Raw genomic sequence first — 430,533 nt, forward strand, 5'->3', positions numbered from 1 at the left:
TCTGAACGCCTTCGAGATCGCCTTCGAAGGCCGCCTGGCCGCCGCACGCAAGTAGAACCATCAAGATCGAGTTACACCGTTATCTTGACGGACCCCTGGAGTACCTCGCTATCGCTGATCTGAAAGTGCTTCGCCTAGGCCGATGGCGCCTGCATGAGTCAGCTTGTCGATCAGGTCTAGGCAGCGGGCGCGGGTCGGCTCGTCGCCTTGACGATAGAGACGAAGGATCACAGAGCTGATGTGGCGGCCGGTGGCGGCGCGTGCCGTCCGGAGGTCGCCGAGGTCACGAAAAGCGAGCGCTATGGCTCGCTCGCAGGCTTCAACCGTCCCCAAAGGCAATAGCTGAGGACTGCCGTTGAGGGCGATGAACAGCTGGTTGAAGTGTTTTTCAAAGGCGATGCTATTTGTGAACGCGATCACAAAGGTGTGCGCCGCCTCTGGCGTGAGCTCGTTGACTGAGCGCATAGCTGCAGCTGCGGCTTCCTGCACAGTGGTGGAGGCGTCGTCAAAGAGCTCAGTGAGCTGCTGACGAGCGACCTCGGGCGCCGTGGCAAAGAGCATGGCCGCGCCACGCCGCGCGGCGGGGGGTAGGTCACCCGGAATGGTGGGTGAGGGGGGGACAATGAGATCTTCTAGGAACGCCACCGCCCATACTTGTCCTGCTCGGATGGCTACCGAATCCGGCCCGGCCAAGGCGCGATGAAGGTGGGGTGTAAATCGAGCGGGTTCTCGAAGGTACGCGTATCGCAGGAGTCTGCAGGTGCTGTCTGCATCGAATATGGCTAGGGAGGCGTTGAACAATACATCGGCGATCTCCAGCGCGGCGTGTTCATCGCTCTTCATGAGAGCGATGACGGCCTCGGCTGCCCAGGTTCGTACTCCCAAGTCCGGGTCGCTGGCGAGTGCGGCGACGGTTGGCGTTAGCTGTGCGGCCCGCTTGGGATCGCTGAACAGTAGTTGGGCCGCCGCTCGCGCCGCGCTTCCCCGATTGCTGTTCAGGCCCGCTGTCAGCAGGTCATCGCCATAACGGCCCCGGCCGGATTCTGCGCGTGTCTGGTCAGCATCTCGAGGTGGGTCATCGTCAGCGGCGCAGTCCTGGACCAGACGCAGAAGGGCGTCGTCCGCGTCGGCAGCGATCTCGACGACGGCTGCGCAGAGAGTCCGGCTCAGATACTGGCCCGCTATTTGCCGTGCGTGTAGGCAAAGTTCCGTCATGAGGGCAATGGGGATCTTTCCGGCAACGGCTCGGACGACGTGATCGAGATGCGCTAGATGGATGGTGGTGTCGAAAGTTAGGGCTAGTCTGGCGAATCGTTCGGGTTCCTCCTCTGCCCGCGTTCCGAGCAGACCCGCCAGAGCCCGGACGCCTCCGATGGGGCGAGGACCGGACCAGATGGTTGCATCGGTACGGTATTTGTCGATTGCTTTGATCCAGTGCTCATCGGTCATGTGAGTCGCGGCCGCCAAGGGGATCGGCGGCTCCAAAAAGTGTGCGGCCCCGTCCATCTGAGGTGGCTGCGGCGGCTGACCGACGAACTTGCGTTCCCATTCGGCGATGCGGCGGGTGACGGCGGCGCTACGACGTGATGGGGTGACGGCGGTCAGGAGTTCGTACTGCGCCCGACCATGCAGATGCCGACCGTCAGCCGCCCTTTCCCAGGACGGGTAGTAGCCGAGGAGGCGCTCAGTGAGACTGTTGAGTTGTGCGTCGCCGCAGGTAAGCGTGGCGACTTCGATCAGCTCGCGGGATGCCCAGCGAGGGCTGTCAGCCCAACCGAGTTCCAGGTTCCGATCGTCTGATAGCAGCCAGTTCGTGCCAGCATTGCCCAGACCCGCCGCGGTGAACGTGCGGCAAGCCAGGAATCGCAGGTCCTCGACATCACTCTCGGCCAGAGTCGAGACCAAGGCGGTCCCCCTAGCCGGGTCATCCCGCGCCAGCAGCCGTAGCGCCTCTTCGGTCCCGCTGAACACGGCATAAGCGATTCCAAGGCGGTCCCCGCGGTATCGATGTCCCCAGCGGTGGGTTGATCGTAGGTACCCGTCTGCCCAAGCTGTGGCTGTTGAGTCTGCGAGGCGTTCCACGAACGGCAGCACGCATACGAGGAAGTCGCTGGGCGCGGCTGCGGCCACCTCCTGGATGATGGAGCCGCCTCCGTCTGAGGAATCTGGGTCGAGATGGCCGGACCGGAAGGGGTCGGGTTCTCCCTCAGACAGGGCTCGGACGAGCCCTCGGTTGAAATGAGCGCCGATCAGCGTCGCTGCCCCGGCCGGGTCCTCCTGATGAATCCCGTAAAGGATCGACCAGAAGTCGGAATTGACTGCAATGGGTCCGCGGGCGTCGTCAATCTCACCGCGTTCAATGAGCTCGACCGTCAGATCGACCAGACCTGGCGTGAGGGACCAGCCCACAATCGCCCGCAGCCGATAGCGCCATGCCTCGTTCGTGCCGATGTATGGGCGCACGATTTCGCTAATACGGTCAGGGCGGTGACGAGCCGCGAAAGTAAGCTGGTTTGCGGCTAGGTCGACTGTCGCCGGGTCAGCCAACAGCGGCCCCCAGCGTCCTGCACTATCGGCGGCATCGAACCAATTTGGGTTAGTGAGGAGACTGGCCAACTGGCCAGCGAGCTTATGGTCGCTGAAAGCCAATGGCTCGACTGCCATCCAGTCGTCTGCTGTTGCGTCCAGCGCAGCCAGGACCGTGACGACCACCTGCTGCAGGTGAACCCTCACGCTCGTGCTGGCCAACAGCCGTACTACGGTTCGACGGAAAGCGATGCGGTCGATTGCCGCCAGGTACTCCAGTACCTGACGTGCCTGGGCGCGACGGAAGAGATGCTGACCAGAGTGGACAAGGAAGTCGTGAAGATCTCCGCCAGTGGCGACGAACCCTCGCGCGAAGAGGTAATCGAAGTAGGTTTCGTGGAACATGCTGATGCGGGCTTCGTCGTTGACCAGTACGCCGGAAGAGGTCAAAGCGGCGAGTTCATTGGGATCTGCGGCATCCAGTACAACCCCCGGGGCGTCAAGACGTTCATGCTCGCTCATGAACCGCACCAAAGTACCGGTGATGCCCGTCCAGTCCAGGTGACCGACTTGCCGTCCAAGGTCGCGGCGAAGCTCCTGCGTGAAACGATCGTAGAGATCTGAGAGGGTTCGGTACGGAACCGACTGGGATTTGGCGGACAGGCTGCTGAAGATCGCCAGATGAAGAGGGATTCGCAGGAGTTCAAGAGTCGCTTGAGACAGCATCGCAACGTCGACGCCAGCGCGTTTCAGCGAGGTCTTCACCTGGTCCAAAGCCAGGCTACCGACCTTGATCGTGCCAACCCGTGTTTGGTCGGCCAGCAATGCGCTCATCCGCGGATCCGCTTCGAGGTCCACGGTACGTACGGCTAGCACAACCTTGATGTTCCGCAAGGCAGCGACCTGGCCGAGGAGTTCGGCCACGGCGTCAAAGCTGTCCGGCATCCGCCCGCTGTACAAGCTGACCGCATCGAGCTGATCAACTAGCAAGACCGCAGGAGCATCTTCAGCGACGCCAGCGAGCAGAACTGCAGGTGATCGGGGCAGATCGAATTCCCGGCCCAATGCCGCCGCCGACCGCAGAGAGGGAGCAGCTCTGTCCATTCGGACCACGACCGCGTGCCAGCCCGCCAGTGTGAGTTCCCGCACCGCATCAGAAGCGATAGTCGACTTGCCGACGCCTGCCCTACCGTGCACGACCAGTACTTGAGGGCCGTCGACTGCTGACAACCGCTCCACGAGCTCATCGACGTGGGGCTGAGTCACAGGACCGATGACAGGCCGCGCCGCATCGATTCGACGATGATGTCGCTCCACCGTCTCCCGGAGAGCAGCCACGACCGTCGGGTTGTGGGCGAGCGCGTTGCGTGCGAAGCCCTTCGCCTCCAAATGAGCCCAGATCATCGATGCTGTCAGAGGCTTGTGAAGCACATCGTCCAGCCAGCCGCGGAGCTCATTGACCACCACTTCTGGGTCGCCCAGGATCAGGAGTTCGTAGGTGACGTGGACCAGGTGGCGAAGGGTCTCAGCGGGATGATGCTCGACCTTCACACGCTTGAGGTACTCCCACGCGGTCGCTTCGGGGGCATGCCACGCTGCTGCAACCTTTCTGACTTCGCCCCTCTCATCCTGGGTCAGGATTGAAAGGTGGTACTCCTCCAATGTTTCTGCTGCTCGCGAGCGTTCAGACAGCGACGCGAGCTCTGGAGCCGCACTACTCGAAACCAGCCGGACATGATGGCCAGCACGAAGATGCCCAACTAGCCCGACGAGTACTCCCTTGTCGATCAGGCGCTTGAGCGTCCAAGGGCGCTGGACGTTCTTGACCTGCTCATACCAGCGGCGCTCTGGCTCATCGATCCAGAACTCGACGCCGACTCCTGCCTCACCCGGGGGCTCGAGCCGAAGCCGCGTCGCCCGCCCACGCAGCACATCGGCGAGGCGAAACAGTGTCCACCAGGCCTCATAACGGTTGCCGAGCTTGTCGGCTGGACCACCTGGCAGAGCCGACAACCGATCCTCCTTCCAGCGCTGTAATCATGCGCCTCGGCTGCGACAGTTCGGGAACATGAACTCTGCCATGGGATAGGGATCCTGGAATGCCTTCGCAGGAGAGTTCCTTGCTCATGGGCTGCCGGGTTTTCGCGTGAGGCCAGGATGCCCTGATGTTGGGATGCCGGACAGTGGGTCGATAAACCCTGACGTCCCACGCGCCAGAGGACTTGCTTGCAGGTTCGACCTGTGTCGGGAGCTGCCACAGCGGACCATCCCGTGTCGGGGCGCGATTCTTGGGCTCAGTTCGGGTAGGCCTTTGGAGTATCAGCCGCCTTGCTGGGAGCGGTTGCGGATCTTGTCGAAGGCGTCGAGGGTGCCGTCGTCTTCGTCGTCGAGGGTTCCGAGGTACTTCTCGGTGGTGATGATGCTGGCGTGGCCCAGGCGTTCCTTGACGGCCTGGATGTCGGCGCCGCCGGCGAGGAGCCAGGAAGCGTGGGCGGCGCGCAGGTCCCTGATGCGGACGTTGAAGCGCAGCTTGAGCGGCTCCAGGGCCAGGCGCCAGATGTGGTCTCGGAACCAGCGCCGGGGGATGTGGCCGTCGGTGTTGACGGTGCGGGTTCCCCGGGGAGCGTCCTTGCCAGCGGCTCTGCGTTTCGCGCGGTACTCCGCGTAGGCGTCCTTGCAGTGCTGGCACCGGCATTTGGCCCCGGTGTAGGCGCTCAGTGTCCCGTGTCGGTAGCGGTTGTCCGGCTCGACGTATCCGAGTGTGGCCGGATCGGGGAGTGTCCGTTGCGGGCGGCGAGGCGGCGCGATCTCCTGCCGCCCTAGGTAGAAGAGGAGGTCGTCCTCGCCAAGGCTTCCAGCCTCGATGTAGGCGGCGACCTTCTTGGCGAGGCGTGCGCCGACGCGGACGGTCCGATGCTCTTTGTCCTTGGGGTAAGGCTTGACGAGGAACCGTTTCCCCTCGGGGTGGTGCTTGGGGGAGAGCTCGATGACCACGCGGCTGATCTCGAAGGTTCGGGTCGGGAGGTCGAAGTCCTTCACGCGCAGTTCTGTGAGTTCGCCCCAGCGCACTCCGGTCTCGATCTTCGTTTCGACGAGCAACTTCCAGCGGTCGCCGGCCAGGTTCTCGTAGAGGCGATCGAACTGCTCGGGGGTGACGATGATTCGCTTCTTCTTGGGGACTGGGGGAGTCTTCACGCCCTTGCAGGGGTGCAGAACGATGACGCGGTCGTTGAGAGCCGTCGTGAAGATCGCGCTCAGTACGGTCATGCAGTAGCGGATGGTGGGAGGGTTGGCGCCGTCCTCGGTCAGGTGCGTGATCCACTCACGGACGTCGATGGGAAGGACGTCGATCATTCGCATGTTTCCGAACCACGGCAGGATGTATCGCTGAAGTTCGTAGTCGTAGTTCTCACGGGTGCGAAGTTCGATGACGTGGTTGGGGAACCACTCCTTCTCCACGTAGCGATGGAACCGCTGGCTTCCCTTGCGCGGGTCGGGAAGTCGTTCCAGGTGAAGCTTCGCCTCGGCGGTCTGCCATGCCTTCTCGGCTTGGAGTTCGGTGGCGTAGGTGCCGGCCGATCTGACGACGCCGCGGAGATCACGGTAGATGGCGTTGTAGCGAGTCTTGCCGGACCGGTTGACGCGTTGACGGGTGAAGCCCACGGTGTTGGCCTCCGGGGAGTCATGCCATCGAGGCGCCATCGAGGACTCCCCGGGAGAGGGCGGCCCTCAGTGATACCCCGTGGCATCGAGATGCCTTTTCACCTGCGAGTTTATCTTAAAAGCAATGGTCTATTATTTCATCTTCCATAGTTGACCTCGTTCGCATCGAGGGGGTCAGGGGTTCAAATCCCCTCAGCTCCACCCAGGATGAAGGCCACTTCCGATCACGGAAGTGGCCTTTTTGATCTCCATACAGCAGTGGAGTACAGCCGGGTGCGGGGAGAAGACGTTCCGGGCTGGACCTACCGAACCGCTGAACCCCCGAGCGCCATCGACGGGCGCCCCGCATATCCACACGGTGACGTGGAGCAGGAGAACGCCGTTCTCTGGAGGGAAGCGCCTCCGCCGGGCACGCGTGCGTGAGGAAGACTGCCGTACCTGCAACGGGCTGGGAGTTCGGCAAACGGCCTGCCCGGAAAGGTGAGGCCTCAGCAGTGGATCAAGTGCCATCACTGCGGAGCAGGCTCACCTCGCCCAACGCCGTGGTCGCCGCGCATCAATGCCCGCCCTCATCGCAGAGGTCCGCTAGATGGACTACTTGAACTGTCAAGCGGAAGTAGCGTAAGCCTGCATCTCGATCAAGGCAACACTTTGTTCGCCATCGCGCACTTCAAAGCATGAGAGCGGCGGCGAGACTTGTCGATCGCGGCTCGGCGTGAGATCGTCGGGTCGGAAAATGGATCGATCGATCCGCTAGATGGACCAGTTCAGGGTGGCCACCCTCGGCCGCTTCCCACCTCCCGCACGTGAGTCCGCCCCCGGCCACGTCCCTGCTGCTCGGCGTCATGCCCGCCGCCGCGCTAACGGCTGAGTTGTCCCGATCACGAGGAGAGGCCGTCATGACCATGCTCCATCGTCGCGCCGTCCTTCGCGGCGCCGCCGCCACCGCGTTCGGCGCCGTCGTCACCCAGGCCTCGACCGAGGCTCAGGCCGCAGTGAATCCCTCGAAGCTCGGCCCGGCCAAGCCCCTCGACGGGCGGCCGGCCCCGGGATACGACTACAGCCGAGCCAACAAGCTGCCTCGCGAGATGACCGGCTACTGGGAGAAGACCTTCGAGGTGGGAGGGCGGACACGTACCGCGAAGGTCTACATCTCCGCCGAGACTCCGATCCGGTCCTACTTCACGGTCCTGGCCGTGCCTGATGGAGTCGACACCGGCGAGTTCCTGCACCGGACCGGGTGGCGTGACATCGCCGACGAGCGCGGTGAAGGCCTGTTCATCCTCGAGCCCGGCGAGGGGGGATGGGGAGCCGCGACGGCCGAGCGCGCGTACGTGGACGTCGCGATGGCCTTCTACCAGGCCAACGTCTACTTCTCGATCTTCGGCCTGCACTACCTGGTGGGGTACGGTGCCGGGGCGCCGGCTCTGGAGGCGTGGGCGGCGGCCTTCCCGTTGCGGGTCATCGGCCAGGTCTACCTCGGCTCCGCCGGTCTCCCCGCCGGCTACCTGCGCGACATCGGGCCCCGGGAGTTCGACGGCACCACTGAAGGCGGCTACGTCGACGTGGTCTTCCCCGAGGGCTTCGACCTGATCCGGTACGACGAGGTGGTCCTCCCGACCTGGTACCTCAGCCCCGAACGGAGCGCGCACGCCAGCATCGCCTACTGGCGTGGCGCCAACGACACCGAGCGGCGCGGCGGCGGTGACCGGGTCCTGGGCACGGTCTATCGGCAGCGCCGGGAGTCGAAGCGCTGGATGACGTCGTTCTCGGGTCCGATCTCCCAGGTGGCGGTGCGAGATCGGCCGATCGACCCCTTCGACCGGCGCACGACCCGGCAGGTGCTCGCCTTCCTCACGTCCTACTCGCGGTACGAGAACTTCTTCGCCTACGGCAACCAGCTGGTGCGACGTGCCGACTACGACCGCCTCGGCGTCGAGGTCCGGACGATGACGGTCGAGGGCCGGCTCCGCGAGTACATCGTCCACGTGCCGGAGTCCGCACGCCGTTTGTGGGGGCGCCGGGCGCCCGTCGTGTTCGTGTGGCCGGGCAACACCCAGACCGACAAGGTGTTCTTCGACTCCTCCCAGTGGTGGCAGGTCGCACAGAGGGAAGGCTGCGTCCTGGTGGTGATCTGCGAGCAGTACAGCGTCTCGGCGATCTCGGTGAGCCACCGGGATTCCGATGCGTTCTTCCGCCAGCTGCGTGACCTCGTGACCAGGGAGTACGACGTCGACCCCACGCGGTTCTACTCCACCGGGCAGTCGGCCGGCAGCCGGGTCACCCAGTTCTTCGCGGCGGCCAAGCCGGACTACTTCGCGGCCGTCGCCTCGACCTCGTTCGCTCCCTCCCCCGACGACTCGGGGACCATCGCCTTCGAAGGGGTCACGTATCCGGCGGCGCGGCGGCCGATCCCGACCTACCTGACCTACGGCTATGGCGACCTGGCCTTCCTCGAAGGAGATCTCTGGGACGACGTCGAGAACGAGGTCGATTCCTGGGCCGCCTACCACCTCGGGGTCAGCGGCCTCACCCTGGAGGACGTGGACCGAAGGGAAGGTAGGCGCAGCGGCTGGTTCGGCCGCTTCCGGACCTGGACCTGGCGAGACCCCGAAGCATCGGCGCCCATCGTCAAGGTGACCAGGAACCTGTACCGGTCGCACAACAACATCCCTGAAGAGACGCCCCTGCTCTGGGACTTCATGCGCCACTACCGCCGCGAGGTGGACGAGTCCGGCCGGGTCACGCGGTACTACAGCCCGTCCGGGTTCCAACGGCGCGGCGACGAGACGGTCATCCCCTCGTAGCACGATGTGCCGCCATCAGGTGACCAGGTTGTTGCGGTAGGCGTAGACGACTGCTTGGACGCGGTCGCGGAGTCCAGTCTGGTGAGGATGCGGGAGACGCAGGTCTTGACGGTCTCGGGGCTGAGGACGAGTGTGGCGGCGATCTCGTTGTCGGAGAGGCCGTTGGCGACGAGGTTCAGCACCTCGAGTTCGCGGGAGGTCAGGGCGCCGTCGTCACCACGAGCACCTTGATGGGGTCCGTGACACCGGCGCCGGCCAGCTGGCGGGTCGCCCCGACGTGCCGCCGACCCTGATCTTCGTGGTGCCCGTGATCAGGCTGGCGCGGCCTTCGGCGTGCCGGGGAGAACGGGCCTCCGTCCGCCAGCGAGTCGCTTTCGCAGCCGACGAGCCCCGCACCGGCAACGGTGCAGCACGCTGCGGCGACGGCGGCCGTCTTGATCTCGCGGATCATGATTTCTTCTCCAGGGAGGGGATGACCGCCGTCGTTCACATGGCGGTGTAGCCGGAAGGTCGCGGCTGCACCGCAACGCCAAGGAATGGACGGCATGCGAATCGTCACCGCTCGGTGGACATTCGCCGGTAGCTCGGATGGGGGACAGATCCGCCGAGCCTCGACCTCTGAGCGCGTGGCGAATCAGGTCGGCGCAAGGTGATCTGGCCGGAGCTCGGTCACTCTCAGGTAGGGGCGGGCGGTTCCCCATGCAGGGCGATGCGCGTGCGATCACGCGGCGCACATGCTCGGTGCATGAAAATGATCTCCAGGGCCGTGGGAATGCTGGCGGCCGTGGTCGCGACCGTCGGGCTGGCGTCCGTGCCGGTGGGCGCCGAGGCGCCGCGGAGCGAGCCGGCCGGCTGCGTGCCGGTGTCCGGCGCGGTGTGCGGAACGGTGCGGGTGCCGCTGGTGCGGGGGCGTCCCGAGCTCGGCGTGACCACCGTGGCCTACACGTTGATCGGGCATCGCGATGCCTCCCGGCCCGCCAAGGGAACGGTGACGATCAACCCCGGAGGCCCCGGCAATTCCGCGATCGCGTCCGCCTCCCAGTACGCGCAGATGTTCCGCGGCCTGCTGGAGGACCATGACCTTCTGCTGGTCGATCCGCGCGGGGTCAACCGTTCTGATCCGGTCACCTGCGGGGCTCTCGGTTCGCTGCCCGCGGTCCGTGATGAATTCGTCCGGGCGGTAGGCGAGTGCGGCCGGACGCTGGGGGAGCGTGGACGCGGCTACACCTCGGCCGAGATCGCCGACGACATCGACGCGGTCCGCGCGAAGTTGCGGATCGAGCGGCTGGACCTGCTCGGACAGTCCTACGGCACCTACCTCATGACCGTCTACGCGCAGCGGCATCCCGGCCGGGTGCGTTCGGCGGTGCTCTCCAGCGCGTACCCGCTCGACTTCGACATGTGGGCGCGCCCCAACGTGAGCGCCGCCCGCCGAGCGGTACGGCTGATGTGCGGGCGCAGCGCGGGCGCATGCGACGGCGACCGGGTCCTGCGCGATATCGCGCGACTCGCCGAGCGGCTGCGCGTGCGGCCGATCCCGTACGCGCTGGACGGCCGGCAGCGGCTGCTGGACGACACCGCGCTGGCCGCGATCACCTACAACCTCGCCAAGTCGGCCCCTGCCGGGATCGGCGACCTGCCCGCGATGGTCCGCGACGCCCTGCGCGCCGACAACGCGTCGCTGATCGAGGCCGCCCGGCAGACGGCCCCGCTGAGCGGGTCGGCGTTCCGCCAAGATGAGCAGCCCTTCAATCCCGAGCTGGCCGCGGCCGTGATGTGCAACGACTACCCGACGTTGTGGAACCGCCGCGCGCCGGTCGCCACCCGGCTGAAGCAGTTCTCGGCGGGGCGCGCGGCACTGCCCGAGCGGGCGTACTGGCCGTTCGGCAAGCGGGCCTGGACCAGCATCAGCTACGACCAGGGCAACGCATGCATCCGCTGGCCCGACCGCCACGGCCCGGTGCAGCCGACCGGCGGACCGTTCCCCGACGTCCCGGTGCTGGTCGTCTCCGGCGACCTGGACGCCAACACCCCGACCGAGGTGGGCCGGCAGGCCGCGCGCCAGTTCCGCCGCGCCACGGTGGTGGAGGTGCCCAACGTCGGCCACGTCGCCGAACAGGAGCCCAGCGGCTGCGTGGCCGCGATCCAGACCGGCTTCATCCGCGGCCTGCGAGTCCCCGACACCTTCTGCCTGGCCGACATCCCGCCCGTCCCCGTACACCCCTGACCACCCCAACCCCTTCAGTGGCGATGTGGCGGTGCTCTCGCGGCGCGGGGTGAGCTCCGCGGCATCGACGAGGTCGTCGGCTAAGGGCGGAGCACGATCTTGCCGTGGGTGTGCCGCCGCTCCAGTTCGCGGAACGCGTCCCGCACCTGCTCCAGCGGGTAGGTGCGGGCGATCGGCACCTCCAGCTCGCCGCGCGCGGCGAGCCGGGCCAGTTCGCCGAGCACGACCGCGCACGCCGCCGCGCCCTCTCCGTCGGTCCGCGCCCCGACCCTGGCCGCGGCCTGCCAGTCGCGGATGGTGCAGATGCGCTCGGGCCGCACGCCCAGTTCCACCGCCAGGTCCACGTAGCCGTCGCCGAACGTGTCGATGAACGCGTCGACGTGCCCGCCGGAGACCTGCCGGATCCGCTCGGCCACGCCCGGCCCGTACCCGACCGGGACGATGCCGTGAGCGTCCAGCCAGGCGTGGTTCGGCTCGCTGGCCAGCCCGATCACGGTGGCGCCGCGCCGCCGCGCGAGCTGCACGGCGAGGGACCCGACGCCGCCCGCCGCACCGGACACGACGACCGTGTCGGCCGGTCCGGGGTCGACCGCGAACACGGTGGCGTACGCGGTGGTGCCGGCCACGTACAACGATCCGGCGGCGTCCCAGGACAGTCCCTCCGGGCGCGGGGTCAGGTTCACGTCGTCGACCGCGACGTACTCGGCGTGGCTCGCCCTGGCGTGGGTGAAGCCGAGGACCTCGTCGCCCACCGCGACGCCGCGGACCTGCGGACCGGTCTCCACCACGACGCCGGCCAGGTCGCTGCCCTGCCCGGAGGGGAACGTCGCCGGCCATCGTTCGTGCAGCTCGCCGGTACGGATGTGGACCTCGCCGGGCTGGATCCCGGCGGCCCTGACCCTGACCAGCGCCTGTCCCGGGCCGGGCACCGGACGCTCCACCTCGTCCACCCGCAGGACGTCGATCCCGCCGTATTCGTACAACCGCACCGCTCTCACCGCGTGATCACCGCTCTTTCTCGCTCGGACGGGCCTGGGCTGCCACGCCTCGACCATGCCCGGCCTTCGGCGGCTCCGGAACGGAGCGGTCTCCCTAGGATCGGCGGTCCGAGGATGCGATGGACGAACAGTGCTATCACTACTGACATGGGGATGCATCGTGACGATCTCGCCGATTTCCTGCGCCGGTGCCGGGGACGGCTGACGCCGCGGGACGTCGGGCTGGTCGAGGGGCCGCGGCGGCGTACGCCGGGACTGCGCCGCGAGGAGGTCGCGATGCTCGCCGGGATGTCGGCCGACTACTACATGCGGCTCGAGCAGGCCAGGAGCCCGCAGCCCTCGACCCAGATGCTGGCCGCGCTGACGCGCGCGCTGCGGCTGACCATCGACGAACGGGATCACCTCTACCTGCTCGCCGGGCACCGTCCGCCCGAGGGGGCTCGGGCCGGGGAGTACCTGCGGCCGGGCATGCTCTACCTCCTCGACCGCCTGGACAACGTTCCGGTCCAGGTGCTGAGCGATCTGGGCGATCTGCTGGCGCAGAACGACCTGGCGCAGGCCCTGTTCGGGTGCGTGTGCACGGTGGCCCAGGAGGACCGCAACATCGTGCTGCGCTGGTTCACGGAGCCGGACGTGCGGGGTCACTTCGCGGCCGAGGAGCACGACGAGCACGCCCGGCAGCTGGTCGCCGACCTGCGCGCCGCGGTGGCCCGGCGCGGGGACGACGCGGCGTCCCGCGCGCTCGTCACGCGGCTCCGCGCGGGCAGCGCCGAGTTCGCGGCGCTCTGGGACCGGCACGAGGTCGCGGTGCGCAGGTCGCATCCGTACCGGCTCACGCATCCCGACCTCGGCATGATCGAGTTCGACTGCGAGGTGCTGGCCACGCCCGCGGCCGACCAGCGGCTGCTGGTCTTCACCCCGCCGCCCGGCGGCACCGAGGCGCTGGACATGCTGCGCGTGCTCGGCCCGCGGCACCGGCACGCCGGCGGCGCGGCGGAGGGTGCGGGTTCGGCCGGCCGGTGAGCGGCGGCCCCGAGCCGCCCTGCCGGGATTGGGCGTGTCCGATGCTAGACAGTTGTCTGGTCAGGTGCCTAGGTTAAGGTCGTCCCTACGCCGGGAGGATCGGATGCCCTGCCGTTACCCGCCTCCGCGCCGTCCGGCGCGGCCAGTGCCGCCACGGCATCACAGGTCGTGAAGGCGATACCGCTCGTCCACGCCGCGCCGTCCGGGTTCGTCACCGCCGCCGACCTGCCCACCGTGCGGAGCCTGGTGGTGTTCGGCGGCCGCGAGGAGGCCGATCGATGTTCATGATGCGGTTCGACATGCGGGCGCCGGCGACCGGAGCCCCCGCGCCCGACCTGTACGCGGCCGCGCTGGAGATGTCGGCGTGGGCCGAACGGCTCGGCTGCGTCAGCGTGGTCGTCTCGGAGCACCACGGCTCCGAGGACGGCTTCCTGCCGTCCCCGCTGATCCTGGCCGGCGCGATCGCGGCCCGGACGTCGACGTTGCCGATCACCGTGGCGGTGGTGATCCTCCCGTTGCGCGATCCGGTGCGGCTGGCCGAGGAGATGGCGGTGCTGGACGTGATGAGCCGCGGCCGCGTCATGTACGTCGCCGGGCTCGGCTACCGGCCGGTCGAGTACGAGATGTACGGGGTCGACTTCCAGCGGCGCGGCAGGATCGCCGACGACACGCTCCAGGTCCTGCTCAAGGCCAAGACGGGCGAGCCCTTCGACCTGGACGGCAGGCGCGTTCAGATCACCCCGCCCCCGGTGACCGGCGGCGGGCCGATGATCGCGTGGGGCGGCGGCAGCCTTGCCGCCGCCCGCCGCGCCGGGCGCAACGGCATCGGCTTCTTCGCCCAGGGCGGCGCCCCCACCCTCGCCGAGGAGTACTCCCGTGCCGCCCGCGCGGCCGGGCACGAGCCGGGCCTCTGCTTCATCCCCGCCGCCGACACGCCCACGACCGTCTTCGTCGCCGAGGACGTGGACGCGGCCTGGGACGAGCTCGGCCCCTACCTCATGCACGACGTGCTCACCTACGCCGCCTGGAACCCGCCCGGGACCGGCACCGCCGGCCTCTCCGCCGCCACGAACGCCGACGAACTCCGAAGCGAAGGACGCAGCCATCGCATCCTGTCGGTTCCCGAAGCGATCGACATGATCCAGAACGGCGGCCTGCCGGCGCTCCACCCCCTCGTCGGCGGCCTCCCGCCCGACCTCGCCTGGCGCTACCTCCACGTCCTGGCCGACCGGGTACTGCCGGCCGCAGGAGCCGGGCACCGCCCGCCCTCCCCCCGAGAGGACCCATGAGCGACACCACCGGAACAGCCGACGATCACGGTCATCCCGCGCTGGCCGGACGCGCGGCGGCCTCGGCCCGGCTCGGCGACGAGGTGCGGCGCCTCATCGAGCTCTGCACCACCACCGTCGCGCCGTCCGACGTCACCGATCGAGCCGCCGCCGAGCTCCGCGCCATCGCCGACCGGCTCGCCGCGCACGTGCCCGACCCGCTGATCCCCACGGCGCTCCCGGCCGATCCGGAGAGCGGCGACACCGACCTGGCCGGGCGGATGCCCTTCGACCTGGTGATCGGCCGGCACAATCCCCTCGCGGTTCCGCTGGAGGTGACGTTCGAGCCGCCCAGGGCCCTGCTGTCCGGCCGGTTCCAGCGGGCCCACGAAGGCCCGCCGGGATGTGTGCACGGCGCGGTCATCGCCTCGTCGTTCGACATCGTCCTGGCCGCCGCGAACGTCGTCGCCGGACTGCCGGGGCCCACGGCCCGGCTCGAGATCACCTACCGGCGTCCCACGCTGCTCGGCGTCCCCTGCACGTTCGAAGGCGAGGTGGAGCGGCACGAAGGACGATCCGTGCGAACGGTCGGCCGGCTCCTCCAGGGCGACCGGGTCACCGCGACGGCCGTGGGCGACTTCGTCCAGCTGGACCGCGCGCAGATCGCCCGCATGAGCCGGCCGCGCACGCCGCCGCAGGCGCCGCCGGCGCCCCCTCGTTCCCTGGACAGGGCGCCCTGAGCCGCTCGGACCGCACCATGCGCCTCGCCCGGGGCGGCCGGGGCGATGATCGGACGCGGTGCGCGTGGCTGGGGCCGCCGGGTGCCCGCGGGACGCCTAGACTTCCGGGGTGACCTCGTACGGTGATCTTGAAGCGTTCGAAGGCCTGGACACCTCGGCTCTGCCGCCGCGCCAGCAGCGGATCCTGGTCACGATCCGGGACTGGGTGGTCCGGTACGGGTACTCGCCGAGCACGCGCCAGATCGGCGACGCCGTGGGGCTGCGGTCGTCGTCCTCGGTGTCGCGGCATCTGGCGAGCCTGGAGGAGAAGGGCTTCCTGCGGCGCGGGTCCGCGGTGACGCGGCCGATCGACGTACGGATGTTCCTGCGGGACGGGGCGTCCCGGGAGCCCGCGGAGGAATCGGTGGCGCTGCCCGTGGTCGGGCACATCGCCGCCGGTGCGCCCATCGCGGCCGAGGAGCACGTGGACGACGTGTTGTCGCTGCCTCGCGGGCTCACCGGGCGCGGCACCGTCTTCGGCCTGCGGGTGCGCGGCGACTCGATGATCGACGCCGCGATCTGCGACGGCGACATCGTGGTGGTGCGGCAGCAGCCCGAGGCGCACTCCGGTCAGATCGTCGCCGCGATGATCGATGACGAGGCCACCGTCAAGGTGTACCGGCGCCGCGACGGCCACGTTCTCCTCGAACCCCGCAACCCCGACTACGACGTGATCAACGGCGACGACGCCGTGGTGCTGGGCGTCGTCGTCTCGGTGCTGCGCAGTCTCTGACCGGTCGCGCGGTCTCTGATCAGGTGCGCGGGCTCTGGTCCGCGGGCGTTCTCACAGGTCGGCCAGGAGCCCGTCGAGGGCCTGGGCGAGGGCCTCGGAGTTGGCCGGGCCGAACCACGTGGTCCGGATACGTTCGTTGTTACCGCCCGGCGTCTCGTGGTCGGCCGCGAGCCGTTGCAGGGAGCGGGTCTCGTCGCCCAGGGCGCGACCGGCGTTCTGGAAGAGGCCGCGGACGTAGCGGTCCGCGTCACCGGGGTCGATGCCGTGGCCGGCGGCCCACGACGTGAGCGCGGCGAGGTAGGAGTAGTGGGTGGTCAGCGTCCCCGTCAGCGCGGAGAAGACGTTGAAGGCCGCCTCGTCCGCCACCGGCTGCACCCCGCCCAGCCGCTCGAAGAGCGCGTCCGTCACCGGATGGGACGGGTACGTCACCGTGACGGAGCGGCGTTCGCGGACGGCAGGGAGCGGGATGGCGTGGACGAGCGGGGCGTCGGTGGCCAGCGTCCGGCGCAGGTCGTCGTTGGCGACGCCGGCCATCACGTTGACCACCGTCGTGGCGCCGTCCACCCGCAGCCCGGACAGCGCCTCGTGCCGGTCCTTCGCCCGGACGGCGATGATCACCACCTCGGAACGGTCGACCACCTCCTGGTTGCCGGTGCAGACCTGGACGTTGTCGTAGCGGGCGGACAGCTCGGCGGCCGTGCGGGCCCCTCTGGGGGAGAGGAACACCTCGGGCGGCGTGCCGGCCCCGTCGCACAGGCCCACCACGATGGCCTGGCCGATCTCGCCCACCCCGATGATCCCGATGCGTCTCACTGTCGTCCTCCGTGGTCGGGTCGGTGGCCGGTCGTCGTCACCAGCCGCCCTCGAAGAAGGCGAGGAGCGCGGGCGCCGGGTCCGCGGCGGTCGCCGTGTTCGCGGCCGCGACGACGATCATGATCAGCGACAGTACCGCCGAGAGGACGCCGAACGATCCCAGGACCCGTCCGAGCCGCCCGCGGGGCGGCCGCGCCGCCGCGAATCCCTTCCACAGCACCGCGCACAGGACGGCGAAGGCGACCGCCACGATCGCGGCGATCACCGCCATCGCCACGTGGTACCGGGTGAAGTCGCCGAGCATCACGTCGAGGGCGGGTGAAGCGTCAGGCCCGGAGGCCGCGAGCTGCCGCCGGGCCTCATCGAGCGTGGCGGTGAGCCGGGCGTCGTCCGCGCCGGCGGTCAGCATCGGCAACAGCGAGGCGAACGGGGCCGCCGCGCCCTGGACGTTGGCCATCACCGTCAGCAGCGAGAACACCGCGAGCATCGTGGCCAGGACGCCGGACGAGGCGAGGGCGATCCTCGCGATCCTCGTCCCGGCCGCGGAGTCACCGGCCCTGAGGAACGCCCTCCACAGACGGACGCCGAGCGCGATGAACACGGCCAGCAGGACCGCGGCGATCGCGGCCTTGGCCAGGTGGTAGCGGAACCAGTAGCCGACGACCCGCTCCAGTTCCGGAGGCAGCTCCCGTTCACCTGAACTCCAGTACGCGGTGAACGACGTGCGGAGTGCCTCGACGAGGTCGCGCCTGCCGGCCGTCCTCCGCTCACTCCACGCGCGGCCTGACGGGGCAGGGCGTGTCCGTTCAGCGGGGGTTGTCGGCGAGCCCCCGGTTTCGGCCGTGCGGTGACCCGCCGCTCACCTCGGGCTCTGGTTGAGCTCGGTCAGGGCGGAGACGGCCTTGGCCAGCTCGACCGCGACGAGATCGCCGGCACCCCCGCGCGGTGCGGGCGGGCTCGCGGCCCTGGCCGCCCGCGCCTGCTCGAACGACTCCGTCCGCTTCCACCATCCGGGCTCCTGCGTCGCGCTGCGTTCGACGCAGAACGGCCACCGTTGCACCAGGGCGTCGTCGATCGTCAGGCAGGACAGCCGCCGCTGCCCCGGCCGCCCGCGCCGGTCGCCCCGGGCCTGGTACGGGTACAGGCCCATCAGCACCGCCTGACCGGCCTCGGCGACGCGATGGCTCGCGTTGCGGGGAGCGTTCATCTCCGAGCCGGTCGGCGGGCGTTCGAGGACCTCGGCGACGACGTGCCGCACGATGATGGTCGGCTCGGCGTCGAGCCGGGCCAGGAAGACCTCGCGCCAGAATGCGGTTCCGCGATTCATCTGCGCATGCTCCCAAACCCGCGCGGGTCGCCCTCTAGATCAACGCGGCGTGCTTGCCGGTCTCTGAACGAGATCACCGGGGCCGTTGACCTTGGCCGGGGTCAGTCCAGCCCCTGGCGGGGGCGCTTGAAGAACAGCGTGAAGTAGCGGCTGCCCCCGCCGACGGCCACGGAGACGAGCTCCCAGCCGTCCCGGGCGATCTCGTTGCAGCCGTTCTGAAGGGACAGGTCCGCGGGGACGAGGTCGGTCTGCCAGCGGCGGCCGTCGTTGGTGACGACCAGATACTCCCAGAACTGCGTCATGTCCTGAGCGTCGCACCCGCCGGGCGTCTCCACCGCGCGGTTCGCCGCAGCGGCCGAGGGCGGTCACGCGCCGGCGAGCAGGCTGGATCCGGCGTCCACGCGGATGCGCGCGCCCGCGAGGGCGTGCAGCTCTCCGGGTGGAAGCCGCGACGGCCGAGCTCGCGGGCGGTGGCGGCGCCGATGCCGCGTGCCGCGCCGGTGGCTAGGGAACGTCCCCGGACGGACATGATCGTTTGGTGTCGGAGAGTGGGGGCGACCTGGGGTTTGTCCACATCCGGCCATGGTTCGGGGTGCGCGTCCGCGCACACGGCGCGTGAGAATCTGGCCAGGAAGATCGCTGTACTGGGCGCCGGGAGGCCGCCGCGCTGGGGGACGCCATGTTGCTGCTGGACACCGACGCCCATCCCGCGCACGAACGCGTCGACGCCTTCCAGTCCATCGCCGCCGGCGAGAGCGGCACGTGCACCATCGAGCACGAGGGCCCGCAGGTCAGGATCCGGCTGGAACGGTGGAACTTCGGCCCGATGACCATGTTCGCCACCCAGGGCACGGGCATCGAGGTCCGGCGGTCGACGCGGCAGGTCCGGCGGGACCCGGTGAACACCGTCTCGGTCACCACCCAGAGCCGCGGCAGCGGCGCGTTCGCCTGGAACGACCACCGGCAGTACATCCGCCCGGGCACCCTGGTCATGGCCAACAAGACCGCCGGTTACGACTACGGCTGGTCAGGCATGGGGTACGCGGTCGCGTTCATGGTCGACGCCGACCACCTCGGCGTGCCCGAGCACCTGGTGCGCGCCGCGATCCCGCTGCTGTCCACCAGCCCGGTCGCCCCGCTGCTGCTGCACCACGTCCGCGCCCTGCACCGCGACGCCGACCGGCTCGGCACCGAGCCGGGCGCGGACGCGCTGGCCGCCGCCACGCTCGAGCTCACCCGGGCCCTCATCGGCTCGGTTACCGCCGCCCCGCCCCGGCACGCGGTCGAGGACACCACGCTGCTCACCCGGATCCTGGCGTACGCCCGCACGCATCTGATCGAGCCGGACCTCACCCCGCACCGCATCGCGCACGCGCACCACATCTCGGTCCGCACGCTCTACCGGATCTGCGAGAACGGCGGGCTCAGCCTCGAACAGTGGATCATCCGCCGGCGGCTGGAGGGGGCCCGCCAGGACCTGGCCGCGCCGCAGCACGCCCATCGCACCATCGAGTCGATCGCCCGTTCCTGGGGGTTCACCAACCCCGCGCACTTCTCCCGCCGGTTCCGCCAGTTCTTCGGGGTCACCCCCGGTCAGTGGCGGCGCGGTCACCCGATCCGGTAGCGCCGCCGGGCGTTGGCGGCGAAAACCCGGTCCCGCTCGTCCGCGGACAGCCCGGCGGTGATCTCCCGGTAGGCGCCGAGCAGTTCGCCGTACGTGCCGGCCAGGCCGTCCACCGGGAAGTTGCTCCCGAAGAAGCACCGGCCGGTGCCGAACAGCTCCAGGCAGGCCTCGACCCACGGGCGCAGCCGGGCCGGGTCCATCGTGCCGAACGCCATGGGCAGGCCGGACAGCTTGCAGTCCACGTTCGGGAGCGCCGCGAGCCGTGCGAGCCCCTCGCGCCACCGCCGGAACTCCTCGGGATCGTCGCGGCGCGGCCAGCCCGAGTGCTCCAGCACGAACGCCGTGCCGGGCGCCTTCCCGATCGCCGCCGCGTACTCCCGCATCCCGTCGGGATGGGTGACGAGGTCGAACACCCAGCCGTGCTCGCCGAGCAGCGCGAACAGCCGGGCCGTCGCCTCGGCGGAGGGATCGAGCCCGTCCAGCACCCGGATGCCGCGGAACGCGGGGCTCTCGGCCTGCGCCGCCAGGTCCCGTTCGATCCGCTCGAACGGTGCCGCCGGGTCGATCGTCCCGATGACGGCGTGCGGTACGCCGATCTCCTCGCGCATCCCGTCCAGCCAGCGCGCCTCGTCCAGGAACGTTCCAGGCTTCGAGACCGCGGACACGTGCACCAGCCCCGACAGCCGCGCCCCCGCCGCCGCCGCGTCGCGCGCGTGGTCGCCGGGCAGATGGTCGTGGTCCAGATCGACGCTGAACGCGCGCAGCACCGGGTACCAGTCGCGCCGCGACGGCTCCCAGAAATGAATGTGCGAGTCGACGAACTCGAAGTCGCTCATCATGCCCCTCCGCCCGGAGAACATCGCGAACACGTCCATGCTGGACGAGCGGCATGTTAGCGGCCCTGACGCTCTGGTCGTCAGGTCGTCCAGGGACGGAGCTTCTCGGGGTTGCGCACGGCCCAGATGTGCCTGATCCGGTCGCCTGCGACGCCGAACGCCATCACCGCCACGACGAGGCCCTCGTGCTGGACCGCCAGGCCGGGCTGGCCGTTGACCGTTCGTTCCAGGAGGGTCAGACCCGCCACCCTGGAGGTGAGGTCGACGAGGTAGCGGGCGACCGGCTCGGCGCCCTCGACCGGGTCGAGCCGGGCGGTGACCAGGCCGCCGCCGTCGGCGGTCGCCAGGGCGTCCGGGTCGAGGAGCCCGATGAGGGCGCGCAGGTCGTTGGCCTCCCAGGCCTCCTTGAAGTGCCTGACGACCTCGGCGCTCCCGGCGGGCGGGGCGGCGGGGGCCTGTGAGTCCCGGACGCGGCGGCGGGCCGAGGAGGCCAGCTGGCGGCAGGCCACCGGCGTGCGGCCGACGATCTCGGCCACCTCGGCGAACGGATAGCGGAAGACGTCGTGCAGGACGAACGCGACACGTTCGGCCGGGGTCATCGCCTCGAGGACGACGAGGAACGCCATGCTGACCGACTCGTCGAGGGTGACCCGGTCGGCCGGGTCGACGGCACCGCCCGGCCGGCCGGTGATCCATTCCGTCCGGTCGGGCAGCGGCTCGGGGATCCACTCGCCCACGTACCGTTCCCGCCTGGCGCGGGCCGAGCCGAGCAGGTCGAGGCAGACGCGGCTGGCGACCGTCGTCAGCCAGCCGCCGGGGGAGTCGATGGCCGCCTGCTGCTCCCGGGACAGGGAGTACCAGCGGGCGTAGGTCTCCTGCACGACGTCCTCGGCATCGGCCAGGGAGCCCAGGAGCCGGTACGCGAGGTTGATCAGCTGGCGGCGCTCGCCCATGATCGCGCCCAGGTCGTCCTCCGTGGTCATGTGCCGCCGGCCTCCTCGGTCGCCTTCGTTCTCATCAGTGCGCCCCCATCAGTGCGCTCCCATCAGTGCGCTCCCATCAGTGCGCCCCCATCAGTGCGCCCTCATGGATACGCCCTCATCAGTACGACGAGGCAGGGCGCCCGAACGTGAGGCCCGCGAGCCGCCTCACATCCGGCGGGGCCGTGTCGTCGTACTCCTGAGACCGACACCGCCGACACTGGAGAGACCCTCGATGAACGTGTTCTCGTGGAGCGTGCGGGCCGTGCTCAGCGCGGGCCGGCCAGGTAACGCTGGAAGGTCGGGCCGAGCCACGCGATGGTCTCCTCGCGGCTCATGGCGAGGACCGGCGGGAGGGCGAGCACGTGCCGGCACAGGGCGAAGCCCAGCGCCTGGGTGGCGGCCAGCCCGGCCCGCGCGGGCGCCTCGGACGGGTCGTCGACGAGCTTGATGATCAGCGGGGCGAGCTGGCCGGCGAAGACGGTGCGCATCCGGTCGGCGGCCCCCTCGTTGGTGACCGCGGTGCGCAGCAGGATCGGCAGCACGTCGCCGTCGCCCCACCGGTCGACCAGATGTGCGGCCAGCGCGTTCCCCACCTGGTCGCGGGGCACCTCGCCGAGGTCGGGCAGCCGCAGGTCGATGTCCGCCGCCGTGGCGAACAGCCGCTCCTTGCTGCCGAAGTAGCGGATCACCATCGACGGGTCGATGCCCGCCGTGGCCGCGATGGCCCGGATCGTGGCGCGGTCGTAGCCGTCCGCGGCGAAGTGCTCGCGGGCGGCCCGCAGGATCAGGGCCTTGGTGTCCTCTGACGATCGCCTCATGCCAACGAGCGTAGGCCAACATCTGTTTGCCAACAAGTGTTGACATCGCTCGCGGGGTGGCGCACAGTTATGCCAACAGACGTTGACCAACAAGCGTTGACAAGGAGTCCGCGATGCTTCCCGACACGACAGACGTTCTGGTCATCGGAGCCGGTCCGACCGGACTGACCCTCGCGATCTCGCTCGCCGGTCAGGGCCACCGGGTGACCGTGGTGGACGCGCAGGCCGAGGGCGACAACACCTCCCGGGCCGCCGTCGTGCACGCCCGCACCCTGGAGGCGCTCGAACCGCTCGGGGTCTCCGGCCGCCTGGCCGGCCAGGGCATCCACGCGCCGCGCTTCACCATCCGCGACCGCGACCGGGTGCTGGTCCCGGTGCCGTTCGACGACCTGCCCACCGCCTACCCCTACACCCTGATGATCTCCCAGGCGGTGACCGAGGCGGTCCTGCTGGAACGGCTCACCGAGCTGGGCGGCACCGTGCTGCGGCCGTACGAGCTCAGCCGGCTCGACCAGGACGACGCGGGGGTCACCGCGACCTTCGTCACCGGCGAGCGGATCCGCGCGGCCTACCTGGTGGGCGCCGACGGGATGCACAGCACCGTGCGCGAGCAGATCGGGATCGGCTTCACCGGCGGCGCGTACGCCGAGTCGTTCGTGCTCGCCGACGTCCGGCTGACCGGCGCCGTCCCCGACGACGAGGTGATCCTCTACTTCTCCCCGCGCGGCCTGGTCGTCGTCGCGCCGCTGCCCGGCGGCGTGCACCGCATCGTCGCCACCGTGGACGAGGCGCCGCAGGAGCCGTCGGCCGGCTTCGTCCAGCGGCTGCTCGACGAGCGCGGCCCCGAGCGCGAGCGCGCCGTGGTGAAGGAGGTGCTCTGGGGCTCGCGCTTCAGGGTCCACCACCGGATCGCCGACCGGTACCGCTCCGGCCGGGTGCTGCTCGCCGGGGACGCCGCGCACGTGCACAGCCCGGCCGGCGGGCAGGGCATGAACGCCGGCATCACCGACGCCGTCGCGCTCGCCGGGATCCTGGCCAAGGTCCTGGACCACGGCTCGCCCGACCTGCTCGACGAGTACGGCCGGACCCGCCGCCCGGTCGCCGAGCAGGTCGTCCACCTGGCCGACCGCCTCACCCGGCTGGCCACCGCCGACCGCCGGACCCGGCTGCTGCGCAACCTCGTCCTGGGCGCGCTGGGCCGGGTCCCCGCCTTCCGGCGCCGCCTCGCGCTGCGCCTGTCGGGCCTGGTCTACCGCTGATCCGCACCACACCCCGAGGAGAGACGCCATGAAGATCGTGAACGAGCACCTCAACCCCGCCAAGGCCGGCTTGGTCCCGCCCAGCCCGACCGGCTACCTGGTGCTGGCCGCCGAGATCGACCGTCGGCCCATGTTCCTGCCGGACGGCAAGGCCAAGACCGCTCTCCTCCGGGACGCGAAGGCCCTGGCCGCCGACCTCGAAGGGCATCCCGGCGTGGTCCGGGCGACGGTGTTCCGCGGATTCGCGCACCTGGTCTTCGGTATCAACCACCGTCTGATGCGCCGCGCCGCGGCCACCGGCGTCGAGCGCGCCCGCTACGACGTGGTGGTGCTCATCGAGACGACCGGCCCGGCGGAGGCCAAGGAACTGCGCGGCGACGCGGGCTACCGGCGGCTCGCCGAGCGCCTGGCCGGCACGGCCCGCCGCACGTTCGAGGTCGCCGCGTCCAACCCCCGCAACATGGGCGAGGTCGACTTCCACCGGCAGGGCGTCTTCCTCTTCAACTTCTTCTACGGAGAGGACGAGAAGGAACTGGTGCCGGTGTGGGAGTACACGGCCGGCTGGTGGAACACCAACACCGGCCTGGACAACTCCCGCGTCCTCGAACCCCTCGACGGAGAACGGCGCGACTACGGCATCATCAACCACTGCCGCTGGGATCACCTCCGCGACGTCGCCCCCAAGATGGCCCTCCGCCCGTCCTTCCGGCGCTTCGTCCTGGCCAACTTCGCCGCCAACGGCATCTCCGCCCAGCCCGCCCTTTACCGCCTGGCCTGAGCGCGCTCGTCGCCGAGAGGCGGGCGGATGAAACACGGCCGTCACGGGATGGAAATCAGCGGGCCCTAGATCTTGATCGGACCTGTCCGAAATAGAGGAGATGTGCTGATGTCCGAACGACGATCGTTGCCCCGCCGCCGGTTCCTGGCCGCGGCCACCACGACGGGCGTGGCGGGTGCCGCACTCGCCGGGACCGCCGGGGCCGGCCTGAACACGGCGGCCGCCGCGACCGGGAGCCGGGCGAGCGCGCACGCGGTGTGGCGCAAGGCCGGCGACGACGGGCGGGCGCTGGTACGGGGCCGGCGGTCGGGCGCCCTGCGGGGGCGGACCGTCGCGGTGAAGGACCTCTTCGCGGTGGCGGGCGAGCGGATCGGCGGCGGCAACCCCTACTGGCTGGCCGAGGCACCCGTCGAGCGCCGGCACTCGGCCGCCGTCGAACGGCTGCTGGAGGCGGGTGCGGACGTCACCGGGCTCGCCGTCACCGACGAACTCGCCTACAGCCTGGCGGGGATCAACATCCACTACGGGACGCCGCACAACCCGGCGGCGCCCGGACGGGTCGCGGGCGGGTCGAGCAGCGGGCCCGCGTCGGCCGTCGCGCAGCGGCTCGCGGACATCGGGCTCGGGACCGACACCGGCGGGTCCGTGCGGGTCCCCGCCTCCAACTGCGGGCTGTACGGCATCCGGACCACGCACGGCCTGGTGTCCAGGCAGGGGCTGCTGCCGCTCGCGCAGTCGTTCGACACGGTCGGGTGGCTCACGCGGGACGCCGCGACCCTGCACAAGGTGGCCGGGCAGATGCTCCGGACGCCGCCCGTGCCCGCGCCGCGGCGGCTGCTGATCGCGAACGACCTGTTCGCCGAGGCCGCGGACGAGACGGCCCGGGTGGTGCGGGCGGCGGCGCTGGAGCTGGCGGAACGCCGGGGCCTCCAGGTCGTCGAGCTCGACGGGACGTTCGCCGGTGAGCTCACGGCGTGGTCGACCGCGTTCCGGATCGTCCAGTCGTGGGAGGGGTGGGCCAACCACGGCGACTGGATCACCGCGCATCCGGGCGTGCTCGCGTCGGAGGTCGCGTCGCGGTTCGCCGGAGGCGCGGCCGTGACCGCTGCCCAGCTCGCGGAGGGCCGGAGGACCGTCGCCACGGCGCGGGAACGGGTGCGCGCGCTCATCCCGGCGGGCACGGTGCTGGCCCTTCCCGCCGCGGCGGCACCGGCGGTGAGCATCGGGGCCACGCCGGCCGAGGTCGACGCCGTCCGCGGAGCGACGCTGCGGCTCACCTGCGCCGCGGGCGTGGCGGGCCTGCCCTGCGTGGTCGCACCCGGCCCGCGGGCCGGGGGACTGCCCGTCGGCCTGGGACTGGTCGGCGCCGCGGGGTCCGACCTGGCGCTGACCGGCCTGCTCGCCTAGCCGGGTCGTCCCGGCCGCCGCCCTGGCCGCCGTCCCCGCCGCCAACCTCCTGGCCGAATACAGCTAGTCGGGGGCGTGGCCGTTGACGTCGTCCAGGCGGGCCCGGTCCGGGATCGACAGCAGCTTGGCGACCTGGACGCGCGAGCTCAGGCCGAGCTTGCTGAGGATGTGCTCGACGTGCGCGTCCACTGTGCGCTTGGAGATGACCAGCCGGACGGCGATCTCGCGGTTGGAGAGGCCCTCGGCGACCAGCTGCGCGACCTCGCGCTCGCGGCGGGTGAGCGGGTCCGCGCCGGCGTCGCCGCGGCGCGGGCGCGGCGTGCCGGGCAGCTCGTCGGCGGCGCTGATCGCGGCCTCGACGATCTGCTCGAGCGGGGCGTGCGCGCCGCGGGCGCGGAGCTGCTCGTACCGGGTGTCGCCGAGCGCCCCGCGGGTGGCCTCCTCCGCCGCGCGGTGCAGCTCCTCCATCTGGGCGGTGCCGCTGAACCTGCTGCCCGCCAGCTCCCACAACGGGTCGATGGCGCCGAGCAGCCAGGCCGCGCGGGTGTACTTGCCCTGCTCGGCGGCGAGGAAGAGGAACGTCTCCAGGCAGTAGGCGGTGCCGATGTTGTCACCGAGGGCGGACTTGCAGCGGAGCGCCGCGCTCGCCGCGCCGTCGCTGGCCGCCAGGTCGCCCTTGCGGTAGTGGGCGACGCTGCTCACGTACAGGAGGTAGCCCCGGATCCAGCACTCGGTGCTGTCGTCGGAGAACCGCCGCAGCCCGCGCTCGCAGTAGTCGATGGCGAGATCGGCCTCGCCCTGGAGGTGGTAGAGGTGGCCGTCCTGGCAGTCGAGCTTGGCGAGGGCGAGCTGGTCGTCGACCGCTTCGAGGTGCTCCCGCGCCTTGAGGCTGACCTCGGCGGCCTCCGCGAACCGGCCGGTGAACGTGAGCACGAGGTGCTCGTAGACCAGCGCCCGTCCGGAGATCTTGGTCTCGTCCAGCGCCTCCGCCATCGGCACGGCCTCGGCGACGTCGCCCGCCGCGGACCCCGGGTCACTCTGGAACGTCGCGAGGTAGGCCCGCACGGTCAGCATCCCGGCACGTTCCGGGCACGCCCCCGGGAACCGCTCCAGGACCTTGGTCAGCCAGTAACGCCCCTCGGTCAGCAGGCCGGAGATCTGCCAGTAACCCCACAACGACGTGGCCAGCTCCGCCGCCTCGCGGTCGGAGTCGCCGAGACCGCACGCGTACTCCAGGGCCGCCCGCAGGTCGTCGTGCTGGCTCGCGAGCCCGAGGTACAGGTCCAGCTGGCCGTCCTCGGCGAAGTGCCGGTCGAAGTGACGGACCAGGCCGAGGAACCTGGCCACGTGGCTCCGGCGCAGATCCTCCCGTCCGCCGAGCCCGTCGAGCCGCTCCGCGCCGTATTCGCGGATGGTGTCGAGCATCCGGTAACGGCCGCTCTCCTCGTCGCGCAGCACCAGCGACTTGTCGACCAGCCCGATGAGCGTCTCCAGGATGTCATCCTGCGGCAGGTCGCCGCCCGAGCAGACCTCCTCGACCGCGGGCACGTCGAACATCCCGGCGAAGACCGACAGCCGCGCCCACAGAAGCCGTTCCTGGGGGGTGCAGAGGTCGTGGCTCCAGTCGATCGCCATCCGCAACGTCTGGTGGCGCGGCTGGGCGGCGCGCCGGGTGCCGGTGAGCCGGAAACGATCCTCCAGCAGCTTGGTCAGCTGTTCGAGCGGGACGGCCCGCAACCGTACGGTGGCCAGCTCGATCGCGAGCGGTATGCCGTCGAGCCGGCGGCACAACGTGGTCACCAGGTCCCGGTTGGCGTCGGTGATCTCGAAGCCCGCCACCACCGCCCCGGCACGCTGCGCGAACAGCTCCAGGGCGTCGCCGCTGCCGGCCTGCCCACCGTCGGCGGACACCGGAAGCGGCGCGATCGGCCGGAAGTGCTCGCCGGGCACGTCCAGCGGCTGCCGGCTCGTCGCCAGCACTGTCACGTTGGGCGCCTCCCTGAGCACCAGGTCCGTCAACATCGCGCAGGCGTCCAGAAGGTGCTCGCAGGTGTCCAGGATGAGCAGCAGCCCGGTGCGCTTCTGCAGGTAGTCGAGCAGGACGTCGAGCGTGGCGGTGGCGGCCTGGTCCGGCAGGCCGAGCGCGGCGGCCACGGTGGACGGCAGCAGGTCGGGGTCCCGCAGCCCGGAGAGCTCGACGAGGCAGACGCCCTCTCCGTACCGCCGGGCGGACCTCGCGGCCACCCGCAGCGCCAGGCGCGTCTTGCCCACCCCGCCGGGGCCGACGATGCTCACCAGGCGAGCCCGCTCCAGCAGCTCGCCCACCTCGGCGAGCTCGCGCGTCCTGCCCACGAAGCCGGTGACCTCGGTGGGAAGGGCACCGCAGCGCCGGTGGAAAGTGTCCATGATCGAAGGCCCTCCCCCTAGCTGTGGTTCTCATCGTACGCACTTGATCACAAGCTGTAGGGCGAACGTCGGACCCGGTATGGGGTCCGTGCGCGGCCCGGCCGATCGGCGGGCCGCGCACGGGACGGGAGTGGCCTCAGCAACGCCTGCCGCGGTTGATGCAGGAGACCGCGCGGTTCATGAGGCGGTTCGACATGACGTTGACGAAGTCACCGTGGTCGGTGACCGGGTTGTGCAGCTGCTCGGGGAAGCTGTCGAGGGCGAAGACGCGGCCCCGGGCGAGCTGCCGGCGGTCGAGGCTGATGTTGTAGGTGATCCGCATCTGCAGTTGCGGGACCGCGCGCGTCCCGGGCGGGCAGGTGCCGCGCCGGTCCGGGAACACGATGTGCGTGCGGTGGTTGGCGCTGTCGGTGTTCTGGCCGTCCCAGCAGCTGGGGAACTCCAGGATGCGGGCGACCTGGCTGCGCCGGGGGCAGAGCGGGTACTTGTCGGTCAGCCGCCGGTTCTCGAACCCGGTGCAGGTCCACGACGAACGCGCGTTGGCCGGGCCGTTGGTGGCCGCCTTGGCGTCGCCGGTGATGACGCGGATGAAGCGCGGCATCGCGGTCACCCTGCTGCGGGGGTTGCCCCGGAACCTGAGCGTGACCGTCGCGGGGCGCTGCACGCGTCCGACGTTGCCGTCCGCGGCGCTCTGGTCGTTCTGCGGCGGGTCGTTGGGGTTGCGCAGCCGCACCACCGGCCAGAAGTACGGCGACCTGTCGCCGTTGGTGCACGTGGTGCCGCCCGCCGCCAGGCTCTCGTCGGTGGAGTTGCCGTCGGTGGTGACGTTGCCGACGTAGTCGTGCAGGTGGTGCGCGCCGTTGGCGACGCCCGGCGCCACGATGAAGTTGTCGGAGTTGAAGTGCCCTCTCTCGTTGCGGCCGCAGCGCGAGGTGAACGTGCCGCGCGATCCGCGCCAGCCGGTCCGGGGCTGCCGGACGTTGGGGCGCACCCGCCGGATGTCGACGAAGTCGGAGGCCACCGGCCGCTGCTGCGCCTGTTCGCCGCCGCCGTTCTGACCCTGGCCGGGCGCGCCGGTCTGGCCGGGCGTCGGCGAGGCCGAGGCCGAGGCGCTCGGGCTCGCACCGCCCTGCGTGGCGCTCGGGCTCGGGGACGCCGGCGTGGCGCTCGGGCTGGACGAGGGCGTGGACGAGGCGGTCGGGCTCGGGGACTTGGACCAGCCCGGTCTGGGACTGGCCTCCGCCGTCGCCGGGCCGAAGGTCGCCAGGACCAGGCCGCCCCCGGCGAGCAGGGTGATGGTGCGCGAAACGGAACGCGGTCGCCGTGCATGACGCATGCGGCGCTCCCTCCTTTTAAGGGTGTGAGGAAGTGCACCCGGCTCCATAGGACTGGTACGCACCGCCGGTCACTCTGGTTCAAAGAGATTTCACGGGCTTCGCGGCGGCCCTGGCTTAGAGGCCGCTCAGCCGTGGGTCAAGCGAGGCTTAAGGCGCGGTGGTCAGCGGCCCTGACCGGTCTAATCTCAGCCGCGGCGCCGCTCGACCGCGGCGTCGCACCAACGTCGAACGAACGGCCCGCGCGGTCCCCGCGTCACCCGGCTTCCTACCGCGCGGGCCGATCGTTCCGGCGGCCCGATCCGGAAGGGGTGAACCGAACGCTCGGGGTCTCCCGTATGACTTGCCGAACGCCGGCTACGACCGAGCCGGAGACCGCGCAGACCCCGACACCTCGCGGAGGATCGTGTGCAAGCAGGGAGTGCGATCCCCAGCAACGAGACGTACGCCGGCGACTGGGATCAGCGCCGGACGGCCGTCCACGACACCTCGAAACTTCCGTGGCCGCCCCCGCCCGAGGGGACGGCCGGCGGCGACGCCGCCGCGGACCCGTACGTCCGGCAGGCGGCGTACGCGGACCCGCAGGCGGAGCAGCGCTTCAGGCCGCCGGCGGCGCGGACCGCCGGCAACCGGCTGCTGGTGATCCTGCTGTTCTGGGCACTGCTGGCGACCAGCGTCGCGTTGTGGATGTTCGGCACGCCGCCGAGCACGCTCAGCGGCACGCCCGCGCAGGTGACGGCCGGCGGGCGCGTCACCGGGCTGATCGGCGGGTTCCTGCTCCTCACGCAGGTCCTGATGATGAGCAGGGTCGCCTGGCTGGAGAACTGGATCGGCGGCCGCGACCTCATGCGGTGGCACCGGCAGGTGGGCGTCTACCTGCTGCTGTCGGTGCTGGCGCACGCCGCCTACATCACCGTCGGCTACGCGATGAGCGCCGACGTCACGGTCGTCGACCAGACGGTCACGCTGTTCACCACGGTCGACGGGATGGTCGGCGCCTACGTCGCCACCGGGATCATGGTGGCCGTCAGCATGCTGGCGATCCGGGCCGTTCGCCGCCGCATGCCGTACGAGCTGTGGCACTGGCTGCACCTGACCACGTACGCCATCCTGATCCTGGGGTACGGCCACCAGTTCGCCAACGGCACCGAGCTCGCCAACGGCGGGTTCGCGCACTGGTACTGGATCAGCCTGTACGCGCTGGTGATCGCGTGCCTCGTCTGGGGCCGCGTGATCGAGCCGCTGTGGCTCAACCTGCGGCACCGGTTCGAGGTCATCGACGTCGTGCCCGAGTCGGCGACGATGTTCTCGGTCTACATCGGCGGGCGCCGCCTGGACCGGTTGGACGCGCGCGCCGGGCAGTACTTCCGCTGGCGGTTCTTCGCGAGCGGCGCCTGGTGGCAGTCCCACCCGTTCTCGCTCTCGGCCGCCCCCAACGACCAGTGGCTCCGGCTGACCGTCAACGCGGTCGGGGACCACACGACGCGGATGCGCGAGCTGCGCCCGAGCACCCGGGTGTGGGCGATCGGGCCGTCCGGCACGTTCACCGCGGACCACCGCACCCGGCAGCGCGCGCTGCTGATCGCCGGCGGCAGCGGCATCGCCCCGATCCGGGCGCTGCTGGAGGAGCTGCCCGGCGGCAGCATCGTCATCTACCGGGCCACCGACGCCGGCGACATCGTCTTCCAGGACGAGCTGCGCAGCCTGGCGCAGCGGTGCGGGCACGACCTGCGCTACGTGCTGGGCTCCCGCCACGACGCGGGGCCGCTCGACCTCTTCACCCCGCAGGGGCTGCGGGAGCAGGTCCCCGACGTCCGCCACCGGGACGTGTACGTGTGCGGCCCGCCCGGGATGGTCGAGACCGCGGTCGCGGTCCTGCGCCGTCTCCGGGTGCGCCGCCGGCAGATCCACCTTGACCCGTTCGAGTTCTGACCCGTTCGAGTTCTGAAACGAGGGACGTGATGCGCCGAACCACCGCGGCCGTCGTCGGCACGCTGGGCGGAGCCGCGCTGCTCCTCGCCGCCAAGTACGGAGCGGACGCCAACGCCGACAAGGCGAGCCAGGCCGCCGGCCAGACCGGGGAGCTCGCTCCCGCCGCGGAGGGCGGCGAGGTCTCGCCGTCCGCTCCGGCGAACCCGCCGGCGACCCGCGCCCCGGCGGCCAGCCCGTCCCGGAGCGCCCCGGCCAGGGCGGCGAACGGGCTGAAGAACGGCCTGTTCCGGGGCGACGCCGTACGCAACCAGTACGGCCCCATCCAGGTCACCATCCGCGTCGCCAACGGGCGCGTGACCGCCCTGGCCGCCACCCACGCCACGAGCCCGGCCATGACGGTGCAGGTCAACAAGCGCGCCATCCCGCTGCTGCGGCAGGCCGCCCTGACCAGCCAGAGCGCCCAGGTCGACACCGTCTCCGGCGCCACGTTCACCAGCGGATCGTTCAACCAGTCGCTCCAGTCGGCGCTGGCCGCGGCCAAGGCCTGATGATGCGGCATGTCGAGGAGGTCATGGGCACGGCCGTCGTCATCGACGTCGCCGACCCTCTCCCGCACCACGAGCTCGCCGCGCTGATCGACGGCACCTGCGCGTGGCTGCACGAGGTGGACGCGCGGTTCAGCACGTACAAGGACGACAGCGAGGTCAACCGGCTCGACCGCGGCGAGCTGACCGCCGACCGGTGCTCACCTGACCTGCGCACCGTGCTGGACGCCTGCGCGGCCCTGCGCCGGGAGACGGACGGCTATTTCGACGACCGGGCCGCCGGGCGGTTCGACCCGTCCGGCTACGTCAAGGGCTGGTCGGTCGAGGTCGCCTCGGCGCGCCTCGCCGAGGCGGGCTCGCGCAACCACTGCGTCAACGCCGGCGGCGACATCCGCAGCCGGGGGTGCCCCGAGCCCGGCCGGCCGTGGCGGTACGGGATCCGGCACCCCTGGGAGCCCGACCGGCTCGCCTGGGTCCTGACCGGCACCGATCTGGCCGTCGCCACCTCCGGCACCTACGAACGCGGCCTGCACGTGTTCGACCCGCACTCGGGCGAGCCGGTGCGGGCCCTGCGTTCGGTCACGGTCACCGGGCCCGACCTGGCGCTGGCCGACGCCTACGCCACCGCCGCCATGGCGATGGGCACGGGCGGGCTGCTCTGGCTGGCGCACCTGGCCGAACGTTCCCGCTACCAGTCCGCCGTGATCACCCGCGACCGTTACACCTACCTCTCCGACGACCTTCCCCTGTCCGAGGCCGTGCCCGAGCGCCCGCCCGCCCGCGCCTCGGGCTCGACCCGGTGGGCCGGCCGCCCGCCGTGGGCCGCCGGGAGCGCGACCGGCGTTCGCTGACGCCTCAGCCGGCGAGGGCCTTGGCCAGCGCCCGGACGCCCTCGGCGATCCTGGGCTCGGGGAGGTCGCTGTAACCGAGGATGAGGCCCTGCCGGGAGTGCTCCTTCGACCGGCGCTCGTTCAGGCGGTACGGGGCCAGGCCCGCGACGCGGATGCCGTGGCGGGCGGCGGCGGCCACCACCTCGGCCTCGTCCAGCCCGTCCGGGAGCCACACCACCAGGTGGAGGCCCGCGGCGATGCCGGCGGGCTCCCAGCCGGGCAGGTGCTCGGCGAGCTGGGCGAGCAGGGTGTCGCGGCGGCGCCGGTAGATGGGCCGCATCCGGCGCAGGTGCCGGTCGAACTCGCCGTGCACGAGGAAGTCGGCGAACGCGAGCTGCTCGATGGCCGGTGAGCCGCGGTCGGCCAGGAGCTTGGCCTCGGCGACGGGCTCGGCCAGATGCGGGGGGAGCACCAGCCACCCCAGGCGCAGGCCCGCCGCGAGCGTCTTGCTGACCGAGCCGGCGTGCACGACGACGTCGGGGGCGAGGCCCTGCATGGCGCCGATGGGGGCGCGGTCGTAGCGGTACTCGGCGTCGTAGTCGTCCTCCAGGACGATGGCGCCGCGTGCGCGGGCCCACCGGACCACCGCGTTGCGGGACTCGGCGGGCAGGACGCCGCCGAGCGGCCACTGGTGCGACGGGGTCAGGACGACGAGGTCGGCGTCGCTGCGTTCGAGGGCGGCCACGTCGACGCCGTCGGCGTCGACCGGCAGGCCGACGACCTCCAGCCCGTGCAGCCGTGCCAGCGGGCGGATGTCGTCGTCCGCCGACGGGTCCTCGGTCGCGACGCGGCGCGCGCCGCGCCGGGCGGCGACGCCGGCGAGCAGGGCGACGGCCTGGGCGAAGCCGCAGGTGATCAGCACGTCGCCGGCGGTCGCCGACGTGCCGCGGGCCCGGTTGAGGTAGTCGGCCAGCGCGGTGCGCAGCTCGGGCACCCCGTACCCGTCGGAGTAGTTGAGCCGGTCGTGCGGCGCCTCGGTGAGCACCCGGCGCAGGGACCGCAGCCAGGCCGCGCGCGGGAAGCTCGCCGCGTCCGTGCGGCCGTACCCGAAGTCGACGCGGGCTCCGGGGGCGGGCGCGGTGGCGGGGGCGGGCGCGGCCTGCTCGGCCACGGCGGCGACCCGCGTGTAGGAGCCCGGGGTGCTGTGCAGGTATCCCTCGGCGACGAGCTGGTTGTACGCCTCCACCACGACGCCCCGGGACACGCCGAGTTCGGTGGCGAGCCGCCGGGACGCGGGGAGCGAGGAGCCGTGGCGCAGGCGCCCGGTGTGGATGGCGTCGCGCAGGGCCGTCTCGATCTGGCGGTGCAACGGGGTGGAGCTCGACGCGTCGAGCTCCACCAGGACGTCCTGGACGAGTTGAGAGTTCACCTTGCTCACCGTGGCAGCGTACGGCCGGGGCCGGACCGCGGTCAGGCGACGACGAAGGCTCCGACGGAGGCGGCGCAGAGGGCCAGGCCGGCGCCGTGCGTCAGGTTGGTCCGCTCCCGCAGCACCAGGGCGGCCAGGGCGATGGTGAACGCGGGGTAGAGGGAGGTGATGACGGCGGAGACGGCCAGCGTGCCCTCCTGGGTGGACAGGAAGTAGAGCAGCGTCGCGCAGACGCCCAGGGCGCCCGGCCAGATCGCCTTCCAGGGGACGCGGCGGGCCCCGCCGGCGGTGCCGGCGCCGCCCGTCCGGGGGAGGGTCAGGGCCGCGAACACCGCGAGCACGATGGCGCCGGTGACCTGGCTCGACGCGACCGGCCACAGACCGGCGCCGTCGCCCGCCTGGCCGAGGCAGACGAAGAGCCCCGCGAAGCCCAGCCCGGCGAGCAGCCCCTCGCCCACGCCCCCGCTGTCGCCGCCCGATCCCGACTGCCGGGAGACCAGCCAGATGCCGGGGATGGCGAGCAGGACGCCGAGGACCGCGAGGGTCGTGAAGCGCTGGCCCGCCAGGAGGTCGACCGGGATCGGCAGGCCCGCGGCGCCGACGGCCGACAGCGGCCCCGCGACGTTCATCCGCCCGCGCGAGAGCCCGCGGTAGAGGGCCAGCGTGCCGACCGCCCCGCCCAGCCCGGCGCCCATGCCCCACAGGAGCGCGGACCCGCCGGGCGCGGTGCCGAACGAGAGGGCCGCGACGAGGCCGCCGAACGCGGCGGTCGACTGCCCGACGAGCCCGATGAGCCCGTAGTGCACGCGGCGGGACAGCAGCCCGCCGAGGAAGTCCGAGCCTCCGTACAGTGCGGCGGCGGCCAGCGCCAAGACGATCGCCGTTTCCATCGTGGTCACCTCTCGATCCCGTTGTGCTTACGGGTTCATCCTGGTGTGGAATTGGACGCCGACCCAGTGCCGATTTCTAGACCGAAGACCGGTCCGATTTGCGGAAGCCGAGGTCAGGTGGACGTCCGGCGGGGGCCGGTGAAGAAGGGCACGTCGTAGGGCGGGAGCCACTGGCGGGTGGCGTCGAACGGGCGGAAGCCCTCGGCGACGTGCTCGATCAGGGCGGGGAGCGCGGGGTGGCGGTTCTGGCGGTGCCATATCAGCGACCACGGGAAGACGGGGGTCGGGTCGACCAGGGGGATGCGCGCGGTGCCCGGGTGCCAGGGCACGCGGGTCTTCTCGCCGATGAAGCTGTAGACGTCCGGTGAGGACGCGATGCGCTCGACGAAGTGCTCCAGGCCGAAGTTGGGCCCGGTGGGGTCGGTGGCGACGGAGAAGTCGGCGCTGAGGTAGCGGTAGAAGTCCACCCACTCGCTCTCGTGCGCGTTGCCGGGCATCCAGGCGGTCGTGCCCGCCAGTTCGGCCATCGTGAGCCGGGCGCGGCCGGCCAGCGGATGGTCACGGCCGACCAGGATCTGCAGCGGTTCGAGGTAGGCGGGCGCGCGGTCGAGGGACTCGTCGACGCCGGCGGTGGCGCGGCCGAAGAACACGTCGATCGTCCCCGCGAGGAGGGCGGGCTCGGCGTTGGCCAGGCCCTTGGACGTGACGATGTCGATCTCCACGTCCGGGGCCGTCTCGTGGAAGACCTGGATCATCTCGATGGAGGCGAGCCGGGTGCCCAGGACGTCCACCCGGAACGTGCGCAGCCGGCTGCGCACCAGCTCGACCGCCTGGTCCGCCAGGCCCAGCAGGGCGCGGGCGGAGGTGAGGAAGGACCGGCCGTCGGCGGTCGGCTCGGCGCCCCCGTGGGTCCGGAGCAGCAACGTCGTGCCGAGGTCGTCCTCCAGCCTCGCGACCCTCTTGGACACGGCCTGCTGGCTGATGCCGAGGCGGTCGGCGGCATGGCTGAACGAACGTTCGTCGGCCACGGCGACGAAGGCGCGGACCGCGCCCAGATCCAGGTCCATCCCAGCTCCTCTTACAACCGGTGGTTGTCACCTCGCGGGTGTCGATTGTTGGACGTACCACGGTTTCCGACGGTGGAATGCGGGACGCCGACGAGCAATCTACAACCGTGGGGAGTGGCTCAGTGGATTCTTCCGTGGACCCCTTCGTGCACCTTCACGTCCACACCGAGTACTCGATGCTCGACGGGGCCGCGAAGATCGGGCCGCTGGTGGCCGAGGCCGCGCGGCAGGGCATGCCCGCCGTCGCGATGAGCGACCACGGCAACGTGCACGGGGCGTACGAGTTCCACCAGGCGGCGGTGAAGGGCGGCGTCAAACCGATCCTGGGCATCGAGGCGTACGTGGCGCCGGGGCCGCGCGGGCGGCGCGAGCCGGTGTTCTGGAGCGACGACCCCGGCCTGCGCAGGTCCGACGAGCGCACCGGCGCCGGCGGGGACGTGTCGGGGCGCGGCCTCTACACGCACATGACGATGTGGGCCGCCGACGCCGGCGGCCTGCGCAACCTGTTCCGGCTCCAGTCCCGCGCCTGGCTGGAGGGGCGCGCGCAGAAGTACCCGCGGATGGACGACGAGCTGCTCGCCGAGCACGGCCGGGGGATCATCGCGACCACCGGGTGCCCGTCGGGCGCGGTGCAGACCCGGCTGCGGCTCGGGCAGTACGACGCGGCCGTCGAGGCCGCGGCGCGCTACCGCGACATCTTCGGCGCGGACTCCTACTACCTGGAGCTGATGGACCACGGCCTGCCGATCGAACGCCGCGTCCGCGACGACCTGCTGCGGATCGGCCGGGACCTCGGCCTGCCGCCGCTGGCCACCAACGACTCCCACTACGTGACCGAGGACCAGGCGGAGGCGCACGACGCGCTGCTCTGCATCGGCACCGGCAAGCGGCTCGCCGACGCCGAGCGTTTCCGTTTCCCGGGCAGCGGCTACTACCTGAAGTCCGCGGCCGAGATGCGGGCGATGTGGGACACGGAGGTGCCGGGGGCGTGCGACAACACGCTGCTCATCGCCGAACGTGCCGGGGACTACGGCGAGGTGTTCGCCCACCGCGACCTGATGCCCAAGTTCCCCGTGCCGGAGGGCGAGACCGAGGGGTCCTGGCTGCGCGCCGAGACGCTGAGGGGCGCGCGGGAACGGTACGGGGACGACCCGCCCCGCGAGGTCGTGGACCGCATCGACCACGAGCTGTCGGTCATCGGGGACATGGGGTTCCCCGGCTACTTCCTGGTGGTCGCAGACATCTGCCGGTACGCCCGCGCGAACGGGATCGGGCTCGGCCCCGGGCGCGGGTCGGCCACCGGCTCGGTCGTCGCGTACTGCACCGGGATCACCGGGCTCGACCCCCTCGAACACCGGCTGATCTTCGAGCGTTTCCTCAACCCCGAGCGCGTCACGATGCCCGACATCGACCTGGACTTCGACGACCGGCGCCGGGACGAGATGATCGAGTACGTCACCCGGCGGTACGGCGACGACCGCGTCTGCCAGATCGTCACGTTCAGCACGATCAAGGCCAAGGCCGCCGTGAAGGACGCCTGCCGGGTGCTCGGCCTCCCGTACGCCGTCGGCGACCGGATCACCAAGGCGTTCCCCGCCGCGGCCGGCGGCCAGGAGATCCCGCTCGCCGCCGTCCACGACCCGGCGCACCCGCGCCACGGCGAGGCCGCCGAACTGCGGCGCATGTACGAGGAGGAGCCCGAGGTCAAGCGTGTCCTCGACACCGCCCGCGGCGTCGAGGGGCTGACCCGCGGCACCGGGATCCACGCCGCCGGCGTGATCCTGTCGTCGGAGCCGCTGCTCGACGTGCTGCCGCTGGCGCGCCCCAAGGCCGACGGCCCGGTCGTCACCGCCTTCCCGTTCACCCAGGCCGAGGACATGGGCCTGCTCAAGATGGACTTCCTCGGCCTGCGCAACCTCACCGTCATCAACGACGCCATCGCGGGCGTCAAGGCCAACAAGGGCCTGGACATCGACATCCTCGACGTCCCGCTGGACGACGCGACCACCTACGAGCTGCTGGCGCGCGGCGACACGCTCGGGGTGTTCCAGCTCGACGGCGGCGGGATCCGCACGCTGCTCAAGCTGATGCGGCCGACCACGTTCACCGACATCGCCGCCGTGAACGCCCTCTACCGGCCGGGCCCGATGGAGATGAACGCGCACACCAACTACGCGCTCCGCAAGACCGGCCGCCAGGAGGTCGAGCCCATCCACCCCGAGCTCGCGGACGCCCTCGAACCGATCCTCGGCGACACCTACCACCTGGTCGTCTTCCAGGAGCAGGTCATGGCGATCGCCCAGCAGCTCGCCGGCTACTCGCTGGGCGCCGCCGACATGCTGCGCCGCGCCATGGGCAAGAAGAAGAAGGAGGTGCTGGACGCCGAGTGGGACCGCTTCAGCGGCGGCATGCGCGAACGCGGATTCTCGGCCGGGGCGATCCAGGCCGTGTGGGACGTCCTCGTGCCGTTCAGCGGCTACGGCTTCAACAAGTCGCACACCGCCGGATACGGCCTGGTCTCGTACTGGACGGCGTACCTGAAGGCCAACCACCCCGCCGAATACCTGGCCGCCCTGCTCACCTCCGTGGGCGACGACAAGGACAAGATGGCCGTCTACCTGTCCGACTGCCGGCGCCTGGGCCTCAGGGTGCTGCCGCCGGACGTCGACCAGAGCATCCGCGACTTCGCCGCCGTCGGCGCCGACATCCGCTTCGGCCTGGGCGCGGTCCGCAACGTCGGCGCGGGCGTCGTCGACGCGATCATCGCCGCCCGGGAACGGCACGGCGCGTTCGCCGACTTCAGCGACTTCCTCGCCAAGGTCCCGGCGTCCGTCTGCAACAAGCGGGTGATCGAGTCGCTCGCCAAGGCCGGGGCGTTCGACGGCCTCGGCCACGACCGCCGCGGCATCGTCACCGTCCACGAGCAGGCGGTCGACGCGGTCGCCGAGGTCAAACGCCATCAGGCGCACGGCCAGGACACCCTCTTCGGCTCCGCCGCCGAGCCGGGCACCGGCACGCTGGTCGCCGTCCCCGAAGGCGAGTGGGACCGCGCCACCCTGCTCGCCCACGAACGCGAGATGCTCGGCCTCTACGTCTCCAGCCACCCGCTGGACGGCGCGGAACCCCTGCTCCAGGCCCATCGCGACGTCTCGCTCGCCGACCTGCTCGCGTCCGGCCGCACCGACGGGACGGCGCGCGTGAGCGGCATCGTCTCGGCGCTCCAGCGCAAGGTCACCAAACGCGGCGACCCCTGGGCGATCCTCACGGTCGAGGACCACGACGCCGCGCTGGAATGCCTGGTCTTCCCCAAGAGCTACCTGCTGTACGGCGACCTGCTCGCCGAGGACCTGGTCGTCTCCCTGCGCGGGCGCCTGAACGTCCGCGACGAGACCCTCGGCCTGTACGTCGAGGAGGTGACGGCGCTCGACATGACCGTCGACGAACGGCCCGTGACGATCTCCGTCGCGGAGTCCCGGGTGACGCTGGGCCTCGTGCGGGAGCTGAAGCGCGTCCTGGACACCCATCCCGGCCGTACCCCGGTCCACCTGCTGCTGCGCCGCCGCGGCGCCAAGGACGTGCTCTTCGACCTCCCGCCGTTCCGCGTCACCCCCGGGCCCGCGCTCTACGGCGACGTCAAGTCGCTCCTGGGCGCGAACGCCATCGAGCTGACCGCCTGACCGCCTGACCGCGTGATCGGCCTGGCCGTTCGACCGCCTAGAGGAGCCCGCGCACGAACGCCGCCTGCCCCGCGTGCTGGAGGTCGTCGGAGACGACGCTCACCAGCCGCACCCCCAGCGTCACCGGGGGATCCCAGGCCTCGTCCACGATCCGGGCGAAGTCGTCGTCCTTCAGCGTCCGCACGTACTCGACGGTCTGCTCGTGGACCGCGTCGTGATATCCGGTCAGCAGGTCACCCGACGCCACCCGGACGGCGGCCACCTGATCGGTGGTGTGCCCGTACCCGGTGTCGAGGGGGTTCAGCGCGAGGTCGAGCCGGTCGGCCCAGCCCTGGGCCGTCCACACCTGCTCCAGCCCCGCCGCGTCCGCGATGTGGTCGTCCTGCACCCGGGTGAGGTGCCATACGAGCCAGGCGATCGAGTTGGACCTCCCGTCCACCCGGAACGCGAGATCGTCGGCCGACGACCCCTCCACGACCCCGTGGACCACGTCCCTGATTCGCTCGAACGCGTCCGTGAGCAACTCCGAACTGGTCATTCCAGGACGCTACCCATCGAACCCATCGCAAACACCCGCTTGACCTGGCAGGATCCCCGCATGGATCTCCAGGGCACCGAGGCGGTGGCCGCCCGCCTCGCCGGCGAGTTCGGCACCCGTCCCCCCAAGGTCACCGCCGGCCGGCCGCAGCCGGTGGGGCTCGGCATCCGCGGGAAGTTCTACGGGCGCAGACCGCGGCTGGTGATCGACCCGGCGGTGGACCGCCTGACGCCGGACGAGCTCGAAGGGCAACTCGCGGGCGTGGTGGCCGCGTTCACGCTCCGCCGGGGCTTCTTCGCGCGCGCCCTGCTGAGCTTCGCCGCCGTCTGCGCCTGTGGCCTCCTCACCGGCCCGCTCCTCTCCGGCGTGCCCTCTCCGCTGCGCACCCTCGCCGGCGTCGTGGGCGTCGCCGTCTGGCTTGCGCTCCTCATCCTGGCCCACCGGGGGTGGATCTACCGGGCCGACCGGAGGGTCGTGGAGGTGCGCGGCACGCGCCACTTCCTCGCCGCGCTCGAGGCCGAACGCCGCTACCGGCCGGTCGGCGGCCCGGTCTCCCTGCGGTCGATGCCCGACCCGGACCGTCGCGCCGAACGTGTCGCGTCCGGAACCGCGTCGGCCGGCTGAGCGGTGTCGGCAGGTTGAACGTGCCGGCCGGAGGACCTGGTGCCCCGGCGGGATGGACCCGGCCGGGGCGGGAGGGGAGTTGCCCCGGCCGGGGTGCCCAACTGCATGCCCCGCAATTCGCGCTTACAACTTCGCCGAGGTGGAGAAGGCGGGGGCGGGAAGACCTTGGCCCGCGTCGGGGAGGACGAAGAGGGCGCCGGCGTTCGGGTCGCCGGCGGGCGCGCCGGTCCTGGCGGTGGTGACGTAGAGGTCGCGCAGTCCGGGCCCGCCGAAGGCACAGGCGGTCGTCTGGGGGGTGGGGACCTCCAGGGTGCGGTCCAGCGCGCCGGCCGGGGTGTAGCGCAGGACGCGGCCCGCGCCCCACAACGCCACCCAGACGCAGCCGTCGGTGTCGACGGTGAGCCCGTCGGGCTTGCCCGGGACCTCGGTGAGGGGACGGCGGCGGCGGGGACCACCGGGGGTGAAGTCGAAGACGTCGATGCGGCCGGTGGGCGTGTCGACGTAGTACATGAGGTCGGCCGCGGGGCTCCACGCGATGCCGTTGCTGACGGTCACGTCGTCGAGGACGGTGGTCACGCCGCCGTCGCGGGCGACGCGGCGCAGCCGGCCGCCGCCGGAGGCCTCGTCGTAGCGCATGGTGCCCGCCCAGAAGGCGCCGTCGGGGCCCACGGCCGCGTCGTTGCCGCGGACGCCGTCGGCGGGCAGGTGGGCGAGGTAGGCGAACCCGCCCTCGTCGTCGTGGAGGGCGACGCCGTCGCGGAGGTTGACGACCAGGCCGCCGCCGGCGCGCGGCTTGGCGGCCCCCACGTGCTGCGGCGTCCGCAGGACCTTGTCGCCGCCCGTCGACGGGTCGTAGGCGTGGATCTCGCAGCCGAGGATGTCGACCCAGATCAGGGTGCTGGTGACCGGGTCCCAGGTGGGGCCCTCGCCGAGGGTCGCCTGGGCCGGGAGGGCGATGTCGATGGCTGCTCCTGGAGGTCGGGGTCCCGCCCTGGGGGCGTGCCGCCCGTGGGGAAGGCGGCACGCCCGTTCAGTGGGGCGCGAACGTGCGGGGAACGCGGCCGTCAGCGTGCGGAGACCGCGCGGACCGGCGTTGTCAGCGTGCGGAGAACGCGTAGGTCGTCGTGGTGCGGTAGGTCTCGTCCGGGCGCAGGGTGGTGGACGGGAAGTTCGGCTTGTTGGGGGAGTCCGGGTAGTGCTGGGTCTCCAGGCAGAACCCGTCGCCCTGCCGGTACATGCGCCCGCTCGTGCCCACCAGGCGGCCGGTCAGGAAGTTGCCGGAGTAGAACTGGATGCCCGGCTCGGTGGTGCGGACCTCCATCACGCGGCCGGAGGCGGGCTCGGTGACGCGGGCGGCGGGGCCGCCGCCGTCCAGGACGAAGTTGTGGTCGTAGCCGCGGCCGATGACCATCTGCGGGTGCCCGTCGCGGATACGTTCGCCGATCGCGGTGGCCTTCCGGAAGTCCAGCGGGGTGCCCTGGACCGGCGCGATCTCCCCGGTGGGGATGAGGGTGGAGTCGACGGGCGTGTACTTCGAGGCGCCCAGCTGAAGCCTGTGGTCGTAGATGTCGCCGGAGCCCTCACCGGCGAGGTTGAAGTAGGTGTGGTTGGTCAGGTTGACGACGGTCGCCTTGTCGGTGGTGGCCTCGTACCCGATGCGCAGTTCGTTCTTGGGCGTGACGGTGTAGGTGACCGTGGTGCGCAACGTTCCGGGGTAGCCCTCCTCGCCGTCGGGGCTGACGTAGGAGAGGCGCAGGCCCGCCGAGTCGCGGCCGCGGACCGGTTCGGCCTTCCAGACGCGCTGGTCGAAGCCCTTGGCGCCGCCGTGCAGGGTGTTCTTCCCGTCGTTGGCGGTGAGCGGGTACGTCGTGCCGTCGAGGGTGAACCTCGCGTCGCCGATGCGGTTGCCGTAGCGGCCGATGATCGCGCCGAAGTAGGGGTTCTCGGTCCGGTAGGTGGGGCTGAGGTAGCCGTCCAGGGTGCCGAACCCGAGGGCGACGTTGCCGGGACGGCCCCGCCGGTCGGGTACTTCGAGCGACTGCACGATGCCGCCGAAGGTGATGACGCGGACCTTCATGCCGTGGCCGCTCGACAGGGTGTAGCGGTCGATCTTCGTGCCGTCGGGCATCGTGCCGAACGGCTCCTTGGTGACGGCGGAGGCACCGGCGGCCGACGCGGGCGCGGCGGCGGTGACGCTCATCAGGCCGCCGGCCAGCAGGGCGGCGACGGCCAGGGGTGGGACGGGTCTCATGGGCGTTCCTCTCTCAATGGGGGAGGCAGCAGGCGAGACGGGGTGTCCTGGTAGGCGACGGGGACGAGGAAACGGCGGATGGCCGCCGTTCCCATGGAGGTGTGCAGCGGGGCGGTGGTGGCGGGCCAGGGGCCTCCGTGGTGGGTGGCGGGGCCGATGGCGACGCCGGGCGGCCAGCCGTTGGTGACGATCCGGCCGGCCCTGCGGCGGAGCAGGGACATCACACGCCGGACGAGCGGGTCGTCCTCGTCCTCGGCGTGCACCGCCGCGGTCAGGGTGCCGGGCATGGTGTCCAGCACCCCGAACAGGTCCTCTTCGGTGCCGTACTCGACGATGACGGCCGCGGGCCCGAAGTGCTCCTCCCAGAGGTCGTCGGGCACCTCCCCGGCCGGGACCGTGAAGACGACGGGACGGGGGTCGCCGGCGGGCGGCGTCCCGTACAGGGTCGTGAGCCGCAGGCTCAGGGCCGTCGCGTCCGCGGTGAAGGCGTCCGCGATCGCGGGGGTGAGCATGCGGTGCGGTTCGACCTTCGCGGCTTCGCGCCCGATCGCCCCGTCCAGGCCGTGGCCGCCGGGCAGGAAGACGACACCGGGCTTGGTGCAGAGCTGCCCGGCGTTGGTGGAGATCGCGGCGACCAGGCCGGCCGCGATCTCCGCGCCGCGTTCGCGGACGGCGGCGCGGGTGACGACGACCGGGTTGACGCTCCCCAGCTCGCCGTAGAACGGGATGGGGTCGGGGCGCGCGCACGCGAGGTCGAACAGGGCCCGGCCGCCCCGGGTGGAACCGGTGAACGCCGCGGCCCGGATCGCCGGGTCGGTGACGAGCGCCCGGCCCGCCTCGAAGCCCGACACGACGGCGAACGTGCCGGACGGTGCGCCGGACAGCGCGTCGGCGACCAGGTCGGCGGTGCCGCGCGAGGTGCGGGGATGGCCGGGATGGCTCTTGAGCACGACCGGGCAGCCCGCCGCGAGCGCGGCCACGGTGTCGCCCCCCGCGACCGAGATGGCGAACGGGAAGTTGCCCGCCGCGTAGACCGCGACCGGGCCGATCGGCTCGTTCATGCGGCTGACCGGGCCGTCGACGGTGACGTCGAGGAACGCGCCGGAGGCGGCGACCTCGGCGAAGAGCCGGGCCTGCCCGGTGGTGCGGGCGAGCTCGGCCCGGAGCCGGTCGGGGGCCAGGCCGGTCTCCTCGGCGGCGAGCGTGACCAGGTCCGCGGCATAGGCGTCCAGGTTGTCGGCGATCGTGGTGAGCAGGCGGGCCCGTTCGGACAGCGGGAAACGGTCGAGGTCGGCGAGCTCGGGCGCGGCGCGCCCGGCGGCGGCGCACGCCGCCGCGACCTCGTCGGGAGTGGAGTCGGGCATCGGAGATCTCCTGCGGCGCGCGGTCAGCGGAGCAGCGGGGAGCCGGAACGGCGCTTGGTCCAGACGTCGAACGCGACGGCGGCCAGCAGGACCAGGCCCTTGACGAGCATCACGCGCTCGCTGGGCGCGCCCATCAGGGACATGCCGTTGTTGATCACGCCCATGATGAGGCCGCCGGTGATCGCGCCGACCACCTTGCCCACCCCGCCCTGGACCGCCGCGCCGCCGATGAACGCGGCGGCGATCGCGTCCAGCTCGAAGGTGTTGCCCGCCGTCGGACCGGCCTGGTTGAGCCGGCCCGCGAAGATGATCCCGGCGAGCGCGGACAGCACGCCCATGTTGACGAACAGCCAGAACACCACCGACTTGGCCTTGACGCCGGAGAGCACCGCGGACTGGAGGTTGCCGCCGACCGCGTAGATGTGCCGGCCGAACACCGAGCGGCTGGTCAGCAGCGAGTAGCCGAGCACCAGCGCGCCCAGCAGCACCAGCACCCACGGCAGGTTGTGGAAGCGGGCGAGCTGCACCGCCACCGCCATGATCAGGCCGCCGGCCAGCACGATCTTCGCCACGAAGACCGGCAGCGGGTCGACCGTCTGCCGGTACCCGATGCGGGCCTTGCGGGTGCGCCACTGCGAGACCGCGAGCGCGGCCACCACGGCGGCACCGAGGAGGAGGCTGACGACGTCGGCGCCGCCCAGCGCGCCGAGCCCGATGTTGCCGAGGTAGCCGTTGGTGAAGCCGTTCGACAACGTGCGGACCTCGTCCGGGAACGGGCCGATGCCCTGGTTGCCCAGCACGGTGAGCGTCAGTGCGCGGAACAGCAACATCCCGGCCAGCGTGACGATGAACGACGGGATGCCGAAGTAGGCGATCCAGTAGCCCTGCCACGCCCCGATCGCGCCGCCCGCCGCCAGCGTGAGCACCAGCGCGAGCGGCCAGGGCACGCCCTGCTCGACCATCAGCCAGGCCGCCACCGCGCCGGTGACGCCGACCAGCGAGCCGACCGACAGGTCGATGTGGCCGGAGATGATGATCAGGATCATCCCGATCGCCAGGATCAGGATGTAGGAGTTCTGCACGATGATGTTGGAGATGTTCTGCGGCTGCAGCAGGTCTCCGCCGGTCAGCACCGTGAACAGCACGACGATCAGCGCGAACGCGACGTAGATGCCGCTCTGCCGGACGTTGATCGTGAGGTGCGCGAGCGACCGGCCGTTCGACGGCGGCGTGCCGGCGGCGCCGGCCGGGCCGGTCGCGCGGTCCGGCCCGGCCGCGCCGCCGCGGTCCGTCGCCTTCGACAGGCCCCCGGTGTCCCCGGTGGCCTTCCCGGGCGCGCTAGGGCTCATGGGGACTGCTCCCTCTCCTGTGTCATGAAGTACATGAGGCGTTCCTGGGTGGCGTCCGCGCGCGGCACCTCACCGGTGATCCGCCCGGCCGCCATCGTGTAGATCCGGTCGCACATGCCGAGCAGCTCCGGCAGCTCGGAGGAGATCAGCAGGATCGCCTTCCCCTCGCCCGCCAGCCGGTTGACGATCGAATAGATCTCGTACTTGGCCCCGACGTCGATGCCCCGGGTGGGCTCGTCGAGGATCAGCACGTCCGGATCGGTGAAGATCCACTTGGACAGCACGACCTTCTGCTGGTTGCCGCCGCTGAGCTGCCCGGTGACGCTCAGCACCGACGGCGCCTTGATGTTCATGCTGGTGCGGAACTCGTCGGCGACCCGGTACTCCTCGTTGTCGTTCACCCAGCCCCAGCGGGCGAGCTTGCCGGGCTTGGCCGCCGCCACGTTCCGCTTGATGGTCTGGATCAGGTTGAGGCCGTACCGCTTGCGGTCCTCGGTCGCGTACGCGATGCCGTGGCCGATCGCCTCGCGCACCGAACGTGCCCGGATCTCCGCGCCGTCCTTGTAGAGACGGCCTGAGATCCCGGTGCCGTACGAGTGGCCGAACACGCTCATCGCCAGCTCGGTCCGGCCCGCGCCCATCAGCCCGGCCAGCCCGACGATCTCGCCGCGGCGCAGCGTGAGACCGGCCCCCGCCACCACCTTCCGGTCGGGCTGCGCCGGGCTGTGGACCGTCCAGTCCTCGATCCGGAGCGCCTCGGCGCCGATCTCCGGCTCGCGCGGCGGGTAGCGGTGCTCCAGGTCGCGGCCGACCATCCCGGTGATGATGCGGTCCTCGGTGACGTCGGCGACCGCCGGGTCCAGCGTCTCGATCATCCGCCCGTCCCGCAGGATGGTGATCGAGTCGGCGATCGCCTGCACCTCGTTCAGCTTGTGCGAGATGATCACGCAGGTGATGCCGTGGTCGCGGAGCCCGCGCATCAGGTCGAGCAGATGCGCGGAGTCCTCGTCGTTGAGCGCGGCCGTCGGCTCGTCCAGGATCAGCAGCCGCACCTGCTTGGACAGCGCCTTGGCGATCTCCACGAGCTGCTGCTTGCCGACGCCGAGCTCGGCGATCGGCGTCACCGGGTTCTCCGCCAGTCCCACCCGGGCCAGCAGCTCGCCGGCCTCGTGGTTGGTGCGGTTCCAGTCGACGAAGCCCTGCCCGACCACACCGGGCCCGACCCGCTCGTTGCCGAGGAAGATGTTCTCCGCGATCGACAGCTGAGGGCAGAGCGCCAGCTCCTGATGGATGATGACGATGCCGTGCGACTCGCTGTCGCGGATGCCGCCGAACCGGCACGGCTCCCCGGCGAAGAGGATCTCCCCGTCGTACGAGCCGTGCGGGTACACCCCGGACAGCACCTTCATCAGCGTGGACTTCCCGGCGCCGTTCTCCCCGCAGATGGCGTGGATCTCGCCGCGCCGCACCGACAGGTCGACGTCCTTCAGGGCGGTCACGCCCGGGAAGGTCTTGGTGATGCCCCGCATGCGCAGGATCTCGTCGGCCATGCGATCAGCCGCCCAGCTGGGCCTGCGTGTAGTAGCCGGTGTCGACCAGCGCCGAGGTGACGGTGGACTTCTCGACGATCATCGGCTGGAGCAGCTGCGACGGGACGACCTTGACGCCGTTGTCGTAGTCCTTGGTGTTGTTGACGGTCGGCTTGCCGCCCTTGAGCACCGTGTCGGCCATCTTCACGGTCTCGGTCGCCAGCTGCCGGGTGTCCTTGAAGATGGTGGAGTACTGCTCGCCGGCCAGGATCGACTTGACCGACGCCAGCTCCGCGTCCTGCCCGGTCACCACGGGGTACGGCTGGCCGCTGGTGCCGTAGCCGTTGCTCTTCAGCGCCGACAGGATGCCGATCGACAGGCCGTCGTACGGCGACAGCACGCCGTCGACCTTCGCGCCGCTCCGGTAGGTCTTGGTGAGCAGGTCCTCCATGCGCTTCTGCGCCGTCGCCGGGTCCCAGCGGAGGATGGCGATGTTCTTGAAGTCCTGCTGGCCGCTCTTGACGACGAGGGTCTTCTTGTCGATGTACGGCTTCAGCACCGACATCGCGCCGTTGTAGAAGAACGTGGCGTTGTTGTCGTCCGGCGAGCCGGCGAACAGCTCGACGTTGAACGGGCCCTTGGCCTCGCCCTCGGTGCCGTCGGCGTTCTTCAGCTTGAGGCCGATGAGCAGCGAGGTCGCCTGCTGCACGCCGACCTTGAAGTTGTCGAACGTGGCGTAGTAGTCGACGTTCGGGCTCTTCCGGATCAGCCGGTCGTACGCGATGACCGGGATCTTGTTCTGCGCGGCCTGCTCGAGCTGTGTGGTGAGGGTGGTGCCGTCGATCGAGGCGACGACGAGCAGCTTGGCGCCCTTGGTGATCTGGTTCTCGATCTGGCTGACCTGGGTCGGGATGTCGTTCTCGGCGTACTGGAGGTCCACCTTGTAGCCGAGCTTCTCCAGCCCGGCCTTGACGTTGTTGCCGTCGCTGATCCAGCGTTCGGACGACTTGGTCGGCATCGTGACGCCGATCAGCGCGCCCTTGGTGGCGCCCGACCCGGCCTCCTTGTCGATGGTCTTCTCGCTGGAGCCGCAGGCGGTCATCGCGAACGCGAGCGTGACGGCGGTGGTCGCGGTGGTGAAACGGCCGAGTCTCATCTCGTTCTCCTTCGGGGTGGGGGTCTCAGAAGGTGGTCATGGCTGCTTCGGCGGCGGTGGCCGGGAACCGCCGGAGCTCTCCCGGGTCGCGGGAGCCGAGGGGGGACATCCCGCCGTCCGCCCCGAGCCGGGCGAGGGTGTCCAGGACGAGCCGGCCGCGCCGCACCCGCTCGCGCCCGCTCTCGACGGCGACGGAACGCAGGTGATGGCCGGTCGGGTAGACGGACGGCGCGTTGCGCAGCCCGAACTTCAGGTAGATGGGCGCGCCGCAGCGCACCAGCTCCGCCGCGTCGTACAGGCGGACGTGCCCGCCGAGGTCGTCGGGCGCCTCGACGTAGAAGTCCATGGGCGCGGCGCTCACCGCCCGGATCTCGGCGAGCTGCGCGACGGTCAGGTCGCTGGGCACGTTGACCGAGTCGGCGCCCAGGCCCTCCCAGACCGCGTACGCCGCCGGGTTGACCGGCCCGACCAGCGCCGACACCTTGAACGTGGTGCCGGCGGGCAGCCGCCCGGCCGAGCGCAGCCGGTGCAGCGTCCAGAGCACGCCCTCGTCGGCGACCAGCAGGGACGGCACGCCGAGGGCGACGGCGCGCTCGGCGTCCGCGACGCACTGGGCGAGCTGGTCGCGGCCGCGGGCCCGGGGGCCGGACCCGGGGTAGGAGCGGCCGCCCGCGCCCGGCTCCCAGGAGCCGCGCGGGCCGAGGAAGAGGCACAGCTCGATGTCGCGCTCGGCGCAGCCGGCGACCATCTCGCCGATCTCGGCGTCGGTCAGCATCCAGACGCCGCTGCCCTGGCTGACGCGGTGCAGCGGCACCGACAGCCGCTCGCTCTCGGCCAGGACGGCGGCCAGGACGGCCGGTCCCTCGCAGGACGGCAGCTCGGTGCGCCACGTGCCGCCGTCGGGGAAGCTCCGGGCCGACGCGGGCGGCGGGGCGGGGCGGTCCGGGAAGCCGAGCGCGCTCAGCGCGTGCTCTCCGGGGAACGGGACAGGGTCCATCGGGGGTGGCTCCTGGATCAGTCGAGGTCGGGGCGGAGGAGGATCTTGCCCGCGCCGGGGGTGGCGCTCAGGGCGAGGGCTTTCTCGAAGTCGGTGAGCGGGAGCTCGTGGGTGATGAGCGCGGCCGGCCGCAGCACGCCGCTGGTGAACGCGCGCACCGCGTACGCCCAGTCGGCGGGGCCGGAGCCGAAGACGGTGTGCAGGGTGAGCGCCCGGGTGACCAGCAGCGCGGTGGGCACGGTGTCGTCCGGATCGGCGGGGATGCCGGTGACCACCACCCGCCCGCCGCGCCGCGACAGGGCCACCGCCGCGTGGGCGGTGCCGGGCGCGCCGGCGGTCTCCAGCACCACGTCGAACGTGCCGTCGGCGGCCTCGCCGGGGCTCAGGAACGACGTCGCGCCCGCCTCCTCCGCCGCCGCGCCGCGTTCGGCGCGCGGGTCGATGGCGACCAGCCGGGCGGGGGAGGCCGCGGCCAGCAGCTGGAGGGCGAGCATCCCGAGCGTGCCCGCGCCGACCACCGCCGCCGTCTCGCCGGGACGCAGCGCCGCGTGCCGGACGGCCGAGGCGACGACGGCGGCGGGCTCGAGCAGCGCCGCGGCCCGCATGTCGGCGTCCGGCGCCAGCACGTGCAGGAGCCGGGCGGGCAGCAGCAGGTGGTCGGCGAACGCGCCGGGCCTGGTGAACCCCGTCTCGTCGTACCCCGACAGGCACAGGTTGGGGAACCCGTCGCGGCACGGCCCGCACACCAGGCACCCCCGGTGGCCCTCGCCGACGACGCACGCGCCGAGCAGGCCGGGGTCGGTCTGCGGCCCGGCCGCCACGACCGTGCCGGACCACTCGTGGCCGGGCGTGACCGGGTAGGAGACGAACCCGGCGGGCCGGCCGCCCTCGAACAGCTCGCGGTCGCTGCCGCACAACCCGGCGGCGCTCACCTTCACCAGCACCTCGCCGGCACCGGGCACGGGCTGCTCGCCCTCGGCCAGGCGCGAGGCGCCCGGCCGGTCGACGACGACGGACCGGCTCATCGCCCCGTCCCGTCATGGCGCCGCGACCCGTCCCTCTTGTGCCAGTCCTCGGAGAAGAGGTCGAAGTCGGCCGCCTGCCGGGGGAAGTCGACGAGCGCGTCGTGGTCGAGCTCGATGCCGAGCCCCGGCCCCTCGGGGATCGCGAAGTGGCCGTCGACCACCTCGGGCAGGCCCCGCACGATGCTCTTGACCGGCGCGTCCGCGAAGTCGTTGAAGTGCTCAAGGATCTTGAAGTTGGGCACCGAGACGCCGAGCTGGAGGGTGGCGGCGGTGAGCACGGGCCCGCCGACGTTGTGCGGGGCGACCAGCACGTAGTGCGTCTCGGCGGTCGCGGCGAGCTTGCGCGCCTCGCTGATGCCGCCGATGTGCCCGACGTCCGGCTGGATGATGTCGGCGGCCTGCGACTCGAACAGCTCGCGGAACTCGATGCGGTCGTGGATGCGCTCACCGGTCGCGATCGGCAGGACGGTGTGCCGGGAGACCTTGGCGAGGGCCTTCAGGTTCTCCGGCGGGCAGGGCTCCTCGATCCAGGACGGGGCGAACGGCTCCAGGAGCCCGGCGACCCGGATCGCGGTCGCGGGGGAGAAACGGCCGTGCATCTCCACCAGCAGCTCGCGCTCGGGGCCGATGGCGTCGCGCACCGCCTCGACGAGGCCGATGGAGCGCATCGTCTCGGCGTGGTCGAGCTCCAGCCTGCCGTGGCCGAACGGGTCGAGCTTGAGCGCGTGGTAGCCGCGTTCGACGACGCGGGTGGCGGCGGCGTGGAACTCCTCGGGGGTGCGGTCCACGGTGTACCAGCCGTTGGCGTACGCCTTGACGCGGTCGCGGACCTTGCCGCCGAGCAGCCGCCAGACGGGCTGGCCGAGCGCCTTGCCGACGATGTCCCAGCAGGCCGTCTCGACGCAGGCGATGCCCGACATGACGATCTCGCCGGCCCGGCCGAAGTCGCCGTACTTCATCCGCTGGACCAGGTCCTCGATGTCGAACGGGTCGCTGCCGGCGATGTGGCGGCTCTCGGCCTCGGCGAGGTAGCCGAGCAGGGCGTCGGTGTGGCCGAGCATCCGGGCCTCGCCGACGCCGGTCAGGCCCTCGTCGGTGTGCACCGTGACGAGGGTGAGGTTGCGCCACGGCGTCCCCACCACATGAGTGCCGATCTTGGTGATGCGCACGGCTGGGATGTCCTCCGATGGTCGAGCAAGCGTTAGCTCTTGTTAGCGCTAACATTTCACCGCGAGCGCCGCTCAGGGCGTTCTCGGTGCGTGGTCAGTGCGTCAGGGGCGGTGCGTCACGGGGGCCGGGGTCAGGACACGGGTGGCGCCGCGGTGCTCTCGCGGACGACCAGTTCGGGTTCGACGGTCAGCGGCGGACGGTTTCTCGCGCCGTCGGCGAGCGGGTCGGCCATACGTTCCAGCAGGAGCCGGACCGCATGCCTCCCCACCTCGCCGAACGGCTGCCGGACACTGGTGAGAGGGGGCGCGAAGTAGGGGGACTCGGGGACGTCGTCGAATCCGGCGACGCTCACGTCCTCGGGGACGCGGCGCCCCGCCTCGCGCAGTGCGCGCAGCAGGCCGAGCGCCATCGGATCGTTGGCCGCGAAGACCGCGGTCACCGCCGGGTCGGCGGCGAGCCGCCGGCCCAGCTCGTAGCCCGAACGCGGGCTCCAGTCACTCGATTGCAGCGGTACGGGCACCGGGCGGCCCTCGGCCTCCAGCACCGACCGCCAGCCCACGACGCGTTCGCTGGCGTCGATCCAGTCGGCGGGGCCGGCGATGTGCCACACGGTCCGGTGCCCCAGGCTGAGCAGGTGCCGGGTGACCCGCACGCCGCCCGCCCGGTTGTCGACGGCCGCGACCGGCACCGGCAGGTCGTCGCCCGCGCCGACCACCACGACGGGGAAGTCGGGCGGCAGCCCGCGCAGCCCGGCGGCGGCCGAACGGTGCGGGGCCAGCACGATCGCGCCCTCCACGGACTGGGCGCGCAGCCGGTCGACGCCGTCCTCGATGGCGGCCCTGGTCAGGGCGCTCAGGCTGGCGATGCTCACCGTGTAGTCGGCGGCGCGCGCCGCCTGCTCGATGCCGTACAACGTCGAGGCCGGGCCGTACAGCGTCGTGTCGAAGCTGACCACGCCGAGCACCCCGGACCGGCCGGTGACCAGCATCCGGGCGGCCGAGTTGGGCCGGTAGTCCAGCTCGCGCATCGCGGCCAGCACCCGGGCCCGGGTCTGCGCCCGTACCTTCTCCGGGGTGTTGAGCACCCGGGACACGGTCATCGCGGAGACGCCGGCCAGCGCCGCGACGTCGTCCATGACGGCCGCGCGGGAGGGCACGGGCGGGGGTGTGTCGGCCGTCACGTGACCTCCTTCACATCCGGGTCCTTTCGCATGTTTGCGCTAACCAACGGATCACGTCAATAGCCCAGCTCGAATTAGTGGTAGCGCGAACATTCCGGTGCCAGGTCAGGAGCACGACGAGGGCCCGGCCGGTCCAGGACCGGCCGGGCCCTCGAGCGCGCGGCTCAGCCGAGGGTGGCGACGAGGATCGCCTTGATGGTGTGCAGGCGGTTCTCGGCCTGGTCGAAGACGATGCTGGCGGGTGACTCGAAGACCTCGCCGGTCACCTCCAGGCCGGACGACATGCCGGTGTGCTCCATGATCTGGCGGCCGACGGTCGTGTTCGTGTTGTGGAACGCGGGCAGGCAGTGCATGAACTTCACCGCGGGGTTCCCGGTCCTGCCGAGCAGGTCGGCGTTCACCTGGTACGGCTTCAGGAGCCCCACCCGGTCCTCCCACACGTCCTTGGCCTCGCCCATCGACACCCACACGTCGGTGTGGACGAAGTCGGCCCCCGAGACGGCCTCGGCAGGATCCTCGGTGACGGTGACGCGGGCCCCGGTGCGCCCGGCGATGTCCTCGGCGACGGCGACGACGTCCTTGGGCGGGTGCAGCTCGGCCGGCCCGGCCAGCCGCACGTCGCTCCCCATCAGCGCGCCCATGACGAGCAGGGACCGGCCCATGTTGTACCGGCAGTCGCCGACGAACGCGTAGGAGATGCGCTCGAACGGCTTGTGGCTCTCCTCGTGCATGGTGAGGAAGTCGGCGAGCATCTGCGTGGGATGCCACTCGTTGGTCAGCCCGTTGTAGACCGGCACCCCGGCGTGCTCGGCGAGCGCCTCCACGTCCGACTGGCTGTTGCCCCGGAACTCGATGGCGTCGTACATGCGGCCGAGCACGGCGGCGGTGTCGGCGACCGACTCCTTGTGCCCCAGCTGGGAGCCGGTCGGGTCCAGATAGGTGACGTGCGCGCCCTGGTCGAACGCGGCGACCTCGAACGCCGACCGGGTACGGGTGGAGGTCTTCTCGAAGATGAGCGCGATCTCCTTGCCGTCGAGGCGCTTCACCTCCGTGCCGGCGTACTTCGCCGACTTGAGCGCGCCGGCGAGGCGCAGCAGGAAGCGCAGCTCGCGCGGCTCGAAGTCGGTCTCCTTGAGGAAGCTGCGGTTTCTCAGGTTGTAGGACACGAACGGCTCCCGATGCTGGTCAGAAAGCGGGGTCACGCTGGAGCGGGCAGGTCATGCAGTGCGAGCCGCCGCGGCCGCGGCCGAGCTCGAAGCCCTCGATCGTGATGACCTCGACCCCGGCCTTGCGCAGGGCGGTGTTGGTGCCGGTGTTGCGCTCGTAGGCGATGACCACGCCGGGTTCGAGCGCGACGACGTTGTTGCCGTCGTCCCACTGCTCGCGTTCGGCGCCGAAGGAGTCGCCGCCGGTCGGGACGACGCGCATCCGGTCCACGCCCAGTGCCCGGCCCATCAGCTCGGGCAGCGTGCCGTCCTGCTCCTCGACGACGAGGTCGTCGGGGGTCTCGCCGGGACGGACCGACCAGGTGCGCGCCTCGTCGATCACCTGGGGGAACAGCGTGACCACGTCGCGGTCGCACATCGTGATGACGGTGTCGAGGTGCATGTAGCTCCGCGACTTCGGCAGGTGCACCGCGAGCACCTGCCGGGCCGAACCGGCCCGGAACAACGATCGGGCGATCCACAACACCGCCTGGGGCGTGGTGCGCTCGCCCATGCCGATCATCACCGCGCCGTTGCCGATCGGCTGCACGTCGCCGCCCTCGACGTGGATGCGCCCCCAGTCCTCGCCGGAGCCGCCCAGCCAGATCGGGAACTTCTCGGCCGCGAACATGGGGTGGAACCGGTAGACCGCCTCCAGGAGCATCGTCTCCGGCTTGCGGGCGGGCTTGGTCATCGGGTTGAGCGTGACGCCCTCGAAGATCCAGCAGGAGGGATCACGCTGGAACAGGAAGTTCGGCAGCGGCGGCAGCAACATCCCGGTGGGGTCGGCCGACTGCCACACCAGCCCGATGTCCTGGCTGACGTCGGTCCTGGTGATCCCGCCGATCAGGAACTCGGCGACCTGCACCGCGTCCGCCTCCGCCACCCACTCGCGCGCCCGCTGGGCCGCGGCCGCGCCCACCTCGCGTTCGTTCAGGACATGCGTGCTGACCCAGTCGCGGGCCTCGGCACCGGCGAGCGCCTCGGCCAGCAGGTTCTCGGCGTGGTGGACCTCGACCCCGCGCTCGCGCATCACCTCGCAGAACGCGTCGTGCTCGGACTTGGCCCTGCTCACCCACAGGACGTCGTCGAAGAGCAGTTCTTCGGCGTTGGAGGGAGTCAGCCGGGCGTGCTCGAGGCCGGGCCGGTGGACCATGACCTGACGCAGCCTGCCGACCTCGGAGTGCACTCCGAACGACACGTTGATCACCTCGTTTCAGTCTTTTCGTGATCGCAGAATCCGTGCGCGAGGGCCGGGCGTGCATCACTCCGCGCGGGTGAGGCGGCGGCCCGCCGTCCGGGTGATCGTCGCTATGCCGGATGGGGCGACGAGGAGGTCAGCCGTGAGAATCGTGATCGCGCTGGGCGGCAACGCGCTGCTGCGCCGGTCGGACCCGATGACGACCGAGGTGCAGCGGCGGAACGTCCGGATCGCCGCCGAGGCGATCGCGCCGCTGGTCGCCGACCACGACGTCGTGGTGGTGCACGGGAACGGGCCGCAGGTCGGGCTGCTGTCGCTCCAGGCCGAGGCGTACCACGACGCCGAGCCGTACCCGCTGGACGTGCTGGACGCGGGCACCCAGGGAATGATCGGCTACCTCGTCCAGCAGGAGCTGCGCAGCCTGCTGCCGGCGACCCACCAGGTGGTCACCCTGCTGACGATGATCGTGGTCGACCCGGGTGATCCGGCGTTCGCCGACCCCACCAAGTTCGTCGGCCCCGTCTACCCCGAGGACGCCGCGAACAAACTGGCGGCGGACAACGGCTGGACCTTCCGGAAGGACGGCCGGGATTGGCGCCGCGTCGTTCCGTCGCCGCAGCCGCGGCGTATTCTGGAGATCCAGCCGATCACCTGGTTGCTCGACCGGGGCGCCGTCGTCATCTGTGCGGGCGGCGGCGGCATTCCCACCATGTATCCCGCGTCGGCGCCGGGCGAGCTCGTCGGGGTCGAAGCGGTGATCGACAAGGACCTGGCGAGCGAGCTGCTCGCCGAGGACATCGGTGCCGACCTGTTCGTCATGGCCACCGACGTCGACGGCGTCTACGTCGGATGGGGCACACCGGAGCAGCGGCGGCTCGACCGGGTGACCCCGGCCGACCTGGCCGCCCACGAGTTCGCCGCGGGCTCCATGGGCCCGAAGGCCGAGGCGGCCGGCCGGTTCGCGGCCAAGACCGGCAACCGGGCGGCGATCGGCGCGCTGTCCGACATCGCCGGGATCGTCGCGGGTGACGCCGGCACGAACGTCGTCGCCCGGACGGTGCCCGCACCCGAGGAGGAACGGTGACCGCCCAGACCCCTGACCTGGCGCCGAAGGCGCCCGACACCGGGCCCGCGTGGCACACGCTGCCCGCGGCCGAGGTGCTGGCCGCGCAGAAGGTGGACGAGGAGCACGGGCTCGACGCCGCCGAGGTGACCTCGCGCACCGGGCGGTACGGCCAGAACACCTTCGTGACGGCCGAGCCCGAGCCGCGCTGGCACGCGTTCCTCCGCCAGTACGCCGACTCGATGCAGATCGTGCTGCTGGTGGCCGGTGTCGGCAGCCTCTACCCGCTCAAGGAGTGGGAGACCGGCTTCATGCTGCTGGCCCTGACGTTGTTCAACGCGGTGCTCGGGCTGCGGCAGGAGGGCAAGGCGGCCGCCGCGGTCGCGGCCCTGCAGAAGATGATGATCGTCCACGCGCGGGTCAGGCGCGCGGGGAAGCTGGAGCGGATTCCGGCCGAGGAGCTGGTCCCGGGCGACATCGTCGCGATCGAGGCGGGCGACGTCGTCCCCGCCGACGGCCGGCTGCTGCGCGCGGCGACGCTGGAGGTCGCCGAGTCGGCGCTCACCGGCGAGAGCCTGCCCGTGACGAAGGGCACCGGCCCGGTCGAGGGGGACGACACCCCGCTCGGCGACCGGTCCGGCATGGTCTACATGAACACCAACGTCACCCGTGGTGCGGGTGAGTTCGTCGTCACGGCGACCGGGATGGCGACCGAGGTCGGGCACATCTCCGGGCTTCTGCACGAGGAGCAGGACGACAAGTCGCCGCTCACCCGCCAGCTCGACCGGCTCACCCACCAGATCCTCTGGATCGCGGCCGTCGCGCTGCTCGTCTCGGCCGCGCTGAACCTCGCCCGCGGCGACTCGTTCACCGCCGTCTTCCAGGCCGCGGTGGCGTTCGCGATCGGCGCGCTCCCCGAGAACCTGCCCGCCGTGGTCACCACGATCCTCGCGTACGGGACGCAGTCGCTGGCCAGAGCGGGCGCGATCATGAAGCGGCTGCAGTCGACCGAGACGCTCGGCTCGACCTCGGCCATCAACTCCGACAAGACCGGCACGCTCACGCTCAACCAGATGACCGCGGTCCAGATGGCGGTCATCGGCCGCCGCTACACGGTCGAGGGCAAGGGCTACTCCACGGCCGGCCAGATCACCCGGGTCGCCGGGCAGTCGGAGGTCCCGCTCGACCCGTTCCTGCTGCCGATGGTGCTGGCCTCGGACGCGGTGATCGAGGACGGCGAGCTCATCGGCGACCCGACCGAGGGCGCGCTGGTCGCGCTGGCCGCCAAGGGCGGGGTGGGCGCAGTCCAGACCCGGCAGGCCTATCCGCGCGTCGCCGAGCTGCCGTTCGACGCCGCGTACAAGCTGATGGCCACGTTCCACCGGATGACCGGCGACGACGGGCAGGAGGTCGTCCGCTGCTTCGTGAAGGGCGCGCCCGACCAGCTGCTCGCCCGCGCGGCGAAGGTCTACGACGCCGACCACGGCTCGATGCCCGCCGACGGCGACTTCCGCCGGCTCTACCTGGACGAGAACGAGCGGCTCGGCGCCCAGGGGCTGCGGGTCATGGCGACCGCGCGCAGGGACTTCCACCCCGCGTCCTTCGACCCGGACGCCGACCTGCTCCCGCTCGTCACCGACCTGGAACTGCTCTCGCTGGTGGGCATCGTCGACCCGCCCAGGCCCGCCGCCAAGGACGCCATCGCCACCGCCGCGAAGGCGGGCATCCGGGTCCGGATGATCACCGGTGACCACGCCGTCACCGCCAAGGCCATCGCCGGGCAGCTCGGTATCGAGGGCAAGGTGATCTCCGGCGCCGAGTTCGGCGCGATGACCGACGAGAAGGCGCTGGAGGAGATCGACGACATCGGCGTGATCGCCCGGGTCACGCCCGAGCACAAGGTCCGCCTCGTCGACATGCTCAGGAAGCGCGGCCAGATCGTCGCGATGACCGGCGACGGGGTGAACGACGCGCCCGCGCTGAAGAAGGCCGACATCGGGATCGCGATGGGCGTCACCGGCACCGAGGTGACCAAGGAAGCCGCGGTGATGGTCCTCACCGACGACGACTTCTCCACCATCGTCAAGGCCGTCGAGCTCGGCCGGGGGCTCTACGACAACCTCACCAAGTACATCCGCTTCCAGATGGGCTGCCTGTTCGGCTTCATCACCTCGTTCCTGGGCGCGAGCATCTTCAACATCGTCGGCGGCGTGCCGTTCCTGCCGCTCCAGACGTTGTGGATCAACTTCACCACGCTGCTCTTCCAGGCGATCGGGCTCGGCTACGGCGAGCCGGCGACCGGGTTGATGGAACGCCGGCCGCGCCGGCCCGACCGGCCCATCCTGACCCGCGGCGCCATGGCCTGGCTCGCGTGCGTCGGCCTGGTCATGGGCGTCGGCACGCTCGGCGTCGCGAGCTGGGCCGAGCAGGCGCACTCCACGCCGATCGCCTACACGATGGGCGTCGTCACGTTCTCGCTGTTCTCGCTGTTCTTCTCGATCGCCACCAAGGACGAGCTCCGGACGGTCTTCAGCCTGGAGACGGTCGCCGACCGCAAGTTCAACGTCGCCACGGCCGCGTCGATCGTGACCCTCGTCCTGACGACGTCGCTGGAGCCACTCCAGAAGATCCTCGACACCACCGAGCTCAACGGGCGCCAGTGGCTGATCTGCACCGGCGCCGCGTTGTCGATCGTCGTCGTCTCCGAGATCCGCAAGGCCCTGCTGCGGCGCGGATCGCCGTCGCCCGCCGTGAGGAGCTGACATGACGGACCCCGTGGACACCAGCGGCCCGGTCGCCGGCGAACCCGCGCGAGACGAGCCGCACCGGTTCGGGCTCACCACCGCGATGGCGCTCATCGTGGGCAGCATCATCGGCGTCGGCATCTTCAACCTGCCGACCTCGCTCGCGGCCTACGGCCCGATCAGCCTGGCGTCGATGGCGCTGACGACGGTGGGAGCACTCGTGCTCGCGCTGCTGTTCGCCGCGTTGTCGCGGCGGCTGCCCGCGGACGGCGGCCCGTACGCCTACGCGCGGGTCGCGTTCGGCAACCGGCTCGGGTTCGCGAACGCCTGGTCGTACTGGATCACCGTCTGGGCCGGCAACGCCGCGATCGCGGTCGGCTGGGTGCTGTACGTCGAGGAGTTCGTCAACACCGGCCACAACAAGCTGGGGTCGGTGCTGCTCGTGCTCGCCGGCCTGTGGATCCCCGCGCTGATCAACCTCGGCGGCGTGAAGAACATGGGCTCGGTCCAGGTGGTCACGACGGTCCTCAAGTTCGCCGTGCTGGCCTTCATGTCGACCGTCGGGCTGTTCTTCGTCAAGAGCGCCAACTACACGCCCTGGAACGTCAGCGACCAGAGCGCCGTCGCGGCGATCGGGGGCGGGATGGCCATCGCGCTCTTCAGCTACCTGGGCGTCGAGACGGCCGCCGTCGCCGCGGCGAAGGTCCGTGACCCCGACCGCAACGTGCCCCGGGCGACCATCCTCGGCACGCTCGCCACCGCGGTCGTCTACATGTTGTCGCTCACCGCGGTGTTCGGGATCCTGCCCGCGTCGGAGCTCGCCGAGGCCAACGCCCCGTTCTCCGACGCCGCCAACGAGATCTTCGGCGGCACCTGGGCCGGGAACGTCATGGCGCTCGCCGTCATCGTCTCCGGGTTCGGCGCGCTGACCGGCTGGACCATGATCTGCGCCGAGATGCCGCTGGCCGCCGCCAAGGACGGGCTGTTCCCCGAACGTTTCAAGCGGCTGTCCAAGAACGGCGTGCCCGCGTTCGGGATCATCGCCTCCACCGTGCTCGCCTCGGTCGCGATGGCCGTCAACTACCTGGGCTCCGCCGGCGAGACGGCGTTCACCACGCTGGTGCTGATGACGGGGATCACCGCGGCGGTCCCGTACGCGTTCTCGGCGCTGGCGCAGATCAAGTGGCGGCTGGCCGACCGCCGCGCACTCCACGCCGCGCGCTTCGCCCGCGACATGACGGTCGCCGTCGTCTCGCTGGTGTTCGCGATCCTGTTCATCTGGTACTCGCGCAACACCGGGAACGACTTCTGGGTCTACTGGGCGCCGTTCCTGCTGGCAGGGGGCGCGATGGTGCTCGGCATCCCCGTCTACAAGGCGCAACGCCGCCACATGTCCGAGCCCGGCTCGGTCCCGGATTACCGCTGACGGCTGAACGAGGCGACGAACATGACCACCCCACCGGAGAACGCGGACACCTCACAGAAGTACCTCTCGATACGCCAGGCGGCCTTCATCGGCGTCGGCGCGATGGTCGGCGCGGGCATCTTCGCGCTCCTGGGCGCCGCGGGCGAGGTCGCCGGGGCGGCCGTCTGGTTGTCGTTCCTGCTCGCCGGTGTCATCGCCGTCCTCCAGGGATACTCGTTCGCCAAGCTCGGCGCCCGCTATCCCACCGCGGGCGGCCTGCTCGAGTACGTGGCGAAGGGGTTCGGCAACGGCCACCTGACCGGCGTCACCGCCTGGCTCACCTACTCGGCGAACGCCATCGTGACCGCGATGGTGGCCGTCTCGTTCGGCAACTACGCCAGCGACATGTTCACCGACCAGAACGAGGTCTGGGCCAAGGCGTTCGCCGCGCTGATCATCATTGTGATGACGGCGGTGAACATCGTCGGCTCCGAGCTCGTCGCGCGGGCCCAGACCGTCATCGTCTACATCGTCCTCGGCATCCTGGTCATCTTCGCGTCGGTGACGCTCTTCAACATGGACCCGTCCCTGCTGGCGTTCGGGGACTACCCGCCGTTCCGCGACATCGTCTCCAGCGTCGCGCTGACCTTCTTCGCGTTCCTCGGCTTCGGCATCATCACCTTCACCGCCAGGGACCTGGCGCGCCCGTCGCAGCAGTTGCCGCGCGCGATGTTCCTCGCGCTCGGCATCGCGACGGTCATCTACGTCGCCATCGCGCTGGGCGTGTTCGGCACGCTCAGCGTCGACAAGGTCATCGAGTCCGGCGGCACCGCCCTCGCCGTCGCCGCCGAACCGTCCCTCGGCCAGGCGGGCTACTGGCTGATGAGCGTCACCGCCCTCTTCTCCACCGCCGGCGCCACCAACGCGGGCCTCTACCCGGCGGCCGGCCTCTCCGACCGCCTGGCGGAGACCGGCCAGTTCCCCGGCCTCATGGCCCGCCGCGTCGGCGGCCGGGCCTCGGCCGGGCTCCTCATCGAGGCCGGTGCCTGCCTCGTCCTGGCGATCGTCTTCAAGCTCGACGCCATCGCCTCCATCGGCAGCGCCGTCGCCCTCCTGATCTTCACGTTCATCACCGCGGCGCACTTCCGCGTCCGCACCGAGACCGGCGCCCGCACCTCGATCCTCGTCGTCGCCATCGCCGCCGCCGGGATCGTCCTCCTCACGTTCGTCTTCACGACCCTCATCCACGAGCCGGCCTCCATCGCCGCCATCGGCCTCATCCTCGCCCTGAGCGTCCTCCTCGACTACGGCTGGAAACGTTCCCGGGGAGCGCGGGCCCACCGGGCGAAATCCCAGGCCTGACCCGCGGTCGCGGGTCGATCGTGAACAGACTTCATCTTTTGCCGGTCGGTTTGTCGCTTCTTGTTCTATCTCCGGGTCCCGGAACTCGTCATGCTCCGCACGCATCCCCCAGTGCGTGGAGAGGACCGGTGTGGCATGGACGATCTGAGCAGGCGTGGGTTCCTCGCGGGTTCGGCCGCCGCGGCGGTGACGGTCGCGGGCTCCGGGACGGCGGAGGCGCGGGCGTCGCGGCGGGCGCCGGTGTCGGAGCTGCCCAGGCCGGAGGACTCGGGCATCGACCACATCGTCGTGGTCATGATGGAGAACCGCTCGTTCGACCACTACCTGGGATGGCTCCCCGGCGCGGACGGCAGGCAGGCCGGGCTCACGTTCACCGACCGGGAGGGCGTCGAGCACGCGACCCATCACCTGAAGGTGCCGCACGGGTGCGGGTTCAACGACCCCGACCACGGCTACGCGGGCGGGCGCGTGCAGCTGAACGGGGGCGAGTGCGACGGGTGGCTGCGGTCGGGTGACAGCGACGTGTTCGCCATCGGGTACTTCGAGGGGGCGGACCTCCCGTTCTACGGGGGCGCGGCGCGCGACTGGACGGTGTGCGACCGGTACTTCCCGGCGATCATGTCGTCGACGTTCCCCAACCGGATCTTCCAGCACGCGGCGCAGACCGACCGGATCAGCAACACGTTCACGTTCAGCGAGCTGACCACGATCTGGGACCGGCTCGCCGCGAAGAAGGTCCCGGCCCGCTACTACTTCAGCGACGTGCCGTTCACCGCGTTGTGGGGGGTCAAGCACTTCGGCATCAGCCGGCACATCAGCGAGTTCTACACCGACGCGGGCAAGGGCCGGCTGCCCGCGGTGTCGTTCGTCGAGCCGGGGTTCGTGGGGGAGCTGATCCCGGGCCTGGCCGAGGACGAGCACCCGCTGGCCGACATCCGGTTCGGGCAGCACTTCCTCAACAAGGTGTACGAGGCCGTCACCAACAGCCCCAACTGGGCCCGGACGTTGTTCGTCATCAACTACGACGAGTGGGGCGGGTTCTTCGACCACGTGGTGCCGCCGGAGGGGCCCGACCCGCGGCCCGACCTGGGGACGGCGCTGCGGGGGTTCCGGGTGCCCTGCCTGCTCGTCTCGCCGCGGGCGCGGCGGGGCGCGATCGCGCACGAGGTGTACGACCACACCTCGATCCTCAAGACGATCGAGTGGCGCTGGGGGCTGGAGCCGCTGACCGTGCGGGACGCGGCGGCCCGCAACATCGCCGAGACCCTGGACTTCGAGAGCGAGCCGAACCTGGCGGCGCCGCGCTACAAGGCGCCCCGGCCGCTCACGCTGGGCTGCGTCGCGCCCGGGCACACCCACTTCGGCGACGACTGGAACGACCTGCGCAGATACGCTCTCCAGAAGAGCTTCGGAAAAAGGTGAGCGGGGATGTCCGGTAGCGGGGCCCGGGTCCGACGTCTCTGGTGAAGGGTGCCGGCGAGGCGCCTCCAGGGAAGGGAACGACCATGAAGTACATGATCATGATGTTCGGCTCGCAGCAGGACTACGACATGCTGACCGGCAAGGACGGCGCCAGGAAGCCCTGGGACCCCGCCGACGTCGCCAAGATGAACGAGTTCATGGGCGCCTGGAACAACGCGCTGGTGGAGACGGGGGAGTTCGTCGAGGGCCACGCGCTGACCGCGCCGGTGCACGCCCGCCGGATCGGGGCGCGCGAGGGCGCGCCGGTGGTGACGGACGGGCCGTACGCCGAGACGCAGGAGGTCCTCGCCGGTTTCACGATCGTGGAGTGCGCGAGCTACGACCGGGCCACCGAGATCGCGGCGCAGCTGGCAGGCACCCCGCATCCCGACAGCGCCGATCTGGGCCGTGACTGGTACGTGGACGTCCGGCCGCTCGCCGGCGGCCCCGGGGACTATGACCTCTGAACGGCCGGTCGAGGGCCTGCTGCGCGATCTCGCGCCACAGGTCCTCGGCGCGCTCGTCCGCCGGTACGGCAACTTCGACACCGCCGAGGACGCGGTGCAGGAGGCGCTGCTCGCCGCGGCGACGCGGTGGCCGGAGGACGGGATCCCGGACAACCCCCGGGGATGGCTCATCACGGTCGCCGCCCGCCGGCTCACCGACCTGCTGCGCAAGGAGCAGGCCCGGCAGCGCCGGGAGGACACCGTGGCGCGGTGGCGGCTGCCCGATCAGGGGACGGCGCCGCCGGCGGACCGTCCGGCGGGGGAGTCCGACGACTCGCTGATCCTGCTGTTCATGTGCTGCCACCCGTCCCTGTCGGCGGCCTCGCAGATCGCGCTCACGCTGCGCGCGGTCGGCGGCCTGACCACGGCCGAGATCGCGCGGGCGTTCATGGTGCCCGAGGCGACCATGACCCGCCGGATCAGCCGGGCCAAGCAGAACATCAGGAGCAGCGGCGTCCCGTTCGGCATGCCCGCCGGGCCCGACCGCGCCGAACGGCTCGGCGCGGTGCTGCACGTGCTCTACCTGATCTTCAACGAGGGGTACGCGAGCACGTCCGGCCCGTCACTCATGCGGACCGAGCTGTCGGCGGAGGCGATCCGGCTGGCCCGGATGGTGCGCCGGCTGCTGCCGGACGACGCCGAGGTGACCGGGCTGCTCGCGCTCATGTTGCTGACCGACGCGCGGCGGCCCGCCAGGTCGGGGCCGGACGGCGCGCTGATCCCGATGGCCGAGCAGGACCGCGGGCTCTGGAACGCCGCGTTCGTCGACGAGGGCGTGGCGCTGATCAGCGCGGTGCTGCCGCGCGGCGAACCCGGACCGTACCAGATCCAGGCCGCCATCGCCGCCGTGCACGACGAGGCGCCGAGCGCGGCGGAGACCGACTGGCCGCAGATCGTCGCGCTGTACGAGGTGCTGATGGAGCTCTCGGACAACCCGATGGTGATGCTCAACCACGCCGTCGCGGTCGCCATGGCCACCGGGCCGCGGGAGGGCCTCGCGCTGCTCGACGGGCTGGCGTCGGACGAGCGTGTCGCGGGCGACCACCGCCTGTTCGCCGTCCGCGCGCACCTGCTGGAGATGGCCGGTCAACGCGCGCCCGCGCGGGCCGCCTACGAGGAGGCCGCGCGCCGGACGACCAGCGTCCCGCAGCAGCGGTACCTGAACGCGCGCGCCGCTGGCCTCCCCGGCCCTTGACCTCAACCCTGGCTGAGGGGGAGGCGCAGGACGAACCGGGCGCCCCGGAGGCTCTCCTCGATCCGCAGCGAGCCGTTGTGGGCGAGCGCGATGTCGCGGGCGATGGCCAGGCCGAGCCCGGCGCCGCCCGAGCCGCGGCTGCGGGCGCTGTCGAGCCGGGTGAACCGGTCGAAGACCCGTTCCCGGTCGGCCCGGGGGATGCCGGGGCCGTCGTCGGTGACCGCGAGCAGCGCCAGGACCGGCTCGACGGCGTCGCGGCGCACCTCGACCGTGATGGTCTCCTTGGTGTGGCGTTCGGCGTTGTCGAGCAGGTTGCCGAGCAGCCGGGCGAGCTGCAGCCTGACGCCGGTCACCCGCAGGCCCGGCGTCAGGTCGGTCCTGAGCCGGTCGGTGCCCGCGCGGGCACCGACCTCGGCCCGGACGAGCTCGGCGAGGTCGACCTCCTCCTGCGCGGCCGCGGCCGTGCCGATGCGGGCGAGCAGCAGCAGGTCGGCGACGATCGACTCCAGCCGGTCGGTGGCGAGCAGCGCGGCCTGCGTGGCGGCGGGCACGTCGGTGTCGTCGGGGTACATCGCGAGGTCTTCGAGGTTGACCCGCAGGCCGGTGATGGGCGTGCGCAGCTCGTGCGCCGCGTCGGAGGCGAACTGCCGCTGCCGGGTGATCGACTGCTCCAGCCGGTCCAGGGTCTGGTTGGCGGTCCGCGCGAGCTGGGCGATCTCGTCGCCACCGGACGGCTCGGACACCCGCCGGGACAGGTCGCTGCCGCTGATCTCCGACAGCTGGAGCCGGATCTCCTCGACCGGGCGCAACGTCCTGCCGACGAACCGCCAGGTGATCCAGGCCATGAGCGCGCTGAGCGCGATCACGGTCAGCGCGAGCAGCAGTTCCAGCAGCCCGGTGCTCACGATCGGCGGCAGCTCCCGCGCCCCGTAGACGGTGGGCGAGTCGGGCGAGGTCGAGACCCGGACCGCCCACACCGCGTAGCACTGCCCCCCGGAGCACTCGGTGGAGCCGCGCACCCGCGCGTCCGCCCGGGGCCACATGGTGGTGAGCGGCGGCAGCCCGGCCGCCCGGGGGCTCGCGTTCAGCACCCGCCCGTCGGACGTGACGACCTGGACGAGCGCCTCACCGTGGAGATCCCCCTGGATCGGCCGGCCGATCGTGCCCTCGCGCAGCGCGGCGGCGGCCTGCCGCGACACGAGCTGCGCGTCCTGCATCGCGCGCTGGGTGAACATGTTGCGCAGCAGCGCGTCCACCGCCACGGCCAGCACGGTGAGCACGGCCAGCGTGACGAGCGCGGAGATGACGGTGTCCCGCCCGCGGATCGACCGAGGAAGCAGACGCATGACGACCTCGCTCCGAAAGCCGGACATCTACCGACACGTTCCACGGGGAGATCAGCTTAGAACGCGGCCGATCGCCTGTCAGCGAGACGAGGCGTACGCACGGAGCGTCAGCGGCGGGCGGCCGCCGTACTCCTCGATCGCCGGGGTCACGCGGTAGAGCGGATGGTCGTTCGGGCCGAGGAAGCGGAAGATCTCCCACAACTTCGACAGGTGCCGCACGGTGTCGGGATCGCCGTACGCGCGCAGGGCGTCGCGGTGCCACTCGTCCGGCGGGACGTCGACGTACGGGACGCCGAAGGCCGCCGCGGCCTCGCCCGCCGTCAGCATCTCGCCGGTGAGCCGGCAGACCGGATCGGGCTTCAGCGCGGGGTCGTCCAGGAGGCCGGCCGCGACCCGGGCGACGTCCGCGCCGGCGACGAGCGGGACGAGCGTGCCGGGGTCGCCGAGCGGGGCCGCGAGCACGTTCCGCCCGCTCAGCCGGATCAGCACGTCGAGGTTCTCGAAGAACACCGCGGCGCGCAGGTGCACGGCGCCGACGCCGGCCCCGTCGAAGACCTGCTCGGCCAGCCAGTGCTGGCGCATGCGGTGCGTGTTCGCGTCGGGCTCGGCGGCGAGCTGGGACACCTCCACGAGCCGTTCCACGCCCGCCCGCCGGGCCGCCGCGGCGAAGGCGGCGGCGGCCTCCAGGAGCCCCTCGGTCACCGGGTAGGTGAAGAACGCCCGGCGCACGCCGCCGAACGCGGGCAGCACGTCGGCGATCTCGCGGAGGTCGCCCACGACGACCTCGGCGCCGAGCGCGCGCAGCCGGGCGGCGCGGTCGTCGTCGGCGCGGACGAACGCGCGCACCGCGTGGCCGCGCTCCAGCAGGGCCTGGGCGACGAGCCGCCCGGTCGATCCCTGCGAACCGCCGGCGGCCCCGGTGACGAGTACGGGATCCATCTCCCTGTCCCTCCCGGCCTCAGCCGATCGTGAAGGCGCCGAGGCGCTCGAGCGTGCGGAGCAGTGGTTCGGGGGCGAACGCCTCGGCCGGGCTGAGCACGCCCGTCTTGGCCGGGACCTCGAGCAGGCGCAGCGCGCCCTCGACCGACGCCAGGGCGCCCGCGCGCCAGAGGTCGGTGCCGGTGAGGTGGGCGGCGCGGCTGCCGTGCGCGGCGATGGCCTGGGCCGCGACGGTGAACCGGCTGCGCGCCCGCTCGTCCGGGCCGACGTGCTCGCTGACGAACACCTGCTCCTCGGTGAACGTCTCGGCGGTGAGCAGCGCCTCGACCGTCCGGGCCGGCACGTGCCGCGGGATCATCACGATCTCGCAGGACGGGAACGGCGCGATCATCGTGCGCGGCCCGATCGGCGGCGGGAACGGGTAGACGACGTTGCGCGGCTCCACGTAGCCGATGTGGAACTCGCCGTCGGTGAAGGTGATGCGCTCGGTCTCGGCGAAGAGCTGGGCCGCGGTCGCCTTCGCCCCGGTGGTCATGCGCCAGCCGTTCACCGCGTAGGCGGTGGTGAGCCTCTCGATGCCGTGCAGGCCCTCGCTGACGGTGGCGGCGAGCAGGTCGCCGAGGCCTCCGTAGAAGCTCATCCCCGGCACCATCGCGATCCCGGCCTCCTGCGCGGGCCCGTCGTACTCCTCGAAGAGGTGCCGGACGTGGTGCGACTCCACGGCGTGGTCGACGTAGTGGCAGCCGGTCTCGACGGCGGCGGTGGCCAGCGGCCCGCCGGTCACGCTGAACGGCCCGGCGCAGTGGATGAGCACGTCCGCCTGCTGGGCGAGGTCGCGCAGCGCGGCCGGGTCGTCGACGGCGGCGGGGAAGACGGGATAGCCGAGCTCGGCCCCCATCCGGCGGAGGGCCTCGGCGTCGCGGCCGGCGAGGACGGCGTTCTGGTTCCGGGAGCGGAGCTCCGCCGCGACCAGGCGTCCGGTGTGGCCGTACGCTCCGTAGACGGCGATGAGCGGCGTGGTCATGGCCGGCCCGCTTTCATACTTGAAGTATGTAACTAATGTGAGAAATTACATACTCGAAGTATGTCCGTCAAGGGTCCCGTACGTGAGTGTTCGAAAGTGTTCGAAAACGCGCAGGTCAGAGTGCATGGCCGGAGATGGGGGACAGGGACGTGGCACGCCGCAGTCAGGCCGAACGTTCGGACACGACGACGACCCGGCTGATCTCCGCGGCCCGGCTGCTGTTCGGCCGGGACGGTTACACCACCACCTCGATCGACGCGGTCGCCGCCGCGGCGGGCGTCACCAAGGGCGCGGCCTACCACCACTTCAAGGGCAAGGCCGACCTCTTCCGCGCGGTCTTCGTGCGCGAGCAGGAGGAGATCGCCGCCGGACTCGAACGGGTCGCCCTCGCCGCCCCCGACTCCTGGACCGCGCTGCGTTACGGCGTCCGGGCGTTCCTCGAACGGTGCACCGACCCGGCGTTCCGGCAGGTCGTGCTGCTGGACGGCCCCGCCGTGCTCGGCTGGGACGGCGTCCGCGCGATCGAGTACGACCACACCCTGCGCGTGCTCGCCGAGGGAATGCGCGCCGCGGCCGACGACGGCCGGATCGTGGCCGGCGACCTCGCCGCCCGCACCCAGATGATCTTCGGTGCCCTGTGCGAGGCCGGCATGCTCCTGGCCCGCTCCGGCGACCCCGCCGCCGCCCTCCCCGCCGTGGAAGCCGAGGCCGAGCACCTCCTGAGCGCCCTGGCCACCCAAGCCCAACCCCAATGAACCGCCCCGGCTCCTCAGGACGTCCGCGGCGGCTCCGTCAGCCACGAAGGAAGGTCCTCGGTGGCGCGCGCCCATCCGTCCGGCAGGTCCCCGGTCTCCATCCCGGCGGCGACCATTCCGCCGACGATCGCGCAGGTGGTGTCGACGTCTCCGCCGGCCGCCGCGGTCGCCCAGAACGCCTCCTCGAAGCGGCCCAGGTGCTTGCACGCGGCCCACAGCGTGAACGGGACCGTGTCCTGGGCGCTCACGGCGCGGCCGTTGCCCAGCTCCGCGGCCACCGCGCGCGGGTCGCCGAGAGTGAGGAGGCGCCTGGCCCGCAGGACGCCGTCGCGGACCCGGCTCTCCGCCACCCGTTCCAGGACCGCGTCCATGATCTGGCCCGGCGCCCGGAGACCGGCGGCGATCACTGACGCCGCCACGGCGACCGCCACCGCGCCGGCGACGGCCTCGGGGTGGGTGTGGGTGACCGTCGCGGACCGCTCGGCCTCCGCGGCCGCCCGCCCGGGGTCGCCCGCGTGGTACGCGCCGAGCGGCGCGACGCGCATCGCCGCGCCGTTGCCCCAGGAGCCCTTGCCGTCGAAGAGCGCCGACAGCTCCTCGCGCCAGTCGGCGCCCTCCCGCACGAGCCGCAGGAAACGGTTGGTGGACGGCCCGTAGCCGCGGTCGAAGTCGTGGTGCCGCGCGAACCGCGCGACGAGCCGGTCCTGGTCGATCGTGCCATCGGCCAGCTCCAGGACGAGGACGCAGGCCATCTCGGTGTCGTCCGTCCACTGCCATGGCGCGGGAGGCGTCGAACGGGAGTCGAGGAGGGGGCGGTTGGCGGGAACGAAGAACTGGGAGCCGAGCGCGTCGCCCACCGCGAGTCCCCGCAGGGACGCCAGCGCGCGCTCAAGGCGGTCGAAGGTCATTGCCGGACATTCTGGCACCTGGCGGCCACCGCGGGCGGGATCCGGTCGTCGACCTCGCCCCGGGTCTAGTGGTCGGGTTTGCTCTTGCCTGCGCGGGAGCGGACCTTGGTCCATTGTTCGTGGAAGCGGGCTCGGGCCCAGTCGTTCACTCGCTTGGCGGCCTTGAACTCGGTGGAGAGGACGGCCAGGCCGGCGAAGATCGCGAGGATGCCGGGGCCGGGCAGGACGAGCATGGCGACGCCCGCGCCGATGAGAGCGATGCCCGCTACGCCGACGGCGACCTTGCGCAGGAGCGCGATCCCGGGATGGCGCCGCGGCGGCGCGTCGGCCGGAACCGGGTCGATCTCGGTGGTCGAGCTCACGTGGCCTCCTGTGGGCGTCGGCACGGTCGGTGGTTCGTCCTGCGGCGACCGCAGGCTCATGACCGTTACAACGACCGCGATCGTCGCGGCGATCCCGACATCCTGGAAATCGTCCTCCGTGACGACCGTCATATCCGACCTCAGGACGAACCCCCTGGGCGGGAGGAGCTCCGCGGCGGCCGGTGCGCGCCTTCGTACCGGCCGCCGGGAGTCTCCTCCCGCCCAGTGCAGTGGATCGCCGCCGGCTTCAGGAGCGGCCCCCCAGCCGCTCCTGCCCCCCACCTGCCCGTCCGGCGTCTCCACAGGGTGCGTTGACGCTAACCGGGTACTCCCGAGTAGGTTGAGCGCTCCGGCGCCGCGGTCGATGAGCGGTCACTGGGTTGCGACGAACGGCGACCGGGTGGTCACTTTCTGTGATCGGCGCCGTTCCGGACGGCGTCGGTGAGGGCTTCGGTGACCGTGGCGGCGCCGACTCCGGTGCGGTCGGCGACCCGTGCCACCTGACGGGCGGCGTCGGCCGCGCCGCCGGACGCGGCGATGACGCGGACCGCCGCGCGCACGGCCATGAGGCGCGCCTCCGGGGTCCCGAGCGTGCCTCCGGACCGTTCGATGGCGGCGTCGAGGACGAGGTCGGCCAGCGGCCGCTCGGCGGCGAGCGCGCGGCGGACGGCGCTCCGGCCCCCTTCCTGGAGGAGCCCGGCCGGGTCCTGCCCGGCGCCGAACGACACCATGCCGACAGGGCCGCGCACCCCCGCCTCGGCCAGGGTGCGCCAGGCGCGGTGGCTGCCCGCCCGTCCGGCCGGGTCGTCGTCGAGGGCGACGAGCAGCCCGGCCGAGTCCAGGTCGGCGATCCCGCCCAGGGCGGCGACCTGCGCCGAGCTCAGCGCGGCGCCGCAGGTCGCCACGGCGGCGTACGCGTCCGGCGCGGCCACGTTGATCGCGATCGCGTCGAGGGGTCCCTCCACCAGGACGGCGCGGGCGCCGCGGGCGAGGCGGTCCCGGGTCTCGTGCAGCCCGTACAGCAGTTCGCCCTTGTGGAAACGTTCGGTGGCGGGGCTGTTGAGGTACTTGGGCCCGCCCGCGCTGTCCGCCCGGCGGCCGATGAAGCCCGCCAGCGAGCCGTCGGCGGACCGGATCGCGAACATCGCCCGGTCGCGGAAGGTGTCGTAGAGATCGCCGGAAGGTGCGCGCCGGGCCAGCCCGGCCCCGACGATCGCGTCGTCCGGGTGCCCGAGCGCCCGCAGCCGCGCGACGAGGGCCTGCCCGCCGTCGGGGGCGTAGCCGATCCGCCACCGCCGCTGGACGCCCGCGGTGAAGCCGCGATCGGCCAGGTAACCCGGCGCCCAGCCGCGGTCCAGGCACGAGCGGAAGAACCGCTGCGCCGCCCGCATCAGGTCGGGTGAACGGTCGGACGCCCGGTCGTGCAGGCGGTGGGCGAGCCGCAGGACCCGGTCGCCCACGTCCGGCCCCGCCCAGCTCGCGACCTCCGGGAAGTTCATCGGCGGCGGGTCCAGGCCCAGGCCGGTGAGCACGAGGTAGGCGACGGAGTCGGCCTCCACCCTCCGGACGCCCCGGCAGCCGGACAGGCCGGGCGGGTCGGGACGGTCGCCGCGCCGCAGGACGTGCGCCAGTTGGTGGGCCAGCGTGACGACGTCGGTGCCGGGGGCGGTGGCGAAGCCCAGCCGCGCCGCCACGTCGCACAGCCGTTCCCAGACCTCGGCCGCCGTCGCCGCCGGCGCGGGCCCGAGCGGCAGCCCGTCGGTCTGCCCGAGGTCGAACACGGCGCGCAACCGGCCGTCCGCGCCGATGATCCGGATCCCGGCCTCGCCCTTGCGAACCTGGCGGCCCGCGTCCCGCCACGCCTCGTACGAGCGCACGTCGGTCGCGGCCCGCCACTGGGCCGCGATCAGCAGCGTGCCGGTGAACCCGTACCTGCCGTACCGGGAGGCGTGGTCGAGCCACCACGTCCACGGCAGGGTGCCGTCGCGCAGCCGCGCCGTCTCCCGCGCGGCGATCCCGCGCAACGCGGCGAGGAGCCGCCGCGTCTCCGCGTCGTCGCCCATGGGGCCAGTCTCGCTCCGGACGGTGCCGCCGGTACAGGGGCGGGAGAACGCGGCGGCAGGGTCAGAGGTAGAGGCCGATGAGCTCCTCGGGCTGCTCCCACAGCGGCGGCAGGTCGTCGGCGGTGATCGTGACCAGGCCCTTCCTGCCCGGCTTGCGCCGGGTGGTGGCCAGCCGCTGCGCCTGGTTGGCGACCGAGAGGTCGAGCAGGTTGCGCATCAGGCGGCCGTTGCCGAACGACGGGCCGCGCGGAACGCGGGACAACATCGAACGCAGCAGCTCGGAGGTGCCGGGACCGAGCCGGAAGCCGTCCGCGTCGGCGAGCCGTTCGAAGACCGCGACCAGCTCGTCGTCGGAGTAGTCGGGGAAGTGCAGCTGCTTGGGGAACCGCGAGTCGAGCCCCGGGTTGGCGGCCAGGAACTCGGCCATCTGCTGCTCGTAGCCGGCGACGATGACGATCAGGTCGTCGCGGTGGTCCTCCATCAGCTTGACCAGCTCGGCGATCGCCTCATGGCCGTAGTCGCTCTTGAGCGGCGACTGCGTCAGCGTGTAGGCCTCGTCGATGAAGAGCACCCCGCCGAGCGCACGTTCGACCAGGCGGCGGGTGCGCGGCGCGGTCTGGCCGATGTACTCGCCGACCAGGTGGGCGCGCGACGCCTCGACCAGGTGTCCGGACGACAGGATGCCCAGCCGCTTGAAGATCTGGCCGAGCAGCCGCGCCACCATGGTCTTGCCGGTGCCCGGGTTGCCGGTGAACACCATGTGCCGGGTCGGCGTGCTCACCTTGAGGCCGGAGTCGCGGCGCAGCTGGGTGGCGCGCGCGGTGGCCACGACCAGGCCGAGCTCGTGCTTGACCGTCTCCAGGCCGGGCAGCTCGTGCAGCTCGGCCCGCGGGTCGCCGGGGCCGCCGGACAGGTGGAGGACCTGCGGGAGGTCGCCCTTGCCGATCACGATCTCGGCGGACTCGGCCGGCTCGGCGCCGTCGTCCGCGCGGGCCCGCGCGGACGCCACGACCAGGTCGGCCAGGTAGGGCGCCAGGCGCGCGTTGCGCAACGTCTGGACGGGCGGCGTCGCGGCGAGCAGCGCGCCGGCCGCGGTGATCGCGTGCCGGGTGCCGCGGGCGCCGCGGGCGCGCAGCGCCCGCCGGAACAGCTCGGCGTGCCCCGCCGGGGTGAACGGGCGGCTCCGGGCGACCCGGAACCGCTGCGGCAGCACCGGGTTGACCTCGGCGATGCGCTCGTCGCCCGCGGTGTCGCAGAGCGCCACCACGTTGAGGGCGTCGTGCACGGCCAGCAGCCGGTGCAGCTCCTCGGCCAGCGCCTCGCCGTTGCCGGGGTCGGTGATGATCTCGTCCAGGCCCTCGATGATGAGCAGCCGCTCGCCCGAGCAGTCGCGGGCGTCGGCCTGCAGCCGCGCCACGGCGTCCGAGAGCCGCTGTCCGGCCAGGAGGTTGCCGGTGATCCACAGCGGGTCGCGGCCGAGCGCCAGCGCCCGGCCGAGCTCCTGCGCGGCGTCCCGCTTGCCGGTGCCGTCGGGGCCCGCCAGCAGCAGCCGGACGGGCGCCTTCTCCGACGTGACCGACGCGGCGCCGCCCCGGGTGAGCTCGGCCAGCACGCCGGTCAGGTCGGGCTGGTCGACCAGGTTGGTCACCAGGTCCGGGCGCCCGGACGCCGGGGCCGTGCGCGCGCTCTCGTCGACCTTGAGCGTGTCGGTGAGCGGGTTGACCACCCGGCGGCGCGGCGCGTACAGGCGGCGCAGGTCGGTCTGGAACTGCCCGACCGGGATCCACTCGGTCTTGGGGAACCAGGGGTCGCCGGGCAGCCCCTGGACGGTCGCCACGAAGCGCATCGCCATGTCGAGCCAGGCGCGGCATCCGTCGGCCGCGCCCGCCACCAGGGCGCGCACGAGCCAGGACCGGGTCTTCTCCTGCCAGGCGGACGGCTTGAACCCGCGCTTCTCGGCGGCGAACCGTTCCTGCATCTCGCCGTAGAGCTCCTCGCCGAGGGCGACCGTCAGCTCCGCCGGGACGTGCTCCATGCTGCCCTGGAGCAGCAGGTGGATCAGGTGCGTCGAGATCGGCTCGTCCCGCGGGGCGGCGTTGACCAGGTGCTCGTAGGCGGCGAGCAGGCCGGCGCCGACCCACTCCAGGTAGCCGACCGGGCCGAGCAGCTCGGGCACCGCGGCGAGGATCTCGTCGTCGGCGTGCCAGTGCCACAGCTCGCGCATCTCCATCTTGGGGAGGTTCACGTCGTGCACGGGCGGGTCGTCGTACAGCCGGATCAGGGCCTTGCGGCGCTGCTCCAGCGGCTCGATGCCCTCCAGGACGCCCAGGCACTCGCGCGCCAGCTCGATCGCCAGCGCGCGGTCGGGCGCCTCGATCAGCCAGTCGATCGGGGGCCGCCAGCGCCCGCCGGGCGCGTCCCAGCGGGTCATCCGGGTGCTGAGCGGCCCGGGATTGACCAGGTGCTTGTGCAGCAGGCGCTCGGGCAGCTGCGAGTACGAGCCCGCCTTGATCGCCCCGCCGCCGGGCAGGAACGCCAGCATGCCGAAGATCTCCGCCGTCACCAGGGAGGCGGGCAGGGTCAGCAGCTTGTGCTCCTCGGTGGTGAGCCCGGCGCAGCGCGGATCGAGGGCCAGCCCGTCGATCCGGGCGCCGATCTCCTCGAAGAGCCCGTCGGGCACACGCCAGGGACCGTACGAGTAGACGTCCAGGACCGGCTCGTCGGTGAGCAGAAGCTCCAGGTTCTCCGGAAGCCGCACGCGTTCTCCCCTTCAGGCGATCAAAGCGGATAACAGCCTACGGTTCCGGAGGGACTGCAAATCCGGTCATTTGTTCCGATGGTGGCCGGAGGGTCAGCCGGTGCAGGTGGTACAGGCGAGGATCGCCGTGGTGGCGGCGCGCGCGAGTTCCTCGGCGCCGCGGCGGGCTTCGGCCTCCGGCATGGCCCGCTGCCCGGCGAAGACCTCGTCGCCGAACTCGTCCAGCCCGTTGCTCCCGCCGCGGAAGGTGATCTCCACGACGGCGTTGCGGACCCGGACGGTGACCTTGCCGATCCCGGTCTCGCCGACGAGCTCCTGGACGCGGTACGTGACGAACGCCTCGTCGCCGAGGCCCGGCAGGTCCCGGTAGCGGACCGGGCCCTTCTGGCCGAGGCCCCCGCCGGTCAGGCTCTCCTCCGGGTGCTGGGCGTACCGGCGGTCCCGCGCGATGTCCCGGGCCGCCAGGTAGGTGGCCGTCCGCGTGCCGGTGGCCTTCTTCAGCGTGATCCGGGCGGAGATCTCCCGGGTGACGCGCGTCCTGCTGCCCGTGCCCGTGTCGCGGCTGGACTTCCAGGCGCAGAGCCAGGACTCGGTCTCGCGCCCGGGACGGCCGGTCGCGCCCGGGGCGAGGCGGCCGAGCGCCTCCTTCGGGAAGAGCGCGCAGGCGTCGTCGATGGTGGTGAGCTCGGGGCCGGACGGGGTGGTCATCGCGGGGTCGGGCTCCACGCCGCCCAGGCCCGGGACCTGCGTGGGCGGCGGGGTGGGCGGCAGGGTCACCGGGGGCGTGCCCGCGGCGGAACCCCGGCCGGGATCGGCCGCCCGCGTGCCGCCGGGGGCGGCGACCGCCACGCCGATGCCGCCGGCGGCCAGGATCACGACGGTCGCCAGGACGGCCGGGATCATGAACGCGCGGCGGGGCCCGGCCGGGTCGGCGACGACGAGGGTGTTGGCGATCTTGTCGTGCAGGCACTGGCGGAGCGGCCGGTCCCAGAGCAGCCAGAGCGAGTTGAACAGGTTGACGAAGCTGATCAGCGGCAGCACGCCCAGCACCATGAACAACATGGGGTAGGCGGCGGCGCGGCCGAGCCCGCGGAACGGCGACAGCGGGGCCGTGGGCGCGGCCTTCGGGGCCACCCGCAGCTTCATGATCCGCTTGCCGAGCGTGCGGCCCCACAGGACCAGCTGGAGCGCCTCGTAGAGGTAGACGGTGCTGAAGATGATCAGGAAGATCCCGGCGATCGCGAGCCCGGGGGGATCACCGTTCTCGTTCTTGGGGACCGCCTGGATCAGCGCGACCACCAGGGTCACCGCGAGCGCGGTGGCCAGCGGGAGGTCGATGAGCCGCGCGACCAGCCGCCGCCAGGGCTTCGGGATGTCGACGCCCGGTGGCGGGGGCGGCGTCCCGTAGGGCCAGCCTGGCGGCTGCCCGGGACCCGCCGGCGGTCCTGGGGCGGGCTGTCCGGGGACGGGCTGTCCAGGGAAGGGCTGTGCGGCGGGGGCGGGGGGCTGCGGCGCGTACGCCGGGTCGCTCCACGGTGATCGTTCTTGCTCGTGCACGGCGTCCAACCTAAGAGGATCGTTTCAGTGCCGTCTCGATCAGGCGGGCCGTCGAGACCGCCTGCTCGCGCACCTGGGCCGGAGTGAGCGAGGGCCTGGCGTACTCGACGGTGACCAGCAGGCCGCCGCTGCGGAAGTACACCGTGGCCTGGGGCGTGGTCGAGAGTTCGACCACCGCGAAGGCCGCGTCCGCCAGGCCGCTGACGTCGGTGAACGGACGGCCCGGGTCGGGACTGGCGTTGCGCGGCGCGTAGGTGTCCCTGATCTCGGCGAAGCGGGTGCGCGTCGACCCGGCGGCTCCCGGGGCCTCGCCCTCGACCGTCACCTCCAGCTTGCCGCCGTCGTCCCCGGACCCCGCCGCGGGCTCCCATCCGCAGCGCTTGCCGGGGCGCCTGGTCGACGGGTCGGTGGACGCGCTCGGCGTGACCCTGAAGCCGGGCACGAGCCGCTCGGCCTGCGCCGGGGTGAGCATCGTGCAGACGGGCGGGATCGTCGCGGGGGCCGCCGGGGCCGCCGTCGAGCCCGCCGCGGCGGGGGTGCTCGGCGAACCCCCGCCCGCCGTGGAGGGGGACTTCCCGCCGCCGTTGCCGTCGTTCGAGGTGAGCACGATCGCGAGCACGACGGCCGCCGCGAGGACGGCGACGGCCGAGGCGGCCGCGGCCAGGGGCCACCGCCGCCGGCCGGGCGGCCGCAGGCCGGGCTCGGTCGGGCGCTCGGCCGGTGACCGGGTGGTGTGCCCCGGCGGGTGCGCGACCGGGGGAGGGCCGGACGGAAGCGGGACGGCCGGGGCCTGCGGAGCGGGCCGCCCGGCGGCCACGGCGCTCAGCCACCGCCGCGCGGCCTGATCGTCGAGGCGCGCGGCCGGGTCCTTGGTCATCAGCGCCATCAGCACCGGACCCAGCGCCCCGGAGCGGCGCGGCGGCTCGGGCGGTTCGGTGAGCACGGCGCTCAGCGTGCCCATCAGCGTTCCGCGGCTGAACGGCGCGCGCCCCTCGGCCAGCACGTACAGGGTCACGCCGAGCGACCAGAGGTCGGAGCCGGGCCCGCCGCCGGTGTGGCCGACCCGTTCGGGCGCCATGTAGGCCGGCGATCCGATGAGCGCGCCGGTCGCGGTGAGCGTGGCGTCGCCCGCCAGCGTCGCGATGCCGAAGTCGGTGAGCACCGCGCGGCCGTCGTCGCGCAGGAAGATGTTGGCGGGCTTGACGTCGCGGTGCAGGACGCCGCGTTCGTGCGCCGCCCGCAGCGCGGCCAGCACGTCCAGCCCGATCTCGGCGGCCCGCTCCGGCGGCAGCGGGCCGTCCTGCTCCAGCACGTCGTCCAGCGAGCGGCCGGGCAGCAGGTCCATGACGATGCACGGCCGCCCGCCGTCCTGGACGACGTCGTGCACGGTCACGATCGACGGGTGCCTGAGCAGCGCCGCCGCCCGCGCCTCGCGCATGGCCCGCTGCGCCGCCGTCGCCCGCGCCTCCGGGGCGAGCCCGGTGGGCAGGAGCAGCTCCTTGACGGCCACGTCGCGGCCGAGGGCCTCGTCGCGGGCGCGCCACACCACGCCCATGGCGCCCTGGCCCAGCCGCTGTACGAGCCGGTAGCGCCCGGCCAGCACCCGTTCGCCGCTCATCCCCGGCTCGCCAGGGCCTGGGCGGCCCAGCGGGCGGCCTGCGACGCCTCGCCAGGCCCGCCCGCGCCGCGGAAGGAGGAGTATTCGACCTCCACGACCCGCGACCCGAGCCGGAAGACGATGGTCGCCTTGTCCCGGGGGGCGTCGAGGCCACGGGTCTCGTACGAGTAGGCCTCGTCGCCCAGGCCGCTGACGTTCCGCGGCACCGTCGTCCGGCCGCGGACGCGGTCGAAGCCGAACTCCGGCCAGCCCCAGTAGTGGGTGGCCGGGTCGGCGTCCTCCCGCTTGGAGGTCATGAACCGCAGGCGAGCGTCGTCGGGAGACTCCGGCTGCACCTGGCTCGCGGACCGGGGGACCAGCGCGACGGTCAGGCCCCGCCGCTGCACGCCCCACCCGCACTCCAGTGTGCCGGCCTGGCGCTGACGCTCCGGCGTGCCGCCGGGCAGGAGCCGCCGCACCTGCGCGGGGGTCAGCAGCGTGCACACGTCGAGCGCGGCGGCGGACGGCGTGCCCGAGGCCGTCGGGCTGGGGGCGGCCGACGGCGTGCCCGCCGGCGGTGCGGCGCCCGTCCCGGTCGGACGGGCGGCCGGATCGTCGCCGCCCTGCCGGGCGAGCGCCACCGCGACCGTCGTCCCGGTGATCGCGAAGAGCGTGACGGCGGCGACCCCGATCAGGAGCGGTGCCCGCCGCCTGCCCGCCGGAGCGGGACCGAGACCGGGAGCGGGAGGCGGGAACGGCTGGGTGCCGGGCTGAGGAGGCGGCTGAGGGGGCGGCTGAGGGGGCGGCGGAGCGACGGGATCGCGGAGGCCGGACGGGCGGCCCCGCGCCACGTTCTGGAGCACCTGGCGGGTGGCGTCGACCGGGAGCCGCGCCGCCGGGTCCTTGTTGAGCATGTACCAGAGGAGCGGCGCCAGCGAGCCGGAACGGGCCGGCGGCCTGGGCTCCTCGGTCAGGACGGCGCCGAGGACGGCCATCGAGGTGTCGCGCTCGAACGGCCCGCGGCCCTCGACCGCCGCGTAGAGGGTCGCGCCCAGCGACCACAGGTCGGACTCCGGGCCCGCCCGCTCCTCCCGCAGCCGCTCGGGCGCGATGTAGCCGGGCGACCCGACCAGGGCGCCGGTGCTGGTCAGGGACGAGTCGGCCTCGATCTCGGCGATGCCGAAGTCGGTGAGGACCACCCGGTCGCCCGCCAGCAGCACGTTGCCGGGCTTGACGTCGCGGTGCAGGACGCCGCGCGCGTGCGCCGCCTGGAGGGCGTCCAGCAGGTGCAGGCCGATCCGGGCCGCCTCGGCGGGCGGCAGGGGGCCGCGCTCTCGGACGAGCCGGTCGAGCGAGGTGCCCTGGACCAGTTCCATCACGATCCAGGGCCGCTCGTCCTCGACGACCACGTCGTGCACCGTGATCACGCTCGGGTGGTCGATCAGCGCCGCCGCGCGCGCCTCACGTTGCGCGCGCTCGGCCATCGTCCGGCGCTCGTCCGCGGTCAGCCCGTCCGGAAGCCGGACCTCCTTGACCGCCACGTCGCGCCGCAGGACCTCGTCCACGGCGATCCACACCGTGCCCATGCCGCCGCCGCCCAGCGTCGAGGTGAGGCGGTACCGCCCGCCCAGCACCCGTTCAGACATGTGTGAATCCCCTCCAAGCGCCCACACGATACCGACAGGGACGCTCTGGAGGTGCGGGTCAGCACCACTGGACCGGGTTGCGGGTCTCGATCGAGGCGCGGAACACCGTGTCGAGCGGAACGAGGATGTAGGCGAAGTCGTCGGCGGTCACCGGACTGCTCACCACGCGCAGGTCGCGCGGGTGGTCGCCCTCGGAGTCGGTCCTGATCGGGCCCGACAGGGCGATCGTCACGCTGCGGTGCGCGTCGCTGAAGCGGACCAGGCGTTCTCCCGCCGATTCCTGGCTGAAGCGGCTCGACCGGAACACCTCCTCGTGCGGCTCGTCCAGGCCGCGGACGAAGAAGCCGCCCGGGTCGACGCCGGCCTGGTGGCGGGTGGAGCCGTCCCAGACGAAGACGCCGTCGTACCCGGCGACATAGGTGGCCAGGGTCCGCTCGTTCGCCTCGTCGACGAGCCTGATCTCCTCGCCCAGGTCGGCCCGGTAGCGGAAGAAGTCCAGCTCGGCCAGGGCGCGGCGGGCCAGCTCCGGCGGCAGGGCGCCGCCGTTGCCGTCGGGCAGCTCGGCGCACAGGACGGGGAAGTGCTCGGCGCCCGCGGTCAGCAGCGCCTCCTGGAAGACCCGGTAGCCGCCCCAGTTGGAGATCCGCACGGACACGGCATCCATGTCCTCGTGCGGGCACGCGCCCGTCTCCTTCCACTGGTAGAAGGCGACGTCGAGCTCCTCGTTGCCCTCGTACGGCACGGACAGGCCGAGGTATCCGTCCTCGTCCTCGACGATGAGGGCGCGCGGGAACGGCGGCTCGCTGACGAGCCCGTCCTGCCAGCAGCGGCAGCGGACGAAGGCATCCAGTCCCATGACGACCTCCCGCCGATCACGATAGGAAGCGGGACGGCTCCGGGGGTACCCATTTTCCGGCCGGCCGCCGGGGTCAGGGGGAGCGGCGCAGGGCCTCCACGGCCATCCGCGCGGAGGTGCCGATGACCGCGTCCGCCTGCGGCAGCACCGCGATCGGCAGCAGCGAGCGGGTGAACACCGCCACGGCGTAGGTGCCGCCGTCGGGGTACTCGACCACGCCGACCTCGTTGCGGATGGTGGGCAGGGTGCCGGTCTTGCCGCTCACCCGGACGTCGTCGTAGGGGAACCCGGACGACAGCCGGTGCGGCCACACCTGGAGGCCGAACAGCCGGCGCATCTGGGCGCACTCGTCCGGCGGCGCCGCCTCGTCCCGCCAGATCAGGCCCATCAGCCGGGTCATCTCGCGCGGCGTGCTGCGGCTGGTGAGCACGGGGTCGAGCACGCGCAGCCGGCCGAGCACGCCGGGCTCGTCGAGCAGCCCCCACAACTCGCCGAGGCTCTCCACGCCGCCGTCGGCGAGCATCGCCGCGTAGAGGTCGCTCCCGGCGCCGGCGACGTGCGTGCGGCGCAGGCCGAGGGCGGCGACGGTGGCGTTGACCGTGTCGAGGCCGACCCGGTTCATGAGGGTGTCGCCGGCCGCGTTGTCACTGACGGTGATCATGAAGCAGGCCAGGTCGCGCAGCGACATGCGCACCTCGTCGAGCAGCACCGAGGTGCCGGTGGGCCCGTCGGCGCGGTCGCCGGGCCCCAGCGTGACCTGCTCGCGCGGGTCGAGCAGCCCGGCCGCGGCCTGCCGGTGGAACGCCACCAGCAGCGGCACCTTGAACACCGAGGCGAGCACGACCGGCTCGTCCGCCCGGACGTCGATCTCGCGGCCGGTGCCGAGGTCGACCGCGTGCAGGAAGCCGGTGACGCCGGCGTCGCGGAAGGCCGCCTCGATCCGGGCGTGCGGGGCTGTCATGCCAGGAACCCCGAGGCCGGGCGGGCCACCACGCGGCGGGCGGGGCGGCGGTCGAGCGGCACCATGCCCGCCTCCCGCTTCAGCACGGCCGTGGCGACCTCGCCGAACTCCCGGACGGCGGGCTCGCCCGCGGAGGCCGCCGGCCACGCGCAGGACGTCCGCCACTGCAACGGCGCGCCCGCCAGCGGCCGCCAGGTCACCCCGGCCACGTCCGAGGTACGGGCGGTGAGCGCCACCGCGGTGCCGGCGAGGACGAGGCCGAGCGCGAACTGCGGATGCCTCGCCTCGTGGACCACCGGCGGATCGTAGCCGTTCCGGCGGCAGCTCGCGAGGAGCTCGTCGTACGCGCCGGGCGCCTCCTCACGTGGGAAGACGACGAGCTCGCGGCCGGCGAGGTCGGACAGGTGCGTCTCGGTGCCGCGCGGCTCCGCGGAGGGCGGTTCCGCGGAGGGCAGGAGGACGCCGACGTGCTGCCCGAGCATCGGGCCGAGCCCGAGGCCGCGCGAGTCGATCGGGTGCCGGACGACGCCGGCGTCCAGCGTGCCCTCGCCGAGCGCGCGGACCTGCTCGGCCGAGGAGATCTCGCGCAGGTCGAGCCGCAGGTCGGGGCGGCGTTCGCGGAACGCGGCGATCAGGGCGGCGACGACCGCGCCGCCCAGGTCGGGCGGCAACCCGGCACGGATGGTGCCGATCTCGCCCCGGCGGGCCCGTTCGGCGAGAGAATGCACCCGTTCCACGCGGGTGAGGATCTCGCGTGCCTCGTCCAGCAGGAGCCGCCCGGCGGCGGTGAGCTCCACCCGGCGGCTGGACCGGTCGAAGAGCCGGACGCCGAGCTCCCTCTCCAGCCGCTGGATGCGCTGGCTGAGCGGTGGCTGGGCCATGCCGAGCCGCTCCGCCGCCCGCCCGAAGTGCAGTTCTTCGGCGACGATGACGAAGCAGTTGAGATGGCCGACCAGGTTCACGACCAGCGACTATATCAATTCGCATATCTCACCGACATTGATATGAATCTTGGACTTTTTGCTGGTCGGCTGGTGTCCTGTGCGGCGTCCGAGTAGTCGTGCAGGGAATCTGAAGGGGGAACGGATGCGCCGATCGCGTGCGGTCATCGCGCTGGTGGCGGCCTTCGCCGTGCTGGCGGGGGGAGGCGCCGCCTGGTGGTTCCTGAAGGGGGACGACGGACCGGGGGAGACCGCGACGAGCTATCTCGCGGCCTGGGAGCGCGGCGACGTCGCGGCGATGCGCGGCCTGACGGCCGGCCCGCCGGCCGACTTCGACAAGAGGATCACGCAGCTGCGCGACGACCTGGGCGTGGTGCGCCAGAAGTACGTGCTGAAGACCACCGGCAAGCCCAAGGACGGCGCGGCCGGCGGCTCGTTCGAGGCGACGCTCACGCTGGCGGGCGACCGGACCTGGACCTACGCCGGGATGCTGGCGTTCACCAGGCAGGACGGCGAATGGCTCGTCGACTGGACGCCGCAGAACATCTACCCGACCCTCCAGGAGGGCCAGCGGCTCAAGGCCTCCCGCACCTGGCCGACGCGCGCCGGGATCACGGCGGCCGACGGCAGCGCACTGGACTCGTCCCCGTCCGGCTCCGTCCAGCAGCTCGCCGGCCCGGTCGGCCCCGCCACCGCCGACGCGGCCAGGAAGCTCGGCGCCCCGTACCGCGCCGGTGACACCGTCGGCACCGACGGCCTCCAGCGCCAGTACGAGCGGCGCCTGGCCGGGACGCCCGCGCTCGCCGTCCAGATCGTGGGGGCCGACGGCAGGGCGGTCAAGACGTTGCAGCGGTTCGGCGGCGCCGACGGGCGGCCGGTCGCGACGACGCTCGACCCGAAGGTGCAGAAGGCGGCGGGCGAGGCGATGGCGGACGTGAACAAGCCCGCCTCGCTGGTGGCGCTGCGGCCGTCCACCGGGGCGATCCTCGCCGTCGCCAACAAGCCGGGCGGCTACAACCGCGCGCTGATGGGCCGCTACCCGCCGGGCTCCACGTTCAAGGTGGTCACGGCGGCGGCGCTGGTCGCCGACGGCCTGGACGCGCGGAGCCGGGTCGGCTGCCCGGCGACCACCGACGTCGGCGGCCGGCAGTTCAAGAACTACAAGAACGAGGACTTCGGCACCGTGTCGTTCCGCGACGCGTTCGCGCACTCGTGCAACACCACCTTCGCCCGGATGGCGGTCGACAAGCTGGGCCAGAAGCGGCTGGGACAGGTGGCGGACCAGTTCGGGTTCAACGCGCCGATCATCGCCGGGCTGCCCGCGGTCCGCGCCTCGTTCCCCCAGAACAAGGACGACACCTCGTTCGCCGCCGCCTCGTTCGGCCAGGGCCAGGTGCTGACCAGCCCGCTCAACATGGCGAGCGTCGCCGCCGCCGCGGCGAGCGGCACGTGGCGGTCGCCGCTGCTGGTCGACGCCGGCCTCGCCTCGCAGGCGCTGGACGCGGGCGGGCGCAAGCCCGAGCGGCCGCACGTGCTGGAGCCCGGCGTCAGGCGGGCCCTGCGCACCCTGATGCCCGCCGTGGTCAAGGAGGGCACCGCCGCGAACGTCAGCTTCCCCGCGGGGACGGCGGGCAAGACCGGCACCGCCGAGTTCGGCTCCGGTACCGAGCCGCCCACCCACGCCTGGTTCATCGGCTACCGCGGGGACGTCGCGTTCGCGGTCATCGTGGAGGACGGCGGCACCGGAGCCGAGGCCGCCGCCCCCATCGCGGCGACGTTCCTGCGCGGCCTGTGACCCGGCGTCAGGAACGGCCGAGGGCCCGGATGAGCACGGCGGTGGCCGACGCGATCGCCGCGTCGTCGTTCTCCCGGCCGTTCTCGACGCGGTTGGTGTAGACGGCGATGAAGACGGGGGCCTCAGACGCGGCGGAGCCGCCTCGGGGGGCGTGGGGGGTCGTCCCCCCTCGGACGGCACTGGACGCGGGAGACCAGGCGATCGCGACGTCGTTCGCGGCGCCGTAGTTGCTCGCGCCCGCGGTCCCGGTCTTGTGGCCGAGCGTCCAGCCCTCGGGCAGGCCCGCCTTGATGCGGGCGGTGCCGGTGGACGTGTCCTTCAGCCAGCCGATCAGCTGAGCCCGGTCGGGCGCCGTGAGCCCCCGGCCGACGGTGACCGACTGGAGGCTGCGCGCGACGGCCGCCGGCTGGGTGGTGTCGCGCTTCTCTCCGGGGTGCCACAGGTTGAGGCCGGGCTCGGTCCGGTCCAGCCGCGACACCGGGTCGCCGATGGAACGGAAGAAGCGGGTCAGCGCCGCCGGGCCGCCGATCTCGTCCAGGATCAGGTTGGCCGCGGTGTTGTCGCTCACGGTGATGGCGGCATGGCAGAGCTGCGCGAACGTCATGCCGTTCCTGATGTTCTCCTCCAGTTCGGTGACCGGGGAGTTCTCGAGGATGTCGTCCTCGGTCCAGTGGACGACGCGGTCGAGGAGGCGCGGATCGGTCGTGCGGGCCTTGTGCTGGAGCGCCGCCGCCGCGAACGCCTTGAACGTGGACGCCAGCGGGAACCGTTCGCCGTCGCGGTAACCGGCGCTCTTCCCGGTGGCGGTGTCGAGGGCGAACGCGCCGATGCGGCTCTCGTACTTCTTCTCCAGCGCGCGCATCTCGCGGCGGACGTCGACCCGTACGGCGGTGTTCCCGGTGCCGTTCTGGACGGTGCCGGTCTGGGCCGAGACGCCGCTCTGGGTCCGCGCCGGGGCCTCGGCGCCGGACGCGCAGGCCGCGGTACTGGTGAGCAGGGCGGACGTCATCAGGGCGGCGAGACCTGCGGTGGTCCGCTGACGCCGGGTGGGGAAACGCATTCGGGAGCCTCTCGATCGTCGGATGGTGCTCTCGGACGTGGAGAGAAGACCAGAGACGCGAAGGTCATGTCCAATATTGATATGAGTCCGACCTTGATATGGAAATGCATATAGTCGCTGCCCGCGGTGTCACGTTCGACGAAGATCCGGCAAACTGCAACATCGTGGACATCAGGTCGGAGGGCGCCCAAGGGCTGCGTTTCGCCGTGCTCGGGCCCGTGCGCGCCTGGGCGGGCGGCGCCGAGGCCGCGCTCGGCGGGCCGCAGCAGCGGGCGCTGCTCGCCGTCCTGCTGCTGAACGGCGGCCGGGCGGTGCCGATCGACCACCTCGTGGACACGCTGTGGGGGAACGAGCCGCCCGCGCGCGCCGTCGGCACGTTGCGGACGTACGTCTCCCGGCTGCGGCTGGCGCTCGAGCGCGACCGGACCCGGCCCGAGTTCCTGGTGTCGGCGGGCGACGGGTACGCGCTGCGCGTCCCGGCGCACCATCTCGACGCGGCGGTCTTCGAGGACCTCGCCGCGCAGGCGCGGGACGCCCGCGAGCGGGGCGACCTCGCCCGGGCCCGCGAGCTGCTGGGCCGGGCGCTCGACCGCTGGGACGGCGCCACCGCCCTGGCCGGTCTGCCCGGCCCGTTCGCCGCGGCCCAGCGGGCCCGCCTCGCCGAGCGGCGGCTGGCCGTGCTGGAGGCGCGGATCGAGGCCGATCTCGCCGCGGGCGGCCATGCCGAGATCGTCGGCGAGCTCGCCGTGCTGACCGCCGATCACCCGCTCCGCGAGAGCCTGCGCGCCCTCCAGATGCTCGCGCTCTACCGGTGCGGGCGCCAGGCGGAGGCGCTGGAGGTGTACGCCGAGGCCCGCCGGCTGCTGGCGGGCGAACTCGGCATCGAACCCGGCGCGGAGCTCCGAGAGACGCACGAACGTGTGCTGCGCGCCGAGGCCGAGGCCGAGCCCGCGCCGTCCCCGGCCGTGGCGCCGCCTCCCGTGCCGGCGCCACCAGCACCCGTGCCACCAGCACCGGCTCCGCCCGCGGCGCTTCCGGCCGACCTCGCGGACTTCACCGGCCGCGCGGCCGCGATCGAGCGGCTGACCTCGCTGCTGACGGTGGCCGAACGCACCGCCCCGGCCATCGCCGCCGTGTCCGGGATAGGCGGCGTGGGCAAGACCGCGCTGGCCGTCCACGTCGGCCATGCCGTGCGCGCCTCGTACCCCGGCGGCCAGCTGTACGTGGACCTGCACGGCGCGGGCGCGCACCCCGCCGAGCCCGCGGCCGTCCTCGGCGAGTTCCTGCGGGCGCTCGGCGTGCCCGGCGCGGCCGTTCCGGAGACGGAGGGCGAACGTGCCGCGCTCTACCGGACGAGGCTCGCCGGCGCGCGGGTGCTCATCGTCCTCGACAACGCGCGCGACGCCGCCCAGATCCGCCCGCTGCTGCCCGGTTCGCCGGGATGCGCCGTGCTGGTGACCTCGCGCGCCAGGCCCACCGGCGTCCCGGGGCTCCGCCTGGTCGACCTCGACGTGCCCGATCCGGCGGAGGCCGCCGCGCTGTTCGCCGCCGTCGCCGGGCCCGGACGGGTCGCCGGCGAGGCCCGCGCGGTCCGGCGAGCGGTCACGCTCTGCGGCCACCTGCCGCTGGCCGTCCGGATCGCCGCCGCGCGGCTGGCCGCCCGTCCCGGCTGGACCGTCGCCGGCCTGGCCGCCCGCCTGGAGGACGAGCGGCGCAGGCTGCCCGAGCTGCGGCTCGGCGACCTGGACGTGGAGGCGACCTTCCGGCTCGGCTACGACCAGCTGGACGCCGGCCAGGCGCGCGCGTTCCGGCTGCTCGCGCTCCCGGAGACCGGGTCCTTCGCGCCCGCCGCCGCGGCCGCGCTGCTCGGCGTCGACCGGTGGACGGCCGACGACCTGCTCGAGACCCTGGTCGATCTGGGCCTGCTGGACTCGCCCGCGGCCGGCCGGTACCGCTTCCACGACCTGCTGTGGTTGTTCGCCCGGCAGGTCTCCGGGGAGGACGACCCGGCCGCCGAACGGCGCGCGGCGCTGACCCGGCTGCTCGGCCACCTGACCCTGACCCAGTGCCGCGTGTTGCGGGCGGTCCGCCCCGGAACGCTCGCCCACGACGCCGGCGACCATGACGAGGACGATCCCGGCGGGCCGGGGTTCGCCACCATGGCCGAGGCGCGGGCCTGGACCGCGGCCGAGCTGTCGGGGCTGCTCACCGTCGTCCGCCAGGTCGCCGAGGACCCGGACGGCCCGCTCGCCGCCGCGGCCGACCTGCTGCTCGCCATGGACCCGCTGCTGGAGGACGGGTACCGGTGGGCCGAGGTCGAGCCCGCGGCCCGCGCCGTCCTGGCGGAGGCGACCCGGCGCGGCGACGTGCGGGCCGAGGCGCGGGCCCGGCACGCGTTCGGCCGGCTGCTCACCCACACCAGCCGGCTGGACGAGGCCCATGACCATGCCGAGCGCGTGCTCGTCCTGTGCCTGGAGACCGACGACCGGGTGCTGCTCGCGGCGGCCCACGACCTGCTCGCCCACATCGCGCTGTACCGGCGGGACCCGCGGCGGGCGGTCGAGCACACCGAGCTCGCGCTGGCGCTCGGCCGCGAGCTCGGCGACCGCGCCGGTGAGATCGAGCGCACCGCCAACCTCGCGTACCTGCGCGTGGACCTGGGCGACGCCGAGGGCGCCGCCGCCTCCGCCGAACGTGGCCGCGCGCTGGCCAGGGAGACCGGCTACGCCACCGGGGAGGCGTACGCGTTGTACGTCCTCGGCATCGCGCTGCGGGAGCTGGGCCGGCTGGACGAGGCCGTGGCCAGGTTCGACGACGCCCTCGCCATCTGCTGGTCGCAGGGCCTGCGCGCCCGCGAGTCGTACGTGCTGCTGCGGATCGCCGAGACCCAGCTCGAACGCGGCCGTCCGCACGAGGCGGTGGCGTGCGCCGAGAAGTCGCTGGCGATCGGCCGCGAGCTGGGCGAGGAGTACCAGCAGGGCCGGGCGCTGGTCGCGCTCGGCCACGCGCTGCACGCCCGCGACTCCGCGCCGGACGGTGCCCGCGCCTCCATGCCGGACGGCGTCCGTGCCTCCATGCCGGACGGCGTCCGTGACTCTGTGCCGGACGGCGCTCGCGACCCCGCCGCCGACGGTGCCCGCGAATGCTGGAAGGCCGCGCTGGAGCTGTTCGCCGCGCTCGGCGTGGGCGAGGCCGACGACGTGCGGGCGCTGCTCGACGGCGTCACAACCAGTCGCGGGCCTTGAAGACGGCGTAGAGCGCCACGCTGCAGGTGACCATGATGACGGCGCTGGTGACGAAGCCCCAGTGCGCGCCCGAGCCCGGGTAGGGCACGTTCTGCCCGTAGAACCCGGTGACGGCGGTGGGCACCGCGATGATGGCGGCCCAGCTGGTGACCTTCTTCATCACCTCGTTGAGCCGGTTGCCCTGCAACGCGATCCGGGTGTCGAGCAGGTTGGCGACCATGTCGCGCAGGCTGTCGGACCACTCCGAGACGCGCATCGTGTGGTCGTACACGTCCTGGTAGTAGGGGACGAGCGGCGCCGCGACGAGCTGCAGGTCGCGCCGCAGCAGCGTGTTGACCAGCTCGCGCATCGGCAGCGCGATCCGGCGCAGCGACACCAGGTTGCGGCGCAGGTTGAAGCTGCGCCGCTGGATGTCGCGGACCGGGTATCCGTCGTCGAACACCAGGTCGCCCAGCTCGTCGGCCTCGGCGTCGAGCGTCTGGATCGTGTCGAGGTGCGCGTCGACGACCATGTCGAGGAGGTTGTAGAGCAGGTAGGCGACGCCGTACCTCACCAGCTCGGGGCGCTCGATGTCGGGACTGTCGTCCCAGCGGCGGATCAGCGCGTCGATGTCGAAGCCGGCGTCCTGCCGCACGGTCACCAGCGCGCGCTCGGTGATGAACGCCGAGACCTCGTGCAGCACCAGCTCGCCGTCGGGGGCGCACTCGGGCGAGTAGACGTTGAGGAACGCGTACTTGTTGTAGCGGTCGAGCTTGGTGCGCTCGTGGCGGGAGACGGCGTCCTCGACGGCGACCGGATCGAGGTCGAGCTCCTCGGCGAGCACCGTGAACGCCTCGTGGTCGGGCGCGCACAGGTCGAGCCAGACGACGGCGTCGGGCTGCTCCAGGTAGTCGCTGACCTCGGCGACCGGGAAGCCCTCGACCTCCACCTTGCCGTTGCGCCACACGCGGGTGCGCGGCGGCCGTGCGCCGAGCCGTCCGTGGGCGGCCGGATCGACCTCGGATGGGATCTCGGACATGTGACCTTTCTAGCCCGCGGGGCCGCTCCCTAACCGGGGTTCGCCCGCGGCGCGGGTCACGGGGCGGTGCGCGGCGCCGGCCCGGTGGAGCCGCGGACGACCAGCTCGCCCGGGAGCGGCCCGGGGCGCGGGGTGCCACCGTCCAGCACCTCCAGCAGGGCCGTCATGCCCTGGGCGCCCAGCGCCTCGGCCGGCAGCCGGACCGTGGTCAGCTCGGGCTCCAGCGCGGTGGCGATCTGGACGTCGTCGATCCCGGTGACCGAGAGGTCGCCCGGCACCTCGAGGCCGCGGGCCCGCGCCGCCTTGTAGGCGCCGGCGGAGATCAGGTCGTCGTCGCAGACGAGCGCGGTGGGCGGGTCGGGCAGGTCGAGGAGCCGCCCGGCCGCGTCGCGCGCCGAGCCCACCTCCAGATCGCCCGCCGACCGGACGTACGAGCCGCCGGGGAGCGCCCGGACGGCCTCGGCGAGAGCGGCGCCGCGGTCGTGGAACGTCCACTGGCCGATCGACGCCGCGACGTGGCCGATGCGCCGGTGCCCGAGCGCGGCGAGGTGCGCGGTGATCGCCCGCATCCCGGACGCGACGTCGAAGACGACGGTGGGCGCGGCGCCGGCCGGGTCGCTGTCGAGCATGACCACCGGGGTGCCGCGGAAGGCGCTGGCCACGTCGGTGGCGAGCGAGGAGGCCAGGATGCCGTCGATCGCCTCGTGCGGCGCGGCGAACGGGCTGTCGGCGGGCCCGGCGTCGTCCGGCCACGGGTAGGCGACGATCCCGAACCCGTGCTCGGCGGCCACCCTGGCGGCGCCCTGGTAGACGTCGCCGAAGAACGGCGCGCTGAGCGTCGGCACGATCAGCAGCACGGTGCGGGTGGTGCCCAGGCGCAGGCTGCGGGCGGCCAGGTTGGGCCGGTAGCCGAGGCGGCCCGCGGCCTCGCGCACGGTCTGCGCGGTGGCGGGGGAGACCCGTCCGCTCCACTTGCCGCCCAGGACGAGGGAGACCGTGGACTGCGAGACCCCGGCCTCCTGGGCGACGTCCCTGCTCGTCGGGCGTCCGGTACCTGGCACGGGAAACAGGGTAGAAGGGAGAGCCCCCTTAGTGGTACGTATGACGGGACAAGTAATACGTATGACTTCGGAGATCGCATGCGCGCCTACGGCGAATTCCTGCGGCTGCCCCACGCGGCCCGGCTGCTCGGCGGCACCCTGCTGGGGCGGCTTCCCAACGGCATGGGCATGCTCGCCGTGGTGCTCCACATCCGGGCCGAGGGCGGTGGATACCCGCTGGCCGGCGCGCTGGGCGGGGTGCTCGGCCTGGCCATGGCGGCGGGCCAGCCGGTGCTCGGCCGCACCATGGACAGGCTCGGCCAGCCGCGCGTCCTGCTGCTGTCGGCGCTCGCGTCGGCCGCCGGGTTCACGCTGCTCGCGGCCGTCGGCGCCGACCCCCTGCCGGTCGCGATCGCGGCCGTCGTGCTCGCCGGCTTCGCCACCCCGCCGCTGGAGGCCGGGCTCCGCGCGCTCTGGCCCGCCGTGCTGCCCGGTCCCGGCCAGGTCCAGGCGGCGTACGCGCTGGACGCCGCCGCCCAGGAGATCCTCTTCACGGTCGGCCCGCTGATCGTGGTCGCCGCCGCCGCGGTGTCGACCGAGACCGCCCTGATCCTCACCGGTCTCCTGGGCATCGCCGGGACGCTGGTGATCATCACCTCCGGCCCCTCCCGCGACTGGGTCGGGGAGCCCCGGGCCGCCGACTGGGCGGGCCCGCTGCGTTCACCCGGCCTGCGCGTCCTGCTTCTCGGGCTGACGTTCGCGGGCGTGGCACTGGGCGTGTACGCGGTGGCCGTGGTCGCCTACGCCGAGCGCATGCACAACGACCTCGCGTCCGGCCTGCTCCTGGCCTCCATGGCGGCCGGCGCCCTCCTCGGCGGCCTGGTGTACGGCGCTCGCGTCTGGCCGGGCGAGGCGCACCGCCGCCTGCCCTGGCTCCTGGGCGCGCTGGCCGCGGGCTATGTGCCGCTCGTCTGGGCGCCCGGCCTGCCCCTCATGACCGTGCTGGCGTTCGTCAGCGGGGTGTTCCTGGCGCCGGTGCTGGCGTGCAGCTTCTCCCTGGTGGACCGGCTCGCGCCGAGCGGCACGGTCACCGAGGCCTTCGCCTGGGTGGTCGCGGCGGTGGGCGCGGGCAGCGCGCTCGGCTCGGCCGTCTCGGGCATCGGCCAGGACATGGCCGGAGTCCCGGGCGCCTTCGCCGGCGCCGCCGCGGGCGGCGTCCTGGCCCTGCTGGCCTGCCTCCTGGGCGCCCGCACCCTGCGTCCCGCCGTCCGGGAGCAGCCGGTGAGGCCGGCGTACGAGCCGGCGGGCGGTGCCCAGGAGCGTCCGGCCCGGCGCCGCCGCGTCAGATCCAGGACCTGAACCAGATCCGGTCCTGCCACTGCTCGTAGGTGATGATCTTCGCGGCCAGGATCGGATAGAAGTACGCGAAGTTGACGAGGACGAGCAGCACGAACGCGCCGGCCGCCGCGGCGCCGACGATGCGGCGGGTGCCGACGGCGGCGGACGACCCGGGCTCGGGCAGGTACTTCGACAACGGCACCGAGCCGAGCCCGGACAGGTCGTCGGCCCGCCTGGGCGCGGGCCCGATGAGATAGCCGAGCACCAGCACCACGCCGAGGACCATGAACGGCACCATCGGGGTCGCGTAGAAGAGGAACATCGTCCGGTCGGAGAACGCCGGCACGAACCAGGGCGCCCAGCCGGCCACGACGCCCAGCAGGATCGCGCCCGCGCGCCAGTCGCGCAGCACCGCCCACAGGCCCACGCAGATGACGAGCGCGAGCAGCGCGCCCCACCACAACACCGGGGTGCCGATGCCGAGGATCTCGCGCGAGCACTTGGCCGCGCCGCACTGCCCCTTGGGCTCGCTGTAGAAGAAGGCCACCGGGCGGTGCAGGATCGGCCAGTCCCAGGGCCACGACTGGTAGGGGTGCTTGGCGTCCAGGCCGGTGTGGAACTTCCACATCTCGCGGTGGTACTTCCACAGCGGGGACAGCGCCTCGAACGGCCGCAGCGGGGCGAAGCCCGCGACCTCGCCGCGCCCCCAGCCGCCCGGCTTGAAGATCCAGCCCCACCAGGTGGCCAGGTAGGTGATCACGGCCACCACGACGATCTGCACGAACGCGGGCCCGGCCTCCAGCAGCAGCGCCCCGCCGAACGGCCGCTGCACCCGGGCGGCGCGGCGGGCGCCGTAGTCCCAGAGCACGACCATGAGCCCGAAGGCGGCGATGTAGTAGAGGCCGGTCCACTTGGTGGCCAGGGCCATGCCGAGGCAGACCCCCGCGGGGATGCGCCACCAGTGCACGATGAACGGGCCGAACGGCCCGGCCGGCGCGGCGTGCGCCCGTTCGACCGCGTCCGCGAGGCGCCGCCGCGAGACGTCCCGGTCGATGACCAGGCAGGCGAACCCGGCCAGCACCCAGAACATCACGAAGATGTCGAGCAGCGCGGCGCGGCTGGTGACGAACATCAGCCCGTCCAGCGCCAGCAGCAGGCCGGCGGCGCAGCCGAGCAGCGTCGAGCCGGTCATCCGGCGCGCCACCCGGCACAGGATCAGCACCGACAGGGTGCCGACCAGGGCGGGCACGAAGCGCCAGCCGAACGGCGTCGCGCCGAACATCCACTCACCGATGGCGATCATCCACTTGCCGCCGGGCGGGTGCGCCACGAACGACGGCCCGTCGGCCCAGATGTCGGCGTTCTTGTCGGCCAGCAGGAGCTTGTCGGCGTCCTTGACCGTGCTGTGCTCCCACCCGAAGTTCAGCAGCGCCAGCGCGTCCTTGGCGTAGTAGGTCTCGTCGAAGACCACCGCGTGCGGGTTGGCCAGCCGGTCGAAGCGCAGGAAGCCCGCGAACGCGGTCACCAGCAGCGCGCCGAGCCAGCCGGCGAGGGCGCTGCCCGGGGTCGGCGGGGAGAGCCACTCGCGCAGGGAGCCCCCGCGGCGCCCCTCACGCGGCTCCTGGATCTCGTCCGCCGGCGCGTAATCCGTCATCGCCATCCCGCCATCGTAAGGGCGAGTCCGGGAGATGTCGGGCGCGCCATGACCGTGCGGGCGGCCCGCGCGTTCATGGGCGGGACCGGCGGGCGGGAGAATGGAGGCGTGACGGCTGATCAGACCACCGGGACCCTGCTGCTGGGGGCGGCGCCGATCGGCCGCCCCGACGACGCTTCCGCGCGGTTGCGCGCCGCGCTCGCCGAGGCGGCGATCATCGCGGCCGAGGACACCCGGCGGCTGCGCCGGCTCGCCGCCGACCTGGGCGTCGAGCTGAACGCCCGGATCGTCTCCTACTACGACCAGAACGAGCGGGCCCGCGCGGCCGAGCTGCTGGACGAGCTCCTCGCCGGCCGCGACGTCCTGGTGATCACCGACGCCGGCCTGCCGGGCGTGTCCGACCCCGGCTACCGCCTGGTCGTGGCGGCGGTCGCCGAGGGGGTGCGGGTCTCCGTGCTGCCCGGCCCGTCGGCGGTGACGACCGCGCTGGTGGTGTCCGGCCTCCCCACCGACCGGTTCTGCTTCGAGGGCTTCCCGCCGCGCAAGCCGGGTGAGCGGTCGCGGCGGTTCGCCGAGCTGGCCGCCGAGCCGCGCACGATGGTGTTCTTCGAGTCGCCGCGCCGCCTGGGCGCCACGCTCGCCGCGATGGCCGAGGCGTTCGGCGCCGATCGGCCCGCCGCCGTCTGCCGCGAGCTGACCAAGACCTACGAGGAGGTCCGGCGCGGCCCGCTGGCCGAGCTCGCCGGGTGGGCGGGCGACGACGTCAAGGGCGAGATCACGCTCGTGGTCGGCGGCGCGCCCGCGCCGGAGGGCCTGTCCGAGCCGGCCGACCTGGCGGCCGAGGTCGCCGCCCGCGAGGCCGCCGGGACCCATCGCAAGCAGGCGATCGCGGACGTCGCCAAGGAGAACGGCGTGCCCAAGCGGGTCGTCTTCGACGCCGTCGTGGCCGGCAAGAACGGCTGAACCACCGCGGATCCCACCGACAGGCGATCCCCATGGAGTTCGGAACGCTCCAGTACCGGGAATCCTGGAAGTGAGAGCCGCGCGGGGCCAGACTGGTGCCAGGAAGCGCGATGTGGCGGTCACCGAGGGGGTGGGGACCGTGCGCGATGCATGGTCGAGCCACGAGGCCTGGGTCTACGAATGCCTGTGCTGCTTCACGACCTGGGAAGAACAGTTCGAGGTGCGGCACACCGCCGACGGGCACGGTGGGGAGGCGGTGGTGTACGAGCACGACGGGCACCGCTGCACGACACCCTGGACCGACCACGTCTGCCCCAACTGCGAGAGCCAGAACGTGAAGGCGTTCTCCACTCCCTGGGGCAAGCGGGCCGACGTGCCCAGGACGCGCACCGGCGACGACCTAGAGCTGGTGTTCCGGCTCCGCCGCCTGCACGCCTGGTAGGGGACGTTCGCCGGGCTCCTCCGGGCCGGCCTCCGCACGCCTGAAGGCCAGCCCGGCGGCCAGGCACGCCAGGGGCACCGCGGCGAGCACGTACCGGTAGTCGAAGTCGACGGTGACCGGCGGCACCGCCAGCAGCGCCGCCGCGGCCGCCCACGGCAGCAGCACGCGCGGAGCCTCCGGCGTGCCGCCGAGGCGGCCACGGCCTGGCTCGGAGCGGGCACCGCGGCGGCGCCACCAGACGGCGACCGGCAGCAGCAGGACGCCCCCCAGCACGATCCCGGGCAGGGCGGCCACCTTCTGGTAGCCGCGCATGATCGAGGCGTACGGCTCGACGACGGTGGTGCGCGCGTCGCCGCCTTCGTACGCCGAGGACACCGACGCCGGATCGCCGCCCCCGTACACCGGCCAGGCCGGCATCGGCTGCGCCCGTTCCTGGAACGTGTAGAGGTCGGCGACGTACTTCGACGGGTACGGGGCGCGCGTCAGGAAGAACGTCCGGACGAACACGTCGTAGGCGACGGTCCTCACGTAGTCCAGCGGCTGCGCCTTGATCGCCTCCAGCGCGAACGCCTGCGCGCGGTCGTTGGTCTCGGGGTCGAAGACCTCGCCGTACCGGAACCCGGTCGGCGACTCCTTCCCCCAGACCTGGCTGGACGAGGCGGCGCGCTCGCCGGGCTCGCCCGGCGGGCAGAACGCGGCCAGGTCGGGCGGCGGGTCGATCTTCGAGCACTCGGCGAACGCCGCCGTGCGCCCCCACAGGAACACGCCGTCGGTGCGGGACATCGCGAACTGCCCGTTCACCGACTGGAACCACGCCGCGTACGCCACCAGCGGCACCAGCCCGGTGACGGCCACCACGCCGACGCGCCGCCATCCCGCCCGCCACAGGGTCAGCACGGCGAGCGTGATCAGCAGCACCGGCAGCCCGATCGTGCGGGTCAGCGTGGCCGCGGACAGCAGCAGGCCCGCGGCCGCGCACCACCAGGACGAGGGGGCGCGCCGCTCCCGCGGCCACAACACGACGGTGAGGGCGGCGACCACCAGGAACGCGAACAGCGTGTCGGACAGCGCGAGCTGCTCGAGCTGGATCTGGTAGGCGTCCAGGAGCACCGGCACGGCGGCCAGCGTCGCGCCCCATCCCGGCAGCCCGTACCGCCGCAGCAGCACGTAGATCATGACGCCGATGCCGAGGCCCATGAGGTGCTGGAGGCCCGCCACCAAAGTGAGGCTGTGGAACGGCTTCAGCAGCCACAGGAAGATCCCGTAACCGATCGGCCGGATCGGGTGGGGGAACGGCGTCAGCGCCAGGCGGACGTAGTCGTAGCTGTCGTTGAACCACAGGACCGGCGGATGACCGGCCATCGTGATGACGCGCAGCGCCGCCGCCACGCCGAGCACGGCGAGGAACGCGCGGTGGCCGCGCAGGCGCCGGGCCCGGTCGAGCCACCGGGACCCCTGAAGCCGCCGGCTCATGGAACGAGGACCCTGCCGGGAAGGCCGCCTCCCGTGTCGTCCGGCTGCGGGCCCGCCGGGCCCGCCGGGGCCGGGGTGGGCTCGGGGCGGCGCGGCCGGCGCAGGCCGCGGAGCCGGTCACGGACGTCGGGCGAGCACGCGATCGCCGCCGCGACGCAGGCCAGCGGCACCGCGGGCAGCACGTAGCGGTAGTCGAACTCGGCGGTCGCGGCGGGCGCCAGCAGCAGCCCGGTGGCCAGCGACCAGGGGAGCAGCGCGGCGGCGCCGTCGCGGTTGACGCCGGCGGCCGGTCCGCCCCGCCGCCACGAGCGCCAGGGCCGCCACGCCGCGCCGATGCCGGCCAGGCCGATCAGAAGGAGCACGCCGACCATGGTGCCCCGCAGGTAGAAGATGTCCTGGTAGACGCGCAGGAACCCGGCGAACGGCTCGACGGCGTGCGGGCGGACCCGGCCGTTCTCGTAGCGGACCGCCTCGTCGACCGTGCGGCCCTGCATCCACTTGGGCATGTCGCTGGTGCGGGTGCCGAACTCGTACTGCTGGTAGGTGGCCTGGTCGGGGAAGACGGTGCGCTCCCAGGCGAAGACGCGGAGGAAGTCCTTGGCCACGACCCGGCCGTAGTCGTCGGGCTGCGCGATGATCACGCGCTTGGCGAAGTCGTTGGCGGTGTCGTTGGTCTCGGGGCTGAACTTCTTGCCGGTGTAGCGGGCCAGCGGCGAGCCGGCGTTCCAGATCCCGTCCTGGGAGTTGGGCAGCCGGTTGGCCAGCTCGGTGCAGAGCGGCATCTCCTCGACCGGCAGGTTTTTGATCTTGTGGCAGTCGGCGAACTTGTAGACCCGCGCGTACAGGAAGATCCCGTTGCTCTCGGTCATCGCGAACTTGCCGTGGTCGACCTTGTACCAGCCCATGTAGGCGATGACCGGCAACACCGCGGCGGCCAGCATCACCATGATCATGCGGCGGTCGGCCCGCCGGAGCAGCATGAAGCCCAGCAGGCCGAGCAGCACCAGCAGGCCGACCGAGCGGGTCAGCCAGGCCAGCCCGGCCAGCAGGCCGAGCGCGGCCGACAACCGCCAGGTGAGCGTGTCGTGCCACAGCAGCAGGAAGACCGCGCTGACGGCCAGGAAGGTGAACATGGTGTCCGACAGCACCAGGTGCTCGAGCTGGATCTGGTACGCGTCGAACAACACCGGGACGGCGGCCAGCGTCGCGCCCCAGCGCGGCAGCCGGAACCGCCGCCGCACCAGCGCGTAGATCATCGCCCCCATGGCCAGCCCCATGAGGTGCTGGACGGCCGTCACCAGGGCGAAGCTGTGGAAGGGGCGCAGGATCAGCAGCAGGAAGGCGTAGCCGTCCGGGCGCAGCGGGTGCGGGTGCGGCCGCACCGCCACGTGCACGTAGTCGTAGCTGTCGTTGAAGAACAGGGCCGGCTGGTAGCCGATCATCGCGACGAGCCGGATCAGCGCGGCGACGCCGAGCACCACGACGAACCCGCGGTGCCCGTACCAGGCGCGCGCGGCCAGCCGCGACGCCCTGCGGCGGAGGGTCGGCGGCGTCACCCGGTCGCGGGCGGCGCGGCGGCGGGCGGCGAGCCGGCGGGGGAATCGCCCGGCGAGGAGGTCACGGGGCAGGCGTCCGGCGTTCCGCCGCAGATCGCTGAGGGTCCGCACGGGACATCACTCGCTGGAGGCCGGCGCGAGGACCTTGACCTCGACGGCGGGCGCCGGCCCGCCGCTCCCGTCACCGGCGCCGGGCCCGTCGCCACCGCCGCCACCCTTGCCGCCGTCACCGTCGCCGTCGCCGTCGGACTCCCGGCGCCACCGGTTGAGGGCGGCGAACTTGGCGCGGACGGCCGGCGAGAAGGTGATGCCCGCGGCGATCGCCGCCAGCGGGATCGACGGCAGCACGTAGCGGTAGTCGAACTCGGCGGTGGCGGCCGGCGCGAGGAGCAGGCCGGTCGCCAGCGTCCAGGGCAGCAGCGCCGCCCCGCCGGGCCTGCCCGCGCCGAACCACTCGCGCGGACGCCACATCGCGAGGATGCCGGCCAGGCCGATCAGCAGCAGGACGCCGACCATGGTGCCGCGCAGGTAGAAGACGTCCTGGTAGGCGCGCATGATCCCGGCGAACGGCTCCACGACCTTGGTGCGGGCGCGGCCGTTCTCGTAGGCGACCGCCTCGCCCGCGGCGGTGTACTCGTCGTCCAGCCGCCATTCGGGGAGCGGCCGGGAGGTCTTGCCGAACTCGTACTGCTCGTAGGTCGACTGGTCGGGGAAGACGGTGCGGTCCCACCGGAAGACCCGGAAGAAGTCGCCCGCCACGACGCGGGCGTAGTCGTCGGGCTGCGCCATGATCGCGCGCTTGGAGAAGTCGTTGGCGACGGCGTTCTGCTCGCGGTCGAACTTGTAGCCGACGTAGCGGTTGAGCGGCGAGGCGGCGTCCCAGATGCCGTCCTGGGAGTTGGGCAGCCGGTTGACCTGCTCGGTGCACAGCGGCATCTCGACCACCGGCAGGTTTTTGATCTTGTGGCAGTCGGCGAACTTGTAGACCCGCGCGTACAGGAAGATCCCGTTGCTCTCGGTCATCGCGAACTTGCCGTGGTCGACCTTGTACCAGCCCATGTACGCGACGATCGGCAACATGCAGGTCGCCAGCATCACCGCGATCGTGCGCCAGCCGGTGCGCTTGATGAGCATGAACGCCAGGACGCCCAGCAGGACGGGGAGGCCGACCGAGCGGGTCAGCCAGCTGAGCGCGATGATCAGGCCGAGCGCGGCCGAGAGCCGCCAGGTGAGGGTGTCGTTCCAGAGCAGCAGCGTGACCGCCGAGATCACCAGGAACGTGAAGAGGGTGTCGGAGAGCACGAGCTGCTCGAGCTGGATCTGGTAGGCGTCCAGCAGCACCGGGGCGGCGGCCAGCGCGGCGCCCCAGCCGGGCAGCCCGAACCGCCGCCGCAGCAGGGCGTAGATCATCACGCCCATGGCCAGGCCCATGAGGTGCTGGATGCCCACCACCAGGGCGAAGCTGTGGAAGGGCCGCAGGATCAGCAGCAGGAACGAGTAGCCGTCGGGCCGCAGCGGGTGCGGGTAGGGCTTCATCGCCACGTGCAGGTAGTCGAACGTGTCGTTGAAGTACATCGCCGGCTGGTAGCCGATCATCGCGCAGATCCGCAGCAGGGCCGCTGTCGCGAGAATCACAGTAAAGATCGGGTGACGGCGCGCCCTGGCCCGCGTCCGGCGGGCGGTGCCGAGGGAGGCCCCGCGCAGGCGGCGGCCGATCTCCGCGGCGCCGGGCCGGCGGCCGGGAGGGCCCGACGACGCGGGTTCGCCGGCGCCCGCCTCCTCGGTCGGGGCGGGCGTCTCGGTGGTCGTTCCGGCGGTGGTCCCGGTGGTCGTGGTGGCGGTGGCCGTGGCGGACTTGGCGGTGCTTTGACCGGCGGTTTCACCGGATCTGACGTCCTGTAGCACGGCGTGGTGCGACGCATCCCCCGTCACAGCCGTGCCTCCTCCCGTGAACGCGGCCCCCGAATCGGAGGCTCTGGACTTTTTGGCACCCGTCAACGCCGACCCAACCTTTCCGGGCCGCGGAGCCCTTATGCTTGACGTCCTAGCTTGCCGTCCGCGGCCTCTGTGAAGAGGGTTTTCGGGTTGCGAACACGCAACACACTCCAAAACGCCCTTGTGCGGAGTGGCGCGTCACCCGTCTCCGGCAGGCGCCTTGGGTGAGGACGGGCCGCCCAGCGGAACACAACGAGACTAGTTGAAAATACCGCAGACGGTCACGAGCGGTAGCGAAGGAGCTCGCGTGGAACTCTCCGTAGTGATGCCATGCCTGAACGAAGCCGAGACGGTCGAGACTTGCGTTCGCAAGACGATCGAATTCTTCGAGAAGAACGGCATCGACGGCGAGGTCGTCATCGCCGACAACGGCAGCACCGACGGCAGCCAGCAGCTGGCCCGCGACGCGGGCGCCCGCGTCGTGCCCGTCCTCGAAAAGGGCTACGGCAACGCCCTCATGGGCGGCATCCGCGCCGCCCAGGGCAAGTACGTGGCGATGGGAGACGCGGACGACTCCTACGACTTCGCCACCCTCGGCCCCTTCCTGGAGGAGCTGCGCGACGGCGCCGACCTGGTCATGGGCAACCGGTTCCAGGGCGGCATCGCGCCCGGCGCGATGCCGGCGCTGCACCGCTACCTGGGCAACCCGGTGCTGAGCTTCGTCGGCCGGCTGTTCTTCGGCAGCAAGATCGGCGACTTCCACTGCGGGCTGCGCGCCTTCAACAAGGAGTCGATCCTGCGGCTCGGCCTGCAGACCGGCGGCATGGAGTTCGCGAGCGAGATGGTGGTCAAGGCCACCCTCGCCAAGTACGACATCCGGGAACGCCCGACCACGCTGTCGCCCGACGGCCGGACGCGCGCCCCGCACCTCAACACCTGGCGCGACGGCTGGCGCCACCTGCGCTTCCTCATGCTCTACAGCCCGCGCTGGCTGTTCCTCATCCCCGGCCTGATCTTCATGACGGTGGGCCTGGCCGCCGGGATCGCGCTGTCGTTCGGCCCGGTGCGGGTCGGCGAGATCGCGTTCGACGTCGACACCCTGGTCGGCGCGGGCGCCGCGCTGGTGATCGGCTTCCAGGCGGTGCTGTTCGCGCTGCTGACCAAGGTGTACGCCATGCAGGAGGGATTCCTGCCGCATGATCCACGCGTCAAGAGGATCATCGACTGGTGGAGCCTGGAGCGCGGTCTCCTGCTCGGCGGCCTGCTGGCCGTGGCCGGTCTCGGCGGCCTGGTCGCCTCGCTCATGCACTGGCAGGTCAACAGCTTCGGCGAGCTCGACCCGCGCAAGTCGCTGCGCATGGTCGTCCCGGCGGCCACCGCACTGGTGATGAGCCTCCAGGCGATCTTCGCCTCGCTGTTCGTCAGCATCCTGGGCATCCGCCGCCGCCAGCACCCGCCGCTCAGCGACCCGGCCGAGGAGGCCGCGGGCGTGGTCGACGCCGCCGCCCACCGGGCCGCCCGCGAGGCCGAGGAGAGCGCCGCCGCGGCCGTCCTGGCCGCCGAGCCCGAGGCCGGCGCGACGGCGACGACGACCGAGTAAGGCCTGCGGAGAAGCCCGAGGAGACGTCCGGAGCCCCGCTTCGGGACGTGCGGGGCGGAGGCTCGGCGAGCCTGAGAACTTGCTGAACGTTTCCGCCCCGCCCGCGTGAGCATTCGCTGAGCTGTGACAAGCTGTCACAGCGATGGATCTCCTGCTTGTGACCGAAGGCCCGATGCTGCCCGGCCGCGTATGAGTTCGTCCTCCCCGCCGGTCTCGGTAGCCCGCCCACCCGCCCACCCCACCCGCCGCGGCCCGCTGCGCACCGAGCGCCTCCACCGGCGATGGGGTCTGCTCCTGTTGCTGGGGTGGCTGGTCCAGGTCGCGGTGCGGCTGTGGTTCGCCGCGGGGCAGAACGTGCCGATCGCCACACCCGACGAGACGGGATACCTGTTCGCCGCCCGGGTGCTCACCGGGGGACCCGACGCCGACCTGTCGTTCGGCACCGTCTACCGGGGCGGCTACCCCTTGCTGATCCTCCCGGCCTTCTGGCTGTCGGAGGACCCGGAGACGGTCCACCAGATCGCCCTGGTCGTCAACGCCCTGATCAGCGCGCTGACGTTGCCGCTGGCCTACGGCCTGCTGCGCCGGCTGGCGATGTCCCGGCGCCGCTCGTACGCGATCGCGACGGCCACCGCCCTGCTGCCCGCGGTGGTGTTCTACTCCGAGTTCGTCCTGACCGACGCCGTCATGCCGGTGCTCGTCCTGGCCTGGCTGCTGCTGGCGCACTCCTGGCTGGTCAGCAAGGCCTCCCCGCTCCGCGTCACCGCGTACGGGTCGGGCGCCGGGGTGATCGCCGCGTACGCCTACTCCTGCCACACCCGCGGGCTGATCGTGCTGCTGGTGCACGGCGGCCTGCTCGCCGTCGCCGCGGTCGCGCGCTGGCGGCCGCGCTGGTCGATCGCCGTCGCGGCCGCCGCCACCGCCGCGACCGCCGGCGCGGGCATGCTGCTCAACCGCGCCCTGCTCCCGCACCTGTACCCCGACGGCGACAACCATCTCAGCGCGAACGTGGCCGAGCGCCTCACCTCGCTGGACGGATGGGGCTGGACCCTGGGGCTCGGCACCGGGCAGGCCTGGTACCAGATCGTGGCGACCGGCGGCCTGGCCGGCATCGGCCTGATCGCGGTGATCGCGGCGGCCGTGCGGCGCGGGACGCCGGGCCGGGTGCGCGTGCTGGCCATCGCCCTGGTCGCGGCCTGGGCCGGGATCGCGCTGGCCTCGTCGGCGGCCCTGCCCGACGAGAACCGGATCGGCAACTACGTCTACGGCCGCTACCTGGCCTGCCTCACCCCGGTGTTCTTCGCGCTGGGCGCCGCCGTGCTGCTCAAGGCCTCCCGCCGCACCGCGGTGATCGCGTCCGCGACGGTCGCGGCGGCGGCGGTCGTCCTCGCGGTCATCGTCGACCTGTACGCGGGCGACCGGCTGAGCCACTACGAGTTCACGCTCTACGACTTCCCCGAGTCGGCCTTCCTCACCTGGGACTGGGAGAGCTTCCACCTCTGGCGGGCCACGCTGGCCGGGCTGGCCATCCTCGGGCTGTGCCTGGGCGCGGCGCTGCTGCCCAAGCAGCCGCGCCACCGGACGGCCCTGCTCACGGGGTTCCTGGCGGCGGTCCAGCTCGCCGCGGTCACCGCGTCCATCACGCAGATCGCGCGGCCGCTGGCCCGTGAGATCACCGCCAACGCCGACATCCGTGACGTGATCAAGGCCGACACGCGTCCCGCCGTGGCGATCGACTGGAACATTCCGTGGAAGCTCCGGATGCAGCAGGTGCACTGGATCTGGTGGACCGAGATCGAGATCTTCGACAGCCGCTGGGTCCAGCCGCCGGTCGGCGTCGACCGGGTGCTGATGGTCTGGCCGGAGGGACGGCCGCCCGCCGCGTCGTGGCCCAAGGCGCCGGCCGGCTGGAAGGTCGTGCAGAGCCGCCGCGGCCCCGAGGGCGACTGGGTCGCCTGGTCGATCGACTGACGCCGGTGCGATCGGCGCACGCCGGCCGGCGCCGGGTCAGCGGGTGTAGTCCCAGATCTCCAGGACGCCGTCGGACGAACGCCAGAGCCGCCGCCAGCCGGTGTCGGGGGCGAGCCGCACGCCACCGGCGATCTGGTACTCCTGGCCGCGCCACCGGGTGAACAACATCGGGGTCTCGTACGCCGCCGACGGCAGCGCCGCGATGTCGTGCGGGAAATCGCGGATCTCGCCGTCCCACGACCGTTCGCCCCAGGGGGAGCGGGTGTAGAAGGTGAGCGTCTGCGCCAGCCGCCGGTCGGCGGCCAGCACCGGCAGGTCGTCCCGGCCGTCCAGCCAGACCCGCAGCTCGTTCCACGCCTTGTCGCGCGGCAGGGACGGGACCTCCCGCACGGCCGTCACGACGTACGCCGCCGCGACGGCGGCCATCACCGCGGCGACCGCCGCGCGGCCCCGCGGCCGGGCCCGCAGGCCCGGGGCGAACCGGCGCGCCAGCAGGATCACCGAGCCGAAGCCGCCCGCCAGCAGCGCGGGCATGACGGCGAACCAGTAACGCGGCAGCCAGGCGCGCAGCGAGATGTCCTGGGGATCCAGCACGCCCGCCAGGAGCGTCAGCGGCACCGCCAGGCTCAGGAACCACACCAGCGTGAGGGCCAGCCGGCGGTCCCGGGTGACGACCAGGCCGACGACCACGAGCACCGCCGCCAGGACGAAGACGACGCCCATCCAGTGCCAGTCGTCCATCGCGCGGTAGAACGAGTTGAGGGCGAGCATCCGCGTCACGTGGTCGCGGGACAGGCCGCCGTGGCTCGCCGCCGACATCAGGCCGGCCATCGGGTCGCCCCACACGATCGCGTTGTGGACCAGGTTGGCCACCAGGATGGCGACCATGGGCGCCGCGACCGTGACGTTCCGCCGCCAGGGGATCCGCAGCAGCCACAGGTAGACCGGGATCACGAAGAACAGGAACGCCAGGAACTCCCGCACCAGGAACGCCGAGCCGAAGCACGCGCCGGCGGCCAGCAGGAAGTGCGTCTGGGCACGATCCGTCCGCCGGGACGCCACCACCAGCGCCGCCATCCCGATGGCGTACAGGCCGGCGCCCGGCATGTCCGGCAACATCACGCCGAACGACCAGGTGACCTCCTGGCCGTAGGGGTTGCTCTGGGTGAAGAACGGGTGCGCCAGCAGGACGAGCACGGACGCCAGCCCGGCCAGGTCGCCGAACAGCGACCGCACGACCAGGTAGCAGCCCACGAAGAAGACGCAGCCCGCCAGCGCGGTGATCACGAAGTAGGCGGCCTGGCCCTCGCCCAGCAGCTCCTGGACCGCCCTGGCCGGCAACACCAGGCCCAGCCGGGTCACCTGGTGCGGGACCTCGACGAACGGCCACTGCGCCAGCGGGACGTCCGGCCAGCGCCGGGCCGCCTCCCACACGTAGTACGGGTCGAAGTACAGCGGCGGCGTCATGATCACCCACTGCACGAGCACCGTGGCCGCGGCCACCAGCGCCGACAACCCCACGACGCGGCGCCGGAGCAGCGGCCGCCGCGGCCTGGCGGGCGCGGGGGGATCCGCCGCGCCGTTCTGGTTCGGGGCCTCGGACGGGTGCACGGGGACGACGGCCATGACCGTCGAATCTACGTGATCCGAGGTCCTGCCGCAGACGGAGGCCCCGATATCGGTTCGAGGGCGGGTCGTGTGCCCTCTACCCTTGACTTCATGTCCTCGTCGAGCCGACACATCCTGACCGCGCCCGCCTGGCCGTACGCCAACGGGCCCCGTCACATCGGGCACGTCTCCGGATTCGCGCTGCCCGCCGACATGTTCAGCCGCTACCAGCGGATGGCGGGCAACAAGGTCCTGATGGTCAGCGGCACCGACGAGCACGGCACGCCGATCCAGGTGCAGGCCGACAAGGAGGGCGTCAGCGCGCGCGAGCTCGCCGACCGTTACAACCGGGTGATCGCCGAGGACCTGCTCGGCCTCGGCATGTCCTACGACCTGTTCACCCGCACCACCACGCACAACCACTACGCCGTGGTGCAGGAGCTCTTCAAGGGGCTCTACGACAACGGCTACGTCTTCCCCAAGACGACGATGGGCGCGATCTCGCCGTCCACCGGCCGCACGCTGCCCGACCGCTACATCGAGGGCACCTGCCCGATCTGCGGCTACGACGGCGCGCGCGGCGACCAGTGCGACAACTGCGGCAACCAGCTCGACCCGATCGACCTGATCAACCCGGTCAGCCGGATCAACGGCGAGACGCCGAAGTTCGTCGAGACCGAGCACTTCATGCTCGACCTGCCCGCGTTCACCGAGGTGCTCGGCCGCTACCTGCGCTCCAAGCAGGGCGACTGGCGGCCCAACGTGCTCAAGTTCGCGCTCAACCTGCTCGACGACCTGCAGCCGCGGGCGATCAGCCGCGACCTCGACTGGGGCGTGCCGATCCCGCTGGACGGCTGGCGCGACAACCCCGGCAAGAAGTTGTACGTGTGGTTCGACGCCGTGGTCGGCTACTTCTCCGCCTCGGTCGAGTGGGCGCGCCGGTCCGGCGACCCCGAGGCCTGGCGGGCCTGGTGGCAGGACCCCGAGGCCCTCACCTACTACTTCATGGGCAAGGACAACATCGTCTTCCACGCCGAGATCTGGCCGGCGATGCTCTACGGCTACGGCGGCCAGGGCGACAAGGGCGGCACGCCCGGGTCGCTCGGCGCGCTGCGGGTGCCCGACGAGGTCGTGTCGTCGGAGTTCCTCACGATGGAGGGGCGCAAGTTCTCCTCGTCGCGGCAGGTCGTCATCTACGTGAAGGACTTCCTGGAGCGCTACGACGTCGACGCGCTGCGCTACTACATCGCGATCGCCGGCCCGGAGAACCAGGACACCGACTTCACCTGGCAGCACTTCCGTGAGCGCAACAACAACGAGCTGGTCGCCCAGTGGGGCAACCTGGTCAACCGGTCGGTCAACATGGCCGCCAAGGACTACGGCGCGATCCCCGAGGCCGTCGACCTGACCGACGCCGACCGGGCGCTGCTGGAGCGCTCGAGGGCGGGCTTCGCCGCGGTGGGCGCCGAGCTGGGCCGCTCGCGGTTCAAGAACGCGGTCACCGAGGCGTTCGACGTCGTCCGCGAGGCCAACGGCTACCTGTCCGCGCAGGAGCCGTGGAAGATCAAGGACGACCCGGTGCGCAAGGGCACCGTCCTGCACGTCGCGCTCCAGGTTGTCGACGACGCCAAGTCGCTGCTCACCCCGTTCCTGCCGAGCTCCTCGCAGAAGGTGTTCGAGATGCTCGGCGGCGAGGGCGAGTGGAGCGGCGTGCCGCGCCTGGAGACCGTCTCCGAGGAGGGCGGCCCCGACTACCCGATCCTCACCGGCGACTACGACACCCAGGCGGTGTGGGAGTCGCGTCCGATCAGGGCCGGAGCGCCGCTGGTGAAGCCGACGCCGCTCTTCAAGAAGCTCGACGAGTCGATCGTCGACGAGGAGCTGGCGCGGCTGGAGGAAGGCCGATGAGCGGAGAGGAGCAGGGCGGGCTGGCCTCCCGCGCCGTCCCGCCCCTGCCCGACCCGCTGCCGGTCGACGTCTTCGACAGCCACTGCCACCTCGACATCGTCGAGACGCCGGTGACCGAGCAGGTCGCGGCGGCGAGGGCGGCCGGCGTCACCCGCATCGTCACCATCGGCTGCGACCTGCCGTCGTCCCGCTGGGCCGCCGAGACCGCGGTCGAGCACGACAACGTCTACGCGGCGGTGGCGATCCACCCCAACGAGACCACCGACGTCGACGAGGCCGTCCTCGCCGACATCGGCCGGCTCGCCGAGCAGCCGCGGGTCCGGGCGATCGGCGAGACCGGCCTCGACTACTACCGCGACTGGGCGCCCAAGGACGACCAGCACCGCTCGTTCCGCGCCCACATCGAGATCGCCAAGCGCAGCGGCAAGGCCCTGGTCATCCACGACCGGGACGCGCACGACGACGTGCTGAGCATCCTGCGGGAGGAGGGCGCCCCCGACAGGGTCGTCTTCCACTGCTTCTCGGGCGATGGCGACATGGCCAAGGTCTGCGCCGACCGCGGTTACGTGATGAGCTTCGCCGGCAACGTCACGTTCAAGAACGCCGAGCCGCTGCGCGACGCGCTGCGGGCGGCGCCGCTCGACCTGATCCTGGTCGAGACCGACGCCCCGTTCCTCACCCCGATCCCGCACCGCGGCAAGCCCAACGCCTCCTACCTCGTCCCGCACACCGTGCGCTTCATGGCCGAGGTCAAGGGCGTCGAGGTCGCCGACCTGTGCACCGCCATCGCCGCCACCGGCGAACGCGTCTTCGGCCCCTGGTAGGTCCGGCCGTCACGGCTGCATGAGCTGGAACCAGGCGACGTTCAGGGCCACGGCGAGACCGAGGTCGCGGAGGTCGTCGGGCGCTCCGTCGTCCAGGTGCAGCACCCAGTCGCGGTACTGAAGCCGGGCCAGCGTGCCCACCTTGTCACCGTCCCGGTTCCGGATGGTCAGCGTCCAGACGGAGTTCACCGACTCGGAGACGAACGAGCCCGTGGGACGGCCGAGGCGGTCCACGACGGCGCCTCCGGGAGGTCTTCCGGGGGCCTGCTGGAGCACGGCGCGGGCGGAGCCGTCGGCCGCGAGGAGACACAGGTCGGGTGCGTTCTTGGAGCCGCCGCGCCGCTGGACGGCGAACAGCGGTGCGTTCTCCGCGTCGGTGATCGCCATGAACTCGCGCCCCCGGCGGGCCGTCTGGGTCCTGAATCCGGGGGTGTCCTCCTGGACGGGAAGCCGGTCGGGGAGGTCGTCCGGCCGGTACCCGGGCGGCTGTTCGGACCAGCCGGCGCGCAGCACTCCCCGGCCGTCCGGCCCCGTGATCCGCATGTGCCGGATCCGCCACACCGTCCCGTGCCCGGCATCGAGGAGGCCCTTCGCGGTCCGGCGTGAGCGACGGCCGGAGAGCCGGAGCGCCGCGGTGAGCGAGCCGACGGCCGCCAGAGTGGCCGCCGGACCGATGAAGAGGAGCAGCCCCGAATAGTCGCCGACCTCCTGGACACCACCGAGGGGGGTGACGCGGACGTCGATCTCCTCCCGGTCGTCGCGGAACCCGGAGACGCTTCCGTTGCCCTGCCGGCCGTCCGCCGTTCGCCAGGTGACCTCGCAGCTCGACGAGCCCCGCCTGCCGCTGTTACAGCTCTCCACCCGGGCGACGGCCCGATCGTCCTTCAGGTAGACGTAGGTGACGTACAGCGGCCAGGAGTTGAGCGCTAAGAGGAACAGGGCCCCGAGCCCCACCACGAGAGTCGATCTCACTGTCATGGGGCCTTGGACGCCTGATCGGGGAAAGCGGTTTCAGGCCGGTCTGCGGGCCTCGATGAGGAAGCGCGTGGTGGTGGCGGTGAACGGGCCGCCGGACTCGATCGTGTCGTGCAGGTCCCGGAGCCGGTCACGATGGCGCTCGACGGTGAAGCCGGGGACCATCCAGATCACCTTGCGCAGGAAGTAGACCACGGCGCCGATGTCGTGGAACTCGGTGCGCAACGACGCGGTCTGGAGGTCGACGACCTCCAGACCCGCCGCCTCGGCCGCGGCGCGGGCGTCGTCGGGGCGGCGCGAACGGCGGGTCTCCTCGTCCAGCGGGCCGAGGAAGAACTCGACCAGTTCGAAGACGCTCGCCGGGCCGACCTGCTGGGAGAAGTAGGTGCCGCCGGGCTGGAGCACGCGGGCGATCTCGGCCCACCAGGTCGTGACGGGGTGCCGGCTGACGACCAGGTCGAACGTCGCGTCGGCGAACGGCAGCGGTGGCTCGTCCTCGTCCCTGACGACCGCCACGCCGCGCGGGCGCAGCAGTGCGGTGGCCTTGGCGAGGTTGGGCGGCCAGGATTCGGTGGCGACGGTGAGGACGGGAAGCTCGGGGGCCTCGTTCAGCACCTCGCCGCCCCCGGTCTGGACGTCCAGCGCGGCGGTCGCGCGAGCCAGCCGTGCGGCCATCGCCCGCGCGTAACCCCACGGCGGGCGTTCCTCGGTGGCGCGCCCGTCCAGCCAGGAGAAGTCCCAGCCGTCCACGGACGCCGCCTCGGCCTCGGCCACCAGATCCTCGAACGAACGCCCCATGAGGCGCATCGTGGCACGGGACGCCGGATGATCGGGAATCCGGGGCCCGGTTCGGGTGATCTTGTTAGGGTCCGCGCCATGGCGACCGGAGACGAGGCAACGCCCGCGGCGGGCGCCGCGCGGTTGTGGGCGCGGCCCGCGGTGGGATGGCGGCTAGCCGCTCTCGTCCTCGCCGGGCTGCCGCAGTTCCTGCTGGCCCCGTGGCCGCTGCGGGACACGGGAGACGCCTTCGACGGACTCGACGGACTCGACGGACTCGACGGCGTCAGGACGTCGGAGGCCGTCGACACGTCGGTGGCCGTCGCGGTCGTGAAGAGCGATCCCGCCGAGGACTGGCTCGACTACCTCGCCACCTCGGGCCTGGTGCTGCTCGTGCTGGCGGTGGCGTTCATGCTGCCGGGGACGGCGGGGCGGCGGGCGACGTTCGGTGCGCTCTGGCTGCTGGCCGCGCTGGGCGTGCTCGCCGGATTCCTGGCGAGCGGGCCGCTCCTGGCGTACTGCGTGTTCTACGTCGCGGCGGCCGGGGTGCTGGCCGTCGCGGGCGTGCGAACGGGCCTGTCGTCGCGCGCCTAGGTGTCGCCTAGGTGTCGCCTAGGTGTAGTGCCTGGATGACTCCAGGTGATCGCTGACCCGGGTCAGGAGGGCCTTCAGCGTGGTCATCCGGGCGCGCGGCCCTGCCGCAGGTCAGGCCTCGGCCAGAGGAGGAGCTCGGTCAGAGGAGGGAGACGGTGTCGCCCTGCCGGACCCGCCCCGGCCGCACGACCTCGGCGTAGGCGCCCGCGCAGGCGCTCGGCCCGAGGCCTTCGAGCGGCTCCATCCGGTTGTCCCGCGCCGGTACGCGGAGGGCGTCCGGATCGCGGGGGAGGTCGCCATGCTCGAGCGTGGGGACCGCGCACCTGGGCGTGGGGAACAGCCCCCGCAGCACCACCTCGTCGCCGATCGCCAGCTCCCGACCCTTCCAGCCGTTCTCACCGTACGCCGGGCCCGCCGTCTCGATGATCAGGTTGGGCCGGTAGCGGGCCGGTTCGACGACGCCGTGCGGGCTCGCCGCGCCGATGGCCGCCAGGGTCGCGGTGCCGATCAGGTGGACCGGCGCGAAGTCCACGAAACCACCGGGCGGGGCGCCCAGCCCGATCGTGATCTCCTCCGCGCCGACCTCCGCGGTGACCCCGGCGGCGAGCACCTCCTCGGGGACAGACCGGTCGAGCGTGGCGGCCGAGGGCGGGGTGCCGGTCAGCGTGACCGCGCGCCCGAGGAACGCCGACAGCGCCTCGTCGGTGCCCGCCTCCTCGTCGGCCACGGTGGTGCCGTCGGGGAGCGTGATCTGGACGGTGCCGTTCCGGAGGGTCGCGGACATGGTGAGCAGGGCCCGCCACAGGCGCGGGTTCTTGGCGCTGGCGATCTTTCCCGTCTCGCGGTCGACGAGCGCCCGCACCCGGTCGCCGGCGATGCCCCGGGGCGAGACGTCCGCCGCCGTGACCTCCTCGCCGAGCATCGACTTGACCGGATGGCGGCGCAGTGCCGCCACCGTGCCGAGGGTCGTCGTCATGCGGTTCCTCCCGTGGGCGCGCCCTCCCATGATCCACCAAACCGGTGCGCGCCCCCATCCGGCCGGGATGGTCCGGCGGCGCGGGCGGTGGAGCACATCGGGCGTTGAGGTGGCGGGAGGAGGCTCCGGGGCTCTAGGGTCTGGGGCCGTTGAGCAGGGCACCCCCGGGCCCTGCCGGCGATGTCCTGGAGGGCACCGTGCGTTCCACACCCCCCGCGCTCGCCTTGCTGCTCGTCGCCGGCCTGCTGGCCGCCGGTTGCGGCGGCGGCGCGAAGGCCGACTCGCAGCGGCGGCCCGTCGCGGACGCGCCCAAGGCGAGCGCCCCGCCGCCGCGCAAGGTCCTGCTCGTGGTGGACGGCAAGCGGACCTCCGCGATGACGACGGGCGCGACCGTGCAGGAGGTGCTCGCGCAGGCGCAGGTGCAGCTCGGGCAGCACCACCTGGTCAAGCCGCCCCTCACCGCGCCCGCGACGTCCGTGCAGGTGATCCGGGTACTGCGGCTGCTGTCGGCGCCGGTCACCCGGACCGTGAAGACGCCGCCGCCGGTCGTCAAGAAGAAGAACGCCAAACTGCCGCCGTGGAGCCAGAAGGTGCTCCGCAAGGGCCGTCCCGGCGTCAAGGTCGTGCAGATCGCCTGGGTCAAGCGGCGCGGCAAGAAGGTCAAGCTCGTCGTCGACCAGACGGTCAGGCGCAAGCCGGTCGCCCAGATCATCGCGGTCGGCCCGCAGTCGGCCTCGGCCGGCTCCGCCGCCCGGCTCAACTGGAAGGGCCTGGCCAACTGCGAGTCCAACGGCAACCCCAAGGCGGTCAACCCGGCGGGCTACTACGGGCTCTACCAGTTCTCGCTGCCGTCGTGGTCGTCGGTGGGCGGCTCCGGCAGGCCGAGCGACGCGAGCCCGGCCGAGCAGACCTACCGCGCCCAGCTCCTCTACAACCGGGTGAACGGGCGCTGGCAGGGCCAGTGGCCGCACTGCGGGAAGTTCCTCTTCTCCTGAGACACTGGACCGGTGGGGGACATCAAGGACACGCACGCCCTGCTCGGGCCGGCCGACGTACGTGAGCTGGCCGGCCGGCTGGGCATCCGCCCGACCAAGGCGCTCGGGCAGAACTTCGTCATCGACGCCAACACGGTGCGGCGGATCGTCCGCGCCGCCGAGCTCCGGCCCGACGACGTCGTCATCGAGGTCGGGCCCGGCCTGGGCTCGCTCACCCTCGCGCTGCTGCCCGAGGCCCGCCGCGTCGTCGCCGTCGAGATCGACCCGGCGCTCGCGGCGGAGCTTCCGGCGACCGCCGAGCGGCGCGCCCCGGGGCTCGCCGGACGCCTGGAGGTCGTGCACGCCGACGCGCTGCGCGTCCGCGCGTCCGACCTGCCGGGGCCCGCGCCCACGGCGCTGGTCGCCAACCTGCCCTACAACGTGGCGGTCCCGGTCGTGCTGCACCTGCTCGCCGAGCTGCCGTCGCTGCGCCGCGTCCTGGTCATGGTGCAGGCCGAGGTCGCCGACCGGATGGTGGCGGCGCCCGGCGGCAAGATCTACGGGGTGCCGTCGGTCAAGCTCGCCTGGTACGGCGACGCGCGCCGGGCCGGGCCGGTCGGCCGGGCGGTGTTCTGGCCGGTGCCGAACGTGGACTCGGGGCTGGTCGCGTTCACCCGCGGTGACCCGCCGGTCACGACCGCGAGCCGCGACGAGGTCTTCGCTGTGATCGATGCCGCATTCGCCCAGCGCCGCAAGACGCTGCGTGCCGCGCTGGCAGGCTGGGCGGGCTCGGCCGCGGAGGCGGAACGGGCGTTGCGCGCCGCCGGAATCGACCCCCGGGCCCGGGGCGAGGTGCTGGACGTGGCCTCATTTGCCCGCATTGCCAAGTATGGTCCTGGGGGCGCAAAGGATCAGAGTGAGGCGGAGGATCATGCTGAAGGGGCGTTCGCGGGCGGCCAGGACGGCCAGGCCCGCGGCGAAGGCCATGATGCCCGCGGCGATGGCGTTGACCGCGACGGCGGCGGTGGCCGCGCTGGTGGCGGCCGGCTGCAGTAACGGCGCCACCGCCACGCCGAAGATCACGGTCACCGCGCGGGCGGGCGTGGCGCCCACGCCGCCGGCGCAGGGCGCCTACTTCGGAGCCTGGGTGCCGCCGCTCCTGGCCTCCTCGTACACCGCGCCCCCCGGTAAGACCCCCGCCAGCCCCAAGCCCTCCGCGTCGGTCTCCCCGCCCGTCGGCGACGAGCCGCCCGAGCGCACCTCCGACGAGCAGACCGAGGCCAAGGACGGCGTCACCGCGCTGACCGGGTTCGAACGCGATCTCGGCCGCAAGGTCGACATCGTGCAGACCTACCACGGCTGGAAGACCCCCTTCCCGCGCAAGGTCGACGCCGAGCTGCTGTCGAGCGGGTCCCGCACGCTGCTGATGACCTGGTCCGGCACCGACACCCGCGAGATCGCGAACGGCCGGCACGACGCGTTCGTCCGGGAACGGGCCCGGGCCATCAAGGCCACCGGCAAGCCGATCTTCCTGCGCTGGCAGCGCGACATGGACAAGTCCGGCCTGCGCGACATGAAGATCCACTCCGCGGCGGACTACGTCGCGGCGTGGAAGCACCTGCGCGCGATCTTCAAGCAGGAGCGGGTCGACAACGTCGCCTGGGTCTGGTGCCCGACGGCGCGCGGCTTCGCCTCGGAGGCCGCGCAGCCCTTCTACCCCGGCGACGACCAGGTCGACTGGATCTGCGTCGACGCCCAGCCCGGCGCCGACTACGAGTACCGGGACCTGTCGGAGACGCTGAAGCCGTTCATGGAATGGGCCGCCAAGCACCCCAAGCCGATCATGGTCGCCGAGTTCGGGGTGCCGAAGTCGTACACGACGCGGCGGGCCGAATGGTTGCGCAAGGCCGCCCAGACCCTGCAGAACCCGCAGATCAAGGCCGTCGTCTACTTCAACTCCGACGAGCTGGCGCAGGACGTGCGCGACCGCCGCAGCAAGTTCGAGGTGACCGGTGACCGCGAGGCCGTCTCGGCGCTGCGCGAGTTCGCCACCACCCCGTTCTTCAACCCCCGCAACCTCCCGGTGACCAGCGGGGGCTGACCGCCGCGCCGGGGGCCGGTCGCGGCCCGCGGCCGCCGGGTCCTCTACGCTTCCCTCTCGTGACCGCTGTGACCGTCCGCGTGCCCGCCAAGGTCAACCTCCAGCTCAGCGTGGGGCCGATCCGCGACGACGGATACCACGACCTCGTCAACGTCTTCCACGCCGTGGGCCTGTTCGACGAGGTCACGGCCGTGCCCGCGGGAGAGCTGACGGTGGCGGTGGAGACCGCGCCGGGTTCCCGGGTCGCGGTCGACGGCGTCCCTGTCGACGACGACAACCTAGCGGCCCGCGCGGCCCGGCTCGTGGCGGCCAGGCTCGGCGTCGAGCCGAACGTGGCGCTGCGGATCCGCAAGGCCATCCCGGTCGCCGGCGGCATGGCGGGCGGCAGCGCCGACGCCGCGGCCGCCCTGCTCGCCTGCGCGCGCCTGTGGGACTCGCCGGACGAGCCGCTGCTCGGCCGCGACGACCTCATGGACCTCGGCGCCGACCTCGGCAGCGACGTCCCGTTCGCGCTCCTGGGCGGCACCGCCGTGGGCGTCGGGCGCGGCGAGCAGCTGACCCCGGCCCTGGCCCGCGGCACGTTCCACTGGGTCTTCGCGACCGCCGACGGCGGCCTGTCGACCCCGGCCGTCTACGCCGAGTGCGACCGCCTGCGCGAGGCGCAGGGGGAGCGGGCGCCCTGGCCCGCGGTCTCCGAGGCGCTGATGACCGCGCTGGCCACCGGCGACGCCAAGGCCCTGGGCGCCGCGCTCACCAACGACCTCCAGCCCGCCGCGCTGCTGCTGCGCCCCTCGCTGCGCCGGACGCTGACCTCGGGACGCGACTTCGGCGCGATCGGCGCCCTGGTCTCCGGCTCCGGCCCCACCTGCGCCTTCCTCACCGAGAACGCCGAGCATGCCGGAGAGCTGGCCGCCGTCCTGTCCAGCGCGGGCGTCGCCGAGTCGGTCGTCCGCACCACCGGCCCCGCCCCCGGCGCCACCGTGATCTGAGCCGCGCCGCCGAGCCGGACGGGGCGGCGGTGAACTGGACGGGCCGGCCGTGCGTCGGTTATGCAGGAGTTCCGTCGTCGGAGGGACCCGGCCGTGACAGCAGCCCTGCTTCTGTTCATCATCCTCGCGTTCATCGTCATCGCGATCGTGGGCGTCGTCATCGCGGTCGTGGTGGCGTCCTCCAGCGGCAATCGCGCCCCGTACGGCCCGCCGCACCCGGGCCACGGGCCTTCCGGCTACGGTCCTCCGGGCTATGGGCAGCCAGGTCAGCCCGGTCCCGGCTACGGCGCGCCGCACCCTTCGCAGTGGAACGCCGCCCAGTACGACGCGTACGGCCAGGGCGGATACCCGGGCCACCACGGCGGCGGAGGCCACGGCGGTTACGGCGGCCATGACGCGTACGGCGGCGGCTACGGCTACGACGGTGGCGGTTCGTCCTCGTCCGGCTATGACAGCGGGGGATCGTCGTCCTCCGGCTACGACAGCGGCTCGTCGTCCAGCAGCAGTGGCAGCGACAGCGGAGGATCGTCGTCCTCCAGCTCGTCCAGCGACTGAACGGGGCGGCGGCGGGCGCCGTGGACGAGGCCGGCGCGTACGCCGCGGCGTCCGGAGGGCACTAGCCTTGATGACGTCGTGAATCTGATCAATGTTGAGACCGTCAGCAAGGCCTACGGGCCCGCGCCGCTGCTCGACGCCGTGTCCCTGGGGCTGGACGCCGGCGACCGCATCGGCGTCGTCGGCCGCAACGGCGGCGGCAAGAGCACCCTGGTATCCGTCCTCGCCCGCCGGATCGAGCCCGACTCCGGCCGCGTCACGCACACCCGCGGCCTGCGGCTCGGCTACCTGACCCAGCGGGACGAGTTCGCCGCGGACACGACCGTGCGGTCGGTGGTCCTCGGCGACCGGCCCGAGCACGAGTGGGCGGGCGACACCCGGATCCGCGACATCCTCGGCGGGCTGATCGCCGACCTCGCCCTGGACGCGCCGCTGGCCGGGATGTCCGGCGGCGAGCGGCGCCGCATCGCCCTGGCCCGGCTGCTGGTCCCCGAGTCCGACCTGCTGATCCTCGACGAGCCCACCAACCACCTCGACATCGAGGCCATCGACTGGCTGGCCCGGCATCTCAAGGGCCGCAGGGTCGCGCTGCTCGTGGTCACCCACGACCGGTGGTTCCTCGACGAGGTCACCGACCGCACGTGGGAGGTCGTCGACGGCGCCGTCGAACGTTACGAGGGCGGCTACTCCGCGTACGTGCTGGCCAAGGCCGAACGTTCGCGCATCGCCGCCGCCACCGAGGCCAAGCGGCAGAACCTCCTCCGCAAGGAGCTGGCCTGGCTGCGGCGCGGCCCGCCCGCCCGCACGTCCAAGCCCAAGTTCCGGATCGACGCGGCCCAGTCGCTGATCGCCGACGAGCCGCCGCTGCGCGACTCGGTCGAGCTGACGCGCTTCGCCACGGCCCGGCTCGGCAAGACGGTGTACGACCTGGAGGACGTCACCGTGTCGCTCGGCGACCGGACCATCTTCGAGCACCTGACCTGGCAGCTCGGCCCCGGCGACCGGATCGGCCTCGTCGGCGTCAACGGCAGCGGCAAGAGCACGCTGCTGCGCCTGCTCGACGGCGCGGTGACCCCGGACTCCGGCAAGGTGGTCAAGGGCAGGACCGTCCAGCTCGCGCACCTCTCGCAGAACCTGGAGGAGCTCGACCCGTCCCGCCGCGTCCTGGAGTCGGTCGAGGAGATCCGCGGCCGGATCACGGTCGGCAAGCGCGAGTGGACCGCGAGCCAGCTGCTCGAACGCCTGGGCTTCCGCAGCGACCGCCAGTGGACGCCCGTCCGCGACCTGTCCGGCGGCGAGCGCCGCCGTCTCCAGGTGTTGCGGCTGCTGATGAACGAGCCGAACGTGCTGCTGCTCGACGAGCCGACCAACGACCTCGACATCGAGACGCTGACCGAGCTCGAGGACATCCTCGACGGCTGGCCGGGCACGCTCGTCGTCGTCAGCCACGACCGTTACTTCCTGGAGCGCGTCACCGACCGCGTCGCGGCGCTCCTCGGCGACGGCCGGGTCGCGATGTTGCCGGGCGGCGTGGACGAATACCTGGACCGCCGCCAGAAGGGCACGGCGGTCAAGCCGTCCGCGGCGGTCCCGGCGTCCGCCGCCCCAGCCGCCACCGCCACCGCGGTCACCGCGCCCGGCGCGGCCAAGGGCGGCAGCGGCCAGGACTGGAAGGCCCGCAAGGAGCTCGACAAGCTCGAACGCCGCCTCGACAAGATCGCCAAGCAGGAGGCGGACCTGCACGAGCGGCTGGCCGCCCACGCCACCGACTACGAGAAGCTGCAGGAGCTGAACGCGCGGCTCAGGGACGTCCAGGCGGAGGCCGCGCAGGTCGAGGAGGAGTGGCTGCTCCTCGCCGAAGACCTGGGCTGACCCGGCTCGTCCGGGTCAGGGGCCGTCCGGGCCGTCGAAGGGGAGCAGGAGCGTCCGCAGCAGGCCCGCCAGCGCGTCGCGCTCCTTCTCGTCCAGCCCGTCGAGGATGTCGTGCTCGCGCCGCAGCAGGTCGGCGAACGCCGCGTCCACCCGCGTCCGGCCCGCGACGGTGAGCCGGACCAGGACGCCGCGCTTGTCGGCGGGATCGGGATGGCGTTCGACCAGCCCGGCGGCGGCCAGCCGGTCGATCCGGTTGGTCATCGTGCCGGACGTCACCAGCGTCGCCCGCAGCAGCCGGCCCGGGCTCAGCTCGTACGGGGTGCCGGCGCGGCGGAGCGCGGTCAGCACGTCGAACTCCCAGGGCTCGAGGTCGTGGGCGGCGAACACCGCCCGTCGCGCCCGGTCCAGGTGCCGGGCCAGCCGGGACACCCGGCTGAGGACCTGCAGCGGCTGCACGTCGAGATCCGGGCGCTCGGTGCGCCAGGCCTCGACCAGCCGATCGACCTCGTCGTGCATGCGCGACAGCCTACCTGTCTTGATATCGAGAAGACTGTCTCGACATCAAGACGGCGCACGGCGTCAAACTTGGTGCGGAGTTGGCCGGCCGCCGGGCGAACTCGGGGTAGGGGTTCCTCAGGGCGGGGGGACGAGGCCACCGCCCGGCCGACGGCGCACGAGGGGCGCACGACGAGGAGCCGAGCATGAGAGCAGTCCAGTACCGCGAGATCGGCGCGGCTCCGGAGGTCGTGACCGTCCCCGATCCCGAGCCGGGGCCGGGGCAGGTCCTGCTCAAGGTGACCGCGGCCGGGGTGTGCCATTCCGACATCGCGGTGATGAGCTGGCCGGCGGAGGGCTTCCCCTACCGGCTGCCGCTGACCCTGGGGCACGAGGGCGCGGGCACCGTCGCGGCGCTGGGCGAAGGCGTGCAGGGGTTGTCGGAGGGCGAGTCGGTCGCCGTCTACGGCCCGTGGGGGTGCGGTACCTGCCTGAAGTGCGCGGAGGGCAAGGAGAACTACTGTCTCCGCGCCGACGAGCTCGAGATCCGGCCGCCCGGCCTGGGCGCGCCCGGGGCCATCGCCGAGTATCTGCTGGTCGACGACGCGCGCCATCTCGTCCCGCTCGGCGATCTCGACCCGGTCGCCGGCGTGCCGCTGACGGACGCGGGCCTCACCCCCTACCACGCCATCAAGGGCAGCCTGTCGAAGCTCGTGCCGGGCAGCACCGCCGTCGTCATCGGCACGGGCGGGCTGGGGCACGTCGCGGTGCAGCTCCTGCGCGCCCTCACGCCGGCCAGGGTCATCGCCCTGGACGTCTCGGCGGAGAAGCTGGAGCTGGCCGGCAAGGTCGGCGCGCACGAGACCGTCCTGTCCGACGAGAACGCCGCCGCGAAGGTGCGCGAGCTCACCGGCGGGCTGGGCGCGGAGGGGGTGTTCGACTTCGTCGGCGCCGCTCCGACCGTGGCGACCGCGACGGCCGTCGCCGCCGTGGAGGCCGACGTCGTCCTGGTGGGCATCGGCGGGGCCGCCGCGCAGGTCGGCTTCGGCCTGACCCCGTTCGACGCGTCCGTCCGGGCGCCGTACTGGGGGAGCCGGGGCGAGCTGGTCGAGGTCCTGGAGCTGGGCCGCGCGGGCAAGATCGATGTGCACGTGGAGACCTACGGTCTGGACGAGGCCCCGGAGGCGTACGAGCGCCTGCACGCGGGCCGGGTCAACGGCCGGGCGGTGATCCTGCCCAACGGCTGAGACGGTGGATGTCGAGGATGTTTCTTGACATCAAGATAAGGGCCGGGCATCATATGTCTTGATGTCGAGACAAGCCGTCTGGGATCCCGCGCAGTACGGGGTCTTCGGTGCCGAACGCGCCCGGCCCTTCGCCGAGCTGCTCGCCCGGGTCGACCTGGAGGCGCCCGGGCACATCGCCGACCTCGGCTGCGGCAGCGGCGAGCTGACCGCCACCCTGCGCACCCGCTGGCCGGACGCCGCGATCTCCGCCATCGACGGCTCGCCCGAGATGATCGCCGCGGCGCCCGATGTCCCCGGCATCACGTTCGCCGTGGGCGACGTCACCACCTGGACCCCGGCTCGCCCCGTCGACCTGATCGTCTCCAACGCCGTCCTCCAGTGGGTGCCCGAGCACGAGGACCTGCTGCCGCGCTGGGCCGCCGCGCTCGCCCCCGGCGGACGCCTGGCGTTCCAGGTCCCGGGCAACTTCGACGCCCCCAGCCACGCCCTGCTGCGCGAGGTCTGCACCTCGCCGCGCTGGCGCGACCGGCTCGGCGACGTCCTCCGGTGGCACCCGGTCAGAGACCCGTCCGGCTACCTCGACCTCCTGGCCCGCCACGGCCACCGGGCCGACGCCTGGGAGACCACCTACGCGCAGGTCCTCCACGGCGACGACCCCGTGCTCGAATGGGTCAAGGGCACCGCGCTGCGGCCCGTCCTCACCCGGCTCGACGCGGCCGAGGCCACCGGCTTCCTGGACGAGTACGGCGCGCGCCTGCGCGAGGCCTACCCGTCCACCCCGTACGGCACCGTCTTCCCGTTCAGGCGCGTCTTCGTCGTCGCGGGAGGTCCATAGACGGGGTGACGCCCGCCGTGCGAGAGAAGCCAATCGTTCCCCTGCGGTGTGGCCTCTCGCGCGGCGGGCGCCATCCATGAGCCCCGGACTCGCGACCCGAGCCCGGCGACCCCGGCCGGTGGCCGCCCGGACGAACTCCGGACGGCCACCGGTTCTTCGTGTCGCACGCCCGTCACACCGGGAACGCGCCGGCCCGGGGCCGCCAGGCGGCTCCCGGGCCGGGAACGGTCGTCATCAGGCCGGATGCGGCGTGGGGTCGGGGAGATCGTCGTCGGCGGGGCGGCTCCTGCGGTGGGCCTTGGCCTCCTTGGCCGCCGCCTTCCCGGCGGCCTTCTCCTCCTTGGCCGCCTCCTTCGCCGCGCGCGACTTCATCCGCTCCATCTCCCTGCGGCGGCGGCGCGGGTCCAGCGAGGGGCGCGGCTCCAGGCCCGAGAGGCCGTTCCAGGCGAGGTTGACCATGTGCGCGGCCACCTCCTCGCGCTTGGGCTTGCGCGCGTCCAGCCACCACTGGCCCGTCAGGGCGACCATGCCGACGAGCATCTGCGCGTACATCGGCGCGAACTTCTCGTCGTAGTCATGGCGTTCGAACTCCTGCGCCATCACGTACTCGACCTCGCCCGCTATCTCCGACAGCAGGCTGGCGAACGAGCCCGTGCCCGTGCCGCCGTGCGAGTCGCGGACGATGATGCGGAACCCGTCGGGGTTCTCCTCGATGTACTCCAGCAGCGCGAGGGCCGCCTTCTCCAGCTTGCCCCGGTAGTGGATCGCCGAGTTGAGGGCCTCGGTGACCAGCGCCAGGAGCCGTTCGAACTCGCGGTCGACCACGACCGCGTAGAGGCCTTCCTTGCCCCCGAAGTGCTCGTACACCACCGGCTTGGAGACCCCCGCCGCGGCGGCGATCTCCTCGACCGAGGTGCCGTCCAGCCCCCGCCCGGCGAACAGCGTGCGTCCGATGTTGAGCAGCTGTTCGCGTCGTTCCTTGCCTGTCATGCGCTTTCGGCGCGAGCGTGGGGCAGGTTCAGTCATGGGATCAATTGTGACGCTCACACGGAGGCGTTCGTACGTTTGCTCGCAAGCCGTTCCGCGTCGGGCCAGCGGACGTCGTGCGCCCAGCCCGCCTTCTCGAAGGCCCAGATGACGCGGGCGCTGATGTCGACCTGCCCCTTGAGCACGCCGTGACGTGCGGAGGTCGGGTCGGCGTGGTGCAGGTTGTGCCACGACTCGCCGAGCGACGGGATCGCCAGCCACCAGACGTTGCGGGACTTGTCGCGGACCGCGAAGTGCTCCTGGCCGAACGTGTGGCAGATCGAGTTGATCGACCACGTCACGTGGTGCACCAGCGTGATCCGGACCAGGCCGGCCCAGAACAGCGCGGTGAGCGCGCCCTGCCACGACATGGTGAGCAGGCCGCCCAGGATCGTGGGCAGCAGGAACGAGACCAGCACCAGCAGCGGGAACGCCTTGTGGATGCGGACCATGTCCCGGTCGTTCAGCAGGTCCTTGGTGAACCGCTCCTTGGAGGTGCGGTTGCCGTCGAACAGCCAGCCGTAGTGCGCCCAGACCAGGCCCTTGCTCAGGGCCTTCCAGTCGTTGCCGAACCGCCACGGCGAGTGCGGGTCGAACTCCTTGTCGGAGTGCTTGTGGTGGCGCCGGTGGTCGGCGACCCAGGTGATGACCGGGCCCTCCATCGCGAGACCGCCCGCGATGGCCATGAAGATCTTGAGGGGCCGCTTGGCCTTGAACGAGCCGTGCGTGAAGTAGCGGTGGTAGCCGACCGTGATGCCGGCGGCGGACACGAAGTAGAAGATCGCCATGAGGGCGATGTCGGTCCAGCCGAGGAACGTGCCCCAGGCCAGCGGGATGGCGGCGAGGAGCGCGAGGAACGGCACACCGGTGAACACCCCGACGAGGACCCGTTCCGAAACGCTCGTCGGCTCCGGCTCGATCTCGGGGCGTGGTTGCCGACTCGTGGGTTCAGGTTCTAGGACGGGGGTTGCAGTCATGTTCCACCTTTTCTGGTGCGGGGCGTACCTACGCCAACGTAACCTACGCTGCCGTAGGTTGGACAGTCTCGGAACGTAAAATCAGGGGGATTCCACCCCAGGAGTCGCAAAGCTCACTTGCGAGTCATGCCGCTGTCACCTGGTCGGGAGCCGACCATGACGCCCGCCGCCCCCTGATTCACGGGGCCGTGTGCGATGCCCCTCACACAGCACGAACGCACGACCGCCGCCAAAGGTTCGCCGAGGCTCCGGCGCCCCTGGAGATGGACGGGCTCCTGGAGATGGACGGATGACTCAGGGATGAACTGCTCGATGGTGGACGTCCTAAACGAGCGCGGACATGTCGATCAGGGCGCCCGCGCCTGAGCGTTCGCCGACCGCTTCGGCCTCCGCCGCTGTGACGGCACCGGGGAATAGGCGTGAGGGCGGCGGCGTCGGCCCGGTATCGTTGGCCCGACGGGCCGGACGGACCTTCCTCCGCCGGCCTGCGCTCCGCCGTGGCGTAATTGGCAACGCAGCGGGTTTTGGTCCCGAAGACTCCAGGTTCGACTCCTGGCGGCGGAACTGTCGTGTTTGCCCGATGTTGGCCAGTGGGTGACAAGGCGGGGCTGGGCGGTATCCTTCGGGTGTCGGGTGCGTTACGACCTGCGGTCCCTTCATTGCAGCAGGTAGATGGCAGGTCTGAGCCGCGATCGTGCCCGCGTTGATCCCGTCCGCCACGCCGAGGAGCCTCCACAGTGAGTGTCGGCCGTGCACGGAGCCAGGCCACCCGCCCGGCCGCCGTCATCGTTCTCGCCGCAGGCGAGGGCACACGGATGAAGTCCCGCACCTCCAAGGTCCTGCACGAGTTGTGCGGGCGCACCATGCTCGGCCACGTGCTGGCCGCGGCGGGGGAGCTCGAGCCCGAGCGCACCCTCGTGGTGGTCGGGCACCGCCGCGAGCAGGTCGTCGCCTATCTCCAGGAGACCGCGCCGGGCACCGAGCCGGTCGTCCAGGAGCGTCAGGGCGGCACCGGGCACGCGGTGCGGATGGTGCTGGAGCAGGTCGGCGAGCTGCGGGGCACCGTGGTCGTGACCAACGGCGACCACCCGCTGCTGCGCGGCGAGACCCTCGCGGACCTCGTGCGGACGCACGAGGACGAGGGCAACGCGGTGACGATTCTCACCACCGAGATGCCGGACGCGACCGGGTACGGCCGGATCATCCGCGAGGGCGACCAGGTCACGGCGATCGTCGAGCACAAGGACGCCGACGAGGCGCAGCGGGCGATCCGTGAGATCAACGTGGGGATGTACGCGTTCGACGGCGCGCTGCTGGCGGACGCCATCAAGCGGGTGACGACCGACAACGCCAAGGGTGAGGAATACCTCACCGACGTGGTGGCGATCCTGCGCGGCGACGGGCACCGGGCCGGTGCGCACCGCGCCGGCGACTGGGTCGAGACGCAGGGCGTCAACGACAAGGTGCAGCTCGCGCAGGCGCGGCGGCAGCTCAACGACCGCGTCCTCGAGGCGCACATGCGCGCGGGCGTGACGATCGTCGATCCGCAGAGCACCTGGATCGACGTGCAGGTGACGGCCGAGGCCGACGCGGTGGTGCACCCCGGCACCCAGCTGCACGGGCGGACGCACCTGGACGAGGGCGCCGAGGTCGGGCCCGGCTGCACGCTGACCGACACCCGGGTCGGGGCGGGCGCGCGTGTGATCCACGCGGTGTGCGACGACGCGGAGATCGGCCCCGAGGCGTCGGTCGGGCCGTACGCCTACCTGCGGACCGGCACCCGGCTGGCGCGCAAGGCCAAGGTCGGCACCTACGTCGAGACCAAGAACTCCGAGCTGGGCGAGGGCGCGAAGGTCCCGCACCTGACGTACGTGGGCGACGCCACGATCGGCGGCGGCAGCAACATCGGCGCCGGGACGATCTTCGCCAACTACGACGGCTCCAAGAAGTCGCCGACGGAGATCGGCGAGAACGCCTTCGTGGGCAGCAACACGGTGCTGGTGGCGCCGGTGACGGTGGAGGACGGCGGCTTCACGGCCGCCGGTTCGACGATCACCGGTGACGTGCCGTCGGGAGCGATCGCGGTCGCCCGCGGCAAGCAGCGCAACATCGACGGGTGGGTGGAGCGCAGGCTCGCCGGCACCCGGTTCGCCGAAGCGGCGGCCAAGGCCAGGGACAGGGCCGAGGACGCCGAATAACGAGCTCCGGGGGCGTACCGGCCCCCGGTCAGCCCGGCGGGCAACGACGCCTTCCCCGGGACAAACGCTCGGAGGTCTCCCTCCGGGGCATAACAGATCACCGTGGGCCGTCCACTCATTCGGCCTGCGGTGAGTGGGGACAACACACCCACGAAAAGTACGGTTCCGTTGAGGGGGAGTTGTCAAAGGTGAGTGGGATCAAGGCGAGCGGCCAGAAGAAGCTGATGCTCTTCTCCGGCCGGGCGCACCCTGACCTGGCCAAGGAAGTTGCCGACAATCTCCACGTCGAGCTGACGCCGACATCGGCCTACGACTTCGCGAACGGTGAGACGTTCGTGCGGTTCCTGGAGTCGGTCCGCGGCTCGGACGCCTTCGTGATCCAGAGCCACACAGCTCCCATCAACCAGTGGATCATGGAGCAGCTGATCATGGTGGACGCGCTCAAGCGCGCCTCCGCCAAGCGGATCACCGTGGTGGCGCCGTTCTTCGGGTACGCGCGCCAGGACAAGAAGCACCGCGGCCGCGAGCCGATCTCGGCCCGGCTGATGGCGGACCTGTTCAAGACCGCGGGCGCCGACCGGCTGATCACGGTCGACCTGCACACGGCGCAGATCCAGGGGTTCTTCGACGGCCCCGTCGACCATCTGTTCGCGCTGGACATCCTCGCCGACCACTTCGAGCAGCGGCTCGACCTGACGCAGGTGACGATGGTCGCCCCGGACGCGGGTCGGGTGCGGGTCACCGAGCGCTGGTCGGACCGGCTGGGCGGCGTGCCGATGGCGATCATCCACAAGAAGCGCGACCCGGACGTGGCCAACGAGGTCAAGGTCTTCGACGTCGTCGGTGAGGTCAGGGGCCGCACCTGTGTGATCGTCGACGACATGATCGACACCGGTGGCACGATCGTGAAGGCCGCCGACGCGCTCTTCGACCAGGGCGCCACCAAGGTCGTGGTGGCCGCGACGCACGGCGTGCTCTCCGGCCCGGCCGTCGACCGCCTCAAGAACTCCCGGATCTCCGAGGTCGTCCTGACCGACACCCTGCCGATCCCGGAGGAAAAGCGGTTCGACAAGCTGACGGTGCTCCCCATCGCCCCGCTGGTCGCGCAGGCCATCCACGAGGTCTTCAGCGACGGCTCGGTGACCAGCCTCTTCGGTGGTCACAGCTAGGCGGCCCCCGATCGTCGCGGCCGAACGCCCCGCGCCCGGTGTCCCGGGCGGCGGGGCGTTCGGCCGTACGGCGAGGCTTCACCGCGGGTTCGGCTTCCGTACTGGTGGCGCTCGCCGTTGCGACGATCGGCTAGACTTGCCGAATCCGCGTATGCCTCGGGTCGTTCAGTACGGCTCCGATACCGGACTCGCACTCCCCGGGGAACGCAAAGAATCTTCGAGGCGCATGACGCCACGAGCAACGCCTGATTCGCTTATGTCCGCAGCGGACGTCCATGCAGGACGGCCGTGGATCGCAACAAACGAGGAGTTTTCGCCGTGTCCGAGGTACGCATTGCCGCCGAGCCGCGCACCGAGTTCGGTAAGGGTGCCGCGCGGCGCACCCGCCGGGCCGGCAAGGTGCCCGCCGTCCTCTACGGTCACGGCACCGACCCGCAGCACATCTCGCTGCCCGGCCACGACCTGATGCTGGCTCTCAAGACCCCCAACGTGCTGCTGTCCATCGAGGGCCTGGGCTCCGACTCGGAGCTGGCGCTGCCCAAGGACGTCCAGCGCGACCCGATCAAGGGCTTCCTGGAGCACGTCGACCTGCTGCTGGTGAAGCGCGGCGAGAAGGTCGTCGTCGAGATCCCGATCACCGTCACCGGCGACGTGATCTCCGGCGGCGTCGTCGCCCAGGACCTGGTGCAGCTGTCGGTCGAGGCCGAGGCCACCCACATCCCGACCGACTTCGAGGTCGACATCACCGGGCTGGAGGTCGGCTCGCAGGTGCTGGCCAAGGACGTCAAGCTGCCGTCCGGCGTCACCCTCGACACCGACGAGGAGGCGCTGGTCCTCCAGATCAACGACGCCACCGCGTCGGCCGGTGACACCGAGGGCGCCGAGGCCGAGACCGCCGAGGGCGAGGGCGAGGGCGCCGAGTCCGCCGACTCCGAGGGCGAGTCCGAGTCCGAGTGACGACGGCCCCGTGACATCGGCCCCCTGACAGCGGGCCGCGCGTGTGAACGGCCCCCGTCCGGTGTCCACCGGCCGGGGGCCGTTCGGCTGTGAGGGAGAAGGTTCGTGAGCGCTGATCTGTGGCTCGTGGTGGGCCTGGGCAACCCCGGCCCGTCCTACGCCGGCAACCGGCACAACGCGGGCTTCATGGTCCTGGACGTCCTCGCGGCGCGGGCGGGCGGGAAGTTCAAGGCGCACCGGAGCCGGGCCGAGGTCGTCGAGGGGCGGCTGGCGGGGACGCGGGTCGTGCTGGCCAAGCCGCGCACGTACATGAACGAGTCGGGCGGGCCGGTGAAGGGCCTGCGCGACTTCTTCAAGGTGCCGCTGGAGCGGCTGGTCGTGGTCCACGACGAGCTGGACATCCCGTACGGGGCGATCCGGCTGAAGCAGGGCGGCGGTGACAACGGCCACAACGGGCTGCGTTCGATCACCAAGTCGCTGGGCGACAAGGACTATCCGCGGGTGCGGTTCGGGGTGGGGCGCCCGCCCGGCCGCATGGATCCGGCGGCGTTCGTGCTGAAGGACTTCGCCGCGGCCGAGCGCAAGGATCTCGATCTGAACGTCGAACGGGCGGCGGACGCGGTCGAGGCCCTCCTCGCCGGCGGGCTCGCTGTGGCGCAGAACACCTTCCACGCTTCCTGAGGGGTGCCGCCCGGCCCGCTTGGTCCTCTGGGGCGGGCCCGAAAGTCGCCTGGTCGGGGGGCTTTTCCGCGGGTCTCCGACGTCGGCCGAGGACAGGCCGATACTTGGCGATTGGTCCCTCAATGTCGTAATTGTGCCCCTGAAGTGCGGCTATGGTCTGCGCGACCGGTAAAGCGACCGTAAGATGCATCACAAGCGGGGTTCATGAGTCTTGTGAACCCCGAGTGCCTTTCCGGCGTCTTGCGTGTGTGGGATCACGCGTGAGGCGCGTGATGCACTCGTGGTGAGGTAGGTGTTGATGGCGGTCGTCGACAAGATCCGGGTCGGCATCTCGCCCGGAGACGAGCTGCGGCAGGCGCTGACCGTCAACTGGACGGGATCGTACCGCCGCCGGGCCGTCGCCGTGGACTCTCTCAGCATGCTGCTGGCGGGTCTGGTGGCGTTCCTGCTGCGCTTCCCCGGCATGCCCAGCCGGCTGACCGCGCCCTATATCGCCCTCACCGTGGCCCTTCCGGTCCTGTGGGTGGGGATCCTGTTCCTGAGCCGGGCCTACGAGCGGCGCTTCTTCGGCGTGGGCTCGGAGGAGTTCCACCGGGTGCTGCGGGCCGGCTTCATCATCACCGCGACCGTCGCGATCGCCGCGTACGCCACCAAGACCGAGGTCGCCCGCGGTTACGTGGTCGTCGCCCTCCCTCTGGCCACCGTGCTCAACGTGTTCGCCCGCTACCGGCTGCGCAAGTGGCTGCACGCCCGCCGCTGGAAGGGCGAGTGCATGCGCCGCGTGGTCGCCGTCGGGCACCGCGCCGCGCTCGGCGACCTGATCCGGCTGCTGCGCCAGAAGCGTTACCACGGCATGGACATCGTCGGCGTCTGCCTGCCGCCGGTGCTGTTCGAGGGCGAGGACGCGCTGGGCGACGTCGAGGGCGTCCCGGTGCTGGGCGACTTCGGCCAGACCGCCAAGGTGGTCGAGCAGATCGGCGCCGACTCGGTCGCCGTGCTGGCGTGCCCCGAGATGGACGGCGTGGCGCTGCGCCGGCTCGCCTGGCAGATCGAACGCGACGACGTCGAGCTCGTGGTGGCGCCCGCGCTGATGGACGCGGCCGGCCCGCGGATCTCGATCCGTCCCGTGGCCGGGCTGCCGCTGCTGCACGTGGAGCACCCGGAGCTCGACGGCGGCCGCAAGTTCCTCAAGAGCATCGTCGACCGGGTCGGGTCGCTGGTCGGGCTGTTCCTCCTCAGCCCGCTCCTGCTCACGGTCGCGGTCGCGATCAAGGTCACCAGCAGCGGGCCGGTGATGTTCCGGCAGGTGCGGGTCGGCCGCGACGGCCGGGAGTTCACCGTCCTGAAGTTCCGCACGATGGTCGCCGACGCCGAGGCGCGCAAGATCGACCTGATGGCGCAGAACGAGAACGACGGCGTGCTCTTCAAGATCAGGCACGACCCGCGCGTCACCCGCGTCGGCCGCTGGCTGCGCCGCTACTCGCTCGACGAACTGCCCCAGCTGATCAACGTGATCCGGGGCGACATGTCGCTCGTGGGCCCGCGCCCGCCGCTTCCCGAAGAGGTCGAGCTGTACGGCGACGACGTCCGCCGCCGTCTCGTCGTCAAGCCGGGTCTCACCGGCCTGTGGCAGGTCAACGGCCGCTCCGACCTCAGCTGGGAGGAGTCGGTCCGGCTCGACCTGCGGTACGTCGACAACTGGTCGCTCGCCCTGGACCTCCAGATCATGTGGAAGACCTGGTCGGCCGTCTTCCGCGGCTCCGGCGCCTACTGACCGTTCCGCCCCGTTCCGCCGCCGTCCGCCCGGTCCTCGCCGCGTTCCCGCGCGGCCCCCGGCCGGAGTGTGCCGCGGCGCGCGGGGGCGTCGTGTCACATTGTTCGGTGAGCATGAGAATGTAGACCGAACAGACCAGCCGAGTCGGGAATGTGGGCGGGCGATGACGGAGAGCGGCGGGGCGCCCCTGGCGGGCGACCACGCGTTGGCGGCGGAGCTTGCGCAGACCGCGGGCCGGATCCTGCTGGACGTGCGCACGGAGATCGGCTTCGCCGACGCGCGCGTCCTCAAGGACACCGGTGACCTGCGGGCGCACGAGTATCTGATGGCTGCGCTCGCCGAACGTTGTCCCGGCGACGCGATCCTCTCCGAGGAGGGCCGGTCCTCGGCGGCGGGCAAGCGGGCCGGCGACGCCCCGGGCGCGCCGACCGCCAACACCGCCGACGACGTACGGCTGCGCGCCGACCGCGTCTGGATCGTCGATCCCCTCGACGGGACCCGCGAGTTCTCCGAGGAGGGCCGCCGCGACTGGGCCGTCCACGTCGCGCTGTGGGAGAAGGGGAGCCTGGCCGCGGGCGCGGTCGCGCTCCCGGCGCAGGGCAGGACCCTCGTCACCGGCCCGGACGGCGCCCTGGTGATCGATGTCACAGCGGCCCGGCCGTTGCGCGTCCAGGAGCCCGCGCCCGGGCGGCTGCGGATCGCGGTGAGCCGCACCCGGCCGCCCGCGTTCGTCCAGCGCCTCGCCGAGATCCTGCCGCTCGACGTCGAGCTGGTCCCCATCGGCTCGGCCGGTGCGAAGATCTCCGCGGTGCTGCTCGGCGACGTCGACGCCTACGTCCACGCCGGCGGCCAGTACGAGTGGGACTCGGCCGCGCCGGTCGCGGTCGCGCTGGCCGCGGGCGCGCACGTGAGCCGGATCGACGGGGCCGAGGCGGTCTACAACCAGAAGGACCCCCGGTTGCCGGATATCCTGGTCAGCCACCCCGTGTCGGCATCGACGCTGCTGACCGGCATCCGGGACGTGCGCGACGCTCTGCCGGAGTGACCCGCAGGGGTCCGTCCGATCCAGCCGGCCGGGACGAGCCGTTTCGCCGGAGCATCTGCCAGAAAGCGTGAAGAGAGCCCCAGACCATGCAGCGCTGCGATTACCTGTTGTCACAGCTAGACGTTCTCGAAGCCGAGTCGATCCAGATCATCCGGGAGGTGGCCGCCGAGTTCGAGCGGCCCGTCCTGCTGTTCTCCGGCGGCAAGGACAGCATCGTGATGCTGCACCTGGCCAAGAAGGCGTTCTGGCCGGCCCCGATCCCGTTCCCGGTGATGCACGTCGACACCGGCCACAACTTCCCCGAAGTCCTCGAATACCGCGACCGCCGGGTGGCCGAGCTCGGCCTCCGGCTGGTGGTGGCCTCCGTCCAGGAGTCGATCGACCAGGGCCGGGTGGTGGAGGAGACCGGGCGGCGGGCCAGCCGCAACCGCCTCCAGACGACGACGCTGCTGGACGCGATCGAGGAGCACCAGTTCGACGCGGCGTTCGGCGGTGCGCGCCGGGACGAGGAGAAGGCGCGGGCCAAGGAGCGGGTGGTGTCGTTCCGTGACGAGTTCGGGCAGTGGGACCCCAAGAACCAGCGGCCCGAGCTCTGGAACCTCTTCAACACCAAGATCCGCCGCGGTGAGCACGTCCGGGTGTTCCCGCTGTCCAACTGGACCGAGCTGGACATCTGGGACTACATCCGCCGGGAGGAGCTGGAGCTCCCGTCGATCTACTTCGCGCACGCCCGCACGGTGTTCGAGCGCGACGGCATGTTGCTGGCCGACATCTCCTACGCCAACCGCGGCGACGACGAGCCGACGTTCGAGGCCACGGTGCGCTACCGCACCGTCGGCGACGCGTCCTGCACGGGCGCGGTGAAGTCGGGCGCGGTGACGCTGGACGAGGTGATCGAGGAGATCGCGGCGACGCGGATCACCGAGCGCGGCCAGACCCGCGCCGACGACCGGGCCAGCGAGGCCGCGATGGAGGACCGCAAGAAGGAGGGCTACTTCTGATGGCCGCCTCGAACAACCCCGGCAAGCCGAACCCCGGCAAGCAGATGGACATCCTGCGGTTCGCCACCGCCGGCAGCGTGGACGACGGCAAGTCGACGCTGATCGGCCGGCTGCTGTACGACTCCAAGTCGATCTTCGAGGACCAGCTGGAGGCGGTGGAGCGCACCAGCGCCGACCGCGGCGAGGACTACACCAACCTCGCCCTGCTGACCGACGGCCTGCGCGCCGAGCGCGAGCAGGGCATCACGATCGACGTCGCCTACCGCTACTTCGCGACGCCGCGGCGCAAGTTCATCATCGCCGACACCCCCGGGCACATCCAGTACACCCGCAACATGGTGACCGGAGCGTCCACGGCGGACCTGGCGATCATCCTGGTGGACGCGCGCAAGGGCATCCTGGAGCAGTCCCGCCGCCACGCGTTCCTCACCACGCTGCTGAAGGTGCCGCACCTGGTGGTCGCGGTCAACAAGATGGACCTGGTCGACTACGACCGGGAGACCTACGAGCGGATCACCGACGAGTTCACCGCGTTCGCGTCCAAGCTCGAGGTGTCGGACCTGACGTTCATCCCGATCTCGGCGCTGCACGGCGACAACGTGGTCGAACGTTCGCCCAACATGCCCTGGTACGAGGGCAGTTCGCTGCTGCACCACCTGGAGCACCTGCACATCGCCTCGGACCGCAACCTGATCGACGTGCGGTTCCCGGTGCAGTACGTGATCCGCCCGCACAAGTCCACCGACCCCGAGCTGCACGACTACCGGGGTTACGCGGGCCAGGTCGCCGGCGGCGTGCTCAAGCCCGGCGACGAGGTCGTGCACCTGCCGTCCGGGCTGACCACCACGATCACCCACATCGACGGTCCCGCCGGGCCGGTCGCCGAGGCGTACGCGCCGATGTCGGTGACGTTGCGGCTGGCCGACGAGCTGGACATCTCGCGCGGCGACATGATCGCCCGGCCGAACAACCGGCCCGAGGCCGCCCAGGACCTGGACGCGATGGTCTGCTGGATGACCCCGGACCGGCAGCTCACGCCGCGGATGAAACTGGTGATCAAGCACACCACCCGCACCGCCCGCGCGATGGTCAAGGACCTCAACTACCGGCTGGACGTCAACACGCTGCACCGCGACGAGGACGCCACCAGCCTGCAGCTCAACGAGATCGGCCGGATCGGCCTGCGGGTCACCCAGCCGCTGTTCGTGGACGACTACGGGCGCAACCGGCTCACCGGCGGGTTCATCCTCATCGACGAGGCCACCAACAACACCGTCGCCGCCGGCATGATCATCGGCGCCAAGTAGGGCGCTCCCGCGACGGCCCGTTCCGGACGGGGCACGGACGGCGGAGGCCGTGCCGTGCCCCGTCCGGTGCGGCGGGACGCGCGAGTCACACCCCGGGTTCGCACGGTCACCGACCGGGTCCGGCCGACGGCTGGCCGGAAGGGGCCGCGGCCTGGCCGGGACAGGCCGGATATAGGCGTCCATCAGCGGTGATGGCTCCGGCGAGCGGCAAGTGCCGGTAATGTCGATGACCCGCGACCCACCGGCCCCCTTGGAGCCCTCGTTGATGCACCCCGTCCCCCTGCGGCGCCTCCGCCGGAGCTCACGGTGAAGGCCCTCGTGCTGGCGGGCGGTGCCGGGTCGCGGCTGCGGCCCATCACGCACACCTCGGCCAAGCAGCTCGTGCCGGTGGCCAACAAGCCGGTGCTGTTCTACGGCCTGGAGGCCATCCGGGACGCCGGCATCCGCGAGGTCGGGATCGTCGTCGGCGACACCGCCGCCGAGATCCAGCGCGCGGTCGGCGACGGCGAGGCGTTCGGGCTGGAGATCACCTACCTGCGCCAGGACGCCCCGCGCGGGCTCGCGCACGCGGTGCTCATCGCCCGCGAGTTCCTCGGCGACGACGACTTCGTCATGTACCTCGGCGACAACTTCATCGTCGGCGGCATCAGCGAGCTGGTCGACCACTTCCGCGAAGAACGGGCCGCCGGCGGCGGGCCGCGGGCACAGATCATGCTCACCCGGGTCTCCGACCCGCGATCGTTCGGCGTGGCCGAGCTCGACGGCACCGGCCGCGTGGTCGGGCTGGAGGAGAAGCCCGACCACCCCAAGAGCGACCTGGCCCTGGTCGGCGTCTACCTCTTCAGCCCGGCCGTGCACGAGGGCGTCGCCCGCCTCAAGCCGTCCTGGCGGAACGAACTGGAGATCACCGACGCCATCCAGTGGCTCATCGACCAGGGGCACCGGGTCGACTCCACGGTGATCTCGGGGTACTGGAAGGACACCGGCAACGTCACCGACATGCTCGAGGTCAACCGGCTCGTGCTGGAGAGCGTCGAGCCCTCCGTCGAGGGCGAGGTCGACGGCGCCAGCGAGCTGATCGGCCGGGTCGTGGTGGAGGCCGGCGCCCGCGTGGTCGGCTCCCGCGTGGTCGGGCCCGTGATCGTCGGTGCGGGCACGCTCGTCCGCGACTCCTACGTCGGGCCGTTCACCTCGATCGACCGCGACTGCGCGATCGTCGACAGCGAGATCGAGTACTCGATCGTGCTGCGCGGCGCGTCCATCGACGGCGTCGGCCGCATCGAGGTCTCGCTCATCGGCCGGGAGGCGCAGGTGACCCCGGCCCCCCGCGTTCCCAAGGCCCACCGGCTCGTCCTGGGAGATCACAGCGCAGTGCAGATCAGCAAATGAACGGGGCGGACCAGCTCATGACCGCAGCTCCGCGCGTGCTCGTCACCGGCGGCGCCGGATTCATCGGCTCCCACTACGTGCGCTCGCTCGTCTCCGGCGCCTTCCCGGCCTGGCCGGACGCGGCGGTGACCGTGCTCGACAAGCTCACCTACGCGGGCAACCTGGCCAACCTGGCGCCGGTCGAGGGCCGGTTCACGTTCGTGCACGGTGACATCTGCGACGGGGAACTGCTCGCGGAGGTCGTGCCCGGCCACGACGTGGTGATCAACTTCGCCGCCGAGTCGCACGTGGACCGGTCGATCGCCAGCGCCGGCGAGTTCGTGCGGACCAACGTCCAGGGGGTGCAGGCGCTGATGCAGGCCTGCCTGGACGCGGGCACGCCGCGGGTCGTGCAGGTCTCCACCGACGAGGTCTACGGCAGCATCGAGACCGGCTCCTGGGACGAGGAGACGCCGCTCGCGCCCAACTCGCCCTACTCCGCGGCCAAGGCCGGCGGCGACCTGATCGCCCGCGCCTACGCGCGCACGCACGGGCTGCCCGTCAGCATCACCCGCTGCGGCAACAACTACGGCCCGTACCAGTACCCCGAGAAGGTCATCCCGCTCTTCGCGACCAACCTGCTGGACGGGCTGACCGTGCCGCTCTACGGCGACGGCGGCAACGTCCGCGACTGGATCCACGTCGACGACCACTGCCGCGGCATCCAGGTCGTCGCCGAGCGCGGCGAGCCCGGCGAGGTCTACCACATCGCCGGAACGGCCGAGCTGACCAACCTCGAGCTCACCCAGCGCCTGCTCGACGCGCTCGGGGCCGGCTGGGACCGGGTCGAGCGGGTCGTCGACCGCAAGGGGCACGACCGCCGCTACTCGCTCTCGGACGCCAGGCTCCGCGCGATCGGCTACGCGCCGCTCACCTCGTTCCCCGACGGACTCGCCGAGACCGTCCGGTGGTACGAGGACAACCGCGAGTGGTGGGAGCCGCTCAAGAAGCGCCTCAACGGCCCGGACGAGGACGCGTCCTCCCGGAGGGGGCAGGCGTGACCTGGTTGGTGACGGGGGCGTACGGCATGCTCGGCACCGAACTGGTGCTGGCCCTGCACGCCCGCGACGAGAGGATCCTGCCGCTCGGCCGCGACCTGCTCGACGTCCGCGACACGGCGGCCGTCGAGGAGGCCCTGCACAGGTACCGGCCCGCGACGGTCGTCAACTGCGCCGCCTGGACCGCCGTCGACGACGCCGAGGACGCCGAGGACGCCGCCCTGGAGCTCAACGGCACCGCCGTCGAGGGACTGGCCAGGGCCTGCGCCGCGGTCGGCGCGACCCTCGTCCAGATGTCCACCGACTATGTCTTCGACGGGACGAGCGTCCTGCCCTACCCGGAGGACGCCCCGACCGCCCCGATCAATGTCTACGGCCGTACGAAGCTCGCGGGAGAGCGGGCCGCGCTCGCCGTGGGCGACGCCTACGTCGTGCGCACCGAGTGGCTGTACGGGGCGCACGGGTCCAACTTCGTCCGGACGATGGCGCGGCTGGCCGCCGAGCGCGACACCATCGAGGTGGTCGACGACCAGCACGGCCAGCCGACCTGGAGCGCCGACGTGGCCGAACGGATCATCGACCTGGTCGAGTCGGGCGCCCCGCACGGCGTCTACCACGCCACCAACACGGGCCGGACGACCTGGCACGGCCTGGCCCAGGAGGTCTGGAGCCTGGTCGGCCGCGACCCGGCGAGCGTCCTGCCGACCACGAGCGAGAAGTTCCAGCGTCCGGCGCCGCGCCCGGCCAACAGCGTCCTGCGCGACGTCCGCGGCGCCGCCGCGGGGCTGCCGCCCATGCGCGGCTGGCGCGAGGCCCTGCACGCGGCCTGGCCGCTCCTGGAGCGGCCCGATCCCGCCTGAACGGCCCTGCCCGTCCAGCCCGGCCCTATCGGAAGGGTTAGAACTTCATGCCCATGCGGGCGTAGTAGTCCATGCACTCCTGGTAGTCGGGGAGCAGTCCGGACGCCTTGGCCTCCACAAGCGAGGGTGCGGCCTGGTCCTTCTCGGACAGGGCCGGCTCGATGTCGGCGGGCCAGACGATCGCCAGGTCGGGGTCGAGCGGGTGCACGCCGTGCTCGCGCCCCGGGTTGTACTGCTCCGAGCACAGGTAGATCACGCTGGTGTCGTCGGTGAGCGCGACGAACGCGTGCCCCAGGCCCTCGGCGATGTAGAGGCAGCGCCGCTCGTCCTCGTCGAGCCGGACGCCCTCCCAGCTGCCGAACGTGGGGGAGCCGACGCGCAGGTCGACGACGACGTCGAGGATCGCGCCGCGCACGCACGTGACGTACTTGGCCTGCCCGGGCGGCACGTCGGCGAAGTGCACGCCGCGCAGGACGCCCCGGGCCGAGACCGAGGCGTTCGCCTGGGCCAGGGTCAGGGACGCGCCGAGACGATCTTGGAATGTGTCCAGCCGGAACCACTCGTGGAACGAACCCCGCTTATCGCCATGGATACGAGGTGTGAACAAAAACGTTCCCTTGATGCTGAGTGGTTCCACATGCGCAAGAATGCCACAGTGCGCCGAGGAGATGGATGCATGTTGTGACAGCTCAGCACCATGGCACGCACTGGCGCGTCGCCGTCCTCGCCGCCGCGGCCCTCATGGCCGCGGCGGGCCCGATGACGGCGGTGCCGGCGGCGGCCACCACCCCCCAGACCGTGGCCGCGGCACCCACCCCCCGCCCGGCCCCCACCGTCACACCGGCCCAGGCCGGCACGATCAAGGTCGCCGACCCGCGTTTCGGCAGTGCCGGCGGCCTGGTCCCCTCGGCGGTCCACCCCGACGTCCTGTGGACCTTCGACTCCCAGGCCAGCGTTCCCCGGCTGATCGCGCTCGGCCTCGACGGGAGCCCGCGCGCCTTGTACACCCTCCAGGGGCTCGGCCGCTGGACCGCGATGACCACCGTGCGGCGCGGCACGGGCGGCGGGCTCCTGCTCGGCAACCTGAGCAAGGGGCAGACCGGCGCGCTGACCCTCTACCAGGTGAACGAGCCGGCCCGGCTGGCGAGCGGAACGCTCCCGGTCAAGCCGTACCAGCTCACCTACCCCGACGGCGGGCATGACGCGTCCACCCTGCTCACCGACCCCGCCGACGGCCGGGTCTACCTCGTCACCCGGTCCGCGACGGCGGCGGCCGTCTACGCCCTCCCGGCGGCGCTGGGCCCGGCCTCCAACCAGCTGACCCGGCTCCGGCGGCTGCCGTTCGGGGTCAGGGGTGGAACGTTCACACCGGACGGCAGGGTCCTGCTCCGGACGCCCTCCGACATTCGCGTCCTCGCCGGGATCAGGCAGAACGCGGTCCAGGTCTACCGGGCCGGGCAGTCGGCCGGCGACGCGATCGCCGCCACCGCCGACGGCCGCCGGATGATCGTTCCGCACCGGACCAAGCCCGCCTTCTGGATGTTCGCGCTCGCCGGCGCCCGGCCCCAGACGCCGCAGAGCACCGCGACCGTGCCGGTCGCCGACCGGGAGGACGGCCCGGTCTCCTTCCCGTCCGACGAGGGCCTGCCGGGCGGCCTCATCGGCACCGGCGCCCTCGCGGGCCTGGTGTTCGTCTGCCTGCTGGGCGGCCTGCTCTACCTGAGGGGCCGCCGTCGCGCCGCCGCCGCACCCGCCGGCGGCGGCGCCGAGCGCGCGTCGTACTCGGACTACCCCGACGAGCCCGGCCAGGGGGCCGCCTACCAGGACGAGCCCGCCGCCTATCCGGACGAGCGCGTCGCCTACCGGGAGGAGTCCGCCCCCTACCCGGACGAGCGGGTCGCCTACCGGGACGACTCCACGCCCTATCCGGACGACCAGGTGGCCTACCGGGACGATCGGCGCACGTACGGCGACCAGGCGGCGCCCTACGCGGAGGAGCGGGGCGCCTACGGCGACCAGGCCGCGCCCTATGCGGACGAGCGGACGGCCTACCGGGACGAGGCTCCGGCCCACACCGACGTGAGGGCGGAGCGCGACGGCTACGGGAGCGCGTCGTTGTCAGGTCACGACGAGATCGCCTACGGCGTCAGCGACCGGGATCGGGGCGCGGGTCCGGATCAAGATCGGGATCGGCGGTCCGCGGAGGCGCGCCCCGCAGGGCACGGTCGCCGTCGGCGCCACTCGCATCGTCGTCGCGGATGACCACCTCGACGGTGAGGGGGGCGGGCGCGTCCCCGCCCTGACGGCGCAGCGTCTCGGCCCAGGCGACCAGGATGAGCAGCCAGATGCCGGAGACGTTGGCGGGCGTGGCCAGGCCCTCGGTGGTGACGCTGTCCACCAGGAAGAAGGCCAGGATGCCGAGGAGCATGCCGACGTCGCCGCGCAGCGTGCGGTGGCGCACCATGAGCAGGAGGACGAAGGCCAGCGTCAGCAGCAGGACCGCGAACAGTGCCGCGCCGATCGCGCCGTTGTCGACCAGGGCGTTGATGAACGCGTTGTGCCCGCCGCCCAGGCCGATGTCGTCCAGGAACAGGCCCCGGGAGGCGCCCAGGCCGCGCCCGATGATCGGATCCTGCTCGTACGCGCGCATCGCCAGCGTCCACAACTCGGTCCGCGAGTTGAGCGAGGCCAGCTTCTCGGCCGACTCGCCGCGGGCCACGAACGCCAGGATCTTGTCCGAGAAGCCCAGGACCGCCAGCGCGGTCACGGCGCCACCGAGCACGACGACGTCGACCCGGCCGCTCGGGCCGCGCGCGGTGGCCAGCAGGACGACCATGCCGGCCGCGCAGCCCGCCGCGGCCCCCCGGGTGCCGGTCGCCACCAGGGCCCCGGTCAGGATCGCCAGCGCGCCCATGTAGAGGGCCGGATGCCACAACCGTTCGCGCGGCGCCGTCCACCTGATCAGGTAGCCGGCGACCAGCAGGAGCGCGATGCCGAGGTAGACGCCCGCGATGACCGGGTGCACGAACAGCCAGTTGAACCGGTCGGCCGTCCGCGAGGTGCGGGGGAACGGGTGCACGACGCCGATGGCGACCGAGACCAGCACGATCGCGATGAACGCGTGCGCGAGCCGGCGCATGTCCTCCCGGGTCGCGCGGGTGGCGATCGCCTGCGCCACCAGCATGGTGATGAGGAGCTGGGTGCCCCGGACGGCCCCGAGCGACTTGTACGGCGACCACAACGCCGACATCGCCACGTAGCCGCTGAACGCCCAGGCCGCCAGCAGGAGCCCCGTCGTGCGCCGGGTGGGCGGACGCATCCCGAGCCGCAGCACCAGGAACAGTGCTGCCAGCCCGTAGACCCCGATCTCGACGAGCACGGTGAGGTCGGCGGCGCCACCCACCGCCTGGTCGACCTCCCGGCTGCGCAGCTTGTAGTCGCTGGACAACATCAGCGCCAGCGGGAGGGCCACCGTCCACCAGCCCGCCGTGGGGGACGGCGGCCGGCCGCCGCGGCGGGGCAGCAGGGCCGGAAAGGTCATAGGGGCTCCTGTTCGGAAAATCGGAAAACAGGATACGGCGGGTCCGGGGGAACTTACGCTGTCACGAGTGAACCGAGGGAAGATCCCCGATCCGATGATCGCCGCAGGTCGGGCCGCGATCCGCCGGTACGGGATGAGCACGGCGGCGCTGCGCCCGGGGCCGGACTTCCTGCTCATCGGGGCCAAACGCGGCGGATCGACCTCGCTCTACTACACGCTGCTGGCCCACCCGCAGATCATGGCGCTGTTCCCGAGCGCGCGCCTGCTGCCCAAGGCCAACCACACCAAGGGCGTGCACTACTTCGACACCAACTACGGCCGCGGCCAGGCCTGGTACCGGTCGCACTTCCCGAGTGCGGCGGCCCGCCGCGCGGCCCGGCACCGGGCCGGTGGGCGGGTCGTGGCGGGGGAGGGCTCGCCCTACTACCTGTTCCACCCGCTGGCCGCCGAACGGGCCGCGCGGGACGTGCCGGGCACCCGGATCCTAGTGATCCTCCGCGATCCGGTGGAACGGGCGTTCTCGCACTACCGGGAACGCCGCCGCCAGGACGCCGAGCCGCTCGCCACGTTCGAGGACGCGCTCGCCGCCGAGCCCGACCGGCTGGCGGGCGAACGGGAGCGGATCGAGTCCCGCCCCGGCCACCGCAGCTACGCGCACGAGCAGCAGTCGTACCGGGCGCAGGGCGAGTACGCGACGCACCTGCGCCGCTGGCTGGGGTTCTTCCCGGCCGACCGGGTGCACATCATGATCGCCGAGGACTTCTACGCCGACCAGCAGCGCACGCTCGACGAGGCCGCCGTCTTCCTCGGCCTGCGCGCCGCCCCGCTGCCGGCCGAGGCCCTCCGGGTGTGGAACGCGGCGCCCAGCCAGTCGCTCAAGCCCGCGACGCGGCGCCGGCTGGCCGGGCACTACGCCCCGTTCAACGCCGACCTGGAGACGCTCCTGGGCCGCTCCCTGCCCTGGGCCTAGCTCCTGCCCGGCTCCTCCGCCTGACGGCGGCTCAGAGGTCCCAGGCGCCCATGTGACGGGTGCCGCCGGGCTTGTCCAGGAGGCGGGCGATCGGTGCGGGCAGCGGGCGCGCGGCGCGCGCGGCCCGGACGTCGAGGGGCGCGGCGATCCTGCCGCCGGCACCGGCGCCGCGGCCGGTGTCGTCGGAGACCCCGGCCGTCTCCTGGCCGGTGGCCGCCCGGAACTCGGCGAGGGTGCCGAACACCGCGGGCTCGCCCTTGCCGCGCGACCACACGATGAGCCGGCTCGGCGTCTGGTCGTTGCGCCGCACGTAGGCGTTGCCGTCGAGGACGATCCCCATCTGCGCCGCCGACCGCTCGTGCGAGTGGTCCTCCACGCAGAGCAGGCAGGCGGTGCCGGGCCGGGCGGCGGCCACGGTGTTGTTGCTGACCCTGATCTTGCTGATCAGCCAGGTCATCTCGGGGTCGGGCCGCCCCTTCTGGCGCGGGTCGTGGCCGGCGGCCGACGGGTCGCTCGCGCGGCGGGGGTCCTGGACCAGGTGGATCGTGCGGCCGTTGCCGGTGAGCGTGTTGTTCCAGATCTGGACGTCGGAGGTGTTGTTGATCTTCATGCCGTCGCCGCGGTTGTCGCGGACCAGGTTGCCCGCGACGACGGCCTTGGCGCACAACTCCAGGTCGATGCCGTGGTCGGCGTTGCGGACCACCCGGTTGGCGGTGACGGTGATGTCGTGGACGGACTCGTCCATCCACACGCCCTTGCCGAGGTTGTCGGCGGCGACGCTGCCGGTCACCACGACCTTGCGGGACCTGGTGATCTTGATGCCGCCCGACACCGGGGAGTACCGGAACCGCTCGGTGTTGTTGCGCTCGACGCGGACCCGTTCGATCCGCAGGTCGTCGGCGTGGTTGGCGTGGATGCCGAGGATGCCGTTGCGGAGGGCGGTGACCCGGCGGATCACGGCCCGCGGGCCCAGCACGCTGAGGCCCGTGGTGGCCGACTCGTTGACGGTCACGTTCTCCACCGTGACGTCGGGCGCGACGACCTTGACCGTGCCGAGCCGCGGGAGGGACGTGGCGTAGCCGCGGACGCCGACGCCGCGCAGGACCGTCCCGGCGGCGCGGACGGTGATCGCCTCCGCCAGGGTGCTGGCGCGGACGTTCTTGCCGCGCGGGTCGGTGCCCAGGTGGAGGCGCTGACCGCGCTCGTCCACGTAGAACGTGCCGTCCTCGACCTTGGCGCGCGACTCCACCTGCCGCTGCGCCGCGCCGTCGATCCACACCTGGTCGGGGTGCGCGGCCATCGGGGCCTTGGACTCGTCCACGAACCGGAAGTCGGGGTCGTCGCTGGCAGCGGCCCCCGAGGTGTAGCTGGGGCTGGAGTCGAAGCGGTGGGTCCAGCCGGTCCTGACCCAGCCGTCGCCGTCGGGCGACCAGCCGGTGACCTTCTCGGTGCCGTCGAACCAGACGGCCTCGCCGGGGTGCGCCTGGATGGTCAGCCTCTTGCCGGCGGGCACGGTGACCGACTCGTGGTAGGCGCCGCCCCGCAGGACGATCGTGGCTCCCGGCGCCGCCTTGGCGACGGCGCGGCCCAGCGTGCGGAGCGGTGCCTCCGCGCCACCGGCGGCCGTGTCGTCGCCGGACGGTGCCACGATCAGCGCCTTCTCGGGGACCTTGTAGGCGGTCGAGCCCACCGCCGCGGCGCCCGTCGCGGTCGCTCCCGGCCGCGGCCTGCCCTCGCCGTCGCCGCCGGACTGCGGCAGCCGCCAGCCGGCGACGGCGACCAGAACGATCACCGGCAGGGCGAGGACCTTGACGATGACCGCCTTGCGTGCGCTGCGAGACATGGCTCGACCTCTTACCCCCGGTGACGCCCCACCGACGAACGTACCGACCCGGGGCCGGGTCCGGCCACTGGAAACCGGTGACCGTTCCGTTCGGGCAAGGTCCCGGCCCGCGGCCGCTGACCGGGCAAAACGGGCCTTACGGGCAGGCGGGGCGGGCGAACGGCCGTGCGGCCCGGCTCAGGGCTTGAGCGAGCCGACGAACAGCGCCGTCTTGTGCGTGTCGCTGAACTTCACGCCCAGGCTGACGGCCTTGTAGCCCTCGGCGGGCAGGTCGAACGCGTAGGACGCGGACTTGGACTGGCCGGCGGCGACGGTGCCGTAGAAGTCGTTGATGTCGGCGTACGACGTCGGGCTCGCCTGCTTCTTGCCGGCGCCGTAGCGGGCGACGACCCGCACCTTGTTGAGGTCGAGCGGCTGCCCGGAGCCGTTGGTGAACCTCAGCGTGAAGATCGTGATGGTGTTGCCGGTCAGCTCGCCGGGACCCTTGGCCTTGTTGGTCACGTGCCGGATGTCGCTGATCTTGACGCTGATCTTGTCGTTGTAGGTGACCGGCTTGCGCAGGCTGGTGGTCGAGTCGACCGCCGTGGACCCGGGTGCCGAGGTCGACTGCGTCTCCGGCTGCGCGCTGGGCGGCGGGGGAGGCGGCCCCGGCTTGTCGGCCTTGTCGTCCCCGCCGCATCCGGTGACGGAGACCGCCAGCGCCAGCGCGGCGGCGGTCACGACGAACTGCGTCGGGCGGCGCATTCCCGCACGGGGCATCCGGCGTTCTCCTCGCTAGTCGGTAGAGGGCCGCGGAGAGTCACGGCCTGGTTCGCATGAGTCTGCCTCGGAAAGCCACAGTGTAGGGCGCTTTCCGTCATCTCATGGCCGCGTTCCGGTAGCGGGCCTTTCGGGTGATCGATAGCATTCCCAGCCGAGTGTGGACTTTGGGGTCAGAGTGGTGTGCCGGCTGAAGGAAGTCTTCCCGTGAAGGTAGTTGCGCGTATCCCGCGTTTGCAGATTCCGCGTTTTCAGAGCCGTCGAGCGCGCCTGGTGAGCGCGGGCGCGGTGGTGTCGGGCGTCCTGGTGGCCGCGGCGCTCGTGCCGGCGTTGTCGGACGGGCCGTCCGCGACGGCCGTCAAGGCGGCGGCGCCGTCGGTGGCGGGTCTGGAGGCGCTGCCCACCTGGCAGGTCAACGGGGTCGTGTGGAGCATGACCACCGTCGGGAACACCGTCTACGCGACGGGCAACTTCACCAAGGCGCGCCCGCCCGGCGTGGCCGCCGGCGGCCAGGGCGAGGTGACGCGCAACAACATCCTCGCCTTCGACATCACCACCGGAAACCTGATCACCTCGTTCAACCACTCGCTGAACGGCCAGGGCCTGCGGATCACCCGGTCCCCGGACGGCAAGCGCGTCTACGTCGGCGGTGAGTTCACCGAGGTGGACGGCCAGCCGCGCAGCCGCCTCGCCGCCTTCAACACCTCCAACGGCGCGCTGGACACCGGCTTCAAGCCGGCGGTGTCGGCCAAGGTGCGCGGGATCGCCGCGACCAACTCGACGGTCTACTTCGGCGGCAACTTCTTCAACGTCAACGGCAAGTCGCGCAACCGGCTCGCCGCGGTGAAGGCGGCCGACGGCGCCAACATCGACGCCTGGAAGCCGGTCGTCGACGACGAGATCCACGCGATGGTCATGGCGCCCGGCGACAAGCGCGTGATCATCGGCGGCAAGTTCCAGAACGTCAACAGCGCGGCCAAGGTCGGCGTGGGCGCGCTGGACGCCGCCACCGGCGCGAGCGCCCCGTGGAGCAGCCGGCCGGTCCCGACCCGCCTGAGCGCCGACCGCAACTTCTCCTACGTCACCGACCTGGCGGTGCAGGGCGACACCGTCTACGCCTCCGCCAACGGCGAGGGCTACCACTGGTTCGACGGCCGGTTCGCCGCCAAGGCCGAGACCGGCGACCTGGTCTGGCTCGACAACTGCTACGGCGCCACCTACGGGATCTTCCCGCAGGGCGACACCGTCTACAGCGTCTCGCACGCGCACGACTGCTCCTCGCTCGGCGCGTTCAAGGAGACCACCCCGCAGACCTTCTACCGGGCGCTGGCCGAGACGGCCTACGCGACCGGCACCGACCAGTCGCTCCCGGGCTCGAACAGCAACTACCGCAACCAGCCGATCCCGAGCCTGCTCAACTGGTACCCGAAGCTGGCGATGGGCACGTTCACCAAGCAGTACCAGGCCGCCTGGGCCGTCACCGGCAACAGCGCCTACATCGCCATGGGCGGCGAGTTCCCGCGGGTGAACGACAAGAACCAGGCCGGGCTGGTCCGCTTCGTCGACAAGAGCAAGCTCGACGCCAAGCCGGTCGCCGTCGCCAGCGAGTCGTTCCCCAAGACGATCACCAACGGGTTCGGCACGGCCGCCACCGGCGGCGCCTGGACCGCCACCGGCGCCGCGGGCGCGCTGTCGACCAGCGGCGGCATCGGCCGGATCAAGCTGACGAAGAAGGGCGCCTGGGCGGGCGCGGTGCTCAACGACGTGAAGTCGCAGAAGAGCGACCTCACGTTCAAGTTCGCGGCCGACAAGGCGGGCAAGGGCAGCGGCGTCGCGGCCATCGCGCTCGGCCGCACGGTGCCCGGCGCCGGTGACTACCGGGCCCGGGTGCGGATGACCGGATCGTCGGTCTACCTGCAGCTCGCCCGCGCCAACACAAAGAACACCGAGACCGTCATCGCGCGCGAGGCGCAGGTCAAGGGCGTGACCTTCACGCCGCGCAAGTCGCTGCGGATCCGGTTCCAGGTGTTCGGCGGCACGCCGACCACGGTGCGCGCCCGCGTCTGGGCGGACGGCGCCAAGGAGCCGACCACCTGGAACCTGTCGGTGAACGACAGCACCGAGGGGCTGCAGACCGCCGGGGGCATGGGCGTGCGCGGCCTGGTGGGCAACTCCGACGGCAACGTCCCGATCACCGTGGGGGTGGACGCCTTCTACGGGCTCCGCAACCCATGACCGCCCACCCATGACCGCCCGCCCATGACCCGCCGCCCATGACCGGGCACCGGTGAGTTCTGCCGGAAATGTCCTCTGACGAGGGAGAACGGGGCGTCGCGACCGCGGCGCCCCGTTCTGCTTGATCAGGTCACGATTCGGGGGTTGGGATCGGGTCTGCCCCGGATGGGCATTACCATCTCTTGACCAGAGTGGCCGAGGGGGCCACGGGGGGACTTGTGGGCAGGGGATCCGATTTGAGTGCTCTTCCGCTTCAACGCCGTCAGCGCCGTCACCGTCGCGCGGCCCTGGCGGCCGTCGCGTCGTTCACGCTCCTGGGTGCCGCCGTGGCACCGGCCACCGCGGACACCGTCCCGCCGGCCGGCACGCCCGCGACGGTGAGCGCAGACCCGCTGCCGACCTGGCAGGTCAACGGCGTCGTCTGGAGCATGGTGACGGTGGGCACCACGGTCTACGCGACGGGCAACTTCACCAAGGCCCGCCCGCCCGGCGTGGCCGAGGGCGGCGTGGGCGAGGTCGCACGGGGCAACATCCTCGCGTTCGACCTGACCACCGGCAACCTGATCACCTCGTTCGACCACACGCTCAACGGCCAGGGCCTGGAGATCGTGGCCTCGCCCGACGGCAGCCGCGTCTACGTCGGCGGCGAGTTCACCGCCGTCGACGGGCAGCCCCGCACCCGGCTCGCCGCGTTCGACACCGCGACCGGCGCGCTCATCACGAGCTTCAACCCCACGATCTCCAACAAGGTGCGCGGCATCGCCGCGACCAACTCGACGGTCTACTTCGGCGGCAACTTCTTCAACGTCAACGGCAAGTCGCGCACCCGCCTGGCCGCCGTGAAGGCCGCCGACGGCACCAACATCGACACCTGGAAGCCGACCGCCGACGACAACGAGGTGATGGCCATGGCCATCACCGACGACGGTTCGCGGGTCCTGGTGGGCGGCAAGTTCCAGACCCTCAACGCGACGGCCAAGGTCGGCATCGGCGCGATCGACGCGACCACCGGCGCACTGGCACCGTGGAGCAGTCGGCCGATCCCGACCAAGTCGGGCAGCAACTTCTCGTACGTGACCGACCTCCAGGTCGTGGGCGACACCGTCTACGGCGCGGCCAACGGCGAGGGCGGCCACTGGTTCGACGGCCGGTTCTCCGCCAAGGCGAGCAACGGCGACCTGGTCTGGCTGGACAACTGCTACGGCGCCTCGTACGGGATCTTCGCGCAGGGCCAGTCGGTCTACAGCGTCTCGCACGCGCACGACTGCTCCTCGCTGGGCGCCTTCCCCGAGACCAGCCCGCAGACGTGGCACCGGGCGCTGGCCGAGACCAGCTACGCGACCGGCACCGACAAGGCCGCCCCGGGCTCCAACAGCAACTACTCCAAGCAGCCCGTGCCGAGCCTGCTGCAGTGGTACCCGACGCTGGCCATGGGCGCGTTCACCGGCCAGTACCAGGCGGCCTGGGCGGTCACCGGCAACGCCGACTACATCGCGATGGGCGGCGAGTTCCCGCGGGTCAACGGCAAGAACCAGGCCGGTCTCGTGCGCTTCGGGGTCAAGGACAAGACGACCAACAAGTCCGGCCCGGTGGCGGCCGAGCTGGCCGCGCCGACGGCGGCCAAGCAGTTCCTGTCCACCAACATCAAGGTGTCCTGGAAGGCCACCTGGGACATGGACAACCAGAAGCTCACCTACGAGGTCCTGCGCGACGGCGGCACCACCCCGATCGCGACCCTCACCCAGAACTCCGCGTTCTGGGCGAAGCCCAGCATGACGTTCACCGACACCAGCGCCCCGCGCGGCACCCACACCTACAAGATCAGGGTGAAGGACCCGCTGGGCAACGTCATCACCAGCGCCGCCTCCGCGGCGGTGAAGAACTAGGGCGTGTCATCGCCCGCAGCGCCTCGGCGAGGCGGGCGTTGAACGAGGCGTCGTCATCGGCGTCACTGCGGCGTGCGACCCGCCGAAGCCAGAACTCCACGGCTTCGGCGGGTCCCGCCGTTTCCGGGGACGAACCGTGGACGGCCGCGGTGGTCGCGGCGTGGTAGACGAGGTCGGCGCCCGGCGGCGCCCAGGCGGCGTCCTCCCAGTCGATCAGCCACGGCACGCCGCGGCCGCACTTGCGCAGGTTCCAGACCGTGAGGTCGCCGTGCATCGGCCGCCAGTGCGGCGGCGTCCCGGCGGGCCTGGGCAGCACGGCGGCGAGCCGCCGCTGGAGGTGCCCGGCGATCGCCTCGATCCGGGGGCGGTGCGGCGGGCGCGCGGGCCGCGGCGGCATCGCCTCGATGACCATCCAGTGCCAGCCCGCCGCCGCGCCCCGGTCGAGCACGCGCGGCACCCGGAACCCGTCGGCCAGGCCGTCCGGGAACGCGGCGAGGGCACGTTCCTCACGATCGAGCTCGGCCGGGTCGTCCCGCAGCTTGAGGAACCCGGCCGGACGGCCGCCGCGCAGCAGCACCGCCGCGACCCCGGACCGCGAGGCCTGCGGGCGCTCGTAGACGGCCATCTCGTCGAACGGGCCGAGCCGCGCGGCCAGCTCGCCCCAGCGCGCGGTGCCGCCGGGCGGCGTCCAGGCGACCCGGGACCCCGGGATGATCCTGGGACCGGCCGCCGCGACCGCCCCGTACAGCAGCCACTGGCAGGCCAGCGCGGCCGGGCGCGAGCGGGTGAGCAACGCGATGCCGGCGAGCGCGGCGCGGCGCGAGCTCGTCGGGACGAGCACGTTGCCGCGCCCGAACGACGGCCGCAGATGCGTCGGTGTGGGATGCGTCGGTGTGGGATGCGTCGGTGTGGGATGCGTCGGTGTGGGATGCGCCGGCGGGAACTCCGGCGACGAGTCAGGCTTTTCGGATTTGTCCGGTCCGGGCTCAAGGCCTCCGTTCGATGCGGCGGGGTGGCATCCGGAGGCGGTCATGGCCCGGAGCGGGTCACCTCTCCCTGAGCGCGGCCCGGCGGGCCGCCCGGCGCGGGCGCACGGTCTTGCGGGTCAGCCTGCGCGCGGCCAGGTCGGCGCAGAGCTCCTCGTACCTGGTGGCCACGTCGTCCCAGACGTAGTGCTCGGCGGCCCGCTTGCGCGCGATGGCGCCGCGGTCGGCGGCATCGCCCGGCGCCGCCTCGGCCGCTTCGATCTCGGCGGCGAGCGAAGCCGCGTCCGGGAAGAACCGGCCCGCCTCCTCGCCCAGCACCTCGCGGTTGAAGTTGACGTCGAAGGCGACGACCGAGGCCCCGGCGCCCATCGCCCGCAGCAGCGACGGGTTGGTGCCGCCGACCGAGTGGCCGTGGACGTAGGTGAGCGCGCCCGCGTAGAGCGCGTCCAGCAGCTCCTGGTCCCACACGCCGCCCAGGAAGATGATCCGCGGGTCGTCGCCGGCCAGCTCCCTGACCCGCGCGGTGTAGTCGTCGGCGTACGGCGCCGAGCCCACCACGACCAGCGGCTTGGTGGCGCCGCTGCGCCGGTAGCCCTCGACCGCCAGGTGAACGTGGTTTTCGGGCTCGAAACGCGCCACCACCAGGTGGAACTCACCGGCGGTGAAACCCGCCTCGGCCAGCTTGGCGTCGTTGGGCTCGTCCAGGATCGGCGCGCCGTAGGCGATGAAGACCGACTCGGCGGTGAACCGTTCCCGGTAGTAGTCCTGGATGCCGTGGGCGTCGGCGATCAGCGCGTCGGACCAGCGCACGGCCAGGCTCTCGGCGGTGCGGTAGTAACGCCTGCCCGCGCCGCTCCACTTGGTGCGCTTCCACTCGAGGCCGTCGACATGGGTGGCGACCGGGATGCGCAGGGTGCGCAGGACCGGCAGCAGCGGCGAGTTGGCCGCGTTGAAGACCAGCGCCACGTCGGGGCCCTTGCGGGCGAACCGCTCGCGCGCCACGTGCAGGACCGACAGGCCCGTGTGGCTGAGGGTCTCGGCGACCTTCTTCTCGATCGCGGGGAGGTGGACCAGCCGCATCCCGAGGTATTCGGACTCGGGATGGCGCTCCCCGCGGCAGTAGACGGTCACCTCGTGGCCCCCGGCGGCGAGACGCTTGCCGATCTCCTCGATCGCGGTCTCGAAGCCTCCGTACCGTGCCGGTACGCCACGTGTTCCTACCATCGCGATGCGCAATGCGACCCCTGTTCCTCATGCTCACCGGGTGTCTCGGGGAGGCCGCACGTCCTGACGCGCCTCCCGGGTCCCGCGGTCCGCACAGGTTACGCCACGAAGCCGGGGACCCTCACGGGTAAAGGGGAGTTAATCTGAGGGTTACGGGACAGTGGTGGTATCCAGAGGGGCCGGGAGACCGGGTGCTCCAGTGGGCCAGATCCGCCAGAAGGGGGACAGAGTGGGCGAACGCGACCCGGGGTCGGTGGTGGTGCTCGCGCATCCATCACCCGATCTCTACGGTTCGGACCGGATGCTGATCGAGTCCGCCCGGGCGCTGACCCCCGCGCACCGGGTGCTGGTGACGCTACCGGCCGACGGGCCGCTGGCGCAGCCGCTCCGGGAAGCCGGCGCGGAGGTCGTGATCATGCCCGTCCCCGTGCTGCGCAAGGCCTACATGTCCCCGCTCGGCCTGGTCAGGCTTGCCGCGGCGAGCCTCCGCACGCTTCCGGGCGCGGTCCGGCTGCTGCGCCGCGAACGCGCCTCGGCACTCTACGTCAACACCGTCACGATCCCGCTGTGGCTGGTGGCGGCGCGGCTGGCCCGCGTCCCCGCGCTGTGCCACGTGCACGAGGCCGAGGACGACGTCCCGGGCCCGGTCCGCGCCGCCCTCACGGCGCCGCTGCGGCTGGCCCGGTCGGTCGTGGTCAACAGCGCCGCCAGCGCCGCCGCCCTCGGCGCGGCCGGCCGGCGCAGCGAGATCATCTACAACGGGGTCGAGGAGCCGCCCGACCCGGCGGCGGTCACCGGCCCCCGCGCCGAGCTCACCTCGCCCGTCCGTGTCGTGCTCGTCGGCCGGCTGTCCCCCCGCAAGGGGTCGGACGTGGCCGTGCGCGCGGTGAAGGAGCTCCGGGGGCGGGGGTACGATGCGACCTTGACCTTGGTCGGCGACGTCTTTCCGGGCTATGAGTGGTTCGAGCAGGAGTTGCGCGCTCTCGCGGGCGACGACGGGAGCGTGGTGTTCGCCGGGTTCCGGTCGAGCGTCTGGGAGTCGTTCGCCGAGGCGGACCTGGCGATCGTGCCCTCCCGGGTGGAGCCGTTCGGTAACGTCGCGGTGGAGGCGATGCTGGCCGGCCGGCCGGTGGTCGCCGCCGCCACCCAGGGACTGGTCGAGATCGTGACCGATGGCGAGAACGGCGTGCTGGTCCCCCCGGACGACCCGGCCGCGCTGGCCGGCGGGATCGCCCGCCTGCTGGACGACTGGGACGGTGCCCGGGCGATGGCCAAACGTGCCCGCGCGGACGCCGCCGAGCGGTTCGGCAAGGACCGCTACCACCGTGAGCTGAGCGGGGCACTGCACCGGCTCACCGACAAGACCACCGCCCCCTCGAGGACGCAGAGCACCCGATGACAGCACAGACCCACGTCCCGGCCACCCCGGAGGTCAGCCTCGTCGAGGCCGTCTGGCGCTACCGGCTGATGTCTCTCATCATCGTCCTGGCGTCGGTCCTGGCCTCGGTCGCCGCGACGCAGATCCTGTTCGGCAGCGTGCAGGCCACCGCGCGGTTCGCCGTCACCGACCCCACCAACAACAACAACGTCCTGCGGATGGGCGTGATCTCCGGCCAGGGCTACGCCACCTACACCGCGCAGCGCGCCGCGTTCGCCGGCTCGACGCCGGTGCTCACCCGGGCGGCCGCGATCGTCAAGTCCAAGAACGGGCCCGACATCTCCTCGTCGGCGCTGCGCGGCCGCGTCCAGACCAGCAGCAAGCCCGACGGCGGCGTGGTCATCGTCACCGCCACCGGCGGCAGCATGGCCGAGGCGGCGACCATGGCCAACGCGGTGGTGCAGGCCTACCAGGAGGTGACGGTCTCCACCAACGTCCAGCAGCTGGACGAGCAGCTGAAGAAGCTCGAGGAGGCCCAGCAGAAGATCACTCAGGATCTCGAGCTGTCCACTCGCGGCACCAGCGCCTACCGGTTGATGACCAGCAACCTCGCCAAGCTCCAGTCCCGGGAGAGCGGCGTCCTGTCCGCCAAGGCCAACGCCGACGACGGCGTGCAGTTCGTCGACACCGCCGACCCGTCCGCCTCGGCGGGCAGCAAGCTGCCGCGCAACGCGGTCATCGGGCTGGCGCTCGGCCTGCTCATCGCCTGCGTCGTGTCGTTCCTGCGCGCCTCCGGGCAGCGCCGCCCGCGCCCGGCCGCGCCGGGGCCGCCGCGCCGCGTGGTGACCGGCCACACCGGCCCGCTGCCGGCCATAGGGCCCGGTCGGAACGGCGAACGCCGTCCCGCCTCGTCGTCCTCGCCCGGCTCCGCCTCCTCCTCGGCGGCCTCGTCGGGCCGGGCCGGCGGGCGCCACTCCGACGACCCGTTCCCCTCGGACGTGCCGGACGAGGAACCGCCGGGCGGTGGCTCCTCCCGGTCCCGCTTCGGCCGGGGGACCACCCCGCCCGTCGACCCCGCCATGGAACGGGTGATGGAACGTGCCGGGCGGCTGTGGACCCCCGAGCAGGTCCATGGCACCAACCTGACCTCGGGCAACGGCAACGGCCTCGCCACCCACCTCAACGGCGGCCGCGGCGAGCGCGACGACGACCCGACCCGGCCGACGGAGATCCCGATCGAGCTGTGGGAGGGCGACCCCACCGCGACCAAGCGCGACCGGCCGGCCAGGAAGGACGCCAAGGTCGCCAGCGACCCGGCCGCTGCCGCCGCCGCGGCTGCCGCGGCTGCCGCTGCCGCTGCCGCCGCCGATGCCGCGGCCCCCGAGAAGCCCGCGACCTCGGACAAGACGAGCAAGAAGCCCGCCGCCAAGGACGTCCCGTCCGGCCGTGCCGGCCGGTCGAGCCGTTCCGGGCGGGTGGGCCGCGGGGAGCGCGGTGACCGTGGCGACCGGGGCGAGCAGGGCGGCAAGGACACCGCCTCGGCCTCGGCTTCGGGTTCGACCGCGTCCGGCTCCGCCTCGGGGCCCACAGGGTCCTCGGGCGCGCCGGGAGGCTCGTCGGCCAAGGGTGAGAGCAGTTCCTCCTACCTGCACTACGACCTCGACAAGTGAGCCCGGGCAAGGGCGGCGGTCACCCGGCCGGAAAGCTGGGCCGGCTGCTCTCCTCCGCCGGGGGCGCCGTCACCGTCCAGTTCGTGACCGCGGGCGGCAGCCTGGTGGTCCAGGCCGTGGCCGCCCGTTCCCTGGGCGCGGACGGATACGGCGCGTACGCGCTGTTCTTCGCGGTGCTCGTCATGATCACCGCGGTGCAGACCAGCTGGGTGGGCGACACCCTCACCGTCTATGACCGGTTCGACCCGCGGATCCGCGGCGCACTGATCCTCTCGGTCGCCGGCACGGTCGTGGCGGGCGCGGTCGTCGGCGCGGTGGTCTCGGTCGCCATGGGGCTCGCCGGTGTCGCGGGCACCGTGCTGTTCGCGCTGCTGGTGGCGCTCTGGCTGCTCAACGAGACCGGGCGGCGGATCTTCACCGCGCGGATGGAGTTCTGGCGGCTCACCGCCAACGACGGCTGCTACCTGGCCGCCACGTTCGCGGCGCTCGGCCTGGCGCTCGCCCTCGGCGCCGAGGCGTCGGTCGAACTGCTGCTGGCCGTCATGTGCGCCGGCTGCCTGGCCTCGATCCTGCTCGCCCGGTTCCGGCTGCCCGCCGAGGAATACCGCGGGGCGCCGCTGCGCGGCACCGCGTTCCGGGAGATCGCCGGGTTCGCCTGGTGGCGGTCCATCCAGGCCGGCGTCCGGCCCACCGCCCTGCTGGTCGCCCGGGTCATGATCGCCGCCTTCGCGTCCACCGCCGCGCTGGCCGGGGTCGAGGCCGCCCGGCTGCTGCTCGCCCCGGCTCTGACGTTCGTCAACGGGGCGGGCTGGTTCCTGCTCGGCGACTTCGCCAAGGCCGAACGGGCCGGCCGGCCGATGCCGGCCCCCAAGGCGCTGCGCGCGTGCGGGCTGATGGCGGGCATCGCCCTGGTCATGAGCGTGGCGGGGATCCTGCTGGCGGGCCCGCTCGGCGGGCTGATCACCGGCGGCGCCTTCACCGTCGACCGGGTGGCCCTGATCGGGTGGGGCATCTACGCGGTCTGTTTCGCCTGCACGCTGCCGCTCGCGAGCATGGCGACCGCCCGCAAACGGTCCCGCGCCGTTTTCACCATCCGCGGCGTGGAGAGCCTCATCGGGCTGCTGGTCCTGACCGTCCTGCTGTCGGTCGACCCGGCCCACGCCTCGTACGCCCCCTACTGCCTCGGCGCCGGCGGGCTCGTCTCGGCGGCGATGTTGTGGCGCATGCTCCGCCGCGACGACCAGGCCCGCCGGAGGCGGTCCGCGGACGTTCCGGAGGGGTCCGCGAAAGCACCTTCCGAGGGCTCTGAGCAGGAGCTTTCCGAAGGTGCACATTTGTGACTTGAGGTCAGTAAAGAGCTGGTAACGTACGCATGATTCGCCAGATCCTGGCATCCGAGGTAGGGGGGCGCATGCAGGGGGCTGTCGGCTATTCGCCCGGCGTTTTCGACCTTTTCCACGTCGGGCATCTCGACGCGCTCCGCCGCGCCAAGGAGAGCTGTGAGCGCCTCGTGGTCGGCGTGTTCGCCGACGACCTGTGCCCGGTGCCGCCGGTCGTCCCGCTGATCGAGCGCAAGGAGATCGTCGGCCACGTCCGGCACGTCGACGAGGTCATCGAGATCACCGAGCTCGACCTGCGCGCCGACTGGGAGGCCCTCGGCTTCGGCCTGCTCTTCACCGGCCACGACGCCGCGCCGACCGCCGAGCACGCCCGGCACGCCCTCGCCGGCACCCCCGTCCGCGTGCTCGCCTTCGACGGCCTCGCCGAGACCGCCAGCCCCGTCCTGCGGTCCGCCCTGTCGCCCGCCGCGCGCAGGACCGTCGCGTGAGCTTCTCCGACGCGCTGACCCGCCTGGCCTCCGCGCAGAAGAGCGCCAAGGGCGCGCCCGCCTACTCGCGCTTCGTCAACCGCAAGCTGGGCCGGGTGCTGGCCGCCGCCTCCTACGTCGCCGGCCTGACCCCCAACCAGGTCACCGGCATCAGCGCCCTCTTCACGTTCAGCGGAATCGCCCTGATCGCGCTCGCCGACCCGGCGCTCTGGGTCGGCGTCGCGGTCTGCCTGGCCCTCGTGGTCGGCTACGCGTTCGACGCGGCCGACGGCCAGCTCGCCCGGCTGCGCGGCGGCGGCTCCAAGTCCGGCGAGTACCTCGACCACATGGTCGACGCGCTCAAGATCTCGTCGTTGCACTCGGCGGTCGCGATCTCGTTCTACCGGTTCTTCGACCTGGACCACGCGGCCTACCTGCTCATCCCGGTCGGCTTCACGGTCGTGGCGGCCGTCATGTTCTTCGGGATGATCCTCAAGGACCTGCTGGCCCGCGCCCACCGCGCCTCCACCGGCGCCGCGGCGCCCGTCCAGGCGCCCAGCACGCTGCGGTCGCTGCTGGTGATCCCCACCGACTACGGGCTGCTGTGCGTGGCGTTCCTGCTGCTGGGCTTCAAGGACGTCTTCCTGCCGCTCTACACCCTGATCTTCGCGGGCAACCTGCTCTTCCTCCTCGCGGCGTCGGTCAAGTGGTTCCGCGAGGTGGGCGCCCTGGACGCGGCGCCCGCCGAGCCGCAGCGGGTGGGCGTATGAGCCGGCTGGTCGGCTACGTGCCCGGCGCCTACGACCTCTTCCACATCGGGCACCTCAACATCCTCAAGCGGGCCCGCCAGGAGTGCGACCACCTGATCGCCGGGGTCGTCACCGACGAGGTCCTGGAGAAGGTCAAGGGGCGCCCGCCGATCGTGCCGCTGGCCGAACGGCTGGCGATCGTCGGCGGCATGAGCTGCGTCGACGAGGTGGTCACCGACCTGTCCAGCGACAAGCTGGTCATGTGGCGCCGGCTGCACTTCGACGTGCTCTTCAAGGGCGACGACTGGAAGGGCACGCCCAAGGGCGACCGCCTGGAGTCCTCCATGGCGGAGGTCGGCGCCCGCGTCGTCTACTTCCCCTACACCGTTCACACCTCGAGCACGGCCCTCCGCCAGCTCATCTCCGGCTGACGGGCCGGGAGCCTCAGCGGGCGGCGGGCTCGGCCTGCTCGTCCTGGCGCTCCACCGGGGCCGGAGGCTCGTTGAACGGGAGGGCGGGGAGGCCGTGGTGGCGGCGGACCAGCATCCACGCGGCGGCGGCGCCGACCAGGAGGCCGACCAGGGTCCAGGCGAGCGGCACCGCGCCGAGACCGAACATCTTGAGGGCGGACGCCACCAGCACCAGGCCCAGCGCGCGGCGGACGAGCCCGCCCGGCGCCCGTGAGGAGATCTTGGAGCCCAGGTAGACGCCCGGGATCGAGCCGACCAGCAGGGCCGCGGTGACCTCCATGCGGAAGTCGCCGAACAGCAGGTGGCCCACGGCGGCGGCGAAGACGAGCGGCACCGCCTGGAGCAGGTCGGTGCCGACGAGCTGGTTGGCCTTGAGCGCCGGGTAGAGCGCGAGCAGCGCGACGATGATCAGGGAGCCGGAGCCCACCGAGGTGATGCCGACGACCAGGCCGCCGAGGACGCCGACGATGACGGTCGGGACGCGGCGGATCGTGATGTCGGGCGTCTCGCGGGCGGCGGGCTCGCCGGGCGCGGCCGTCCGGCGGGCGGCGCCGGTGCGCCGGGCGGCGCGGTCGGCCAGGGCCTGGTAACCGCGGACGACGAGCCCGGCGGCGGCGATCAGCAGCGCCACCCCCATCGCCTTCTGGATGACGTCCTGGACCTCCGCGCCCTCGCCCAGCGCTTTGGCGATCAGCACGCCGGAGAACGCGGCGGGCACCGAGCCCACGCAGAGCCAGCCGACCAGCCGCATGTTGATGGTGCCCTGCCGGTAGTGGACCGCGCTGCCGACCGGCTTCATGACCGCCGCGGCCACCAGGTCGCTGGAGACCGCGGCGAGCGGGCTGACGCCGAAGAAGGTGACCAGCATCGGCGTCATCAGCGCGCCGCCGCCCATGCCGGTCAGCCCGACGACGATGGCCACCAGGAACGACCCGAGCGCCATCGTCCAATCGAAGTCCATTGGCATGACCTACCTGGCATATAGGGAAAATCGAGCACCAGGGTACAGAGGTGCCCAAGTGGCGCGAGAATTCCCCTGGAGTGACGAACGTCACTCGCCCCGGATCCAGCCCCCTCCGACGAGCAGGTCGAGCACGTGCCGCACCGCCTCGTCCGGAGCCATCGTGGACGTGTCGATGGTCAGGTCGGCGTCGTCCGGAGCCTCGTAGGGGTCGGAGATGCCGGTGAACTCGGGGATCTTCCCGGCCCGCGCCTTGGCGTACAGCCCCTTGCGGTCCCGCCGCTCGCACTCCTCGAGCGGGGTCGCGACGTGCACGAGGACGAAGTCGCCGACGGCCGAGACCATGCGCCGCACCTCGGCGCGGGTGGACGCGTACGGCGCGATGGGCGCGCAGATAGCCACGCCGCCGTGCCGGGTGGCCTCGGCGGCCACGAAGCCGATGCGGCGGATGTTGAGGTCGCGGTCGCCCTTGGAGAACGTGAGCCCGGCCGACAGCAGGCGCCGGACGACGTCGCCGTCGAGGAGGCTGACCGTGCGCCCGCCGCGTTCGATCAGCGCGTCGGCCAGGCCGCGCGCGACCGTCGACTTGCCGGAGCCGGACAACCCCGTGAAGAACACGGTGAGGCCGCGCTCGTGCTTGGGCGGCCGGGCCACGGCCAGCTCCGCCGCCACCGCGGGCGGGGTGAACCAGTCGGGCACCGGTTCGCCGCGGTCGAGCAGGTCGTTGAGCTGCTCCTGGGTCAGCTCGGCCTGGACGTGGTCGGGCTCGATGCGGGCGACCGGGCGCCACACCTCGACGTCGGCGTCGTAGGCCCACGGCTCCGGCGCCACGACCGGCACCGCGGTGCCCTCGACCTCGGCGTCGGCGAGCAGGTGGGTCGCGCCGTACGCGGCGGCCACGTGCGAGCGCAGCAGGATCTCGCGATCGGCGTCGAGCTCGTGCGGCGGCAGGGGGATCGGGACGATCCGGGTGCCCTCGGGCAGTTCCTTGCGCACGGCGAGCAGCGCCCGCACGAGCGCCTCGTCGTGCTCGCCGCCGAGCAGCGGGAGGACGAGGACCTGGGCGTTGAGCCGCTCGGTGACCTGGCGCAGCTGGCCGAGCTGCTTGCGGTGCAGCGGCTCGCGGGTCGCGACCGTCAGCAGCGCGCCGTCCGGCCGCTCGATCTCGTCGGGGCGGCGGCGCATGCCGTGGAACGGTCCGTGCGCCGGTGCGCGCAGGGCCTCCAGCGGACCCGCCAGCTTCCACTCCTGGCTGGTCGGGTCCTGCCACGCCTCGGCGATCGTCAGCACGGCCAGCGGCACGCCCTCGGGGTCCTGGAGGACGAGGCGTTCGAGCGCCGTCAGGTCCTTGGGCACCGAGAGCGTCACCGGGACCGGCCACGGGGTGCCGTCGGCCAGCCGCCCGCCCGCGATCACCATCGCGGTGTCGAACGAGCCGAGGAAGCCGGGGAGCGGGTAGACCCCGGCCACCAGCAGCTCCAGATCGGCCAGCTCGCCCGGACCCGGGGTCCAGGCGGGCAGTTCGCGCAGCGTGTCAGGAAGGCCGGCTTCGGCGGTCACCGTGGTCTCCGATCCCGTCCGGCAGGGTCGCCGGGCTGGTCCAGTTCAGTTCGTGTCCGGGGGGACGCCCCCCAGACGAGACCCCCACAGGCCGGTCCGGAGACGATCGCTCGACGGAGCGCCCTCCGTGTCTCCGGTCGGGGGGTTTCCGCAGAAATTTACTGCCCGGTCGCGGGTGAACGCACCCTGCCGGGCCGCGGTCGGCGGCGGCGTGTTTCAGATGACCCGCGCGAACCGGTTCTCCGGCTTGCGGATGACCAGCACCATCTCGCTGTGCTCGGCGGTGAGCCGGCCCCGGCTGGCGGCCGACACCAGACGGCAGAGCGCCCCGGTGAGGCCGGATCCGGCCGCGAGGGCGTCCGCCGACTCGCGCGAGGCGTACTCCTCGGCGATCACCAGCCCGCGCATGACGCAGTACCACTGCAGGCCCTGCCGCGACGCGACCCGCTCGTAGATCGCGGGCGGCGGCGCCTCCCGCCGCGGCGCGCCGTTCGCTGTCGCGCCGGCCGGGGTCTCGCGAGCAGGGGTGTCGCCGGCCTTGTCGTCGCCGGTCTCGGCGTCGCGGGCGGCGGTGTCGCGGGCGGCGAGGCGGTTCCACACCGGGCCGCGCAGCCAGCGCGGCAGCGTGCGGTCGAGGAAGCCGAACGCGGTGTTGCGGTCGCGGATGCGCACCAGCAGCAGGCCGCCGGGCTTGAGCGCGGCGACGAACCGGTCGAGCACGAGCTCGGCGTTGGGCACCCGTTCGATGAGGTACGCGGCGTGCACGATGTCGTACGCGCGCGGCGGCATCGGGACGGTGCGCAGGTCGCCGAGGTGCCAGGCGTGTAGGTCGGCGCGCCCGCGGGTGTGGGCGCGCAGCGCCGGGGTGTCCATGTCGACCCCGGTGACCTGATGCTCCCGGTCACCGAGGTCGAGGCCATGGCCCCATCCACAACCCGCTTCGAGGATGTGGACGCGCTGCAGGGGCTTGTCGTACGCGTACTGGCGGGCACGTTCAGAGAACAGATCGCCGTCGTTGACCGGCGGCGTACGCAGATCGGTCACAAACTCGCAGCGTAATCGCCCGACTGCGCACTGTCCGCTATTTGCCCATTCTTGGCATGGCCCGTGTCGTCCCCACGCCGGCCCGCCGCCCGTTCCACGATCAGTGGTGACCTGCGGAGACGTCCATGTCCCGCGGTGTCATGGCGAAGACGACGACGGCCGCGCCGAGCAGCAGGACGCCACCGGCTAGCCCGGCCCACTGGAGGGATTCGGTGAAGGCCTCCTGCGCCCTGGCGGCGAGCCCGGCCCCGGCCGCGCCCGCCTCGCGCGCGACGTCGATCGCGCCGCCGAGCGACTCGCGGACGGCGTGGACGGCGGACGGGGGCACCCCGCCCGCGGTGAGGTCGGACGCCGGCAGGTCGGCGCGGTAGACGGCCGCGGCCACGCTGCCCAGCACCGCGACGCCGAGCGTGCCGCCGAGCTCGTAGCTGGTCTCCTCGATGGCCGCCGCGCTGCCCGACTTCTCCGCCGGCGCGCCCGCCATGATGACCGCGGACGCGATGGCCAGCGAGCCGAGGCCGATGCCGACCAGGACCAGGGAGAGCGCGACGGTGCCGTAGCCCAGCGGCCGCGGCCCCAGGAAGAGGACCAGGTAGCCGAGGCCGCTGACGGCGAGCCCGCCCGCGAGCACGACCCGGGCGCCGATGCGGGCCGCGAGCGCGGGCGCCAGCGGCGAGACGATGCCCGCGGCGATCGCCTCGGGCAGCAGCCGCAGTCCGGTCTCGAACGGCGAGTAGCCCTGGACGAGCTGCATCCACTGCGCCATGAGCAGCATGGTCGCGGCCATGGCGATGCTCACCAGCAGCGCCGTGATCACGCCCGCGCTGAACGTCGGCCGCCGGAACAGCCGGATCTCCAGGATCGGGTCGGGACGGCGCAGGCACCGCCGCAGGAACCAGCCGAGCGACACGACGGCGATCACCGCCGACACCGGCGCGGCGGTGTCGGTGAGGCCCTCCTTGCCGAAGTGCTTGATCGAGTAGACCAGCGCGACCATGCCGACGATCGACAGCGCGGTGCCGAGCGCGTCCCAGCGGCCCGGCCGGGGATTGCGCGACTCGGGGAGCAGGAAGATCCCGGCGACGATGGCGACCACCATCACCGGCACGTTCACCAGGAACGCCGAGTGCCAGGAGAAGTGCTGGAGCAGGGCCCCGCCGACGATGGGGCCGAGCGCGCCGCCGAGCGCCGCCATGGTCGCCCAGACGCCGAGCGCCGTCGCCCGCTCCCTCGGGTCGGTGAACAGGTTGCGGATCATCGACAGCGTGGACGGCATGATCATCGCGCCGCCGATGCCGAGCAGCGCCCTGATCGCGATGACCTGGGCGGTGCTGTCGGCGACCAGCACGGCCGCGGACGCGGCGCCGAAGACGCCGAAACCGGCCAGCAGCATGCGCTTGCGGCCCCAGCGGTCGCCCAGGCTCGCGGCGGTGACCAGCAGGCCGGCGACGACCAGCGAGTAGACGTCCACCATCCAGAGCAGCCCGACCGAGTCGGGCCGCAGGTCGGCCGAGATGTCGGGCAGCGCCACGTTCAGCACGGTGATGTCCATGACGACGAGCAGCAGGCTCGCCGACAGGACCGCGAGCCCGGCCCAGCGCCGTGGATGCGGCGGCGGGTGCGCGGGCGCGCCCTTGACGTTCGTGGTGACGGTCATGTGATCCCCCGGGGGTGAGAGAGGGGCGGAGTGGGGCGGGCGGCGTTGCCGTCCAGGAAGGTCGTCAGGACCAGGCGGTCGATGTGGCGGCGCGCGACGGTGCCCCAGCGCAGGCTGTCCCTGGCGCCGATGAGCAGGCCGTAGAGCGACTCGGCGATCCAGTGGGCGGGGAGGTCGTCGCGGAGCACCCCGGCGCGCTGGGCCGCCGTGTAGAACGTGACCTCGCGTTCGACCAGTTCCTCCGAACGGGCCACGAGGTCGGGCATCTCGGCCATGAAGTGGTCGGTGAGCGCGAAGCCGAACTCGTCGGCGTCCACGAGATAGAGGCCGACCACCTGGTGCAGTGCCGCGGTGATCCGTTCCGCGTCGCCGGACTCGGCCGCCGCCGCCATCCCGGCGTTGTCCTGGGACTCCTCCCAGCGGTCGATCGAACGTACGCCGAGCGCGTGGATCAGCGCCTCGCGGCTGGCGAAGTGCCGGTGGAGGGTGGCCCGGCTGATGCCGATCGCCTCGGCGAGCCGGGCCATCGAGGCCGTCGGCTCCTGGTTGAGGTGCTTGATCGCCGCGGCGACGATCTTCTCTTCGCTGGTGACCATGATGAGTCAATCTCGTTCAGTATGAGACGCTTTTGTCTCATACTACACATGACCGTCTCGCCGACTCCAGTGGAATGGATCTTGAGGTGGCCGCGCGGGTGGCCGGTGGCGGCGCGTAGGCTGGAGGCGGTACCGGAGATCCACCGCAGGATCTCCGGGTTTCGGGCTGCCCCGGGTGCAGGCGGGGGCGCTCCCCGCGGGTTCGATGGGCCCGGCGGGGCGGATGAGTAAACGGGCGATGATGACGCTTTCTGGACTTGTTGATCTGGCGTGTACCGACTCCGGGCTGGAGCGTGCCCTCGCCACGGCACGCGTCGACCACGACGTGGTCGCGCCCCCCTCCTTCTGGCCGATCATGGGCGCGGCCCTGGCGCGCGCGACGACGAACGGCGGCGTGGTGCTGGCCGTCACCGCCACCGGGCGGGAGGCCGAGGACCTGACGGCCGCCCTGACGAGCCTGCTCGACCCCGACCGGGTCGCGCACTTCCCGGCCTGGGAGACGCTGCCGCACGAGAAGCTCTCGCCTCGTTCCGACACGGTCGGCCAGCGGCTCGCGGTCCTGCGGCGGCTGACCCACCCGGCCGTCGACGGCTCCGGCGGGGCGCTCGACGTCGTCGTGACGCCCATCCGCGCCGTGCTCCAGCCGATCGTGTCCGGGCTCGGCGACCTCGAGCCGGTGCGGTTGCGCGGCGGTGACGAGGACGACATGGACGACGTCGTCCGGCGCCTGGTCGACGCCGGCTACCACCGGGTCGACCTGGTGGAGAAGCGCGGCGAGATCGCGGTCAGGGGCGGCATCCTCGACGTCTTCCCGCCCACGGAGGAGCACCCGCTGCGGGTGGAGTTCTGGGGCGACACGGTCGAGGAGATCCGCTACTTCAAGGCGGCCGACCAGCGTTCGCTGGAGGTCGCGCAGGACGGGCTGTGGGCGCCGCCGTGCCGCGAGCTGCCGCTGACGCCCGAGGTGCGGGAACGGGCCAAGCGGCTCGCCGAGGAGCACCCGGCGCTGGAGGAGGTCCTCGGCCGGATCGCCGACGGCGACACCATCGAGGGCATGGAGGCGTTCTCGCCCGTCCTCGCCGACGACATGGAGCTCGTCACCGACCTGCTGCCCGACGGGTCGTCGCTGCTGGTGTGCGAGCCCGAGCGCATCCGCACCCGTTCGGTCGAGCTCGTCCGCACGAGCCAGGAGTTCCTGGAGGCGAGCTGGGTCAACGCCGCCGCCGGGGGAGAGGCGCCGATCGACCTGGGCGCCGCCTCGTTCCGCTCGCTGGAGGAGGTGCGGGAGCACAGCAACGAGCTGGGGCTGCCGCGCTGGACCGTCACCGCGCTGAATCCCGAGGGCGAGGCCGTGCAGCCCGGCGTGCACGCGGCCGAGGCCTACCGGGGCGACACGGCGCGCGTCGTGGGCGACCTCAAGGGCTGGGTCGCCGACGGCTGGCGGGTCGTGCTGGTCACCGCCGGGCACGGCCCCGCCGAGCGCCTCGTCCAGCTGATGGGCGAGGAGGGCCTGGGCGCCAGGCTCACCGACCTGCCGGAGCCCCCCGGGCCGTCGGTGGTCAACGTCAGCACGGGTCTGCTGGAGAACGGCTTCGTGATGGAGCCGCTCAAGCTGGCCGTGCTCACCGAGTCCGACCTGACCGGGCAGAAGTCGTCCACCAAGGGCCTGCTGCGCATGCCGACGCGGCGCAAGCGCGGCGGCATCGACCCGCTCCAGCTGCGCACCGGCGACTACGTGGTGCACGAGCAGCACGGCGTCGGCCGCTACGTCGAAATGATCAGCAGGACCGTCCAGGGCGCCACCCGCGAATACCTGATCCTGGAGTACGCGCGCGGCGACAAGCTCTTCGTGCCGACCGACCAGCTGGAGGAGCTCACCCGCTACGTCGGCGGCGAGGCTCCCAGCCTGCACCGGCTCGGCGGCGCCGACTGGGCCAAGGCCAAGTCCAAGGCCCGCAAGGCGGTCAAGCAGATCGCCGGTGAGCTGATCCGGCTCTACTCGGCGCGGATGGCCTCGCCCGGCCACGCGTTCGGCCAGGACACCCCGTGGCAGCGCGAGCTGGAGGACGCGTTCCCCTACGTGGAGACGCCCGACCAGCTCGCCGCCATCGAGGAGGTCAAGGAGGACATGGAGAAGCCGGTCCCGATGGACCGGCTGATCTGCGGCGACGTCGGCTACGGCAAGACCGAGATCGCGGTGCGCGCCGCGTTCAAGGCCGTCCAGGACGGCAAGCAGGTCGCCGTGCTGGTGCCGACCACGCTGCTGGTGCAGCAGCACATGTCGACGTTCTCCGAGCGGTTCGGCGCGTTCCCGGTGACGGTCAAGCCGATCAGCCGGTTCCAGAGCGACGGGGAGATCGCCGAGACGCTGCGCGGCGTCGCCGACGGCACCGTCGACGTCGTGGTCGGCACGCACCGCATCCTGTCGTCGCAGACCAGGTTCAAGAATCTCGGCCTGGTCGTCATCGACGAGGAGCAGCGCTTCGGCGTGGAGCACAAGGAGGAGCTCAAGCGCCTGCGCACGCAGGTCGACGTGCTCGCCATGTCCGCCACCCCGATCCCGCGCACGCTGGAGATGGGCCTCACCGGCATCCGCGAGATGTCGACCATCCTCACCCCGCCGGAGGAGCGGCACCCGATCCTCACGTTCGTCGGCCCGTACGAGGAGAAGCAGATCGCCGCCGCGATCCGCCGCGAGCTCCTGCGCGAGGGTCAGGTCTTCTTCGTCCACAACCGGGTGCGGTCGATCAACCGGGTCGCCGCCAACCTGGCGGAGCTGGTGCCCGAGGCGCGGGTCGCGGTCGCGCACGGCCAGATGAACGAGCACGAGCTCGAGAAGGTCATGGTCGACTTCTGGGAGAAGAACTTCGACGTCCTGGTCGCGACCACGATCGTCGAGTCCGGCCTGGACGTCCCCAACGCCAACACGCTCATCGTCGACCGGGCCGACATGTACGGCCTCTCCCAGCTGCACCAGCTGCGGGGCCGGGTCGGCCGTGGCCGCGAGCGCGCGTACGCCTACTTCCTCTACCCGCCGGAGTCGCCGCTGACCGAGACCGCGCACGAGCGGCTCGCGACGCTCGCCCAGCACACCGAGATCGGCGCGGGCATGTACGTGGCGATGAAGGACCTGGAGATCCGCGGCGCGGGCAACATCCTCGGCGCGGAGCAGTCCGGGCACGTCGCCGGCGTCGGCTTCGACCTCTACGTGCGGATGGTCGGCGAGGCGGTGCGCGACCTCAAGGAGGGCGGCGGCGTCCGGGAGATGCCCGAGACCAAGGTCGAGCTGCCGGTCGACGCGCACCTGCCGCACGAGTACGTGCCGGGCGAACGGCTGCGCCTCGACGCCTACCGCCGGATCGCGGCGATCACCGACGACGCGGAGATCGGCGCCGTGCACGAGGAGCTCAAGGACCGGTTCGGCGCGCTGCCCGTTCCGGTGCTCAACCTGCTGGAGGTGGCACGGTTCCGGGCGAAGGCCCGCCGGGCCGGGCTCACCGAGATCGCGCTCCAGGGCAACTTCGTCAAGTTCGCCCCGGTCGACCTTCCCGATTCGCGGCAGGTGCGGCTGCAACGCCTCTACCCGAAGAGCATCCTCAAGCCCGCGACCAATACGCTGCTGGTGCCGACCCCCAAGACCGCAGTGCTCGGCGGCCGGCCGCTGCGGGACCAAGAGCTGCTCAAGTGGGCCACCGACCTGGTTGAGGCGTTGTTCCTGGAGCCCGCCAGAGCCTAAGCCCCCGGCTGTAAGCTTTCGAACTCGTAAGTGATCAAGTCGAGGATTGGTCACGGATCGGATGGGACTGCCGTGCTCGGAACCACTGTCAAACTCGCGCTCGCCGGGACGGTGCTCGCCGGCGCCCTGACGGGCTGCGGCGACGAGCCGCTCAGGATGGGCGCCGCCGCGCTCGTCGGCGGCGACCGCATCAGCACGTCCACGCTCGACCAGGCGGTGCTGGACTGCCAGAAGCAGTTCCGGGCCGACCAGGTGGCCAACCAGGTCCGGGCGGCCCTGGAGAGCCAGCGGCAGGCGCAGCCGATGGGGACCGAGGCGCCCGACTGCAGCACCCGCAACACCCTCGACATGATGGTCAACTTCGAGATCGCCGAGGCCGCGACCAAGGCCGCCGGCGTCTCGGTGACCGAGACCCAGGTCGACGAGATGGTCGGGCTGATGAGCCGGCAGGCGCCGGCCGAGTCGATCGTCGTGGCGATCGGGCTGCCGAAGGCGTTCACCCGCGACTTCGCCAAGATGCAGAAGTCGCAGGAGCTGATCCTGCGCAAGTTCGGCGCGGACGGCGACCAGCAGAGCCCGGCCACGCTCCAGTCGCAGCAGCAGACCGTGGCGCTGCTCCGCAACACCGCCGACAAGCTCTCCATCAAGATCAACCCGCGGTTCGGCTCGTTCGACAAGAACCGGATCACCATCACCCCGGTCACCACCCGGCTGTCGGCCGTCGAGACGGGCGTGCACTGAGGACGAGGTACTGAGAACGAGGTACTGAGAACGAGGTACTGAGGACGGAGCATCGGGGATGAGGCACTGATCATGGGTTTGACGCTGCTGGCCACCACCCACCGGGTCGCGCCGGGGCTCCTCGGCTGGAAGGCGTGGGAGACGTTGCGATCGGCGGCCCGGGTGCTGGCCCGCGTCGACCACCCGCTCCTGCCCTACCTGCACGAGGCGGGCGTCCACGTCGAGACCGTCACCGACCCCGACCCCGGCGCCCTCGTCGCCGCCGCCCGCGCCGAGTCGGCCGGTGCCGGGCCGGTGGGCGTGGTCTGGGTGGCCGACCCCGACGGCGACGAACGGCTGATGCGCGAGATCGGGCAGCTGGTGGTCGGCGACCCGGTCGAGATCGAGGTGCTGCACGGCTCGTACGACCTGCCCGGCGCCCGGGTGCTCGACCTGGTCTCGGTGATGGACACGCTGCGCCGCGACTGCCCGTGGGACGCCAAGCAGACCCACGCCTCGCTCGTCCCGTACCTGCTGGAAGAGGCGTACGAGGTCGCCGACACCATCGACGACGGCGATCTGGGCGCGCTCCGCGAGGAGCTCGGCGACGTGCTGATGCAGGTCGCGTTCCACGCCGTCGTCGCCTCCGAACGCGACGACGAGACGGCGTTCACCATCGACGACGTCGCCGCCGGGATCGTCGACAAGCTCGTCCGCCGCCACCCGCACGTCTTCGGCGACGTGACCGTCTCCGGCGCCGACGAGGTCAACGCCAACTGGGAGCAGATCAAGGCCGCCGAGCGCGAGGCCAGGAACGGCGGCGAGGCGTCGATCTTCGACGGCGTGCCGATGGGACAGCCCGCGCTGACCCTGGCCGCCCAGCTCCTGCGCCGCGCCGAGCGCGCCGAGGCGCCCGGCGAGCTCGCCGACCGGGCCGCAACCGGTCAGGACGGCGATGTCGGGGCGAGGTTGTTCGCCCTGGTTCGCGAGGCACGCGCGGAAGGCCGTGACCCCGAGGCGGAGTTGCGGGCCGTCGCGCGGGTATTCCGCGACCGTGTCCACGACTGGGAACGCACGCGGCAGGCGGACTGACCACGGCCCGAGATCGGGCTCGCGCGCAACACCCGCCGCGGGTGACCTGGCGGATGCCGGTTGGCGGAAGGTCCTAAAGATCGCGCATGGGGTGGCCCGCCGGAGGCCGCCCGTTTACGCTGGGCCCGTGCTGGCTGGTGCCCGAGAGGGTGGAGGTCGTGGAGGCGCGCGACAGAAGGCCCGGGCGATCCGGGGCCTCGGCGGTCTCGCGTTGCTCGCGGGCGTGCTCGTCGCGTTGATGCTGCTGCCCACGGCCTGCGCGGTCGGCGTCGGCGCCCGCGACACCTCGACCTGGTTCCAGAGCGAGCCGACCGACCTCGACGTCTCCGGCGTGCCGCAGCGTTCCAAGATCCTGGCGTCCGACGGCTCGACGATCGCGACGTTCTACTACCAGAACCGCATCGACGTCCGGATCGACCAGGTCTCCCCGATCGCGCGCAGGGCCGTGCTGGCGATCGAGGACAGCCGGTTCTACGAGCACGGCGCGCTCGACTCCAAGGGCACGCTGCGCGCGCTCGCCAGCAACCTCGGCTCGGGCGAGGTGCAGCAGGGCGGGTCGGGCATCACGCAGCAGTACGTGAAGAACCTGCTGCTCACCCAGGCCGAGTCGCAGGAGCAGGCCCAGGCCGCCAAGGAGCTGAGCGCGGCCCGCAAGATCCGCGAGCTGCGCTACGCGGTGGCGATGGAACGCCGGTTCTCCAAGGACGAGATCTTCCGCCGCTACCTCAACATCGCCTACTACGGTGACGGCGCGTACGGCATCGAGGCGGCGGCCCGGCACTACTACGACAAGCCGGCGGCCAAGCTCGACCTCAACGAGGCGGCGACGCTCGCCGGGGTGATCCGCTACCCGTACGCCTACGACCCGACCCGCTATCCGGGCCGGGCCAAGGAACGGCGCAACGTGGTGCTCCAGCGCATGGCCGACCTCGGCTGGATCGACGGCGCGACCGCCGCCGCGACCGCGGCCCAGGATCTGGGCCTGGACCTGCACGAGACGCCCAACGGGTGCGTCACCAGCAAGGCCCCGTTCTTCTGCGACTACGTCCAGCGGGAGATCCTCACCAACCCGGTGTTCGGCGCGACCCCCAAGGCGCGCGAACGGCTGCTCAAGCGCGGCGGCCTGACGATCCACACCACGCTCGACTGGCAGACGCAGAAGGCCGCGCAGCGCGCCGTCGACTCCCACGTCCCGCGCAGGAACTCGGCCGGCAAGGCCGCCGCCGAGGCCCTCGTCGAGCCGGGCACCGGGGAGATCAAGGGCCTGGTCGTCGACCGGCAGCTCGGGTCCAACAAGGTGCGCGGCAAGACCTGGATCAACTTCGCCGCCGACGCCAGCCACGGGTCCAGCATCGGGATGCAGGCCGGCTCGACGTTCAAGGCGTTCACGCTCGCCGCGGCGCTCGAGGACGACATGCCGTTCGGCACGCGGATCATGGCGCCGCGCCGCTTCACCCCGACCGGCTACCGCAACTGCAAGGGCGAACGGGTCGGCGATCCGAGCTCCTCGCTGCGCAACTCGGCCGACGGTGAGGGCGGCCGCATGTTCAGCCTCACCACCGGCACCCAGCACTCGGTCAACACCTTCTTCCTCGCGCTGCAACGCGAGGTCGGCCTGTGCGAGACGGTCAAGATGGCCGAACGGCTGGGCATGAAGCAGGCCAACGGCAAGCCGATGGAGCAGTACGCCTCGTTCACGCTCGGCTTCAACCCGGTCTCGCCGCTGCGGCTGGCGGCGGCGTACGCGGCGTTCGGCGCCCGCGGCGAGTACTGCGCGCCGATCGCGATCAAGCGCATCACCGACGCGCAGGGCAAGCGGGTCAAGGTGCCGAGCGCCGGATGCGAGCAGGTGCTGGACAAGGGCGTCGCGGACGCGGTCAACCACGTGCTGCGCGGCGTGATCACCAGGGGCACCGCGCGCGGCATGGGCATCGGCCGCCCGGCCGCGGGCAAGACCGGCACGGTCGACAACTTCTCCGCGGCGTGGTTCGCGGGCTACACCCCCGACCTGGCCGCCGCGGTCTGGGTCGGCGACCCGCGCGGCGGCTACCGCTACCCGATGGACAGCCTCTGCATGAACGGCACCTGCTACGGCGCGGTCTTCGGCGCGACGATCCCGGCGCCGATCTGGCAGGACAGCATGGCGGGGGCGCTCGCCGGCCGCTCGGCGACGCCCTTCCACCAGCCGCCCTCGCGCTACTTCAGCAAGGGGTCGGGCGAGGACAAGATCAACATCCCGGACGTGCGCGGCATGAAGCTCAGCGCCGCGATCTCCCGGCTCCGGGCCGCCGGGTTCCGGGCGGACGTCGGCCGGCAGGTCGAGTCCGACCGGTACGAGAAGGGCACCGTCGCGGAGATGGAGCCCGGCCCCGGGTCGGCCGAGCCTGGCGAGACCGTCACGCTGCGCGTCAGCAAGGGCAAGCCGGACATTCCCGACTTCCCTGAGCCCACGCCCGGGCCTGGCGATCCGCCCCTGCCGACCCCGGGATTCCCGACGCCGGGATTCCCGACGCCGGGATTCCCTCGTCCTGCCGAATAGCCGTCCGACCTGGCCGAATAGGCCCTCCGGCCTGGCCGGACGGCCCGGCCGACTGAACGGCGGGGCGCTGGGTAGATCATCCTCCGGGGAGAAAGTACGCACATCGGGGGAATGATCATGCGAGCCGTCGCAGTGTCCGAGTTCGGCGCCACACCGGCGCTGATGAACCTGCCCGAGCCGGAGCCGGGACCGGGCGAGGTCCTGGTCAAGATGGTCGCCGCCGGGCTCAACCCGGTCGACTGGAAGATCGCCGACGGCATGCTCAAGGACGCCGTCGACCATGCGTTCCCGCTGGTCATGGGGACCGACGGCGCCGGGGTGGTGGAGGCGGTCGGCCCCGGTCCGGCGGACGAGGGCGCCGCGTTCCGGCCCGGCGACCAGGTCTACGGGCAGTTCTTCATGGCGCCGCGCGGGCTGGGCAGCTTCGCGGAGTACGCGATCGTCACGCCGGGCGCCGCCGTCGCCCGCATGCCCGAGGGCATGATCTACAGCCAGGCCGCGGCGGTGCCCACCGCCACCACGACCGCGTTCAACATGGTCGAGAAGACCGGTCTCGACGAGGGCCAGACCGTGCTGGTCGTGGGCGCGACCGGCGGCGTCGGCCAGTCCACGGTGCAGCTGGCCGCCGACCGCGGCGCCAAGGTGATCGCCACCGCACGGCCCGGCATGGCCGACGAGATGCGCCGCCTCGGCGCGGACGAGATCGTCGACCACGGCCTCGGCGACCTCAACGAGCAGGTGCTGCGCGCCCACGCCGACGGCATCGACGTGATCATCGACATGGTCAGCGACCAGGCCGGCGTCGACCGCCTGGCCGCGCTGCTGCGGCCCGGCGGCACCTACATCAGCCCGCTCTGGTCGGTGAACCCCGACAAGATGGAGGCGCAGCAGCTGCGCGGGCTCAACTTCAACAACGAGGCGACGCCGGAGCTGCTCACCGAGATCGCCGAGCTGATCGACGCGGGCCGGCTGCGGGTCATGGTGCACGACGAGGCGTCGCTGGCCGACGCGCCCGCCGCCATCATGCGCAGCCGCGCGGGCGGGTCGCACGGCAAGACCGTGATCCGCCTATGACGGGCCGCTGACGTGGTCTCCGGGGGACCCGCGTCCGGGCGCTCCACGGCGCAGTCGATGGCCGGGCGGGTCGTGCCGGACGGCCTGCGCTCCTTCCTCACCACCGAGTCGGGCAGCACGCTGGTGCTGCTCGCCGCGACCGTGGCGGGGCTGGTGTGGGCCAACTCGCCCTGGGGCGACACCTACGACACGTTCTGGCACACCGACCTGTCGCTGCACCTCGGCGACCAGGCGTTCGCGCTGGACCTGAAGCACTGGGTCAACGACGGCCTGATGGCGCTGTTCTTCTTCGTCGTCGGCCTGGAGATCAGCCGTGAGGTCAAGGTCGGGCAGCTGCGCGACCGGCGGCTGATCGCGGTGCCGGTGATGGCGGCGCTGGGCGGGATGATCGTGCCCGCCCTGATCTACTTCACGCTCAACGCGGGCGGCGAGGGCGCCCACGCGTGGGGGATCCCGATGGCCACCGACACCGCGTTCGTGCTCGGCCTGCTCGCGGTCATCGGGACCCGCTGCCCGGAGCCGCTGCGCGCGTTCCTGCTCACGCTCGCCGTCGTGGACGACGTGGGCGCGATCCTGGTCGTCGCGATCTTCTACACCGAGGACCTGTCGGTGCCCGCGCTGCTGCTCGCGATCGTGCTCGTCGGGCTCATCGTCGCGCTGCGCTGGTTCAACATCTGGCGGGCGCCGGCGTACGTGCTGCTCGGCGTCGGGGTGTGGGCCGCGATGGTCGAGAGCGGCGTGCACCCCACGCTCGCCGGGCTGCTGCTGGGCGCGCTCGTCCTGGTGTACGCGCCGAGCGACCACAAGGCGCTGCGCGCGGGGGAGCTGGTCCAGCAGCTGTCGCGCGACCCGAGCCCCGAGCTGGCGCGGGAGGCGACCCGCAGCGTGCAGCGGATCGTGTCGGTGAACGAGCGGCTCCAGCTGCGCCTGCACCCCTGGACCAGCTACGTCATCGTGCCGATCTTCGCGCTGGCCAACGCGGGCGTGAAGCTGGACGGCGAGACGTTGCGGGAGGCGGCCACCTCGCCGATCACCATCGGCGTCGCGCTCGGCCTCCTGCTGGGCAAGTTCGTCGGCATCACGCTCGGCACGTGGATCCCGTTGCGCCTCAACTGGGGCGACCTGCCGGGCAACCTGGTCTGGGGGCAGCTGTTCGGCGGCGCCGCGGTCGCGGGCATCGGCTTCACCGTGTCGCTGTTCATCACCGACCTGGCGTTCTCCGACGACCAGGAGCTGATGAGCCAGGCCAAGATCGGCATCCTGGCCGGGTCGATCCTGTCGGCCATGCTCGGCTGGCTGATCTTCCGGCTGGCGTGGAACCGCGGCGCCGTCTGCGCCCCGCCGCGCCTGCCCGACGAGCGCGACGTGGAGCCCGAACCACTGCCGCCCGTCACCGCCGACGACCATGCGCTGGGGCCCGCGGACGCGCCCGTCACGGTGGTCGAGTACGGCGACTTCGAATGCCCGTACTGCGGCCGGGCCGAAGAGACGCTCGTGCGGCTGCGCGAACGGTACGGGGACGAGGTGCGCTTCGTCTTCCGGCACTTCCCCCTCCGCGAGATCCATCCCCGGGCGGTCCCGGCCGCGCTCGTCTCCGAGGCCGCCGCCGACCACGGGCTCTTCTGGGAGATGCACGACCGGCTCTTCCGCAACCAGCTCGCCCTCACCGACGCCGACCTCACCCGCTACGCCCGGGAGTTCGGCATCGACAACCCGTGGGCGGACATCGACCGCCACCGCGACCGCGTCAACCGGGACCTGGACGAGGGGGAGCGCAGCGGCGTGATGGGGACGCCGACCTTCTTCATCAACGGGACGATCTACGAGGGGGACTACGACCTGGCCTCCTTCTCGGCCGCGATCGACGCCGAGTTGCAGCGCCGGCCCAGCTGAGCCAGCACCCGGAGGAGCTCGGGCGGCCCGTCGGCCTCGAAGTCGGCGTCGAGCGCCAGCAGGTACAGCGCCAGCCGTTCCGGGCCGTCGGCGCCCGCGTGCACCACGCAGGTCTCCGCGTCCACCGGCTCGACCGGCACCGACGGCGGCAGCCGCGCGCTGATCACCTCGGCCGGCGCGTGCACGGTCACGCGGGCGCGCAGCCGGGTCAGTGCCGTCTCGATGCTCCGCGGCACCAGGTCGGGCGGGGGCTCACGGTCCGGCGTGAACGAACGCCCGGCCGGGCTCCGGGGCGTGAGCCGGTCGACGCGGAACGTCCGCCAGTCGTCGCGCGACGGGTCCCAGGCGGCCAGGTACCAGCGGCGGCCGGTGTGCACCAGGCGGTACGGCTCGACCTCGCGCACGTCGTCGGTGCCGTCATGGGTGCGGTAGCCGAACCGCAGCCGCCGGTGGTCCCGGCACGCGGCCGCCACCGTGGTCAGCGTGTCCGCGTCCACGGGGTCCGGGGGAGCACCGGCCGGCAGCGGGACGGTGTAGGCGTTCAGGGCGCTGACCCGATGCCGCAGCCGCGGCGGCAGCACCTGCTCGATCTTGGCGAGCGCGCGGACCGACGACTCCTCGATGCCGGTGACGCTGCCGCCCGCCGCCGTCCGCAGGCTGACGGTCACGGCGACCGCCTCCTCGTCGTCGAGCAGCAGCGGCGGCAGCGCGGCCCCGGCACCGAGCCGGTAACCGCCCGCGACCCCGGGGACGGCGTGCACGGGGTAGCCGAGACTGCGCAGCTTGCCGACGTCGTAGCGGACCGTACGGGCGCTGACCTCCAGCCGTTCGGCCAGTTCGGCGCCGGTCCAGTCGCGGCGGCTCTGCAGCAGGGACAGCAGGCGCAACAACCGCGCCGACGTTTCCAACATGGTCCCCATTCTGGCGTCCATTGCGGCAAGAAGCTTGCCGCGATCCCTGGGATCGTTCTTCCGCCCGCGAAGAGAGGAACGCGCATGATCCTGGTAACAGGTGCCACCGGCACCGTCGGCCGCCACGTCGTCACCCGCCTCGCCGAGCGGCGCGTACCGGTGCGCGCGCTGGTCCGGGACCCCGCCAAGGCGGAGCGGCTCCCCGCCGGCGCGGAGATCGTCCAGGGCGACCTGTCCGACCCCGGCACCCTGCACCACGCCCTGGAGGGGGTCACCGCGGTCTTCCTCTTCGCCGTGCCCGGCTGCGGCCCCGGCTTCGTGGCCGCCGCGGAGAAGGCCGGTGTCGAACGGGTGGTGTTCCTGTCGTCCGGCGCGGTGGACGACGACGGCGGCCCGGCCGACCAGGACAACCCCATCGCCGCCTACCACGCCGAGATCGAATGGGCCCTCCGCGACTCCGGCCTGGGCTGGACGTTCCTGCGTTCCTCGCACATGGCCACGAACGCCCTGCCCTGGGCGGCCCAGACCAAGGCTGGCGACGTCGTCCGGGCGCCCTACGCCGGGGCCTTCAGCGCCCCCGTGCACGAGGCGGACCTGGCCGACTGCGCCGTCGTCGCCCTCACGGCCCCCGGCCACACCGGCCACGTGTACGAGCTGACCGGGCCCGAGTCGCTGACGGCCGCCGAGCAGGTCGCCCTCGTCGGCGCGGCCATCGGCCGGCCGCTGCGCTACGAGGAGCTCCCGCCGGAGGTCGCGCGCGAGCAGATGAGCCGGTTCGTCCCGCCGTTCATCCTCGACACGCTCTTCGCCGGCTGGGAGGCCTCGGTCGGCGTCCCCGCCTTCGTGTTCCCCACCGTGGAACGGATCACCGGCCGGCCCGCCCGCACGTTCGCCCAGTGGGCCACCGACCACGCCGCCGACTTCGCCTAGGGAACAAACAGGGATACCCCCCGGTTGTACCGGCCGTTCCACCCGACCGAGGGGAGGCCCCACATGACCACCTACGAGGAGTTCCAGCGCGCGACGATGTTCTTCGACGCCAAGGACTACATCTCGGCCGCGCGGATCCTGACCCCGATCGTGGCCGGGGAGCCGTCCAACCGCGCCGCCGTCGAGCTGCTGGGCCGGGCCTACTTCCACAGCGCCCAGCTCGGCCGGGCCGAGGAGACCTTCCGTGCCCTCGTCGACCTCGACCCCTGCAACGGCTGGGCGTACGAGGCGCTGGCCCGCACGCTGGAGCGGCGCAACCGCGGTGCCGAGGCCGCCCGCCACCGCAAGCTCGCCGTGGCCATGGGCGCCGACACCTCGGCCGAGGTCGAGGTGTCCGTGACCGCCGGCAACCTCGCCTGAACCACCGGGCTCGGCGCTCAGCCGAGCCCGGTGCCGCCCACCAGCAGTCCGCAGCCGTAGGTGACGCCCGCCGCCAGCAGGATGATGAGGAGCTGGCGGAACGCGCCGTACGGCACCGGGCGGTCGCTGGACCTGGCCACCACGCCGCCGACGACCAGGCCGCCGGCCGCCGTCAGCGCGATCGACCAGACGACCGCGGCCGCGCCGCTGCCGAACAGCCAGGGCAGCAGCGGCGCCAGCCCGCCCAGCGTGAAGAGCAGCAGCGACGACAACGCGGCGGTCCACGGCGAGCCGAGCTCGTCGGTCGTGATGCCGACGAGCCGCAACGCGCTGGTCTCGTACAGCCTCGTGTCGTCGCTCCCGATCTCCTCGGCCGCTTTCCTCGCGGTCTCCTCGGACAGCCCGACGTCGTTCCGGAACGTCTGTGCCAGCTTGTCGATCAGCTCGGCCCGGTCGTTCGCGATGAGCCCCTTGAGGCTGCCGAGGACGCCCTTGAACAGCTCGACCTGGGCGGTCACCGAGATCCACTCGCCCGCCGCCATCGACACCGCTCCAGCGATCAGCCCTGCCAGCCCTGCGAGCCGGACCGCGTTCTGGCCCGACCCCGCCCCGGCCACGCCGAGGATGATGCACAACGTGCTGACGAGGCCGTCGTTCACCCCGAGGACGGCCGCCCTGGCGGCACCCGCCTTCACCTCGTGGGCCTCGTGCGCCAGCGTCGCGGTCGTGTCCCTCTTCCTCCGCACCTCCCGGTTGTTCCCTGTCCGACCTGCGTGAATACTCGAGCGTATGGATCTCGACGCGTTCCCCCGGATCCCCCTTCTCTTCGGACCGTCACCCGTCCACCCCCTCGACCGGCTGACCGAACACCTCGGCGGAACCGTCCGCGTCTGGGCCAAACGCGAGGACTGCAACTCCGGCCTGGCGTTCGGCGGCAACAAGACCCGCAAGCTCGAATACCTGGTGGCCGACGCGCTGGACCAGGGCTGCGACACGCTCGTGTCGATCGGCGGCGTGCAGTCCAACCACACCCGCCAGGTCGCGGCCGTCGCCGCACGCCTCGGCCTGGGCTGCGTCCTCGTCCAGGAGAGCTGGGTCGACTGGACTGAGGAGGGCTACGACCGGGTCGGCAACATCATGCTGTCCCGGCTGCTCGGCGCGGACGTCCGCCTTGTCAAGGCGGGCTTCGGCATCGGCTTCAAGGAGAGCTGGGAGCAGGCGCTCGCCGAGGTCGAAACGAACGGCGGACGCCCGTACGCGATCCCGGCCGGTGCCTCCGACCACCGCCTGGGCGGGCTCGGCTTCGCCCGGTGGGCCCAGGAGGTCGCCGCGCAGGAACGCGAACTGGGCGTCTTCTTCGACACCGTCATCGTCTGCTCGGTCACCGGCAGCACCCAGGCGGGCATGGTCGCCGGATTCGCGGGCCGGGACCGCCGGATCATCGGCATCGACGCCTCCGCCAAGCCCGCCGAGACCCGCGACCAGATCACCCGCATCGCCCGCGCGACCGCCGAGCTGATCGGCGGCCCCACGCCGTCCGACGACGAGATCGTCCTGGACGAGCGCTACCACGCGGGCACCTACGGCGTTCCCGACGACCAGACCCTCGACGCGATGCGCCTCGCCGCCCGGCTGGAGGGGATGGTCACCGACCCGGTGTACGAGGGCAAGTCCATGGCCGGGCTCGTCGACCTCGTGACCAGGGGCGAGATCCCGCCCGGGTCGAACGTCCTGTACGCCCACCTCGGCGGCCAGCCCGCCCTGAACGCCTATGCGTCCCTCTTCAGTTAGCGCGGCGTGAGAGGTGTGGCGGTGCCTGTCGATGTCACCCTAGAACTTCTGCATGCTGCATGGGAGAGGCCATGAACGCTCCTGAGTGGTCAGCCGTTCAGTGGCGAAAAAGTAGCCGCAGCACCAACACCGGCGGAGAGTGCGTTGAGGTCGCAGACCTCGGGTGGCGCAAGAGCAACCGCAGCGGAGACACAGGCGGCCAGTGTGTTGAGGTCGCGGACCTTGGGTGGCGCAGTGGCAGCCGCAGCGGAGACACGGGTGGGGCCTGTGTCGAGGTTGCGGGGGCCGAGGTGGCGGTTGCGGTGCGGGACTCGAAGGATCCGGACGGGGGCAATCTGGTCTTCGGTGCGGGGGCGTGGCGGGCTTTCACCGAACGGGTTGAGGCTGGGGCCTATGACCTGGGTTGAGGCGCAGGAAGGTCTCTAGGCGGTCGATGAAGCCCGGTGCGGCGGCGACGAAATGACCGGCGCCTGGGTGGACGCTTCGTTCGCCGTCGAGCGCTTCGGCCAGTGCGTCGCAGATGCGTTCGAGCGCGGGTGTGTGGTCGCCGGACGCGACTAGGACCGGGACTCCGGCGGCGCGGATCGCGTCGAGGCGTGGGCGTGCTTCGCTTGTCGGCCGGGCGCCGTGCGCTCGCTGGACACCGGCGAGCACGGCCTCGGGGAGCGGGCCGTCGCCGATCGGGGCGCCCGCGACGCGGAGGAATTCGCGCAGGTCGGCCGGGTCGGTGTCCATCCCTTGAGTGAGGACCGCGTCCCCGATCCGTTCCAGCCGCGCCACCTCGGGGTCGTCGGGGGCGAGGTAGTTGAGCGGTGGCTCGATCAGGGTGAGCGACCGCACGCGACCCGGCGCCGCGGCGGCGGCGATCAACGTTCCGAGGACGCCGTACGAGTGGGCGACGACGTGGGGCCGACCGGCGAGCAGCGGCGCCAGGTCCACGGCGTCGACCTCGAAGTCCTGACGTTCCGTCGGCGGGCTCGGCGGATAGCCGCGCCGGTGGACGAAGGTGAGCGTCCAGCGGTCGGCCAGTGGGTCGAGCCCGGCCCAGGTCGTTCGCGGGGATGCGCCGCCGTGTACGAGCAGAACCTCTGGTCCCGAACCTTCGCGCACCACCGCGATCTCGCTCACGGCGCGAGCCTAGCGGCGGTTACCTCTGAGGTAATCGCCAGGTGGAGGAGCGGCTGGCAGGTTCGGACCTATGGAACGCGCACTGGAGGTGGCGGCGGGCGGCCGCGTGGTGTGGGGAGCGCTCGCGCTGGCCCTGCCCGGTCTCAACGTGAAGCTGGCGGGAATGGGCGACAGGGACACTCCCGAGCTGAGATACCTGATCCGGATCTTCGGAAGCCGGGCCGTGGCCCTGGGGCTCGGGTACCTCCTGAGCGATCCGGAGGCGCGGCGGCGATGGCGGAAGCTCTGCCTGCTGGTGGACGCCAGCGACACGGCGGCCGGGATCGCCCATCTCGTGCGGGGTGACGTGCCGCGTGCGACGGCTGCGGGCCTGACCGCGATGACCGGGAGTTACGCGGTCCTCGACGCCCTGGCGGTCAGAGGGGAACGGCGTCGGCCTCGGCGCTCCCGCTGACGCGGAGCTTGCGGCGGGCACGTTCGTAGAAGGTCGTCTCGCCCAGCCGGACCACCTGCGCCGCAGCGAGGCTGGCGGTGATCTCCAGCCGGTCGCCCGCGGCCAGGCGGGCCTCGACCGCGCCGTCGACCTCGACGGCGAGCTCGCCGCAGGTGGGCAGCAGGTCCAGGGTGACGGCCTCGGTCGCCGACAACATGAGGGCGCGGTTGAACGAGGAGTGCGCGGCGGCCGGGACGACGAGGAACCCCTCGACCGTCGGCGACACGATGGGGCCGCCCGCCGAGAAGCTGTACGCCGTCGAACCGGTCGAGGTCGCCACGATGACGGCGTCGGCGGTGTAGCGCACGAACGGCTGGCCCTCCACGAGGACCTCGACGGCGGCCAGGCCGTCGCCGGGGATCCGCACCACCGAGATGTCGTTGAACGCGGTCAGCGTCTCGCCGCCGGGGAGCCGGGCCGACACGGCCATGCGCGGTTCGACCTGGTAGCGGTGCTCGTCGATGCTGGTCAGCGCGGACGGCAGTTCGGCCACGTCGATCTCGGCGAGGAACCCGAGCCGGCCCAGGTTGACGCCCAGGACCGGGGTCGTCCGTCCGGCCAGCCGCATGCTGCGCAACATCGTCCCGTCGCCGCCCAGGCTGACCAGCAGGTCGGAACGGGAGGCCAGCACCTCGGGGGCGACCGCCTCGGCGCTGCAGTCGATCCGGCCGATCTCCTCGGGCAGGCCGAGGACACGACCGCCCCGGCCCGCGGACCACTCCACGATCGTGTCCACGGCGACCTTCGAGTCGCGTTCGGGGTGCAGGACCAGCCCGACCGTGCCCACCATGCCCATGGCGGAACGGTACCCCGTGGTTGGCCTTGACCGGTCAGGTCTGCAACCGGATCGCGGGCCGTGTCCGTCCCAGGGGCATGAGGGTGAAGCACATGCTGGTGGCCACGGGCGTTCTCGTCGTCGCCGCGCTCTTCGCCGCGTGGGCGGCGGTCGACCTGTCGAATGTGATCAAGCTGGAGCGCAACGGCGTCGTCGTGGCGGCCACGGTGGTGAGCGTCGAGCATCCGGACGACGAGGTGCGGGTCAGGGTCGAGTTCGCCACCCGGAGCGGACTGGTCGCCCGCTCGGTGCTCGACGAGAACGCCCTGGGCGGCGGCGACGCGCCTCCCGTCGGAGCCAGGATCGATGTCCGGTACGTCCCGGAGAATCCGAACGGCAGGGCCGTCAAGGCCACGCGCGGTTTCCGCTACACCTACCTGCCGTCGATCCTCGTCGGGGTCCTCGCCGCCGGCATCGCGGGCATGTCGATCGTGCTCTTCCGCCGTTCCGGGCGCTAGCAGCTGGGAACGAAGCTCGGCCGCCACGTGGTTCACCGCGGGCGGCCGGCCGTCAGGGCTTTCCGGTGGGGAGACGGAGGAGGAAGCGGGCGCCTTCGGCGCCGTCGTCGCGATCGGTGAGGACGAGGGTGCCGCCGTGGGCGACGGCGATGTCGCGGGCGATGGCCAGGCCGAGGCCGGTGCCGCCGGCGTCGCGGTGGACACCTTCGGCGAGGCGGGTGAAACGGTCGAAGACCCGTTCGCGGTCGCCGGGGGCGATGCCGGCACCGTCGTCGATGACCTCGACCACGGCGGCGCCGGGGACGTTGCGGACGACGACGGTGAGGGTGCTGCGGGCGTGCCGGTCGGCGTTGTCGATCAGGTTGGTGATGAGGCGGGCCAGTTCCTGGCGGCCGCCCTGGACGGTGACCTCGCCGTCGCCCAGGACGGTGACGCGCGTCCGGCGGGGGCGGCGCAGGATCTCCTGGTCGGCCAGCTCGTGCAGGTTCACGGACCGGCGCGGGAAGCCGTTCTGCGAGTCGAGGCGGGCCAGCGCCTGGAGATCGTCGACGACGGCCTCCAGGCGCTCGGAGTTCTTGATCACGGCCTCCAGGGTCTCCCGGACGTCGCCCGCGTCGGGGTCGGAGAGCGCCAGTTCGAGCTCCATGCGCAGGCCGGTGAGCGGGCTGCGCAGCTCGTGCGAGAGGTCGGAGACGAAGGCCCGCTGCCGCGCGACCGAACCTTCGAGGCGGTCCAGCGTGGCGTTGACGCTGCGGGCGAGCCGCGCGATCTCGTCCTCCCGGGCCGGTACGGGAACGCGGCGTTGCAGGTCGGTGGCGGTGATCTCGTCCAGCTCGCGGGTGATCTCGTGCACCGGGCGCAGGGTGCGGGTGGTCGAACGCCAGGTGCCGTAGCCGACCAGGCCGGCGATCGCAGGGATGCCCAGGAGCGCCCAGGGGATGGTGACGAGGCCGGGCTCGGGGGCGAGTGCGTAGACCACGCGGGAGTCCTCCCCGTCGTCGACCCGGACGGCCACCACCATGTACTCCCGGCCGCCGTGGCCGGTGACGACGCCGTTCCGCAGGTCGTCCACGTCGCCCGGCACCGGGAACCTGACCACGGGGTGCCCCGCCATCTCCGGGGTCGCAGCGAGGACCCGGCCCCGCGCGTCCACCACCTGGACCCGCTCGACGTTGCCCGTCACGGTGCTCTCGGTGATCTGGCCGAGCCGGACGAGGGCGGCCACCCGCCGGGCGTTCCGGGCCAGGACGTCCTGCCGGTCGCTGAGCTCGTCCCGCCGGGCCAGCGTCATCGCCAGCGCGCACAGGGCGGTCGCGAGCAGCCCGGCCACCAGGACCGTCGAGACGGTGACCCGGACCCGGATCCCCGGCTCCGTACGGATCCACCGCCGCGGCGCGTTCATCGCGGTCATTACTTCCCTGGAGCGGGCAAATGCCAGCCGGGCTCCGGGTCAAGGAAGTTCCGGGACGGGCGGACGGCCGACCGGGCCGGCTCCGGTCGGCCGGAGCCGGCCCGTCACCACCCCGGCTAGTCGGAGTTGAGGCCCCACCGGTTGCGGAGGGACCGGTCGGCGGCGCCGAACGCCATGTCGACGACGATGCCGATGACCAGGATGACGATCATCGTGGCCAGCAGCCCGGCGGAGTCGTTGACGTCGCGGTCGGTGCCGAGCTGCGCGCCCAGCGACTTCTTGCCGAAGTTGACGATCAGCTCGCCCGCCATCAGGCTGCGCCAGGCGAACGCCCAGCCCTGCTTGAGGCCGGTGACGAACGAGGGCAGCGACGCCGGCAGCAGCAGGTGCCGGAACCGGTTGAAGCCGCGCAGCCCCATGACCTTGCCCGCGCGGAGCAGGATCGGCGGCGTGTAGTCGACCCCGGCGATCAGCCCGATGGCGATCGACGGCGCGGCGCCGAGGACGACCACGAACATGATGGCCGTCTCGCTGGTGTTGAACAGCAGCACCGCGAACGGCAGCCAGACGATCGACGGGAGCGTCTGCAGGCCGGTGATCAGCGAGCCGACGGCGGCGCGGAGCACCCGGACGCGGGCGACGGTCGCGCCGATGATCCCGCCGACGGCCACGGAGATCGCGAAGCCCACGAGCGCACGCTGCATCGTGGTCGAGACCTCTTCGGCCATCGTGCCGTCCTGGACGCGCTCCCACAGTTCGGGGAACACCAGGCCGGGGCCGGGGAGGACGTACTCCTCCTTCCAGCCGCTCCAGACGACCAGCTGCCAGGCCAGCACGCCGAGCACGATCGCGGCCACCTTGGGCCAGAGCGAGCCCCAGACGCGCCTGGACGTCTTCAGCCGGGTGCGGCCGCCGAGCTCCAGCGCGTCCAGGCCGGTGATCTGCCTCTCGAGCGCGGGATCGATGTCCCGCTTGCGGGTCTCAACTGCCATGGCGGCCGACCTCCTCGCGCAGCCGGTCGGTGATCTTCCCGGCCAGTGTCGCCACCTCGGGCGAGTCGATGCGCCGCGGGCGGTCCAGCGGCACGGGGAACTCCTCGACGACGCGGCCGGGGCGGCTGCTCAGCAGCACCACCCGGTCGCCGAGCCGGACGGCCTCGCGCACGTTGTGCGTGACGAACAGCACGCTGAGGTTCTTCTCGCGCCAGATCCGCTCGATCTCGTCGTGCAGCAGGTCGCGGGTCATCGCGTCGAGCGCGCCGAACGGCTCGTCCATGAGCAGGACGGTGCCCTTGGACGTGTCCTGCTCGTCCACCGTCAGCGCGAGGGCGCGGGCCAGCGCGACGCGCTGGCGCATGCCGCCCGACAGCTGGTGCGGGCGGCGCTTCTCGAACCCGGTGAGGTGGACGGATCCCAGCAGCTCGGCGGCCCGCCCGCGGCGTTCGGCTCGCGGCACGCCGCGCATCTTGAGCGCCAGCTCGATGTTGCCGGTGACCGTCAGCCACGGGAACAGGGCGGGCTCCTGGAACATCAGCGCGAGCCGGGCGTCGCCGGTGTCGATCTCGCCCGCGCTCACCTGGTCGAGGTCGGCGACCAGGTTGAGCAGCGTGCTCTTACCGCAGCCCGAGGCACCGAGCAGGCAGACGAACTCGCCGGGCGAGACGTCGAGGGAGACGTTGTCGAGTGCGAGCAGCGCGCCCGCACCGGAACCGAATGCTTTCGAGACGCCGCTCAGCCGGACCGCGGCGGCGGTCCGGCTGGGGGCGGCCTGGGTGGCCTGTGTCATTACGCGTTGACCTGTGCCTTTCCGCCTGCCTTCAGGATCTCGTTGAGGGTCGTGAGGTCGTAGATCCCGTTGAGGTCGGTCTTCTCCAGGAGGCCGACCTGCTCCGCGTGCTTGGCGCCCTCGATGAGCGAGGTCGCGACCGGGTCGTTGGTGAACTCGACGTTCTTGAACGTGGCGTCCAGGACCGAGGGCTTGAGCGGCTTGCCGGTGAGGACGTTCAGCTGCTCGTTGGCGACCTTGGCGGCGGCCGCCTTGTCGTTGTTGATGAAGTCGTTGGCCTCGACATGCGCCTGGATCAGCTTCTTGACCAGGTCCGGGTGCTCCTTCTGGAAGTCGGCCCGGACGATGAGATGGGTGATGACGAACTTGCCGTTCGGCCAGAGGGTCTTCTCGTCGATCAGGACCTTGCCGCCGCTCTCCTGCTGGAGGCGGCTGGCGAAGGGCTCCGGCACCCAGGCGCCGTCGATCTGGCCCTGGCTGAAACTCTGCAGGGTGACGGAGTTCTCCTGGGGAACGATCTTGACGTCGCCACCGCCGGCGAGGTCGGTCTTGAGGCCCTGCTTCTGGAGCCAGTGGCGCAGCGCGACGTCCTGGGTGTTGCCCTTCTGCGGCGTCGCGATCTTCTTGCCCTTGAGGTCGGCCGCGGAGTTGATGCCCGGCTTGACCACCAGCGCGACGCCGCCGGAGGCCGCCCCGGCGATGATCTTGATGGCCTTGCCCTTGGACTTGGACCAGGCGTTGATCGCCGGGTTGGGGCCGACGTAGGTGGCGTCGATGCCCTTGGCGAACAGGGCCTCGACGGCGGCCGGGCCGGCGTTGAACGACTGGGTCTTGAGCTTGACGTCCGCGCCGAGGTGCTTCTGGAACGTGCCGTTCTTGATCCCGACGAGGGCGGTGGCGTGCGTGATGTTCGGGAAGAAGCCCAGCTTCACCTCGGTGGCACCGCCGCCGGAGTCGGAGTCGCCGCCACAGGCGCTGAGCGTGCCCGCTCCGGCGAGGACGATCAGAGCGGTGGCGGCGATCCTGCCGCGGAACCTGCGAGTCATTGTCACTATTCCCTACTTATCAAGTGTGTTTGGTGGTCACAGTAGACAATGTAGGTAATGGAGTCGTCAAGTCGGCCGCCCGGCACGGTTCCGTAACGACCGCCGACCACCGGTCCGGATCGTGCGGACCCGGATTGGATAGGCTCGGCTCCGCCAACCGTCTCCGCGTGAAACAGGGAGTTGCCCGTGTCGTCGATCGAGGCCGTACTCGCCCGGGAAGTCCTCGACTCCCGCGGCAACCCGACCGTCGAGGTCGAGGTGCTGCTCGCCGACGGCACCGAGGCCCGCGCCATGGTGCCCAGTGGTGCGTCCACCGGCCGGTTCGAGGCCGTCGAGCTGCGGGACGGCGGCGAGCGGTACGGCGGCAAGGGCGTCCAGAAGGCCGTCAAGGCCGTCAACGAGACCATCGACGAGAAGCTGGTCGGCTACCCGGCCAGTGAGCAGCGGCTCATCGACCAGCTGCTGATCGACCTGGACGGCACCCCCAACAAGGCCGAGATCGGCGCCAACGCGATCCTCGGCGTGAGCCTGGCCGTCGCGCGGGCCGCCGCCGACTCGTCCGGCCTCCCGCTGTTCCGCTACGTGGGCGGGCCCAACGCGCACCTGCTGCCGGTGCCGATGATGAACATCGTCAACGGCGGCGCGCACGCCGACACCAACGTCGACGTCCAGGAGTTCATGATCGCGCCGATCGGGGCGCCGACGTTCTCCGAGGCCGTGCGCTGGGGCGCCGAGACCTACCACGCGCTCAAGTCCGTCCTGAAGAGCCGCGGCCTGGCGACCGGCCTGGGCGACGAGGGCGGCTTCGCCCCCGAGCTGCCCAACAACCGCGAGGCGCTCGACCTCATCCTGGAGGCGATCGGCAAGGCCGGGTTCACCCCCGGCGGAGACATCGCGGTCGCCCTCGACGTCGCCGCGAGCGAGTTCCACTCCGACGGCGCCTACGCGTTCGAGGGCACCAAGCGCAGCGCCGAGCAGATGGCCGCCTACTACGGCGAGCTCGTCGACGCCTACCCGCTGGTCTCCATCGAGGACCCGCTGGACGAGGAGGACTGGGACGGCTGGCAGGCCCTCACCGCGGCCATCGGCTCCAAGGTCCAGCTCGTCGGCGACGACCTGTTCGTCACCAACCCCGAGCGGCTCCAGCGCGGCATCGACACCGGGACCGCCAACGCGCTGCTGGTCAAGGTCAACCAGATCGGGTCGCTCACCGAGACCCTCGACGCCGTCTCGCTCGCCCAGAGCAACGGCTTCAAGTGCATGATGAGCCACCGGTCCGGCGAGACCGAGGACACCACGATCGCCGACCTGGCCGTCGCGACCAACTGCGGCCAGATCAAGACCGGGGCCCCGGCCCGCAGCGACCGCGTCGCCAAGTACAACCAGCTGCTGCGCATCGAGGAACTGCTCGACGACGGAGCCCGCTACGCCGGCGCCGCCGCCTTCCCGCGTTTCCGCTGGAACGGCTGACCGCGTTCTCCGGCCGGGTTTCTGACCGAGTTCTCTGACCGATTTCTTGGACCGCGTTCCCGTACCGCCGTCGACCCAGCAGGGGGCGTTCGCTGTGGCGAAGGACGACGACCGCAAGGCCCTCCGGGGGGACGACGCCCCGGAGGGCTCCGGCTCCGGCGGGAGCCGGAGCGCGCGCCGGGGCAACCCGGCCCTGACCAGCCGTGCCGCGATCCTGGCGATCGTGATGTGCGCGATCGCGCTGAGCCTCGCCTACCCCGTACGGGAGTACATCGCGCAGCGCCAGGAGATCGCCTCGCTCGAGCACAAGGAGCGGGTGGCCCAGAAGCAAGTGGAAGAACTCGCCCAACGCAAGCAACGCCTGGGAGATAAGTCGTACATTGAGCGTGAGGCCAAGCGAAGGCTCCACTATTGCAACACGGGGGAGAAGTGCTTCATCGTTCTTGACGGTGGCGGGGCCGGCGGCCAGCAGGCCCAGCAGGACGGCAAGTCGAGCCGGCCACCGTGGTACGAGTCGCTCTGGCGGTCGGTGGAGGCCGCGGACAGACCGCGCTGACGCTCAGGGGTGTGGGGAGACGCTCCTGGGTGACGGCTCGGGTGGGGACGGAAATGACCAGCGAATCAGACGTGGCCGAATCAGACGTGGCCGCATCAGAGGTGGCCGCTTCGGACGTGGCCGCCGTGGCGGCCCAGCTCGGCCGTGAGCCGCGCGGCATCCGCCGCGTGGCCTACCGGTGTCCGTGCGGGCTGCCCGCCGTCATCGAGACCTCACCGCGGCTGCCCGACGGCACCCCGTTCCCCACGCTGTTCTACCTGACCTGCCCCAAGGCCGCGTCCGCCATCGGAACGCTCGAAGGCAGCGGCGTGATGCGCGAGATGCAGGCCAGGCTCGCCGGCGACGCCTCGCTTCAGGCCGAGTACACCGCGGCCCACCGGGACTACCTGCGCCGCCGCGACGACGCCACGAGCGAGGACGGCGTCGAACCGCTTCCGCAGGGCATGCAGAGCGCCGGCGGCATGCCGGAACGTGTCAAGTGCCTGCACGCCCTGGTCGGGCACGAGCTCGCGGTGCCCGGCGTCAACCCGTTCGGCCGCGAGGCCCTCGACGCATTGCCCGAGTGGTGGCGGTCCGGCACCTGCGTCTGCGCCGAGCCCGCCCGCACCGATTCCGACCGCACCGATTCCGACCGCACCGATTCCGACCGCACCGATTCCGACCGCACCGAGCCCGGCCACACCGAGGAGTCCCAGTGACACGCGTCGCCGCCATCGACTGCGGGACCAACTCGGTCCGCCTCCTCATCGCCGACATCGCCCCCGACCCGGCGGGCAGCGCGGGCAGCGCGGGCGGCGCCGGCGGCATGCTCACCGACGTCGAGCGCCTCATGGAGATCGTGCGGCTCGGCCAGGGCGTCGACCGGACCGGGCGGCTGGCGCCGGAGGCCCTCGACCGCACGTTCACCGCGATGCGCGGCTACGCCGAGCTGGTCGAACGGCACGGGGCCGAGAAGGTCCGGGTCGTCGCGACCAGCGCCACCCGCGACGCCGACAATCGTGCCGACTTCGTCAGCGGCGTGGTCGACATCTTCGGCGTGGTGCCCGAGGTCATCACCGGTGACGAGGAGGCCACGCTCTCCTTTCTGGGCGCCACCCGCGAGCTGGCGGCGCTGCGTCCGGCCCGTCCCTACCTGGTGGTGGACATCGGCGGCGGCTCGACCGAGTTCGTGCTCGGGAGCTCCGAGGTCGAGGCGGCGCGCTCGGTCGACATCGGCTGCGTCCGGATGACCGAACGCCACCTGAAGGACGGCGACCCGCCGTCGCCCGAGCAGATCACGGCCGCCGCGGCCGACATCGACGCCGCGCTGGCCGAGGTGCGCAGGACCGTTCCGGTCGACGAGGCGCGCACCCTGGTCGGCCTGGCGGGCTCGGTCACCACCATCTCCGGGATCGCGCACGGCCTGCCCGAGTACGACCCCGAGCGCATCCACCTGTCGCGCGTCACCGCCACCCAGGTGCACGAGGTGACCCGCAACCTGCTGCACGCCACCCGGGCCGAGCGCGCGGCGATCGGCGTCATGCACCCGGGCCGGGTCGACGTCATCGGCGCGGGCGCGCTCATCCTCGACCGCATCATGCGGGAGTACGGCTTCGGCGCCGTGGTGGTCAGCGAGCACGACATCCTCGACGGCATCGCCTGGTCGCTGGCCTGACGGCCGGCCGTTCGGCCTGCTCCCGGCCTCCGGGGCGGCGGGTCAGCGCTTGAGCGCGGCGAGCAGCGCGGGGATGAGGACGGCGTTCGGGTTCTGCTGCGGCACGTAGAGCACCGCCGCCGTGCCGGTCGACTGCTGGATCCACACCTGGCCGTTCTCCACGGTCGCGCCGGAGATCGCCGACCAGCTGAGCGAGACCCGGTTGCCGCGCACGCCGCCCGGATGCACGGTCAGCCCCTGTGCCACGTCGACCGGGTCACCGCCGCGCACCTGCCGGGCGAGCTCGTCGACCAGCCGCGGCTCGGCGAGCCTGCGGCACATCTCGACCAGCCGGAGCCAGATCTCCTCCTGCTCGACGACGACCTCGACGCGCGGGCCGCCGTGGAAGGGGTGCCGCCCGACCTGGAAGATCCATTGAACGCCGCCGGCCCCCGGCCCGTACTGACCGGCGGAGGGCACCGCCGCCCAGTAGGCGACCCATTCCACGTGTCCCCAGGCCAGCGAGGAGGTGCCGTAGCCGACCAGGTGTTCGTCGGCGTGCAGGTGGAGCCCTCGCACGCCGGCGTCGAGGGACTGCGGGGCCGCGTGCTGCTGCGCCCAGGAGTACTGGCCGGGCTGCTGGTAGTGCTGCGGGACGGGCGCGGGCGACGGCGTGGACGCCGGTGCCGGTGAGGGCGCCGGTGGCGGCGCCTGTCTCTCGAGGGGCTGGCGCGACGGCGAGGCGGGCTGCGGATTGAGGTTCTGCGTCCAGCGGCGCCCGTCCCACCACCGCAGGCTGCCGCCGCCATAGGGGTCGGGATACCAGCCCGGTTGCGCCAAGGCATGCCTCCGCTCCACACGGTGCGCCGCACACCACCACCCCGACCGGCGCGCACCGCATCGTACCGAGCGGGATACGGCGGGCGATATGACTTGGCCCCTGCGACGCGCGCCACATGCGGCCTGTTCCTGGGCCCGGGCGGGTCCGGTTGTGGCCGCGTGCGAGTATCGATCGCATGACCGCCGGCAACGCACCCTTCGTACCGCCAGGGACGGGGTGGCCCGACGATCCGGCCACCGCGGACACCCCCGTCGCGCACGACGCCGCCGAGGTGGCCGAGCTCGCGGCCAAGGCGCCCGATCTGGCCGGACTGTGCGCCCGCCAGTCGGTGTGCCGGGCCTGCGACCGCCTGGTCGAATGGCGCGAACGGGTCGCCGTCGAGCGCCGCCGGGCCTTCGCGGACGAACGTTACTGGGGCCGTCCGATCGCGGGGTGGGGGGACGAGGAGCCGCGGATCCTGCTGATCGGGCTCGCCCCGGCGGCCCACGGCGGCAACCGGACCGGGCGCGTCTTCACCGGCGACCGGTCGGGCGACTGGCTGTTCGCCTCGCTCCACCGGGTCGGGCTCGCCGCCCGGCCGACCAGCGTGCGCGCGGGCGACGGGCAGCGGCTGCTCGGGGCGCGGATGGTGGCGACCGTGCGGTGCGCGCCCCCGGACAACAAGCCGACCCCGGCCGAACGGCTGACCTGCCGGCCGTGGCTCACGCACGAGATCGAGGCGCTCGCGCCGGGCGTCCGGGTGGTCGTGATGCTCGGCGGCTACGCCTGGCAGGGGGCGTGGCCCGCGCTCCAGCAGGCGGGATACAGGCTGCCGCGGCCGCGTCCGGCGTTCGGGCACGGGGTGGAGATCGAGATCACCTCACCCGCGGGGGAGCCGGTGGCGATGATCGGCACCTATCACCCCAGCCAGCAGAACACCTTCACCGGCCGCGTCACCGAGGAGATGCTCGACACGGTGTTCGCGCGCGCCCGCGTGCTCGCCGGGCTCTGAGGCCGGCCTGGCGGCAGGGCCCCGGATGACCGGTCCGGCGGCCGGTCAGGCGGCAGGTTTTCGAACAGGAACGGCGGGGCAGGGCCGTGGCCAAGCGGCCGGAGCGGTCATTCGCACCCCCGCGCTCCGCTCCGACCGCTTGGCGCCCCCGTCGGGCCCTGTCCCGCCGCCGTTCTGGTGATACATCCAGTGAGATGCCGAGGTCGGCGAAGATGTTCGCCGGAATTCGAGGAAGCTGGTGATTCTTCGGCGAAGTCGTTCATGGGGTGACTACGGGTCAGATCGGGGTACCGATCCGGTATGCCTGCACTGTCTGCATCGGACGGCGACGCCCGCGAGATACTGATCATCGGCGGCGGCTACGTCGGCATGTACACCGCGCTGCGGTTGCAGCGGAAGCTGCGCGGTGACCTGCGGCGCGGCGACGTCAAGATCACTGTCGTCGACCCGCAGTCCTACATGACCTACCAGCCGTTCCTGCCGGAGGCCGCGGCGGGCAACATCGAGCCGCGGCACGTCGTGACGCCGCTGCGCAAGGTCCTCAAACGGTGCCGGATCGTCAACGGCCACGTCACCAAGATCGATCATGCGGAGCGGACGGTCCTCGTCCGGCCCGCCGGGGCCGCCCTGGCGGGGGAGGAGCGGCGGGAGCTGCGGTACGACCGGCTCGTCGTCGCGGTCGGCTCCGTCTCGCGCACGCTGCCCATTCCCGGCCTGGCCGAATGCGGCATCGGCTTCAAGACCGTGGAAGAGGCGATCTTCCTGCGCAACCACGTCCTCCACCAGCTCGACATCGCGTCCTCGATCGACGACGAGACCGCCCGGCGCCGGGCGCTCACGTTCGTCTTCGTGGGCGGCGGCTTCGCGGGCGTGGAGGCGCTGGCGGAACTGGAGGACATGTCCCGCGACGCGCTCAGGTGGTATCCGACCATCGCGCAGAGCGAGCTGCGCTGGATGCTGGTCGAGGCCGCGGACCGCATCCTGCCCGAGGTCGGCCCCGAGATGGGGCGGTGGACCGTCGAGGCGTTGCGCAAGCGCGGCATCGAGGTGAAGCTGGAGACCCTTCTTAAATCATCCGAAAAGCGCCATATCGTGCTGAGTGACGGCGAGGAGTTCGACGCCGGGACCCTGGTGTGGACCGCCGGGGTCAAACCGCATCCGGTCGTCCGCGAGAGCGACCTGCCGATCGACGAGAAGGGCCGGGTCAAGGCGACCGCCGAGCTGGTCGTCGAGGGGGTCGACGGCGTCTACACGGCGGGCGACAACGCGGCCGTGCCGGACGTCACAAAGCCGGGCGAGTTCACCGCGCCCAACGCCCAGCACGCGGTGCGCCAGGCCAGGGTGCTGGCCGACAACATCGTGCGTGACCTGCGCGGACGCCCGCGCAAGGAGTACCGGCACAAGTACGTCGGATCGGTCGCCGGGCTCGGGCTGCACAAGGGCGTGGCGAACGTTTACGGGATCAAGCTGAGGGGCGTGCTCGCCTGGTTCATGCACCGCACATACCATCTGTCTCGGGTGCCGACGGTCAACCGCAAGTTCCGCGTCACCGCGGACTGGACTCTCGCGCTGTTCTTCCGGCGTGAGATCGTCTCGCTGGGCGCGCTGGAACGGCCCCGGCGCGAGTTCGAGCTCGCGGCCGGACGGCTCCCGGACGACTAGCCGGACGGGCGAGAGGAGGACGCGTCGTGCAGGACGGTGTCGCCTCCAGGCTCGCCCCGCTGCTCACCAAGATCCTGCTCGGAGACGACGACGGTGACGGCACGGCCGCCGACCTGCCGATCCGGGTGCGCGCCTGGGACGGCAGCACGATCGGCCCGGCGGCCGCCCCCGCGTTCGTCATCCGGCACCGCCGCGCGCTGCGCAGGCTGCTGTGGAAGCCGGGCGAGATGGGGCTCGTCCGCGCCTACGTCGCGGGCGAGCTCGACATCGAGGGCGACGTCTTCGCCGCGCTCGGCGCGGTGCAGCGGGTCATGCGCAGCGGCGACGAGCCCATCCGGCTCAGCGCCGACGACAAACGCGAGATCGTCCGCACCGCGGTCACGCTCGGCGCCGTGGGGCCCGAGCCCAAGCCGCCGCCCGAGGAGTTCCGGACCGGCCGCCGCGGCGACGACCTGGGGCCGCTCGAGGCCCCGCCCGGCTTCTTCGCCCGCCTGCTCGGCCCCGACATGGCGCACGGCAGCGGGTTGTGGGACGGCGCGGTCGACCTCCAGGACGCGCAGCGCGCCGCCCTCGACTCGGTCGCCGAACGGCTCGGCCTGTTCCCCGGCGCCCGTGTCCTCGACCTCAACTGCGGCTGGGGCGCGTTCGCCTGCCATGCCGCCGAGCAGCACCGGGTCCGCGTCGTCGGTCTGACCCGCACCGCCGAGCAGGGCGACCACGTGCGGGAACGTGCCGCGGCCGCCGGACTGTCGGACCGGGTCGAGGCGCGCGGCCGGGACCTGGCCGCCGCGGGCGGCGGACCGTACGACGCGATCGTCGGGCTGACCGGGCTGGAGTCGCTCGGCCGTGACAGCGGGCGGCTCTACGACCTGCTCGCGCCCGGCGGCCGGCTGCTCATCCAGGAGCCGGTGCGGCGCCCCGGCCCGCACCAGATCCGGCGCACGTTCACCACCAGCTACATGTTCCCCGAGGACGGCGAGCTGCGGCCGCTCGGCGAGATCGTCGGCGAGATCGAGGAGGCGGGGCTGGAGGTGCGGAGCGTCGGCGCGCTGCGCGAGCACCACGCCCGCACCCTGCGCGCCTGGGCGGCGAACCTGCAGCGGCACTGGAAGGAATGCGCCGAGCTCGCCGGGACGGGCCGGGCCCGGGTGTGGCTGCTCTATCTGGCCGCCTCGGCGCTCGCCTGCGAGAGCGGCCGCATCGGCGTTCACGAAATCCATGCAATTCGCCGTGACCGGGACGGCCGCGCCGGCGCCACTATGGTGGAGGCGTTCGCGGTTCATGGGGACGGCGCCTAATGTCCCGCTGAACCGCTCCACATACCGGCGATCTGTCCGGCGAAGACCGCTCTGACCTGTGCCGGAGCTCGATCGGGCGGAAATGCGGTCTCGTTCGAATGGCGGCCGCCCGGGCGCCGGGAATGCCGCGGGTATGATGACGCCGCCCCTGTGGCCCAATGGTAGAGGCGAGCTCCCTAAAAGAGCTTATGTGTCGGTTCGAGTCCGACCGGGGGCACCGACGACGGCCGGATGATACCGAGCCGTCATGCTGGGTACGGTTCGGAACGGCTTTTTCCGACTAGAATGATCTGAACTGTCAGGCCTGAGTGGAGGCGGCAATGGAGAGCAGGAACCCCGCGTTCCGGGGCAATGCCTTCGGTGGGCAGGGAGGCGGCTACGGCACGCCGCCACCGCAGGGACTTCAGGACACCTACGGCGCGCCCGCGTACGCGCCCCCGGCCACCACCCGGCCGATGACCTACGACGACGTCGTCATCAGGAGCTTCCTCAGCCTGCTGGCACTCTGCGTCACCGGCGCGCTGACCTGGGCGTTCGTCCCGATCCAGACCGCGCTGGCGATCGCCGTGGTGGCGTTCCTGCTGCAGCTGGGCGTCGGCCTCTACATCAGCTTCTCGGGCAAGGCCAACGCGCCGCTGGTGCTCACGTTCTCCGCCGTCTACGGCGTCGGCGTCGGCGCGATCAGCCACTACTACGAGAACCTCTACAACGGGATCGTCCTCCAGGCGGTCATCGGCACGGCGCTGGCGTTCGCGGGCGTGCTGGCCGTGCACTCGCTCAAGATCATCCGGGTCACGCCCAAGTTCGCCCGCTACGTGTGCGCGGCCGGCTTCGCCCTGCTCGGGCTGATGCTGGTCAACTTCATCGCCGCGTTCTTCGTGGACGGCGGCATCGGCATCCGCGACGGCGGCCCGATCGCCATCGTGTTCAGCGTGATCGCGATCCTGGTCGGCTGCTTCTTCCTGCTGCTCGACTTCGACTCGATCGAGCAGGGCGTCCGGGCCGGCGCGCCGGAGAAGTTCGCCTGGTACTGCGCGTTCGGGCTCACGCTGAGCCTCGTGTGGATCTACCTGGAGATCCTGCGCCTGCTGTCGTACTTCAGGGACTGACCGCGCTACGCGGAGTCCCGCCTTCGACGCTGGACACATGACTCGCCCCCTGCCGGCCGTGGTGCCGGCAGGGGGCGAATCAGTTGCGGGATCTCTGCGCCATGGTCGGACCGCGCAGCGGTGCGACGGCGGGGATCATCCGTTGGCGGGATCCCGCGAAGCTCTTGGGTCGTCGACGGCGTCACCCGGGACGCCGTGCGACCGGCACGCGCGATCAGTAGTGGCGTGCCCGGCGGGTGCGCTCGTGCTCGCGGACCAGAGCGGCCGCGTAGCCGTGCGAGAGCCCGTGCTCGTCGGCGAGCCAGTTGCAGCGCTCCTCGCATCGGATGAAGGCCGGTCCGTTCTCGATGGCGGTGAACCACTCGGGGATGTCACGTCCTGTGACTTGCGGGATGCGTGCGATCAGCTTGCTGTGCGTCTCCGGCGAGTGGCTCAAAGACAATTGGCACCTCCAGATAGCGGGGCTCTTCCTGCCGACTCTGCAACAGCGGCATGGATGTGACAACCCCCTAACGGGGACCTATCCGTTACGTAACGTAGATCCTTCATAACGTAGTGATCGTTCATATACGAAATCGGCCCGCACGGACTTCGTGCGGGCCGATTTCGGTGCTGCTTCGCAGGTGAGGCGGCAGGTGGTCAGCTCAGCCGCTCGATCACCATCGCCATGCCCTGGCCGCCGCCGACGCACATCGTCTCCAGCCCGAACTGCTTGTCGTGGAACTGCAGCGAGTTGACGAGGGTGGAGGTGATGCGGGCGCCCGTCATGCCGAACGGGTGACCCACCGCGATCGCGCCGCCGTTGACGTTGAGCTTGTCGATGTCGATGCCCAGGTCGTCCGCGGACGGCAGCACCTGGGCGGCGAACGCCTCGTTGATCTCGACCAGGTCGATGTCGTTGATCGTCAGGCCGGCCAGCGCCAGCGCGCGCTGGGAGGCGCCCACCGGGCCGAGACCCATGATCTCCGGGGACAGGCCGGTGACGCCGGTGGACACGATCCGCGCCAGCGGGGTGATGCCCAGCTCGGCGGCCTTGGTGTCGCTCATGACGACGACCGCGGCGGCGCCGTCGTTCAGCGGGCAGCAGTTGCCCGCCGTCACCGTGCCGTCGGGCCGGAACACCGGCTGGAGCTGCGACACCTTGTCGTAGCTGGTGCCGGGCCGCGGGCCGTCGTCCTTGGACACCACGGTGCCGTCGGGCAGCGTCGCCGGGGTGATGTCCTTCTCCCAGAAGCCGTTGGCGAGCGCCTTCTCGGCGAGGTTCTGCGAGCGCACGCCGAACTCGTCCTGCGCCTGCCGGCTCACGCCGCGCAGACCGGCCACGTTCTCGGCGGTCTGGCCCATCGCGATGTAGACGTCGGGGACCTGGCCGTCCTCGCGCGGGTCGTGCCACACGCCGGCGCCGCCCTCGGCGGTCTTGGCGGTGCGGGCCTCGGCGTCGGCGAACAGCGGGTTCTTGGTGTCGGGCAGCCCGTCGCTGCTGCCCTTGGCGAAGCGGCTCACCATCTCGACGCCGGCCGAGATGATGACGTCGGCCTCGCCGGCCTTGATCGCGTGCAGGGCCATCCGGGAGGTCTGCAACGACGAGGAGCAGTACCGGGTGATCGTCGCGCCGGGCACGGTGTCCCAGCCGAGCAGCGTGGCGACGACCTTGGCCTGGTTGTAGCCCTGCTCGCCGCCGGGAAGGCCACAGCCGAGCAGCAGGTCGTCGATCTGGCTCGGGTCGAGCTGCGGCACCTTGGCCATGGCCGCGGTGATCATCTGGGCGGTGAGGTCGTCCGGGCGCAGGTCCTTCAGCGAACCCTTGAAGGCGCGGCCGATCGGCGAACGCGCGGTGGCGACGATGACTGCCTCGGGCATGTCGGGTACTCCCTGTCTGAACGGCCGGTGGCTGTCCCGGCGACGGTGTTACTCACCGGTCACTCAGCAATCTAGCTGCTGCCCGCTCGGGCGTACACGCCGGGTCCTGGAGCTTATGGACGGTGAGTCCAATAAGTGCGGACTTGCTCACCACAGGAGCATTTCCGCTCTCCCGGCCCCGTCAGGCCCGTCCTTCCTTGTGATCTGTGTCACTGAACCCCGTACATGCCGGGCGAGGTGCCCTTGGCGTCCTTGACGGCGTGCAGGACGCCGCGCTCGTCGCGCCAGACGCGCCAGCCGTCGACCGCGCCGGTGTACCAGCCGGGAGGCGCGCCGGGCTCGGTGAGCTTCTTGCCGGTGGCGAGCTCGTACGCGCAGAGCGGGGCGACCGGGAAGAACCCGCGCTGGCCGGTGATCTTGAGCTCGGCCGGGTCGACGGTGCAGAACGACCAGGCGCGCAGCCCCTTGGCCTGTGCCGGAGCGGCGTTGCGCAGGTCGTAGGCGGTGCCGGGGCGCCCCTGGGAGAGGAAGCCCAGCTTGCTCAGGTCGGCGGGGAACGCCAGCCACCAGGCCGACGTGGGGGCCTTGTCGCCGGCGACGGTCCCGGTCGTCCGGCCGGTGCGCGGGTCGAGCTGCTCGAAGCCGCCGTAGCCGCCCGAGGGGGTGACCTGCCGGGCGATCAGGGCCACCGACGGGTTGGCGCTGGGATAGACCCGCAGCAACCTGCGGCGCGTCCAGACCGCCTTGCCCGTCCTGGTGTCGAGCCCGAAGAACCCGAACGCCGACAGCGCCTTGCCCTTGCGTGCCTGGTAGGGGGCCAGATAGCCGACGAGCACGTCCCCGAGCGAGCCGAACGCCCAGCCGCCCGACAGGTTGACGCCCGCGCCGACCGCGCGTTCGACCGGGAAGGACCAGAGGACCTTGCCGCTCTTGAGGTCGCGGGCCTCCAGCGTGGGGTGCTTGGCCATGCGGAACGTCACGAGCCTGGCGGTGTCGGCCCACTCCACCTCGGCTATGCCGGGCATCTTCCACACGACCCGGCCGCCCGCCGGGTCGAGGACGACGAACCGTGCGCTCTTGCGCGCGGTGAACTCCGACATGCAGACGTAGGCTCCGCAGCGCACCGGCCCGAACGTCGAGTCGACCGGCCGGACCCACTTCTGCGCGCCGGTGCGGGCGTCCCGGGCGACCAGCGTGGCCTTCCAGCGGCCGGCCCGCTGCGGCTCCAGCGAGACCACGATCGGGCTGCCCGCCGTGCCGATCACGGCCGGCGGCTGGACGCCCATCCCGGACAGCCGGCCGACCATGGTGGCCGGCCGTGCCCACAACTTCGTGCCCTTGGCCAGGTCGAACACCGCCGTCTCCAGCGAGCCGTCGGGCCGCAGGCCCGTCACCGCGGCCACGCCGCCGCCCGCCACCGGCCGGCTCACCGTGTTGACCCCCGTGCCCGACCAGCCCTGCGCCGCCGAGGCGCCGCTCGTCTCCGGGCCGGCGGAGCAGCCCGCGGCCAGGAGGGCGGCCGTGACGGCATGTGCGGAGACGGCCGCGGAAAGTGATCGAGGTCGGGTGTGCGGGGCCATGACGAAGCTCCTCAGCGCGCGCTATGGGTATTCGAGGGGGCGGGCTGCCGGGGAGATGCCCGCATCTCCGGCCCGCCGGGCCCTCGGGGGTCGCCGCGGCATACGCCCGTCCGTCGCCGCAAGAACAGAACGTAACAGAGTGACTACGAATCCGGAGGGTGTTCTCCGACTCGCCCCGAAACGTTCAGGCCGCACCCGCCGCGCCGGGCACCACGCGGCCGCCGTCGGCGTCCCCGTCGGCGTCCCCGTCGATGCCCCCGCCGCCCAGCGTCCGGCCGCGGCGCAGGAGCGTGGCCCAGGCGCCGCGCGGGCCGCGGGCGCGGCCGGCGACGCTGGTGCCCACGACCTCGGTGCCGGGCTCCTCGGCGGCCTCGGCGGCCGCCAGGTAGACCGGGAGCACGCCCTCACCGCGGCGCGGGTCGGGCAGCGCCTCGGGGTCGGGTTCGAGATCGAGCGCGGCGGCCATCGACGGCAGGATCGCCATCGCCGCGGCCGCGTAGCCGTGCGCGGACGGGTGATAGCGGTCGTCGCTGAACATGGTGAGCGGATCGGCGGCGAACTCGCGGCCCAGCAGGTCGCCGAGCGAGACCGAACGGGCGCCGCGCTCGACCACCGCGATCGTCTGGGCGGCGGCGAGCTGGCGGCTGGCCCGCCGCGCGATCCAGCGCAGCGGCTGCATGAGCGGCTTGACCGAGCCCAGGTCGGGGCAGGTGCCGACGACGACCTCGCACCCCGCGGCCCGCAGCCGTTCGACGGCGGCCGCCAGATGGCGCACCGACTCGGCGGGGGACACCCGGTTCGTCACGTCGTTGGCGCCGATCATGATCACGGCGACCTCGGGCTGGGCCTCCAGCGCCCGGGTGACCTGGCCCGCCAGGGCCTCGGAACGGGAGCCCGACCTGGCCACGTTCGTCAGCCAGACCGGCCGCGCCGCGATCGCGGACAGGCCGGCGGCGAGGAGGGCGGCGGGGGTCTCGTCCGGCCGCGCCACGCCGAGGCCGGCCGCGGTGGAGTCGCCGAGCACGACGAAGGAGAGGGGCTCGCCGGGCAGCCGGCCGCCGTAGAGATCATCGGCACCGGGCGGATCCCCGCTCGGCGTGGCCTGGATGATCTTGCGGGCCATCTTGGCCTCCACCACGATCAGGCCGAACGTCAGCCCGCCCAGGGCGGTGATGCCGCCCCCGCCGTACGCCGCGGCCGTCGCGATGCGGCGTGCGGTGAACGCTCTCAGCATCGTCGAATACCCCCCGTCGTTCCCAAGGGTGTACCCCGTCAGGGTGTGGATGCCCCCGGCCGCCGATCTCGGCTACCGTCGGAAACTGGAATCTATCCGAATCCGCATCCTGCCAGGCCCCGGTACACACGGAGTACACGTGGTCTGAACGCGGATGCAACATGCTGAACCGACAAGGACGTCGCGTGCACGTACACGATTCACTCGTCGAGCTGATGGGGAACACCCCGCTCGTCCGGCTGCGCAAGGTGACCTCCGGCCCGGCGCCCCAGGTGCTGGCCAAGGTCGAGTACTTCAACCCCGGCGGGTCGGTGAAGGACCGCATCGCGGTCCGGATGATCGACGACGCCGAGGCCTCGGGCGCCCTGAAGCCGGGCGGCACGATCGTCGAGCCCACCTCCGGCAACACCGGGGTCGGCCTGGCCATCGTGGCCCAGGAACGCGGCTACCGCTGCGTCTTCGTCTGCCCCGACAAGGTCGCCAAGGACAAGATCGACGTGCTGCGGGCGTACGGCGCCGAGGTGGTCGTCTGCCCGACGGCGGTGTCGCCCGAGCACCCCGACTCCTACTACTCGGTGTCGGACCGGCTGGCGGGCGAGATCCCGGGGGCCTGGAAGCCCGACCAGTACACCAACCCGGCCAACCCGCGCTCGCACTACGAGACGACGGGGCCGGAGCTCTGGGAGCAGACCGAGGGGAAGATCACACATTTCGTCGCGGGCATCGGCACGGGCGGCACGATCAGCGGCACCGGGAAGTACCTCAAGGAGGTCTCCGGCGGCCAGGTGAAGATCATTGGCGCCGACCCCGAGGGTTCGGTCTACTCCGGCGGCACCGGCCGCCCGTACCTGACCGAGGGCGTCGGTGAGGACATCTGGCCGGAGACCTACGACCGCGAGATCTGCGACGAGGTCATCGCCGTCTCCGACCGCGACTCGTTCGTCATGACCCGCCGCCTGGCCCGCGAGGAGGGCCTGCTGGTCGGCGGCTCCTGCGGGATGGCGGTCGTGGCGGCACTGCGGGTGGCGGAGCGGGCCGGGCCGGACGCGATGGTCGTCGTCCTGCTGCCGGACGGCGGCCGCGGCTACCTCTCCAAGATCTTCAACGACGAGTGGATGAGCCAGCATGGGTTCAGCGACGACCGGTCCACCGCGGAGGCGACGGTAGGAGAGGTGCTGGCCCAGAAGGCGGCGGCGGAGCCGGGTGGCATCCCGAGCTTCGTTCACATGCATCCCTCGGAGACGGTGGAGGAGGCTGTGAAGGTGCTCAGGGAGTTCGGCGTCTCGCAGATGCCGGTGGTCTCCCCGGGAGCAGGACATCCCGACGTCATGGCAGGGGAGGTGATCGGTGCAGTGGAGGAGCGGGACCTGCTGCACGCGCTTTACGCCGATCGGGCGGGGCCGGACGAGCCGCTGGACAAGCACATGAGCCCGCCGCTCCCGGTCGTCGGCTCGGGGGAGCCCGTCTCCCGGATGGTGGCCGCGTTGGAGGGCCGGGACGCGGCGGTCGTCCTGGAAGGTGGCAAGCCGACCGGGATCATTACGCGTCAAGACCTCCTGGCCTTCCTGTCCAGAAGCTAGCTGTCCATCGCCCAGTGGGGCCTCATCACCCGCAGGACGTCCTGCCGTTCCTGGCGGCGGGCCGGAGGGGAACGGGAACGGCGAAGCGCCGGAGATCACGATGATCTCCGGCGCTTCGTTTTCCCCGAAGGGTGTTGGACCGCGGAGCGGGGTCGTGGGCGGCTATTTCTGACCGCCGCCCCACGGTCCAACGTCTAGGAGCGGTGTCCCGAGGGGGCGAAGTCCTCGCGGGTCTCGCCCGGGGGCACCACCTTGGCGGGCCGGTCGCCGTGGCCCGGCCACCAGGCCTTGCGGCCCAGCAGGGCCGTGATCCCCGGCACCAGGAAGATGGACATCACGAACGCGGAGAGCGCGATGCCGAGGGCGATCGAGAAGCCCATCTGCTGGAGCATGCTGACCTTGGCCACGAGCATGACCGAGAACGTGCCGGCCAGGATCAGCCCGGCCGCGGCGACGGTCGGGCCGCCGTGCTCGACCGCCAGGGCGGCGGCCTTGCGCGGTTCGTGGCCCTCCTTGGCCTCCTCGCGTAGTCGTGCGGTCATCAGGATGTTGTAGTCGGTCCCGATGGCCAGCACGAACAGGTACAACATGATCGGCAGGTGGAAGATCTCGCCGGGTTGCCCCATCAGGCCCTGGAAGACGAACACCGCGGCGCCCATGGTCGCGGCGAAGCCCAGGAGCACCGCCGGGACCAGGTAGAGCGGTGCGACCACCGACCTGAGCAGGAGCAGCAGGATGATGGCGATCAGCACGCCCGCCACCGGCAGGATCACCGACAGGTCGCGGTTGACGACCTTGTTGATGTCCCCGTAGATCGCGGTCTCGCCGCCGACCAGCAGCCTGGTGCCGTCCGGGGTGAGCTTGTGCACGGCCGGTCGCAGGTCGTCCTTGACCAGGTTGATCGAGTCGTTGCTGACCGGGTTGTTCTTCAGCAGCAGGTCGATCCGGACCACCTTGCCGTCGGCCGAGGCCACGGCGGGGTTGACGCCGCCCACGCCGGGCGCCGTCTTGGCGCTCTGGCTGAACGCGGCGATCTTCTCCTTGGCGACGGGCTGCCCGTCGGTGGACTGCAGGTAGACCTCGACCGGCTTGGTGAGGCCGGGCGGGAAGGCCTTCTGCATGTCCTGCATGGCCTCGGCGGACTCGGTGTTCTGCGGGAAGCTCGACTGGAAGTCGTAGTCGGCCTTGAAGCTGAAGGCGCCGGCCGCCAGCGCGACCAGGATGCCGCCGGACACGATCGCGGCGAGCGCCGGGCGGCTGCCGACCAGGTTGCCGAGCCGCGCGGCGGTGGTGCCCTTGGGCTGGCGCTTCCACGACTTGGACGGCCAGAAGATCGCCGGGCCGATCAGCGAGATGACCGCCGGGAACAGGGTCAGGGAAGTGATGCCCATGACCACGACGGCGATCGCGAGCGACGGTCCCCACGCGGCGAAGATGCCGAACGCGGCCAGCAGCAGCACCAGGAAGGTCGCGGCGATGGCGGCCGCGGCGGAGGTGATGACCTCGCCGACCCGCTCCACCGTGACGATCATGGCGGTCTTCTTGTCGTCGCCCGCCCGGAGCCGTTCGCGGTAGCGGAACAGCAGGAACAGGTAGTAGTCCGCGCCGATGCCGAACAGCACGATGCTCAGGATGATGGAGAGGCTGTCGTCACCGGAGAATCCGAGCAGCTTGGACGCCGCGCCGATCAGTCCCATGGACACGAACTCGGTCGCGAAGATCAGCACGATCGGCAGGATCGCCGCGATCGGCGCCCGGAAGATCAGCAGGATCAACCCGATGATCAGGATGAAGGTGCCGCCCAGGACCAGTGCGAACGACTGCTGGAAGGACTTCTCGTTGTCGGTGAACGCGGCGACGTCACCGCCGACCTTGGCGTTCAGCGAGCCGCCGAGCAGCCCCGGCAGGTCCTTGCGCATCTTCTTGACCGTCTCGCCCATGGCGACCTGGTCGTCCTGGCTGGTGCCCTTCATCGCCACGTTGACGATCTGCAGGGACTTGTCCGGCGCGACCGCCTCGGGCGTCGTGCCGACGCCCGCGACCTTGTCGTACTTCTTGGCGTTCAGGGTCTGCGCGACCTGGCCGATCTTGGTCTGGTCGTCCGCGGTCAGCGCGGCACCGTCGGTGCGCTTGATCACCACCAGCGCGATGGCGTCCGCCTTCTGCGGGAACGCGTCGGCGGCCAGCTCGGCCGCCTTGATCGATTCATAGCTCGTCGGCAGGAAGTCCGCCTGGTCGGATTTGGTCTCCAGGCTGGGTGACAAGGCGACGATGGCCACGGCTGCTACCAGCCAGGCCACGATCGTCCACCACGGGTGTCTCACGACGCCCCGCCCAAGGCGTGCGAACATGCAGGTTCCTTAGATCAGTGACTTGTATAGAGATACCGGTCAACCGTATGGAACGTTCTGCCGTTTGTGGTCAGTCTGGGCGCCGAACTCTGACCTGATACTTCCGGGGGAGGTTCTCATCCTCCAGGAGGGCGGGCCGGGTCCCCGCCCTCCTGCTGTCGGGGATGTTCCGATCAGGCGTACCGGCCCGAGTGGGCGAGCCGGTCCTCGTGCGGGCCCGGGTTCTCGGGCGCCGGCGGCTCGTCTCCGTGGCCCGGCCACCACGCCTTGTGGCCGAGCAGCGCGGTCAGCGACGGCACCAGGAAGATCGAGATCACGAACGCCGACAGCACGATCCCGATGGCGACCGAGAACCCGATCTGCTGGAGCATCGAGACCTTCGCCAGCATCATCACCGAGAAGGTGCCGGCCAGGATCAGCCCGGCCGCGGCGACGGTCGGGCCGCCGTGCTCGACCGCCAGGGCGGCGGCGCGGCGCGGATCGTTGCCCTGCTTGGCCTCCTCCCGCAACCGCGCCGTCAGCAGGATGTTGTAGTCGGTCCCGATGGCCAGCACGAACAGGTAGAGGATCGTCGGCAGCTGGAAGGTGATCCCGGGTTCGCCGAGCGCGCCCTGGAAGGTGTAGACGGCCGCGCCCATCGTGGCCGCGAAGCCGAGCAGCACCACTCCGACCAGATAGATCGGCGCCACCAGGCTGCGCAGGAGCAGCGCGAGGATGATCGCGATCAGCAGCGCCGCCACCGGGAGGATCACCGACAGGTCGCGGTTCATCACGTTGTTGATGTCGGCGAACGTCGCCGTCTCGCCTCCGACGTAGGCGCGCGTGCCGGACGGCGCGGCGGCGTGCACCGCGTCCCGCAGGTCGCCGCGGACCAGTTCGATCGACTCGGCCGACAGCGGGTTCTGCTTGAGCAGCAGGTCGACGCTCGCCACGGTCGGATCGGACTTGCTGGGCTGGGCCTCCTGGACCCGGCCCACACCGGGGACGTCCTTGGCCTTGGCGCTGAACGCCGAGGTCTGCGCCGGGGTGATCGCCTGGCCGTCGCCGCGCTTCAGGTACACGGTCACGGGCGTGGTCAGGCCGGGCGGGAAGCCCTTCTGCATGTCCTTGTTGGCCTGCGCGGACTCGGTGTCCTGCGGGAACCCGGCGAAGAAGTCGTTGTTGCTCTGGAACGAGAACACCCCGGCCGCGAGGCCGACGAGCAGGCCGCCCGAGACGAGCGCGACCAGCGCGGGACGCCGGCCGACGATCCGTCCGAGCGCGGCGGCGCTGGTGCCCTTGGGCTGCTTCTTCCAGGCCTTCGACGGCCAGAACACGGCGGTGCCGAGCAGCGTCACGATGGCCGGGACCAGGGTGAGCGAGGTGACCGCCATGACCGTGACGGCGATCGCGAGCGCCGGGCCCATCGGGCCGAACCCGCCGAACGCGGCCAGCAGCATCACCAGGAAGGCGACCGCGACGGCCCCCGCCGCCGAGAAGATGACTTCGCCGACACGCTCCATCGACACGATCATCGCGGTCTTCCTGTCGTCCCCGGCGCGCAGCCGCTCGCGGAAGCGGAACAGCAGGAACAGGATGTAGTCGGTGCCGATGCCGAACAGCACGATCAGCATGATGATGCCGAGGTCCTCGCCGACCTCCCAGCCGAAGGCGTTCGCCGCGTACGCGATCAACCCGTTCACCACCTGCATCGTCGCGGTGATGACCAGCAGCGGCAGCAGCGCGGCGAGCGGTGCCCGGAAGATCAGCAGGATCAATGCGATGATCAGGATGAACGTCGCGATCCCCACGATCTCGAACGACTGTTCGAATGACTCCTCGTTGTCGACCCACGACGCGACGTTGCCGCCGATCTTGGCCTCCATCCCGCTGCCCGCCAGCTGGGCGGGGAGCTGGCCGCGGACCTCCTTGACCGCCTCGCTCATCTTGTCGTCGTCGTCACCGGTCATCGGCATGCCGATGATCTGGACCGCCTTGTTGGGCGCGACCGTGTCCGGGCCGGTGGCGAACGTGCGCACCACCGGGGGCCTGCCGCTCTCCAGCGCCTTGGCGGCCTTGGTGATCCGGGCGCTGTCGGCGGCGGTGAGCGCCGCCCCGTCGGACCGCTTGACGACGATCAGCGCGGATTCCTCGTCCTGCTGCGGGAACGCCTTCTCGGCGATCTTCGCGGCCTGGATCGACTCGTACTTGCTCGGGAGGAAGTCGGCCGTGTCCTCCTGCGTGGAGATGGAGGGCGCCGTCATGATGATCGCGGCCGCCGCCGCCACCCAGGCGAGGATCGTCCACCACGGATGTCTGACAACGACGCGCGCGAGCCATGCGAACATGCGTCTGTTCCTTCAATGAGGTGTCTTCGGGGATCGATAACGACGCTAGAGAGCGGATTCCTCGTTGTGGTCCCGCTGCGAAGCCAACCCTCGGCTGATACCTGCGAGGTGCACGGCTCGTCCTCGGGTATCGCCGCGGGTGGGTAGCCTCGTCCCCATGGACAACGACGTTCAGCAGGGCTTCGAGACGCTGGCCATTCACGCGGGGCAGGAGGCCGACCCGACCACGGGCGCCGTGGTCCCGCCGATCTACCAGGTCTCCACGTACAAGCAGGACGGCATCGGCGGCCTGCGCGGAGGTTATGAGTACTCGCGGTCGGCCAACCCGACCCGGACGGCTCTGGAGACCTGCCTGGCCCAGATCGAGGGCGGCTCGCGCGGGCTGGCGTTCGCGTCCGGGCTCGCCGCCGAGGACACCCTCCTGCGCACCGTGCTCAGGCCCGGCGACCACGTCGTCATCCCCAACGACGCCTACGGCGGCACCTACCGGCTCTTCGCCAAGGTGGCCGAGCCGTGGGGCGTCACGTTCGACCCGGTGCCGCTCGGCGACATCGAGGCGGTGCGCGCGGCGGTCCGGCCCGAGACCAGGCTGGTCTGGGTCGAGACGCCGACCAACCCGCTGCTCGGCATCGCCGACATCGCCGCGCTGGCCGGCGTCGCGCACGACGCCGGGGCGCTGCTCGCGGTCGACAACACGTTCGCCTCGCCCTACCTCCAGCAGCCGCTGGCGCTGGGCGCGGACGTCGTCATCCACTCGACGACCAAGTACATCGGCGGCCACTCCGACGTGGTCGGCGGCGCGCTGATCGTGGCCGACGCCGACCTGGGGGAGCGGCTGACGTTCCACCAGAACGCGATGGGCGCCGTGGCCGGGCCGTTCGACGCGTGGCTGACGCTGCGCGGCATCAAGACCCTGGCCGTGCGGATGGACCGGCACTGCGCCAACGCCGAGGCGATCGTCACCATGCTCTCCCGCCGTCCCGAGGTCACGCAGGTGCTCTACCCGGGGCTGCCGGGCCACCCGGGCCACGACGTCGCGGCCAAGCAGATGAAGGCCTTCGGCGGGATGGTGTCGTTCCGGATGGCCTCGGAGGAGGCGGCGGTCCGGGTGTGCGAGCGGACCGAGCTGTTCACGCTCGGCGAGTCGCTGGGCGGCGTCGAGTCGCTCATCGAGCACCCCGGGCGCATGACGCACGCCTCGGCGACCGGGTCGCCGCTGGAGGTCCCCGCCGATCTCGTCCGGCTCTCGGTCGGCATCGAGGACGTCGGCGACCTGCTCAGGGACCTCGAACGCGCCCTCGGCTGACCCGCGCCGGCGCCCTCGGCCGACCCGCGCCAGCGCGGGGTTTCGCCGTGATCTCCCGGCAAAGGTGATCAAGGCTCTATGATGTGCGCGCCGAGTTCCGCCAAGAAAGGGGCCGGAGTGCGCAAAGTGCTGGTGGCCGGGGCGGCCTGTGCCGCGACCTGTCTGGCGGCGGTCGCCGTGCCCTCGGGGGCGCTGGCCGAGCCGCCGACGCCCGTGCTGAGCGGTCTGGAGAGCGACTCCACGACGACCGCCGCGCCGTCGCCTTCCACACCGTCGCCGTCCGCGGGAGAGCCGTCCTCGACGTCCTCCTCCTCGGCGTCGGCGTCGACGTCCGCCGCGGCCGACTCGTCGGTGGTGTCGGCGCGCACCGTGATGGTGACGCCCAAGCCGCCGCGCGAGCGCACCTACCCCTACGGGCGCGACCCGCGGCAGCGCATCGACGTCTACTGGCGCGCCCCGGCCAAGAAGCCGGCGCGGCGGGAGCAGCCGGTGACCGGCGGCCAGGAGCAGCCGGGCGCCCGGCAGACGCAGCCGTCCGATCAGCAGACGCAGCAGCCCGGCGGGCAGACACAGCCCCAGACCCAGCCGCCGACGCCCGCCAGGCCGGGCGTGCTGCTCCTGCACGGCGGCTCGTGGCGGCACGGCGACAAGACCGGCTGGAAGTACTTCGCGCGGCGGCTGACCACGCAGGGCTTCACGGTCTTCGCCGCCAACTACCGGCTGTCGAGCACCGCGCACTGGCCCGCGCAGCGCGACGACGCGCAGACCGCGCTGGCCTTCGTCAAGAAGCACGCCAAGGCCTGGAACGTCGACCCCGACCGGATCGTCGTCGTCGGGTCCTCGGCCGGCGGTCACCTGGCGACCCAGCTGGGCACGCTGGGCGAGGGGGCGCGGCAGGTGCGCGGCGTCGCGGCGCTCTCCCCGGTCAACACCCCGTACCTGGCATACCAGGACGGGCTGCTGGCGGGCGCCTCGCCGCAGCGCGCGAGCCTGCGCGGAGCCGTCGTCGAGCTGCTCGGCTGCGTGCCGAGCGAGGCCGCCGCGCCCTGCTGGGAACTGGTCGACGACGCCAACTCCGCGGCGCACGCCTCGGCGGGCGACGCGCCGATGTTGCTCATGCACAGCTCGGGCGACTTCGTTCCGGTCACCCAGAGCACTGGCCTGGCCGGCGCCCTGCGGTCGGTGGGGGTGCCGGTCACCGTCAGGACCGTCGGCGGGAAGACGCACGGCACCGACCTGATGAACGACGAGACGGTCTACCCGGCGCTGCTGTCGTGGATCAAGGCCCGCACGCGCTGACCCCGCGGGCGGCGTGACGCGTCAGCCGTACCAGACCATCAGGAACAGGATCACCAGCCAGAGCAGGGCCACCACGCCCGACATGGACGCGATGCGGCCGCGCTCGACCTGGGCGATGTCGGCGCGCACGGCCGAGGCGGCGGCCGGGGTCTCGGCCTCGGCGGGCTCCTCGCCGTCCTTGGACTTGGCGGCCTTGTCCGCCTTGTCCGCCTTGTCTTCCTTGCCGTCCTTCGGGACGGCGGCGACCGCGGTCGCCGCCGGAGCCGCCTCGGCCTCGGCGACCTCCAGCAGGTGGATCGCCCTGCGCTGGTCACGTTCGACGAGCATGAGCAGGACCAGCGCGACCGCGAACAACGTGATCGACGCCGTCAGCCAGACCCTGGCGAAGTCGCCGTCGGCCAGGAAGAGCCCGAACAGGAGGATGCCCAGCGTCCCCAGCCCGTAGATCCGCGTGGTCCGGTTGAGGTACCGCAGCACGACCGTGTTCTGCTTCCGGATGAACCGGGGCGTCGCCATGGTCGCGGCGGTCAGCGGGCCCAGTGCGAAGATCGCGAAGCCGATGTGCAGGACCAGCAGCAGGCGATCGGATTTCGACATGGCGCCGACCCTAGTGCGCCGCGGGCGCCTTCACCTAGGGAGCACGCGGAGGCCGTCAGCGCCGCCCGCGGCGTACCCGCAGGTAATCGCTCACCACGTACTCGCCGAGCCGCTCCGCGTCGGGTGCGAACACCCGCCCGCCGTTGCGACGCGCGACCTCCTCCACGAACGACACCAGCCGCCGGTCGTCGGCCAGCATGAAGACGTTGAGGGACGCGCCGCGCCGGGTCATCTTGTCGACCTCGGCCAGCGTGAGCACCAGCGTGTCGGCGGACGGCGGGTAGTCGAACACCGACCGGCCGTCCGAACGCAGGTGCGCGGTCGGCTCGCCGTCGGTGACCACCAGCACGATCGGCTCGAAGTCCGGATGGCGGTCGAGATGGCGGCCCGCGATCAGCAGCGCGTGGTGCAGGTTGGTGCCCTGCACCATGTCCCAGTCGAGCCCGGTCATCTCCGTCGGGTGCAGCTCGCGCGCGTAGTTGGAGAAGCCGATGATCTGGATGGCGTCCTGCGGGTACTTGCTGGTCACCAGGGCGTGCAGCGCGAGCGTGGTCTGCTTGGCCGCCGCCCACGTGCCGCGCAGCACCATGGAGTAGGAGAGGTCGACCAGCAGGCAGACCGCCGCCGCGGTCCGGCGCTCGGTCTCGTGCACCTCGAAGTCGTCCACGGTGAGCCGCACCCCGTTCGCCGGCCGGACGCCCTCGGACGTGGCGACGCTGCGGTGGATGGCGTTGCTCACCGTGCGCACCACGTCGAGGGGCTGCTCGTCGCCGAACCGCCACTCGCGGCTGGACCCGGTCAGCTCGCCCGCCTGCCCGGCGTCGTGCTGGTCGTGGTCGCCGCGCCGGCCCGCCTCCAGCTGCGAGAACACCCGCCGCAACGCGGTCTCGCCGAGGCGCCGCACCGCCTTGGGCGTCAACTCCAGCTTGCCGCGCTGACGTTGCAGGTATCCCTGGCGCTCCAGCTCCTTCTCGATGCGGCGCAGCGCGGCCAGGTCGTCGACCGCCTGCCGGCCGAGGGCACGCTGGACGGCGGCCTCGTCGATGTCGTCGAGCCGGGCGCCGGGGTAGTCCTGCGCCAGCGCGGCCTCCAGCTCGGCCAGGTCGGCGAGCTCGGCCAGCGCGCCGGTGGCGTCGCCCATGCCCAGCGGTTCCTCGCCGGTCATGCGCTCCTGGCCGCCCCAGCCCAGGTCGGGCCGCCGGCCCCGGAGCGCGTCGTTGAGCCGGGACATCTCCATGGCCAGGCCCGCGTCCTGCATCGCCTGCTCCATCAGCCCGGCCAGCTCCTCGCGCTGCTCTGGGCTGAGCGAGGCCAGCAGCCGGTCCATCGCCGCCGCCCGGCGGGCCAGCGAGTCGACCAGCTCTTCGAGGTTCTGCGGCTGGTCGGGGAAGAAATCCCCGTAATCCGCCATGAACCGCTCGAAGTCCTCCTGGGTGTGCTCGCCGCGCGCGTCCTTCTCGAGCATCCCGTTGAGCGCGGCCATCATGTCCTTGACCCGCTCCATCATCCGCGGGTCCTGGCTCTGCAGCGCCTGCTTCATGCCCTGGAACTGCGCGTCCAGGACGTCGCGCCGCAGCAGGTCCTTGAGCTGCTCGAACGTCTGGCGCGCGGCGGGCGAGCGCCAGTCGTAGTCCGACAACCGCCGGATCGCCTGCGAGGTGTCGCGCGGCAGCGTGTCGAGCTCGGCCTCGCGCAGCCGCGCCTCGTCACCCGGATCGGGGAAGAGCTCGGCCCGCTCCTGCCCGATCGCGGTGTCGAGCAGCGCGCGGGCCTGCTCGAGCGTGCCGTCGAGACGGCCGCGGTCGCGCAGCTCGCGGCGCCGCTCCCGGGCCTGCCGCAGCAGGTCGTCGAGCCCGTGCCGGCCCTGCTGCCCGGGCAGACCGCGGCGCAGGAGCTCGCGCAGCGCGTCGTCGGGGCGGGTGCCCTCCAGCACCGAGTCGCCCATCGCGTCGAGCGCGTCCCGCACGTCGTAGGGCGGGGCGAGCGGGTCGGGCCCGTCGTGGTACGCCCCGTACCGGTAGCGGCTCATCAGTAAGCCCCCAACTCTTCCCGCGGCCGCGCGAGGGCGGCCCCCTGGATCATGTGCGGTAGGTGGCGGTGCCGTCGGGGCGTCCGGACGAGGTGTCCTTGGACAGCCGGCGGGTGAGGAAGAGCCCCTCCAGCGCGAACTCCAGGGCGGCCGCGGCCTGGCCGGGCGACTCCCCGGTCAGGTCCAGCCGTTCCATGATCTTGGCGAGGCCGGTCACCGGGCCGATCCGGCGCAGCAGCTCGGCCGACGAGACCAGCTCGCCGGACTCGACCACCTCGCCCGCGTCGAACTTGTCGAGCAGCCCGGTCAGGTCGGCGGCGCCGAGCGTGCGCCGGTAGGTCTCGGCGATCGCGCGGCGCAGCAGGTGCTCCAGCACCTCCTGCTCGCGGCCCTCCTCGCTGACCTCGAACTCGACCTTGCCCATCAGCGACGGCACCACGGCCGGCAGGTCGCAGACCCGCGCCACCGCGTCCTCCTCGCCGGTCAGCGCCGCCCGCCGCAGCGCGCCCGCGGCCACCGTCTCGGCGCCCGCCAGCGCGAACCGCGCCGACACGCCGGAACGGGAGTCGACCGCGGTGGATTCGCGGACCAGCCGGGTGAACCGGCCGATCACCTCGAGCAGGTGCTCGGGCACCTCGGCCTGGAGTTCGTCGAGCCGCGCCTCCTGCCGGATGAGGGCGAGCTCGTCGTCCAGCTCCACCGGGTAGTGGGTACGGATCTCGGCACCGAAACGGTCCTTGAGCGGCGTGATGATGCGGCCGCGGTTGGTGTAGTCCTCGGGGTTGGCGCTGGCCAGCAGCAGCACGTCCAGCGGCAGCCGCAGGGCGTAGCCGCGCACCTGGACGTCGCGCTCCTCCAGCACGTTGAGCAGCGCCACCTGGATGCGTTCGGCCAGGTCGGGCAGCTCGTTGATGGAGAAGATGCCGCGGTTGGTGCGCGGCACGAGGCCGTAGTGCACGGTCTCGGGGTCGCCCAGGGTGCGGCCCTCGGCCACCTTGATCGGGTCGACGTCGCCGATCAGGTCGCCGACGCTGGTGTCCGGGGTCGCGAGCTTCTCGCCGAAACGGTCGTCACGGTGCTTCCAGGTCACCGGCAGCTCGTCGGCCAGCTCGTCGGCCAGCCGCCGGCAGCGCACGCAGACCGGCTCGTACGGATGGTCGTTGATCTCGCAGCCGGCGATCACCGGCGTCCACTCGTCGAGCAGCTGCACCAGCGTGCGGATCAGGCGGGTCTTGCCCTGGCCGCGCTCGCCCAGCAGCACCAGGTCGTGCCCGGCCAGCAGGGCGCGTTCGAGGTGGGGGAGCACGGTGTCGTCGAAGCCGACGATGCCCGGGAACCGCGGCTCGCCCGATCTCAGCCGGACGAGAAGGTTGTCGCGGATCTCGGCCTTGACCGACCGCTGGATGTGACCGCTGGTGCGAAGCTCGCCCAGTGTGGTGTCGCGAGGTGTGGATTGACGCACGCGATCGACACTACGTCGCGGATTCGCCGAATCGCACCCCTTTCTGAACGGCCGCCGGAGGGCCCGTATTTGGGTGAGCGCGATCGAACGGGGAAACTGGGGAGTGTGACCCCATCCGGTGAACGGCTCGAAGGAGGGGAGACCGATGGCTCGCTTCGGTGACGGTCTGGCCCTCGGACCCGATCTTCTCAGCGCTGCCGAATCGGCGGTGAAACAGGCTCTGGCACCACTGGAAGCGCCGCCAGACCTGGTCTGTGTGTTCATTTCCACCGGAGATGCCGATGATCTCGAATCCGCCGCCCTCCGCGCCATGGAGGTCGCCTCGGTGGAGGCCGGGCGGAGTCACGGGGGTGAGCGGCAGGCCGCGGTGCTCGGGTGCAGCGCGTCCGGAGTGATCGGCGCGGGCCGTGGCGTGGAGGAGTCCAGCGCGGTGAGCGCCTGGGCGGCCGTGCTGCCCGGCGCCCGCCTGGAGACCTTCCGGCTGGAGACGCTGCGGATGGGGGCGGCCCCCGCCGGCGAGGCCGAGGAGGGCGAGATCCCGCCGGAGGAACGGCTGATCGTCGTCGGCATGCCCGACGGCAACGACGACGACGTCGTGGGCGTCCTGCTCGCCGATCCGTACACCTTCCCGGTGGACGCCTTCGTCGAACGGTCCGATGAGGCGATGCCAGGCCTGCCGCTGGTCGGCGGCATGGCCGAGGGCGGCGGGCGCGGCGGCACCCGGGTGTTCGTCAACGGGGAGATCTTCGATTCCGGCGCGGTCGGCGTGGTGATCGGCGGGCCGGTCACGGCCGCCACCGTGGTCAGCCAGGGCGCCCGGCCGATCGGCCCCGACATGGTCGTGACCAGGGCGACCGAGAACGTGCTGTACGAGCTGGCCGGCACCCCCGCCCTCGACAAGCTGGAGCAGATCGTGCTCGGCCTGCCGGAGGAGGAGCAGGAGCTCGCCGGGCGCGGGCTGCTGATCGGCGTGGCCATGGACGAGTACGCCGAGGAGCACGAGCACGGCGACTTCCTGGTGCGGGGCGTGGTCGGCGCCGACACCGACAGCGGCGCGATCGCGATCGGCGACGTGGTGGAGGTCGGCCGCACCGTGCGCTTCCAGGTGCGCGACGCGGGCGCCGCCGACGAGGACCTGGCCGCGCTGCTCGACCGGTTCGACCTCGGACCGGTCGAGGGGGCCCTGCTGTTCTCCTGCAACGGGCGCGGGCGCACGATGTTCCCCGACTCCGACCACGACGCCAAGGTGCTCACCCGCACGTTCGGCGACGTGGGCGTGGGCGGCTTTTTCGCGGCGGGCGAGATCGGGCCGGTGGCCGGGCGCAACCACGTCCACGGGTTCACCGCGTCCATCCTCGCCTTCGGCCCGGCGGGCCGTGATGTCTGAGCCCGCGGAGCGCGGCGTGATGTCTGAGCCCGCGGAGCGCGGCGTGATGACCGAGCCCGCGGAGCGCGGCGTGATGACCGAGCCCGCGGACCGGCCGCCCGCGCTGGCGATCGACATCGGCGGCACCAAGATGGCGGTGGGGCTGGTCGAGTTCGGCGGCCGGGTCGCCGCCTACGACCGGATCTCCACCCCCAACGGCGACGGCGTCGACGCCGAGGGCCTCTGGCGGACGCTGGAGTCGCTGCTCGGCAAGCTCGTCGCCGACGCGGGCAACCCGCCACTCGCGGGCGTCGGCGTGGGCTGCGGCGGCCCGATGACCTGGCCCGACGCCGAGGTGTCCCCGCTCAACATCCCCGCGTGGCGCGCGTTCCCGCTGCGCGAACGGCTGCGCGCGCGGTACGCGGGCCTGCCCGTCCGGGTGCACAACGACGCGATCTGCGTGGCCGTCGGCGAACACTGGCGGGGCGCCGGACGCGGGCGCGACAACGTCCTCGGCATGGTGGTGTCGACCGGCGTGGGCGGCGGCCTGGTCCTGAACGGCCACCTGATCGACGGTGCCAGCGGCAACGCCGGGCACATCGGCCATGTGGTCGTCGACCCGGAGGGCCCGCCGTGCGTCTGCGGCGGCCGCGGCTGCCTGGAGGCGATCGCGCGCGGGCCGGGCCTGGTCGCCTGGGCGCAGTCGGAGGGCTGGCGGCCCGGGCAGGCGGACGCGACCGGCGTCGATCTGGCCGACGACGCCCGCCGCGGCCATCCGGTCGCCGAGTCCGCCATGCGGCGGGCGGGGCGCGCCCTCGGCATCGCGATCGCCTCGGCGACCCACCTGTGCGACCTGGAGACCGTCGCGATCGGCGGCGGGTTGTCGCAGGCGGGCGCGATGCTCTTCGACCCGCTGGAGGAGGCGCTGCGCCGGCACGCCCGGATGGAGTTCGCCCGGCAGGTGCAGGTCGTGCCCGCCTCGCTCGGCCAGACGTCCGGTCTCATCGGCGCCGCCGCGCTCATCTTCGCCGGCGACCGCTACTGGAACGCCGACTGACGGGGCGCGCGGCCGACCGGGGCGCGCGGCCCGGCCGGGCGCGCGGTCCCCGGCTCGGCCGGGGACGCCGGTGCTCCCGGCGGGTGAGAGGATTCGGGGATGGAGCTCGTCAGCGTCGATGAGATCCGCGCGGCCCAGGAGCTGCTGCGCGGAGTGATCGTTCCCACTCCGCTGATCCACTCTCGGGTGTTGTCCGAGACCGTCGGCGGCCCCGTCTTCCTCAAGTGCGAGAACCTCCAGCGCACCGGCTCGTTCAAGATCCGCGGCGCGTACGTGCGCATCGCGCGGCTCAGCGACGGGGAGCGCGCCCGCGGCGTCGTCGCGGCGAGCGCGGGCAACCACGCGCAGGGCGTCGCGCTCGCCGCCTCCACCCTCGGCTGCAAGGCCACCGTGTTCATGCCCGAGGGCGCGCCGATCCCCAAGGTCGAGGCCACCCGCGGCTACGGCGCCGACGTGGTGTTCCCCGGCCCGACCGTCGACGAGTGCCTGGTGGCGGCGCAGGAGTACGCCGACGAGACCGGCGCGGTGCTCATCCACCCGTTCGACCACCGTGACGTGGTCACCGGGCAGGGCACGATCGGGCTGGAGATCGTCGACGAGTGCCCCGACGTGCGCACGGTGGTCGGCGCGGTCGGCGGCGGCGGCCTGATGTCGGGAGTGGCGGCCGCGCTGCGCGCGGTCGCGCTGGAGCGCGGCGGGCCGGACGTCAAGGTCGTCGGCGCCCAGGCCAAGCGGGTGGCGGCGTTCCCGCCCTCGCTGGCCGCCGGCCGCCCGGTCCGGGTCGAGGTCAACCCGACCATGGCCGACGGCATCGCGGTGGGCGCGCCCGGCGAGCTCACCTACGAGATGGTCAACGAGCTCGTCGACGCGGTCGTCACCGTCACCGAGGAGTCGATCTCGCAGGCGCTGCTGCTGTGCCTCGAACGCATGAAGATGGTGGTCGAGCCCGCGGGCGCCGCCGGTGTCGCCGCGCTGCTGGAGCACTCCTACGCGGTGCGCACGCCCGTCGTCGTCCTGCTGTCGGGCGGCAACGTCGACCCGCTGCTGCTGGCCAAGGTGCTGCGCCACGGGCTCGCCGGGGCGGGCCGCTACATGGTGGTGCGCTGCCGCCTCAAGGACCGGCCCGGCGCGCTGGTGACGCTGCTCAGCGAGCTGGCCGAGCTGGGCGTCAACGTGCTGGACGTGATGCACGAACGGGTCGCCGCGCGCCTCCACGTCGAGGAGGCCGAAGTGCTCCTCCATCTGGAGACGCGCGGCTCCGAGCACGGCGAGGAGGTCCTCGGCCGCCTCCGCGCGAAGGGCTACACCCTCACGCTCAGCTGACCCCCTCGACGGCGCTCGTCATCGTTAGAGGCTGGGCTTGCCGGAGGTGTAGACCCACTCCTTGAAGAGGGTGTCCAGCTGCTTGCCGGAGACCTTCTCGGCGTAGGCGATGAAGTCGGCCGTGCTGACGTTGCCGTGGCGGTTGACGGTCGGCCACGACCTGGCGATCGTGAAGAACGCCTTGTCGCCGATCTCCTTGCGCAGCGCGTGCAGCGTCATCGCGCCCCGGTCGTACACGGTCGGGTGGAAGATGTTGTCGCGGCCCGGGTCGGCGGTCTTGGGCACCCACAGGTCGTCGTCGGCCGGGGTGGCGTACACCTCGTCGAACGTCTGCTGCACGGGCTTGCCGGTGTACTTCTCGAAGTAGAGCCACTCGCTGTAGGTCGCGAAGCCCTCGTTCATCCAGATGTCGGCCCAGCGCTCGGGCGTCACGCTGTCGCCGAGCCACTGGTGGGCCAGCTCGTGGATGATCAGATCCGGCCGCGGGATGGTGCCCGGCCGCCGGGTGAGGTCGTAGATCGGGCGGCCCTGGGTCTCCAGCGCGTAGCCCACGTTCGCCTTGAGCGCGATGCCGCCGGTCGAGGAGAACGGGTACTTGCCGAAGATCGAGGCGAGGTAGTTCTGGAAGTCGCCGGTCTGCTTGTTGAAGTCCGTGGCCAGCGCCGGCGTGATCCCCAGCCGCTGGTCGGTGGCGGTGATGTTGGGCATCCTGCCGAGCTTGGTGGTGAGCACGTCGTACTTGCCGATCGCGATCATGCTCAGCTCGCTGGCCATCGGCTGGCGCATCTCCCAGCGCGAGACCGCCAGGCCGTTCTTCGTCCAACTGCCCGCGGGGTCGCCATTGGACAGCGCGGTCAGCCCCTTCGGCACGGCCAGCGTGATCGTGTAGGTGGCCTTGTCGAGCGGGGTGTCGTTGACCGGGTAGACGGTGGCGGCGCCGATCGGCTGGTTGACCATGAGCGCGCCGTCCTCGTTCGGCACCCAGCCGGAGGTGCCGAGCGCCGGGTCCTCGATGGTCTGCGGGGTGCCCGAGTAGGCGACCGAGACCGAGAACGGCCGGCCCTTCTGGAGCCCGCGCGGCGGGGTGATCTCCAGCTCCTGGGCGCCGGTGCGCTCGTAGGAGGCCCTCTTCCCGTTCACCGTCAACGCCGAGATCTTCAACGGGCCGAGGAAGTCGAGGTTGAAACGGGAGAGGTTCTGCGTCGCCCGGGCCTCGATCCGGGTCACGGCCTGGATGTTCTTGCTCGCCGGGTCGTACTTGAGCCCGATGTCGTAGTGGGCGACGTCGTAGCCGCCGTTGCCCATGTCGGGGAAGTACGGGTCGCCCGCACCGGGGGCTCCGGGCGTGAACCGGTCCCTGTCCCGGTTTCGGTCGGCGGCCTCCGCGGGGGACGCGACGGACAGGAGAACGCCGGCGGTGGCCGTCAGCGCCACGGCGGTCAGGGTCTTGGGGGATCTGCTCATCGACCTCGTCCTCGAAGAATCGTCGGGGCAAGCCCAAGAATTTCGGGTGACAAGGGGGCCCGCAAGCGCGAATCGGTCTCAATTCGGCCAGTTCGGGCCAGCTTTTCGGGTTGAACCCGCCCGGCGGTGCCGCCGGGCGGGTTCACGATCGACGAAGCACGACGAAGATCAACGCTGGGCAGGCTTGGCCGCGGTGAACAACCAGCGGTCGAACAGCGGGTCCAGGTCGCGGCCGGAGACCCGCTCGGCCAGGCGCCGGAAGTCGGCCGTGGTGGCGTTGCCGTGCTCGTGCTCGGCGGCCCACGTCCGCAGGATCGTGAAGAAGCGGTCGTCGCCGACGGCCGTGCGCAGGGCGTGCAACGTCATCGCCCCGCGCGTGTAGATCGGGAAGGTCTCGAAGAGGCCGTTCCGGCCGGGCTCGCCCGTCTTCACCTTCCAGCCGGCGAAGCTCGCGGGCCGCGCGTACGCCTCGGCGAAGCGGCTCTCGGCCTTGCGCCCGCCGTGCTGCTCGGCCCACAACCACTCGGCGTACGTGGCGAAGCCCTCGTTCAGCCAGATGTCCTGCCAGCGGGCGACGCTGACGCTGTCGCCGAACCACTGGTGGGCCAGCTCGTGCACGATCAGCGAGGTGTCGGCGGCGCCCGGGTACATCGGCCGGTTCTGCGTCTCCAGCGCGTAGCCGACCGGCACGATGTCGATGATCCCGCCGGAGGAGTCGAACGGGAACCGGCCGAAGACCTTGCCGCCCCAGTCGGTCACCTTGGCGGTCATCTCGTGCAGCCGCTCGGCGCTGCTCGCCAGCTCGGAGTCGACGGCGGAGTACGTGCGGACACCGCCGGCGGACCGGCCGTCGAACGTCTCGTACCGCCCGATGGCGATCATGGCGAGGTAGCCGGCCATCGGCTTGGCCGACCGCCAGCGGAACGTGGTGCCCGCGGCGTTCCGCGAGACGCCCCCGGGCTCGCCGTTGGCCAGCACCTTCAGGCCCTCGGGCACGGTGATCTCGAACGCGAAGGTCGCCTTGTCGGACGGGTGGTCGTTCAGCGGGAACCAGGCCGCCGAGCCGACGGGCTGCGACAGGGTGGCGGCGCCGTCCCGGGTCGTGATCCAGCCGGTCGGGCCGAGCCCCGGGTCGCGCAGCTGCTTCGGACGGCCCGCGTAGGCGACGGCGACTTTGAACCTGGCGCCCTTGGCGATCCCGGCGCGCGGCGTGACGACGAGCTCCTGCCCGCGCCGCTCGTACCGGGCCGCCGCGCCGTCGACCCGGACCGAGCCGATCTTGGGGCCGAGGAAGTCCAGGTTGAACCGGGCCAGGTTCTGCGTCGCGGTCGCGGCGATCGTCGTGGTGCCGGTGACGTTCCGGCTCTCCGGCGTGTAGCTCAGCCCGATGTCGTAGTGGGCGACGTCGTAGCCGCCGTTCCCGGAGCCCGGGAAGTAGGAGTCGCCGATGCCCGGCGTCCCCGGTGTGTAGGCCGTCCCACCCGGACCGGCCTGAGCCGGTCCGGCCTGGGCGGGCGGTGCCGGCTTGGCGGGCGGTGCCGCCGCCTGGGCGGGCAGGGCCGCCAGGGCCGGCAGGACGGCCAGGGCCGCGGTCATATGGCGCTTGCTCACCACTTCTTGGGCTTCCCCTTCGTGTACAACCAGACCTTGAACAGCCTGTCGAGCTGCTTGCCGGAGACCTTCTCGGCGTGTGCGACGAACTGGGGCGTGGCCGCGGTGGAGTCGTGCCTGGCCTTCGCCCACGTCTTGAGGATCTTGAAGAACGCCTTGTCGCCGACCTTCTGGCGCAGCGCCTGGAGGCACATGGCGCCGCGGATGTAGACCGAGAAGCTGAAGAGGTCGCCACGGCCGGGCCTGCCCGGGGGCGGGTTGAAGATGGGCGAGCCGCCCGGCTGGCGGTAGTAGCGCTTGAAGATCTTCTTGGCCGAGTCCTTCTTGCCGCGCTCGCGCCACAACCACTCGGCGTACGTGGCGAAGCCCTCGTTCAGCCAGATGTCGGGCCAGCTCCGAAGGCTCACGCTGTTGCCGAACCACTGGTGGGCCAGCTCGTGCACGATGAAGTCGTCGTCGGGCACGAAGCCGGCGTACACCGGCCGCTCCTGCGTCTCCAGCGCGTAGTCCAGCCGCGGGTCGTCGACGATGCCGCCGGCGGTGGCGAACGGGTACGGCCCGAAGACCTTCGACTCCCAGGCGAGCACCTTGATCGTGTTCTTGTGGAACGCGGCGGCCGACTTCGCGAACTTCGGGTCGACCGCCGTGATCACCGGGATGCGCCCGGCCTTGCCGCGCCGCACCTGGAACCTGCCGATCGCCACCATGGCGAGGTAGGGGGCCATCGGGGACGTCTCGGTCCACGCGTAGGTCGCCCGGCCGCCCTGCCGTACGGTCCGCCCGGGCACGCCGTTCGCCAGCACCTGGAGGTTGTCCGGCACGGTGACGCGGAAGGCGAAGGTGGCCTTGTCGCGCGGGTGGTCGTTGACCGGCAGCCAGGTCGGCGCGCCGTCCGGCTCGGCGACGACGACCGCGCCGTCCCTGCTCGGCACCCAGCCGTACGTGCCGAGCGCGTCGTTGCGGATCGGCCCGGGGCGTCCCGAGTAGCGCACGACCGCGGTGAACCGCGATCCCCTGGTCAGGGTCGCGGCCGGGGTGACGGTGAGCTCCTGCCCCTTGCGGCGGAAGCCCGCGGGCCCGCCGTTCACGGTGATGTCGAGGATCTTGGGGCCGCGGAAGTCGAGGTTGAAGCGGGAGAGGTTCTGGGTGGCCCTGGCCGTGACGGTGACCGTGGCGTCGACCTTGCCGCCCTTGGGCGTGTACGCGAGCGCGACGTCGTAGTTCTGGGCGTCGTAGCCGCCGTTGCCCGCGGCCCGGAAGTAGGGGTCGCCCACGCCGGCGGCGCCCGGCCTGCCCGCGGGCGGCTGGACGACCGTGACCGGCGGGCTGGGAGGCGGGCTCGCGGCCGGCTCGCAACCTTCCAGCGCGGTGCTCGCCCCGGGAGGCGTCTGCGCGGCGGGATCGGCGGGAGCCGGTGCCGGCAGCGGGTTGGCCGCGGCCTCGGGCGGGGGCACCGCCATCCGCCGGAACGGCCGGGTGCCCTCGGGCGGCAGGGCGGGCCACTGCTGCTCGCCGTCGCCGGTCAGACCGGACAGGAGGGGAGCCGCCGGCGTCCCGGACGGTGACGGCGCCGGGGACTCCGCGGGGGGAGTCGCCTGAGCCTCAGGAGCCGGCGACGAGGAGGGTGGACACTCCGGTGGCGCCGGGGCGGAACCGGTGGCCGTCGCGGCCTCGCCGTTCATCGATACCAGCACCGCGGCGGCGGTGGCCGCCGCGGCCATACGTCCCCAAGGCCCGTTCACCTGGCCCACACTGCTGGTCCGCGCGGCGCGGAGTCGCGCCACTTGCCCCGGCTTTCCCGACCCCTTGCCCGCAGTTCACCCGCAGCGGACGGAGTGGATCATCAGAGGGCGGGCCGGCCCCGCTTGTAGAGCCAGTCCTCGAAGAACGTGTCGAGCTGCTGCCCCGCCACCCGCTCGGCCGTCTCGACGAACTGCGCCGTGGTGGCGTTGGAGTGGCGGCGCTCCTTGGCCCAGGTCTTCAGGAGCTGGAAGAACTTCTCGTCGCCGATCTTCTTGCGCAGCGCGTGCAGCGTCATGCCGCCGCGGTCGTAGACGGAACGGCCGAACATGTCGTCGCGACCCGGGTTGCCCGGCGGGACGTTCCACAGCTCGCGCATGTCGGACTGCTCGTAGAGGCCGTCGAAGGTCTCCTGGACGGACTGGCGGCCGATCCGCTCGGCCCACATCCACTCGGCGTAGGTGGCGAAGCCCTCGTTCAGCCAGATGTCCTTCCACTTGGTAACGCTGACGCTGTCGCCGTACCACATGTGCGCCAGCTCGTGCGCGATGATCGTCTCGTCCGCGGCCAGCGAGCTGTAGACCGGACGGGTCTGGGTCTCCAGCGCGAAGTTGACCGTCGCGTTGTCGACGATGCCGCCGGTCGAGGTGAACGGGTACGGGCCGAAGAGCTTCACCAGCTCGTCGGTGACCTGGGCGGTCTTGGCGTGGAACTGGTCGAGCCGGACGATCGACAGCGACGGGTCGACCGCGGTGATGATCGGGATGCCGCCCGGGGTCTTGCCGCTCTTGACGTCGAACTTGCCCACCGTCACGGTCGCCAGGTAGGTGGCCATCGGGTCCTTGACCCGCCAGGTCGTGGTGACCCGGCGGCCGGACGAGGCCGCGGCCGGGACGACGGACGGCACGCCCGTCGTCGGCGTCCCCTCGTCGTCGTTACCCCCACCGCCGCCACCGCCGCCGTCGTTCCCGCTGCCGGTCACGTCGGTCGTGGGCTCGCCGTTGGCGACCGCGGTCAGCCCGGCGGGCACGGTGACCTCGAAGTCGAACGTGGCCTTGTCACTCGGGTGGTCGTTGGCCGGGAACCAGGTGTGCGCGCCGCTCGGCTGGCAGCCCACGAAGACGCCGTCGGGCGTGCGGATCCAGCCGTAACGGTCGAGCCCGGGGTCGATGGACGGCTTGGGCGTGCCGGAGTAGCGCACCGTGACCGTGAACTTGGCGCCGTTGGCCAGGGCCTTCGCCGGAGAGACGATCAGCTCGCTGCCCTGCCGCTGATGCTGGGCGGCGGCGCCGTCCACCGTCACCCCGGCGACGTCGAGCCCGGTCAGGTCGAGGTTGAACCGGCTCAGCGGCTTGGTCGCGGTCGCGGTGATCTCCGCCGTGCCGTCGAGCTCCTTGGCGCCGCCCGGCGTGATGCCGAGCTTGAGCTTGTAGTGCTGGACGTCGTAGCCGGTGTTGCCGTCACCGGGAACGTAGGGGTCGCCGGCGCTGTCGGCCTGGCCCGGCGAACCCGGCTCGCTCGGCACGGGCGGGACCGATTCCCCCTGCCCGGAGGAGTCCCGGTCGCCGATCCGTACGGTGCAGGCCGACAGCGAACCCGCCAGGGCGAGGGCTGTCAGGCCCGACAGCCCGCGCACGGCGGGACGGCTGAGAAAGGGGCTGCGGGACGATCCGGCCGAAGTCACGGTGCCCAGACTGCCTGCGCCGAGGCAGTCTGGGCAACTCGGTTGAACCAACCCGATCCCGGTCAGCGACCGGCATAGGGGTCGGGCGCCCCCGGCTGAACCTTGACGACGACGCTGTGCGCGGCCTTGTCGTGCAGCGCCTGGCGCTTCTCGTCCCAGAGGATCCACAGGACGTCGATGATCCACCCCAGGCAGCAGCAGATCAGGAAGAGCACGACCCAGAGACCCTCACGGATGATGGTCCGGTTGTTGTCGAGCGCGCCGCCGTCCTCTTCCCGGACGACCCGGATCTTCAGGGCCTTCTTGCCCAGCGTCTGACCGTACTTCTTGGTCATGAACCAGTAGTAGACGAACGCCAGCACGGCGGTGAGCAGGTTGGCGAACCACTGCCCGGTCTGGAACGAGACGGACTCGCCGGTCTCGGGGTTGAACACCCGGTGCCAGTCGACGAACGGCGCCGAGACGATCGAGCCGACGACCACGACCAGGAGCATGTCGATGAGCCCGGCGCCCAGGCGCTGGCCGATACTCGCCAGCCCGGCGGACGGGTCGTTGTATCCGGCGTCTCCGCCGCCGTAGCCGGGCAGCCCGCCGCCCCCGCCGTACGGAGGCTGGCCACCGCCGTAGCCCCCGGCGGCGCCACCGGCGGCACCGGCACCGCCGTAGGGAGGCTGCTCGCCGTAGGAGGGCGGCTGCTGCCCGTACCCGGGCTGGCCGCCCGCACCAGGCTGCTGCTGCCCGTACCCGGGCTCCTGCCCGTAACCGGGCTGGCCGCTCGCGCCGGGCTGCTGCCCGTAGGCGGGCTGGCCGCTCGCGCCGGGCTCCTGCCCGTAGCCGGGCTGGCCGCTTCCGTACCCGGGCTGGCCGCTCGCGCCGGACTCCTGCCCGTAGCCGGGCTGGCCGCTTCCGTACCCGGGCTGGCCGCCCGTGCCGGGCTGCTGCTGCCCGTAGCCGGGCTGACCGCCCGCGCCGGGCTCCTGGCCGGGCTGGCCGCTCCCGTACCCGGGCTGCCCACCGGCGGCGGGCTGGCTGGAACCGGGCTGATTCCCATAGCCGGGCTGGCCGCCGGTCCCCGGCCGGCTTCCGTAGCCGGTCTGGCCACCAGATCCGGGCGGGTCGTAGTTCGGCCGGTCGCCGTAGGACGGCTCGTCGGCCGAAGGGCCGTCGTGGGACGCGGGCGGAGCCGCTTCCGGGTCCGGTGTCGATGGCTGGGCAGGCCCGGACTCGGCAGGCGACCGCCACGGCTGGTCGTCCGGCTGCTCCCCGGGCGCGGGGTCGTGCGGCGGTTGGGTCATGCCGTCAACGTGAGCCCGCGCCCGGTCCGGCAAACGCCGCGACGCCGTGTCTCGATCAAGATTTGCCCGATCGAGGACGAGAAATGGCTCAGCCCCGGTGGTACGGGTTCGGGGCCCGGTGGTCGACCTTGAGCACGACCGTGCCCGCCGCCTTGTCGTGGAGAGCCTGCCTGCGCTGGTCCCAGAGGATCCACGCGGGGTCGAGGATCCCCAGGACGCCGAAGATCGGGACGACGAAGTTGAGCGCGGCCGAGCCGACGCTGAAGATGTAGGTGACGACCTGCCGGGTGATCGCCTCGCCCCAGCCGATGGCGCCGTTGTCGGACGCCCGGACCACCCGGGTGCCGGCCGCCCGCTTGCCGATCGTCTGACCCCACTTCACGTGCTGGACCACGTAGTACGCGAAGCCGATCACCAGCGCGAACGCGTAGCCGATGAGCAGCCGCGGGATGTCGTAGACGTCCCCGGGCGCCACCATCGTGTCCCCGGACTCGGCGGCCTTGTTCAGCTCGTCCCACTTGATCGCCTGGACGATGAACGGGACGGACGCCGCGCCCACGATCAGGCTGTCCAGGATCGCGCCGCCCAGCCGTGCCCAGCGGCCGGCCAGCTGGGGCCCGCCCGGTGGCGGACCTTCGGCGTAGGGGGCGGGGTGGGCGCCGCCGGGATGGGCCTGGCCCGGGTGCGGCGGCGCTCCGCCGTACGGGGCGGTGCCGGGCGGCGGCTGGGACGAACCGTACGTTCCCTCGTACGGTCCGGGGCGTTCGGGCTCCTGGGGCGGGGCGGCGTCAGGCGGCTGCCACCCGGGAGCCGGGGAGTCGGAGGGATCCTGTGGCGTCGTCATGGCGGTTCATTCTGGCGGAAAGGCTCGGCTCCCCGGGAGGGAGGGGAGACCCGGGGAGCCGAGGAGGGCCATCAGAGGTTGCCGCGACGTTCCTGCTCGCGCTCGATGGCCTCGAAGAGGGCCTTGAAGTTGCCCTTGCCGAACCCGAGCGAGCCGTGCCGCTCGATCAGCTCGAAGAAGACGGTCGGGCGGTCCTGCACGGGCTTGGTGAAGATCTGCAGCAGGTAGCCGTCCTCGTCGCGGTCGACGAGGATCCGGCGCCGCTGGAGCTCCTCGACCGGCACCCTGACCTCGCCGATGCGGGTACGGAGCTCGGGGTCCTCGTAGTAGGAGTCGGGGGTCTCCAGGAACTCCACGCCCGCCGCCCGCATCCGGTCGACGGACGCCAGGATGTCGTTGGTCGCCAGCGCGATGTGCTGCACGCCGGGCCCGCCGTAGAACTCCAGGTACTCGTCGATCTGGGACTTGCGCCTGCTCTCGGCGGGCTCGTTCAGCGGGAACTTGACCTTGCGGGTGCCGTCCGCGACCACCTTGGACATGAGCGCGGAGTACTCGGTGGCGATGTCGTCGCCGATGAACTCGGCCATGTCGGTGAAGCCCATGACCCGGTGGTAGAAGTCGGCCCACTCGTCCATGCGCTCGACGTTGCCCACGCAGTGGTCGATCGCCTGGAAGCACCGCTCGGCGGAGCGGCCCTCCGAGGCGGGCGGGACGATCGGGTCGGCGGCGACGAAGCCGGGCAGGTAGGGGCCGGAGTAGTTGGAGCGGTCGACCAGGGTGTGCCGGGTCTCACCGTACGTGGCGATCGAGGCGATCACGACCTTGCCGTGGTCGTCCTCCAGGACCTCGGGCTCGGAGAGGCCCACGGCGCCCTTGGCCAGGGCGTGCCGGTAGGCCGCCTCCACGTCCGGGACCTCGATGGCCAGGTCCACGACGCCGTCGCCGTGCTCGGCGACGTGCCGGCCGAGGTCGGTGCCCGCGCGCACCGGCCCGCGGAAGACGAACCGCGCCCCGCCGGACTCGAGCACGTGCGCCGCCTCGTCGGGGCTGCCGTTCTCAGGGCCGCGATAGGCCACCCGGCGCATCCCGAAAGCGGTCGAGTAGTAGTGCGCTGCCTGCTTGGCGTTGCCGACGGCGAAGACGACGGCGTCCATGCCCTTGACCGGGAACTCATCCATGGACCCAATGTCGACAACGACCTACAGAGTGCGCAACAGTGCTCTGAATCATTGGGCACTATGTATAGCGACCGGCCAGTAGGTCCGAGCTTTCTGTACATCATGACCATGGGAGGGCACGGGTGGCGATCGACGCCCTCGACGCGCGGCTGCTCGAACTGTTCGCCGCCGAGCCGCGCATCGGCGTGCTGGAGGCGTCCCGGCGGCTCGGCGTGGCCCGCGGCACCGTGCAGGCCCGGCTCGACCGGCTCGCCCGGGACGGCGTGGTCCGCGGCTTCGGCCCGGAGGTCGACCCCGCGGCCCTGGGGTACGGGGTGACCGCGTTCGTCACGCTGCAGATCAGGCAGAGCCGGGGGCGGAGGCGCAGCGGGCACGACCCGGTGGCGGAACAGCTGGCGGAGGTGCCCGAGGTGATCGAGGCGCACACGATCACCGGCGGCGGCGACATGTTGTGCCGGGTGGTGGCCCGCAGCAACCAGGACCTCCAGCGCGTCATCGATGTGATCGTCGACGTGGAGGGGGTGGAACGGGCGTCCTCGGTGATCTCGCTGGCCACCCAGGTCAGGCAGCGCACGCTCCCGCTCGTCCGGGCGGCCGCCGAACGGCTCGGCCGCAAGGCCCCTGACGGCGGGCCGGCGAGATCATGAAAAGCCGGGGAAAACCGGCGGTCCGCCGCTCCGATGGAGCGACGGACCGCGAACGGCTTTCCCCGGCCTGGGGCCCCTCAGCGAGGGGATGAGGTCATGCGCCCTGGTACGGCGTGGCGTCCAGGATCTCGACGCTCATGCTGCGTCCGTTGGGCAGCGAGTACGACGCCGTCTCGCCCACCTTCTTGCCGTTGATCGCGGCACCGAGGGGGGACTTGGGGGAGTAGACGTCTATGGGGGCGCCGCTCTCTTCGCGGGAGGCGAGCAGGAACGTGACCTCCTCGTCGTCGCCCTGGAAGGCGATGGTGACGGTCATGCCCGGCCCGACGACCCCTTCGGTGCGGGGGGCCTCACCGACGCGCGCGTTCTCCAGGATGGCCTGGAGCTGGAGGATGCGACCCTCGATCTTGCCCTGCTCTTCCTTGGCCGCGTGGTAGCCGCCGTTCTCGCGCAGGTCGCCCTCTTCCCGCGCCGCCTCGATCTTCGCTGCGATCTCGATGCGGCCCGGGCCCGACAGATGGTCCAGCTCAGACTTGAGCCGGTCGTACGCCTCCTGGGTCAGCCAGGTGACGTTGTCAGCGCGGGTCTCGGTCACGGATACTCCTCATCCACATGAAATGCGGCCGGGTGAAACCTCTAGCCTATCCGGTGTGCAGAGGTAAAGGTTCCCTCTTGAAGCCCTCTGCAACCGGCCAAGCACGGACGGGTCTTCACCAGCCGTTTCACGGCTTGTCGACACAAGTACAACGCGCGAGCCGGTGCGGAGGTTCACACCTTCCGGCAGGTCTGTACACGGGCTCCGGTGGCGCGCTTGCTGGTCTGGAGCGTGTCGGTGCGGGTGAGGCTCTTCTGGCCGCGCGGCAGGGTGATTTCCTGCTCGCCGACGATGGCGAAGTCGGTGTCGAACGCGTCGACCACGCAGCGCACCTCGTCGTCCCGGCTCTTGGACACCGAGTAGGTGATCCGCACGGCCGAGTCGCTCAGTACGCTGTAGGTGATCGTCTGCTGGGCGATGCCGGGTTGCTGGCCCACGTTGCCCATGATCACGGCCCAGCCGCCGGCGCAGACCGCCGCCACCAGGCCGATGATCACAAGGCCGAGCCGGCCGCGACGGGCAGGTGTCGCGGCGGGGGTGGTCTGCTCATGCGGCTGGGCCATCGCGGGGAATCTCCGTGCGGGGTGCGGGCGTTGTCAGGAACAATTCTCTTCCGTCGTGGCGCGTGCTCCGAACCGGGGTCCCGCCAGAGCCTCCAGAGGGAGATGCCGAGGTGCCCGAGCAGGTGTCCGAACCGTTGCGGCTGATGGCCGTGCACGCCCACCCTGACGACGAGTCGAGCAAGGGCGCGGCGACGATGGCCCGCTACGTGGCCGACGGGGTGGAGGTCCTCGTCGTCACCTGCACGGGTGGTGAACGCGGCGACATTCTCAACCCGGCCATGGACCGTCCGGAGATCAAGGCCGACATCGGCAAGGTCCGCGAGCAGGAGATGGCCCGCGCGCGCGAGATCCTCGGCGTCCGGCAGTCGTGGCTGGGCTTCGTCGACTCCGGCTTCCCCGAGGGCGAGCCGCCCCCGCCGCTGCCGGAGGGCTGCTTCGCGCTGGAGCCGCTGGAGACGGCCACCGAGCCGCTGGTCAAGGCCATCCGCGAGTTCCGGCCGCACGTCATGCTCACCTATGACGAGAAGGGCGGCTACCCGCACCCCGACCACGTCAAGACGCACGAGGTGTCGGTGGAGGCGTTCGAGGCCGCGGGCGACCCGGACCGCTACCCGGGCACGGGCGAGCCGTGGCAGCCGCTCAAGCTCTACTACCACATGACCTTCACCAAGGACCGGCTCGTGGCGCTCGACGCCGCCATGACCAAGGCCGGGATCGAGTCGCCCTACGGGGAGTGGCTCAAGAACATGGAGGACCGCCCGCAGCCGTGGGCGGTGACCACCCGGGTCCCGTGCGCCGACTACTTCGAGACGCGCGACCAGGCCCTGCTCGCGCACGCCACCCAGATCGACCCGAACGGCTTCTGGTTCGTGTGCCCGCTGGACGTCCAGCGTGAGGCATGGCCGACCGAGGACTACCATTTGGCCAGGTCCCTGGTCGACACCGAACTGCCGGAGGACGATCTGTTCGCCGGCATCCGGGAGAAGGTGTCTCTGTAGTGCTCGTACTCGCCAACCCCCTTCCGCTCAACGACGACACGGTCACGCCGGGCTTTCTCGGCTTCGGGGTGTTCATCGCCCTGGCGGTCGCGGTGGTCTTCCTGGTCCGCTCGATGAACAAGCGGATCGGCAAGATCCAGGCGCCCCGCGAGGCCGACATCAAGCAGCGGGAGTGGGAAGCGGCCCAGGCGAAGAAGTCCGACGTGAAGGCCGACGTGAAGGCCGACGTGAAGGCCGACGTGAAGGCCGACGTGAAGGCCGACGCCCCCGAGGCCCGCACCACGGAGGCCGCCGCAGAGAAGGGCGACGACCCCACCGCGTGATCCCGGGCTCCGGCAGGGCGGGTCGTCAGGCCTTGCCGTGGTCCCAGGTGACGACGCGGTCGGGGTCCATGACGATGATCACGCGCTTGGCCAGGGACTGTTCCAGCGAGGCGGCGAACTCGGGGTCGAGCACGGCGCCCGGCTCGGGCGCCGGCAACCCGGCCAGGCGGGCGCCGACCACGGCCCCGACCTGGAGGCGGACCTCGGGGTCCTCGACGATGCGGCCCCGGCCGTAGAGGGCGGCGCCGCGCAGCTCGGCGTACTCCTCGCCGTCCTCGACCAGGCAGGTCATCGTGGGGTTGCGGCGCAGGTTGAGCACCTTCTGCGACGCCTTGTACGTGGAGAACGCGATCTTGCCCTCGTACAGCGCGTAGAACATCGTGACCAGGTGCGGCTCGCCGTCCTTGCCGATGGTGGCGACCTGCACCTTGTGCGAGGAGGCCAGGAAGCCCGCGGTCTCGGCGGGCGTCATCTTGATCTTGTCGCGCTTGCTGCTGCCCACGGGCGCTCCTCGGGGTAAGGGCGTGCTCGCAGGCAGAATATCGTTCGGCCGATCGGGCCCGGACGGGCACCATGGGGGTCATGTCCGCTCGTGATCTCGTCGTCCTCGGCTCCGCCAGCGCCGTCCCCACCAAGGCCCGCAACCACAACGGGTACCTGCTGCGCTGGGACGGCCACGGGCTGCTGTTCGACCCGGGCGAGGGCACCCAGCGGCAGATGGCCCACGTCGGGGTCAGCGCGACCGACGTGACGTGGATCTGCGTGACGCACTTCCACGGCGACCACTGCCTCGGAGTGCCGGGCATCGTGCAGCGGATCGCGCGCGACGGCGTCGAGCACCGGGTGGACGCGGCGTTCCCGGCGAGCGGGCTCGAGTACTGGCGCCGGCTCCGCCACGCGACGCCGTTCCGCGACACCGGCGTCATCGTCGAGCAGCCGATCTCGGGGGAGCGGATGCGCCTCGACACCGGCGCCGCCCCGTTCGGCCTGACCGCGCGGCGGCTGTCCCATCCCGTCGAGGCGTACGGGTACCGGCTGGAGGAGCCGGACGGGGTGACCATGCGGCCCGAGGCGCTGGCGGCGTTCGGCGTGCGCGGCCCGCTGGTGCGCGTGCTCCAGGAGACGGGCGCCGTCGTCACGCCGGACGGCCGCACGGTGACGCTCGAGGAGTGCAGCGCGCGCCGGCCCGGCCAGAAGGTCGCGTTCGTCATGGACACCCGGCTGTGCGACGGCGTGCACGAGCTCGCAGACGGCGTCGACCTGCTCGTCATCGAGTCCACGTTCCTGAACGCCGACGAGAGGCTGGCCACCGACTACGGGCATCTCACCGCGCGGCAGGCGGGCCAGGTGGCCGAGGCCGCCGGCGTGCGGCGCCTCGTCCTGACGCACCTGTCCGAGCGTTACCGCGCCGAGGACGAGCCGCTCTTCGTCGAGCAGGCCGCGGCGGCGTACGGCGGGGACATCGTGCTCGTGCACGATCTCGACCGGGTGCTCATGCCGCGGCGGCGCCGGCACTGAACGCCGCGACCCGAAGGAAGGTGTGGACCTACCGCGGCCCGCTGACGCCCGAGCGCAGCACGATGGGCCTCGCCCTGCAGAACGACCAGGTGTGCGACCGCGGAGCCGGCTTCTGCCGCACCCGCACCACGCCGCGCTGGGTCACGATGCACGTCGACTGGGTGAAGATCTACCGAGCCCCCCGCCGGTAGGCGCCCGGGGATCGGGCAGGATCGGGGCATGAACCGCCTCAAGGACGCGACGAGCCCGTACCTGCTCCAGCACGCGGACAACCCGGTGGACTGGTGGGAGTGGAGCGACGAGACGTTCGCCGAAGCCAGACGGCGCGACGTCCCGATCCTCCTGTCGGTCGGCTACGCGGCCTGCCACTGGTGCCATGTCATGGCGCACGAGTCGTTCGAGGACGCCGAGACGGCCCGGCTCATGAACGCGCGGTTCGTCAACGTCAAGGTCGACCGCGAGGAGCGGCCGGACGTCGACGCCGTCTACATGGAGGCCACCCAGGCGCTGACCGGCCAGGGCGGCTGGCCGATGACGGTGTTCATGACCCCGGACGGCCACCCGTTCTATTGCGGCACCTATTTCCCCCGGCCGCAGTTCCAGGCGTTGCTCACCGCCGTCCACACGGCGTGGACCGAGCAGCGGGACGAGGTCGTCGGCCAGGGGCAGGAGGTCGTCACCGCGCTGAGCTCGCGCGGCCCGGTCGCGGGCGGGGGCGCGGCGGAGGCGCCCGCGCCGGAACGGCTGGCGGAGGCGGTGCCGTCGCTGGCCGCGTCCTACGACCGGGCGCGGGGCGGCTTCGGGGGAGCGCCGAAGTTCCCGCCGTCGATGGCGCTGGAGTTCCTGCTCCGCCACCACGCCCGCACCGGGGACGCCGAGGCGCTGGCGATGGCCGGGCACACGCTGGAGGCGATGGCCCGCGGCGGGATGTACGACCAGCTGGGCGGCGGGTTCGCCCGGTACTCGGTCGACGCCTCGTGGGTCGTGCCGCACTTCGAGAAGATGTTGTACGACAACGCGCTGCTGGCGCGGGTCTACGCGCACTGGTGGCGGCTGACCGGCAGCCCGTTCGCGCGGCGGATCGCGCTGGAGACCTGCGACTGGATGGTGCGCGACCTGCGCACCGAGCAGGGCGGGCTGGCCTCCGCGCTGGACGCCGACAGCGAGGGCGTCGAGGGCAGGTTCTACGTGTGGACGCCCGAGCAGCTGCGCGAGGTCCTGGGGGACGAGGACGGCGCGTGGGCGGCGGAGTTGTTCGACGTCACCGGGACGTTCGAGCACGGGACCTCGGTGCTGCAACTGCCGCGGGACCCGGACGACCTGGAGCGTTACGCGCGGGTGCGCGCGGCGCTGCTCGCCGAGCGGGAGCGCCGGGTGCCGCCGGCCAGGGACGACAAGGTGGTCGCGGCCTGGAACGGGCTGGCCGTCGCGGCGCTGGCCGAATGCGGCGCGCTGTTCGGGCGGCCCGACCTGGTGGCGGAGGCCGAGGGCGTCGCGCGGCTCGTCGAGCGGCTCCACGTGAACGACGGGCGGCTCGTGCGCACGTCCCGGGACGGTGGCGCCGGGGCCAATGCGGGCGTACTCGAAGACTATGCAGATGTATCCGAAGGGATTCTCGCGCTGTACGGGATCACCGGCGACGCCGAGTGGGTGAGGCTCGCGGGCGCGCTGCTCGACACCGTGCTCGACCGGTTCGGCGACGGGCAGGGCGGCTTCTACGACACGGCCGACGACGCCGAGCGGCTGTTCCGGCGGCCGCAGGACCCGACCGACAACGCGACGCCCTCGGGCCAGTTCGCGGCGGCCGGCGCACTGCTGTCGTACGCGGCGCTGACCGGATCGCACCGCCATCGCGACGCGGCGGCCGCGGCGCTCGGGCCGGTGTCGCTGCTGGCGGAGAAGCACGCGCGGTTCGCGGGCTGGGGCCTGGCGGTCGGCGAGGCCTTCGCCGCCGGGCCGCTGGAGGTCGCGGTCGTCGGGGCCCCCGATGACGAACGGACGAAGGCGCTGCACCAGACCGCGCTGATGGCGGTGTCGCCCGGGGCGGTCGTGGCCGTGGGCGAGCCTGGCGGCTCGGACGTTCCGCTGCTCGAAGGCCGCGGGCTGGTGGGCGGGGCGCCCGCCGCCTACGTCTGCCGCGACTTCGCGTGCCGGCTGCCCGTGACCGCGACGGCCGACCTGATGCGCGAGTTGCGCGGCCCGGCCTCCGAAGGGTGACCGGCTCGCGTAGTTTGTCATCGAGTGACCTTGATCTCAGTGCGGCTTGGTGTTACCAATGAGTAACGGAGACGGGGCTGACTGATCGCGGCCGTCCCTAACGGGGTGGCGCACGGAGCACCGGGTATCTGGACGGTGGTCATGGTTCTGGGCCATAGTCGTCAATGTTGACCTACGAGGGAGTGTTGCCGTGCGCAAGCCGGACCGCCGGATCCTTCCGACGATCATCGGCGTTTCGGTACTGACCACGCTGGCCGTCAACACGGCCGTCCTGGTCGCGCACGAGCAGGGCGGCGACACCGAGACCACCACCCCGCAGACCGCGCAGCAGCGCTTCGTCGCGGCCTCCGGCAGCACGCAGGCGGCGTTGTCGCCGACCGCGATCGCGCCGCTCGCCAAGCGCCTCACCCCGCACGTGATGGTCGCCGCGCCCGGCACGCTGCCCCCCGACGCGGTCGCCAAGGTCCGCAGGCTCAAGGGCGTGCAGGGGGTCGAGGCGGTCGACGCCGTGCAGGCGATGGTCGCGGGCAAGCGGGTCGGGCTGCTCGGCGTCGAGCCGTCCACGTTCCGCAACTACACGCCCAAGCCGACCGCGCAGTCCGACGAGCTCTGGCGCAACATCGCCGGCGGCGACGTGGCGATCTCGTTCACCATGGGCAGCGACGGCGGCGTGCAGCTCGGCACCCAGATCCCGGTCGGCGGCAAGCAGCGGCAGTCGACCGTCCGCGTGGGCGCCTACGCCACGATGGGCATCGGCGACGTCGACGCGGTCGTCTCGCACTCCACGGCCCAGGCGCTCGGGGTGCCGACCGGCAACGCCCTGCTGATCAGCGCGCCCAAGGTCAAGGCGGGCACCCTGGTCAAGGCGCTGCGCAAGGTGCTGCCCAAGCAGGCCAAGGCCGTCGAGGTCAACCCGGCGATCGACTACCCCAGCGCGCAGAAGCTGCCCAGCGCCAACGGCCAGGTGATGACCGCGCGCCAGGTCCAGACCGTCATCAAGGCCGCCCACACCAGGCTCGGCTGGCCCTACGTGTGGGGCGGCGAGTCCGAGGCCGAGGGCGGCTACGACTGCTCCGGGCTGATGCAGTACGCGTTCGCCCGCGCGGGCATCAGCCTCCCGCGCGTCGCCGCCGACCAGGCCCGCGCCGGCTGGGTGATCCCCTACGGCAAGGCGCAGCCCGGCGACATGCTCATCTGGGCCAACGACCCGACGGCGCCGGGCTACATCTCGCACATCGCGCTCTACCTGGGCAACGGCAAGATGCTCGCCGCCCCGCGCCGCGGCACGGTCGTGCAGGTCCAGAACGTCTACACCCGCAACATGCGCGGCGCCGTCCGCGTCAACCCGCGTCTCGCGGCACGAGTCGCGGGCTGAGGGTCACAGCGGGAAACCGGCGCCCACCAGCTCCAGGTTGTGGTCGATCAGGTCCGGCATCTCCTCGATCGAGACCTTGCCGTCCATCCACGCGTACATCGCCGACATGAGCACCCCGACGATCGCCCAGGCGAACGCGTCGGCCTCGAGGTCGTCGCCCGGCCGGCCCGTGCGCTCGGCGACGGCCTCCTTCAGCACCGTGTGGGTGCCCTCGCGGAGGGACTCGAACGTGCGGGCCCGCAGCGCCGGGACCGTCGTCGTCAGCCGGATCCGGATCATGACGATCTCCTGGTCGACCGCGAACATCTGCGGCAGCATGGCGCGCATCGTCGCCCGGAGCGCCTCGATCATGGACAGCTCGGGCGGCTGCGCGCGGAGCACGTCCGCCATGATCGGGTCGTACTCGTCGGTGACGACCACGTCCTCCTTGGTCGGGAAGTAGCGGAAGAACGTGCTGGGCGAGATCTCCGCGGCCTCGGCGATCTGCTCGACCGTGGTCGCGTCGTAGCCCTGCGCGCCGAAGAGCCTGAGGGCGTGGTCCTGGATGGTCCTCCGGGTCTTCAGCTTCTTGCGCTCCCGGAGCGGCAGCCCCGCGAGCCGGTCGCTCAGACGGTCGGCGGGGTGCTCAGGAAGGGACGTGCTCATGGTCCGATTCTGCGGCATCGGCGACCACGCTCGCACGTTCCGGCGCGGGCTGGAAGATCCAGACCAGCAGCGCGACCGCCAGCGCGCCCAGTGCGCAGACCGCGAGCGTGGCGTTCATCCCGTGCACGTAGGCGTCCCGCGCCGAGGCCAGCAACCCGGGGTCGTGGAGCCGGGCGGCGGCCGCGGCCGCGCCGCCGACCGAGTCGCGGGCGGCGTCCGCCGCGCCGGCGGGCAGGCCGTCGACGTCGACGCGGTCGCGGTAGACCACCGACAGCAGGCTGCCGAGCCCGGCGATGCCCAGCGCGCCGCCGGTCTGCCGCAACGTCTGGACGAGCCCCGAGCCCCGCCCCGCCTGTTCGTCGGGGAGCCGCTGAAGGACGAGGTCCATCGCGGGGATCATGGTGAGGCCGACCCCGAGGCCGAGCACGACCAGCCACATCGCGGTGCTGGAGTAGCCGTCGCCGGCGTCGGTCAGCGCGCCCCAGCCGAGGCCCGTGGCCAGCAGGAACAGACCGGTGACGATGAGCGGCTTGTGCCCGGTGCGGGCGGTCAGCCGCTCGGTGAGCAGCCCGCCCGTCATCAGCCCGAGCAACATCGGGATCAGCCGCAGCCCGGTGCCGAACACCCCGTTGCCCTGCACGACCTGGAGGTACTGCGGGAGGACGAAGAGGACGCCCGCCATCACGACGGTGGCCATCGTGCCGGCGACCACCGCCCAGGTGAAGACCGTGTCGCCGAACAGCCGGACGTCCATCATCGGCTGCGCCAGCCGCCGCTCCCACAGGACGAACACGGTCAGCAGAAGCAGGCCGCCGCCGATCGTGCCGACGATCAGCGGGTCGGTCCAGCCGTCCACCGGGCCCTCGGTGATCCCGTACACCAGGGCGACCAGGCCGCAGATCGAGAGCAGCGAGCCGACGACGTCCACCCGCGGCGCCGCGGGGTCGCGGGACTCGGGGAGCAGGAACGCCACCGCGACCGCCCCGACGGCGACCACCGGCACGTTGATCAGGAAGATCGAGCCCCACCAGTAGTGCTCCAGCAGCCAGCCGCCCAGCAGCGGCCCGAGCGGCAGGCCGAGCGCCATCGACGCGGACCAGATCGCCACCGCGCGGGTGCGCTCCTCGGGCGGGAAGATCGACGGGAGGATCGACATGGACAGCGGCATCATGAGCCCCGCGCCGATGCCCATGAAGGCGCGCGCGACGATCACGCCGGTCGTGCCGCCGGCCAGCGCGCCGCCGAGCGAGGCCAGGCCGAAGATCGCCATGCCGGCCAGGAGCAGGCGCTTGCGCCCGAACCGGTCGCCCAGCAGCCCGGCGGGCAGCAGCAACGCCGCGAACACCAGGATGTAGGAGTCGACGATCCACTGCAGCTCGCTGGTGCTCGCGTCGAGCTCGGCCGACATCGTCGCGAGCGCCACGTTCAGGATCGTCATGTCGAAGCCCAGCGCCAGCAGGCTGAGCGCCAGCGCGCCCAGCCCCCACCACCGCCGAGATCCCGTGCCCTTCATGACACCACCTCCATAATGAGAGTATCTAGAAAATGAAAGTAACTCTCAAAAGAAGGTGGATGTCAATGCGTCTCAGAGCTTGGACGCGGGTCTCATCAGCCTGTAATTTTGATTACATGAATACGAGTGAGGCGGCGGAGGCGGTGCGCGGCTGGTTCGCCGGACGCCTGCCCGAGGGCTGGTTCGAGGGGGCGCCCGAGGTGGTCCTCGACCGCGAGGAGGTCAGCGTCGTCGGCCGCCTGCCGGTGCCGGCGGCCGCCGGGGACGTCGCCGGGGCCGAACGGGCCGGCCTCGTGGCCGGTCACATCCAGCGGTTCCGCGAGGACACCCGCGACCAGCGGATCGCCATCGCGCGCGAGGCCGAGCACCGGTTCGGCCACAAGGTCTCGTGGGGCGTCGACTGCGACGACCAGCGGGAGATGTTCACCACGTTGTCGGTGCCGGTCATGACCCGGCTGCGGCAGCCCGAACGCCGCGTCCTCGACACGCTGGTCGACGCGGGCGTGGCGCGCAGCCGCAGCGACGCCCTGGCCTGGTGCGTCCGGCTGGTCGGCAAGAACACCGACGAGTGGCTGGGCGAGCTGCGCAGCGCCCTGGAGTACGTCGAACGCGCCCGCGCCGCCGGCCCGCAGGCCTGACCCCGGGACCGCGGCCCCGCGATTCATTACATGATCTCAAGCCTCACTAGGTGTGATCATGGTGATGACCTCGCCTAATGTGCCGAGCGTGAGGGGACTTCGCTGCTTGGACGGCTCATCGCTGGCCGTGGTGCCGGTCGCGTCGCTGGATCGCGGCGGCACGCCGTACGAGGTCACGCTGGAGCTCCGGCGCGACGGCGACTCGTTCGGCGCCGTGGGGGAGCGCTGCGGATACTTCCTCGCCGACCTGGCCGCCCGGCTGGTGGCGGCGCGCGCCGACGGCTCGCCGCAGGCGGCCGGCTGGCCTGATCCGGACGACCGGTTCCCCGACCCGCCGCCGCACGCCGACGGGGTCCGCGACCCCGAGCTCTTCGCCTTCCGCTACCGCGACCGCGGCGACGTGGCCAGCACCGGCGAGCTGCGCTGCGCGCTCCGCACGTCCTCGGTCTGGATCGAGCGTGAGCACGCGGGTCAGGGGTTCTGGCGGCTGGGCCGCCGCGCCGTGGTCGAGGCCTGGGGATCGGGCGGCCGCGGGGTCCGGGCCGTGCTCACCTCGGCCGAGCTGTCCGGCTTCCTCGACGAGCTCCTCACCGAGGCCGAACGTGCCGGCGCCAGCTACCGCGACCACCTGGGCACCCGCCGCTGACCGCCATGTGCCATGTCCACGTGCGGGCATGCAAAGGGCGTACGGGGATATAGCCGTACAACTATCATGTCGAGGCACCGGCGGAACGGTCCCAAGCCGCACACGAGCGCGTGACCCGAGCCTGGAGCGGGGCCGCGAGGCCGCGGAGCGGACGAACACAGGACGGGGAGCACATGGGCGAGGGGCGGCGACGCGCGGGTCTGATCGCCACGATCAAGAGCAGCGCCGCCTACGGCGTGATCCGGGACGTCACCTACCGCGCGTACGAACGCCGGGTGGAGTCCTCGCTGCCGACCGACATCGTCCCGCGGCACGTCGGCGTCATCCTGGACGGCAACCGCCGCTGGGCGCGCTCGATGGGCATGGCCGACGTCAACCGCGGCCACCAGCGCGGCGCCGACAAGATCTCCGAGATGCTGCACTGGTGCACCGAGGCCGGGGTCGAGGTGGTCACGCTGTGGCTGCTGTCCACCGACAACCTGAGCCGGCCGTCCGGCGAGCTCGCCCCGCTGCTGGAGATCATCGAGAAGACCGTCCGCAACCTCGCCGCCGACGGCTGGCACGTCAAGCCGGTCGGGGCACTCGACCTCCTTCCCGACAAAACCGCCCGTGTCCTTAAAGATGCCGGAGAAGCAACATCTGGCGCTCCAGGGCTGATTGTGAACGTCGCGGTTGGGTATGGAGGTAGACGTGAGATCGCTGATGCGGTGCGCTCACTGCTCCTCGAGCAGGCGGGTCAAGGCACCAGCATCGAGGAGCTCGCCGAGGTCCTCGATGTTGAGCACATCGCCGAGCATCTCTACACGCGCGGACAGCCGGACCCCGACCTGGTCATTCGTACCTCGGGGGAGCAACGCCTCTCCGGCTTCATGCTCTGGCAGAGCGCCCACTCGGAGTTCTACTTCTGCGAGGTCCACTGGCCGGACTTCCGCAAGGTCGACTTCCTGCGGGCGATCCGCTCGTATGCCGCGCGGCACCGGCGCTACGGTTCCTGACGGTCAACCACCCCTGATCACTGCCCCGGGCCGCGACGGCGGCCGCACGGGGGCAGACTGGCGCGCCACCGGGCAGTTCCCCAGAAACAGGGAGATCGAGTGGCCACATCCCTCCCGCGCCGTCCCGCCTCCGGGAACCCCGGGCAGACCAGCCCGGACCGGCGCACGTACGTCCTCGACACCAGCGTCCTGCTCGCCGACCCGGGGGCGATGACCCGGTTCGCCGAGCACGAGGTCGTACTTCCCATCGTCGTCATCTCCGAACTCGAGGCCAAGCGCCACCACCCGGAGCTCGGCTACTTCGCCCGCCAGGCCCTGCGCACCCTCGACGACCTGCGGCTCGAACACGGCAGGCTCGACGAGGCGCTCCCCATCAGCGACCAGGGCGGCACGATCAGGGTGGAGCTCAACCACTCCGATCCGAGCGTCCTGCCGGACGGGTTCCGCCTGGGTGACAACGACACCCGGATCCTGTCGGTCGCGGCCTGGCTGGCCGAGGAGGGGCGTGACGTCGTCCTGGTCTCCAAGGACCTGCCGATGCGGGTGAAGGCGTCGGCGGTCGGCCTCACGGCCGAGGAGTACCGCGCCGAGCTCGCCGTGGTGGAGTCCGGCTGGACCGGGATGCGCGAGCTCGAGGTGCCGGGCGGGCAGATCGAGGAGTTGTACGAGACGGGCCGGGCCGAGCTGGACGAGACCCGGGAGCTTCCCACGCACACCGGCCTGCGGCTGCTGTCCGAGCGCGGCTCCGCGCTGGCGCGGGTGCAGGCCGACAAGTCGGTGAGGCTCGTCAAGGGGGACCGCGAGGTCTTCGGGCTGCGCGGCCGTTCGGCCGAGCAGCGGGTCGCGCTGGACATCCTCCTGGACGAGGAGGTCGGCATCGTCTCGCTGGGCGGCCGCGCGGGCACCGGCAAGTCGGCCCTGGCGCTGTGCGCGGGCCTGGAGGCGGTGCTCGAACGCCGCCAGCACCGCAAGGTCGTGGTGTTCCGCCCGTTGTACGCGGTGGGCGGCCAGGAGCTCGGCTACCTGCCCGGTTCGGAGAACGAGAAGATGTCGCCGTGGGCCCAGGCGGTCTACGACACGCTCTCGGCGGTGACCAGCCCGGAGGTCATCGAGGAGGTGCTGGAACGCGGCATGCTGGAGGTCCTGCCGCTGACCCACATCCGCGGCCGGTCGCTGCACGACTCGTTCGTGATCGTGGACGAGGCGCAGTCGCTCGAACGCGGCGTCCTGCTGACGGTGTTGTCACGGATCGGCGCGGGCTCGCGGGTCGTCCTGACCCACGACGTCGCGCAGCGCGACAACCTGCGGGTGGGCCGCCATGACGGCGTCGCCGCCGTCGTGGAACGGTTGAAAGGCCATCCGCTGTTCGCGCACGTGACCCTGACCAGGTCCGAACGTTCGCCGATCGCGGCTCTGGTCACCGACATGCTGGGCGACGTGGGGGCGTGATCCGCCGCCTGGCCGGCGCTTGATCGTCAGCCTCCGCCGGAGGTGTGCACGGGGCGTCTGCGCGGCCGGTCCGATCGGCCGCGGAGGCGCCCCTCTTCTGTCTGAAGATCGTCACCGATGGTGATGAATGGCGATCACACCGTCAATGGTGATGAAGGTCACATTCGCCGGAGCGAGCATGAGGAAGCCCTGGTCTCATCGCTGTTTTGGGTTTCTTTGCAGTGAGTTGACAAACGGCTCACCCAGTCCTCTTGTCTCGTTTTGGTTGCGGAGCACTCCGCGACGTCGGGCATTGTGTCTCCTCGTAAGCACCCCCCGAACGGTGTGGGCACGTGTGGCACCCCTGAAGCGCCACACTCGCGTAGCCCCGTTCCGGGACCGGGACCGTCCATCAGCCGGACGGGCGCCGGCCGGGGGTGGAAACGTCTCGTGCGCGCGTCCATGCGCGTTCGACCGTCGGAAGGACCGCCTTGAACGGAGACCACCCCTGGTCCCCTAGGCGAGACGAACGACAGAGCTTTGACCCCCAGGGCCACGAGGACGACGTGAAGGTCGCCGGCACCACGTTCGGAGCCGGCCCCGCCGGTCCGACCGGCGCCATCGGCGGTGACACCGCCGGCATGGCGGCCGTGCCCGCGCCCGGGGAGTTCACCTACGGCGAGGCCCCCTACGGCGAGCCCTCCCACGGCGAGCCGGCCGACGCCGAGGCGACGCGTGTCGACGCCTTCCCGCCCGGACCGCTCACCACGAGCCCCAACGGCCCGCGTGACGAGATCGGCCGTGGCCGTGCCCCGCGCAAGGCGAGCATGCCGTCCGGCATCGGCGTCAAGGTGGTCGCGGTGGCCGCCGGCGCCCTGGTCCTGGTCGGCGGCGGCGCGGTCGCCGCGTTCGCCCTCACCGGCGACGACTCCGGCGAGAAGAGCGCCGCGACGGTGTCGCCCGCCCCGCTCGCCGCGGACGCGCCCAAGGTCGACACCAAGGCCCTGGAGGCCCAGCGCCGCCAGCAGGCCTACGAGCGCGCCTCGCGCGCCGCCCGCGGCAAGCCGAGCAAGTCTCCGGCGCTGCGGCCCAAGGGGACCCCCATTCCCACCAAGAAGCCCACCGAGGGCGGCTCGGCGCCGGTCGGCGGCGACCCGGTGCCCAAGGGCGAGGCGCAGGCGATCGCCCGGTCGATGCTGCCCAGCTTCGGCTTCAGCGGCGAGGGCCAGTTCGGCTGCCTGGTGAAGTTGTGGGAGAAGGAGAGCGGCTGGCGGACCACCGCCGCGAACCCGTCGGGCGCCTACGGCATCCCGCAGGCGCTGCCGGGCTCCAAGATGGCCAGCGCCGGCGCTGACTGGCGCACCAGCGCCCGCACCCAGATCAAGTGGGGCCTCGGCTACATCAAGAGCCGCTACAAGACCCCGTGCGGCGGCTGGAACGCCTTCCTCTCCCAGGGCTGGTACTAAGCCGCACCCGCCATCAGCCATACCGCCTTGTGGGGGCGGACGAACCCCACACCACGCGCTCCGGGCGGCCACCATCACGGCCGCCCGGCGAGGACGACACGAGTCCTCTGACCACGGAATCCATCCTGTGGCGCACCTGGCCGCGCTGACGCGGCAGGCCCCTCGACGGGGCCACAACACGGCACCGGCGTGAAGAGCGCGCCGGAACGCCCACATCTCCGGCGGAGGCGCACCCCTGGCGTCCCGCCGTCACCTCGGTAACCGCGCAGGCCGCACCCGTCCCTCGGGTGCCGTCCGCACGTTCCCGCGTCCCCTGACGCCCGGCGCCCGGTCGCCTCGCCCCGCGAGGCCGCGCCCACCGAGGTGATCCCCGCCGGTCCGACCGGGCCGTCCGGCACGATGAAAGGTTCGTTTTGGTCCGCAAGTCCCTCCGTTGCTCCGCGACGAACGAGCGGGGTCGCTCCGCGACGAACGAGCGGGGTCGCTCCGCGACGACCAAGCGGGGTCGCTCCGCGCCGGGTCGCTCGGCGGCCCTGATCCTGGCCGGCACGCTGGCCTTCGGCCTCGCCGCCGAGGCGGTTCCCGCCCAGGCCTCCGCCGCCCCTGCCACGGCCACCGTGGTCGCCGCCCAGGCCAAGGCGAAGAAGAAGACCCGCGCGCAGCGCAACAAGGCGATCGCCAAGCCCCTGGTCAAGAAGCGCGGCTGGTCCAAGCGGCAGTACAAGTGCCTGGTGAAGCTCTGGAACCGCGAGAGCCACTGGAACCACAAGGCCCGCAACCGTTCCTCCGGCGCCTTCGGCATCCCGCAGGCCCTTCCGGGGCGGAAGATGCGCAGTGCCGGCAAGGACTGGAAGACCAACCCCAAGACCCAGATCAAGTGGGGTCTCCGGTACATCAAGGGCCGCTACGGCACCCCGTGCCGGGCACTGAACCACTCCAACTCGCGTGGTTGGTACTGATCTGCCCGGATAGCGGGCGATACGCCGGTGGCGACACACCCCCGGCGGCACGGCAGGGGACGGGCTCCGGCCCGTCCCTTTTGTCGTGGTCGAGGGAAACCGCAGGCCAATGGATCGGCAAAGCCCTGGCACAGGTCGCCGGATCTGCTGAATATCCCGCACTGATCCGCAGCACGCTACTGCGCGTGTCACCTCACATACGTAACCGCATTCGAGTGATCGCTCTGGGCGTGGCCGCCGCCGTGGTCGGCGGCCCGATGCTCATGGACCCGATGGAGGGTGCCGCCGCCAAGGCGCAGCGCACCGCCATGGTGGCGTCCCAGAAGAAGATCCACGAGAAGCGGACCCTGAAGCTGATGCGGGTCGAACAGCGCAAGCTCGGCCGGGCGAGGGCGAACAAGCTCCTCGCCAGGGCCCTGATGACGCGGCAGGGATGGCGCCAAGCCGCCCAGTTCCGCTGCCTGGAGGACCTGTGGGCGCGCGAGAGCGGCTGGAACGAGCACTCGCACAACGCCTCCAGCGGCGCCCACGGCATCCCGCAGGCGTTGCCGGGCTCCAAGATGGCCAGCGCCGGGCCGAACTGGCGCTCCAACCCGCGCACCCAGATCAAGTGGGGCCTGCGGTACGTGAAGCACCGCTACGGCACCCCGTGCTCGGCCTGGGGCCATTTCCAGGCCGCCGGCTGGTACTAGCGCCTGCCGGGGCCTGAGGCCGCCTGGCGCTCAGCGCCGGCGGCGGGCCGGGCCCGGGGGTCAGCGGGACGCGTTGGTCATGCCGAGGACGTCCAGGGCCGCGTCGAGCTGTTCGAGGGTGAGCCTGCCCTCCTCGACGTGGCCGCGTTCGAGGACGACCTCGCGGATGGTCTTGCGCTCCGCGAGGGCCTGCTTGGCGACCTTGGCGGCCTCCTCGTAGCCGATGTAGCGGTTGAGCGGCGTCACGATGGACGGGGACGACTCGGCGTACTCGCGGGCGCGGCGTTCGTCGGCCTCGATCCCGTCGACGGTGCGGTCGGCCAGCAGCCGGGAGACGTTGGCCAGCAGCGTGATCGACTCGAGCACGTTGCGGGCCAGCATCGGCAACATGACGTTGAGCTCGAAGTTGCCGGACGCGCCGCCGAACGTGATCGCGGCGTCGTTGCCGATGACCTGCGCTGCCACCTGGGTGACCGCCTCGGGGATCACCGGGTTGACCTTGCCCGGCATGATCGACGAGCCCGGCTGAAGGTCGGGGAGGCGGATCTCGGCGAGACCGGCGCGCGGGCCGGAGCCCATCCAGCGCAGATCGTTGGCGATCTTGGTGAGGCTCACCGCGATCGTCTTGAGCGCGCCGCTGGTCTCCACCAGGGCGTCCCGGGCGCCCTGGGCCTCGAAGTGGTCGCGGGCCTCCCGCAGCGGCAGGCCCGTGGCGCGGGCGATCTCGGCGATGACGCGCGGGGCGAAACCCTCGGGGGTGTTGATCCCGGTGCCGACCGCGGTGCCGCCCAGGGGCAGCTCGCCGAGCCGGGGGAGGGCGGCCTCCAGGCGCTCCACGCCGAGGCGCACCTGCGCCGCGTACCCGCTGAACTCCTGGCCCAGCGTGACCGGCGTGGCGTCCATCAGGTGGGTGCGCCCGGCCTTCACCACGGGCGCGAACTCGATCGCCTTGCGGTTGAGCGCCCCCTCCAGATGCCGCAGCGCGGGGATGAGGCCGTTGAGGACGGCCCCGGTCGCCGCGATGTGGATGGAGGACGGGAAGACGTCGTTGGACGACTGTGAGGCGTTCACGTGGTCGTTGGGGTGCACCGGCGAGCCCAGGCGCTCCTCGGCCAGCGAGGCGATGACCTCGTTGGCGTTCATGTTGGAGGACGTGCCGGAGCCGGTCTGGAAGACGTCGACCGGGAAGTGCTCGTCCCAGGCGCCGGCCGCGACCTCGAGGGCCGCCTCCTGGATCGCGGCGGCCAGGTCCTTGTCGAGCACGCCGAGCTCGGCGTTGACGACGGCCGCGGCGGCCTTGATGTGGCCGAGGGCGGCGATGTGGGCGGGCTCCAGACCGCGTCCGGAGATCGGGAAGTTGTCGACGGCCCGCTGCGTCTGCGCGCGCCACCTGGCCACCGCGGGCACCCGCACCTCGCCCATCGAGTCGTGCTCGATCCGGAACTCCTGCTCGGCCATGAGTGAGCCACCTCCGACTATCGAATCTAACGCTCTCTCTCATGGCAGCCCGCCGGCCGCCCCGGGCATTCCCGGGGACGGGCGGTGCGGGCGCCGGAGGGTCAGCCGCCGGACGTGCGCTTGGTCACCTTGAAACGGTGGGTGCCCTGCGCGGGCGACTCCTTCTGGCCGTTGACCCAGACCTCGCAGGCGGACGCGTCCTGGAGGACGACGTTGAGCTGCCCCTGGTCGTACTGGCGGGTGTCGCCCCTGACCAGGTTCTCGTTGGCCAGCACGTTGATCGTCTGGCCGGGCACCGAGACGAAGATCCGGCAGGTGTCGCCGAGGGCGCGGATCACCAGGGCCGCGGAGGCCACGCCGGGCGGCGCGCCCGCCGGGCTGGCGCTCGCCGCGGACGTGGGGGCGGTCGGGGACGGTCCGGGCGTCTCCTTGCTCATGCCGACGATCAGGGCGGTGGCGCCGATGCCGCACGACGCGACGATGGCGGCGATCATGGCGATGATCGCCGCCAGCCGGTAGCGCGGCGCGGGCGGTGGACGGCGGCCCGACCGGGGCCCGGCCATCGCGCGTTCGAGGCGGTCCTGCGCGCGGGCGTGGGTGAGCCGGCGGGTCGGGGTCTTCTCCAGCAGCCCGGTGATCACCGAGGTGAGCGCGCCGGCGTTCTGCGGCGTGGCGAGCCCCTCGTTGGCCAGCGCGCTGAGCGTGGCCATGACGTTCTCGCGCTCGAACGGCGGGCGGCCCTCGACCGCGGCGTAGAGCGTGGCGCCCAGCGACCACAGGTCGGACTGCGGGGTCGCCTTCTCGCCCGCTGCCACTTCGGGGGCCACGTACGCAGGCGAACCCATGAAATGGCCGGTCTTGGTCAGGCTGACCGAACCGGACGAATAGGCCAGACCGAAGTCCGTGAGGACGACGCGGTCACCGTCCAGGAGCACGTTGCTCGGCTTGAGATCGCGGTGCACGATCCCGGCCTTGTGCGCGACCGACAGGGCGCTCAGCAACTGCTTGCCGATGTGCGCGGCCTGGGCCGGCGAGATCGGCCCGGACCGCTCGACGAGCTGCTCGAGGCTGGGCGCCTCGATCAGCTCCATCACGATCCAGGGCCGCCCCTGTTCGATGACGACGTCGTAGACCTCGACGATCGCGGGCGAGCGCAACTGCGCCGGAGCCCGTGCCTCGCGCAGCGTCCGGCGGTAGAAGACGACCCGGTCGTCCTCGGAGAGATCCTCGGGGAGCCGCAGTTCCTTGATCGCCACAGCGCGGTCGAGGAGCTCGTCATGGCCTCTCCACACGGTGCCGTTGGCACCCGAACCCAGTTCCGAGACCAGCCGGTAGCGCGTCGCGAGTACGAGGCCACCTGACTGAGACATGGCGGAAAAGATACCGGAGTGGCCATGTGGTCATCGTGGAGACCTCGGGACCAACTTGGATTTAGCGCCAATAATGTGACCAATGCGGTCGGGTCAGCGGCGTCCGATCGTCAGCACGGGCCCCGTGGTGTCGGCGAAGAAGTCGTTTCCCTTGTCGTCCACGACCACGAACGCGGGGAAGTCCTCGACCTCGATCTTCCAGACCGCCTCCATGCCGAGCTCGGCGTATTCGAGGACGTCGACCTTCTTGATGCAGTCCTGGGCCAGGCGCGCGGCGGGGCCGCCGATCGAGCCGAGGTAGAAGCCGCCGTGGGTGCCGCAGGCGTCGGTGACCTGCTGGGAGCGGTTGCCCTTGGCCAGCATGACGAACGAGCCGCCCGCCGCCTGGAACTGCTCGACGTAGGAGTCCATGCGGCCGGCCGTCGTCGGCCCGAACGAGCCGGAGGCGTAACCCTCGGGGGTCTTGGCCGGCCCGGCGTAGTAGACGGCGTGGTCGCGCAGGTACCGCGGCATGGGCTCGCCCGCGTCCAGGCGTTCCTTGATCTTGGCGTGCGCGATGTCGCGGGCCACGACCAGCGGGCCGGTGAGCGACAGTCGGGTCTTGACCGGGTACTTGGTCAGCTCGGCGCGGATCTCGTCCATCGGCCGGTTGAGATCGATCTGCACCACCTCGTCGTCGAGGTGCTCGTCGGTGGTGTCCGGCAGGTACTGCGCGGGGTCGGTCTCCAGCTTCTCCAGGAAGACGCCCTCGGCGGTGATCTTGGCGAGCGCCTGGCGGTCGGCGCTGCACGAGACGGCGATCGCGACCGGGCAGGACGCGCCGTGCCGGGGCAGGCGGATCACCCGGACGTCGTGGCAGAAGTACTTGCCGCCGAACTGGGCGCCGATGCCGAGCCGCTGGGTGAGCTCGAAGACCTGCTGCTCCAGCTCCACGTCGCGGAAGCCGTGGCCCAGCGGCGACCCCTCGATCGGCATCGTGTCGAGGTAGTGCGCCGAGGCGTACTTGGCCGTCTTGAGCGCGTACTCCGCGGACGTGCCGCCCACGACGATCGCCAGGTGGTAGGGCGGGCAGGCGGCCGTGCCCAGCGAGCGGATCTTCTCCTCGAGGAAGGTCAGCATGCGCTTGGGGTTCAGGACGGCCTTGGTCTCCTGGTAGAGGAACGACTTGTTGGCGCTGCCGCCGCCCTTGGCCATGAACAGGAACTTGTAGGCGTCGCCGGGCGCCGCGTACAGCTCGATCTGGGCCGGCAGGTTGGTGCCGGTGTTCTTCTCGTCCCACATCGTGACCGGCGCCATCTGCGAGTAGCGCAGGTTGAGCCTGGTGTAGGCGTCGTACACGCCGCGCGAGAGGTGCTCCTCGTCGCGCCCGTCGGTCAGGACGTGCTGGCCGCGCTTGCCCATCACGATCGCGGTGCCGGTGTCCTGGCACATCGGCAGCACGCCGCCGGACGCGATGCCCGCGTTCTTGAGCAGGTCCAGCGCCACGAAGCGGTCGTTGGGGGAGGCCTCGGGGTCGTCCAGGATCCGGCGCAGCTGCCTGAGATGAGCGGGGCGCAGAAGGTGCGAGATGTCGTGCATGGCGGTCTCGGTGAGGAGCCGCAGCGCCTCCGGCTCGACCTGAAGGAACGTCCGCCCGCCCGCCTCGAACGTGGACACGCCCTCGGAGGTGAGCAGCCGGTACTCGGTGTCGTCCGCGCCGAGCGGCAGCAGGTCGGTGTAGGAGAACTCAGGCATCGAAGATCCTCGCGCACGGTCTGATGGGGCCGCCCTACAGGTTACGGCCCCCCGCCCGCGGTCCCGCTCAGAGGGCGGGACTCGGCGCGGGCTCGGGGACGGCCCGTTCGGTGACCGCGGCCTGCGTGACCGCCGGACCGGCGGGTGCGCGCCGGCGGGCGGGGCGCAGGCCCAGGATCACGCCCGCGGCGACCAGGGCGGCGCCCGCGACGTCGGCCGGGCCGGGGGTGCCGAGGCCGAGGACGACGGTGGTGACGACCGCGCTGACCGGGATCAGGCCCGCGAAGAGACCGGCGCGATCGGCCCCCAGCCGTCCGATCGCGTCGTACCAGAGGAAGAACGCGACGGTGGTCACGATCACCGAGAGGTAGGTGAAGCCCGCCGCCTCGGCGGCGGTCGGCATCCGCACCACGTCGCGGCCGTCGGCGACCAGGCCGATGACCATGAGCATGGGCGCGGCCATGGCCGCCGAGTAGGCCGAGACGCGCAGCGCGCCGAGGCGGGGGAGCAGCGGCACGGCGAGCAGGGAGAAGCACACCTCGCCGGCCAGCGCGCCGAGGGCGAGCAGGAGCCCGCGCAAGGTCCCGCCGCCCAGGCCGTTGGCGAGCGCGGCGCCCGCGGCGACGACGACGGCCGAGACGACGAGCGCCGGGGCGGGGCGGCGCCGTTCGAGCAGCGGGCCGACCACCGCCAGGGCGATCGGCACGGTCGCGATCACGGTGCCGATGGTCGCCGGGCTCGTGTCCCGGGTGGCGGCGACGATGCAGACGTTGAACGCGGCCAGCCCGGTGGCCGCCAGCGCCGCCAGCAGCGCCAGGTCGCGCGGGCGCAGGCGTACCCGGGTCAGCGCCCCGCGGCGGACGGCGAGACGGACGGCGGCGAGCAGCACCGCGGCGGCGACGGTGTAGCGGACGGCCTGGCCCCCGAAGACCGGGTAGCCGGAGATGGTCGCCGACACCGCGGTGAGCGTGCCGACGAAGAACATGGCGCTTCCGGCGCCCAGCAGGCCCCGGGTACTGGCTGTCGTTGTCATGTCTGGAACGCTAGGAGGGCATTGGACCCTGAGACAGAGCCAATCGAAGCCACGAACAATGGACCAAGCGTCGTGCGGTGACGTTCCGCCGCTCTCCGAACGCTGAGCACTATGTGACCGACTTGCATCTCCCGATCGACCGGGCCGCCGGCCGCCTCGCCGCACAGATCGCCGCGGGGTTCCGCGCGGCCATCAGGTCCGGTCGGCTGACCGCCGGCACCCGGCTGCCGTCGAGCCGTGACCTGGCCCGCGACATGGACGTGTCGCGCGGGGTCGTGGTCACCGCGTACGAGCAGCTCATCGCCGAGGGTTTCCTGCTCGCCCGGCGCGGCGACGGCACCCGGGTCGCGCCGCTGGCCCGCCCGGACGCGCCGCCGCCCGCCGCGCGCCAGCAGGCCTGGCCGGCCGAGCCCGCCGCCGAGACCCCGCCCGGCGGGCCGGACGGCGCGTTCGCGTACGACATGTGGCCGAGCCAGCCCGACCTGGCCGCGTTCCCGCGCGAACGCTGGGCGGCCGCGGTACGGGCGTCGCTGCGCGCCCTGCCGAACGAGGAGCTCGGCTATCCGGACCCGGGCGGGGTGCCGGCCCTGCGCGCCGAGCTGGCGGGCTACCTGGGCCGGGTCCGGGCCGCGAACGCCGACCCCGACCAGATCGTGATCATGAACGGGGTGGCGCACGGCCTGTCCGCGGTCGTCCGGATGCTCGTCGGGGACGGGCATCGCGAACTCGCCGTGGAGGACCCCACCAGCAACCGCCAGCTGCCCATGCTGGACGCCGCCGGCGCCCGGCTGGCCCGCGTCCCGGTGGACGCCGAGGGCGTGGACGTGGCGGCCCTCGCCCGTACCGAGGCGCGCGCGATCCTGGTGACGCCCGCCCACCAGTACCCGACCGGCGTGGTGTTGTCGCCGGGCCGCCGGGCCGCGCTGATCGCCTGGGCCCGGGACGTGGACGGGCTGATCATCGAGGACGACTACGACGCCGAGTTCCGCTACGACCGCGAGCCGGTGGGCTGCCTGCAGGGCATCGACCCCGACCGGGTGGTGCTGCTCGGCTCGGTCAGCAAGGCGCTCGCGCCCGCCCTGCGCCTCGGCTGGGCGGTGGCGCCGCCCAAGCCGGCCGACCGGCTGCGCACCCACCGGGCCCACAACGACCTGGGCGCGCCGGTCCTGGAGCAGCACGCGCTGGCCGCGTTCATCTCCACCGGCGGCTACGACCGCCACCTGCGCACGATGCGCCGCCAGTACCGGGCCCGCCGCGACGTCCTGGTGGAGGCGCTCGCCGAGCACGTGCCGGGCGTACGGGTGCACGGCGTCTCGGCGGGCATCCACCTGTACGTGGAGCTCCCGCCGGGCACCGACGAGGCCGCCGTGGTCGCGGCCGCCGCCCGCCTGGGCGTTTCGGTGGGCGGCGCCGCGGGCATGTGGGGACCCGGCCGGGACGGCACCGCGCCGCCCGCGCTGGTCCTCGGATACGGGCGTCTGGGCGAGTCCCGGCTGGCCCAGGCGGCGGAGCTGCTGGGAAGGGCGATTGCCCGCGAGGCTCGCGGGTAGGAACGTCACCTCAGTGGAGGAGGCGACGGATGAGTCTGGAAGAAGCAGCGAGGCAGTTGAAGATGGCCGTCCACGACGCGCAGGTGTCGTTCGACTGTGTCGGCCTTGGAGATCTTGAGCGGGCTCAGGAGCACGCGGTCACCGCCCGGGTCGCCGCCGAGGCGGCCGAGGCCGCTTTGAGCCGGGCGATACAGGACATGTCACCCGAGCAGGCCCAGAGTGCCGGCGAGCAGGCCGTCGCCGCCCTCGAAGAGGCCTGATCGGTGCGTACCGGATAGTCCACGGCAGGGCGCGGGCCCGGACTCCGGTGTACGCCGGAGGCCGGGCCCGTCCGCGTGACGGGGCCGCACGGCGGGCCCGCGTGACAGGTCAGACGGTGGGGCGCTCCGCGATGGGGGTGTCGGTGCGGGCGCCGGGGACGGGCTCGGGGTCGAAGCCCCTGGCGAGGGCGAAGATGACCAGGACGAGCGCGGTCGGGACGATGAACGCCAGTCGCAGGCCGTGGTCGGAGCTGATCGGCGCGATGGCGCCGACGACCGCGGCGCCGAGGACGAAGCCGACGTAGTTGAAGACGTTCACCCGGGCCACCGCGACGCCCAGGCCGGTGGGGTCGACCCGGCCGGCGGCGGTGTAGGAGATCGGCGCGACGACGCTGAGGCCCAGGCCCGCGACCGCGAACGCCGGGATCGCGAGCCAGGCCGTGGGGGCCGCGACGACGCCGATCATGCCGATGAACCCGACGACCGCGCCGATCCGGACGACCGGGACCGGGCCCGAGCGGCGCACGCCGAAGTCGGCGACGGCCCGGCTGAAGACCATGGCGACCTGGTAGGCGACGTAGCCGAGCGGTGCCACCCAGTCGCTGCCGGAGAGCTCGTCGTCCAGGTACTTGGCGCCGTAGCTGGAGATGGCCGCGTCCGCCAGGTAGAAGATCGCCATCGCGGTGCCGACGATCAGGATCGGGCGCCAGGGCACGTGCCGGCCGGCGGTCTTGAGCTCGGCGGCGCTGGGCCGGCCCGCGGACTCCTCGTGCTTGGCGTAGAGGCGGTGGCCGGTGGCCAGCGAGGCGGCGATGCCGAGCGCCGCGGCGATCCCGAAGCCGGTGAGCAGCGAGAGGTCCAGCTTGTTGGACAGCGCCGCCCAGAGGCCGCCGAGGATGCCGGCCAGGCTCCAGACCGCGTAGAAGCCGGTGATCAGGCTGATGCCGTAGCGGCGTTCGACGGCCACGGCCTGGGCGTTCATCGCGGCGTCGACCGCGCCGACGAAGAGCCCGAAGAGCGCGACCGCCGCGTACAGGGCGAGGTCGTCGTCGCCGGTCAGGCCGATGAACACGATGCTGAGGCAGACCGCGGGCTGGCTGACCCGCAACACCGGGCCGCTGCCGAGCCGGGCGAACAGGAAGCCCGACAACACGCTGCCCACACCGGCGATCAGCGGGACCATCAGCAGCACCAGGGACAACGTCGCGTCGCTGAGGTGGTGGGTCTTCTGGATCTGCGGGACCTGGGTCACCAGTGAGGCGAAGCACAGCCCCTGGATCGCGAACGCGGCGTACGTGGAGGACCGTGCCTCACGGTCCCGCGCGGTGATGCCATCGTCCATGCGGCATCCACCTCTCTGAGCTGCAGCCGAACATGAAAGAGATTCGCGTCAGCGTAGGGATGACCGAGGTCACAGGTCAAACATGAGGCGCCGGCCCGGGACCGCCCATGAGCCGGAGGTCAGGCGATGAGGCGGCGCCGCATCGCTCGTACGGCAATCATCCACATGAGCGCGGCGAACGCCAGCAGGGCCGCGAGGTGGCCGAGATCGGCCAGCGGCTCCAGCCCGAACACCGCGTGCCGCACCAGCTGGACGCAGTGGAACAGCGGGTTGAGCTGCGCCACCACGTGCACCCAGTCCGGCAGCGAGTCGACCGGGAAGAACGTGCCCGCGATCAGGAACAGCGGGGTCACCACGCCCGTGATGACGTAGTCGAACGAGTTGATCGACGGCACGACCGCCGAGGCCCACATCCCGAACAGCGCGAACCCGAGCGCGGTGACGAAGGTGACCAGCGGGACGAGCAGCATGCCCGGCGACGGGTCGAGCCCGAAGGCCATCGCCACCACCATCGGCGAGCACGAGTACAGCGCCGACTTCGAGGCGATCCAGAGCGCCTCGCCCGTCACCAGCTCGTGCGTGTCGACCGGGGCCGCGAGCATCGCGTCGTAGGTGTGCTGGAAGACCCGCCGGATGTAGCCGTTGAACATCCCCGGGAAGACGGAGGTGAAGAGCGCCGCCGTGCCCACCATGCCGGTGCCGACGAAGTCGAGGTACCGGTAGTCGCCGACCACCGCCACCAGCGACCCGAAGCCGTAGCCGAACGCCAGCATCATGAACGTCGGCTCGAACATCGACGCGAACGAGGCCGACCGCCAGTAGCGCCTGAACAGCGCGATCTCGTGCCGCCACACGCCCTTGACCGGGGCGATCTCGAACCGCCGCAGCCGCGGCGCCGCGGCCGGCGGCGGCACCGTGGCCCGGACGTCGGCCGTCATTCGACTCGTTCTCCCGTCAGCACCACGAACACGTCCTCCAGGTTGGACGCCCGCCGCACGCCGTCCGGGCCGAGCTCGGCGGCCAGCGACGGCGGCATCGTCTCGGCCTTCAGCACCGACACCGACGGGCCGGTGCGGCGCGTGGGCAGCCCCGCCTCGCGGGCGAGCCGCTCCACGATCTCCAGGCGGCCGGGCGGGCCGTAGTGCTCGACGACACGCTCGCCCGCGTGCTCGGCGATCAGCTCGGCGGGCCCGCCGCGCGCCACGACCCTGCCGTGCGACATGAGGGCGCAGTCGTCGGCCAGCCGCTCGGCCTCCTCGATGTAGTGCGTGGACATCAGGACGGTGGTGCCGCGTGCCCGCAGCCCGTCGATCAGCCCCCACAACTCGGCCCGCACCTGGGGATCGAGGCCCACGGTCGGCTCGTCCAGCAACACCAGGGCGGGCCGGTGCACCAGACCGCGCGCGATCAGCAGCCGGCGCCGCATGCCGCCGGACAGGTCGCCGGTCTTGGTGCGCTGCCGGTCGGTCAGGTGCGCCAGCTCCAGCGCGTCGTCCACCGCGCCCTTCCGGTCGGGCTTCGGCACGCGGTAGAGGTGGGCGAACACCTCGAGGTTCTCGCGCGCGGTGAGCTCCTCGTCCAGGTTGTCCTGCTGGGGCACCACGCCCATGGCCGCCCTGGCCTGCTTGGACGCGCGGGGGACCGGGAAGCCGAGCACCTCGATCACGCCGTCGTCCGGGATGGCCTGCGCGGTCAGCAGCTTCATCGTGGTCGACTTGCCCGCGCCGTTGGGACCGAGCAGCCCCAGGCAGATGCCGCTGGGGACCTCCAGGTCGAGCCCGTCGACGGCGGTGAGGCCGCCGAAGCGCTTGACGACCCCGCGGAGGCTGATCGCCGCCGCCGGGGCGGTCGCGGGCCGGAGTGACACGGCTTCGGTACGTTGCACCGCCATGCCCGTCACCTAAGCATGATTCAGGACAAATCCCCATAGATTTTCCGGGCGTTCTCCACTCGCCGATCATGGGTCTGGGTCCTTTACAGTTCATGGTGTGGACATCCCGAGCCGACGCCCCCCGGGCGAGCAGGCCACCCGTGTGCGGGATCTGCGCGCCTCCGACGCCGACCGGGAGCGCGTGGCCGGCGTGCTCGGCGAGGCGCTGGCGGACGGCCGGCTCACCATGGACGAGCACGCCGAACGCACCGAGGCCGCCTACGCCGCGCGGACGCTGGGCGAGCTCACCGGTCTCACGACCGACCTGAGCCCCGAAGAGGCCCAGCCGATCCTGGTCGACGACCGTCCCATCTCGATCCTGTTCGGCCGGACGCGCCGCGAGGGCCGCTGGGTGGTCCCCGTCCGGCTCCCGCTGGTCGCGCTGTTCGGCACGGTCGACCTCGACCTGCGCGAGGCGGTGCTCCAGCGCCGCCACGTGGTGCTCGACTCGATGGTGCTCGGCGGCCGCATCCGCATCCTCGTCCCCGAGGGCGTCCGGGTGAACGTGACGGGACGGAGCTTCGTCAGCACCCGCGACCTGCGCACCCGTCCCGCGAACGAGGGGCCGACGGTCGAGATCAGCGGCACCCTGATCTTCGGCTCGGTGCGTGCGCGGGCGCCCAGGCAGACGTTGCGCCAGCGCGTGCGCGGCCGGCTGGGCCGCGACCGCTGAACCGTGACCGCTCGACCGCGACCGCCGCGACCGCCGCGACGTGAAGGGTTCCGGACGCACGACGGCCGCGTGACCACCTGGTGATCACGCGGCCGCCGTGTTTCCGTCGTGGCGGGTCAGACGGCGGTGTCGAAGTTGATCGCGCTGTAGGCGCGCAGCTTGCTCAGCTGGTGCTCGCTGGCGACGGTACGGATCGTGCCGCTGCGCGACCGCATCACCAGCGAGTGGGTGAACGCGGTGCCCTTCTTGTAGCGCACGCCGTCGACCAGCTCGCCGTCGGTGATGCCGGTCGCGGCGAAGAAGACGTCGTCGGAGGTGACCAGGTCGTCGGTGGTCAGCACGCGGCCGAGGTCGTGCCCGGCGTCGAGCGCCTTCTGGCGTTCGGCGTCGTCCTGGGGCCACAACCGGCCCTGGATCACGCCGCCCAGGGCCTTGATCGCGCAGGCCGCGATGATGCCCTCGGGCGTACCGCCGATGCCCAGCAGCAGGTCGGTGCCGGTGCCCTCGCGGGCGGCCATGATCGCGCCGGCCACGTCGCCATCGGTGATCAGCTTGACCCGGGCGCCCGCCTCGCGGATCTCCTTGACCATGCCCTCGTGCCGGGGGCGGTCCAGGATGACGACGGTCACGTCCTCCGGCGCCGAGCCCTTGGCCTTGGCGATGGCCCGGATGTTGTCCCTGATCGGCCGTTCGATGTCCACCACGTCGGCGGCCTCGGCGCCGGTGACCAGCTTCTCCATGTAGAACACCGCGGACGGGTCGAACATCGAGCCGCGCGGGGCCACCGACAACACCGCGATCGCGTTGTTCATGCCCAGGGCGGTCAGCCGGGTGCCGTCGATCGGGTCGACCGCGACGTCGCACTCCGCGCCGCCGCCGTCGCCGACCTCCTCACCGTTGTAGAGCATCGGGGCGTTGTCCTTCTCGCCCTCCCCGATGACCACCACGCCCTGCATGGACACCGTGTTGATCAGCTGGCGCATGGCGTTGACCGCGGCGCCGTCCGCGCCGTTCTTTTCACCGCGCCCGACCCAGCGGGCGGCGGCCAGCGCGGCCGCCTCGGTCACCCTGACCAGTTCCATCGCCAGGTTGCGGTCCGGCGCCGCGGGCTCGGTGGCGAGCGGAGAGACGGTCGATTCGTCGGACATGCGAGGCAGCCCCTTCGGTCGGCAGATGACTCGGATTCTCCGTGTGACCTGGCCCGAGAAACAAATTGGACCAGACCAGGTGCCCCCGTGCCGGTCGTCCGAACCGGTGATTTCCCGATTACGGAGGGGAAGGGATCGTTCCACCTGGGCGGGAGGGCGTAATCTCTCGGGTCATGAGCAGCGAGATCGATGTCCCGTCCGCCGAGCCCGCCGCGGACGCCGGCGTGCCCGCCCGGACCACCTCCGACCGGGGGGCGGCCACGCGCAACGCGCTGCTGGCGGCGGCACGGGACGTGTTCTGTGAGGCGGGCTTCGCACAGGCCGCCGTCACCGACATCGTCGCCAAGGCCGGTGCCAGCGTGGGCAGCCTCTACCACCACTTCAACGGCAAGGCCGACCTCTACCTGACGCTGTTCGAGGAGTTCCAGGTCCGCCAGCAGGAACGCACCCGCGACGCGATCAACGCCGTCCGGGAGCAGGGCGAGACCGACGCGATGCGCCAGTTCATCGCGGGCGCCGGCGCGTACCTCAACGGCTGCCTGGAGGACCGCGGCGTGGCCCGGCTCTTCATCTCCGGCGACGGCCCGCCCGGTTTCGACCGCGTCATGCGGCAGCGCCTCAACAAGTGGGCCCGCCGCAACGCCGCGCTCTTCCACACCGCCGACGGCGGCGTGGACGAGGCGCTCGTGGTCGTCTTGACCGGGGCGATGGCCGGCGCGGTGTCCGAGGTCTCGCTCAGCGACGACGAGGAGGCGTCCCGCCGGATGGCGGCCGACATCATGGCCATCGTCGGCACGATCCGCAACCCGCGCACCGACCCCGGTGCGGAGCACCGCTGACCGTGGTGGATCCTGAGAAGGTGACGGACCAGACCTCCACCACCCCATCCTCGGGCTCCGCCCAGGCCGGATCAGCGGCCCCCTCCGACGCCCCCGCCGCGGGCGGGCGTCCCACGGTGGAGGTCGCGCCCGGCGTCTACAAGCGCCTCACCACGGGTCTGGGCGGCTTCGCCGTCGCGATGGCGGCCTGCCTGCTGCTCGTCGGCGTGATCTACCTGATCACGCCGCGCAGCGACGAGGAGGTCCTGCCGACCACCGACTACAGCAGCCAGCTGTGGGCGATGACCAGCGACGCCCCCTACACCGTGTGGGCGCCCCAGGGGCTGCCCGCCGGGTGGCGCGCGACCAGCTCCCGGGTCCACGGCCTGGACGGCAAGGGGCCGGTGGCCTGGCACCTGGGCTTCGTGACCCCGAGCAGGCAGTACGCCGCTCTGGAGCAGAGCAACGAGAAGGCCTCCGACTACGTTCCGCGAATGACCAACAACCGCAAGGCGGAAGGTTCCCTGCAGGTCGATGGTGTGACGTGGACGAAGTATCACCGCAAGGACAAGAAGGCCAATTCACTGGCCCGCACCCTGCCCGGCGGCGTCTCGATCGTCGTCGTGGGCACGGCGGGCTACGAGGAGCTCGCCGTCCTCGCCGCCGCGCTGGAGCCGCAGCGGAAGCAGGGCGGGAAGCTGCCGGCGAGCCCGACGCCCGCGTCCTGACTGGTCAGGGCGAATGTCCAAGCCATGCCGTATTTGTCCAACTACTTTGATTTGAACGAGTTTTGTGGCGAACTTGCTGGTTCGCTTCACATTCGTCCCGTGCGTTTGTCATGATCGCTTGCGCATCAGCATGATCACCAAGCTGGTGCACCGAGGGTCAAAACGAAGGACAAATGCACGTGACACATATTCTGAGCAGCTGGAAGGGCCGTGCCGTCGCCGCCACAGGCGGCGTGCTCGTGGCCTCCGGCCTGGTCGTGGGTGGCCTCGTCGCCACCTCGGGCGGTGCCGAGACTCCCAAACAGGCGGCCCCCGTCGCGGCGGGCGCCGCGGCGGCGGCGATGCCGGCGTTCCGACTTCCGTTCCCCTGCGGGCAGAAATGGCGCGGTGACACCGTGGCCAGCAGCGCCCACACCAAGTACGAGATCGACTTCAACCAGGGTCCGGACCTGTCCAACGTGGACGAGGGCAAGACCGTGGTCGCGTCCGCCGCGGGCACCGTGATCCGGTCCACCAAGCACGTCAACCAGAGCGGGTACGGCAACCACGTCGTCATCCAGCACTCGGGCGGCTACCAGTCCTGGTACGCGCACCTGAAGTCCCGCTCGGTCAAGGTGGGGCAGAAGGTCTCCTCCGGCACCAAGATCGGCGCGCTCGGCCGCACCACCAAGCCGAGCCGCGCGGGCATGACCGCCCACCTGCACTACGAGGTCCGCAAGAACGGCCAGTACCCGCCGGTCGCGGCGTACTTCTCCGGCAAGCGGTTCCCGTACCCCGCCCCGCGCCCCGGCGTCACCCTGACCGCCTGCAAGGGCGGCACCACGCCGCCGCCGCCGGCCGCCAACCCGGTCGCCAAGATCTGCGGCAAGGGCTTCAAGCAGATCGACAAGCACGCGCTCGGCAAGGCCGCGACGGTGTACCTGGGCTACAGCAGTGCGAGCAAGGGCACCAACTGCGTCATCACGGTGAAGAAGGCCGGGGCGAAGGTCAAGATGTCGGCCACCTTGCAGGGCAAGGGTGGCAAGGCCAAGAGCGACGCGGGCAACTTCACGACCTATGCCGGTCCGGTGAAGACCGCCAACCTCGGCAACAAGTGCGTGCGCTGGGGCGGCTCCATCGGCAGCACCAAATGGCTGAGCGGCTACGGCCACTGCGGCTGACGGATCGGACGAGAGGTACGAGAGATGAAGATCACGCGTAAGCCCGCCGTCCTCATCGGCGGCACCGTCGCCGCGGCCGGCCTGGTCGCCACGGGCGTCGGGTTCGCCGCGAGCACCGGCGGCTCGGAGTCGCCGGCCAAGCCGGCCACGCAGGTCGCCGCCTCCGCCGCCGCGATGCCGCGGCTGCAGATGCCGTTCCCCTGCGGCCAGACCTGGAGGGGCAGCTCCGGCAGCGGCGCCCACACCAAGTACGAGATCGACTTCAACTGGGGTTCGTCCGGCGAGGCCGACAACGGCAAGACCGTCGTGTCCTCGGCGGCCGGCAAGGTCGTCCGGTCGTTCTACAGCACCACGAGCGGCTACGGGAACGTCATCTACGTGCAGCACTCGGGCGGTTACACGACCGTCTACGCGCACCTGAAGGTCCGTTCGGTCAAGGCCGGCCAGACGGTCAAGAAGGGCCAGAAGATCGGCACGGTCGGCCGGTCCAGCGCCAAGTACAACATCATCTCCCACCTGCACTACGAGGTGCGGCGCAGCCCGGACGCCTACCCGCCCATCGCGGTGTACTTCGAGGGCAAGCGTTTCCCCTACCCCGGCGGCTCCCTGAAGTCGTGCGGCGGTGGCGGCACCCCGACCAGCCCGGTCGCCAAGATCTGCGGCAAGGGCTTCAAGCAGATCGACAAGCACGCGCTGGGCAAGGCCGCGACGGTGTACCTGGGCTACAGCAGTGCGAGCAAGGGCACCAACTGTGTGATCACGGTGAAGAAGGCCGGGGCGAAGGTCAAGATGTCGGCCACCTTGCAGGGCAAGGGTGGCAAGGCCAAGAGCGACGCGGGCAACTTCACGACCTATGCCGGTCCGGTGAAGACCGCCAACCTCGGCAACAAGTGCGTGCGCTGGGGCGGCTCCATCGGCAGCACCAAGTGGCTGAGCGGCTACGGCCACTGCGGCTGACCGCGAGCTCGCGGGTGATTCGCCCGCACGTGGAACGGGCCTGATCCTCAACGGCGAGGAGCAGGCCCGCTTTCACGTTCAGGGGCACCTCCAGGCCGCGCGGGGTGCCGCGCGGCTCAGAACGGGGTGCCGTCGGAGGCGGCCTCCTCGCCCTCGGCGGGCTTGGCCATGGCGGCGGCCAGCCGGGCACGGGCGCCCTCCAGCCATTCCTCGCAGACGCCGGCCAGCTTCTCGCCGCGCTCCCACAACGCGAGGGACTCTTCGAGGGTGAGGCCGCCGGCCTCGAGGCGGCGGACGACGTCGGCTAGCTCGTCGCGCGCCTGTTCGTAGGTGAGTTTCTCTTCGGCCACGTCGTTCACTCTAGGGCTCTCCGGTGACGGTGACCGTCAGCTGGCCTTCGGAGAGGCGGATGTGCAGGGGCTCGTCCGGTTTGACCTCGGCGGCGTCGCGGACGACCGAGTCGTCGGCGCGCTGAACGATGGCGTACCCCCGCTTGAGGGTCGCGGCGGGGGAGAGGGCCAGCAGCCGCGCCCTGGTGTGGGACAGCTGGTCTTCGGCCCGGTCGAGGGCCGATCCGAGGCAGCGGCGGGCCCGGTCGCGCAGCGCGGCCGTCTGCTCGGCCTGACGCTCGATCTCGCGGACCGGGTCGGCCAGGGCCGGGCGGGAGCGGATCGCGGTCAGCCAGGCCGTCTCGCGGTCGAGGTTGCCGGACAGGCAGCGGCGGCCGCGGTCGCGGAGCTGGCGGACGAGCTGGAGCTGCTCGCGCACGTCGGGCACGGCGCGCTTGGCGGCGTCGGTGGGCGTCGAGGCGCGGACGTCGGCCACCAGGTCGAGCAGCGGGCTGTCCTGCTCGTGGCCGATCGCGCTGATCACCGGGGTGCGGGCCGAGCTCACCGCCCGGACCAGGGCCTCGTCGGAGAACGGCAGCAGGTCCTCCATGGAGCCGCCGCCGCGGGTGATGATGATGACCTCGATGTCGGGGTCGGCGTCGAGCTTGCGGAGGGCCTCCATGACCTCGCCCACGGCGTAGTGCCCCTGGACGGCGGTGTTCTCGACCTGGAACGCGACGGCCGGCCAGCGGCGGCGGGCGTTCTGGAGCACGTCGTGCTCGGCGTCGGAGTCGCGGCCGCAGATCAGCCCGATCTTGGACGGCAGGAACGGGATCGGCTTCTTGCGTTCGGGCCGGAAGAGGCCCTCGGAGTTGAGCACCTGCTTGAGCCGCTCCAGCCGGGCCAGCAGCTCGCCGACGCCGACCGGCTTGACCTCGATGGCGCTGAGCGAGAACGTGCCGCGGTTGATCCAGAAGTCGGGCTTGGCGTGCACCACGACGCGGGCGCCGTCGGTGATGGCCGGTCCGGCGGCCTCGAACACCGGGCGCGGGCCGACCACCCGGACGGACATGTTGGCGACCGGGTCGCGGAGGGTCAGGTAGACCGTGCCGCCGCGCGCGTTCAGGTCGGTGATCTGACCCTCCACCCAGATGCGGCCGAGCTTGCCGATCCAGCCGCCCACCGCCTGAAGGACGGTGCGCACGGGCACGGGTGAATCCGCCGAGGTCTCCATCGCCATGCCCAGCAGCCTACGGCCGGATACGGCCGCGTCGTTGACTCCGCGCGGACGGCGACGTGCAATCGATCAAGGCACGCCGGACACGACGACGACTTCGGACCATCGGGGCTGACGGGTGACCACGCGCGGCCACGGCCGCTCGAAGAGGAAATGGACGCTCCCACCATGACCCTCGCGCGTGCGGGTACCGCCGTGCTGCTCATCGTGAGCTGCACGGCCGCTTGCGGGCAAGGACTGCTCGGCGGAGACGGCGACGACGACAAGGGCGACATCCTGATCGGGATGGACATCCCGCTGACCGGGGACAGCGCGGAGATCGGCCCGTACATGAAGAACGGCGCGCAGCTCGCGATCGACGAGATCAACGCCAGGGGCGGGGTACTCGGCGGCCGGAAGCTGAAGCTGCGCACCGAGGACGACGCGTGCGACCCCAAGCTGGCGGTCGCGGCGGCCAGCAAGCTGGTGTCGGCGGGCATCACGATGTCGGTGGGCGGCTACTGCTCCACCGCCACGCTGCCGACGCTGCCCGTCTTCGACAAGGCGAAGATCCCCCTCATCACGATCGCCAACTCGGCGCAGATCTACCAGCAGGGCCTCAAGCACGTCTTCCTCATCAACGGGACGGGCGACCAGCAGGCCGCCGCCGGGCTGACGTGGCTCGCCAAGGACGGCGCCAGAAGGGTCGCCGTGATGCACGACAACACGTCCTACTCGCGCGACATCGCCGAACGCGCGGTGGCCGAGCTGGACGAGCCCGGGGGGCCGGACAAGGCCACGCTGGAGGTCGTGACGCCGAAGGAGACCGACTTCGCGGCGGCGGTGACGAGCGTGCTGCGCACCAGGCCCGACTACGTCTTCTGGACGGGCTACTACGCCGAGGGCGGGCTGCTGATCCGGCAGTTCCGGGCGGCCGGCTACAAGGGCAGGTTCCTGGTCGGCGACGGGTCGGTGGCGACCGGGCTGGTGAAGATCGCGGGCGGGGCGAACGCCGAGGGCGTGTACGCCACCATGTGCCCGACGCCGGGCACCATCCCGGGCGCGTCGGGCTGGATCGCCAGGTACCGGAAGAGCTTCGGCGCCGAGCCCGGCCCCTACTCCACGCAGGCGTACGACGGGATCCGGCTGGCCGCCGAGGCGCTCGGGAAGGCGGGCTCGACCGACGGCGGCGCGCTCGTCGCGGCGCTGGAGCGGATCAACGGGTTCCCGATGTTCTCGGGACCGCTCCGGTTCACGCCGCAGCACACCATCTCCGGCGGCTTCGAGATCCAGGTCGTGCGCGGAGGGAGGTTCGTGCTCCAGGACCGGCTGCGCTGACCGCGACCCACGACGAACGACGACCACGCCGACATTGACGGTTGTCCCGAACGCGTGTGCCATGACAGCAGCACCGGTTCGGGGGATGGATCTCATCGAGGAGGCGGAACCCCCAATGACGCAGAGGCCGAGTGTGCGCGCGGCGGTGCTGGCCGGCGGGCTGGCGATGGCGATGTCGGTGTCGGGGTGCGGGGAAGGGCTGCTGGGCGGGGGCGGCGACGACGAGAAGGGCGACATCCTGATCGGGATGGACATCCCGCTGTCGGGGGACAGCGCGGAGATCGGCCCGTACATGAAGAACGGCGCGCAGCTCGCCGTCGACGAGATCAACGGCAAGGGCGGGGTGCTCGGCGGCCGGAAGCTGAAGCTCCAGGCCGAGGACGACGCGTGCGACCCCAAGACGGCGGTCGCGGCGGCCAACAAGCTGGTGTCGGCGGGCGTGAAGGTGTCGGTGAGCGGCTACTGCTCGGGCGCGACGTTGCCCACGCTGCCCGTGTTCGACCGGGCCAAGATCCCGATGATCATTCCGGTGGCCAACTCGGCGGAGCTCGCGGCGCAGCGGCTCAGGCACGTGTTCATGATCAACGGCACCGGCGACCAGCAGGCCGCCGCCGCGTTCACCTGGCTCACCAGGCAGCGCGCCACGAAGGTCGCGCTCATGCACGACAACACCTCGTACTCCAAGGACATCGCCGACCGCACCGCCGCCGAGCTCGACAAGCCGGGCGCGCCCGACAAGACCGGGGTGGAGGCCGTCACGCCGAAGGAGACCGACTTCTCGGCCGCGGTCACCCGCGTGCTGAAGGGCAGGCCCGACTACATCTACTGGACGGGTTACTACGCCGAGGGCGGGCTGCTGATCCGGCAGTTCAAGCAGGCGGGATACAAGGGCAGGTTCCTGGTGGGGGACGGGTCGGTCGCCGACAGGCTCGCGCAGATCGCGGGCGGCACGAACGCCGAGGGCGTCTATGCGACCATGACCCCGACGCCCGCGACGCTCCAGGGCGCCGAGGGCTGGAAGGCCGCGTACAAGACCAAGTTCGGCGCGGACCCGGGACCGTACTCGACCCAGGCCTACGACGGCATCCGGGTGGCGGCCGAGGCCATCACCAAGGCCGACGGCACCGACCCCGACAAGATCGTCACGGCCCTGGAGCAGATGAACGGCTTCAGGCTGTTCAGCGGGCCGCTCAAGTTCACGCCGCAGCACACCATCGTGGGCGGCTTCGAGATCCAGGTCGTCCGGAACGGCACGTTCGTCCTCGCGGAGAAGCTGTAGTGGCGCAGCTGATCTGGAACGGGCTGTTCGTCGGCTCGTTCTACGCGCTGGTCGCGCTCGGCTACAGCATGGTCTACGGCGTCATCAAGCTGCTCAACTTCGCGCACGGCGACCTCTACATGCTCGGCGCGTTCTCCGGGTTCGCCATGCTCGGCGCGATGAGCGGCCTGGTCGACACGCACTCGCTGCTCGCGCTGCTGCTGGTGCTGATCGCGACGATGGCGGTCACCGGCATGGCGGGCGTGGCCCTGGAGCGGCTGGCCTACCGGCCGCTGCGGGGCGCGCCGCGGCTGTCGATCCTCATCACCGCGGTCGGCGCCTCGTTCGCGCTGGAGTACGGCATGCGGATCATCGCCGGGCCCAATCCGCGCGTCTACCAGGTGCGGCTGGGCGGCACGGTGGTCGAGGTCTTCGGCGCGCGCATCACCGTGCAGCAGATCGTGCTCGTCGGCATCGCGGTGGCGCTGATGTTCGCGCTCGACGCGCTGGTGATGCGCAGCCGCCAGGGCCGGGCGATGCGGGCGATCGCGCTCGACCCGAAGGCCGCGCAGCTCATGGGCGTGGACGTGAACGCGGTCATCGCGCGCACGTTCTTCATCGGGTCGGCGCTCGCGGGCGCGGCCGGGGTGATGGCGGGCGCCTACTACGGGAAGATCGACTTCCTGATGGGCTTCATCATCGGGCTCAAGGCGTTCACCGCGGCGGTCATCGGCGGCATCGGCAACATGCGCGGCACGATGCTCGGCGGCCTGGTCCTCGGCCTGCTGGAGTCGTTCGGCACCGACCTGCTGGGCGGCGAGTGGCGCGACGTCTTCGCGTTCGGCTGCCTGATCCTGTTCCTGACCGTGCGGCCTACCGGCCTGCTCGGCGAGCGCGTGACGGAACGCGTATGAGCGGCCGGGAGGGCAGGGCGGACGACGGCGCGGCACCGGACGGTATGGCAGCGAACGGTATGGCAGCGAACGGTATGGCAGCGGACGGTGTGGACGGGCCGCCGGTCAAGCACGGGCCGCCGGTCAAGCCGGTGCGCGGGCGCGGGCCGTCGCTCGTCACGCGGCTCATGGAGACCCGCTACCTGGGCTGGATCGGGCTGGCCGTCGCGCTCGGCGCACCGCTGATCATCGCGACGCCGTACGCGCTGAACGTGATGACCAGCGCGGCGATCTTCGTGATGCTCGCCGTGGGCCTCAACATCGTGGTCGGCTACTGCGGGCTGCTCGACCTCGGCTACGCCGCGTTCTTCGCCGTGGGCGCGTACACCAGCGGGGTCCTGGCGATCGAGCTGGACCTGCCGCTGATCGCCACGCTGCCCGCGGTGCTCGTCGTGACGGTCGTGGCCGGGGTGGTGATCGGCGCGCCGACGTTGCGGCTGCGCAGCGACTACCTGGCGATCGTGACGCTCGGCTTCGGCGAGATCATCCGGATCTGCGCCACCAACCTGGACATCACCGGCGGGCCGTCGGGGATCTACGGCATCCCCGGGCTGTTCGGCGGCGACGTGCTGACCGAGCCCGCGGCGTTCTACTACGTGACGGTCCTGGTGGTGTCGCTCGCCGTGCTGCTGGCCGCGCGGCTGGGCCGGTCGAGGCTGGGCCGGGCGTGGCGGTTCGTGCGCGAGGACGAGGACGCGGCGGAGGCCATGGGCGTCAACACCTACAAGGTCAAGCTCGCCGCCTACATCGGCGGCGCGGTCTGGGGCGGCATCGCCGGGATGTTGTTCGCCGCGCACCTGACCGCGATCTCGCCGCCCAGCTTCACGTTCCTGTGGTCGGCGCTGGTGCTGATGGCCGTCGTCCTCGGCGGCATGGGCTCCACCCCGGGCGTGGTCGTCGGCGCGGTCTTCATCAGCCTGGCGCCCGAGCTGCTGCGCGATCTGGCCGACTACCGGTACTTCGTCTTCGGGATGTTGCTGATCATGGTGATGATCGTCCGGCCGCAGGGGGTGTGGCCGCACCGTTCCCAGGAGACCGCCCGGACGGCGGCGAGGTCGAAGGAGCCGGTGACATGACCCTCCTCCAGGTCGACGCCCTGCGGCTGTCGTTCGGCGGAGTGCGCGCCATCGACGGGTTGTCGTTCGAGGTCGGCGCGGGCGAGATCGTCTCGTTGATCGGGCCGAACGGCGCGGGCAAGACGTCCGCGTTCAACTGCGTCACCGGCTTCTACCGGCCGACCGGCGGCGACGTCCTGCTTGACGGCACGCCGGTCGGCCGGCGGCGGCCCGCCGCGATCGCGGCCCTCGGCGTCTCGCGCACGTTCCAGAACCCGCGGCTGTTCGGCGAGCTGTCGGTGCTCGACAACGTGCGCGCGGGCACCCATCTGTGGTTGCGGCAGAACGTGCTGGACGCGCTGCTGCACACGCCGCGCTACCGGCGCAGCGAGCAGGAGGCGACCGACGAGGCGCATCGCTGGCTGGACTTCGTCGGGCTGCGCGGCGACCGGACCGGCCTCGTGCGCAACCTGCCGTACGGGGAACGCCGGCGGGTCGAGATCGCGCGGGCGCTCGCCCGGCGGCCGCGCCTGCTGCTGCTGGACGAGCCGGCCGCCGGGCTCAACCACGCCGAGAAGGCCGAGCTGCTCGACCTCATCCGGCGCGTCCGCGGCCTCGGCACCGCGATCGCGCTCATCGAGCACGACATGGGCCTGGTCATGGAGGTGTCCGAACGGGTCGTCGTGCTCAACTTCGGCCGCGAGATCGCCGTCGGGCCGCCGGACGCGGTGCGCCGCGACCCGGCCGTCGTCGAGGCCTACCTGGGCCGCGACGCCGACGAGGACGAGCTCGCGGCGGCACGCGAGGAGGTGCGCGGTGCGCACGACTGACCCGCTCCTGGAGATCACCGGCCTCGACGTGCACTACGGCGGGGTGCACGCGCTGCGCGGGCTGAGCCTGACCGTGCGCGAGGGCGAGATCGTGGCGCTGCTGGGCAACAACGGCGCGGGCAAGACGACGACGCTCTCGGCGGTCTCCGGCCTGGTCCGGGCGTCGGCGGGACGCATCGTGCTCGGCGGCGAGGACCTCACCCGGGCCGCGGCGCCGAAGGTCGTGGCGGCCGGGGTCGTCCACGTGCCGGAGGGCCGCCGCATCTTCGGCCTGCTCACCGTGCACGAGAACCTCCAGCTCGGCGGCTACCTCGTCCGCGACGCCCGCGAGCTCCGGCGGCGCATCGACCAGGTGTACGAGCTGCTGCCGCGGCTGGCCGAGCGGCGCGGCCAGCAGGGCGGCACGTTGTCGGGCGGCGAGCAGCAGATGCTGGCCATCGGGCGGGCCCTGGTGGCCAGGCCCCGCCTGCTGATGCTGGACGAGCCGTCCATGGGCCTCGCGCCGCTGGTCGTGACCGCCGTGATGGACGTGATCCGCGACATCAACGCGGCCGGGTCGGCGGTGCTCCTGGTCGAGCAGAACGCCAAGGCCGCCCTCAAGATCGCCGACCGTGGCCATGTGATCGAGAACGGCCGGACCGTGCTCGAGGGTTCGGCGGCCGAACTGGCCGCCGACGCGAGGGTGGTGGAGGCCTATCTGGGCGGCGTCTGACCGGCCTGGACGGCCTGTGAGAGAGATCACGGAGAATACTTAGTCAGACTAAGTTAGTCTGGCTAAGTAATGCCAGAGAGGTGGTCGTCCGTGACCGATCCCAACCGCGAGCTCGCCGAGCACTTCAGCCGCAACCTGCGCGACGTGGTCCTGCTGCTGCGCCGGGTCAGCGCCGACCAGCCGATCACCAGCCAGCAGCTGGCCGTGCTCGGCTCGCTCGAGGGCGGCGCGCGGCGGATGACCGAGCTCGCCGAGGAGCACGGCGTCCGGCTGCCCACCATGACGGCACAGATCAACCGGCTCGAACGTGACGGCCTCGTCGTGCGGGGGCGCGACGCCTCCGACGCCCGCGTCGTCACCGTCGAGCCGACCACCGCGGGGCTGGAGCAACTGTGCGCCGCCCGCGAGCAGCGGATCGTGTTCCTCACCGAACGGTTCGCCGCCCTGGACGACGAGCAGCGCGCGGCGCTCGCCGCCGCCCTCCCCGCGTTCGACAGGCTCTTCGCCGGCCCCTGACGACGAGGCCGCCGCCCGCGACGAGGTCGTTCCCGACGAGGCCGCCCGCGACGGCGCCGCCACCGCGGCGAAGAGCCGGACACGCTCCCGAAAGGAAGGCCCCATGCAGCAGCACGCGCCCGCTCAGGGCGGCGGCATCCTGCGCCAGCCGATGTCGGTCTGGGCCACCGCGTTCGCCGCGGTCGTCGCGTTCATGGGCATCGGCCTGGTCGACCCGATCCTGCCCGCGATCGCCCAGGGCCTGGACGCCTCGCAGAGCCAGGTGTCGCTCCTGTTCACCAGCTACTTCCTGATCACCGCCGTCGCGATGCTCGTCACCGGCTGGGTGTCCAGCCGCATCGGCGGCAAGAGGACACTGCTCATCGGCCTGACCCTGGTCGTCGTCTTCGCCGCCCTCGCGGGCACGTCCGACTCCGTCGGGCAGCTGATCGGGTTCCGGGCCGGCTGGGGCCTGGGCAACGCGCTCTTCGTCGCCACCGCGCTCGCCGTCATCGTGGGCGCGGCCAGCGGCGGCGCCGAGTCGGCGATCATCCTGTACGAGGCGGCGCTGGGCCTGGGCATCTCGATGGGCCCGCTGGTCGGCGCCCTCCTCGGCGACATGAACTGGCGCTACCCGTTCTTCGGCACCGCCGCCCTGATGGCGGTCGGCTTCCTGCTCATCACGACGCTGCTCAAGCCCACGCCCAAGCCGCCGGCCACGACCCGGCTGTCGGACCCGATCCGGGCGCTCGCGCACGGCGGGCTGTCGACCACGGCGTTCACCGCGCTCTTCTACAACTACGCCTTCTTCACGATCCTGGCGTTCACCCCGTTCATCCTGCACATGGACGCCTACGGGATCGGGTTCGTGTTCTTCGGCTGGGGTGTGATGGTGGCGCTGTGCTCGGTCTTCGCGGCGCCCTTCCTCCAGCGCCGCCTTGGAACGGTCCGCGTCATGCACCTCGCGCTCGCCCTGCTGGTGGTCTTCCAGCTCGGCCTGGCGTTCTCGCCGCACGCGGGGATCATCGTCTTCACGATCCTGTCCGGCATCCCCATCGGGCTGAACAACACCGCGTTCACCGAGGCCGCCATGGAGGTCTCCGACTCCCCGCGCCCGGTCGCGTCGGCGGGCTACAACTTCGTGCGCTGGCTCGGCGGCGCCATCGCCCCGTACCTGGCCAGCAAGCTCGCCGAAGAGATCAACAGCGACGTGCCCTACTTCGTGGGCGCCGCCTGCTGCGTGGTGGCCATCGGCATCCTCGTCGTCCGGCGCCGCCACCTCGCGGCCCTGGACCGCGTGGACGTCGACCACGCCTTCCAGGACGCCCCCGTCCCGGCCAAGGCCTGACCACCCGAAGACCCCAGAAAGGCGAAGACCCCCAGAAAGGCGAAGACCCCCAGAAAGGCGAAGACCCCCAGAAAGGCGAAGGGGCCCCGGATCCATCCCCCGGGGCCCTTCGCCTGCGTTCGTTCGTGCTCGCGACGGCTCAGCTGGTGCCGTTCAGCTTCGCGATCCGGTTCTCGTACATCCTCAAGACGTCGGCGCGGGCGGCGTGCTTGCGCTCGTACTCGCGCAGCAGCTTCACCTGGTCGGCCGACAGGCCGCGGAGGCGGGCGCGGAGCTGGGGCAGCGTGGCCTTGTCGTAGTCGGGCACCGGCAGGTCGGCGGCGATCTTCTCGGCCTCCGCCTGCGCGGCGGGCTTGGCCTCGGGCTTCGGCTCGAGGTCCGGCTTGGCCGCGGCCTTGGGCTCAGGCTTGGGCTCCGGCTGGGGCTCGGCCTTGGCCTTGGGCTCAGGCTTGGCGGCGGGCTTGGCCTCGGGCTTGGCCTCGGCCTTCGGTGCGGGCTCGGCGGCCTTCGGCTCGGGCTTGGGGGCGGGCTTGGCGGCCGCGGCGGGCTTCGGCCTGGCGGCCTCGGCGGCGGGCTTGGCCTGCGGCTTCGCCGCGCCGGGCTTGCCGACCGAGATCTCCGAACCGGCGCGGGCCCGCGCGGGCGGCTCGGCCACGGCGGTGCGGGCCCGGGCTGGGGCGGGGGCGGTCCGGGTGCGGACCGGAGCGGGCTCCGGCTCCTCCTCGGCGCCGCGGATCTTCTCGACCACGCTGGTCACGACGTGCTCGGCGGTGTGCTGCACGTCGTCGCGGAGACGGCCGAGCACGGGCTTGACGCCGCCGCCCTCGGTGATCTCCTTGTAGTCCTTGGTCACCCGGTCACTGAGCAGGAGGGCCCGGCCGACGCCGAACATGGCGAGCCGGACCGCGTGCAGCGGGAGGTCGCGAACCTGCTCACCCACCGATTCCTGCACCTGCTTGAGGCGGCGCGGCGATTTCACCATCGTTCTCCCTCTCCCTGCTGTCCTGATCACCGGACGGGGTCGATCTGGGCACCGTCAGTCAATCATCACTCTGCCCCAAGCCCGCGAAGGCGGGCACCCCGCCCTAATGGATTTCTGTCCAAAAGAACGTGGAGTGAGTCACATCGCGGGCTTCATCAGAGCTTTGACCCGCCGCCGAGCTCAGGTGATCTTGCGTACGGTGCGGTGCCGCCGGGGCGCCTCGTACCATGGGTGCATGACCTCCACCAGCCAGCGCCGTGTCCTGCTCGCCAAGCCGCGTGGTTACTGCGCCGGCGTCGACCGCGCCGTGCAGGCGGTCGAGATCGCCCTGGAGAAGTACGGGGCGCCGATCTACGTACGCAAGCAGATCGTCCACAACGTGCACGTGGTCAGGACGCTGGAGGAGCAGGGCGCCATCTTCGTCGACGAGACCGAGGAGGTGCCCGAGGGCGCGATCGTCGTGTTCTCGGCGCACGGCGTCGCCCCGGTCGTGCACGAGGAGGCCCGCGGCCTCAGCCTGCGGACGATCGACGCGACCTGCCCCCTGGTGACCAAGGTCCACAAGGAGGCCGTGCGCTTCGCCAAGGACGACTACGACATCCTCCTCATCGGCCACGAGGGCCACGAAGAGGTGATCGGCACCAGCGGCGAGGCGCCCGACCACATCCACCTGGTGGACGGCCCGGACGACGTGGCCAACGTGCGGGTCCGCGACCCGGAGAAGGTGGCCTGGTTGTCGCAGACCACGCTGTCGGTCGACGAGACCCTCGCGACCGTGGCCAAGCTGCGCGAGCGGTTCCCCAACCTGATGGACCCGCCGTCCGACGACATCTGCTACGCCACCCAGAACCGCCAGGTCGCGGTCAAGGAGATGGCCGCGCAGTCGCAGCTGGTCATCGTGGTCGGCTCGACCAACTCCTCCAACTCGGTGCGGCTGGTCGAGGTCGCCAAGGAGCACGGCGCCGACGACGCCCACCTGGTCGACTACGCCGAGCAGATCGACGAGGCCTGGCTGGAGGGCGTGACCACGGTCGGCGTCACCAGCGGCGCGTCGGTGCCCGACGAGCTGGTGCAGGGCGTGCTCACCTGGCTCTACGAGCGCGGCTTCGGGCAGGCCGAGGAGATCGAGTCGGTCAAGGAGAGCATGCGCTTCGCCCTTCCGCACGAGCTGCGCAAGGACCTGCGCAACACCCCCGCGACGGCGTAACCGCCCGTCCGGACGTCAGTCGACCTCGCTGCGCGGAGCCCGCGGCTCCCTGCGGGCGTGCCGGGAACGTTCGGTGCGGGCCCCGGCGGCCGGCGTCTCGTCCCAGCGCACGGGGTTCTCGTTCTCCTCTTCCTCGAAGAGGCGGCTGCCGACGAGCTTGTCGCGCAGCTCGCGGTAGGCGGTCACCAGGCCGCGCGGCGCGCCGATGCCGATCACCAGGATCGTGCCGAGGAACAACCACGGCGCGGTGGACGCCAGCGCGGTGATCATGCCGACCGCGATGCCGCGGAAGAGCGAGTCCTCGCCCAGCGACGTCATGATCTCGGCGACCAGGGTGACGGCGAGGAAGACCAGCGGCGGGCTGACGGCGAGCGTGAGCAGGTCGGCGGGACGGGTGGCGAACGCCGCGAGCGCGCATCCGGCGGCGAACGCGAGACCGGCGAGCATCGGCGTCTCGAGCCCGCGGGAGAACAGCGCCCCGAGCAGCCCGACGCCGAAGATGACGACGATGCCGCCGCGGCCGGTGAGCGCGATGGGCCCGTTCCCGGCGGCGGCCGAGCGCAGCCGTGGGCCGGGAGCGCCGCCGTCACGTCGCACAGGTCCCCCCGGGGCCGGCGAGGCGCCGCCCGGCGCGTCGCTTACCGATGAACTCATTGCCACCACTCCCTGCGATCAATCTGCTCGGGGATGGCCCGTCCGCCGAAACTTACCGGTTCCGTCGCGGAGTCGGGTCGGGGTCGCGCGTCCCCGGGCGGGTCGTCGTCGCTGCTCTCCGGGGCGAGGCGCTGGTCGGCGGGATGGCCGTCATGGTCGGGGGTGGTCCGCGCGCCGCCCGCCAGCTCGTCCAGGTGGCGCCGTTCGTGGGCCGTCAGCTCGTCCTCGTCCGCGGCCGGCGCCGCGCGCCCGGCCGCCGCGGCGGCACCCGCCGTCGTGTCGCCGGACGCCTCCGGTCCGTCGGTCGCCGAGGCGCCGCTCGCGGGCGTGTCGTTCGCGGGCAAATCGGTCGTGGTCGAGTCGGTCGTGGTCGCATCGTTCGCGGGCGTGTTGGTCGTGGTCGTGTCGTTCAAGCGCGTGTCGGCGGCGGCCGTCCTGCCGTCGGCCGTCGTACCGGCGTTCGGGAGGAGGACGTCGCCGGTGCCGCTCAGCTCGGCCGCCGACGGTGAACGCGGGCTCTCCTCGATCGGCTGGGGGCCCTCGAGGCCCGTCTCGACGACGCCGAGCTCGTTCAGCTTGCGCGCGCTCACCAGCACCCGGGTCTCCAGCGAGCCCACGGTGCGGTTGTAGGACTTGACGGCGCCGGTGAGCGAGCGGCCGAGCTCCTCGACGTGCTGGCCCATGGTGCCGAGCCGCTCGTACAGCTCCTTGCCCAGCTCGAACACGGCGCGCGCGTTGCGGGAGAGCGCCTCCTGCTGCCAGGCGTACGAGGCGGTGCGCAACATCGTGATCAGCGTGGTCGGGGTCGCGATGTGCACGCGGCGCCGCATCGCGTACTCCAGCAGGCCCGGGTCGTGGTCGAGCGCCGGCGCCAGGAACGCCTCGCCGGGGATGAACAGGACGACGAACTCCGGCGCGGGGCTGAACGCCTGCCAGTACGACTTGGCGGAGAGCCGGTCGACGTGGTCGCGCAGGTGCCGCGCGTGCGCCTCCAGCCGTACCGGCTCACCGGACTCGGCGGCCTGGAGGTAGGCCGCGAGCGACACCTTGGAGTCGACGACGATGCTCTTGCCGCCGACCAGCCGGACGACCATGTCCGGCCGGACCGTGCCGTCCCGGGTCGTCGCGGTGGCCTGCTCCTCGAAGTCGCAGTGGTGGGTCATGCCGGCGAGCTCCACCACCCGGCGCAGCTGCAGCTCGCCCCAGCGGCCCCGGGCCTCCGGGCGCTGCAGCGCGCGGACGAGCGTCTGCGTCTCGGCGCGCAGCTGGTCGGAGCTCTGCCGGACGAAGTCGACCTGGCGGGCCAGCATCGCGTGCGACTCGCGGCGGCCCGTCTCGACCTCGCGGAGCTGCTCCTCGACCTTGGCCAGGGTCTCCTTGAGCGGTGCGACCAGGTGCTCGACGGCCTGCTTGCGCCGTTCGAGCTCGCCCGCCGCCTCGACGCCGGCGGCCTTGAGGCGCGCGTCGGCGAGGTCGAGGAACCGCTGGTTGCTGGCGTCCAGCGCCTTGGACGAGAGGACCTCGAAATGTTCGGCCATGCGTTCCTCGGCGTAGGAGAGCTTCTCCTCGGCCGCCCGCGCGCGGGCGATCAGCGCGCCCTGGCGCCCGGTGGCGACCGCGAAGCCCAGGACCGCACCGAAGACGCCCCCGATGGCGAGGCCGGCGAGCAGCGCGAGATCCATTCGTTCATCGTGACAGCGCGCACACGCGGCGCCGGTGCGACGCGCCGAGACGGCGCCCGGACCCGACAATTAGACTCAGCGTTCACTAACGCCTGCAAACCGGTAGGTTCGGTGCGCGGAGCACCCCCCGAGGAGTGAGCGAGCATGACCACGAGCACCCAGAGCGCGGCCCGCATCCGCCTCGCGCCCACGACGGCCGCCGAACGCCGGGTCGCCAAGGCCCTCGCGCTCGAACCGGGCGGCCCGCCGACCCTCCAGGCCCGCATCGCCAACCGGGTGATCAGGACGCTGATGAAGTCCGCCTGGCAGTACGGGCCGGACTCCGAGGCGGGGCTCGTCCGCATCCAGCGCGCCACCGACGTGATGGGGCGCTTCCAGGCCGTTCCGCGCGGCGTCGCGATCGACCAGGAGGACCTGGGGAGCTGTACGGGGGAGTGGGTGCGCGCGGGCGCCCCTGACCCCGGCAAGGTGCTGCTCTACCTGCACGGCGGCGGCTACTTCTTCGGCAGCCCGCGGCTCTACCGGCCGTTCAACTGGCGCCTGTCGGCGTCGACCCGGCGGGCGGTGCTGGCGCTCGACTACCGGCTGGCCCCGCGCAACACCCCGGCCGACGCACTGGCGGACGCCCTCAACGCCTACGACCACCTGCTGCGCCAGGGGTACGCGGCGCACGACATCGTGGTGGGCGGCGACTCCGCCGGAGGGCACCTCACGCTCGCGCTCCTGCTGGCGCTCAAGGAACGGGAGCAGGCCGCGCCGGGCGCCGCGTTCTGCCTCTCGCCGTGGGTCGACCTGCTCTGCCAGTCCGAGTCGCACCAGCTCAACCGGCACAGCGACGCGCTGATCCCGGCCGGCAAGCTGTCGTGGCTCGGCCGCGAGTACTGCCGCGACAAGGAGGAGAACGACCCGCTCTTCTCGCCCCTGCGCGGCGACCTGACCGGCCTGCCGCCGATCCTCTTCATCGCCAGCGGGTCGGAGATCCTGCGCGACGACACCCGCGAGGTGGCCGAACGGGCCCGCGCGGCCGGCGTCCGGGCCGTCTACCAGGAGTGGGACGGGCTCGTGCACGTCTTCCCGGTCTTCGCCGACTTCATGCCCGAGGGCAAGGCGGCCTTCCGCCACATCGCCGAGTTCCTCCGGGCGGCCGGAGCCTGATCCGGGCGGCCGGGGGCTGAACGGCACCGCCGGGGCACCGCCGGTCGCCGGGGCCAATAAACTTGACCGCCGTGAGCCTCTCCATCGGAATCGTCGGGCTGCCCAACGTCGGCAAGTCCACCCTCTTCAACGCGCTGACCAAGAACGACGCGCTGGCCGCCAACTACCCGTTCGCGACCATCGAGCCCAACGTCGGCGTGGTCGGGGTGCCCGACCCGCGGCTCGCCGAGCTCGCCACGATCTTCGGGTCGCAGAAGATCATCCCGGCGACGATGGAGTTCGTCGACATCGCCGGCATCGTCAAGGGCGCGTCGGAGGGCCAGGGCCTGGGCAACAAGTTCCTGGCCAACATCCGTGAGACCAACGCGATCTGCCAGGTCATCCGGGCCTTCGAGGACGCCGACGTCACGCACGTCGACGGTGACGTGGCACCGTCCCGCGACATCGAGACGATCAACACCGAGCTGATCCTGGCCGACCTCCAGACGATCGAGAAGGCCCTGCCGCGCCTGGAGAAGGAGGCGCGGACCAAGAAGGACAAGGAGCAGCTCGCGGTCGTCGAGGCCGTGAACGCCGCGCAGAAGCTCCTCGACGAGGGCGTCACGCTCTTCGCGGGCGCCGCCAGGGCCGGGATCGACCTGGCGCTGCTGCGGGAGCTCCACCTGCTGACCGCCAAGCCGTTCCTCTACGTCTTCAACCTGGACGAGGAGGAGCTCGGCGACGAGGGCCTGCGCGCCAAGCTGCGCGACCTGGTCGCCCCCGCCGAGGCCATCTTCCTCGACGCCAAGATCGAGGCCGAGCTCATCGAGCTGCCCGACGACGAGGCCCTGGAGCTCCTCCAGGGGCTCGGCCAGGAGGAGTCCGGGCTCTCGCAGCTCGTCCGGGTCGGCTTCGACACCCTCGGCCTCCAGACGTACCTCACCGCGGGGCCCAAGGAGTCCCGCGCCTGGACGATCCGCAAGGGCGCCACCGCGCCCGAGGCCGCCGGCGTCATCCACACCGACTTCCAGCGCGGCTTCATCAAGGCCGAGATCGTCTCCTACGACGACCTGGTCGAGGCCCGCTCCATGGCCGCCGCCCGCACCGCCGGCAAGGTGCGCATGGAGGGCAAGGACTACGTCATGCAGGACGGCGACGTCGTCGAGTTCCGCTTCAACGTCTGACACCGCGGATCGCTGCGGACCGCCCCGGACCGCCGCGGACCGCCGTGGATCACCGCGGACCGCCGTGGACCGCCGCAGCCGGTGTCCGCGGCGGATAGATTTATGTCTGTGTGCAGATACGCCGAGACCCCCTACAAGGTCCACTACGTCTGCGTTCCGTGCCGCCAGAGTCACAAGTTCCCGTGGGACGGCGCCGAGCACCTGTGCACACGTTGCCGCGCGCCCATGGTGTTCGCGGGGCACGACTTCGCGGCGCCCCGCAAGGGCGATGACCGCAGGTGGGCGGCCGTCGCCGCCGTTCTCGAGTCCGGCCTGACGTACGAGGGTTTCGAAACGTGCGGGTGCGGGCGCCGGCCCCGGTACCGTCCGCGCACGAGCGCCGACGTCCGCGCGCGCCGGCGCATCGCCGCACGTGAAGGGCTGGACGACGCCGAGGCGCTCGCCTTGCGCGACCTCGATGACGCATAAGGTCATACGGCGTGTAGTTGGTAGTCGTACAGTGCGTGTGGGTGTTTTGTCCCAAAATCGACACAATGACGGATTCGAACGGAAAGAGATTCCGTCCGTGGACGCCATGCGGTGGACAAGCAACTGCCGTGGCGGAGCACTTGTGCGGATAGGAGTGCGACGCGTCTTTCGCCCGGCAGACAGGGGATCGTCACCGTTTGGCAATCTTCCCTGTTCCGGCCGAGGTGGATTGCATTATCCGCAACCGCGTGCCGGGGGTGTGCTTCGCCCTGATGCGCTGGAACAATTGACGCTCGCGGTTACCCTGGCTCGTGGTGGGGTCCGGAATGACCGCACCGAAGACCGGACAGATGACGCGCCGACCGGGGGCGAGGCGCGAGCGGAGGCGTGATGGCTCGCAGGTCGGCCGTGCGACACGGCCGTGAGACCGCTGTTGTCGAGGAGGCCCCGGCGGCCGGCCTCGGCCTCGATCCGTCCGCCGAGCCGTGGGACGTTCCAAAGCAACGCCGCGGCGGCGGTGGCGGAGGCCGCGGCGGTGGTCGCTACCGCGGCTCCGGCGGCCGCTGGTGGGTCTGGGTCGGCCGCGCCGTCCTGTGGGCCGTCATCCTCGTCATCCTCGTCAACGGCATCCGCGCGCCGTTCGAACGGTTCACCGCGACCGAGACCGGGAGCCCCGAGGCGCCCAGGCCCGGCAAGGCGGCCCAGTTCCCGAGCAGCGCGGCGAGCGCGTTCGCGCTGCAGTTCGCGACCGTCTACCTCAACTACGACCAGAAGACCGCGCCGGCGCGCGAGACGCAGATCCGTGCGTTCATCGCCGAGGGCGCCGACGGCCAGTTCGGCTGGAACAGCGTCGGAACGCTACAGGTGCAGTCGGTCCAGGTCGCCGGAGTCGACGCGCGGGACGCCAACAACGCCACCGTCACCGTCCTCGCCCGCAGCCAGGACAAGTGGCTGCGCCTGGCGGTGCCGGTCTACGCCAAGGACGGCGCGCTGGTCATCTCCGGCCGCCCCGCGCTCCTGCCGCCGCCCGCCCGCGCCGTCCTCCCGCAGACCGGGGCGCGCGACCGCGACCAGGCGCTCGAATCCGAACTCCAGCCGGTGCTCGGGCCGTTCTTCCAGGCGTACGCGAGCGGCGACGCGGCCGCGCTGGCCCGCTACGCCGACGGCAAGACCCTCTCCGGTCTTGCCGGTGCGGTGACGTTCGCCCAGGTCAGGGAAGTCATCGCCCCCAAGGGGCCCGCCGGGGAGCGCACCGTCACCGCCACGGTGGCGTGGCAGATCACCGGCGACGCCGCCGGTGTCGGCGGCGAACTCGAGCAGTCGTATCAGCTCGAGATGGTGAAGAAGGGCGCGAACTGGTTCGTGCGAGACATTCGCGGCGCGACGGGGCAGGGCGCATCATGAGAGGTCGCGACGTGAGAGAACACCGGGGCTCGTTCCCCACCCATCCCGCCGGCCTAGGAAGGTAGTGGTCGATGCTGCACCACATCATGGCGTCGATTCCCCACGAGGTTCTGGCGGCGCCGAACGACGACCTCAAAACCGATGACCTCGCCGAATTCCTCAGGCAGTTCTTCGGTCCGTTGTTCTTGGTGATCGTGTCCATTGTGGCGATCTTTTTTCTGTTCACCCGTGAGATCACGCGATTCGTACAGTTCATTGTTCTGGCGATCGGGATTGGAGTGGTGTTCTACGTACCCAACATCATCGAGACCATGGCCAAGGCGATAGCCAAGGCCCTGGGAGTGGACGTGACCTGACCAGGTGGGCGGACACCGAGGTCGGGGCGGCTCCGCGCAGGGGCCGCGGCAGGCGACACTGTGCTTGCGCAGTTAGGGGAGTAGGGCGTGGATCTACCCACGTACACGAACATATGGCGCATTGAGAAGAGGCTCTACAAGCTGTACGACCTGCGGCTTCCGATGCCTCTGCCGCTCGTCCAGATCGGTGTGTTCGCCGGAGTGTTCGTGCCGTGGATCCTGCTGCTCTTGTTCGTCGGGATCCCGTTCGAGACTCCCTGGCACGTGCTTTACATCGTGCCGCCCGGAGTCCTGACCTGGCTGGCGACCCGGCCGGTCATCGAGGGCAAGCGGCTCACCGAACTCATGATCTCCCACACGCGCTATGTGGCCGAGCCGCGCACCTGGTGCCGCCTCACCCCCATCCGCGAACCGCGCGAGGTCGTCATCGTCGCGCGCGTCTGGCGCGTCCCGCAGGCCCCCGCCCCGGTGGCGGCCCCCGAACGCGCCGCCCTCAAGTCCCGGCGCAAGGCCCGCAAGGCCCAGAAGAAGGCCGTCGAGCCCGTCGCCCAAGAGGTCGTCGTCCCCACGGCGGCCTCCCTCCTCCCCGGCCCCGCCCTCGCCGACGCGCCCATGCCGCTCGCCGAGTACGCGGCCCACCAGCCCACCGCGCCCGGCCACGACATCCAGATCGCGGGCCGCGCCCAGGACGTCCCCGCCCCCGAGCCCGTGCCCGGCATGCTCGGCACCGAGGACGACGTCCGCGTCGCCGGAGGCCCCGTCCGCCGCCGCAGGCCCGACCGCCCCTGGCGCCGGACGAGCCGCGACATCTCCCACGAGGACGACATCCGCGTCGTCGCCCAGGAACCGGCCGACATCGAGCACCCGCCGGCGACCCCGCAACTGGAGGTTCCGCCCGCGCGCCCCGCGCCCGAGCAGGAGCCCACCCCCGCCGAGGAGCCGGTCGGCTCCGGCAAGCGCGCCCTGGCCTCAGGCGTCCGCCGCCCAGGCGCCGCCGCCGAGTTCTGGAAGGCCATAGCCCCCACCAACGGCGAGGACCCGGCAACCACCGAAGCCCCCACCCCGGGCAACGCGCCCACCCGCGGCGACCAGCCCGCATCGGCCGACGGCCGTTCTCGCGGCGAAGCGTCCATGCCGGGCAACGCGTCCACTGCCCAAGGCACCCCGCCCGACCAGGGCGACGCGTCCACGCCAGACGACGCCCGCACGCGGAGCGAAGCGCCCGCACCAGGCGACGCGTCCACACGTGGCGAGGCGCCGGTGAGCGGCGAGGCGCCCACCTCTCACGACGCCTCCACGCAGGGCGAGGCGCCCCTCCGCAGAGAGCAGCCCGCCTCGGCCGACGGCCGCATGCGCGCCGGAGCCTCCCCGCCGGGCGACACGTCCCGCGACGAGTTCTCGCGGGGTGAGGTGTCGGCCACTGGTGAGGCGCGGGTGAGTGATGACGCGCCCAGTTCGGACGAGGCGCGTACGCGCGCCGAAGCGTCCACGCCGGGCGATGCGTCATCGCGTGGTGAGGTGGCGGACGACGAGACGTCCGCGACGGGCACGCGCACCCGTGGTGAGGTGTCCACGCGGGGCGAAGTTTCCACCGCTCACGGCGCGTCCGCGCCCGGTCGCGGTGAGGCGCCCGCATCGGCCGACGGACGCCGGCGTGGTGAGGCGCCTGCGCTGGGCGAGGTGTCCGCGCGTGATGGGTCCGGGCAGGGCTCGTCGACGGGCCGGGATGACGCGTCCGCGGCGGATGAGGTCGGTGCGCGGCGGAGGGCCAGGGACGGGCGGGAGGCCGTCTCCGAGGAGTCGGAGGCTTCGGCGACCACGCCTGCGGCCGCAACGCGGCCTGACATTCCGAAGCGGCCCGCGGCGGCGGACACGCGGCCTGACATTCCGGCGCGGCCGCCCGCCACGAGGCCCGACATTCCCATGGTCCCGGGCGCGTTCGGGGCGGGCGACGGTGACGTGCCGCTGAGCGACGTTCCGTCCAGTGAGCGTGTCGGGGAGACCCGGGACGACATCCCCGCCCAGGAGGTGTCCGCGAGCGGCGCGCGCGCCGACGAGGAGCGGGCGCGGGAGAACGAGGAGCCCGAGACCCGCGAGCGGGGCAGGGAGCCGGGCGGCCGGCGTCCCAGGACGCCGTCGCCGTGGCGGCAGCACCCGGGCCCCGGACGTTCCGAGCAGGAGCCGGGCGAGCGGCCCGCGGAGGACGGGGCCGCGCGCAAGGAGCCGCCGAAGCCGTGGTCGAAGGGGCTGTCCAAGCCGATGCGCGCGTCCACGACCGACGCGCTCGTGTGGCCGCCCGTACCGTCGCAGCGGCGCGACCAGCGGCAGGGCGAGACCCGTCCGCAGGCGACGCCGCCGCAGCGGCCCGGCGGGCATCCCGCGCGGTTCCCGACGAGCGGGCCGCCGCCGCGCCCGCCGCAGGGCACGCCGGTCAAGCCCCCGGCGCCGCAGCACCAGCCACCGCAGCGGCCACCGGCCGTACCGGCGGCGGATCAGACCCCGCCGCCGCGCGAGGTGCGTTCCGGCCCGGCGTCGCCCGTCCGGCCGCGGCCCCTGCCGCCGCCTCCGGCGCCGCCGCCGTCCGAGCCGGCGATCACGCCGCCCGGCCCGGAACACGAGGTCAGCACGGGCGGGCTGCGCCGCCTCATCCAGGCGGTCGGCGGCGGCCACGGCGAGGCCGACGCCGAGTACGAGGCGCGGCTGCAGCAGCCGTTCCACGGCACGCGCCACATCGTGGTGCTGGGGTGCACCGGCGGCGCCGGGCAGACCGTCACCTCGCTGATGCTCGGCCACACGTTCGCCCAGCACAACGGCGAGCCGACCGTCGCCATCGACGTCAACCCCGGGCCCGGCGCGCTGGCGCGCCGCACCCGCAGCGAGACCAACGAGACGCTGACCGGGCTCATCACCCGCGCCGACCAGGTCAACAGCCTGACGGCGATGCGCCGCTACACCTCGCAGGCCAAGTCCGGGCTGGACGTGATCGCCGCCGGGCGCAACCCGCTGCAGGCCCTCGACGACCGCGACTACGCGCTCGCGATCCGTACGATCGACCGCTTCTACTCGGTTACCCTTCTGGACGCGGCGGCCGCGGTCGTCGCGCGCGTGCTGCCGTACGCGGACCAGATCGTGCTCGTCGCACCGGCGAGCTCGGACGCGCCGCGCGCGGTGTCGATGACGTTCGAATGGCTGGACGGGCACGGTTACGACGAGCTCAGGTCGCGCGCCGTGACCGTCATCAACGGGGTGAGCCGCCGGAGCATGGACGACGTCGAGCAGGCCGAGGCGGTCGCTCGGGGGCGTTGCCGGGCATTGGTGCGCATCCCGTGGGACGATCATCTCAGCATGGACCGCGCGCCCCGCAACGAGCTCAAGTCGTTGCGGGCGCCGACGCGGCGTGCCTATCTTGCCCTCGCCGGTGTCGTCGCGGGTGGGTTCAACGTTATGCCCGAGCGTTACCAGGAGCTTGCGGAACAGGAGCAGGAGGCCAGTCGATGAGCCCCGCGTGCAGCCGTCCGGCGGCTGGACCGACCCGTTCACGAACCGAACCCGAGTCCGCGTCCGCGCGGGTGCGACCCACCGGTCGCGCCGCGCTGAGCGGAGCGAGGCGATGAGCAGAGCATCGAAGGCGCGGTCCAGCCGGCTGGCCGTGCGGTACTTCGACGACCGGGTGCTGCTCACCGACAACGCCGCCTGGGCGTACTTCCGGCTCCCGACCGTCTCCTACGAGTTCACCACCGGCGAGGAACGCGAGGCGCTCGCCACCAACATCACCATCGCGCTCGCCGGCATCCGCATGCAGGACGCCGAAGTGCACCTGCGCATCGCGCACCGCACCTACCCGGCGGCCGAGTGGGCGCTCGCCCTCGACAGGACGTCCGACGGCGGCACCGGCTGGCGCGACTACCTGGAGGAGACGTACGCGCACGTCTGGGCGAAGGACTTCTGGACCAAGGAGGTCTACCTGGGCGTGCGGCTCGGCCCGCGCGGCATGGGCGCTCAGCTGTCCGGCGGTGTGCTGCCGCAGCTCCTCGGCTTCTACAAGCGCAGCGAGCAGACGCTCGGCATCGAGGACGACGTGATCGGCAAGAAGGAGATCTCGCGCTGGACCGAGCAGGCCGAACGGGTCGGCCGTGCGCTCGGCGGCTCCGCCCTCTACGCGCGGCACGCCACGTCCACCGAGGTGGCCTGGCTGTTCCAGCACGCCGTGACCGCGTCCCTCCAGGACCCGCCGCCCTCCGCCGTGGCGCGGCGCACCTGGGGCAAGGGTGAGATCGAGGCGCTCGTCGAGGGCGCGATCCACAACGGCCGCTCGTACCTGCGGGTCGAACAGCCCAACACCAACGGCAACGGCAGCGCCACCGCGCAGTCGTACGTCGCGTACCTGTCGTTCGCCCGGTTCCCGGACATGATGCCGTTCCCGGACGGCGAGCCGTGGTTGCACTACGCCGACGCGCTGCCGTTCCCCGTCGAGATCAGCGCGCGGATGAAACTGATCCCGCCGGCCAAGGCGTCCAAGGACGTCTCGCGCAAGCTCGCGCACGCCCGTGACATGGACCAGCACATCCGCGAGGCGGGCGCCGAGGCGCCGATCGCGCTCGCCGAGCAGATCGACGCCGCGCGCATGCTCGAGCACGGCATCACCAAGGAGCGCCTGCCGTTCGTCTACGGCTGGCACCGGCTGATCGTGTCGGCGCCGACCGCCGAGCTCCTCGCCCAGCGCGTGGACGCCGTCGTCGAGCACTACCGCGACATCGGCATCGACGTGGTCAACTCGACCGGCGACCAGTTCAGCCTGTTCCTGGAGTCGCTGCCGGGAGACCGCATCCGGCTCCAGGCGTACGCGCAGCGGCAGCCGCTGCGCACCATCGCCGGCGGCATGCCCACCGCCACCGTCGACCTCGGCGACCGTCCCGACGAGCACTCCGAGGGCTGGGTCGGCCCGTACATCGGCGAGACCCTCGGGCGTGCCCGCGCGATCGTGCACTTCGACCCGCTGGTCGCCGCCGCCCGCAACCGCCCCACCGCGGTCGCGATCACCGGCGAGCCCGGCGGCGGCAAGACGACGCTCGCGCTCCTGCTGATCTACCAGATGGCGCTGCGCGGGGTCACGATCGCCGCGATCGACCCCAAGGGCGACGCCGAGTCGCTCGTCGAGCTGCTCAAGGCACGCGGCCGCAAGGCGCGCATCCTGCCGCTCGGCTCCGCCGCGCCCGGCCTGCTCGACCCGTTCTCGTTCGGCGACGACCTGGCCGCCAAGAAGACCATGGCGACCGAGACGTTGCGGCTGCTCCTGCCGCGCATGTCCGAGGAACGCGAGTCGGCGATGATCCAGGCCGTCGGCGCCGTGGCCAACGCCGACCGCCCGTCCCTGGGCAAGGTCGTCGACTACCTCGAAGGCTCCGACGACCCGGCGTCCAAGAACCTCGGCGCCGTCCTGCGCTCGATGTCGGAGATGCGATTGGCGCGGCTCTGCTTCGACCCGTCCGGCGGCGAGCGCATCGACAGCGCCGGCTGGACGACCGTCTTCACGCTCGGCGGCCTCACCCTGCCCGACGTCACCATCGGCCGCGAGGACTACTCGTACGAGCAGCGCCTCTCGGTGGCCCTGATGTACCTGGTGTCGCAGTTCGCGCGGCGCCTCATGCACGGCCTCGACCGGCGCATGCCCAAGGCCATCTTCCTGGACGAGGCCTGGGCCATCACATCGACACCCGAGGGCGCCAAGCTGGTGCCGGAAGTGTCGCGAATGGGGCGCTCTCGCAACACTGCGTTGATCCTGGTGTCACAGAACGCCGGAGACCTCTTGAATGAACAGGTGACCAACTGCCTGTCATCGGTGTTCTCCTTCCGTTCATCCGAACGCGTCGAGGTCGGGAACGTGATGTCTCTGCTGGGGGTGGAGGCGTCCGACGAGCACAAGGCCGTACTGCGCAACCTGGGCAACGGCGAGTGCATCTTCCGCGACCTCGACGGCCGGGCCGGCCGCATCGGAGTCGACCTGATCTCCGACGAACTGCAGCGCTGGCTCGACACCAACCCGACCCGATCACGTCCGGGGTCGTCCGAACTGACAGCGGCGGGGGCCGAGGCCGAGGAGGTCACCCGATGAGGCGTCCCCGTCATCGGGCGGTACGCATCCAGCGCACCCCCGAGGAGGGCCTCGATAGAGCCCTGTTCGACCGTTCCGGTCACCCTCGCCGCACCAGGTCGCGTGCCGGTCGCGTGCCGCCGCGTGCCGGCCGGATGCCGCCGCGCCGCAGGCGCACCCGTCGCACCGCGGTGCTGCTGGTGCTCATGTCCCTGTTCCTGCTCAGCCCGGTGTCACCGGCGGTGGCGTCCATCCCGCTGCCCAGCCCGAGCGACGCCTGCCGGCCGGCCGACAACCCGGCGCCCGAGCAGTACGGGTCGGGCACGGACGGCCTGATCAAGCCGCCGGACTACCCGAACGAGAAGCTGAGGACCACGCCGGTCCAGGACCTCACGTACTACGACCGGTATGGCACCGCCGGGCAGAGCTGGTACGCGGTCGACATGGGCTGCTCGGACGCCATGGCGATGATGGGCAACGCCCTCGCCAACACCACGTTCACCCTCGTCCGCGCGATCGACCGTACGACGATCAGCGTCTACCAGGCCGCCGCGTCCGAGTCGCTGCTGAGCTGGCTCAAGAACACCGTCGACGGTGTGATCAGCGGGATCGGCAAGACGTTCAACGCGCGTTACTGGTCGTGGGTGGTCATCCTCGGCGCGATGTGGCTGGCCTGGTGGGGGCTCGTCCGCAAACGGGCCAGCAAGGTCACCGAGGGCGTCATCTGGATGGTCGCCGCGATGGTGGCGCTGATCTGGCTGATCGCCCGTCCCGCCGACTTCACCACTCTCGGCACGAAGGTGTCGGAGGCGACCAGCGCCGCGTTCAACGCGGCCCTGCCACAGAGCGACGCCAAGGGCGGCACCTGTATACCGGTGCCACAAGGCCAGCCGGATCCGATGAAGTCCGCCGACATCGACGCCACGACGCGCAACGCCAACGGCCTGTGGGTGGCGCTGGTGTGCAAGCCGTGGCTGATGGGCCAGTTCGGGACGACCGATCCGAACGCCAAGGTCGTCAAGGACAACGCCGACAAGCTGCTGTGGTCGCAGGCGGTCGACCTGCCCGAGACGCACGGCGGGCAGAAGGTCGACCTCGCCAAGAAGGCCGACGCCTACAAGGCCGTCTCCAAGGACATCAAGGAGAACCACGCCGGCGTCTATCCGGTCTTCCAGGGCAAGAACTGGACCAGCCGCCTGGCCGTGGCGTTCGGCGGGCTCTTCGCCGCCCTCGTCGCCGGCATGCTCATCATGGTGATCGCTGTCGCGCTCATCGTCGTGAAGATCGCGTTCCTGCTCCTCCTGGTCGCGGGCCCGATCTTCCTCGGCATCGGCATCCATCCGGGCATCGGACGTGTCATCGCCATCCGCTGGCTGGAACTCCTCCTGTCGATGTTGCTCAAACAGGCGGCCTTGATCGGTGTGCTGTCCCTCCTGCTATGGGCGTACGGGCTGATCCTCGGCGAGACATTGCCCTGGGGCCTGCAGATCCTGCTCATCGCCCTGGTCACGTTCGCCGCGTTCATCTATCGCAAACCGTTCCAGCACCTCTTCTCCTCGGTCGGCTACTCGGCCGTCGGGGCACGCGAGAAGAGCGAGGCCCATCTCGACAAGTCGATCATGGAGGCCCGCAAGGCCACGACCGGAGTGGCGACCGCCGCCGTTCCGGGCGCCGCCGGCTATCGCCTCGCCCGCTGGGGCAAGCGCGACGCCGCCGCCGAGGCCGGTGCCAACCCGGACGCCGCCACCGCCGGTACCGGTGTGGCCACCGACAGGCGCTCGGCCATCGGCGGCGCCGGGGCGGGTGAGGGAGCCTCGCCGGACGCCGCCCCCGTGCTCGCCGCCAAGCCGCGCTCCGGCGCCGCCGCGGCCCAGGGACGTTCCCGCCGCGGTGCGCCGCCCCTCAACCTGCCGACCCGCGCCGGCGTCTCCGGCGATTCCCGCCGCGACGCCGCGCCCGCGGACGCGCCGTCCGCCTCTGACGGAGGCGGAAAGGCATCGGGCACCGGCATCGGAGTAGGCCGTCCCAGCTCATGGACCGGCCGTTCCTCGTCCGGCGGCGGTGGCGGCGAGTCGGGCGGCTCGGGCGGCTCTGGCGGTGGCGGTGGCGGTGGTGGTGGCTGGTTCAAGGGCGGCGGCGGATCCTCCGGCGGTGGCCGAGGCCGCGCCAACGGAGGCAACGGCTCCGGCTCCGGCTCAGGTGGCGGCGGATCCAGGACCCCGGCCCGAGGCCGCAGCGGCGGCTCCGGGGGCGGAGGGACCCCCGCACGCGGCGGCGGCAAGCCCGACCCCGCGTCAGGCGTTCCGAAGCCCCGTTCCGGCGGCGGGACCGGCCAGCAGGCACCCCCGCCCCTGTGGGGGAAGAGGGGCTCGGAAGGTGGTAGCCCGCCGATACCGTTCTGGTTGCGTCCGGTCGAACGTGATTCAGAACGGGATGATTGATGAACCTGACGGACCGTCAGCGCAAGCTCCTCTTCGTGGGGCTCGTGGTGGCCCTGGCCGCCGTCGGCATCTACCTGACGATGGCCGCCCCGGATGACTCGCCGGAGACCGCGGGCGCCCGTTCGTCCGCGGCTCCGTCCGTCTCCGCGGGCCCGACGGGACCGGCATCACCGCCACCGGGCATCGGCGGAGCCGTCTCGCCGGGCAACTTCGACATCTACCGGCTCCTGCCGTTCTCGCAGCAGGAGTTCACGACGGCGGCCGACACCGCGCAACGTTTCATCGCCGCCCAGAGCACGTACCGCTACGACGAAGACCCCAAGATCTTCATCAGCCGGGTGACGCCGCTCGCCACCGACCAGCTCCTCGACGAGATCGAACGCGGCGCGACCTCGCCCGGCGTCCTCGACGACCGCCGCGCCCAGCAGATCGTCGCCGAGGGCAGCGCCACGCTCGACCGGGTCCGCGACATCGAGGACAACTCGATCATCTTCCTGATCACCGGAAAGCAGCAGCTCACCAAGTCCGGCAAGAAGAGCACCACGAGCCAGCAGTACGCGGTCACGGTCGCGCGGGACGGCGCCTCGCTCAAGGTCTACGCCTTCGAGCCCGCCGACGCCGGTCAAGCGGGTGACACCGGATGAACCGCCGCAACCTCCTCCTCGTCGGCGCCATCGGCGCGGTCGGGATGTTGTTCGTGGCGCTGATGATCGTCCCGATCCTGTTCGGCGCCAGCCAGTTCATGTACGGGGGAGGCGGCGCGGGCAGCGGCGGCTGCGTCGACGTCTCCCAGGCGGGCGCTCAGCCCGCCGAGGCCACCGACGCCCGCGCCATCCCGGCCAACTACCTCGCCCTCTACAAGAAGGCCGGCGCCGACTACGGCATCCCCTGGAACGTCCTCGCCGGCATCGGCAAGGTCGAGACGAGCCACGGCACGTCCAGGCTCCCCGGCGTCAGCAACGGCGAGAACTACGCCGGGGCGGGCGGCCCCATGCAGTTCCTCGAAGCGACCTTCAAAGCCTTCGCGGTCGACGGCAACAAGGACGACAAGAAGGACCGCTACGACCCCGAGGACGCCATCCCCTCGGCCGCCCGCTACCTCAAGCACAACGGCGCCCCGGAACGTATGCGCACCGCCATCTTCATGTACAACCACTCGTGGGACTACGTGAACCTCGTCCTCGACTGGGCCAAGAAGTACGGCGGCGGCGACTTCAAGGTCGTCCAGTCCAACGGCGTTGACTGCCAGGACAACAACCTGCCCCCCGGCGTCGACGGCATCGTCCAGCGCATCATCGCGTTCGCCATGGCCCAGCGCGGCAAGCGCTACATCTTCGGCGCCAACGGCCCCGACGCCTGGGACTGCTCCAGCCTCCTCCAGGCCGCCTACCGCGGCGCCGGCATCTCGATCCCGCGCACGACCTGGGGCCAGTGGCCCTTCGGCGTCCGCGTCCCCAAGGGCGACGAGCAGCCCGGCGACCTCGTCTTCTTCAACTCCGGCCCCGGCACCGCCGCCAACCGCCCCGGCCACGTCGGCATGGTCATCGGCCCCAACAAGATGATCGTCGCCAGCTGCTCCACCTGCGTCCCCAACATCGGAGTCAAGCCCTACAAACGGACCGACTGGGTAGGCTCCACCCGCCCCCTGGCCCGCCCCGACATCAAGAACAAACTAGCCAACCTCCAACCCCAAGCCGCACCCCCCGGCTAACCCTGGTCAGCGCCGCTGATCCAGCAGGAGACGGACGGCGCCCGGGTTATGGCGAAGTATCCGACGGAACCGTCACAGGGATGATGCAGTCCAACAAACGCCTAGAGCGAGAGACAGCCGCGGCGTAGGCTGACTGCCGTCCTTTCAAGAAGTGCGGCGGGAGGTCGGTGAAATGAGTGGCGACAAGCGCGGTGCCAGCATCGGTGCGCTCGAGGACCTGTCCCGGACGTTCAGTAAGATTCCAGAAACCTGGACGCCCTGATCAAGGACCTGAATGGTCGTACGGTCTCCAGCACGGAGATCTGGTGGGGCCCGGGCGTCAATCGGTTTCGTAGTGCGTGGATGGATGCCAAAGCCGCCTTCCACAAGATGGCCATGGCCCTCGAAGAAGGGGGCCAAGACATCAGGCGTTCCCAGCAGAACATCGAGGCTGCCACCCGGTATCGCGAGTATGTCCACACTCTGCAGATTCCAGTCCTGACCCTTGAAGGGCGCTTCCTTCGGTGGCTAGCTCGGCAACTGAACACAGCGGAGGGGACGATGGTCGCGACAAAGGTCAACGTGAGTGCGGTTCGCATCGAGCTTGCTCGTATCTCGTCGCTCATGTCTGAAGTGTCGCGGCAGATGGGTCCACAGGTCTGGCAGGGTGGTTCGGCAGCCAACTTCACCATCGATCTGCGAGGGCATAGCCGGTCGCTTGAGCAGATGATGGCGAGGATCTTGGAGGCTGTGGCCTCCATGAACGCGGTACCGATGGTCTACGACGTGCCGGAGATCGCTCCTGTGGCACCGCAACCGTCAGCAGGAGTCTTCAACCAGGTTGCCTCGGTATCGGTCTCAGGTCTGCAACGGCTCGAGTCTGCGCTCAAACACGCGGCTGACGCACTTCCCGGTCATGGTCGTCGGCTGCGGACGCTCATGGCTGAGGGCGGCCCGGTCGAGGTGTCGACCGCGCAGTGTCAACGCACGGCATCGTGGTGCGCCGGCCAGGCGCGCCCAATGAAGACACGAATCCACTATGCCCTCGTGAGCGATAACGTTGGCGTGACATGGGGGACCCCCAAATGGGGAATGTCGGGTGTCCCCGACGTAGAGAGATTCGGTACCGGCCAGATGGCCGAGCTTGCTCGTTTGCAGGCTCAGGCGTACGGAAAGGCCCTGCAGGCTCCGGATGCTCAATCCCGAACGTTGCTAATCGACGTTGCAGCGAGTCTACGCGAGAACGGCAAGGACACTGCATATCTCGCGACGTTCTTCGGCTCGGTAAAGCCGGGCAGCGTGGGCACTCTGGCTCACAACCTTCATAAGCAGGGCGGTGCTGAGAATAGTGCACCGCTCGGCGTGGACGACAAGAAGATCCTCGCTGATATCGGTACTGCGCTGGCCGTTCTCTCGCGCAAGAAGGACGGCCAGTCCGTGGTCTGGAAGGCGATGGGGGGTGCTGGATCGGACATGCCGGGGCAAGCGCTCCTGATCAAGCTCTCCGATCCGAACGTAAAATGGAGTTCTGCGGTTCTCGTGGAGCTGAGCAAGGCTGCTCTCCGGTGGCGGCAAAAGTATCCTTCGTATGAGATCTCCGTCTCGGGTGGATCTTGGGGAGAGAGTCACACGTCTGTCGTAAATCAGCCACATCGCAAGTGGTGGGATGACTGGGGAATCAACGGCGGCAGTGGCATTGGTGATACGGATCTTAAGCGATTGCGTGAGTATGACCCGGCGCTCAATCTTCTCGGACGTATCATTCATCAGAATGATACGTCAGCGGCCCGAGAAGTCGTTTCCAGTGAACTCGACAAAGCCTTCACGGTCAAGGATGCAGATAAGGCCAAGGCGATAACATGGGTCACTCGGGGAAACGGAGAGACATATGCGGCGCTCCTTGCGGCACCGGACTGGATGGATGAGGGCACTGCGGCGGGCAAGATTATAGCCCTGGCAACCCGGCCCGAGAAAGGACATGAGAGCCAAGCAGCAGAAAATGCTGCTGAGATCATGAGGACGGTCGCGTGGTGGAATGAGACCGGTCGGGCGAAGGTTGACGCCTTTCTTGGCAAGGGAAGGGTTCCGAAATGGATGCCGTGGCTTCATGATGACCGAGGCCCTGATTGGTTTTCGGACAGCAGACAATTCTCCGCCGAGTATGGCGCAGGATTGCGCGAGGGCCTTCTTCGGATGACCCGAATGCATATTCCTGCGATCGCAAATTCGGATAGGTCGAGTGGAGGAACCGTCCCGGACATCGATCCTGTGACAGGTCGAACATTTGTCGCAATAGACGGTGACGAGATGGCGGCCTTCCTGCGCACGTTCCCCGCGAATGACAGGCATTGGGCCCAACTCGGTGTGGATACCCAGATATATCGACAAAAGCTCTTCGAGTGGGCGCTTCGCAACCGAAGCTTCCTGAGTGGAGCCCAGGGGGTTGGGTGGCTGGATGGCAATCTGATACGGGCCTATGTCGATGAACGAACCGAACGTGAGAAGCTGACCAAAAAGCAATACGAGGACGTTCAGAAGCGCCTGGCCGCCCTGCGTGACCTTGGTGGGACCGTCCTTGGAGAGACGCCGGTAGGCAAGGTTCCTGGTAGTGGAGATGTCTACACAATGACCACGGACCTAGGGCTGAATAAGATTAAATATAAGGAATTTGAGAAGAAGGTCAAGGAGATTGATGACCGTTATGCCAACTATTCCGACCAGTTTCATGTAGATCTGGTCCGGGCCTATCGTCGCCAACTCGGTACGTCGATTCCCGATTCAGAGATCGAGGCGTTGCTCAATAAGAAGGGAGTGTTGAGCAAGGACGAATCAGCCCTGCTGGTCACTTGGTCTCGTAGGAACCTATTCGGCACTACGGCGCAGTCTGGTGGTCAGAAAATATACGGACGCGACATTGTCGGTGCGGCGCAGGCGGCTTTTGATCACAATACGCAGGTCAAGACCAAGGAATGACGTTGCAGTCGGGCCCGCTACCCGGGAAGTGGCGTTCCTGACAGGGGTGCGGTTAGCTTGAATGCGATGATGGTGCTGCAGCCGAAATCTGTGGCCAGGTAATACCCATCAGGGTGAGCGGCAACGCCACCCAGTTGCGCCGATTGGACGGCACTCAGAGTTCCGCTGAACTTCCAGCAGGATGGTTGTGCTCCCCAGTTGACGGTGCGGAGTTCACCGGCCGGGGTGAGCAGCCCGGGTGATGGTGGAGATGCACGCACTTCAGTGCTCCCGAGGAGAACGATCGTGCCGTTTCGGAGGGGAAGCATTGTAGTCCAGCTAGGCAGTTTCTCTACAGCAGACGGAAATCGGACGCCGGTCGCTGACCCTCTGCTCGGTATGCGAACCAGGCCCTTGTCGCCCAGCAGAAGGACGTCCCCTTGGTCGTCGGTGACGACGTCCATCAGTTGGAAGTGGCCTGAGCCAGAGTTTGCTTTCAATGCAGCACGATAGCCTGATGGGCTCCAGGGACGGATGCGATTTCCTCCCAGTACCTCGTACAGTGCTCCCTCTTCAGTGACGAGGATGGGGGTCCCGTCTTGTCGCAGACTGAAGTCGGCGGAGCCCAAACTCGAGATGAGCCGACGCTGCTCGGTCCCGGGGAGAGCCTGTCCATTGGAGTTCACCACCAGCGGTGAGCGGCCGCCGGGTCCTTGTGCTGTAAGGAGGTTGGTGCTCCTGTTCAAGTCGCGAAGGGGTCTCGATTCGAGGGCAACTGTGTTCTTGGAAGCGGTCATCAGCCACAATGTGTCGGCTTTGATGATCAAGCGGTCGGCTTCCGTGGCGATCGGAAGGACGTGGAGCCTTCCGTCTCGGGAGATGCGCGCCAAACGGTGGCCCAGCTGCGATGATGCCGGAAAGTAGACCGTTCCGTCGGTCGAGACCGCAATCGCGCCCGTGCCGTTCGCGCCCGTTCGCAGGGCGTACTCCCCATCAACCGGAGGGCGATCGTTCGAAGTGTCACCGGCGATGATGACGGACTGCGCAGGTCTCCGTGGCTTCGGCGTCGGGTTGAACGCCGAGTCTTCGCTCCCCGACGTACAGGCGGACGCGACGCAGGCGGTGAGCACGAAGAAGATCGCTGTGGTGAGGCCGAGCCTTCTGCGACGCACGGCTTCGATGATGCCAGCCCGAAGACCCGAAGCAACCTGCTAGTCAGAAAACTGAGCTGGATGGTCAGGGTCGAGGTGCGAAACGTTGTGGTCGCACCTTCCGAGCGGAAATCGTTCTAGGGTCGGCCTTGCCCATGTGAGGTCGCCCGACAAACCTCAGGAGACACAGCGATGACGAATCCGTCTGATGGTGGTCAGCCTCAGTACCCGCCGGCGCCTGGTCCTTACGGGCCTCCGGAAGGGGGGCGGTCGGGGCCTCCCGGGGGGCCTGGTCGGCCGCCGGGGCAGCAGCAAGGTGGTTCGGGACACCAGCAGCAGGGGGTTCCGGGGCCTCGGGGGCAGGGGGAGCCGGCGTACCGGGGGCAGGGGGAGCCTGGGTATCGGGGGTCGGGGGAGTGGGAGCAGCAACGGGTTGAGAGCAAGGGGCTGGTGGGGGCCTTGTTCGACTTCAACTTCAACCATCTGGTCACGCCGAAGCTCATCAAGGCGTTCTACGTTCTGTCGCTGCTGCTCATCAGCCTGTCCGCGCTGATGGTGGTGGCGATCGGGCTCTGGATCATGCAGCTGCGGAACGGGTGGCTGCTCGGGCTCATCGTGATCGGGTCCTCGCCCGTGATCTGGGTGTTCGAGGCCATCCTCGCCAGGATCTTCATGGAGGCGGTGGTGGTGCGGTTCAAGGGGGTTGAGCACCTGCGGGTCATCAAGGACAAGATCTGAGGGGGGCGTTAGGGTTCGGGGGACGTGACGAGATAGGGCGGGGTAGTGGCCGACTTCCGGGAGACGCGGCGGGATCCGCAGGTGCCCGGGCCGCGGGTGGGCGAGACGCGGCGGGACGGGGCGGCTTCGGGTGGGCCGCTCATGCGGTTGCCCGGTGTGCTGGCGGAACGGTTCGAGCTGGTGGGGGAACTGCCGGTTCAGGGGGCCGAGTCGGATCTGATGCTCGTCCGGGACGCGCTGGGGGCCGAGTGCGTCGTCAAGATCTTCCGGCGGGGCTACAGCGCCGACCGGGACGTGTGGGGGAAGCTGCCCTCGATACGGTCCGAGCATGTGGTGCGGACCCTGGAGACGGGGCATGCGGACGGGCGGGACTATGAGGTCACGGCCTATGCGGCGGACGGCAACCTGCGGGGGCTGATGGCGGGGCCTCTGCCGGGCGAGGTCGTGCGGGAGGTCGTGGCCCAGCTCAGGGACGGGCTGGACGCGCTGCACCGGGCCGGGATCGTTCACCGGGATCTGAAGCCGGAGAACGTGCTGGTGCTGGAGGCCGATCCGCTGCGGGTGGCGATCACTGATTTCGGGTTGAGCAAGGTGCTCGACCAGAGCGTGGTGTTCGCGTCCAGTTCTCGGACGCTGGCGTACGCGGCGCCGGAGTCGTTGTCGGGGCAGGTCTCGCCGGCGCGCGACTGGTGGTCGCTGGGCATGATCGTGCGGGAGCTCCTGACGGGGCGGGCGCCGTTCACGGGGTTGAGCGAGACGGCGGTGGTCGACCATCTGGCGACGCGGGCGGTGTCGGCGGACGCGGTCGAGGATTCGCGGTTCCGGCTGGTGTGCCAGGGGCTGCTGACCCGGGACCCGCGGCGGCGCTGGACGGGGGACGAGGTCGGCCGGTGGCTGGCGGGCGGGGCTCCTGAAGTCGTCGAGGAAGCGCCTGTGGTGGGGGTCGGGCTTCCGTTCAACGGGGAGAGGTATACGGAGCGGGGGGCGCTGGCCCGGGCGCTGGTGGAGCGGTGGGATTACGCGGCGCTCTATTTCTTCGGACGGGGTGAGTCGGGCGAGGCCTGGCGGAGTCTCCGGGAGTGGCTCGCGGGGATTCCCGATGACAGCCGCATCGGGTTGATCGACGGGTATCTGACGACGGGGTTGTCGCCGGACGTGAAGTTGCTGCATCTGGTGCGGTGGCTCGATCCGGGGATGCCGCCGCACTTCCTGGGGCGGCGGGTCACGGCCGACGACCTGGTGGGGCTGGCGGCGCTGGCCGGGGATCCGGGGCATCCGGACCATCGGGCGGCCTGCGTTCTGGGGCGGGAGCTCTGGGAGCACCATCTGTTGCAGGTGCTGGCCGGGTTCGAGGGGGGCCGGGGGCTCGAGCGGATCGATGACGGGTGGCGGGCGCGGGTCGAGGAGTGGGAACGGCTCGCGATGTGGCTCCGGGAGCATGAGGCGACGCCGCCGCGGTTGAGCCTGGGCGGGGCCGATGACGATTTCGTGCTGCTGACGCTTCTGGCGCTGGCGGCCAGGCCGGAGGAGACGCGGCGTTCGCTGGCGGAGGCCGCGGGGCGCGCGCGGGCGGCCGTGGCCGAGGACGTGCCGTGGTTCGGGTGGATCGTGGACGGGGCCGGCAACGATCCGCTGCGGCTGCTCGCCGTGGTGCGGGCGGCGCCCGAGGCGGCGGTGGAGGCGGAACGGCGGGGGCGTACGCGGCAGGAGGCCACGCAGCGGGCCGACGCGTTGCGGGCGCGGTGGAACGACAAGGAGCGGCAGCGGCTGGACGGGCGGGGCCGGGCGGTCGCCAGGGCGGTGGCCTGGTCGTTGCCGTTGCTGGCGTTCTGGCTCTTCGGCAGCTGGGTCGTCGGGGCGCTGTTCGGGGGTGACGGGGGCGGCACGCGGTCCGTGGGCGGTGTGCAGCGAAGTTCGGGAGTGCCGTTCGGGTTCCTGGCGGGGGCGTCGGTGTTGTGCTGGGCGGTGCAGTGCGGGAGCGAGGTGCTGCTGGCGCGGGCGCAGGGCGGCGACTACCTGCCGTACGGGCCGTGGTCGGGGATCTCGCGGTTGCTGGGCGCCGGGGGGCGTGGCCTGTCCAAGGCGTCGCAGACCCTGTCGGGCGCGGCGGAGCGCACGGGGCGGAGGGGCTGCGGGATGCTGCTCCTCCTGGGGACTTTTCCGTTGCTCATCATCTTCCTTTTCCTGGCGGCGGTGACATCTGTCGCGAGCCTGCTGTGGCTGATGGTGTTGCTCGTGGCCTCGGTGGCGCACGGCGTCGCGGCGGGGGTGCGGCTGCACCAGTGGCGGCAGGTGCACGAGGACGAGATGCGAAAGGCCGTTCAGGGCTAGTTCGTACGACGGGACCAATGCCGGGAGGCGGAACGTGAGCAGCGGCGTCGAGGCCGACATCGCACTGGACGCGGCGGTCGTCCTCAGCCTGGGGATGAACCGGGCGCTGGGGCGGACCGCCGGTCTCGCGGGGCGCGCGGCCGAGGCCCTGGCGGCGCTGACGGCCGGGCGGGCGGAGGCGCGGGCCGCGGCGCTCGCCGAGGTCGAGGCGTTCGACCAGGCGTTGCGCGCGGTGGTCGAACGCAACGCGCGGATCGTCGCCCTGGAGAAGACCCGTGACCGGGTGGGGGCGGAGGCCGCGCTGCCGGCGGTGCTGGAGCCGGACGAGTCGCAGCCGCTGGAGGAGCTGGTCCGGTGGTGCGACGCCACGGACGCGGCGCTGGACGAGGCCGAGCACGCGATCTCCGAGCAGCTGGCCGCGGGGGTGACGGCCCAGCTCTTCGCCGTTCCGGCGGAGGGGCTCGCGGGCGCTCAGGTCGGCGGTCCTGAGGCGGCGCCCGAGACTGCGGCCGAGACGGCGCCCGAGACGGCGGCGAAGGTCCAGGAGACGCTGGAGCGGGTGCTGACGCGGCTGCTTCCGGACGCGTCGGAGGAGGACCGGCGGGCGGTGGCCGAGGCGGCCCGGCTGCTCGCCGACGTGGAGGGCACCGACGCCGAGGGGGTCCTGACCGAGGTGCGGCTGCGGGTGCGGGACGCCAACCGCCGGACCGAGGAGCAGCGGGCCGAGGAACGCCGCCGCGCCGCGGAACGCGACGCGGCCGAGCAGGCGGAGGCCGAACGGCGGTACGTGCTGGAGTCGGTCACCTCGGCCTTCGAGGAGATGGGGTACGAGGTGCAGGCCGGTTTCGAGACCCTCACCGCCAAGGACGGCACGTTCGTCCTCACCAAGGGCGGCTGGCCCGACCACAGCGTCCGGATGCGGGTCGACGACGCGCGGCAGGTGCGGGCGGCGATGCGGCGCGAGCGGCCCGCCGAGAGCGAGGACGACCGGCGCGTCGACGTCGAGCGCGAACGGGAGTGGTGCGAGGCGTTCGAGGCGGCGCGGGAGAGGCTGGCCGGCGACGGCATCCGTTCCGACGTCACCTGGCGGCTCGACCCGGGCGTCCAGGAACTGCCTGTCGGCGCCGACGCACGGCAGACTAGGGAGCGGGACGAACCACGGGAACGCCGTCGGGAGCGCGAGCGGAGTGAATGATGACTGAATCGCCGACCCTCGGAGGGCGGCTGCCGGGCTGGCCGCCGTTCATCCGGGAGCTGGACGCGACGCTGTCGGTGCACTCCCAGTACGTGTTGTCGGGCAACCTCTACGACAGCTTCCTCGCCCCGCCGCTGGAGTCGGTCGCCGGCGCGGCGCGGCTGCTGCCGCTGCGCGACCTGATGTGGGAGACGCTGCGGTCCAGCGGCTTCTCCTGCATGATCGTGTACGACCCGCTGGACGGGCTGACGGTGCACCCGGAGGCCGGGGACGAGATCGGCGACGAGGCGCTGCAGGCGGCCGAGCGGCTGCTGGGCAAGCTGAAGGCCGACGAGAAGCCGTCGCTGGAGGGGCTGACCAAGCACCTGGAGGCGGTGGCACGGCCGGCCGACAACGTGCGCGCCGCGTTCGTGATCGACTCGGCGTCCCGGATCGCGCGCACGCCCACCAACATGGAGCCGACCGAGCGCGACTTCTTCCGTTTCTGCACCAAGCTGTCGCGGTCGGCGCGTCCGGTGCGGGTGGTGGGGACGCGGCCCAAGCCGCTCTACAACCCGATCCTGTGGCTGGTCGAACGGCCCGGCGACCTGCCGCCGTGGATGACGACCGACAACGAGAACATCCGCGAGATCACCATCCCGCGGCCACACCTGGGTGACCGGCAGGAGACGGCCCGGTTGCTGGCGCGTGCGTTCGGGGTGTCGGACGTGGGTGCCGACCAGGCCGCGGCCGAGGCGTGCGACGCGTTCGCCGAGGGCGCCGACGGACTCACCCTCCAGTCGATGATCGAGGTGACCCGGCTCGCCAAGGAGCGCAACGTCTCGCTGAAGGACCTGCCGGACGCGGTGCGCACGTACAAGCTGGGCGTCCTCGACAACCCGTGGAGCCGCGGCCACCTGCGCCGGCGGGTGCTGGACGGGGAGAAGCGCGTCCCCGAACGGGTCATCGGGCAGCCGCAGGCGGTGACCAAGACGCTCGACATACTCAAGCGCGCGGTGCTCGGGCTGTCCGGCGCGCAGGCGACGCGGTCGGGGAGCCGGCCGCGCGGCGTGCTGTTCTTCGCCGGGCCGACCGGCACCGGCAAGACCGAGCTGGCCAAGGCGATCACCGAGCTGGTGTTCGGCGACGAGTCGGCCTACCTGCGCTTCGACATGAGCGAGTTCTCCGCCGAGGGCTCCGGCGACCGGCTGATCGGCTCGCCGCCGGGGTACGTGGGCCACGAGGCGGGCGGTGAGCTGACGAACGCGGTGCGCGAGGACCCGTTCCGGGTGATCCTTTTCGACGAGATCGAGAAGGCGCACCCGCGCATCCTCGACAAGTTCCTGCAGATCCTGGAGGACGGGCGGCTCACCGACGGGCGCGGCAACACCGTGCACTTCTCCGAGTCGATCCTGATCTTCACGTCCAACCTGGGGATGTTCACGGCCGCGCGCGACATCACGGTGCGGCCCGACCCCGCGCACCCGGCGCCGACCAGAGTGCAGAACATCACACCCGGCATGACGTACGACGAGGTCGAGCAGCGCATCAAGAACGCGGTCGCCGAGCACTTCACCGAGGTGCTCAACCGTCCCGAGCTGCTCAACCGCTTCGGCGACAACATCGTGGTGTTCAACTTCATCTCGGCCGAGGCCGCCGGAAAGATCTTCGAGCTGCAGTTCGGCAACATCTGCAGGCGGGTGACCGAGGAGCACCGGCTCATCCTCGCCGTGAAGGGCGACCCGCTGGCCACGCTGCGCGAGTGGTGCACGAGCGAGCTCGACAAGGGCGGGCGGGGCATCGGCATGGCGCTGGAGGCGTTCTTCGTCAACCCGCTGGCCCGGGCGCTCTTCGACCGCGAGCTCGTGCCGGACGAGAAGGTCACCGTGTCCGGCATCCACCGTGAGGGCAGCATCGTCAGCCTGGACCTTCTGTGAGGCCCCCGGATACCGGTCCGCCCCCGCACGGCGAGGGCGGACGTGACCGGCCGGAGCCTCGTGACGGAGGCGGACGGGGCGCTGAGCTGCTGCTCGCCAAGGCGCACTACCCGGTGACCACACTCGGCCCCGGGACGCGGGCCGGGATCTGGACGCAGGGTTGTACCCTTCACTGCTCGGGATGCCTGTCCAGGGACACCTGGGAGGCGGACCCCGCCGCGGCCGTGCCGGTCGAGGCGGTACTGGGCTGGCTGGCCTCGCTGCCCGGCCCGGTGGACGGCGTGACGATCTCGGGGGGAGAGCCGTTCCAGCAGCCCGCCGCCCTGGCGGCGCTGGTGACGGGAATCCGCGCGTGGCGGGACGCCCGAGCACGTGAGACGATTCCGTTGGACATTCTGGTTTTCAGCGGATATGTCTACTCACGGCTCTCGCGTGACCCGCAGGCGCGCGAGATCCTGGACATGTGCGATGCCGTCATCACGGGACCGTACGTCGACCGGCTCAATCCCGGGGGGCGACACCCCGAGAGGGGCTCTCTACTCTGGAGGGGGTCGGCCAACCAGCGGATCGTGCCGCTGTCCCCCCTGGGGCAGGAGCGGTACGCGGCGGTCGCCGACGGCGAAATGGCAGAGGAAGACGCAGGACCCCGAGTGCAGGTGTCCGTGGACGAGGGGCCGGAGGGAAGGCGGGTGTACTACATCGGGATCCCGCGAAGAGGTGACCTGGATCACCTCACATCGACGCTCGACCGCGCCGGGGTGCGCGCTGGGGATGTGTCATGGCGACCTTGAAATGTCCTGTCTGTGACGAGCCATTCCAGCCCGGTGACCTGGTCTGCATGAGCTGCGGGGCCAACCTGGCCCGCGGCGGAGGCGGCCATCGCCAGGGCGGGTACGAGCAGCAGCAACCGCCGCGGATGCCCCCGCCACCCGGCCCCCAGGGTCAGGGTCAGTACGGCCAGCAGCCCTACCAGCAGGCGCCCTACGGCCAGCAGCAGGCGCCCGACCCGTACGGCCAGCAGCAGGCCCCGGACCCCTACGGTCAACAGCAGCAGGCCCCGGACCCCTACGGTCAGCAGCAGGCCCCGGACCCCTACGGCGGTGGCGGCGGCCAGCAGCAGGCGCCCGACCCCTACGGTCAGCAGGCCCCGGACCCGTACGGCCAGCAGGCTCCGCAGCAGCAGTCCCCGCAGCAGCAGTCTCCGCAGATGCCGGACCCGTACCAGATGCCCGACCCCTACGGTCAGGCTCCACCGCAGCAGCAGGCCCCGTCGCCCCAGAACGACCCGTGGGGCGCGCAGCAGCAGCAGCACGACCAGCAGCAGCAGTCCCCGCAGGACCCGTGGGGACAGCAGCCGATGCAGCAGTCGCCGCAGCATGGCCCGCCGGATCCGTACGGCGGTGGTGGCGGTGGCCAGCAGCAGGCGCCCGACCCCTACGGTCAGCAGCAGGCGCCCTACGGCCAGCAGCAGGGCCAGGACCCGTACGGTCAGCAGCAGGCCCCCGACCCTTACGGTCAGCAGCAGCAGGCTCCGGACCCCTACGGTCAGCAGCAGGCGCCCGACCCGTACGGCCAGCAGCAGGGCCCGCAGCACCAGGGCGGGCCTCAGCAGCAGGACGCGGGCTGGGGCGCGCCGCCTCCGCCCCAGGGCGGCGGGTGGGGCCCCGGCGCTCCGCAGCAGTCCGACCAGCGGCCGTCGATGCCGCCGCCTCCCGGGCGTGAGCAGACCCTGCTCCCGCCCGACCAGATGGGGCAGCCCCGGCCGCCGGACGGCACCGCGTTCATGTGCCCCTACTGCGAGGCGGTGCTGAGCAACCCGAGCGCCTCGCAGTGCGAGTCGTGCCTGCGGCCCCTGCCGGGCAAGGGCCCGGGAACGGGCACGCCGAGCCTGCGGGTGCACTTCCCGACCGGTGAGCTCAAGATCTCGATCGGCCAGCACCTGGTGCTGGGCCGTGACGCGGGCCAGTCCCCGGTGGCGGCGTCGTTCACCCAGTACGACAACGTGTCCCGGCGGCACTCGACGGTCTGGCTCGACCAGTCGGGCACCGCCTGGGTGCGGGACGAGGGCTCGACCAACGGCACCTTCGTCAACGGTGAACGTCTCCCGCGCGGGGTCGAGGCGCCGCTCCGCGACGGCGACCAGCTTCGCCTGGCCGCCGACGTGACCGGCACCGTCCAGCTCACCTGACCGGCGCACGAGGCACCGAAGGGCGGTCTCCTCGCATGAGAGGAGACCGCCCTTCGGTGTTCGTCCGGGCAGTGCCCGGCCCGCTCCTGGCATGGAAACGGGGGCCGTCCCTCCGGGTGGGACGGCCCCCGTTCCCCTTAGCGTTCGGTCGGCCGCTAACGCTCGGTCCGCCGCGGTCGGTCGCAACGTTCGGTCCGCCGTAACGCAGGCCTTGCCGGCTCGGCGCCCTAAAGGTATGCGATAACGCCAAATGCTCGGGCCGGTTCGGCCGCCCGCCGGGCGGGAGGTCAGCCGGAGCGCTTGGCGCGGGCGCGGGTGCGCTCGCGCTCCTTGGCGTCCAGGACGACCTTGCGGAGCCGGACGGCCTTCGGCGTCACCTCGACGCACTCGTCCTCGCGGCAGAACTCCAGGGCCTCCTCCAGCGAAAGGATCTTCGCCGGGGTGAGGCGCTCGAGCTCGTCGCCGGTGGACGAGCGCATGTTGGTGAGCTTCTTCTCCTTGGTGATGTTGACGTCCATGTCGTCGGACCGCGAGTTCTCGCCGACGATCATGCCCTCGTACACCTCGGTGGTCGGGCCCACGAAGAAGGTGCCGCGCTCCTGGAGGTTGGTGATCGCGTAAGCGGTCGCCGGGCCGGTGCGGTCGGCGACCAGGGAGCCGGACGGCCGCGTGCGCAGCTCGCCGAACCACGGCTCGTACGACTCGAAGACGTGGTGCGCCATGCCGGTGCCGCGCGTCTCGGTCATGAACTCGGTGCGGAAGCCGATCAGGCCGCGGGCCGGGACCAGGAACTCCATCCGGATCCAGCCGGTGCCGTGGTTGGTCATGTGCTCCATGCGGCCCTTGCGGACCGCCATGAGCTGGGTGACCGCGCCGAGGTGCTCCTCGGGGATGTCGACCGTCAGGCGTTCGACCGGCTCGTGCTTCTTGCCGTCGATCTCCTTGGCGACCACCTGCGGCTTGCCCACGGTCAGCTCGTACCCCTCGCGGCGCATGTTCTCGACCAGGATGGCCAGCGCCAGCTCGCCGCGGCCCTGGACCTCCCAGGTGTCGGGACGCTCGGTCGGCAGCACGCGGATGGAGACGTTGCCGACCAGCTCGCGGGCGAGGCGGTCCTTGACCATGCGGGCGGTGACCTTGGTGCCCTTCTCCCGGCCGGCCATCGGGCTGTTGTTGGTGCCGATGGTCATGGAGATGGCGGGCTCGTCCACCGTGATCAGCGGCAGCGGGCGCGGGTCGTCGGGGTCGGCGATGGTGTCACCGATCATGATCTCCGGGATGCCGGAGATCGCGATGATGTCGCCGGGGCCGGCCTCGTCGGCGGGCTTGCGCTCCAGCGCGTCCGTCATCAACAGCTCGGTGATCTTGACCCGCTCGATGCTGCCGTCGTGGCGGCACCAGGCGACCTGCTGGCCCTTCTTGATCGTGCCCGCGTAGATGCGGCAGAGCGCGATCCGGCCCAGGTAGCTGGACGCGTCGAGGTTGGTGACGTGCGCCTGGAGCGGCGCGTCCGGGTCGAACGAGGGCGCCGGGATCGTGTTCTTGATGACCTCGAACAGCGGCTCGAGGTCCTCGCTGTCGGGCTGCTCGCCGTTGCCGGGCTTGTTGAGCGACGCGCGGCCGGCGCGGCCGGAGGCGAAGACGATCGGGAACTCGATCTGGTCCTCTTCGGCGTCGAGGTCCATGAAGAGCTCGTACGTCTCGTCGACGACCTCGTCGATGCGCGCGTCGGGCCGGTCGGTCTTGTTGACCACCAGGATCACCGGCAGCCTGGCCTCCAGGGCCTTGCGCAGCACGAAGCGGGTCTGGGGGAGGGGGCCCTCGCTGGCGTCCACCAGGAGGACGACGCCGTCCACCATCGACAGCCCGCGCTCGACCTCGCCGCCGAAGTCGGCGTGGCCGGGGGTGTCGATGATGTTGATCGTCATCCCGTTGTGCCGGACCGCCGTGTTCTTGGCGAGGATGGTGATGCCCTTCTCACGCTCCAGATCATTGGAGTCCATGACGCGGTCATCGACGTCCTGGTTCTCGCGGAAGGCGCCGGACTGCCAGAGCATGGCGTCGACCAGCGTGGTCTTGCCGTGGTCGACGTGGGCGACGATCGCGACGTTCCGCAGGTCATCGCGCGTGGAGAAGGGCATGCGAACTCGCTTGGGTGATGGTTGGGAATCGCCGCAGACGTGCGGCCCAGCCAATTCTACTTGGCGCGCAAACCCGCCCCGGCCTTCCGCGGCCGACACCAGCCACGATTACTCCTTCATGGGCCCTTTGTGTACAGCTCTGGCCGCCGCCCCTCCAGTGCGGTGACCAGCCTCACGACCACCCGTCCGCGCCGGCCCGGCACCCGTCCAACCGCGGAACCGGGGTCAGGTACGTGCCCGCGCCGCCGTCCTGCGATGTGGCGAAGGTCTCGAACCCTTCCGAACGTGCGGGCGGCGTCCAGATCGTCTGAAACCCTTGCGACCAGGGCGTTCTCGCCATCCGGCGGCATCCAGTCGCATGTCCCTTTTGGTCGCCGCATTTGCCGTAATTTGCCATCCCTTTGTACGCTCCTGCGGATCCGGCCGCTCGACGTCCGACAGGGACGGTGGCCGGACCGCCGAATCCCCGCCGAGGGGAACCGGGGAACCAACACCCCCTGGGGCGAATCCGCGTTCGCGCGGTAGGGCGACTCCTGGCCCGAGCCCGTCAGCTAACCCGGTAGGCGGACGAGGAGAGGAGAACACCGGCTTGTCACCGGACCCCCAGCGTCGCCGTTTCGTCATGTCCATCGCGGCCACCGCCGCGGTCGTCGCGACAGGCGCCGTCATCGCCCCCGCGCAGGCCGCCCCCGCCGCCCTGGTCGCCGCCCCCTTCGCGGCTCCCAGCCCCTCCGGCAAGCCCACCGAGAGCGAGCTGCGCAAGCGCCTGAACGCCCTCAACACCGAGGCCGAGAAGCTCACCGAGCAGTTCAACAAGTCCCGCGTCGAACTCGGCAAGGCCCAGCGCGCCCTCCGCGAGGCCACCCGGACGGCCGCAGCCCTCGAGGCCCAGGCCGCTCCCGCCCGCGAGCAGCTCGGCCGCCTGGCCGCGAACAACTACATGACCGGCGGCCCGGACATGATGTTCACCACCAACGGCACCACCGAGGGCCTCTCCGACTCCGCCTACCTGGCCCAGAACCAGGCGTCGGTCGTCAACGCCCTCCAGGCCCGCATCGACCAGGCCAACCAGGCCCGCCGCGACGCCGAGACCAAGAACACCGCCGCCACCCAGGCCGCCGACCGGGCCCAGAAGGCCAAGGCCGCCGCCAAGGCCAAGGTGGACGAGGTCACCAAGCAGCTCGACAAGCTGACGACCACCCGCACCAAGGACCCCACGTCCGGCTACACCGCCGTCATCAAGGGCTCCGACCTGCCCGCCAGGATGACCCGCAAGGCCCTCGGCAAGCTCGGCAGCCCCTACGTCTGGGCCGCCGCGGGCCCCAACAGCTTCGACTGCTCGGGCCTCGTCGTCTGGGCCTACGCCCAGGTCGGCAAGTCCGGCCTCCCGCACTACACCGGCGACCTCTTCCAGCTGGGCAGCAAGGTCGACAAGGGCTCCCTCCGCGCCGGCGACCTGGTCTACTTCGGCGGCAGCCTCCACCACATGGGCATCTACGTGGGCGGCGGCCGCTACGTCCACGCCCCCCAGACCGGCGACGTCGTCAAGATCTCCAAGCTCTCCGAACGCTCCGACTACGCCGGCGCCAACCGAATCTCCTAGCCCACCCGCCCCACACCCACTTGAGCCGTCCGCCCTGGCCCGCCCCGGAGCCACCCCCGACGGTCTCGCCCCCACCCCGCACTGCGCCCGACCCTGCGCTGGCTTGCGCTGCACCTGGCCCTGTGCCGCTCCGCGCTGCGCCTGGCCCCGCACTGCGTTGCTCCGTGCTGAGCCCGACCCCGCGCCGCCCTGTGCTGCGCCCGGACATCGCGCCGGGCCCGTGCTGCGCCTGCCCCTGCGCTGCTCCGTGCTGCCCCTGCCCCTGCGCTGCTCTGTGCTGCGCCTGTCCCTGCGCCGCTCCGCGCTGCGCCCCGCCCTGCGCCGCTCTGCGCTGTGTACGGCCTGCGCTAGGTCGACTTTGCGCCGCGTTCGATGATGCGGGGCGCCCACTGGGCGCGGTGCCCGGCCCATGTCGCGCCGGCCAAGGGCCGGCCCGGCCCGCGTTACGCCAGTCGGTGTTGCTCTGCGCTGCGTTCATCCTGTGCCGCGCCGACTTTGCACTGTGCCGCGCCGGCCCCGCGCTGCGCGGGCCGGTCTGCGTTGCCGCGCCCGTCATGTGGCGAGCCCGTTTTGCGCCCGCTGTTGCTGCGCTCGCTCCGCGTTGCTTCTGTCCCGCGTCGCGCCCCCGTAGCGGCGCACGGCTGTTGGTCTTACGTCGTGTTGGCCTTGCGGGGCGGGTGACCTGTCCGGCCTTGTCTTCGGATTGTATCCAGCCGGTGTGCAGCTGACGTTCAGCTGATGTGCAGTTTGGTGCCGTGACGGGGCGGGTTTGTTGGACGGGGGTGGTTGTTCGGGCTGGTGAGCGGTGGTTTGGGGCTTCGGGTGGGGAGTTGGTGGGGTGGGTGTCGGGGCTGGTGGTGTGGGGGCGGGGTGGGTTTCTGGGGTGGGTTCGCTGGGCGTGGCGTCAAGGGGTGGGGGCCCTTGGGTACGGAACGTGGGAATGAGGGGCCCGGGTCCGGGGTGGGTCCCTTGGCCCGGGGCCGGCGGGGGCGGGAAGTCGGGCGGATTCCGCCGGGTGGGGTGCGCCCTTCTTGATTTAAGAATCAATGAGAATCGTCCTGGTGCGGGTTATGGTCCCTGACCTGCGCCGGAGATATCTGTGAGACGTCGCATTGCTAGCCTCGCGAGCCACATATGAGGGAGGTGTGCGCGAAGAGTGATGGGTCCGGCCGGTACGGTCCGCCACGAAGTCGGCCGTTCACTCATTCGTAACCTCGCTCCCTGCACGAACGCGGGAGATGATCAAGGGCCCCTGGGCCCAAAAAGTTGGCCTGATCCGGCCGGTGCCGGGAGGCCTTTTCGGGGCGGCGGCCACGCTAAGTGATCGTCAACCGCGGTGGGAATTCGCTGAAACCGGTTCGCAACCTTCTGCGTCTGACGTTGGCGATGCAGCATTCCGATCGGTCCCACAGAAAGGGTTGAGTCATGGTGCGTGGGACGGTTATTGTCATCGCGCCCGAAATGGGAATGTCATGGTGTATCGGGGGCTCAGCCGCGGTGACAGCCGGGGACGTCGCCTCCGTGAGGCCCGACGAGCATCCGGAGTGGAATTGACCGCGGTCCTGCTGATGGGAGACTTCCCGGGAACGGGCGCCCTGGGCGCGGCGGGCGCCCAGCGCCTCGACCTTCCGGCGACGTCCGAGGCGGCTCAATTCTTTATCGACCACGTGGCTCAGGGCCTCCAGGCCCAAGGCGCGGTCCTGGTCCTCCTGCCGTCCTGGCGGGCCGCCGCGGCGAAGCGGCTGGTGAGCCTCGCCCGCGGCGCGTTGTCGACCGACCGGATCGCCGCCGTCCAGCTCAGCCTGCCTCCGCTGGCACTGTCCCTGGTGGCCGACCAGCTGGCCTTCGTCGCTCCTCATGTGAAGCCCGGCGTCCTGGCCAGCCTCGCCTACCGGCTGGCCGATTCGGTGTACGCGGGTGCCTGGGTCAACAGCGTCGCGCGTCTCGAGCACATCAAGACGGGGTTCGGCGCGCACGTGTCGTCGTTCCTGCCGGGCGGTTTCTCGGTGGGCGCGGGGACCAACGCCGGGGTCCACCGGATCACCGCGTCCAAGCCCGTGCAGGTGATCGAGAACAGGCCGCAGGACCCGGTCCTCCTTCTGGTGACCGACGAGAACGGCGACATGGAGTGGGTCCAGCAGAAGCTCCAGCCCGAGCTTCGCGTGGTCTCGGTGACGCCCGTTCCGGTGCAGCCGCTCAGCCAGGAGTACTGGGGGGCCAAGAAGTTCAGCGAGTTCGTCGCCCTCTGCGGGCACCCTCGCGCCCTGCACTTCGCCGTCGTCAACGCCACGTACCGGCCCTGCGGCTGGTGCAGAGAGCTGACGACGCTCCCCAAGTGCCCGTTCTGCGCGATGCTTCAGCGCGAGAACGCCGGTACGTCGAGCACCGGGCCGCAGGTTTCCCAGCCCGGTTCGCCCCCTCTGCCCGACTCCCAGCAGGCGCCGCCCGCTCCTCCGGCTCCTCACCCGCAGCCGCCACCACCCCAGCCGGCGGGGCGACCACCCCAGCCGCCGGGTCCTTCCCAGATCCCCGCCGACTCCCAGCCCCCCGCGAACGGACAGCCTCAGCCCCTCGCCCAGCACCAGCCCCCCGCCCACCCCCCAGTGAACGCACAACCTCCGGGTCCGGGGCGGCCTGCTGAGCACGTTCAACCTCCCGCGCAGACCCGGCCCCAGCCGCCGGCCCAGCTCCAGCCCCCCGTTCAGCTCCAGCCCCCAGCCCAGTTTCAGTTCGCGGCCCAGTCGTCGCATTCGCCGCCACCTCAGGCCGACCCGCGGGGCCCCGTGCCGCCCGCGCAGGCAGGAGAGGGCGCCGGGTCCGGTGTTCCGTCCAACGGCTCCGCGGGGCCGCCGGTCGAGGTGAAGGGGAACGGCGTCCTCGCCGCCCCGCATCCCGCCCAGCACCCCGCTCCGGCCGCTCCGGAACCCACCGGGCCGGCCTCGGGTCAGACGGCGGGCGGGACCGTTCCCGAGCCCGGGGACGTGCCGCTCGTCCACACCGAGGTGACGCGAACCGACATCGGTGCACCGGCTCCCCCGCCGGCCGCCGCCACCACCGAGTCCGAGGTCCGTCCGGCGCCTGCCGACGCCGGTGCGGCCGAGGAGGAGGAGTGGCCCGGCCGCCAGGGCACCGTCCGGTTCGGGTCGGCGAGCGAACGCTGAAATCCCCTTGATTCAGTTGCTTAGAACGGAGCCACATGAACCCCCGTCAGCGGCGTGGAGTCCTTTTGTTGATCCTGGCCGTGCTCGGCGCCGTCACCGTCTTCGTGAGCGTCGTCGGCTATGTCGGCTCGGTGCGCGCCGAGGTCGGTGTGAAGACCGACGTCCTGCAGCTCAAGCGTTCGATCCCCGCCTACACGAGGGTCACCGAGGCCGACCTTCAGCGGATCAGGGTCCCGCGCAAGTGGTCGCCGAACACGATGGTCACCGATGCGGCCTCCCTTGAGGGCAAGGTGGCGGCGGCCGACCTCCAGGCCGGTTCGTACCTGCAGATCGGGATGCTGGTCCCCGGCCCCAGCCTCCAGCCGGGTGAACGTGAGATCGCGATCATGATCGACGCGGAGACCGGTGTGGCGGGCAAGGTCTTCAAGGGCATGTCGGTCGACATCTACGCCACGTACCAGCAGGACAGCGGGCAGAACCGGACCTCCTGCGCGGCGCGCATCGTCAAGTCCGCCCGGGTGATCCAGATCGGCCAGCTCACCAACATCAAGAGTGAGAAGAACAACTCGATCACCGAGTCCGTGGTGCCGATGACCTTCGCGCTCAGCGCCGCCGACAGCCTCAAGCTCACCCGTGAGGAGAGCTTCGCCAACAAGATCCGGCTGGCGCTGATCGGTGGCGGTCAGACGGCGGACAACGTGAAGCTCCCGCCGGTCTGCCAGACGATCCCGGCGCGGTGATGTGCCGATGAGCATCCAGGTACTTCTGGGCATCGAGGACCCGGATCTGGCCTCGACGCTGACCGGCCAGTTCAGGGAGCTCCCCGAGGTCGAGGTCGTCGCGGTCGAGGCGGCGTCCAACCACGTCGTCGGCACGGTGACCACGATGCCGCACCTCGACGTGGTGCTGATACACCAGAGCCTCGGGCCGCTGCCGGCCCTGGACCTCGTCCGCGACCTGGTCATCCGGCACCCGCAGCTGGCCGTCATCCTCATCGCGGAGGAGGCGAGCGCCGACACGTTCGCGGCCGCGATGGCGGCCGGGGCGCGCGGCGTCGTCTCCCGCGAGCCGACGTTGTCGGAGCTCCAGAACCGCATCGAGCAGGCCGCGGAATGGTCGCGCACCATGCGGCGGCACTTCAGCTCCACGACCCCCACGGCCTCGGGCGGCCGGCTGGGCAAGCTCGTCACCCTGTGCGGCGCGAAGGGCGGCGTGGGCACGACGACCCTCGCCATCCACCTGGCGATCGCTGCGGCGAGCGCGGGCCGGACGGTCTGCCTCGTCGACATGAACCTCCAGAACGGCGACATCCCGGGGTTCCTGGACATCCAGCACCGGCACAGCCTCTCCGACCTCGCCGCCGCCGCGGGCGACCTGGACGGGGCGGTCGTCGCCGAGGCGCTCTTCGTGCATCCGCTCGGCCCGCACCTGCTCCTCGCGCCGGCGCGGGGGGAGGACGCCGAGGAGATCACGGCGCGCGCGATGCGGCAGATCCTGACCGTCATCCGATCCCGGTACGAGCTGGTGATCGTCGACAACGGGACCTACGTCTCCGACGCCAACGCGATCGCGGTGGAGCTGGCCGACGAGGCGGTCATCACGTGCACGCCGGACGTCCCGGCGCTGCGCGCCGCCAAGCGGCTGGCCCAGATGTTCTCGCGGCTGGCGATCCGCAAGGAAGAGGAGATGTCGGTCCTGCTGACCAGGCAGGACAAGCGCAACGAGATCCAGCCGGAGCTCGCCAGGAAGATGGTCGGCTCGCCGGTGCGCGGGGTGACGGTCCCGGCCGTCTTCCGCGCCCTGGAGGAGGCGGCCAACACCGGTTCGCCCACGGCCGTGAAGAGTTCGGAGTTCCGCAAGGCGATCGGCCAGATCGCCGGGGACCTCGGCCTGCTCTCCGACCCGTCCGCCGCGGATCCGGGCGCGGCCCCCGTCGGTAAGAAGGGCGCCAAGGACAGGGCGGCCAAGGACAGGGGCGCGACCGTCCTGCAGTTCGCGGCGGCGTTCCCGCTCATCATCCTGGTCGGCCTGATCGTGTGGCAGGTGGTCCTGATCGGGCTCGCGTCCATGTACTCCAGTCACGCGTCCAACGAGGCCGCCCGGGCGGTGGCCGTGATCGGCTACGACCAGCGCGACACCCCCGAGGCCCGGGCCAACCGGGAGGAGGTCCGGCGCCGTGCGGTGGCGCGGCTCAAGGACCCCTGGGGGGACCGCAAGCACCTGCAGATCAACGTCGAGGGCGGCTATGCCGTCGTCACCATCGACACCCCGGTCGTGATCCCTGGATGGCGTACGCCCTGGGGCATCACGACCAAGGCAAAGATCGTCGACGAGGGCGAGGGGTGACCGGCCATGGCGAAGGACTCCAGGCTTCCGGGGGGCCTGACCGCGAAGGACGTTGAGAGGCCGCGCGACCGCGGCGCGTCCGCGATCGAGCTCGCCGCCATCCTGCCGACCGCGATCTTCGTGATCCTGGTCGCCTACCAGGCCTACGTGTCCTCGACCACGGTCGAACGCGTGGAGAACGCGGCGCGGACGGGGGCGCGCGAGGCGAGCCAGCGGTACGACCCGAGCCTCTGCCGCACCTACGCGCAGGGGTCGATGCCGACCTGGCTCAAGGAGTACTGGATCGAAGGAGGTGCGGCGAAGGTGGACGGGGACGACGGCGTCTTCTGCCGCGTACGGGCGGAGCTCCCGCTGCTCTGGAAGGGCGTGCCCCTCGACTACACCGTGACGCGTACCGTCACGATGCCGCTGGGGTGACCGATGGCTCTCAAGGATCGGCTCGAAGAAGACCGGTCGTCCAACGACCGGACCAGCAAGAACATCGTCGGGCACTGGCGGCAGCGGCTGCTGGAGGAGATCAACCTCGACGAGCTGGCCAGGCTCACGATGGCGCAGCGCCGGGCCCGGCTGGAGAAGGTCACCGGGCTGCTGGTGACCCGCGAGGGGCCGGTGCTCGCGGCCGGCGAGCGCGCGAACCTCATCCGCCGGGTGGTGGACGAGGCGCTCGGCCTCGGCGTGCTCGAACCGCTGCTCGCCGACCCGAGCGTCACCGAGATCATGGTGAACGGCCCGGACACGATCTTCGTCGAGCGGGCCGGCCGCGTGTACCGGCTGGACGGCGGCTTCGCCAGCGAGGAGCAGCTCTACCAGACCATCGACCGGATCGTGGCGCAGGTCAACCGGCGCGTGGACGAGTCGAGCCCGATGGTGGACGCGCGCCTGCCGACCGGCGAGCGCGTCAACGTCATCGTGCCCCCGCTGTCACTGATCGGCCCCATCCTCACCATCCGGCGTTTCCCCCGGGTCTACTCGATCGAGGAACTGGTCGGGATGAACTCGCTGGACACCGCCACCGGCATGTTGCTGGCGTCGTTCGTGCGGGCCCGGCTCAACATGGTCATCTCCGGCGGTACCGGCACGGGCAAGACGACGATGCTCAACGCGCTGTCGGCGTTCGTGCCGGTGACCGAGCGCATCGTCACGATCGAGGACTCCGCCGAGCTCCAGCTGAAGCAGGAGCACGTGATCCCGCTGGAGTCGCGTCCGGCCAACATCGAGGGCAAGGGCGCGATCACCATTCGCGACCTGGTCCGCAACGCGCTGCGCATGCGGCCCGACCGCATCATCGTCGGTGAGGTCCGCGGCGGCGAGACCCTCGACATGCTCCAGGCGATGAACACCGGCCACGACGGCTCCCTGGTGACCGTGCACGCCAACTCGACCGAGGACACCGTCCACCGGCTCCAGACCCTGGCCAGCATGAGCGACGTCAAGTTGCCGTTCGAGGCGGTCCGCGACCAGATCCACAGCGCGATCGACGCGATCGTGCAGCTGTCCCGCGGCCCGGACGGCTCGCGGCGCATCACCGAGATCGCCGTGGCCAAGACGGACCGCCGGGACGAGTTCGCGCTCCAGCACGTGATGCGTTTCAAGCCCGAGCCGATCGGCCCCGACCGCAACGTGCGAGGCGTGTTCGAGGCCGCCGCGCTGCCGCGGTACCTGGCCACGAGGCTCTTCCACGCGGGAGAGGGCGTCCCGCCCGCCTTCGCTCCCGATGGCCCGCGGGGGACGTCATGACCGGGCCGGCTCGACTCAGAGGGGAGCTCGTCCCGTGAACCTTCCGCTACCTGTCATCCTGCTGATCCTCGCCTTGACGCTCACGCTGGCGACGTGGGGCATCGGCGACCTGCTGGCCGGCTGGGGGCAACGGCGCCGCCTCGTCGCCCGGTCGGAGCTCGTCACGGACACGCGCAGCACCCTCATGGGCCGGTTCGACTCGGCGCTGCGCCGGACGGCCCTGGGGAAGGCGCTGGAACGCCGGCTCGTCGCCTCGGGCATGAAGATGCGCGTCTCCACGCTCCTGGTCATCATGGTCGGCGGCGGGCTGAGCGCCATCATCCTGATCGGCCAGTGGGTCGCCCCGGTGTTCGGGCTGGCGGCGGCGATCGGGGTCGGTTTCGGGGTCCTGTCGTACGTGCGGCGCCGGGAGGAACGGCGCAAGGAGGAGTTCATCGCCCAGCTGCCCGAGCTGGCCCGCGTCCTCTCCAACGCCACCCATGCGGGCCTGGTCATGCGCACGGCGATCGAGATCGCCGCGGACGAGCTGGCCGATCCGGCCGGCGAGGAGCTCCGCAAGACGGCCGACGCGCTCCGGCTCGGCCAGTCGGTGGAGGACGCGCTGCGGGATCTGGGCCACCGGCTGCCGTCCCGGGAGCTCGGCGTCCTGATCAGCACCCTGGTGGTGTCCGCCCGGGCCGGCGGTTCCCTGGTGACGGCGCTGCGGACCATCGCGGGCACGCTGGAGGAACGTAAGGAGACGCGCCGCGAGGTTAAAACGATCATGGGTGAGGCGGTCGTCACCAACTGGGCGATCGGCATCATGAGCATCCTCGGCGTGGTGATGATCAACCTGATCCAGCCCGGCGCGCTCCGGACGATGAGCGAGAACTTCATCGGCCAGGTGATCCTCGCCGTGGCCGCCGCGCTCTTCATCACCGGCGTGTTCATCATCAGCCGGATCACCCGGATCGACGTGTGAGGCGGCTATGACTCCCATCCTGGTTCTCGCGTCGGCGGCGGCCCTGTGCGTGCTCGTGATGCTCTGGGGGGTGGCGTTGCTGACCTCCGACCAGCGCGTCGCCGCGTCCGCGGTCCTCGCCCCCGGCAAGACCGCCAAGGACGACGTCTTCATCCTCGACGCCATCGCCGACCGGCTGGGCGCACCCCTGGCAGGTCCCGCGATGGACATGCTGGCGCCGTGGCGGGTGAAGATCCGCAAGCGGATCGACGCGGCCGGCCGGCCGGGCGGCCTCACGGTGGAGGGGTATGCCCGCAGGACCGCCGGCTACGTGGTGCTCTTCTCGGTCATCACGTTGCTGCTGGTGCTGAACGGCCAGTCGCTGGGCCTGGTCTGCCTCCTCGGCTGTTTCCAGAACGAGCTCGTGCTGTACGGCAAGCGGGTCGCCCGGCAGGACGACATCCAGCGTTCGATGCCGGACTTCCTCGACGTGCTGGCGGTCACCGTGAGCGCCGGGCTCAGCTTCCGGATGGCGCTCGCCCGCGTGGCCGAGAGCATGCCGGGCGCGCTGGCCGACGAGTTCCTGGTGGCCCTCCGCCAGATGGAGCTCGGCACCCCCCGCCGCGAGGCGTTCGAGGACCTGCGCGCGCGCAACAACTCCGAGGCGGTCAACCAGTTCGTCACCGCGCTGCTCCAGGCGGAGGAACTGGGCGCCCCGCTGGGCACCGCCCTGATCGACATCGGCAACGACATGCGGCGGGAATCCGCCCAGTGGGCCCGCCGCAAGGCACAGCGGGCCACGCCGAAGATCACCGGAATCACGATGGGGATGACGCTCCCCGCCCTGATGATGGTCGTTCTCGGTGCCCTCTTCTTCGGCTCGGGAGTGGGGACCAGTGGCATCTTCGGCGGCTGAGAGAGCCGCTCCGCTCCGGGTCGTTCCCCGGGAGGACACGCTCCCCGAGGGGGTCGGCGCGGCGTTCCGGATGCTCATGCAGATCCGGCTGATGATCGGGGCCGTCACGCTGGTCCTGCTGCCGCGCGACTCGTTCAAGTTCGGCCCGCTGACGCTCGTGCTCTCGATGGTGGCCCTCTCCTGGCTGTCCGGGCGCAACTGGCGGCTGGTCACCTCGCTGGTGACCAGGCATCCGCTGCTGTTCACGCTGGACATGTGCGCCTCGTTCCTGGTCCTGGGCATCGGCGGGATCTCCGGGCCGTTCCTGCTCGCCACCGTGGTGACCGCCGCGGTCGCGGGGCTGCTCTACCGGTGGCCGGGCATGCTGGCCGTCGCCGCCCTGCAGATCGCCTGCTACTACGTCACGTTCGCGTTCACCCCGGAGCTCGGTGAGGACGGGAGCTTCCAGGCGCTGCTCGGGCAGCCGCTGTTCTACCCGCTCGCCGGGTTCGCGGGCGTGGCGCTGCGCCGCCTCCTCGACGAGCACGCGGCGACCGAGTCGGCTCGCCGCCACGCCGAGGTGCTGGCCGCGGCCGCGCAGGAACGGGCGCGGCTGGCGCGGGAGATGCACGACTCGCTGGCCAAGACCCTGCGCGGTGTCGCGCTGGCCGCCTCGGCGCTGCCGCTCTGGGTGTGCCGGGACGCGGACCGCGCCGTCACCGAGGCCGGGCAGATCGCCGCGGCCACCGAGATCGCCTCGAGGCAGGCCAGGATCCTGCTCTCGGAGCTGCGCGACGACAGCGCCATCCGGCCGCTTCCCGAGGTGCTGCAGGACCTGGCGCAACGCTGGGCCGACGACAACGGGGCCGCGGTGACCTGCGAGACCGACGAGCAGATCGACCTGCCCCTCCGCGTCCGCCATGAGGTCGTCGCGATCCTCGGGGAGGCCCTGACCAACGCCGAACGGCACGCGCGGGCCCACTCCGTGCGGATCCGCCTGAGCCGCGACGAGGACGGCGTCGTGCTCTCGGTCCAGGACGACGGGCAGGGGTTCGAGATCCCCGAGCTCGTCGACCTCGCCCGCGACGGTCACTACGGGCTGGTCGGCCTGTACGAGCGCGCCGAGAGGGTCGGCGGCACCCTGACCGTCCACTCCAAGCCGGGGAACGGCACCACGGTGACGGCCCGGCTCCCATCCGCAGAGCCTGCAGAGCCCTCCCTGGCAGAGGTGAGTTGAGATGGCTGTTCCTCGTTTGGTTGTGGTCGACGACAACGTCGTGGTGAGATCGGGTCTCGTCTCCCTGCTGGAGGCCTCGGGCTTCGAGGTGATCGGGCAGGCGGGCGACGGGCGCACCGCCATCGCCCTGGTCGAGCGCCTCAAGCCGGATCTGGTGTTGCTGGACGTGCAGATGCCCTTGATGAACGGAGTCGACGCGGTCGGGGTGCTCAGCCGTACGACACGGGTGATCATGCTGACGTACACCGACGACGCCGCCGTGGTGCGCGCGGCCGTGAGCAAGGGCGCCGCCGGCTATCTGGTGCACGGCTCGTTCACGCCGGAGGAGCTCAGCTCGGCGGTGCTGGAGGCGATGCGCGGCGGCAACTCGTTCTCCCAGGTGGCCATCTCGGCTCTGGTCGGCGCGGTGCGCGACGAGGTGCCCGAGCGGGAGGCGGCGGCCCCCGTCGCCCCGGCCGAGGACGCGGACAAGGGCCGCTTCGGCCTGTCCGCCCGCGAACGCGACGTGATGCGGCTGATCGTCCAGGGGCACACCAACGGCGAGATCGCCTCCCGGATGTTCCTCGCGGAGAAGACCGTGAAGAACCACGTGAACCGCATCTACGCCAAGCTCGGCGTGACGTCGCGGGCCGCGGCGATCGCCCAGTGGATGGGGACCGCCGAGGGGTCGACACGATGATCAACATTTGGCCTAGGTCCGTGGGCCCTGCTGAATTTGGGCCCACGACGGGACCCTCATTGGGCCGCCGGGCCCTGGGGGATTCCGGGTGCATTTCCGTAGAGTTCTTTTCAACAAGAGCGGTCCGGGAAAGCAGCCGGGAGGCTAAAGATGAACCCGATTATCCCCCTCTACGTCACCCTGCAGACCTTCGTGCAGGACCGCGTCCAGCGGATGAAGGACGAGGACCGGGGTGCCAGCGCCATCGAGTACGCGGCCCTCATCCTGGTTGCCGGCGTCATCATCGTGGCCCTCATCGCGGCGGTCAACAACACCGTGCTGCCGAAGATGGGCGAGGCCATCACGAACATGTTCAACGGGGGCGGCGGCAGCAGCTGACCCCGAGCCCGGCAAAGATCTGCGCGCATTTCATTGCCGATATCACGTCCAGGAGAGCCGCCATCGGCGGTTCTCCTGGACGCGTTTCTGTTTCGGCTTCGGACCTGACAAAGGGAATTCCATGCAGCGAGGTAGGTCGATGAGGGGAACCGTGAACGGAGTGGGGGCCGCCGCGGTGGCGGTCCTGCTTTCCGTCGCGGGCTGCGGCGGGGACGACCCGAAGGGGGACGCGACGCCCACCCCCAAGACGTCCGCGCCCGGTGCCACGGGAAGTCCCGGCAAGCCGCTCGCCTCGGTGCCGATGGCGCACGCCGCCGGGCCGGGCCGCATCGATCTGCTCGCGCTGAACCGCACGTCGGACAAGGCCGTCACGGGCCAGTTCAGGATCGTCAACGAGGGCAAGACCGCCCTCAAGCCCACCATCAGCTTCTTCGAGGCCGAGACCAGCTACCTGGGCTCCCTGGAGTTCTCCGGCGTCGGGCTGCTGGACGGGCGCGGCAACAAGCTCTACATGCCGCTGCGGACCAGCGACCGCAAGTGCCTGTGCAGCCCGCTCACCGGAAAGCTCATCAACCCGGGCGCGTCGCTGGACGTCTTCGCGGTCTTCCCGTCCCCGCCGGCCGACGTCAAGCGGGTCACGGTGACGGTCCCGCTCACCGTCCCGTTCCAGGACGTGCCGATCGCGGACGCCCCGGGCACGCCGCCGCCGGGACAGACCATCGACCCGGCGAGCGCCGCCCTCGCGGCGCCGCGCATCCTCGCCGTCAACAGCGTCGCCGAGGGCGACGAGCAGTCCGTGGACGAGAAGGGCGACGACCGCGCGGTGCGCCTGTCCGCCGACGTCCTGTTCGCCCTCAACAAGGCGGACCTGACGCCGCGGGCCGAGGAACTCCTCAAGGACGTGGCCAAGCAGATCGACGCGTCCACCGGCACCACGATCAAGGTGGACGGCTACACCGACAGCTCCGGCAACGACGCGATCAACCAGCCGCTGTCGGAACGCCGCGCCAAGGCGGTCGCCGACCGGTTGAAGACGCTGGTGACCCGGCAGGGCGTCACGTTCCAGCCGGTGGGCCACGGCTCGAAGGACCCGACGGCGTCCAACGCGACCGAGGAGGGGCGCCGCAAGAACCGCAGGGTCACCGTGACCTTCCCGCGTCCCGCCCCGCCGCCGCCCCCGGCCGCCCCGCCCGGCGCCCCCTTCACCCTCGGCGGCACTCCCGCCGTGATCGGCACGGGCACGATCCCGGCGGCCCCGGGTCTGAAGATCGAGATCAACAGCCTGCACCGCGACCCGGCCGGCGTGACCGAGCTGGTGTGGACGGTCCGCAACACCGGCACGGCCTCGGTCAGCGTCGAGCGGGCGTTCCTGGCGCAGGCCGGGATCAACGACACCGGCGGCGTGGTCCTGTTCGACCCGACCAAGAAGCTCGCCTACAAGCCGCTGAACGTCGGCACGGCCAACTGCCTGTGCAGCGGCATGCTGCGCGCGGACGCGCGGAAGGCCATCGCGCCGGGCGAGAGCATCGTGTTCGGCGGCCTCTACAAGCCCATGCCCGAGGCCACCACGGTCGACGTCCGGATCCCCTGGCAGCAGCAGGCGGGGACGACCATCACGGGCCTTCCCATCAAGTAAGGCCGAGGGGGGTCGCTCACGTGAGCGCCGTGGACACCAGACGAGACGAGGCGGCGCAGCCGGACGCCGGTCCCTCGCGCGACGCGACGGGGGTGCGCTGGCCGTCCGGCCGGGCGCTCTCGATCGTCCTGTGGGTCACCCTGGGCTGGATGGCGGGGCTGGAGCGGCTCGACGACAACTCCTTCCTGACGCATCTGCGGACGGGGCACTGGATCCTCGACCACGGCGTCCCGCACCAGGACATCTACTCCTTCACGGTGCCGGGCAGGTCCTGGGTGGCGCAGTCGTGGCTCATGGAGGTCGTCTACGCCGCCCTGGACCGGCTGACCGGCCCGGTGGGCATCACGCTGCTCAACTGCCTGATCGGCGCGGTCATCGCCTACCTGGCCTTCCGGCTGGCCGAACGTGCGCGCGGCGGCGGGCGGGTCTTCCTCGCCCTCGGGCCCGCGATGTTGCTCTCGGTCCAGATCTGGGTCGAGCGGCCTCTGCTGCCCGCCCTTCTGGCGTTCGTCGTGCTGATCTGGATCGTGGAGGTGCCGGACTCCCTGGTGGGACGGCATCCGCTGGTGGCGGTGCCCGTGCTCATGTGGTCGTGGGTCAACGTCCACGGCACGTTCGCCCTCGGCTTCGGGTACCTGGCGTTCCATCTGGCCGGGCGGTGGCTGGACGGGGCGCCGCCGTGGCGGGACCGGGAGCTCACGCTGCTCAGGTCCGGCCTGCTCGGCTTCGGCGCCTGCGTGCTCAACCCCTACGGCGTCGAGCTCGTCCTGTTCCCGTTCCAGCTGCTGGGCAAGGGCGAGGCGCTCCACTACGTCCACGAGTGGAAGTCGCCGGACTTCCGCACGTTCCTCGGCATCAGCATCCTGATCTGGCTCGCCGCGTTCATCCTCCTCCTCGCTCGCGCCAAGCCGTCACGCCGCGACCTGACGGTGGCGCTGCCCTTCGTGCTGCTCTCGTTCTGGGCGCTGCGGAACGCGGCCATCGCACCCCTGGTCTGCCTCCCGGTCGCGGCGCGCATGCTGGGCGCCCCGGCCGCGAAGGAGCCGGTGCGGCGCAGGGCGAACCTCGTCCTCATCGTCGCGGTGGTGCTCGGCGTCACGGCGCTGACGAGGCAGGCGGCCGCCGCGCCCGCGTTCTCCTACGACCGCTATCCGGTCGAGGCGATGCGGCGCGTCGACCAGCAGGGGATGATCGGCCACCGCATGCTGACCACGCACGTGTGGAGCGCGTACGTCATCCACGCGTACTGGCCCCGGCAGAAGGTCTTCATGGACGACCGGTTCGACATGTACCCCGAGCAGTTCACGGTGGAGTACATGAAGGCGCGCGACGGGGAGGGCCTGTGGCGCCCGCTCCTGGAGCGCTACCAGGTGGACGTCGTGGTGTGGGAGACCGGGACCTCCCTCACCGAGATCCTCTCCGCCGACCCGGACTGGCGCCAGATCTACCGCGACGACGACGCCACCGTCCTGATCCGCCGCTGAACCTCACGGGCCGGGCGTCACGGGCGGAGCGTCACGGGCGGAGCGTCACGGGCGGCGGACGGCCGTGAAGGTGCGGGCGTCGGACTGGGCGACGACGAACGCCGGCGAGGCGAACTGGGACGGGTGGAAGCGGATCGTCTCGGGGACGCGGAGGCCCTTCCAGACGAGCGCGTCGCCCTCGCGGCGCAGCACGAAGACGTCGATCGAGCCGAACGCGGTGTCCCGGCCGGCGGCCGCGAAGGCGGCCGGGTCGGTGATCTGGGAGAGCCTGGCGAGTTCGGCGTGCCGCTCGTCCCAGCGGGTGGGGGCCTGGGCGCCGGTGCGGTCCACGCCGATGAACCCCCGCCAGGGGAGGAACGCGTAGATCTGCTCGTCGTAGGAGACGACGCGGGGACGGGGGTCGGCCGGCCGCACGCTCTCGGCGAGGCGCTCGATCGCGTCGACGGGAAGCACGTTCCAGTCCACGATCCCCACGCTCTCCGCCATGGCCCGCGGGTCGCCCGTGCGCGGACGTGAGCGGGGGCCGCTGCCGTCCGGGAGCGGCTGGTAGTGGGCGAGCGCCGTCAGCCCCCGGGACGCCCCCCGCGGGTCGGAGCCGACCTCGCCGGCGGCGTTCCTGGCGGGCGGCGTCCAGGCCAGGCCGTACCCGATCCCGGTCAGCAGGAGCAGCGCGGCCACCGCTACCACGCCCGAGCCGACGGCGTAGGGCCGCCGCATGCGGCGCGCGAGCGCCGGCACGATCTCGGCCGTGCTCAGCACCGCGCCGACGATCAGGCACATCTCGATCAGCGGCAGCGTGTAGTAGAAGAGCCCGCTGTGCCCGGTGGCCACATAGCGGACCATGCCGAGCACCCGGTAGCCGTAACATCCGGCCACGATCGCCAGGAGCGGCACGGCCCACCATCGGGTCCGCGCGTACCAGAGCAGCCCGGCGAGCCCGGCGAGTTCCACGAGGCCGGTGAGGCCGGCCTCCAGGAACGGGAACGGGTTCTCCGAGATCCGCGCGCTCTGGTAGAAGTCGCCGACCTGCTGCCCGCCGTCGAGCAGCGCTCCGACGTAGGGGACGGTGTACCAGGCGGTCGCGAGCACCATGACGGCGGCCATCTTCGCCAGGTAGAGCAGGTAGGCGCGTCTCCCGGTCTCGTGCCGCCACGTCCACCAGGCCAGCGCGACCAGGCCGGGCGCCGAGAAGACCACCCAGGCGTGGTAGGTCAGGCACAGCAGGCTGGCGAGCAGGCCGGCGAGCAGCCAGTGCGGCCGTCCCCGCGGCGGCCGCGCGATCGTCATCAGGACGAGGGGCACGAAGACCGCCAGCGCCAGGACCTCGTGCGGCTTGTTCGGCAGGCCGAAGACGACCAGCTGCCCCACGGTGATCGTCAGCGCCGCCACCGGAGGGACCAGCCGCGTCCAGAGCATGAAGCCGATGACGAGCGCGGCCGGGACGAGCAGGGTCTCGGCGGGCCCGAACAGCCGCCAGGCGGGGACGTCGAGCAGGACGGCGCACTTGCCGACGACGTACGGGAACAGCGGCGGGTACTCGGAGGGCGTCCCCACGATGCCGTCGTTGGTCGCCCACGTCCGCGTGTACCGCACCGCCATCGCGGTGATGCGCCCGGTGTCCCCGTGCACGCCGCCGAAGCCGAACGGCGTGCCGGCCAGCGAGGCGCGCAGGGCGAACGTCACGTACGAGGCGAACAGGCCCGCGACGATGCCCACCATGACCGGCCCGCGCCACCGGATCGCGGCGACGCCGAGCACGAGCGCGGCGGCCAGGCACACGGTCACCCGCATCCCGGCGTCCCCGGAGTCGAACGGGTCCAGCGCGAGCCATCCGGGCGCCAGGAAGGCGACCGGCAGCAGGGCCGCCCACGCCAGCAACGCCGCGAGGGCGGGACGCCACGCCGGGGGCCCGGTCGTGCCCGCCAGGTCGCCGACGCCCGCCGTCACGTCCGGCCCGCCCGTCTCACGCCCGCTCGTGTCCGGCCCGCTCGTGTCCGGCCCGCTCGTGTCCGGCCCGCTCGTGTCCGGCCCGCTCACGTCCGGCCCGCTCACGTCCGGCCCGCTCGTGTCCGGCCCGCTCGAGTCCGGGTCGTCGCGGGTGGGCGCTGCGGCCTGTTCGGACGGCATGGTCTCATCCAACTGGGATCGGGGCGGCGCGGCCCGGGCCCCGGGGCTCATTTCGGGCCCCAAGCCAGGCCGCCGGCTTGGGTCCGGGGGCCCTCCGCCCGCCGGGGGCGCGGCCGGTAGCGTGAGGAAGCGTGATCGAGGTGGCCTTGCGGCGCGTGTTGTCCCACAGCTTTCCGCGCTACCTGATCATCGGCGGGCTGAGCTTCGCGGTGGACTTCGGCGCCCTGTACGTCGCGCACGGCCTGCTCCACATCTGGCTGCCGGTCGCCACGACGCTGGCGTTCCTGCTCGCCTTCGTCGTCAACTTCGGGCTCAACCGGGTCTGGGCGTTCGAGAGCGAAGGGCACGTGGGGCGGCAACTGGTCCTCTACCTGCTGCTGGTCGCCCTCAACACCGTGCTGACCGTGGTGGTCGTCTCGGGCCTGGCCGCGCTGGGCGTGCAGTACCTCATCGCCAAGACCGTCGCGACGGCCGCGCTCACGGTCCTGAACTACCTGGCCTATCGGAAGTGGGTGTTCGTCGGAGCACGCTGATCCGGCGGTGCCGTCCGGACGCCGTGACGCCGAGGACCAGGGTGGCGAGGAGGCCGAGCCCGCCGGCGAGCAGGCCCGGACGGAGCCCGGGAGGTTCGTAGGAGCAGCGGATCCGGCCGGTGGACGCGTCGACGGGGACCGCGACGAGCCCGCCGTGGCTGACGGGAGGGCGCGAACGCCCGTCACCGGCCGCGCAGCGCCAGCCCTCGACCAGCGGCACCGACACGACGGCGACGCCCTGACCGCCGGGCGGCAGGTCCGCCTCGACGCTGTGGCCGCGGGCGACGACCCGGGTGGCGCCCTGCGCGCGCAGGCGCACGATCGCGGCGGACAACCTCGCGGGGTCGACGCAGCCGACGAGGGGAGCCGGCCCGGCCGCCCGGGTGATCTTCAGGGTGCCGGACGCGGGCACGGTGCCGTAGGCGACCAGACCGGGGCCGCTGCGGTCCCGGTAGTCGCCGGCGGGGGGTTTGGGCGTCCACGCGGCGACCGTGCCGCCGGCGGGACAGGTCACCTCGGCCTCGTCGCGTTCACCGGTACGGGTCCAGCGCACCTCTGGATGCACGTAGACCTTCGAGCCCAGCACCGCCTCCTGGACCTGGAACGGGGACGCGCCCGGCGCGGGGGCCGCGGGAGCCGGATGCACGGTCACCAGGGGAGGGGCGGCCCGCCCCGGGGAGCTCCGGCCAGGGGCGCCCCGCACCGCGAAGACGGCGTCCAGCACGGGGTTGTCGGAGGGCTTGATCCACCGGCCCCAGAGGTCGTACGGGAAACCGAGGCCGATCAGCGTCCGGGACGTGCCCACGGGGAGCACGCTGCTGTAGTACCCGGCGCCCTGACCGCGCAGCAACATCGGATCGTTGGCGCTGATCGCGGGAGTGCCGGGGCCGGTGCGATGGGCCGGGAAGGCGTCGGCGGCCCGGATCGCGCGGACGCGGGCGTCGTGCTCCGGCCCCCACGCGGGGGTGAGGGAGAAACGGCCGGACCTGCGTTCGTCGACGAAGACGGCGGTGGCCGTCTCCTCGGCGACCGTGACGCCCGCGAGGAGGAGGCAGGCGACGACCACGGCCGGGCGCGGCCCGCGCCGGATCACCGCCAGCACCACCGCGCCGGCGGCCAGCGCGCTGACGAGCAGCAGGAGCGGCGCGTGCGGCGAGGAGATCGGGCTCACCACGGCCAGGAGGCACAGGAGGGAGAGGACGGCGAGGGCCGCGAGCGTCGCCTCGCGTCCCGGAGGGCCGTGGACGACGCTCGTCCAGCCGACGACGACCAGCGCCGCGCAGAGCGTGAACGCCGGGCGGTACGGGCTCCCGTCCGGCGAGTCGAAGCCGTTCCACACGTACTGGCCGGGCTGCTGGTAGGAGAGCGCGACGAGGACGAGCAGGAGGCTCCACACGATCCGCGACCGCCGGGGCACCGCGCGGTGCAGCGGGAAGACGAGCACCGCCAGGAGAACGGCCGTGCTCACGTACAGGCTCGGGCTCGTCCCCGCGCCTTCGGAGGCGGGCAGCAGGCGCGCGAGGAAGACCAGCGGCGAGGCGTCGAAGGCGTGGCCCGTCGTGGCCGGCGCGTTCCGGGCGGCGAGGAAGGTGGGGTACAGGAGCGGCGCCACCAGGGCGACCGCGCAGCCGACGACCAGGGCGTAGCGGACGCAGAGGGCGGCGAGCGCCTTCGGCCGCGGCCGGGGATCGAGCGTGAGGAGGCGGGCCAGGAAGATGGCGGACGCGCCGAGCGTCGCCATGTACCCCGTGTAGAAGTTGGCCTGCCAGGCGAGCGCGAAGACGAGGACGCACAGGACCGGCCTGCGGCGTTGGAGGACCCATTCGCCGGCCAGGCACATCAACGGCAGGAAGATCAGCGAGTCGAGCCACTGCGGCACGTACGCCGCGTCGTCCACGGCCCAGCCGGAGAGGCCGTAGGCGGCGCCGAAGAGGGCGAGCAGCCACCAGTGCCCCCGTCCGAGGGTCCTCAGGTAGACCGTCATCGCGACCGCGGCCGCCGCCATCTTGACCGCCGTGAGGACGAACAGCGCCAGGTCGAGGCGGTCGTCGGGGAAGAGCGCGACGAGCGGCGCGAGGGGGCTGGCGAGATAGACCTGGTAGTCCCCGAGGAACGGCACCCCCATGCCGCTGTTCCAGTTGAAGAACAGGTCGCCGTGCCCGCGCCCGCGGACCAGGTCGGCGAGGTGCGCGTGCATGGGGCCGAACTGCCGGCCGAGGTCGTCGGTGCCGCGGGAGGCGGCGCCGAACGGGACCGTGCCGCGCAGGACGCCCGCGAGCGTGAAGACCGCGAGCGTCGCCGACGCCGCCAGCGCCGCGGCGGCCTTCGCCTCGTGCCTCATCCGATGCGGTCACCGGTGCCGCGGACGGGCGCCGCGGCGGGCTCGGCCCGGCCGCCCGGCGCGAACGACGTGGCCTTCACCAGGTAGTGCGGGCGCTGCTTGGTCTCGTAGTAGATGCGCCCCACGTATTCGCCGATGATGCCCAGAATGGTCATCTGAATTCCGCCGAAGCCCACGATCGCGGTGATGATCGTGACGTAGCCGGGGCTGTCGACGCCGTTGACGGCCGCCTGGAAAATGATCCAGAACATATAGAGAACCGCCACCAGCGAGAGCGCCGCCCCCGAGTAGATCGCCAACCTCAGCGGTTTGTTGTTGAACGAGATGGCGCCGTCCATCGCGTAGTTCCCGAGTTTCCGCAGCGTCCATTTGCTGCGCCCGGAGGCCCGGCCCGAGTTGCGGTACTCGATAATGGCCGTCTCGAAGCCCATCCAGGAGAAGAGGCCCTTGGAGAAACGGTTGCGCTCCGGCATGTCCAGCACGGCGTCGACCGCCCGCCGGGACAGCAGGCGGAAGTCGCCCGCCCCGTTCGTGAGCTGCACGTCCACCCATCTGTTGACGAGCCAGTAGAACGCCGTCGCCGCCACGGTGCGGGCCGCCCGTTCGCCGTTGCGGTCGCGCTGGGCCACGACCTGGTCGAATCCCTGCCGGTGCAGCGCGTGGAGCCGGTGGATGAGCTCCGGGGGGTGCTGGAGGTCGGCGTCCATGATGACCACCGCGTCGCCCTCGGCGTGGCGCAGCCCGGCGAGCATGGCCGCCTCCTTGCCGAAGTTGCGGCTGAAGGAGATGTACCTGACGCGCTCGTCCAACTCCGCCAGGGCGCCGAGCTCGGCCAGCGTGGCATCGGTGCTGCCGTCATCGACGAAGACGAATTCGACGCCCTCGTCGATGGTCGCCGTCTCCTCGCGGAGGGAGCGGAAAAGGGGACCGACCGAGGCCTCTTCGTCGTAACACGGAATGACGATGGAGAGCGTCACCCGACACCTCCGATCCCCGGCCCTCGTACCGTCGAATCTAGGACGAAGGAGCCGGAGCGGGTAGGGTCCGTGGGCCCATCACCGGGCCTGGCAGGCACATCACGCTTGGGACCGGCTTAGAGTTCCTGGGCCCTGGGATCGGGCGGCCGGCATTCTTACGGTCCTCGTATGCGTACTGACCGGACGCTCAACGGGGGCGTCGCTCGCGACCGGGGGGCGAGCGTCGTCGAATACGGCGCACTCCTCATGGTGGGGGCGCTCATCATCGGCGTGCTCGCCATGACGGCTTCCGGCACGGTCGAGCCCAAGGTCCGCAGCGCCATCTGCGGCATGTTCAACGCGGGGTGCCAGGCACCGGCCGCGCCGCCCACGACCGGTCAGACGACCGGCACGCCGCCCTCGACGCAGGGCGGCGCGCCGCCCACCAAGTCGACGGTGCAGCAGCAGCCCACCCCGTCCCCCTCGCCCACGCGGCAGCCCTCGGACCAGGAAGAGACCGAGGCGGTGCTCGGCGAGACCCAGCTGGGCCGGGACGCGCTGAGATGGGTCCGCGAGAACGGCGTCCGCGTCGTCTACCGGGCCGGCGGCGGCTCCTACTACAGCAGCGGCGAGAACACCTTCTACATCGACACCAACCAGTCACCGGAAGAACGGGCCAACACGTTCGTCCACGAGGTGAACCACGCGCAGAGCCCCGACTTCCCCGACGCCGACGACATGGAGAAGGACGAGTTCGTCCGGCGCTCCATCGACGAGGAGACCGAGGGCACCGTCGAGGCCATCCTGAACAACCAGCAGCTGCAGCGGGCGCGCGGACCCGGCCAGGTCCCCGACACCCTCCTCCAGGGCGAGTACCAGGACGCCTACGACAAGGCCATCCGCGACGAGAACGCGGCGCGCGCACGGAACCAGCGCCCGCCGCTGACTCCGGAGCAGGAACGCGAGCTGGGCCAGCGGGCCGGCACGGACCGGGTGCGGCAGGCGTTCCAGAACGGTGAAGTGATCACCTCCACCGACCAGAAGCCCTACTCTGACTACTACGGTGACCAATGGGAAGACGCCAATGACTGTTTCCTCTGGATCTTCTGCTGACCGCCGGCCGCGCCGGCGCCGGACGGTCATGCCGGCCCTGGTCGCCGCGGCGTTCCTTCTCGCCGGGTGCTCCGGCGGCTCACCGGAGGCCGATGTGCCCAAGACGCCGTCCTCGCGTCCCGACGAACCGGTCCGCACGGCGGTGAGCGCCGGGCTGGCGCGCGACGGCCGGGCTTCCGAGGCGAAGGTCGTCACCGCGGGCGGCAGCAGGCTCACCCCGCTGCCCGCCCCGTTCCTCAACGACTGGCGCGTCCTGCGGGTCGACTACCGGCAGGGGTCGCACCCGGTGATGTTCCACGTCGCCCTGCACGGGGCCGAGACGGTCCTGCTCACCGGCGACGCCGAGGCGTTCGACAAGGTCGTCAAGGCGGCCGGGGTGAAGGTCGGGGACGCCGCCACCGCCACGCAGGTGGCCGGCCTCTACCTGCAGACCGTCCGGCCCGGCGGCACCGGCTCGTACCAGGTCGACGGCGTCGACCAGATCAAGTTCCGGCCCGGGATCACCGGCGAGACCGCCGCCCGCCGGGACGCCATCGTCGGCGAGTACCGGTCCGTGATCAAGCCCCCCGCCGCGGTGGCGAAGGGCGGCGGCTTCACGGCCGCCGCCTACGTGGTCAAGGGCCGGGAGCTCCAGCGCCGCGACCTCACGATCCGGGCGGACGGCACGGTGACCGACCGGCCGCGGACCCTGGTCTCGGACCTGCCCGTCGCCTACGTCCTCTGAGCCGCCGGGCCCCCCGGGCCCGTGGACCTAATCCGGTGCCCACCAGGGCCTTGATTGCCCGCCGGGCTCTCCCGGCGGGCGGCGGCCGGGTGCTAAGCATGGTCAGCAGCGAATCCGGCATATCCCCTGAGGGGTGTGATGTCCCACAGCACGAGCGCGAATCTCCCACCGGCCGCGCGGCGGGTACCGATCGCGGCGGTGCGCCTCGGTGAGGAGGCCGAACGCCTCGTCCTGGAGGTGATGCGCTCCGGGATGCTCGCGCAGGGGCCGATGGTCGACCGCCTGGAACGCGCGTTCGCGGACGTCGTCGGAGTGCCGCACGCCGTGGCGGTGAGCAACGGCACCGTCGCGCTGACGGCCGCGCTGCGGTCGCTCGGCGTCGGTCCGGGGGACGAGGTCGTGACCACCGCGTTCAGCTTCAACGCCACGCTGAACGCGATCCTGGAGGTCGGGGCCGTCGCGCGGTTCGCCGACGTCCGGCCCGACGGCACGATCGATCCGGAGTCGGCGGCGGCCCTGGCCGGCCCGCGGACGGCCGCGCTCCTCCCCGTGCACCTGTACGGGCGGCCCGCCGCGATGACGGAGCTGACCGCGCTGGCCGAGCGGCACGGGCTCGCGCTGGTCGAGGACGCCGCGCAGGCGCACGGCGCGTCCCTGCGGGGGCGCGCAGCGGGCTCCTTCGGCGTCGGGGCCTTCTCGCTGTACGGGACCAAGAACGTCACCTGCGGCGAGGGCGGGCTGGTCACCACCGCGGACGCGGGCGTCGCCGACCGGCTGCGGCTGCTGCGCAACCAGGGCATGCGGCACCGGTACGAATACGAGACGGTCGGGTACAACTGGCGGCTCACCGACCTCCAGGCGGCCGTGGCCGTGCCGCAGATCGCGCGGATCCCGCAGATCACCGCCGCCCGCGCGGCCAACGCGCGCGTCCTGACCGCCGGCCTCGCGGACGTGCCCGGCCTGGTCCTGCCGGCCGAGCCCGCGGACGGCACGCACGCCTGGCACCAGTACACGGTGCGGGTCACCGCCGGCGCCGCGGTCACGCGGGACGGGCTGGCGGACGCGCTGACCCGGGCCGGGGTCGGGCACGGCGTCTACTACCCGCGGGTGATGTTCGACCACGACTGTTACCGCGAGCACCCGCGCGTACGGGCGGACGCCGTCCCCCGGGCCAGGGAGTTGGCGCGGCAGGTGTTGTCGCTCCCCGTCCATCCCGGGCTGGACGACGCCGACCTGCGCTGGATCGTCGGCACGGTGCGGGAGGCCCTCGGTGCTTAGGCTCGCGCTCGTCGGCGCCGGGATCATGGGCGCCCACCACGCGCGCGTGGCGGCGGGACTGCCGGGCGTCGAGCTGGTCATGGTCGCCGACCCGGACGCCGAGCGCGGCGGCCGGCTCGCGGCGAGCGCCGGCGCCGAGTACACGCCGGACTACGGCGACGTGGTGGGCCGGGCCGACGCCGCGGTCGTCGCCGCCCCCAGCGAGCTGCACGCGCGGATCGGGACGGAACTGCTCGGCGCCGGTCTCGACGTCCTGGTCGAGAAGCCGATCGCCACCACCCCGGAGGACGCGAAGCGGCTGATCGCCGCTGCCGCCGCGGCCGGCCGGATCCTGATGATCGGGCACGTCGAGCGTTTCAACCCCGCCGTGGTCGAGCTGCCCAGGCTGGTCGACGGCCTCATCCACGTCGACGTCCGCCGCGTCGGGCCGTACGGCCCCCGGGCCGACGCCGACGTCATCCTCGACCTCATGATCCACGACCTGGACCTGCTCCGGATGCTGACCCGGAGCGAGCCGGTCCGGGTGCACGCCCTCACCCGGCGGGTCTGCTCCCAGACCGAGGACTTCGCCACCGTCATGCTCGGCTTCGCCGACGGCGTCACCGCCACGCTGACCGCCAGCCAGGTGAGCCAGGCCAAGCAGCGGCAGATCGAGCTCACGCAGCGGGACAACGTCGTCGTCGCGGACCTGCTGCTCCGCCAGGTCACCGTCCACCGCCTGCAGCACGCCGAGTTCGTGGACGAGGACGGGCCGCGCTACCGGCAGAGCAGCGTCATCGAGATTCCCTACCTCAGCGCGCCGGGTGAACCGCTGGCGCACGAGCTGCGTCACTTCGTGGAGTGCGTCGGCACGCGGAGCACCCCGGTCGTGTCCGGGGAGGACGGACTGGCGGCACTGGAGCTGGCGCTGCGCGTCCACGCCGAGGCGACGCGAGAGGAGATCCATGTATAAGGGATTGGCCGTCGCGGTCGTCGTCCCGGCCCACAACGAGCAGGAGCTGATCGGCAAGACGATCGTCGGCGTGCCCGCGTTCGTCGACCACGTCATCGTCGTCGACGACGCCTCCACCGACGAGACCGCCGAGCGCGTGGAAGAGATGCGCGACGCCCGCGTCGTGCTGCTCCGGCACGAGCGCAACACCGGGGTGGGCGGCGCGATCGTCGACGGGCACCGCAAGGCCCTGGAGCTGGGCGCCGACGTGAACGCGATCATGGCCGGGGACGCGCAGATGGACCCGGAGTACCTCGTGGCGCTGCTCGACCCCATCGCCGACGACGGGTACGGCTTCACCAAGGCCAACCGGTTCTTCGGGCGGGCCGGGCTGGCCGGGATGCCGCTCAGCAGGCTCGTGGGCAGCACCATGCTCTCGTTCGTCACCAAGCTGGCCAGCGGCTACTGGAACCTCTTCGACCCGCAGAACGGCTACACGGCGATCACGCGGGACGCGCTGGCCCGGATCGACCTGGACCGCCTCGCCGCGCGCTACTCGTTCGAGAACGACCTGCTGATCTGGCTGAACATCGCCGGGGTCAGGGCCAAGGACGTGCCGATCCCGGGCGTCTACGGCGAGGAGGTCTCGGGCATGCGGCTGCACCGGGTGATCCCCGAGATCTCCGGGCTGCTGTTCGTCGGCTTCTGGCGGCGGATGATGCGCAAGTACGTGGTGCCCTCGTTCTCGCCCATCGCGCTCATGTTGTTCACCGGGCTCTTCCTGTGCACGATCGGATCGATCGTCGGGGTGTGGGTCTCGCTGCACAGCCTCGGCGAGGCGACCGCGAGCGCGGGCAGCGTGCTGCTGGCGGTCGGCCCGTTCCTGGTCGGCATCAACATGCTGGTCCACGCGCTCAGCCTCGACATCCAGGCCACCCCGGACTGATCGATGACGACCTCCGAGGCCGGCCGGACCTCACCGCCGCCGCAGTCCGAGCCGCCGTCCGAGCCGCCGTCCGAGCCGCCGTCCGAGCCGCAGTCCACGCCGGCCGAGCCGCCGCGGTCCGAGCCGGCGCGGTCCGAGCCGGTGGACCCGGGCGGTGGCCGCCCGTCGCCCGGCGTCTGGGCCGCCGCGACGGCCGTGGTGACGGTGCCGCTGGCGTTCCTGCTCGTGAACGCCGCGGACCCCGACCCGTTCGTCCAGCGCGAGGCCGACCTGCCGCTGGCCGTGGCGTTCGTGGTCGCGGCGGCACTGGCGCTCACCGCCGTACGTGTACGCGGGCCGCTCCTGTCCGGTGTCGCCGCCGGCGTGGTGGCCGCCTACCCGGTGCTGGTGCTGGGCACCGCGCTGTCCGGAGGCCGGGGCGGGTACGACGGCGCGCCGGGCGACGGCGGCCGGCTGTGGGCGATGGCCGCGCATTTCCGGGAGGCCTGGACCGGGGGAGACGGCGGCCCGCCGCTGCTGCCGTTCCTGATCGGCAAGGCCGCCGCGCTGTCCGGACGACCGGCCGGGGACCTGGTCGGCGCGGGGCAGGCGGTGGCGATCTCGGCGTCGATCCTGGTCGCGTTCGTGTTGTGGGCCCGGCTCGTTCCCGCGCCGCAGGCCCTGGCCATCAGCGCGCTGGGGCTGCTCTCGCTCGGCGACCCCGCCCGAGCCCACGAAGCGGTCGCCGTGGCGATCCTCGTGCCGCTGGCCGTCGCGGGGCGTCGCCGTCCGCACTGGGCGCTGACCGGGCTCGCCGCCGGAGTGGTGTGCCTGACGTCCCCCGCCCTGCTCGTCTTCGCGGCTCCGGGCGCGGCCGTCCTCGCGTGGCGCCGATGGCGCCCCGGCCGGGCGGCGCGCGCCGGAGCGGTGGCCGTGCTGGTGAGCTGCTGGTACCTGCCCTCGCTGCTCGCGTCGATCGTGGACGGCGGCGTCGCCGCGTTCCTCGTCGCGCCCGGCTACTCGTCCGATCCGGGCCTCCCCCCGTTCGGGCCGGTGCAGGCCGCCGGGCTCGCGGCGCTGCTCTGGTACGGGAGATCCCGGACGTGGTGGGCCGTGCGCCTGCTGGTCCTCTGCGGTGGCTTCCTGGCCTTCCAGGCGGCGGCCTACCTCGCCGCAGGACTGGGCGGCGAGCTCGCCGCGCGCACCCTGGCGCCGCTGCACCTGTGCCTCACCGCCGCCGCCGTCCTCGGCGCCGCGACCGCGGTGCCGGAGCTCGCGCGCCGCCACAGCCACCCGCTCCCGCGCGGCGCCTGGGTCGTCGTCGTGACCGCCGCCGCCGGCTTCGTCGCGTTCTCCTACTGGTCGTCGTGGATGCCCGCGACCGTGTGGAAGGCCACGGCCGACGGGGGCGGCGCTGTGGTCCGGGACTCCGACGGCGCGGGCAACCGGATGGCGGCGCGGGCGCACCCCGAGCCGGCCGACGCCGGCCGGACGGACCAGGGGTTCAGTGATCTGGACTCCGCCGACGTTCTCGTGCTGCGGCGCGCCCCGGGCGGCGAGCTCATCGCCGAAGCGCCGGGCGGCGGGACGTCGATCGCCTTCCGGAGATCGCAGTTCGCCGCGTTCCGGGTCACCGACCTGGAGGGCGGCATCACCGTGGCGGTGCGGCGCCTCTAGCGCGGCTCAGGCTCGGGCGACGCTGAAGTCGTCGAAGCCGGCCAGCGTGCGCGGCTGGTAGGGGCTGCGCCCCTCCCTCCCGGCGACGATCCCCACCGTGCCCGCGGGCAGCGGGTCGGCCCGGTCGGTGACCTCGGCGACCTTCACGTCGTTCGCCCACGCCTCGATCCGTACGCCGTCGCCCGACGCCGTGCAGACCGCGGAGATCCGGGCGGACGGCGCGGCGCCCCGCGCGACCGGAGCGGCCGACTTGGCGAGCTCCCGCCCGGACGTCGCGTCGCCCTTCCGGACGCGCACCAGCCCGTCATGCCTGAGGAGCACGTCGTAGCGGCGCTGCCCGGAACCACGGCAGAACACGCCCGCCTCGTCCGCCGGGTTGTCGGAGCCGACGCGGGCGGTCACCGTGACCTTCACGTCGTCGGGCGGCTTCGTCGCGGGGGCCTCCTGCACCTGGTGGAAGCCGGGGCCGTACTGCGAGATGACGAAGGCGCCGCCCTCGTACCTCTCGTACTCGTTGTTGCCGCTCCCCGTTTTCCAGCCGGACGACGGGTCGGAGAAGTCGTCCGTCAGGACCGTCCCGCCGCCCTGCGGCCAGAGGGCGACGGCGAGCACGGCCGCGGCGGCCGCGACCGCCAGCGCCCCGGCGACGGCCGCCGTCCGGACGAGGCGGCCCTTCCCGGCCCTGAGCAGCCGCGTGCGGCCGTCGGACGGACCCCGGGGCGTGGGAGCCGTGGGCACGTCGGGAAGCGTCCCGCCGATCCTGCCGACCGAGGGCGCGACCTCCCCGGCGTCGCTGTGGCCGGTGAGCTCGCGCAACAACTCGGCGGAGGTCGGACGCGCGGCGGCGTCCTTCGCCGTGGCCCGCTCGACCAGACCGCGCAGGCGGCCGTCCAGGCCCGTGAAGTCCGGCTCCCCGTAGACGGTCTTGTAGAGCACCTCGCCGACGTTCTGCCCCATGAACGGATCGCGGCCGGTCCCCGCGAACGCGACGACGCACCCCCAGGCGAACACGTCGGCGGCGGGCGTGATCGGCTCGCCGACGAGGCCCTCGGGCGCCATGAACGACGGCGTGCCCATGGTGTCGCCGGTCTGCGTCATCGGCCGGTCGGTCTCCAGCCGCCGGGCGATGCCGAAGTCGATGACCCGGGGGCCGAACGGCGAGAGCAGGATGTTGTCCGGCTTGAGGTCGCGGTGGACGACGCCGGCGCCGTGGATCGCGGCCAGCGCCGTCGCCACGCCCACGGCCAGGCCTTCGAGGTCGGAGTCGGTCAGCGGGCCGTACTGGTTGACGACGTGCCCGAGGGTCGGCCCCTGGATGTACTCGGTGACCACGTAGAGCGGCTCGCCGTCCAGTTGGGCGTCCAGGACCGGGGCGGTGCAGAACGGGCGCACCTCGCGGGCGGCGAGCACCTCGCGCCGGAACCGTTCCCGGTAGTCCGCCCGCCGCGCCTGCTCGCGCTTGATGAGCTTGAGCGCCACCCGCCGGCCGTGCTCGTCGACCGCGAGATGGACGGTGCCCATGCCGCCCTCGCCGAGGATCCGCACGAGCCTGTACCGGCCGACCCGTTCGCCCGGCGAACGCTGGGGGCCGGTCTCCACCGAGGACATGCGGCCGACCGTAGCCACCGTCAGCGCGACAGGCAAGCCGGGCCGGGCCCGGTAGGGGCCCAGGCAGAGGCCCGAAACAGGGCCCTGCGGCTGGGCCCCCAGCGGGCCTCCGGACCCTGGGTATTCTCCCTCGTCAGGCATACGGTGCGGGGGCATGCGCTCCCTGTGGTCAGCCTGGCTCGCGACGGTCATCATCGCGGTCCTGGCGCTCCTCGCCATGAAGGCGCTCACGCCGGAAGCGGGCTCCGCCGCGGCCGACGACGAGTACGCCGAGATCTACCGAATCCACCTTCCCTGGCTTCTCTTCTGCGTCCTGATGGCGTTCTCCGCCGGCGCGTACCAGAGGGACCGGACGGCCTTCCGCTGGCGGCTGCTCGCCGCCGCTCCGGTCCCGCTGATCGCCGCCGTCACCGGAGTCGTCATCGACGTGCCCCCCGCCCATACCGCGCTCGCCCTCCTCCTCCGCCTGATCGAGACCCTGCTCGGCATCGCCCTCGGCCTGATCCTCAGCGACTTCCTCTCCGAACGGCTCGAGGGGCGGACGGCCTCCGACGGGGCCGTGTGGCGGGAGACCCAGTGAGGTAATTGGGCCCGGAGGCCCTGTCGCCACGGATCTCCCATTCTCTACGGTCGCAGTGGAAGCCGACTGATCTTGTTGCGAGGGGCAAGGATGCTGCTGCGGCTCAGGTACGGCAGGCGAGGGTCAGGCGACACCGGTCTGGCCACGTCGAGTCTCGTCATGGCCATGGCCCTGCTCCTGGCCGCCGGCGTCCTCACGTTCGGACGCCTCGCCCACGCGAGCGATCTCCGCCTCCGAGCCCAGACCGGCGCCGACGCCGCCGCCCTGGGAGCCCTGGCGCCCCTCCGGGACGCGGCCGTCGGCATGGTCCTCGGAGGCAACGACCCGTCCGGCGCCGGCTACTGGATGACCGGTACGACGGTGGACGCGGCCGCCAAGCCGTACGCCGAGGAGAACCTGACCAAGGTGGTCAAGGCCGGGCTCAGCGGCATGATCGGCGACTATGCCCGGGTCGACGTCGCGAGCAAGGAGTGTCAGCTCAAGAAGGAACGTGAGCTGACCGACAAGGAGAAGGACGACCTCCGCAACAAGCGCAACCTGTGCACCGACACCTCCGGCAAGACCGGGATCGGACGCGTGGGCACCGCCCATGCCGTCGCCAAGATGATCCCGCCCACCTGCGTCATCACCTACAAGCCGTACGACCCCATACCTGAGGGTGACGAAGGCGCGGAGGTCCCCGGAGGCGTCGGCGAGGTCGAGTCGATCACCTGTGAGGCCGACGGGCGGAAGGTCAGGGCCTTCCCGTACGGGAACCGCGCGGCGGTCACCCGGCTGTTCAAGATCCGCCTGGTGGACAAGGAAAGCCCGGTCTCCTACACCGGGATGCCCGACGGCGGGCTGTTCGCCGGCGGTGGAGTCGTCCAGAACGAGTGTGCCAAGACCGGCGACAAGCCCGCGGAGGACCTGGAGTTCGGTGCCGCCGTGGTCGCCTGGGCGCTCTGCTGGAGAGGCACCCCCTACCGGTGGGGCGGCGGCAACTACAACGGGCCCTCACGCGGTATCTGCTGTTCCCCCGGTGGCCACGACGGCAGTATCGGGATCGGCTTCGACTGCAGCGGGCTGACACTGTACGCCGTCTACCAGGCGTCGAGGGGACGCATCGCACTGGGGCATTACACCGGCAACCAGGTCGCCGATCCTCGCGGAACGCCGGTGCCGCTCACCGCGCTCAAGGCCGGCGATCTGCTCTTCTTCGGGGCATGGCCGACGCACCACGTCGCGATCTTCTACGGCGACGGCCAGATGGTCGAGGCACCGCAGACCGGCGACGTCGTCAAGATCTCTCAGGTCGCGGGCCGCGGCCTCACCTTCGCCCGCAGATTCGGCTGATCGCGTTCATGCCCCCACGCGAAGACGAGCCGCCAGAGTCGCCGTTCGTCTTCGACATCCCCGATCAGCCCTTCGCGCCCGCCGCCATTCCCGACCAGCCCATGCCAACGCCGGTGGCCCCACCACCGACGGCCCCACCACCGACGGGCACCCCCGCACCGCCACCTGTTCCCCAGCCGCCGCCACCATCGGCGCCGCAGTCACCGGCCCCTCCGCCGCCGGCGCCGCAGGCGTCCGGGGTGGGGGCTGGTGGAGCGCAGGCGCCGATGGCGCAGCCGTCTGTGCCGCCTATGCCTGTGCCGGAGGCTTCGGGGTCGCAGGCGGCGGGGCCGTTGGGGCCGGGTGCTCTGGTGCCGGTGCGGGAGGGCGTGGTCGTTCAAGGGCCGCCTCCTGTCATGCCGGGTGGGAGTGCCGGGTCGCCGAGCCGGGGGCGGGGGCGGCCTACTGGGTTGATCGTGCTGGTGAGCGTTGTGGTGCTGATCGTGGTCGCGGGCTCCTTCGCGGTGTTCTCTTCGCGGGAGGCGGGATGCGAGGCGAAGGCGTCGTTGAGCGTGATGGCGGATCCGGCGGTGGCGCCCGCTCTCACCGCGGTGGCGGGGCGGGTGAACCAGGACGAGGACGCGTGCCTCTCGGTCATCGTGAACACGGCGCCGTCGGCGGTCTCCGCGATGGCGCTGGGCGGTGACCGGAGCGCGGTCCTTCCGGCGCGGGCCGATGCCGTCATCCTGGATTCGTCGTTGTGGCTGGACGTGGCGGCGCGGACGGCGGCGAGGACGGGGGCGGTGCCCCCGCGGCGGTTCGCGGGGGTGGCGAGTTCGCCCGTGACGTTCGTCCGGGCCAAGGGGACCGGGGGAGACGCGGGGAGCTTCGCGTGGCGGAGCCCGCGGTTCTCGTTGCGGCTCACCGATCCGCAGCGGGACGCGAGCGGAATGATCACGTTGGTGGCGGCGCGGGGCGCGGCGGGGGCGGGCGAGCAGGGACAGGCCGGGTTCGCCGGGATGTTGCGCGGCGCGCAGCCCGGCGAGCGAGGGAACGTGGCCGCCGATCCGGAGAGCGGGCTGACCTCGCTGCGGCCGGACGAGAACGGCAAGGTGCCGGTGCTGGCCGTGCCGGAACAGGCGTTGTGGCGGCGGTTGCGGGCCGGTGACGCGCTGACCGCCGTGCCGTCGGCCGAGCAGGTCGCGCCGCTCGACTTTCCGCTGGTCATGACCGGGAAGGGCAAGGACGGGCAGGCGCGGCGTTTCCTGGCGGCGGTCGGTTCGCCCGCGGGGGCGGCCGAGCTGGCCAAGGTCGGGCTCCGGGCGGCGGACGGCAGGTCCGCGGCGGGCGTCTCGGCGGTGACCGGCCTCGGCGGGACCGCGGCGGCCGCTCCGGCGCCCAGGCCCGAGGTGCTCTTCGAGGCGCTGGAGATGTGGCAGCGGATGCACCTCGGCACCCGCATGCTGGCGCTCATCGACGTGTCCGGCTCCATGAACGAGCAGGTGCCCGGCAGCGGCCGGACGAGGATGGCGGTGACGGCCGGCGAGGTCAGCGGGGGGATGGCCCTGCTGCCCGACGACGCCGAGGTGGGCGTGTGGTCGTTCTCGACCGGGATGAACGGCCGGCTCCCGTACCGCGAGCTGTCCGCGATCAGCAGGCTCGGCGGCCTCCGCGACGACGGCACCCAGCGCGCGGCGCTCCAGCGGGCGCTGGGCGGTATGCGCGCCAAACCGGACGGCGACACCGGCCTCTACGACTCCGTGCTCGCCGCGTTCCGCTCGGTCAAGGCGGGATACCGGGGCGACATGCTCAACTTCGTGCTGGTGCTCACCGACGGGCGGAACGACTTCGAGGGCGGGATCGGCGAGGGCGAGCTGCTGGCCGCGCTGAAGAAGGAGTACGACCCCGCACGGCCCGTCCAGGTGATCGGGATGGGGTTCGGCCCGGGCGTCGACCTGGGGGCCCTGGAACGTGTCTCCGGCGCGACCGGCGGCGCCGCGTACCAGATCCGGGACCCGCGGCAGATCCGCGAGCTGTTCCGGCGGTCGGCGGCGCTGCGCGTCTGCGACGACCCCCGGAGTTGCCCGGCCGGCTGAGCCAGGCGCCCGGCGGAGAACCCACGGACGCCGGCCGGCGAGGGTGCCGGGCCGGCGCGGTCAGCCCAGCAGGCGGGACAGCGCGGCCTCGTGGGATTTCTGGGCCTGGGGCAGCAGCCTGGTCATGACGGCGAAGAACTCGGCGCCGTGCGTGCGCAGGGCGTCCACCAGTTCGTCCTCCGCCGCCGAGGCGACCCGGCGTTCGCCGCGCTTCTCCAGGGTGACCAGGACGCGGTTGTGCCCCTGGCGCTGGAACGACAACGTCGTCGGCGTCTCGGGAAACCGTGTGTCGGCCGAACCGGTGGCGAGGAGATCGGACACCATGTCGCTGATGTACGACCACAGCTGGTCGATGTAGTCGCCCATGGCGACGTCGATGATGCGGACGCCGTTGACCGTGAGCTCGAGCGCGCCCTCGACGTAGTTCTCGTCGGGCGGCGCCTCGGTGGCGGAGCCGATCTCGACGAGCCGCTCGTCGGAGGTCTCGAGATAGGTCCTGATCTCGATCATCACACTCGCACGTCTACACGTTGGGATAGAACTGGCCGATACGCCCGTTGTTGACCCCGAGCGTATAACTCTTGCCATTGTAGGTACCGGTGACCTGGTACATGCTCCTGGTGCCCTTGCGTATCAGCGTGTCGCGGTTCTGGTCCATGACGGCCTTGATCGCGGCCTCGACGTCCGGGATCGACTGGTTCTTGTCGAAGAAGGACTGGTTGTCCTTCGTCTCGCCCTTCCAGTACTTCGGGTGGTGCCGTTCGAGGATGTGCTGCAGACCGGGCTTGTCGAGCTGGAACTGCTGGTTGCCGAACTGATACCGCTGGCTCTGCCAGTTGTTCAGCGCGTTCCCGACCCCCGGGGTCCGCTGGGCGTTGTACTTGTCCTTGGCGCGGTCGCGGGCCTCCCTGGCCCGGATCACGTCGGGGTGCTTCAGCGGATCCTTGACCCCCGCGTCCTCGGCGGCCTTGATCGCGGCTTCGATGGCGTTGTTCGCCTCCGTGATCCCCTGGAGGGCGCCGTTGAGGTCGCCGCGCCCGGCCGCGTCGTACGCGCGTTGCGAGGCTCCGGCGGCGGTGTCGGCCGACTGCGTGATCGGGCACGGCGCGGCCCGGAGCGCGAACGCCGGGGCGGCGCCCATGCGGCCGAACGTGAGCGGGCCCGGTGGGAGGTCGCCGGGCGGTCCGAGCGAAACGGCGATGACGCAGTCGGGCTTGCCGTCGCCGTCCTTGTCGTTGCGCGTGTCAGGCTCGCCGTCGCCGTCGGCCCGGTCGTTCCCGCCCTTGCCGGGGACCTTGATGGGGATCTTCCTGGTGGCGATGAGGCCCGCGACGTCGACCACGCAGCGGCCGAAGGCCTCGCCCTTCTCGTCCCCGGTGAACGTCTCCTTGCAGTTGGCGATCGCGGCCTCGGCGATCTCCTTGGTGAACGTGATCGGGTTGTCCTTGAACGCGTTCCAGGTGTCCACCAGGTCCTGGATCTTCTTGTCGCGTTCCTCCTCGGTGCAGCCGACGCCGGTCGTGATGCAGGCGGTGTCGGTGATGCTCGTCCAGGTCCCGACGAGCAGGTCCTTCACGCCGCCGAAGATGCCCTTGCCCACGTCCTTGCCGAACTCGACGACGTCCCCGCCGGCGTCGACGACCGTGTCCCAGCCGCCCTTCAGCTTGCACCGCCAGTCGCAGTCCTTCTTGGGCTCCTCCTTGGGCTCCTCCTGGGGAGGAGGCGGCTGCGTGCTCGGGGGCGGCGGCGCCGGGCTGGTCGACGGCTCCCCGGACGGCGCTCCCGAGGGGGCCCCGGACGGCGCGCCGGTGCCCGGCGTGGTGGTCGGGGTGGAGCCCGCGACGGGCGGGTCGCCGTCACCGCAGTCCGAGCCCCCGAACATCTTGCAGATGACGGTGCCGACCGCGGGGGTGACCTGGTTGGGGATGATCACGAGGAGCCCGAGCAGGACCAGCGCGCCGACGCCGAGCGCGGCGACGTACTGCAGGGCGGTGGCGCCCGTGTCGCCCCTCCCGCCGCTCCGCTTCTCCCGTTCCGGGAGGACGCGTTCCTCCTTGAAGTAGGTGCGCGTCGCCGGGTGGAGCATCATCGCCAGGAACACGGCCGCCATCGGCAGGCCGACGAGCCCGAACGCGTTGGCGTCGAGGATGCGGCCGACCTGCCACACCACGTACAGCGCGGCGAGCGCGACGATCAGGAACCAGGCCGTGCGTCCGCCGCGCAGGAAGCGGCGGGCCAGCACGATCGCGACGACGCCGGGGGAGGCGACCGCGAGCGTGTAGCCGAGCGACTCGCCGTCGGTGCCGTTCAGGAACCACGAGAGGGAGCCGATCAGCGTCGAGACCCCGAGGATCCACAGCAGCACCCGCGCGAGACGCCCCTGGACCGGAAGGTCGGCGCCGGTGCCAGTGGCGAAGTAGGACGGATGGGCCACGCGCGACTCCTGCCTCAAGCGGACATGATCCATCAAAGCCGGAGAAAGGCGCGTCCACATGGGCCCCAGGGCTCAAATGGGGGCCCTGACCGGGGCCTGCCCCGGGGGCCCTGCCGCAGGCCGGAAACGGATCGGAAAGCAGAGGCCGGAGGCGGATCGGGAAACGAGGCGGAGGCGGCTCAGGACGAGAGGACGACGACGGTCACCGCGAGGGCGACGGCGGCCGCGACGAGCCCGAAGGCGACCATCACCGCGCCGAGCGCGGCGCCCTGGCCGAGCATGGTGTCCATCCGGGCGCGCCGCGGCTTCTCGGGGTCGTAGACCACGGTGACCTGCTGCCCCTCGCGGGCGGGCGCCGGGTTGGTGCCGACGTCGGACTCGGTCTCGACGGCGGCGCCGTCCGCGGTCCGGAACCGCAGCAGCGGGTAGAAGGTGCCGCCGCCGCTGTCGTTGCTGTCCCAGCGCAGCCGGACGACCGTGCCCGGCACGCGCACGCCGTGGTCGCGGAGCCGCCGGCCGGTGCGGATCAGGTGCGCGCCGAAGGCGGCGAAGCCCAGGCCCGCGAGGACGAACACCGGCGGGAGCACCTGGCCCACCACTTCCTGGAGTCGCATCGGCCTCTCCCTCTCGCGGGCGGCTCATGCTAGCCCACGACGGCGTACGGGGCACCGGGCCGTCGCCGGGCCCGTGACAGGGCCCGCCGCCGGGCCTGTCATTCGGGCCTGGATTTGGGCCTGCGGACCCTCACGCCTTCGCGGGCGTCCGCCCTATCGTCCCGGCCTAGGCGGCTGTTCGGGCCACCGGGGCACGGAGGGCAGGGCAATGACGCGACTGCGGAGAAGACCGCGGGGAAGCGGTTCCGACCTCGGTGCGTCCGCGATCGGCTACGCCGGTCTCATCATGGTCGGGTCGCTGATCATCGCGGCCCTCGTGCTGTTCCTGATCCCCGACAACGTGCTGCGCGTGCTGCCCCCGACGATCTGCAAGATGTTCGGCGGCGACTGCGAGGTGCCGCCGTCCGCGCGCGACATCGACTACAAGCCGAAGTTGTGCGAACGGTCGTCCGAGGAGAAGAAGTACGGCGCCGTCGTCAAGGTCGCCATCGTGAAGATCGGGGACGAGTACTCGTTCCTCCGCCAGGAGATGGCCGACGGCTCGGTCCGGCTCACGGTGATCCCCACCAACGTCGAGCTCGGCCTGGAGACCGGCGCCGGCGGCAAGCTGAGCCTCGGCAAGAACTTCAAGCTCGGCGCCGACATCACGGTGGGCGCCAGCATCAAGGTCGGGGTCGGCGACACCTACGTCTTCAAGAACGCCGAGGAGGCCAACAGGTTCGAGGGCGACATCAAGGAGCTCTCCTACCGCGACGCGGGCAGGGACATCGTCCAGGGCACCAGCCCGATCCTCAACAACCCCATCGGGGACTGGGTCGTGGGCAAGGTCGACGACCTGACGGGGCGCCCCGACATCAAGGACCCCGAGATCACCAACACCACGATCTCGCACAAGGCCGGGGTCGAGGGCGTCCTCGGCCTCTACCTCCCGCAGACGGGCAGCAAGCCGGACGGCTCCGACGACTGGAACTTCAACCTCAACACCGGTCTGAAGATCAAGGGTGAGCGCAGCGCCGAGTTCATCGTCACCGAGGACCGGACCGACCCGAACAACCCCAAGACCTCGTACTTCGTGGGCCTGGAGGGCACCATCGGCGGGTCGGCGGACATCCTCGGGGCCGGGGCCGAGGGCTCGCTCAAGTGGGCGGGCGGCCAGCGCCTGGTCTTCGACAAGGACGGCAAGCTCATCTCGGTGGTCTTCCAGACGACGTTCGAGAAGAGCGGCCAGGTGCAGGGCAAGCTCTTCGGCAACGTCGGCGACAGCAAGGGCAGCGGCAAGGCCAAGGGCGCGGACAAGACGACCGAGACCATCACCACGGTGATCCCGATCGACAACGACGCCGACCGGACCGCGATGCAGCAGTACCTGCAGTCCCACCCGTTCACGCTGCCGGAGAACATCCTGCGCTACATGGGCGGCGACGACAACGCGATCAAGACGGATCCGGGGCCGAACGCCAACGTGCTCGACCGGCTCATGTACGCCAAGGGGCAGACCCTGAAGCGCGAGCACGACACCGAGACCGACGGCTTCGAGGTCGGCGCGGAGGCCAAGCTCGGCCTGGTGCTGGGCGCCGAGGTGAAATACGAGAGCTCGAAGAACAGGACGACCAAGGCCGAATACCTTGGAGCCCCAAGGAACGGTAAGCGCGAGTACATTCCGTATCCGGAATGCGTGAGCTGAGGTGAGGTCCGTGAAGCGTCGTGTTCTCGCGCTCGTCGGAGTGCTGGTCGTGACGGCCGCCGGCTGCCAGCCGAACGGCTCCGACCTGACCCAGGTCGAGGCGTCCCGCGTGCGGGTCGGCTATCCGAAGCAGTGGCAGCGCGCCGACAAGGACGGGCACATCACCGCCAACAAGACCGAGGGCGGGCGGACCGTCGCGCAGCTGACGGTGATGGAGCGCGTCATCAAGGCGACCACGGCCGACCTCGCCGTGAGCGCGATGCAGGTCGGCCGGGTCACCCAGCCGGGGTACCGCCGGGGCGAGTCCAGCGAGCTGGACGTCAAGGGCGCCAAGGACGCCAGGCGCCTCAACTACACCTACACGTCGAGCGAGGGCGGCACCCCGCGGCCCGGCGTCGGCACGGACGTGATCGCCCTGGTGGAGCGGGACGTCTACGTCGTCAGGATCACCGGCCTCAAGGACAAGGTCGCCCAGTCGGAGATCGACGCCATCGTGGAGTCGATCGAGCTGAAGGAGGGCTGATGCGGCTCGTCTACGCGTTGCTGGCCGCCCTGGGGATCGTGCTCGCCGGGCTGGTGGTCTCCAGCGTCGTCGTGCTGATGGTGGGCGGCAAGGTCACCGACTGGCCGCGGGACGTGGCGACCGTGCTGTTCGTGCACGTTCCCTGGGTGGTCACGTTCGGGGTCGCGGCCGTCGTCGCGGGCGCGATCCACCGCGGCGGCCGGACGAGCCCGGCGCACCTGATCGCGGTGTTCGGCGTCCCGGTCCTGGCCTGCGTGCTGAGCGTCTGGTCGGGCATCGCGTCCGACGTGGTGGCGGGCGGCCTGCTCAGCGCGGCGGAGGCGGCGGTGGGCGCGGTCGGGGGCTGGCTGGTGTCACGCCACTTCGCGCGCCAGAACGAGAACCAGGGCTATCTGCCGGCCTACTGATACGGGGGACCGATGACCGTGGACGATGCCCGGCCGGAGACCGGGGCACCCGGTCCGGGGCCCGGTGAGGCGCCGGAGGCCGCCGCCGAGCGGGTGATCTGGTCGTGGCGGGCCGACTGGACCGAGCCGCTGCGCCGCCGCGTTCCCCTCGTCGCCTGCTCCGCGGTGGCCGTCGCGCTCCTGATCGGCTGGCGCGTCGGGCCCGGCGCGGACCTCCCGGCCTTCGTCTGGCTCGCCGGCGCCGGGGTGATGCTGGCCTTCGTCGACGTGGCGTTGCACCGGCTGCCCGACCCGCTCACCCTCACCTCGTACCCGGTGGGCCTCCTGCTGCTCGGCGCCGCCGCGCCCTTCACCGCCGACGGCGGGGAACGGTACGTGGAGGCGCTGATCGGGCTCGGGGTGATGCTGGCCGTGTTCGCGGCGCAGTGGGCGGTGGTCCCGCGCGCCATGGGCCTGGGCGACGTGAAGTTGTCGGGCGTCCTCGGGCTCTACCTCGGATGGCTGGGCATGGACGCGTGGCTGCTCGGGCTGGTCGGCATGTTCATGGTGGGCGGGTCGTACGCCCTCGGCGTGCTGATCCTGAGAAGGGCGGCGGGCGGCACCGAGTTCCCGTTCGGCCCGTTCATGCTGATCGGCACGCTCATCGCGGTGCTGGTGCACGCCTGACCGGGCGTACGGCCCGTCCCGCGAGCCACGCGCACGGCCGTCTCATGAGCCGCGCCGGGCTCAGCCCAGGTACGCGGCGATGGCCTCGACCACGGGCAGGTCGCCCGGCAGCCAGCCGACGGTGCCGAGTTCGTCGCGGCCCAGCCAGCGCAGCTCCAGGTGCTCCAGGGCGCGCGGCTCGCCCTCGACGAGGCCGGCGGTCCAGACGCGCAGCACGCTCCCGGCGCTCAGCGGCCAGTCGCCGCCGACGCGGTCGCCGAGCGCGACCTTGACCCCGAGCTCCTCGTGGCACTCGCGGACCAGCGCGTCCTCGTCCGACTCGCCGGAGTCGACCTTGCCGCCGGGGAACTCCCAGCCGCCCGCCAGCTCGGCGGGCTCGGCCCGCTGCGCGGCGAGCAGCCGCCCGTCCCTGATGATCGCGGCGCCCACGACGATGTTGATGGTCATCACCTCTCCGGACAGGGATCCCGCTCAGGCGATGGTCGCGGCGGCGACGGTCCGCGCGGCACGCTCGACGATCTCCTCCAGATGACCGCCGTGCGCGCCGCGCCAGTAGACCTGGCCGCAGTCGCCGCAACGCCCGTAGACGTCGTAGCTGCGCAGCGTACCCGCCCGGACCTGCTGCTCGATCTCGTCCTTGCCCACCGTGACCAGCTCGCCGTTGCACGCGGTGCAGCGGGTCCACGGCCGCAGCGCGGGCGCGAACCGGTCGAGCAGGTCGGCGAGCTGGTCGTCGGGCTTGGACCCGCGCACGTACGCGCCGAACCACAACGCCCGGCGCCGCAGCAGGCCGCGGTCCTGGGTGAGCAGCACGCGCCGCTCCTCGTTCGCCTGGACGACCAGCGCCGGGTCGTCCATGTCGTTGTGGTAGGCGGTGTCGAGGCCGAGCAGCCGCAGCCGGCGGGCGAGCGTGCCGAGGTGGACGTCGAGCAGGAAACGCGGCGCGTCCTGCCCGGGCTCCAGCGGCACCGGCTGCGGCCGGGGCACCGGCGGCACCCGCACCACCTCGCCGGCGGCGGGGCGGTGGGAGGGCTCGACCGGCGCACCGCCGATCGTCAGGGGGCCGACCTCGGGCAGCGGCACCCCGAGCGCCTCGACCAGGTGCCCGAGCGTCGACGTCCCGTCGCAGGCCGCCCGCTGCCGGGCCCGGCGCCGCGTCGCGGGCAGGAACGTCATCAGCTCGTCGGCGATCTCGAAATGTACGGCTTGCTGCTCGTCGTCCGGCTCGTCCACCTCGTCAGGATGCCACGCGACCCCCGTCCGGCACCTCTCAGTTATCGGGCGGCCCAGCCGTCAGGGGCCAGCCGTCAGGGGCCAGCCGTCAGGGGCCAGCCGTCAGGGGCCAGCCGTCAGGGGGCCGGCCGTCGGACGGGGCCGGCCGTCAGGGGGCCGGTGCCGTCACGTGGGCCGCGGACGCCGTGAGCTCGGCCAGGACGGCCGGGACGTCGTGGTGGAGGAGCCGGCCGCCGCGCTTGACCACGCGGCCGCCGACCAGGACGGTGTCGACGGTGCTCGTGTCGGCCGACAACACCACGGCCGCGATCGGGTCGTGCGCCGCCGCCATGCCGGTCGTCCCGGTCCTGAGCATGATCAGGTCGGCCTGCTTGCCGGGGCGGAGCGAGCCGATGACGTCGGCCAGCCCGAGCGTCTCGGCGCCCTCGATGGTCGCCGTCCGCAGCACGTCGCGCGTGGTGAACCCCATCCCGGCCCCGTCCGGCCTGGCGCGTTCGAACATGTAGGCGGCGCGCATGAGGCTGAACATGTCGCCGGGCCCGCTCGCCACGGTGTCGCCGCTGAGGGACGTGGGCAGGCCCGCCGCCCGCGCGCGGCCGGTGGGCGGGTAGCCGATGCCGAGCACGGTCTCGCTGGTCGGCGTGACCGAGACGCTGCCGCCGTTCGCCGCGATCAGCTTGAACGCGTCGTCGGTGTAGCAGGTGCCGTGGACGTAGGTCGCGGGGTGCGACAGCAGCCCGTGCTCGTCGAGGACCGCCAGCCCCCGCACGGCGCTCTCGGCGCCGTGGCCGCCCATGTGCGCGGTGACGGGCAGGCCGAGGTCGCGGGCGAGCCGCCACTCGGCCACGCCGCGCTCGGCGCCGCCGATCTCCGGGCCGAACGCGGCCAGCGCCATGCCGCGCGGGTCGTCGCCGAAGTGCTCCCGCTGGACACGCCGCGTCTCGGCGGCCATCGCCGCGGTGCCGCCGCCCCCGCCGTAGGCGTAGCCGAAGACCGCCCTGATGCCCGCGGCCTTCAGCGCCTCGACGTTGGCGTCGGTGTGCGCGGGGGTGAACTGGATGTGCGACCAGTCGAGCACGGTGGTGATCCCGGCGTCGAGGCATTCGAGCGCGCCGGCCAGGACGCCGGTGCGCACGTCGTCGGGGCGGTAGCGGGGCGCGAGGCCGTACATGATCCGCTCCAGGTACGCGGGGAGCGTGCTGTCGGCGTGGATCGCCCGGATCCCGGCCTGCCAGGTGTGGCGGTGGGTGTCGACGAAGCCGGGGAGCACGTACGTGCCGGTCGCGTCGATCACCTCGGCGCCGGGTCCGGCGTCGAGGTCCGGGCCCACCGCCGCGATCAGCCCGTCCCGGACGAGGACGTCGGCGGTGCCGATCACGCCGGGGACCGGGTCGGTGTCGATGACGACGCCGCCCTTCACGAGGATCGAAGTTGATGTCATGCCTGAAAGCTTAAGAAGAAGCTTTTGAAAAAGCAATGCGGATGATGAGTATGCTCGATGACGTGCAGGAAGAGCGCGGCGGCACCGGCGACGACGACACCGGGAACGACATCAGGGACGGCGACGGCACGGGGGACGTGGTCGACGCGCTGGTCCCGCGATGGGAGGCCGACGGCCTCTCGGCCGAGATGATCGCCAACCTCGAGCTCACCAAGCGGGCGGCGCTGCTGAGCACCCTCCTCGAACAGCCCGTGCGGGCCGAGCTCGCCGGGCTCGGGCTGACGTACGCCGAGTTCGACGTGCTCGTGGCGCTGCGCCGCGCCGGCCCGCCCTGCCGCCTCAAGCCCACCGAGCTGACCCGCGCGCTGCTGCTGACCTCCGGCGGCACGAGCAACGTGCTGCAGCGGCTCGCCAAGGAGGGCTACATCGAGCGGGAGGACGACCCCGCCGACGCCCGCAGCCGCTGGGTCAGGCTGACCCCGGAGGGCCTGCGCGCCGCCGAGAAGGCCCTGCGGGCCACCGGCCGGGTGCACCGCGAGGTCATGGCCGGCGTGCCGGAGGAGACGATGCGCCGGGCCGCCGACGCCCTCCGCGAGATCCTCCTCACCGTGGGCCGCCGCCGCGTCCGCTGACCGTTGCCCGCCGACTTCGGCCGTCGGGCCGATTCGGGCGGAACCTCCCGCTCGCCCCGCACATCAAAGATCGCGTGTCAACGCGGATGTGGCGAGCCCTCACCGCGGGAGCCCTCGCCGCCTTTCTGGTGTCGGGGGTTCTCGCCGTCGGTCACTGGCGCTCGTGGTGGGCCCCCGACCCGCCACGCGACCCCGGCGCGCTCGTGCTGCGCGTGCGGTTCGTCAAGGGCATGGGGATCTCCGGCGAACGTGCCGCTCCGGCCGTGTCGGTGTACGGGGACGGGCGTGCGATCGTCGCCTCGCTGGATCTCGGGTCGACGCCCGCGCGCGAACAGGTACGGGAGATGCGGTTCACCGGAGGCGCGTACCGCGCGATCTACCGCGACGCGCACCTGGCCGGGCTCGGCGCGTCCCGCACGCACCGCAACCGCCAGGAGGTCATCGACGGCGGGCTGACCGAGATCACGTTCCTGTCCGGCGGGCGCCGGCACGTCACGACCGTTCACCAGGCCGCCGGAGGTGCGCGGGTCTGGCTGATCCATCGGCTCATCGACCGGCTGGGGGCACGCTCGGGCGTGGTCGAGCCGTCACGCGACGACCTCACCGGCCCGCCGCGGGCGTACCGCGCCGACCGCGTCGCGGTCATGGCCCGGCGGATCTCGCTGGACGGCATCTCCAAGGACGCAGGCGCGACCAGGCCCTGGCCCTTCCGCCGCCCGGTCGCCGAGCTCAACGGCTCCTACACCTGCGCGCTCCACACCGGCGCCGAGGCCGAGGGCGTCGCGCGGCTGCTCGGCTCGGCCGCGCCCAACTCCTCCTGGAGCAGCGGGGAACGCCGCTACGCCCTCAGGCTCCGGCCGCTGCTCCCCGACGAGACGGACTGCGAATCCCTGCCGGAGTGACGTCCCGGCCGGAGTGACGTCCCTGCCGGAGTGACGTCCCTGCCGGAGTGACGACAGTGCACGTCACTTGCAGAGGTTCTGGCCCGCCTTGATGCCGCGGATCTTGTTGATGGCGGCCGGGTCGGGGGTGAGGTTGTTGCGCCGCTTGCCGACGATCAGCCGCACGCCCTCCGCCGGCGCCTTGGCGTCCTGCACGAGCAGCGCGTTGGGGAGGACCCGGGCCAGCGCCGACGCCTGCGCCTCGGCGGCGGACGCGTAGGTGATCTGGCTGTCGGCCGCGGCGGCGCCCTTCTCCACCTTCCGCACGTCGAAGCCGCGCTTGCGGAGCTGCTTGACGACCTCGCCGACGTTGGAGCCGCCCGCGTCGACCACCGTCACCCTGACCTTGGCCGGCGCCACCGCCTGCCCGGCGGCGGGGGTCTTCCTGACGGGCTTGGCGGGCAGCTCGTTGTCGTGCCGGACGGCGTCGAACATCGGCTGGGCGAGCTTCATGTCCCACTGCACGCGGTTGTGGTCCGGCGCGTACTCCTTCACCGGCACGGTCACGAACTTCACCTGCCCGGCGCTCATGCCCCGCAGCCCCTCGGCGAGCTTGCGCATCGCGGGCAGGTCGAGCTCGTCGTCGGTGGTCACCGACCTGGTGACGGCCTTCAGGAACTTGTAGGTCTTGGCCGGGTCGGTCAGGACCTCCGAGCTCGTGGCCTTGTCGACCACCGACGCCATGAACTTCTGCTGGCGCTCGATGCGCCCGAGGTCGCCGCCGTCGCCCAGCGAGTAGCGGGCCCGCACGTAGCCGAGCGCCTGGTCGCCCTTGACGGTCTGCTTGCCCGCCCTGAGCGTGAGGTCGGCGCGCGGGTCGTTCACAGGCCTGTCGACGCAGATCTCCACGCCGTCGAGCGCGTCCACCATGCGCTTGAACCCGGCGAAGTCGATCTGCACGAAGTGGTCGATGTGGATGCCCGTGAGCGTCTCGAGCGTCTTCCACGTGCAGGTCGGGCCCGCGTAGGCGAACGCCGCGTTCAGCATCCCGAACTGCGCCGCGACCGTGCCGCCCTTCTCCTTCTTGCACGAGGGGATCTGGACCATCGAGTCACGCGGGAAGCTGATCCCCACCGCCTGGTCGCGGTTGGGCGACAGGTGCAGCAGGATCGCGGTGTCGGAACGCGCGCCGGAGGTGAACGAGCCGGCGTACGCGGAGTTCTCGCCGTCGCGGCTGTCGGACCCGAGGAGCAGGATGTTGAGCGACTTGTTCAGCTTCGCGGGCCGGTCGTCGCCCAGTTGCCCCTTGGCGGACTTCTGGTCGATGTCGCCCATGAGGTCGTAGTAGAGGCCCGCCGCCCCCGCGCCGCCCGCCACCAGGAGCACCGCGAGCCCGATCGCCGTTCCGCGCAGGACCTTCTGCCTGCGCGTCCACGGTACGCGCCGCTGCCGCCCCGGCCTCCCCGGCTCCACCGGCGGCGGCCCGCCGTCCGCCTCGCCGTCCGCCTCGCCGTCCGCCTCGCCGTCCGCCTCGCCGTCCGAGGCCCCGGCCGCCTTGTCGTCAGGGGAGCCGGTCTCGTCCTTGCCGGTGGGCGCGGCCTGGGGGGCGCCGTCCTGCCCGGATGGGTTTTCAGCAGGGGTGCTCTGCGCGGCGGTGTCCCCCGGGAGGTCTTCGTTGCGGGGGTCGTTGTCGCTCATCCGGTTCCGTCTCAGGGCAGGCCCACGGGGGGCGAGGTCGTCAGTAATGGAGGGGTTTGCCAGTTTATTCAGCGAAGGGCAGGGAGGTGGTGGCGCCATCGGTCGAATGATCGGCCGATGGGGCCTCTGATGTTGGATGCGCGAAACGCCCGATGTGTTGCCATGTTCGCCGAATTTGTGGACCGGTCCGACCGTATCCGGCCGCGGTGCCGGGGGTTCCGTACGATCTGTGCCGTGACTCCAGGGTGGGTGATCGGCGGGCGGTTCACCATGCTCGACCGGATCGGGGCGGGCGGGACGAGCCGGGTGTGGCGCGCGTACGACGCGCAGACCGGGCGGCACTGCGCGGCCAAGCTCGTGCGCCGGACCGGCCCGACCACGATCCTGCGGGTGGTGCGCGAGCGCGCGCTGCGGCTGGCGCATCCGCACGTGGTGACGCCGTACGCCTGGTACCCGGCGGGCGACGACGTGCTGCTCGCCATGGACCTGGTGCGTGGCGGGTCGCTGGAGACGCTGCTCGGCGACTATGGCCGGCTGCCCGCCCCGTACGCGGCCGAGATCCTCGACCAGATGCTCGCCGCGCTGAGCCACATCCACGGCGCGGGCATCGTGCACCGGGACGTCAAGCCGGCCAACCTGCTGCTGGAGCCGAGTCCCGTGGGCGCGCCGCACGTTCGCCTCACCGACTTCGGCATCGCCCTCGGCGACGACGGCATGCGGCTGACCACGACCGGGTTCACCGTCGGCACCCCCGGCTACCTGGCCCCCGAGGTCCTCGACTGGAACCGTCCCGGCCCGCCGCAGGACCTGTACGCGGCCGGCATGGTCACCTGGCGCATGCTCACCGGCGCCCGCGACCCCGAGCTCCGCCAGCGGGTCGGCGCCCGCCCCGACGGCGTGCCGCCGGGGCTCTGGTCACTGGTCGCCCACCTGTGCGCGCACGAGCCCGGCGACCGCCCGGCGAGCGCCGACGCGGCCCGCGCGGCTCTCGAGGGCTGCGGCCTGGCGCTCGACTTCCCCGTGCGCACGGTCGACGGCGAGCCGCTGCAGATCTTCGACCACCTCGGCCCGCCGCCCGCCCCGCCGTCCGACGACTAGCGGTGCCGCCGGAACGGCGGACGGAACGGGATCTCCTCACGTGCGCTGGGCGGAGATGACCACGCGCCGGTTCTTGGCGCGGGCCTGGGGGTCGTCCGACCCGTCCGGCCCGGTGTTGGCGGCGACCGGCTTGGTCTCGCCGTAGCCGGTGGCCTTGAGCCGTGAACGGTCGACGCCGCCCTTGGTCGCGAGCCATTCGACGATCGCGCGGGCACGCTCCTCGGAGAGGCGCCGGTTGAGCGCGTCCTCTCCCTTGGCGTCGGTGTGCCCGTCGATCTGGATCGTGGCGCCGGCGGGAACCTCCTTGGCGATGGAGGCGGCGATCTTCGCCAGCTCTGTCGCGGCGGCGGGCTTGACATCGGCCTTGTCGAAGTCGAAGAGCACGTCGGCCTCGATGTTGTAGGCGATGCGGTCATCACCCTTGAAGACCTGGCTCTTGCCGGCCGTGTACTGCTTGATCGTGGCCTGGGGGACGCTGACCTGGGGCACCGTCACCTGGGGAACGGTGATCTGCGGGACCGTGACCTGCGGGACGCACTCGTTCTTGCTGTTGCAGGCCGAACCCCGGAAAAGCGACCCGCGGAAGGCCGAACCTCGGAACGCCGATCCCCGGAACACCGAGCCTCGGAACACCGAGCCGATGAACTCGCCGTCCTGGGAAGGCTTCGCCTGGCAGACCTCGGGCGCCCGCGCACCGGAGACGGTGACGGCCTTCACGGTGAGCGCCTCCCGCCGGACAGGGGCGCGCTGGATGCCGCCCGCGTTCACGCCCGGGATCTCCAGCGCGGGGATGGTCACCGGGGGAATGGTGACCGGGGGAATCGAGACTGCGCTGAGGCAGCCGCCGGGGGCGGGCTTGATGTCGACGCACTGGGCGGGGACGCGCTGCGCGGGGATGTCGACGGCCGGGACGGTGACGGCCGGGATCTTCTCGCCGCCTATGGTCGCTTCGGGGATCCGCACGGGATCGGCGTGCACAGCGGGGATCTCGACGGCCTCGATCAGCTTGCCGCCGTTGGGACAGGAGGACGGCTCGGGGCCGGTGGGCGCCGCCGACGTGGTCGCGCTCGCCGGCGGCTTGGCGCCGGTCCTCCTCTCGGGATCGTCCGTGGAACCGCCGCAGGCCGAGGCGAACAGGATGAGGGCCAGCGTCGCGATGATGGGTTGAGGGGTGCGCATCATTCCTCGTCCGGGAGTCGTCAGCTCTTCTGGAAAGTGATGTCCACCCGCCGGTTCTTGGCGCGGCCGTCGGGGTCGTCCCTGTCGCCGACCTTGTTGGGCGCGACCGGCCTGGTCTCGCCGAACCCGGTCGCCGCGATCCGTGCGTTCGTGCCGCTCAGCAAGCGCGTGAGCTCGGCCTTGACCGCCTCGGCGCGCTGCCGGGAGAGCGTGAGGTTGTACCCGGGCGCACCGATCGCGTCGGAGTGCCCGGAGACCTGGACGGTACCGGTTGCCTGTCTCAGCCGCGGGGCCAGCTGGGCGATGCGGCGCTTGGCGGCGGCGGTGAGCGTCGCCTCGCCGAAGTCGAAGAGCACGTCCGAGGAGATCCGCACGGTGACCTTGGCGCCGTCCGACTGCTCGACTTCGAGCGGCTGGACCGACTCGGTGACACGGATGTCGTGGACGGCGTCGGCGGCCCTGACGTCGAGCGTCGCGGCGGCCGTCCTCAGATCCCGGACCGACCTCTGGAGCTCGGTCTCGGGGACGACCGGATCCGCCCCGGCCACCCCGGGCAGGGCGAGCACGAGCAGGAACGCGGCGGCCCCGGCGATCGGCCGCCTCATCGTTCGACCGGGACGTCGCGGAAGATGGGGAACTTGCCGATCTGGACGTCGACGGCCTTCACGTTCTCGGGGGGAGCGGCGAAGGTGAACGTGAGGGTGTTGGGGGCGTCGTTGTTGAGGTCCTCGTGCAGGCCGGGGCCGAGCTGGTTGCCGCCCGAGTCCTTGACGACGACGTAGCGCTTGAGGTTGACGGTGTCGAGCAGCGCGGCGTCGTTGGTGGCGTTCAGCCGGTAGAGCGTGGGCCTGCTGCCGGCCGGCGGGACGTGCGGCGTGAGCGACACGATCAGGTGGGCGAGGCGGCCGCGCACGGCGAGGCTGGCGATGCCGAGGTCGACCTTGCCCATGGTCGAGTCGGCGGTCGTCCTGACGATGAGCTTGCTGGGATCGACCGCCTTGGGGTCGCCCTTGCCGACCGAGACGCCGGCGGTGCCGTTGCCGCTCGTGCCGCCGGGCTCGTCGTCGCCGCCGGGGAGGGCGGCGCACCCGGTCAGGCCGCCGGTGAGAAGCGCGACGGCGGCGGCCGGCGCGAGCGCGTGTCGTCTGAGGATCATGGCGGGCTCTCCTGGGCTGTCACATATGCAAACGGGGGGCTGCGTGGCACGATGGAGAAGCCGGGACGTCTCCTGTGCACCTGGAAAGCTAGTGTTTGCAACTGCGAATCGTCAAGGGGTTAAAGGGTGACCGTGGCCGAGGACACCGTGGTGCGCAATCGTGCGTTGCAGGCCGAGTGGTACGGGGAGCCGCTGGGCGACCGCTTCCGCCGGGTGCTCGACCGGCTCGGCCTCTCGCAGTCCGGCCTGGCCGGCGTGCTGGGCCTCTCGGCGCCGATGTTGTCGCAGCTCATGTCCGGCCAGCGCGCCAAGATCAGCAATCCGGCCGTCCTCAACCGGCTGCTCGCCGTCGAGGAGCTGGCCACCGGGCCGGACCTGGACGGGCTCCCCGCCGCCGAGGTGGCGGCGCGGCTGGAACGTATCCGGGCCGAGACGGCGACCACCACCACCGGCATGCGGGCGTCCGGAGAGGTCCTCCCCGAAGATCAGGCCGCGCGCGGCCGCGACGCCTCGCCCGTGCGCGCCCTCCAGGCGCTGCTGCGCTCGGCCGCGTCCGCCGGTGAGATCGAGGATGCCGCCCGGCTCATCGAGGCGGGCCATCCGGAGCTCGCCGAGATTCTCCGGGTGTACGGAAACGGCCGCACCGGAGATGCCGAAGAACATTTCCGCCGGACTCTGGGCGGTTAGTCCCGCTCGCCATTTATTAGGGCACCCTTACCTTATTGCGGGCCCTGGTCCGCGATGCCTTAGCGCGCTCGTCTCCATTCCGCAAGACCATCATCGCTGCGTAAGAGCATCGATCACTTGGCTGCGTCCAAACTCTGTGGTCAGGGTCACAGCCAGGCCTGGCTGTTATGTGTGTCACAGTGCCAGGCTGGTGGCGTAGGGTCGCTTCGCTGGAAGCGCATCCGCGGCGTCACAGTCCGCTCCCACCCTGCGCGCGCCCGGGCGCGACGGCCGCGCGACGACAGGGTCTGCGAGCGGCGGCGTGCGAGCGGATGCGCTCGACCGTGGTACGGGGACCCGAAGACCCGAGCTCAGGAGAGCGATCGATGAGCACTGTGGAGGCGCCCGGCAAGGAGCGCGCCCAGATCAAGGAACGTACGCTCCGCAAGGACAACTGGCGCCTTTATCCGATCACCACAGTGGTGATCTTCACGGCGTGGGTCGTGTACGCGACCGTCCGGGCGTTCTGGGGGGCCGCCTTCTACGTTCCGGAATATCACTACCTCACGCCGTTCTATTCGCCGTGCGTGAACGAGATCTGCAACAACGTCACCGTCAACGGCGTGACAGGCGACGCGTCCGAGTTCGGCACGTTCCTGCCGGCGAGCACCCGCGGCTTCATCCCCTTCGCCGCGTTGTCGCTGCCGTTCCTGCTGCTGTTCCGGCTGACGTGCTACTACTACCGCAAGGCGTACTACCGCTCGTACTGGGCCTCGCCGCCCGCGTGCGCCGTCGCCGAGCCGCACAAGAAGTACAGCGGCGAGCGTCGTTTCCCGCTCATCGGCCAGAACCTGCACCGCTATTTCTGGCTCGCCGCGGTCGTCATCTCGCTCATCAACACCTATGACGCGATCCTGGCGTTCCACGGCAAGGACGGCGGCTTCGGCATCGGCCTCGGCACGATCATCCTGTGGGCCAACGTCATCCTGCTCTGGATCTACACGCTGTCGTGCCACTCCTGCCGCCACATCGTCGGAGGGCGGCTGAAGAACTTCTCCAAGCACCCCGTCCGCTACTGGATGTGGGGCCAGGTCTCCAAGATCAACCAGCAGCACGGCCGCTACGCGCTGATCACGCTCGGCTCGCTGGTCGTCGCCGACCTCTACGTCGCCTTGGTGGCCAGCGAGACGATCTCCGACCTGCGAATCTTCAACTGAGGGACCCCGGGATCATGACTGAGATCGAGAGGCACTCGTACGACGTCGTCGTCATCGGCGCGGGCGGGGCCGGGCTGCGCGCCGCCATCGAGGCCCGCCTCCAGGGCAAGAAGACGGCGATCATCTCCAAGTCGCTGTTCGGCAAGGCCCACACGGTGATGGCCGAGGGCGGTGCCGCCGCGGCCATGGGGAACGTCAACCCGAACGACAACTGGCAGGTGCACTTCCGCGACACCATGCGCGGGGGCAAGTTCCTCAACAACTGGCGCATGGCCGAACTGCACGCCAAGGAGGCCCCGGACCGCGTCTGGGAGCTGGAGCACTGGGGCGCGCTGTTCGACCGCACCAAGGACGGCAAGATCAGCCAGCGCAACTTCGGCGGGCACGAGTACCCGCGGCTGGCGCACGTCGGTGACCGCACCGGCCTGGAGCTGATCCGCACCGCCCAGCAGAAGATCGTCGCCCTCCAGCAGGAGGACCACGCCGAGCACGGCGACTACGACGCCCGCCTCAAGGTGTGGGCCGAGACCACCGTCACCCGGCTGCTGCTCGACGGCGACAAGATCTGCGGCGCGTTCGCCTACGTCCGCGAGACCGGCAAGTTCGTCGTCTTCGAGGCGCCCGCCGTCGTGCTCGCCACCGGCGGCATCGGCAAGGCGTTCAAGGTCACGTCCAACTCGTGGGAGTACACCGGCGACGGCCACTCCCTCGCGCTGCTCGCCGGCGGCACGCTCCTCAACATGGAGTTCGTGCAGTTCCACCCGACCGGCATGGTCTGGCCGCCGTCGGTCAAGGGCATCCTGGTCACCGAGTCGGTGCGCGGTGACCGCGGCATCCTCAAGAACTCCAACGACGAGCGCTTCATGTTCGGATACATCCCCGAGGTGTTCAAGGACAAGTACGCGACCACGCCGGAAGAGGGCGACCGCTGGTACGACGACCCCGACAACAACCGGCGGCCGCCGGAGCTGCTGCCGCGCGACGAGGTCGCCCGCGCCATCAACTCCGAGGTCAAGGAGGGCCGCGGATCGCCGCACGGCGGCGTCTTCCTCACCGTCGTCGGCCGCATGCCGGGCGGCGCCGAGGAGATCAAGCGCCGGCTGCCCGCCATGCACCACCAGTTCAAGGAGCTGGCGGACGTCGACATCACGCAGGAGGCGATGGAGGTCGGTCCGACCTGCCACTACGTGATGGGCGGCGTCGAGGTCGACCCCGACAGCGGGGCGGCGCTCGTGCCCGGCCTGTTCGCCGCGGGCGAGTGCTCGGGCGGCATGCACGGTTCCAACCGCCTGGGCGGCAACTCGCTGACCGACCTGCTGGTCTTCGGCCGCCGCGCCGGTCTCGGCGCCGCCGAGTACGTCGACTCCCTCGAGGCCCGTCCGGCCGTTCCCGAGGCCGAGGTCGAGGCGGCCACCACCGAGGCGCTCGCCCCGTTCGAGCGCAAGGGCGGCGAGAACCCGTACGCGGTGCACGCCGAGCTCCAGACGACCATGAACGACCTGGTCGGCATCATCCGCAAGAAGGAGGAGCTCGAGCAGGCCCTGGCGGCGCTCGACAAGCTGCGCGAGCGCGTGGCCAACGTCAGCGTCGACCCGGTCGCCGTCAACGACGGCCGCGGTTACCACCCGGGCTGGCACCTCGCGCTCGACCTGCGCAACATGCTGCTGGTCTCCGAGGCCGTGGCCAAGGCCGCGCTCGAACGTGAGGAGAGCCGCGGCGGCCACACCCGCGAGGACCACCCGGGCATGTCGGCCGACTGGCGCAAGGTCAACCTGGTCTGCCGGCTGGCCGGCGACCCCGACAACCCGCGCGTCGAGCTCAAGCGCCAGCCCATGGAGCCCATGCGCGAGGACCTCATCACCCTCTTCGAGACCGACGAGCTGAAGAAGTACCTCACCGCCGAAGAACTGCCCGGCGCGAGCAAGGAGACCGACGAATGAGCTACGAGGCCAAGTTCCGGGTCTGGCGCGGCGACGAGGGCGACGGCGAGCTCACCGACTACGAGGTCGAGGTCAACGAGGGCGAGGTCGTCCTCGACATCATCCACCGTCTCCAGGCCACCCAGGCGCCCGACCTCGCGGTCCGCTGGAACTGCAAGGCCGGCAAGTGCGGCTCCTGTTCGGCCGAGATCAACGGCAGGCCCGCGCTGCTGTGCATGACCCGCATGTCGACGTTCGAGCCGGACGAGACCATCACGGTCACCCCGGTCCGCACGTTCCCGGTGATCCGCGACCTGGTGACCGACGTGTCCTTCAACTACGAGAAGGCGCGCCAGATCCCCTCGTTCGACCCGGGCGACACCAAGCCGGGCGAGTTCCGCATGCAGCAGGTCGACGTCGAGCGCTCGCAGGAGTTCCGCAAGTGCATCGAATGCTTCCTGTGCAACAACGTCTGCCACGTCATCCGTGACCACGAGGAGAACAAGCCCGGCTTCGCGGGCCCGCGTTTCCTCATGCGCATCGCCGAGCTGGAGATGCACCCGGCCGACGACGCGGACCGCCGCAACATCGCCCAGGAGGACCACGGCCTGGGCTTCTGCAACATCACCAAGTGCTGCACCGAGGTGTGCCCCGAGCACATCAAGATCACCGACAACGCGCTGATCCCGATGAAGGAGCGCGTGGTGGGCCGCCGCTACGACCCGGTCGTGTGGCTGGGCAGCAAGCTCGGCATCGTCAAGAAGGGCCAGGACACCCCGTCCGCCTGAGCGTGGAGAAAGGCCGGTCCCCGCCCCCGGGGACCGGCCTTTTCTCGTTCTGGCGCGCCCGCCGGTGGACACGCCGGCGGGCGGCGTGCCCCCGTCACCGCCGCCCGCCGGTCCGCCGTTCCCCGTGAACGCGATGTCGCGCGAACGGCCTCGGCCGTACGCGCCGCGAACCACCCTCGCCCGTCCGGAGCACGGTGAATAGGGAGAAGTGCACACAACGCGTGATGCATTCGTGATTTCACAGAGGATTGCGGGCCGTCAGGTTCGCTCTAGCGTGAGACCCATGAACCCCCTGGAACCGGGTTCGTTCCTCGCGGAGCTCACGCCGCCGGAACGCGCCGACCTCGAAGCGCGCGGCCGGGTCAGGACGTTCGAGCACGGCGAGGTGCTCTTCACCGAGGGTGAGTCGTCGACGTGGGTGGCCGTGCTGCTGGCGGGCCGGGTCAAGGCGTACTCCTGCCACGAGCGCGGGGGAGAGGCGCTGCTCGCGGTGCGCGAGCCGGGCGTCCTGCTCGGCGAGGTGGCCGCGATCGACGGCCTGCCGAGGTCGGCGACGGTCTCCGCGCTGGAGCCGGTACGGGTGCTGGCGCTGACGGCCGACGAGTTCATGGGGTTCCTCAGCGCGCACGGCCGGGTGTCCATCCTCATCATGCGGATGCTCTGCCACCGGTGGCGGGACGCCGACCGCAAGCGGGTGGAGTTCGGCATGTTCGACGCCACCGGGCGGGTGGCGCAGCGGCTGGTCGAGCTGGCCGAGCGGTTCGGCGTGCCGCACGAGCGGGAGAGCGTGCGGATCACGCTGAACCTGTCGCAGGAGGAGCTGGCGGGCTGGGTCGGGGCGTCCCGGGAGGCCGTGAGCAAGGCGCTGCGCACGTTGCGGCGGCACGGCTGGATCGAGACGGGCCGCCGCCGGGTGATCGTCCACGACCTCCAGGCCCTGCGCAGGCACGCGCGCTGACCCGCCCGGCACGCGCTGACTCGCCGGCACGCGCTGACCCGCGCCGATCCCCGGTCCTGACGTCCGGGCTGACCCCGGCATGACCCGGGGGTTTTCGATAGCCCTACGCTATCTCCGGGGGCGGTGGGGCGTAGCCAGGGGGTGAGACACAGCGTGCAGCTGCAACAGCTCGCGTACTTCGTCGCCGTCGCGGAGGTACGGCACTTCACCCAGGCGGCGGAGCTCCTGCGCGTCGCCCAGCCGTCGTTGTCCAAGCAGATCCGGGCGCTGGAGACCGAGCTCGGCGCGTCGTTGTTCAGCCGGGCGCGCGGCAACATCACGCTGACGCCGGCCGGAGAGGCGCTGCTGCCGCTGGCCAAGCGCATCCTCGCCGACGTCGACACCGCGCGCCTCGAGGTGCAGGAGCTCGCCGGGCTCAGGCGGGGACGGGTGCGGCTCGGCGCGACCCCGTCGTTGTGCGCCGGGCTGCTCGGGGACGTGCTGCGGCGGTTCCACGACAACTATCCGGGCGTCCAGCTGCTCGTGGAGGAGGGCGGTTCGCGCGACCTGGTGCGCGAGCTGACCCGCGGGTCGCTCGACCTGGCGCTGGTGATCCTGCCACTGCACGGCGACCCGCCGCTGGAGACCGCGCCGATCCTGCGCGAGCACCTGGTGGTGGCGTCCCCGGCGGGCGGCTCCGGCATGCCGCGCCGCCCGTACCTGCAGATCGAGGACCTGCGCAACCGGCCGCTGGTGATGTTCAGGTCCGGGTACGACCTGCGCGAGGCGACCATCGGGGCCTGCCGGGCGGCCGGGTTCGAGCCGCGGTTCGCGGTCGAGGGCGGCGAGATGGACGCCGTGCTCCGGTTCGTCGAGGCGGGCCTGGGGATCGCGGTGGTGCCCAGCATGGTGCTCGCCGGGCGACCCGGGCTGCGCGGCACCCCGCTGGTCCTCACCGACCAGGCGGACGACGCGGCGCCGCGCCGCGCGGCGCCGGGATCGGGGCTCCTGCGCACCATCGCGCTCGCCCACCGCAAGGACGTCGACCTGACCCACGCCGCCCGCGCGTTCCAGGCGACCCTCGAGACCTTCCTGGTCGAGGCCGCGCTCGCGGGCAGCCTCCCCGCCGGAGTCGAGGCTCTCGTCAACGACAACCCTCACTGATTCCCGGTCCGCGCTCTCGGTGCATCTTGACGGCCACGGGGCCTGAAGACGGCCTTAGGGTCCGGTTAGCGCAAACGATCTCTAGCCCCTGGAGTCGTCATGCATTCGTCCCTCCGCCTCGTCCCGTTCGTCTCCGTGCCGCTGGCGTTCGCCGTGACGGTGGCGCCCGCCCTGACCGCGCCCGCGAGCGCCGCCCCCGTTCAGGCCCCCGCTCGGGCCTCCGCGCAAGCCGCGTCCGTCCAGGCTCCCGCCGCGCCCGAGGAGTGCAGCGAGGAACCGCGCGACCTGCCCACCTGGAAGTTCATCGACTACGACGAGATGCGCCGCGAACTCGCCCGGATCGAGCGCGCCAGCCGCGGCCGGGTCCAGGTGAAGACCGTCGGAAAGTCCAACCGCGGCCGTTCGATCTACACCGCGACCGTCGGCACCGGCCCGAAGACCTTCCTGGTCAACAGCGAGATCCACGGGAACGAGAAGACCGGCACCACCGCGCTGCTGCGCATCCTGACGTGGCTCGGCACCTCCGACTCCCGGGAGGCCCGCCGGCTCCGGAGCACGATCACGTTCGTCGCCATCCCGAAGATCAACCCGGACGGGGCCGAGCTGGACCGGCGCGGCAACGACAACGCCTGGTCCGAGGTCCAGCAGGACTTCCCGCAGCTCGCCGGCCGCCCGCCCGCCTGGAACTACCTCAACACCTCGCTCCAGGGCGACGACTACACCCGGAAGCCGGGCTTCGACCTCAACCGCGACTTCAACCCCGACCTGAACTACGTGCCGAAGCCCGAGGACGTCCCGGGCGAGTCGGCGCTGCCGGGCTGGTTCCTCAACCCCGAGTCCCAGACGCTCCGGAACGTCTACACCGGCCTGCGCGCGCGCAAGGGCAAGGTGGACGTGTACGTCGACCTGCACCACCAGGGCGCCTGCGTCCGTGAGGACGCGCAGAACCGGCTGCTGGACGTCGCGGTCGACTACCCGCCGCTGCCCGACAGGTTCTTCGAGCCCGGCCAGAAGTACGCCCGGTACGCCGACACGTACGCCAAGGACTTCTCCAAGCAGCTCGCCATCAGCGCGTTCAAGGGAATGGACGGGCGCGGCTACATCCCGGCCCGCTACCCGCACGCGCCGACCCGCGACCTGCCCGGGCAGGCCCGCTGCTCGCTCGCGATGATCGGCACCGGCACCGTGCTGTTCGAGGTGCGCGGGCAGACGCAGACGATGGGCCACTACCGGTCGGAGCGGTTCACCCGCGCGGTCACCGCGGGCCTGACGTCCATGCTGAACGACCTGTCGACCGGCAGGGTGCACGGGTACGACCCCGACTCGTTCGAGCAGCTGCCCGGCACGGTCGAGGACGCCGCCGCCACCGCCTACCGCCACGTCCACGACGGGCCTGACGCCGAGTAGCCGGGTCGGAACCCCGAGAGTGGATGAAGGGGCGCCCCGGTCGCAGTGCGGTCCGGTGGCGCCCCTTCGCTCGTGGGGGCCGGCGCCCGTCCGGGCGCCGTCAGGCGGTCACTTCCTCCTGCCTCCCGCGGTGGCCTTCAGGTAGTCGCCGTTGAGGCGGCCGATGAAGTCCAGGGAGATGCCCTTCGGGCAGGCCGCGGTGCACTCGCCGGTGTTGGTGCAGCCGCCGAAGCCGGCCTCGTCGTGCGCGTCCAGCATGTCGACGACGCGGTCCCAGCGTTCCGGCTGGCCCTGCGGCATCAGGCCGAGGTGGCTGACCTTGGCGCCCAGGAAGAGGGACGCGGAGCCGTTCGGGCAGGCCGCCACGCACGCGCCGCAGCCGATGCACTCGGCGGCCTCGAAGGCCTTGTCGGCGTCCGGCTTGGGCACCGGCGTCGCGTGGGCCTCCGGCGCGGTCCCGGTCGGGGCGGTGATGTAACCGCCGGCGGCGATGATGTCGTCGAACGCGGAGCGGTCCACGACCAGGTCCTTGACGACCGGGAACGCCTTGGCCCGCCACGGCTCGACGTCGATCGTCTCGCCGTCCTCGAACTTGCGCATGTGCAGCTGGCAGGTCGTGGTCATCTTCTCCGGCCCGTGCGGGGTGCCGTTGATGACCAGCGAGCACATGCCGCAGATGCCCTCGCGGCAGTCGTGGTCGAACGCGACCGGCTCCTCGCCCTCGGCGATGAGCCGCTCGTTCAGGACGTCCAGCATCTCCAGGAACGAGGCGTCGGGGGAGATGTCGTCGATCTTGTAGACGACCATCCGGCCCTTGTCCTCGGGCCCGCTCTGGCGCCAGACCCGCAGTTTGAGCTTCATTACTTGTACGACCTCTGGCTCGGCTTGACGTACTCGAACTCCAGGGCCTCCTTGTGGAGGACGGGCTGCTCGTCCTCCCCGGCCCATTCCCAGGCGGCGACGTAGGCGAAGTTGACGTCGTCGCGCTTGGCCTCGCCGTCCTCGTCCTGGCTCTCGGCCCGGAAGTGGCCGCCGCAGGACTCGGCGCGGTGCAGCGCGTCGATCACCATGAGCTCGCCCAGCTCGAGGAAGTCGGCGACGCGGCCGGCCTTCTCCAGCTGCTGGTTGAGCTCCTCGCCCTTGCCGGTGACCTTGACCCGCTCCCAGAACTCCTTGCGGAGCGCCGGGATGAGCTCCAGCGCCTTGCGCAGGCCCTCCTCGGTGCGCTCCATGCCGCAGTACTCCCACATGATGTGGCCGAGCTCGCGGTGGAAGGAGTCGACGGTGCGGTCGCCGTCGATGGAGAGCAGCCTGTCGATCTGGCTCCTGACCCGCTCCTCGGCCTCGGTGACCGGCTGCCCGCCGACCTCGCCGAGGTCGTGGGTGGCGATGTAGTTGCCGACGGTCGCGGGGAGGACGAAGTAGCCGTCCGCCAGGCCCTGCATCAGCGCGGACGCGCCGAGGCGGTTGGCGCCGTGGTCGGAGAAGTTGGCCTCGCCGATGACGAACAGGCCCGGGACGGTGGACTCCAGGTCGTAGTCCACCCACAGGCCGCCCATCGTGTAGTGCACGGCGGGGTAGATGCGCATCGGGCGCTCGTAGGGGTTCTCGCCCGTGATGCGCTCGTACATCTCGAAGAGGTTGCCGTACTTGGCCTCGACCGCCTTCAGGCCGAGCCGCCCGATCGCGTCGGCGAAGTCGAGGTAGACGCCCAGGCCGCCGGGGCCGACGCCGCGGCCCTCGTCGCAGACGTACTTGGCGGCGCGGGAGGCGATGTCACGCGGCACCAGGTTGCCGAACGAGGGGTAGATGCGCTCCAGGTAGTAGTCGCGCTCGTCCTCGGGGATGTCGGCGGGACGGCGTTCGTCGCCGGCCTTCTTGGGCACCCAGACGCGGCCGTCGTTGCGCAGCGACTCCGACATCAGCGTCAGCTTGGACTGGTGGTCGCCGCTGACCGGGATGCAGGTCGGGTGAATCTGGGTGTAGCACGGGTTGCCGAAGTAGGCGCCGTGCTTGTGGGCCCGCCAGGACGCCGTGACGTTGGACCCCATGGCGTTCGTCGACAGGAAGTAGACGTTGCCGTAGCCGCCCGAGGCCAGCACGACCGCGTCGGCGGTGTAGCTCTTGATCTCGCCGGAGATCAGGTCGCGGACGACGACGCCGCGCGCCCGGCCGTCCTCGATGATCAGGTCGAGCATCTCGTGGCGGGCGTGCAGCTCGACGTTGCCCGCGTCCACCTGGCGCATCAGGGCCTGGTACGCGCCGAGCAGCAGCTGCTGGCCCGTCTGGCCGCGCGCGTAGAAGGTGCGGGAGACCTGCGTGCCGCCGAACGAGCGGTTGTCGAGCAGGCCGCCGTACTCGCGGGCGAACGGCACGCCCTGCGCGACGCACTGGTCGATGATCTGCGTGGAGATCTCGGCGAGGCGGTGCACGTTCGACTCGCGGGCGCGGAAGTCGCCGCCCTTGACCGTGTCGTAGAAGAGGCGGTGCACGCTGTCGCCGTCGTTGCGGTAGTTCTTGGCCGCGTTGATGCCGCCTTGTGCGGCGATCGAGTGCGCCCGCCGCGGGCTGTCCTGGAAGCAGAACTGGATGACGTGGTAGCCGGCCTCGCCGAGCGTGGCGCCGGCGGAGCCGCCCGCCAGGCCGGTCCCGATGATGATGATCTTCTTCTTGCGCTTGTTGGCCGGGTTGACGAGCTTGGCCTCGAACTTGCGCGTGGTCCAGCGGTCCTCGACCGGGCCGGCGGGAGCCTTGGCGTCGGCGATCGGCTCGCCGCTCTTGTAGAAGCTGTCGTCGGTCATGTTCAGCTCACCCATCCGAAGGTGACGGAGACGGGCACCGCGATGAAGCCGAGGGCCACCACGGCGCCGATCGTGGCGGCGAGGGCGCGCAGCGCGCGGTCGTTGCGCGGGGTGCGGAAGCCGAGGGTCTGCACCGCGCTCCAGATCCCGTGCCGCAGGTGGAGCCCGACCAGCAGGACGGCGACGACGTAGAACGCCGTGATGTACCAGTGGGACGGCTGGAAGTCCTGGATCACGCGCTCGTAGGGGGTGGCGTCGCGGCCGGCCGGGTTGACGACGAGGAACGTCATGTCCAGCAGGTGCCAGACCACGTAGAGCGCGATGATGATGCCGCCGTACCGCATGGTGTGGACGGCGTAGCCCTGCGCGTGCGACTTCTTCCTCGACCTGTACTTCACCGGGCGGGCCTTGGAGGCGCGCTTGGCCAGCGACACGGCCGACCACAGGTGCAGGACGACCGCGACCAGCAGGACGACCTCGAGGACGGTCAGGACCGTGCGATACGGGACCGCGGGCTCACCGATGGTCCGGATCCAGTGCGAGTAGTGATTGAAGTCCTCCGCGCCATAGAAGATCTTCAGGTTCCCGACCATGTGCGCGATCAGGAACAGCACGAGGATGCCGCCGGTGACGGCCATGACCGCCTTCTTACCGACGGTCGACCGGTAGATCGCAGGTATCGCTATAGCCACAAGGCGCACGGTATGACCGGTTCGAAGGATGGATCCAAGTCATCACCGCACTTGTTTCGATAGCCACAGGCTATGAGACGTGCAGTAGCGGGCTTTCCTTGCGCTTTACCCGCGGTGAAGGGTGAGAGACCTCACACGACCTGCAGGAACTTAGCCCCTTGCGTCGCGGGAGAGGAGCAGAACCGCCAGGTCGTCGGTGAGCGCGTCGCCGTTCATCTCCTCGACGCGGGTGACGAGCTCGTCGACCAGCGCCCGGCCGGTGACGCCGCGGGCGCGGGTACGGCGGGCGAGCTCGACCAGGCCGTCGGTGCCCAGCCGTGCGGAGCCGGCGCCGATGCGTCCCTCGATGAGCCCGTCGGTGTAGAGCAGCAGGCCCCACGACGACTCGCCCAGGTCGATCTCGGTGGTCGGCCACTCGGCGTTCGGTACCAGGCCGAGCGCCGGGCCGTGCGCGTACTCGGGCAGCGCGCTCACCTCGGCGCCGCCCCTGCCGTCCTCGCGGAACAGCAGCGGCGCCGGGTGGCCGGCCAGGTGCATGCGGGCGGTACGGCGGGACGGCGCGATCGTGATCATGCACAGCGTGGTGAAGATCTCCTCGCTGCGCCGCTCGTGCCCGAGGACGGTGTCGAGGGTGCCGAGGAGCTGCTCGCCGGAGTGCCCGGCCAGCACGAGCGTGCGCCAGGCCATGCGCAGCTGGACGCCGAGCGCCGCCTCGTCGGGGCCGTGCCCGCAGACGTCGCCGATCATGAGGTGCACCGCGCCGCCCTCGGTCTGCACGGTGTCGTAGAAGTCGCCGCCCAGCAGGGCGCGGCGGCGGCCGGGCCGGTAGCGGGTGTGGTGCCGCAGCGCGTCGTCGTCGATCAGCGGGACGGGCAGCAGGCCGCGCTCCAGCCGGGCGTTCTCGCGGCCCATGATGCGGGCCTCGACCAGCCGCCGCTCGGACTTCTCGGCGCGCTTGCGCTCGATCGCGTAGCGGACGGCGCGGGCCAGCAGCGGCCCGTCCACCTCCTGCTTGACCAGGTAGTCCTCGGCGCCGGCGGCCACCGCCCGCACGCCCAGGTGGACGTCGTTGATGCCGGTCAGCACGATGACCGCGGCCTGCTCGGACAGGGCGAGCACCTGGCGCAGGCCCTCGATGCGGTCGATGTCGGGGGCGGACAGGTCGACGATCATGCAGTGGGTGCGGCGGGTGAGCTTGCGGCGGGCGGACTCCAGGCCCTCGGCCTCGGTGATCCGCACGTCCAGGCCGCTGTCGGCGAGCATCTTGTCGACCATGAAGACATCGGCCGGTTCGTGGCCGATGAGGAGGAGGTCGATCCTGTCCTCGGCGCCGGAGGCGACGGGGGGCGGATGATGACTGGTGGTGCTCACAAAGAGTTCCGATTCCGGAGGTTCGCCGGAGGGGCGAAGCGGCGTGCGCGGGCCTGGCGTGGATCGTGGCGACGACGGCCTGGCCGCGGCGGAGACCCCCAGGGGATCAGGTCCGGCGGAGCGGGCCGCGCCGGGGCGGCGGCATCTGCTTAGCCGCCGGGTTCCCGGCTCATGGAGCGGTGAGAACGTGGCTCCGTACGCCCTCGACCATAGCGTCTCTGATCACGTTCGCGCATCCCCGGAGGGTGTCCTGGGGTGACGTGCAGGAGATGTGAGGCTTGCTGGAAAAGTTCCCGTCGGCCGAAAAATAAGTCGAAGTTCGCAGCGGGTGATGCCTACTCTCCACCCTGTGAAGGCGCTGCCGGTCGCGGACCCCGGGACCCCGGACCACAGATCACCGGCGCGCTACCTCCTCTGGCTGTCCCGGACCCAGGTTCGTCCGATCATCGCGGGCGCGGTGCTCGGCGTGATCTGGATGCTCAGCCAGGCGCTCATGCCGGCCGCCATCGGGCGGGCCGTCGACGCGGGGGTGGCGGCCAAGGACGGCGCGGCGCTCGTGACGTGGGCGGCCGTGCTTCTCGGCCTGGGCGCCGTCCAGGCCACCAGCGGCGTGATCCGGCACCGGATGGCCGTCTTCAACTGGCTGGCCGCCGCGTACCGCACCGTGCAGATCGTCGTCCGCCAGTCCACCCGCCTCGGCGGCACCCTCCCCAAACGGCTGAGCACGGGCGAGGTGGTGAGCGTGGGCGTCTCCGACGTCGCCCACATCGGCGACGCGCTCGACATCCTGTCGCGCGGCTCCGGCGCGGTCGTGGCGATCGTGACGGTCGCGGGCATCCTGCTCGCGGCCTCGCCGCCGCTCGGCCTGGTCGTGCTCATCGGCGTCCCGGTGATCCTGGCGCTCGCCGCCCCGCTCATCAAGCCCTACCGCGAACGCGAGCAACGCCACCGCGAGCTGGTCGGCGAGCTCAACACCCACGCCACCGACCTGGTGGCCGGGCTGCGCGTGCTGCGCGGCATCGGCGGCGAGGACCTCTTCGCCGCCCGCTACCGCGCCGAGTCGCAGCGGGTGAGGGCGGCGGGCGTGCACGTGGCCCGCGCCGACTCGCGGATGAGCGGCGCCGAGGTGATCCTGCCCGGCCTGCTGGTCGCCCTGGTGACCTGGCTCGGCGCCCGGTTCGCGGTGGCGGGCACGATCACCCCCGGCCAGCTCGTGGCGTTCTACGGCTACGCGGTGTTCCTGATCCACCCGCTCAAGACCCTCGGCGAGGCCGCGAGCAAGCTGACCAGGGGTCACGTCGCGGCGGGCCGGGTCGTCCGGCTGCTCGACATCGAGCCCGAGATCCGGCACACCGGCACGGCCCGCCCGGACGGGCCGCCCGGCGACCTGGTGGACGCCGCGTCCGGCCTGGTCGTCCGGCCCGGCCTGCTCACCGCAGTCGCCGCGTCCGACCCGCGTGACGCGCGGGCCATCGCCGACCGCCTCGGCCGCCACGCCGACGGCGACGTCACCTACGGCGGCCTGCCGCTGGGCGACATCGCCGCGGTCCGGGAGCGCATCCTGGTCGCCGTCAACGACGACCGGCTGTTCTCCGGCCCGCTGCGCGAGACGCTCGTCCCGCCCGGGCGCCCGGAGGCCGACCTGCACGCCGCCGTGGCGGCGGCGAACGCCGAGGACATCGTCGAGGCGGTCGGCTTCGACGCCCACGTGGCGGAGTCCGGCCGGGAGTTCTCCGGCGGGCAGCAGCAGCGGCTGCGGCTGGCGCGGGCGCTCGCCGCCGACCCCGAGGTCCTGATCCTGGTGGAGCCGACCAGCGCCGTCGACGCGCACACCGAGGCGCGCATCGCCGAACGCCTGCACGCCGCCCGCGCCGGCCGCACCACCGTCGTCTGCACGACGAGCCCGCTGATGCTCGACCGGGCCGACCACGTGGCGCACGTCGAGGGCGGCACGGTCGTCGCGGCGGGCGGCCACCGCACGCTGCTGGCGTCCGAGCCGCGCTACGCGGCCACCGTGACCAGGGGAGACGGAGAGATCGTCCGGGGGAGCGCATGAGCGCCGAGATCCTGCCGGTGGCGACGCCCGCGCAGGTGCGCGCGTACGCCCGGCGCCTGACGTTGCGGCATCCGCGCGCCCTCGCCGCCGCGCTGGCCCTGCACGCGCTCGCCGCGGTGGCGGGGCTCGTCACCCCGTGGCTGCTCGGCGACCTCGTGGAGGACGTCCAGGACGGCACCGCCGACATCGACACCGTCGGCCTCGCCATCGCCGCGTTCGTGATCGTGCAGGGCCTGCTGATCCGCTACGCCCACCTGGCGTCCGCGCGGCTGGGCGAGCGGGTGCTGGCCGAGCTGCGCGAGGAGTTCGTCGACCGCGTCCTCGCCCTGCCGCTCTCGCGGGTCGAACGCGCCGGCACCGGCGACCTGGTCACCCGCACGTCCCGCGACGTCGACGCGCTCGCGACGACCGTCCGCTACGCGGTGCCCGAGACGCTGATCGCGATCGTGGTGTGCACGCTCACCCTCGGCGCGCTCGCGCTGGTCGGCCCGCTGGTGGCGCTGCCCTGCCTGGTGACCGTGCCGCTGCTGTGGGGCGTCATGCGCTGGTACCTGCCCCGCGCCCACGCCGGCTACCTGCGCGAGAACGCGACGTGGGCGGAGATGACCGACGGCATGGCCGAGACGGTCAACGGCGCCCGCACGGTCGAGGCCCTCCGCCTGCACGACCGCCGGCACCGCCGCGTCGACGGCGACATCGCCGCCACCTACGCCGTCGAGCGTTACACCCTCGGCCTGCGCACCGTCCTCTACCCGGTGATCGAGATGGGCTTCGTCCTCCCGGTCGCGGCGACCCTCCTGGTCGGCGGGTTCTTCCACATGCACGACCTGGCCTCCCTGGGCCAGGTCACCGCGGCGACCCTCTACGTCCAGCAGCTGATCGGCCCGGTCGAGATGTTGCTGAGCTGGCTCGACGAGCTCCAGCTCGGCGGCGCCTCCCTCGCCCGCCTCCTCGGCGTCGGCACCGTCGCCCCCGACCGCAGCCCGAACGGAAGACGCCCCGCCGGCACCGACCTCACCGCCCGCGACGTCCACTACGCCTACCGCCCCGGCCATGACGTGCTGAAGGGCGTCGACCTCTCCCTCCGTCCCGGCGAACGGCTGGCGATCGTCGGCCCCAGCGGCGCCGGCAAGTCCACCCTGGGCCGCCTCCTGGCGGGCATCGACGGCCCCCGTCTCGGCTCGGTCACCGTCGGCGGCGACGTTCCCCTGACCGAGCTCCCCCTGGACGACCTGCGCGGCCACGTCGCCCTGGTCACCCAGGAGCACCACGTCTTCCGCGGCACCGTCCGCGACAACCTCGTCATGGCCCGCCCCGACGCCTCCGACGACGACATCGCCACCGCCCTCGCCGCCGTCGACTGGGACGGCCCCGACCTGGAGACCACCGTCGGCTCCGGCGGCGCACCCCTCTCACCCGCCCAGGCCCAGCAACTCGCCCTCGCCCGCCTCGTCCTCGCCGACCCCCACACCCTCGTCCTGGACGAGGCCACCTCCCTCCTCGACCCCCGCGCCGCCCGCCACCTCGAACGTTCCCTGGCCGCCGTCCTCGACGGCCGCACCGTCGTCGCCATAGCCCACCGCCTCCACACCGCCCACGACGCCGACCGAGTCGCCGTGGTCGAGTCAGGCCGAGTCACCGAACTGGGCACCCACACCCAGCTCCTAGCCGCCCAGGGCCCCTACGCCGCCCTCTGGGACTCCTGGCAGCGTTGAATCGGCTTCGCGGCCTCGGCGCCGAGCCCTCGCGGGCTCCTCCTCAGGTGAGGTTTCTCTTGAGGTAGTCGACCTGGAGGTGGAGGAGGTTTTCGGCGACCACCTCCTGGGGGGTCATGTGGGTCACGCCGGAGAGGGGGAGGACGGTGTGGGGGCGGCCGGCGGCGACGAGGGCCGAGGAGAGGCGGAGGGTGTGGGCGGCGACGACGTTGTCGTCGGCGAGGCCGTGGATGATCAGGAGGGGGCGCTCCAGCTTGGGGGCGTCGTCGATGAGGGAGTTGGCGGCGTAGTTCTCCGGCTCCTCGTCGGGGTGGCCCAGGTAGCGCTCGGTGTAGTGGGTGTCGTAGAGGCGCCAGTCGGTGACGGGCGCGCCCGCGACGCCCGCGTGGAAGACGTCGGGGCGGCGCAGGACGGCCAGCGCGGCCAGCCAGCCGCCGAACGACCAGCCGCGGATGCCGACCCGGTCGAGGTCGAGGGCGCCGGGGTGGCGGCGGGCGGCCTCCTCGAGGGCGGTGATCTGGTCCTCGATCACGGGACCGGTGAAGTCGCCGCGGACCGCGCGGTCCCAGGCGGGGCCGCGGCCCGGGGTGCCGCGGCCGTCGGCGATCACCACGGCGAAGCCCTGGTCGGCCAGCCACTGGGCCTCGCAGAAGGCGCGGCGGACGGCGAGGACGCGCTGGGCGTGCGGGCCGCCGTACGGGTCCAGGAGGACGGGCAGGCGGCCCTGGCTGGGCTCCCAGGAGGACGGGAGGACGACGGCGGTGCGGATCTCCTGGTCGCAGGCGCGGAGGAGCTCGACGTTCGGTGTGATCACCGGGGTCTCGGCGCGGGATTCGACCGGGTGGGCGCCGTTGGCGGTGCGGACCTCCGCGGAGACGCCGTGGCGGTCCAGGAGGGAGCCGGTCAGGACGGTGGTCCCGCCTGAACGGGTGCCGCTGAAGACGCCCTGGCCCTCGGTGAGGCGGGTGACGCCGCCGGGGCCGTAGGAGTGGACGTGGACCTCGGTCGGCTCCTCGGAGGCGGTGAACAGGATGGTGTCGTTCTCTACCGCGAGGATCGAACGGACCTGGAGGCCGGGCGGCGTGACCGGGTCGCCGGAGATGGTGATGCGGCGGGTGTCGGTCGCCGGGTCCTCGGTCGTCCAGACCAGGTCGCCCTTGCCGGTGCGGGCCGGGACGCCGGACACGACGTCGGTCCAGACCGGGTCGTGCTCGTTGTGCAGGAGCGTGGTCTCGCCGTTGGTCGGGTCGACGCTCAGCACCCGCTGGGAACGCTGGTCGCGGGACTGGACGACGACCAGCAGGCCGTGCCGGTCCCACGAGGCCGTGACCACGTACGGGAACTCGCCGCGGTCCCAGGCGACGCCGAGCCGGCCGCCGTCCACCTTCAGCAGGACGAGGGACACGATCGCGTTGGGCGTGCCGGCCGCCGGATAGGCGATCTCGGTGGCGGGCCGTTCCGGGTTGGCGGGGTCGGCGATGTGCCAGCGCTGCACCGGCGTCTCGTCGACCCGCGCGACCAGCAGCGAGCCGCCGTCGGGCGCCCACCAGTAGCCGCGCATGCGGCCCATCTCCTCGGCCGCCACGAACTCGGCGAGCCCGTACGACACCTGGTCGCTCTCGGGCGTGACCAGCGCCCGGTCGTCGGTGCCGTCCAGCTCGGTCACGCGCAGCGTGCGGCCCGAGACGTAGGCGACCCGGCGCCCGGCCGGGTCGAGCCGCGGGTCGAAGACCGGCGCCTGCGCGTCGAGACCGCGCACGGCCCCGGTGACCAGGTCGGCCACGTACAGCCGACCGCCCAGCGTGAACGCGGCCTGCCGGGCGTCCCGGTCGACGGCGTAGCCCACGATGCCGCCGGCCTGCTCGCGGGCGCGCTCGCGGCGGGCGCGCTCCTCGGCGGGCAGGTTCTCCTCGCCCGGGACGTCGAGCGCGGCCGGGTCGGCGATCAGCCGTTCCGCGCCGGTCGCCGTGTCGAGGGCCCACAGGCAGGTGACCGGGTCGTCGCCGGCCTTGGTACGCAGGAACGCCACGTACGACTCGTCCGACGCGATCTGGAAGGCGCGGGGCACACCGAGGGTGAACCGCCGGGTGCGCGCGCTCTGCCGCGGAAAGCTGATGGTCATGACTCGAAAGTCTGCCAGCCGGGCCCGCTCGCCGCGTCCCACGGGGGCCAAAAGGATTCGTCGCGCGATCTTGGGTTGTTCGCCGTGGATCGGGAACAACCGGTGCTGCCTTTTAAGGTCGCGTAGGCTCAAGGCTTTCCCCATTGCGCGACGACGGCGTTTCAGAGGAGAGGTCCATGCCTGAACTACAGCCGGGCGATCCAAGGCGGCTGGGTTCGTACGAACTGCTCGAACGGCTAGGCGAGGGCGGGCAGGGTGTCGTTTACCTGGGCAGGGACCCCTCCGGTAACAACTTTGCGGTCAAGTTGCTGCGGGCCGATCTGACCGAGGACGAGTCGGCGCGCAGCCGGTTCGTGCGCGAGGCCCAGGCGGCCAAGCAGGTCGCGCGGTTCTGCACGGCCCAGATGGTCGAGGCGGACGTGGCGGGCGACCAGCCCTACATCGTCAGCGAGTACGTGCCGGGGCCGAGCCTCTACAAGCAGGTCAAGGAGCAGGGGCCGATCACCGGGGCCGCGCTGGAGCGGCTGGCGATCGGCACCGCGACCGCGCTGGTGGCCATCCATCAGGCCGGGATCGTGCACCGCGACTTCAAGCCGCACAACGTTTTGATGGCGCCGGACGGGCCGCGGGTGATCGACTTCGGCATCGCGCGGGCCCTGGACGCCGGTCAGACGGCGGCCACCAAGGCGATCGGGACGCCGTCCTACATGGCGCCCGAGCAGGTCGCCGGGGCCACGCTGACCGAGGCCGTGGACGTCTTCGCGTGGGCCGCGACCATGGTGTACGCGGCGACGGGGACGCCGCCGTTCGGCGACGACACGGTGATGGCCGTGATCAACCGGGTGCTCCACGAGCAGCCCTCGGTGGAGGGCGTGCCCTCCGACCTGCGCGGGCTCATCTCCGCGTGCCTGGCCAAGGAGCCGGAGCGGCGGCCGACCGCGCAGCAGATCATGATGAGCCTCATCGGCACCGGGCCGCAGGCGACCCGGACCGACGACCCGGCGGAGACCACGCGGATGATGGCCGCGGGCGCGGCCGGCGCGGCGGCGGGGGCCGCCGCGGGCGCGGCCGGGGTCTCGGCCGCCGACCAGACGATGGCCTACGACAGCCGCACGCAGCGTATGGGCGCGGCGGGCGGGAGCACGCTGCCGGGCACCCTGCCGCCCGCGCCTCCGGGCCGGTACGAGCCGGAGCCCAGGGGCGGCGGCAAGTGGCCGATCATCGCGGGCGTGGCGGCGATCCTGCTCATCGCGGTGATCGTCGGCGCGGTGCTGGCGTCCAACCGCGACCGGGACCCCGCGACCCCGGTCGACAGCCCGTCGGTCAGCGAGTCGGAGTCCAGCACGACGCCGGACGACGAGACGACCGAGCCGGAGCCGACGGAGGAGCCGACGACCGAGCGGCCCACCACCCGTCCGACCACCCAGCGGCCCACGACCCCGCCGCCCAGCACCCCGCCGACGTCCACGACGCCGACGAGCGAGCCGACCACCGAGGAGCCCAGCACGCCGCCCGCGGGCGGCGACGACGGTGAGGGCGGCGGCACCGGCGAGGGCGCGGGAACGGGCACCGGCCGGAGCGTGGACGGTGGTTCCGCGCACGGTCGGTAGGGCGGGCATCGGCGCGGTGCGCCGTCGTCGGTACGCTCGGTTCCTATGAACCAGCCGCGGATCCTGTTCGTCCACGCCCATCCGGACGACGAGTCCATCGGGACCGGGGCGACCATGGCCAAGTACGCGGCCGAGGGCGCCCACGTCAGCCTCGTCACCTGCACCCTGGGCGAGGAGGGTGAGGTCATTCCCGGAGGGCTGCGCCACCTCGCCTCCGACAAGGAGGACCGCCTCGGCGAGTTCCGGATCGGCGAGCTCGACGCCGCGTGCGCCGCGCTGGGCGTCGCCGACCACCGGTTCCTCGGCGGCCCCGGCCGCTGGCGCGACTCGGGGATGATGGGCGGCGCCACCAACGACGATCCGCGCTGCTTCTGGCGCGCCGATCTCGACGAGGCGGCGGGACAGCTGGTCCCGGTCGTCCGCGAGGTACGGCCGCAGGTGATCATCACCTATGACGAGCGCGGCAACTACGGCCATCCCGACCACATCCAGGCCCACCGGGTCGCACGGCGGGCGTTCGAGCTGGCCGCCGACCCCGCGTACGGCGACGGCGAACCCTGGCGGGCCGCCAAGTTCTACGCCTACGCGACGCCCCGCACCGTCCTGGCACGCGCCATCGCGGTGATGCGCGAGGCCAAGCTCCCGTTCGACCGGGTGGCCGGGCTGGACGAGCTGGGCTCGGGCGTGCCCGACGACCGGATCACCACGATGGTGGACGCCCGGCCGTACCTGCCGGCCAAGCTGGCCGCGCTGCGCGCCCACCGCACCCAGATCGAGGTCGCGCCGGACGAGGTCGGGCCGTTCTTCGCGCTGTCGAACGGCCTCGGGCAGCAGGCGTTCGGCACCGAGTTCTTCATCCTGCTCGACGGGGAGCGCGGTCCCGCCGCCCCCGGCGGCCGGGAGACCGACCTGTTCTCCGGCCTTCCGGCCGGGCAGGGCTGAGCGGGCCGCGCCCGGATACCCTGACGACCGTGAACAAGGACGACGACGCCTGGCTGTCGCTGGACAAGGACGCCGAGCAGGGCCGGGCGAAGGACGCCGGGCAGGGCTCTCCGCGGCAGCAGGGGCCGCTGCCGCCGCCGCAGGGCCCGCTGCCGCCGGACCTGGCGCACCTGGCCTACGGCGGGGGCCCCGTGCCGCCGCCGGCCAGCGGCCCGGCGGGGAACGGCGGGCCGCCGTTCACGCTGGGGCCGCGGGCCGAGGCGTTCATCGGCGGCGCCGCCTACGGCGCGCTCGGGCTGGTGGGCGCGATCGTCGGCCTGGTCGGCTCGTTCGCCCAGGACTGGACGCTCGGCTCGTTCCCGCTCGTCGCGATCCTCCTCGTCCCGGTCACGTTCGGCCTCGTCCGGCTGTCGGGCTGGGCGATGGGCACCCGGCTCGGCGCGCTGATCCCCACGCTCACCTGGGGCGTCGTGGTGTTCCTCATGTCGCAGCGGCGGCCCGAGGGCGACCTGGTGATCCCGGGCAACCTGCCCGGCTACGTCTACCTGGTCGGCGGCATGCTGGCGGCCGTGATCGCGATCGGGACCGTCCCCGCGCGGAGCGGGTCGGGTGACTGGCTGCTGAGGGGCGCGAACCGTACTCCCGGGTAGGTTGTTGTTCCGTGAACCTCGAGCCCCTGGTCGACCCGCTGCTGTACCGGCAGGTCGTCGGCCGCTTCGCCACGGGAGTGGCGGTGGTGACCACGGTGGCGGACGGGACCGACCACGCGATGACCGTGAACGCGTTCACCTCGGTCTCGCTGGACCCGCTGCTGGTGCTCTTCTGCGCCGAGAAGGTCGCGCGGTTCCACGAGGTGGTCCTGGAGAGCGAGACCTGGGCGGTGTCGGTGCTCACCGAGGAGATGCGCGACGCCTCGCAGTGGTTCGCGACCCGCGGGCGCGTCCTGTCGGGGCAGCTGGACGGCTGGCCGCACGTCCGCGGCCCGGTGACCGGGGCGCCGATCTTCACCGGCGCGGTGGCGGCGATGGAATGCCGTACGCACGCGGTGCACGACGGCGGCGACCACAGCATCGTGGTGGGCGAGGTGCTGCACCTCGACGTCCCCGACCCGCAGGGCAGGCCCCTGGTCTTCTACGCGGGCGGCTACCGCTCGATCGCGCCCGAAGACCCGTGACGACCCGTTCCCCGTTCCCCGTGCCCCGAAGACCTGTGATCCGGCGTCCCGTGCGGGGCGGTGGCGCCGCCCCGCACGGGACCGATCAGCCGGCAAGGCCCGCGGGGGCGGGCTTCGAGGCGTCCGGCGCGGCCGGGGCCCGGTAGCTGCGGACGCCGAAGCAGGCCGCGGCGCCCAGCAGCACCAGGACGACCGGCAGCAACATCGTGGGCTTCATGGCGTCCACGAAGCCGTGCTTGAAGACCGCTTCGCCCAGCTCCTGGAGCTGCTGCGCGAGGCCCGGCGGGGTGCCGGGCGGCAGCTGGCCGGGCGCGCCGTGCTGGCCCGCGCCGACCTCGAGCCCGCCCTTGGCCGCTTCCGCGAAACCGTTGACGAAGCCCTCGCGGGACTCCGGCGGCAGCGCGGCCGAACGTTCGGCGGCCTCCTCCCGCAGCGAGCTCGCCAGCTGGTTCTGCAGGATGGCGCCGACGGCCGCGCTGCCCAGCACCGAGCCGACCTGGCGGACGGTGTTGTTGACGCCGGACGCGGCGCCCGCCAGGCGGGGCGGAACGTTCCGGGTGGCCTCGGTGGTCATCGGCGCGAACACGCCGCCGATGCCGACGCCCATGACGGCGAACGGCAGCATGAACGCGGTCCACGGGGTGCCCACGTCCGCGACGGCCAGCGTCCACAACACGCCGACCGAGTACAGCGTGAGGCCGCCCATCAGGATGAACTTGCCGCCGATCTTGTCCGACAGCCGGCCCGCGACCGGTGCCAGGAACATCGAGACGACCGACGACGGCGCCATGACCAGCCCGGCCTTCAGCGCGCTGAAGCCCTCCACCGACTGGAGGTAGATCGTCATCGGCAGGAACATCCCGATCATGCCGACCGAGACGGTCGCGCCGACGAAGTTGAGGATCGCGAAGTTGCGGTCCTTGAACAGCGCGAACGGCACCAGTGGCTCGTTGCCCTGCTTGCTCCGCTGGTGCAGCAGGAACGTCGTGAAGAGCACCGCCGCCGCGGCGACGAGGGCCCAGATCCAGCCGTTCCAGTCGTACTTCTGGCCCTCGGTGAGCGCGAACGTCAGGCAGAAGAGCGAGGCGGTCGCGAGCACCACGCCGGTGACGTCGAACCGGTGCCGGACGCTCCGCTCGTTCACCGGCAGGATCGGCACCGCCATCGCCAGCACGATGATGCCGATCGGCAGGTTGACGAAGAAGATCCACCGCCAGTCCAGCGTGCTGACCAGCAGGCCTCCCAGCGTGGGCCCGGCGATGGTGGACACCCCGGCCACCGCGCCCCACACGCCGAGCGCCGCGCCGCGCCGTTCCGCCGGGAACGTGTCGATGATGATCGACATCGTCTGCGGCATCAGCAGCGCCGCGCCCAGGCCCTGCACGGCGCGGGCGGCGATGAGCTGCGCCGGGTCCTGGGAGATCCCGCAAGCCAGGCTGGCCAGCGTGAACAGCGCCACACCGGCGATGAACAGGTTCTTCTTGCCCCACAGGTCACCGAGCCGGCCGGTGGTGATCAGCAGCACCGCCAGCACCAGGATGTAGGCGTTGTTGACCCACAACACCTGGTCGAGCGTCGCCGGCAGCTCGTCGATCATGTTCGGGATCGCGATGTTGACGATCGTGAGGTCGAGCAGCGTCATGAAGAACCCGAGGGACAACGTGAGCAGGATCGCCCACGGGTTGCCACGCCACTTGTTCATGCGTGCTCCTTGTCGGGGCCGGCGTCGCCGGCCGTGTCGATCCGGCTGATCATGGAACCCGGTTCCCAGTCGACGCGGCCGGCGGCGATGTCGGCGACGAGGGTCTGGACGTACTCCAGCTCGGTCCTGAGCTGGGCGATCTTGAGCTCGCCGTCCAGCAGCCTGGCCCGTTCCAGCCCGCGTTTGCGCAGCGCGTCGTACGCCGTCCGCTCGCCCGCGACCTGCGCCTCCAGCGCCACCGCGCGGCTGCGCAGGTGCGTGAGGGCGTCGGCGGGGGAGGTCAGGGTGATCACGGCCAGCCCCGAGCCGAACAGCGGGAACTCCGGCGTGTACCGGGCGAGGATGTCCGCCAGCCGGTTGAACGCGGTGTCCCGGCCGGCCTCGGTGACCGTGTAGACGGTGCGCTCGGGCCGCCGCCCCTCGCGGCTGGTCTCCCTGGGCTCGATGAGCCCGTTGGCGGCCAGCCGCTCCACGGTGTTGTAGAGCGACCCGTGGGTGAGCTTCACCGCCTGGTCGTACGCGCGGAGGCGGATCTGCTGCTGGATCTCGTACGGGTGCATCGGCTGGTCGCACAGCAGCCGGAGCACGATCAGCGCCAGCGGTGTGATGGGTCGTGACATGTCAGCCTTCAGCCTGAAACCAATTAGTCCACTTAGACTAATCCAGATGGACCTCGGCTGTCATCGCGACCCCGGACGACTGTGGCCGGGAACACCCGCCGGAAACTCGGGCCGGAAACTCGGGCCGGAAAAGCGGCGAGGGCTTCCCACGTCGTTGGGGGAAGCCCTCGTCCAGTCCCCGTGGAGGGGAGCCCTCGTCAGCCCTTCAGGGCGATCTCGAGTTGGTCCAGCGCCCAGTCCAGGTCCTCGCGGCTGATCACCAGCGGCGGGGCGAGGCGGATCGTGGTCTCGTGCGTCTCCTTGGCCAGGACGCCGAGCTCCATCAGCCGCTCGCTGACCGGGCGGGCCTTGCCGTGCAGCTCGACGCCCGCCCACAGGCCGCGGCCGCGGACCTCGCGGACGACGTCGGTCGGCAGGTCGCCGAGGCGCTCGTGCATGTGGCGGCCCAGCTCGCGGGACCGCTCCTGGAACTCGCCGGTCTCGAGCATCGCCACGACCTCGCGGGCGATCGCGCAGGCCAGCGGGTTGCCGCCGAACGTGGAGCCGTGCTGGCCCGGCTTGAAGACGCCGAGGACGTCGGAGTCGGCGATGACGGCCGACACCGGCATGATGCCGCCGCCCAGCGCCTTGCCGAGGATGTAGACGTCCGGCACGACGCCCTCGTGCTCGACGGCGAACGTGGTGCCGGTGCGGCCGAGGCCCGACTGGATCTCGTCCGCGATCATCAGCGAGCCGTTGGCCGTGCACAGCTCGCGGACGGCCTTCAGGAATCCGCTCGGCGGCACGTTGACGCCCGCCTCGCCCTGGATCGGCTCGACGAGCACGCCGACCGTGGAGCCGTCCATCGCGGCCCGCAGCGCCTCGGCGTCGCCGTACGGCACGGTCCGGAACCCCGGCGTGTACGGGCCGAACGAGTTCTTGGCGTCCGGGTCCGTGGAGAAGCTCACGATCGTGGTCGTGCGGCCGTGGAAGTTGCCCTCGAACGTGATGATGTTGGCCTGGTCGGCGGGCACGCCCTTGACCTCGTAGCCCCACTTGCGGGCGGTCTTGAGCGCGGTCTCGACGGCCTCGGCGCCGCTGTTCATCGGCAGGACCATGTCCTTGCCGGCCAGCGCGGCCAGCTCGGTCACGAACGGGCCGAACTGGTCGTGGTCGAACGCCCGGCTGACCAGCGTCACCCGGTCGAGCTGGCGCTTGGCCGCCTCGGTGAGGCGGGGGTTGCGGTGCCCGAAGTTGACCGCCGAGTAGGCGGCCAGCATGTCCAGGTAACGGTTGCCTTCCACGTCGGTGACCCAGGCCCCGTCGGCCTCCGCGATCACGATGGGGAGCGGATGGTAGTTGTGCGCGCTGTGCTCCTCGGACATCGTCCGCAGCTCATCGCTTCGTGTCACGACTCTCCTTCGGCCTGTCGGCCCGGCCTCGGCCGGCCGGGATCGCTGATGACACCGGGGGTGTCCCGGTGCCGACGGGGGGTGGGAGGGGCCGACGGGAGTGGTGGCAGTCGGTCCCCGGGCCAGCGTATGTTCGGGATTAACCGACGACCAATGACGAAATACAACTTTGGGGGAGATATTCATTGCGTATTGACGAGCTTGACCATCGAATCGTTGCGCAGCTCCTCCAGGACGGCCGGGCGTCCTACGCGCAGATCGGTGACCGGGTCGGACTGTCGGCGCCCGCCGTCAAGAGGAGGGTCGACCGGCTCCGCGCGGACGGCGTGATCACGGGCTTCGCGGCCGTCGTCGACCCCGCCGCGCTCGGCTGGACGACCGAGGCGTTCATCGAGATCTTCTGCACCGGCGCGACGTCCCCCGACGAGATCTACTCCAGCATCCGCAAGCACCCCGAGGTGGTCGCCGCCTACACCATCAGCGGCGACGCCAGCGCGCTCGTGCACGTGCGCGTCCGCGACATCCAGCACCTGGAGCAGTCCCTCGAACGCCTCCGGCGGGAGGACAACATCACCGCCACCAAGACGGCGATCGTGTTGTCGCGGCTGATCGGCCGGCCGATCGACGCCCCGTCGGCCTGACCCCCACCAGTGTCAGACCAGGAAGGCGAGCACCAGCAGCACGCCCAGCGTGGCCATGGTGAGCACCCCGCCCGCCACCAGCAACATCGCGGTCGAGTCGGGCCGCGCGACGGCGCCGGCGTACGGCACGTCCGGCGTCGTCGGGCCGGGCGCGAGGCCGTACGCGGGCGCCGGTGCCTCGGGCGGCAGGATCTGCGGCCGGGCGTCCTGCCGGGCGTCCTGCCGGGCGTCCTGCGGCCGGGCGTCCTGGGGTCGTACGTCCTGGGGGCCGGGCGCCATGGCCGGTCCCGCGGCCGCCCTCTGATCCGCCACCGGCACGCGGGCCGCCGGGGCGGGCTGGGGGAGCGGGGGCGGCTCGGCGGCCGGGGGCTCGGCCTCGTACCGCGGGATCTGGGCGGCCACCGCGGCCGGGAGCCAGCCGGGGCCGGGCGGCGCCGTCTCCAGGTCGGCCAGGACGGCGTCCAGGGACGGACGTTCGGCCGGGTCGGCCGCGAGGCACCGGGCGACCAGCCCGCGCAGCGCGCTCGGGCAGCCCGTCAGATCGGGCGGGCCGGACGGCGGCCCGGCGGCCGTGCGCCCGGTCGCGGCGAAGTGGATGAGAGCGCCGAGCGCGAACACGTCCGAGGCCGGTGAGGGGTCCTCGTCACCGGTGGCCTGGGTGAGCCCGGCCGCGACGATCCGGGGCCCGTCGGCGGCCAGCAGCACCCGGGACGGCGTGAGGCCCGGGTGCGCCGGCCCCGCCTCGTGGAGGGCGGCGAGCCCGGTGGCGACCCCGGCGGCCAGGGCCCGCACGGCATCGGCCGGCAGCGGCCCCTGCTCGGCGAGCACGCCGGCGAGCGACGGGCCGGGCACGTAGGCGGTGGCGACCCAGGGACGTTCGGGACCGGCGGCGTGGGCGTCCACCACCTCGGCCACGTACGGGCTGCGGACCCGCTGGACGGCGCCGATCTGGCGCTGCAACGCGCTCCGGAACGCCTCGTCGCCCGCCTCGTCGCCCGCCGCGCCGGGCCGGGCGGGGACGAAGGCGATCGCCAGGCGCCGCCCGCTCTGCGTCGTGGCCAGGAAGGCGCGCCCGGTGCCGCTTGAGCTGATCCGTGCCAGGACCCGGTAACCGCCGATGAGCCGCGGGTCACCGGAACCGAGCGGCTCGAAGGCGGTGGACGAGGACTGCATGCGTGACCTCCCGGGTGAAGTTCGCCCCTGGTTCTATCGAATGGTGCGGCGAACTGTCAGGTGGGGGTGGCGGTTACCACTGAGTAGGATTCGGGTCATGGACTTCGCTACCGCTGATCTGATCGACGACTTCGCGGACGAGCTGCAGAGTTGCGAGACGCAGTTCCGCCCGTACGGCGGGCACGCGGCCTTCGCCGGCCCGATCGCGACCGTGCGCTGCTTCCGTGACAACGGCCTGGTGAAACAGGTGCTCAACACCCCGGGCGAGGGCCGGGTGCTCGTCGTCGACGGCGGCGGCTCGCTCGCGTCGGCGCTGATGGGCGACATGATCGCGGCGTCCGCGGTGAAGAACGGCTGGGCCGGGGTGGTCATCAACGGCGCCGTCCGCGACGTCGCCGAACTGCGCACGCTGGAGCTCGGCGTCAAGGCGCTCGGCTCCAACCCGCGCAAGAGCGCCAAGGACGGGGCCGGCGAGGTCGACCAGCCCGTGTCGTTCGGCGGCGTGGAGTTCCGCGAGAACGACTGGCTCTACAGCGACGAGGACGGCATCGTCGTCGCCGGCCGCAAGCTGGTCTAGGGCCTCCTAGCAGACGGCCCTCCTCGGCCGGATCTTCCCGGGCATCCGTTCGGCGGTCGTCCGGCAGGCGGACGGCCCTCGGCCCGCCCCGGCCGGGGGCCGCGCCGTCCGCGTGGGCACGGCCCCGGGCAGGACGGTGACGAGCGGCAGCGAGCCCTCGGTGTAAGCGCCTACGGACTCCGGCGGCACCCGTCTGCCCCGGATCGTGACGCCGGTGACGCGCGGTGTCCCGAACGGCGAGACCAGGTAACGCCCCGGCTTCACCCGTCCGTCGCGCGGGATGGTGACCGCCGGCGCCGTGCCCGAGCCCAGCCGGATGCCGTCGCCCGACGGGATCACGCCGGGCCGCGCCGGCGGGACGGGATAGAGCGTGATGCCCCCGGACCCGACGGTGTACCGGTAGCCGCCGCGCCCGTCCCCCTCCGGGACGCGCCGCTGCGACGCCGTCAGGGTGGCCGTCAGGGTGGCGCCCGCGGCGACCCGTGCGGGCCGGGCGCTGAGCGCGTAGGCCGCGCCCGGTGCGCCCGTGGACCCCGGGGCGCGGAACCCGATCCGGAACGTCCCGGTGGCCGTCCCGCCGCCCACGTCGGGGGCCGAGGTCACGGAGGAGGCGCCCGCGGCCATGGTCGGCGGGCCCGCGGTCTCGGTGTCCGTTCCGCCCCTGCCCAGCACGACCGCCCCGGCGGTGGCCGCGCCGATCGCCGTGACGGCCGAGAACGCCACGACGACCGTTCTGGCCCCTGAGCCCGGTTTCCGCAGGCCGCCGCCGCGTGCCGCGCCCGGCCGCGCGGGCTCGCCGGTGGGGCGCCGCCCGAGCGTGCCGGCGCCGAGGTCGGCCAGGGCGCCGGCCCCGAGGCCGGTGCCTCCGGTGCTGCCGAACGAGCCGAGCATCGCCGCCGGGAACGCGGCGGCCAGCACGGCGGCGACCTCGCCGAGGGCGCGGGCGCCCCGGTCCTCCCACCCGGGCCCGTACGCCGCGACGGCGATCGTCTCCAGTTCCGTCACGAGCCCGGCCGCGTCCCAGGCGCGCCGTCCGGGCGTCTTGGCCAGGCCCCGTTCCAGCAGCGGGCGAACCGGGGCGGGCGCCTCGGCCAGCGGGACGGCCTGGGTGAGGTGCTGGTACCGCAGCCGGGACAGCGAGGTGGCCCGGAACGGCGCCGTCCCGGTCGCGCACTCGAAGAAGACGCAGGCCGCCGCGTAGATGTCGGTGGCGGGGGAGGCGGGCTCGCCGCGCCACTGCTCGGGCGCCAGGTACGAGGGCGTGCCCGAACGGTCGGACTGCCCGGTCAGCAGCGTGACGCCGAAGTCGATGAGCGTGGTGACCCCGTCCGGCCGCACGACCACGTTCGCCGGCTTGTGGTCGCGGTGCACGACGCCCAGCGCGTGCGCGGCGGAGAGCCCCAGCAGCGACCCCTTGAACACGGCCAGCGCGGACTCCGGCGGCAGCGCCCCGTGCCGGTCCAGCACGTCGCGCAGCGACGCCCCGGTCACCGCCTCCATGACGATCGCGGCGCCGCCGGCCTCCTCCACGTACCGGTGGAGGAGGGCCACATGTGGACTCGCCGCCCGCGCCAGCGCCTCCGTCTCGCGGCGGAAGGCCGCCGCGCGGCCGCCGTCGGCGAGCAGCGCGGGGGCCAGGTATTTGATGGCGACCGTCCCCCCGCCGTCGGCCCCCTTGGCCAGGACCACCCGTCCCTGCGCGCCCCTGCCCAGCTCACGCACCTCGCTGAAGCCCTCGACCCGCCATCCGTGCATGCGCGCACACCCCCTGGTCCGCCTCCTCGCAACCTAGGGCCAGGGACTAACAGATCACTATGCGCGCGGACCGCCGGTGCACGTTGCGCCGGGCTGTGGTCACCTGCCAGAGGGACCTCGGGAACGTCGGCCACAACAGCCATTGATCATGAAAGGGGTCGTCTCTACCGTCTCGGATGACATCTGAGACAGGGGAGACATGAGACTCAAAAAGGTCCTCCTCGCGCCGGCCACGGTGGTCATGCTGCTGGCCGCCGGCCTGGCGGCCGGCCCGGCCGCCGCCGACCCGAAGCCGTACATCCCCGACCCCACGCCCAACCCCTGGCAGATGCGGCACTGGCCGCAGACCCAGCCGTGGCAGGAGGGTCAGCAGGCCCGGACGTTCGCGGCGCCCGGCGCCCCCAAGCCGATCGACCCGCAGAACTACGAGCTGCCCGAGACGATGACCTGGGACGACTACAAGCCGATCCCGGGCACCAGCTGGGCCGACCCGGCCAAGGCGGGGTCGATCAAGAACTTCAAGGGCGCCGTGGTGCTGGTCGACTACCCGAACCAGCCGTTCGTGGTGACCCAGCCCAAGAACTCCACGATCTACGGCAACCCGACGGTCGTCAGCGACGTGCCGAACGACCAGGTCGCGCAGTTCTACCAGGACTTCCTCAACAAGCCGCAGGCGCTCAACAACGGGCACACCCTGCACGAGTACTGGATGGAGGACTCGGGCGGCCGGTACGGAGTCGACCTGAAGGCCTTCGGCGCGTACACCATGCAGGCCAAGGACCACGAGTACGGGATCGGCCAGTTCCAGCAGGCGAGCGACTGCCCGTCCGGAGACACCTGCTTCCGTGACATCCGCGCCGACGCGAGGGCCGCCTGGGTGGCCGACGTCGGTGAGGAGGTCGCCGGCCAGTACGAGTTCGTCTTCTTCCTCACCGCCGGGCAGGACGAGTCGGCCACCTGGCAGGAGTTCGGGATGATGAAGTTCCCGACCAAGGAGGACGTGCCGGACGAGTGGGGACCGCCCGACCCGTCCATGCCCAACTGGGCCAGCACCCGCTACGTGCCCTGGTCCTCCTGGCAGGCCGCGTCCAACCACTGGCCGAACGCCGTGATCGGCGCCCCGCCGCGAAGCTCGACGCAGGCCGAGAGCTCGGGCATGGGCGTCTACGCGCACGAGTTCAGCCACATCCTGGGGATCTTCGACAACTACAACAACCCGTACGGCAACCCGCCGCGGCGGGCGTACACGGGACCGTGGGAGATGCTGAGCCGCGGCAGCTTCAACGGACCGGGCGGCCCGCACAGCCGGTGGATGATCCCGTCCACGGGCGGCGGGTCGATGGGCGCGCAGCACACCCTGCGCAACAAGCTCAAGCTCGGCATCGTCGACACGGACAAGGTGCTCCAGCTCGACCGCGCGACGTTGCCCCAGGACGGCACGGTCGTCGCCAAGGTGACGGCGCGCGCCGCGCAGCCGGGCGACGGCTCGCTCGCCGGCATCAACCTGAAGATGGGCACGGGACCTGACGCCGACAGGAGCCCCGCGTGCGACACCGCCAAGGACGCGCTGTGCGACGGCGGCGGTTACCACAACTACACCGTCGAGGTCGTCGACCGGATGGGCTTCGACTCGTTCACCCCGGACTCGGGCGTCCTGCTGTCGAAGACCAAGAACCAGGACGACGCCCCGTTCATCTGGGTGAAGGACGCCAACCCGCAGGACATCGACAAGGTCGACTACGTGCTGCCGAACGGCCAAGAGGTCAAGATGACCATCGGCGACTACCGGCAGTTGTCGGACGCGCTGCTGCACGCGGGCACCGGCTCGGGCAGCGAGTACGAGTACGTCGACGAGGCCAACCGGCTGCACTTCTACGTGCTCGACCTGAAGCGCGACCGCAAGGGCATCCTGTCGTACACCGTCGCCGTCCGCTCGCTCGACGGCGCGGGACCGCAGCGGCGCGGCGTCCAGGTCGGCAACGGCCTCGCGCTGCCCGCGGGCTCCGGCTGGGTGAAGTGCACCGTGCCGCTGCGCAACAGCGGCAAGGGCGGCAGCGGCGTGTACGGCTCGGACGTCTACCGGCTGAGCGCGTCGGCGGCCGGCAAGGGCTGGACGACGCACCTGCCGAACGAGCTGGCCACCGCCAAGGCGGGCGGGCTCGCGGCGGTGCAGGTCTGGGCCAAGGCCGGGCCCGGTGCCGACCGCAGGGCCAAGATCACGCTGAAGGCCACGTCGGAGAGCGACCCGGCGAAGGCCGACACCGGAACCTGCCTCGGCTAGGTCCGGACCCCGATCCCGGGGACCGGCCGGACACCCGGCCGGTCCCGGGGTCACACCTCGTTGAGGGCCGGCGTGGAGTGTGAGAGCTCCGCGCCGGCCTTCGCGCCCGCGTCGCGCCGGTGCAGGGCGTACGCCCAGCCGACCGCGCCGAGCGTCACCACGCCGAGCGCCGCCCCGATCCAGGCGACGGACGGGTAGCCGAGACCGCCGTCGATCGCCAGGCCGCCGATCCACGGGCCGGCGGTGATGCCGACGTTGAACGCGGCGAAGTTGGTCGCGGCGGCGAGCGTCGGTGCGCCCTCGGCGAGCGTGAACACCCGGGTGTTGAGCGCCGGGTTGGTAGCGAACCCGAACGCGCCCAGCAGGAAGACCAGCACGATCACCGCGACCGGCGTCCCGGCGGTCAGGGCGAGCGCGGCGGAGGCCACGACGGCGCCCGTGACGCCGGTGATGAGGGTACGGAAGGGGTGCGCGTCCGACGTCCGGCCCGCGATGGTGATGCCGATGAGCGTGCCCACCCCGTACACCGCGAGCACCGCGGGGACCCAGCGTTCGGCGATGCCGGTCGTCTCCGCGAGCAGCGCGCCGAGGTAGCCGAACGTGACGAGCAGCGCGCCGGTGGACAGCGCGGTGGTGCCGTACGCGAGCCAGAGCCGGGGCGCGGCCATGGCCCGCAGCTCGTCGCGCAGCCGCGGCGCCCGCTCGGGCCGCCCGCCGGGGATCGTCGCGGCCACGCCCGCCATCGCGATCGCCGACAACACCGACACCGCCCAGAACGCGGCGCGCCAGCCCAGGTGCTGGCCGATGACCGTGCCGAGCGGCAGGCCGACGACCATGGCCACGGTGATCCCGCCCGCGATGACGCTCATCGCCCTGCCGCGCGCGTTCGCCGGGACGAGCCCGACGGCCGTCGCCGCCGCGACCGCCCAGAAGCCCGCGTAGACGAACGCGCTCACCACCCGCGTGGCGAACAGCACCCAGTAGCCGGGTGCCAGCGCGCCGGCGACGTGCGCGGCGATGAAGGCCGCGAGGAAGACCAGCAGCGCGGTGCGGGGCGGCCAGCGCAGCGTGACCACCGCCAGGACGGGGGCGCCCGCCAGCATGCCGAGCGCGAACGCCGAGATCAGCAGCCCCGCCTGCGGCACCGAGACGCCGAGGTCGGCGGCCATGTCGGTGAGGAGGCCGGCGAGCATGAGCTCGGACGTGCCCTGGGCGAAGATCGCCAGGCCCAGGACGAAGACGGCCAGCGGCATCGGTTCTCTCCTTGTTTTGGATTGATCGGTTCAAAATGAGGGCGTGAAGAAGGGCGGCCGGAGCCGCCCTTCGGGTCAGAAGGCGCCGAGCGCCGTGGTGGCGATCGCGTCCAGGGTCGTCCGGTCGGCGCCGCCGCGTGCCGCGACCCGCATGCCGCTGATGGTCGCGGTCACGAAGAGCGCGAGCGTCCTGGGGTCCTTGCCGGCGTCGATCTCGCCGGCGTGCTGGCCCTGCCGGATCACCGCCATGAGCGCGTCCAGGCGCCGTTCCAGGTTGCGGTCGAGCAGGGCCGCGATCTCGGGGTCGCGCGGCGCCAGCTCGATCATCGAGTTGACCACCAGGCAGCCGGCCGGATCGTCGCCGGGCGGCTCGACCGCCTGCCGGATCAGCGCCCCGATCCTCTCCTTGGCCGGCTCCCCGGCCGCCAGCAGGTCGAAGATCGCGTCGTCCTTGTCGTCCATGTAGCGCCGCAACGCCCGCTCGAACAGGTCGTGCTTGCTCGCGAACGTGTTGTAGATGCTGCTGCGCCCGAGCCCGGTCGCCTCGCACAGGTCCTGTGTCGACGTGCCCTCGTAGCCGGTGGCCCAGAACGCGCGCATCGCCGCGTCCACCGCCCGCTCCTCGTCGAACTGCCTCGGTCGTGCCATGGAAGCGACCCTAGCAGGTTTTGAATCGATCGGTTCAAAACTGGCGTACCGGGTCCGGATCCGGCGTTCGCCGTCTCATTCGTGGCGCTCCGTCGAACGCTGCCCCGATCTGAAGATCAACAGAGGGTTCCCCCATGGACGATCGTCAGGACGACCTCGCGGCCCTCAACGCCGAACCCGCCGGCATCGACCGGCGCCTGGGCGGGATCGAGGACGAGCGGACGCATCTCCACGACCGGCGCGGGGCGCTGCGGACTGGAATCCGGGCTCCCGGGAGTCGACCTCGACGATGACCGGCCCGTCGCCGGCCTCCCACCGCACGAGCTGATCCACGCGCCCCCGTTCCCCGTCGCCCTTTTGCCCGGCAATCCAACAAGATCGCCATTTGTGTGCCGGGGAGATGGTGATAATGGGGGATGGTCACGGTCGAGGACGTGCGGCGGCTGACGCTGACGTTGCCGCGGACGACGGAGCACCTCATCAGGGACTGCGTGAAGTTCCGCGTCGGCCAGATCGTCTACGTCGCCTTCTCGCCGGACGAGACCGTGATGGGGTTCGCGTTCCCCAAGGAGGAGCGGGCCGCGCTGATCGAGTCGGCGCCGGCGAAGTTCCACCTGCCGCGCCTGTCGGACCAGCGGTTCAACTGGGTGAACGTGTGGACGGCGGAGCTCGGCGAGGACGAGATGCGCGAGCTGGTCATGGAGGCGTGGCGCATGGTCGTCCCCAAGAAGGTCGCCGCCGCCCGCCTCGGCCTCTAGGGCGGCGGCAGGGCGGCGGCAGGGCACCGGGCAGGGCGCTCGTCGGGACACCGAAAAATCTTGAGATCGGGGCGCCTCGGGCGATGAGTTCCGCGGAGGCGCGCGGTCTACCCCTTTGAGAGCAGGACACCGGGCCGGAAGGGCCGGAGGAGGTCTCCCACCAGGCCGGAACCACTGGGATTCTCCCGAGATCCGACGGCTCAGGCTATGGAACAAAGTATTCCGTTCTGATAAAATCAGGGTAGAGCCGAACAAGGGAAAGAGGCCCGCGATGTCGACCACGATGAGCGTCTCCGAACTGGCCCAGATCCTCTTCACCTCGCCGCTTCAGGCGTCCGCCGCCCCGACCGCCGAGCAGGTCCGCATGGCCGTCGCGGCGCGCCTCGCCGAGTGCGGCGACGACTGCGGCACCTGCCTCGCCCGCGTCGCGCAGGAGGCCGGCGACCACCCCGAGGCCTACGCCGCCCGCATGCGCTGGGCGCTCGACGCCGTGCACGCCGCCTTCTACGACCTCGCGGTCGCCGCGTGACCACGCAGGCAGAGGAGGGGAACCATGCGCTCGCACCACGCCGAGGAGATCGTCCCTCGTTCGCTCAAGCAGCTGCTCGCCCAGGGCGATCCGGAGGTCCCGGAACGCCGGCGACGGCCCCGCAAGGCCATGACCCTCCGCCGCGCCGAAAGTCCCCGCGTCCGGTAGAGGACCGTCCCACTCGCCCCGTCCCGCCCCGCTGGTCACCAGAGGCCGCACCCGTCCGGTGCGGCCTCTTTTCGTGCCCGCCCCGGTGGGGTAGTTGTTGATCAACCCCCCCGGGAGTGTGCGACGACCAAGGGGAGTGACCGTGTCCGTACCGTACGACCCGTACCGCATGCCGCCGCGGCAGCCGCAGGCCCCGCGGCCGGCCGGCACCAACGGCCTGGCGATCGCCTCGCTGGTGCTCGGCATCCTCTGGCTCTGCTGGATCGGCAGCATCGTCGCCATCGTCACCGGCTTCATCGCGCTCGGCCAGATCAGGCGCACCGGCCAGTCCGGGCGCGGCCTCGCCATCGCCGGCATCGTGCTCGGCGTGCTCGGCGTCCTCACCGGCATCGTCACCGGCATCGTCATCGCCCTCGCGGGCAACGAGCTCCAGAAGACCGAGTCCGCGAGCATCGTGCTCCAGGGCACCGGCACGGGCGGCGCGGAGCAGGCCAGCGTCGCCTACACCACCGGCTCGGTCGACAAGATCGACGCCGCCGTGGTGCCGCTGCCCTGGGAGCATCGCGTCACCCGGGAGCTGAGCGGCCTGGACGTGGTGACGGTGAACGTGACCAACGTCGGCGCCGCCGGCACCGTCACCTGCCGCATCACCGTCGACGGCACGGTCGTCGCGACCGAGTCCGCGAGCGGCGGCCAGGCCGCCGCGACCTGCACCTACAACCGGATCGCCAACTGAGTCAGCCGGTGAGCCGGGCCGTGCCGTCGGCGCACCGGACCGCCGTCCGCGCGCCGGTGCCGTCATCGCGCTCGAAGACCACCTCGACCTCGGCCGCCGGCCCGCTGACCACGCGCTGCGCGTGGAACCCGATGCTCGGGCTCCACCCCGTCATCGCCACCCGGTCCCGGCCGACGCAGCGCACCAGCACGCGGCCGCCCGGACTGCTGAACACCCGCAGCGGACCGGCGTCCGGCACCGAGTACGACGGGTCCGGGGTGATCGCCGGCCGGGTGGCGAGGTTCCGTTCCACCTCGCGGCCGGACATGGGCTGCACCACGCTGCCCTCCAGAACCCACGCCGTGATCCGCACGGCGGCCAGCCCGGCCCCCAGGGTGAGAGCGCTGATCACCAGCCAGAGGCCCGCCAGGGCGGCTGTCCGCGACGTCACCCGAGCCAGCGTGACAGCCGCCGGGTCGGCCACGGGTCAAGACGGGGCGATGAAAGCGCAGGCGGGGCTAGGGTGCGCGCCGTGATGCTCACGACCATCCGGCGTCAGCTGATGTTCCACGTCGTCGCCACGACCCTGCTGATCCTCGTCGCGTTCTTCCTGCCGCTCGCCGCGACGGTGCGGTCCATCTCCGCCGACGACAAGGTCGCCCAGGCCGCCGTCGAGGCGGAGTCGCTGGTGCCGATCCTCATGCGCGAGGAACCCGAGGCGCTCGCCCTCTCCGTCGAGAGCCTCGCGGCCGGCGGCACCGACGAGTTCTCGATCTTCATGCCGGACGGCCGGGTCCTCGGCGACCAGGCCACCGCCTCCGCCGCCCTGCGGCTCGCCCAGCGCGGCTACAGCCTCGTCGCCGAGACGCCCGGTGGCCGCGAGGTGCTCCTCTCGGTCATCGGACGCGAGGAGGGGCCCATCGTCGTGCGCGCGTTCGTGAGCGACGCCGTCATGTACGAGGGCGTCCTCGAGGCCGTCGCCACCCTCGCGCTGCTCGGCCTCTTCCTGCTGCTGATCGGCGTCCTGGTCACCTACCTCATCTCCACCCGCTTCACCCGGCCGCTGCGCGAGCTCGCCGAGGTCTCCCGCCGCCTGGGCCGCGGCGACCTCACCGCCCGCGCCCACGGCGGCGGCTCCGTCGAGCTCGTCGACGTCGCCGCGGCGCTCAACTACCTCGCCCGCCGTATCTCCGAACTGGTCAAGGGCGAACGCGAACGCGTCGCCGACCTCTCGCACCGGCTGCGCACCCCGCTCACCGCGCTCCGCCTCGAGACCGAGCTCCTCGACGACGCCACCGAACGCGACAAGCTCAACCGCGCCGTCGACCAGGTCGAGACCACCGTCACCGACGCCATCAGGACCGTCCGGGGCGCCGACGACGGCCCGGCCAGCTGCGACGCCACCGCCGTCATCGGCGAACGCCTGGAGTTCTGGTCGTCCCTCGCCGCCGAGCAGCACCGCCGGATCACCACCCGCCTGCCCACCGGCCCGCTGCAGGTCGCCGCCGCCCGCGCCGAACTGGCCGACGCGTTCGACGTGCTCGTCTCCAACATCTTCCGCCACACCGCGCGCGGCACCGCCTTCGCCGTCGCGCTCACCCCGCGCCCGGACGGCGGCGCGATCCTGGAGATCACCGACGAGGGCCCCGGCTTCGCCGACACCGCCGTCCGGCGCGGCCGCAGCGGCGGCGGCTCGTCCGGCCTCGGCCTCGACATCGTCCGCCGCGTCGCCGAGCACTCCGGCGGCGACCTCACCCTCGGCGCGGCCCCCGGCGGCGGCGCGCTCGTCCGCGCCGAGCTCGGCCCGCCCGTTCCGGGACGTCCCGCCTAGTAGGAGACGTAGGGCGCCTGCCTGACGTACGCGTCGTCCTGCAACTGCTTCAGCAGGAAGTCCGCCGCGTCCGCCCGCGAGATCTTGCCCCTCAGGATGGTCGTCACCCCGACGCCGTGCTTGTAGGCGCCGGTCCGTTCGCCCCGGCCCAGCGCCCCGGCCCGCACCAGCGTCCAGTCCAGGTCGCTCTGCCGCACGTGCTCCTCCTGCCGCTCGGTGTCGGCGAACACCCCGCGCAGCAGCAGCGGCACCAGCACGTACTTGTACCTGAACGTCAGCATCTCCCGGCTCTCGCCCATCCCGATCGTCGACATCACGACCAGCCGCCGCGCCCCGGCCTTCTCCATCGCCCGGACGAGGTTGAGCGTCCCCTCCGACCGCACCGTCCCCGTCCTGGTCAGCGGCGCCCCGAGCGCGCAGATGACCGCCTCCTGCCCGGCCACCGCCCGTTCCACCGTCTCGTAGTCCAGCGCGTCCCCGCGCGCGGCGTTCACCCCGTCCGGCACCTTCCGGGGATCCCGCGCGAACGCCGTCACCTCATGCCCCCGCGCGACCCCCTGCTCGACGACATGCCGCCCCGTCCCGCCCGTCGCCCCGACCACCAGAACCTTCACGACGCAACCTCCACCGGGAGACGGCCTTCCACGAGCGACGCTCCTCCCGCCCGCCCCCACCGTCAACCCGCCCCGAACCCCTCAGTCCCAGAAGACCTCCACCACCGGCAGGCTCCCCTCGGCCCGCGGCCCCACGGATTCGAGGGTGGTGCCGGCGTCCCTGCCCTTGATCTTCGTGAAGCCCAGCGGGTAGAGGAGGGCGACGCGGTAGCGGCCGGGCGGGATCTCGTCGGTGTCCGGCAGGGTGATGGTGGTGACGGAGGTGTGCGTGCTCTGGAACGCGCAGTCCTGCCAGCTGTACGGCTCGGAGTTCGCGGTCTGCCGTGACCGGCCGGTCACGAAGACGCCGCGCTCCGAGGGGAGCTTGCCGCCCGCCGCCTTGGACGTGCGGAAGAACCAGACGGGGTACTGGTTCTTCCCGAGCCCCTCGGTGCCCTGGCCGCCCAGCGAGTAGCCGTAACTCCTGATCGCGTCAGCGCGCTTGGTCTTGTCGCCGAAGCACTCGCGTTTCCCGCCGGGGAGGTACCTGGCCCCCACGACGAAGCGCGAGTAGAACCGCTGGGTCACGGAGACCCTGGTACCCGGCTTGATCTTGGCCGGTGTCACCTTGTAGTCGAGCGTGACGTACGGGGTCTCCGCGGCGGGCATGTTCGGCTGACCCACCAGGAGGCCGGGCCGGGTGAAGTAGGCGCGCAGATTGCCCTGGGCCTCCCCGCCGACGGTCGGGCCCGAGGGCCAGAGGAGCACGGCGACGGCGACCGCGCCCGCGACCGCGGTGGTGCCTCCGGCGACTCCCTTGGCGCCGCCGATCTTGCCGATGACGCCCTGGCCTCCGGCGCTGTGCCCGACGCCACCGGTCGTCGTCGTGACGGCGCCGGAGCCGGCGGCGCCCGCGCCGCTCGTTCCTCCCAGCGTGCCCGCGGTGCCCGCGGTGCTCGCCACGGAACCGGCCGTCGCGGCCGTGCCCGTGGTGGACGCGCCGCCGCCGAGCAGGCTGAGCGGGAAGGCGGCGGCGAACAGCGCGACGGACCCGCCGAGCGTGGCGAGACCCCGGCGTTCCCAGTCCGCGCCGTACGCGGCCGCCGCCGAAGTCTCCAGCAGGCCGACGAACTCGGTGATGCCGCCGAAGCGCAGGCCCGGGTCCTTGGCCGTGCCACGGAGAACGAGCGGCCGCAGCGCCTCGGGGATCCCGTCCAGCGGGACGGCGCTGCCGAGGTGCTCCCTCATCAGCCCGTCCGTGGTCGTCGCGCTGAACGGCTTGCGGCCCGTGACGCACTCGAAGAAGACGACCGTCGCCGCGTAGACGTCGGTCGAGGGCGACGCGGGCCCGCCCTGCCACTGCTCGGGCGCCATGTACGCGGGCGTGCCCATGACGGTGCTCTCGCCCGCCAGCACCGCGACCCCGAAGTCGATCAGCTTGCTCGTGCCGTCGTCCTGCACCATGACGTTCGCGGGCTTGTAGTCGCGATGCACGACCCCGACCGCGTGCGCGGCCGCCATGCCGAGCAGCGACCCCTTGAGGATCGTGAGCGAAGCCTCGGGGCGCAGGGAGCGCCGCTCGTCCAGGAGGAGGCGGAGCGACTGGCCGTGCACCGCCTCCATGACGATCGCGGCGCCTTCGGTGGTCTCGACGTAGCCGCGCATCTGCGCCACGTGCGGATCGCGCACGCGGGTGAGCATCCGCGCCTCGGCCCTGAACGTGGCGCGAGCGCCGGTGTTGCCCAGCAGGTCGCGGGACAGGTACTTGACCGCCACGACTTCGCCGGAGGCGTCGTCCCTCGCCAGCACGACACGGCCCTGCGCGCCCGAGCCGAGCTCGCGCAACTCGGTGAGGAACGGGATCCGCCAGGCGGGGGCGTTCACTGCCCCGAGTTGGTCTGGATCTCACCCACGGCCAGCGGCTCGGCGGCCGAGGGCACGACGATGTCGTCCACGGTGCCCGCCGGGGCGTCGCAGGCGGCGCCGGTGCAGGTCCACGCGACTCCCCAGGTGATCGTCGCGGTCACCTGGTATTTGCCGCCCCGCTGACCGGCCGACGACCGGTTGTAGGTGTAGCTGCACGAGTCGTTGTTCGGGCTGCCCGCGCCCTCACAGGTGATCTCGGTCTCGCCGAGCTGCCAGCGCACGTTCTTGGGCGTCGCGGTGATCTGCACGGTCTGCGTGCCCACCGTCGCGGGATCTGTCGAGACGGTGGTGAAGCCGCCGACCCAGAGACGGGTCTTGACCTGGACGTAGGTCTTGCCTTCCGGAGCGGTGTTGACCGAGGGGACGGGAAGCGCCCGTTCCTCCAGCACGCTCTGCACGATGGCGGCCGTGGGAGCCTCCGCCACGGGCTGTGCGTCCGGAACGAGACAGTCGGCGAACTGGCCGCCTCCGCAGCCCGGCACGTCCTCGTCGCCACCGCCGCCGCCACCCGATCCGCCCGTGTTGCCCGAACCACCGCTCCCGGGGGTCACGGTCTTGGGATTGCAGAAGATCGCCGGTACGTCGCGCCCGTCGCAGCCCGGGTTGCCGGCGAGGGCGGGGGCGGCGGTGACGGCGCTGAGGAGCGAGGCCGCCATCGTGGCCGTGCCCGTGACCGCTGCGATCCGTGTCGTACGTCGGGAGGTGGGGCGGGACGCGGCCAGGGGCATCGCGGGTCCTTCCGGCTTGATGCGGCGTGCGGGGATCAGCATGCGCGCTCCCGTTCGGTGTCGGAGACCTTCCAGACCCCGGCTTCGAAACGCACGGCGCTGCGGTGGGCGTAGGTCGAGGCGGGTTCGCGGCCGAGGCGCCGGCCCGTGGCGACCGAGAACCGGGACGCGGAGAGCGTCCGCAGGCAGTCGATGACGTAGACGGTGAGACCGTCCTGGGACCGTCCGTAGACCTTGGGGTTGGGCAGGAGGGTGAAACGCCAGACCTCGCCTCGCGCCTTGGTGCTTTCCACCTCCTTGGAAACGGTCGACAGCAGCGGATCGGAGGCCACGTCCGCGAGTCGGGACGGGTCGTTGGACGCGAACGCCTGCTTGTAGACGCGCAGGTATTCGCGGTAGCGCTTCAGGACCAGCTGGTCGACCTGCTGGGGCGTCATGGCGGGCGCGGAGGCGGTCGGCGCTTGAGCCGGCGCCGTCGCCTGGCCTCCGGAGCCGCGGGGTTTGAGGGCGCCGCTGTCGGGGTCGGGGCCGCAGGCCGCGGTCGTCAGGACCAGGGCGGCGAGAGCGGGGGCTGTGAACGCGCGGCGGGATCCGAGGGGGAGGGAGGTTCGTACCAACCGGGCGCGCATCGTTACACCTGATCAACCGGCCGACATGGGGGCGAGTACGCCCGGAAGCTTACAGAGGTCAAAGTGGAGAGAAAAGAGATTCGTTGCGGAAAGGTTCGGGTTCGCGGACGGCGGGTGGGCGCAGGCCGGCGACGACCCGCTGATGCAGCAGGTGATGGGCGAGCGCATGGAGGAGACGTGGGCGCGTGGTGATTGCCACCTATACGTCAAAACCGTAGTGAACGGGATGGTCGCGTGATCTGATGTTGGGCGTGTCCTCTGCTCCGGTGACAGATGCCCAGCGTGCGGCCCTGGCCGACGAACTGGAGATGCGCGGGTCGCCCCTGTGCGACTGCGCCGGGCTGGGGCCGCCGCCGGTCAGCCCCGTCACGGGCGGGGCGATGGCCCATCACTGCGCGTGCGCGGCCGTGCGGGCCTCGGCGCTGGTGCGGCGTGCCGCCACGCGGACGCGCCATTCGGTCGAGTGCGGCTGCGGCATCGCCGACGACATCGCGGGCCGTTTCTGGGACGAGGCGGGCCTGGCAGACCGGCCGTCGGGACGGGTCGGCGGCTCCTAGGCGGCCGCTCTACCCGTGTGGCCCTCACCCGAGAGGGCGCGGCACGGCGCGGCGTGGGCGGGGTGGCCGTCGAGGTCGGCGACGCGTTCAGAACGGGTCGTGAACGATTTGGACGGCGGTTCGCGGTTCCGCGGCGGCGGGCGGTTCTAAGATCCTCGGCCATGGTCGAGGAACAGCCGGGCGCGGTGCGCGAGGAACGGCAGGGCGTGGTGCGCAAGGCCGCCCAGTGGACGGGCGTCATCGCATGGATCCTGGGCCTCTTCGCCTTCATCGGCGGGGGCGCGGGCGTGATCCCCGGCATCATCGCGTTCACCCTGCTCTTCGGGGAGCCGGCGACCGCGACCGTCACGGAATGCGCGGGCGGCGGCAAGGGGCGTTCCCTCGACTGCTCCGGTACGTGGCGCACCGGCGGCGGTGACGGGGGAGAGGGGCACATCTCCGGGGTCTCGCGGGCCGACCTCGACCGGCGGGTGGACGTCAGGCTCGGGCCGCTGGGCCCGTACGCGAAGCCCCTCCACGGCTACTGGCAGATCTACACCGTCGTCCCCGTCGCGGGCTGGCTGGCCTATCTGGGCGTACGCCGGAAGGTGCGCGGGTCGCGCGCGGGCGACACGAGTTGACCCGAAATGCCATGATGCTTCGTTGTGATCACAATTGAGGGACTCTCCAAACGGTTCGGGGCCGTGCAGGCCGTGGACGGGATGTCGTTCACCGCGCAGCCGGGCTCGGTCACCGGGTTCCTCGGGCCGAACGGAGCGGGCAAGACGACCACCCTGCGCATGCTGCTCGGGCTCGTCCGGCCGACCGCCGGCCGGGCGCTGATCAACGGGAAGGCGTTCGCCGACCTGGACCGGCCCGCGGTGGAGGTCGGCGCCGCGCTGGAGGCGACCGGGTTCCATCCGGGACGCACCGCGCGCGACCATCTGCGCGTCACCTGCACCGCCGCCGGGCTGCCGAAGGAACGGGTGGACGCCGTCCTCGAGTGGACCGGCCTCGCCGACGCCGCGGACCGCCGGGTCCTCGGGTACTCGCTCGGCATGCGGCAGCGGCTGGCGCTCGCCGCGGCCGTGCTGGGCGAGCCGCGGGTGCTCATCCTGGACGAGCCCGCCAACGGCCTGGACCCGGCGGGCATCCACTGGCTCCGCGCGATGTTGCGGCACCTCGCCGAGACCGGCTGCACGGTGCTGATCTCGAGCCACGTCCTGTCCGAGGTGGAGCAGACCGCCGACCACGTGGTCATCGTGGCGCGCGGCAAGGTCGTGCGGGACGCGCCGCTGGCCGAGCTCGTCGGCGACAGGAACGAGTTCAGGGTCGGTGTGGAGAGCGCGGACGAGCACGCGGTCCGGCTGGCCACCGCGCTGGAGAACGCGGGCGGCGAGGTGCGCCGCGAGGACGACCGGCTCTTCGTCACGGGCGTCGACGGCGCCACGATCGGGCGCGCCGCCCTCGACGCGCGAGCCGTCCTGACCGAGCTCACCCCGGAGCGGTCCGGGCTGGAGAAGATCTTCCTCGACCTCACCATGGCCGAGCTGAGCGCGCCGCCGCCCGGGCAGGGGCCGATGCCCCCACCCGCCGAGGCGTCCACCCCCGCCGAGGCGTCCGCGCCCGCCGGGACGCCCGCGGAGACTCCCGCGACGGCTGAGACTCCCGCGACGGCAGAGGCTCGCGCGACGGCAGAGGCTCCCGCGACGGCGGAGGCGCCGGCCCAGGACGGAGGCAAGGAATGATCCGGCTGATCAACGCCGAGCTGCTGAAGATCCGGTCCACCCGGATGTGGATCGGCATGCTCGCGCTCAGCGTCGGGTTCGCCCTGCTGGGGCTGGTCTTCCTGATCGCGCTCGCGGGCGCCGACCTCGGCGGCGAGCAGGGCATCCCGCCGGTGACCGACCCCGAGACGGTGAAGGCCTTCTACGCCAACGCCAGCGGCGGCGTGATGTTCATGATGATCCTCGGCATCCTGGGGATCACCGCCGAGTACCGGCACCAGACCATCACCCAGGCCTTCCTGGTCACCCCGCGCCGGGGCGCGGTGCTGGCCGCGAAGCTGATCTCTTACTTCGTGTTCGGCCTGGCGTTCGGCCTGGCCACCGTGCTCGTCACGGTCGCGGTCGCCTGGCCCGCGCTGGCGATCAAGGGCGGCTCGACGTCCCTGATCGACAACGACGTGCCGGTGATCCTCGGCGGCACGGTGCTGGCGATGGGGTTGTACGCGCTCGTCGGCCTCGGGCTCGGCGCGCTGATCCGCAACCAGATCGCGGCGATCATCGTGGCGGTCGGCTGGGTGCAGCTCGTCGAGGCCATTCTCACGTTCGCCGTCCCGGAGGTCGGGCAGTGGCTGCCCGCCGGGGCCGTGCGCGCGATCACCAGCACCACCGGCGGCTTCGGCGGGCCCGGCGATCTCGACACGCTGCCCGCCTGGGGCGGCGTGCTGGTGCTCCTGGGGTACGGGCTCGCGTTCGCCGCCGTCGCCACGTTCACCACGACCCGCCGCGACATCACCTGACCCGCACGCCCGCACGCCCGCACGCACGCACGCTTGACCTCAACACGGCTTGAGGTTGCAGGCTCGATCACGCGAACGTCGATGACGAGGAGCGTTGAGATGCGGGCTGTGTGGCTGAAGGAGTTCGGCGGACCCGAGGTGCTGGTGGAGGGCGACGCGCCCGACCCGGTCCCGGGGCCCGGCCAGGTCGTGGTGGACGTGGCGCACGCCAACATCACCTTCGTGGAGACGCAGTACCGCCGGGGGCTGCCCGGCCCGTTCAAGGCCCGGCCGCCGGTGATCCCCGGCAACGGCGTCGGCGGCACCGTGTCCGAGGTCGGCGAGGGCGCCGATCCGGCGCTGGTCGGCACGCGGGTGGTCAGCGGCCTGCGCGGCGAGGGCGGGTACGCGCAGAAGGCGCTGGTGGACGCGGCCACGCTCATCCCGGTGCCCGGCGGCCTCGCCCTCGACGACGCGGTGGCGCTGCTCGCCGACGGCCGTACGGCGATGATGATGCTGGAGGCGGCCGCGCCCGAGCCGGGTGAGACCGTCCTGATCGAGGCGGCCGCGGGCGGTGTCGGCACCCTGCTCGTCCAGCTGTCCAAGGCCGCCGGCCTGACCGTCGTCGCGGCGGCGGGCGGCGAGCGCAAGACCGCCCTGGCCATCGAGCTGGGCGCGGACGTCGCGGTCGACTACACCCTGCCGGACTGGACCGCCCGAGTGCGGGACGCCGTCGGCCGGGTCGACATCGTCATGGACGCCGTCGGCGGCGACATCGGCCGCGCCGCGTTCGACCTGCTCGGCGAGGGCGGCAGGACCGTCCCGTTCGGCCTGGCCAGCGGCGAGTGGGCGGGTATCGACCCGGAGGCCGCCGCCGCGCGCGGTGCCACGATCGTGCAGCCCGCGTTCCCGCCGGAGCGGCTGCGCGGCTTCGCGGTGCGCGCGCTGGAGGAGGCCGCCGCCGGACGGCTGCGCCCGGTGATCGGCCAGCGTTTCCCGCTCGGCCGCGCCGCCGACGCCCACCACGCGATCGAGACGCGCGCCACCGTCGGCAAGACCCTCCTCGACGTCGCCCCGGCCTGACCGGCTCCGCCTAGCGGAGGGCGGTCCTGGCGAGGAACGTGGTGAGGGCCCGCTCGTAGGCGGCCGGGTCGACGTTCCAGGAGTCGGTGTGGCCGCCGTCGGTCGGAACGTGGGTGACCAGGCCGGGCGGGGCCTTGGCGGCGAACGCGAGGGACGCGCGGTTGTCGACCGTGGCGTCGTGGGCCGTGGTGTACATCAGCACCGGGGTCCTGAGGTCCGGCGCGAAGCGGCGCTGGTCGAACGCGGCGAGGTCGATGCCGATGCGCAGCCGCAGGACCTGCTTGGCGACCCCGGTCACGAAGCGCGGAAGGCCTCGTTCGTCGCCCTGCTTGTCGAGCGTGGCGCCCCAGTCCATGACGGGCGAGTCGAGGACGACGCCGCGGACGAACGCGGGGTCGGCGGCCCTGCGCAGCGCCGTCATGGCCATCGCGCCGCCCATCGACCAGCCGTGCAGGACGACGCCGGTCGCGCCGCGCGAGCGGGCGTAGGCGATGGCGGCGGCGACGTCGTTCCACTCGGTGTCGCCCAGGTGGTTCTTGCCGTCGGGGGAGGCGGGCGCGCCCTTGTCATTGCGGTAGGCGATGGAGAGCACGGGCAGGCCGAGGCGGTGCGCCGCCGGGATGGCGCGCAGCGTCTCGACCCTGTCGGAGTTGCGGCCGTGGACGCCGATCACCCAGGTGGACGAGCGGCCGGGAACGTACCACGCGGGCATCGGGCCGAGCTTGGACGGATAGGTGACGTTCTGGAACTCCAACCCGTGCGCGATCTTCGGGTCGCCGTCGTGGATCCACGAGTCGACGGCCACCTTCTCGCCCTTGGCGAGGTCGCCCCGCAGGACCCGGTCGATCCCGCGGACGACCGTGCCGGACGTGGTGCTCACGACCGGGCCGAGCACGGCGCGGCCGCCCTCCCAGGTCAGCGCCCAGGTGCCCGCGGCTCTGGTGGTCGGGTCCAGGGGGAGCGTGACCGTCTTCGGGGTGGTGTCCAGGACGGTCAGCGGGTACTCGGACGAGTGGTCGACCTCCGTCGCCACGCCGGCGAAGTACCAGCCGATGCCCCCGACCGCGGCGGCGAGGAGGACGGCGAGCGCCACCAGCGTCGCGACGAGCGCGCGCACGCGGCGGCGCCGGCGGCGGGGACGGCCGGGAGGCCCCGGCGGGTTCACGGGGCCTGCGGTGGGCGCGGCGGCATCACTGGACACGACGCCACACGGTATTCCAGGTCGCCCGTTCCCTCGTACTCAGGCGGGTGAAGGGCCCGGCGGCCGCCGTATCGGGCGTCGACGGCGGCCGCCGGAATCCGGGGGTCGGCGTCCTGTGCCGCCCGGCCCTCCTCACGGTCCCGCCCCGGCCCGGTCGCGGGCCTCCCGCCGGCGGGTGATCATGGTCACCCGCGCGGGGGAACGGCGGACGGCACCGATGACGGGCCCTCACCGGCGCGGATGCCGATACCCTGCCGAACGCGACCATTCGGAATCGCGAAGGGGACGAGTCTGTGTCGGGGCGGAACGAGCGCATCGAGGCGCTTGAAGATCAGGTCATCCGGTGCGCGGGTCGGCTGGCGCCGCCCGGCTGGAAACAGGTCGACCTCCGTTGCGCCGCCTCCGTCGCGGCCACGCAGATCGAGCTGACCGTCCTGCTGGCGAACGGCAGCGCGTCGGAGATCGAGCAGGCGCCGCCCGAGCTGACCGAACTGCTCGCCGAGCTGCGCCGCGCCCACTACCTGTCCGAGCGCGGCACCTGGTTCTCGCTGCGCTTCCTGATCGCGCCCGAGCAGGTGCAGCGGCTCTACAACTTCGACCACGACCCCGAGTGGAACCCGCCGCTCGACCAGGACTCCTGGCGCCGCGACCAGATCGTGCTGCCGCGCGACAACGACTACACCCCCGCCTGGCTGCGCGCGCGGCTCGAAGGACGCGAACCGGAGTACGGGCCGGACCTGAACGCGCCGCCGCTCAACCCGGTCGAGCAGATGGAACTGCTCTCCAACGACATCACCCTCGCCCTCGCCGGCCACGCGCCGCCGCTCTGGCGCATGATCCAGGGCTACTACCAGGCGGTCGGGGACAACGTGCAGTTCCCGCCGATGCTCGTCCACAGGTCCGACGGCCGGATGGCCTTCCCGCCGCCGCCCGCCGGCGCCGGGGTGCTGTTCGACCGGCTGCGCGCCGGGATGTACGGCTTCCAGGGCAGCACGTGGTCGCGCGTCGACTTCCAGGTGCTCTACGAGGACGGCCAGGTGACCTGCCAGTCCAAGTACACCTGGGACGAGGAGCCCGAGTTCCGCCCCGAGGCCACGGCCGAGCACGTCCGGCAGGAGCTGGAACGATTCCCCCGCGACGACGTCCCCGAGTGGATGACCCGCCTCCAGAACGCCGCCCCGGCGCCCGGCCCCGCGTCCGCGCCCGCCGCTGCTGGAGGCGGGCTGCGCGAGGCGAGGTTGTTCGACGACATGGGCCCCGACCGCGACCGGCCGTCGGTGTCCCGCCCGGCCGTCCCCGCCGATGAGGTCGAGCGGGTCGTGGAGTACCTGCGGAAGGCCCCGGTCGTGCTGGCCGCCCGCTCCTACGCCCCGGACATGATCGACCCGTCGCGGGGCAACCGCGTGCCGATGACGTTCCACACCGACGGAAGCTGGGTGTGGTCCGGCGGCGCCGCCTACTACCTGCGCGAACACGGCATCCCGCCCGAGGCCGACCTCGTCGCGCACATCCGCGCCCAGGGCTTCCAGGTCCCGCCCGTGGACGACGCCACCCGCACCGCCGCCACCGACCTCATCACTTCCCCCTCACCCGCAGTGCCCCCGCCCGCCCAGGCCGCGTCACCCCAGCCGCCCCCGGCTGCCACCCCGCCCCCGCCCCCACCCTCGTTCCCGCCTGCCCCAGGATCGTCGCCTCCACCACCTCCACCTGCCCCGGCCGCGCCTCCGCAGGCGCCGCCACCGCCCGCCGCCGGGCCTCCGCCACCCCCGTTCCCGCCTGCCCCGGGAACCTCTCCGTCGCCCCCGCCTGCTCCTGCCGTGTCTCCGCAGGCGCCACCCCCGGCCGCCGCGGCCCCGCCGCCTGCCCCGGCCGCGTCGTCGTCTCCTCCGCCCGCCGCGCCTGCCCCGGCCGCGTTTCCGCAGGCGCCGCCACCGCCCGGCGCGCCTCCTCCTGCCGCCGTGCCGCCTCGTCCGGCCGCCGCGCCTTCGCCCGCTCCCGTCGCGTCGTCGCAGCCGCCTCCGCCCGCTGCGGCTCCCGCGGCCACGGTGTTCGAGCCGGGCGCGGCCGTTCAGCAGCACTCCCAGCAGCCCGCGCCGCCGTCCGCGGCCACCGTCTTCGAGCCGCTGGCCGATCCCGCGCTCTCGGTGCCGCCGCCCCCGGCTCCGCCGCCGGGCCCAGCGCCCGCGCCCCCGCAACGCCAGGCGGCGCCCGCCGAGGTGCTGCGCACCCTGGAGCGGCGGCTCGGCGAGCTGGGCGTCGCCCCGGCCGCCTACCGGCTCCAGGAGGCCGCCGAGGGCTGCTGGTGCATGGTGTACGAGGACGACCGCTGGCTGGTCTTCCGCCTCGCCTACGGCGTCCGGCATAAGGAGTCCGCGTTCGACGCCATCGACCAGGCGGCCGCGTACCTGCTCGGCTCGCTCCTGTTCGTCCCGGCCGCCGCCGAGGAGCCGCAGCCGATCGAGCCGTTCGACGGCGAGCCGCCGCTGAGCCTGTTCCGCAACCGGCAGGAGATCGAGCTCGCGGCGGGCACGGTCGTGGACCGCTACGGCGCCCCGACCGGGAACGTCACGTACGCGGTGCGCACCCCGTTCCCCGAACGTTCGCTGCCGCCCGAATGGGAGCGGGACCCGCACCACTCCTACCGGCTCCAGCGGCCGTGCCGCGTGCTCACCGGCATCGCGGTGCCGTGGTTCGGCCAGCCGGGCGGCGGGACCGCCTACATCTTCGCGCGGCCGATCATCGACCTGCTGAACGACGGCACGCTCACCAGCGCCTAGCCTCGTCCGGCACGTTCCGGAGGCGCAGCGCGCCGAAGTCCGGCGGCACCGCCGGGCACTCCGCGCCCGCCGCCGGCATGGTCCCGTTCAGCAGGTAGGCGTCGATCGCCTTCCGCGCGCAGCCGCTCAGCCCGTACGCGCCGTGCCCGGCGCCCCGGTAGGTGAGCAGCGCCGAGCCGGGCACGCTCCGCTGCACGCCGACGGCCCACGGGTGGACGGTCGCCGGATCGCCCGTCCCGCCCACGACCAGCAGGGGCGTCCTGATCCGGTACGGCCGCTGCGGGTCCGCGGCGGCCTTCGGACGGCCGAGGCAGGCGGTGATCGCCTCGTGGCCCAGCGGGTTGAACCGGACGTGCGGGGCGGCCCGGCGGGTGGCCTTCATGACCGCCGTCAGCTCCGCGTGGTCGCGGACGGGGAAGCTCCAGTCCTGGCACAGGATCCCGGCGAACAGCCCGTCCGGCCCGGGGGCCGCGGCGGCCTTGCCCTTCACGGCGCGGTTCTTCTGCCGGGCCAGCTCCCTGAGTTCCTCACCGAGCTGCGCCCACGAGATCGGGTCGTACATCGAGGTGCGCACCATCTGTGCCAGCCCCGGCACGCCGAGCCGCACGCGAGGCTCGCCGATCTCGTGCAGCCGCCCCTTCCGCGCCCGCGCCATCAGGCCGTCCAGGACGTCGACCGCGTCCCTGCCCCGCAGCGCGCAGTGCCGGGACGTCCTGCACCACGCGGCGAACTGCGCGTACCCGGCCTCCAGCCCCCGCGCCTCGTCCACGGAGAACGCCTGCGCGCCCCGCACACCGTGGTCCATGGCACCGTCGAGGACCATCGCCCTGACCCGCCCGGGGAAGAGCTCCGCGTACCGCTGCCCGATCCACGTCCCGTACGAGCGCGCGAAGACCGAGACCTGCCGGACGCCCAGCGCGGCCCGGATCATGTCCATGTCCCGGGCGACGCCGCCCGCCCCCAGGAAGTCGTAGAGCGGCCCGGTCTTCTTCCGGCAGGCCTTGTAGAGCTTCGCCTGGTAGGCCTTCAGCTTCCGGAACTCGCGCTCGTTCCGGGGGAATCTCCGCGCCGGTTTCCCGGTCTTCCCGCACCGCACCGCGTGGCTGGCCCCGACGCCGCGCGGGTCGAACCCGACGATGTCGTACCGTTCCCTGACCTGCCGGGACAGCCCGGCCCGGTCCAGGGCGAAGTCCACGCCCGACCCGCCGGGCCCGCCCGGATTCACCAGCAGGACGCCGAGCCGCTTCTTCGTGGCCTTCACGCGCGTCACGGCGATGCCGATCCGGCCGCGTCCGGGCCGGTCCCAGTCGATCGGGACGCTCAGGCGGCCGCACCGCGCCGTCCGGTCCTCGGCGCACCGCTTCCAGGTGATCTTCGGTGCCGCGGCGGCGCGCGCCGGCACCTGCCCCCTCGCCCGTCCCTGCGCCTGCGCGGGCGAGACGCCCGGCACGGTCAGAGCGGCGCACACGAACAGGACTCCGGCGGAACGGACGACCATGCGGGTCACGGAGGGGGACTCCCTGAGTCGGCGGGCGGGGACAAGCGCCAGATCCTCCAGCGTCCAGATCACGGCCAGGTCAAACGTGTCCCCGGCCGCCATAGGCCAGGCCCTTGCCCGGCGTGGTCCGGGTCCCCGAACGTGATGGGGTGCTGGAGGCGCTGAACGCGACCAAGGTGTGCCTGAACGACGCGTTCCTGTACGGGTGGCGCCGCGGGCACGACCGGATCGGCACCGCGCACCTCCTCCTCGCGCTGGCGGCCCAGGGCGACCCCGTCGGCAACCGGATCCTCGTCGAGGCGGGCGTGACCTACGCCGCTCTGGACGATCTGCTCTCCCGGGAGGCGTGGCGGAAGGCGAACGCGGAGCCTCCGGACGCGGACGGCTCGCTGCGCGGCCTGCCCTCGGCCTACGCGACGCGGCGGCCGTCGCGGCCCGCACGGCGGCGCGAGGGACGCCGCCCCGGCCCGCCCGGCCTGCCGCGGCCCCGGTGGACGACCACCCTGCGCGCCGCGACGGGCGGCGGCGTCGGCAGGGGCCACAATCGCGCCGCCCAGCTCCTGGCCCTGCTGGGAGACCACGACACCGCCGCCCGCGCCGCCGTCGCGGATCTGGGCGTACGGCCGGATCGCCTGCGCGAGCGCATCGCCGACGCGCACGGCCCGCGGGGGCCGCGCAGGTTCGGCGACCTCGACGGGGAGATGCGTTCGGCCGGGTACGTGCTGGCCCGGACGATGCGCTGCGAGCCGTACGACCGTCCCGGCCTGGCTCGGGACTGGGCCTGGCGGGACGGGCTCGCCATGACCACCCTCGCCCGTGTGGCCGGCCGGGAACCGCACCACGTCCTCGCCGGGATCCTCACGGTCTACGAGGAGCTGAGAGCGGACGCCGCGCAGTTCGGCGCAGGCTGGGAGGCGTGCTTCCCGGCCGCGCGCCCGCTCGTCGAGAGCGAGATGACCTCCATGGTCGCCGGGCCGCCGCGTCGTCCCCTCCTGGACGTGAACCTGCTCACCCGGCTCGCCCGGCAGGGCCGCCGGACGGCCGCCGTGATCCTGGAGGGTGAACCGCCCCGCGAGGGCCGCTTCACGGTCGAGCTGGTGCTGATCGGTGCCCTGGCCCAGGAGAGCCCGGCCCTCGACGCCCTCCTGGACCGGTTCGGCCTGGACCGCCACCGGGTGACCATCGAGGTCGCCCAAGCCCTGTCCGCATGAGCCCTGACCTGATGAGCCCTGACCTGATGAGCCCTGACCTGATGAGCCCCGACCAGGCGAGCGTCGGCAGGGTGAGCGCCGACCAGGCGAACGTCGGCAGGGTGAGCGTCGGCCGGGTGAGCCCCGACCAGGTGAGCGCGGGCCGGGTTGTTCAGCAGCGGGGCGCGCGGGGCTCGGTGAGCTTGACGACCTTCCAGGTGCCGCCGGTGAGCCGGAGCGTCGCGCGGAGGAGGTGGCGCCGAGGTCGTGCCGGACGGCCCACGCGGGCGCCGGTACGGGCCCTGAACGTCTCCGGGCCGGACGTGGTGACGCAGTCGGCGACCTGGGCCGCGGGCGGGCGCAGGGCGGTGACCCGGGGGTGCGGGTCGGCGTGAGCGCGCTGGATGAGCCCCGCTCGGCGATGGGCCCGCACGATGCCGTTGAGGCGCCGCGCCTCGGCTCCCGCAGCCACCTCGGAGACGCGCGCCGGGTCGTTGGTCCGCAACGTGTACGCGACGACCTGGTGGTAGCGCCGATAGGCGGAGAGGACCGTCCCGGCGGCAGGCACGGCGGTGGCGCCCGCAGGCGTACCGGCGCGCGGGCCGGGCGCCGCACCGGGTCGTGCGTGGCCGCCGGGCCGCATCGGCGTGTACGTGCCGCTGGGACGCAGCGTGCCGTCCGCTCCGGCGGGAACGGCGCAGCCGCTCGGCATGAGCACGAACGCCGGGAGCACGAACGGCAGGAGCGACGCACCCCTCACAACACCCTCCTCGCTCCGGACCGCCAGCACGCTAGCGAGATCGGGGCGATACGGAGGGTGACTCGGGGATTCCTCCGCTTTCGGGGTCAGGCGCGGCCTATGTGGGCCACCAGGTCGAGGGCCAGGAGCATGTCCAGGTGGATGACCGTCTCCAGCTTGGCGCCGGGCGGCACCTCGGGGTCGGCGGCGAGGCGGTCCAGGACGGCCAGCGCCGCCGGGCTGTCCAGGTCGTCGGCGAGCGCGGCCTCGGCCTCCGCCATGTACGCGCGGTCGATCGGGCGCCCGGGGGAGCCGGCCCACTCGGCCATCGCCGCCCGCCACCGGGACAGGTCGTCCACGGCCCGCCCGGTGTCAAGACCGGTCGCCGGATCCCGGTGACGCAGCCGCAGCACCGCCAGCCGAAACGCGACCGGATCCCCGGACGCATCCGAGCCGGCGGAGGTCTCGGAGGCGTCAGAGTGGCCAAGGTCGCCCGCCACGCCAGAGTCCCCGACCGCACCGACCGCACCGACCGCACCGGGTGCGCTGGGCGTGCTGAAGGTGCCGGGTGGTTCGGGGACGTGGAGGTGGTGGCCGGGGGAGCCGGAAATCTGGACGGCGTCCGCGGGCGGGTCGGCGACGTCGAAGTCGGGCACGTTGAACGGCGCCGCCGGGACCGAGACGCCCGCCGAACGGCTGACCCGGACGGGACGCCGGGTCACGCGTTCGGCGACGCGCCGCAGCAGGTCGGCGGTGACGAGGGCCCGCACGGCGCCGTCGGCGACGTGGACGCGCAGGCCGGGGCGGACGTCGGAGTACTCACCTGTGCGCTGGTCGTACAGCCTCATAGGGAGTTGCTATCAGCCTTGCGCACGGCGGCGAAGCGCAGGCGCACATAATCGGCCACCCAGCCGGATTCGCGGCGCAGTGCCGGGGCGGCGAGGTCGTTGATGCGGCCCAGGAGCGGCTCGATGAGCTCGGGCGGCACGTCGGCGAGGGCGTTCGCGGCGTAGATCCGCACCCAGTCGGCGGCGCCGTTGGGTCCCTCGGTCATCCGGGTCGGCCGGTCGGCGTACTCCAGCAGGCGCACGGTGAAGCCCGCGTCCTCGAGCCGGTTGGTGTACTCGCCGGGGCTCGGGAAGTACCAGGGCAGCTCGGGTTCGCCGAGGCCGAAGACACGCCACGCCGTCTGCATCGCGGCGATCAGCTCGGCGCAGTTGCCGGCGCCGCCCATCTCGGCGACGAAGCGGCCGCCGGGCCGCAACGCCGCGTGCACGCTGGAGATCACCGCGTCCGGGTCGCGGGTCATCCAGTGCAGCGCCGCGTTGGAGGCGACCGCGTCGAACGACTCGCTGGTGGTGAAGTCGTGGGCGTCCCCCACGGCGAACGACAGCCCCGGGTGGAGCTTGGCCGCCTGGGAGACCATGTCGACGGAGCCGTCGATGCCGAGCACCTCGGCGCCGCGCTCGGCGATCTCGGCGGCGAACGTTCCGGTGCCGCAACCGAGGTCGATGACCCGTTCCCCCGGCTGGGGGTCGAGCAGGTCGACGAGCGGGGCGCCGTGCGCGGACACATACCCGAAGGCGGAGTCGTAGGTCGTCACGGCCCAATTCACTGTCGTAATTTATCCGACAAACTGCCAGTGCGGACTCGCGTTGCCGATGCAGGCCGCGCGCCGGTGATGTGGATCACCCAGGTCATCCCGGTGACCGGGGCGGGCGCGGGCGCGGCGTAGGGTCGTCTCATGGGCGAGCGAGATGAGGTCCGGATCGCGGGCATCGAGCGTGACGACGGCCTGATGCTGCGCACGCACGGCCTGGCGGCGGGCGGCCTGCCGGAGATCCGCGTCGTGGCGTTGCCGCCCTATCTCGGCCAGGGCTGGGCCCAGGTCATGGGCGCCCTGGCGCAGTGCCTGGCGTCCGGCGGCGCGACCGTTCCGGACCAGGTGGAGATCGCCCCCGGCGTCGCCGTCCAGCTCAAGGTCGAGAACGGCGAGCTCGTGCCGATGCCGCCGCACGGCTTTCAGGGCTCCCTGGACGACTGGCGCCGCGACGTCCTCTCGCGCATGTTCCCCTCCGCCACCACCTGATCTCCGCGATCAGACCGGTATCGCCTGATCGCTCCGCCTGATCGCTCCGCCTGGCCGTGCCGCCTGGCCGTGCCGCCTTGGCGTGCCGCCTGGCCGTGCCGGCTGAGCTGGACGGCCGGCTGCGATCCGACCCCGGCGCCGCGCCGGGCGGCCGCCGTTTCCTAGAATGCGGTTCTACATGGCAGGTCTACATGGCAGGCGCGACGATTGGGGCCGCAGTGTCGTACACCGAGATCGAGTACGGGGTTCAGGACGGGGTCGCCACGCTCACCCTGAACCGGCCGCACCGGATGAACGCGTACACCTACGTGATGCGCAACGAGATGCTCGACGCGTTCGACAAGATCGACGCGGACGACGACGTGCGCGTGGTCGTGGTGACCGGGGCGGGAAAGGCGTTCTGCGCGGGCGCCGACCTCGGGGGCGGCGGCGACACCTTCAACAAGGAGAAGTCGCACGACATGTTCGCCGGGGCGGACGACGTCTTCGAGGACGGCACGCCCCGTGACGGCGGCGGCACGGTCGCGCTGCGCGTCGCGCGCTGCCTCAAGCCGGTGATCGGCGCGTTCAACGGCGCGGCGGTCGGCGTCGGCGTCACCATGACGCTGCCCATGGACGTGCGGCTGGCCAGCGAGAAGGCCAAGTTCGGCTTCGTGTTCGCGCGGCGCGGAATCGTGACCGAGGCGGCGTCGAGCTGGTTCCTGCCGCGCCTGGTCGGGATCGCGCAGGCCATGGAGTGGGCCGCGACCGGCCGGGTGTTCGACGCGCAGGAGGCGCTGGCCGGGCGGCTGGTGTCGCGGGTGTACGCGCCCGACGAGCTGCTCCCGGCGGCCTACGAGCTGGCCCGGGAGATCGCCGACAACACCTCGGCGGTGTCGGTCGCGGCGATCCGGCGCCTCATGTGGTCGGGCCTGTCGGCGCCGTCCCCGTGGGCCGCGCACGAGGCCGACTCGCGCCTGATGGCGGCGATGGGCGGCGCCCCCGACGCCGGCGAGGGCGTGACCTCGTTCCTGGAGAAGCGGCCGGCGAAGTTCCCGATGCGGGTGACCGCCGACCTGCCCGCCGAGGTGCCCGACTGGCCGGTGCGCTGACACCCGCACTGAGACCGCGAGGACGGGCGTGTACACGCCCGACCTTGCGGTTTCTTGTTGTTCCTTTCACTCCCGCATGCCTGGAAGTCGTGTGACGGAGGGTATTTAGGCCGCACGGGTCCACTTGTTCGGGGGTACGTGTGCGAAGCAGGGATAACGGGGTGCGTGGCGGGCTTTCCGCCGTTCTCGCCCTGGCGGGGGTGGCGCTCGGCGTGTCCGCCTGTGGCCAGCAGACGACGGGCCGGCCGGCGCAGGCGGCCAGGCAGCAGGCCGCGCTGGACAGGGCGACGGTCTCGCCGACCCCCGCGCCCCCGCCGGTCGACTGCATGCGCACCAAGTGCGTGGCGCTGACCTTCGACGACGGGCCCGGCGAGTACACCGGCGAGTTGCTGGACGACCTCAGGGACGCCGGGGCGCCCGCCACGTTCTTCATGCTCGGCCAGAACGTGGAGGGGAACGAGGCGGTGGTGAGGCGGATGGTCGAGGAGGGCCACGAGGTCGCCAACCACAGCTGGTCGCATCCGCAGCTGACCGGGTTGTCGTCCAGCGCCGTGCGTTCGCAGGTGCAACGCACCAACAAGGCGATCGAGGCGGCGTCGGGCGTCAGGCCCGCCATGTTCCGGCCGCCGTACGGGGCGACCGACCGCCGGGTGGGCCGTGCCGTCGGGATGCCGCAGATCATGTGGAGCGTCGACTCGCTCGACTGGCAGCACCACAGCGTGAGCAAGAACGTGCGCGTCGGCACCCGAGAGCCCAGGACCGGCGGCATCGTGCTCTACCACGACATCCACGAGGCGAGCGTGGACGCGATCCCGCGGGTGTTGTCGGGGCTGGAGCGCCGCGGGTTCACGTTCGTGACCGTGTCGCAGCTGTTCCGCGGGCAGAAGCTCAAGTCCGGCCACCAGTACCTGGAGGCGGAACGGCCCAAGCCCAAGCCGAAGCCCAAGACCGCCACGCCGAGCCCGTCCGGCCCGTCGGGTGACCCGTCCGGGGCACCGGACGGCACGCCCTCAGACGCGTCCTCAGGCGCGTCCCCGGACATGCCGTGACGGGCGGGACGGCCCGGGTCACAACTCCAGGTCCGGTTTGAGCCGCGCCATCGACCAGCGTCGCCGTGTTCGCACGACCAGGACGAGCAGCGCCAGCGCCACCACCAGGAAGGCGGCGAGGACGCCGGCGTCCCGCCACACGTGCGACGACTGGCCACCGGAGATCGTCGCCCGCAACGGCGCCACCAGGTAGGTCATCGGGATCACGTCGTGGACGGCGCGGAACGGCTGAGGCAACGTCTCCACCGGGTAGAGCCCGCCGCACGACACCAGCTGCAGGATCAGCAGGGCGAGCGCGAGGGCGTCGCCGACCGCGCCGAGCGCCAGCCGCAGGACGTGCACGATCGCGCTGAACGACGCGACGCCGAGGGACATCAGCCCGACCGTCGCGCCCGAGTTCACCGGGTCCAGTCCCAGCCCGAACGTGAGGACGGCGAAGAGCACGACGGCGGCGAGGACGCCCATGAAGAGCACCGGCAGCCAGGCGGCGAACGCCACCGTGGCCGCGCCCGCCCCGCTCGCCAGGGCCCGCCCTGACACCGGCCGGAGCAGCAGGAACGCCACGATCCCGAAGACCCACATGGCGATCGAGATGAAGAACGGCGCGAGGCCGCGGCCGTACTTTCCGGCGGGGTGGGCGTTGGACTTGGTGACGTCCACCGGCTGGGCGAGCGTCCGCGCGTAGGACTCCCGGTCGTCGGGGTCGATGACGGGGATCTGGTCCTCCGCCGACTTCAGCCCGGAGGCCAGCTCGCTCGCGCCCGCCTCCAGCTCGGTGTTGCCCTGGTCGAGCTCCCGCGCTCCGGCGAGCAGCTTGCCGCTGCCCTCGTTCAGCTCGTTCGCGCCGTCGAGCAGCTTGCCCTCGCCCCGGTCGAGCGCGACCGCTCCGGTCAGCGCGGAGCCGATGCCCTTGTCCAAGGCGACCATGCCGGTCGCGGCCCGGGTCGTGCCCTTGTCGAGCGCCACCGTCCCGGTCAGCGCCGTGCCGATGCCCTTGTCGAGCGTGGACATGCCGGTGGCGGCGGCCGCGATGCCCGTGTCGAGCCGTGCCGCGCCCGCCAGTGCGCTGCCCACGCCCTGGTCGACGGTGCGCGCGCCGGCGGCGACCTCGGCGCCGCCCCGGTCGAGGGTCGTCAGCCCGGTGGCGGCCTCGTCCAGCTCGCGCTGGAGGGCGGGCACGTTCCTCTTGAACGTGCGCGCGTCGCCCGCGACCTCCTGGGTGACCGCGTTGATCCGGGCGGCCCTCTTCGCGATCTCCTGGGCCCGTTCGGTGATCTCGTCGGCGAGCTTGAGGATCGCCTCCCAGACGGGGTCGTTCCTCAGCTCGGGGTGCTCGTTCTCCAGGCGGTGCAGGCGGCTCACGAGGGTGGCGTCGATCGTCGCGGCGGCCTTCGCCACGGTGGCGTATCCGGGTTCGCGCTTGATCTGCGGGAACTCGGCGGCCAGCGCCTCCAGGCGGCTCGCGATGGTGCCGTCCAGGGTCGTGACGGCCTTGCGCAGGTCGGCGAAGCGCGGGCTGCGGGCGATCTCGGGGTACTTCCGGACGATGCCGTGCAGCCAGTCGTCGACCTCCTTGGCGGTCGCCGCGACGCGGGCCGCGAGCGCGGCGCCCAGGGACGTCAGGTCGGCGGCGTCGCCCGACAACGTCACGGCCGTGTCGGCGAGGCCGGGCAGCGCGGCCGACAGGTCCTCGGCGATCGGCACCGCCTCGCTGGTGAGCCGGTGGATGCCCTGCGACAGCTGTGCGGCGCCGGGGGCCAGCTCGGCGGTCCCGGTCTTGAGCCTGCCCAGGCCGTCCACCAGCTGCCCTGAACCCGTCTCGGCGCTGCCGAGGCCGGTGGCCAGCTCCGAGCTTCCCGCCTTGAGCCTGCCGAGCCCGGTGACGAGCTCGCCGGTGCCCTCCTCGGCCGCGACGAGGCCGGTGGCGAGGGCGGCGCTGCCGGTCTTGGCCGAGCGGAGCCCGGTCGCCAGCTCGCCGGTGCCGTCCTTGGCGGAGGCGAGACCGGTGGCCAGCTCGGCGGTGCCCTCCCGTGCGGTGCCCAGCCCGGAGACGAGCCGCCCGCTGCCGTCCTTGGCCTTCACCAGCCCGGTGTCGAGCTCCTCCGCGCCGTCGGCGGCGTCGGAGATGCCGTCGTGCAGCTCGGTCAGCTTGCCGAACGCCGCCTCGAAGTAGGCGGCGACCGCCGCGGCCGAGATCTGGCGCTGGAGCTCGGACTGCACGGTCTCGGCCATGATCCCGACCAGGAAGTTGTTGGCGTCGTCCAGCCGGATGCTCGTCGCGGCCTTCCGGGGCGTGCCGTTCGCGCCGCTGGCCAGCTTGGCGCTGAAGTCGGCCGGGACGGTGATCACGGCGTAGTAGCGGCCGTCCTCGAGCCCGTCCGCCGCCTCGCCGCCGTCGGTGAACCGCCACCCGAGCAGGGGGTCCTTCTCGAGCTCGGTGACGAAGTCGGCGCCCGCGTCGATCGTCCTGCCCTCGACGCGCACCGGCCGGTCGTCGTTCACCACCGCCACCGGGACCTGGTCGAGCCTGCCGTACGGGTCCCAGTTGGACCACAGGTAGATGCCGCCGTACAGCAGCGGCACGATCAGCAGGAACGCCAGCCCCGCGCGCTGCAGGGGCCGGCGGAACCGCAACAGCTCGAACGCCGCGAGCCTGAGCGCGCGCATCATTTCCCTCCCAGCGGGACGAGGACGTCGGCGAACCCGTCGGCGGGGGAGGGTTCGGTGACCGCCGCGAGGACGGTCACCCCGGTGCCGGCGGCGCGGCGGACCGCGTCCCACAGGTCGTGCTGCTCGGCGCCGTCCGCGCCGTCGTCGAGGTCGTCGAGCACCAGGACGTCGGGCTCCTCCATCAGGGCGAGGGCGAGCGCCAGCCGGGTCGCGTCCGACGGCCGCAGGTCGCCGACGAGGGCCTTCGCCGGAAGCTCGGCGCCGATCGCCTCGCAGGCCCGGCCGAACGCGTCGCGCGGCGTCCGGCCGAGGATGAGCCGCCGTTCCCGGACGTGATCGCGTACGCGGAGCTCGGGTTCCAGCTCGGCGGCGCCGGTGGCCCGCGCGACCGCCGCCTTCGCCCGTACCTTGGCCGCGGCGCCGGGGAGGGCCATGCCGCAGACGGTCAGGCTGCCGGTGGAGGGCTTCATCCGTCCCGCCACGGTGAGCAGCAGCGACGTGCGGCCGCTGCCGCCGGGCCCGGCGACGGCGACGACGGCGCCGCGCCCGGCGCTCAGCGTGACGCCGGAGTAGATCCATCCGCGGCGTGTGCGCACCCCGAGGTCCCGCGCCGCCACCACGGCCTCCGCTGCTTCCATAACGACCCCCCAGGACACCTTGTGGAGCCGTGTCCGGGTGACGACGATGGGGCGTGCGGCGGCATCTCAGTCATCGCCAAGGCTTTGCCTGGCGTTGCCTCAAGTCGATCTTCAGCTGGGCGGGGTGGGAATGAGCCTGAGCGCCGAGGGCCCGGTGCTGCGGCTGCGGCCGGAGCGCCGTTCCGCCCTGGTCACCGTGCCCGTCCTGCTCGCCGGTCCGGCGCTGCTGGTGGTCGGGGCGGCCCAGCCGTCCTCCACCGCGCTGCTGGTCGGGCTCGGCCTCACTGGCTACACGCTCCGCGATCTGGTGATCATGGCGTGGGGGTTCACCGAGGGCTGGCCGGACTGCCTGCGCAACCGGCTCGCCGAGGGACGCACCGAGGTCGCCTGGGAGACCGTCGAACGGCTGGTGATCATGCACGGCCTGTTCGGGCGGCACGTCCGGATGGAGGCGCGGAACGCCGACCGGGTCAGCCTGGCCGCCCCGCGCACCGGGCTGATCACGCGCAGCCCGGACTTCGACGCCGAGCTGCTGGCGCTGCGCGCCATGCCGGGCGGCAACCGGGGACCGCTCCACGTCCAGACGGCGGCCTCGGCGCCGCTGATCGCCGTCCAAGTGCTGCTTCTGCTCGGCTTCGTCGGCGCCGTTCTCATCGCCGTCCTCACCTGAACGGCCGGCCCCGGCTGATCCGCCGAACCCAACTGAACAGTGGCCCCGAGGTCAGGAGTCGTCGTCGGGCTCGCGGCGCGGGCGGCGGCGGGGCGGGGGAGCGGGCGGCACGACCTTGCCCGCCACCACGATCGCCTCCGGGACTTCGACCAGCTCACCGGTGCGCCGGCGGATCTGGAGCGTTCCGCCGGACCAGGATTCGAGGACGCCGACCACGTCGCTGTACTCTCCGGTAGGCAGACGGCGACGCAGCGAGACCCGCTGGCCGACGTCTGCGGCGGTAACGGACACGACCAGCCGCGCGGTGAACCGGCCAGACATGTGAGGACCCCCGTGTCGAATCGACTGAGCCGTGGTGGCAATACTATTCACAGCGAGCTTGCGGTGAGCCGTGGCCAACGGCGGGGCCGGGAAATCCGAGAGGAGTCACGAACGTGACCTACGTCATTGCGCAGCCCTGTGTGGACCTGCTCGACAAGGCATGCATTGAAGAGTGCCCGGTCGACTGCATCTACGAGGGCAAGCGCCAGCTCTACATCCACCCGGATGAGTGCGTCGACTGCGGTGCGTGCGAGCCGGTCTGCCCGGTAGAGGCGATCTACTACGAGGACGACGTCCCCGAGCAGTGGAAGGACTTCTACAAGGTCAACGTGGAGTTCTTCGACGACCTGGGGTCGCCTGGCGGCGCCTCCAAGGTGGGCAAGATCGACAAGGACCACCCGATCGTCGCGGCGCTGCCCCCGCAGTCGCAGGACGACTGACCGCGGACTGACCGCGGACTGATCGCACGACGGACCTTCCCGGGTCGACCCGACGTCCCGCCGGCTAGGGACCGAGGAACAGTTGCGTAACCTCAAGGCCGTGACCCCGTACACCCGGGGTCGCGGCCTTGCGGGCGTCTCAGGGGCCGGGCGACGGCCCCGGTGAGAGGAGCAGGTTTGTTCACGCTGCCGGACTTCCCGTGGGATCGGCTGGAGCCGTACAAGGAACTGGCCGGCCGCCACCCCGGCGGCGTCGTCGACCTGTCCGTCGGCACACCGGTGGACCCCACCCCCGAGCCGATCCGCGCCGCGCTGGCCGCGGCGGCCGACGCCCCCGGCTACCCGATGACCTACGGCCTGCCCGAGCTGCGCGAGTCGGTCGCGGGCTGGCTGCGGCGCCGGCTCGGCGTGACCGGGGCCGACCCGGCCGCGGTGCTGCCGGTGATCGGCACCAAGGAGCTGGTCGCCTGGCTGCCCACGCTGCTCGGCGCGGGCCCCGGCGACCAGGTCGTGTTCCCCGAGCTCGCCTACCCGACGTACGACGTGGGCGCCCGGCTCGCCGGGGCCGAGTCCGTCGCGTCCGACGGCCTGCTCTCGCTCGGCCCGGCGGCGCCGAAGATCGTCTGGGTGAACTCGCCGTCCAACCCGACCGGCAAGGTGCTGCCCGCCGAGCACCTGCGCAAGGTGGTCGCCTGGGCGCGCGAGCGCGGCTCGATCGTCGTCAGCGACGAGTGCTACCTGGAGTTCGGCTGGGAGGACGACGCCCGGCCGGTCTCGATCCTGCACCCCGACGTCTGCGAGGGCTCGCACGACGGGCTGCTGGCGGTCAACTCGCTGTCCAAGCGCTCCAACCTGGCCGGCTACCGCGCCGGGATCGTCACCGGCGACCTCGCCCTGGTCAAACGGCTGCTGGAGGTCCGCAAGCACGCGGGGATGATCGTGCCCAGGCCGGTCCAGGCCGCGATGATCGTCGCGTTCGACGACGACGCCCACGTCGACGAGCAGCGCGAACGGTACGCGCGCCGGCGGGCCGTGCTGCGCGCCGCGTTCGAGGGCCACGGTTTCCGGATCGACCACTCCCAGGCGTCCCTCTACCTGTGGGCGACGCGCGGCGAGTCCTGCTGGGACACCGTCTCCTACCTGGCCGAACGCGGCATCCTCGGCGGCCCCGGAGAGTTCTACGGCGCCGCGGGGGAACGGCACGTGCGCATCGCCTTCACCGCCACCGACGAGCGCGTCGCCGAAGCCGCGGCCCGCCTCTGACAGCCCCTGACCCCGCCGTGGACTGTGCCTGAGCGTGCGGCGGCCCGCCTCTGAACGCGCCGCGGACTGCGGGCTGTGCCTGAGTGTGCGGCGGCCCGCGTTTGAGCGTGCTGCGGACTGTGCCTGAGTGTGCGGCGGCCCGCGTTTGAGCGAGCTGCGGACTGTGCCTGTGCGTGCTGCGGACCGTGCGTGCTGCGGACCGTGCGTGCTGCGGACTGTGCTTGAGGGCGCTGCGGACCGTGTTCGACCCCGCTGCGGACCGGATTCGAGGGTGCCCGAAGGCGGTGCGGGGCAGGGTTTTGATCACGATTGTGGGTGCGTTCGGAACGCAGAGTTGAAGATCCACATGTCGTAAAGCGTCAGATGTCGGTAGGATCCGCTGGTCCGTGGCGATTCTGAGGCATTCGTGGAGGTGGCATGAGCGGGGCGGTCGTTCCGATCCTGCTGGCCCTCATTTTGATCGCGCTCGTCGTGATCATTGTTGTGCTGGTGCGCCGGCGCTCGTCCGGCGGAGCCTCCGCGCCCGAGGCCGGGCCCGCCACCCCGCGCGACCCGTTCGCCGCCGCTGACGAGGTCGGCGGCGACCCGCGGACGATCAAGGCCGGCGACATGATCGAGTACCTCGGCGTGCGCTACTTCGTGCGCGGCTCGCTGCGCATGCGCGAGGGCGGCTTCACCTGGAGCGAGCACCTCCTGGACGGCGACACCGTCGACGTGAAGGTCTGGATCTCGGTCGAGGAGGACCCCGACCTCGAGGTCGTGTGGTGGACCGAGCACGAGATCGGCGACCTGACGCCCGACAGGAAGACGCTGAGCCTCGACGGCGTCGACTACCGGCGCGACGAGCACGGCACCGCCGACTACGGCAGCGAGGGCACCACCGGCGTCGGCGACGGCGGCCGGGTCGAGTACGTCGACTACGAGGGCCCGGGCGGCCGCTACCTGTCGTTCGAACGGTACGGCGGCGGCTCGTGGGAGCTCGGCACAGGTGAGCGGGTGCCCACCGGAACCCTGACCATCTACCCGGGCAGCTGATCGTTTGCTGGCCACCCTCCGTACCCCGTACACCGACACGCGCGCCGACGAGCTGTCGTTCGCGTTCGGCCTCCCGGCGCTCGACGCGCTGGCGGTGCTGTCCGCCGAGAGCGGCGGGCTGGCCGTGGAGCTGCGCCTGCTCGGCGCGTCCCACCAGGTGATCGCCGGGCCGGTGAGCGAGACGGTGGCGTGCCTGCCCGGACGGCCTGGACCGCTCCCGGGAGTGGTGAACGAGACGTCGGCCGGCTGGTCGTACCACTTCGGCGCGACCACCGTGACGCACGAGGGCGACGACGCCTTCGGCGCGGCGGTGGACGAGCTGTGCGCCCGGCTCGCCGACCGGGAGGACGCCCTGACCGGGACCTTCCCGGGCTCCCCGTACGCAGTGACCGCGCTCGCCCTCGAACCCGTCGCCGCGGAGCCGGGGGACGGCCCCGTGCGGGCGGCCCGGCAGGGGCTGGGCTGGCGCACCTGGCACGCCTATCCGCAGACCCGGGAGATCGTCATGACGCGAAGCCGGCTGGTGAGCGAACCGTGAACAAGAAGTGGCTGATCGGCGGCATCGTCGTCGCGGTGATCGGCGCCATCGTCCTGGTGGCCGTCCTCGTCAAGGGCGACGGCGAGCCGGACGGCTGGATCGCCAAGAAGTACCGCAAGCTCAGCCTCGACACCTACTCCGCGTCGAAGGCGCCCCAGCAGGTCGCCGAAGAGATCGCCAAGAAGTTCAAGCCGATCGACCGGGTCAACGCGCTCGGGCTGGCCGCGGGCACGAGCGTTCCCGCCGTGCCGATGACCTCCGCCGGCGGCGGCGTTCCCGCCGCCGCTCCGATCGCGGTGGCGGGCGCGGCGCAGCAGGGCGGGATCTTCCTGCAGTACCCGAAGACGGTCGTCGGGGTGCTCCCCGACGGCGCGGGCAGCCGCATCACGGTCGACGGACCGGACCGCGGCTACCGGCGCTACAACTCCTACGTCGGCAGCCACTGGACGAGTCCCGGCAGTGGTGGCTGGAATCGCAACGGAACGGCTTCCTTCCGCGGCGGCGGACCCGGATCAGGCAAGTGAGGAGCTTCGGATGAACGACGTCCTGGAGGGAGCCGGGGCCACGCTGGCGTACGGCGCGCTCGGCATCGCCCTGATGGCCCTGGGCTACCTGGTCGTGGAGGTGACCACGCCGGGCCGCCTCGGGCACCAGATCTGGACCGAGGGCAACCGCGGCGCGGCGCTGCTGCTGTCGGCCAAGCTGCTCGGCGTCGGCGCGATCGTCACCACCGCGATCGTGACCAGCGACGACGACCTCGGCCAGGGGCTGATCGACACGACCGTGTTCGGCCTGCTCGGCATCGTGCTGATGGTCGTCGCGTTCTACCTGCTCGACCTCAGCACGCCCGGCAAGCTGGGCGCGACGCTGGTCGAGGGCGGCGTGATCCACCCGGCCGGCTGGGTGGTCGCCGCCGCCGACATCGCGGTGGCCTCGATCGTCGCGGGCGCCGTTTCCTGACCGACCCCGTTGCGGGACCGGCCGGGGGGAGGTCCTTGATGTCCGAAGCAACCGAAACGAACGAGGCGACCGCCGAGACCGGCACGGCCGCCGAGACCAGCACGGCCGCCGAGACCAGCACGGCGGCCGAAAGCGGCGCGGCCGCGGGGTCCGGGACGACGCGGGCGCCGGAGGACGAGGCGGCGACGCCGCTGCGGCTGCCGGCGCGCGCCGCGCGGGCCCTGGTGCTCGCCGCGGTCTTCACCTGCGCCGCGTGCGGGCTGGTGTACGAGCTGGCACTGGTCGCGCTCGGCAGCTACCTGGTCGGCAACTCGGTCACCCAGGCCTCGATCGTCCTGTCGGTCATGGTGTTCGCGATGGGCGTCGGCTCGCTGGCGGCCAAGCCGCTGCAGAGCCGCCCGATCGTCGCGTTCGCCGTCATCGAGGGCGCGCTGGCGCTCATGGGCGGCCTGTCGGTGCTGCTGCTGTACGCGGCGTTCGCCTGGCTCGGCCTCTACGTGCCCGCGCTGGTCGTGGTGGCCTTCCTGGTCGGCGCGCTGATCGGCGCCGAGATCCCGCTGCTGATGACGCTGCTCCAGCGCATCCGGCGGCAGGACGCGGGCAGCGCGGTCGCCGACCTGTTCGCGGCCGACTACGTGGGCGCGCTGATCGGCGGCCTCGCCTTCCCGTTCCTGCTGCTGCCGATCTTCGGGCACATCAAGGGCGCTCTCCTGGTCGGCGTGATCAACGCGGTCGCCGGCATCGCGGTCGTGTTGTGGCTCTTCCGCCACCAGCTCGGGCGGGCCGCCCGCGCGGGCCTCTGGGCCGGGATGGCCGCCGTGCTGGCCGTCCTCATCGGCACGTACGCGCTGGCCGACGGCTTCGAGCTCTCCGCCCGCCAGGCGCTCTACCGCGACCCGATCGCCCTGTCCGAGCGCACCGCGTACCAGGAGATCGTGATCACTCGGAAGGTGGCGCTGTCCGGCCGGCCGGACCTGCGGCTCTTCCTGAACGGCGACCTGCAGTTCTCGTCGGTCGACGAGTACCGCTACCACGAGTCGCTCGTCCACCCGGCGTTGTCGGGCGCCCGCGGCCGGGTGCTCGTCCTCGGCGGCGGCGACGGCCTCGCCCTGCGCGAGGTGCTGCGCTACAAGGACGTGCGCAGCGCGACGCTGGTGGAGCTCGACCCGGAGATGACCCGGCTCGCACGCTCCTACAAGGAGATCGCCGAGCTCAACGAGAACTCCTTCGCCGATCCCCGCGCCCGCACGATCAACGCCGACGCGTTCTCCTGGCTGCGCGGCCAGACCGAACGGTTCGACTCGGTCATCGTCGACATGCCCGACCCTGACGACGTCGCCACCGCCAAGCTCTACTCGGTCGAGTTCTACGGCCTGGTCAAGCGGCTGCTGGCGCCCGGCGGACGGATGGTCGTGCAGTCGGGTTCGCCGTACTTCGCGCCCAAGTCGTTCTGGTGCATCGAGAAGACCATCCGCGCGGCGGGCTTCGCGACCAGCCCGTACCACGTGGACGTGCCGAGCTTCGGCGACTGGGGGTACGTCCTCGCCGAGCCCGGCGCCGCCCGCCCGGAGCTCACGCTCGCCCCCGAGGCGACCGGGCTGCGCTTCCTGGACGCCGACGTGCTCCGCGCCGCCACCGTCTTCGCCAGGGACATCCGGCACCGCGACGTCGAAATCAACACTCTCGTCCACCCGCGCCTCGTCCAGTACGAAGGCGGCGAGTGGAAGAACGCCTGACACGCGGGAGCCCGCCGGGACACGATCCCGGCGGGCTCCTCGCAAGACCTGGCTTCGGGCCCGGTCAGTACTCCTCGGTCCGCGACTTCTCGGTCCGCACCGGAGCGCAGAACGACTCCGCTCCGGCGGCCGGGACGACGGCCTGGCGGCACACGTTCATGTACTTCTTCGGGATCCGCACCCGCGGCTTGGGCGAGCACCCCTTGCCCTTGCCGCCGGGGCAGCCCATGGTCGGCCCGGACCCGATCACCACGTTCCGGAGCTTGCCGTCGCCGGTCGGCGGCCTGCGCACCTTCACCGAGTAGGTGATCGTCTCCGTGTCGCCGGGGCCGAGCGCGCCGTGCCAGGTGAGCTGCGGCTTGAAGTAGTCGACCTCGCCGGCGCCGCCCTTGGCGTCGTGGCGGTACCGCGCGTCGTCCAGCACGTCCGACAGGTCGTCGGTGAACTGGGCGTTGGGCTCCTCGGCGTTGCCGATGTTGCTGACCTTCACCGCGAAGTGCACGATGTCGCCCGGCTTGGCCTTCTTGGGCCTGCCGGTCTTCTCCATCACGATCTCCGGCCCGCCCGAGGGGCCCGGCTCGTCCGCCTGATGGGGGAGGCCCGCGATCCAGAGCTGGCCGGTCGGGATGCCGGACTGCCACTTGAAGACGACGCTGAGCTCCTTGATGGGCACCGTGGGCCGGAACCAGCCGGAGGCGCCGTCGGTGTCCGTCACGTTGCCGACCAGGGAGCTGCTCCCGGCGTTCCACCTGGGCACGTCCGTCCCGGTGGTGCCCCTGCACGTGGGCGGCAGCGGACTGCCGGCGCACAGGTTGAACGCGTCCTGGAAACCCAGCTCGGCCGCCGTGAGCCGCTTGCCGTCGGCGCCGATCGCGACGATCTGCGCGATGTCGGCGTCGATGTCGCCGAGGGCGAAGCCCCAGCTCCCCACCGGCGTCGGCACGTCGAAGGTGAGCGTGGTCGTGGAGGGCGTCTTGCCGGGCCCGGTCCCGAAGAAGAAGTACTCCTGGCCCCGCGAGCTGCCGAACTCCCTCCCGAACGGCGTGTCCTCGTTCAGGAACGAGGAGTTGCCCGACGGCACCGACTGCCGCGAGGCGTCCGAGGTGAACGCCCCCGACAGGTAAGGCGCGCCCGGCACGGTGAACGTCCCCGCCGCGCGGTCCCACGTCGCGTACCGCGCGGGAGCCGCGGACGCCGAGCCGGCGCCCAGCGCCGTACAGGCGAGGGCCGTCGCGGTCACGACGCCGGCCCACGTCAGGCCCTTGAACGAGCTGAGCATCTGGCCTCCTTCGAATCGAGGTTGACGATCTCGAAGAAGGACCTGGTCAGCGACTCCCCGTGCACCGTTTGGCGGAGCGATCACCAGACCTTGCACCCGTGCTGACCCGCCGCGGGCAAGCGTCACGCGCGGGTCCGCTCAGAGTCTGCGCCCCACGCCCCCGACGGCCCAGACCGCCGCGGGGTCGATCGGGGGGTCGTCCGGCTCGGGCCGCCACAGCGGAAAGTTGACGATGCCCGGCTCGACCAGGTCGAGATGCGCGAAGTAGAGGGAGACCTCGGCCCGGGTCCTGAGGTTGCGGCGGCGGACCGAGCCTTGAACGATCTTCTCGTCCTGGTAGAGGTCGGCAAGCCGCTCGGTCTGCACCGGGTGCGAGTCGGAGATCGCGTGGCTGATGCCCAGATAGCTGCCGGGCGCGATCGTGGTGCGGATCCGTTCGACGATCGACGCCGCCAGATCGTCCTCGGGCACGAGCGGCAGCGCCGCGTGCAGCAGCACCGCGACCGGCTCGCGCAGGTCGATGACCGGCGTCGCGTCGAGCTCGGCGAGCATCTCGTCGGTGTCGCGCATGTCGGACGCCACGAACGCGGTCAGCGGATTCCCCTTCAGCAGCGCCCGCGCATGGGTCGCCACCACCGGGTCGTTGTCCACATAGGCCACGCGCGTCCGGGGATTCACCTCGTGCGCCACCTCGTGCACGGCTCCCTGGGTCAGCAGCCCGCACGCGACGTCGATGAACTGCCTGACGCCCGCCCCGACGAGGAAACGCACCACGCGCCGCTGGAACCGGCGCCCCTGGGCCACCATCATCCGGAAGTCGGGCGCCAGCGCGATGACCCGTTCGGCCGCCTCACGGTCGACCGAGAAGTTGTCCTTGCCGCCCAGTATGTAATCCAGGATCCGCGCATCGTTCGGGACGGTCGGGTCGAATCCTGGCAACGCCGCCACAGCGCCGGCTCCTTTCTGCGCATGGCCGCCACCAGTGGTCGGCAGCGGCCCCCCATGCACAACTCCCTGTTAATGAATTAGCACAGATGGCTTACGAGTATGTGGATGTTACCGAACCGCACCGAACGGCTACGGCATGACTTTAGCCAAAATTCTTGACATACCGTCGAATTGGCTCGTTCCATACCATTGTCTATTTAATGACTCCCGAGAGGTCGCGCACCGCCGAGTCCTCTCACGCCACCTCGCGCAGAGGTGCCCACCTTCCGCTACCTGCACTTTCGTGTCCCTCGGCGTCGCACGCGGCATCGTGGTCGCCTCATAGGTCCTCGGCGTCGCACCAGTCACAGGACCTTGACTCGGACCACTGGCCCCCGTCAGTCCCCGGCCATGATCGCCTTTCTCGATCATGCACTCGCGCCCGGTGCACGTTCGAGAAGTCGATCTAGGCCACCTAGATCCCCGGGCTCTCAGCCGATTTGCCGGCGGATGAGAGCGTCGATGCGCCGCCAGGCCGGTGACGCCTCGTTGACGGTCGACTGGATGAGGCCGGGGATGTCGGAGGTGATGTCCTGCCCGGGAAGTTCGCCGCTCCCGTACCGCTCGCGGGTGGCGCGCACCGCGCGGTCCGCCAGCTCCCGGACGAACGGATCGCCGGGATCGAGATCGTAGGCGCGGTCGTAGTCGAGAAAGATCTGCCGCAGCGCGGGCTCGGCGAGGATCTGCGCCTGATCGCCCATGAGCTCGGCCGCCGTCTCGGGATGGGTGGCGAAGACGAGGACCCACAGGTCGGCCTGGAGCGTCACCCAGCGTTCGCTGAACCCGTACTCGCGGAGCCGGCCCAGATGGTCGCCGACCCCTTCGGGCAGCAGATCGTCGCCCTCGGCGAGGCGCCGCAGGCGTCGCTGGGTCCGGCGAAGCTCCCGGATCCGTGCCGTGAGCTCCCCGTCGACGTCATGAAGGGCCTTCCGAAGATCGATGCCTGGATCCGTGCGGAGCTCTCGGATGCGTGCGAGGGGGACGCCCGCCTCCGCGAGCGTGCGGATCTTGATCAGCTCGACGGCGTCCCGGGCCGTGTAGCGGCGGTAACCGGAGGCGTCGCGGTCGGGCTCGGCCAGCAGCCCCTTGGCGTGATAGACCCGGATCGTCTTGATCGTCACGCCCGCGTACCGGGCCAGCCTGCCGATGGTGAGCACCCCTCCATGCTCGCATTTGACCCTGCCCCAGGGTCAGGGTCGCACCATGGAGGCATGGCGGACACGACCCCGGACCGGGACACCCTGCGCGCGCTGGCCGACGAGGGCAACGAACTCGCCCTGGACCGCCTGGCGGACCTGGCCGACGCCCGCGGCGACCTGGACGAGCTGAACGAACTGCTGGACGAGGGCTCCGAACGCGCCGGACGCCTGCTCACAGGGCGTGCGGTGGCGACCGGCGACCTGCGCGAGCTGCAACGCCTGTCAGACGCCGGAGCCGAAGAAGCAGGCGAGGAACTGACCCGAATCCTCTCCAAGCCCATCGACCGACACACCTGACCCCAGCCACCCCGCCAGGCGCCCGTCGCGGCTCCGGCCCCCGGAGTGCAGGTAGCCGTCACTCGATCAGGAGCCGTCGCGAATCTCCACGACGAATGCCGAGAGGGTGGCGCGGTCGAGTGTCAGGTGCGGCCGGTCTGGATCTTTGGAGTCGCGGATGGCGATCGACATGCCGAGGTCGGCCAGCTCGACGGGCTCGCCCGCGTGATCGCGGTGGCTGGACGTGCGTCACTGCTCGCCGGTCACGTCTGTCATCCTCGCCACCCCGTCACCTCGCGATCAAGAGCCATCGCGGACCTTCTCGACGAATGCCGAGAGGGTGGCGCGGCCGAATGTGAGGTGCGGCCCGTCTGGATTCTTGGAGTCGCGGACGGCGACCGAGCTGCCAATATCGGCAAGTTCGACGCACTCGCCGCCGTGGCCGTCGCTGCGGCTGGACCTGCGCCAGTGGGCGCCGGTCAGGTCTGTCATCCTTGCCACCTCACGAGCATGTGCCGTTGCGGAGCTTCTCGACGAACGCCGAGAACGTGGCGCGGTCGCATGTCAGGTGCGGCCCCTCTGGATCTTTGGAGTCGCGGATGGTGACCGACATGCCGAGGTCAGCCAGCTCGACGCACTCGCCAGCGTGATCGCTGTGGCTGGATTTGCGCCAATGGGGGCCGGTCAGGTTTGGCATCCTCGCAGCCTTTCAATCGCTCGCTTGATCAGTACTGGCGACTCGTGCACTGATAGCGCGTGGCCGCGCACGGAGTCGTACAGCAGGGCGTGCCTTGCTACGCGGGCCGGGTCCACGATCAGTATGCCCTCCTCGGAGGCCTCGGTGTAGGCGAGGCTCCGGCCGTCTTCCATTCCAAGGAGGATCAACATCCCACTGAGACCCCGGTAGAAGCCGACGCTCGACGGGACGACATCGATTGAGATGGTTGGCCTCCCCGCCAGCTCCAGGATGTGCTCGAGTTGGGCGCACATGATTTCTGGATTGCCGACCACCCGGTGCAGGACAGCCTCGTCCACGGTGAAGTACGCCTGGGCTGTGGCCAAGATGTTTCGGCGATTGAGACGTTCCTCTAGGAGTTGCTCGGTGAGTTCAGGCCGCTGGTTGGCGCTCAGCACCGCGCGCCCGTAGTCCTCGGTCTGAAGGAGGCCGGGGACCAGGATCGGGCTGAAGTTCTTGATGGACACGGCCGTGGCTTCGTGGCCGAGGTACTGCGCGAAACCTGGTGGGAGGGCGGCGAGGTGGCGGGTGTCGAGGATGCGTTCGCGCAGGCGGCGGAACAGGCCGTTGGTCTTGAAGAACGTGTCGCAGTCGTCGGCGAACTCCTGTGACGGGGTGTTCTTGCAGAGCTCGATCTGACCGACGTACGAGTCGGTGTAGCCGAGGTCCTTGGCGAGCTCTCTCTTGTTGAGCCCGGCCTGCGTGCGCCAGGCCTCGAGCTCGCGCGCGAACGTGATGACGGCGGGGGCGGTGGATGGCTCGGACTGGACGGGCATGGAGGGGCTCCGGGGTGCCGGCGATCAGGTCTGGGCGAACCTGATCGGGGTTCGATCGCTCTCGGGCGGGGTGCGTGATCTATCGTGTCCGACCTGTTCCGGAGAGTAGTCGCCGCCTGTGACAGTAACCGTACGAATCCGCGAGATCGACGTACGTGAGGCTTCCGATGGACCCCCGCAACGACCATGACGCCCTCGTTCTGCTCCGCAGCGACTTCCCCGGCCACAGGATCTGGAGGGCGGTGCGCTGGGACGGACTGCCCGGTGACTGGGTGGCCACGCTGCACGATCCGGCGGTGGGCGTCGACCCGACGTTGATCGCGAGCGGGCCCGGCGAACTGCGGACCGCGCTGGTGACCGAGCTGGCCAGGGCGGCGGAGCGATGAGACGGGCCGTACGGCCGGTGCGCGATCAGCCCCCGGGCGCACCGGCCGTACCGGCCGCTCTCGACGCGCTGGCCGGCGAACTCGCCCGGGAGGGCTGGTCGACCGTCGTCCGCTACGAGGGAACACCGCCGTTGCTGAAGGTCTTCTCGGCGGAGGCGCCGTTCGTAGGGGAGAGCGTCACAGTCGTGGCGGGCCGGTACGTGTCCTCGACGGGACACGAGCTGGGGACCGACCCGGTGGCCACGGTGCGGGCGATCACACGGATGCTCGGCCCGGTCGTCGCCGCCGCTCGGGGGTCAGTCGTTCGGGACGGTGCGGCGGATGGCCTTGTCCACGGCGCGCTGGAACGAGGTGACCAGTGACTGGATCATCAGGGGCTTCAGCTTGGTGGCGAGTTCGAGGAGCTGTTCGCGTTCCTCGGGTGGGCGCCCCCGTTCGCGATAGGGGCGTACGACGGTGTCCTGGAAAACGGCCTGGAGCTCGGCCGCCAGCTCGGTGGTGTAGCGCTCCACCACCTCGTGGGACGCGATGAGGGTGTCGAGCGGCATGGGCAGCTCCGCCAGCTCCGCGCTGATGCCCAGCAGCGCCGGGCTCACCACGCGGATCGAGGCCGGGAGCATCTCGATGACGCCCAGGGCCTCCAGCCGTTTGAGGGCCTCGTCGTCCAGGTGCCGGCCCGCGCGGCGGTCGAGCTCGTGACGGTCGAGCTCTTCGGACTCCTCCGGTGCCCACGGGGAGAGGAGCGCCCGTTGCAGGGCCAGATCCTCGGGCTGGGCGTCCAGGGGGATCTTCTCGAGGTGCTTCTCGATCGCGGCGAGCGTCAGGCCCAGCGTCTGCAACTCGCGGACCAGCTCCAGCCGGGCCAGGTGGTCCGGACCGTAGAGCCCCGTCCGGCCGCGCAACCGGGGCGGCGGCAGCAACCCGCGTCCGGCGTAGAAGCGCACGGTGCGCACGCTGACACCGGCCCGCGCGGCCAGCTCGTCGACCGTGAGCTCCATCGCACCCCCTCTGCCTATGTGACAGTTCCAGTGTTACATTAATGCTGTATCAGGAGCCACTTACTCAAGGAGTACGGCCGCATGGCGCGAGAGATCTTCACCGAGGAGCACGAGGCCTTCCGCGACATGGTGCGGTCCTTCATCCAGAAGGAGATCGCGCCCTACCACGAGCAGTGGGAGAAGGACGAGATCGTCTCCCGCGACGTGTGGCTGGCCGCGGGCCGGCAGGGCCTGCTCGGCATCGAGATGCCCGAGGAGTTCGGCGGCGGCGGCAACACCGACTACCGCTACTACACGATCTTCAACGAGGAGCTGGCCCGCGCCTCGGCCTCCGGCCCCGGCTTCGCCGTGCACAACGACGTCGTGGGCGGCTACCTCGTCCAGCTCCTCAACGACGAGCAGAAGGCCCGCTGGCTGCCCGGCTACTGCTCCGGCGAGCTGATCACCGCCATCGCGATGACCGAGCCCGCCGCCGGTTCCGACCTCCAGGGCATGAAGACCACCGCGGTCAAGGACGGCGACGACTACGTCCTGAACGGCTCCAAGACGTTCATCACCAACGGCATCCTGTCCGACCTGGTTATCGTGGCCGCCAAGACCGACCCCGCCGCCGGCGCCCGCGGCGTCAGCCTCCTCGTGGTCGAACGCGGCATGACCGGCTTCGAGCGCGGCCGCAACCTCGACAAGGTCGGCATGCACGCCCAGGACACCGCCGAACTCTTCTTCGACAACGTCCGCGTCCCCAAGGCCAACCTCCTCGGCGAGGAGGGCATGGGCTTCATCTACCTCATGCAGAACCTCGCCCGCGAGCGCCTCTGCATCGCCGTCTCCGCCGTCTCCGGCTCGGAGTCGGCGTTCGAGCAGACCCTCGAGTACTGCAAGACCCGCGAGGCGTTCGGCCGCCCGATCGGCAAGTTCCAGCACAACCGCTTCACCCTCGCCGAGATGAAGACCGAGATCACCGTCAGCCGCGCCTTCGTCGACCAGTGCATCGCCAAGGAGATCAAGGGCGAGCTCTCCGCCGAAGAGGCCTCGATGGCCAAGTACTGGACCACCGAGATGCTCAAGACCGTCGTCGACCGCTGCGTCCAGCTCCACGGCGGCTACGGCTACATGAACGAATACCCCATCGCCAAGGCCTACCAGGACGTCCGCATCCAGACCATCTTCGGCGGCACCACCGAGATCATGAAAGAGATCATCGGCCGTTCCCTCGGCGTCTAACCGCCTGCGCGCGACGCCCGAGGCTTTGTCCGGCGGCCTCGGACGGATGGCCGAGCGGAGTGCCGTCCTGGCCTCCTGTAGGTGTTGCTCTGGCCCGGCGTTCACCTGACCGCCGGCCCAGAAGCACGCTGGTCCAGAAGGCTGCTGGCCAGAGGGCATGCTGGCCAGAGGGCATGCTGGCCAGAGGGCATGCGGGCCAGAGGGCATGCGGGCCAGAGGGCATGCGGGCCAGAGGGCATGCGGGCCAGAGGGCATGCGGGCCAGAGGGCATGTGCGATTCGTACGGGCTGGTGAGCTCACGCCTTCAACCGTCGCCAGCGAGATGAAGGCGCCCGAGCCCGGCTGAGGCGGTCAGTCGGTGGCCGCCGCAGCCCACGTGGCGGCCGCAGTCGACAGACAGGCCGACATGGCCGACATAGCCGACATAGAGGCTGGCTATGGGCATTGGCCGCCGCTGCGCCTGCGGTAATGCGGCAACGCGTCCGTGCGGGTGTGGGTGTGAGTGCTGCTCCGGCTGGGCCGAGAGGAATTGTCAAGACCTGTGGATCAAGTCCACGTGGCTGGCTCCGGCTGATGGAGTCGGCGGCTTGCCGCGTTGCGGACGCGGCGGGTTCGTCCCTGTTCGGCGAGCAGGCTGAGGGCGTGGTGTGAGGTGACGATTTGTGAGGCCGAGGCCGAGGCCGAGGCTGTGCGCTGGAACCAGTCGGATGCGGTGGTGAGCTCTTCGGCGGTCCACGGCTCGTCCAGCGCGATCGCTCTGAGCAGGGTTCACTCGCGCAGGCGGCGGATGAGGAAGGGGCGATCCCTGATCACCGTGGTCATGGCTTGGGCCAAGGTAGTGAATGCCGAGTAGGTCAGCAGCTGGGCGGCTCGGCGCTCCAGGTGGCGTGTGACCGCGGCCTCGGTCATCGTCGTCGCGCAGGATGGTGGTCACCAGCTGGATCTCGTCCGCCTCCGCGGCCTCTTCCAGGGACTGGAAGTATCGACGGTAGCGGTGTGCTCGGCGGGCTCTTCGTCGATGTGCGGGCAGGTCACGCCGCGACCCTTTCCGGCCGCTCGACAAGCTTGCCGTTCTTGAACTCCGCGCCCGCTGGGACGAGGGCGACCAGGTGGGTGCGTTGACGGCGCCAGCGGGCCTGGGCCGACTCGACGAGCTCGAAGGCCATGGCCAGGCCGGCGGCCCGCGAGCCGGGATCCTTGGTGACCTTGGTGCGATGCCTGACCGTGGCGAAGGTGCTCTCGATCGGGTTCGTGGTGCGCAGGTGGATCCAGCGCTCGGCGGGCTGGTCGCAGAAGGCGAGTAGCTCGACCAGGTCGCCCGTGACCTTGGGGACGGCCTTGGGACGCTTGACGCCGTAAGCGGTTTCGAACTCCTTCACCGCGCGCGGGGCATGGGCCTTGTCCTCGGCGTTCCAGATCTCGGCCAGGTGCTTCTTGGCTGCGGAGTGCGCGGGCTTCGGCAGCGCCCCCAGACAGTCGGCGATCTTCTGAAATATGCATCTCTGCTCGCGGGCCTCAGGAAACACCTCGCGTAGCGCGCCCCAGAAGCCGAGCGCGCCGTCCCCGACCGCGAGCACTGGAGAGCGCATGCCGCGCCGATTGCAGTCGCGCAGCAGCCCGGCCCACGACTCGGTGGACTCCCGGTAACCGTCGGCCAGCGCGACCAGTTCTTTGCGGCCATCCGCCCGAACTCCGATCACGACCAGCAGGTAGAGCTTGTGCTCCTCCAGCCGGATATTGACGTGGATGCCGTCGGCCCACAGGGAGACGTAGTCCACCCCGGGCAGGTCCCGGGCGGCGAACGCGCGCTGGTCGGCCTTCCACTGTTCGGTTGGCCTGGTGATGACCGACGCTGACAGGCCGGCCGTCGAGCCGAGGACTCACCGAGCGCGGGCACGAAGTCGCCCGATGACAGGCCGCGCAGCGGCAGCACTTCGGTGACCTTCGGGGTCTTGCGGCACCACGGCGGCAGGATCGCCGAACAGAACCACTGCCGCTCGCCCATGTCGGCGTCGACGCGCTTGTCGTTGACCCGAGGCGCCTTCATCTCGACCGCGCCCGCGCCGGTCAGGACCCCGCGCGGCTGGTGGCAGCCGTTACGAACGACGAGACGACGGCCGCGCTCGTCGCGCTGGTCGGCGAACTGGGCGACATAGGCGTCCACCACGGCCTGGAGGGCCTCGGCCGACATCCGGCGGGAGCCCTCTCGGACGATCTCGTCGATCAACGAACCAGACGAGGCGGGAGAGGAGGTGGCGTCGTCAGCGGGCAGATCGGGCACGACGTTGAGCGGCACGGGTGTACCTTCCCGACCGACGCTGCAACATCGGCCTTATCTCGAAACCACCATCGAATGATCCGGGACGGCACACCCCTTCCCGACAGATCCACAGGTTTCGATCATTGCTCTGGGCCGAGGTCGAACGGCCATGGCCACCCCCTTCAGCCAGTCTGGTTGCCCGGCTGCGGGTGGGTTCAGGCTGATGTTCGAGCGCGGCGCCGATGAACAAGGGGAGGTGTTCGGTGGTGCGTCGTTGTTGGCTGCGGGCTTCTGGTGGTCGACGTTCAGGCGTATGTTTGCCGCGCTTCGCGCGGGGTCTGCTGGGGCGGGCGTGGGTTGAGTGCAGTTCAGGTTCGTGGGGGTTCTGGTTGGGCGGCGCTGGTTCGCCTTCAGCTGGAGTGGTCGTCCGGCTGCGGGTGGGTTCAGGCTGATGTTCGAGCGCGGCGCCGATGAACAAGGGGAGGTGTTCGGTGGTGCGTCGTTGTTGGCTGCGGGCTTCTGG

The 430,533-nt window shown here is 71.9% G+C and carries 367 protein-coding genes, 3 tRNA genes, 3 pseudogenes and 1 riboswitch; of the genes and pseudogenes, 211 read left to right on the forward strand and 162 right to left on the reverse strand.

Going from position 1 to position 430,533, the window contains the following annotated elements; translation table 11 throughout:
* Window positions 1-108: 108 nt before the first annotated feature.
* Window positions 109-4,539: an NB-ARC domain-containing protein gene (locus ABZ810_RS21310; protein ID WP_358405537.1), complete on the reverse strand. Its 4,431-nt coding sequence runs from the start codon at window positions 4,537-4,539 to the stop codon at window positions 109-111.
* 306 nt (window positions 4,540-4,845) lie between these two features.
* Entirely contained in the window at window positions 4,846-6,189 is a 1,344-nt protein-coding gene (locus tag ABZ810_RS21315) for a site-specific integrase (protein ID WP_358405539.1), read from the reverse strand.
* A 103-nt stretch (window positions 6,190-6,292) separates the two neighbouring features.
* Here ABZ810_RS21315 and ABZ810_RS21320 point away from each other — a divergent pair.
* Both ABZ810_RS21320 and ABZ810_RS21325 read left to right on the forward strand, forming a co-directional pair.
* Window positions 6,293-6,394, forward strand: a tRNA-Leu gene (locus tag ABZ810_RS21320).
* A 694-nt stretch (window positions 6,395-7,088) separates the two neighbouring features.
* Window positions 7,089-8,996, forward strand: a complete 1,908-nt coding sequence (locus ABZ810_RS21325; protein ID WP_358405541.1) for a hypothetical protein — start codon at window positions 7,089-7,091, stop codon at window positions 8,994-8,996.
* Here ABZ810_RS21325 and ABZ810_RS21330 read toward each other — a convergent pair.
* Window positions 8,942-9,178, reverse strand: coding sequence for a helix-turn-helix transcriptional regulator (locus ABZ810_RS21330; RefSeq protein ID WP_358405542.1), 237 nt, complete (start codon window positions 9,176-9,178; stop codon window positions 8,942-8,944). The genes ABZ810_RS21325 and ABZ810_RS21330 overlap by 55 nt on opposite strands.
* Before the next feature lie 17 nt (window positions 9,179-9,195).
* Window positions 9,196-9,447 (reverse strand): hypothetical protein, encoded by a 252-nt coding sequence (locus tag ABZ810_RS21335; protein WP_358405544.1) that lies wholly within the window; start codon window positions 9,445-9,447, stop codon window positions 9,196-9,198.
* Window positions 9,448-9,741: 294 nt separating this feature from the next.
* Here ABZ810_RS21335 and ABZ810_RS21340 point away from each other — a divergent pair, with 294 nt between their 5' ends.
* On the forward strand, window positions 9,742-11,223 hold the full coding sequence (locus tag ABZ810_RS21340) for an alpha/beta fold hydrolase (RefSeq protein ID WP_358405547.1): 1,482 nt from the start codon (window positions 9,742-9,744) through the stop codon (window positions 11,221-11,223).
* An 80-nt stretch (window positions 11,224-11,303) separates the two neighbouring features.
* Here ABZ810_RS21340 and ABZ810_RS21345 read toward each other — a convergent pair whose 3' ends face one another.
* Window positions 11,304-12,212, reverse strand: coding sequence for an NADP-dependent oxidoreductase (locus ABZ810_RS21345; RefSeq protein WP_358405550.1), 909 nt, complete (start codon window positions 12,210-12,212; stop codon window positions 11,304-11,306).
* A gap of 156 nt (window positions 12,213-12,368) precedes the next feature.
* On the opposite strand from ABZ810_RS21345, the gene ABZ810_RS21350 reads away from it, so the two are divergent.
* From ABZ810_RS21350 to lexA, 4 genes are all read left to right on the forward strand, one after another.
* Complete coding sequence (locus ABZ810_RS21350; protein WP_358405553.1) at window positions 12,369-13,244, forward strand: helix-turn-helix transcriptional regulator; 876 nt, start codon at window positions 12,369-12,371, stop codon at window positions 13,242-13,244.
* A gap of 278 nt (window positions 13,245-13,522) precedes the next feature.
* Window positions 13,523-14,533, forward strand: coding sequence for an LLM class flavin-dependent oxidoreductase (locus tag ABZ810_RS21355; protein ID WP_358405556.1), 1,011 nt, complete (start codon window positions 13,523-13,525; stop codon window positions 14,531-14,533).
* Window positions 14,530-15,252, forward strand: a complete 723-nt coding sequence (locus ABZ810_RS21360; RefSeq protein WP_358405558.1) for a PaaI family thioesterase — start codon at window positions 14,530-14,532, stop codon at window positions 15,250-15,252. Before ABZ810_RS21355 ends, ABZ810_RS21360 begins: the two co-directional genes overlap by 4 nt.
* A 109-nt stretch (window positions 15,253-15,361) precedes the next feature.
* The gene (gene lexA, locus ABZ810_RS21365) at window positions 15,362-16,024 is read left to right on the forward strand and encodes a transcriptional repressor LexA (RefSeq protein ID WP_358405560.1); all 663 of its coding nucleotides are present in this window, start codon (window positions 15,362-15,364) and stop codon (window positions 16,022-16,024) included.
* A 51-nt stretch (window positions 16,025-16,075) separates the two neighbouring features.
* On the opposite strand, the gene ABZ810_RS21370 is transcribed toward lexA, so the two are convergent.
* From ABZ810_RS21370 to ABZ810_RS21385, 4 genes are all read right to left on the reverse strand, one after another.
* Window positions 16,076-16,837 (reverse strand): NAD(P)-binding domain-containing protein, encoded by a 762-nt coding sequence (locus tag ABZ810_RS21370; protein WP_358405562.1) that lies wholly within the window; start codon window positions 16,835-16,837, stop codon window positions 16,076-16,078.
* 37 nt (window positions 16,838-16,874) lie between these two features.
* Entirely contained in the window at window positions 16,875-17,438 is a 564-nt protein-coding gene (locus tag ABZ810_RS21375; protein ID WP_358405565.1) for a hypothetical protein, read from the reverse strand.
* A 258-nt stretch (window positions 17,439-17,696) separates the two neighbouring features.
* Complete coding sequence (locus ABZ810_RS21380; RefSeq protein WP_358405567.1) at window positions 17,697-18,164, reverse strand: hypothetical protein; 468 nt, start codon at window positions 18,162-18,164, stop codon at window positions 17,697-17,699.
* 101 nt (window positions 18,165-18,265) lie between these two features.
* Window positions 18,266-18,466, reverse strand: coding sequence for a hypothetical protein (locus tag ABZ810_RS21385; RefSeq protein WP_358405570.1), 201 nt, complete (start codon window positions 18,464-18,466; stop codon window positions 18,266-18,268).
* A 377-nt stretch (window positions 18,467-18,843) separates the two neighbouring features.
* Here ABZ810_RS21385 and ABZ810_RS21390 point away from each other — a divergent pair, with 377 nt between their 5' ends.
* On the forward strand, window positions 18,844-19,788 hold the full coding sequence (locus ABZ810_RS21390) for a helix-turn-helix domain-containing protein (RefSeq protein ID WP_358405572.1): 945 nt from the start codon (window positions 18,844-18,846) through the stop codon (window positions 19,786-19,788).
* On the opposite strand, the gene ABZ810_RS21395 is transcribed toward ABZ810_RS21390, so the two are convergent.
* The 3 genes from ABZ810_RS21395 to ABZ810_RS21405 form a co-directional block, all read right to left on the reverse strand.
* Window positions 19,773-20,663 carry an amidohydrolase family protein gene (locus ABZ810_RS21395; RefSeq protein WP_358405574.1) on the reverse strand — a complete coding sequence of 297 codons (891 nt, stop codon included), beginning with the start codon at window positions 20,661-20,663 and terminating at the stop codon, window positions 19,773-19,775. The genes ABZ810_RS21390 and ABZ810_RS21395 overlap by 16 nt on opposite strands.
* A 41-nt stretch (window positions 20,664-20,704) precedes the next feature.
* Window positions 20,705-21,607, reverse strand: a complete 903-nt coding sequence (sigJ, locus tag ABZ810_RS21400) for an RNA polymerase sigma factor SigJ (protein ID WP_358405577.1) — start codon at window positions 21,605-21,607, stop codon at window positions 20,705-20,707.
* A 266-nt stretch (window positions 21,608-21,873) separates the two neighbouring features.
* Window positions 21,874-22,425, reverse strand: a complete 552-nt coding sequence (locus tag ABZ810_RS21405; protein WP_358405580.1) for a TetR family transcriptional regulator — start codon at window positions 22,423-22,425, stop codon at window positions 21,874-21,876.
* A gap of 113 nt (window positions 22,426-22,538) precedes the next feature.
* Between ABZ810_RS21405 and ABZ810_RS21410 the strand changes: the two genes are divergently transcribed.
* The 3 genes from ABZ810_RS21410 to ABZ810_RS21420 all read left to right on the forward strand — a co-directional run bounded on the left by ABZ810_RS21410 (window position 22,539) and on the right by ABZ810_RS21420 (window position 25,869).
* Window positions 22,539-23,684 (forward strand): FAD-dependent oxidoreductase, encoded by a 1,146-nt coding sequence (locus tag ABZ810_RS21410; protein WP_358405582.1) that lies wholly within the window; start codon window positions 22,539-22,541, stop codon window positions 23,682-23,684.
* 28 nt (window positions 23,685-23,712) lie between these two features.
* Window positions 23,713-24,462 (forward strand): hypothetical protein, encoded by a 750-nt coding sequence (locus ABZ810_RS21415; RefSeq protein ID WP_358405583.1) that lies wholly within the window; start codon window positions 23,713-23,715, stop codon window positions 24,460-24,462.
* Window positions 24,463-24,570: 108 nt separating this feature from the next.
* Window positions 24,571-25,869 (forward strand): amidase, encoded by a 1,299-nt coding sequence (locus ABZ810_RS21420; protein WP_358405585.1) that lies wholly within the window; start codon window positions 24,571-24,573, stop codon window positions 25,867-25,869.
* Between the two features lie 63 nt (window positions 25,870-25,932).
* Here ABZ810_RS21420 and ABZ810_RS21425 read toward each other — a convergent pair whose 3' ends face one another.
* Window positions 25,933-28,275, reverse strand: coding sequence for a LuxR C-terminal-related transcriptional regulator (locus ABZ810_RS21425; RefSeq protein ID WP_358405586.1), 2,343 nt, complete (start codon window positions 28,273-28,275; stop codon window positions 25,933-25,935).
* A gap of 136 nt (window positions 28,276-28,411) precedes the next feature.
* Window positions 28,412-29,611 carry a DUF1996 domain-containing protein gene (locus tag ABZ810_RS21430; protein WP_358405589.1) on the reverse strand — a complete coding sequence of 400 codons (1,200 nt, stop codon included), beginning with the start codon at window positions 29,609-29,611 and terminating at the stop codon, window positions 28,412-28,414.
* Between the two features lie 406 nt (window positions 29,612-30,017).
* Between ABZ810_RS21430 and ABZ810_RS21435 the strand changes: the two genes are divergently transcribed.
* From ABZ810_RS21435 to ABZ810_RS21445, 3 genes are read left to right on the forward strand one after another with little or no spacing between them, the layout of a single operon-like run.
* The gene (locus ABZ810_RS21435; protein WP_358405591.1) at window positions 30,018-31,541 is read left to right on the forward strand and encodes a ferric reductase-like transmembrane domain-containing protein; all 1,524 of its coding nucleotides are present in this window, start codon (window positions 30,018-30,020) and stop codon (window positions 31,539-31,541) included.
* Between the two features lie 29 nt (window positions 31,542-31,570).
* On the forward strand, window positions 31,571-32,089 hold the full coding sequence (locus ABZ810_RS21440) for an FMN-binding protein (protein ID WP_358405593.1): 519 nt from the start codon (window positions 31,571-31,573) through the stop codon (window positions 32,087-32,089).
* A gap of 2 nt (window positions 32,090-32,091) precedes the next feature.
* A complete protein-coding gene (locus tag ABZ810_RS21445) occupies window positions 32,092-32,937 on the forward strand; it encodes an FAD:protein FMN transferase (RefSeq protein WP_358405595.1) in 846 nt (281 codons plus the stop codon).
* Window positions 32,938-32,941: 4 nt separating this feature from the next.
* Here ABZ810_RS21445 and ABZ810_RS21450 read toward each other — a convergent pair whose 3' ends face one another.
* From ABZ810_RS21450 to ABZ810_RS21460, 3 genes are all read right to left on the reverse strand, one after another.
* Entirely contained in the window at window positions 32,942-34,354 is a 1,413-nt protein-coding gene (locus ABZ810_RS21450; RefSeq protein WP_358405598.1) for a PLP-dependent aminotransferase family protein, read from the reverse strand.
* Between the two features lie 32 nt (window positions 34,355-34,386).
* A complete protein-coding gene (locus ABZ810_RS21455; protein ID WP_358405601.1) occupies window positions 34,387-35,235 on the reverse strand; it encodes an EamA family transporter in 849 nt (282 codons plus the stop codon).
* A 113-nt stretch (window positions 35,236-35,348) separates the two neighbouring features.
* Window positions 35,349-36,302: a LysR family transcriptional regulator gene (locus tag ABZ810_RS21460; protein WP_358405603.1), complete on the reverse strand. Its 954-nt coding sequence runs from the start codon at window positions 36,300-36,302 to the stop codon at window positions 35,349-35,351.
* Window positions 36,303-36,424: 122 nt separating this feature from the next.
* On the opposite strand from ABZ810_RS21460, the gene dnaE reads away from it, so the two are divergent.
* A complete protein-coding gene (dnaE, locus tag ABZ810_RS21465) occupies window positions 36,425-39,979 on the forward strand; it encodes a DNA polymerase III subunit alpha (protein ID WP_358405606.1) in 3,555 nt (1,184 codons plus the stop codon).
* Between the two features lie 37 nt (window positions 39,980-40,016).
* Here the strand turns inward: dnaE and ABZ810_RS21470 are convergent, their stop codons facing one another.
* Window positions 40,017-40,517 carry a DUF664 domain-containing protein gene (locus ABZ810_RS21470; RefSeq protein WP_358405609.1) on the reverse strand — a complete coding sequence of 167 codons (501 nt, stop codon included), beginning with the start codon at window positions 40,515-40,517 and terminating at the stop codon, window positions 40,017-40,019.
* Between the two features lie 60 nt (window positions 40,518-40,577).
* Here ABZ810_RS21470 and ABZ810_RS21475 point away from each other — a divergent pair, with 60 nt between their 5' ends.
* A complete protein-coding gene (locus ABZ810_RS21475) occupies window positions 40,578-41,141 on the forward strand; it encodes a hypothetical protein (protein ID WP_358405611.1) in 564 nt (187 codons plus the stop codon).
* Between the two features lie 123 nt (window positions 41,142-41,264).
* On the opposite strand, the gene ABZ810_RS21480 is transcribed toward ABZ810_RS21475, so the two are convergent.
* From ABZ810_RS21480 to ABZ810_RS21535, 12 genes are all read right to left on the reverse strand, one after another.
* Entirely contained in the window at window positions 41,265-42,209 is a 945-nt protein-coding gene (locus ABZ810_RS21480; protein WP_358406267.1) for an SMP-30/gluconolactonase/LRE family protein, read from the reverse strand.
* A gap of 28 nt (window positions 42,210-42,237) precedes the next feature.
* Window positions 42,238-43,392, reverse strand: coding sequence for an aldose epimerase family protein (locus ABZ810_RS21485; RefSeq protein ID WP_358405613.1), 1,155 nt, complete (start codon window positions 43,390-43,392; stop codon window positions 42,238-42,240).
* Window positions 43,389-44,756 (reverse strand): aldehyde dehydrogenase family protein, encoded by a 1,368-nt coding sequence (locus ABZ810_RS21490; RefSeq protein ID WP_358405615.1) that lies wholly within the window; start codon window positions 44,754-44,756, stop codon window positions 43,389-43,391. The genes ABZ810_RS21485 and ABZ810_RS21490 overlap by 4 nt, the downstream gene beginning before the upstream one ends.
* 23 nt (window positions 44,757-44,779) lie before the next feature.
* Window positions 44,780-46,105: a multiple monosaccharide ABC transporter permease gene (gene mmsB, locus ABZ810_RS21495; RefSeq protein ID WP_358405618.1), complete on the reverse strand. Its 1,326-nt coding sequence runs from the start codon at window positions 46,103-46,105 to the stop codon at window positions 44,780-44,782.
* A complete protein-coding gene (gene mmsA / locus ABZ810_RS21500; protein WP_358405620.1) occupies window positions 46,102-47,655 on the reverse strand; it encodes a multiple monosaccharide ABC transporter ATP-binding protein in 1,554 nt (517 codons plus the stop codon). The genes mmsB and mmsA overlap by 4 nt, the downstream gene beginning before the upstream one ends.
* A gap of 4 nt (window positions 47,656-47,659) precedes the next feature.
* Window positions 47,660-48,790, reverse strand: a complete 1,131-nt coding sequence (gene chvE / locus ABZ810_RS21505) for a multiple monosaccharide ABC transporter substrate-binding protein (protein ID WP_358405623.1) — start codon at window positions 48,788-48,790, stop codon at window positions 47,660-47,662.
* A 25-nt stretch (window positions 48,791-48,815) separates the two neighbouring features.
* Window positions 48,816-49,787: a hypothetical protein gene (locus ABZ810_RS21510; protein WP_358405625.1), complete on the reverse strand. Its 972-nt coding sequence runs from the start codon at window positions 49,785-49,787 to the stop codon at window positions 48,816-48,818.
* A 17-nt stretch (window positions 49,788-49,804) separates the two neighbouring features.
* Entirely contained in the window at window positions 49,805-50,812 is a 1,008-nt protein-coding gene (locus ABZ810_RS21515) for an alcohol dehydrogenase catalytic domain-containing protein (protein ID WP_358405628.1), read from the reverse strand.
* Window positions 50,809-51,981 carry a mandelate racemase/muconate lactonizing enzyme family protein gene (locus tag ABZ810_RS21520; protein WP_358405630.1) on the reverse strand — a complete coding sequence of 391 codons (1,173 nt, stop codon included), beginning with the start codon at window positions 51,979-51,981 and terminating at the stop codon, window positions 50,809-50,811. The genes ABZ810_RS21515 and ABZ810_RS21520 overlap by 4 nt, the downstream gene beginning before the upstream one ends.
* 131 nt (window positions 51,982-52,112) lie before the next feature.
* Window positions 52,113-53,162, reverse strand: coding sequence for a LacI family DNA-binding transcriptional regulator (locus ABZ810_RS21525; RefSeq protein WP_358405633.1), 1,050 nt, complete (start codon window positions 53,160-53,162; stop codon window positions 52,113-52,115).
* Window positions 53,163-53,326: 164 nt separating this feature from the next.
* Window positions 53,327-54,328 carry an ornithine carbamoyltransferase gene (gene argF / locus ABZ810_RS21530; RefSeq protein WP_358405634.1) on the reverse strand — a complete coding sequence of 334 codons (1,002 nt, stop codon included), beginning with the start codon at window positions 54,326-54,328 and terminating at the stop codon, window positions 53,327-53,329.
* Between the two features lie 19 nt (window positions 54,329-54,347).
* On the reverse strand, window positions 54,348-55,568 hold the full coding sequence (locus tag ABZ810_RS21535) for an arginine deiminase (protein ID WP_358405637.1): 1,221 nt from the start codon (window positions 55,566-55,568) through the stop codon (window positions 54,348-54,350).
* Window positions 55,569-55,710: 142 nt separating this feature from the next.
* Here ABZ810_RS21535 and arcC point away from each other — a divergent pair, with 142 nt between their 5' ends.
* The 7 genes from arcC (at window position 55,711) to ABZ810_RS21570 (ending at window position 65,304) form a co-directional block, all read left to right on the forward strand.
* Window positions 55,711-56,652 carry a carbamate kinase gene (arcC, locus tag ABZ810_RS21540; protein WP_358405639.1) on the forward strand — a complete coding sequence of 314 codons (942 nt, stop codon included), beginning with the start codon at window positions 55,711-55,713 and terminating at the stop codon, window positions 56,650-56,652.
* Window positions 56,649-59,393, forward strand: a complete 2,745-nt coding sequence (locus ABZ810_RS21545; RefSeq protein ID WP_358405641.1) for a cation-transporting P-type ATPase — start codon at window positions 56,649-56,651, stop codon at window positions 59,391-59,393. Before arcC ends, ABZ810_RS21545 begins: the two co-directional genes overlap by 4 nt.
* 1 nt (window position 59,394) lies before the next feature.
* A complete protein-coding gene (locus ABZ810_RS21550) occupies window positions 59,395-60,801 on the forward strand; it encodes an amino acid permease (RefSeq protein WP_358405643.1) in 1,407 nt (468 codons plus the stop codon).
* 21 nt (window positions 60,802-60,822) lie between these two features.
* Window positions 60,823-62,142 carry an APC family permease gene (locus ABZ810_RS21555; protein WP_358405645.1) on the forward strand — a complete coding sequence of 440 codons (1,320 nt, stop codon included), beginning with the start codon at window positions 60,823-60,825 and terminating at the stop codon, window positions 62,140-62,142.
* A gap of 135 nt (window positions 62,143-62,277) precedes the next feature.
* Entirely contained in the window at window positions 62,278-63,564 is a 1,287-nt protein-coding gene (locus ABZ810_RS21560) for an alkaline phosphatase family protein (protein WP_358405647.1), read from the forward strand.
* A gap of 83 nt (window positions 63,565-63,647) precedes the next feature.
* Window positions 63,648-64,070, forward strand: coding sequence for a YciI family protein (locus ABZ810_RS21565; RefSeq protein WP_358405649.1), 423 nt, complete (start codon window positions 63,648-63,650; stop codon window positions 64,068-64,070).
* Window positions 64,060-65,304, forward strand: coding sequence for a sigma-70 family RNA polymerase sigma factor (locus ABZ810_RS21570; protein ID WP_358405652.1), 1,245 nt, complete (start codon window positions 64,060-64,062; stop codon window positions 65,302-65,304). The genes ABZ810_RS21565 and ABZ810_RS21570 overlap by 11 nt, the downstream gene beginning before the upstream one ends.
* Before the next feature lie 2 nt (window positions 65,305-65,306).
* Here the strand turns inward: ABZ810_RS21570 and ABZ810_RS21575 are convergent, their stop codons facing one another.
* The 3 genes from ABZ810_RS21575 to ABZ810_RS21585 all read right to left on the reverse strand — a co-directional run bounded on the left by ABZ810_RS21575 (window position 65,307) and on the right by ABZ810_RS21585 (window position 68,613).
* Window positions 65,307-66,650 (reverse strand): ATP-binding protein, encoded by a 1,344-nt coding sequence (locus ABZ810_RS21575; RefSeq protein WP_358405655.1) that lies wholly within the window; start codon window positions 66,648-66,650, stop codon window positions 65,307-65,309.
* Between the two features lie 78 nt (window positions 66,651-66,728).
* Window positions 66,729-67,589: an NAD(P)H-binding protein gene (locus ABZ810_RS21580; RefSeq protein ID WP_358405656.1), complete on the reverse strand. Its 861-nt coding sequence runs from the start codon at window positions 67,587-67,589 to the stop codon at window positions 66,729-66,731.
* Between the two features lie 19 nt (window positions 67,590-67,608).
* On the reverse strand, window positions 67,609-68,613 hold the full coding sequence (locus tag ABZ810_RS21585; protein WP_358405659.1) for a saccharopine dehydrogenase NADP-binding domain-containing protein: 1,005 nt from the start codon (window positions 68,611-68,613) through the stop codon (window positions 67,609-67,611).
* 149 nt (window positions 68,614-68,762) lie between these two features.
* Here ABZ810_RS21585 and ABZ810_RS21590 point away from each other — a divergent pair, with 149 nt between their 5' ends.
* Window positions 68,763-69,368, forward strand: a complete 606-nt coding sequence (locus tag ABZ810_RS21590; RefSeq protein WP_358405661.1) for a TetR/AcrR family transcriptional regulator — start codon at window positions 68,763-68,765, stop codon at window positions 69,366-69,368.
* A gap of 14 nt (window positions 69,369-69,382) precedes the next feature.
* On the opposite strand, the gene ABZ810_RS21595 is transcribed toward ABZ810_RS21590, so the two are convergent.
* From ABZ810_RS21595 to ABZ810_RS21640, 10 genes are all read right to left on the reverse strand, one after another.
* Entirely contained in the window at window positions 69,383-70,276 is an 894-nt protein-coding gene (locus ABZ810_RS21595) for an ADP-ribosylglycohydrolase family protein (RefSeq protein WP_358405663.1), read from the reverse strand.
* Window positions 70,277-70,341: 65 nt separating this feature from the next.
* Window positions 70,342-70,638, reverse strand: coding sequence for a PGPGW domain-containing protein (locus ABZ810_RS21600; RefSeq protein WP_358405665.1), 297 nt, complete (start codon window positions 70,636-70,638; stop codon window positions 70,342-70,344).
* Window positions 70,639-71,042: 404 nt separating this feature from the next.
* Window positions 71,043-72,701: a toprim domain-containing protein gene (locus tag ABZ810_RS21605; RefSeq protein WP_358405667.1), complete on the reverse strand. Its 1,659-nt coding sequence runs from the start codon at window positions 72,699-72,701 to the stop codon at window positions 71,043-71,045.
* 61 nt (window positions 72,702-72,762) lie between these two features.
* Window positions 72,763-75,459 carry an AAA family ATPase gene (locus ABZ810_RS21610; protein ID WP_358405668.1) on the reverse strand — a complete coding sequence of 899 codons (2,697 nt, stop codon included), beginning with the start codon at window positions 75,457-75,459 and terminating at the stop codon, window positions 72,763-72,765.
* A gap of 93 nt (window positions 75,460-75,552) precedes the next feature.
* Window positions 75,553-77,016 carry an RDD family protein gene (locus ABZ810_RS21615; RefSeq protein WP_358405670.1) on the reverse strand — a complete coding sequence of 488 codons (1,464 nt, stop codon included), beginning with the start codon at window positions 77,014-77,016 and terminating at the stop codon, window positions 75,553-75,555.
* Between the two features lie 10 nt (window positions 77,017-77,026).
* Complete coding sequence (locus tag ABZ810_RS21620; RefSeq protein ID WP_358405671.1) at window positions 77,027-78,634, reverse strand: serine/threonine-protein kinase; 1,608 nt, start codon at window positions 78,632-78,634, stop codon at window positions 77,027-77,029.
* A complete protein-coding gene (locus ABZ810_RS21625; RefSeq protein WP_358405674.1) occupies window positions 78,631-80,259 on the reverse strand; it encodes a protein kinase in 1,629 nt (542 codons plus the stop codon). The genes ABZ810_RS21620 and ABZ810_RS21625 overlap by 4 nt, the downstream gene beginning before the upstream one ends.
* Before the next feature lie 58 nt (window positions 80,260-80,317).
* The gene (locus tag ABZ810_RS21630) at window positions 80,318-81,115 is read right to left on the reverse strand and encodes a hypothetical protein (protein WP_358405677.1); all 798 of its coding nucleotides are present in this window, start codon (window positions 81,113-81,115) and stop codon (window positions 80,318-80,320) included.
* A gap of 73 nt (window positions 81,116-81,188) precedes the next feature.
* On the reverse strand, window positions 81,189-82,076 hold the full coding sequence (locus tag ABZ810_RS21635; RefSeq protein ID WP_358405678.1) for a serine hydrolase: 888 nt from the start codon (window positions 82,074-82,076) through the stop codon (window positions 81,189-81,191).
* Window positions 82,073-83,038 carry a LysR substrate-binding domain-containing protein gene (locus ABZ810_RS21640; RefSeq protein ID WP_358405680.1) on the reverse strand — a complete coding sequence of 322 codons (966 nt, stop codon included), beginning with the start codon at window positions 83,036-83,038 and terminating at the stop codon, window positions 82,073-82,075. Before ABZ810_RS21640 ends, ABZ810_RS21635 begins: the two co-directional genes overlap by 4 nt.
* Window positions 83,039-83,162: 124 nt before the next feature.
* On the opposite strand from ABZ810_RS21640, the gene ABZ810_RS21645 reads away from it, so the two are divergent.
* The gene (locus ABZ810_RS21645) at window positions 83,163-84,812 is read left to right on the forward strand and encodes a penicillin-binding transpeptidase domain-containing protein (RefSeq protein ID WP_358405682.1); all 1,650 of its coding nucleotides are present in this window, start codon (window positions 83,163-83,165) and stop codon (window positions 84,810-84,812) included.
* A 7-nt stretch (window positions 84,813-84,819) separates the two neighbouring features.
* Here ABZ810_RS21645 and bla read toward each other — a convergent pair whose 3' ends face one another.
* A complete protein-coding gene (bla, locus tag ABZ810_RS21650; RefSeq protein ID WP_358405684.1) occupies window positions 84,820-85,872 on the reverse strand; it encodes a class A beta-lactamase in 1,053 nt (350 codons plus the stop codon).
* Window positions 85,873-86,036: 164 nt separating this feature from the next.
* Here bla and ABZ810_RS21655 point away from each other — a divergent pair, with 164 nt between their 5' ends.
* Window positions 86,037-89,117: a BTAD domain-containing putative transcriptional regulator gene (locus ABZ810_RS21655; RefSeq protein WP_358405685.1), complete on the forward strand. Its 3,081-nt coding sequence runs from the start codon at window positions 86,037-86,039 to the stop codon at window positions 89,115-89,117.
* Here the strand turns inward: ABZ810_RS21655 and ABZ810_RS21660 are convergent.
* Window positions 89,095-90,135, reverse strand: coding sequence for a magnesium transporter CorA family protein (locus ABZ810_RS21660; RefSeq protein ID WP_358405688.1), 1,041 nt, complete (start codon window positions 90,133-90,135; stop codon window positions 89,095-89,097). The two genes, ABZ810_RS21655 and ABZ810_RS21660, sit on opposite strands and share 23 nt — an antisense overlap.
* Window positions 90,136-90,191: 56 nt before the next feature.
* Entirely contained in the window at window positions 90,192-91,196 is a 1,005-nt protein-coding gene (locus ABZ810_RS21665; RefSeq protein ID WP_358405689.1) for a LacI family DNA-binding transcriptional regulator, read from the reverse strand.
* Window positions 91,197-91,274: 78 nt separating this feature from the next.
* On the opposite strand from ABZ810_RS21665, the gene ABZ810_RS21670 reads away from it, so the two are divergent.
* Entirely contained in the window at window positions 91,275-92,534 is a 1,260-nt protein-coding gene (locus ABZ810_RS21670) for an MFS transporter (protein WP_358405691.1), read from the forward strand.
* On the opposite strand, the gene ABZ810_RS21675 is transcribed toward ABZ810_RS21670, so the two are convergent.
* Window positions 92,518-94,173 (reverse strand): phospholipid carrier-dependent glycosyltransferase, encoded by a 1,656-nt coding sequence (locus tag ABZ810_RS21675; RefSeq protein WP_358405693.1) that lies wholly within the window; start codon window positions 94,171-94,173, stop codon window positions 92,518-92,520. The two genes, ABZ810_RS21670 and ABZ810_RS21675, sit on opposite strands and share 17 nt — an antisense overlap.
* A 102-nt stretch (window positions 94,174-94,275) precedes the next feature.
* Here ABZ810_RS21675 and rsmI point away from each other — a divergent pair, with 102 nt between their 5' ends.
* Window positions 94,276-95,130 (forward strand): 16S rRNA (cytidine(1402)-2'-O)-methyltransferase, encoded by an 855-nt coding sequence (rsmI, locus tag ABZ810_RS21680; RefSeq protein ID WP_358405695.1) that lies wholly within the window; start codon window positions 94,276-94,278, stop codon window positions 95,128-95,130.
* Between the two features lie 139 nt (window positions 95,131-95,269).
* A complete protein-coding gene (locus ABZ810_RS21685; protein WP_358405696.1) occupies window positions 95,270-95,572 on the forward strand; it encodes a hypothetical protein in 303 nt (100 codons plus the stop codon).
* Here ABZ810_RS21685 and ABZ810_RS21690 read toward each other — a convergent pair.
* From ABZ810_RS21690 to ABZ810_RS21700, 3 genes are read right to left on the reverse strand one after another with little or no spacing between them, the layout of a single operon-like run.
* Window positions 95,531-97,045: a phospholipid carrier-dependent glycosyltransferase gene (locus ABZ810_RS21690; protein ID WP_358405698.1), complete on the reverse strand. Its 1,515-nt coding sequence runs from the start codon at window positions 97,043-97,045 to the stop codon at window positions 95,531-95,533. The two genes, ABZ810_RS21685 and ABZ810_RS21690, sit on opposite strands and share 42 nt — an antisense overlap.
* Window positions 97,042-98,712 (reverse strand): hypothetical protein, encoded by a 1,671-nt coding sequence (locus ABZ810_RS21695; protein WP_358405700.1) that lies wholly within the window; start codon window positions 98,710-98,712, stop codon window positions 97,042-97,044. Before ABZ810_RS21695 ends, ABZ810_RS21690 begins: the two co-directional genes overlap by 4 nt.
* Before the next feature lie 6 nt (window positions 98,713-98,718).
* Window positions 98,719-100,533 (reverse strand): hypothetical protein, encoded by a 1,815-nt coding sequence (locus tag ABZ810_RS21700; protein WP_358405701.1) that lies wholly within the window; start codon window positions 100,531-100,533, stop codon window positions 98,719-98,721.
* Between the two features lie 310 nt (window positions 100,534-100,843).
* Between ABZ810_RS21700 and ABZ810_RS21705 the strand changes: the two genes are divergently transcribed.
* Window positions 100,844-102,136, forward strand: coding sequence for a glycosyltransferase family 2 protein (locus tag ABZ810_RS21705; protein ID WP_358405703.1), 1,293 nt, complete (start codon window positions 100,844-100,846; stop codon window positions 102,134-102,136).
* A 189-nt stretch (window positions 102,137-102,325) separates the two neighbouring features.
* The gene (locus ABZ810_RS21710) at window positions 102,326-104,107 is read left to right on the forward strand and encodes a hypothetical protein (RefSeq protein ID WP_358405705.1); all 1,782 of its coding nucleotides are present in this window, start codon (window positions 102,326-102,328) and stop codon (window positions 104,105-104,107) included.
* Window positions 104,108-104,143: 36 nt separating this feature from the next.
* Here the strand turns inward: ABZ810_RS21710 and ABZ810_RS21715 are convergent, their stop codons facing one another.
* The gene (locus ABZ810_RS21715) at window positions 104,144-105,733 is read right to left on the reverse strand and encodes a glycosyltransferase family 39 protein (protein WP_358405707.1); all 1,590 of its coding nucleotides are present in this window, start codon (window positions 105,731-105,733) and stop codon (window positions 104,144-104,146) included.
* A 93-nt stretch (window positions 105,734-105,826) separates the two neighbouring features.
* Between ABZ810_RS21715 and metG the strand changes: the two genes are divergently transcribed.
* Together metG and ABZ810_RS21725 are read left to right on the forward strand one after the other, a co-directional pair.
* Window positions 105,827-107,623 (forward strand): methionine--tRNA ligase, encoded by a 1,797-nt coding sequence (gene metG, locus ABZ810_RS21720; RefSeq protein ID WP_358405709.1) that lies wholly within the window; start codon window positions 105,827-105,829, stop codon window positions 107,621-107,623.
* Window positions 107,620-108,447: a TatD family hydrolase gene (locus ABZ810_RS21725; protein ID WP_358405712.1), complete on the forward strand. Its 828-nt coding sequence runs from the start codon at window positions 107,620-107,622 to the stop codon at window positions 108,445-108,447. The genes metG and ABZ810_RS21725 overlap by 4 nt, the downstream gene beginning before the upstream one ends.
* A 9-nt stretch (window positions 108,448-108,456) precedes the next feature.
* Here ABZ810_RS21725 and ABZ810_RS21730 read toward each other — a convergent pair whose 3' ends face one another.
* Entirely contained in the window at window positions 108,457-109,401 is a 945-nt protein-coding gene (locus tag ABZ810_RS21730) for a hypothetical protein (RefSeq protein ID WP_358405714.1), read from the reverse strand.
* A 57-nt stretch (window positions 109,402-109,458) separates the two neighbouring features.
* On the reverse strand, window positions 109,459-110,220 hold the full coding sequence (locus ABZ810_RS21735; RefSeq protein ID WP_358405716.1) for a class I SAM-dependent methyltransferase: 762 nt from the start codon (window positions 110,218-110,220) through the stop codon (window positions 109,459-109,461).
* Window positions 110,221-110,298: 78 nt separating this feature from the next.
* On the opposite strand from ABZ810_RS21735, the gene ABZ810_RS21740 reads away from it, so the two are divergent.
* Window positions 110,299-110,793, forward strand: coding sequence for a hypothetical protein (locus ABZ810_RS21740; RefSeq protein ID WP_358405718.1), 495 nt, complete (start codon window positions 110,299-110,301; stop codon window positions 110,791-110,793).
* A 139-nt stretch (window positions 110,794-110,932) separates the two neighbouring features.
* On the opposite strand, the gene ABZ810_RS21745 is transcribed toward ABZ810_RS21740, so the two are convergent.
* Window positions 110,933-111,769, reverse strand: a complete 837-nt coding sequence (locus tag ABZ810_RS21745) for an MOSC N-terminal beta barrel domain-containing protein (protein ID WP_358405720.1) — start codon at window positions 111,767-111,769, stop codon at window positions 110,933-110,935.
* Between the two features lie 197 nt (window positions 111,770-111,966).
* Between ABZ810_RS21745 and ABZ810_RS21750 the strand changes: the two genes are divergently transcribed.
* The 6 genes from ABZ810_RS21750 (at window position 111,967) to ABZ810_RS21775 (ending at window position 118,260) form a co-directional block, all read left to right on the forward strand.
* Window positions 111,967-112,764 carry a transglycosylase family protein gene (locus ABZ810_RS21750; protein WP_358405723.1) on the forward strand — a complete coding sequence of 266 codons (798 nt, stop codon included), beginning with the start codon at window positions 111,967-111,969 and terminating at the stop codon, window positions 112,762-112,764.
* A 21-nt stretch (window positions 112,765-112,785) separates the two neighbouring features.
* The gene (gene rsmA / locus ABZ810_RS21755) at window positions 112,786-113,799 is read left to right on the forward strand and encodes a 16S rRNA (adenine(1518)-N(6)/adenine(1519)-N(6))-dimethyltransferase RsmA (protein ID WP_358406269.1); all 1,014 of its coding nucleotides are present in this window, start codon (window positions 112,786-112,788) and stop codon (window positions 113,797-113,799) included.
* A complete protein-coding gene (locus ABZ810_RS21760) occupies window positions 113,744-114,844 on the forward strand; it encodes a hypothetical protein (RefSeq protein ID WP_358406271.1) in 1,101 nt (366 codons plus the stop codon). The genes rsmA and ABZ810_RS21760 overlap by 56 nt, the downstream gene beginning before the upstream one ends.
* Window positions 114,845-114,912: 68 nt before the next feature.
* A complete protein-coding gene (locus ABZ810_RS21765; protein WP_358406274.1) occupies window positions 114,913-115,833 on the forward strand; it encodes a 4-(cytidine 5'-diphospho)-2-C-methyl-D-erythritol kinase in 921 nt (306 codons plus the stop codon).
* A gap of 93 nt (window positions 115,834-115,926) precedes the next feature.
* On the forward strand, window positions 115,927-116,388 hold the full coding sequence (locus tag ABZ810_RS21770; RefSeq protein WP_358405724.1) for a hypothetical protein: 462 nt from the start codon (window positions 115,927-115,929) through the stop codon (window positions 116,386-116,388).
* A 78-nt stretch (window positions 116,389-116,466) separates the two neighbouring features.
* The gene (locus tag ABZ810_RS21775) at window positions 116,467-118,260 is read left to right on the forward strand and encodes an ABC-F family ATP-binding cassette domain-containing protein (protein ID WP_358405727.1); all 1,794 of its coding nucleotides are present in this window, start codon (window positions 116,467-116,469) and stop codon (window positions 118,258-118,260) included.
* Window positions 118,261-118,275: 15 nt separating this feature from the next.
* On the opposite strand, the gene ABZ810_RS21780 is transcribed toward ABZ810_RS21775, so the two are convergent.
* Window positions 118,276-118,776 carry a MarR family transcriptional regulator gene (locus tag ABZ810_RS21780; RefSeq protein ID WP_358405729.1) on the reverse strand — a complete coding sequence of 167 codons (501 nt, stop codon included), beginning with the start codon at window positions 118,774-118,776 and terminating at the stop codon, window positions 118,276-118,278.
* Between the two features lie 185 nt (window positions 118,777-118,961).
* On the opposite strand from ABZ810_RS21780, the gene ABZ810_RS21785 reads away from it, so the two are divergent.
* Together ABZ810_RS21785 and ABZ810_RS21790 are read left to right on the forward strand one after the other, a co-directional pair.
* A complete protein-coding gene (locus tag ABZ810_RS21785; protein WP_358405731.1) occupies window positions 118,962-120,002 on the forward strand; it encodes an NAD(P)-dependent alcohol dehydrogenase in 1,041 nt (346 codons plus the stop codon).
* A 61-nt stretch (window positions 120,003-120,063) separates the two neighbouring features.
* The gene (locus ABZ810_RS21790) at window positions 120,064-120,837 is read left to right on the forward strand and encodes a trans-aconitate 2-methyltransferase (protein ID WP_358405733.1); all 774 of its coding nucleotides are present in this window, start codon (window positions 120,064-120,066) and stop codon (window positions 120,835-120,837) included.
* Window positions 120,838-121,071: 234 nt separating this feature from the next.
* On the opposite strand, the gene ABZ810_RS21795 is transcribed toward ABZ810_RS21790, so the two are convergent.
* Together ABZ810_RS21795 and ABZ810_RS21800 are read right to left on the reverse strand one after the other, a co-directional pair.
* On the reverse strand, window positions 121,072-121,863 hold the full coding sequence (locus tag ABZ810_RS21795; protein ID WP_358405735.1) for a TetR/AcrR family transcriptional regulator: 792 nt from the start codon (window positions 121,861-121,863) through the stop codon (window positions 121,072-121,074).
* Between the two features lie 17 nt (window positions 121,864-121,880).
* A complete protein-coding gene (locus tag ABZ810_RS21800) occupies window positions 121,881-122,840 on the reverse strand; it encodes an acyl-CoA desaturase (RefSeq protein ID WP_358405737.1) in 960 nt (319 codons plus the stop codon).
* 491 nt (window positions 122,841-123,331) lie between these two features.
* Between ABZ810_RS21800 and ABZ810_RS21805 the strand changes: the two genes are divergently transcribed.
* The 12 genes from ABZ810_RS21805 (at window position 123,332) to rfbD (ending at window position 136,258) form a co-directional block, all read left to right on the forward strand.
* Window positions 123,332-123,404 (forward strand) — tRNA-Gln (locus ABZ810_RS21805).
* 173 nt (window positions 123,405-123,577) lie between these two features.
* Window positions 123,578-125,038 (forward strand): bifunctional UDP-N-acetylglucosamine diphosphorylase/glucosamine-1-phosphate N-acetyltransferase GlmU, encoded by a 1,461-nt coding sequence (gene glmU / locus ABZ810_RS21810; protein WP_358405739.1) that lies wholly within the window; start codon window positions 123,578-123,580, stop codon window positions 125,036-125,038.
* 188 nt (window positions 125,039-125,226) lie between these two features.
* A complete protein-coding gene (locus ABZ810_RS21815) occupies window positions 125,227-126,207 on the forward strand; it encodes a ribose-phosphate diphosphokinase (RefSeq protein WP_358405742.1) in 981 nt (326 codons plus the stop codon).
* A gap of 318 nt (window positions 126,208-126,525) precedes the next feature.
* Window positions 126,526-127,164 (forward strand): 50S ribosomal protein L25/general stress protein Ctc, encoded by a 639-nt coding sequence (locus ABZ810_RS21820; protein WP_358405745.1) that lies wholly within the window; start codon window positions 126,526-126,528, stop codon window positions 127,162-127,164.
* A 105-nt stretch (window positions 127,165-127,269) separates the two neighbouring features.
* A complete protein-coding gene (gene pth, locus ABZ810_RS21825; protein WP_358405747.1) occupies window positions 127,270-127,845 on the forward strand; it encodes an aminoacyl-tRNA hydrolase in 576 nt (191 codons plus the stop codon).
* A gap of 298 nt (window positions 127,846-128,143) precedes the next feature.
* Window positions 128,144-129,619, forward strand: a complete 1,476-nt coding sequence (locus tag ABZ810_RS21830) for a sugar transferase (protein ID WP_358405750.1) — start codon at window positions 128,144-128,146, stop codon at window positions 129,617-129,619.
* A 163-nt stretch (window positions 129,620-129,782) separates the two neighbouring features.
* Window positions 129,783-130,664, forward strand: coding sequence for a 3'(2'),5'-bisphosphate nucleotidase CysQ (locus tag ABZ810_RS21835; RefSeq protein ID WP_358405753.1), 882 nt, complete (start codon window positions 129,783-129,785; stop codon window positions 130,662-130,664).
* A gap of 86 nt (window positions 130,665-130,750) precedes the next feature.
* Window positions 130,751-131,665: a sulfate adenylyltransferase subunit CysD gene (gene cysD, locus ABZ810_RS21840; RefSeq protein ID WP_358405756.1), complete on the forward strand. Its 915-nt coding sequence runs from the start codon at window positions 130,751-130,753 to the stop codon at window positions 131,663-131,665.
* A 44-nt stretch (window positions 131,666-131,709) separates the two neighbouring features.
* Window positions 131,710-132,972, forward strand: a complete 1,263-nt coding sequence (locus tag ABZ810_RS21845; RefSeq protein WP_358406276.1) for a GTP-binding protein — start codon at window positions 131,710-131,712, stop codon at window positions 132,970-132,972.
* 306 nt (window positions 132,973-133,278) lie between these two features.
* Window positions 133,279-134,361, forward strand: a complete 1,083-nt coding sequence (locus ABZ810_RS21850; protein ID WP_358405759.1) for a glucose-1-phosphate thymidylyltransferase — start codon at window positions 133,279-133,281, stop codon at window positions 134,359-134,361.
* Between the two features lie 17 nt (window positions 134,362-134,378).
* Complete coding sequence (gene rfbB / locus ABZ810_RS21855; RefSeq protein WP_358405762.1) at window positions 134,379-135,401, forward strand: dTDP-glucose 4,6-dehydratase; 1,023 nt, start codon at window positions 134,379-134,381, stop codon at window positions 135,399-135,401.
* The gene (gene rfbD / locus ABZ810_RS21860; RefSeq protein WP_358405765.1) at window positions 135,398-136,258 is read left to right on the forward strand and encodes a dTDP-4-dehydrorhamnose reductase; all 861 of its coding nucleotides are present in this window, start codon (window positions 135,398-135,400) and stop codon (window positions 136,256-136,258) included. Before rfbB ends, rfbD begins: the two co-directional genes overlap by 4 nt.
* Before the next feature lie 37 nt (window positions 136,259-136,295).
* Here the strand turns inward: rfbD and rfbC are convergent, their stop codons facing one another.
* Window positions 136,296-136,895, reverse strand: a complete 600-nt coding sequence (rfbC, locus tag ABZ810_RS21865; protein WP_358405767.1) for a dTDP-4-dehydrorhamnose 3,5-epimerase — start codon at window positions 136,893-136,895, stop codon at window positions 136,296-136,298.
* 35 nt (window positions 136,896-136,930) lie between these two features.
* On the opposite strand from rfbC, the gene ABZ810_RS21870 reads away from it, so the two are divergent.
* Window positions 136,931-138,520 (forward strand): hypothetical protein, encoded by a 1,590-nt coding sequence (locus tag ABZ810_RS21870; protein WP_358405768.1) that lies wholly within the window; start codon window positions 136,931-136,933, stop codon window positions 138,518-138,520.
* Here ABZ810_RS21870 and ABZ810_RS21875 read toward each other — a convergent pair.
* On the reverse strand, window positions 138,405-139,799 hold the full coding sequence (locus ABZ810_RS21875) for an O-antigen ligase family protein (RefSeq protein WP_358405771.1): 1,395 nt from the start codon (window positions 139,797-139,799) through the stop codon (window positions 138,405-138,407). The two genes, ABZ810_RS21870 and ABZ810_RS21875, sit on opposite strands and share 116 nt — an antisense overlap.
* 67 nt (window positions 139,800-139,866) lie before the next feature.
* On the opposite strand from ABZ810_RS21875, the gene ABZ810_RS21880 reads away from it, so the two are divergent.
* Window positions 139,867-140,769: a sulfotransferase domain-containing protein gene (locus tag ABZ810_RS21880; RefSeq protein WP_358405774.1), complete on the forward strand. Its 903-nt coding sequence runs from the start codon at window positions 139,867-139,869 to the stop codon at window positions 140,767-140,769.
* A 31-nt stretch (window positions 140,770-140,800) separates the two neighbouring features.
* On the opposite strand, the gene ABZ810_RS21885 is transcribed toward ABZ810_RS21880, so the two are convergent.
* Together ABZ810_RS21885 and ABZ810_RS21890 are read right to left on the reverse strand one after the other, a co-directional pair.
* Entirely contained in the window at window positions 140,801-142,612 is a 1,812-nt protein-coding gene (locus tag ABZ810_RS21885; RefSeq protein ID WP_358405776.1) for a right-handed parallel beta-helix repeat-containing protein, read from the reverse strand.
* A 177-nt stretch (window positions 142,613-142,789) separates the two neighbouring features.
* A complete protein-coding gene (locus ABZ810_RS21890) occupies window positions 142,790-143,371 on the reverse strand; it encodes a hypothetical protein (RefSeq protein ID WP_358405779.1) in 582 nt (193 codons plus the stop codon).
* 273 nt (window positions 143,372-143,644) lie between these two features.
* Between ABZ810_RS21890 and ABZ810_RS21895 the strand changes: the two genes are divergently transcribed.
* Both ABZ810_RS21895 and ABZ810_RS21900 read left to right on the forward strand, forming a co-directional pair.
* On the forward strand, window positions 143,645-145,606 hold the full coding sequence (locus ABZ810_RS21895) for a delta-60 repeat domain-containing protein (protein WP_358405781.1): 1,962 nt from the start codon (window positions 143,645-143,647) through the stop codon (window positions 145,604-145,606).
* Between the two features lie 326 nt (window positions 145,607-145,932).
* Window positions 145,933-147,492: a hypothetical protein gene (locus ABZ810_RS21900; protein WP_358405782.1), complete on the forward strand. Its 1,560-nt coding sequence runs from the start codon at window positions 145,933-145,935 to the stop codon at window positions 147,490-147,492.
* Here the strand turns inward: ABZ810_RS21900 and ABZ810_RS21905 are convergent.
* Window positions 147,458-148,333 (reverse strand): phosphotransferase, encoded by an 876-nt coding sequence (locus tag ABZ810_RS21905; RefSeq protein WP_358405785.1) that lies wholly within the window; start codon window positions 148,331-148,333, stop codon window positions 147,458-147,460. The two genes, ABZ810_RS21900 and ABZ810_RS21905, sit on opposite strands and share 35 nt — an antisense overlap.
* A gap of 205 nt (window positions 148,334-148,538) precedes the next feature.
* The gene (locus tag ABZ810_RS21910; RefSeq protein ID WP_358405786.1) at window positions 148,539-149,702 is read right to left on the reverse strand and encodes a DUF1972 domain-containing protein; all 1,164 of its coding nucleotides are present in this window, start codon (window positions 149,700-149,702) and stop codon (window positions 148,539-148,541) included.
* Window positions 149,703-149,931: 229 nt separating this feature from the next.
* Here ABZ810_RS21910 and ABZ810_RS21915 point away from each other — a divergent pair, with 229 nt between their 5' ends.
* From ABZ810_RS21915 to ABZ810_RS21940, 6 genes are all read left to right on the forward strand, one after another.
* Window positions 149,932-151,101, forward strand: a complete 1,170-nt coding sequence (locus ABZ810_RS21915) for a glycosyltransferase family 4 protein (RefSeq protein ID WP_358405787.1) — start codon at window positions 149,932-149,934, stop codon at window positions 151,099-151,101.
* The gene (locus ABZ810_RS21920) at window positions 151,098-152,750 is read left to right on the forward strand and encodes a hypothetical protein (protein WP_358405788.1); all 1,653 of its coding nucleotides are present in this window, start codon (window positions 151,098-151,100) and stop codon (window positions 152,748-152,750) included. The genes ABZ810_RS21915 and ABZ810_RS21920 overlap by 4 nt, the downstream gene beginning before the upstream one ends.
* The gene (locus ABZ810_RS21925) at window positions 152,747-154,090 is read left to right on the forward strand and encodes a hypothetical protein (protein ID WP_358405789.1); all 1,344 of its coding nucleotides are present in this window, start codon (window positions 152,747-152,749) and stop codon (window positions 154,088-154,090) included. Before ABZ810_RS21920 ends, ABZ810_RS21925 begins: the two co-directional genes overlap by 4 nt.
* Window positions 154,091-154,161: 71 nt before the next feature.
* The gene (locus ABZ810_RS21930; protein WP_358405790.1) at window positions 154,162-154,578 is read left to right on the forward strand and encodes an adenylyltransferase/cytidyltransferase family protein; all 417 of its coding nucleotides are present in this window, start codon (window positions 154,162-154,164) and stop codon (window positions 154,576-154,578) included.
* A complete protein-coding gene (locus ABZ810_RS21935) occupies window positions 154,575-155,327 on the forward strand; it encodes a CDP-alcohol phosphatidyltransferase family protein (protein WP_358405792.1) in 753 nt (250 codons plus the stop codon). The genes ABZ810_RS21930 and ABZ810_RS21935 overlap by 4 nt, the downstream gene beginning before the upstream one ends.
* Entirely contained in the window at window positions 155,324-155,737 is a 414-nt protein-coding gene (locus ABZ810_RS21940; protein WP_358405795.1) for an adenylyltransferase/cytidyltransferase family protein, read from the forward strand. Before ABZ810_RS21935 ends, ABZ810_RS21940 begins: the two co-directional genes overlap by 4 nt.
* 13 nt (window positions 155,738-155,750) lie before the next feature.
* Here the strand turns inward: ABZ810_RS21940 and ABZ810_RS21945 are convergent, their stop codons facing one another.
* The 5 genes from ABZ810_RS21945 to ABZ810_RS21965 form a co-directional block, all read right to left on the reverse strand.
* Window positions 155,751-156,737, reverse strand: a complete 987-nt coding sequence (locus tag ABZ810_RS21945; protein WP_358405798.1) for a sulfite exporter TauE/SafE family protein — start codon at window positions 156,735-156,737, stop codon at window positions 155,751-155,753.
* A 90-nt stretch (window positions 156,738-156,827) separates the two neighbouring features.
* On the reverse strand, window positions 156,828-158,297 hold the full coding sequence (cysC, locus tag ABZ810_RS21950; RefSeq protein ID WP_358405799.1) for an adenylyl-sulfate kinase: 1,470 nt from the start codon (window positions 158,295-158,297) through the stop codon (window positions 156,828-156,830).
* A 216-nt stretch (window positions 158,298-158,513) separates the two neighbouring features.
* A complete protein-coding gene (locus ABZ810_RS21955) occupies window positions 158,514-159,341 on the reverse strand; it encodes a class I SAM-dependent methyltransferase (protein ID WP_358405802.1) in 828 nt (275 codons plus the stop codon).
* 100 nt (window positions 159,342-159,441) lie between these two features.
* Window positions 159,442-160,998, reverse strand: coding sequence for an MFS transporter (locus ABZ810_RS21960; RefSeq protein ID WP_358405803.1), 1,557 nt, complete (start codon window positions 160,996-160,998; stop codon window positions 159,442-159,444).
* Entirely contained in the window at window positions 160,995-161,594 is a 600-nt protein-coding gene (locus ABZ810_RS21965) for a TetR/AcrR family transcriptional regulator (protein WP_358405805.1), read from the reverse strand. The genes ABZ810_RS21960 and ABZ810_RS21965 overlap by 4 nt, the downstream gene beginning before the upstream one ends.
* Before the next feature lie 241 nt (window positions 161,595-161,835).
* Here ABZ810_RS21965 and mfd point away from each other — a divergent pair, with 241 nt between their 5' ends.
* The 6 genes from mfd (at window position 161,836) to nhaA (ending at window position 172,648) form a co-directional block, all read left to right on the forward strand.
* Entirely contained in the window at window positions 161,836-165,330 is a 3,495-nt protein-coding gene (mfd, locus tag ABZ810_RS21970; protein ID WP_358405807.1) for a transcription-repair coupling factor, read from the forward strand.
* Window positions 165,331-165,402: 72 nt separating this feature from the next.
* On the forward strand, window positions 165,403-166,071 hold the full coding sequence (locus ABZ810_RS21975; protein WP_358405809.1) for a hypothetical protein: 669 nt from the start codon (window positions 165,403-165,405) through the stop codon (window positions 166,069-166,071).
* 72 nt (window positions 166,072-166,143) lie between these two features.
* On the forward strand, window positions 166,144-167,142 hold the full coding sequence (locus tag ABZ810_RS21980) for a MazG family protein (RefSeq protein ID WP_358405811.1): 999 nt from the start codon (window positions 166,144-166,146) through the stop codon (window positions 167,140-167,142).
* 223 nt (window positions 167,143-167,365) lie between these two features.
* Entirely contained in the window at window positions 167,366-169,681 is a 2,316-nt protein-coding gene (locus ABZ810_RS21985; protein WP_358405813.1) for a penicillin-binding protein, read from the forward strand.
* Between the two features lie 117 nt (window positions 169,682-169,798).
* The gene (locus tag ABZ810_RS21990; protein WP_358405815.1) at window positions 169,799-170,755 is read left to right on the forward strand and encodes an NADP-dependent oxidoreductase; all 957 of its coding nucleotides are present in this window, start codon (window positions 169,799-169,801) and stop codon (window positions 170,753-170,755) included.
* Window positions 170,756-170,767: 12 nt separating this feature from the next.
* Entirely contained in the window at window positions 170,768-172,648 is a 1,881-nt protein-coding gene (gene nhaA / locus ABZ810_RS21995) for a Na+/H+ antiporter NhaA (RefSeq protein ID WP_358405816.1), read from the forward strand.
* Here the strand turns inward: nhaA and ABZ810_RS22000 are convergent.
* Window positions 172,588-173,559 (reverse strand): WYL domain-containing protein, encoded by a 972-nt coding sequence (locus tag ABZ810_RS22000; RefSeq protein ID WP_358405819.1) that lies wholly within the window; start codon window positions 173,557-173,559, stop codon window positions 172,588-172,590. The genes nhaA and ABZ810_RS22000 overlap by 61 nt on opposite strands.
* Before the next feature lie 84 nt (window positions 173,560-173,643).
* Here ABZ810_RS22000 and ABZ810_RS22005 point away from each other — a divergent pair, with 84 nt between their 5' ends.
* Both ABZ810_RS22005 and ABZ810_RS22010 read left to right on the forward strand, forming a co-directional pair.
* Window positions 173,644-174,489: an NAD(P)H-binding protein gene (locus ABZ810_RS22005; RefSeq protein ID WP_358405821.1), complete on the forward strand. Its 846-nt coding sequence runs from the start codon at window positions 173,644-173,646 to the stop codon at window positions 174,487-174,489.
* A 63-nt stretch (window positions 174,490-174,552) separates the two neighbouring features.
* A complete protein-coding gene (locus ABZ810_RS22010; protein ID WP_358405823.1) occupies window positions 174,553-174,909 on the forward strand; it encodes a tetratricopeptide repeat protein in 357 nt (118 codons plus the stop codon).
* 17 nt (window positions 174,910-174,926) lie between these two features.
* Here ABZ810_RS22010 and ABZ810_RS22015 read toward each other — a convergent pair whose 3' ends face one another.
* Window positions 174,927-175,655, reverse strand: coding sequence for a VIT1/CCC1 transporter family protein (locus ABZ810_RS22015; protein WP_358405825.1), 729 nt, complete (start codon window positions 175,653-175,655; stop codon window positions 174,927-174,929).
* A 43-nt stretch (window positions 175,656-175,698) separates the two neighbouring features.
* Between ABZ810_RS22015 and ABZ810_RS22020 the strand changes: the two genes are divergently transcribed.
* Window positions 175,699-176,700, forward strand: coding sequence for a 1-aminocyclopropane-1-carboxylate deaminase (locus tag ABZ810_RS22020; RefSeq protein WP_358405826.1), 1,002 nt, complete (start codon window positions 175,699-175,701; stop codon window positions 176,698-176,700).
* A 71-nt stretch (window positions 176,701-176,771) separates the two neighbouring features.
* On the forward strand, window positions 176,772-177,107 hold the full coding sequence (locus ABZ810_RS22025; protein ID WP_358405829.1) for a DUF397 domain-containing protein: 336 nt from the start codon (window positions 176,772-176,774) through the stop codon (window positions 177,105-177,107).
* On the opposite strand, the gene ABZ810_RS22030 is transcribed toward ABZ810_RS22025, so the two are convergent.
* A complete protein-coding gene (locus ABZ810_RS22030) occupies window positions 177,067-177,828 on the reverse strand; it encodes an alpha/beta fold hydrolase (protein WP_358405832.1) in 762 nt (253 codons plus the stop codon). The two genes, ABZ810_RS22025 and ABZ810_RS22030, sit on opposite strands and share 41 nt — an antisense overlap.
* A gap of 70 nt (window positions 177,829-177,898) precedes the next feature.
* Between ABZ810_RS22030 and ABZ810_RS22035 the strand changes: the two genes are divergently transcribed.
* Window positions 177,899-178,282, forward strand: coding sequence for a hypothetical protein (locus ABZ810_RS22035; RefSeq protein ID WP_358405833.1), 384 nt, complete (start codon window positions 177,899-177,901; stop codon window positions 178,280-178,282).
* Here the strand turns inward: ABZ810_RS22035 and ABZ810_RS22040 are convergent.
* Window positions 178,245-179,117: an NAD(+)/NADH kinase gene (locus ABZ810_RS22040; RefSeq protein ID WP_358405835.1), complete on the reverse strand. Its 873-nt coding sequence runs from the start codon at window positions 179,115-179,117 to the stop codon at window positions 178,245-178,247. The two genes, ABZ810_RS22035 and ABZ810_RS22040, sit on opposite strands and share 38 nt — an antisense overlap.
* A 92-nt stretch (window positions 179,118-179,209) precedes the next feature.
* On the opposite strand from ABZ810_RS22040, the gene ABZ810_RS22045 reads away from it, so the two are divergent.
* On the forward strand, window positions 179,210-179,614 hold the full coding sequence (locus ABZ810_RS22045; protein ID WP_358405837.1) for a DUF3592 domain-containing protein: 405 nt from the start codon (window positions 179,210-179,212) through the stop codon (window positions 179,612-179,614).
* Between the two features lie 52 nt (window positions 179,615-179,666).
* Here ABZ810_RS22045 and ABZ810_RS22050 read toward each other — a convergent pair whose 3' ends face one another.
* From ABZ810_RS22050 to ABZ810_RS22065, 4 genes are all read right to left on the reverse strand, one after another.
* A complete protein-coding gene (locus ABZ810_RS22050; RefSeq protein WP_358405838.1) occupies window positions 179,667-181,025 on the reverse strand; it encodes an ATP-binding protein in 1,359 nt (452 codons plus the stop codon).
* Window positions 181,026-181,141: 116 nt separating this feature from the next.
* A complete protein-coding gene (locus tag ABZ810_RS22055; RefSeq protein WP_358405840.1) occupies window positions 181,142-182,017 on the reverse strand; it encodes an ABC transporter permease in 876 nt (291 codons plus the stop codon).
* Window positions 182,007-182,810, reverse strand: a complete 804-nt coding sequence (locus tag ABZ810_RS22060; RefSeq protein WP_358405843.1) for an ABC transporter ATP-binding protein — start codon at window positions 182,808-182,810, stop codon at window positions 182,007-182,009. The genes ABZ810_RS22055 and ABZ810_RS22060 overlap by 11 nt, the downstream gene beginning before the upstream one ends.
* Complete coding sequence (locus tag ABZ810_RS22065) at window positions 182,810-183,856, reverse strand: ABC transporter substrate-binding protein (protein ID WP_358405846.1); 1,047 nt, start codon at window positions 183,854-183,856, stop codon at window positions 182,810-182,812. The genes ABZ810_RS22060 and ABZ810_RS22065 overlap by 1 nt, the downstream gene beginning before the upstream one ends.
* A gap of 186 nt (window positions 183,857-184,042) precedes the next feature.
* Between ABZ810_RS22065 and eno the strand changes: the two genes are divergently transcribed.
* The 4 genes from eno (at window position 184,043) to ABZ810_RS22085 (ending at window position 187,536) form a co-directional block, all read left to right on the forward strand.
* Window positions 184,043-185,326 carry a phosphopyruvate hydratase gene (gene eno, locus ABZ810_RS22070; RefSeq protein WP_358405849.1) on the forward strand — a complete coding sequence of 428 codons (1,284 nt, stop codon included), beginning with the start codon at window positions 184,043-184,045 and terminating at the stop codon, window positions 185,324-185,326.
* Window positions 185,327-185,420: 94 nt separating this feature from the next.
* Window positions 185,421-185,882, forward strand: coding sequence for a septum formation initiator family protein (locus ABZ810_RS22075; protein WP_358405852.1), 462 nt, complete (start codon window positions 185,421-185,423; stop codon window positions 185,880-185,882).
* A 53-nt stretch (window positions 185,883-185,935) separates the two neighbouring features.
* The gene (locus ABZ810_RS22080; RefSeq protein ID WP_358405855.1) at window positions 185,936-186,580 is read left to right on the forward strand and encodes a DUF501 domain-containing protein; all 645 of its coding nucleotides are present in this window, start codon (window positions 185,936-185,938) and stop codon (window positions 186,578-186,580) included.
* Window positions 186,577-187,536 carry a Ppx/GppA phosphatase family protein gene (locus tag ABZ810_RS22085; protein WP_358405858.1) on the forward strand — a complete coding sequence of 320 codons (960 nt, stop codon included), beginning with the start codon at window positions 186,577-186,579 and terminating at the stop codon, window positions 187,534-187,536. Before ABZ810_RS22080 ends, ABZ810_RS22085 begins: the two co-directional genes overlap by 4 nt.
* 42 nt (window positions 187,537-187,578) lie before the next feature.
* Here ABZ810_RS22085 and ABZ810_RS22090 read toward each other — a convergent pair whose 3' ends face one another.
* Window positions 187,579-188,355, reverse strand: a complete 777-nt coding sequence (locus ABZ810_RS22090) for a DUF2510 domain-containing protein (protein WP_358405860.1) — start codon at window positions 188,353-188,355, stop codon at window positions 187,579-187,581.
* 176 nt (window positions 188,356-188,531) lie between these two features.
* On the opposite strand from ABZ810_RS22090, the gene ABZ810_RS22095 reads away from it, so the two are divergent.
* From ABZ810_RS22095 to ABZ810_RS22115, 5 genes are all read left to right on the forward strand, one after another.
* Window positions 188,532-189,347: a uracil-DNA glycosylase gene (locus tag ABZ810_RS22095; RefSeq protein WP_358405863.1), complete on the forward strand. Its 816-nt coding sequence runs from the start codon at window positions 188,532-188,534 to the stop codon at window positions 189,345-189,347.
* Between the two features lie 300 nt (window positions 189,348-189,647).
* On the forward strand, window positions 189,648-191,009 hold the full coding sequence (locus ABZ810_RS22100; protein ID WP_358405864.1) for an NAD(P)/FAD-dependent oxidoreductase: 1,362 nt from the start codon (window positions 189,648-189,650) through the stop codon (window positions 191,007-191,009).
* A gap of 26 nt (window positions 191,010-191,035) precedes the next feature.
* On the forward strand, window positions 191,036-192,307 hold the full coding sequence (locus ABZ810_RS22105; RefSeq protein ID WP_358405866.1) for a class I SAM-dependent methyltransferase: 1,272 nt from the start codon (window positions 191,036-191,038) through the stop codon (window positions 192,305-192,307).
* Between the two features lie 144 nt (window positions 192,308-192,451).
* Window positions 192,452-192,524, forward strand: a tRNA-Leu gene (locus ABZ810_RS22110).
* Between the two features lie 103 nt (window positions 192,525-192,627).
* Window positions 192,628-193,416 carry a Bax inhibitor-1/YccA family protein gene (locus ABZ810_RS22115; RefSeq protein WP_358405868.1) on the forward strand — a complete coding sequence of 263 codons (789 nt, stop codon included), beginning with the start codon at window positions 192,628-192,630 and terminating at the stop codon, window positions 193,414-193,416.
* A gap of 214 nt (window positions 193,417-193,630) precedes the next feature.
* Here the strand turns inward: ABZ810_RS22115 and ABZ810_RS22120 are convergent, their stop codons facing one another.
* The 4 genes from ABZ810_RS22120 to ABZ810_RS22135 all read right to left on the reverse strand — a co-directional run bounded on the left by ABZ810_RS22120 (window position 193,631) and on the right by ABZ810_RS22135 (window position 198,090).
* On the reverse strand, window positions 193,631-193,858 hold the full coding sequence (locus ABZ810_RS22120) for a DUF4287 domain-containing protein (RefSeq protein WP_358405869.1): 228 nt from the start codon (window positions 193,856-193,858) through the stop codon (window positions 193,631-193,633).
* A 197-nt stretch (window positions 193,859-194,055) separates the two neighbouring features.
* Complete coding sequence (locus ABZ810_RS22125) at window positions 194,056-195,276, reverse strand: acetyl-CoA C-acetyltransferase (RefSeq protein WP_358405872.1); 1,221 nt, start codon at window positions 195,274-195,276, stop codon at window positions 194,056-194,058.
* Between the two features lie 209 nt (window positions 195,277-195,485).
* The gene (locus ABZ810_RS22130; RefSeq protein ID WP_358405875.1) at window positions 195,486-196,856 is read right to left on the reverse strand and encodes a PQQ-binding-like beta-propeller repeat protein; all 1,371 of its coding nucleotides are present in this window, start codon (window positions 196,854-196,856) and stop codon (window positions 195,486-195,488) included.
* A 184-nt stretch (window positions 196,857-197,040) separates the two neighbouring features.
* Window positions 197,041-198,090 carry an SGNH/GDSL hydrolase family protein gene (locus ABZ810_RS22135; RefSeq protein ID WP_358405877.1) on the reverse strand — a complete coding sequence of 350 codons (1,050 nt, stop codon included), beginning with the start codon at window positions 198,088-198,090 and terminating at the stop codon, window positions 197,041-197,043.
* 185 nt (window positions 198,091-198,275) lie between these two features.
* Here ABZ810_RS22135 and ABZ810_RS22140 point away from each other — a divergent pair, with 185 nt between their 5' ends.
* The gene (locus ABZ810_RS22140; protein ID WP_358405878.1) at window positions 198,276-199,670 is read left to right on the forward strand and encodes a cystathionine beta-synthase; all 1,395 of its coding nucleotides are present in this window, start codon (window positions 198,276-198,278) and stop codon (window positions 199,668-199,670) included.
* A gap of 194 nt (window positions 199,671-199,864) precedes the next feature.
* On the opposite strand, the gene ABZ810_RS22145 is transcribed toward ABZ810_RS22140, so the two are convergent.
* Together ABZ810_RS22145 and ABZ810_RS22150 are read right to left on the reverse strand one after the other, a co-directional pair.
* Window positions 199,865-202,021 carry an MMPL family transporter gene (locus tag ABZ810_RS22145; RefSeq protein ID WP_358405879.1) on the reverse strand — a complete coding sequence of 719 codons (2,157 nt, stop codon included), beginning with the start codon at window positions 202,019-202,021 and terminating at the stop codon, window positions 199,865-199,867.
* Between the two features lie 173 nt (window positions 202,022-202,194).
* Window positions 202,195-204,348, reverse strand: coding sequence for an MMPL family transporter (locus tag ABZ810_RS22150; RefSeq protein ID WP_358405880.1), 2,154 nt, complete (start codon window positions 204,346-204,348; stop codon window positions 202,195-202,197).
* Between the two features lie 157 nt (window positions 204,349-204,505).
* On the opposite strand from ABZ810_RS22150, the gene ABZ810_RS22155 reads away from it, so the two are divergent.
* Both ABZ810_RS22155 and ABZ810_RS22160 read left to right on the forward strand, forming a co-directional pair.
* Window positions 204,506-205,654, forward strand: a complete 1,149-nt coding sequence (locus tag ABZ810_RS22155) for a cystathionine gamma-synthase (RefSeq protein WP_358405882.1) — start codon at window positions 204,506-204,508, stop codon at window positions 205,652-205,654.
* Window positions 205,655-205,771: 117 nt separating this feature from the next.
* Entirely contained in the window at window positions 205,772-206,953 is a 1,182-nt protein-coding gene (locus tag ABZ810_RS22160; protein WP_358405883.1) for an alpha/beta hydrolase, read from the forward strand.
* A gap of 21 nt (window positions 206,954-206,974) precedes the next feature.
* Here the strand turns inward: ABZ810_RS22160 and ABZ810_RS22165 are convergent, their stop codons facing one another.
* From ABZ810_RS22165 to ABZ810_RS22175, 3 genes are read right to left on the reverse strand one after another with little or no spacing between them, the layout of a single operon-like run.
* Window positions 206,975-207,550 (reverse strand): hypothetical protein, encoded by a 576-nt coding sequence (locus ABZ810_RS22165; RefSeq protein ID WP_358405884.1) that lies wholly within the window; start codon window positions 207,548-207,550, stop codon window positions 206,975-206,977.
* A gap of 55 nt (window positions 207,551-207,605) precedes the next feature.
* Window positions 207,606-209,579: a hypothetical protein gene (locus ABZ810_RS22170; RefSeq protein ID WP_358405886.1), complete on the reverse strand. Its 1,974-nt coding sequence runs from the start codon at window positions 209,577-209,579 to the stop codon at window positions 207,606-207,608.
* A gap of 49 nt (window positions 209,580-209,628) precedes the next feature.
* The gene (locus ABZ810_RS22175; protein WP_358405887.1) at window positions 209,629-211,041 is read right to left on the reverse strand and encodes a sigma 54-interacting transcriptional regulator; all 1,413 of its coding nucleotides are present in this window, start codon (window positions 211,039-211,041) and stop codon (window positions 209,629-209,631) included.
* 145 nt (window positions 211,042-211,186) lie between these two features.
* Between ABZ810_RS22175 and ABZ810_RS22180 the strand changes: the two genes are divergently transcribed.
* From ABZ810_RS22180 to ilvA, 3 genes are all read left to right on the forward strand, one after another.
* Window positions 211,187-212,428: an FIST N-terminal domain-containing protein gene (locus ABZ810_RS22180; RefSeq protein ID WP_358405889.1), complete on the forward strand. Its 1,242-nt coding sequence runs from the start codon at window positions 211,187-211,189 to the stop codon at window positions 212,426-212,428.
* A 19-nt stretch (window positions 212,429-212,447) separates the two neighbouring features.
* Entirely contained in the window at window positions 212,448-213,464 is a 1,017-nt protein-coding gene (locus ABZ810_RS22185; RefSeq protein WP_358405890.1) for an ROK family protein, read from the forward strand.
* A gap of 99 nt (window positions 213,465-213,563) precedes the next feature.
* On the forward strand, window positions 213,564-214,787 hold the full coding sequence (ilvA, locus tag ABZ810_RS22190) for a threonine ammonia-lyase (protein WP_358405892.1): 1,224 nt from the start codon (window positions 213,564-213,566) through the stop codon (window positions 214,785-214,787).
* 24 nt (window positions 214,788-214,811) lie between these two features.
* On the opposite strand, the gene ABZ810_RS22195 is transcribed toward ilvA, so the two are convergent.
* From ABZ810_RS22195 to hppD, 7 genes are all read right to left on the reverse strand, one after another.
* Window positions 214,812-216,251 (reverse strand): M1 family metallopeptidase, encoded by a 1,440-nt coding sequence (locus tag ABZ810_RS22195; protein WP_358405893.1) that lies wholly within the window; start codon window positions 216,249-216,251, stop codon window positions 214,812-214,814.
* Between the two features lie 168 nt (window positions 216,252-216,419).
* Window positions 216,420-217,862: a M1 family metallopeptidase gene (locus ABZ810_RS22200; RefSeq protein WP_358405895.1), complete on the reverse strand. Its 1,443-nt coding sequence runs from the start codon at window positions 217,860-217,862 to the stop codon at window positions 216,420-216,422.
* Window positions 217,859-219,604 (reverse strand): M1 family metallopeptidase, encoded by a 1,746-nt coding sequence (locus tag ABZ810_RS22205; protein WP_358405896.1) that lies wholly within the window; start codon window positions 219,602-219,604, stop codon window positions 217,859-217,861. Before ABZ810_RS22205 ends, ABZ810_RS22200 begins: the two co-directional genes overlap by 4 nt.
* 101 nt (window positions 219,605-219,705) lie before the next feature.
* Window positions 219,706-221,286 carry a M1 family metallopeptidase gene (locus ABZ810_RS22210; protein WP_358405898.1) on the reverse strand — a complete coding sequence of 527 codons (1,581 nt, stop codon included), beginning with the start codon at window positions 221,284-221,286 and terminating at the stop codon, window positions 219,706-219,708.
* A gap of 62 nt (window positions 221,287-221,348) precedes the next feature.
* A complete protein-coding gene (locus tag ABZ810_RS22215) occupies window positions 221,349-222,581 on the reverse strand; it encodes an RDD family protein (RefSeq protein ID WP_358405899.1) in 1,233 nt (410 codons plus the stop codon).
* 88 nt (window positions 222,582-222,669) lie between these two features.
* A complete protein-coding gene (locus ABZ810_RS22220; protein WP_358405900.1) occupies window positions 222,670-223,425 on the reverse strand; it encodes an RDD family protein in 756 nt (251 codons plus the stop codon).
* Between the two features lie 71 nt (window positions 223,426-223,496).
* Window positions 223,497-224,603: a 4-hydroxyphenylpyruvate dioxygenase gene (gene hppD, locus ABZ810_RS22225; protein WP_358405901.1), complete on the reverse strand. Its 1,107-nt coding sequence runs from the start codon at window positions 224,601-224,603 to the stop codon at window positions 223,497-223,499.
* Window positions 224,604-224,725: 122 nt separating this feature from the next.
* Here hppD and ABZ810_RS22230 point away from each other — a divergent pair, with 122 nt between their 5' ends.
* Window positions 224,726-225,250 (forward strand): Lrp/AsnC family transcriptional regulator, encoded by a 525-nt coding sequence (locus tag ABZ810_RS22230; protein ID WP_358405903.1) that lies wholly within the window; start codon window positions 224,726-224,728, stop codon window positions 225,248-225,250.
* A gap of 94 nt (window positions 225,251-225,344) precedes the next feature.
* Here the strand turns inward: ABZ810_RS22230 and greA are convergent, their stop codons facing one another.
* Window positions 225,345-225,845: a transcription elongation factor GreA gene (greA, locus tag ABZ810_RS22235; protein ID WP_358405906.1), complete on the reverse strand. Its 501-nt coding sequence runs from the start codon at window positions 225,843-225,845 to the stop codon at window positions 225,345-225,347.
* 173 nt (window positions 225,846-226,018) lie between these two features.
* Window positions 226,019-226,408 (reverse strand): DUF4307 domain-containing protein, encoded by a 390-nt coding sequence (locus ABZ810_RS22240; RefSeq protein WP_358405908.1) that lies wholly within the window; start codon window positions 226,406-226,408, stop codon window positions 226,019-226,021.
* A 122-nt stretch (window positions 226,409-226,530) separates the two neighbouring features.
* Between ABZ810_RS22240 and mca the strand changes: the two genes are divergently transcribed.
* Complete coding sequence (gene mca, locus ABZ810_RS22245) at window positions 226,531-227,406, forward strand: mycothiol conjugate amidase Mca (RefSeq protein WP_358406279.1); 876 nt, start codon at window positions 226,531-226,533, stop codon at window positions 227,404-227,406.
* Window positions 227,406-227,729 carry a hypothetical protein gene (locus ABZ810_RS22250; protein ID WP_358405910.1) on the forward strand — a complete coding sequence of 108 codons (324 nt, stop codon included), beginning with the start codon at window positions 227,406-227,408 and terminating at the stop codon, window positions 227,727-227,729. Before mca ends, ABZ810_RS22250 begins: the two co-directional genes overlap by 1 nt.
* 25 nt (window positions 227,730-227,754) lie before the next feature.
* Here the strand turns inward: ABZ810_RS22250 and ABZ810_RS22255 are convergent, their stop codons facing one another.
* The gene (locus tag ABZ810_RS22255) at window positions 227,755-228,231 is read right to left on the reverse strand and encodes a pyridoxamine 5'-phosphate oxidase family protein (protein WP_358405911.1); all 477 of its coding nucleotides are present in this window, start codon (window positions 228,229-228,231) and stop codon (window positions 227,755-227,757) included.
* Between the two features lie 80 nt (window positions 228,232-228,311).
* Between ABZ810_RS22255 and ABZ810_RS22260 the strand changes: the two genes are divergently transcribed.
* The 4 genes from ABZ810_RS22260 to ABZ810_RS22275 all read left to right on the forward strand — a co-directional run bounded on the left by ABZ810_RS22260 (window position 228,312) and on the right by ABZ810_RS22275 (window position 232,839).
* Window positions 228,312-229,247 carry a ribonuclease Z gene (locus ABZ810_RS22260; RefSeq protein ID WP_358405914.1) on the forward strand — a complete coding sequence of 312 codons (936 nt, stop codon included), beginning with the start codon at window positions 228,312-228,314 and terminating at the stop codon, window positions 229,245-229,247.
* A 20-nt stretch (window positions 229,248-229,267) separates the two neighbouring features.
* Window positions 229,268-229,438: a hypothetical protein gene (locus ABZ810_RS22265; protein WP_358405915.1), complete on the forward strand. Its 171-nt coding sequence runs from the start codon at window positions 229,268-229,270 to the stop codon at window positions 229,436-229,438.
* Window positions 229,439-229,466: 28 nt separating this feature from the next.
* Window positions 229,467-231,464 (forward strand): thioredoxin domain-containing protein, encoded by a 1,998-nt coding sequence (locus tag ABZ810_RS22270; protein ID WP_358405917.1) that lies wholly within the window; start codon window positions 229,467-229,469, stop codon window positions 231,462-231,464.
* A gap of 190 nt (window positions 231,465-231,654) precedes the next feature.
* Window positions 231,655-232,839 (forward strand): C40 family peptidase, encoded by a 1,185-nt coding sequence (locus ABZ810_RS22275; protein WP_358405919.1) that lies wholly within the window; start codon window positions 231,655-231,657, stop codon window positions 232,837-232,839.
* A 3-nt stretch (window positions 232,840-232,842) separates the two neighbouring features.
* Here the strand turns inward: ABZ810_RS22275 and ABZ810_RS22280 are convergent, their stop codons facing one another.
* Both ABZ810_RS22280 and ABZ810_RS22285 read right to left on the reverse strand, forming a co-directional pair.
* Window positions 232,843-233,484, reverse strand: coding sequence for a TetR family transcriptional regulator (locus ABZ810_RS22280; RefSeq protein WP_358405920.1), 642 nt, complete (start codon window positions 233,482-233,484; stop codon window positions 232,843-232,845).
* Complete coding sequence (locus ABZ810_RS22285; RefSeq protein ID WP_358405921.1) at window positions 233,465-234,997, reverse strand: DHA2 family efflux MFS transporter permease subunit; 1,533 nt, start codon at window positions 234,995-234,997, stop codon at window positions 233,465-233,467. Before ABZ810_RS22285 ends, ABZ810_RS22280 begins: the two co-directional genes overlap by 20 nt.
* Window positions 234,998-235,113: 116 nt before the next feature.
* Between ABZ810_RS22285 and ABZ810_RS22290 the strand changes: the two genes are divergently transcribed.
* The 7 genes from ABZ810_RS22290 (at window position 235,114) to ABZ810_RS22320 (ending at window position 241,821) form a co-directional block, all read left to right on the forward strand.
* Window positions 235,114-235,635, forward strand: a complete 522-nt coding sequence (locus ABZ810_RS22290) for a hypothetical protein (RefSeq protein WP_358405922.1) — start codon at window positions 235,114-235,116, stop codon at window positions 235,633-235,635.
* Between the two features lie 106 nt (window positions 235,636-235,741).
* Entirely contained in the window at window positions 235,742-236,281 is a 540-nt protein-coding gene (locus ABZ810_RS22295) for a hypothetical protein (protein WP_358405924.1), read from the forward strand.
* A 173-nt stretch (window positions 236,282-236,454) separates the two neighbouring features.
* The gene (locus tag ABZ810_RS22300) at window positions 236,455-237,276 is read left to right on the forward strand and encodes an isoprenyl transferase (protein ID WP_358405926.1); all 822 of its coding nucleotides are present in this window, start codon (window positions 236,455-236,457) and stop codon (window positions 237,274-237,276) included.
* A 99-nt stretch (window positions 237,277-237,375) separates the two neighbouring features.
* On the forward strand, window positions 237,376-238,725 hold the full coding sequence (locus tag ABZ810_RS22305) for a PhoH family protein (RefSeq protein ID WP_358405927.1): 1,350 nt from the start codon (window positions 237,376-237,378) through the stop codon (window positions 238,723-238,725).
* 545 nt (window positions 238,726-239,270) lie between these two features.
* Window positions 239,271-240,170, forward strand: coding sequence for a lytic transglycosylase domain-containing protein (locus ABZ810_RS22310; protein WP_358405928.1), 900 nt, complete (start codon window positions 239,271-239,273; stop codon window positions 240,168-240,170).
* Between the two features lie 413 nt (window positions 240,171-240,583).
* The gene (locus tag ABZ810_RS22315) at window positions 240,584-241,129 is read left to right on the forward strand and encodes a lytic transglycosylase domain-containing protein (protein ID WP_358405929.1); all 546 of its coding nucleotides are present in this window, start codon (window positions 240,584-240,586) and stop codon (window positions 241,127-241,129) included.
* A 215-nt stretch (window positions 241,130-241,344) separates the two neighbouring features.
* The gene (locus ABZ810_RS22320) at window positions 241,345-241,821 is read left to right on the forward strand and encodes a lytic transglycosylase domain-containing protein (RefSeq protein ID WP_358405930.1); all 477 of its coding nucleotides are present in this window, start codon (window positions 241,345-241,347) and stop codon (window positions 241,819-241,821) included.
* A gap of 60 nt (window positions 241,822-241,881) precedes the next feature.
* Here ABZ810_RS22320 and ABZ810_RS22325 read toward each other — a convergent pair whose 3' ends face one another.
* The 4 genes from ABZ810_RS22325 to ABZ810_RS22340 form a co-directional block, all read right to left on the reverse strand.
* Entirely contained in the window at window positions 241,882-243,279 is a 1,398-nt protein-coding gene (locus tag ABZ810_RS22325) for a class II fumarate hydratase (protein WP_358405932.1), read from the reverse strand.
* 101 nt (window positions 243,280-243,380) lie between these two features.
* A complete protein-coding gene (locus ABZ810_RS22330; protein ID WP_358405935.1) occupies window positions 243,381-244,649 on the reverse strand; it encodes a serine/threonine-protein kinase in 1,269 nt (422 codons plus the stop codon).
* Window positions 244,650-244,742: 93 nt separating this feature from the next.
* The gene (locus ABZ810_RS22335; RefSeq protein WP_358405937.1) at window positions 244,743-246,383 is read right to left on the reverse strand and encodes a fumarate hydratase; all 1,641 of its coding nucleotides are present in this window, start codon (window positions 246,381-246,383) and stop codon (window positions 244,743-244,745) included.
* 67 nt (window positions 246,384-246,450) lie between these two features.
* Window positions 246,451-247,416, reverse strand: a complete 966-nt coding sequence (locus ABZ810_RS22340; RefSeq protein ID WP_358405940.1) for an EamA family transporter — start codon at window positions 247,414-247,416, stop codon at window positions 246,451-246,453.
* A 113-nt stretch (window positions 247,417-247,529) separates the two neighbouring features.
* On the opposite strand from ABZ810_RS22340, the gene ABZ810_RS22345 reads away from it, so the two are divergent.
* Window positions 247,530-248,966, forward strand: a complete 1,437-nt coding sequence (locus ABZ810_RS22345; protein WP_358405943.1) for a PLP-dependent aminotransferase family protein — start codon at window positions 247,530-247,532, stop codon at window positions 248,964-248,966.
* A gap of 29 nt (window positions 248,967-248,995) precedes the next feature.
* On the forward strand, window positions 248,996-249,226 hold the full coding sequence (locus ABZ810_RS22350) for a hypothetical protein (protein WP_358405945.1): 231 nt from the start codon (window positions 248,996-248,998) through the stop codon (window positions 249,224-249,226).
* A gap of 109 nt (window positions 249,227-249,335) precedes the next feature.
* Here ABZ810_RS22350 and ABZ810_RS22355 read toward each other — a convergent pair whose 3' ends face one another.
* From ABZ810_RS22355 to ABZ810_RS22365, 3 genes are all read right to left on the reverse strand, one after another.
* Entirely contained in the window at window positions 249,336-250,568 is a 1,233-nt protein-coding gene (locus ABZ810_RS22355) for an MFS transporter (RefSeq protein WP_358405946.1), read from the reverse strand.
* 119 nt (window positions 250,569-250,687) lie between these two features.
* Window positions 250,688-251,506, reverse strand: coding sequence for an ABC transporter permease (locus ABZ810_RS22360; RefSeq protein WP_358405948.1), 819 nt, complete (start codon window positions 251,504-251,506; stop codon window positions 250,688-250,690).
* Complete coding sequence (locus ABZ810_RS22365) at window positions 251,503-252,459, reverse strand: ABC transporter ATP-binding protein (RefSeq protein ID WP_358405949.1); 957 nt, start codon at window positions 252,457-252,459, stop codon at window positions 251,503-251,505. Before ABZ810_RS22365 ends, ABZ810_RS22360 begins: the two co-directional genes overlap by 4 nt.
* Window positions 252,460-252,556: 97 nt before the next feature.
* On the opposite strand from ABZ810_RS22365, the gene ABZ810_RS22370 reads away from it, so the two are divergent.
* Window positions 252,557-253,171 carry a DUF1707 domain-containing protein gene (locus ABZ810_RS22370; RefSeq protein WP_358405951.1) on the forward strand — a complete coding sequence of 205 codons (615 nt, stop codon included), beginning with the start codon at window positions 252,557-252,559 and terminating at the stop codon, window positions 253,169-253,171.
* Between the two features lie 116 nt (window positions 253,172-253,287).
* Here the strand turns inward: ABZ810_RS22370 and glpX are convergent, their stop codons facing one another.
* On the reverse strand, window positions 253,288-254,319 hold the full coding sequence (gene glpX / locus ABZ810_RS22375) for a class II fructose-bisphosphatase (protein WP_358405952.1): 1,032 nt from the start codon (window positions 254,317-254,319) through the stop codon (window positions 253,288-253,290).
* A gap of 173 nt (window positions 254,320-254,492) precedes the next feature.
* On the opposite strand from glpX, the gene ABZ810_RS22380 reads away from it, so the two are divergent.
* The 4 genes from ABZ810_RS22380 to ABZ810_RS22395 all read left to right on the forward strand — a co-directional run bounded on the left by ABZ810_RS22380 (window position 254,493) and on the right by ABZ810_RS22395 (window position 257,982).
* Window positions 254,493-255,158, forward strand: coding sequence for a TetR/AcrR family transcriptional regulator (locus ABZ810_RS22380; RefSeq protein WP_358405954.1), 666 nt, complete (start codon window positions 254,493-254,495; stop codon window positions 255,156-255,158).
* A 20-nt stretch (window positions 255,159-255,178) separates the two neighbouring features.
* Window positions 255,179-255,865 carry a DUF4245 domain-containing protein gene (locus tag ABZ810_RS22385; RefSeq protein ID WP_358405955.1) on the forward strand — a complete coding sequence of 229 codons (687 nt, stop codon included), beginning with the start codon at window positions 255,179-255,181 and terminating at the stop codon, window positions 255,863-255,865.
* A gap of 179 nt (window positions 255,866-256,044) precedes the next feature.
* Window positions 256,045-257,025 carry a M23 family metallopeptidase gene (locus ABZ810_RS22390; RefSeq protein ID WP_358405958.1) on the forward strand — a complete coding sequence of 327 codons (981 nt, stop codon included), beginning with the start codon at window positions 256,045-256,047 and terminating at the stop codon, window positions 257,023-257,025.
* Between the two features lie 24 nt (window positions 257,026-257,049).
* Window positions 257,050-257,982 carry a M23 family metallopeptidase gene (locus ABZ810_RS22395; RefSeq protein WP_358405961.1) on the forward strand — a complete coding sequence of 311 codons (933 nt, stop codon included), beginning with the start codon at window positions 257,050-257,052 and terminating at the stop codon, window positions 257,980-257,982.
* A gap of 116 nt (window positions 257,983-258,098) precedes the next feature.
* Here the strand turns inward: ABZ810_RS22395 and ABZ810_RS22400 are convergent, their stop codons facing one another.
* Window positions 258,099-258,332, reverse strand: a complete 234-nt coding sequence (locus tag ABZ810_RS22400; RefSeq protein WP_358405963.1) for an exodeoxyribonuclease VII small subunit — start codon at window positions 258,330-258,332, stop codon at window positions 258,099-258,101.
* A 10-nt stretch (window positions 258,333-258,342) separates the two neighbouring features.
* Window positions 258,343-259,551 (reverse strand): exodeoxyribonuclease VII large subunit, encoded by a 1,209-nt coding sequence (gene xseA, locus ABZ810_RS22405; RefSeq protein ID WP_358405966.1) that lies wholly within the window; start codon window positions 259,549-259,551, stop codon window positions 258,343-258,345.
* Between the two features lie 165 nt (window positions 259,552-259,716).
* On the opposite strand from xseA, the gene ABZ810_RS22410 reads away from it, so the two are divergent.
* The 8 genes from ABZ810_RS22410 to ABZ810_RS22445 all read left to right on the forward strand — a co-directional run bounded on the left by ABZ810_RS22410 (window position 259,717) and on the right by ABZ810_RS22445 (window position 267,516).
* On the forward strand, window positions 259,717-260,865 hold the full coding sequence (locus ABZ810_RS22410; RefSeq protein ID WP_358405968.1) for a branched-chain amino acid ABC transporter substrate-binding protein: 1,149 nt from the start codon (window positions 259,717-259,719) through the stop codon (window positions 260,863-260,865).
* 115 nt (window positions 260,866-260,980) lie between these two features.
* Window positions 260,981-262,144: a branched-chain amino acid ABC transporter substrate-binding protein gene (locus tag ABZ810_RS22415; RefSeq protein WP_358405970.1), complete on the forward strand. Its 1,164-nt coding sequence runs from the start codon at window positions 260,981-260,983 to the stop codon at window positions 262,142-262,144.
* Window positions 262,144-263,037, forward strand: a complete 894-nt coding sequence (locus ABZ810_RS22420) for a branched-chain amino acid ABC transporter permease (protein WP_358405973.1) — start codon at window positions 262,144-262,146, stop codon at window positions 263,035-263,037. The genes ABZ810_RS22415 and ABZ810_RS22420 overlap by 1 nt, the downstream gene beginning before the upstream one ends.
* Window positions 263,038-263,111: 74 nt before the next feature.
* A complete protein-coding gene (locus ABZ810_RS22425; protein ID WP_358405974.1) occupies window positions 263,112-264,152 on the forward strand; it encodes a branched-chain amino acid ABC transporter permease in 1,041 nt (346 codons plus the stop codon).
* The gene (locus ABZ810_RS22430) at window positions 264,149-264,961 is read left to right on the forward strand and encodes an ABC transporter ATP-binding protein (RefSeq protein ID WP_358405977.1); all 813 of its coding nucleotides are present in this window, start codon (window positions 264,149-264,151) and stop codon (window positions 264,959-264,961) included. The genes ABZ810_RS22425 and ABZ810_RS22430 overlap by 4 nt, the downstream gene beginning before the upstream one ends.
* Window positions 264,948-265,673, forward strand: coding sequence for an ABC transporter ATP-binding protein (locus ABZ810_RS22435; RefSeq protein ID WP_358405978.1), 726 nt, complete (start codon window positions 264,948-264,950; stop codon window positions 265,671-265,673). The genes ABZ810_RS22430 and ABZ810_RS22435 overlap by 14 nt, the downstream gene beginning before the upstream one ends.
* Window positions 265,674-265,763: 90 nt before the next feature.
* Window positions 265,764-266,189 carry a MarR family transcriptional regulator gene (locus ABZ810_RS22440; protein ID WP_358405981.1) on the forward strand — a complete coding sequence of 142 codons (426 nt, stop codon included), beginning with the start codon at window positions 265,764-265,766 and terminating at the stop codon, window positions 266,187-266,189.
* A gap of 103 nt (window positions 266,190-266,292) precedes the next feature.
* On the forward strand, window positions 266,293-267,516 hold the full coding sequence (locus ABZ810_RS22445) for an MFS transporter (RefSeq protein ID WP_358405983.1): 1,224 nt from the start codon (window positions 266,293-266,295) through the stop codon (window positions 267,514-267,516).
* A 139-nt stretch (window positions 267,517-267,655) separates the two neighbouring features.
* Here the strand turns inward: ABZ810_RS22445 and ABZ810_RS22450 are convergent, their stop codons facing one another.
* Window positions 267,656-268,498, reverse strand: a complete 843-nt coding sequence (locus tag ABZ810_RS22450; RefSeq protein WP_358405985.1) for a hypothetical protein — start codon at window positions 268,496-268,498, stop codon at window positions 267,656-267,658.
* A gap of 235 nt (window positions 268,499-268,733) precedes the next feature.
* On the opposite strand from ABZ810_RS22450, the gene ABZ810_RS22455 reads away from it, so the two are divergent.
* Window positions 268,734-269,705, forward strand: a complete 972-nt coding sequence (locus ABZ810_RS22455) for a 4-hydroxy-3-methylbut-2-enyl diphosphate reductase (protein WP_358405987.1) — start codon at window positions 268,734-268,736, stop codon at window positions 269,703-269,705.
* 15 nt (window positions 269,706-269,720) lie between these two features.
* On the opposite strand, the gene ABZ810_RS22460 is transcribed toward ABZ810_RS22455, so the two are convergent.
* Both ABZ810_RS22460 and ABZ810_RS22465 read right to left on the reverse strand, forming a co-directional pair.
* Entirely contained in the window at window positions 269,721-270,359 is a 639-nt protein-coding gene (locus tag ABZ810_RS22460; RefSeq protein ID WP_358405990.1) for a DUF6542 domain-containing protein, read from the reverse strand.
* 485 nt (window positions 270,360-270,844) lie between these two features.
* Window positions 270,845-272,041, reverse strand: a pseudogene (locus tag ABZ810_RS22465) (DNA recombination protein RmuC); the annotation flags it as partial.
* A gap of 144 nt (window positions 272,042-272,185) precedes the next feature.
* Here ABZ810_RS22465 and ABZ810_RS22470 point away from each other — a divergent pair.
* The 11 genes from ABZ810_RS22470 (at window position 272,186) to ABZ810_RS22520 (ending at window position 289,782) form a co-directional block, all read left to right on the forward strand.
* Window positions 272,186-273,196, forward strand: a complete 1,011-nt coding sequence (locus ABZ810_RS22470; protein WP_358405991.1) for an alpha/beta hydrolase — start codon at window positions 272,186-272,188, stop codon at window positions 273,194-273,196.
* A gap of 71 nt (window positions 273,197-273,267) precedes the next feature.
* The gene (ychF, locus tag ABZ810_RS22475; protein ID WP_358405994.1) at window positions 273,268-274,359 is read left to right on the forward strand and encodes a redox-regulated ATPase YchF; all 1,092 of its coding nucleotides are present in this window, start codon (window positions 273,268-273,270) and stop codon (window positions 274,357-274,359) included.
* Window positions 274,360-274,461: 102 nt separating this feature from the next.
* Window positions 274,462-274,827 carry a hypothetical protein gene (locus ABZ810_RS22480; protein ID WP_358405997.1) on the forward strand — a complete coding sequence of 122 codons (366 nt, stop codon included), beginning with the start codon at window positions 274,462-274,464 and terminating at the stop codon, window positions 274,825-274,827.
* A gap of 390 nt (window positions 274,828-275,217) precedes the next feature.
* The gene (locus ABZ810_RS22485) at window positions 275,218-276,231 is read left to right on the forward strand and encodes a conjugal transfer protein (RefSeq protein ID WP_358405998.1); all 1,014 of its coding nucleotides are present in this window, start codon (window positions 275,218-275,220) and stop codon (window positions 276,229-276,231) included.
* Between the two features lie 71 nt (window positions 276,232-276,302).
* On the forward strand, window positions 276,303-276,587 hold the full coding sequence (locus ABZ810_RS22490) for an LptF/LptG family permease (RefSeq protein WP_358406000.1): 285 nt from the start codon (window positions 276,303-276,305) through the stop codon (window positions 276,585-276,587).
* 87 nt (window positions 276,588-276,674) lie between these two features.
* Window positions 276,675-280,085, forward strand: coding sequence for a TcpE family conjugal transfer membrane protein (locus ABZ810_RS22495; RefSeq protein WP_358406002.1), 3,411 nt, complete (start codon window positions 276,675-276,677; stop codon window positions 280,083-280,085).
* A gap of 112 nt (window positions 280,086-280,197) precedes the next feature.
* A complete protein-coding gene (locus tag ABZ810_RS22500) occupies window positions 280,198-282,699 on the forward strand; it encodes an ATP-binding protein (protein ID WP_358406003.1) in 2,502 nt (833 codons plus the stop codon).
* A complete protein-coding gene (locus tag ABZ810_RS22505) occupies window positions 282,696-285,119 on the forward strand; it encodes a type IV secretion system protein (protein WP_358406004.1) in 2,424 nt (807 codons plus the stop codon). Before ABZ810_RS22500 ends, ABZ810_RS22505 begins: the two co-directional genes overlap by 4 nt.
* A complete protein-coding gene (locus ABZ810_RS22510; protein ID WP_358406007.1) occupies window positions 285,119-285,763 on the forward strand; it encodes a hypothetical protein in 645 nt (214 codons plus the stop codon). Before ABZ810_RS22505 ends, ABZ810_RS22510 begins: the two co-directional genes overlap by 1 nt.
* Window positions 285,760-286,830, forward strand: a complete 1,071-nt coding sequence (locus ABZ810_RS22515) for a bifunctional lytic transglycosylase/C40 family peptidase (RefSeq protein WP_358406010.1) — start codon at window positions 285,760-285,762, stop codon at window positions 286,828-286,830. Before ABZ810_RS22510 ends, ABZ810_RS22515 begins: the two co-directional genes overlap by 4 nt.
* A 342-nt stretch (window positions 286,831-287,172) precedes the next feature.
* Window positions 287,173-289,782: a hypothetical protein gene (locus ABZ810_RS22520; protein WP_358406012.1), complete on the forward strand. Its 2,610-nt coding sequence runs from the start codon at window positions 287,173-287,175 to the stop codon at window positions 289,780-289,782.
* Window positions 289,783-289,799: 17 nt separating this feature from the next.
* Here ABZ810_RS22520 and ABZ810_RS22525 read toward each other — a convergent pair whose 3' ends face one another.
* A complete protein-coding gene (locus tag ABZ810_RS22525; protein ID WP_358406013.1) occupies window positions 289,800-290,933 on the reverse strand; it encodes a hypothetical protein in 1,134 nt (377 codons plus the stop codon).
* A 429-nt stretch (window positions 290,934-291,362) separates the two neighbouring features.
* Between ABZ810_RS22525 and ABZ810_RS22530 the strand changes: the two genes are divergently transcribed.
* The 6 genes from ABZ810_RS22530 (at window position 291,363) to ABZ810_RS22555 (ending at window position 299,280) form a co-directional block, all read left to right on the forward strand.
* Entirely contained in the window at window positions 291,363-291,650 is a 288-nt protein-coding gene (locus tag ABZ810_RS22530; RefSeq protein WP_358406015.1) for a DUF4282 domain-containing protein, read from the forward strand.
* A gap of 141 nt (window positions 291,651-291,791) precedes the next feature.
* Entirely contained in the window at window positions 291,792-293,981 is a 2,190-nt protein-coding gene (locus tag ABZ810_RS22535) for a serine/threonine-protein kinase (protein WP_358406017.1), read from the forward strand.
* Window positions 293,982-294,015: 34 nt separating this feature from the next.
* Window positions 294,016-295,176 (forward strand): response regulator receiver protein, encoded by a 1,161-nt coding sequence (locus tag ABZ810_RS22540; RefSeq protein WP_358406018.1) that lies wholly within the window; start codon window positions 294,016-294,018, stop codon window positions 295,174-295,176.
* On the forward strand, window positions 295,176-297,092 hold the full coding sequence (locus ABZ810_RS22545) for an AAA family ATPase (RefSeq protein ID WP_358406020.1): 1,917 nt from the start codon (window positions 295,176-295,178) through the stop codon (window positions 297,090-297,092). The genes ABZ810_RS22540 and ABZ810_RS22545 overlap by 1 nt, the downstream gene beginning before the upstream one ends.
* A 113-nt stretch (window positions 297,093-297,205) precedes the next feature.
* Window positions 297,206-297,883, forward strand: a complete 678-nt coding sequence (locus tag ABZ810_RS22550; RefSeq protein ID WP_358406023.1) for a 4Fe-4S single cluster domain-containing protein — start codon at window positions 297,206-297,208, stop codon at window positions 297,881-297,883.
* Window positions 297,884-297,930: 47 nt separating this feature from the next.
* A complete protein-coding gene (locus tag ABZ810_RS22555) occupies window positions 297,931-299,280 on the forward strand; it encodes an FHA domain-containing protein (protein WP_358406026.1) in 1,350 nt (449 codons plus the stop codon).
* A 287-nt stretch (window positions 299,281-299,567) separates the two neighbouring features.
* Here the strand turns inward: ABZ810_RS22555 and typA are convergent, their stop codons facing one another.
* Window positions 299,568-301,421 (reverse strand): translational GTPase TypA, encoded by a 1,854-nt coding sequence (gene typA, locus ABZ810_RS22560; protein ID WP_358406029.1) that lies wholly within the window; start codon window positions 301,419-301,421, stop codon window positions 299,568-299,570.
* A gap of 446 nt (window positions 301,422-301,867) precedes the next feature.
* Window positions 301,868-302,003, forward strand: a riboswitch (cyclic di-AMP (ydaO/yuaA leader).
* Window positions 302,004-302,043: 40 nt separating this feature from the next.
* Between typA and ABZ810_RS22565 the strand changes: the two genes are divergently transcribed.
* The 13 genes from ABZ810_RS22565 to ABZ810_RS22625 all read left to right on the forward strand — a co-directional run bounded on the left by ABZ810_RS22565 (window position 302,044) and on the right by ABZ810_RS22625 (window position 317,517).
* Window positions 302,044-303,024: a C40 family peptidase gene (locus ABZ810_RS22565; RefSeq protein WP_358406031.1), complete on the forward strand. Its 981-nt coding sequence runs from the start codon at window positions 302,044-302,046 to the stop codon at window positions 303,022-303,024.
* Window positions 303,025-304,568: 1,544 nt separating this feature from the next.
* Window positions 304,569-306,185, forward strand: coding sequence for a hypothetical protein (locus ABZ810_RS22570; protein ID WP_358406034.1), 1,617 nt, complete (start codon window positions 304,569-304,571; stop codon window positions 306,183-306,185).
* Window positions 306,186-306,250: 65 nt separating this feature from the next.
* Window positions 306,251-306,925, forward strand: a complete 675-nt coding sequence (gene cpaB, locus ABZ810_RS22575; protein WP_358406036.1) for a Flp pilus assembly protein CpaB — start codon at window positions 306,251-306,253, stop codon at window positions 306,923-306,925.
* A gap of 7 nt (window positions 306,926-306,932) precedes the next feature.
* Window positions 306,933-308,531 (forward strand): AAA family ATPase, encoded by a 1,599-nt coding sequence (locus ABZ810_RS22580; protein WP_358406039.1) that lies wholly within the window; start codon window positions 306,933-306,935, stop codon window positions 308,529-308,531.
* A gap of 6 nt (window positions 308,532-308,537) precedes the next feature.
* Window positions 308,538-308,948, forward strand: a complete 411-nt coding sequence (locus ABZ810_RS22585) for a TadE family protein (protein ID WP_358406041.1) — start codon at window positions 308,538-308,540, stop codon at window positions 308,946-308,948.
* A gap of 3 nt (window positions 308,949-308,951) precedes the next feature.
* Window positions 308,952-310,268 carry a CpaF family protein gene (locus tag ABZ810_RS22590; RefSeq protein WP_358406043.1) on the forward strand — a complete coding sequence of 439 codons (1,317 nt, stop codon included), beginning with the start codon at window positions 308,952-308,954 and terminating at the stop codon, window positions 310,266-310,268.
* Between the two features lie 34 nt (window positions 310,269-310,302).
* The gene (locus ABZ810_RS22595; protein ID WP_358406046.1) at window positions 310,303-311,229 is read left to right on the forward strand and encodes a type II secretion system F family protein; all 927 of its coding nucleotides are present in this window, start codon (window positions 310,303-310,305) and stop codon (window positions 311,227-311,229) included.
* A gap of 7 nt (window positions 311,230-311,236) precedes the next feature.
* Window positions 311,237-312,124, forward strand: a complete 888-nt coding sequence (locus ABZ810_RS22600; RefSeq protein ID WP_358406048.1) for a type II secretion system F family protein — start codon at window positions 311,237-311,239, stop codon at window positions 312,122-312,124.
* A 70-nt stretch (window positions 312,125-312,194) separates the two neighbouring features.
* The gene (locus ABZ810_RS22605; RefSeq protein ID WP_358406049.1) at window positions 312,195-313,340 is read left to right on the forward strand and encodes a sensor histidine kinase; all 1,146 of its coding nucleotides are present in this window, start codon (window positions 312,195-312,197) and stop codon (window positions 313,338-313,340) included.
* 1 nt (window position 313,341) lies between these two features.
* Window positions 313,342-314,019: a response regulator transcription factor gene (locus ABZ810_RS22610; RefSeq protein WP_358406051.1), complete on the forward strand. Its 678-nt coding sequence runs from the start codon at window positions 313,342-313,344 to the stop codon at window positions 314,017-314,019.
* A gap of 150 nt (window positions 314,020-314,169) precedes the next feature.
* Window positions 314,170-314,397 (forward strand): hypothetical protein, encoded by a 228-nt coding sequence (locus ABZ810_RS22615; RefSeq protein WP_358406054.1) that lies wholly within the window; start codon window positions 314,170-314,172, stop codon window positions 314,395-314,397.
* Window positions 314,398-314,548: 151 nt separating this feature from the next.
* Window positions 314,549-316,033 (forward strand): OmpA family protein, encoded by a 1,485-nt coding sequence (locus tag ABZ810_RS22620; protein ID WP_358406056.1) that lies wholly within the window; start codon window positions 314,549-314,551, stop codon window positions 316,031-316,033.
* 29 nt (window positions 316,034-316,062) lie between these two features.
* On the forward strand, window positions 316,063-317,517 hold the full coding sequence (locus tag ABZ810_RS22625) for a hypothetical protein (protein WP_358406059.1): 1,455 nt from the start codon (window positions 316,063-316,065) through the stop codon (window positions 317,515-317,517).
* A gap of 45 nt (window positions 317,518-317,562) precedes the next feature.
* On the opposite strand, the gene ABZ810_RS22630 is transcribed toward ABZ810_RS22625, so the two are convergent.
* Window positions 317,563-319,644 carry an arabinofuranosyltransferase gene (locus tag ABZ810_RS22630; RefSeq protein WP_358406062.1) on the reverse strand — a complete coding sequence of 694 codons (2,082 nt, stop codon included), beginning with the start codon at window positions 319,642-319,644 and terminating at the stop codon, window positions 317,563-317,565.
* A 131-nt stretch (window positions 319,645-319,775) separates the two neighbouring features.
* On the opposite strand from ABZ810_RS22630, the gene ABZ810_RS22635 reads away from it, so the two are divergent.
* Window positions 319,776-320,177 (forward strand): GtrA family protein, encoded by a 402-nt coding sequence (locus tag ABZ810_RS22635; protein ID WP_358406064.1) that lies wholly within the window; start codon window positions 319,776-319,778, stop codon window positions 320,175-320,177.
* Here ABZ810_RS22635 and ABZ810_RS22640 read toward each other — a convergent pair.
* Together ABZ810_RS22640 and ABZ810_RS22645 are read right to left on the reverse strand one after the other, a co-directional pair.
* Window positions 320,122-322,518, reverse strand: coding sequence for a YfhO family protein (locus ABZ810_RS22640; RefSeq protein WP_358406067.1), 2,397 nt, complete (start codon window positions 322,516-322,518; stop codon window positions 320,122-320,124). The genes ABZ810_RS22635 and ABZ810_RS22640 overlap by 56 nt on opposite strands.
* A complete protein-coding gene (locus ABZ810_RS22645; RefSeq protein WP_358406069.1) occupies window positions 322,515-323,495 on the reverse strand; it encodes a glycosyltransferase family 2 protein in 981 nt (326 codons plus the stop codon). Before ABZ810_RS22645 ends, ABZ810_RS22640 begins: the two co-directional genes overlap by 4 nt.
* Window positions 323,496-323,663: 168 nt before the next feature.
* On the opposite strand from ABZ810_RS22645, the gene ABZ810_RS22650 reads away from it, so the two are divergent.
* The 6 genes from ABZ810_RS22650 to ABZ810_RS22675 all read left to right on the forward strand — a co-directional run bounded on the left by ABZ810_RS22650 (window position 323,664) and on the right by ABZ810_RS22675 (window position 330,122).
* Window positions 323,664-324,587: a hypothetical protein gene (locus ABZ810_RS22650; RefSeq protein WP_358406071.1), complete on the forward strand. Its 924-nt coding sequence runs from the start codon at window positions 323,664-323,666 to the stop codon at window positions 324,585-324,587.
* Window positions 324,588-324,615: 28 nt separating this feature from the next.
* Window positions 324,616-325,311: a hypothetical protein gene (locus tag ABZ810_RS22655; protein ID WP_358406073.1), complete on the forward strand. Its 696-nt coding sequence runs from the start codon at window positions 324,616-324,618 to the stop codon at window positions 325,309-325,311.
* Window positions 325,312-325,449: 138 nt separating this feature from the next.
* Entirely contained in the window at window positions 325,450-326,589 is a 1,140-nt protein-coding gene (locus ABZ810_RS22660) for a DegT/DnrJ/EryC1/StrS family aminotransferase (RefSeq protein ID WP_358406076.1), read from the forward strand.
* Window positions 326,582-327,541, forward strand: coding sequence for a Gfo/Idh/MocA family oxidoreductase (locus tag ABZ810_RS22665; protein WP_358406077.1), 960 nt, complete (start codon window positions 326,582-326,584; stop codon window positions 327,539-327,541). The genes ABZ810_RS22660 and ABZ810_RS22665 overlap by 8 nt, the downstream gene beginning before the upstream one ends.
* The gene (locus tag ABZ810_RS22670) at window positions 327,534-328,466 is read left to right on the forward strand and encodes a glycosyltransferase family 2 protein (protein ID WP_358406078.1); all 933 of its coding nucleotides are present in this window, start codon (window positions 327,534-327,536) and stop codon (window positions 328,464-328,466) included. The genes ABZ810_RS22665 and ABZ810_RS22670 overlap by 8 nt, the downstream gene beginning before the upstream one ends.
* Window positions 328,467-328,469: 3 nt before the next feature.
* Entirely contained in the window at window positions 328,470-330,122 is a 1,653-nt protein-coding gene (locus ABZ810_RS22675; protein ID WP_358406080.1) for a hypothetical protein, read from the forward strand.
* A gap of 6 nt (window positions 330,123-330,128) precedes the next feature.
* Here the strand turns inward: ABZ810_RS22675 and ABZ810_RS22680 are convergent, their stop codons facing one another.
* Complete coding sequence (locus ABZ810_RS22680) at window positions 330,129-331,730, reverse strand: serine/threonine-protein kinase (RefSeq protein WP_358406081.1); 1,602 nt, start codon at window positions 331,728-331,730, stop codon at window positions 330,129-330,131.
* A 154-nt stretch (window positions 331,731-331,884) separates the two neighbouring features.
* Between ABZ810_RS22680 and ABZ810_RS22685 the strand changes: the two genes are divergently transcribed.
* From ABZ810_RS22685 to ABZ810_RS22695, 3 genes are all read left to right on the forward strand, one after another.
* Entirely contained in the window at window positions 331,885-332,310 is a 426-nt protein-coding gene (locus tag ABZ810_RS22685) for a hypothetical protein (protein WP_358406082.1), read from the forward strand.
* Window positions 332,311-332,400: 90 nt separating this feature from the next.
* Entirely contained in the window at window positions 332,401-333,642 is a 1,242-nt protein-coding gene (locus ABZ810_RS22690) for a C40 family peptidase (RefSeq protein WP_358406085.1), read from the forward strand.
* A 461-nt stretch (window positions 333,643-334,103) separates the two neighbouring features.
* Window positions 334,104-335,717, forward strand: coding sequence for a substrate-binding domain-containing protein (locus tag ABZ810_RS22695; protein ID WP_358406087.1), 1,614 nt, complete (start codon window positions 334,104-334,106; stop codon window positions 335,715-335,717).
* Between the two features lie 60 nt (window positions 335,718-335,777).
* Here ABZ810_RS22695 and ABZ810_RS22700 read toward each other — a convergent pair whose 3' ends face one another.
* The 3 genes from ABZ810_RS22700 to ABZ810_RS22710 all read right to left on the reverse strand — a co-directional run bounded on the left by ABZ810_RS22700 (window position 335,778) and on the right by ABZ810_RS22710 (window position 338,765).
* Window positions 335,778-336,227 carry a hypothetical protein gene (locus tag ABZ810_RS22700; RefSeq protein ID WP_358406089.1) on the reverse strand — a complete coding sequence of 150 codons (450 nt, stop codon included), beginning with the start codon at window positions 336,225-336,227 and terminating at the stop codon, window positions 335,778-335,780.
* Between the two features lie 13 nt (window positions 336,228-336,240).
* Window positions 336,241-338,151, reverse strand: coding sequence for a hypothetical protein (locus ABZ810_RS22705; RefSeq protein ID WP_358406091.1), 1,911 nt, complete (start codon window positions 338,149-338,151; stop codon window positions 336,241-336,243).
* A gap of 179 nt (window positions 338,152-338,330) precedes the next feature.
* Window positions 338,331-338,765 (reverse strand): DUF3592 domain-containing protein, encoded by a 435-nt coding sequence (locus ABZ810_RS22710; protein WP_358406093.1) that lies wholly within the window; start codon window positions 338,763-338,765, stop codon window positions 338,331-338,333.
* Window positions 338,766-338,973: 208 nt separating this feature from the next.
* Here ABZ810_RS22710 and ABZ810_RS22715 point away from each other — a divergent pair, with 208 nt between their 5' ends.
* From ABZ810_RS22715 to ABZ810_RS22730, 4 genes are read left to right on the forward strand one after another with little or no spacing between them, the layout of a single operon-like run.
* Complete coding sequence (locus ABZ810_RS22715; protein WP_358406096.1) at window positions 338,974-340,449, forward strand: hypothetical protein; 1,476 nt, start codon at window positions 338,974-338,976, stop codon at window positions 340,447-340,449.
* 10 nt (window positions 340,450-340,459) lie between these two features.
* Window positions 340,460-340,972, forward strand: a complete 513-nt coding sequence (locus ABZ810_RS22720) for a hypothetical protein (RefSeq protein WP_358406099.1) — start codon at window positions 340,460-340,462, stop codon at window positions 340,970-340,972.
* The gene (locus ABZ810_RS22725) at window positions 340,972-341,379 is read left to right on the forward strand and encodes a hypothetical protein (protein WP_358406101.1); all 408 of its coding nucleotides are present in this window, start codon (window positions 340,972-340,974) and stop codon (window positions 341,377-341,379) included. The genes ABZ810_RS22720 and ABZ810_RS22725 overlap by 1 nt, the downstream gene beginning before the upstream one ends.
* A 12-nt stretch (window positions 341,380-341,391) precedes the next feature.
* Window positions 341,392-342,045, forward strand: coding sequence for an A24 family peptidase (locus ABZ810_RS22730; protein ID WP_358406103.1), 654 nt, complete (start codon window positions 341,392-341,394; stop codon window positions 342,043-342,045).
* Window positions 342,046-342,105: 60 nt separating this feature from the next.
* Here the strand turns inward: ABZ810_RS22730 and ABZ810_RS22735 are convergent, their stop codons facing one another.
* The 3 genes from ABZ810_RS22735 to ABZ810_RS22745 form a co-directional block, all read right to left on the reverse strand.
* On the reverse strand, window positions 342,106-342,492 hold the full coding sequence (locus ABZ810_RS22735) for a (deoxy)nucleoside triphosphate pyrophosphohydrolase (protein WP_358406105.1): 387 nt from the start codon (window positions 342,490-342,492) through the stop codon (window positions 342,106-342,108).
* Between the two features lie 24 nt (window positions 342,493-342,516).
* Window positions 342,517-343,278, reverse strand: coding sequence for a Mut7-C RNAse domain-containing protein (locus ABZ810_RS22740; protein WP_358406106.1), 762 nt, complete (start codon window positions 343,276-343,278; stop codon window positions 342,517-342,519).
* A gap of 148 nt (window positions 343,279-343,426) precedes the next feature.
* A complete protein-coding gene (locus ABZ810_RS22745) occupies window positions 343,427-344,719 on the reverse strand; it encodes an amidohydrolase family protein (protein WP_358406108.1) in 1,293 nt (430 codons plus the stop codon).
* A gap of 62 nt (window positions 344,720-344,781) precedes the next feature.
* Here ABZ810_RS22745 and ABZ810_RS22750 point away from each other — a divergent pair, with 62 nt between their 5' ends.
* Both ABZ810_RS22750 and ABZ810_RS22755 read left to right on the forward strand, forming a co-directional pair.
* Complete coding sequence (locus ABZ810_RS22750) at window positions 344,782-345,351, forward strand: MarR family transcriptional regulator (RefSeq protein ID WP_358406111.1); 570 nt, start codon at window positions 344,782-344,784, stop codon at window positions 345,349-345,351.
* Between the two features lie 74 nt (window positions 345,352-345,425).
* Window positions 345,426-346,253, forward strand: coding sequence for a hypothetical protein (locus tag ABZ810_RS22755; protein ID WP_358406112.1), 828 nt, complete (start codon window positions 345,426-345,428; stop codon window positions 346,251-346,253).
* A gap of 63 nt (window positions 346,254-346,316) precedes the next feature.
* Here the strand turns inward: ABZ810_RS22755 and ABZ810_RS22760 are convergent, their stop codons facing one another.
* Window positions 346,317-347,930 (reverse strand): LCP family protein, encoded by a 1,614-nt coding sequence (locus ABZ810_RS22760; RefSeq protein WP_358406113.1) that lies wholly within the window; start codon window positions 347,928-347,930, stop codon window positions 346,317-346,319.
* Window positions 347,931-348,164: 234 nt separating this feature from the next.
* Between ABZ810_RS22760 and ABZ810_RS22765 the strand changes: the two genes are divergently transcribed.
* Window positions 348,165-349,028, forward strand: coding sequence for a serine/threonine-protein kinase (locus tag ABZ810_RS22765; protein WP_358406115.1), 864 nt, complete (start codon window positions 348,165-348,167; stop codon window positions 349,026-349,028).
* Window positions 349,029-349,064: 36 nt separating this feature from the next.
* Here the strand turns inward: ABZ810_RS22765 and ABZ810_RS22770 are convergent, their stop codons facing one another.
* From ABZ810_RS22770 to ABZ810_RS22780, 3 genes are read right to left on the reverse strand one after another with little or no spacing between them, the layout of a single operon-like run.
* On the reverse strand, window positions 349,065-350,207 hold the full coding sequence (locus tag ABZ810_RS22770) for an OmpA family protein (RefSeq protein ID WP_358406116.1): 1,143 nt from the start codon (window positions 350,205-350,207) through the stop codon (window positions 349,065-349,067).
* Window positions 350,208-350,227: 20 nt separating this feature from the next.
* On the reverse strand, window positions 350,228-350,812 hold the full coding sequence (locus ABZ810_RS22775) for an OmpA family protein (RefSeq protein ID WP_358406117.1): 585 nt from the start codon (window positions 350,810-350,812) through the stop codon (window positions 350,228-350,230).
* Window positions 350,809-351,363 carry a hypothetical protein gene (locus ABZ810_RS22780; protein ID WP_358406119.1) on the reverse strand — a complete coding sequence of 185 codons (555 nt, stop codon included), beginning with the start codon at window positions 351,361-351,363 and terminating at the stop codon, window positions 350,809-350,811. Before ABZ810_RS22780 ends, ABZ810_RS22775 begins: the two co-directional genes overlap by 4 nt.
* Before the next feature lie 126 nt (window positions 351,364-351,489).
* Between ABZ810_RS22780 and ABZ810_RS22785 the strand changes: the two genes are divergently transcribed.
* From ABZ810_RS22785 to ABZ810_RS22815, 7 genes are all read left to right on the forward strand, one after another.
* Window positions 351,490-352,050, forward strand: a complete 561-nt coding sequence (locus ABZ810_RS22785; protein WP_358406121.1) for a DNA-binding protein — start codon at window positions 351,490-351,492, stop codon at window positions 352,048-352,050.
* Between the two features lie 365 nt (window positions 352,051-352,415).
* A complete protein-coding gene (locus ABZ810_RS22790) occupies window positions 352,416-353,246 on the forward strand; it encodes a hypothetical protein (RefSeq protein ID WP_358406123.1) in 831 nt (276 codons plus the stop codon).
* 14 nt (window positions 353,247-353,260) lie between these two features.
* Window positions 353,261-355,186 carry a fumarate reductase/succinate dehydrogenase flavoprotein subunit gene (locus ABZ810_RS22795; RefSeq protein WP_358406125.1) on the forward strand — a complete coding sequence of 642 codons (1,926 nt, stop codon included), beginning with the start codon at window positions 353,261-353,263 and terminating at the stop codon, window positions 355,184-355,186.
* Window positions 355,183-355,953, forward strand: coding sequence for a succinate dehydrogenase/fumarate reductase iron-sulfur subunit (locus ABZ810_RS22800; protein WP_358406127.1), 771 nt, complete (start codon window positions 355,183-355,185; stop codon window positions 355,951-355,953). The genes ABZ810_RS22795 and ABZ810_RS22800 overlap by 4 nt, the downstream gene beginning before the upstream one ends.
* 283 nt (window positions 355,954-356,236) lie before the next feature.
* Complete coding sequence (locus tag ABZ810_RS22805; RefSeq protein ID WP_358406128.1) at window positions 356,237-356,911, forward strand: Crp/Fnr family transcriptional regulator; 675 nt, start codon at window positions 356,237-356,239, stop codon at window positions 356,909-356,911.
* Between the two features lie 153 nt (window positions 356,912-357,064).
* On the forward strand, window positions 357,065-358,054 hold the full coding sequence (locus ABZ810_RS22810) for a LysR family transcriptional regulator (RefSeq protein WP_358406130.1): 990 nt from the start codon (window positions 357,065-357,067) through the stop codon (window positions 358,052-358,054).
* 99 nt (window positions 358,055-358,153) lie between these two features.
* A complete protein-coding gene (locus ABZ810_RS22815; protein WP_358406131.1) occupies window positions 358,154-359,461 on the forward strand; it encodes a M14 family zinc carboxypeptidase in 1,308 nt (435 codons plus the stop codon).
* 108 nt (window positions 359,462-359,569) lie between these two features.
* Here the strand turns inward: ABZ810_RS22815 and ABZ810_RS22820 are convergent, their stop codons facing one another.
* The 4 genes from ABZ810_RS22820 to ABZ810_RS22835 form a co-directional block, all read right to left on the reverse strand.
* On the reverse strand, window positions 359,570-360,322 hold the full coding sequence (locus ABZ810_RS22820) for a succinate dehydrogenase/fumarate reductase iron-sulfur subunit (RefSeq protein WP_358406133.1): 753 nt from the start codon (window positions 360,320-360,322) through the stop codon (window positions 359,570-359,572).
* Window positions 360,322-362,262 carry a fumarate reductase/succinate dehydrogenase flavoprotein subunit gene (locus ABZ810_RS22825; RefSeq protein WP_358406136.1) on the reverse strand — a complete coding sequence of 647 codons (1,941 nt, stop codon included), beginning with the start codon at window positions 362,260-362,262 and terminating at the stop codon, window positions 360,322-360,324. Before ABZ810_RS22825 ends, ABZ810_RS22820 begins: the two co-directional genes overlap by 1 nt.
* Window positions 362,263-362,264: 2 nt before the next feature.
* The gene (locus ABZ810_RS22830) at window positions 362,265-362,963 is read right to left on the reverse strand and encodes a succinate dehydrogenase cytochrome b subunit (RefSeq protein ID WP_358406138.1); all 699 of its coding nucleotides are present in this window, start codon (window positions 362,961-362,963) and stop codon (window positions 362,265-362,267) included.
* Between the two features lie 141 nt (window positions 362,964-363,104).
* A complete protein-coding gene (locus ABZ810_RS22835) occupies window positions 363,105-364,325 on the reverse strand; it encodes a SpoIIE family protein phosphatase (protein WP_358406141.1) in 1,221 nt (406 codons plus the stop codon).
* Window positions 364,326-364,674: 349 nt separating this feature from the next.
* Here ABZ810_RS22835 and ABZ810_RS22840 point away from each other — a divergent pair, with 349 nt between their 5' ends.
* Window positions 364,675-366,381, forward strand: coding sequence for an ABC transporter ATP-binding protein (locus tag ABZ810_RS22840; protein ID WP_358406142.1), 1,707 nt, complete (start codon window positions 364,675-364,677; stop codon window positions 366,379-366,381).
* Entirely contained in the window at window positions 366,378-368,096 is a 1,719-nt protein-coding gene (locus ABZ810_RS22845; RefSeq protein WP_358406145.1) for an ABC transporter ATP-binding protein, read from the forward strand. The genes ABZ810_RS22840 and ABZ810_RS22845 overlap by 4 nt, the downstream gene beginning before the upstream one ends.
* 43 nt (window positions 368,097-368,139) lie before the next feature.
* Here ABZ810_RS22845 and ABZ810_RS22850 read toward each other — a convergent pair whose 3' ends face one another.
* Complete coding sequence (locus ABZ810_RS22850; protein WP_358406146.1) at window positions 368,140-370,218, reverse strand: prolyl oligopeptidase family serine peptidase; 2,079 nt, start codon at window positions 370,216-370,218, stop codon at window positions 368,140-368,142.
* 176 nt (window positions 370,219-370,394) lie between these two features.
* On the opposite strand from ABZ810_RS22850, the gene ABZ810_RS22855 reads away from it, so the two are divergent.
* Genes ABZ810_RS22855 through ABZ810_RS22870 form a run of 4 tightly spaced genes read left to right on the forward strand, consistent with a single transcriptional unit; the run spans window position 370,395 to window position 373,944 of the window.
* On the forward strand, window positions 370,395-371,828 hold the full coding sequence (locus tag ABZ810_RS22855; RefSeq protein ID WP_358406148.1) for a serine/threonine-protein kinase: 1,434 nt from the start codon (window positions 370,395-370,397) through the stop codon (window positions 371,826-371,828).
* Between the two features lie 45 nt (window positions 371,829-371,873).
* Window positions 371,874-372,770: an N-acetyl-1-D-myo-inositol-2-amino-2-deoxy-alpha-D-glucopyranoside deacetylase gene (gene mshB / locus ABZ810_RS22860; protein WP_358406150.1), complete on the forward strand. Its 897-nt coding sequence runs from the start codon at window positions 371,874-371,876 to the stop codon at window positions 372,768-372,770.
* A gap of 29 nt (window positions 372,771-372,799) precedes the next feature.
* Entirely contained in the window at window positions 372,800-373,420 is a 621-nt protein-coding gene (locus ABZ810_RS22865; RefSeq protein ID WP_358406153.1) for a DUF6113 family protein, read from the forward strand.
* An 11-nt stretch (window positions 373,421-373,431) separates the two neighbouring features.
* Window positions 373,432-373,944, forward strand: coding sequence for a flavin reductase family protein (locus tag ABZ810_RS22870; protein ID WP_358406154.1), 513 nt, complete (start codon window positions 373,432-373,434; stop codon window positions 373,942-373,944).
* Between the two features lie 85 nt (window positions 373,945-374,029).
* On the opposite strand, the gene ABZ810_RS22875 is transcribed toward ABZ810_RS22870, so the two are convergent.
* The 3 genes from ABZ810_RS22875 to rocD all read right to left on the reverse strand — a co-directional run bounded on the left by ABZ810_RS22875 (window position 374,030) and on the right by rocD (window position 377,657).
* Window positions 374,030-375,646 (reverse strand): MFS transporter, encoded by a 1,617-nt coding sequence (locus ABZ810_RS22875; RefSeq protein ID WP_358406157.1) that lies wholly within the window; start codon window positions 375,644-375,646, stop codon window positions 374,030-374,032.
* Window positions 375,643-376,266, reverse strand: coding sequence for a PadR family transcriptional regulator (locus ABZ810_RS22880; RefSeq protein ID WP_358406160.1), 624 nt, complete (start codon window positions 376,264-376,266; stop codon window positions 375,643-375,645). The genes ABZ810_RS22875 and ABZ810_RS22880 overlap by 4 nt, the downstream gene beginning before the upstream one ends.
* Window positions 376,267-376,463: 197 nt before the next feature.
* A complete protein-coding gene (gene rocD / locus ABZ810_RS22885) occupies window positions 376,464-377,657 on the reverse strand; it encodes an ornithine--oxo-acid transaminase (protein ID WP_358406161.1) in 1,194 nt (397 codons plus the stop codon).
* Window positions 377,658-377,842: 185 nt separating this feature from the next.
* On the opposite strand from rocD, the gene ABZ810_RS22890 reads away from it, so the two are divergent.
* Window positions 377,843-378,298 carry an Lrp/AsnC family transcriptional regulator gene (locus tag ABZ810_RS22890; protein WP_358406162.1) on the forward strand — a complete coding sequence of 152 codons (456 nt, stop codon included), beginning with the start codon at window positions 377,843-377,845 and terminating at the stop codon, window positions 378,296-378,298.
* Between the two features lie 12 nt (window positions 378,299-378,310).
* Here the strand turns inward: ABZ810_RS22890 and ABZ810_RS22895 are convergent, their stop codons facing one another.
* Window positions 378,311-379,471 carry a hypothetical protein gene (locus ABZ810_RS22895; RefSeq protein WP_358406163.1) on the reverse strand — a complete coding sequence of 387 codons (1,161 nt, stop codon included), beginning with the start codon at window positions 379,469-379,471 and terminating at the stop codon, window positions 378,311-378,313.
* Between the two features lie 97 nt (window positions 379,472-379,568).
* Here ABZ810_RS22895 and rraA point away from each other — a divergent pair, with 97 nt between their 5' ends.
* A complete protein-coding gene (rraA, locus tag ABZ810_RS22900) occupies window positions 379,569-380,048 on the forward strand; it encodes a ribonuclease E activity regulator RraA (protein ID WP_358406165.1) in 480 nt (159 codons plus the stop codon).
* Between the two features lie 6 nt (window positions 380,049-380,054).
* Here the strand turns inward: rraA and ABZ810_RS22905 are convergent, their stop codons facing one another.
* Entirely contained in the window at window positions 380,055-381,803 is a 1,749-nt protein-coding gene (locus ABZ810_RS22905; RefSeq protein WP_358406167.1) for a serine/threonine-protein kinase, read from the reverse strand.
* A gap of 199 nt (window positions 381,804-382,002) precedes the next feature.
* Between ABZ810_RS22905 and ABZ810_RS22910 the strand changes: the two genes are divergently transcribed.
* Window positions 382,003-384,084 carry a M6 family metalloprotease domain-containing protein gene (locus ABZ810_RS22910; RefSeq protein WP_358406170.1) on the forward strand — a complete coding sequence of 694 codons (2,082 nt, stop codon included), beginning with the start codon at window positions 382,003-382,005 and terminating at the stop codon, window positions 384,082-384,084.
* A gap of 50 nt (window positions 384,085-384,134) precedes the next feature.
* Here ABZ810_RS22910 and ABZ810_RS22915 read toward each other — a convergent pair whose 3' ends face one another.
* The gene (locus ABZ810_RS22915; protein ID WP_358406171.1) at window positions 384,135-385,337 is read right to left on the reverse strand and encodes a Cmx/CmrA family chloramphenicol efflux MFS transporter; all 1,203 of its coding nucleotides are present in this window, start codon (window positions 385,335-385,337) and stop codon (window positions 384,135-384,137) included.
* A 75-nt stretch (window positions 385,338-385,412) separates the two neighbouring features.
* Window positions 385,413-385,985, reverse strand: a complete 573-nt coding sequence (locus tag ABZ810_RS22920) for a TetR/AcrR family transcriptional regulator (protein ID WP_358406173.1) — start codon at window positions 385,983-385,985, stop codon at window positions 385,413-385,415.
* A 134-nt stretch (window positions 385,986-386,119) separates the two neighbouring features.
* Here ABZ810_RS22920 and ABZ810_RS22925 point away from each other — a divergent pair, with 134 nt between their 5' ends.
* From ABZ810_RS22925 to ABZ810_RS22945, 5 genes are all read left to right on the forward strand, one after another.
* Window positions 386,120-386,278 (forward strand): hypothetical protein, encoded by a 159-nt coding sequence (locus ABZ810_RS22925; RefSeq protein WP_358406176.1) that lies wholly within the window; start codon window positions 386,120-386,122, stop codon window positions 386,276-386,278.
* 123 nt (window positions 386,279-386,401) lie between these two features.
* Entirely contained in the window at window positions 386,402-386,743 is a 342-nt protein-coding gene (locus ABZ810_RS22930; protein WP_358406179.1) for an MmcQ/YjbR family DNA-binding protein, read from the forward strand.
* 271 nt (window positions 386,744-387,014) lie between these two features.
* Window positions 387,015-387,272, forward strand: a complete 258-nt coding sequence (locus ABZ810_RS22935; RefSeq protein WP_358406181.1) for a hypothetical protein — start codon at window positions 387,015-387,017, stop codon at window positions 387,270-387,272.
* Between the two features lie 24 nt (window positions 387,273-387,296).
* Window positions 387,297-387,440 (forward strand): hypothetical protein, encoded by a 144-nt coding sequence (locus ABZ810_RS22940; RefSeq protein ID WP_358406184.1) that lies wholly within the window; start codon window positions 387,297-387,299, stop codon window positions 387,438-387,440.
* Between the two features lie 142 nt (window positions 387,441-387,582).
* Window positions 387,583-388,176 carry a DUF4190 domain-containing protein gene (locus tag ABZ810_RS22945; protein ID WP_358406186.1) on the forward strand — a complete coding sequence of 198 codons (594 nt, stop codon included), beginning with the start codon at window positions 387,583-387,585 and terminating at the stop codon, window positions 388,174-388,176.
* A gap of 1 nt (window position 388,177) precedes the next feature.
* On the opposite strand, the gene ABZ810_RS22950 is transcribed toward ABZ810_RS22945, so the two are convergent.
* A complete protein-coding gene (locus ABZ810_RS22950) occupies window positions 388,178-388,606 on the reverse strand; it encodes a hypothetical protein (protein WP_358406189.1) in 429 nt (142 codons plus the stop codon).
* An 84-nt stretch (window positions 388,607-388,690) separates the two neighbouring features.
* On the opposite strand from ABZ810_RS22950, the gene ABZ810_RS22955 reads away from it, so the two are divergent.
* Window positions 388,691-389,986 carry a HAMP domain-containing sensor histidine kinase gene (locus tag ABZ810_RS22955; protein WP_358406282.1) on the forward strand — a complete coding sequence of 432 codons (1,296 nt, stop codon included), beginning with the start codon at window positions 388,691-388,693 and terminating at the stop codon, window positions 389,984-389,986.
* Here the strand turns inward: ABZ810_RS22955 and ABZ810_RS22960 are convergent.
* From ABZ810_RS22960 to ABZ810_RS22975, 4 genes are all read right to left on the reverse strand, one after another.
* A complete protein-coding gene (locus ABZ810_RS22960; RefSeq protein ID WP_358406192.1) occupies window positions 389,983-390,600 on the reverse strand; it encodes an SDR family oxidoreductase in 618 nt (205 codons plus the stop codon). The two genes, ABZ810_RS22955 and ABZ810_RS22960, sit on opposite strands and share 4 nt — an antisense overlap.
* Window positions 390,601-390,681: 81 nt before the next feature.
* On the reverse strand, window positions 390,682-392,463 hold the full coding sequence (locus ABZ810_RS22965) for a serine/threonine-protein kinase (protein WP_358406194.1): 1,782 nt from the start codon (window positions 392,461-392,463) through the stop codon (window positions 390,682-390,684).
* Entirely contained in the window at window positions 392,460-393,275 is an 816-nt protein-coding gene (locus ABZ810_RS22970) for a hypothetical protein (RefSeq protein ID WP_358406196.1), read from the reverse strand. The genes ABZ810_RS22965 and ABZ810_RS22970 overlap by 4 nt, the downstream gene beginning before the upstream one ends.
* Window positions 393,269-393,862, reverse strand: a complete 594-nt coding sequence (locus ABZ810_RS22975) for a hypothetical protein (protein ID WP_358406198.1) — start codon at window positions 393,860-393,862, stop codon at window positions 393,269-393,271. The genes ABZ810_RS22970 and ABZ810_RS22975 overlap by 7 nt, the downstream gene beginning before the upstream one ends.
* Window positions 393,863-394,128: 266 nt before the next feature.
* Here ABZ810_RS22975 and ABZ810_RS22980 point away from each other — a divergent pair, with 266 nt between their 5' ends.
* From ABZ810_RS22980 to ABZ810_RS23000, 5 genes are all read left to right on the forward strand, one after another.
* Window positions 394,129-394,419, forward strand: coding sequence for a hypothetical protein (locus ABZ810_RS22980; RefSeq protein WP_358406200.1), 291 nt, complete (start codon window positions 394,129-394,131; stop codon window positions 394,417-394,419).
* A gap of 161 nt (window positions 394,420-394,580) precedes the next feature.
* A complete protein-coding gene (locus ABZ810_RS22985) occupies window positions 394,581-395,039 on the forward strand; it encodes a hypothetical protein (protein WP_358406202.1) in 459 nt (152 codons plus the stop codon).
* Between the two features lie 24 nt (window positions 395,040-395,063).
* A complete protein-coding gene (locus ABZ810_RS22990) occupies window positions 395,064-396,146 on the forward strand; it encodes an ABC transporter ATP-binding protein (protein WP_358406204.1) in 1,083 nt (360 codons plus the stop codon).
* The gene (locus ABZ810_RS22995) at window positions 396,143-396,922 is read left to right on the forward strand and encodes an ABC transporter permease (RefSeq protein WP_358406205.1); all 780 of its coding nucleotides are present in this window, start codon (window positions 396,143-396,145) and stop codon (window positions 396,920-396,922) included. The genes ABZ810_RS22990 and ABZ810_RS22995 overlap by 4 nt, the downstream gene beginning before the upstream one ends.
* Before the next feature lie 99 nt (window positions 396,923-397,021).
* Window positions 397,022-397,984: a zinc-binding dehydrogenase gene (locus ABZ810_RS23000; RefSeq protein ID WP_358406208.1), complete on the forward strand. Its 963-nt coding sequence runs from the start codon at window positions 397,022-397,024 to the stop codon at window positions 397,982-397,984.
* 10 nt (window positions 397,985-397,994) lie between these two features.
* Here the strand turns inward: ABZ810_RS23000 and ABZ810_RS23005 are convergent, their stop codons facing one another.
* On the reverse strand, window positions 397,995-399,185 hold the full coding sequence (locus ABZ810_RS23005) for an alpha/beta fold hydrolase (protein ID WP_358406209.1): 1,191 nt from the start codon (window positions 399,183-399,185) through the stop codon (window positions 397,995-397,997).
* A 293-nt stretch (window positions 399,186-399,478) separates the two neighbouring features.
* On the opposite strand from ABZ810_RS23005, the gene ABZ810_RS23010 reads away from it, so the two are divergent.
* Window positions 399,479-401,962 (forward strand): TNT domain-containing protein, encoded by a 2,484-nt coding sequence (locus ABZ810_RS23010; RefSeq protein WP_358406212.1) that lies wholly within the window; start codon window positions 399,479-399,481, stop codon window positions 401,960-401,962.
* Here the strand turns inward: ABZ810_RS23010 and ABZ810_RS23015 are convergent.
* Complete coding sequence (locus ABZ810_RS23015; RefSeq protein ID WP_358406285.1) at window positions 401,949-403,460, reverse strand: alpha/beta hydrolase; 1,512 nt, start codon at window positions 403,458-403,460, stop codon at window positions 401,949-401,951. The genes ABZ810_RS23010 and ABZ810_RS23015 overlap by 14 nt on opposite strands.
* Before the next feature lie 122 nt (window positions 403,461-403,582).
* Here ABZ810_RS23015 and ABZ810_RS23020 point away from each other — a divergent pair, with 122 nt between their 5' ends.
* Window positions 403,583-404,671, forward strand: coding sequence for a Clp protease N-terminal domain-containing protein (locus ABZ810_RS23020; RefSeq protein WP_358406287.1), 1,089 nt, complete (start codon window positions 403,583-403,585; stop codon window positions 404,669-404,671).
* A gap of 151 nt (window positions 404,672-404,822) precedes the next feature.
* Here the strand turns inward: ABZ810_RS23020 and ABZ810_RS23025 are convergent, their stop codons facing one another.
* The 3 genes from ABZ810_RS23025 to ABZ810_RS23035 all read right to left on the reverse strand — a co-directional run bounded on the left by ABZ810_RS23025 (window position 404,823) and on the right by ABZ810_RS23035 (window position 406,992).
* The gene (locus ABZ810_RS23025) at window positions 404,823-405,410 is read right to left on the reverse strand and encodes a hypothetical protein (protein WP_358406214.1); all 588 of its coding nucleotides are present in this window, start codon (window positions 405,408-405,410) and stop codon (window positions 404,823-404,825) included.
* A gap of 86 nt (window positions 405,411-405,496) precedes the next feature.
* Window positions 405,497-406,237, reverse strand: a complete 741-nt coding sequence (locus tag ABZ810_RS23030) for a hypothetical protein (RefSeq protein ID WP_358406216.1) — start codon at window positions 406,235-406,237, stop codon at window positions 405,497-405,499.
* Entirely contained in the window at window positions 406,234-406,992 is a 759-nt protein-coding gene (locus tag ABZ810_RS23035; RefSeq protein ID WP_358406219.1) for a methyltransferase domain-containing protein, read from the reverse strand. Before ABZ810_RS23035 ends, ABZ810_RS23030 begins: the two co-directional genes overlap by 4 nt.
* A gap of 141 nt (window positions 406,993-407,133) precedes the next feature.
* Here ABZ810_RS23035 and ABZ810_RS23040 point away from each other — a divergent pair, with 141 nt between their 5' ends.
* The 3 genes from ABZ810_RS23040 to ABZ810_RS23050 all read left to right on the forward strand — a co-directional run bounded on the left by ABZ810_RS23040 (window position 407,134) and on the right by ABZ810_RS23050 (window position 409,618).
* Window positions 407,134-407,478: a hypothetical protein gene (locus tag ABZ810_RS23040; RefSeq protein WP_358406221.1), complete on the forward strand. Its 345-nt coding sequence runs from the start codon at window positions 407,134-407,136 to the stop codon at window positions 407,476-407,478.
* Window positions 407,479-407,696: 218 nt separating this feature from the next.
* Entirely contained in the window at window positions 407,697-408,569 is an 873-nt protein-coding gene (locus tag ABZ810_RS23045; RefSeq protein WP_358406224.1) for an enoyl-CoA hydratase-related protein, read from the forward strand.
* 161 nt (window positions 408,570-408,730) lie between these two features.
* Entirely contained in the window at window positions 408,731-409,618 is an 888-nt protein-coding gene (locus ABZ810_RS23050) for a polysaccharide deacetylase family protein (RefSeq protein WP_358406226.1), read from the forward strand.
* An 18-nt stretch (window positions 409,619-409,636) separates the two neighbouring features.
* Here the strand turns inward: ABZ810_RS23050 and ABZ810_RS23055 are convergent, their stop codons facing one another.
* Both ABZ810_RS23055 and ABZ810_RS23060 read right to left on the reverse strand, forming a co-directional pair.
* Entirely contained in the window at window positions 409,637-412,285 is a 2,649-nt protein-coding gene (locus ABZ810_RS23055; protein WP_358406228.1) for a YhgE/Pip domain-containing protein, read from the reverse strand.
* On the reverse strand, window positions 412,285-412,926 hold the full coding sequence (locus ABZ810_RS23060) for an ATP-binding cassette domain-containing protein (RefSeq protein ID WP_358406231.1): 642 nt from the start codon (window positions 412,924-412,926) through the stop codon (window positions 412,285-412,287). The genes ABZ810_RS23055 and ABZ810_RS23060 overlap by 1 nt, the downstream gene beginning before the upstream one ends.
* Window positions 412,927-413,056: 130 nt before the next feature.
* Between ABZ810_RS23060 and ABZ810_RS23065 the strand changes: the two genes are divergently transcribed.
* Window positions 413,057-413,596 (forward strand): hypothetical protein, encoded by a 540-nt coding sequence (locus ABZ810_RS23065; protein WP_358406233.1) that lies wholly within the window; start codon window positions 413,057-413,059, stop codon window positions 413,594-413,596.
* Between the two features lie 51 nt (window positions 413,597-413,647).
* Here the strand turns inward: ABZ810_RS23065 and ABZ810_RS23070 are convergent, their stop codons facing one another.
* The gene (locus ABZ810_RS23070; protein ID WP_358406234.1) at window positions 413,648-413,917 is read right to left on the reverse strand and encodes a hypothetical protein; all 270 of its coding nucleotides are present in this window, start codon (window positions 413,915-413,917) and stop codon (window positions 413,648-413,650) included.
* Between the two features lie 113 nt (window positions 413,918-414,030).
* On the opposite strand from ABZ810_RS23070, the gene fdxA reads away from it, so the two are divergent.
* From fdxA to ABZ810_RS23105, 7 genes are all read left to right on the forward strand, one after another.
* Window positions 414,031-414,357 carry a ferredoxin gene (gene fdxA, locus ABZ810_RS23075; RefSeq protein ID WP_131759039.1) on the forward strand — a complete coding sequence of 109 codons (327 nt, stop codon included), beginning with the start codon at window positions 414,031-414,033 and terminating at the stop codon, window positions 414,355-414,357.
* A 177-nt stretch (window positions 414,358-414,534) separates the two neighbouring features.
* Window positions 414,535-415,620 (forward strand): succinyldiaminopimelate transaminase, encoded by a 1,086-nt coding sequence (gene dapC / locus ABZ810_RS23080; RefSeq protein ID WP_358406236.1) that lies wholly within the window; start codon window positions 414,535-414,537, stop codon window positions 415,618-415,620.
* 417 nt (window positions 415,621-416,037) lie between these two features.
* Complete coding sequence (locus tag ABZ810_RS23085; RefSeq protein ID WP_358406237.1) at window positions 416,038-416,655, forward strand: DUF4178 domain-containing protein; 618 nt, start codon at window positions 416,038-416,040, stop codon at window positions 416,653-416,655.
* A gap of 4 nt (window positions 416,656-416,659) precedes the next feature.
* Window positions 416,660-417,193, forward strand: a complete 534-nt coding sequence (locus ABZ810_RS23090) for a DUF2617 family protein (RefSeq protein WP_358406238.1) — start codon at window positions 416,660-416,662, stop codon at window positions 417,191-417,193.
* Entirely contained in the window at window positions 417,190-417,717 is a 528-nt protein-coding gene (locus ABZ810_RS23095; protein WP_358406240.1) for a DUF4247 domain-containing protein, read from the forward strand. The genes ABZ810_RS23090 and ABZ810_RS23095 overlap by 4 nt, the downstream gene beginning before the upstream one ends.
* A 10-nt stretch (window positions 417,718-417,727) precedes the next feature.
* Window positions 417,728-418,153: a DUF350 domain-containing protein gene (locus ABZ810_RS23100; RefSeq protein WP_358406243.1), complete on the forward strand. Its 426-nt coding sequence runs from the start codon at window positions 417,728-417,730 to the stop codon at window positions 418,151-418,153.
* Between the two features lie 38 nt (window positions 418,154-418,191).
* Window positions 418,192-419,889 carry a polyamine aminopropyltransferase gene (locus ABZ810_RS23105; RefSeq protein ID WP_358406244.1) on the forward strand — a complete coding sequence of 566 codons (1,698 nt, stop codon included), beginning with the start codon at window positions 418,192-418,194 and terminating at the stop codon, window positions 419,887-419,889.
* Window positions 419,890-419,953: 64 nt separating this feature from the next.
* On the opposite strand, the gene ABZ810_RS23110 is transcribed toward ABZ810_RS23105, so the two are convergent.
* From ABZ810_RS23110 to ABZ810_RS23120, 3 genes are all read right to left on the reverse strand, one after another.
* Window positions 419,954-421,168 (reverse strand): hypothetical protein, encoded by a 1,215-nt coding sequence (locus ABZ810_RS23110; RefSeq protein WP_358406245.1) that lies wholly within the window; start codon window positions 421,166-421,168, stop codon window positions 419,954-419,956.
* Window positions 421,169-421,306: 138 nt separating this feature from the next.
* Entirely contained in the window at window positions 421,307-422,116 is an 810-nt protein-coding gene (locus tag ABZ810_RS23115) for an SAM-dependent methyltransferase (protein WP_358406247.1), read from the reverse strand.
* Between the two features lie 470 nt (window positions 422,117-422,586).
* Window positions 422,587-423,312, reverse strand: coding sequence for a MerR family transcriptional regulator (locus ABZ810_RS23120; protein WP_358406249.1), 726 nt, complete (start codon window positions 423,310-423,312; stop codon window positions 422,587-422,589).
* A gap of 54 nt (window positions 423,313-423,366) precedes the next feature.
* Here ABZ810_RS23120 and ABZ810_RS23125 point away from each other — a divergent pair, with 54 nt between their 5' ends.
* Window positions 423,367-423,651: a hypothetical protein gene (locus ABZ810_RS23125; RefSeq protein ID WP_358406251.1), complete on the forward strand. Its 285-nt coding sequence runs from the start codon at window positions 423,367-423,369 to the stop codon at window positions 423,649-423,651.
* A 66-nt stretch (window positions 423,652-423,717) separates the two neighbouring features.
* On the opposite strand, the pseudogene ABZ810_RS23130 reads toward ABZ810_RS23125, so the two are convergent.
* From ABZ810_RS23130 to ABZ810_RS23145, 4 genes and pseudogenes are all read right to left on the reverse strand, one after another.
* Window positions 423,718-423,867, reverse strand: a pseudogene (locus ABZ810_RS23130) (DUF397 domain-containing protein); the annotation flags it as partial.
* A gap of 63 nt (window positions 423,868-423,930) precedes the next feature.
* Complete coding sequence (locus tag ABZ810_RS23135; RefSeq protein WP_358406253.1) at window positions 423,931-424,122, reverse strand: DUF397 domain-containing protein; 192 nt, start codon at window positions 424,120-424,122, stop codon at window positions 423,931-423,933.
* 10 nt (window positions 424,123-424,132) lie between these two features.
* Window positions 424,133-424,327, reverse strand: a complete 195-nt coding sequence (locus tag ABZ810_RS23140; protein WP_358406255.1) for a DUF397 domain-containing protein — start codon at window positions 424,325-424,327, stop codon at window positions 424,133-424,135.
* The gene (locus ABZ810_RS23145) at window positions 424,315-425,142 is read right to left on the reverse strand and encodes a Scr1 family TA system antitoxin-like transcriptional regulator (protein ID WP_358406257.1); all 828 of its coding nucleotides are present in this window, start codon (window positions 425,140-425,142) and stop codon (window positions 424,315-424,317) included. Before ABZ810_RS23145 ends, ABZ810_RS23140 begins: the two co-directional genes overlap by 13 nt.
* Window positions 425,143-425,309: 167 nt before the next feature.
* On the opposite strand from ABZ810_RS23145, the gene ABZ810_RS23150 reads away from it, so the two are divergent.
* A complete protein-coding gene (locus ABZ810_RS23150) occupies window positions 425,310-425,528 on the forward strand; it encodes a hypothetical protein (RefSeq protein WP_358406258.1) in 219 nt (72 codons plus the stop codon).
* A 296-nt stretch (window positions 425,529-425,824) separates the two neighbouring features.
* Here the strand turns inward: ABZ810_RS23150 and ABZ810_RS23155 are convergent, their stop codons facing one another.
* Window positions 425,825-426,526, reverse strand: a complete 702-nt coding sequence (locus tag ABZ810_RS23155) for a MerR family transcriptional regulator (RefSeq protein ID WP_358406260.1) — start codon at window positions 426,524-426,526, stop codon at window positions 425,825-425,827.
* A gap of 81 nt (window positions 426,527-426,607) precedes the next feature.
* On the opposite strand from ABZ810_RS23155, the gene ABZ810_RS23160 reads away from it, so the two are divergent.
* Window positions 426,608-427,750 (forward strand): acyl-CoA dehydrogenase family protein, encoded by a 1,143-nt coding sequence (locus ABZ810_RS23160; RefSeq protein WP_358406262.1) that lies wholly within the window; start codon window positions 426,608-426,610, stop codon window positions 427,748-427,750.
* A gap of 768 nt (window positions 427,751-428,518) precedes the next feature.
* On the opposite strand, the gene ABZ810_RS23165 is transcribed toward ABZ810_RS23160, so the two are convergent.
* Window positions 428,519-428,659 (reverse strand): hypothetical protein, encoded by a 141-nt coding sequence (locus ABZ810_RS23165; protein WP_358406265.1) that lies wholly within the window; start codon window positions 428,657-428,659, stop codon window positions 428,519-428,521.
* 122 nt (window positions 428,660-428,781) lie between these two features.
* Window positions 428,782-430,031 (reverse strand): annotated as a pseudogene (locus ABZ810_RS23170) (IS256 family transposase).
* Between the last annotated feature and the right edge of the window lie 502 nt (window positions 430,032-430,533).

The sequence above is a fragment of the Spirillospora sp. NPDC047279 genome (genome assembly GCF_040643285.1).
Taxonomy (GTDB): domain Bacteria; phylum Actinomycetota; class Actinomycetes; order Streptosporangiales; family Streptosporangiaceae; genus Spirillospora.

Coding starts and splice junctions, on each gene's coding strand:
- ABZ810_RS21325 (WP_358405541.1), top strand. CDS start 7,089: ATGACCATGCTCCATCGTCGCGCCGTCCTTCGCGGCGCCGCCGCCACC.
- ABZ810_RS21335 (WP_358405544.1), bottom strand. CDS start 9,447: ATGATCCGCGAGATCAAGACGGCCGCCGTCGCCGCAGCGTGCTGCACC.
- ABZ810_RS21340 (WP_358405547.1), top strand. CDS start 9,742: ATGAAAATGATCTCCAGGGCCGTGGGAATGCTGGCGGCCGTGGTCGCG.
- ABZ810_RS21350 (WP_358405553.1), top strand. CDS start 12,369: ATGGGGATGCATCGTGACGATCTCGCCGATTTCCTGCGCCGGTGCCGG.
- ABZ810_RS21355 (WP_358405556.1), top strand. CDS start 13,523: ATGTTCATGATGCGGTTCGACATGCGGGCGCCGGCGACCGGAGCCCCC.
- ABZ810_RS21360 (WP_358405558.1), top strand. CDS start 14,530: ATGAGCGACACCACCGGAACAGCCGACGATCACGGTCATCCCGCGCTG.
- ABZ810_RS21380 (WP_358405567.1), bottom strand. CDS start 18,164: ATGAATCGCGGAACCGCATTCTGGCGCGAGGTCTTCCTGGCCCGGCTC.
- ABZ810_RS21385 (WP_358405570.1), bottom strand. CDS start 18,466: ATGACGCAGTTCTGGGAGTATCTGGTCGTCACCAACGACGGCCGCCGC.
- ABZ810_RS21390 (WP_358405572.1), top strand. CDS start 18,844: ATGTTGCTGCTGGACACCGACGCCCATCCCGCGCACGAACGCGTCGAC.
- ABZ810_RS21395 (WP_358405574.1), bottom strand. CDS start 20,663: ATGGACGTGTTCGCGATGTTCTCCGGGCGGAGGGGCATGATGAGCGAC.
- sigJ (WP_358405577.1), bottom strand. CDS start 21,607: ATGACCACGGAGGACGACCTGGGCGCGATCATGGGCGAGCGCCGCCAG.
- ABZ810_RS21405 (WP_358405580.1), bottom strand. CDS start 22,425: ATGAGGCGATCGTCAGAGGACACCAAGGCCCTGATCCTGCGGGCCGCC.
- ABZ810_RS21410 (WP_358405582.1), top strand. CDS start 22,539: ATGCTTCCCGACACGACAGACGTTCTGGTCATCGGAGCCGGTCCGACC.
- ABZ810_RS21415 (WP_358405583.1), top strand. CDS start 23,713: ATGAAGATCGTGAACGAGCACCTCAACCCCGCCAAGGCCGGCTTGGTC.
- ABZ810_RS21420 (WP_358405585.1), top strand. CDS start 24,571: ATGTCCGAACGACGATCGTTGCCCCGCCGCCGGTTCCTGGCCGCGGCC.
- ABZ810_RS21425 (WP_358405586.1), bottom strand. CDS start 28,275: ATGGACACTTTCCACCGGCGCTGCGGTGCCCTTCCCACCGAGGTCACC.
- ABZ810_RS21430 (WP_358405589.1), bottom strand. CDS start 29,611: ATGCGTCATGCACGGCGACCGCGTTCCGTTTCGCGCACCATCACCCTG.
- ABZ810_RS21440 (WP_358405593.1), top strand. CDS start 31,571: ATGCGCCGAACCACCGCGGCCGTCGTCGGCACGCTGGGCGGAGCCGCG.
- ABZ810_RS21445 (WP_358405595.1), top strand. CDS start 32,092: ATGCGGCATGTCGAGGAGGTCATGGGCACGGCCGTCGTCATCGACGTC.
- ABZ810_RS21455 (WP_358405601.1), bottom strand. CDS start 35,235: ATGGAAACGGCGATCGTCTTGGCGCTGGCCGCCGCCGCACTGTACGGA.
- ABZ810_RS21460 (WP_358405603.1), bottom strand. CDS start 36,302: ATGGACCTGGATCTGGGCGCGGTCCGCGCCTTCGTCGCCGTGGCCGAC.
- ABZ810_RS21470 (WP_358405609.1), bottom strand. CDS start 40,517: ATGACCAGTTCGGAGTTGCTCACGGACGCGTTCGAGCGAATCAGGGAC.
- ABZ810_RS21475 (WP_358405611.1), top strand. CDS start 40,578: ATGGATCTCCAGGGCACCGAGGCGGTGGCCGCCCGCCTCGCCGGCGAG.
- ABZ810_RS21485 (WP_358405613.1), bottom strand. CDS start 43,392: ATGAGACCCGTCCCACCCCTGGCCGTCGCCGCCCTGCTGGCCGGCGGC.
- ABZ810_RS21490 (WP_358405615.1), bottom strand. CDS start 44,756: ATGCCCGACTCCACTCCCGACGAGGTCGCGGCGGCGTGCGCCGCCGCC.
- mmsB (WP_358405618.1), bottom strand. CDS start 46,105: ATGAGCCCTAGCGCGCCCGGGAAGGCCACCGGGGACACCGGGGGCCTG.
- mmsA (WP_358405620.1), bottom strand. CDS start 47,655: ATGGCCGACGAGATCCTGCGCATGCGGGGCATCACCAAGACCTTCCCG.
- chvE (WP_358405623.1), bottom strand. CDS start 48,790: ATGAGACTCGGCCGTTTCACCACCGCGACCACCGCCGTCACGCTCGCG.
- ABZ810_RS21510 (WP_358405625.1), bottom strand. CDS start 49,787: ATGGACCCTGTCCCGTTCCCCGGAGAGCACGCGCTGAGCGCGCTCGGC.
- ABZ810_RS21515 (WP_358405628.1), bottom strand. CDS start 50,812: ATGAGCCGGTCCGTCGTCGTCGACCGGCCGGGCGCCTCGCGCCTGGCC.
- ABZ810_RS21550 (WP_358405643.1), top strand. CDS start 59,395: ATGACGGACCCCGTGGACACCAGCGGCCCGGTCGCCGGCGAACCCGCG.
- ABZ810_RS21555 (WP_358405645.1), top strand. CDS start 60,823: ATGACCACCCCACCGGAGAACGCGGACACCTCACAGAAGTACCTCTCG.
- ABZ810_RS21560 (WP_358405647.1), top strand. CDS start 62,278: ATGGACGATCTGAGCAGGCGTGGGTTCCTCGCGGGTTCGGCCGCCGCG.
- ABZ810_RS21565 (WP_358405649.1), top strand. CDS start 63,648: ATGAAGTACATGATCATGATGTTCGGCTCGCAGCAGGACTACGACATG.
- ABZ810_RS21570 (WP_358405652.1), top strand. CDS start 64,060: ATGACCTCTGAACGGCCGGTCGAGGGCCTGCTGCGCGATCTCGCGCCA.
- ABZ810_RS21575 (WP_358405655.1), bottom strand. CDS start 66,650: ATGCGTCTGCTTCCTCGGTCGATCCGCGGGCGGGACACCGTCATCTCC.
- ABZ810_RS21580 (WP_358405656.1), bottom strand. CDS start 67,589: ATGGATCCCGTACTCGTCACCGGGGCCGCCGGCGGTTCGCAGGGATCG.
- ABZ810_RS21585 (WP_358405659.1), bottom strand. CDS start 68,613: ATGACCACGCCGCTCATCGCCGTCTACGGAGCGTACGGCCACACCGGA.
- ABZ810_RS21595 (WP_358405663.1), bottom strand. CDS start 70,276: ATGACCTTCGACCGCCTTGAGCGCGCGCTGGCGTCCCTGCGGGGACTC.
- ABZ810_RS21605 (WP_358405667.1), bottom strand. CDS start 72,701: ATGGGCGACGACGCGGAGACGCGGCGGCTCCTCGCCGCGTTGCGCGGG.
- ABZ810_RS21620 (WP_358405671.1), bottom strand. CDS start 78,634: ATGAGCGGCGAACGGGTGCTGGCCGGGCGCTACCGGCTCGTACAGCGG.
- ABZ810_RS21625 (WP_358405674.1), bottom strand. CDS start 80,259: ATGTCTGAACGGGTGCTGGGCGGGCGGTACCGCCTCACCTCGACGCTG.
- ABZ810_RS21630 (WP_358405677.1), bottom strand. CDS start 81,115: ATGGGACTGGATGCCTTCGTCCGCTGCCGCTGCTGGCAGGACGGGCTC.
- ABZ810_RS21635 (WP_358405678.1), bottom strand. CDS start 82,076: ATGACAGCCCCGCACGCCCGGATCGAGGCGGCCTTCCGCGACGCCGGC.
- ABZ810_RS21645 (WP_358405682.1), top strand. CDS start 83,163: ATGCGCCGATCGCGTGCGGTCATCGCGCTGGTGGCGGCCTTCGCCGTG.
- bla (WP_358405684.1), bottom strand. CDS start 85,872: ATGCGTTTCCCCACCCGGCGTCAGCGGACCACCGCAGGTCTCGCCGCC.
- ABZ810_RS21660 (WP_358405688.1), bottom strand. CDS start 90,135: ATGTCCGAGATCCCATCCGAGGTCGATCCGGCCGCCCACGGACGGCTC.
- ABZ810_RS21670 (WP_358405691.1), top strand. CDS start 91,275: ATGCGCGCCTACGGCGAATTCCTGCGGCTGCCCCACGCGGCCCGGCTG.
- ABZ810_RS21675 (WP_358405693.1), bottom strand. CDS start 94,173: ATGGCGATGACGGATTACGCGCCGGCGGACGAGATCCAGGAGCCGCGT.
- ABZ810_RS21690 (WP_358405698.1), bottom strand. CDS start 97,045: ATGAGCCGGCGGCTTCAGGGGTCCCGGTGGCTCGACCGGGCCCGGCGC.
- ABZ810_RS21710 (WP_358405705.1), top strand. CDS start 102,326: ATGAGTTCGTCCTCCCCGCCGGTCTCGGTAGCCCGCCCACCCGCCCAC.
- ABZ810_RS21715 (WP_358405707.1), bottom strand. CDS start 105,733: ATGGCCGTCGTCCCCGTGCACCCGTCCGAGGCCCCGAACCAGAACGGC.
- metG (WP_358405709.1), top strand. CDS start 105,827: ATGTCCTCGTCGAGCCGACACATCCTGACCGCGCCCGCCTGGCCGTAC.
- ABZ810_RS21725 (WP_358405712.1), top strand. CDS start 107,620: ATGAGCGGAGAGGAGCAGGGCGGGCTGGCCTCCCGCGCCGTCCCGCCC.
- ABZ810_RS21735 (WP_358405716.1), bottom strand. CDS start 110,220: ATGGGGCGTTCGTTCGAGGATCTGGTGGCCGAGGCCGAGGCGGCGTCC.
- ABZ810_RS21740 (WP_358405718.1), top strand. CDS start 110,299: ATGGCGACCGGAGACGAGGCAACGCCCGCGGCGGGCGCCGCGCGGTTG.
- ABZ810_RS21745 (WP_358405720.1), bottom strand. CDS start 111,769: ATGACGACGACCCTCGGCACGGTGGCGGCACTGCGCCGCCATCCGGTC.
- ABZ810_RS21760 (WP_358406271.1), top strand. CDS start 113,744: ATGGCGTTGACCGCGACGGCGGCGGTGGCCGCGCTGGTGGCGGCCGGC.
- ABZ810_RS21780 (WP_358405729.1), bottom strand. CDS start 118,776: ATGCACGACGAGGTCGATCGGCTGGTCGAGGCCTGGCGCACCGAGCGC.
- ABZ810_RS21785 (WP_358405731.1), top strand. CDS start 118,962: ATGAGAGCAGTCCAGTACCGCGAGATCGGCGCGGCTCCGGAGGTCGTG.
- ABZ810_RS21790 (WP_358405733.1), top strand. CDS start 120,064: ATGTCGAGACAAGCCGTCTGGGATCCCGCGCAGTACGGGGTCTTCGGT.
- ABZ810_RS21795 (WP_358405735.1), bottom strand. CDS start 121,863: ATGACTGAACCTGCCCCACGCTCGCGCCGAAAGCGCATGACAGGCAAG.
- ABZ810_RS21800 (WP_358405737.1), bottom strand. CDS start 122,840: ATGACTGCAACCCCCGTCCTAGAACCTGAACCCACGAGTCGGCAACCA.
- ABZ810_RS21830 (WP_358405750.1), top strand. CDS start 128,144: ATGGCGGTCGTCGACAAGATCCGGGTCGGCATCTCGCCCGGAGACGAG.
- ABZ810_RS21835 (WP_358405753.1), top strand. CDS start 129,783: ATGACGGAGAGCGGCGGGGCGCCCCTGGCGGGCGACCACGCGTTGGCG.
- cysD (WP_358405756.1), top strand. CDS start 130,751: ATGCAGCGCTGCGATTACCTGTTGTCACAGCTAGACGTTCTCGAAGCC.
- ABZ810_RS21845 (WP_358406276.1), top strand. CDS start 131,710: ATGGACATCCTGCGGTTCGCCACCGCCGGCAGCGTGGACGACGGCAAG.
- rfbB (WP_358405762.1), top strand. CDS start 134,379: ATGACCGCAGCTCCGCGCGTGCTCGTCACCGGCGGCGCCGGATTCATC.
- ABZ810_RS21870 (WP_358405768.1), top strand. CDS start 136,931: ATGCATGTTGTGACAGCTCAGCACCATGGCACGCACTGGCGCGTCGCC.
- ABZ810_RS21875 (WP_358405771.1), bottom strand. CDS start 139,799: ATGACCTTTCCGGCCCTGCTGCCCCGCCGCGGCGGCCGGCCGCCGTCC.
- ABZ810_RS21885 (WP_358405776.1), bottom strand. CDS start 142,612: ATGTCTCGCAGCGCACGCAAGGCGGTCATCGTCAAGGTCCTCGCCCTG.
- ABZ810_RS21890 (WP_358405779.1), bottom strand. CDS start 143,371: ATGCCCCGTGCGGGAATGCGCCGCCCGACGCAGTTCGTCGTGACCGCC.
- ABZ810_RS21910 (WP_358405786.1), bottom strand. CDS start 149,702: ATGGTAGGAACACGTGGCGTACCGGCACGGTACGGAGGCTTCGAGACC.
- ABZ810_RS21920 (WP_358405788.1), top strand. CDS start 151,098: ATGACAGCACAGACCCACGTCCCGGCCACCCCGGAGGTCAGCCTCGTC.
- ABZ810_RS21930 (WP_358405790.1), top strand. CDS start 154,162: ATGCAGGGGGCTGTCGGCTATTCGCCCGGCGTTTTCGACCTTTTCCAC.
- ABZ810_RS21940 (WP_358405795.1), top strand. CDS start 155,324: ATGAGCCGGCTGGTCGGCTACGTGCCCGGCGCCTACGACCTCTTCCAC.
- ABZ810_RS21945 (WP_358405798.1), bottom strand. CDS start 156,737: ATGGACTTCGATTGGACGATGGCGCTCGGGTCGTTCCTGGTGGCCATC.
- ABZ810_RS21960 (WP_358405803.1), bottom strand. CDS start 160,998: ATGACCGTCACCACGAACGTCAAGGGCGCGCCCGCGCACCCGCCGCCG.
- ABZ810_RS21965 (WP_358405805.1), bottom strand. CDS start 161,594: ATGGTCACCAGCGAAGAGAAGATCGTCGCCGCGGCGATCAAGCACCTC.
- mfd (WP_358405807.1), top strand. CDS start 161,836: ATGACGCTTTCTGGACTTGTTGATCTGGCGTGTACCGACTCCGGGCTG.
- ABZ810_RS21980 (WP_358405811.1), top strand. CDS start 166,144: ATGGGTTTGACGCTGCTGGCCACCACCCACCGGGTCGCGCCGGGGCTC.
- ABZ810_RS21990 (WP_358405815.1), top strand. CDS start 169,799: ATGCGAGCCGTCGCAGTGTCCGAGTTCGGCGCCACACCGGCGCTGATG.
- ABZ810_RS22000 (WP_358405819.1), bottom strand. CDS start 173,559: ATGTTGGAAACGTCGGCGCGGTTGTTGCGCCTGCTGTCCCTGCTGCAG.
- ABZ810_RS22005 (WP_358405821.1), top strand. CDS start 173,644: ATGATCCTGGTAACAGGTGCCACCGGCACCGTCGGCCGCCACGTCGTC.
- ABZ810_RS22010 (WP_358405823.1), top strand. CDS start 174,553: ATGACCACCTACGAGGAGTTCCAGCGCGCGACGATGTTCTTCGACGCC.
- ABZ810_RS22020 (WP_358405826.1), top strand. CDS start 175,699: ATGGATCTCGACGCGTTCCCCCGGATCCCCCTTCTCTTCGGACCGTCA.
- ABZ810_RS22025 (WP_358405829.1), top strand. CDS start 176,772: ATGAACGCTCCTGAGTGGTCAGCCGTTCAGTGGCGAAAAAGTAGCCGC.
- ABZ810_RS22035 (WP_358405833.1), top strand. CDS start 177,899: ATGGAACGCGCACTGGAGGTGGCGGCGGGCGGCCGCGTGGTGTGGGGA.
- ABZ810_RS22040 (WP_358405835.1), bottom strand. CDS start 179,117: ATGGGCATGGTGGGCACGGTCGGGCTGGTCCTGCACCCCGAACGCGAC.
- ABZ810_RS22045 (WP_358405837.1), top strand. CDS start 179,210: ATGCTGGTGGCCACGGGCGTTCTCGTCGTCGCCGCGCTCTTCGCCGCG.
- ABZ810_RS22050 (WP_358405838.1), bottom strand. CDS start 181,025: ATGACCGCGATGAACGCGCCGCGGCGGTGGATCCGTACGGAGCCGGGG.
- ABZ810_RS22055 (WP_358405840.1), bottom strand. CDS start 182,017: ATGGCAGTTGAGACCCGCAAGCGGGACATCGATCCCGCGCTCGAGAGG.
- ABZ810_RS22060 (WP_358405843.1), bottom strand. CDS start 182,810: ATGACACAGGCCACCCAGGCCGCCCCCAGCCGGACCGCCGCCGCGGTC.
- ABZ810_RS22065 (WP_358405846.1), bottom strand. CDS start 183,856: ATGACTCGCAGGTTCCGCGGCAGGATCGCCGCCACCGCTCTGATCGTC.
- ABZ810_RS22080 (WP_358405855.1), top strand. CDS start 185,936: ATGACCAGCGAATCAGACGTGGCCGAATCAGACGTGGCCGCATCAGAG.
- ABZ810_RS22095 (WP_358405863.1), top strand. CDS start 188,532: ATGACCGCCGGCAACGCACCCTTCGTACCGCCAGGGACGGGGTGGCCC.
- ABZ810_RS22100 (WP_358405864.1), top strand. CDS start 189,648: ATGCCTGCACTGTCTGCATCGGACGGCGACGCCCGCGAGATACTGATC.
- ABZ810_RS22115 (WP_358405868.1), top strand. CDS start 192,628: ATGGAGAGCAGGAACCCCGCGTTCCGGGGCAATGCCTTCGGTGGGCAG.
- ABZ810_RS22125 (WP_358405872.1), bottom strand. CDS start 195,276: ATGCCCGAGGCAGTCATCGTCGCCACCGCGCGTTCGCCGATCGGCCGC.
- ABZ810_RS22130 (WP_358405875.1), bottom strand. CDS start 196,856: ATGGCCCCGCACACCCGACCTCGATCACTTTCCGCGGCCGTCTCCGCA.
- ABZ810_RS22135 (WP_358405877.1), bottom strand. CDS start 198,090: ATGCTGAGAGCGTTCACCGCACGCCGCATCGCGACGGCCGCGGCGTAC.
- ABZ810_RS22145 (WP_358405879.1), bottom strand. CDS start 202,021: ATGTTCGCACGCCTTGGGCGGGGCGTCGTGAGACACCCGTGGTGGACG.
- ABZ810_RS22150 (WP_358405880.1), bottom strand. CDS start 204,348: ATGTTCGCATGGCTCGCGCGCGTCGTTGTCAGACATCCGTGGTGGACG.
- ABZ810_RS22155 (WP_358405882.1), top strand. CDS start 204,506: ATGGACAACGACGTTCAGCAGGGCTTCGAGACGCTGGCCATTCACGCG.
- ABZ810_RS22165 (WP_358405884.1), bottom strand. CDS start 207,550: ATGTCGAAATCCGATCGCCTGCTGCTGGTCCTGCACATCGGCTTCGCG.
- ABZ810_RS22170 (WP_358405886.1), bottom strand. CDS start 209,579: ATGAGCCGCTACCGGTACGGGGCGTACCACGACGGGCCCGACCCGCTC.
- ABZ810_RS22180 (WP_358405889.1), top strand. CDS start 211,187: ATGGCTCGCTTCGGTGACGGTCTGGCCCTCGGACCCGATCTTCTCAGC.
- ABZ810_RS22185 (WP_358405890.1), top strand. CDS start 212,448: ATGTCTGAGCCCGCGGAGCGCGGCGTGATGACCGAGCCCGCGGAGCGC.
- ilvA (WP_358405892.1), top strand. CDS start 213,564: ATGGAGCTCGTCAGCGTCGATGAGATCCGCGCGGCCCAGGAGCTGCTG.
- ABZ810_RS22195 (WP_358405893.1), bottom strand. CDS start 216,251: ATGAGCAGATCCCCCAAGACCCTGACCGCCGTGGCGCTGACGGCCACC.
- ABZ810_RS22215 (WP_358405899.1), bottom strand. CDS start 222,581: ATGACCCAACCGCCGCACGACCCCGCGCCCGGGGAGCAGCCGGACGAC.
- ABZ810_RS22220 (WP_358405900.1), bottom strand. CDS start 223,425: ATGACGACGCCACAGGATCCCTCCGACTCCCCGGCTCCCGGGTGGCAG.
- hppD (WP_358405901.1), bottom strand. CDS start 224,603: ATGGATGAGTTCCCGGTCAAGGGCATGGACGCCGTCGTCTTCGCCGTC.
- ABZ810_RS22240 (WP_358405908.1), bottom strand. CDS start 226,408: ATGGCCCAGCCGCATGAGCAGACCACCCCCGCCGCGACACCTGCCCGT.
- ABZ810_RS22260 (WP_358405914.1), top strand. CDS start 228,312: ATGTCCGCTCGTGATCTCGTCGTCCTCGGCTCCGCCAGCGCCGTCCCC.
- ABZ810_RS22270 (WP_358405917.1), top strand. CDS start 229,467: ATGAACCGCCTCAAGGACGCGACGAGCCCGTACCTGCTCCAGCACGCG.
- ABZ810_RS22280 (WP_358405920.1), bottom strand. CDS start 233,484: ATGAGCACGTCCCTTCCTGAGCACCCCGCCGACCGTCTGAGCGACCGG.
- ABZ810_RS22285 (WP_358405921.1), bottom strand. CDS start 234,997: ATGAAGGGCACGGGATCTCGGCGGTGGTGGGGGCTGGGCGCGCTGGCG.
- ABZ810_RS22290 (WP_358405922.1), top strand. CDS start 235,114: ATGAATACGAGTGAGGCGGCGGAGGCGGTGCGCGGCTGGTTCGCCGGA.
- ABZ810_RS22300 (WP_358405926.1), top strand. CDS start 236,455: ATGGGCGAGGGGCGGCGACGCGCGGGTCTGATCGCCACGATCAAGAGC.
- ABZ810_RS22325 (WP_358405932.1), bottom strand. CDS start 243,279: ATGGCCGAGCAGGAGTTCCGGATCGAGCACGACTCGATGGGCGAGGTG.
- ABZ810_RS22330 (WP_358405935.1), bottom strand. CDS start 244,649: ATGTCTCAGTCAGGTGGCCTCGTACTCGCGACGCGCTACCGGCTGGTC.
- ABZ810_RS22335 (WP_358405937.1), bottom strand. CDS start 246,383: ATGCCTGAGTTCTCCTACACCGACCTGCTGCCGCTCGGCGCGGACGAC.
- ABZ810_RS22340 (WP_358405940.1), bottom strand. CDS start 247,416: ATGACAACGACAGCCAGTACCCGGGGCCTGCTGGGCGCCGGAAGCGCC.
- ABZ810_RS22350 (WP_358405945.1), top strand. CDS start 248,996: ATGAGTCTGGAAGAAGCAGCGAGGCAGTTGAAGATGGCCGTCCACGAC.
- ABZ810_RS22355 (WP_358405946.1), bottom strand. CDS start 250,568: ATGGACGATGGCATCACCGCGCGGGACCGTGAGGCACGGTCCTCCACG.
- ABZ810_RS22360 (WP_358405948.1), bottom strand. CDS start 251,506: ATGACGGCCGACGTCCGGGCCACGGTGCCGCCGCCGGCCGCGGCGCCG.
- ABZ810_RS22365 (WP_358405949.1), bottom strand. CDS start 252,459: ATGGCGGTGCAACGTACCGAAGCCGTGTCACTCCGGCCCGCGACCGCC.
- glpX (WP_358405952.1), bottom strand. CDS start 254,319: ATGTCCGACGAATCGACCGTCTCTCCGCTCGCCACCGAGCCCGCGGCG.
- ABZ810_RS22380 (WP_358405954.1), top strand. CDS start 254,493: ATGAGCAGCGAGATCGATGTCCCGTCCGCCGAGCCCGCCGCGGACGCC.
- ABZ810_RS22395 (WP_358405961.1), top strand. CDS start 257,050: ATGAAGATCACGCGTAAGCCCGCCGTCCTCATCGGCGGCACCGTCGCC.
- xseA (WP_358405966.1), bottom strand. CDS start 259,551: ATGGCGATGGAGACCTCGGCGGATTCACCCGTGCCCGTGCGCACCGTC.
- ABZ810_RS22410 (WP_358405968.1), top strand. CDS start 259,717: ATGACCCTCGCGCGTGCGGGTACCGCCGTGCTGCTCATCGTGAGCTGC.
- ABZ810_RS22415 (WP_358405970.1), top strand. CDS start 260,981: ATGACGCAGAGGCCGAGTGTGCGCGCGGCGGTGCTGGCCGGCGGGCTG.
- ABZ810_RS22425 (WP_358405974.1), top strand. CDS start 263,112: ATGGCAGCGGACGGTGTGGACGGGCCGCCGGTCAAGCACGGGCCGCCG.
- ABZ810_RS22430 (WP_358405977.1), top strand. CDS start 264,149: ATGACCCTCCTCCAGGTCGACGCCCTGCGGCTGTCGTTCGGCGGAGTG.
- ABZ810_RS22445 (WP_358405983.1), top strand. CDS start 266,293: ATGCAGCAGCACGCGCCCGCTCAGGGCGGCGGCATCCTGCGCCAGCCG.
- ABZ810_RS22450 (WP_358405985.1), bottom strand. CDS start 268,498: ATGGTGAAATCGCCGCGCCGCCTCAAGCAGGTGCAGGAATCGGTGGGT.
- ABZ810_RS22455 (WP_358405987.1), top strand. CDS start 268,734: ATGACCTCCACCAGCCAGCGCCGTGTCCTGCTCGCCAAGCCGCGTGGT.
- ABZ810_RS22460 (WP_358405990.1), bottom strand. CDS start 270,359: ATGAGTTCATCGGTAAGCGACGCGCCGGGCGGCGCCTCGCCGGCCCCG.
- ABZ810_RS22470 (WP_358405991.1), top strand. CDS start 272,186: ATGACCACGAGCACCCAGAGCGCGGCCCGCATCCGCCTCGCGCCCACG.
- ABZ810_RS22480 (WP_358405997.1), top strand. CDS start 274,462: ATGTCTGTGTGCAGATACGCCGAGACCCCCTACAAGGTCCACTACGTC.
- ABZ810_RS22485 (WP_358405998.1), top strand. CDS start 275,218: ATGGCTCGCAGGTCGGCCGTGCGACACGGCCGTGAGACCGCTGTTGTC.
- ABZ810_RS22490 (WP_358406000.1), top strand. CDS start 276,303: ATGCTGCACCACATCATGGCGTCGATTCCCCACGAGGTTCTGGCGGCG.
- ABZ810_RS22500 (WP_358406003.1), top strand. CDS start 280,198: ATGAGCAGAGCATCGAAGGCGCGGTCCAGCCGGCTGGCCGTGCGGTAC.
- ABZ810_RS22505 (WP_358406004.1), top strand. CDS start 282,696: ATGAGGCGTCCCCGTCATCGGGCGGTACGCATCCAGCGCACCCCCGAG.
- ABZ810_RS22510 (WP_358406007.1), top strand. CDS start 285,119: ATGAACCTGACGGACCGTCAGCGCAAGCTCCTCTTCGTGGGGCTCGTG.
- ABZ810_RS22515 (WP_358406010.1), top strand. CDS start 285,760: ATGAACCGCCGCAACCTCCTCCTCGTCGGCGCCATCGGCGCGGTCGGG.
- ABZ810_RS22520 (WP_358406012.1), top strand. CDS start 287,173: ATGGATGCCAAAGCCGCCTTCCACAAGATGGCCATGGCCCTCGAAGAA.
- ABZ810_RS22535 (WP_358406017.1), top strand. CDS start 291,792: ATGCGGTTGCCCGGTGTGCTGGCGGAACGGTTCGAGCTGGTGGGGGAA.
- ABZ810_RS22545 (WP_358406020.1), top strand. CDS start 295,176: ATGACTGAATCGCCGACCCTCGGAGGGCGGCTGCCGGGCTGGCCGCCG.
- ABZ810_RS22555 (WP_358406026.1), top strand. CDS start 297,931: ATGAGCTGCGGGGCCAACCTGGCCCGCGGCGGAGGCGGCCATCGCCAG.
- typA (WP_358406029.1), bottom strand. CDS start 301,421: ATGCCCTTCTCCACGCGCGATGACCTGCGGAACGTCGCGATCGTCGCC.
- ABZ810_RS22565 (WP_358406031.1), top strand. CDS start 302,044: ATGTCCATCGCGGCCACCGCCGCGGTCGTCGCGACAGGCGCCGTCATC.
- ABZ810_RS22580 (WP_358406039.1), top strand. CDS start 306,933: ATGAGCATCCAGGTACTTCTGGGCATCGAGGACCCGGATCTGGCCTCG.
- ABZ810_RS22585 (WP_358406041.1), top strand. CDS start 308,538: ATGGCGAAGGACTCCAGGCTTCCGGGGGGCCTGACCGCGAAGGACGTT.
- ABZ810_RS22590 (WP_358406043.1), top strand. CDS start 308,952: ATGGCTCTCAAGGATCGGCTCGAAGAAGACCGGTCGTCCAACGACCGG.
- ABZ810_RS22600 (WP_358406048.1), top strand. CDS start 311,237: ATGACTCCCATCCTGGTTCTCGCGTCGGCGGCGGCCCTGTGCGTGCTC.
- ABZ810_RS22605 (WP_358406049.1), top strand. CDS start 312,195: ATGCTCATGCAGATCCGGCTGATGATCGGGGCCGTCACGCTGGTCCTG.
- ABZ810_RS22610 (WP_358406051.1), top strand. CDS start 313,342: ATGGCTGTTCCTCGTTTGGTTGTGGTCGACGACAACGTCGTGGTGAGA.
- ABZ810_RS22615 (WP_358406054.1), top strand. CDS start 314,170: ATGAACCCGATTATCCCCCTCTACGTCACCCTGCAGACCTTCGTGCAG.
- ABZ810_RS22630 (WP_358406062.1), bottom strand. CDS start 319,644: ATGCCGTCCGAACAGGCCGCAGCGCCCACCCGCGACGACCCGGACTCG.
- ABZ810_RS22640 (WP_358406067.1), bottom strand. CDS start 322,518: ATGAGGCACGAGGCGAAGGCCGCCGCGGCGCTGGCGGCGTCGGCGACG.
- ABZ810_RS22650 (WP_358406071.1), top strand. CDS start 323,664: ATGCGTACTGACCGGACGCTCAACGGGGGCGTCGCTCGCGACCGGGGG.
- ABZ810_RS22655 (WP_358406073.1), top strand. CDS start 324,616: ATGCCGGCCCTGGTCGCCGCGGCGTTCCTTCTCGCCGGGTGCTCCGGC.
- ABZ810_RS22660 (WP_358406076.1), top strand. CDS start 325,450: ATGTCCCACAGCACGAGCGCGAATCTCCCACCGGCCGCGCGGCGGGTA.
- ABZ810_RS22670 (WP_358406078.1), top strand. CDS start 327,534: ATGTATAAGGGATTGGCCGTCGCGGTCGTCGTCCCGGCCCACAACGAG.
- ABZ810_RS22675 (WP_358406080.1), top strand. CDS start 328,470: ATGACGACCTCCGAGGCCGGCCGGACCTCACCGCCGCCGCAGTCCGAG.
- ABZ810_RS22680 (WP_358406081.1), bottom strand. CDS start 331,730: ATGTCCTCGGTGGAGACCGGCCCCCAGCGTTCGCCGGGCGAACGGGTC.
- ABZ810_RS22685 (WP_358406082.1), top strand. CDS start 331,885: ATGCGCTCCCTGTGGTCAGCCTGGCTCGCGACGGTCATCATCGCGGTC.
- ABZ810_RS22690 (WP_358406085.1), top strand. CDS start 332,401: ATGCTGCTGCGGCTCAGGTACGGCAGGCGAGGGTCAGGCGACACCGGT.
- ABZ810_RS22700 (WP_358406089.1), bottom strand. CDS start 336,227: ATGATCGAGATCAGGACCTATCTCGAGACCTCCGACGAGCGGCTCGTC.
- ABZ810_RS22710 (WP_358406093.1), bottom strand. CDS start 338,765: ATGCGACTCCAGGAAGTGGTGGGCCAGGTGCTCCCGCCGGTGTTCGTC.
- ABZ810_RS22715 (WP_358406096.1), top strand. CDS start 338,974: ATGACGCGACTGCGGAGAAGACCGCGGGGAAGCGGTTCCGACCTCGGT.
- ABZ810_RS22725 (WP_358406101.1), top strand. CDS start 340,972: ATGCGGCTCGTCTACGCGTTGCTGGCCGCCCTGGGGATCGTGCTCGCC.
- ABZ810_RS22730 (WP_358406103.1), top strand. CDS start 341,392: ATGACCGTGGACGATGCCCGGCCGGAGACCGGGGCACCCGGTCCGGGG.
- ABZ810_RS22735 (WP_358406105.1), bottom strand. CDS start 342,492: ATGACCATCAACATCGTCGTGGGCGCCGCGATCATCAGGGACGGGCGG.
- ABZ810_RS22745 (WP_358406108.1), bottom strand. CDS start 344,719: ATGACATCAACTTCGATCCTCGTGAAGGGCGGCGTCGTCATCGACACC.
- ABZ810_RS22760 (WP_358406113.1), bottom strand. CDS start 347,930: ATGAGCGACAACGACCCCCGCAACGAAGACCTCCCGGGGGACACCGCC.
- ABZ810_RS22770 (WP_358406116.1), bottom strand. CDS start 350,207: ATGCGCACCCCTCAACCCATCATCGCGACGCTGGCCCTCATCCTGTTC.
- ABZ810_RS22775 (WP_358406117.1), bottom strand. CDS start 350,812: ATGAGGCGGCCGATCGCCGGGGCCGCCGCGTTCCTGCTCGTGCTCGCC.
- ABZ810_RS22780 (WP_358406119.1), bottom strand. CDS start 351,363: ATGATCCTCAGACGACACGCGCTCGCGCCGGCCGCCGCCGTCGCGCTT.
- ABZ810_RS22790 (WP_358406123.1), top strand. CDS start 352,416: ATGAGCACTGTGGAGGCGCCCGGCAAGGAGCGCGCCCAGATCAAGGAA.
- ABZ810_RS22795 (WP_358406125.1), top strand. CDS start 353,261: ATGACTGAGATCGAGAGGCACTCGTACGACGTCGTCGTCATCGGCGCG.
- ABZ810_RS22800 (WP_358406127.1), top strand. CDS start 355,183: ATGAGCTACGAGGCCAAGTTCCGGGTCTGGCGCGGCGACGAGGGCGAC.
- ABZ810_RS22805 (WP_358406128.1), top strand. CDS start 356,237: ATGAACCCCCTGGAACCGGGTTCGTTCCTCGCGGAGCTCACGCCGCCG.
- ABZ810_RS22815 (WP_358406131.1), top strand. CDS start 358,154: ATGCATTCGTCCCTCCGCCTCGTCCCGTTCGTCTCCGTGCCGCTGGCG.
- ABZ810_RS22820 (WP_358406133.1), bottom strand. CDS start 360,322: ATGAAGCTCAAACTGCGGGTCTGGCGCCAGAGCGGGCCCGAGGACAAG.
- ABZ810_RS22825 (WP_358406136.1), bottom strand. CDS start 362,262: ATGACCGACGACAGCTTCTACAAGAGCGGCGAGCCGATCGCCGACGCC.
- ABZ810_RS22845 (WP_358406145.1), top strand. CDS start 366,378: ATGAGCGCCGAGATCCTGCCGGTGGCGACGCCCGCGCAGGTGCGCGCG.
- ABZ810_RS22850 (WP_358406146.1), bottom strand. CDS start 370,218: ATGACCATCAGCTTTCCGCGGCAGAGCGCGCGCACCCGGCGGTTCACC.
- ABZ810_RS22855 (WP_358406148.1), top strand. CDS start 370,395: ATGCCTGAACTACAGCCGGGCGATCCAAGGCGGCTGGGTTCGTACGAA.
- mshB (WP_358406150.1), top strand. CDS start 371,874: ATGAACCAGCCGCGGATCCTGTTCGTCCACGCCCATCCGGACGACGAG.
- ABZ810_RS22875 (WP_358406157.1), bottom strand. CDS start 375,646: ATGAACAAGTGGCGTGGCAACCCGTGGGCGATCCTGCTCACGTTGTCC.
- ABZ810_RS22880 (WP_358406160.1), bottom strand. CDS start 376,266: ATGTCACGACCCATCACACCGCTGGCGCTGATCGTGCTCCGGCTGCTG.
- ABZ810_RS22895 (WP_358406163.1), bottom strand. CDS start 379,471: ATGCAGTCCTCGTCCACCGCCTTCGAGCCGCTCGGTTCCGGTGACCCG.
- rraA (WP_358406165.1), top strand. CDS start 379,569: ATGGACTTCGCTACCGCTGATCTGATCGACGACTTCGCGGACGAGCTG.
- ABZ810_RS22905 (WP_358406167.1), bottom strand. CDS start 381,803: ATGCACGGATGGCGGGTCGAGGGCTTCAGCGAGGTGCGTGAGCTGGGC.
- ABZ810_RS22910 (WP_358406170.1), top strand. CDS start 382,003: ATGAGACTCAAAAAGGTCCTCCTCGCGCCGGCCACGGTGGTCATGCTG.
- ABZ810_RS22915 (WP_358406171.1), bottom strand. CDS start 385,337: ATGCCGCTGGCCGTCTTCGTCCTGGGCCTGGCGATCTTCGCCCAGGGC.
- ABZ810_RS22920 (WP_358406173.1), bottom strand. CDS start 385,985: ATGGCACGACCGAGGCAGTTCGACGAGGAGCGGGCGGTGGACGCGGCG.
- ABZ810_RS22925 (WP_358406176.1), top strand. CDS start 386,120: ATGGACGATCGTCAGGACGACCTCGCGGCCCTCAACGCCGAACCCGCC.
- ABZ810_RS22930 (WP_358406179.1), top strand. CDS start 386,402: ATGGTCACGGTCGAGGACGTGCGGCGGCTGACGCTGACGTTGCCGCGG.
- ABZ810_RS22935 (WP_358406181.1), top strand. CDS start 387,015: ATGTCGACCACGATGAGCGTCTCCGAACTGGCCCAGATCCTCTTCACC.
- ABZ810_RS22940 (WP_358406184.1), top strand. CDS start 387,297: ATGCGCTCGCACCACGCCGAGGAGATCGTCCCTCGTTCGCTCAAGCAG.
- ABZ810_RS22955 (WP_358406282.1), top strand. CDS start 388,691: ATGCTCACGACCATCCGGCGTCAGCTGATGTTCCACGTCGTCGCCACG.
- ABZ810_RS22970 (WP_358406196.1), bottom strand. CDS start 393,275: ATGCTGATCCCCGCACGCCGCATCAAGCCGGAAGGACCCGCGATGCCC.
- ABZ810_RS22975 (WP_358406198.1), bottom strand. CDS start 393,862: ATGCGCGCCCGGTTGGTACGAACCTCCCTCCCCCTCGGATCCCGCCGC.
- ABZ810_RS22985 (WP_358406202.1), top strand. CDS start 394,581: ATGGTCGAGGAACAGCCGGGCGCGGTGCGCGAGGAACGGCAGGGCGTG.
- ABZ810_RS22995 (WP_358406205.1), top strand. CDS start 396,143: ATGATCCGGCTGATCAACGCCGAGCTGCTGAAGATCCGGTCCACCCGG.
- ABZ810_RS23000 (WP_358406208.1), top strand. CDS start 397,022: ATGCGGGCTGTGTGGCTGAAGGAGTTCGGCGGACCCGAGGTGCTGGTG.
- ABZ810_RS23015 (WP_358406285.1), bottom strand. CDS start 403,460: ATGGTCGTCCGTTCCGCCGGAGTCCTGTTCGTGTGCGCCGCTCTGACC.
- ABZ810_RS23030 (WP_358406216.1), bottom strand. CDS start 406,237: ATGAGGCTGTACGACCAGCGCACAGGTGAGTACTCCGACGTCCGCCCC.
- ABZ810_RS23040 (WP_358406221.1), top strand. CDS start 407,134: ATGGGCGAGCGAGATGAGGTCCGGATCGCGGGCATCGAGCGTGACGAC.
- ABZ810_RS23055 (WP_358406228.1), bottom strand. CDS start 412,285: ATGCGCGCGCTCAGGCTCGCGGCGTTCGAGCTGTTGCGGTTCCGCCGG.
- ABZ810_RS23060 (WP_358406231.1), bottom strand. CDS start 412,926: ATGGAAGCAGCGGAGGCCGTGGTGGCGGCGCGGGACCTCGGGGTGCGC.
- ABZ810_RS23065 (WP_358406233.1), top strand. CDS start 413,057: ATGAGCCTGAGCGCCGAGGGCCCGGTGCTGCGGCTGCGGCCGGAGCGC.
- ABZ810_RS23070 (WP_358406234.1), bottom strand. CDS start 413,917: ATGTCTGGCCGGTTCACCGCGCGGCTGGTCGTGTCCGTTACCGCCGCA.
- ABZ810_RS23085 (WP_358406237.1), top strand. CDS start 416,038: ATGAGCGGGGCGGTCGTTCCGATCCTGCTGGCCCTCATTTTGATCGCG.
- ABZ810_RS23100 (WP_358406243.1), top strand. CDS start 417,728: ATGAACGACGTCCTGGAGGGAGCCGGGGCCACGCTGGCGTACGGCGCG.
- ABZ810_RS23105 (WP_358406244.1), top strand. CDS start 418,192: ATGTCCGAAGCAACCGAAACGAACGAGGCGACCGCCGAGACCGGCACG.
- ABZ810_RS23110 (WP_358406245.1), bottom strand. CDS start 421,168: ATGCTCAGCTCGTTCAAGGGCCTGACGTGGGCCGGCGTCGTGACCGCG.
- ABZ810_RS23125 (WP_358406251.1), top strand. CDS start 423,367: ATGGCGGACACGACCCCGGACCGGGACACCCTGCGCGCGCTGGCCGAC.
- ABZ810_RS23135 (WP_358406253.1), bottom strand. CDS start 424,122: ATGACAGACCTGACCGGCGCCCACTGGCGCAGGTCCAGCCGCAGCGAC.
- ABZ810_RS23140 (WP_358406255.1), bottom strand. CDS start 424,327: ATGCCAAACCTGACCGGCCCCCATTGGCGCAAATCCAGCCACAGCGAT.
- ABZ810_RS23145 (WP_358406257.1), bottom strand. CDS start 425,142: ATGCCCGTCCAGTCCGAGCCATCCACCGCCCCCGCCGTCATCACGTTC.
- ABZ810_RS23150 (WP_358406258.1), top strand. CDS start 425,310: ATGGACCCCCGCAACGACCATGACGCCCTCGTTCTGCTCCGCAGCGAC.
- ABZ810_RS23155 (WP_358406260.1), bottom strand. CDS start 426,526: ATGGAGCTCACGGTCGACGAGCTGGCCGCGCGGGCCGGTGTCAGCGTG.
- ABZ810_RS23160 (WP_358406262.1), top strand. CDS start 426,608: ATGGCGCGAGAGATCTTCACCGAGGAGCACGAGGCCTTCCGCGACATG.
- ABZ810_RS23165 (WP_358406265.1), bottom strand. CDS start 428,659: ATGACCGAGGCCGCGGTCACACGCCACCTGGAGCGCCGAGCCGCCCAG.